We start from the raw sequence: 461,373 nt of genomic DNA, 5'->3' as shown, positions 1-461,373 counted from the left end.
GGTGCCGCAGCACCTGGAACGAGCCGATCGGCCGGCCGAACTGGCGCCTCCCCTTCACGTAGTCCACGACGTCGTCGAACGCGCGCTGCGCGGTGCCGAGCATGAGGCTGGCGAGGATCAGCCGCTCCAAGTTGAGCCCCGCCATGAGCTGCCGCCAGCCGGCGTCGAGCGTGCCGACGACGGCGTCGGCGGGCAGCGCGCAGTCGGTGAAGTACAGGTCGTTGACCTCCCGGCCGCCCATCGTGTCGATGCCGGAGACGGTCAGCCCGGCGGCCGTCGTGGGGACCTGGAACATGGTGAGTCCACTGTGGTCACCGGCGCGGCCGCTGGTCCGCGCGACGAGCAGGATGCGCTCGGCGAGGTGCGCGTTGGAGCACCACGTCTTCTGCCCGTTGACCACCCACTCGTCGCCGCGGCGCTCGGCGCGGCAGCTGAGGTTCGCCACGTCCGAGCCGGCCTCGGGCTCCGACATGGCGATCGCCTCGATGGCGCCGCGGGCGACCCCGCCGAGGACGACCTTCTTCTGCTCGGGCGAGCCGAAGCGCTCGTACGCGGCGGCGACGATGATCGAGGTGGTGAAGCCGCCGATCGGGGCCATCGCCTTCGCGGTCGTCTCCAGGAACAGGCACAGGTCGACCATGCCGGCGCCACCGCCGCCGAACTCCTCCGGCAGCGCCATGCCGAGCCAGCCGAGGTCGGCCATCTTGCGGTAGAGCTCGGGGCTGTGGTTCTCCCTGCCACCGTCGGTCAGCGCCAGGCGCTGCTCCCGGCTGCCGGCCTCCCGGCGGCAGAAGTCCTGCACCGCGGCCACCAGGGATCGTTGTTCGTCGTTGTATTCCACAGCTGGTTCCTCCATGGATGCCGTTGTGAACGCGGGGATTGACACCGAGGCTAAACTATCGAATATCAAATGTCAGGGAGGTCTCGATGACGTCGACCGTCGCGCATGAGGTGGCTGTTGAGGCGGCGGTGGAGCGCGCCCGCGCCGCCGCCGGCTGGTGGGCGGGCCTCACCGCCCGGCAGCGGCGGCACCATCTGCTGGCGTTCAAGGCGTCGATCGCCCGGCGGGTCACCGAGCTCGCTTCGCTGATCCGCGAGGAGACCGGCAAGCCTCTCGCGGGGGCGCTGCTGGAGGTGATGCTCACCGTCGAGCACCTCGACTGGGCCGCCCGCCACGCCGGCCGCGTGCTCAGGCGCCGCTCCGTGTCCTCGGGCATGCTCGCCTTCAACCAGGCCAGCACCGTCGAGTACGTGCCGTTCGGGGTGGTCGGCGTGATCGGCCCGTGGAACTACCCCTTCTACACCCCGATGGGCTCCATCTCCCACGCGCTCGCCGCCGGCAACGCGGTCGTGTTCAAGCCCAGCGAGTTCACGCCCGGCGTCGGGTCGTGGCTGGCCGCGCGCTGGCTCGAACTGCTGCCGGAGCACCCTGTCCTGCAGGTGGTCACCGGCGACGGCGCGACCGGCGCCGCGCTGTGCCGGGCGGGCGTGGACAAGATCGCATTCACCGGCTCCGCCGCCACGGCCCGTCGCGTCATGGCGGCCTGCGCGGAGCGGCTCACCCCGGTCGTCATCGAGGGCGGCGGCAAGGACGCGCTCATCGTCACCGCCGACGCGGACCTGCCGGCCGCGGCGAGCGCCGCGGTGTTCGGCGGCCTCGGCAACGCGGGCCAGACCTGCGCCGGCGTCGAGCGCATCTACGTCGTCGACGCCGTCCACGACGCGTTCCTGGCCGAACTGACCCCGCTGCTGCGCGAGGTGCGGCCGGGCGCCGAGGCCGACGCGCCGTACGGCCCGATGACCACGCCCACGCAGCCGGAGATCGTCCGTCGGCACATCACCGACGCGATCGACCGCGGCGGCCGGGCCGTCGTCGGCGACGCGGCCTCGGTGCGCCCGCCGTTCGTCGACCCGGTCCTGCTCGCCGACGTCCCCGAGGACAGCGCGGCCGTCACCGAGGAGACGTTCGGGCCGGTGCTGATCGTCAACCGGGTCGCCGACGCCGACGAGGCGCTGCGCCGCGCGAACGCCACCGCCTACGGGCTGGCCGGCTCCATCTTCACCCGCCGCCGCGCGACCGGCCGGGCGCTCGCCGCGGGCCTGCGGGCGGGCGCGGTCTCGGTCAACTCGGTCCTCGGCTACGCCGCCGTGCCCGCGCTGCCCTTCGGCGGCGTCGGCGACTCAGGCTTCGGCCGGGTCCACGGCGCCGACGGGCTGCGCGAGTTCAGCCGGGCCAAGTCCGTGACGTGGCAGCGCTTCCGGCCGCCGATCGACCTGCTGACCCTGCAGCCCGCCGAGAAGGCGATGCGCACGTCGCTGGCCATGTTCAAGCTGCGCCACGGGCGCGGGTGAGGTCGGCCGTTGCGAAGCCGAAGCCAGTCCAGCGGCCGGGCAGGCCGGTCGGCCAGCAGCCGGTCCGGCGGGCCGCCGCCCCAAAGCCTGTCCACCAGATCGTTCAGCTCCACCAGATCGTTCAGCAGCCGGTCCGGCGGGCCGCCCCAAAGCCCGTCCGCTAGGTCGTCCGGCAGCCGGTCCGGTAGCCCGTCCAGCAGCGCGGCCCCGCCCGAACTCCTCGAGGCGTCGCGGTCGCCGTTCGCCGGCGGCACGCCGGACGTCGAGCGGGTCGGTGCGGCGCTGCGCCGGGCGGGCGGGTCGTCCAAAAGCCAGTCCGGCAGGTCGTCCAGCGGCTCGTCCAGTGGCGAGGCGGCATGCCGTGATCGGGTGGATTCCGGTGTGCTGCGTTCCGCTCTCAGAGCACCTTACAGCATCTTTCCAAACCGGCAGGTCACGCGTGCTGTCACCGTATCACTCACCGTGACGGGTGTCGGTGGGCGGCAAAATGCCAGGTCAGGCGGTCCAGAGGCCGAGGTCGTCGAGGTGCTTGACGAGGCGCTCGGCGCCGTCGGTGAAGTGGCGGGCCATGACCGGGCGGGCCGCGTCCGCGTCGTTGGCCGCCAGGGCCGCCAGCAGCGCCTCGTGGTCGGTGACCATGGCGGCGCGCCAGGCGGCGTCGGCGGCGTAGAAGCGGGTCGGCGTGTAGCGGGTCGCGGCCCGCAGCAGCCACGACAGCTTGCGGGCGTCGGCGAGCCGGTTGATGCCGCGGTGGAACTCGAACTCCAGCTGCTCCACCTTGCTCGCCTGCCGCGCCTGCGCGGCCTTGGCCAGCCGCTGGTGCACCGCGCGCAGCTCGTCCAGCTGCGCCGGGGTGATGGCGGCGGCGACCCGGGCGACCAGCTCGCCGGCGATGTGCCCCTGCAGCCCGAAGACGTCGATGATGTCCTGCCGGGACAGCGGCGCGACCACGTGCCCGCGGCGCGGCTGCAGCTCGACCATGTCCTCGGCGCGCAGCATCAGCAGCGCCTCGCGGACCGGGGTGATGCTCAGCCCGGTCTCCTCGGCGACCTGCTCGAGCCGGATCCGCGAGCCGGAGCGCAACTGGCCGGACATGATCCGGTCCCGCAGCAGGCTCGCCACGGTCTCCGACAACTGCGGGCGGCCGTCTGACAGCTTGGACATGCCCGCAATAGTATCAAATGTCAAAAGTCAAAGAGGGAGCGCGATGAGCAGTGGCCTGCGGGTCGAGACCCGCGACGGCGTACGCACGATCTGGTTCGACCGGCCGGACCACCGTAACGCCATGACGTGGGAGATGTTCCGCGACTACTACGCGGCGCTCAAGGCGGCCGACGACGACCCGGCGGTCCGCGCGATCGTCGTCACCGGCGCCGGTGACTGGTTCTGCGCCGGCGCCGACCCCGCCGCGCTGCAGGCGTTGCTCGACCCCGGGCACCGCGACCGGCTGCTGCACGAGCTCGGCTTCGAGCCGCACCTGCCGCTGACCCTCGGCACGCCGATCGTCGCCGCGGTCAACGGCGGCGCCGCGGGCCTCGGGCTCGTCCACGCCCTCTACGCCGACGTGCGGTTCCTCGCCGCGGAGGCGCGCCTGTCCACCGCGTTCAGCCGGCTCGGCCTCATCGCCGAATACGGCAGCGCCTGGCTGCTGCCCCGCCTGATCGGCGTCGGCAACGCCATGGACCTGCTCGTCTCCGGCCGCAAGATCGACGCGGTGGAGGCGCAGCGGATGGGCCTGGCGCAGCGGGTCCTGCCCCGCGCCGAGGTCCTGCCCGCCGCCCAGGCCTACGCCGTCGACCTCGCCGTGCACTGCGCGCCGTCGTCGATGGCCGTCATCCGGCGCCAGGTGTGGGCCGGCCTGGACAGCACCGCAGCGGACGCGACCGCCGACGCCGTCCGCCTGATGGGGGAGTCCCTGTCGGGCCCGGACTTCCGTGCCGCGGCGGCAGCGTTGGTACAGGGCAGCACGCCGAGGTGGGGAGCATGAGCGGTCCGGAGCGCAGCGGAGGAGCCGCGAATCGGTATTGCAGGTGTGGGTCAGGCCGGCGCCGGAGCGCAGCGGAGGTGGCGGCATGACCGGACCGCTCACGGGTGTCAGAGTTCTGGAGCTTGCCGGCATCGGGCCCGGCCCGTTCGCCGCCATGCTGCTGGCCGACCTCGGTGCCGACGTCGTGCGCGTCGACCGCCCCGAGCCCGGCCCGCTGGCCGCCGGCGATCCCCGCACCGACCTGCTCAACCGCGGCAAGCGCTCGATCGTCGTCGACCTGAAGGACCCCGCCGGCGCCGGCCGGGTCCTCGATCTCGCCGCGAAGGCCGACATCGTCGTGGAAGGCTGGCGCCCCGGCGTCGCCGAGCGCCTCGGCGTCGGCCCGGACGCGGCCCTGGAGCGCAACCCGGCCCTGGTGTACGGGCGGATGACCGGCTGGGGCCAGGACGGCCCGCTCGCGCGGACCGCCGGGCACGACGTCGACTACATCGCGCTCGCCGGCGCCCTGCACCCGATCGGCGCCGCCGACGGCCCGCCGCAGATCCCGCTCAACCTCGTCGGCGACTTCGGCGGCGGCTCGCTGTACCTCGTCGTCGGCTGCCTCGCCGCGCTGCACGTCGCCCGCACCACGGGCGTGGGGCAGGTCGTGGACGCCGCGATCGTCGACGGCACCGCGCACCTCACCACGATGTTCGCCGGGTTCCTCGCCACCGGCGCCTGGCGCCCGCAGCGGGGGCGGAACCTGCTCGACGGCGGCGCCCCGTTCTACGCCGTCTACGCCACCGCCGACGGCGGGCACATGGCCGTCGGCGCGCTGGAGCCGCAGTTCTACGCCGAGCTGCTGCGCCTGCTCGGCCTCGACGCCGACCCGGACCTGCCCGCCCAGCACGACGTCAAGGGCTGGCCCGTACTACGGGAGCGGCTCACAGCGGTATTCGCCACCCGTACCAGAGCGGAATGGACCGCCGTGTTCGACGGCACCGACGCGTGCGTGTCGCCGGTGCTGTCGCTCGCCGAGGCCGCGGGCCACCCGCACCTGGTCGCGCGCGGCACCTTCGAGGTCCACAACGGCATCGTGCAGCCCGCCGCCGCACCCCGCTTCTCGCAGACCCCGGGCGCGATCGGTGGCCTGCCACCGGTGCCCGGGCAGCACACCGACGACGTCCTCAAGGACTGGCTGGGAGGCCCCTGATGCGCATCGCCACCGCACTCCCGGTGGACGCCGACCCCAGGGCGGCCGCCGACCGCGTCGCGGCCTGGGAGGACGACGGGCTCGACATCGTGTGGGTGTCCGAGGCGTACGGGTTCGACGCGCCGACCGTCATGGGCTACCTCGCGGCGAAGACGACGAGGCTCAGCATCGGATCCTCGATCCTGCCGCTGTACTCCCGTACCCCCGCGCTCATCGCGCAGACCGCCGCCGGCCTCGACGCGGTCTCCGGCGGCCGTGCCATCCTCGGCGTCGGCGCCTCCGGGCCGCAGGTCGTCGAGGGCTGGCACGGCGTCCCGTACGACAGGCCGCTCGCCCGTACCCGCGAGCTGATCGGCATCTGCAGGAGGGTGTGGCGCCGCGAGACCCTGGTCAACGACGGCGCCTACCAGCTGCCGCTCCCGCCCGGCGCTGGGACAGGCCTCGGCAGGCCGCTGAAGATCCTCAGCCACCCGGTCCGCGACAGCATCCCGATCTACGTCGCGGCGCTCGGCGACCGCAACGTGCGGATGACCGCCGAGCTCGCCGACGGCTGGATGCCGTTCCTGTACGACCCTTCCCGCGCCGCCGACGTGTGGGGCGCCGCCCTGGCCGCCGGCCGGGAGAAACGCGACCCGGCGCTGGGGCCGCTGGAGATCGCCGCCGGCGGGCCGCTCGCGATCGGCGACGACGTCACCGGGCTGCGGGACCTGGCCCGCCCGCTGATCGCGCTCTACGTCGGCGGGATGGGCGCCAAGGACCGCAACTTCTACCACGACCTCGTCAGCCGGTACGGGTTCGCCGCCGAGGCCGACCGCATCCAGGAGCTGTACCTGGCCGGCCGCAAGGAGGAGGCGGCCGCCGCCGTGCCGGCGGAGCTGCTGGAACGGACCAGCCTCATCGGGCCGGAGAGCTACGTCCGGGACCGGGTGCGGGCATACCGCGACGCCGGCGTCACGATCCTCAACGTGACGCCTCTCGGGCCAGACCCGCGCCGCCTGATCGCCGCCGTCAAAGCCATGACCCAGTAGGGAGTCACCGTGGAGCGCACCGTCTTCACCGCCGAGCACCGGGCGTTCGCCGAGCTGGTGCGGGCGTTCATCGACAAGGAGATCGCCCCGCACCACGAGCGGTGGGAGGCCGACGGGGTCGTCGACCGGGACGTGTGGCGGGCCGCCGGCGCCGCGGGCCTGCTCGGGTTCTTCGTCGACGAGCGCTACGGCGGCGCCGGCGTCACCGACCGGGTGTTCAGCGCCGTCCTCACCGAGGGCCTCGCCCGCGCCGGCGCGACCGGGCCCGCGTTCGGCCTGCACAACGACATCATCGGCCCGTACCTCACCGACCTCACCGACGAGGAGCAGAAGCGGCGGTGGCTGCCGGGCTTCTGCTCCGGCGACATCATCACCGCCATCGCCATGTCGGAGCCGGGTGCGGGCAGCGACCTGCAGGGCATCACCACCACCGCGGTGCGCGACGGCGACACGTACGTCCTGAACGGGCAGAAGACGTTCATCAGCAACGGCATCCTGTCCGACCTCGTCATCGTCGTCGCCCGTACCGACCCGGCGGCGGGGCACCGGGGGATCAGCCTGCTCGTCGTCGAGCGCGGCATGGCCGGCTTCGAGCGGGGCCGCAACCTCGACAAGATCGGGCAGAAGGCGCAGGACACCGCCGAGCTGTTCTTCTCCGACGTGCGGGTGCCGGCCGCGAACCTGCTCGGTGAGGAGGGGCGGGGCTTCGCGTACCTCATGCGGAACCTGCCGTTCGAGCGGCTGTCGATCGCCGTCGCCGCGCTCGCCGCGGCCGAGGCCGTGTTCGAGCAGACCGTGGCGTACTGCCGGCAACGGCAGGCGTTCGGCAAGCCGATCGGCAGCTTCCAGCACAACCGGTTCGTGCTGGCGGAGCTGGCGACGGAGCTGCGCCTCGGCCGGGTCTTCGTGGACCGCTGCCTGGTCGAGCCGACGCTGACGGCCGAGACGGCGGCGATGGCGAAGTGGTGGTGCACGGAGCTGCAGCAGCGCACCGTGGACCGGTGCCTGCAGCTGCACGGCGGCTACGGGTACATGCGCGAATATCCGGTGGCGAAGGCGTTCCTGGACTCGCGGGTGCAGACCATCTACGGCGGCACCACGGAGATCATGAAGGAAGTGATCGGCCGGTCGCTGGGGCTGTGAGCAGGCCCGCCTCCCGCACCTGGGTCAGGGAGACCGTGGCGAGGCTGAGCTCGTGCGGCGCCGGATCGTCGACGAGGACGATCCGGCGCAGGCTCGGCAGGTCCGCGAGGATCGGCCGCCATCTGGCCAGCTCGGCGGCGCTCTCCAGCACGAGCAGCTGCGGTGCGGCGTGGCGGGCGAGGTGCCGCAGCCGGTCGGGGCGCGTCGCCGGGTCGACCGCCGCCGGCACCGCGCCGAGCGAGGCGGCGGCGAGGTCGATCAGCCACTGCTCGGCCCGGCCGGGCAGCACGATCAGCAGCCTGCCGCCGGGCCTGAGCCCGATCCGGGTCAGGCCGCGGGCGAGCAGTGCCACCTCGGGGGGAAGGTCGGCGTCCATGGCTTCATTCCGGGCGCAGCATCGGCACGAGGAACTGGCGGGCGACCGCCGCCAGCTGCTCCTCGTCGTCGAGGTCGACGACCTTGCTCGGGATCGCGAGGAACGACGCGGAGACCCGGACCATCATCTCGGCGACGAGGTCGGCGTCGAGGTCGCCGGGCAGGTTGCCGGCGCGCTGCTCCTGGCGCAGCTGCCCGGCGACGAACTGCCGCACGGTGGCGAGGGTCTGCCCGCCGTCGCCGAGCATCGACGGCATGAGCAGGTCGGGCTCGGCGGCCATGAGCCCGCCGATGAGCGGGTTGCGCCGGATCGCCCGCAGCGAGCTCACGAACCCGAACACGACCCGGTCGGCGACGGTCTCGGCCTGCTGGATGTCGGTGAGGAACACCTCGAAGTAGCGCCGGAACTCGCGGCGCACGACGTGCTCGACGAGGAGGTCCTTGGTGGCGAACCGCCGGTAGACGGTGATCCGGGAGACGCGGGCCCGCCGGGCCACGTCCTCCATGGTGGAGCGCTGGATGCCCATGCGGCAGAACTGCTCATAGGCCGCGTCGAGGATGCGGCCGCGGGCCTCGTCGAGGTCGTCGACGCGCTCGACGGCGTCGAGGTAGGCGCGCTCCAGCAACGACTGGTCCGGGTCCACGATCACCTCCTGCTGGTGCCGATTCTGCCCTGCCCGGCAGTCGATGTCACTGGATGCCTTGTGATTGCCGACACCATGTGTTGTCATCGATGATACACAGACGCGGGATGCGTTTCATCGTATCACCGCCAGTCCGGTACTCGAAGGAGGCGAAGGCATGGGCAACATCAGCCGGCGCAAGGTATTGACCACCGGCACTGCATTGGGCGCGCTCGGCGCGCTGAGCGTCGCCACGCCGGCCTGGAGCTGGTCGCCCGCCGGGTCGGTGGCCGGCGCGGGACCCGGCGCCGACCCGCGCTGGGTGTGGGACGACGAGGCCGACCCGCTGGTCGCGTCGCTGCTCGACCGCGGCGACGTGCCGCAGGTCAACGCGCTGCTGCGCACCTGGAAGAAGAACGGCCAGCCGCTGCCCGACGGGCTGCCGGCCGACCTGCGCGACTTCATGGAGCGGGCCCGCCAGCTGCCCGCGTGGACCGACCAGCGCAAGCTGGCCCTGGCCGTCGAGTTCAACCGCAAGCGCGGCCTCTACCTCGGCGTCCTCTACGGCCTGGCCAGCGGCATGATGAGCACCGTCATCCCGCACGAGGCCCGGGCCGTGTACTACTCCCAGGGCGGCGCGGACATGAAGGACCGCATCTCCAAGACCGCCAAGCTCGGCTACGACATCGGCTCGCTCAAGGCCTACCAGCCCGACGGCGAGATGATCGTGACCTGCGTCAAGACCCGCCTCGTCCACGCCGCCGTGCGCCACCTGCTGCCGCAGTCGCCGTACTGGCCGGGCGCCGCCGACGAGCAGATCCCGATCAGCCAGCGCGACATGATGGTCACCTGGCACAGCCTGCCCACCACCGTGATGCAGAAGCTGACCGACTGGCGGGTGCCGATCCCCGCCGCCGAGTCCGACGCGTTCCTGCACTCGTGGCAGGTCGGCGCACACATGCTCGGCATCCGCGACGAGTACATCCCCGCGTCGTGGGCCGAGGCCAACTCCCAGGCCGCCCAGGTCCTCACCCCGGTCCTGGCGCCGACCGCGGAGGGCATCAAGCTCGCCGACATCCTGCTCAGCCTCGGCGCGGTCATCGACGCCGGCCTGCTCACCAAGCCGATCCTGGGCTCCTTCACCCGCTTCATGCTCGGCGACCAGATCGCCGGGTGGCTGCGGATCCCGCGCGAGCCGGTCTGGGACTCGCTGCTCAAGGTCGCCTGGGGGCCGTTCATCGCCGTCCGTGAAGGGCTGCTGCCCTTCCCGCTCGCCCCGCAGGCGTACTGGCTCTTCGACGAGTTCCTGCGCAAGGCGGCACTGCTGTTCCTGTCCGACGCCGGCCCGATCAGTATCGAGATCCCGCAGACCAACCGCCCTTCATGAATTGGATAGCATCGATATGACGGAACTGAGCAGACGCAAAGTGCTGATGGCCGGCGGCGCCCTCGGGGCGCTCGGCGCGCTGAGCGTCGCGACGCCGGCCTGGACCTGGGCCCCCGAAGGGTCGATCGCCGGTGCCGGCGCGGGCGCCGACCCGCGCTGGGTGTGGGACGAGGAGGCGGACCCGCTCGTCGCGTCGCTGCTCGACCGCGGCGGCGTCCCGGAGGTCAACCGGCTGCTGTGGGACTGGACCCGCAACGACCAGCCCACGCCCGCCGGTCTGCCCGCCGACGTGAAGGCGTTCATCGACCACGCCCGGCAGCTGCCGGACTGGGCCGACCGCGGCAAGCTCGAGGCCGCCGCTACCTTCAACAAGTCCCGCGGCCTCTACCTCAACCTGCTCAACGGCGTCGGCGGCGGCATGCTGAGCACCGCCATCCCCAAGGAGGCCCGCGCGGTCTACTACTCCAAGGGCGGCGCCGACATGGAGGACCGCGTCGCCAAGACGAGCATCCTCGGCTTCGCCGTCGGCGCGCTCAACGCCTACCGCCCCGACGGCAACTGCATCGTCAACGCCGTCAAGACCCGGCTCGTGCACGCCGCCGTCCGGCACCTGCTGCAGCAGTCCCCGCACTGGGACGGCACCATCCCGATCAGCCAGGAGGACATGCTCGTCACCTGGCACACCCTGCCGACCTTCGCGATGCGCAAGATGCGCGAGTGGAAGGTGCCGATCCCCGCCGCCGACGCCGAGGCCTACCTGCACGTCTGGCAGGTCACCGCGCACCTGCTCGGCATCCGCGACGAGTACATCCCCGCCACGTGGACCGCCGCGAACGCCCAGTCCGACCAGGTCCTGCCCCGCAACATGGGACCGACCCCCGAAGGCGTCATCCTCACCGACGTCCTGCTCGGCCAGCTCGCCGAGCAGACCAGCCCCGGCAGCATCAGCCGGCCGCTGTGCAACGCGCTCGCCCGGTACCTCGTGGGCAACCAGGTCGCCGACTGGGACGCCATCCCGCGCGAGCCGGTGTGGGACCCGCTGATCGCCACCGTCTGGCCGCCGCTCGTGAAGTTCCGCGAGGGCCTCATGCCGCTGCCGCTCGTCCCCGCCGCCGCGTGGGTCGTCGACGAGGCGGTCCGCCAGTACATCCTCTTCTACCTCACCAAGGGCCAGGAGACGAAGATCGAGATCCCCACCATCAACCGGCCGTCGTGAGCGAGGGCATCCGGCGGCGGCAGTTCATCGGCTTCGTCGTCGCCGCTCCTGTACTGGTGACCGCCGCCGCACTGGATGCCCCGGCACCCGCCGCTGCCGGCGGCGACATCACCGACATCGTGGACCTCAACGACCTCATGACCGTGGCCGCCCTGCCGACCTCGGGCCTCATCTCCGTCGAGGTCACCCCGGACGGCACCGTGTCGTTCGCGCTGCCCCGCGCCGAGGTCGGGCAGGGCATCACCACCTCCACCGCCATGCTGATCGCCGAGGAACTGTCCGTGCCGCTGGAGCGGGTGCGGGTGACGCTCGCCGACGCCCGCCCCGAGCTGCTGTTCAACCAGCTGACCGGCGGCTCCAACACCACCATCGCCACCTACACGCCGATCCGGGTCGCCGCCGCGATCGCCCGGACCCGGCTCCTGCAGGCCGCCGCCCAGTCCCTCGGCACCGCCGTGGCCGACCTGACCCTGCGGGCCGGAGTGATCACCGATCGCTCCGGCCGGCACCTCGACATCGGAGCGCTCGCCGTCGCGGCGGCGAGCGCCCGCACGACACAGATGGCGGTGGAGCTCACCGCCCGCGAGAGCTTCACCGTCATCGGCAAGCCCCACAACCGCGTCGACGCCCGCGACGCCGTCACCGGCCGCAAGCGCTTCGCCATGGACCTCGACGTCCCCGACGCCAAACCGACCATGGTCTGCCGCCCGCCGACCATCAACGGCAAAGTCGGCTCGGTCGCCAACCTCGCCGAGGTCCAGGCGATGCCCGGCGTCACCCACGTCGTCGCCATCGGCACCGGCGTCGCCGTCCGCGCCCAGACGTTCGGCCAGTGCATCGACGCCGTCCGCGCCCTGCGCGTCACCTGGCGGCCCGGCACCGCCGAAGGCAAGTCCGACCAGACCATCCGGCAGGAGCTCGCCCTCGCCGAGCTGCCGATCGGGCTGCGGCCGCCGACCCCGGTCGTCGACGCCCGCTTCACCTTCCACTTCCGCAACAACAGCGCCCTGGAGCCCAACTGCGCCATCGCCGACGTCCGCGCCGGCCGCGCCGAGATCTGGTCGGCGCTCAAGGCACCGATCGTCGCCAAACAGGCGATCGCCGCCAAGCTCGGCCTGCCGGCCGGCGCCGTCACCGTCCACGTCACCGAGGGCGGCGGCTCGTTCGGCCGCAAACTGTTCTTCGACGCCGCCCTCGAGGCCGCCGAGGTGTCGCAGAAGATCGGCCGGCCGGTGAAGCTCATGTGGCACCGCGCCGACGACTCCCGCCAGGGCCGCGTGCACCCGATGGCGACGTCGCGGGTGCGCGCCGCGTACCTCGGCAACACCGTCCTCAGCTACGACCAGCGGCACACCAGCGTCGCCACCGACCTCAGCCACGGCCTCGGCGAGATCATCACCGCCTTCGCCGCCCGGCTGCCCGTCGGCGACATCGGCTTCTCCGAGACGTTCTTCCAGCTCAGCCAGACGATGTCCTACGACTTCGGGGTCACCAGCCGGCTGCTCAACGAGACCGACAAGGGCTTCAATACCGGCAGCATGCGCAACGTCTACTCACCCGACGTCACCTGCGCCCGCGAGCTCGTCGTCGACCAGCTCGCCGCCCGCATGGGCCGGGACCCGTACCAGTTCCGGCGGGCCTTCCTGCGCGACGACCGCTCCCGCGCCGTGCTCGACCGGGTCGCCACCGCCGGCGGCTGGGGCCGTTCCCTACCGGCCGGCGTGGCGCAGGGCATCGCGTTCCACGCCGAATACAAGGCCGTCAGCGCCGTCCTCGTCGAGCTCGACTGCCGCCCCGCCACCGTCAACCGCCCCGTCCGCGACGGCGTCGCCGGCCCCCGCGTCACCCGCGCGGTCGTCGCCGTCGACATCGGCCTCGCCGTCAACCCGCGCGGGCTGGAGGCGCAGATGATGGGCTGCGTCATGGACGGCATCGCCCTGGCGCTGACGTCCAGCCTGCACCTGCGCGACGGGTACTTCCTCGAGGCCAGCTGGGACAACTACTTCTACACCCGCCAGTGGAACACCCCACCCGACCTGCAGGTCATCGTCATGCCCAGCACGTCCGACCAGCCCGGCGGCGCCGGCGAGCTCGGCGTGGCCGCCTCGATGGCCGCGGTCGCGTGCGCCTACGGCCGGGCCACCGGCACCATGCCGACCACGTTCCCGATCAACCACGGCACGCTGTCCTTCACCCCCAAGCCGACCGTCCCGCCGATCCCGCCGTCGCCCACCGACGGGCTTGCATAGGAGCCGCTCGCATGCCCCAGCACACCTTCCGCGTCAACGGCTCCCAGGTCACCGTCGACGCCGCCGACGACGAGCGCCTGCTGTGGGTGCTGCGCGACCTCCTCGGGATCACCGGCCCCAAGTACGGCTGCGGCATCAACGTCTGCAAGGCCTGCACCAGCCACCTCAACGGCCGGGCCGTGAACCCGTGCGCCATCCCGGTGAAGGACCTCGCCCCCACCGACGAGGTCACCACCATCGAGGGCCTGGCCGCCACCGCCGGCGGCGACCTGCACCCCATGCAGCAGGCGTGGCTCGACCACGACGTGGCCCAGTGCGGCTACTGCCAGCCCGGCCAGATCATGGCCGCCGTCGACCTCGTCCGCCGCACCGCCGCCGAGGGCCGCGACATCACCGACGCCGACCTCGACACCCTGCGCAACATCTGCCGCTGCGGCACGTACCCCCGCATCCGCGCCGCCATCAAGGACGCCGCCAAACGCATGTAGCCCTCGTCAGCTCGGGCACTGGATCGACAGGGCCGCCATCGCCGCGTTCGCCTTGGTGTAGATGTCGCCGATCTTCACGCCGTCGTTGCGGGCGGTGTACTGCTTGAGCTCGCTCACCAGGTTGGCGAGCGGCTGCCGCAGCTCGGCCTGCTGCACCTTGCCAGCCGGCGGCTCCAGCGCCGCCAGACACTCCTTGCCGATCGCCAGCTCCTCGTCGATCGAACTGAGGAATGCGACGTCGTCCTTGCCCTTACTGAGGGCGATCGGCGGCTACGCGGCGAGGGCGGCGAGGAGGTTGTCCACCGCGGCCTCGGCCGCGCGGCGTGAGCTCTCGGCCGTGGCCGCGCCCAGGTGCGGCGTCGGCACCACCCGGGGCTGACGCAGCAGCTCGGAGGGCTCCGGCGGCTCGCGGTCGAAGGCGTCGACCGAGTAGAGCGCGATCCGCCCGGCGCGCAGCTCGGCCAGCAGGGCGGCCTCGTCGACCAGCGTCGAGCGGGCCGTGTTGAGCAGCACCACGTCGTCGCGCAGCAGGGCCAGCTCGGCCGCGCCGAGCAGCGGCCCGTCCGGGGACGGGGGCACGTGCAGGGACACGACCTCGCTCGTGCGCAGCAGCACGTCGAGGGACACCAGCGGGACATCCGCGACGTCGACGAACGGGTCGTGGGCCATCACCGTCATGCCGAGCCCGCGGGCCAGCCCGGCGAGGCGGCGCCCGATCGCGCCGTAGCCGACGATGCCCAGGCTGCGCCCGGCCGCCTCCCGGCCCGTGCTGCGCTGCCATGTGCCCGAGCGCAGCGCGTCGGCCGCCTCGGGCAGGCCGCGCAGGCCCATCAGGGTCAGCGCCAGGGCCAGCTCGGCGACGCCCTGCGCGTTGGCGCCCCGGGCGGTGATGACCCGCACGCCGTGCGCCTCCGCGGCGCGCGCGTCGATCGCGTCGCTGCCGGCGCCGTTGCGGCTGATGACGCGGAGGCGGTCGGCGCGCGCCAGGACCTCGGCACCGATCGGCTCCACGCCCGCGACCCAGCCGACCACGCCGGGCACCGCATCGAGCAGTTCCTCGGTGGTGGGCTGGCGCCCGGGCGACGGGGTGACGATCTCGTAGCCGGCGGCGCTGAGCCGGTCCAGCGCGGGCGAGCCCGCCGCCGACATGCTGCGGGGCGTGACCAGGACCTTCATGCGGCCACGACCGGCGCGACGGGGTTGAGCACGCGGATGAGGCGGGTGACCTCGGCGGCCATGACGTCGCGGGCGGGGGCCACGTACTTGCGGGCGTCCATGAGTTTCGGGTCGGCCTCCAGGCGGGCGCGGACCACGGCGGTGAAGCACTTGTTGAGGTGGGTGGCGATGTTGACCTTCGTCATGCCGGCGGTCACCGCCCGGGCCAGCGTCTCGTCGTCGACGCCGGAGGAGCCGTGCAGCACGAGGGGCACCGGCACCCGGGCCGCGATCGCCGCGACCAGCTCCACGTCCACGACGGCGTCGCGGGTCGCCATGGCGTGCGAGGTGCCGACGGCGACGGCCAGGGAGTCCACGCCCGTGTCGGCCACGAACGCGGCGGCGTCGCCGGGGTCGGTGCGCACCCCGGGGGCGTGCACGCCGTCCTTGCCGCCGACCTCGCCCAGCTCGGCCTCGACCGCGACCCCGGCGGCGTGGCAGAAGGCCACGACCTCGCCCGTGACGGCCCGGTTGCGCGCGTCGTCGAGCCGGGAACCGTCGAACATGACCGAGGTGAAGCCCAGGTCGACCGCCTCGTGGACCAGGTCGACGTCCTCGGCGTGGTCCAGGTGCAGCACGACCGGCACCGTCGCTGCCTCGGCGAGGGCCCGGGCGGCCAGGGCCAGCGGGCGCAGGGAGCCGTGATAGCGGACCGCGTTCTCGCTGATCTGCATGATGAGCGGCGCCGTGGCCGCCTCGGCGCCGGCGACGAGCGCCTCGGCGTGTTCGAGCAGGGTGGTGTTGAAGGCGCCGACGCCGTGCCCGCTGGCGCGGGCGGCGGCGAGGATGGGGCGTGGATCAGCGAGGGGCACGGTGGAACTCCAAGAGCGTTGAGCGTTATGTGACTTCGGACTGGGCCCGCACGGCCGCGCGGGCGGCGTGGAAGCGGGCCCGGGGCAGGGCATAGTCGGCGGCCGCACCGGCGCGCGGGGCGACGACGTCGGCCTCGCCGGCCTCGGTGCCGGCGGCCAGCGGGGCGGTCGAGTCCCAGGCGCCGATGCCGAGCCAGCCCAGGGCCGCCGCGCCGAGCGCCGCGCAGTGCTGGGCGTCGGCTGGGCGGGTGACGGGCCGGTCGAGCAGGTCGGCGAGGACCTGGAGCAGGAGGGCGCCGCGGGCGCCGCCGCCGACGGCGGTGATCGGGGCGCCGGGCGGCGCGCCGGCGAGCATCACCGCGGCGGCGTCGGCCAGGCTGAAGCCGATGCCCTCCACGACGGCGCGGGCGACGTGGCCCTGGGTGTGGCCGAGATCGAGCCCGAGGAACGCGCCGCGCACGGAGGGGCCGCCTTCCGCGACGGTGCCGCCGGCGAGCGTCGGCACGCAGGTCAGGCCGGCGGCGCCGACGGGGGCCGCGGCCGCCTCGGCCAGCAGCGCGTCGAGGTCGCCGTCCCGCCCGAGCAGGCCGGCCAGCCAGGTGAGGCTGCTGCCGCCGCCGAACGTGGACAGCGCCGAGACGTACAGGCCGGGCAGCACGTGGTCGAAGACGAAGGGCCGCTGCACGGCGTCGAGGACCGGCTCGGCGCCGGCGACGGTGACCCAGTTGGACGAGCCCAGGGAGAGGTACGCGGCGCCGGGCCGGTCCAGGCCGGCGCCGAGGGCCATGCAGGAGTTGTCGACGCCGCCGGCCACGACGGGCACCCCGGCCGGGATGCCGGTCTCGGCGGCGGCCGCCGCGGTGACGGTGCCGACGACCGCGGTGGAGGCGACGATGTCGGGCCACCAGCCGGCCGGCACGCCAAGCGCCGTGAACACGTCCGGGCGCAGGGTGCGGGTCAGCAGGTCGTAGGCGCCCGACCCGGAGGCGTAGCTGGGGTCGGTGGCCTGCACGCCGGTGAGCCGGGCGTTGATCCAGTCCTTGCTGCCCAGGATGCGCGCGACCCGGGGGCCGAGCGGTGTCCCGGATCGCAGCCAGGCCGCCTTGAACACGGTGTACATGCCGGCGGGGAAGCCGTTGCCCGTGGACGCGTACCAGTCGCGCTCGGCCAGGTGCCCGAAGAAGGCCGTCGCGGCGGCCTCGCCGCGCACGTCCGACCAGATGGGCACGGACTCCAGCAACAGTGCGCCGTCCGCGTCGACCGGGACCATCGCCAGGCTGTGCCCCGACAGCGCCACGGCCCGGACCCGGTGCCCGGACAGCGGCAGCCGGCTCGTCGCGGCGGCCAGGGCGGCCCACCAGTCGGCCGGGCGCTGCTCGTGGCGGCCCGGGGCCGGATAGGCGGTCGGGTAGGCGACGAACGCGGTGGCGAGCACGCGCGCGGAGGCGTCGACGAGGGCGGCCTTGCAGCCGCCGGTGCCGAGGTCGAAGGCGAGGACCACATCAAGCGTCGTCATGCGCGCGGCATCCCCGATCGCATCCGGGACAGCCGCGTCTTCATGGTGCGGATGTCCTCCAGGGCGGACTCCTCGCGGCGCAGCAGCACCATCGTGGCGAGGATGTCGACGACGACGAGCTGGGCCAGGCGCGAGATCGTCGGCGTGTAGACGTCGGTGTTGTCCAGCGACTCGACGAGGATGGCGATGTTGGACAGCTCGGCCAGCGGCGACGGGCCGCCGGTGATGCCGATGACGGCGGCGCCGCGCTCCCGCGCGACGCGCACGGTGTCGAGGATGGACACGGTGCGGCCGGTGTTGGAGATGGCCACGAACGCGGTGTCGGGCCGGCTGGTCGAGGCGGCCAGGAACTGCTGGTGGGTGTCGATCTGGGCCGAGCACGGCACGCCGAAGAGCGGGAACTTCTGCTCGGCGTCCATCGCCACGATCCCGGACGCGCCGAGGCCGATGAACACGATGTTCGAGCAGGAGGCGAGGGTGTCCACGGCCCTGCCGATCGCGTCGAGATCGAGGTGGCGGCGCACGTGGTCCAGCGAGGTGATGGAGAAGTCGAAGATCTTGCCGACCGTGGTGGCGGTGTCGTCCTGGGCCTCGATGACCGACTGGGTGGCCGGCACGCCGAGCGCGACGCTCTGCGCCAGCTGGATGCGGAAGTCGTGGAAGCCGTCGCAGCCGATGGCGTTGGCGAAGCGCACGATCGTGGGCTGGCTGACCCCGGCCGCCTCGGCGAGCTCGGCCAGGGTCATCTGCACCACGCCGCGCGGCTTGGCCAGCACCACGTCGGCGACCTTGCGCTCGGAGCGGCGCAGCTGGTCGAGGTGCTGGTTGATCCGGACGAGCACGGGGCCGCCGGCCGGGCCGTTCATCGACGCCCCCGCAGGATCATCGTGGCGCCGTGCACCGGCAGCTGGACGGTGACGCCGAGGCGCCCGGCGAGGCCGAAGTCGAACCCGGCCGGGTCGGCGGAATTGAAGGCGAACATGCCCCAATGATGTGGGACGAGGGTGCCGATCCCGGCGGCGGCGCACAACCGCACGGCCTCCTCGAAGGTGAAGTTGCCGGGCACGCCGTTGTCGCGGCGGTGCGCGTCGCGCCCGTTGACCGGCAGCAGCGCCACGTCGACGGCCATGGACCCCAGCCACTCGGCCAGGCCGTCCCAGGGCGCGCAGTCGCCGGAGTGGTAGACCCGGGTGCCGGCGGCGTCGATGACGTAGCCGAGGAACCGGTCGTCGCCGTGCTCGTCGAGCTCGCGCTCCTCGTGGGCGGAAGGCACCGCGCTGATCGCGAACGGGCCGTAGCCGGTCTGCTCGCCTGCGCGCAGCGGATCCAGCCGGGACGCGTCCGCGCCGCTGCGGCGCAGTGCCTCCCCGGTGACGGCACGCGGGCAGACCAGGCGCAGCCGCGGCTGGTCGGCCATGAGCGGGGTCAGGGTCGCGGGGTCCATGTGGTCGGTGTGCGCGTGGGTGCACACCACGGCGACCAGCGGCGGCAGCTGCCGCGGGGCGAGCGGGGCGGGGCGCATGCGGGTGTGCGGGAACAGGCGCCCGGCGTACTTCTCGGCGAGTGAGTCGGACAGGTACGGGTCGACGGCGAGGTGCGCCATCCCCGCGGTGAGCACGAACCCGGCCTGGCCGAGCCAGCGGGCCAGCATGGTCACCGGACCTCCTGCGCCGCGGCGTAGAGCCGGTCGAAGCCGGCGCCCTCCGTCGGCAGGCCGAGGTCGAAGACGGCGTCGATGGCGCGGGTCCAGCCGTGCACGAAGTACCGCCACCCGTCCTCGACGGTGAGCGCGTCGGCGGCGGCGCGGGCCCGGGCCTGGCGCAGGAAGCCCAGCTCGCCGCGGTAGTTGAACTCCCAGACCGCCCCGCCGTGCGGGAAGACGGCCGCGTCGGTGAGCGGCGAGCCGGGCCGGTCCTTGCCCATCCCGGTCGCGTTGACCACGAGCGCGCCGGGGGCCAGCTCGGCCAGCAGCGCGTCGTGGTTGTCGCCGCGGGCCAGCAGCCGGGACTGCCAGGCGATGCCCGGGTCGCCCCCGGCGGTCGCCTTGACGATGGCGGTCAGGCGCTCCTCGGCGATGTCGGTGACCACGACACTCGCGGGGGCGTCGGGGCCGGACCGGTGGGCGAAGTAGTCGCACAGCGCGAGGGCGGCGCCGCCCGCGCCCATGACGAGCACGTCGCGCCCGGCGAGGGCGGGCACGATCGCGTGCAGTGACAGCTCGCTGGTGATGGTGTCCAGCGCCAGTCCGTCGATGCGGCCGTCGCCGGCGACGAGGGCGCTGACTTCGTGCAGCCGCGCGGCGTCGCCGTTGACGCCGCGCAGCTGGTCCTGGGTGGCGGCGTAGAGATCGAGCTTGTGGGTGGTGACCAGGGCGCCGCGGGAGAGGGGATCGTCGCGCAGGTGGGCCACGACCGCGCGGTAGTCGGCGGCGGGCGCACCGACGGGGATGTCGATGCCGGTCAGCTCGACGCCGTCGAGGCCGAGCAGGGGGCGCCAGGCGGCGAAGACGCGGTGGATGGCGGAGGAGCCGGTGGTGACGCCGACGAAGTACATGGTCGGCGCGGTGGCCGGGACCAGGGTGGCGGGGGTGAGGACGGTGGGCATCAGGCGCCGGCCTCGGCGACGAGCCGCACGGCGACGGCGGTGTTGATGCCGAAGCGGGTGGCGCCGGCGGCGATCAGCGCGCGGATCTGCTCCAGCGAGCGGACGCCGCCGGAGGCCTTGATCTCGGGCCCGGGGCCGGCGGCCGCGCGCATGATCTCGACGTGCCGCGGGGTGGTGGCCACGCCCTGCCAGCCGGTGCCGGTCTTGAGCGAGGTGGCCCCGGCGTCCAGGGCGGCGCGGGCGGCGTCGCGGAGCTGCCGCTCGTCGAGCAGCCCGACCTCCAGGATCACCTTCACGGGCACCGCGCCGCCGACCGCCGACAGCACCGCCGCCACGTCCCGGCCGGCCGCGGCGAGCTCGCCCGAGCGCACCAGGCCGATGTTCATGACGACGTCCATCTCCTGTACGCCGGCCTCGATGAGCCACCCTGCCTCGGCGACCTTGATCGGGGTGGCCGAGCCGCCGGAGGGGAACCCGACCGGCGAGCCGGCGTTGGTGGTGGACCCGACCAGCAGCGGGCGCAGCACCGGCAGCCAGGACGGCAGCACGTGCGCGGCCACGAAGTCGCCCTCGAGGGCGTGCCGGGCAAGGGCCTCGACGTCGGCGCGGCCGTGCTGGGCCTGGACCGCGCTGATGTCGACCATGCGGGCCAGGGCGCGGCCGGTCAGTTCATCGGGCGACATAGTTCGGGTTCTCCTTCAGGCGCCATTCCCCGGCGTCGTCGACGGCCAGGTGCCGCATGCCGCCGGCGCGGGCGATGATGCCGTAGTCCTGCCCGGCGTCGGCCGGGTAGCAGAAGACGGTGACCAGGTCGGTGTCGCCGACGTTGACGCTGCGGTGGATGTGCACCGGCGGGACGTAGGCGATGACGCCCGGCCGCAGCTCGGTGACGACGGTCTGCCCGTCGAGCGTCTCCATCAGCATGAGGCCGTGCCCGGCCAGGCAGTGGTAGATCTCGGTCCGGTCGTGCTGGGCGTGGATGTGCCCGCGGGTCATGTGGAACTCGTCGCCGATCTTGCCCGGCGAGAGCGTGGAGATGCCGGTGATGAGGTCGCCGGCCGCCTCGGACGGGCGGAACTCGTCGACGTGGTAGATGACCCGGTCGGCCTCCTGGGCCAGGCGGGCGGCGAACGCCCCGGCGTCGGCAAAGAGGCCCTCGAGGTCGGCCAGCCTCTTCTCGTACCGGCCCGTGCGGTTCGTCAGCCCGTCCGGCGTGACGACCAGCTCGGGGCCGCTGCGCACTTCGCTCACCGTGCTCCTCCGTCGTACGTGGTGCTTGCTGGCTCCAGTTTGTAGCAAACTTACAAGACCGTGTCACGTAGAAGTTGAATCCACTACACAAAGCCACCTCGAATGTAGTGAAGTTCCACGATGTTGCGACCGGCTACCTGGCCAAAAGCCCATGTAATCGGACATAAGTGCACACCCATTCGGACGGAGCTGACACGCGTACGTAACGATCACAAAATCTTGCGTTGACAACTTCTGGACCGGATGTAGTGTGGCTCCACAAGTGATGTGGGTTCACCCACAACCCCCACACGGAAATCCACAGGGCACTCCGTGCGGACGGCAGGGAAGGGAGGTGGCGCGATGCAGGCGGCCGAGCGCCGGCGCGAGATCACCGAGATCGTCCGCAGCAGCGGGCGCGTGCAGGCAGCCGAGCTGTCGAGCCGCTTCTCGGTCAACGCCGAGACCATCCGCCGCGACCTGTCAGCGCTGGAGGCCGCGGGCGACCTGCAGCGGGTGCACGGCGGCGCCGTGGCCCGCGCGACGCTCGCCGCCGAGGGACGCGTCTCCAACCGGATCGCCGAGCGGCGCGATGAGAAGATCGCCATCGCCCGGGCCGCGGCCGGGGAGATCCCGCCCTTCGGCGCCATCTTCATCGAGGCCGGCTCCACGACGGGCCACCTCGCCGCACTCCTGCCGGACCGCGGCGACCTGCTCATCGTCACCAACGCCCTGCAGATCGCCCTCGCCCTGACCGACCTGGGTCACTCCACGGTGATGACGATCGGCGGCCGGGTGCGCCCGGCAAGCTACGCCGAGGTCGACACCTGGGCCCTGGAGCGGCTGGCCGGGCTGCGCTTCGACGTCGCGTTCGTCGGCGCCAACGCGATCGACCTGGCGTGGGGCCTCTCCACGCCCGATCCGGCCGAGGCGGCCGTCAAGGCGGCCATCCTCGCCTCCGCGCAGAAGTCGGTGCTGCTCACCGACAACAGCAAGTTCGGCCTCCAGGCCGCCTGCCGCTACGGCTCGATCGAGGACATCGACCTCGTCGTGACCGACAGCGGCCTCAGTCCCACCGTCGTCGAGGAGATCCGGGCCCTGGGCACTGAGGTCCGCCTCGCCGGCGGCTGAACCACGACCCCCCGAAACACCGCATCCCAAGGCCCCGCACGGCCGCATGGGCGCACACACCCCTTGGAGGACAGATGAACCTACGCACCGGGATCCGGTCGGTCACGCGCGGCACCGCCGTGCTGGTGGCCGTCGCGATGCTCGCCGCCGCCTGCGGTGGTGGCGATGACAGCAAGGCCGCCTCCGGCCCGTCCGACGTCATCAGCGGCCGGCCCGCGCCGACCGACCAGAAGCCCAGCAGCCAGGTCAAGGTGGCGATGATCGGCTTCGCGAACAACCCGTACTGGGTGTCGGTGAAGTCGGGAGCGGACTACGCCAACCGGGTGCTCGCCTCCCGCAACGGCAAGGTCGACTGGATCGTCGCCGGCGACAACATCGACGTGCAGACGGTGTCGAGCGCGATCAAGGGCGCCGACGCGCAGGGGTACAAGGGCATCGGCTTCTTCATCGCCGGCGAGGGCAACTGCGCCGACATCAAGACGCTGTCGGCCAAGGGCAACAAGCTCGGCGCGTACAACACGCTGTTCGACTGCGTCGGCTCCTCGGGCGGCACGGTCAACTACGCGCAGGAGCAGTACAAGGCCGGCCAGACCGCGGCCAAGGAGATGATCAAGGCGACCGGCGGCAAGGCCGGCAAGGTCGGCATCATCGTCAGCCAGTTCACCGCCCCGGGCTCCGAGCAGCGCCGCAAAGGCTTCGTCGACGGCCTGCAGGGCTCCAGCCTGACCCTCGTCGGGCAGGGCGTGGAGGCCAAGGACTCCGCCTCCAACACCTTCACGGCCGCGCAGAACTACCTGCAGTCCAACTCGGACCTGGTCGGCATCTACGCCACCGCCGGCGGCCCGTTCGGCGCCGCGCAGGCCGTCGCCGCAGCCAAGAAGCAGGACACGGTCAAGGTCATCGGCTTCGACATCACCACCGAGAACATCGACGCGATCAAGAACGGCTCGATGTACGGCGTGATCGGCCAGGACGCGTTCGGCCAGGGCTACAACGTCGCCATCCAGCTGTACAACGCCGCCGTCACCGGCAAGAACCCGGACCAGGTCAGCCAGGAGGCCGAGGCCCCGTTCGTGACCAAGGACAACCTGGCCCAGCACGACCCGTCCTCCGTGCCGCTGGGCACGCCGGGCGCTTCCTGACCGGCAGCACCTGAAGGTTGTGGCAAGCATGACGACCACTGAGAAGCCGGCGGCCCTCGAAGTCGCCGGCCTGGCGAAATCGTTCGGTGCCGTCCGGGCCGTGCGCGACGTGTCGCTGGCCTTCCCGGCCGGGCAGGTCACCGGGCTGCTCGGCGAGAACGGCGCAGGCAAGTCCACCCTCATCCGGCTCTGCTCCGGCGAGATGCGCCCCGATCGCGGGCGGCTCACCCTCGCCGGGCAGGAGGTGAGCTTCGGCTCGCCGCTCGAGGCGATCGCAGCCGGCGTCGTCGTCGTGCACCAGGAGCCGCTGCTCATCAGCGAGCTCACCATCGCCGACAACCTGTTCCTCTACGACCTCGGCGAGCGGCCCGCCTACGCGGCCGCCCGCCGGGGCGAGAACGTCGCCCGGGCCCGCGAGCTGCTGCGCGACCTGGGCATGACCGACTACCTGCCGGACCCCGCGACGCTGTGCCGCGAGCTGTCGGCCGCCTCGCGGCAGATGGTGGACATCGTGCGGGCCCTGTCCCGCCAGCCCAAGGTGCTGTTCCTCGACGAGCCCAACTCCAGCCTCACCCACGAGGAGTCGGAGCGGCTGTTCAGCGTCGTGCGGCGGCTGCGCGCCGACGGTGTGGCGGTGGTGCTGGTCAGCCACCGCCTCGCCGAGGTGTTCTCGATCGTCGACCACGTCATCGTGCTGCGCGACGGCACGTTCGTCGCGGCCGGCGACCCGACCGAGATCAACGAGCAGCGGGCCGTGGCGCTCATGGCCGGCGAGCGCAAGCGGGCCGTGGTCGCCGAGACCGTCGCCGAGCGCCGCGACGCCGTCGCGCACGCCCGGGACGCCGAGGTCGCGCTGGAGCTCGCCAACCTCTCGGGCGAGGGCTTCGCCGACGTGAGCTTCGCGCTGCGCCGCGGCGAGATCCTCGGCATGTCCGGCCTGGTCGGCGCCGGGCGCACCGAGATCGCCGAGGCGGTCATCGGCGCGCGGCGCATCAGCGGCGGCCGGGTCCTGGTCGGCGGCCGCCCGGCCCGCATCTCCGGCCCCGGGCGCGCCCAGAAGCTCGGCATCGCCTACGTCGCCGAGGAGCGGCGCACCGAGGTCTTCCACGCCCAGACGGTCGGCTACAACCTCACCGTCCGCATCCTGTCCACGCTCGGGCCGTTCGGCTTCGTGTCGGCCCGGCGCACCAACGCCGCGGCGCGCGAGCTCACCCGCCGCTTCGGGGTGAAGACCGCCTCCACCGAGGCGCCGATCACCTCGCTGTCCGGCGGCAACCAGCAGAAGGTGCTGCTGGCCCGCGCCCTGGCCGCCAAGCCGCGGGTGCTGATCCTCGACGAGCCGACCCGCGGCGTGGACGTCGGCACGAAGGCCGAGATCTACGCGACCCTGCGCGAGCTGGCCCACACCGAGGGCCTCGCCGTGTGGTTCATCTCCTCCGAGCTCGAGGAGGTCGTGGAGCTGGCCGACCGCGTCGTGGTGGTCCGCCAGGGCCGGCTGACCCTCGACGCCCCCAACACCGCAGGACCGCAGCCCATCGTGGCCGCCGCCATGGGATCGACCGAAGGATGAGCATGTCTGCCCCCACCGTCACCGCACCGGCCCCGCCGCGCAGCCGCTCCGCGAAGGACGTCGCGCGCGCGGTCTTCAAGCGGCAGGAGACCGGCCTGCTCGGCGTGATCATCCTGCTGGGCTTCGTCGTCAGCCTTCTCAACAGCAACTTCCTGCGCACGGACAACCTCTACAACGTCCTGCAGACCGTCGTCGTGGTCGGCGTCATCGCCGTCGGCCAGACGTTCGTGCTCATCGCCAAGGAGATCGACCTGTCGGTCGGCTCCGTGCTGGCGCTGTCCGCGGTCACCGCCGGCTCCGTCTACGGCAGCGGCGCCAACCCGTGGATCGCCATGCTCGCCGGCATCGCGGTCGGCGGCGTCTGCGGCCTGCTCGTCGGCACCGTCGTGGTCATCGGCCGGGTCAGCTCGTTCATCGTGACCCTCGGCATGCTGTCCATCGCCCGCGGCCTCACCCAGCTCGTCACCGGCGGCCTGCCCCAGTCGATGCCCTCCGAGCTGTCCTTCATCGGGCAGGGCCGGGTGTTCGGCGGCGTCCCGGTCAGCGTCATCATCTTCATCGTGCTGGTCCTCCTCGGCCAGCTGCTGCTCACCCGCACCGTCTTCGGCCTGCGGGTCACGGCGATCGGCGACAACGACGCCGCCGCCCGCACCGGCGGCATCCCGGTCGGGCGCACCCGCATCCTCACGTTCGTGCTCATCGGCCTGCTCGCGGGCCTGGCCGGCATCATCTTCTCCACCCAGGTCGGCGTCGCCGAGGCGCAGGCCGGCACGGGCTACGAGCTCGACGTCATCGCCGCCGCGGTCATCGGCGGGGCCAGCCTCTCCGGCGGTCGCGGCTCCATCATCGGCGCGTTCCTCGGCGCCTGCCTGCTCGGCGTCCTGCGCAACGCGTTCATCCTGCTCGCCCTCTCCCCGTTCCTCCAGCAGCTCAGCATCGGCCTGGTCATCGTCCTGGCCGCGCTGTTCGACCAGGGCCGGCAGGGCAACCTGCGCCACCTGAGCCCGGCCGCGCTGCGCCAGCGCTTCCTGTCCGGCCGCTGAGCCGGTCTTCGTTCTCGGAAAGGACCTTGAAATGAAGCCCCAACCCTTCCGTGTCCACGACCAGCGGGTCGTCAAGGCGTTCGTCGAGGCACGCCGCTCCCACACCGCCGACGAGCCGCGCCTGAAGTTCGGCTGGAGCAACTGGGGCTTCGGCACCGAGGAGCTCGGCGTGTCGGCGCAGCGGCTGGCGAAGTACGGCGTGCAGTACATCGAGCTGCACGGCAACCTGTACTCCGACGACTTCGGCTACAAGCCCGACGCCACCCTCAAGACCCTCGGCGACCACGGCATCACCGTCTCGGGCATCTGCGGCATGGTCACCCCCGACCAGGAGTTCGCGCACAACAAGCCGCACGTGCGCGCCCGGGCCGTGGAGTACTTCCGCCGGCAGGCCGCCTTCACCCAGGCCGTCGGCGGGACGTACCTGCTCTTCGGCGCGGGCTCGGTCGGGCGCCCGGCCGCGTTCGACTCCTACGAGCTGGAGCGCTCGGCGAGCACCATGCGCCACGTCGCCGACGACTTCGCCCGGGCCGGCATCCGCGGTGCCGTCGAGCCGATCCGGCCCGAGGAGACGAGCGTCGTGCACACCTTCGAGCAGGCGCTGCGGCTGCTCGACCTCGTCGACCACCCGGCGATCTCGCACATCAACGGCGACACTTACCACATGCTCAGCGGCGAGCTGCACATCGGCGCCACGCTGCTCGACCACGGCCCCCGGATGCTCAACCTGCACCTGGCCGACACCAACCGGCGCGCCCTCGGCCACGGCCTGCTCGACCTCGACGTCATCATCATGGCGTTGTACGCGATCGGCTACCAGCACGGCGACAACTACTGCTCGGCCGAGCCGCTCGGCGCCGGCGGCAACCCGTACGCGGCGATGAACCTGCCGCCGCAGGCCGACAGGCTCGACGAGCTCGTCCGGGTCACCGCGCAGACGTTCCGCGAGCGGGAGCAGGAGGTCCTCGCGGCCTCCGACGAGGAGCTGTTCGCGCTGTACCAGATCGACGGCGAATAGTGACCGGCTTCACCCTGCACGTGGTCTGCCCCAACCCGGCCCTCGATCGGCTGCAGGTCGTCGAGCACTTCGCGCCGTTCGAGGTCAACCGGGTCGTGGACGTGCAGAGCCTCCCCGGCGGCAAGGGCATGATCGTGTGCCGGGGCGCCCGGCGCCTCGGGGCGACCGTCGCCGCCCACGGCTTCGTCGGCGGCTTCGTCGGCCAGGTCATCCGCCGCGGCTGCGAGGAGATGGGCGTCGCCGACCGGCACATCGAGATCGCCGGCGACACCCGGGTGACGCCGGTCGTCATCGAGCGGGCCACCGGGCGCTCGACGGTGCTCAACGAGCGCGGTCCCCAGGTCACCCGCGGCGAGCAGGAGCAGCTCGCCGCGGGCCTGGCCGCCGCGCTCCGGCCGGGCGACGTGGTCGTCTCCACGGGCAGCCTGCCGCCCGGGTGCGCGCCCGACCTGCACGCCGTCGTCGCCCGCGCGGCCCTGAGCCACGGCGCGACCGCCCTCGTCGACGCCCACGGCGACGCCCTCGCCCGGGTCATCGACGACGCCGACACCCGCGGGACCCGCGGCGGCCGGCTGGTGATCAAGCCCAACGCCCACGAGCTGGCCGGCATCCTGGGCCGCGAGCTGTCCGACCCGGCCGACCTGCTCGCCGCCGCGCGCGAGCTGCACGCCGCGACCGGCGCCACCCTCGTGGTCACCAGCGGCGCGGGCGGCGCGGTCTGGGTCGGCCCCGGCGAGCAGTTCACCGCGGACAGCCCGGCGGTCGACACGGTCAACGCCACCGGCTCCGGGGACTCGTTCCTGGCCGGGCTCGCGGTGGCACTCGGCCGCGGGGAGACGCCGGAAGCGGCCCTGACCCTGGCGGCGGCGATGGGCGCGGCCAACGCGGCCTCGCTCGCCCCGGACGTCGACCCGGACCTGGTCGCCACCCTCCGCGAGCGCGTGACGGTCTCCAAATGAGCTTGTTCCTCGGTGTCGACATCGGCACCACCCGGACGAAGGTCGGCTGCTACGACGCCGAAGCCGGACGGCTCATCGCGCTGTACTCGGCGCCGACCGAGGTCAGCGACGACGCGTGGGGCGGGCGGCGCGACCCCGCCGGGCTCACCGCGGCGGTGGCTGGGCTGCTGCGGCAGCTGCTGGACGACCCGGCCGTCCGCCCGCAGGCCGTCGCCGGCATTGGCGTCGGCTCCGTCGGCGAGGAGGTCGTGATGCTCGGCGCCGGCGGCGAGGTCACCGCCCCGGTGCCGGCCTGGTTCGCCGGCCACGGCCGCGAGGCCAAGCCGCACGCGGGCGAGGCCTGGGCGGGCGTCGACGACACGTTCTCCGTCTTCAAGCTGCTTTGGCTGGACCGCGCCGGCCTGCTCGGCGGCGCCCGCACGTTCACCTCCCTCGCCGACTTCGTCGCCCGGGACCTTCTGGCCGACCCGTCCGCGCCGGTGTTCCTCAACGTCTCGCACGCCTCCCGCACCGGCCTGCTCGACGTGCGGGCCGGCACCCTGGACGAGGCGGCCCTGCCCTCCCTCGGCCTGGGTGCCCTGCGCCTGCCCGCCCTCACCGGCAGCGCCACGGTCGTCGGGCACACCTCCGGCGCCGGGGTCCTGCCCCGGGGCGTCGCCGTCGTCACCGGCGGCCACGACCACATGTGCGGGGCCTTCGGCTCCGGCGTGCGCAAGCCCGGCGACGTCTACGTCTCGGCGGGCACGTCGGAGGCGCAGGTGCTGCTCGTCGACGCCCTGCCCGAGCGGGTCGACGCCGGGATCGACGTGGGCGTGTTCGTGGCGGGCGGGCTGCGGTACCTGCACCGCGCCACCCCGTCCGGCCGGTTCTACCAGTCGTGGCGGCGGATGCTGTACGCCGAGCAGCCCGACGACGTCATGTGGTCCGAGGTCGACGCGGCCCTGGACACCGTCGGCCCGGCCGGCATCGACTCGGACGCGCGCACGGTCCGCCCGGCCGCCCTGCCCATGGACGTCACCCGGGCCCAGGCCATGGCCAGTCTCCTCAAGGGCCTGGCCGTCGAGGCCGACGCCACCACCACCCGTCTCGGCGCACTCGGCGGCACCCGTATCGCGGACGTGACCGTCGCGGGCGTCGCCGCCGGCTGGGCTCCCTGGCGCCGGCTGCGCCAGGACGCCACCGCGCGCCGGCTGCGCTTCGTCGCCGAGCCGGAGGCCACCGTCCTCGGCGTGGCCGCCCTGGCCCGGCTCGGCGTCACCGGCGCGGCCGACGTTCCCACCCGAATCCTCGCGAAGGACCCCGCCTCATGAGCAGCATTGTCGATGTCGTCGGCGGCAACCGGATCGTCCCCGTGGTCGTGCTGGACGACCCGGCCGCCGCGGAACCCCTGGCCGAAGCCCTGGTGGCCGGCGGCCTGCCGATCGCCGAGGTCACGTTCCGCACGGACGCGGCCGCCGCGGCGATCGCCCGGATGGCCAGGCACGGCGACGTCACGGTCGGCGCCGGCACGGTCACCACCCCGGCCCAGGTCGACGCGGCCGTGGCGGCGGGCGCCACGTTCGTCGTCTCCCCGGGCCTCAGCGCCGCGGTCGTGTCCCGGTGCCGTTTCCACAACGTGCCCGCCCTGCCCGGCGCCACCACGGCGACCGAGATCATGGCGGCGCTGGAGCTGGGCGTCGACGTGCTGAAGTTCTTCCCCGCGGGCACGTCCGGCGGTGCCCGCGCGGTGGCCGCGCTCGCCGCCCCGTTCGCCCAGGTCCGCTTCGTGCCGACGGGCGGGATCGACGCGTCGAACGTGCGTGACTACCTCGGCGTGCCCTCGGTGCTGGCCGTCGGCGGCAGCTGGATGGTGCCCCGCGCGTCCATCGCCGCAGGCGACTTCGCCACGGTGACCGCCCTCACCGCCGAGGCCGTGGCCGCCGCGGCGTGATCAGAGCAGGTTGAGGAGCCGTTCGGCCTGCTGGTCGAGGGTGCCGGGTGGGTTACGGCGGCACCAGGTCGGGGCGTCGGGCGTGCACCCGGTGCAGCACGGCCCACTCCCGGCGGTGTTCGCCGCGCGACCACGACACGTACCGCTTGATCAGCCGGCCCCCGTCGACGTGAAGATGGTGCGTCTGCGACACCCGTCGAACCTAGGCCGTCAGGGCTGCTCGTCGGGGTCCCAGGCGACGAGCAGGTCGAAGTGGCGGCGGTCGCCGGTGAGGGGCAGGGAGTCGAAGGGGATGCGGCCGTACAAGGTGAGGACCAGGTCGCTGGCGGTGGCGTGCAGGGCGGCGTCGGCCGGGGTCGGGGCCGGGGAGCGGGTGAGGCGGACGGCGTCGGCGGTGAGGGACAGGCGCCAGGAGCGGCCCTCGGTGGCGTGGTAGTCGAGGGTGGCGGGGGTGTGCGGCCAGTGGTAGGCGCCGGCGCAGCAGGTGGCGAGGAACTCGTCGACGCCGTCGAGGGCGATGGCGGTCGGGAGAGGTTGTGGGGCGCCGGTGGTGAGCTGGGCGTCGTACGTGTGCACGGCGACCTCCTGGAGCTGGTGGCGGGCCACGGCGCCGCTGGTCTGCGGGGACTCCGAGTCCGCCCACCAGGTCCAGCAGTCGCGGTCGGGGCCGGCGGACCGCAGCGCGTCCAGCAGCTGCCGCGTCGAGGCGGCCAGCCAGGGCAGCAGGGCCGAGGGATCCTGTGGCGCGGGTTCAGCCGGGACGGGCGGCGGCGGGGGAGTGGACGCGGGGCCGGCGGCGACGATCGACGCCCACTTGCGGCGGCCGTCGCCCAGGTGGTGTGCCAGGTCGAGCAGCGTCCACCCGGGACAGGTCGGCACCTGCGCGTCGAGTGCGGGCGCGGCGGCGACCGCGGCGCTGAAGGCGGTGGACCGTTCGTCGATCAGCCGGAGCAGTTCAGGAAACTCCACCCGGGTTGTGTACCACCGGGCGAAGGGGACGGGACAGCGAGTTTCGGGCGCGGCAGGCAGACTGTGATCATGGACGGGGATGTGTCGATGCGGGCGTTGCTGGTGCCGCCGGGTGATGGTGAGCTGATCGACGTGGCGGGGGTGGAGCACCTGTTCCGCCTGACGTCGGCGCAGACCGGTGGGCGGTTCGGGTTCGAGGAGTTCACGCTCGGGCCGGGCACGGTCGGCGCGCGGCCGCACGTCCATCACGCGCACGACGAGTTCTTCTATGTGCTGGACGGGGAGCTCACGCTGCACGACGGCAGCGGCGAGGTCACGGCCGGGCCGGGGAGCCTGCTGGCCGCGCTGCGCGGGGCGCCGCACGGGTTCCGCAACGCCGGCGACGCGCCCGCGCGGGGGCTGTGCCTGTACACGCCGGCCGGGTACGAGGACTACTTCCGGCAGGTGCACGCGGCGGTCGCCAGCGGTGCGGAGGTCGACGACGAGATGCTCAACGAGTTCCGCGGCCGGTTCAACACCACCCCGCACCGGACCGCCTGAGCTACTCCTCGGCGAGCAGCCTCGCCTTCGGCAGGCCGCGCAGGGACCGCACCGGCAGGATCGCGGCGGCGACGGCCAGCAGCGTGCCGGCGAGGGCCGCGGCGGCGGCGACCGCGAACGAGGCGCCGGTGAGCTCGGAGCTGAGCAGGGCGGCGGTGCCGAGCGCGATCCCGGTCCCGGTGGTCGCGCCCAGGACGCCGAGGGCCAGCGCCTCGTATCCGGCGAGGCGGGCGGTCCACGCGTCGGTCCAGCCCACCGCGCCCAGCAGGGCGAACTCGGCGGCCCGTTCGCGGATGTTGACGTAGAGGACGTCGGCGACCGTGGCGGCGCCGAGCAGGGTGGTGAGTGCCGCCGCGATGTAGTCGGTGGCCTGCACCTGAACGGTGATCGCGTCGCCCAGGACCGTACCGGAGACGCTGCCGCGGAACGTCAGATTGATGATGACGAGGAGGGTCAGCGAGGCCACGCCGATCGCCAGGCTGGCCGCGCCGACGGCGGTGCGGCCGGGGGTGCGCAGGACGTTGCCGAGGGCGAGGCCGGCGATGCGCTGCGGGGCCCGGCGGCGGCGGGCCGGCGCGACCGCGGGCCGCACGGCGGCGGCCGGGTCGGCGCGGGTGGCCCGCCACGCGGGTGGCAGCGCCGCCAGGAGACTCAGCAGCAGGGCCGCCGGGATGGCCAGGAGCGCGTAGCCGGCGCCGAGGTCGACGCCGAGCACGCGGGACAGCGCCAGCGCCAGGATCGTGCCCAGCAGGCCGGCGACCGCTCCCACCGCCGTCGACTCCGCCGCCACGAGCGCGAACAGGCGCCCGCGGGGCCAGCCGACGCAGGCGAGCACGGCGAGCTCGGTGGACCGGCCGCGGACCGCCGCGCCGGTCGCGTTGCCGACGGCGAGGGCGCAGGCGACCAGGACGAGGATCGACAGGACCAGCGACTTGCGGTCGATCGCGGACACGATGGTGGTGGCGACGCCGAGCTTCAGCCAGTTGTCGCGGACGGCGAGGGCCGGGCGGCCGAACTTGCCGGCCGGCAGCGCCAGCGGCACGGCCGCCGCCGACGAGCCGACGGTGAGGTCGACCCGCAGCCCGGTCGCGAGGTGGATCTGGTCGGCGACGGCGCGGACCCGCTCCCGGGAGAACGCGTCCATGCCGACGGTGCCCGCGACGCGGACCCGCACCATCGAGATCGGGGCGCCGGCGTCGACGCCGTGCGCCGGGTCCAGGCTGTTGTACGGCGCCCGGTGCAGCGCCGGCAGCGCCGACAGCGTGGTGAGCAGGTGCGGCCGCTGGCCGAGCGGGCCGGCGAAGCTGGTGCCGGCGATCAGTGGCCGGTCGCCGAGCGCGGCGAGGGCCGCGTCGTCGGCGCCGGTCGCGGCGGGCACGGCGTACAGGTCGAACGGCGGCCGGGACAGGGCCGGGCCGGTGTCGACCTTCGCCGGGTCGTACACGCCGACGCCGCGCAGGAACGCGCTGGCCGTCTTGGAGTCACCGTCCCGCCCGTGCCGGACGACGGCGCGGACGGGGTCGTCGGCGAGGCCCATCGGCAGCGGCTTGCTGTCCGGCATGCCGTGCGGGACCTTCCCCCACTCGCCGCCCGAGTAGGGCACCACGGCAGCGGAGCCGTCCGCGAGCGTCAGGGGGCTGGTGGTCCACCACTCGTTGACGACCGAGGTGCCCGCCGCCGGTGGGAAGCCGCCGGCGCCGGGAGGGTGCGCGATCGCGTCGAGCACGGCCGGGTACAGGTCCTGCGCGCTGAACGCCCGCGCGCCGATCGGGGTGGACGGCTGGGTGGCGTAGTAGTCGACCGCGTTGTCCAGCCGCATGCCGGCGCCGGTCTTGTCGGCCGCGTCGCCGCCGATGCGTTCGATCTCCACGCGCACCTGCTGGTCGAGGTCGAGGCTGCCGGCGGCGAGGACCGGGATGCCCGCGGCGGTGTCGCCGGCGTTCAGGTAGCCGCCGGAGACGACGGCGCGGTCGAGGCCGTCGAGCCTGGCCTCCTGCACCGGGTCGATCGCGGCGAGCAGCAACGGGATCGGGAAGAGCACCCGCACCTGCGGCCGCGGGGTCTGCTCGATGCTGGACGTGGGGTCGCTGGACCAGCAGTGGGCCTCGGTGCGGTCGCTCACCGACAGCGCGTCGACTGTGTCGAAGTACCCGGTGATGCCTTCGCACACCGCGGTCACGCCGGCGGCGCCGTGCTCGCGGATCTCCGGCGGCTTGGGCAGGGCCGAGCTGTCGTAGTTCTTGCCCTCGATCCACGGCTCCCCCGGCACGAACTCCAGGGCGTTCCTCGTCGCGTAGAGGTACTTCGGCCCGTCGGCGATGCTGGACAGGCCCCGGTCGCCGGTGAAGACGGGGCGGACCCGCAGCACCTGCCGCTGCCCGCCGGCGGCGACGTGGTCGGTGAGGTCGACGGTGATGACGGCGGTCTGCATGACGTAGCCGGCCATCGCGACGGGCGCGGCCACGTCCACGCCGGGCAGGTCGAGGATCCGCCGCCACTGCGCCTCGGTGATGCCGCCGTAGGTGGAGGTGACCCGGTCGGTACGGACCAGCCCGTCCTCCGATGGCACGGCGGCGGGCGGGCGGACCAGGATGTCGTACGTGGGCCGGAAGTTGGCCTGCACCGTGCCGTTGACCTGGACCTGCGAGCCGCGGGACGCCGACGCCAGCAGTGCGAAGCTGGCCACGGCCACGGCGACCGCCGCGATCGTGGCGACCAGCCGGCCGCGGCGGAAGAGCAACTGAGCGCGGATCAGCGAGAACAACGGCCACCCCCGGCAGCGGATCATCCACGCAGGGACGTCCGACGCATTCAGGGCCCCCGCTCCGTGCACCGACCATCCATTGATCCGGCTCTTGTGTCAAGACGCGAAAAAACGGGTGCCCAGGCGCGGTCGGTCGGGGTCAGTGGAAGACTGATGACCATGAGCGACTGGAATGACAAGATCATTGAAGAGTTCCGCGCCAACGGCGGCAAGGTCGGGGGCAACTTCGAGGGCGCTCCGCTGCTGTTGCTGCACACGGTCGGCGCCCGCAGCGGCCAGGAGCGGGTCCACCCGATGATGTACCAGAAGGTCGACGGCGGGTACGCCGTGTTCGCCTCCTACGCCGGCGCACCCACCAACCCGGCCTGGTTCCACAACCTCGTCGCCCAGCCCCGGGTCACGGCCGAGATCGGCACCGGCACGCAGGAGCTCGTCGCCCGGGTGACCGACGGGGATGAGCGGGAGCGGATCTGGACCGCGCAGAAGGCGGCGTACCCGGGCTTCGCCGACTACGAGCTCAAGACCACGCGGCAGATCCCGGTCGTGGTCCTGGAGCCCGCCGCCTAACGCGGAAGGGAGGCGCCGGACGGCTCGCGCAGCCCTCGGTGGACGGCGAGCGCGCCGAGCAGGGTGACGGCGCCGTCCACCAGCAGCGCCAGGCGGATGCCGGACAGCAGGGTCGGGGCGGCCGCGGCGACGGCGCTCATCACCGGGATGCCGACGGTGAGCGCCACCTGCTGGGTCAGCGTGCTCAGCCCGGTGGCGAGACCCTGCTCGCCGTCGGGCAGGCCGGAGGTGGCCGTCACCGTGTACGCGACGATCGCCGCCACGTGCCCGACGAAGCCGACGGTGAAGGCGAGCATGAGCCGCCCGTACATGGCCCGGGAGTCGCCGACCCGGGTCGCCGTCGGCTGCGGCGCTGCAGCTGCTGGCGCGGACGGTCTACGGCTGAGGCTCACGCCGCGCGGAGGTGCTCCTCGGCGGCGGCGGGTGCCGTCTCGTAGATCATGAAGGTCTGCGCGTCGGCGGTCTCGCAGCGGACCCGGTTGTCGGAGATGCGGCGCAGCCACGTGTTGATGGCCCGGTCGAGGCGGTAGGCGTCGATGTTGTGCCGGCAGATGTCCAGCGAGATGACGCCGTCGTGCTGCTCGGCGTGGCGGTACATCGCCTCGATGAGCTTCACGAACATGCCGTGCTCGTGGGTGGGCACGGCGACGAAGCCGCAGTACCAGATCCGCTGGTCGGCGTAGTGCACCGGCCAGCGCCGGGCGAAGTACTCCGGCGAGATCAGCGGCCAGGCGCTGAGCTGGTTGGTGTATGTGGCGAGCCCGAGCAGGACACCGTCGTCGGAGTACGCGAGCCACTTCTCGACCCGGCGGTCGGACATGACGTCGTCGAACTCCGAGCGGTACATGAGATGCCGTTGAACGGTGAGCGCGTTGAGGTGCCGGAACGCTGCCTCGTACAGCTGCCATGCCTGTTCGAGCTGCTCGTCGACGAGATCCGTGCGGACGTCGATCTTCATCTGACGCCTCCCGAGTACGTTCGGTACAGAAGGTGTGTACAGAATGTACGTACGGATCGAGAGATCGACAATCAGCGAAATTCCCGCCATAAGGGAGGCCACAACCGGGTGTGCAGGACTCCGAGTCCAGGACTCGCGGGCCGGTCCCGCCTCGGGCCCCGATCCGGATGCGGGGGAGCGGGCAACCGGACGTCCGGCGGTGCACCGCGCAATGTGCATGTTCCGAACCTGCGCTGTATCAACGGACGCGTCGTGCGCTCCCGCAGTCGAGTCCGGTTGGCTCGAGCACCTCGATGTCGACGACAGTCGTACAGGTGGGATCGAGACTGAGCCAGATGACGTCCACCCCGTCCCGCTCCAGCAGAGCAAGGTAAGGCCCAGCCGCCCCGGGCGGCGCGGTCAACAGGTTGGTGCAGGTCTCCGTGCAGGCGCAGCGCCCGTGGAACCGCAGGCCCCCCACCGTGCCGGCGAGCGGGTGCGACGGATCGTCGAGCCTCAAGAGCCGGTCGACCTCGGCCACGAGCCTCGGAAACACTTCGGCCATCCGAGGCAGGTCGGCGTCGCTCCCCATGCTGCCGAGGAGAACCTGGCCGCCATCGCCCACCTCGCGAGCATACGGCGGGAGTCGATCAGCCCTGGCCGGTCCTGCTAGGGTCCGCACATGTCAGGGCGGGGGCAGCGGCATCACCGGGAGCTGCTGGTCTCCGACCTTGACGGAACGCTTCTTCGACCAGACGCGACGTTGAGCGCGTTCACGATCAGCGTGATCAACGAGTACATCGCCGATGGCGGACTGTTCACCTACGCGACAGCCCGGTCCTACACCTCTGCCGCGCGCGTGACCGCGCCGTTGCGGCTGCGGCTTCCGGTTCTGACGTACGGCGGCGCGGTCGTCGTGGACCCGGCGACCGGCCAGGCCCGTCAGGCGCAGTTCCTGCCGGTCGCGCTGGTGGAGGAGGTGTTTCGTCGAACCGAGGGTTCACGGCTCGTGCAGCCGATTGTCTTCGCCATTCGGGAGGGCAGGGACCGTGCCTGCTGGCTGGCCGACCGGATCACACCTGGGGTGGCGGATTATCTGCGCACCCGAGCCGGCGACCCGCGGCTGCTGGCCCTTTCCAGCTGGTCGGGCATCGATGCGGCATCGGTGTTCTACATCTCCTTGATCGGCGACCGGCAGCTGTTGCACGAGCTCTTCGAGCAACTCGCCGACCTTCCCGGCGGCTGCCACTTCGTCCTCGCCGAGGACATCTACTCGGCCGGGCAATGGTGGCTGGAGCTGACCTCGAGCAGCAAGGCCGCCGCGGTTGCCGCGTTGAAGGCCGAAGTAGCGGCAGAAACGGTGACATGCTTCGGTGATCAGCTCAACGACCTGCCGATGTTCGCGGTCGCCGACACGGCACTGGCGGTCGCGAACGCCGCGGCCGAGGTCCGCGCGGCCGCCACACAGGTGATCGGCGCCAACGCCGACGACGGCGTGGCCCGCTGGATCGCCGCGACCGCGACTTCAGGCCGGGGTGCCGCCGAAGCCCGACAGCACCACTGAGGGCGCCATGGGTATCGTCCGTGGCCGGGTAGCCGATCCCGGGCCTCGTCCTGGCCTTTATCGGACAGTGATGTTTGTATCTGGCTCGATGGGGAATCGAGGCGCAGGTGCAAGGGCGGGTGTTGGGTGGGCGGTACCACCTCGACGAGGTGCTGGGTGTGGGTGGCATGTCGACGGTGTGGCGTGCCCACGACGTGGTGCTCGGGCGGGACGTCGCGGTCAAGGTGTTGTCGGGGCGGCACGCCGGTGACGCCGGATCGCGGCGGCAGATCCGGGTCGAGGCCCGCGCCGCCGCCGGGCTGGCGCACCCGAACGTCGCACAGGTCCACGACTTCGGTGAGACCGTCGAGGACGGGCAGCGCACGCCGTACATCGTGATGGAGCTGGTGCCCGGACCGACGCTGCATCAGCGCTTCGCCGGCGCGCCGCTCCCGCCGCCGCTGGTGTTCCGGATCTGTGCCGAGGTGGCCGCGGGGCTCGCCGCCGCGCAGGCCGACGGTCTCGTGCACCGCGACGTCAAGCCCGCCAACGTGATCCTCGCCCCGGCTGGGGCGAAGGTCGTGGACTTCGGCATCGCGGCCGGGTTCGGCGCCGTCGAGGACGACGACCTGCTCGGCACGCCGGAGTACCTGGCGCCGGAGCGGATGACCGAGGATGCCGTCACGCCCGCGTCCGACGTCTACAGTCTCGGTGTCCTGCTGTACCGGCTGCTGGCGGGCCACCTGCCGTGGACCGCTTCCGGGTCGGCCGGCCTGCTCGAGGCGCACCTGCTCACGCCACCGGCGGCGCTGCCGGCGTTACCGGGCGTGCCTTCGGCGCTCGCGCGGCTGTGTGAACGGTGCCTGGCAAAGGATCCGGCGGACCGGCCGACCGCGGCGGAGGTGGCCGCCATCCTTGCGGCAGCCGCCGTGTCCACGCGGGTCGGCGCGTTCGGCGCGGCCTTTCCTGACGCCGCCGGTGACGAGCCGGCCGTTGCGGCGTCTGTACGCGCACCGGCCGCGACCGGTGGTGCCACAGCGGTCGTGCCCGGTGGCTCTGCGGCGGCCGCGCAAAGTGGCGCCACGGCAGGCGCTGCCGGTGGTGCCATGGCGGGTGCGGCCGGTGGTGGCGTGGCGGGCGGGTCGGTCGGTGGTGGGTGGCGCCGGACGCGGCTCGCCGCCGGGCTGGCCGGGGCGACGGCCGCTGGGCTGCTCGTCTGGCTGGTGCTGCCGGCACCCGACCCCATCTCGACGGCTCCCGCGCAGGCGGATCCCGGTGTACAGAACCCAACAACACCCGCGGGGTTGACGCCGGCGGGTCTGCCGTCCGCCGGGACCGTTTCCCCAACGCCCGGGGCGTCCGGCACATCGGCGGCATCGGCGGCGTCCGGCCCGTCGGCACGCCCCGCCGGCGGCACCGGGTCGGGTGTCCCGTCGTCGCCAGGCAGCGTTGCGCCGGCGAGCGTGACTCCGACGAGCGCGGCGCCGCCGACCGGCCCCGGCGCGGCGGAGACGTTCGCATCCGAAGGAGGGACCGTCCGGGCCCGGTGCGCCTCGCCGGGCGTCGCGGAGCTGCTCTCGTGGGCGCCGGTGGCCCCGTACCGGACGGACTGGGTGAGCGCGGGCCCGGCCGCCGCCGCGACCGTTACCTTCGTGCACGGCAACCGGACCGTCGGCATGACCGTCACGTGCGGCGGCCTGGACCCCAGCTCCGGGACCACCACGACCGGCGGCTGACGTTTCAGCGCGGTTTCAGCGCCCACCGGCACGGTTTCCTCATCAGCACTCCGAACTCGGGATCGAGGAAACGACTCATGAAGATGCGCAACCTTGCCGTCGTCGCGGCCGCGGCGGCCGTCCTGCTCGGCACCGCCGGGGCGCAGGCGTCCGCCGGGGCACAGGCGTCCGGCCCGGAGGTGCCCGACGCGGTGCGGGTGCCGGCCGGCAACGTGCTCGTCGCGGCGTTCCTGGCGCGTGGCGTGCAGGTGTACCAGTGCACGGGCGGCGCCTGGTCGTTCGTCGAGCCGGCCGCGCACCTGGCCGGCTGGGCGAAGCGGCCCGGCAGCCTCGCCACGGCCGTGCACTTCCGCGGCCCGACGTGGGAGTCCACAGAGGACGGTTCGCTGGTGGAGGCGAAGGCCGTCGCTTCGTCGCCGGTGCCCGGGTCGATCCCGCAGCTGCTGCTGCAGGCGACCCGCACCCGCGGCGACGGGGTCCTCGGCGCCGTCAGCTACATCCAGCGCCTGTCGACCCGCGGCGGCACCGCCCCGGCCGGCACCTGCACCGACGGCGCGACGACCGGCGTCCCGTACACCGCTGACTACCGCTTCTACCAGCCGGCCAGCTGAACATCGCTGCGCGCTGCCGTGCGCCGCCCGCCGTCGACGCGGGCGGCGCACGCGGGCGTCAGCGCGGGCGGGTGGGGGTCGCGTCGCGGGTGACGGTGCCGTCGGCCAGGGTCAGGTCGAAGCCGCTGTCACGCGGGCCGCCAGGTCCTGCACGGCCGCGTGGAACGCCGTCAGCGCGGGCGCCGGCGGGGTGTCGCGGGTGACGGTGACCAGGCGGCGCCGCAGCGTCGACTCGGCGAGGTCGCGGACGGCGAGCGCCGGGTCGCCGGGCGGCAGGGCGAGCGGCGGCATCAGGGCGACCGCGGCGCCGACCCGGACGAGCTCCAGCTGCACGTCGGCGTCGTTGGAGCGGTGCCGCACGTCGGGCTCGTAGCCGCCGAGCGCCCGGCACGTGCCCTGGACCATCGCGTGGTGCCCGGTGCCTTCGGCGGACGCGGTCCACACGTCGTCGCGCAGCTCGGCGATCGCGACCGGACCGCCGTCGCCGGCCAGGGGATGCGCGGCCGGGAGCACCACCCGCAGCGGCTCCTCGAGCAGGACCGCGAAGCGCATCCCGGCGGGGCGCGGCCGTGGATGGCCGTCGTACTCGTCGCCGATCACCAGGTCCACCGTGCCGAGCCGCAGGCCGGGCAGCGCCTGCTCGAGCTCCAGCTCGAAGATCTCCACCCGCACCCCCGGCCGCTCGGCCCGCATCCGGGCGACGGCGGGCACGAGCAGCCGCCGCGCCGCGGACTGCAGGCCGCCGGCGCGGACGGTGCCGCGGATGTCGCCGCCGAGCGCGGCCAGGTCGGCCTCCGCCGCCTCGGCGGCCGACAGCAGCACCCGCGCGTGCCCGGCGAGGAGGCGGCCGGCGTCGTTGAGCCGCACCCCGCGCCCGGCCTTCTCCAGCAGCGGGGTGCCGACGTCCTTCTCCAGCAGCGTCAGCTGCTGCGAGACCGTCGACGGGCTGTAGCCCAGCGCGGCGGCGACCGCGGCGAGGGTGCCGCGCTCCTCGAACTCGCGCAGGAACCGCAGCCGGCGCAGATCCAGCGCGACCATGCGGGAATCCTAACGAATCAGCACCGGGAATCATCGCTGGACCTGCACGGTTTCATGGTCAACGCTCGGCGCATGGGTCCGGCACTGTGTCTCGTCTCCGCGGCGTGCTTCGGCGCGCTCGCGATCTTCGGCAAGTTCGCCTACGACGCGGGCGTCTCGCCCGGGGCGCTGCTGCTGGTCCGCTTCGTCCTCGCCGCCGCGCTGCTCTGGCTCGTCCTGCTGCTGCGCCCCGAGCTGCGCGGCGGCGCGTCGTCGCGGCGCGCCGTCGGCACCGCCCTCGGACTCGGCGCGATCGGCTACGCCGCCCAGGCGAGCCTGTTCTTCGCGGCGCTGCGCCTCATGGACGCCTCGCTGCTGTCGCTGATCCTGTACACGTTCCCGGTCCTGGTGACCGTCGCGGCGGTCCTGCTCGGCCGCGACCGCCTCACCCCCCGCCGCGGCGCGGCCCTCGTCGCCGCGTCGACCGGCACGCTGCTGGTCCTGCTCGGCACGGGCAGCGTGAGCTTCCACCCGCTCGGCGCGCTGCTCGGCTTCGGCTCCGCGGTCGTCTACACCGTCTACATCCTGGTCGCCGACACGGTCGTGCACAGCATGCCGCCGGTGCTGCTGTCCGCGCTGGTGATGACGGGCGCCGCCGGTACCCTCGCCGCCAACGCCATGCTGAACGGCGGTGTCGGCCTGAGCTTCGCCCCGGTGGGTTGGCTGTGGCTGGGCTGCATCGCGGTCGTCTCGACGGTCGCGGCCATGCTGACGTTCTTCGCCGGCCTCCAGCGCACCGGCCCGTCCACCGCCGCGATCCTGTCCACGTTCGAGCCGGTCGTCACGACCGCCCTCGCCGCCGTCCTCCTCGGCGAGTCCCTGACCCCGGTCCAGCTCACCGGCGCCGCCCTCGTGCTCGCCTCCGCCGTCGTCCTGCAGACGGCGGCTCGCAGGGAACCCGCCGTTTCGCCCGTCGCCGCAACGGTGGCGGACTAGCTTGGGCGGTGATGAACAGCGACGACTTCTGGCGGCTGATCGACGGCGTCCTCGACCTGCCGTTCGACGCGCGGGCGGCCCGGCTGGTGGACCTGCTCGCCGCGCGGGTGGAGGGCGACATCACCGGCTTCGAGGACCGCCTCGCCGAGGCGCTGCACCGGCTGGACACGCCGGCGCACGCCGTGGCGCACGGTGACGCGTTCCTGTACATCCGCTGCGCCGCGGTGCTGTCCGGATCGCGGGCGTACCAACGCATCGTCGAGGACCCGCCGTCGCTGCTCGCCCTGGCCGACGTCGAGGCGGAGGAGCTGCTGTTCGTGGCGTCCACGGCGTACGAGCGGGTGACGGACCGGCCCTGGGAGCACCGGGCGCCGGTGAGCTACGAGAGCGGCACCAGCGCCGCGTGGGGCCGGCCGGCCGAGGACGGCACGGATGAGTGGCAGCCGGCGTGGCTGAGCTGGTCCGGTGGCTACGGCCTCGGCGTCCAGATGTCTGCGGAGTACGAGCTGACGCGGCTGCACCTGGTCGAGGCGCTGGACGCGACCGAGGAGTGGCGGCAGTGGTGGAGCGCCGCGCCGGCACCAAAGGCCGACGTCACGTTCGTCGTCGACCCGGGCATGCCGGAGCAGACGAAGGTCCGGAGAGGGCGCAAGGTCGTGCGGGCCGAGGTGGTCCGCGACCGGCACGGGTTCGCCGGCGCCCCAGGCGCCACGGAGCCGGAGAAGGCCCGCGACGACCTGGTCGCGGTGCTGACCATCACCGCGGAGCAGCTCCGGATGCCGGCGATGCCGCAGTTCCCGCCGATGCCTGTGCTGTCCGAGGAGGAGCTGCGCAACCAGCGCCGGGCCCACGAGGAGTCCGCCGAGATCGATCGCATGGCCGCCGAGTTGGTGTCCCGTCACCTCGGCCAAGGCGTGTGGGGCGGCATGCCCTGACGGTATTTAGAATGCGACGATGCCGATCACCCGGGGCGCGGCCCGCCCGATCACCTACTACGGCACGCCGGTGCTGCACCGCCGGTGCGCCGACGTCACCGCCTTCGACAAGCCGCTCGCCGCGCTGATCGACGACATGTTCGCCTCCATGTACGCGGCGGCGGGCGTCGGCCTCGCCGCCAACCAGATCGGCGTGGACCTGCGGGTGTTCGTCTACGACTGTCCGGACGACGACGGCGTCCGCCATGTCGGGCACGTCGTCAACCCGGTGCTGCAGGAGGCGTCCGCGCTCGCCGGGACGGCCACCGACACCGAGGGCTGCCTGTCGGTGCCAGGGCCCCGCGCGGAGCTGCCGCGGGCCGCGGTCGCGACGGTGACGGGCTTCGACCGCAACGGCGCGCCGATCACGGTGACCGGCACCGGGTTCTTCGCCCGGTGCCTGCAGCACGAGTGCGACCACCTCGACGGCACCGTGTACGTCGACCGGCTCCCGGCGCAGCGGCGCGAGCGGCTGCTGCGGGAGGCCGGGCTGCGCAGCTCTTGACGAAAGGGCGGGCCCGGCGAATGCCGTGCCCGCCCCCTTCACGACGGACTGGTCAGGACCAGGTGCCGCCGGCCCAGCCGTCGCTGGACCAGGTGCGGCCCGACCAGGTGCCCGCCGACCACGTCCGGCCGGACCAGGTGCGGCCGGACCACGCGGGATCGCTCCAGCCGGCGGCGGCGCTGCCGGCCCACGGCGCGGCGGCCCACGTCGCCGACGCCCACGTCCGGGACGCCCAGGACGTGCCGGTCCAGTCGTTGCCGGCGATCTGGTAGCCCAGCCACGAGCCGCCGGACCACGACGGCGTGGTCGACTTGGCCCACTGGGCGCCGTTGAACGAGCCCCAGATGGTGCGCTCGCCGGTGAGCTTCACGCCGTCGAGGGTGAGGCTGCTGGTGCCGCGCGAGCCCTGGAGCGAGCCGGTGCCGCTGGACAGTTGCAGCGCCGGCGCGGTGACGGTCGTGCCGGTGCGGGCGAGCGCGCCGTTGACGTTGAGCGTTGCCAGGCCGAGGGACTTCGCCGTGCCGGTGCCGAGCGCGGTGGCGCCCTTGACCAGCCAGTCCTTGACCTGGTTGGGGGTGGCGGCCGGCTTCGCCTGCAGCACCAGCGCGGCGGCCGCGGTGACGACGGCGGTGGCCTGCGAGGTGCCGCTGCCCTTGAACAGGGTCTCGCCGACCCGCGCCGACGGGTAGAGGTTGTCGACGTTGGAGCCGGGGACGCGCAGCGACGCGATCGACGTGCCCGGGGCGAGCAGGTCCACCTGACCGGCGACGCCGGCGGTGGTGGTCGAGGCCAGGTTGGTGAAGGTGGCCAGGGTGTCGTCGGTCGTGGCGGTGGTGCCGTTGGTGGCGGTGGCGCCGACGGCGAGGACCCAGTCGTCGACGGCCGGGTTGGTGAGCGTGCCGGCGGCGTTGCCGTTGTTGCCGGCCGCGGCGACCACGACGATGCCGGCCTGCCACGCCTTCTCCACCGCGAACTGCAGCGGGTCGGTCCACGACTGCCCTGAGCCGCCCGAGCCGTAGGACAGGTTCAGCACCCTGATCGGGTTGGCGGCGTCGTCGTTGCGGTGCGCCACGACCCAGTCGATCGCGGCGATCATCTGCGACACGTCGACGGCACCGGTCGACGTGCCGATCTTCAGCGAGGTCAGCTTGACGCCGGGGGCGATGCCCTTGGTGCCGGTGGCGGTGTCGTTGCCGACGATGATGCCGGCCATGTGCGTGCCGTGGCCGTAGGTGTCCAGGTACCGCAGGTTCGCGGCCTGCGACTCGAACGACAGGTCCGGGCCGTTGACGACCTGCGCCGCGGGCAGCCCGGGCACAGACGCGACACCCGTGTCGATCAGGGCCACGCCGACGCCCTTGCCGGTCAGTGTCGCCGCGGTGCCGGTGTCGGCGCCGATGGCCGACCGCACCTGCGCCAGGGTGGTCGCCGACGCGGCCGTGTCCGCGGCCTTGACGACCGCGTGCGCCTGCCCCGCGGCGAGCGCGACCGCGGCCGGCGCCAGCAGCGCGCCCGCCGCGGCGGCCCGCAGTCTTTTGGCGATGTTCACGGTTGGGAGCTCCGTCCTTGGAGGTGATCTCTTCGACCCCAACCATGACCGTCGTCGGTTGCGGTTCCACCGGGCGCGGCGACGAACTGTCCGGCCACCCGACACGAACTGCCCACCCGGTGTCCGCCGGTCGGTTCGACGCTCACCGATCAGCAACCGGACCGCACCGCTTCAGAGAGCGGGCCGGATGCGGAAGGAGCACTCGACCCGGAACGCGGCGCTGCCGTCGTCCTGGTCGACCCAGAGCTGCTCGCCGCGGTGGTGCAGGAACCAGCCAGGGTAGATCTGCGCGTCCAGCACGACCGTGCCCTCCGTCGCACCGGCGCGGGGGCAGAACGTGGCGTCACCGCGGAACAGCGGCGTGCCCTCGTCCCGGCTGAGCTGGAACCGCCAGGACGCGTGCCGCAGGAACCGGCCGTCGTCGGCGCGGAACGTGAAGCACGCCGGGTCGGCCAGCCCGGCGAGCACCGTGAACGTCGCGCGGCGCCGTTGCGCGGCGTCGCCGTCCGCCGGGACCGCCGCGAGCACGCCGAGGCCGTCGACGGTCGTGACGAACAGCCCGGGCTCGTGGGCCGACTCGATCGACACGGTCCGTCCGGGCGCCAGGGTCGCGGTGCGTGCCGGCGGCGAGCCGGTGGCGGCGGTGGTCGCCGGCGGTTTCGACGCCGGCCCGGCGGGGGTGGCGGTGGTTGTGGCGGTGGTCGTGGCGGGCGGCACCCGGACCGCCGTCGTCGTCGCTGTCTGCAGCCCCTGGGACGGCGGTGGGTCGGCGGGCAGGGTGGCCACGGTGACGGCGGCGCCGGCGGCAACGGCGACGGCCACGGTCGCGGCGAGGGGGTGCGCCGCGAGGATCTGGGCGAGGTGACCGAACACCCCGGCCTGGACGGTCGCGCCGAGGGTGGCCTTGCCGATCAGGCCCGAGCTGAGCGTGGCCGGGACCGGCAGCAGCGCGAACCCGGGCAGCAGCCGGTCCGCGCTGATCAGCCCCTCGGCGGCGGGAGCACAGACCCGGCAGGTGCGCACGTGCCGGGCGAGGCGCTTGCGCCACAGCGGGCCCGGCGTGCCGTCCCAGCCGGCGACGAGCGCGTCGAGGTCTGGGCACCTGGGCGTGGCGTCCAGCGCGGCCACGATCTCGCGGCTCAGGTCGAGCTGGTGGCGCATGCGCTGGACGCGGACGGCGGCATGGGCGACGCTGACGCCCAGCGCCCCGGCCAGCTCGGTGCGGCTGAGCACGCCGGCATGCTCCAGCCACCACAGCGGCAGCAGCGCGCGGTCGGCGGGGTCGAGCCACCGGGCGGCCCGCCTGACCTGGCGGCGCTGGCCGGACAGCTCCAGGCGCAGCCCGGTGACGTCCTCGACCTCGGCGCCCGCGTCCGGCACGTCGGCCGCCTCGTCCAGCGGGGCCATCCGCCGCGCGGCGGTGCTGCGGCGGTGCAGGTGGGTGCTCACCTGATGGACCGCGATCGCCGCCAGCCAGGCCCGGAAGCTCTCCGGCTGGTGCAGTGCCGGCAGCCGCCGCACGGCCCGCAGCATGGTGTCCTGCACGACGTCGTCGACGTCGGCGTGCCCGTCCAGCGCGCGGCGGACGATCGTGTAGACCAGCGGCAGGCCGGCCGTGACGAGCCCGTCGACGGCCCGCCGGTCACCGGCCCGGGCCGCCAGCACGAGGTCCGTTTCGTTCACGTCGGTGGTTCGCATCGTCACATCGCAGTCACAGCATTCACCGTGCAACCGCCCGGCATGGTCGTTGACTGTCACCGACAACCGGCCGCCGCGTCAAGCATCCGGCGGGTGCGACCATGTGCTCCCGCCATGCATAACACAAATCCGTCGGCTTCTTTGTTGTTATTCACGGGCCGCCGGAAACGTCGCAGGAATTCACGGATGAAAATTTCGGCGATGTTACGTCACGAAAGACATCGCGTGTCCGTGGCCTCTTGAATGTTCGCATTCGGTCTGGCAATCTCGCGGTCTGGATGTGAGCGCTAACACGATTTCGAGGAGCACCGCATGGCGGTCCGTAACAAGGCGTCGGGCATCGTCACCCTGCTCGTCGCGACCCTGGTCGGCGGTGCGGTCGCCGTCACGAACATGACCACCGCATCGGCCGCCACGGTCGACACGAGCGCCTCCTACGTGCTGGTCAACCGCAACAGCGGCAAGGCCCTGGACGTCTACAACTTCTCCACCGCCGACGGCGGGCGCATCACGCAGTGGACCCGCGGCGACGGCGCGAACCAGCAGTGGCAGTTCGTCGACTCCGGCGGCGGTTACTACCGGATCCGCTCCAAGCACTCCGGCAAGGTCCTCGACGTCTCGAACTTCTCCACCGCCGACGGCGGGACCGTCGTGCAGTGGTCGGACCTCAACGGCACCAATCAGCAGTGGCGGCTCGCCGACTCCGCCGACGGTTACGTGCGGCTCATCAACCGCAACTCGGGCAAGGCCCTGGAGGTGCAGGGCGCCTCGACCGCCGACGGCGGCAACATCGTGCAGTACGCCGACTGGGGCGGCAACAACCAGCAGTGGCAGCTCGTGAAGCTCGGCGGCACCAACCCCACCACGCCGTCCGGGCAGTACAACAACCCAGTCGTCTGGCAGGACTTCGCCGACGGCGACATCATCCGGGTCGGCGACGCCTACTACTACTCGGCGTCGACGATGCACTACTCGCCGGGCGCGCCGATCCTGCGCTCCTACGACCTCGTCAACTGGGAGTACGCCGGGCACTCGGTGCCCCGGCTGGACTTCGGCTCCAGCAACTACGACCTCAGCGGCGGACGGGCCTACGTCAAGGGCATCTGGGCATCCACGCTCAACTACCGCAAGTCCAACAGCACCTACTACTGGCTCGGGTGCGTCGAGTTCAACCGTACCTACGTGTACACAGCGTCGGCGGTGGACGGCGCGTGGCAGAAGCGGTCGCAGATCAACAACTGCTACTACGACGCCGGGCTGCTCGTCGACGACAACGACACCATGTACGTCGCGTACGGCAACAGCACGCTCAGCGTCGCCCAGCTGTCCGCCGACGGGCTCAGCCAGGTCCGGACCCAGCAGGTGTTCACCACGCCGTCGAGCGTCGGCACCCTCGAAGGCTCGCGCTTCTACAAGCGCAACGGCAGCTACTACATCTTCGTGACCCGGCCGGCCAACGGCCAGTACATCCTGAAGTCCAGCAGCCCTTGGGGTCCGTACGAGATGCGGCAGGTGCTGCTCAACATGCCGAGCCCGATCTCCGGTGGCGGCACCCCGCACCAGGGCGGCCTGGTTCAGACGCAGAACGGCGACTGGTACTACATGTCCTTCGTCGACGCCTACCCCGGCGGCCGCGTCCCCGCCCTCGCCCCGATCACCTGGAGTGCGGACGGCTGGCCGAGCGTGCAGACCGTCAACGGCGGCTGGGGCGCCTCCTACCCGAGGCCGAACATCAGCACCACGAAGACCGTCAAGCCGATGATCGGTGCCGACACGTTCACCGGCACGGCGCTCGGCCCGCAGTGGGAGTGGAACCACAACCCCGACACCTCGAAGTTCTCCACCGGCAGCGGTCTGCGGCTGCAGACCGCGACGGTGACCAGCGACCTGTACCAGGCCCGCAACACCCTCACCCACCGCATCCAGGGGCCGACGTCGACCGCCACGATCGAGCTCGACTACTCCGCGCTCACCGACGGCGACCGGGCCGGCCTGGCCATGCTGCGCGACTCGTCGGCCTGGATCGGCGTCAGGCGTGACGGCACCGCCACCCGGGTGTCCATGGTCAACGGTCTGGCCATGAACAGCAGCTGGGGCACCAGCAGCACCGGCTCGGAAGCGGCGAGCGCCGCGGTCTCCGGCGGGCGGATCTGGTTGCGGGTCACCGCCGACATCAGGCCCGGCTCCGGCCGGCAGGCCCGGTTCTCCTACAGCACCGACGGCACCAACTTCACGTCGCTGGGCACCGCGCTGACGCTCAACAACGCGTGGCAGTTCTTCATGGGCTACCGCTACGCGATCTTCAACTACGCCACCAAGGCGCTCGGCGGCACCGCCACCGTCACGCGCTTCGAGATGACCGCCCCGTAAGCGAGAGGGACTCCACCATGAAATTCCGAAGACTCCGCGTGATCCTGCCGCTCGTGGCGGCGACCGTGCTGGCCGGCGGCGCCGCGGTGCTGCTGGGCGGCTCCGCCGACGCCGGCACCACCCTCGGCACCTCCGCCGCGGAGAAGGGCCGTTACTTCGGCGCCGCCGTCGCCGCCGGCCGCCTCGGCGACAGCACCTACGCCGGCATTCTCGACCGCGAGTTCAACGCGATCACGCCCGAGAACGAGATGAAGTGGGACGCCACCGAGCCCAACCAGGGCCAGTTCCGCTGGACCGGCGGAGACCAGATCGTCGCGCACGCCCAGGCCCACGGGCAGAAGGTTCGCGGGCACACCCTCACGTGGCACGCCCAGCAGCCCGGCTGGGCGCAGAACATGTCCGGCAGCGCGCTGCGCAACGCGATGGTCAACCACATCACCCAGGTCGCCACCCACTACAAGGGCAAGGTCTTCGCCTGGGACGTGGTCAACGAGGCGTTCGCCGACGGCGGCAGCGGCGGCCGGCGCGACTCCAACCTGCAGCGCACCGGCAACGACTGGATCGAGGTCGCGTTCCGTACCGCGCGGGCCGCCGACCCGGGCGCGAAGCTCTGCTACAACGACTACAACACCGACGGCATCAACGCCAAGAGCACCGGCATCTACAACATGGTGCGGGACTTCAAGTCCCGCGGCGTGCCGATCGACTGCGTCGGCTTCCAGTCCCACCTCGGTAACTCGGTGTCCGGCGACTACCAGGCCAACCTGCAGCGCTTCGCCGACCTCGGCGTCGACGTGCAGATCACCGAGCTGGACATCGCCGGCGGCAACCAGGCGAACAACTACGCGACGGTCGTGCGCTCCTGTCTCGCCGTCTCCAGGTGTACGGGCATCACCGTCTGGGGCATCCGGGACAGCGACTCGTGGCGTACCGGCGAGAACCCGCTGCTCTTCACGGCCTCCGGCGCGAAGAAGGCGGCCTACACCTCGACCCTGAACGCGCTCAACGCCGGCACGAACCCCGGCCCGACCGGCTCCACGGGCGTGGACACCAGCGCCTGGTACGTGCTGGTCAACCGCAACAGCGGCAAGGCCGTCGACGTGTACGACTTCGCCACGAACGACGGCGGCCGGATCACCCAATGGACGCGGACCGGCGGCGCCAACCAGCAGTGGCAGTTCGTCGACTCCGGCGGCGGCTACTACCGGATCCGCTCCAAGCACTCCGGGAAGGTCCTCGACGTCTCCAACTTCTCCACCGCCGACGGCGGGACCGTCGTGCAGTGGACGGACCTCAACGGCACCAACCAGCAGTGGCGGCTCGCCGACTCCGGCAGCGGCTACGTCCGGCTGATCAACCGCAACTCCGGCAAGGCCCTCGAGGTGCAGGGCGCCTCCACCGCGGACGGCGGCAACGTCGTGCAGTACGCGGACTGGGGCGGCACCAACCAGCAGTGGCAGCTCGTCCGCGCATAACTGACACCCCGTCGAAGAAGGAGCACACCCCGCACATGAGCACCTATCGAACACGACGCCGCATCGGCCTCGCCGCGGCCGCCATGGCCCTCGTCGGCGGCGGCGTGGTGGTCCTCAACATGACGACCGCCGCGGCCGCCACCGTCGACACCAGCGCCTCGTACGTCCTGGTCAACCGCAACAGCGGCAAGGCCATCGACGTGTACAACTTCGCCACCAACGACGGTGCCCGGATCACCCAGTGGGCCCGCAGCGACGCCTCCAACCAGCAGTGGCAGTTCGTCGACTCCGGCGGCGGCTACTACCGGCTGAAGTCGAAGCTGTCGTCGAAGGTCCTCGACGTGTACAACTTCTCCACCGCCGACGGCGGGTCCGTCGTGCAGTGGTCGGACCTCAACGGCACGAACCAGCAGTGGCGGCTCGCCGACTCGTCCGACGGGTACGTGCGGCTCATCAACCGCAACTCCGGCAAGGCCCTGGAGGTGCAGGGCGCCTCGACCGCCGACGGCGGCAACATCGTGCAGTACGCCGACTGGGGCGGCAACAACCAGCAGTGGCAGCTCGTCCGCGTCGGCGGCACCACGCCCACCACGCCGGGCAACACCGGCGGCGGCTGCACGCTGCCGTCGTCGTACCGCTGGTCGTCGACGGGGTCGCTCGCCAACCCGCGCTCCGGCTGGGTGTCGTTGAAGGACTTCACCAACGTCGTCTACAACGGCAAGCACCTGGTCTACGCCACCACGCACGACACCGGGTCGACGTGGGGGTCGATGAACTTCGGCCTGTTCACGAACTGGTCCGACATGGGCTCCGCCGCGCAGAACGGCATGAACTTCGGTGCGGTCGCGCCGACGCTGTTCTACTTCGCGCCGAAGAACATCTGGGTGCTCACCTACCAGTGGGGCGGCGCGGCGTTCAACTACCGCACGTCCAGCGACCCGACCAACGCCAACGGCTGGTCCTCGCCGCAGACGCTGTTCTCCGGCAGCATCTCCGGCTCCGGCACCGGCCCGATCGACCAGACGATCATCGGCGACAGCCAGAACATGTACCTGTTCTTCGCCGGTGACAACGGCAAGATCTACCGGGCCAGCATGCCGATCGGCAACTTCCCGGGCAGCTTCGGCTCCTCGTACACCCAGATCATGAGTGACTCCACGAACAACCTGTTCGAGGGCGTCGAGGTGTACAAGGTGCAGGGCCAGAACCAGTACCTGATGCTCGTCGAGGCGATCGGCAGCCAGGGCCGCTACTTCCGGTCGTTCACGTCCTCCAGCCTGAGCGGCTCGTGGACCCCGCAGGCGGCGACGGAGAGCAACCCCTTCGCCGGCAAGGCCAACAGCGGCGCCACGTGGACCAACGACATCAGCCACGGCGACCTGGTCCGCAGCAACCCGGACCAGACGAAGACCGTCGACCCGTGCAACCTGCAGCTGCTGTACCAGGGCCGCTCCCCGAGCTCCGGCGGCGACTACGGCCTGCTGCCCTACCGCCCGGGCGTGCTGACCCTGCAGCGCTAGCCCGTTCCCACGGCCGGCCGCCTCCACGGGCGGCCGGCCGTCCTATTCCAGGAGGCACCGCCATGCGTACGGCACGACACTGGCTCATCGCCGCGGCCCTGACCGCGGCACTGACCGCCGCGGGCGCCGCAGCCCTGACCGCACCCGCCTCGGCGGAGTCCAACGGCGGCGTGCGGATCATGCCGCTCGGCGACTCGATCACCGAGGGCACCCAGGTCCCCGGCGGCTACCGCATCGGTCTCTGGCAGCGGCTCGCCGCCGGCGGCTACCGCAACGACTTCGTCGGCTCGCAGTTCAACGGGCCGGCGTCGCTGTGGGACCACGACCACGAAGGCCACCCGGGCTGGCGGATCGACCAGATCGACGCCAACATCACCGGCTGGCTGCGCACCACGACCCCGCGCACCGTCCTGCTGCACATCGGCACCAACGACATCCTGCAGAACTTCAACGTGGGCGGCGCACCCGGCCGGCTCTCGACCCTCGTCGACCACATCACCGCCGCCGCGCCGAACGCCGACGTGTTCGTCGCCAGCATCATCCCGCTGAGCAACAGCGGGCAGGAGTCGGCGGCCCGCACCTTCAACGCCACCATCCCGGGCATGGTGCAGGGCAAGGCCAACGCCGGCAAGCGGGTCCACTTCGTCGACATGCACGCCGCGCTCACCACCGGCGACCTCATCGACGGCGTCCACCCCACCGCCGGCGGGTACGACAAGATGGCCGCCGCCTGGTACACCGCGCTGCGGGCCGTCCCCGGCAGCATCGGCGACCCGGGCACCCCGACCAGCCCGGGCACCCCGACCGGCGGCACCGGCGACGCGCTGGCGAGCGCCGCCTCCGGGCGCTGCCTCGACGTGCCGGGGAGCAACTCGGCGAACGGCACCCAGCCGATCATCTGGGACTGCAACGGCGCGGCCAACCAGCGCTGGACGCTCAACGGCCAGGCGCTGCAGTCGCTCGGCAAGTGTCTCGACTCGCCGACCGGTGCCACCGCCGGCAGCAAGGTCCAGCTGTGGGACTGCCACGGCGGCACGAACCAGCGCTGGAACCTCAACAGCAACGGCACGATCAGCAACGCGCAGTCGGGGCTGTGCCTCGACGTCGCCGGCAACGCCACCGCCAACAACACCCCCGTGCAGCTGTGGACCTGCACCGCGGCGGCGAACCAGCGCTGGACAAGGAGATGAGCATGAGACGTTTCGGTGTGCTCGCGGCCGCGGTGGCGGTGCTGACCGCGGGCATCCTCGCCGCCGTCGTGCGCGGCCCGGACGCGCAGGCCCTCGAGAACGGCGTGGCCCGCACCCCACCGATGGGGTGGAACAGCTGGAACACGTTCGGCTGCAACATCAACGACGCGCTGATCCGGCAGATGGCCGACGCGATCGTCAGCAGCGGGATGCGGGACCTCGGCTACAAGTACGTCGTCGTCGACGACTGCTGGATGAACTCCACCCGCGACGCGCAGGGCAACCTGCAGGCCAACGCGAGCCGGTTCCCGAACGGGATGAAGGCCCTCGGCGACTACCTGCACTCCCGTGGCCTGCTGTTCGGGATCTACCAGGCGCCGCTGGACAAGACGTGCGCGCAGTACTTCGGCAGCTACCCCGGCGCGACCGGCAGCCAGGGCCACGAGGCGCAGGACGCCCGGCAGTTCGCCGCGTGGGGTGTGGACTACCTCAAGTACGACTGGTGCTCGCCCAACGGCTCGATCAGCGAGCAGGTGACGACGTTCGCGAAGATGCGGGACGCGCTCGCCGCGACCGGCCGGCCCATCGTGTACAGCATCAACCCGAACAGCATCCACGCGAAGACCGGCCCACAGCGCAACTGGGGCGACGTGGCCAACCTGTGGCGCACCACCGAGGACATCACCAACACCTGGGACTCGGGCCAGACCAACGGCTACCCGATGGGCATCCAGAACATCGTCAACGTCACCGTGCCGCTGGCCGGGTACGCCGCGCCGGGCCGGTTCAACGACCCCGACATGCTCGAGGTCGGCCGCGGCGGCATGAACGACACCGAGATGCGCAGCCACTTCGCGCTGTGGGCGATGCTGGCGTCGCCGCTCATCGCCGGCAACGACATCCGGTCGCAGAGCGCCGCGACCGCGACGATCCTCAAGAACCAGAACCTGATCGCGATCAACCAGGACAGCCTCGGCCTGCAGGCGACCCAGGTCTCCAACGACGGCACCCGGCGCGTGCTGGCCAAGCGGCTCGCCAACGGCGACGTCGCGGTCGCGCTGTTCAACCAGGGCGGGTCGGCCACCACGGTCAGCACCACCGCCGCCGCGGCCGGCAAGTCCGGCGGTTCGTTCACGCTCCGCGACGCGTGGACGAACGCCACGAGCACCACGACCGGCGGCATCAGCGCGACCGTTCCCGCGCACGGCACCGTCGTGTACCGGGTGTCCGGCGGCGGGACGAGCACCCCGCCGGCCGGGTCGACGCTCGTCAGCGCCGCGTCCGGGCGGTGCCTGGACGTGCCGAACAGCAGCACGGCCAACGGCACCCAGCCGGTCATCTGGGACTGCAACGGCGGCACCAACCAGCGCTGGACGGTCGACGGGCAGACGATCCAGGCCCTCGGCAAGTGCCTCGACGCGCCCGTGAACGCGACCGCCGGCGCCAAGGCGCAGCTGTGGGACTGCAACGGCGGGACGAACCAGCAGTGGACCCTCAACGCCGACGGCACCGTCCGCGGCACCGCATCCGGGCTGTGCCTGGACGTCGACCACAACCTCACCGCCAACGGCACCGTGGTCCTGCTCTGGACGTGCACCGCCGCGGCGAACCAGCGCTGGACGAGAGGATGACGATGCGACGACTCGCCGGCCTGCTGCTGCTGATCGGCGCCGCCATCGTGGTGGCGGGCCCGACAGCGCCGGCGCGGGCGGACAACCCGATCGTGCAGACCGTCTACACCGCAGACCCCGCACCGCTCGTGTACGACGGCCGGGTCTACCTGTACACCGGACACGACGAGGACAACTCGACCTACTTCACCATGAAGGAGTGGCGGGTCTACTCCTCCGCCGACATGGTGAACTGGACCGACCACGGCTCGCCGATGAGCCTCGCGACCTTCTGCTGGGCCAGCGCCAATGCGTGGGCCGGGCAGGTCGTCAACCGCAACGGCAGGTTCTACTGGTATGTGCCGGTGACGAACCGCGCGACCGGCCGGATGGCCATCGGCGTCGGCGTCTCCAACAGCCCCACCGGACCGTTCACCGATGCCATCGGCCGGCCGCTGGTGGAGAACAACGAGATCGACCCGACCGTCTTCATCGACGACAACGGCCAGGCATACCTGTACTGGGGCAACCCCAACCTCTGGTACGTGCGGCTGAACACCGACATGATCTCCTACTCCGGCGGCGTCACCCAGATCCCGCTCACCACGTCAGGGTTCGGCACCCGCACCGGCAACGCGAGCCGCCCCACGCTGTACGAGGAAGGCCCCTGGGTCTACAAGCGCAACGGCCTCTACTACAACGTGTTCGCCGCCAAGTGCTGCTCGGAGTTCATCGGCTACTCCACCGCGCCCGGCCCGACCGGGCCGTGGACATACCGCGGCACCGTCATGCCCACGCAGGGCGGCAGCTTCACCAACCACGCCGGCGTCGTCGACTTCAACGGCGGGTCGTACTTCTTCTACCACAACGGCGCGCTGCCCGGCGGTGGCGGCTACACCCGCTCCGTGGCCGTGGAGAGGTTCAGCTACAACGCCGACGGCACCATCCCGACGATCACCATGACCAGCGGCGGCGCGCCGCAGGTCGGCACGCTCGACCCGTACGTGCGGCAGGAGGCCGAGACGATCGCCTGGGAGACCGGCGTGGAGACCGAGCCCTCCAGCGAGGGCGGCATGAACGTCGGCTGGATCGAGAACAACGACTCGATCAAGGTCAAGGGTGTCGCGTTCGGCGGCGGCGCCACGTCGTTCACCGCCAGGGTCGCCTCCGCCACCAGCGGCGGCCGCATCGAGCTGCACCTCGACGGCGTCAACGGCCCGCTCGTCGGCACCTGCACCGTCGCCGGCACCGGCGGCTGGCAGAGCTGGACCAGCGTCACCTGCCCGGTGAGCGGCGCGACCGGCACCCACGACCTGTACCTGAAGTTCGCCGGCGGCAGCGGCAACCTGTTCAACGTCAACTGGTGGCAGTTCACCGGAGGCGGCGGCAGCGGCGGCGGGAACCTCCTCGTCAACGGCACGGCCGAGAGCGGCACGTCGGGGTGGAGCATGTTCGGCAGCGGCACGCTGTCGGCGAGCGGCACCGCGCACGGCGGCAGCCAGTCGCTGCTGGTCACCGGGCGGACCGCCGCGTGGAACGGCGCCGCCCAGGACGTGACCGGCAAGCTGGCCAACGGCAGGACCTACACGGCGAGCGCCTGGGTCCGCAGCGCGAGCGGCACGCCCAGCGCGAAGGTCATGCTGGCCGTCACCGCCGGCGGCACGACCAGCTACGTGCAGCTGGCCCCGGCGACCGCCGTCAACACCGGCGGCTGGACACAGCTGTCCGGCACCGCGACCGTTTCCTGGACCGGCACGCTGACCGGCGCCACCTTCTACGTCGAAACGACCGCGGGCACCGACAACTTCTATCTCGACGACGCGTCCCTGCAGATTTCGTAATTTGTGTTATGCCGCACCGGTTCCGCAGGTCGCATCGGCGCTGATCGAGTTTTTGCGAAAAACCTTGTCGGAATCGGTGCGGCGGCACATGATCGCCGTACATCAATCCCGAATCGACGTCCAGCCGTTTCCGCCGAAACGTCTGGGCGTCCTGGTGACGCAAGGAGTTCAGGATGGCGGAAAATCACTTCGCCCATCGACGCCCACGGCGGCGCCCGCCGTTGATCGCGCTGACCGCCGGTGTGGTCGGCGTCGTGGTGGCTGCGGTGGCTGCGGTGATGATGCCGGCGGCGGACGCGGCGGCGAGCACGCTGGGTGCGGCGGCGGCGCAGTCGGGCCGGTATTTCGGCACGGCGGTCGCGGCCGGTCGGCTGGGCGACTCGACGTACACGACGATCGCCGGCCGTGAGTTCAACATGATCACGGCCGAGAACGAGATGAAGCCGGACACGACGGAGCCGCAGCGGGGGGTGTTCAACTTCAGCTCGGGCGACCAGATCTACAACTGGGCGACCCAGCGGGGGATGAAGGTCCGGGGTCACACCCTGGCCTGGCACTCGCAGCAGCCGAGCTGGTGGGGCGGGATCAGCGGCTCCACCCTGCGGCAGGCGATGATCGACCACATCAACGGGGTGATGGGCCACTACAAGGGCAAGCTCGCCTACTGGGACGTGGTGAACGAGGCCTTCAACGAGGACGGCAGCCGCCGCCAGTCCAACCTGCAGGCCACCGGCAACGACTGGATCGAGGTGGCGTTCCGCACCGCCAGGAACGCGGACCCGTCGGTGAAGCTGTGCTACAACGACTACAACATCGAGAACTGGTCGTACGGCAAGACGCAGGGCGTATACCGGATGATCCAGGACTTCAAGTCCCGAGGCGTGCCGATCGACTGTGTCGGGCTGCAGACCCACTTCACCGGCGGTAGCTCGCTGCCGGGCAACTTCCAGACGACGCTGTCGAGCTTCGCCGCGCTCGGCGTGGACGTGGCGCTGACCGAGGTCGACGTCACGAACTCCTCGACGTCGCAGTACGGCGGGCTGACCCAGGCCTGCATGAACGTGCCCCGCTGCGTCGGCATCACCGTCTGGGGCGTGCGGGACAGCGACTCGTGGCGGTCCAACGAGAGCCCGCTGCTGTTCGACGGCGGCGGCAACAAGAAGGCCGCCTACACCTCGGTCCTCAACGCCCTCAACGCCGCCGGCCCCACCTCCTCGCCCACCGGCCCCACCTCCTCGCCCACCGGCGGGCAGTCCTCGCCGCCGCCCACCGGCGCGAAGCGCATCGTCGGCGCCCAGTCCGGCCGCTGCATCGACGTGCCGAACTCCTCCCGCACCAACGGCACGCGCGTGCAGCTGTACGACTGCCACGGCCAGACCAACCAGCAGTGGACGTACACGTCGAGCCGCCAGCTGACCGTGTACGGCAACGTGTGCCTGGACGCCGCCGGGTCCGGCAACGGGTCGGCCGTGCAGATCTACAGCTGCAACGGCCAGGCCAACCAGCAGTGGAACATCAACAGCAACGGCACCATCACCAGCGTGCAGTCCGGACGGTGCCTCGACGTCTGGGGCACCGGCAACGGCCAGCAGGTCCAGATCTACGACTGCAACGGCCAGGCCAACCAGCGGTTCAGTCTCAGCTAGTTTCGTCCGGTGAACGGTGGCCGTGCGGCTTCCCGCACGGCCACCTCTGCTGAGGAGGTCCGCATGCTGCTCGCGAACGTCACCGTCGACCGTGCCTTCGTCGTCGGGCCGGTGCGCCGGCGGACGTTCGGCTCGTTCGTCGAGCACCTCGGCCGGTGCGTGTACACCGGCCTGCACGACCCGGGGCACCCGACCGCCGACGCGGACGGCTTCCGCGGCGACGTCGTCGACCTGGTCCGCGAGCTCGGCGTCAGCACCGTCCGGTACCCGGGCGGGAACTTCGTGTCCGGGTACCGGTGGGAGGACGGCATCGGCCCGCGGGCGCAGCGACCGGCCCGGCTCGACCTGGCCTGGCACTCGACCGAACCGAACACCGTCGGCGTCGACGAGTTCGTCCGCTGGGCGCGCAAGGCCGGCGTCGAGCCGATGATGGCGGTCAACCTCGGCACCCGGGGCATCCAGGGGGCGCTGGACATCCTCGAGTACTGCAACATCCGCGGCGGCACGGCATGGTCGGACCGGCGGCGGGCGAACGGCGCCGAGGAGCCCCACGACATCCGGATGTGGTGCCTGGGCAACGAACTGGACGGCCCGTGGCAGACCGGGCACAAGACGGCCCACGAGTACGGGCGGCTCGCCGCCGAGACCGCGCGCGCCATGCGGCAGGTCCAGCCCGACCTGGAGCTGGTCGCGTGCGGGTCGTCAGGCTCCGGCATGCCCACGTTCGGCGAGTGGGAACGCGTCGTGCTCACCGAGACCTACGACGTGGTCGACCTGGTCTCCGCGCACGCCTACTACTGCGAGGAGGACGGCGACCTCGCCTCGTTCCTCGCCTCCGCCGTCGACATGGACCACTTCATCGACTCGGTCGTCGCCACCGCCGACGCGGTCCGCGCCGCCCGCAAGGCCACCAGGCGCATCCACGTCTCGTTCGACGAGTGGAACGTCTGGTACGCCGGCCGCGCCGAGTCCCGCCCGCCGACCGGCGACGACTGGCCGATCGCCCCGACCCTGCTGGAGGACCGCTACAACGTCGCCGACGCCGTCGTCGCCGGAAGCCTGCTGATCTCGCTGCTGCGCCACACCGACCGCGTCCACGCGGCGTCGCTCGCCCAGCTCGTGAACGTCATCGCGCCGATCATGACCGAGCCCGGCGGCCGGTCCTGGCGGCAGACGACGTTCCACCCCTTCGCGCTGACCGCCCGCCACGCCGCCGGTGAGGTCCTGCGGGCCGCGATCGACGCCCCGGTCCACGACACGACCCGCTTCGGCCCGGTCTCCGCCGTCGACGCCGTCGCCACATACGAGCCTTCGACGGGCGACCTGGTCCTGTTCGCCGTCAACCGATCCGTGTCGCGGCCGGTCGCCCTGACCTTCCACCCGCGAGGCTTCCCCCGCCTGCGGATCGTGGAGGCGCTGACCCTGTCCAACCCGGACCACACCTGGTCCGCGACGCCCGACGACCCGACGTCGGTCCTGCCCCACCCGAACCCCTCGGCGACCGCCGACGACGACACCGTCCGCGTCGACCTGCCGCCGGTCTCCTGGACCATGCTCCGCCTACGCCTGCCCTGAGCTGCGGCGCGTGTACGAGGACCGGGCGGTGTCGACAGAGCCGTCGACATCGGCGAGGTGCGGCTGCTCGGCTCGCAGGGCATCCGCTGCCTGCTGAATTTCCGCGACTACGTGCAGCATCGCGGCGGCCGGATGATCGTCGTCGGCCCGACGACGATCGTGCGGCAGGTCCTGGAGATCACCGGGCTGCTCGACCTGTTCGAGGTGCCGGCCGAGGCAGGGCCGGACGGGACCACGTCAAGGGGCTGAGCGGCGCCCGGGGCCGGGTCAGACGAAGGCGTTGAGCAGCGCCCGGCCGAGCTGGACCGCGAGGGTCATGTCGTCGGTGAAGGTGATGCCGAACGCGCCGTCCGGTCTGGGCCTGGCGCGCAGCACGACGGCGCTGTGCGCGGTGACGGCGACGGCGGTGAGCGCGTCGTCGTCGGTGGTGACGAGGTCGGGGCGGCAGACGCGGACACCGGGCACGGCTGCGGGCAGCGCGCCGGCGACGCCGCGGAAGGCCAGGTCCACGCCGCCGAGGGCGGCCGCCCAGCGGGTGAGGGTGGTCGTGTCGCGGCCGGCGCACAGCACCGACGCGGGAGTGTGCCAGCGCCGCGCGCGGCGCAGCAGCGACTGCCACAGGTCGTCGACCGTGTCGGCGCCACCGGTGTGCGTCACCGGGACCACGCCGGCGGCCGGTTCGGCGGTGTGGAGGTCGACGGCGCCGGCGAACCTGCCGGCGTCGAGCGCGTCGAGCGGTCCCGGACGGCCGAAGAGCCAGCCCTGTCCCCAGTGGGCGCCGAGCGCGGCGGCGGTCGCGCGGTCCGCCTCGGTCTCGATGCCCTCGGCGATGACGGTCGCGCCCACCCGGTGCGCGTAGCCGGCGACGGCGGCGGCCGTGTCCACGGTGTCGGGCCGGTGCGGGGAGCGCAGCAGGCTCATGTCGAGCTTGACGACGTCGGGCGCGACGAGCGGCATGAACGCCAGCGACGCCGGCTCGACGCCCACGTCGTCCAGGGCGACCCGGTTGCCCCAGGAGCGGGTCACGTCGGCGATCTGCAGCATCCGGGCGGGCTGCCGGGTCAGGGCGCGTTCGGTGAACTCCAGCACGATCTTGAACGGCAGGCCGCTGTTGATGACGGCGATGAGCTCCGGGGTGAGCGGCCGGTCCAGGACCGCCGGTTCGGCGTTGATGAACACCAGCGGCGGGGCCGCGGCGGCGTCGCGGGCCTGCCCCAGCGCGCGGGTCGCGCACAGCTGGTCGATCTCCGGCAGCAGGTCCGCCGCCGCGGCGGCCGCGAACAGCTGCGCGGGCATGTGCAGGTCGGAGCCGGCGGGCCCGCGGGCGAGCGCCTCGACCCCGACGACGTCGCCGGTGGTGAGGTCGACGATCGGCTGGTAGATCGGGGACACGTCGCGGTCGCGCAGCAGCCGTACGACGGCGGCATCGGCAACCGGGAGGGTCGTGCTGCGCGTCATCGGGCTCACCAATCGTCCGCGGGTTCGTGCAGGCTCGACATCGGTCACGGCCGCCGGGACCTGAGGGATGTCACTGGTCGGGCGCCTCGAGGGTGACGACGAACACGGACCCGCCGCCGGGGTTGGGCTCGTGGTGGACGTCGCCGCCGTTGGCGCGCACGAGGCTGTGCACGATGTAGAGGCCCAGGCCGGTGCCCTTGACCCGGCCGGCGTCGCGGTCGGCGCGGGCGAGCCGCTGAAACAGCCGGTCGCGGAACTCCTCGGGCACGCCCGGCCCCTCGTCCTCGACCCGGATCTGGACGCGCCCGTCGCCGGGGTCGACGACGCGCACGGCGATGGCGCCGCCGCCGTACTTGCCGGCGTTGGAGATCAGGTTGGTGAGGATGTGCTGGAGGTGACCGGGGTTGACCAGCGCGTCGACCGAGGGCCCGAGGATCGGGACGTCGGCGCCGGCGGCGGTGAGCGCGGTGTGGATCTGCTCGTGCAGCCGCACCGGCTCGCGGTGGGCGTGGATGGCGCCGGCGTCGATGCGCACCATCGTGAGGACCTCCTGCACGATGTCGTCGAGGCGGTGCGCCTGCCGCGAGATCCCGGTGATGATCTTCGTCTTGCGGGCGTCGTCGAGGGCGGCCCAGTCGTCGAGGAAGATCTCGGTGTAGCCGAGGATCGCGGCGAGCGGGTTGCCGATCTCGTGCCCGAGCATGCCGATGAGGTCGAGCTTGAGCCGGTTGGCGTCCTCCAGCTCGGTGTTGCGGTCGGCGAGCTCGGTGGCGGCGGCGTCGCGGGCCCGTTCGGCGGCGCGGCGCCGGGTCACGTCGGTGACGACGCCGATGAAGTGGTCCGGCCGGCCGTGGGCGTCGCGGACCAGGGTGACGCTGGCCTCCACGTCGACCCAGTGGCCACGGGCGTGCCGGATCCGGCCTTCCAGGGTGAACGCGGCCCGGCGACCGGCGAGCAGGTCGTCGAGGCGGGCCGCGACGGCGGGCAGGTCGGCGGGGTGCATGCTGTGCATGCTGTTCGTGCCGAGGAGCTGCTCGGGCGGGTAGCCGAGCATCGCGGCGTAGGCGGCGTTGACCTCGGCGAGGCTGCCGTCGAGGTTGCGGACGATCTGACCGACGGCGGAGTTGTGGAACTGGGCCCGGAAGCGGGCTTCGCTCGCCGCCAGGGCGTCCTCGGCGGCGCGTTCCGCGGTGACGTCGGTGTTGACCTCCAGGACGGTCCCGGCGAGCCCGGGCTGGTCGTCGTGCTGCAGGACCTGCCGGCTGAGCACGATGGCGGTGCGGCCGGCGGCGGTGACGTGCTTGAGCTGGCCTTCCCAGCGGCCGTCGCGCAGCAGGGCGGCGGTCTGGCCGGTCTCGGTGCCGCCGTCGGGGAAGCCGGTCGCGAGCAGCTGGTGGGTGACCTCGCCGGTGGCGGCGGCGAGCGGCCACCCGTAGAGGTCCTCCGCGCCCTGGTTCCACCACAGGATGTGCCCGTCGAGGCCGCGGACGATGACGGCCGCGGGGATCAGCTGCAGCAGCGTCGCCTGGCGGTGCAGCTGGGCGAGCTCGGCCCGGCGCTGGGTGACGTCCTCGACCTGGTTGACCAGGTAGCGCGGGATGCCGTGCTCGCGGACGATCGCGACGTGCACGTTGGCCCAGATGGTGCGGCCGTCCTTGTGCCGGTACCGGCGTTCGACCATGAGCGTCTCGCGCTCGCCGGAGAGCAGCTGGGCGGTGAGCCCGTCGGTGCTGGCCACGTCGTCGGGGTGCTGCAGGTCCCGGAACGTCATCGTCATCAGCTCGGCGGTGCTGTAGCCGGTGATGGTGGCCATGGCCGCGTTGGCGTGCAGGTAGCGGCCGACCTGGCCGGGGTCGAGGCTGGCCAGGACGACGCCGAGCGGCGAGTTGTCGAACGCGAGCTTGAACCGGGTCTCGCTGACCTCCAGCGCGGCGAGGGCCCGGGTGCGTTCGGCGAGCAGCTCGGCGCTGTGCGCCGCGTCGTCGGCGTGCCGCAGCGCCGAGCTGAGGCTGTCGGCGAGCAGTGCCAGCTGCTGCTCGTCGGTGTCGTCGAAGGCGCGGGGGTGGACCGCGGAGACCTTCAGCGCGCCGATGACGGTGTCGCCGGCGAGCAGCGGCGCGATGAGCATGGAGCCGATGCCGAGCCGGGCGCAGGTGGCCCGGTTGACCCGCGGGTCGTCGCTGGTGTCGGCGCAGGCCGCTGGGGCGCCGGTGGCCAGGACGGTGCCGCTGAGCGAGCCGACGACCGGCACCCGGGTGCCCAGCGACCGGCTGAGCGTGCCGGCGGTGGCGGCGTAGTACAGCGCGTCGCCGTCGAGGAGCTCGACGACCGCGCCGTCCGCGGCCGGGAACAGCTGCACCGCGCGGTCGGCGACGACCCGGATCGCGCTGTCGCGGTCGGCGGCGGCCGCGGTCACCTCCCGCTGCACCAGCAGCGTGTCGCGCAGGCGCTGGAACTCCCGCTCCGTCGAGCGGGCGGCGGCCTGCTCGGCGCTGACGTCGAGCATCTGCAGCACCGCGGCCGCCGGTCCGCGGGCGTCGGTGATGACCGACGTGTGGGTGGCGACCTCGATCCGGTGGCCGTCGCGGTGGCGCAGCACCGACTGGCGCACGGTGCGGCTCGCCCGGCCGTCGGCGAGCGCGGTCAGCGCCTGTTCGAGGGCCGCGGACGGCTCGGCGAGCAGGTCGGTGACGGTCAGCGCGGCGGCCTCGCCGGCGCTGTACCCGAGCAGTCGCGCGAATGCGGGGTTGGCCAGGGTGATCCGGCCCCGGTCCGCGCCGCGCAGCCCGACGACGACCTTCGCGACCGGGCTGTGGTCGAACACGTCGGCGAAGCGCCGCTCGCTGTGTTCGAGCCGCTCCACGGCGGCGAGGGCCTCGCCGCGCTGCGCCTGCAGTTGCGCGTTCGCGGCGGTCGTCGCGCGCAGCAGCGCCTGGTTGCGGGCCGCGTCGTCGGCGTGGCGCAGCGCGCCGGCGAGGGCGTCGGCGAGCAGGGTCAGCTGCTGCTCGTCGGCGTCGTTGAACGCCTCCGGCGCCGGGCTGCTGACCAGCAGCGCCCCGAGCGGGCCGGAGACGCCGAGCAGCGGCGCCACGATCAGCGCCCGGACGCCGACGGCCGCGCTCACCGCGGCCGAGATCCGCTCGTCGGTGCGGGTGTCGTCGCAGCGCTGCGTCGAGCCGGTCAGGATCGCCAGGCCGGACAGCGACCCGTTCACCGGGATCCGGGGCTCGTCGGCGCCGGCCGTGCCGGTCCGGGCCGCGACCTGCAACGCCGCCCCGTCGGCGTCGAGCAGCGCGACGACGGCGGCGTCGCCGCCCGGGATCACCTGCAGTGTCCGCTCCGCCATCAGCCGCAGCACCGCGGCCCGGTCGTCGGCGGCGGCGGTCACCTCGCGCTGCACGGCGATCGTCGTGCGCAGCCTCGCCGTCTCCCGCTCGGCGCGCCGCTGCGCCTCGACGGCCGCGGTCACGTCGCGGGCGATGCCGACGACGAGGTTCTGGCCGGGCAGCGCGGCGCCGTTCCACTGCAGCCACAGGTAGTCGCCGCCGCGGGTCCGGTACCGGTTGCGCAGCCCGGCGGCCGGCCCCCCGCCGTCCGCGACAGCCCGGGCCGCCGCCACGCTCGAGGCGACGTCGTCCGGGTGGATCAGCGTGGTGACGTCCATGCCCCGCAGGTCGGCCTCGGTCCAGCCGAGCAGCCGCTCCCACGAGTCGTTCGCCCGCACCACCTGCCCCTCGGGCGTGCTCACCAGCAACAGGTCGGGGGTGGCGGACACGATCGCGTCCAGCAGCGCCTCGCTGTGACCGCCGGGGGCCGTGGTCGCGGTGGCCGGTGCCGTGGCCGCTGTGGTCCGTGCGGCGAACTCGGCGGCCACGTGCGCCCCGCCGAGCGCGTCGTGGATCACCGTGGCCCGGATCGTGACCGGCACCAGCCCGCCGTCCTGCCTGCGCAGCTGCCCGACGAGCACCAGCTCACGCCGCTCGTCCCGGGCCAGGGCCGCCAGCGCCGCCACGACCGGCGGCCGGTCGGCGGCGTCGAACAGTGCGGCGCAGGACCGTCCGAGCAGCTCGTCGCGGCCGTTTCCGACGAGGTCGCACAGGGCGGCGTTCACCTCGACGAGGTCGCCCAGCGCCCCCTCGACGAGCGCGGCGACCGCCTTCGCCGCCATGTCGCGCTCGAACGCCTGGGCGAGCAGCCGCAACCGCGCCTGCTCACCGAGCCGCCCCAGCACGCCGACTCCCACTATGACGTCATCGGCGTGGGAGCGGCCGACCTGAGCAGGTCCGGCCCGGTGTCAGGGCAGGGTGCGGCTCAGGTGGGGCCGCCGGTGCGGGCGGTGCCGGCCGAGCCGGCGACCTTGACCACCCGCTCGGCGATCGCGGTGAGCCGGACGAGGTCGTCGGGGTCCAGCTGGTCGAGCAGGACGCGGCGGACCGTCGCCACGTGCCCGGGCGCGGCGGCGGTGATCATCGCGCGTCCCTGCTCGGTGAGCCTGACCATCGTGCCGCGCCCGTCGGTGCGGCACCCGGACCGTGCGACGAGCCCGCGCTGCTCCATCCGCCGCAGGTGGTGGGCGATCCGGCTGCGGTCCCAGCCGATGCCCGCGGCCAGGTCCCGCACGCGCAGCACCTGCCCGTCGCTCTCGGACAGCGGCGCGAGCACGTCGTAGTCGGCGGCCGACAGGCCCGCCTCGGCGAGCTGCCCGTCGATCGCCACGTCGAGCGTCCGGCGCATCCGCAGGAACGCCAGCCACATGCGCTCCTCGTCCCGGTCCAGCCACCGCGGTTCGGTCATGCGTCACATCGTACCGATGGATGCTGACACGTCAGCAAAACCCGGCTACATTTGTTGACACGTCAGCAATTGAACGAGGGAGAACCGTGCAAACCCTGCAGATCATCATCGCCAGCACCCGCCCGGGGCGGGTCGGCCTGCCGGTCGCCGAGTGGATCCACGCCGCGGCGGTCAAGCACGGCGGCTTCGCACAGGTGGAGCTCGTCGACCTCGCCGAGCGGAACCTGCCGCTGATGGACGAGCCCAACCACCCGCGGCTGCGCCGCTACGAGCACCAGCACACCCTCGACTGGAGCGCGACCGTCGACCGGGGCGACGCCTTCGTGATCGTCATGCCCGAGTACAACCACGGCTACACCGCGCCGCTGAAGAACGCCCTCGACTTCCTCTCCCAGGAGTGGGCCCACAAGCCTGTCGGCCTGGTCAGCTACGGCGGCGTCGCGGCCGGCGCCCGCGCCGTGCAGTCGCTGAAGCCGGTGCTGACCGTCCTGAAGATGATGCCGATCCCCGAGGGCGTGCACATCCCGTTCGTCGCCCAGTTCGTGGACGAGGACGGCACGCTGCGCCCCAACGAGACCATGGAGGCCGGCGCCGTCACGATGCTCGACGAGCTGGTCCGCTGGACGGGTGCCCTGGCCCCGCTGCGCGCACCTGCGGCCGGGTGACCGCCGCCGTCGGCCGTTGATACCGTCGCGGGCGCCGGGGCTCCGGCCGCCGACCGCTGGGAGTGAGTCCGTGCGCGATCCGCTCGGCCCGCCGTTCGCCGTCCGTGACGGGTGCTGGGGCGACGCTCAGGACGGGCTGTTCGGTGCCGTCGCCTACGGCCGCCCCGTGCTCGTCCGGGTGGGCCGGGGGCACCCGGGCCGCCAGATCACGGTGTACGACGCGGCGACCGGCGTGACGATCGGGGCGGCGGGAGTCGGCGGGTGGCACGCCATGGGCGGCTTCATCACGTCGCATGTCCGTCCGGACCGCGACGGGCTGGTGCTCGTGACCGCCCTCGACGGTGAGGTCGTCCGGCAGTGGCGGCTGCCGCACCCGGCGCCCGCCGCGCCCGAGCTCCGGCTGGCCCGGCCCGGCGACCTGAAGGCACCGTGGGTCTGCGCGGTGACGTCGTACGTCCACGACGGCCGCACGGTCCTCGTGCTCGGCGACTCCGATGGAGCGGTCCGGCGGTTCGACGCCGCCTCCGGCGCCGAGGTCGCCCCGCCGCTGGTGCACGAGGGCGGCATCCACCGGATCGCCGTCTACACCGCCGGCGGCCGGACCCACCTCGCGTGCGGCGAGGACACCGGCCGCCTGTGGCGCTGGGACGCCGTCACCGGCACGCCGGTGGGCCCGCCGGTGTCCGCGCACCTGGGGCAGTACTTCGCGATCGTGCCGTTCGAGACCGGCGGGCGCACCCTGCTCGCGACCTCCAGCATCGACCAGTCGATCCGGCGCGTGGACCCGGTGAGTGGCGACCTGGTCGGCGACTTCCGGGCCTTCGAGGAGGGCGCCTCCGTGTGCCTGGCGCCCGGTCTGGTCCTGGCCGTGGTCGAGGGCGGCAACCTGTGGCGCTTCGACGCCGTCACCTTCGAGCCGGTCGCCGCCCCGGTGTCCTTCGGCGACGAGTGCCTCGAGGCGGTCTGCGCGCTCGACGTGGACGGCCGCGCCGCGCTGTTCGTCGCCGGCGAGGAGACGATCCGCCGCTTCGACGCGACCACGGGCGAGCCGTGGCCCACGGGCCCGGCGACCTGACCGGCTCCGGCGCGGCGATGGCGATGGCGGCGGCGCGGCGGTAGCGGCGGTCAGACGCTCGTCAGGGTCGGCTCCGGCTCGGCGAGCTTCGGCTCGGCGGGCTTCGGTGCGGTCTCGGCCGGCATGAGGATCCACAGGATCGGGTAGGCGAGGATCTGCGTGCCGGGAATCGCCAGCAGGATCAGCGCGAACAGCAGCCGCGCCGGCCACGGGTCGATGCCGAAGCGCCGCCCCAGCCCGGCGCAGACGCCGCCGAGCACCCGCCCCTGCACCGGCCGCACCAGGTCGTGCTGGCGCATCGTGCCGTGAACGGTCTCCATCTCGTTTCTCCTTCGCTCGTGTTAGACCGTTCAACTGTCGCGTCCGGGAGGGGGTCCGGGCATCGGGGAGCGCCCCGGGCCACCCCCGGATCCGGACCACCTACGGGTCGGCCGTGCGGCCAGGCGCGCGGCACGTAAGGCCTATTTCCGGCATTTAGGGCGTGGTCGCCGAGCGGTCCGTGGTGTCCTCGGGGGGAGGAGGCGTCGACGGCGACGCCGGACACGGGGGAGACACCATGGGACGCATCGCCCGCAACACCATCGTGACGCTGGTCGCGGCCTGCGGGGTCGCGGCGCTCGCACCGGCCGCGCCCGCCGCGGCTTCACCGGTGCCGTTCGGCTCCGCCACCAAGATCGTGCTGGACCGGTCGGGTGGCTTCGCCGGACAGAAGGACTCGTTCGTCGTGGACCGCACGACGGTCGGCGGCCGGCCGGTGCTGCGGACGGCCGGGAGCTGGCAGTTCCGATGGCTGCGCAACTCGTACCAGCCGCAGAACCCCTGCTGCGACCGCTACAGCTACCGGGTGACGGTGTCCTACCGCGGCGGTTACCGCAAGACGGTCAGGACCGTCCAGGGCACGAAGGCTCCACGCATCCTGTGGGACGTCATCAACGAGACGGAGCGGGTCGGCGTCCGCCCGTTCTCGCCGGCGCCCTGACAGCCGGTGCGGCCTGACGGTGGTGCGGCCGGACCGTCGCCGGCCCGGCCGCACCGATCTCTCACCGCTACTCCGGCAGGAGCCAGACCTGCAGCGGCGAGGCGGCGATCTGGTCGACGACCTGGTTGCCGTCGGTGCCGTCGACCTTGGGCGACAGCACCTTGATCCGTTCGACCGGGTCGAACGTGCCGCCGTCGCCGTAGGCGGGGATGATGAGCACGTTGCTCCTGAGTCCGCACTAGCACCGGGGATCAAGCTGAAATGCAGTTGACACAGGCCGACGGACCGGAGCGCCGGGTAACCCGGCTGGCACATGCCGGCGTCCAGGTGCTCCGTCCGTGGCCGTTGTCCGACGCCACTGTGACGCCGCCGGACGTCGCGTGGGAGGTGTTCGGCTGCGATGAGGCGGCCGGCCGGGTCGACCGGACTGTGGACAACGACGATCCCGACTACGTGGTCCGCGGCAACGAGGCGTGGTACTCGATGGCGCGCGAGTTCGGCCTGTTCGACGCGGACGAGACGTTCCTGCTGTCGGTCCCGACCGGGCCCGGAGACTTCGAGGATCCACAGTGGTTCGAGGTCCGGCTCGCGCCCGAGTGGGACGTGTTCGGCCGTGGCGTGGAGGAGTTCGTCCTCGGGCACGGGGCCCGCACGCCGGCGTTCGTCATGCACTCCAAGGACGGGGCGCTCCTGCTCGCCTCTGGCTGGTACCAGTTCGTCTCCAGCGTGCTGGTCGTGCCGCGTCCGTGGACCGCTGCGGCGTTGCGGCGCTCCGCGGAGGACCGGCTGGCGAAGAGTGGGTGGACCGACGAACGGCGGACCGCGGCCAGGCAGTGGCTCGCCCTGGCGACGCCTACCGAATAGCGGGGCGGCTTGCGGCCGGCCCGCCGCTGTCACTGCCGCGGCAGGACCCGCTGCCGGGCGGCGAACCTGACCGGCGCGGTCGTCGCGTCGCGGACACTGATGATCCGGGCCGGCGCCGCGTGCTGCGCCTCTGTGCGCGGCGGCGGCCACACCGGTCAAGCTCATGCCGCTACCTGCGGTTCCACCACCGTCTGCACGGCTTGGCCTTGCCGGCCGAGGCGACCAGGGACCGCGCCGTGGACCTGCTGATGACAAGCCTGACTTGCTCGGTGGCACTGGTGACCAAGATGCCGTCACAGTCGGCATCGGTCGCCGCCATCTGCAGGACAACCGCCCCGGACACGTCGGCGTTGCAGCGCGGACGGCGGTTGCGCAGGACCGCCTCGGGGTCGGCGAACACCAGAATGCGCGCCTTTCCGTCGCCGTGAGTGGTCCGACCCGCGCCCAGATGTCCGACAACGGACTGTCACCTCACGGCGGGTACCGTACTCGGCCTCGACCCGCGACGCCGTCCCCGGGCCGCCGCTACTCCGGCTGTGGCTGCTGCCGCCAGGACAGGCCCGCCGTCAGTGCGAGCGCGCCGCCGAGGACGAGGCTGCCGAGCCACGGGCCCCACCAGTCGAGTTCGTCCAGGCCGTCGTACAGGGCCACGACGCACGCGCCGCCGAACAGGCCGCAGGCCGGCACCAGGGCGAGGACCTGGGTCAGGCGGTCGAGCACGGCAGGTCCGGGCCGGGTCAAGCGATACCAGCGGAGTGCGGCGGCGGCGAGCAGCAGGACGGCGGACACCTCCTGGACGGACTCCACCTGGTTGCTCGGTGGCACGGCGAACACCACCACCGCGGCGATCAGGGCCGCGGCCAGGCCGCGGATCTCGGCGGGCCGATTCGGCAGCTTCGGCAGGGTCACCGGTGGGTCCGCGGGCGCGGGCCGGGCGGTGGTCGCCGCCCACGCGATGACGGCGCCCGTGGCGGCGACGGCGGCGGCCGCGGACGCCACCACGTAGGACGACAGTCCGGCAGCCATCAGATCATCCCCGAGATGCGTATGAAGGTGTACACGACGAGCATGAGGGCGCCGGCCGCCGCTGCCGAGATCGCCAGCCAGTCGGCGCCGCGGGGGCCGGGGTGACGCAGACGCCAGCCGCGCCACAGCAGGCCGGCGGTGAGCAGGCCGCCGCCGATGAGCCAGAACCCGTTGCCGCTGGCCTCCAGGTAGCCCACGAGCAGGACCAGCACGGCGAAACCGGCGGCCACGAGTCCGAACAGCTCGCGTGTCCCGGTCCCGACCCCGGCCACGGGTCCGGGCGCCGCGGGTACGGGCCGGGGTGCGGGCGCTGGGGGTACGGGCGCGGCGATGGGAGCCGACGGTGGCCAGGACGGCTCGTCGACCGGCCCCGCGGTGGCGGCGGTGACGACCGGCGCCGGGGGTGGGACGGTGCCCTGCATCGGCGGCGCGGAGACAGGGGGCGCGGAGACAGGGGGCGCGGAGATGGGTGACGCGGAGATGGGTGACGCGGAGACGGGCGCGGCTGCGACTGGGGGTGCTGCGAAGGTCGCGGGCGCGGCGGAGACAGGCGCGGCCGCGACTGAGGGCGCCGCGAAGGTCGCGGGTGGGGCTGTCGCGGTCAGGCTCGCCAGATGCAGGGCGCCCTCGGCCACCACCAGCTGCGGCTCCTCCAGGACCGTCGGCGCCACCCTGGTCGCCCGGTGCAGCATCGTCGCGATCAGCGGGGTACGGGTGCCGCCGCCGACGAGGAACCAGCCCGCGACCGCCTCGGGCCGCACGCGGGCCTCCTTCAGCGTCGTCAGGGCCAGGTCGACGGTGCGGCGCAGCAGCGGCTCGGCAGCCGTCTCGAACTGCTGCCGGGTCAGCAGCACCTCCTCGTCCGCCGCGGGGATGAACAGGCTGGCGGACGACTCCCGCGACAGCGCCTCACGCAGGTGCTTCGCGTCGGTCCACAGCATCGTCGTGTGGCGCAGGTCCGCGGCCGACGACGGCGCCTCCAGCCGCTGCCACAGCTCGGGCGCGCGGGCCGCGACGACCGTGCGCGCGTGGGCGACGACGAGCGCGTCGAGGTCGATGCCGCCGACGTCGTCCAGGCCGCGGCAGGACAGGTCGCGGAAGCCGTCGGCGGTGCGCTGCACGACGCTCGCGTCGAACGTGCCGGCGCCCAGGTCGTACACGACGACGCACTGCCCCGGCGCCACGGCGTGGCCGAGGACGGAGGCGAAGTAGGTGGCGGCGGCGACGGGCTCGGCCACCAGCGCCGGCACCGGGAGCCCGGCGAGCGCGGCGGCGTCCAGGAGCACCTGGCGGCGGGCGGCGCCCCAGGTCGCGGGGCACGTCATCGTGATCGTCGCCGGTGGGCCGCCGAGGGTCCGCAGGGCCTCGGCGCGGACCCGGGTGAGCACGGCCGAGATCAGCTCGGGCACCGGCACGCCGCGGTCGCCGAGCAGCACGTCGAGCTCGTCGATGCGCCGCTTGGGGTGCGGCTCGTAGCGGGCCGGGTCGAGCCGCGCGGAGTTCTCCGCGTCCCGCCCGACGAGCAGCCGCCCGGCGCTGTTGGCGAACACGGCGGACGGCAGCAGCGGCGACGAGTCGAACAGCAGCGGCCGGATCCGGCCGTCGGTGTGGCGGACGACGGCGACCGTGCTGGAGGTCCCGTAGTCGATTCCGAGGGCGGTGTCCGGCACCCCCGCAGCCTAGGAAGCACCGAATCCGCCCGCGATCGTGCGAACGGATCACGCCCGCTGCCCCGTTCGGCGGTGAATCGGGGCCGTGTCGGAGGTTCCGCGACCCGCCCGGCCGAGCCGGACGCTGCCGGTACATCCTGCAACAAACCTGCACACGTCACGCCTTGTCTCCAGGAAAGCGCTTGCCTTACGGTGACGAGCGTCGATGTGGATCCGCCCCGCTCCCGCCGCCCCGGAAGCGCCGCCGATCGCACTGCCGCACGCCCGTCGCGCGTGCGCGTCTGTCTTTCCGGAGGAACCATGAGTGCACAAGTCCGAACCCGGCCGCGGGCGCGCCGGTGGCTGGCCGCGTCCGCGGCGGTGGCCGCGGTCACCGGTGTCGCGCTGGCCGCGCAGGTCGCGTTCGCCGACACGGCGTTCAGCGCGACGTTCGAGGACGGCTCCACCAGCGGCTGGTCCAAGTCCGGCGGCTCCTGGAGCGTCGTCACCGACGGCAGCAAGGTGCTGCAGCAGTCCAACGCCGGCAGCGAGAACGCCCGCGACTTCGCCGGCGACAGCGGCTGGACCAACTACACGGTGCAGGCCGCGGTGAAGCCGCTGTCGCTGGGCTCGGGCGGCTTCGTCGGCCTGCTCGCCCGCTCGACCGGGGCCACCACGTTCTACCGGCTCGCGCTGCTGCCCGGCAACCAGGTGCAGCTGCAGGCGGTCAACAGCGGCTCCGTGACGGTGCTCGGCAGCGTCTCCCGGACCGTGTCCACCGGCACCTGGTACACCCTGGCCATCACCGTCAACGGCGGCGCCATCAGCGGCTCCGTCGACGGCACCCAGGTCGCCTCCGCGAGCGACGCGTCGATCGCGAAGGGCCGCATCGGCCTGCAGACGGCGTACTCCAGCGCCAGCTTCGACAACGTCACCGTCACCACCGGCGGGACCACCCCGACGCCGACGGCGACCGTGTCACCGACACCGTCCCGGTCGCCCTCGGGCTCGCCTTCGAGCTCGCCGTCGCAGTCCCAGCCGCCGTCGTCCGCGCTGTACGTGGCGCCGAACGGCAGCGCGGGCAACCCGGGCACGCAGGCCAGCCCGACGACGCTCGCGTCGGCGATCACCAGGGTCACCGCCGGCGGCACGATCACCATGCGCGGCGGCACCTACAACCTGTCCTCGACCGTCACCATCGCGGTCGGCAACAACGGCACGTCGGGCGCGCCGAAGCGGATCACCGCGTACCCCGGCGAGACCCCGGTGCTGAACTTCTCCGCGCAGAGCGAGGACCCGGCGAACCGCGGGCTCGCGGTGAACGGCAACTACTGGCACATCACCGGCATCGTCGTGGAGCGGGCCGGCGACAACGGCATCTTCGTCGGCGGCAGCAACAACACCATCGAGCGGGTCGTGACCCGCTTCAACCGCGACAGCGGCCTGCAGATCTCCCGCGCCGCCTCCGACACCCCGCAGTCCCAGTGGCCGGCCAACAACCTCATCCTCTCCTCGGAGTCGCACGACAACGCCGACTCCGACGGCGAGGACGCGGACGGCTTCGCCGCCAAGCTGACCAGCGGCCCCGGCAACGTGTTCCGCTACACGGTTTCGCACAACAACATCGACGACGGCTGGGACCTCTACACCAAGACCGACACCGGCCCGATCGGCGCGGTCACCATCCAGGACTCGCTGTCCTACAACAACGGCACCCTGAGCAACGGCACCGTCAACACCAACGGCGACCGCAACGGCTACAAGCTCGGCGGCGAGGGCATCGGCGTCAACCACGTCGTCCAGCGCAGCATCGCCTACCGCAACGGGCACCACGGCTTCACGTACAACAACAACCCCGGCTCGATGACGATCTCCAGCAACCTGTCCATCGACAACGCCGAACGCAACTTCTCGTTCGACGCGGGCACCCACACGTACCGCAGCAACACCTCCTGCCGGTTCAGCAGCGGCGGCTCCAACGACAAGACCGTCGGCAACGCCGACAGCAGCAACCAGTTCTGGACCGGCACGAACGGCTCCCGCTGCGCCACCTACAGCGGCGCCCTGGCCTGGTCGTTCGCCGCCGACGGGCACCTCGTGGTGACCCTCGGCGGCCGCGCGGTCAGCCTGTAGCACCCGCTCCCGGGGCGGGCCGTGGTTGACGGCCCGCCCCTTGCGCGGCCTCAGCCGACGGGGTCGGGGCCGGGGTCGCTCTGATCCCCCGGGTCACCGTTGCGGAGCGCCACGGTGGGATTCGGATTATCGTCGTTCTCGTGCTTCGGATCGATGGCATACATGGATGCGATGGACAACGCGGTCAGCGCCACGGTGGGATTCGGATCGCCGGTGGTCTCGTGCTTCGGATCGCTGGCATACAGGGCCGCGACGGCCGACGCGACCAGCACCGCAACGGCGAGCCGTTTCGTTCGAACCATGGCGGTCTCCTCGATGGGGTTGCACGTACCCCGGCATTCTCGGTGAGCCGGTCCAACGCCCGCGTGCAATCCGGTTGCAGCTCAGCGGCCGATCTCGTCGAGCTCGGCCAGGTCGTCGCCGGAGAGCCGAAGCCCCGCACCGGCGGCGTTCTCGCGCAGGTGGGCCGTGGCCGAGGTGCCGGGGATCAGCAGGATGTTCGGCGAGCGGTGCAGGAGCCAGGCCAGGGCGACGGACATCGGGGTCGTCCCCAGGCGCGCGGCGACGCCGGAGAGCGCCGAGGACTGCAGCGGGGTGAAGCCACCGAGCGGGAAGAACGGCACGTAGGCGATGCCTCGCTCGGCCAGGCGGTCGATCAGGTCGTCGTCGTGGCGGTGGGCCAGGTTGTACAGGTTCTGCACGCACACGATCGGGGTGATCGTCAGGGCCTGCTCGACCTGCTCCGGGGTCGCGTTGCTCACGCCGAGGTGCCGGATCAGGCCCTGCTGCCGCAGTTCGGCGAGCGTCCCGAGGGCCTCGGCGAGCGAGCCGGGCCGGGGACCCTCGGCGTCGCCGAGCCGGAGGTTGACCACGTCGAGCGCGTCGAGGCCGAGGCTCTCGAGGTTGTCGTGGACGGCCCGGCGCAGGCTCTGCGGGTCCCTGGCCGGCGGCCAGCCGCCCTGCTCGTCGCGGGTCGCCCCGACCTTGGTCACGATGTGCAGGTCCGCCGGGTAGGGGTGCAGGGCCTCCCGGATGAGCTGGTTGGTGATCCGGGGCCCGTACGCGTCGGCGGTGTCGATGTGGGTGATGCCGAGCTCGACTGCCGCGCGGAGGACGGCGACGGCGCCGTCACGGTCGGCGGGCGGCCCCATGACCCACGGGCCGGCGAGCTGCATGGCGCCGTAGCCGAACCGGCTGACGGTCAGATCCCCCAGCGTCCAGGTGCCGCCGGGAAGTGCAGTGGACGACATGCGTGCTCCTCTGTTCTGCTGCCTGACAGGTGCCGCTCCACTCTCAGGGGGTAACTTCCTATTGGGAAGTACGCACCTCAAGGTGCGTAACACACCCGGTGGTTGGAGGAACGGCCGATGGCGACGACGACGGCGGCGCAGCAGCGGGCACAGACCAAGGCGGAGTACGACGCCTTCCTCGCGGTGTGCCCGAGCCACAAGCTGCTCGAGCGGATCTCCGGCAAGTGGGTCGCGCTGATCCTGACCGCCCTGGGCAGCGGCCCGGACTGCGGCGGCGACCCCCGCCCGATGCGCTACTCGGAGCTGTCCCGCCTGCTCGCCGGCGTCAGCCAGAAGATGCTCACCCAGACGCTGCGCGCGCTGGAGCGCGACGGCCTGATCAGCCGCACCGTGACGCCGACCGTCCCGGTCACGGTCTCCTACGAGCTGACGGACCTGGGCCTGTCGATGTACGGCCTCGTCCGCGGCTTGAAACTGTGGGCACAGCACCACATGGACGACGTCCTCGCCCACCGTGCCTCCTACGACGAAACGATCGCCTGAAGACGGTCATGGCGCAGGTCGAGGCCGCGGACGCCTGATGAAAGTTTCGGGCCCCGGGACGCGTCCTTCTGGCGTCCCGAGGCCTTCCCGTTGCCGCCGGGGTGCGGCTTAAGGGTCCGAAAAGCAAACGCAAAAGGAGACTTCAGTTGCCCCGAAAAGGTTTTCGGGGCAGGGTGTGGTGCCATGACCACCATCAATCTCCGATCGCGCCGGCTGTGGCTGGCGCCGCTGGTCGCGCTCGTCGTGATCGCAGGGGTGCTCGTCGCCCTGCAGACCCGGCCGGCCGCCGCCGCCGCGAAGTCGCTCTACATCCCGGCCCGCTGGACCCAGACCGGCGAGGTGCCGTGGGCCCAGAACCGCACGCGGGAGTCGACGAACTTCATCCTGCTGTGGGGCGAGAAGTCGGGCACCAACCCGGCCTCGGCGCCCTCGCCGTACAACTTCGACCCGAACAGCATCATCACCCAGCTGGAGAACCTGTACTCGTTCTACGTGAACACGATGCAGTTCACGCCGGAGCAGGGGCTGCTCGCCCAGTACAAGATCATCGTGATCGTCACGAACACGTGGAACCGCACCGAGCTCAACGCCTGGGCGACCGGCGGCTCCGTCGACGGCAAGGTCGGCGTCATCAACATCGACCCCAAGGCCGCGCTGCCCGGCTCCTGGGGCCTCGCGCACGAGCTCGGGCACGTGTTCCAGAACTACACGTTCCTGGGCCGCTCCGGGTACGGCTTCACCGACGCCAGCGCGGGCACCTTCTGGGAGACCAGCGCGGAGTTCATGGCCATGCAGGCGCTGCCCACCACCGCCGCGGGCGACCTGAGCCGCTGGCTGCGCTCGGAGAACCTGTACTACAGCTCCAGCCGCCACCACTACGGCAACTGGATGCTGATGCAGTACATCAAGGACCGCGACGGCCTCGCGATGTTCAACCGCATCTGGAACGAGGCTCGCAACACCGAGCATCCACTGGAGACGTACCGGCGAATCACCGGCATCACCCAGACCGAGCTGAACCGGCGCGTGGGCGAGTACGCGACCCGCACCGTGACCTACGACTTCGGCAACAAGTCGACGCTGATGCCGTTCATCAACGGCGTGTACGGCGCCGGCTTCCTCAACAACGCCTACAACGGCGGCAGCGTCGAGGCGGTCGACGCCTCGCTCGGCCACTACCGCATCAACGCCCGCGTCGCCCCGTCCGACTACGGCTTCAACAAGATCAAGCTGGTGGCGGCCACCGACGGCGGGCTCGTCAAGGTCCGGCTCAAGGGCCACGCCGAGACCGGCGCCACCGGCTGGACCTTCGGCCTCGTCGCCGTGCGCAACGGCACGCCGCGGTATTCGCCGCTGACGACCGGCACCGACGGCCAGATCGACTTCCAGCTGCAGGCCGGCGAGCGCGAGGTCTGGCTCGTCGTCACCGGCACCCCGTCCGCCGTGCCGCACTACGCGTTCCTCGACGGCTACCCCAAGGCGCGGCGCTTCCCGTACGAGTTCCGCGTCGCCGGCGCGGCGCCGTCGGGCTTCGAGCCCGGCTACGTGAAGCCGGCCGCCACCAACGGCGGGCACTGGCACAGCAACGGCGGCGGCTGGGTCGCCGGCAACGCCAGCGTCGCCGCCACCGCCTACGTCGGGCCGAAGGCGGCGGTCTTCGCCGGCACGGTCACCGGCAACGCCCGCATCGAAGGCCTCGGCTGGGTCAACGGCGGCACCGTCGGCGGCAACGCCGTCGTCAAGGACAACGCGCTCATCCAGAACGGCGCCAACCTCTCCGGCAGCATCGTGGTCGGCGGCGACGCCGAGTTCGCGATCGCCTGCTCGTCGGGCACCTACCTGGCGTTCAACCCGGACCGCCGCTGTGACGGCGCCGGCGGCGAGGCCGACGTGAACCCGTCGTTCAGCGCGTTCGCGAGCGCGGACCTCGCCATCGGCGGCACCACCACGCCCCCGCCGACCGGCGGCGTCAACGTGGCCGGCTCCGCGACCCCGTCGGCGTCCTACACCTCGGCGTGGGAGTCGGTCGCCGCCATCAACGACGGCATCGACCCGCCGTCGTCCAACGACACCGTCAACCGCCGCTGGGGCACCTGGCCCAACAGCGGCCAGCAGTGGGCGGAGCTCACCTGGCCGAGCGCCGTCCAGCTCAACAAGGCGCAGGTGTACCTCTTCGACGACAACCAGGGCATCGACCTGCCGTCGAGCTGGAAGCTGCAGTACTGGACCGGCAGCGCCTACGCCGACGTGCCGGGCGCGTCCGCCTACACCGTGACCGCGAACGCGTACAACACGGTCACGTTCACCGCCGTGAGCACCACCCGGCTGCGCGTGGTGCTGCAGTCCAACGGCACCAGCTCGGTGGGGCTGCTGGAGGTGAAGGCCTTCACGGCCTGACGCTCAGTCGAGGCCGGTGCGGCCTGCTGCCCAGTACGCCTTGCCGGTCACTTTGGCGGGCGGCGCGGACCACGTGCGGATCTCCCGCCGGACGGCGTGGACCGTGGCCGCGTTGCCCGTCACGACCAGTCGGTACGGGCCTGCCATGCCGGCCCCGGCGGCCCGCAGCCGGTCGAGCAGTGCGGCCGGCTCGCAGACCTCGGCACCCGGCCGCAGGCCCTCCAGCGCCGCCGGCCGCTCCGCCTCGAACAGGCACGTGAGCGCGGCTCCCGTGGTCTCGAACGCGCCGGCCAGCGCCACGCTCGTGGCGTCGCCGACGAACAGGACCGACTCACCGGCGGCCGGCGGATCGATCGACCGGCGCGGCCCCATCAGCCTGACCCGCTCGCCGCCCCGGACTTGCCGGAACCAGGCGCTCGCCGGCCCGTCACCGTGCAGGTACGCGAGCAGGCTGGTCCGCCCTTCGCCGACGTCCCAGCTCGTGGGCGTGAACGTGCGCAGCCCTCGGCCGCCCCCCGGCGGGCGGATCTGCACCTTGGCCCCGGCCGCCCACTTGGCGTCCCGGAACGCCGGCGCCACGAGCTCGACCCGGACGAAGTCGTCGCCGACCCCCTCGACGGCCGCGACCTCGGCCTCCGTCAGCAGGGCGGCCTCGGCCATGTCGATCAGACGCGCTGCGATCCCCACAGGGGCTCCTCCCAATCGGTGCTTGCCCCGTATCTTGCAGCACTGGTAGCTGTCCCACGTGGCCGGCAGCGTCTTCGGCGGGCGCAGGTGTGGGGTACCGGTGGTATTGGATACAGGCATGGGACTGGCCAAGGCACGCCGGATCGCGGCGCGGGCGCACCGGGGACAGCTGTTCGCGGGCGGTGGGCTGCTGCTCGGTCATCTCGAACGCGTGGACCGGATCCTTGCCGGGGCCGATGCGGCCGTCCGTCAGGCGGCGTGGCTGCACCTCGTGCCCGGACGCGGCGTGTCCGCTGCGGATCTGGCCCGGGCGGGGGTACCGCCGCGCGCCGTCCACCTCGTCGAGTCCATGTCCTGGCGTCCGTGGGACGACCGGGCGCGCTTCACAGAGCGGCTCGTGCGGACGCCCGGCGCGGCGGCGATCCGGCACGCGGTGCTCACGGACCTGCACGACCACCTCGCCGGGGAACATGCCTACGAGTACTGGCGGGAGCAGCACATCCGGCTCGCCGCCGCGCTCGGCCTGGCGCGCCCGCCGGAGGTCGAGGTCGAGACGGAGCTGCCTGAGCCGCCGGGCCGGGGCGGGCACCTCGACGACTACGCGCGACGGCTCGGCGCGATCGGTACCGGCGAGGCGTTGACGGCACTCCTCGCGGCGTACGAGACGGCGAAAGCCGGGCGGGCCCGGGCATGCTGCCTCGGTGCGGTGCGCAGCGGTGTGTTCGCCATCGCCACCCGGCCGGAGACGGCGTCACGGCGGCTGGCCGTCGCGTGGTGGGACTCGGGCGACGCCTGGGAGCGGCTGGTCGCCGTGGAGGCCCAGGTGGCGAGCGGCGAGCCGGTGGACCGTGACCGGCTGCTGGACGTCGTCGAACGGGAGACGGGATGGCTGGCCGTGGCCGCGATCCGGGGGCTGGCCCGCCACGACGTCCGCGTCGGCGAAGTGACCGGGCCGGCCGGCGACCGGGAGCTCCGCCTGCTCGCGGCGGCCGCCGCCATTGCCGGGCCGGAGCACCGGCGGGTCCGCCGCGCGGCGGTGGACCGGCTGCGGGCGATCGGCGGGCCTGCGGCCGAGGCGGCGCTGCACGGCCGCGGGTCCGCCGCGCGGCGGTGGACCGGCTGCGGGCGATCGGCGGGCCTGCGGCCGAGGCGGCGCTGCACGGCCGGTTCCTCGATCCGCTCGAGCCACCGTGGCGGGACGATCCGGGCTGGCTCACCGAGCACGGGGCCGGACACATCGCGTTCATCATCGAGAAGACCACGGATCCGGCGTGGGCGGAGTCGGCGCCCCACGCGCTCGGCGAGCTCCGCGCGGTCGAGGCGGTGCCCGCCCTGTGCCGGATGGCGCGGGAGGCGCGGTGGGTGCCGATCGCCCCCATCGCGGCGCTCGGGAAGATCGGTGCGCCCGACGCCGTGCCGACGCTGACCGACCTGGCCGGGCACGCGAACCCTGACGTCCGCGACCACAGCCTCCGGGCGCTGGCGCACATCGATGACCCGCGGGTGCCCGACGTCGCCCTCGCGGCCTGCGACGATCCGGACCCGGCGGTCCGTGACCGGGCGGCGCAGGTCCTGACCCGCACCGGTGACCGGCAGCACGTCGGTGCGTTGATCAGGCTGTGCGACACCGCGCACGCCGGCCGGGCGGCGGCGGCGCTGGGCCGCATCGGCGATCCGGCAGCGGGACCGACGCTGCGACACATGTTCCTGACCGCGCCGGACCCTGCGGTCTGGCGTGCCGCCGGCCGCGCGCTCGCAGCGATCCCTGACGACGCGAAGCGGTGGTACGGGCCCAGTGGGGACATCTTCCGGCAACGCACGTACGTGTGGATCCATGGCCACCAGCCGGGCTGGGACGCTCACTACCTGATCGCCGGCGCTCTCACCCACGACGACCCCGGCATGCGGGCGAACGCGGCCGCCGCGGTGGCCCGCCGAGCCGACCGGGACCACCTGCCCGCCGTCCGCGCCCTGCTCGACGACCCGGCACCGAAGGTGCGGGCCAAGGCGGCCGCGGCGCTGCGGGCGCTGGCCGACCCCGACGCCCGCGACCGGCTCGAAGCGCTCCGGTCCTCGGATCCGGACCCGCGGGTCCGCTCCGCCGCGTCCGCCATAGGACGGGTGGACCCGGGCCGCTGAACTGCTGCTCGGTGACGGCGCCGCGGACGAGACCCGGCTGCGGACCCGGGCCGTGGCGGTCTGGCGGTGCGCGCTGCTGACTACCGCAGCGCGCCGAGGATCGCCGCGGAGGCGCCCGTCGTCTGCGCCACCCGCAGGGCGCTGTATCCGTGGCCGTCCGGCACGGCGGGGTCGACGCCCGCCGCCCGCAGCCGCCGGATCAGGTCGACGTCGCCGATGAGGTGGGCCATGTGCAGCAGTGATCGGCGCTGCACGCCGCGGACACCGCGAGGGTCGACCCCGGCGTCCAGCAGCCGGTGCACCTCGGCGACGTCGCCGTGGCCGGCCGCGAGCAGCATGTGGCGGGCGACCGTCCGGATCTGCCGCGGCAACGGTCCGGTCCGGGCCGACCAGTTGTCCAGCACGGCGAGGCAGCCGGTCGACCTGCCGCCCAGGGCCTGCAGGGCGCGTTCGCGGCGCACGTCGTCCGGGGTGTGGCTCAACGCCTCCAACCGGCCGTCACGCCACCCCACGTAGTGCCGGTGGCCGCACTGGACGTGGATGCGCTCGGGCACCCGCACACCGGCCGCCGGGGCGTACGCAGTGTCCGGGGCGTCCGGGAACATCGCGGCGCGTACCAGCGGATGCACGGCGCTGATGGGCAGCCACCCGCGGCGCAGCGCCTCGACGAACCACGGCAGGTTCAAGGCGGTCTCCGGCACCGCCGGCAGGCGCTGCGCCCGGCGCCACCTGTCCACCCGCAGCACCGCGCCCGCGCCTCGGCGCAGCGTGAGCGTCAGCGCCTGGTCCGGCGGCTGCGGCAGCCGGGTCACCAGGACGGTGCCCGACCTCGCGCCGGCGCCGAGCAGGTCCCAGGCGGCGGGCACGACCAGGCTCATCCAGAAGAACGGCAGCAGCGCCCCGGCAGCGTTGAACGCCGCCGTGACGGTCGGGTCGATCTCGACCCCGGCCGCCCGCCATCCGGCGACGCGGTCGTCGAGGAGCAGCCGTTGCTCCCACTCCGCGCTCGCCGCACGGTCGTGCCTCGGCGGCGCCGTCTGCGGCAGGTGCGCGCGGTCCAGGCGGCGGCCGTCGCGGTGGAAGCCCGGTGCGCGGTCGCCGCCGCCCAGCCGGTGCAGCAGCCGCGTGGCGTGGCGCGCGTCCCACAGGTGCCGGCTGCTGTCCCACCGGCTACGCACCCAGGCGGTGTCCGTCGACAGTCGCAGCCGGTGCGGCCCGTACGTCTCGAAGCGGGGATGCACGACGAGCGCCAGTCCCCTGGGGTACTGCGCCAGCAGCAGCGGCAACTGGACGCCGCGCGCACACTCCAGGCCACCGTCGAGCAGATGCCAGCGGAGCAGGTCCGGCGCCAGGTGCCGCAGGTCGTCCAGCATCCGGGGCTCCGCCGCGAGCACCGACGCGTCGACCTCGACGCCGGCCGCCGCGCACGCGCCCTGCCAGTCGCCCGCGAGCCGGCGTCGGGTGGCGGCCCGCACGGCCTCGGCCGGAAGGTCATACCTGCGCAGCACCGGCTCGGACAGCGCCATCAGCGTCTCCCGGACACGCGACGACAGGACGATGACGGGCGGCCGGATTCGAACCGGCGTCCTCAGGAATTGCAGTCCCGCCGCGACGACCTCTGCGCTACACCCGTCGCGGCATGCTACCGGCCGGCGAGCACCGGTCGGGACACCGTGCTCAACGGAGCCGATGCGCTACGGACGGTGCCCCCTTGGCCGCGCACCCAGTAGCATCGGCGCACCGATCGATGCGCGGCGACAGGGAGACGACATGTCCACTGCCAACCAGCTCGCTGAAGACCTGCTCGACGTGATGCTCGACGTGTTCCCCATCGGCGCCTCCCTGCTCGGCATCCCCGGCCGCGACGACCAGATGCGCGACTACAGCGAGGCCGGCGACGCCGCGATCAGGGACCGCGCGCTCGCGATCGCCGCCCGTGCCCGGGCGCTGGACCCCGCCGGTCTCAGCGACGACGACCAGCTCACCCTCGGCGTCGTCCTGCAGCAGGCGCAGTCCATCGTGGACACCGTGGACCTGCGCTCCACCGAGTATGCGATCACCGACACCTGGACCGCACCGGCCGCGGCGCTGCTGGTCCAGCTGCCGATGGTCGGGCTGACCGACGCCACCCGGGCTGACGGCTATCTCGCCCGGCTCAGGAAGCTGCCGGAGGCGTTCGCGCAGATCGCCCAGCGCCACCGCGACGGCGTCGCCGCGGGCCGGCGGCCGGTCCGGCACCTGGTCGAAGGTGCCGTCGCGCACCTCGACCGCTACCTGGCCAACGCCGACGGTGACCCGCTGCGCAAGCCCGCGCCGGCCGAGGACAACGGGTTCGCCGCCGAACGTGACCGGCTGATCGACGAGGTCGTCCGGCCCGCCGTCGCCGCCTACCGCGACACGCTCGCCACCGAGATCGCCCCCGCCTCCCGCGGCCTGGAGGAGGCCGGCCTGTGTTTCCTGCCCGGCGGCGACGAGCTGTACCTGCGCCAGGTGCGCCTGCACACCACCACCGACCGCACGCCCGACGAGCTGCACCGCATCGGCCTCGACCTGATCGCCGGGCTCGCCAGGGAGTTCGCGGAGATCGGCGCGGAGGCCTTCGGCACCTCCGACACCGCAGACGTGCTGCACCGTCTGCGCACCGACCCGGCGCTGCGCTGGCGCGACGGTGACGAGATCCTCGACGCGGCACGCGACGCGATCGAGCGCGCCGAGAAGGCCGCACCCGAGTGGTTCGGCACGCTGCCGGCGCAGCGGTGCACGGTCGCGCCGGTCCCCGCCGACGAGGCTCCCGGCGCTCCCGCCGCCTACTACCTGGCCCCGGCGATCGACGGCAGCCGCCCCGGCATCTACTTCGCCAACACCTTCCAGCCCGGCGGCCGCGACCGCACGGTCGCCGAGGCGACCGCCTTCCACGAGGCCGTCCCCGGCCACCACCTGCAGATCAGCCTCGCGCAGGAGCTGACCGGCCTGCCGCTGCTGCGGCGCATCGCGCAGTTCACCGCCTATGGCGAGGGCTGGGGGCTGTACGCGGAGCGCCTCGCCGACGAGATGGGCCTCTACTCCGGCCCGCTCACCCGGCTCGGCATGCTCGCCACCGACTCGATGCGCGCCGCCCGTCTCGTCGTGGACACCGGTATCCACGCGAAGGGCTGGAGCCGCCAGCAGGTCGTGGACTATCTGCGGGCCAACACCGCGATGGCGGAGGTCGAGATCCAGTCCGAGACCGACCGGTACATCGCCGACCCCGGCCAGGCCCTCGCGTACATGGTGGGCCGCCTGGAGATCCAGCGGCTCCGCGAGCAGGCCCGCGCCACGATGGGGGACCGGTTCGACATCCGCGCCTTCCACGACACCGTCCTCACCTCCGGCCCGCTGCCCCTCGGCACCCTCGCCGAGCGCATCCGACGCTGGGCGGCGTGAGCGGGCGCGCACGGCTATTCGCGGGTGGGTCCGATCGGGATGGGCAGTGTCGCGGTGACGCGCTTGACCAGCTTGACCGGGTCGGCCCAGCCGGGGACCAGGGCCTGCAGGAGCTCGACGGCGGTCTGGCCGTTGGAGGCAGGCGGATCGTTCGGGTGCCGGATCGATCCCGGCTTGGTGGAGGATCTCCCAGACCGTGGAGGCGGCGACCTTCACGCCGAGTACGAGCAGTTCACCGTGTACACGTCGGTAGCCCCAACTGGGGTTCTCCCTCGCCAGGCGGAGCACCAGGACGCGGATGGACCGTAGCGTGCGTGGCCGGCCGGGGCGCTTGGGTCGGCAGGCGGCCGCATGGCGACGGGCGATAAGGTCGCGGTGCCAGCGCAGGACAGTGTCGGGGCGTACGAGGAGCCGCAGTCTGTGGAGTACGTCGATGGGCAGTCGGTGCAGCAGCGCCGCCAGGAACGCCCGATCGCTCGGGTCGAACCGCACCCTCTCGTTGCCCAACTGGCGTTGCAGCACCACGATCTGATGGCGCAGGGCGAGGATCTCAGCGTCCTTGTTCCGGTCGCTCATCGGGAGCAACCGTAGGATCGCGAGTGCGTTCGTCACGCCGAGGTACGCCAGTCGTTGCAACACGACGGCCCATTATCCCGCAATGGGCGTTGCCATGCATGAGGACGGCGCACTCGAACGGGCCAAGATCCCTGATGGGCCGGTAGCGGTCCTGACCAGCGTGGATGACGTTTTCGGCAAGCACAGGTCCGCCGCCGCCACCCGGCCCGGCGACAACACCCCCGGATCATGCGTACGACAGGGGCAGGAAGTTATACCAGGCCGAGCGACCGAGCGGTCCCCGGCTGGGGACGATCAAAAGGTAACGGGGTGCTCGAAAGGCGCTGCCTCAGCAGGCCTGGCGGCCTCCGGAGTAGTGCACTCCTGCCCTCCCGATCACTGTCTCGTCGGTCAGGGCAGTGTTCGCCCCGCGGGGGATGTAGCACGAGTAGCGGTGCTGGTTGATCACTTCGAGGTGGATGTGCGCCCCGGTGTCGCCGTTGACCTGGTAGCAGCTCGAATAGCGGAACCGGCCGGTCTCACCGAGCCTGGTCCACGGACCGACGGTCGCGCCGACCACGATGCCCGCTGGCTTGTTGTTGACATGCATGACGTCGGCGCGCGCGACGACCACCCCGAGGGTGTCATCGCGTGCCTCCAGACCAATCCGATAACCGCCGTCAGCCAGGTTGCCGGTCGCACATCCGGGCCTGACAGTCACCACGTGCACCGAGACCGGGTGACCGGCGGCAGTACGGGTACCGAACGGCGAGACCACGGTCGCACCAGGATTGCGGTAGATGTCGACCGACCAGTCGTTGGTGTAGCCCCAGTTCGAGAAGACCACGTGATGGACAGCCGGCCCGGACAGCCCGAAGCGGTCCCAGGTCGACGCGCCCTGGATCGGCGGGTAGAGACTCACCGCGTCGGCGACAGAGTGCGCCTGCACGGTTGTGGCGGGCACGATCACCGCGACGCCGGCCACCAGACCGGCGACGAGCCACCTGGAGATCCTGTTCATTCTCACTCGACCTTCCTGACGTCAGATGTTCGCCTCAACCTCCACCCAGGGTGGGTGGACGCTCCCTGCCTCGGTGAGCGCCGACGGCGTCGAGCGAGAGTGATCATTGTAGATGTGTCTGCCGTGTTGGCCTTACGTGAACAACCCCGGCATGAAAGCAACGGACCGTATCGACCAGCCGGATGATCGATGATCCACTATCGCTTCGCGCGGTCGGCGCCGGCCCTTCCGCCGAGTTTGGGAGATAGCGGTGGGGGAGCGGCGGCGCTGGCAGGACGTCATCGACCGGTCGGTACGTCGTCGTGCCCTGCTGCGGCGTGTCGGGCTCGGTCCCGGTGGGCAGCACCGGATGGCCGTGGGTCTCACAGGGCGCGAACGGCTGGACACCCAAACCTCAACGCCCATCGGTGGATTGAGGCTAAGCCGGTACGGTGCCAGCCAGGTACGCCTGGATCTGGTCGATCTCCAGCGCGTTAAAGACCTCGGGCTGGGCGGCCGCCTGGTTGGAGTTGATGATCCGCTTGAACAGGTTGTAGTGCGCCATCGACTTCAGTCCCATGACGCGGTTCGGGGTGACAAGGTAGCCGGTGCCGCCGGTGCTCCAGATGAGGTACATGAGTCCGTCCTCGGTGATGATCGAAGGGGGAGTGCCGGGTGCGCCCGCGTACGGCGCGCCGGCGAGGATCGACTCGGGATCGACCCGGCTGCCGCCGGGCTGCGTGATCTCCAGGTGCAGGTGCGGGCCGGTCGAGTGGCCGGTCGTGCCGACGTTGCCGAGGTGCTGGCCGGCGGCCACCTGAGCGCCGGTGCCCACGACGGGCGCTTCCCGCATGTGCGCGTACAGGCTGCGCCACCCGTCGCTGTGTAGGACGCTGACGTAGTTGCCGAACCCGCCGGCGCTGTAGCCGACCTCGGCCACGCTGCCCGCAGCGATAGCGCGGATCGGGTAGCCCAGGATCCCGGAGTTGCTGTAGTCGGTGCCGTAGTGGAAACGGGTCGCACCCGTGATCGGGTCGGTCCGCCAGCCGAACGAGTCCGTGATCGGGACCCACTTGTCGAACGGCCGGTTCCAGCGGGGCGTGGCGCCGTACGCGGCTTCGGCTAACCACGCCTCGGGGATGACGCCCGCCGCGAGCGTCGTGGTGATCAGTCCGAGCAAGAGCCGCCGCCGGTCGACGCGGCCCGGCTCGTCTGCCTGCACAGGCGCCGGTTCATGCGATGGTGGCATACGTTCCTTCCTGCGGTAGAGGTGCCCGTCGGCGGCCCGGCGCGCGGACGGCGCCGGCGGCCCGCCGCGTCAGGGCGGATCGGTGCGCTCACATCCTGCGTGGCGGCGCACATACGCAGGCTCGTGCGCGCGCTCATACACCGCCTCACACGGAGCCGTCGAAGGATCGACATCGGTGCTCTGTCCACTGCTCACCCGATCCGGCTACCATCGCGGCGATGATCACAGGTGGCGACTTCCGCGTGCTCGGCCCGGTCGAGGTCGTCGCGCGCGGTCAGCCGCTGCGGTTCGCCCGCCGCCAGCAGTTGGACCTGCTCGCCTTCCTGCTGCTGCGCGCCGACCGCACGGTCACTATCGACGAGATCGTCGAGGCGATGTGGGGCGGCGCCCCACCCCGCACCGCCACCCAGCAGATCCAGAACATGGTCTCCACGCTGCGCGCCGCGCTACGCGGCGACGGCGCGCCCCTGGCCCGGGTGGACCGGCAGGCCGCGGGCTACCTGCTGCACATCACCAGCGGGCGGCTCGACCTGGCCGAATTCACCCGGCTGCTCGACCAGGCCCGTGCGGCACACCCACCGGCCGCCGCAGGACTGCTGCGTGAGGCGCTCGCCCTGTGGCGCACGCCGGTGCCGCTGGCCGGGGCGCGGGCTCCGTACGCCACAGCGGCCCGCGCCTACCTCACCGAACGCCGCGACCAGGCGCTGGAGCAGCTGTTCGACGCGGAACTCAGCTGCGGCAACCACGCCCTGATCGTGCCCGAGCTGACCGATGCGGTGGCCGCCGACCCGCTGCGCCAGCGCCTGGTCGCCCAACTGATGCTCGCCCTGCACCGCAGCGGCAGGGTCACCGACGCCCTCGACGTCTACCGCGCCGCCCGCCGCGCCCTGTCCGAGGGCTTCGGCCTGGACGCCGGCGTCGAGCTGCGCGACCTCGAACGGCGCATCCTGCGGGCAGACCGCACCCTCGACCCGCCCGCAGACCACGGCCAGGCCGGAGCGGTCACACCTGGCACGCCGCCGCGCCGCGCCCACCCGCCCGCCGCAGTGGTGCCCGCACAACTGCCGCTCGATGTACGCAGCTTCACCGGCAGAGGTGTCGAACTGGCACACCTGGACGCGCTGACGGAGCCGGCCGACCCCACCGTCATCATCGGCACGGCCGGCGTGGGCAAGACCGCCCTTGCAGTGCACTGGGCACACCGCGCGGCACACCGCTTCCCCGACGGCCAGCTCTACGTCAACCTGCGCGGATTCCACCCCGCCGCCCGGCCGATGCCACCCGCCGAGGCGCTGCGCGGCTTCCTCGACGCCCTCGGCGTGGCACCCGAACGCGTCCCCTCCGGATTGGACGCGCAGGCGGCCCTGTATCGCAGCGTCATCGCGGGCAGGCGGATGCTGGTCCTGCTCGACAACGCGCTGGACGCCGAACAGGTTCGGCCGCTGCTGCCCGGCGGCCGTGGCCCCGTCACCCTGATCACCAGCCGCGACCAGCTGCTGGACCTGATTGCTTGGGAGGGCGTACATCCGCTGACCCTCGAGGTGCTGCCCCACGACCAGGCACACGACCTGCTGGCCGCCAGGCTCGGCCCGCAGCGGATCGCCGCCGACACCGCCGCCGCCGACCAGATCACCACCCTGTGCGCACGGCTGCCGCTCGCCTTGGCCATGGTCGCCGCCCGCGCGGCCGTCCCACCGCACCGGCCCCTGGCGGCGCTCGCCGCCGAACTTGCGGCCGCCCGCAGGCGCGAACCGGTGTCCACCGCCGACACGATCACCGCGGATGTGCAGGCGGCGTTCTCGTGGTCGTATCGCCGGCTTACCCCCACGGCGGCGGCGCTGTTTCGGGCACTGGGCCTACACCCGGGACCGGACTTGAGCGTCGAGGCCGCCGCCAGCCTGGCCGGGACGACGCCTGAGAAGACCCGCCCCGCCCTGGCCGAACTGCTGCGGGCACACATGGTCTCCGAATTCGCACCCGGCCGGTTCACCCTGCACGACCTGCTGCGGGAATACGCGGCGCAGCTCACCGAGCAGGCCGACGGCGCCCGCGACCGGCGGGCGGCACTGCGCCGCGCACTGGCCCACTACCTGCACAGTGCGTACCACGCGGCCGTGGTCATCTACCCGCACCGGCACCGGCTGAGCCTGATGCCGGTGGAGCCGGGCACAACCGTGACGCGGCCGGGCGATTCCGGCCAGGCGTCGGCCTGGTTCGCCCGGGAGCACGCCGCGCTGCTTGCCGCGACGGCCGCAGCCGCCTACCAGGACCTCGGCGTGTACGCGTGGCAGCTGGCCTCGGCCCTGTCGACCTATCTGGACCGCGGCGGGCACTGGCACGACTGGGCCGCCACCTGGCGCATCGCCCTGCAAGCCGCCGAGCGCACCGCCGACCGCACCGGCCAGGCCCACGCGCACAGCGGCCTCGGCCTGGCCCACAACCGCCTGGGCCGCTACCCGCGGGCACACTACCACCTGCGCCGGGCCGACGATCTATTCGAACAGCTCGACGACCAGGTCGGGCAGGCATATACCAAGCTGCGGATGAGCCTGGTCCACGAGGGCCGGGGCGACCGGCCCGCCGCGCTGGCCGCGGCACAGCAGGCGCTGAGCCTCTTCCATACGGCCCGGCACCGCATCGGCCAGGGGCAGGCCCTCAACAGCGTCGGATGGCTGCACGCACAGCTGGGTCGGCACGCCGACGCGATCGAGCACTGCGAACTGGCCGTTGACGCGCACCGGGAGCTGGCCGATCAGGAGGGCCTGGCCAACGCGCTGGACAGCCTCGGGTTCGCGCACCACAGCCGGGGCGACCACCGACAGGCGATGGTCCACTACCGACAGGCGCTGGTGGTGCTGCGCGAGCTGGCCGACCCGTACTACGAGACCATCACGCTGGCACATCTGGGCGACGCCCACCACGCTGCCGGTGAGCACGAGGCCGCCGCAGGCGCCTGGCGGCAGGCCCTGGTGCTGCTCGAAGAGCTGGGACATCCCGACGCCGTCGACCTGCGCGCCAGGCTCGCCCGCCTCAGCCCGTGAGGCATAGGCGACGGCGGTCCGATCCTCGAATTCGGCGAGCTGGAGGCGGCCTTCCGCGACAGCCGTTCCGAGCCGTTCCTCGGCGAACCCGGTGCGGTGCTCGTTCGAGTGGCCGCTCGCCGAGCAGTACCGCCGTCACGTCCCATGGCAGGACCGGCGAGGCCGAACTGCCGGCACGCCACCGGACCGGGCGCAAGCACCAGAGTTCGCCGCTGTTCAGCGCCGCGATCATCGAACGGTCGCCTGGTCATGGGAGGCCGGCGGTGTCGAACTCGCGTTGAAGCCGTGGCCGGCGGCGATGCTCGTCGCGGAGCGCGGCGATCAGTTCGTCGACCCCGCTTGCCTGATCGGTGCCGGCGGCCAGTCTCCGCATCCGGCCCAGCCGTGCTGCGGCGCGGTGCGTGGGCAGAACCGTGTGGGGAAACCGTGTGGGGAAACCGGCATAGCGTCGCCGGGGAAGGCCGGGGCCGCTCCGGAGCCGGGCCGGGTCAGGGCTGCTCGGCTCGCTGCTCGGCTTCGATCTCGTCCGCGAGTGCGGAACGCTCGGCCTGATGCCGAGCAAGAAGTTCGGCGCTGTAGGCGCCCCACGCCGCCTCCTGGTCTGCCGTCATCTGAGCGTCGGCAACTTCGGACTCGACGTTAGGATGGAGGTCGAGGAACGCCGCGAACAGCGAACCCATCTCCCGGCTGTGCTGTTTGTTGAGTTCGATACGTCGCGGGTCAATCACCCTCACCTCGTCGACAATTTCTCACAGAACGCCAGTCAGTCAACACGACCAAGGCTATGGCCCTGCTCCTTCGTGAGCGTTGCCGCGAAGCCTGATGCCGGCTCATCGACGCCGTCGACTGCGAAAATCGAAGCCCTCACCAAGGGCGGTGCGCTCGCGGCTGGCCGGGCACCGCCCGGTTCCACGCGATCCAGGCGATCCCCGGCCTTGGCTCGGTCCTGACCGCCGTCCTCGTCGCTGAGATCGGCGACGTCGACCGGGGCGGCGAAGATCATGGGTGAGCTCAAGGGGTGACGCTTTGTCGGTGGCGTTCGACGAGGAGACCAGCAAGCTGTTAGACGGGACGAAATTCGCTACCGTCGCGACTTTGAACCAGAACGGCGGGCCGCAGACCTCGGTGGTCTGGATCGCGAGGGACGGGGACGCGGTGCTGTTCTCCACGACAGCGGGGCGGCAGAAGGCGCGCAATCTCGCCCGGGACCCACGGGTCAGCCTCACTGTCTTCGACACCGAGAACCCGTACCAGTCCGTGGACATCCGCGTCACCGTCGAACTGATCAAGGACCGGAGGAGTCGCTACCGCGCGTGCTTTCCCAGAAGTACCTTGGCGAGGACCCACCGGCCGAACCGGCAGCGAGCAAGATCGCGCGGCTGCTGGGCGTGGGGCGGATTGTAGGCAGTGCGGGCTTACCGGTCAAGAAGGTCGAGCGGTTGATCACGGAGCTGGGCTCCGACTATCACGAGGGGCCGGTGCCGGACCTGCTGGCGGCCGCGGCCCCGGACGGCCTCGATGTGGCTCTCGACGATGTCGGCGGGGACCATCTGATCCGGCTGGCCGAGATTGTCGTCGATGGCTTCGGCGGCTTGTGGACGAGTGCCTGGCATGCTGAGCGGCGCGTGCGTCGGCAAGACGCTGTTCTGCGCCGCTGGTTCATAGGGATGCCGACAAAACCACCTGAGCGATCCACCGCTGTACACGGTTTTAATACTGTATCCCGATACAGTATTGTGGGCGCATGGAGGCGACGGCCCTCGAGGGTCTCTTGCAGGAGTTGCGCCGCGGAAGCGTGGTCGTGGCCTGCCTGACGGTGCTCACCGTGCCAGCCTACGGCTACACGTTAAGTCGCAGGCTCGAGCAGGCGGGTTTCGCGGTCGAGCAGAACACGCTCTACCCGCTACTGCGCCGTCTCGAGGCGCAGGGCCTGCTGGCGAGCGAATGGAACACCGACGAGGCCCGACCGCGCAAGTTCTACCGCACGACACCCGACGGGGAACGGGTGGCGGCCGCCCTTCGAGATGACCTCGATCGGATGCGGGCGGGTCTCGCCGAGTTGAAGGAAGGCGGCAGGAATGAACTCGGTCATTGAGCGCTATTTGGAGGTGGTCGTCTCCGGGGTCACCCCCAGGGAACGCGCCGATGTCGCCCGGGAGCTCCAGGACGCGATCGAGAACGGTGTCCGCGAGAGGACCGACGAGGGTCTCGACGAGGACGCCGCGGTCGAAGCCGTCCTGGAGGACTTCGGGGACCCTCTGCAACTCGCCGCCCGGTACCGTTCCCGGCCGCTCGGGCTGATCTCGGCGGTTGCCGCCCCGAGACCGCGCAGCATCTGCTCAACGACGTGGCGGCAGGGACCTCGAGCACCCTCGACGTGGCGGCTCGAATCCTCGGCCGGCTCGGTTACTGACCTGCGACGGTGCTGATCGGACGGGCGCGCAGCGGTGTCGCAGTGGGGTTTATCCGGGAGGGGTGGGCTCGCCGTCCACAGGGGCAGCTCTGCGCGGCGGGGTGAGCTAGACTTTGCTCACGACTTGAGCAACAGCGAAAGGAATCCCATGCGCGCACGCAGGCCCAATACCGTCCGCGACCTGCGCCGCGGCAGCCGATCCACGCTGCTCTCCGCGCTGTACTTCGACGGGCCGCAGAGCCGCCAGGAGCTGATCCTGGCGACCGGGTTCAGCAGTGCCAGCGTCAGCAACGTGACCGGCGAGCTGATCGAGGCCGGCGCCATCGTGGAGGCGGGGGCGATCGACTCGGACGGCGGCCGGCCCCGCACGCTGCTGCAGGTCAACCCCGACCGGTACGTGGTGGGGCTCAGCGTCGGCCCGAAGCGGATGGTGGCCGGCCTCTTCGACCTGGCCATGCGGGCGCGCTCGACGGTGACAGTCCCGCATTCCGAGGGCGCGCACGACCCCGGCGAGGTGGTTCAGCGCATCCTCGTCGCGGTCGGCAAGGTGGTCAGGGACGCGGGCGTCGACGCCAGCCGGCTGCTCGGCATCGGTCTGGGTGTGCCCGGCGTGGTGGAGCACGGCGCGGAGTTGCGCGTCAGCGACCAGACGCTGGGCTGGGCCGGCGTCCCGCTGGAGCGGCTGCTGCGCGACGGCACCGAGTTGCCGCTCTTCGTCGACAACGGCGCCAAGAACATGGGCCAGGCCGAGATGTGGTTCGGCGCCGGCCGCGGCGTCCGAGAGGCGGTGATCGTGCTGATCGGCTCGGGGGCCGGCGCGGCGATCGTCAGCGGCGGCGGGATCTACCAGGGCGCCAGCAGCAGCGCGGGGGAGTGGGGGCACACCATCGTGGAGGTGGGCGGGCGGCGCTGCCGGTGCGGCGCGCGTGGCTGCCTGGAGGCGTATGTCGGAGCCGAGGCGATCATCGACCGCTATCACCAGCTCACCGGCCTGCGGCGTGCGCCGGGCCTGGACGAGGAGGCCGAGCTCGACCGACTGATGCGAGCGGCGCCGGACGACGACGTGGCCGGCCGCGTGCTCGAGGAGACCGCACTCTACCTGGGCGTGGGCGTGGCCAACCTGATCAATCTGATCAACCCGGAGCGGATCGTGATCGGCGGGTGGGCCGGGTTACTGCTGGGCAACCGGCTGCTGGACTCGATCCGGGCGGTGGCCCGGGAGAACGCGCTGCGATCGCCGTACGATCACACGACGATCGAGCTCGCCCGGCTCGGTGTCGACGCGGACATTCTGGGTGCGGCCACTCTGCCAATCGCGGAGTTCCTGCGCAGCGGCGGCGACGCGTCGGCGTCGCGGCCCGTGTCGGCGGCGCCCGGCCCGGCAGCGCTCTGGCTCGACGCCTGAGACCCGCCGGGCGTCGCCGCTGCGGGTCCGGCGGGCCCAGACGACGACCGGGTCGCCAGTCCGCCGCGCGCCCGTAGCCTCGCCGGGCGCGCACGCCCACACGCCCCCTGGCGGCGCCGCGCGCGCCCGCGCGCGCCTGCCGCTCGATCGCTGGACGTGCGCACTCCGTGATTGCCAGGCACGCGGGCGTGCGTCGTCGCCGAACCAGTGAGCATCGGTTGCTCGGTCGCGGGCCGGCGCAGGCCAGCCCGCGCAGGGCCCCATCCCCACCGGCGGCCCATCCGGGCCGCCGGGCCGCCGCGGTGGTGCGGCGCCGGCGGGCTGGGGTATGGACTCGCCATGCGCTTGACGCTGTGCGACGGGGCCCGCGAGCGGGCTTCTTGTTACGAATGCTTGACAGACTTTGCCCGTCAGAGTTAAATCACGCCGTGACTTAAGGTGTGAACAATGAGAGGCTGGTGCAGATGTAGATGACCTTACGGACCGTGGTGGCGATGATCGCCGCCGCTTTGGCGCTCTCCGCGACGTCCGCCTGCGGCGCAGATGAAGCCGGCGCCGGTGGCTCGCTCGAGGTGTGGACCATGGGCGACAAAGGCAAGGCCATGACCGATCTGGCCGCGGAATTCACCAAGGAGACGGGCATCGGGGTCGACGTGCAGTCGATCCCGTGGAAGAACGCCCGCGACAAGATGTCCACCGCCATCGCGTCCGGCGACGGGCCGGACGTGGTGCAGGTGGGCCTGTCCTTCCTGGCCGAGTTCGCCGACGCCGGCGCGCTTCTGGACCTGTCAGCCAAGCTCTCCGCCTACCCCGACCTCGACCCGGCGAAGTTCTTCCCGGCCTCCGCGGAGACCATGAAAGTCGCCGACAAGACGGTCGGCGTGCCGTGGATCTCCGACACCCGGGTGATGTTCTACCGCACCGACGTCCTGCAGGCGTCAGGCTACTCGAAGGCCCCGGCCACCTGGGAAGAGCTGACGGCGGCCGCCACCAAGCTGACCGCCCGGGGCGACGGCAACTTCGGCTTCGGCATCAACACCGACGACCAGTTCCTGCCGATCATCCTGACCTGGGCGGCCGGTGGCGAGGTCGGCGGAGCCGGTGGCGGGATCAACTTCGACACCCCGGAGTTCCGCCGTGCCCTCGAATACGAGCGGAGCTTCTTCACCGGCGGGCTCACGCCAAAGAAGGCCCAGCCCGACCCGGACATGGTGCAGGGCTTCAAGACCGGCAAGATTCCGATGTTCATGTCCGGGCCGTACATGGCGACTCTGCTGGAGAAGCAGGCACCCGAGCTGAATGGCAAGTGGGCCGTCGCCCCCATGCCCAAGGACAAGTCCAGCACGTCCCTGATGGCCGGCTCCAACCTGTCCGTCTTCCACAAGAGCGCGCGGACCGACGACGCGATGAAGTTCATCGCCTTCCTGGCCCGCAAGGAGACCCAGGAGCGCTGGTACAAGGCCACCAACGACCTGCCCGCCCGGCAGGACGCGCTGGAGGCGCTGCGCGGCGCTGGCGATCGTAACCTCGCCGTGTACTACGACCAGATGACCAACGCCAAGATTGTCCCGCAGGTGAAGGCATGGGGCGCCGTGGCGCCGGAGATGGTACGTGCCGTACAGACGGCGTGCATCGGCAACGGCTCCGTCGACGACGCGCTGAAGGCGTTCAACGCCAAGGTCGCCCAGCTCACCACCAAGTAGCGGATCGATCCCGCACACCCCTGCACCTCCCGGCGGATCGGCCAGCGGACCGATCCGCCGGCCCGCCCGGGCGAGCGGGAACCACTCCGTAGGAGTCTCATTGCGTACGTTGTTGCGCCACCGCAGCCCCCTGTTGTTCGTCGGACCGTCGGTGGTCCTGCTCGCCGTCTTCGTGGTGGCCCCGATCGTGGTCGCGCTCGTGGTCAGCCTCACCGACATGGACCTGCGTGGCCTCGCCGACCTCTCCGGCGTCGGCTTCATCGGCCTTGACAACTACCAGCGCCTGCTGACCGACCCGCTTTTCGGCACCGCCGCGCTGAACACCGTGCTCTACGTGGTGCTCGGCGTCCCCCTGATCGTGGTGTTCGCGATGGCCGTTGCGCTGCTGCTCAACCAGGGCACGAGCCGGCTGTACCGAGGGCTGCGCGCGGCCTACTTCCTGCCGGCCATCACCAACATCGTGGCCGTCGCGGTCATCTGGGGCTACCTCTACAACACGGACAGCGGATTGATCAACTATCTGCTCTCGCTCGGTGGGGTGGAGCCGGTGCCCTGGCTCGACCAGCCGTTCGTGGCCAAGCTGAGCCTCGTCCTGGTCGGCGTCTGGAAGGGCGCCGGGTTCAATATGATCATTTTCCTGGCGGCGTTGCAGGGCATCCCGAGGGAGTACTACGAGGCCGCCGCGCTCGACGGGGCCGGGCGCTGGCAGCGCCTGATCCACATCACCATCCCGCTGCTGCGCTTCGCCACCTTCTTCGTCGTGGTCACCACCACCATCTCCTGGATTCAGTTCTTCGAGGAGCCGTTCGTGATGACCGACGGCGGGCCGCTGGACGGCACCCTCTCGGTGGCCCTGTTCATTTACAAGAACGGCTTCAACCTCTCCGACTTCGGCTACGCCTCGGCCGCGTCCGTCCTGCTGTTCGTCGCCATCATGGTCGTCACGGCGATCCAGTTCCGGCTCCGGAGGGCCGATGTCGAGTACTAGTCCGCGGCTGCTGCGCGCCGGGATCGCCGCGCTGCTCGGGATCGGCGCCGTCCTGGTGTCCGTGCCGTTCATCTGGATGATCTCCGGTTCGCTCAAGCCGGAGAGTGAGGTGCTGGACATCCCGCCCACGCTGTGGCCCCGCGAACTCACCTGGGACAACTACGTCCAGCTGTTCACCCAGCTCGACTTCGGCGTGTACCTGGGCAACTCGCTGATGGTGGTGGTGCTGTCCTTCGTCGGCCTGCTGCTGCGGGCGATGACCGGCTACGGGTTCGCCAAGTTCCGGTTCCCGGGCAAGGGGCCGCTCTATGGGGTCGTGCTGGCCACCATGATGATCCCGGACCAGGTCACGATGATCCCGACGTACCTGATCCTCAACCAGCTCGGCCTGACCAACACCATTCCCGGCATCGTGCTGCCCGGCCTGGTGTCGGCATTCAACGTTTTCCTGTTCCGACAGTTCTTCACCACAATCCCGGACGAGATGCTGGAGGCGGCCCGGCTGGACGGTGCCGGCGAGCTCCGCATCTTCCTGCAGGTGGTGCTGCCGGTGTCCGGGCCGATCCTGGCGATCCAGGCCATCCTGACGTTCATCGCGTCCTGGAACAGCTTCCTGTGGCCGTTGATCGTCGCTACCGACCAGGACCGCTACACGCTGCCGGTCGGGCTGGCGCTGCTGGAGGGCCAGTACTCCAGCAACTACGGCGTGCTCATGGCGGGAGCCGCGGTCATGGTGCTGCCGGTCCTGGTGGTCTTCGTGTTCTGTCAGCGATATGTCGTGCGCGGCTTCATGATGTCAGGTCTCAAGTGACGAGGGGGATGAGGGCGTGACGGGCTTCCTGCACCGGCAGCGTCAGACCATTGTGGACGGTAACGGGGACCCGGTGCGGCTGCGCGGCGCCGGCCTCGGCAACTGGTGGCTGCCCGAGGGGTACATGTGGCGCTTCGGCGATGCCGCGGCGAGCCCGCGGGCCATCGAACGGGTGATCGCCGACCTGGTCGGGCCCGACGCTGCGGACCGGTTCTGGCGACGCTACCGCGAGGAGTACGTCACCGAGGCCGACGTTGCGGCGATGGCGGCGGAGGGCTGGAACTCGGTGCGCCTGCCGCTCAACGCCCGATACCTGATGGGCGAGGACGGGCAGTTCAACGAGGACGCGTTCGCCCTCGTCGACCGCTTTCTGGGCTGGTGCCGCACGCACGCGATCTGGGTCGTGGTCGACCTGCACGGCGCCCCGGGCGGTCAGACCGGCACCAACATCGACGACTCGCCGAACAACTACCCGGAGCTGTTCACCACTGCCGCGCATCAGGACGCCACAGTGCGGCTGTGGCGGGAGCTGGCCCGCCGGTACCGGGACGAGACCATCGTGGCCGGCTATGACCTGCTCAACGAGCCGTTGCCGCGGGACTTCCAGTACAAATATCCGAACGAGCTGGTGGCGCTCTACCGCCGGCTGATCGCCGAGATCAGGACGATCGATCCCGACCACATGATCATCCTCGAGGGCAGCAACTGGGCCCGCAACTGGAGCATCTTCGACGAGTTGTGGGACGACAACCTCCTGCTGCAGTTCCACAAGTACTGGGACTCGCCCGACCGCGACCAGCTGCGTGAGTACCTGGCCAAGCGCGAGGAGCTGGACGTGCCGATCTACATGGGCGAGGGCGGGGAGAACAACAACGGCTGGTACGCCGCCGCTTTCCAGCTCCTGGAGGACCTCGACATCTCGTGGAACTTCTGGACCTGGAAGAAGCTCGCCAAGCGCAACTCGCCGGCCACCGTCCGCGAGCCTGCCGGCTGGCAGTCCATTGTGGACTACGTGTTCGGGGGCCCGAGGCCGGACGCCGGCGCCGCGGGCCGCACGCTGGAGGAGTTCCTGGACAACCTGGCCCTGGAGCGTTGCGACTACCGTCACGACGTGGTCAACGCGGTGATGCGCCGGGCCCCGCTGCGCTGGCCGGCCGAGTACTTCGGCCACCTCGGACAGGGCAACTCGTACGGGGTCGGCACGCCGGGGCAGCCGATGCCCGGGTTCCGCGAATCGGACCTGGTGACGGTGCGCTACCGCGCGGAGGTCGCCGCCGAGGCCGGGTATGCACCTGCCGGGCCCGACGAGCCGAACACCTTTGTGCCGGGCGCCACGCCGGCCACCGCCGGACCGAACTTCCGGCACAACCTCGGCCAGGAACGCGCGAGCGGCGAGGCCATGGTGGTCTGCCTGGCCGACGGGGACTGGCTGTCTTACGAGGTGAACACGGTGGCCGCCGGCGCCCTGCTGGTCACCGTACGGACGGGTCCGGGCGGCACCGGCCACGTCGAGCCGGCCGTCGACGGCGCGCAGCTGCGGCCTGTCGCGCCGGCCCCCGGTGCCGAGCCGGATCCCGGGACAGGCCAGCGGGACACGCGGTTCGTGACGGCCGCCGAGGTGCCGGCCGGCCGGCACACGATCATCGTGCGGGCTGCTGGCGGCCTCGTGGTGCTCGACCACCTGGACATCGCGCCGGCCGGCGGCGAACGGAGCCAGGCGTGATCGACCTTCCCCCGGCCGACCCGCACGCCGCGCCCTGGACCGGCTACACCCGCGCGCACTGGGAGCGGCTCGCCGACCACCTGCTGCTCTCGGCACGCCGGTACGCCTCGCCGCGGCACGCCAGCATCGACCTGCCCGGCCCGCCCAGCGCATCCGGCCGGTGGAGTGACGGGCTGGAGGGGTTCGCCCGGACCTTCCTGCTCGCGGCGTTCCGGGTCGGCGGCGCCGGCGGCCACGATCCGCACGGCCTGCTGGCCCGCTACGCCGAGGGCCTGGCCGCCGGCGTCGACCCTGGCTCGCCCGAGCGCTGGCCGCGGCTGACCGAGCGCCGCCAGGCCCGGGTGGAGGCGGCCTCGGTCGCCATCGCCCTGCACGAGACCCGGGCCTGGCTCTGGGACGCGCTGGACGAGCGGGTCAAGGACCAGGTGGTGGAGTGGCTCTCGCCGTTCCTCGGCACCCGCGACTACGACAACAACTGGATCTGGTTCCAGAACATCGCCGAGGCGTTTCTGCGCACCGCCGGCGGACCGTGGTCCAAGGAGGACATCGAGCGCAACCTCGCCCTGCACGAGAGCTGGTACGTCGGCGACGGCTGGTACTCCGACGGCGGCTCCGGCGCCGAGCGCCGGCAGAACTTCGACCACTACTCCGGCTGGGCGATGCACTTCTATCCACTCTGGTACGGGCGGATCCTGGGCGAAGCGCCCGACCCGGTGCACGTCCGGCGGCTGCACCGTTTTCTGGCCGACGCACGGCATCTGGTCGCCGCCGACGGCGCTCCGCTGTTCCAGGGGCGCTCGCTGACCTACCGGTTCGCGGCGCTCGCCCCGTTCTGGGTCGGCGCGCTCTTCGACGCGACCCCGCTGGAGCCGGGCGAGACCCGGCGGCTGGCCGGCGGCGTGCTGCGGCATTTCGTGGACCGCGGTGCGCCCGACGCGGACGGCCTGCTGCCGATCGGCTGGCACGGGTCGTTCGAGCGGCTCCGGCAGGTCTACAGCGGACCCGGCTCGCCCTACTGGGCCAGCAAGGCGTTCGCGGGACTGCTGCTGCCGGGCGACGATCCGGTGTGGACGGCGACCGAGCTGCCGCTGCCGGTCGAGCGGGGCGATGCGGTGGTGTCGTTGCGGGCGCCCGGCTGGGTGGTGTCGGCCACGGCCGGCGACGGGATCGTGCGGATCGCCAACCACGGCAGCGATCACCTGTGGGACCGGCGGGCCGAGCTCGACGATCCGTTCTACAAGCGGCACGGCTACGCCACCCACGCCGCGCCGGACCTGTCCGCGGGGGCGCTGCGCGAGCCGCTCGACTCGCATGTGGCGCTGCTGGACGCGGACGGCCGCCCGTCGCACCGCGGCCGCATCGAGCGCGCCGGGCAAGGCGCTACCTGGGCCGTGTCGCGAAGCCGCGCGATGTGGCTGGACCTCTCCGCCGGCGGCGGGCCGGCGGCGACGTGGTACGGGCTGCGCACCGGCCCCTGGCTGACCACCGCCTCCGTGCTGAACGGGGCCACCGAGGTTCGGCTGGTGCGGGCCGGGGCCGGCGCCGTGCGGCTGGGATGCGACGACGGGCCGGCGGAGGACCCCGAGGCGCACTGGCCCGCGGACCCCGGACCGTGGCGGCTGCACCTGGGCGGCTGGGCACTGGCCGGCGACCAGGTGCACACCGACGTCACCGCCGCGCGCGCCAGGGTGACCCGCCACGACGGCCTCGTCAGCGCCGTCCATCCGATGCTCGGCTTCGACTGTGCCGGCGTGGAGGAGGGACAGCGTGGCAACCCCTTCGGCGCGTGTTCGGCGGTGCCGTGGGCGCGGACCAGCGGGCCGGTCCGGGCCGGGAAGATGTATGCCGCCGCGGTCGTGCTGGCCGGCGGCGACGGGACCGATCCGCCGCTGCCGGCCGTCGAGGTCGCCGACGCCGAGGTGACCGTACGCTGGCCGGACGGACACGTGGCCGTGGTGGACCTCTCGTGAGAGCCCCGGCCACGCTGCTGGTGATGGCCGACGCCAGCTACGACGCGCTGTTCGACGCCGAGCGGGTGGAGCGGCTGTACCGGCTGGCCCGGCTCGCCGAACCGGTCCGGGTGACCACCTTCGACACTCCCGCCGCGACCCGCCGGCTCGCCGAGGCCGAGGTGCTGCTGACCGGCTGGGGCTGCCCGCCGCTGGACGAGCAGGTGCTGGCCGGCGCCCCCCGGCTCCGCGCGGTGCTCCACGCGGCAGGGACCGTCAAGGAGCACGTGACCGACGCGTGCTGGCGGCGCGACCTGCGGGTCACCACGGCCGCAGAGGCGAACGCGGTACCGGTGGCGGAGTACACGCTCGCCGCCGTGCTCTTCGCCGGCAAGCGGGTCCCCCACGCCGCCGCTCTGTCCCGCGCCGCTCGCGTCATGGTGCAGGCGCCCGGTCCCCGCACCAACTACGCCCGTACCGTCACCGTGGTCGGCTACTCCCGGATCGGCCGCCGGGTGGTCGACCTGCTGCGCCCGTTCGACCTGCGGGTGCTGGTCGCCGACCCGTACGCCGACCCGGGACGGGTCGCCGGCGCAGGCGGCGAGCTGGTCGACCTGGACGAGGCGCTGAAGGCCAGCGACGTGGTGAGCCTGCATGCCCCGGCCGTGCCGGCCACCTACCGGCTGCTGGACGCCCGCCGGCTGGCCCTGCTACCCGACGGTGCCACGGTGGTCAACACCGCCCGCGGTGCGCTCGTCGACACCGCGGCGCTCACCGACGAGTGCCGGACCGGGCGGCTTTCGGCGGTGCTCGACGTCACCGATCCCGAACCGCTTCCCCCCGGCTCAGCACTGTGGACCCTACCCAACGTACTGATCACGCCCCACGTCGCCGGCTCGCTGGACGGCGAGGTCCGGCGGCTCGCCGACGCCGCACTCGACGAACTGGAGCGCTACGCGCGCGGTGAGGCCCCGCTGCACCCGGTGCACCGGGAGGACCTGAGCCGCATCGCCTGACACCCACATTGGAGGCACCCCACATGACACCCCTCCACCCGCCAACCCACCCTGCCGGTCGTACGATGGCCACCGCGCTCGTGCTGGCCGCAGGCGCCACACTGGGCCTTGTCGCGATCGACCCGCCCGCCAACGCCGACACCGTCACGCTGACCGTCAGCGGCACCTCGCCCGGCCGCACCTACGAGGGCGTCGGGGCGGTCTTCTCCAACGGCATGACCCGGCTGCTGGCCGACTACCCCGCCGCTCAGCGCGCGGACATCCTCGATCTGCTGTTCAAGCCGAAGTTCGGCGCCGGCCTGCAGCACGTGAAGGTCGAGATCGGCTCGGACGCCAACACGTCGGCCGGCACCGAGCCCAGCCACACCCGCTCCGCCACCGACTTCGACATCACCCGCGGCACCAACCTGTGGCTGGCCCAGGAGGCCAAGCAGCGCAACCCCGCCGTGCTGCTGGACGCGCTGCGCTGGGGCACGCCGGCCTACGTGGACACCGACGCCGAGCGGTACACGTACTACAAGTCCTTCCTGGACGGTGCCAAGGCCACCTACGGGCTGGACTTCGACTATCTCGGCCCGGAACGTAACGAGCACACCACCTCCGCCGAGTGGGCGCCCACCGGCGCGTCCCGCAACTTCGTCGTCAATACGCTGCGTCCCGGCCTGGACGCCGACGGCTACGCCAACGTGGGGCTGACCGCGGCCGACAGCAACATCGGCTGGTGGATCGCCGACCGGGCAGCGGCCGATCCGGCGCTGAAAGACGCGCTGCACTCCCTCAACATGCACTACCGGCAGGAGAGCACCGCCAACGCCCTCGCCACCGGCCTGCCGCTGTGGAACGGCGAGGACCTTGCCCCGTTCCGCGGCGACTGGGTCACCGGGCCGATCGACACCGCCAACCGGATCATCCGCTCGTACGCGGTGGGCCGGATGACGAAGTACGAGATGCACCCGGCGCTCGAGGCGGCATACCCGAACACGCCGTTCAACCACAAGGGCCTCCTCGTCGCCCAGCACCCGTGGAGCGGGCACTATTCGGTCGCGAGCGGACTGTGGGTGACCGCGCACTTCACCCAGTTCGCCGAGCCCGGCTGGCGGTTCCTGGACGGGGCCACCACCGCCGACAGCCGCGGGGGCACGATGGCGGTCCGCGACCCGGCCGGCACCGACTTCAGCCTGATCCTGCTCAACACCAGCGCCGCGCCGCGAACGTTCCAGTTCACGCTGGCCGGCGGGCTGTCGGCCACCACGTTGCGGCACTGGCGGACCACCGAGACGGCCAACTTCGTCCGTCAGCCGGACCTGACAGTCGCCGGCGGCAGCGCCAGCGTCACCGTGCCGGCCTACTCGATCTCCTCGCTGACCACGACCACCGGACAGCGCAAGGGCACGCCCGCCGCCGCCGTCCCGGCGGAGACGGCGTTCCCCCTGGATTACGCCGACGGGTTCGACTCCTACCCGCTCGGGCGCAACCCGAGGTACACGTCGGACCAGGGCGGCGCGTTCGAGATCGCCGCGGACGGCGGCGACCAGGTGCTGGCCCAGGTGATCACCGCCGCCACCCGGCCGGTGGACTGGAAGTACCGACCGACGCCTGATCCGTACACGCTGCTCGGCAGCCTCGAATGGCGCAACTACGAGGTCGAGGTGGCCGGCCAGCTCACCGACGCGACGGGCTACCTGCTGCTGGGCGGGCGGGTCAACCACACCGCGAAGAGCGCCGAACCGGCCGACGGATACGACCTGAAGGTCGGCGCCGACGGCACCTGGGCATTGCGCTCCGGCGGGAACACCGTGCGCTCCGGCACCGTCACCGGCTTCGCGGCCGCCGGCTGGCACACCCTCAAACTGCGGTTCAACGGCACCAACGTCCGGGCCTACCTGGACGGCACCACGCTGGCCGACCTCACGCACACATCGTTCGCCAGCGGCCAGGTGGTGCTCGGTAGCGGCTACCACCGGGCCCGCTTCGACGACCTCGCCATCCGCGCGGTGGGTTCGCCGGTGTCGGTCACCCGCTACGAAGACTCCGACCCGCGGCTGCGCTACGCCGGCACCTGGGTCGACCAGAACGGCGACTACGACACGTTCACCCGCACCGTGACCGCCTCGCGGCACGGCGGCGACGCGCTGGAGTTCTCGTTCAACGGCACGACGGCGTCCGTCGTGGGCACCCGGGATGTGGACGGCGGTCAGGCCGACGTCTACGTCGACGGTGTGTTCAGCGGGACCTTCGACACGTACTTCCCGAGCCGGCAGTACCGCCGGAGCGTTTACCAGATCCCGGCCGTGCCGGCCGGCAACCATACCGTCCGGGTGGTGGTCACCGGTGCCCGGCAGGCCGCCTCCGTCGACAGCTACGTCCGCGTCGACGCGGTCGAGGCCATCGGCGGCACTGGTCTGCTCAACCCGTCCGGCGCCGCACCGCAGCGCACCGCCGTGCACGACACGTTCGACGGATTCCCGGACGGCACGGTCGGCGGTGGCTACCGGTTCCTGCCCGACATCCAGGAGCTGGAGTGGACCGCGCCGCCGGAGTGCGCCGTCGCATCGGTGCCCAGCGCCACGGACAAGAGCTTCGTCTGCAGCGACACCAGCACCACCGGCTCGGTGACCGCGGTCCGGCAGTTCCCGCGCACCGCCGCCGGCACGGTCACCGTCGAGTACCGGTTCCGGCAGGATGCCGCCGGCCGGTGGACGCGATTCTTCGTCTGCGCCGGCGTGGACAGCGCCATCGAGATCTACGACACCGACAGCGAAGGGCTGGCGTACCGGGACGCTGCGGGCACGTACCACACCATCGGCACCATCACCCCGGGCGGCTGGCACGTCTTGCGCCTGGTGATCGACGTAGGGGCGCGCCGGGCCGACGTCCTGCTCGACGGTGCACTCTCCCTCGCCGGCCAGCCGTTCACCAATGCGGGCCTGGCCGACATCGGCAGCGTCGAGCTGCGCACCGGCACGGCGCCGACCGCCGAGCTCGCCGTCGACTACCTGAGTGTGAAGGTGGGTTGAGATGGTTGGTTGGATGCGTGCAGAGATCTGACGGTCCCGCGGCTGGCGAGTGCCGATGCTCGCCGAAATACAATGTGGCCATGCCTCGTTGGGGCAATCATTGTTCTCATTGCCATACCGGGAGTGGCCCATGCCTCTGGCCCCGTTGCACAGGTGTGGCGGGGTGTTGGCCTCGTGCTCCTGATCATCGTCATGCCGGGACTCCACCGCAGGCAGCGACGACGCAGCGGCACCAATCATGCCGACGCCATCCTGTAGCTGGTTGTTCATCGCCGTACAGAACGTGCCTCCGGCGGGCAGGGCCTCCGGCCCTGGACCCGGCGCTCCGGGATGCCGGCCGTGGTGGTTGCGGTTCGGCATGGCCTCCCGCCGCGCACCGAAGGCAGCGAGACCGCGGTTGTCCGCGCCAGACCAAGCCGCTGCGCGGTCGCCTGCGGCGGGTCCGGTGCGGACGACCAGGGCCTGGCCGGGCGAGCCTGCGCGACGGGACGCCATGCAAGGCCGGGTTGACTGGGCGAGACGCTGCGCGTCTTCGCCCGACGTTCCAGACCCGCTCCCGGGAGCAGCGTGGGAGCAAATGTCGCTCGCCACCGTACCGGACACCGACGAAGACCAACGGCGACGAGACGGTCTATCCCAAGGGGTACCTGGGGCAGCGGAAGTAGGCGAGGGTCTCCATGATCGACGTTGCTGAACAACGAGACCATGGAGGCCACGTGCACGTCGATCTGGACACCCTCGCCACCGCACCGAAGGTCGGCATCACTCCGAAGATCACCGACGCGGAACTGATCACCGTCGCGGGTCCTGCAGGCGCTGCTCGGCCACCACAACGAGATCCGTTGGCTGCGCGGCGCCCGCAAAGCCATCGGACATCTGTTCCCATATCTGCCCAAGCAGCCCGGCTACAGCAAACGTCTCCGCGCCCTCATCACCCAGATCGCGCACCTCATCGCCGTCCTCGCCGCGGACACCGACCTGTGGCAACACCCCATCCGGATCGCCGACTCGACCCCGGTGCAGTGCGGCACCTCCCGCGAGACCGTCAAACGCTGCGACCTCGCCGGCCGGGCCGGATACGGCTACTGCGCCTCGCACTCCCGCCGGTTCTGGGGCCTACGACTACACCTTGTCACCACCATCCACTGGCTGCCCGTCGCGTTCGCCCTGACCAACCCGACAACCGACGAACGTGACGTCCTCACCGATCTGGTCTCATGGCAGCCAGCCATGTTCCACCACCCGGACAGACTGATCCTGGTCGTGGACAAGGGCTACCGCGACCGCATCACTGAGCCCTGATCCACCGATGAGGTTTCGGTGCTCGGTGGGCGTAGCCTCATGATCTTGGTCGGCTGGGCGGGCATGCGGGGGCGACCGGCCGGGTTGCCGGTGCGCTCGATGCCTTGGTGGGGCTTGGGCTGATGGTGGCCGGCGTCCGGCCGCGTGTGACTGTCTGCTGTGGACGGTCAGGCGGGTGGGGCGTGTGCGGCGGTGAACAGCCGTAGCCAGTTGTGTTGCCAGGGCCAGTGCTCGGGTAGGTGGATTGTGACCTCGCGGGCGGACCGTGATCGAGAACCGCACCCTGCCCCGGCGGCAGGCGGCGATTACCGCGCGGGAGTAGAACGCCGAGTCCGCGCGGACCACGACCTCACTCGCTGCCGTCCTCGCCGGTGCCGACGCTGTCATGGCGGGCCGGGCCGCCAGGACCGTCTTCGTGGTGGCGATGGATGCCTCAAGAACCTCTATCTTTCCAGCTCGCGGGGGCACTTTCGCATCCAGCGCACGACGCCCACATCAATTTCGTCGGTGGATCAGGGCTGAGCGTTGTCTGACAGATTGGCTCAGACCGCTCCGGCATCGTTGGCGGACAGGTGGGCCGTCGGCCATCGGCCCGACCGGACCTGCCGGCGTACCACCCGGACGACCTCGGCGGCGACCGCGTTGACGGACCGGGGCACTTGGGCTGTGCGCGGCAGGCCGAGCACGAGGGACCGGGAGGTGGCCGGCTCGGCGAGTGGCGCGGCGCTGAGCAACCCATCGGCCACGTCGCCCGCGACGCCGGCGGCCGGCAGCACGGTCCAGCCGTGCCCGGACAGCACCATCAGCTTCTGCAGCCGCATCGAGTTCACCTCCACCGTGATCTCCAGTTCGGCGGCGGTTTCGGCCCGGGCCCGGTCGATGAGGGCTCGCAGCCCGTGGCCGGGCACCGGCAGCGCCAGCGGCCGTCGCCAGAGGTCGGCCCACCGAATCGGCTGATCGGGGGAGAGGCCTGCGTCCGGCGGTGCCGCCGCCCACAACCTCTCCTCGACGAGCGGGAATACGGCGAGGGCCGGTGTCGGGGCGAGGTTGTAGAGCAGGGAAAGGTCCACGTCGCCGACGTCGAGCCACTGCTGCAGGTGACCTGAGTATGCCGTCAGCAGCCGCAGCTCGATGCCGGGATGCCGCACGGCGACGGCCTCGACCAGCGGAGCGGCGAGCACGTCGACGACGCTCTCCAGGATGCCGAACCGGACCACGCCGGTGACGTCGCCCGACTCAGGGGCGATCTCGGCGCGGGCCCGCTCCAGCTCATGCAGTGCGCGGCGGGCGCGCTCCACGAGGATGGCGCCCTGGACTGTCGGCACCATCCCGTTGCGTGTGCGTTCGAAGAGGGGCACGCCCAGCTCTGCCTCCAGGGTGCGGTGCTCGACATCGTCGGCAACCCAGCCGTCAACGAGACGCGCGGCCTGCACCACTGTGAGTTCTGCCCGTCAGACACGAGTCTCATCGCCGATCCGCGGTCGGACGGCCAGTCCTGGCTTGCGTTCCGCGAGATCAGGGTGCCGGCCCGGCCGGGCGTGATGTTCGCAGCGCCGGCGCTGATCTGGCATTACGTCTCCGCTCATGCCTACCGGCCGCCCGCGGAGTTCGTCGAGGCAGTGCAGCGTTATGACGCCGACTGGGCCACCGAGCCGAGCCCCTGGATCCCGCCCGACGCGGAGCGCGCGGTCTGGGGCCGCACCCCCAGGAACGTCATGCTTCGGTGTGTGAGCTGCGGCCAGAAGTTCGAGTTGCACTACACGCCGGACGAGCCTGGTCGCAGGGCGGTATTGCTGGCCACCCAGCAGCTCAGGGAACAGTGCCCCGACCACGGCAAGGAATGGGAATTCTGGGACAAGATCCGATGATGCATCGGCGTGCCCGCGTGACCGCCGATGCCGATGCCGCCGACGTGGCCAGATGCTCCGGCCGCGGCGGTACCCCTCGGACCTGACCGACGAACACTGGGCGCTGGTCGGGTCGCTGCTCCCCGCGCCCAAGCACGGTCCGGGGTGCCGGTGAGCCACAGGGAGTCGGTGCCGGTGTCTCGTTCGCGACACGGGTGTCGCCGGGCGCGAGGGAGACATGCGACAGTGCACCCGCCTGCCGGTTGTCGGTGGGGCCGGGTGGAGAGGCGCTGCGACGGACGGGTGTCCGCCACGCTCCACCTCGGTGTCGACGGCAAGGGCGCCTCCGACAAGGAGGTTGCCGTGCAGGGTGGCGTGGGTCGTCGGCCGGTGGGCCGGGTGGTGAGGCTGTGGAGGTACCCGGTCAAGTCCATGGGGGCGGAGGAGCTGCGGGAGGCTCGCGTCTCCTGGCACGGCGTGGCCGGTGACCGCCGTTGGGCCTTCATGCGCGATGGTCAGGTCCGCAACGGCATACCTGGCTGACGATCTCGCGGCGGCCGGAGATGGTGCTGTACCGGCCGTGCACTTGCGACTTTGAATCCGGCCCGGACGGCGGCGGCGAATGCCTCGAAAGAAGATGTGGGTTGACTACGACGACGGGTTGCATCTGTCCAAGTCGCAGGAAAGCCGGCGAGTACAGCCCCCTGACCCGCGAAGACGGCACCAACAAGCTCGGTCACGTCACGTCACGTCACGCTGAGCGACATCGACGAGGACGAAGAAAAGATCCGCCGATAGTGTTCGACTACACCATGGATTCGAGCCCGCCCGACAGACCTCTGACACCGGCGGAGCCGTGGTTGTCGGGGCGGGAGAAGGAGATGTTCGGCGCCCTGCTCATCCTCGGCGCCACCGCCGCCGTGCACAAAGCCAAACCGCACGTGACGAGATGGCTGGCCGAACAAGCGGTGCCGGACGTGAGGTCGACGTGGAATCGCTTCAGATCCCGCGAGACCGGCCGGCCGGGCACCCGTGCCGAGCAGGCCGCCGCGGCAGAGGCCGCTGCCCCGACCGAGACGCAGGAAGTGGTCGCCGCGATCGAGGCGTACCGGGCCAGCATGAGTACCGAAGAAGCGCGGAACCGCTTCCTGGCGGCCCTCGTGACCCGGCTGTACAGCGAAGAGCAGCTCAGGGTGCTCCGGGAAGCCCGGATCGAGGACGTCAATGGCCTCCTGGCACTGGACAGCGTGGTGGAGACGCTCCCCGCCGACCAGCTCCGGGCAGCCATCACGGCGCTACTCGAGGAGAATCCGTCCCTGCTCGGCGACGGCGCGCCGGCTGGACTCGGGAAATCCTCGGTGGAGGCCAAACCGAAGCCGCCCGCGTACCACTTGCCAGCGAGCCGTCCGTAGAGCCGCATCGAACCGACCACAGGATGTAGCTGCGACGAGCTGGTCGCCCGGCGTCGACGAACAACCCAATACCCAGCCGGTCATCCTGCCACCGTCTGCGCGCCCGATCCTCGCCTACCGCTCGTCGAAGACGCCCAATCCGCCCGACCGAGTACGTCGGCCGCACGCCCTGTGGCGGCGACGATTATCGACGCGTGGTCGAGCGAGCGATCCGGTCATGGGGTGGCGCACCCGCGGATACGCATCATCGATGCCCAATGCTGCGGGTACGGGCTACTCGTCGACTGGTCCAGCGGAAAGCCGGAAGAGGTACGGCGAGCCTGTCCGGTGGCCGGCCTCACCGAGAAAGTGCGACCCGGATCCAGCGACTGCGGCTGCCCGGCCGGATGTTCCGGCTGCACGCTGAAGCGCTCGATGGCCTGCTCCACCTGCTTCATGGTGAAATGCCGCCTCCGCACGATGAGGACGTGCGCGACGCGTCCGCCACGGCACTCATCAGCCGGCCATCGCGATGAGACCCCGAGCAGCTGTGCCACCTCGTCAACAGTCAGCAGCCTCACCGATGGATCGGCTACCTCAGTCCGCCCGGCTGGAACCGACTCATCGCTAGTGAGGTGGCCGCGGAGTGCGGCCCGTCGGCCGCCGACGGGCCCGCCGCTTTCACGAGGGTTGTGGCGCCGGCCGCAGGGCCGGCGCCACGTCGTCGCCCGGAGGCTGCCGTGACCGGGGCAGACATTCGTCATGCTCCCAATTGACATCCAGCAATTGGGGTAGGAAACTTTCAAGAACCCTTGAGTCGAGGTAACTTACCTACCGGCTTTCGGATAGGCCGGCTGTGCAGGAGAAGCTCTCATGACCAAACCTGGCAGGAGGTTCCGTGGAGCGTAGAAGATTTCTCGTCGGCACTGTCGCCGCTGGCGCGCTCGGCGCAGCGGCCGCAACGGCCGCAGCCGCGCCTGTTGCGGCCGAACCCGGCGTTCGCCGCGTGAAGACCGGCCTCGATGTGCTGGTCGGCTCCGACTTCGCGGCCCTGGCCGGTCAGAAGGTGGGGGTCGTGTCCAACCCTACCGGCGTCGACGCCGAGTACCGTCACCTCGTTGACCTCATGCACGGCTCCGGCCGGGTGGAGGTGGTCGCCGCCTTCGGCCCCGAGCACGGCTTCCGGGGCTCGGCCCAGGCCGGCGGCAGCGAAGGCACCGGGACCGACGCCCGCACCGGCATCGTCGTCTACGACGCGTACGGCGCATCCCAGGCCAAGTGGGGTGAGCTCATCACGAAGTCGAGCGCGGAAACCCTCGTCTTCGACATCCAGGATGTCGGGGCCCGCTTCTATACCTACATCTGGACGATGTACGACTCCATGGTCGCGGCCGCCCGGCTCGGCAAGCGGTACGTCGTGTTGGACCGGCCCAACCCGATCGGTGGACGCGCGTACGGGCCGATGATGACCGCCGGGTACACCTCCGGGGTCGGAAAGAAAGAGATCGTGCAGCAGCACGGCATGACGGTCGGGGAGCTCGCACGGTTCTTCAACGCCGAGTTCCTGCCAGCCGAGGCGGGACGGTCGGTCGACCTGCAGGTGATCGCCTGCGAGCACTGGAAGCGCGACAAGTTTGCCGCGGACACCGATGTGCCGTGGGTGATGCCGAGCCCTAACATGCCGACGCCCGACTCGGCGCTCGTCTACCCCGGTACCTGCATGTTCGAGGCCGTCGCGTCGATCACCGAAGGTCGCGGCACCACCCGCCCGTTCGAACTGATCGGCGGCCTCGCCGACGACTTCGACTACCACTGGGGTGACCGGCTCAACGCCCGCAACCTGCCGGGCGTGGAGTTCCGCGAGGCATACTTCACGCCCACAGCGGCCGGACAAAAGCCGCAACTGCTCAACAAACTCTGCGCAGGCGTCGAGGTGAAGGTGGTCGACCGGGAGCGGTACGACCCGATCCGCGTCGGCGTCGCGATGCTCGTGGAGGCTCGCAAGTATCCGGCGTTCGCCTGGCGGGCCGACAACTGGATCGACAAACTCACCGGGTCGTCGCGGCTGCGGGAGATGGTCGACGCCGGTGCCGACGTCTTCGACGTGGTCGGCGCCTGGACCGGGGAACTCGCGGACTTCGACGGCCGCCGCGGGGCGCACCTGCTTTACGGGTAGAAGTCGTTGCAGCTGGCGGTCGAGGCTCGGCAAGCTACAGGCGACGACGCTGCGCGCCTTGCCTCGCCGATCCTAGATCGATGACTGTTCATATAGACAGTCGCGCCCCTGGCCTCAAGGAGTCCGCGTGTACTCACCCGCCGTACCCGATGCGGCGACGAGCGAAGCAGCTCGACCGCATCCCTGCGGAACGCCTCGGGGTACTTCGATGGACGGGGGCATCAGGACATCCTTCCCCCAGACCACTGTCTGGTTTCAGGGTGTCGAGTCCGAGGGGGGAACTCCGGACCAGCATGCTCGGATCGCTGCTGGAGCAGCGACGGTAGCAGATGGATGTATCCCTTGCAGTTAGGCTTGCTTACAGTGAGGTCGTCACTGATCTTCTCAGGGAGGTTCGCATGCGCCATCGGTTCGGTTGGCGAGTCTGCGTTGCCGTAGTCTCGGTCGGTGCGCTTCTGTCGTCCACGGCGGCGCCGGCGGTCGCTGAGGGGCAGGGGCCGATCGGCGCGGTGAACACTGGTGGGCCCGGGCATTCGGATGATGCGGGGATCCGCGGCAAGATCATCAGCATGATCCGGCACATGACCCTCGAGGAGAAGGTCGGGCAGCTGTTCGTCGTCGAGGTGTACGGCCAGGATGCCGACACCGTGTCCCCGGCCATGGCGGCCCGAAACCGGGCACTGTACGGTGTCGACACCCCGGCTCAGGTCATCGACAAGTACAAGCCGGGTGGGGTCATCTACTTCGACTCCAGACGCGGGCCCGACAATGTGCGAAACCCGCGGCAGATCGCCACGTTGTCCAACGGGCTCCAGGCGGCTGCCGCCCGCCAGCGGCAATCGATTCCGCTGCTTATCTCCACCGACCAGGAGGGTGGCGCTGTCGTCTACCGGCTCGTCGCGCCGGCCACTGAGATGCCCGGCAACATGGCCCTCGGCGCGGGACGCTCGACAGCGGACGCGCACCGTTCGGCCGAGGTGATCGGCTCCGAGCTGGCGGCCGTCGGGATCAACCAGGACTACGCGCCCGTCGCTGACGTCAACGTCAACCCCGCCAACCCCGTCATCGGCGTGCGGTCGGTCGGTGAGGACCCCACCCTGGTGTCCGAGATGGTGGCTGCCCAGGTGGCCGGCTACCACGCCGGCGGTGTGGCCACGGTTGCCAAGCATTTCCCGGGGCACGGCGACACCGCCACGGACAGCCATTTCGGCCTGCCAGAGGTCACCCACACCCGCGCGCAGCTCGAGGCGATCGACCTGCCACCGTTCCGGGCCGCGATCGCCCAAGGCGTCGACACGATCATGACCGCGCACGTCGTGCTCCGGTCGGTTGATTCCAGCGGCGCACCGGCGACAATGTCCAAGCCCATCCTCACCGGGCTGCTGCGCGAGGAGCTGGGCTACGACGGGCTCATCGTCACTGACGCCCTCGACATGCAAGGGGCGACGAGCACGTACCCGCCGAACGTCGCGCCGGTCGAGGCGTTCAAGGCCGGCGCCGACCAGCTCGTGCTGGCGCCCCAGATGGACGTCGCCTACACGTCGGTGCTCAACGCAGTCCGCAACGGCGAGATCTCCATGCACCGCCTTGACGATTCGGTCTACCGGATCCTGCGGCTGAAGATGAAGCGGGGCCTGTTCGACCATCCGTTCGTCGACGTCGAGCTGGCGGACAAGGTCGTCGGCGCGCCCGACCACCTCGCCGACGCGCAACTGATCACCGACCACACCACGACGCTCGTCAAGAACGACGCCGGCGTACTGCCGCTCACTCATGACCCGCGGAAGGTTCTCGTGACCGGGTGGGGCGTGACGACGACGAGCGCGCTCGGCAACGCGATCGGTCGACGTGGGCAGACCGTCACGATCGCGGAGACGGGCACGACACCCAGCCAGACCAGGATCAACCAGGTGGTCGCCGAAGCCATGCGCAGCGACCTCGTGGTGGTATCGACGATGAACGCATCCAGTCTCAACGCCGACACCGGGCTGCCCACCGCGTCGGCCGCCGCCCAGCAGGCCCTGGTCAAGGCGCTGCTCGCGATGGGCAAGCCGGTCATCGTGTCGGGGATGCGCAACCCCTATGACATCTCGTACTTCACCGCGGCGCCAACCTACCTGGCCACCTACGGCTACACGGTCGCCTCGATGGAGTCGCTGACCCGCGTGCTGTTCGGGGAAGTCAACCCCGTCGGCAAACTGCCCGTCACGATTCCGCGCGCGGACGGTTCGGGCGCCCTCTACCCCTTCGGACACGGGCTCAGCTACAGCGGCTGACCGACGGACGCATCGGCCACCTCCGGCGCCTGCCCGGGGGTGGCCCTGCCGTTCGGCAACTGCTGGGTCGTGGCTGGAATCGTTGTGCAGCTACCGTTTCTGGCCAGGCCGGTGTGCCTGCCGGTGCTCGCGCGAACCGCCCTCTCAGACGCCCGGCGTCCAGGGTGTGAAGGTCGTCGCGACCAGCGCCGACGGCAAGACGAAGTACGCCGAGGCCGTCACGGACGCCAAGGGCCGGTTCGGGCTCACCCACCTTCCGGCTGGTGACGTCCTGCTGACGTTCACGGCCCCGGCGGGCTGGCAGATCATGACGGGTGAGGACGGCAAATACGACCACACGCCGGCGCAGGTCATCGCCGAGGAGGGCGACGAGGCCAACGTCAACGTGCCGGCGAAGAAGGTCGCCGTGACCTCGCCGAGCGCGAGTGCGTCGGCGAGCGCGGGGCCGGGGCTGCCGGTCACCGGTGACAACACCATGCTGTTCGTGGGCGCCGGTGCGGTCGCGGTCGTGATCGGTGCGGCACTGGTGCTCGTCGCGCGCCGCCGCGTACACCTGCAGGCCTGACAAACACGAGCGCCGGGGCTCCAGCGGAATGCTGAAGCCCCGGCGCCGGTAACAAGGTCACGTCAGCGCCGCGTCAAAGCCGCGGCGGACAGTGGCCGGTATGCGGACCGTATTCGTGGGGACCCCGGCGTTCGTCGGCAGGGCGCTGTTGCGTTTGCCGGCTGGAGGGCGCGTTTGGGCGGGTGCCGGCCCGGTCTTCAGATGGCGGTGGCGAGTTCGGTGAACGCTGCGGCGACGCGGTGTCCGCGTGGGGCGTCGATGCCGAGTTCGTAGTGTCCGCGGCGGAGGTTCTGCATGAACGCGTGTCCGGCGATGATGATCTGTGCGGTCTGGTCGGTGCGCAGGCCGCGCATCGGTCTGAGCCGGTGCTTGAGCTGACTGGTGTGTCACGAACGCTGAGGGAGGGTTTGAGGTGGTGTAGGTCCTTCTGGATGCGGTGCTGTGTGAGAGATGGAGGTAGGTCCTCCGGAGTCGCTCTGCAGGGGGAGGTTCCAAACCACCGCAGGCTGCGTCGGTGAACGGCCGTTCGTGGTGAGCGCTGCGGGAAAGGCGCGGCGATGATCGCGTCAGGTGTGGGTCAGGAAGGCGAGCGAAAGCGAACCGCTAGTGACGTGTCGTTACAAGCTTCGATGGCGTCGAAACCGGGGTGGCAGTCAAGTCCCGGGAGGAGTCTGGGGGAGCCTGTTTACTGCCCAGATGGCGTCTGGCATGAAGGCGGCGCGAGCCTGGCCCGGGCTCTTGCACGGAACGTGAGAACCTGTCGCCCCGATACTGTTCCTGGCGTGGTTGGCCGGGGGCGAGAGGGAGTTCCCCAAGCGGTGACAACCGTGAGGGGTCGAGTACCGTCGCGGGGCACGGGGGCAGACCGTCTCGTAGTAGTGATGAAACCCGGTAATGCGGGTGGAGCGAAGGGGGCGGGTCACCTCGACTGGCTTCGAGCAATTTCGTCATTGGATTGAAGGACCGTTCCAGCGCACCGATCTCGAACCTGCCGTGCTCGGGCATCCACCGGCAGATCACCGGCAGATCACCGGAGCGGCCTGCCGGCGATGACCGCTACCTGGCGGACCGGGCCGATGACCGGGTAGCCGGCGCACCAGCCCGATCTCCAGGACCGACCATGCCCACCAGCCAATTATGACAAATGAGGGCGCCGGATGCCCGCGCTCGCTCCTGACCAACCCGGGCACCCGGCTCCAGGAAACGACTTCGCCGATCGCTTGGCCACGTGGATGACCGGACTGGAGATCGGCCGGGGAACCGGCCGCAGCGTCCACGTTTGCTCGCCTATCACCGCGAAGGCGCGCGACGGCGTGATCACCTTCGTCGCCGAAGTCCAGGCGGGGCCGCGATTGGAACAGCGCTCCGCACCCGGCGCCATCTGGCCACCCGCGTGGCGGCGTGCGACGGGCCACCGCCGTGCTCGACGAGCTGAACCGGCCTCGTCCGGCAGCCTGACAATCCTTACTAGAGTTGTCAAAATGGCAGTGATGGACGACGCCCGCAGGTACCGGGTCATGAAGGCCGCTGTGGCCACCTTCGCCCGCTATGGATACCGCCGCACCTCGATGGAGGTGATCGCACAGGCTGCCGACATGTCACGACCGGCGCTCTATCAGCACTTCAGCAACAAGGAGGCCGTGTTCCGCGAGGTGACCCGGTGGGCTCTCGACCGGAGTGCGGACCACGCGCAGGCCGCCGCCGCGGCTGCCCATTCTCCGGATGCGGGGATCGAGGCGATTCTCGGTGTCGTACTCGCCCTGCACACACCCGGCCTGGAGTCGAACCACTTCTACGAACTCATCGACGAGGTGCAGCTGAGAGCCGGAGACCTTTGGAGCCAGTACGAGAAGCGGATCGTCGACGCCATCCGTGACCTGCTTGTGGACTCCGCCGAGCGGTTCGACGTTGCGTGCTCCGTGATGGATGCGGAGGACATCGCCACGCTGCTGTTCTTCGGCACGAAGGGCATCAGCCTGGAGTCGCACGCCATCGAGCACCGGCGGCACCATGTCCGGGTCTTCGTCACCGCGGTTCTCCGGGGCCTTGCCGCATCCTGACATTTTCTGTCTATGCTGTCAGTAGGGTCGGCATCGATGCCCGCGCTCCGGGGGTACGGCGAGAGGAAGTCACCATGAACGCGAGCAAGGCCCGAGCCCGCTTCGCCGAGCTGCGCCGACAGGACAGCCAGGTTCCCGCCGCCGAACTCGACGAGATCTGGGCCGTACTGGACACGGTCCGCCCCGAAGAGATCCTCGGCGAGTGGAAGGGCAGTGAGTTCGACACGGGGCACCCCATCAACGGGCAGCTGGACCAGGTGAGGTGGTACGGCAAGACCTTCGCCACCCTCAAGGACGTCAAGCCGCTGATCTGCCGGAACGACAAGGGCGAGCTGTACTCCAACACCGCGCTCGGCAAGGGCGAGGCCAGCCTGTGGACCGTCGAGTTCCGCGGTGAGTCGACCGCGACGATGGTCTACGACGGCCAGCCGGTCTTCGACCACTTCAAGCGAGTCGACGAGAACACGCTCATGGGGATCATGAACGGCAAGCACTTCTCCGCCGACGGCCCCTTTTTCTACTTTGTGCTCGAGCGCGTCGCCTGAGCTCGGTCGCACGAAGGAGTTGGTCATGCAGGTCCGAGCAGCCGTCACCGACACCCCCGGTGGACCGTTCGTCATCCAGTCCGTGGATCTCGAAGCCCCACGGCCGCACGAGGTGCTGGTCAGGATCGCCGCGGCCGGCCTGTGCCACACCGACCTCAGTATGCAGGCGATCTGGCCCCGGCGGCGCACTCCCATGGTCTTCGGCCACGAGGGGGCCGGGGTGGTCGAGGCGGTCGGCGCGGAAGTGACCGGTCTCGCGCCGGGCGACCACGTCTGCCTGACCTTCAACAGCTGCGGTTCGTGTGAGCAGTGCTCGGCTGGCCACCCGGCCTACTGCCACTCCCAGCAGACCCTGAACACCTCCGGCGGCCGTGGCGACGGCACAACCCCGCTGTCCCGCGACGGGGCCCCCGTACACGGCAACTTCTTCGGCCAGTCCAGCTTCGCCACGTTCGTGCTCGCCCACGAGCGCAACACCATCCGGGTTCCCGCCGACCTGCCGGCTGTCGTTGCCGCGCCGCTGGGCTGCGGTGTCCAGACGGGTGCGGGAACGGTATTCAACCGTCTGCGCCCCGCGCCGGGAAGCTCCCTCGTCGTCATCGGTGCCGGCGGCGTCGGACTCAGCGCCCTGATGGCTGCGAACGTCCTGGGCTGCGACCCGATCATCGTCATCGAACCGGTCGCCTCGCGACGCGCCCTGGCCATTGAGCTCGGCGCCAAGGCGGCACTGGACCCGGGAGCGGCCGACGACCTCGTCACCACCGTGCTCGACCTCACCGGCGGCGGCGCACACCACATCGTGGACACCACCAGCCGATCGGAGATGCTCCGGCAGGCCGTCGCCGCCCTGCGTCCGCAGGGCGACCTCGCCCTCGTCGGCATCGGCACCAACGTCGAATTCGACGTCATGAGACTGCTCAGCAAGGGGGTCCGGGTCCACGGCGTGATCGAGGGCGACGCGGACCCGGCGCGCTTCATCCCCGAACTGGCCGACCTCCACCAACGCGGCCTCTTCCCGCTGGACCGGCTCATCACCACCTTCCCCTTCGAGAACATCGGTGACGCCGTGGCCGGCATGCGCGACGGCACCGCGATCAAGCCCGTCCTCACCTTCGACTGAGGGACAGCGTCACCGCGTGGCGCGGCGCCCAAACTCCCAGCTCAAGAACTCCTCCCATCCTGCGCCACTATCGCGAAACAGCAGCTCAGACCCCGTGCGACGAATTTCGGCACGGTACAGGTTCGGGGAAACCGCTGGTGGCGCGTTCGGCGGCCAGCTTCTTGACTGTCTGGGCGCTGCGTTCGAGGAGTTCGGCGACGCCGGCGCGGTCGGTGCACTCGTGGCCGCGGATGACCTTGATCAGCACGGCGTGGCAGTCCTGTCGGTGACGGTTGTCCGGTACGGAGGTGTGGCCGCGGGCGAGGATCACTCCGGGAGTGTTTGCACACCTCGCCCACCAGTAATCCAAACCAGCCCACCTCGAGAGGCCGAGCCGACACCGTGCATTTTAGTGCGGCCGGGGAGCCTGTGCTCTGCCCGTGTGGGCACCGGCTGGGCGGTGTCAGGGTGCTGGACCTGGTGGAACGGAGTTGGTTGCCAGTGCAGGTCACGTTCGACGACCCAGATCCCGCCCGGTCCGGCGGTGAGCTGTTCAAGCTCGGTCAGCGGGATGTATCCCCACTCTGCGTTGCCGTGGCGGTGCTGGTCGGGGTGTTCGCGCTCATGGTGCCGGGCAACGTCGAGCTGCGGCAGGACCCGCTGCTCGGCTACCCCGACTTCCGGGCCGCCGCCGCCGCGTTCGCCGGCGCCAGGTCGACCGACGGGCTGGTCATCGCCGGGGACAACGACGCGATCCTGCACCCGCACATGCCGGCGTACTACCTGCGCCCGCGCGGCATCGAGCTGCGCGGCGCGTTCCTGGCCCAGGACCCCGCGGGAGGCCGGCAACTACGACGGCGCGCTGCGCCGACCTGCGCGGCTGCCTGCTGCGCTTCGACCGGGTCTGGCTGATGACCACGGCCCGGGGCCCCGACCCGTTCTCCGAGATGGACCCGGCCGAGGCACGGCTCCTGCGCGACGAGTTCTCGGTGGCGCGCATGGAGGAGTATCAGGGGGTCCGGGTCCTGCTGCTGGTGCGCCCGGCATCAGGGACGGCACCAGCAGCAGGACTGCCTGGCTGATTTAGCTGACCAGCTTCCAGGGGCCGTTCTTGTCGCCCGGCTTCTGGTTGCGGGTGTACCACTTCGCCTCGTACACGTGGTTCTGGTACGTCACCCGGTCACCGGCGTTGTAGACCCGCGTCGGTGCCCACGCCGCCGGGCCGCCACCCGGCGGCGGCGGGGCGATCTCCTCCCACGGGCCGTTCGGGTCGCCCGGTGCCTGGTTGCGGGTCCACCACATGGCACGCCACTGCTTGCCCTGGTACGTGGCGTACTCGCCGTTGTTGAAGATCCGCGACGCCGTCCACAGCGCGGCGCCGTCCTCGGCCATGGCGATCTCCTGCCACGGGCCGTTCGGGTCGCCGGGCTTCTGGTTCTGCGTCGCCCAGGCCGCCTGGTACACCTTGCCCTGGTAGGTGACCCGGGCGTTGAACTTGTACTGCGTGGTCGCGACCCAGGTCGGCGGCAGGTTCACCGTCACCGCGACGCCGGCCTCGGCCGGCTCGTAGCCGTCGGTGCCGAGGTAGGCCGCGGTCAGGTTGTGGACGCCGCCGGACAGGCCGGCAGGCAGGGTGAAGCTCGCCTTGCCCGCGGCGAGTTCCGCGGTACCGCGCGGCGTCGTGCCCTCGCGCAGCTCGACCTTGCCGGTGACCGGCAGGCCGCCGGCGGCCACGGTGACGTCCACCTTCGCCGCGGTGCCCCAGTCGACCGGCGCGGCCGTCGCCGTCACCTGCGGCTTGGCCTTGACCGTGCGGAAGACCGCCGGCTGGGCCACCGCCGCGCCGCCGTCGGCGCTCGTCGCCGAGACGATCCAGCCGTACGACGTGGCCGGCGCGAGCCCGGACCAGGTGACCGACGCGGTCCCGTTCGCCGTGACCTCCTGCTGCGCGATCGTGCCGCCCGGCACGTACAGCGCGAGGGAGTCGGTGGCGAACGACGTCTTGCGGGTGGTGAGGTCGACCGGCAGGGTCAGGTTGTCCTCGGCCCCGTTGTACCGCGGCTTCGTCTGGCTGCCGTCGGCCCGGATGTCGTACTCGGTCGCCCCGAAGTTGTTCAGGAACGGCGAGTACGTGTCGATGTGCACCTCGGCCCGGTCGACGTCGAACTGCAGCAGGCGCAGGAAGCTCGCGCCGAACTGGAGACGGTCGGTGGCCTTGTGGTCCACCGTGCCGTCGCCGTTGACGTCGATGTTGCCGTTCGCGTCGACCCGGCCGGGCCACAGGTCACCGGCGGACACCGTGTAGAACTGGTAGTCCGCCAGCAGTTCCACGACGTCGTGGGTGACCGTGACGCCGACCTTCGACTTCACGTTGGTGCCGACGCCGTGCTCGTGGCCGGCCAGCACCAGGAAGACGTTCGGGTTGGCCTCGACGACCTGTTTGTAGAGCGGCGAGCCGTCCGGCGCCGAGAAGTCCGCGCCGCGGCCGTCCGGGTTGACCGACGGCTTCAGGTAGTCGTGCGACAGCAGGATGCCGTTGCGGTCCTTGTACCGCTTGAACACCGAGTCGGCCCACCTGGCTTCCTGCGGCGTCACGCCGTAGGACAGGCCGACCGCGACGAAGTCCAGGCCGCCGGCGGAGAACAGCACGTAGTTGTTCTGGTTGTCCTTGCCGGGGATGACGCTGCCGTCGGCCGCGACCTGCTCGTCCCAGGCGTGGTACTCGGTGCCCGCCGGCCAGCTCTTGGCGACACCGTAGTACCGGTCGGCGCTGAACGTCTTGCTGAACCGCGAGTCCGGACCGGTCTCGGCGCCCAGCTGGTCGTCGTGGTTGCCGGCGATGACCTGGTTGACCACGCCGTTGTCGTCGAGCACCTTCTGGTACTCCGACGCCGCCGCGAGCTCCCGCTCGACCTGCTCGTTGAGGCCGGGCCGCAGCAGCGTGCCGTCCGGGTTCTTGGCGAGCGGGTCGTAGTAGTCGTTCTCGATGATGTCGCCGGTGTGCGCGGTGTACGCGATCTTGCGTCCCTCGCGGTTGTCGGCGATCCACTGGGTGGTGTTGCGGTACGCCGCGGCCCAGATCGCCTGCTCCTCGGCGGCCATCACGTCGGAGGGCTCGGCGCGGCCGTCCCAGTCGTCGTAGGTGCCGCCGGCCGCGCCCTCACTGAGGTACTGCGTGTCGGTGAAGTGCGCGAGCGCGAAGTCGTAGGTGCCCGGGTCCTCGAAGCGGTCCTTGTCCTGCTGCGCCGTAGCGTCGCGGGGCGACAGGTCGTCGGCGAAGGGGTCCTCGCCGGTGACCAGGACGTGGACGGTCCCGCCGTCGCGGTGCTCGGCGCCGACCGGCGCGGCCAGCACCGTGGTGTGGCCGGCCTGTCCGCGGGAGCTGGTGAGCACCGTCCAGCGCTTGGCCGCCGGGTCCCACACGCGCAGCGCCACGACCCGCTCGGGGTCGATGCTGCCCTCCCACCGCAGGATGGGGTCCTGCGCGGTGCCGACGCTCAGGTCGTAGCGCTGGAACACCACGTCACGCCCGGACGGCGTGTCGATCGTCCGGCCGTCGAGCGGCTGGAGCGACGCCAGCTGTACCGCGGCGTCGTGGGCCACGTCGAGCGTGGTCGGCACCGACGTCGCCGTGCCCTGGTAGCCGCCGGTCGGCAGGACCTGGTCGGCCTTGGTGAAGGTCGCCGTGAGCGGCACGCCGGCCGGGCCGGGGATCTTCGCCGACAGCGTGGCGCCGGGCGCGTTGGGGTCCCCGACGGTCGCGGTCAGCTCGGACGGCACGTCCGGGATGCTCGCGCTGGTGAAGTGGATCTCCCGGGTGGCCGTGTTGCCGAGCACGTCGGCCACGGTGACCGCGATCGTGTGCGCACCGGCGGCCAGGCCCCGGCCGATCAGGGCTCCCTGCGCGACGGCCTTGCCGTCGAGCGTGATCACCGGCGTGCCGGCGACCCCGGAGGCGTCCTTGACCTGCACCACGAGCGCGACGGTCGACGTGAGCCGCTGGCCCTCGGCCGGCACGCTGTCGGCCACCTCCGGCGCGGTGTTGTCGACGGTGAACCGCCGGGTCGAGGTCTTGTCGCCGACGACGGCCGTGATGCTGTGCCCGCCGTCGCCGAGCTTGGTGGTGTCGACGTCGGCGCGCCGGCCGAGCGCGGGCAGCGCACCGCCGTTCTCGGCGGTGACGTCGAACAGGACGGTCTTGGTGAGCACGCCGTTGCTGCTGCTGCCGCAGGTGCCGTCGCCGATGTACACGGTCACCGGCTGGCCGGCCGGGTAGCTCGCCGAGCCGATCGTGACGGTGTTCTCGGCGATCTCGCGGCTCAGCAGCGTCGCCTTCGCGCCCGCCGGGGCGAGCTGGAAGTCGCGCAGCGTGAAGTCGTCGTAGTTGTCGCAGCCGCCGGCCTTGGCGCTGCCGTGGTCGCTACCGGCGACGAACTCGACGACGTTGACGCCGGGGACGAGCCACTCGTTCGGGAACGCGAGGTCGGCGACCTCCTTCTCCCAGATGCCGAGGTTCAGCGGGATGCCGTTGATCCGTACGACGTTGTCGAAGCCGCTGTCGGCGCCGTTGCCGCCGACGAACACCCGCAGGTGGGCGTCGGTGCCCGCGCGGAGCGTGTCGACCGTGCGGGTGGTGGGGGCGTCGGCCACGTCGAAGTGGAACTCGGCCTCCTTGTTGGCGCCGCAGGTGCCGTCGCCCAGGGCGAGGGAGGCGGCGGTCGTCGCCTCCCTCGTCACCGCGCCGCTCGTGGCGGTGGTGACCAGGTACGTCGGGCCGGCGGCGACCGTCCCGGACGTGCCCAGCGTGAGGCTCACCGACGCCCGGGTGACCCGGAAGTCGTCGTGGTTGGCGCAGGTGGCGCCGCTGAGGGTGCCGTTGTAGTCGCCGGTCTTGAGCAGGATGGTGTTGTCGCCGGACTTGAGGTACCGGTGCGGCACCTTGAGCGTCGCGGTCTCGGCGCCGGCGACGCCGTAGTCGCCGCCGAGGTCGACCCGGTTGCCGTTGACGAGCAGGTAGTTGTGGTACTTCGCCTCGGCCGAGTTGCCGGCCTCGACGGTCAGCGCGAGCGTCGCGGTGCCGGCCGCGAGGGACTCGGCGTTCTCGGCCGGGGCGCCGTCGATGGCCAGCGACTGCACGCTGCCGACGCCGGGCGCGCCGGCGAGCGCGGCGATGACCGGCCGGGTGCCACGCACGAGCGAGCCTTCGGCCGGGGAGATCTTCGGGGCACCGGCGGGCGCGTTGTTCACGGCGACGAGCGCCTGCGCGGTGGCGCCGGACCTCGTGGTCGCGACGACCGCGTGGGCGCCGTTGTCCAGCGTGCTGGTGTCGAGGTCGACGCCCAGGCCGGCGGTCGAGCCGGGCTCGCCGGAGACGACGAACGTCAGGTCCTTCACCAGCAGGTTCTTGGAGCTGCCGCAGTTGCCGTCACCGAAGCTGTAGCTGAACGCGTTCGCCTCGCCGTCGGCCACGACGCCGAGCAGGCTGAGGGCGAGGCTGCTCAGCGGGAAGTCGTCGTAGTTCGGGCAGCGCAGGCCCTCGCCGAACGGCAGCGTCTCCACGCCCACCGCGTTGGCGTTGGTGGTGTCGACCCAGTTCGCGCCGGCGTGCACGGTGACCGTGTTGACGCCCGCGTGCAGCCAGGCGCCGGGGAACTCCAGGACGCCGCTGCGGCCGCCGGGGATGTCCGGGAAGTAGACCCGGTCCGCCTCGGCCGTGTGGTCGTTGACGGTGATGTAGTTGTGGTAGCGGGCCTCGGTACCGTTGCCGCCCATGTCGAACGCGAAGCGCGCGGTGCCCTTCGTCGGCGCGGCCCCAACGGCCTTGCCGTCGACGGTCAGCGCGACGACGGAGTCGTTCTCCACGGTCGGCTCGGCCTCGACCCGGACCCGCCCTTCGAGGGTCTGCCCGTCGCTCAGGTTGAGCACGGGCGCGCCGCCGGTCAGCGGCGGTGCGTTCTCGGCGACGGCGTCCGTGGGCACGGACCCGCCGGCGAGGACGACGGCGAGCGCGATCGGGAGCGCCCGCCGTAGTCGGTGCCTCATGGTTCTCCTTATGTGACAGTGACGAGGTGCATCGCGGCAAACGCGACGATGCCGGCGCCGAAGACGGTGATACCGCCGGCGGCGAGGACGGGGGCCACGCGGGCGGCGGCGTGGAGCCGGGGTGTCCGGCTGAGAACGGTGCGGCCGGCGATCGCGAGGACGCCGACGCCGAAGAGGACGACGGCCATGCCGGCGCCGAAGGTGAGCACGAGCAGCAGCGCGAACCCGGCGCGGCCGACGAACAGTCCGGTGGCGAGGACGAGGAACGCGGCCGGCGAGGGGGTGAGCCCGCCGGACATCCCGAGCAGCACCAGCCCGGGCTTCTTCACCTGGCCGTGCCCGTGGTCGTGCTCATGGCCGTGCTCGTGCTCGTGGTCGTGCGCGTCGTGATGATGGTGATGATCGTCGCCGTGATGATGGTGATGGTGATGACCGTGCATGTTGCGGCGGATCAGCCAGATGCCGGTGCCGATGACGAGCAGGCCCGCGACCAGCTGGAGCCAGCCGGTCAGCTGCTCCATCCGGACCAGGTCGGACAGCGAGAAGAACGTCCAGGCGACGCCGATGGCGAGCACCGACACGGTGTGCATCGCGGCGACCGTGCCGCCGAGCCAGGCGGCGTCGCGGACCCGGCCGCGGGAGCCCGCGAGGTACGCCGCCGCGAGGCTCTTGCCGTGCCCGGGCCCCAGCGCGTGCCCGGCGCCGGCCAGGAACGCGAACAGGAACGCGAGCGGCGCGATGCCCGGAGCGTTGACGAACTCCTGCAACCGGTCGCTCATGCCGCCACCTGCGCTGCGCTCCGGTGTCGGCCTGAGCCAAACCTGTCACATGATGAGCGGCCCGAGCCGCTTCGCTGGCCGCTCATGCCGGTGCCCTCCTGCGCCGCATCCGACGGCCCACCAGCCAAACGACAGCGATCGCGACCAGCACGCCGGCGACGACCGCGCCGAGCTGGATCGCGGCACTGCTGCCGGACGCGGGCACGGTGGCCGGCGAGTCGCCGAGGGGCCAGTCGTGGGAGTCGGCGCCCTGGCGGTACACCGTCCGCTGCCCGTCGGGCCCGGTGGCCAGGGTCTGGTAGGCCGGGTGCAGGTCGGTCAGCGTCCGCACAGCGACCGACGCGGTCCCGACCGGCCCCGGGCAGGTGTAGTCGATCGTCACGCCCCGCTTGGCGAGGTCGTCGATCGGCTGCAGCACCCCTGGACAGGCCTGACGGTTGGTCTGGACCGTGATCCGTTCGAGGAGGTACTTCGCGAACGCCGGCGCGGGCGCGATCGCCGCCGCGTCCGTGTCGCGGTAGAAGACGGCGCCGTCGAGCATGACCCGGTCCTGCGGCAGGATGCCGAGCGACACCCCGAGCAGCGTCAGGTCGTCGGACCCGCCGACCCGCCACCGCACCCGCACGATGTCGGGCCGGTCGTCGCCGAGGCCGACGGCGACGGTCTGCGGGTCGCCGAACGGGTGCGCCGCCGCCGTCCCGGGAACGGCGAACCCGGCGAGGACCGCGAGCGCCACCAGGCACACCGCTCCCCGCCACTGCCGTCTTCCGCGCGTGCCCAAGGCAGTACTCCGATTAGAGGATCTTGGTTCGCGCTGAGTCTTGCCGATCGTTGGCCAGCAGGAGGGAACACCCGGATGAACATTCGGGTCCGGCAGTTTTCGTCACACAACTGTCATGATTCAACGGCAATTCGGCCATCGGGGTCGCCGAGGCACGTGTAGCCGTATGCGGTGCAGGTCTCCGGCTCGTACTCGCAGATCCACCAGTCGCAGCTACCGATGAAGTAGTGCACGGCGACGAGCTTGTCCGGGGCGGCGATGTGCTCGGTGGCGTACAGCCGCGGCAACGCGTCCACCGGCGATGGATAGAGGTCGTTGCCGCGGCGCTGCCGATGCTGCTCTGGCAGCTGCGGCTGGCTGGACGTGCTCATTCAGACACAACTTCGTTCCGGTGGGTCGTGGTCCGAGTCTGAGTCGCTGTCCGCGGCCGGTGCCGAGGCCGACACCGTGCTTGTCGAGACAGTGCTGGCACATGTAGGCCCATGGGCCGTGCTTGATCTTGCCGTCGTATGCGGCGCCGACGTCCCGGCGCCTGGTTGCGCGGTGGATGTCGCAGCCGGGCATCGGGCCGGTGAGGTAGACGGTCTGCAGGTCTGGGTCGGCCGCGCCGTCGGGTAGGCGGTCGGGCGTTGCTGAGACGGGCATGGAACGTTCCTTGGGCATGTTGGTGGGCCGGCGGATGCCGGCGCGTCGAAGCTGGGCCCGCCACGGCGCGTGGACGCGGTCGTGGCGCGGCCTGGATCGGCTGGTGTGTGATGCGCCGGTGGGGCCGGACACGGTCTGGTCCGGCCCGTGCCCGGCGTGGGTCAGCGCTTGCTGTAGCCCAGGACGATGCGGTATTCGGCGGCGTCGCGGGCGGAGCGCGGGTCGTAGTGCTCCTTCTCGCCGACAGTGACGACGTGCGCGTCGGTGCGGCGGGGCCGGCGGCGCTCGTCGGCGGGCGGCTCGGTCACTTCGAAGTAGCGGTGCATGGTGGTGACCCCCTGGTGGGGATGGACGGTTGCGGCGGGCCCTGTGGCGCGGGACGGGTGCCGCGCTGGCGGTCCTAGTGCTCAGTTCCTCAAAGGCAGTACACGAACTTGCGGCGTAGTGTGCGGGTCGGTGGTGCAGGGCGTTCCCAGATCCAGGGGTTGGCCCGGGTGTTGAGCTGGGCGGTGGCCACGTCCACGGCATGGGTGATCTCGCCGGTGTCGGCGAAGGTCTGTCCGGCGAACGCGGCCCGGCGCAGCAGCCGCCACCAGCCCTCGGCCATGTTCAACCAGCAGGCCTTCTTCGGGATGAACACCTGCTGGATGCGGGGATGTCGGGTGAGCCACTGGCGGACCTTGCCGCTGGTGTGGCTGGACAGGTTGTCGGTGACCACCCGGATCGGGCCGCGTGGGTTGACCTCGGCGATGCGGGTCAACAACTCGATCCAGCCGTCGCTGTTACGTGACGGGGCGCAGTAGGTGACCTCGGTGCCGTCGCGGATGCGCAGGCCGCCGTACACCCAGGTCTTGTCACTGCCCCGGGAGTACTCCAGGGGCGCTTTGATGCGGTGGCCGTCGGGCGACCAGCCCGGCGCCGGCGGGAACGTGCGCGGGATCACCGGGCCGAGTTCGTCGGCGCAGATCACCGTGGTCCGCTCCGGCGGGTGGGTGTAGAGCTCGACGACCGCCGCCCTTTTGAGACGAAGTCGGGGTCCTCGCTGTGCGCCCAGGAGCGGGTGTGCCGCCAGCGCACCTTCTCCGCCATGAGGATGCGCCGTACCTGGCTGCGGTGCACGTCGATGCCTTCGGCCCGGGCGTTCTCGGTGAGGCTGTTCAGTGTCCACTGCGGCGGGCCGTGCTCATCTGCGGCGGCCAGCTGCCCACTGTCGTCGCGGACCGGCCGGCCCGGGGGATCCGAACGGGCCAACGCGATGATGCGGCCCCGCTCGCGTTCGGTGATCCGGCGTTTGCGTCCGGCCCCGGGCAGGTCACCGAGACCGTCGAGGCCCTCGGCGTTGAACCGGGCCAGCCGTTCCCGCACGGTCTGCATGTGGCAGCCGAGCCGGGCGGCGATGTCACTAACGGGGCGGCGGTGGCGGGGGTGTGGTCGCGACGGACTGGTGTTTGCGTGCGAGCACATCGGGTGCATCCCTTCGCCGAGCCGTGCGAGCGTGAGCGTTGCGGCGGGTGCCGCACGTCGCCGATGCCGGCGAGGGTGTGTCACGGTGGCGTTTATCGGCGTAGCGGGGTGTGACCTCGACGGCTGCGGGTGGTTCGAGCAGTGGCTGTTATCCGCGGCGCACCAGGACAATCCTCCGTGTCGTCAGAAACTACCGAGAGTGTCGACGCGTCTGCCGCTGCAGACACTGGCGGCGCCCGACCCGCTCAGTCGTCCCAGCCGAGTTCGCCGTCGTAGGCGACGACCGGGCGCAGACCGGGATGGGCGGCACTGCCGGACATCCGACCACCGGTGAGCAGGGCGGTGGCCAGGTCGGCGACCTCGCTTGCCAGGTTCGGCCACGGCGGGACCTGCTGGTTTCGCGTGTCCATGTGGTCCCAGTAGAAGGCCTCGCCGGCGGCGCCGGGGCTGTGGTCGACCATTATGCTGGCAAGTCCTTCATCGGTGGTCAGCGGCAGCCAGGTCGGCCGCCAGAGGTCGGGCCAGTCGACGCGAGAGTCCCGCGTGACGTCGTTGATGGTGCGCCACCGCTCGGCGATCTGCCTCGTGTCGAGCATGCGGTGCACTGGGGCGAGCGGAAACGCGCCGTCGAATCCGGTCGAGCCGTTGTGCCAGCGCAGCAGAGCCTCGACCTCGGGACGCAGCCGGAACCCCAGGACCTCTTCCAGCGTGGCGATCTCGGCGGCGGTCGCCGGCGGTGCGAGCAGCGCGGCGGTCGTAGGTGTGTGTTGCTGTAACCATTGTTCGATCTGCTCCAGCGAGGTTGCGAGGCTCATGCCGACCATCATGACCGGCCGGGCCGACATGCGGGCCAGAGACGGGCGGGCCCGCCCTCGGGGGTTCGGACGGTTCAGTTGCCGCGGGCCTCGAACTCGTCGAGCATGGTCCAGGCGTCGCCGCCGTCGATGGTGGCCCGCACGTACCGGGCGGACTCGTTGAGGCTGATCGTCCGGTACGTCTTGGCCTGGATGCCGGACCCGATCGCCGGCCGGTCGATGACGGCGACGGTGCGGAAGTTCACGCCGTCGTTAGACACCTCGTAGGTCAGGTTCGGCGGCAGGAACGTGTAGTCCGGCCGGACCTGCAGCCAGGTGGTGTTGATCTCGGTGATCGTCTTCGTCGCACCGAGATCGATCGTGAACTGGTAGGTGCCGGGAGCGTTACGACCCTGCCACTCGGGGCCGTAGATGAGCCCTCCGTGCTTGCCGTCGGTGAGTTCGGTGCCGTTGGTGTCCGGGTACCAGGTCGCGTCGGCCGGCTTCGTGCTCGTGTACGAGCAGCCTGTGGCACCATCCGCGGCACCGCAACGGGCGTAGTTGACCGGGGCCGCCGGCAGCGCTGTCGTCGTGGCCGAGACCTCGGCGCTCAGGCCGGAGACCATGCCCGACCCGTCGAACGCCTGGACGCGGTAGCGGTAGGCGCGTGACCCGTCGAGTTGCCGGTCGAAGAACGACGCGGTGTTCCCGATGATGTCGGCAACGAGTTCGTCGTCGCGGTAGACGTGGTAGCCGGCGACGCCGGCGCCCGCGTCGGAGGAGGAGTTCCACCACAGGTAGATCGTCTGCGGGCCCAGCGTGTTCACGCTGACGCCGCCGGGTGTGGACGGGGCACTGCCGTCGGTGCCGTTGCCGGTGGCACCGCTGGTGTACCAGAGGTTTGTAGCCCTGGTAGAAGGCGAGGAGCCGGAACTCCGAGCGGGTGGACTGGTAGTGGTTGAACGAGAACGACCACACGCCACTGACGTAGGGCAGGACCGCGTTGATCGCGGAGGCGCATCGACTCGTCCCAGGGAATCGTCCCAGGCATGCTCCCCACACCGCGGATCATACGGATTTCACAACTGCCGTACCGGCCCGTCGCGTCGGCATCGGCCGCTTCGTCCTGACCGTTGACACCAAGATCGGGTGCGCACATCTGCCGCGTCTGGTGCGCGAAGGCCAGCTGGAGTTCGTCACAGTGGGGCCTTACACCGTCCTCGGTACTGGCGAACCGGTCATCGAGCGACGGCGGCGCGGAGCTCGCCGGGGCCATCTGAGCCAGCAGGGAAATCGGACTCACTGCGTCACCCGATCGAGCAACGCAACTGTGACCCCGGGCTGGCTTGCCCACGCCGGCCCGTACCTCGCCGGGTGCGAGCCGGCGGCGTCAGCCGTGCATCAGTATTGGCCGGTGTAACAAGACGAATTGACTCGGTAGCAATCGGCGTACCCGACGATTTCGTGGTCAACGTCTCGCACGTAGACCGTGACATCGGTGATCCCGCCGGAGACCGCGCTTCCGTCCAGCGTCACGTTGCCGATCGTCTGCCAACCACCCGTGGTTCCGCCGCAGCGGTCCCAACCCTTGGCGTCCACGACCGAGTTCCCTTGCGATCCGATCACCGAAAGCTTTCCGCATTCGCCCGCCTTGACATAGAGCTTCAGCGATGTGACGGTGACGGACCGGCTGTACCAGCTGAGACCTCCGGTGGCCTGGACGGCGACAGCACCCGCCCCGCCGGAATGCACCGCCTTGGCGACGAAGCTGGTCGGGGAGGCGTTGGCGGCGGAACTCCACCCGAATACGGAAACGGCGAGCATGCCGATCGCGATACCTGCCTGCAGCATCCGTCGTCTGAGCATTGCATCTCCTTGCGGGTGTTCGTCGCGGCCCGTGGGCGTACGACACAGCGGGTTGGATCGCGTCCGAGGCTATCAACGAACTTCAGTCGGTACGCCGCCGCCCTGTGGACGGTTGTCTGGTGTCCACGTTGGCAGTCATGGCCATGTCGTGGGTGGGCCGCCGCCGAGGGGACAGTCGTCAAGATTCTTCTTCTGTGTGTCACCCGGCCTCGGGGTGGCGGGGCTGGCCCTCGCGGATGATCGGTGCTGTGGGGACGAGTATTGGACGACGTTCGGGATGAGGACGTGCACGGGGTTCGCGTCATTGCCGGCGAACGTGGTTCGGCCGGTCTGGCGGCTCTCGTGTGCGGTGACAGGATGAGCGTGCGGCACGACAGGGCGAGCGTGCGGCACCGACCGGGACGGACGACTCGTACACGGCGGTGAACACCACCGGCAGCAGCAGGACGGTCGCGGCCAGCACGACGACGGCGTGCTGCTGATCGAGCGCGGCACACACATGGTGGTGGCCAACCTGACGCCCAACCCGCGGACAGTCCCGCTGTCGGCCGAGTGCATATCTTCACCACCGACGACGCGGCGTTGCTGCAGTCGGATTCGCTGACGCTACCCGGCGAATCCGCGGTCATCCTGTAAGCGGCCGTCGCGCGCCAGCCGCTCTCCGCTCAGATCCGGCTGAGCGCCGACTTGGTAACCGCGACGACGGTCTCAGTGCCGGTGACGTCGAAGCCCACGACGAGAATGTTGATCATCCACCCACCCTTGAGGGCCCAGACAGCACTCGGCTCGCCGAACGCCTTCTCGCCCACGCCGCTGATGTCACTCACAGATCCGGTGGCACTCAAAGATCCGGCCTGCGTCTTCATCCGGTCGAAGAGTGCGGCGTCGGCGGGCCACACCGCGACTGTGACGAACGAGGCGCTGGCGGCGATGATCGCGGCCGTCGCGGCGCTGGTGACGGTGCTCCGCACATAGCAAGAAGGCCCGACCACCCCTGGGAGTTCAGGTGGCCGGGCCTTCTTCTTCTGGGCGCGCTGGGTCGGCAGCGGCCCGCTTGCAGACGGCGTCAGAGGCCAGTCTTACGCCGCCCTGTCATGGGTCGACCATGGTCCACATGCGAACCCACCGATAGCGCTCGTTCTCGTCGACTCTGCGCTCGGCCTCAATGAACTCGATCAAATCCAGCAGCTCGCCGGCCGTCTCACCGAACGCAACAGCGCCTCAGCGCCTACGGAGCGACCTCTGGCACCACACGGCACCTCGGCAGCTTCTCCCAGGCCGTCGCCGGCTCACCATCCGTTGGGGGCGTCGCTCGCCGAGGTGCCGCGGCGCGAGGTTGCATAGGGCTCAGAGCTCGTGGCGTACCGGACGGACAGTTCGGGCTCGGTGTCCTGTTGTGGAGTGGTCAGGCCGAGCCCGTCGACGCCGATCGGACGGTTCTCAGCAGCCGTCTCGGGCGCCCCGTCGCGGGCGGGCTGTGGCCAGCGACGCCACCGCTGCATGCTGGTCGCCCCGACCAGCAGCAGCACGCCGAGCGTCATCGTCGTGCCGGTCCGGATCGGCGCGGCCAGGTCGATGTGCCGACCCGCGACATACAGGTCGTCGGTGAACACGCGCGTCACGGTTGACGGGGAGACGAGCAGCAGCGTGTTGCTGAAGATGTACACGATGCCGATCGTCATTGCGCCCAGCGGGGAGAACCGCAGGGTGCCGAGCACGCCCAGTAGCAGTCCGGCCGCCGCCAGTACCAGCAACGGCCGCACGAACTCTGCGGGCTGCAGGTCTCCAGAGAACGCCGCGACGGACCGCTGCTGACCGATCGCTAACAGTACCCAGGCGAGCGGGGCGACGACGATCGCGGTGATCAGGGTGCCAAGATGCCGCACGGCAGGTCCTCCTTAGGTCGACATACTTCGCATCCTTCGGAAGAGCGGATTACTGGCACAAGACGTCACACCCTCCGCTCCGGCGCGGAGGCGAGGTTGAGCACCCCGCGCTTGAATGTCTCGTGGTACAGCAGCCGAACGTGGCGCGAATGACCAGGGCGGGTCGCGGCGCTGCTGCACGACGGGACGAGCCTGGTCGGGTCTCCCATTCAGCCGCCGCTATCGATCGGCTGGGTGTCCCCGGTCCGCGCCGGCGACGGGTCCTGGTGGGTCGCCGGCACATGGCTAAGGGCTCCGGCAAGGCCGTCCGGAACCCCAACCATGTGCCGGCCACCCTCCGGTCAGCGGAGAGTGGCCGCGCCGGCGTTGGCGTACCGCTCGTCGAGTTCGCCTGAGGGCGCGCCGCCTACTCCGATGGCCCCGACGACCTGACCGTCGACGGTCACCGGCACGCCGCCGGCGAGAAACAACGTGCCGGGGATGTCGCGCAGCGTGGCTCCCGGCCCGGTGACCCGGCCCGCGAGCGCGGAGGTCGGCTGGCCGAAGGAGGCGGCCGTGAACGCCTTGCGCTTGGCGGATTCAGCCGACTGCGGGCCTGCACCGTCGCCCTTGAGCTGCACCTGGACGTTGCCCGATCGGTCGAGGATCACGACGGTGACGTGGTGGCTGCCCTTCTCCGCCGCATCGAGCGTCGCTCCGGCCGCGCGCAGTGCCGCGTCGATGTCGAGAGACGGGTTGGCGACGATGTTGCTCTGCGCCGCTACCGCGGTGGCGTTTGCCGCAGTCACCGGCTCGGCGGCGTTGGCCTCGATGGTGACGCCGGTGACGGCGGCCACACCGAGGGCGCCGGCAATCAGGCCGAGCGCGCCCCGGCGACGGACGTTGTTGATCATCGAAGTACTCCTTCGGTCAGGTTCGAGTCGAGGTGACAATCGCCAGCCTGGTCGAGACTCGCGGCGTAGGCATGGCACGGCGGATCGATCCGCGATACATCAGACGGTTGATTCACCCGCCTCAGACCTGCCGTATCCTTGATCAAGATCAGCTGTCTGGGTGAGTGAGGCGGGCGCCAATGCGGGAGGATCGGCTGCGCGTGGCAATGCGGTGGGGGTTTCTGCTCCTGCTGGCCGCCGCCGCCTCCCGTTATGTCGTGCGACATGGCTGGGGAGCCCAGACCGCCGGCGTGCTGGCGCTGGCCGGGGTGTTGCTGGCCGCGTACACGGTGAATGAACTGGGGAGTTTCGCACCCGGAGCACGCTTCGCGGCGGTGATCGTCGCGTTCCTCGCGCTGGTGCTCGCCGCGCCGAGCTTCGCCCTGGTGGCGATCCCGCTGTTCTTCGTGGGCCTGCGCCAGCTCCCGCAGCGCGCGGTCTGGCCGCTGGTCGGGCTGCTGACCGCGGCGGTCGTGATCGCGCAGATCCGGCTGGCTGACGGGTTCGACCCCAGCCTCGTGCTGGGGCCGGTGGGCATCGCCGCCATCACCACTGTCGTCTTCCTCGAACTGGATCGGCAGAACCGGGCTCGGCAGCACGCGCTCGACGCACTAGTGGCCGCCCGGGACGAGCTGGACCGCAGCCAGCACGAGGCCGGGGCGCTGGCGGAGCGGGCCCGGCTGTCCCGGGAGATCCACGACACCCTCGCCCAAGGCCTATCGAGCATGAACCTGCTGCTACAAGCGGCCGACCGGGAATGGGACACCGAGCCCACACAGGCGCGCGGGCACGTGCGGGAGGCCGCGGCGACCGCGCGGGACAACCTGGCTGAGGCGCGCCGCTTCGTGCGCGGCCTGGCCTCGCCGGCACTCGACGGTGCATCGTTGACCGATGCCCTGCGACGGCTGTGCGCGGCGACCGAGCGCGACACGGGCACGCCAGTCCGACTCACCGTGGTGGGCACTGTTGTGCCGCTCGGCGTCGACAACGAGATCGTCCTGCTGCGGGTCGCGCAGAGCGCCCTGGCCAACGTCCGCAGCCACGCGAATGCACAGCAGACCGCGGTGACGCTGACCTACGGCGACCGGGAGGTGATGCTCGACGTGTACGACGATGGAACAGGCTTCGACCCCGCGGTCGCCACCGGGTTCGGGCTCACGGGCGTCCGAGAGCGGGTAGCACACCTCGGCGGCAAGGTCACCATCGAGAGCGCACCCGGAGAGGGCACCGCGCTCGCCGTCAGCCTGCCAATGCGGGAGGCGGGATGACGATCCCGCTGCGGCTGATGCTGGTCGACGACCACCCGGTGGTCCGCGCCGGCCTGCGCGCGCTGTTCGGGAGCCGGCCGGACATGACCGTGGTCGCCGAGGCGGCCACGGCTGCCGACGCCGTCCGGCAGGCCGCCGCCCTGCGCCCCGACGTCGTGCTGATGGACCTGCAACTCGGCGACGGAGTCGACGGCGACGCGGCCACCGCGCACCTCCTGGCCCTACCGGACCCGCCACGCGTCCTGGTGCTGACCACGTACGACACCGACGAGGACATCATGCACGCGGTCGAAGCCGGCGCGACTGGATACCTGCTCAAGGACTGCGCACCCGACGAGCTCTTCCGCGCCGTGCACGCCGCCGCCGCCGGACAGACCGTCCTCTCCCCACCGGTCGCCGCTCGGCTGATGGACCGGATGCGCGGCCCACAAACCACCCTCAGCACCCGCGAGGTGGAAATCCTCACGCTGCTCGCCCGCGGCCACGCCAACAAGGAGATCAGCCGACTGCTCTTCATCAGCGAGGCCACCGTCAAGACCCACCTCGTCCACATCTACGCCAAACTCGGTGTCGACTCGCGTACCGCGGCGGTGCACGCCGCCGTCGAACGGAAGCTGATCAGGCTGTGAAGCGCCGCGTCTTGCTCGCCCTCGCCCTCGCCCTCGTCACGGCGGCTGGCTGCACGCGACCCGACGCCACACCACGCCGGGAGGACTCTATGACCAGCCCCGCCAACCGCGAGCTGCTCGCAGCGGCGAGCGCCGGAGACACGGCAGGCGTACGCGCAGCGCTGGCGGCCGGCGCTGAGCTTGCGGCCCGCGATGCGCGTCGGCGTACCGCGCTGCTGCTGGCCGCCGCGAACGACCACGTCGAGGCCGCCCGCGTGCTGGTCGACGCCGGAGCTGACCCTGACGCGCTCGACGACCAGCACGACACGCCGTGGCTGGTGACCGGGGTGACAGGCAGCGTGCCGATGCTCGAGGTCCTGCTGCCCGCCCAGCCGGACCTCACGATCGTGAACCGCTACGGCGGGATCTCGATCATCCCGGCCAGCGAGCGCGGTCACGTCGACTACGTCCGGCGTGTCGTCCAAACCGACATCAACGTCAACCACGTCAACAACCTCGGCTGGACGGCGCTGCTCGAATGCGTGATTCTCGGTGACGGAACCAGGCCGTACCAGCAGATCGCGGAGATCCTCGTGGCCGCCGGCGCAAACGTCCACCAGCCCGACAAGAACGGCGCCGACGTGCTGCAACACGCACGCAACCGCGGATACGACGAGATCGTCGCCATCCTGTCACGCTGAGCAGGGCAACGGCCGATCATCCGCTGGACGAGACAGGCGACCTCCACGCGAAGCCCGCCCTAACGATCTCGTGCGCAAGCGGCGCGAAGCACTCGACCACCTGCGGATCTGGAACGAGACCCACGCCCGGCACATCCTCGACGCCTACGCCCGACACTACAACCGCCATCGCCCACACCAGGCTCGAGGACAGCTCCCTCCCCTCGCCCAGAAGCACCCGGCGCCCGTGACCGACCCGACCGCTCACCGACTCCTACGACCCCGAGTGCTCGGCGGCGTCATCAACGAGTACAGATATGAAGCCTGACCAGCAGCGACGAGCTTCCGAACGGGGCAGGGTCGCAACCGCTACGGAACAAGCAATCCGGCAACCGTAACGCTGACGCCGACGCGTGACAGTCCAGCTCGTGAGGTGTCGAGCACGGCGTCGGGTGCGATCGAGCGATCCCACCAGGCAAGGCCAACCGTGGGCCCCCAATAACGCCATCCCGGGTCGGTCAGGTCCGGGTTCTGCGCCGCGGACGCCTGCTCCAGCGTCCCCCACCCGGACTTCTGAATCACCTCAGCTTCACCGGTGGTGATGGGATTCAACCATGCCAAAACCACCGGCACGGACTCGGTGCGACAGACGGCAAAGGACTCCGGCTAATACGTCGGGCTGGTCGCGACCATGGCTGTGGTCTGACTGCCCGGGAAGAGGTGCCCACGCGGACCGGTGCCGGCCGGGCGACCGAACGTGCCGGCGGCCAGCACCACCACCGGGGTGTGCGGGATGCCCAGCGTCTCGGCGGCGATCATGCTGCCGAAGTCGGCCTCGCCGCAGACGATGACGTCGGCGCGCCAGCCGGCGGCGACCTGCCGTACCGCCGGCGCGGGTCGAGCGCGGTCCGCCCGGCGAAGCCGTTGCTGAAGTCGCGGTCCTCGCGCTTCAGGTCGACCCGCGAGAGCGGGGGACGCTCGCCGGAGTCCGGCGGCCAGGTGCCGGACGACAACGCCTCGAAGCCGGCTTGTGTCACGAGCGGCATCAGCGCGGGCTGCCCGGTTACCGCGACGCTGTGCCCGGCGTCGGCGGCGGCCCAGGCCAACGGGACCAGCGGCGAAGCGCGGGGGTGTTAGTCCTGTCGCGCTACGTGTCGGCCATGGTCGTAGCGGGCAGGAGCAGCTGGTTGAGAGTGTCGCGGAGCCAGTGTTCGCATCGGTCGTAGGACCATCCGTGCTCGTTGTGCAGTTGCGCGTAGGTGTCGTAGTACAGCAGGACCGCAATCGTGGTGGCGGCCGTGGCGGTGTCCAGTCCGGGGCGCAGGGCGTGAAGTTGTGCGAGGTGCTGGGCGCAGGTGGCGGCGCCATCGCGGTGGCGGGCAGCTCCCGCCGCGTACGCGGCGGCGAGGTCGGCATCGACGTGGGCGCCTGAGCGTAGTCCGGCGATGATGTCGTGGCAGCGTTCGTTGAGCTGGCGGGTCAGGCGCACCATCAGGGCTATGACCTCGCGCGGGTCGTGTGATTGCTGGATCTGTGCGGCCAGTTGCGGGATCTCGGCGACGGCGTCCACCTCGTCGAGCATCGCTGTGATGAGTTGCGGTTTCGAGCCGACGCTGGCGTAGATCGTTTGCACAGCCACGCCGGCTTCCTGGGCGATGTCGGCGACCGATGTATGTGCGTATCCGTGCTGGGTGAACAGCTTCGACGCGGCCAGGATGATGTCCCGCCGGGTCTGGGCCGCTTGCATCTGGCGCCGGTTGGGCCGGGAACCGTCTTGCGTCGTCACATCATTCACCTTAATCTAATTCTAGTCAGCGTAATGACCTTCTAGTCACCTGAGTGGGGAGCCGATGACGACCCTACCGAGCCCGGTCCGCGCTACGCGGATCACCGCGGCGTTCGCCGCCGGCGCCGCCGCCCTGGCGACCTTCGCCCTCAGCCGCGTGGTATGGCCCGACCCGCCCGGCGCGATCACCCCGCCGGCGGATCTCCTGCCCTACTTCCTGAGCCTGTCGGTGGTCGAGTCGCTGCTGTTCGGCGCGGGCGTCGCCTACGCCATCGTCGGTCTGCCCGTCGCGCGACGCGCGACCAAACCCGCCGCGCTGGACTGGGCGGTGTATCTGAGCGTCTGCTTCATGCTGCTGAGCTGGTGGCCGCACGACAACATGCACCGCGTCCTGGCCCATCACGACTTCGCGGGCCTGGCCCGCATCGAGTACCTGTTCCACGTCCCGCTGATGGTCGGCGCCGCATGCGTCGCCCTCTACACCTTGCAGGCTCGCCGGGAGGCGCGATGACCAGCCACGAGGAGATCATCCGCGGCGTCTACCGGACCCTGTTCGAGACCGGCGACACCGCCCTGGCCGACGACTTGGTGACCGCCGACTTCGTCGACCACGCCGCACCGCCCAACTCCGCGCCACCCGGCCCGGACAACCTCAAGGCCGCCGTCGCTTTCCTACACTCCGCGCTGGGCGACATCCGCTACGAGGTCCACGACGTGCTGTCGGCCGGTGACCGGGCCGCCTACCGGGCCACGCTCACCGCGACCCAGCGCGGTCCGCTGTTCGGGCATCCGCCCACCGGGCGACGGTTCAGCATGCAGCAGATCCACATGGTGCGCTTCGATGCCGACCGCATCGCCGAGCACTGGGCCTGCCGCGACGACCTCGGCGCCCTGCGCCAGCTCGGACACCTGTAGATGGAGGCACAGATGGGCTCCGTCAGCCTTACCAGAAGGCGTCGGCGAACCGGCGACGCCAACCGACGCCCCCATGCCCGAACCTGGGCCGCGGTGGCCCTCGTGGTGATGGGATCGGGTGTTCCGGGTGCGGAGACGACCCGGCCGGTCCTGCCACCAGCCAGCCCGACGGTTCGGCGACCGCGATGAGTACCGCTGGCGCGGCACCGTTCGTGCTCGACATCGGAATCGAACACGACGTGTGCGGCATCGGGGTCGCCGTGGTGTTCATCCCGCGCACGGCCACCTCCGGACGCGCCGACGTGGAGCCGCTGGTCTACGGCGGCCCCATCAGCCACATGCAGGCGCCCTACAGCCTGGTCGGCACGGACCCGATGCCCAGCAACGCCGCTAAGGCCGTGCCTGGCACCGAGCTCACCGTCGAGGGCAAGAAGCTCCGCATCGTCGGGGTCGACACGCAAAGGGAACAGGTCACTCTCGAACCCCGATGCCAGTAAGGGATGGCTGTTCCGCCGGGCGGCGGCCCCATCGCCCGCCCTGTTCCACTTCCCCGCCCCGGTTCTCCGCCCCTGAGCAATTTGTGGCTGGTGCGGGCCTCGGCCCGCACCAGCCACACCGGGATCGCCGCGGCCATCATCGACGATCTTCCGTACTAGGAGGAAACGCTGTGCTTTTCATTCGCGCACGGCGCAAGCTGTGCCAGATCCTGACGGTCACGGTTGCGGCTGTAGCCTGCGGTGCAGTCGTTTCGTCCCCGGCGGCGCACGCCGGGGACGGCTACTTCACGGGGACGGATCTGGCGCTGGAAGCCGGTGCCCCCGCTAAGGGGACTAGAAACCGGATCCTCGGGTGGGCGACACCATGGAACAACGGGCGGCACGTCGCCTATTCCACCGCCTGCGAGGAGGATGGGCCCTATCACGAGTGCGGCGAAACAGGCATCGTGGTCGCCAGCAGTTACGGCGCGAAACGAAACTGGACGTGGGTCTCCGTGCCCGCGGAGGCCGGAAAGCCCCCGGAGCACGGCTTCACCTTCTATGACGCGGTCGCCTATGCCTATGACGCCTACGGGCTCAGCCGGGATCGCGGTTCAGCCATGATCATCAAGGACTGGGACTTTCACATCTGGAACCTGTGGACGAGCGAAGCCCAACCGACCTGGCATCTGGTCGACCTGACTGCCCTCACCGGCGCGCCGCCGGGGGACGGAATCACCGCCTACGTGCAGGGCAACGCCCAGCACGTCATCTACACGGGGCTGGACAGCGCGGTGTGGGAACTGCTCTACACGCCATGGAGTGGCTGGAAGGCGCGCAACCTCAGCGCGCTCACCGGGACGGCCGGGACCGGCGCCTGGCCCGCCGCGACCTTGCTCGGCGACCAGCAGATCGTCGCCTATGAAAACCTGACGGACAGTCGCATCCACCTCCTGGTCAACGACGGCTTCGGGTGGATCGACCGATCGGTCAGCGACAACACCACCGCGCAAAGCCCCTATTCCTCCCTCCTCGGCATCGTCGCGGCACCCTGGAGTGGTCGCGTCGCCATCACATACTGCGACAGGAGCGACCACCTGCACGAACTGTCGTCCGCGGACGGTACGTCGTGGAAGGACCTCGACCTGAGCCAGGAACTCAACTACTTCCCGGCCGACTGCGTCCCGCCACGGCACACCAGCGTCGCTTTGGAGGCCGACGGCAGCGAACGCCACTTCATCTGGCCCGGGCCCTCGCGCTGGACCGGGGGGGAGAACAACATCACCGAACTCGTCCGGGACCGCAACGGCACCCGGTACCGATGGCTGGACCGCGACGATGTCGACAACTTTGTCTGCGCGTTCGCGTCGCAGGAGGGCCCGAGGGTTGACACGGTATGGATCGCCTACAGAACCCAGGCCAACCCCGCCCATGTGATCGTCGAGGACATGACCGTCCCATACGCATAGCCGGAGCGGGTCATGCCCCACAGTCAGATGAACGGCTACACCGCCGGACTTAATCGATGTATTTCAATATGCCTGCTATCATGGTGCGGGTGTTGCGGTTGCCGCCCCTCGCCGGCTTGATGGCCGATCCCGACGTCGACACCACCGACGACGCGCGGATGCTCGACCGGTACCTGTCGGCCGGGCACGCCCTGCCACCGCTGCCGATGTCGATCGGCGACCCGTACCTGCTCGGTGGGGTGTTGCCGGCCGGGCTGGCGGCGTACGAACAGCAGGCGCCGCAGCACCTCGCCGGGTACAGCCGGACGCCGGCTGGCCTGCCCGAGGCGCGCTGGTCGATCGCGGCGGACACGGTTCGGTCCGAGCGGCTGGGCCGGCACGCGAGCCCCGGTGCGGACTTCGACCTGCATCTCACGTCGGGCACCGGTACCCGCGGTATCATGGGCGACTTCGCCAGGCACCTGCTCGACGCCGACGGCGACGGCCGGACCCCGGTGGTGTTGTGCGCGTACCCGACGTGGGACTACGCCGGCGTGTTCGGGCCGCTCGGCTACGAGATGGCGTACTGGCCGCTGCGCGCCGAACACTCCTGGATCCCCGACCCGGACGACATCGAGCATGCGCTGGCCGGGATCGACGCCGACTCCCATCGGCGGCTCGCGCTGGTCGTGGTGAACACGCAGCACAACCCGACCGGCGCGACCTGGCCGCAGAGCGTGCTGGCGACGCTGTTCGAGGCCGCCACCGTCCGTGGCGCGGGAATCCTGCTCGACGACGCCTACCGCCGGGTGGTGACCGACGACGCCGACGAGGTCTCCGCGCCGGAGGCCCTGTTCGGGTACTTCGCGCGCGCCGATGCGCCGGAGCGGGCGCGGCGCCGGTGGTGCCGCGTGGAGTCGTTCGGCAAGGTGTTCGCCTGCAACGACTGGGGCATCGGCAGCGTCATGGCCCACCCCGAGACGTTGCGTGCCATCGCGCGGCACACCTTCCAGTGGGCTTTCCCCCGTGGGGCGCGCCGGCAGTGGGCGATGGCGCGTTGGCTGGCCGACCCCGCGTGCGCCCGCTACCTCGCCGGGCTGCGCGCCGCCCTCGGCCACCACCGGTCCCTGTGGGCCAGGTCGCTGGTCGGGCTGGGCTGGCCGCGGGAGCTCACCGCCACCGGGACCGCGACGCCGTACTTCCTGGTCGCGGTGCCGCCCGCGTTCCGCAGCCGGCCGGACGGCGTCGACGCCTGGCGCCGCGAACTGCTGGACCGCGCCGGGCTGCTGTTCTCGCACGCGTCGATCACGATCGACGGTACCGACGCCGGCGTGCCGTTCCTGCGGGCGTATCTCGGCGGAGGCGAGGACGTCGTCGTGGAGGCGATCCGGCGGCTCGAGGACGCCGGGATCCGCTACCACTGAACGTCTATGTGGAAACGCACTCGACGACGTCGACCTGCGGCAGCCGGGTCGCGGGCTCGCGGATCGCCAGGCCCGAGCCGTGGACGAGTGCCGCCAGTTCGCTCATGGTCCGGTTGCCGCCGCCGGTGAACGAGAACACCAGCAGGTCGTCGAGGACCGCCGACTGTGCGCGGGCCGTCGCCGTGGGCCGGTCGGGGACGGTCTGCTCGAGGATCAGCAGGCGGCTCCCGTCGCCCATCGCCATCCGGCACGACCGCAGCAGCGCGGTCGCCTCCGCGTCGCCCCAGTCCTGCAGGACATACTTCAGCAGGTACACGTCGTGCCCGGCTGGGACGCCCGCGAAGAAGTCGCCGGTGACGACCGTGCACCGGTCCGCCACGCCCTCCGCGTCGAGGAGCCGCTCCGCCGCCGGCCGCACCTCGGCCCGCTCGAAGACGGTGCCGCGCAGGTGCGGCCAGGCGTGCAGCAGCCGGGTCAGCATCCGGCCGTCGCCGCCGCCGATGTCGACGACGGTGGACACGCCCGAGAAGTGGTACGCGCGGGCGAGCTCGTCGCCGATGCCGACGGAGTTGGCGGACAGGTCGCGCACGAACAGCTCTCCGAGCGGCGGACGGTCGCCGAAGAATTCGTACATCGTGCGCTTGTGCGCCGCCTCGAACGCGCAATCGCCGTCGAGCAGCGCGGTGCCGAGTCCTTCGAAGACCCGGAACAGGTCGGGGTGGCCGAGCTGCAGCGACCGGTGGTGGAGCGAGCCGGGCGTGTCCCGGCGCAGGAGCGGCGTCAATGGCGTCTGCCGCAGCTCGCCGGCGTCGTCGATGGCGAGCAGGCCGAACGCCGCCCAGGCCCGCACGATGCGCAGCAGGTTGGGCAGGGCGACGCCGGTGTCCCGCGCGAGGTCCTCGGCGCTGCGGGGGCGGTCGCTCAGGTGGTCGGGCAGCCCGAGGCCGACGCCTGCCGAGACGACCTGCGTCGTGATGGCGCCGGACAGCAGGGACAGGACGGCGGTCGTATCGGCGAAGTCAGTGCGGCTAGGCAACGGGCACCCCGTGGGTCTCGGCGTGGCTGCTGTGGGTCTCGGCATGGCCGGCGAGGGTCTGGGCGTGGCCGGCGTGCGCCTCGGCGCGGGCCGCCCACAGCTGCGGGAACGGCGTGCGCAGCCGGCTCGTCAGGTATTCCAGGCCGGTCGTGCCGCCGGTGCCCGGGCCGTCGCCGATCATCCGGGTGACGACGTGGAGGTGGGTCGTCTGCCAGCTCCAGACTCCCTGCGCCAGCTCGGCGAGGGCCTGGGACATCCGGAACATCGGGTCGCCGCGCAGCCCTCCGGCTACCAGCTCGGCCAGGTCGCGACCGGAGCGGTCGAGCAGCCGCAGGTAGCCCTCGAAGAGCGGGCCGGGCCCGCCGCCGTTCATGCCGAGGATCGTCCGCAGCCGGTGGAAGTGCGCGGACTGGGCGCCGCTCGCCGTGCCGAGCCGCTGCCGGAACGCGGCGAAGCACTCGACCGGCAGCTGCCCGAGCAGCTCGGCCTGCTGACGCAGCGTCACCATGCAGTCGGTCGCCCGACCCACGGTCTCCAGCCAGTCCTCGACATCGCCGTCCGGCGTGGCCAGGCACTCGACCGCGGCGTCGAGCTCCAGGATCGCCTGTCGCAACAGTAACTCGCTGCATTGATGGATGGTGATGAAAAAGTGCTCCGCGCGAAACGTCCTGAGGTCGTCCGGCGGGGTCAGGGGATGCTGCAGGGACATGAGCTCCGGAATTCGGAGATAACCGGCGTAGTTTTGGTGCTCCGTGGCCGAATGCAGGTGCGAATACACGATTCAGCAGGCCCTTCCCGTCTCCGCAGACCGCCAACGATATCCGAGCGGCGACATCAGGACAAGACGCCTGGTGGTTTCTTTAATTGTTGTTCACCGATGAACGGAGTTCGGATTTACATAGTCGTGTGTAGCTGTAAATAACGCACTGGCCGGTTGGTCATGCGGGCGCGCCGGGGCTCCGGCGTGTTGGCCGGTTTCCTCCGTGTGATGTCCACGTGATCGGGTGCGGGTGTCAGCCGATCGGGCGCGGTAGCCCGTTGAGGCGGGTGAACGCAGTGGTCAAATCTGTTGCCCAGGGCCAGGTTTCGGCGATCCGGAGCCGGGTTTGGCGGGCGGTGCGGGTGAGGCGGGCGGCGACGTGCAAGAGCCGGTAGCGCAGTTTCTTGGGTTCTGCGGCGGCGAGTTCACCGTCCAGAAGCAGTACCTGAGTCCAGGCGAGCAGATCGATGCTGGTCAGGGCGAGTTGTAGCCAGGGGCGTACTTGCTCCCATTCGGGCCAGCTGGCGAGACCAAGCCAGGGCTCCGTGTCGCCGCTGGCAACGGCTCGTTCATCACCACCGACGAGCTCCTGCACAAAGCACGTGCCGTCCAGGCCAAATACCTCAACAACGCTACGACGGTGGACGGCGTCGGGATCTAGCGTTCAGGACTCCGGCGCGGACTGCCAACCTTACCAACGCAGAACGCAACGAAGCCCGACCGAGCCGTGTAGACATGCAGGTCACCCTATGCAACTGCGTTTGGAATCCCCACACGCTGGGGGCGTTCCTCGTCGGGACCGGACTGGCCCCGGCCATGGCCCTTGATCAGTCAAAGTCGATAGCAGGAGGTGGCATCGTCGTTTGTGGCGGTGATCGGGATTTCCACGCGCAGGCTGGTGCCCACCTCGCACGGGCTGTCGAGAACGGTTCGGCCGCCGAGCGCCTCGACGCGGTCTTTGAGGTCGATCAGGCCGGTGCCGCGGGTGAAGTCGGCCCCGCCGACGCCGTCGTCGCGGACCGCGACGTGGTGGTGGCGGCAGCGGTGCGTGGGCGGCAACCGCGTCGGGGCAGATGTGTGGCGGGCCGGATGCGGCCGGGTCGGGGTTGCTGGCGAGGATCGCGGCGGAGGTGAGCACGATCCTGCCGTCGGCGTACCGCCACGAGGTGGAGTGCAGAATCGTCATTGGTGGCGGCGCCCAGTCGGGTTGAGGACCATCGCTTCACCATTCAGGGCGTGGACGAACGCTGGGAATGCGGGAGGGTTTCAGGCGCCGCTGCTGTGGTAGATGCGTGCGTAGCTGTATCTGACATCGGGAGGATCGACATGTCGCAGACCCGGGAGTTGCTTGACACGTTTGCTGTGAGTTTTCGTTCGCAGGTCAGCAGCGAGCGGTTGGCGGCCGTGATCGACGCGATGGCGGCGTGCGAGGAGGCGGTCACCGCCTGCGCGGCCGCCATGGTCGCGGAGGATGACGTCCAGGTGCTGCAGGACGCGATCATCCGGGACCTGAACTGCGCGGACGTGGTGACCTCGGCCCGCCGGGTGGTCAGTCGCGGCGGCGACGCCACATTGCTGGGCTTGCTGCTGGAGGCGTGTGTGATGGCGTGCGAGCACAGCGCCGAGCTGTGCGCCAAGCATGCCCACCACCACGACCACTGCCGGCTGTGCTCGGAGGCGACGCTGCGGTGCGCGGAGGCGTGCCGGGAGGTCCTGCATGGGTTGCACAGCTAGCCGGCTGTGGATCTGAGCGCGGTTCTGCTGCTGGGCCTGACCGCGGGTGGCGCGTTGTGCACGCTCGTCCAGGGCGGCCTGCTCGCTGCGGTCGTGACCCGCCACGCCGGTTGCGCTCCGCCAGACCACACATGCACCGGCACGGGCGGCGAGGCGTCCTCTGTGACGGCGGCGCGCTTCGATGCCGTGCCGGTTACCGCGTTCCTGACGGGAAAGCTGGCTTCACACATCGTCCTGGGGCCCTGCTCGGCTTGGTCGGCGCGATGGTGTCGGTCGGGCCGGCGGCGCGGCGGTGATGGCGGTGTTGGGATGGTTCGCGCGCCGGGCTGATGGTGATGTCCGGATCGACCTCGGTGTCCCCGCCGTCGGGGTGGTGCGTTACTCATGCGTGATGGGCATGTACACCGCACGCCTGACCGTTCGGTAGCCACCTGGCCTCAGGCGGCGTGCGCCTGGGCTGGTGTCTCGACACCTGCCTGGTGCGTGCCGTGGAACGGGACCACCTGTGCGCCGAAGTCCATGGTGGACCTCTTCGCCGCATCGGAACCCGCGGTCCCGTCGCGTGCCACCGCGCCCGACGGCCGGTCGGCACGTCCACCCGGGCCGTTCGCCCCTGACGCGAGCGCCCATAGCGGGCGACGCTATGGGCGTGACCGCCAGGCGCTCACCCGATAGGGGACATGCCGTGTCGACAAGAACGCTGAACTCGGGGAGTCACCGGCCGTCGACGTCCGGACCGACCGGGGACCAGGTCTGGCGGGCGTTGGCCAAGGCGTCGAGATCCGTGCCGAGGGCCAGTTTGTGACCTACGGGCTCGGTGTGTCGCTGATGCAGATGCGCCAACCCCCACTCGCCCGGGCGCGCGTGCCGGTGGCCCGAGCACCCGTCAGGTAGGCGGTGCGGCCCGACCGGTGCCACACCTGGAGAAGGGGGAAGCGATGCCGGACATGCCGCCTCAGCTCGCCGTATGCGAGGCACCGTCCGTCGATCGGCCAGCAGCGGGTCGGCCTCTGCCGCTGTGGTACACGGGTGTGCTGTCCGCAGTGTTGGTCGCGGTCACGTCGTACGGGTTACTCGCATCAGACCCGTACCGCCTCTCGGTCGAGGTGACCGCACAAGGCAGGGGTCAAGACCTCCTCACGCTGCTCGCGGTGCCAGCCCTGGTGTGGTCGGCGGCACGGGCCCGGGCCGGTTCGCTGCGCGCGCACCTGCTCTGGCTGGGCATCGTGTTGTACCTCGCCTACAGCTACGTGACATACGCCTTCTCGGTCCCCTTCAACGATGCGTTTCTGGGATACGTCGCCGTGCTGGGCCTTTCGTCGTACGGGCTGCTCAACGGCCTGCTGGGCATCGATGTCGACGCGGTGGCGCCGGCGTTCGCGGCGACCCCGCGACGCGTGACGGCGTGGTCACTGGCCCTGACCGGCGCCGCGTTCGGTCTGCTATGGCTCTCCGACATCCTGTCGGCCTTCCCGGGCGGTCTGCCCACGAACCGGTTCGTCTACGACCTGCCGAACCCGATCCACGTAATCGACCTGGCCTGGCTCATCCCCCTGGTCATGGCGACGGCCGTGCTGCTGTGGCGCGAATACCCCGCCGGCCCGGTACTCGCCGCCGTGCTGCTCGTCAAACTGTTGACCCTCGGGCTGGCGCTCCTGTCGATGGTGGTGTTCATGCTGGCGGCCGGCAACGGGCTGGAGTCGAGCGATGTCCCGGTGGTCGTACTCGCCGTCACGATGACAGTCCTTGCCACCACCTTGTTGGCGGTGGGCGCGCGGCGGATGCGCCGCGTGACCGGCGCTTGGATGAGAGCCAGCCGCTGGCGATAGCTCCCATGCGGCTCACTGAGCAAACCAGCTGCGTGCAGTTCACGTGCGGCCGGTCGGCACTGGCGACGGTGTGCCACGCGCGCTGCCCCTCACGGAAACAACAACGCCGCTGGTGAGCGGGCCACGATGGCGGCTCGCTCACCAGCGGCGTTGACTGCCTCGGCCTAGTTCGGGCTGGTGACCGTGAAGGGCAGCTGAATCCGGGTCGCCGAATCAGCGCCCGCCAGCGTGATGCTGGTCGAACTCGGTACCGCCGCCCCCGGAACGCTGATGACCGCGCCGGAGATGACGCCGTCGCCGTTCGCGTGGACGGTCATGGCGAAGAGGCCGTCACCGAAGGTGATCGTGACCGCCTCGTTCCGGGCGAACCCGGAACCGTTGACCGTGATTGCCGTACCGCGCGGACCTTCGGTGTCCGACAGGGTCACCTGGGGCTGGTGCGCCGGCTGGGCCGACTGCCCGGTCACCTCGACGGTCGCCGTCGCCGGGGCCTGCGAGGATGCGCCCTCGGCGGTGACCGCGTACAGGCCGGGTTCCGCGTCACGCGGTGCCGCGATCGACGCGTGGACCGCGCCCGCCGCGGAGGCCTTGACCGTCACGTTGCCCGTGCCGCCGAGCTCGATGCTCACCTGCTCGCCGGCGGCGAACCCGGTGCCGTTGACGGTGACCGTGTCCCCGGCGCCGACGGACGGCGATGCCGAGATCGCCGGCTGCGCGCCGGCGCCCGCCACCGTCACGGTGAACGTCACGGTGCTGCTCGACAACGTGTCCCACACGGTGACGTGCACCATGTACGTGCCGTTCTGCACGTACGTGTGCTGTGCGCTGATCGCACCGGACGCGTTGACCGTGGCGTCCTGCGGAACCGTGCCGTCACCCCACTGGACGCTGGCGTGGTAGCTGGTCGAGTCGGTGACGCCACCGGTCACCGAACCGAGCGCGGCGTTGAGCGCCTGCCCGGCGGTGGCCGTCTGGTCCTTCGGGGCCGTGGTCGTCAGCGCCGCGGCCGGCGTGCCGTCGTTGGCGATGGCGAACACGTGGATCCGGCCCGCCGAGCCGGGGTCGCCCGTCTGCGCCGGCAGCGTCACCGAGACAAGCGTCTTGCCGGCCGGGATCTGGTACGGCGCGGTGGCGAACAGGAACGGCTGGGCGCCGTCCCGGTTCGTGCCGAGCAGTCGGTACGCGGTCTTGGCGACGACGATGTTGCCGTAGGACGGCGTGCCGTTGGGGTTGCCGCCCAGCGTCCAGTCGCTCAGCTGGATCGGGATGCTGGCGGTGGTGCCGTCGCTGAACGTCGCCGTGCCCGTCGTGCTCTGGTTGCCCTGCGTGCCGGCGCCGATGAACGAGATGCTCTTGGCGTCGGACGGCAGGTTGAGCACGATCGTGTTGGCGTTGCCGGTCGCGTTGTCCAGCTGCCCGGCCGGGACCGCGGGCAGCGTGAAGTTCAGCGCCGTGCCGGGAACCCCGTGCTGCTGGCCCTGGGTGACGCCCGCCGCCGCGAGTGCGGCCCGGTCGTACGCCCAGTTCTTGGCGTCGCAGTTGGCGGCTCGGACGCCCTCGTCGCCGATGCAGACGGTGTCGAACGCGGCGGTGAGGCTGGACTTCGGCGTGTAGGCCACGTCGACGCCGACCGTTGCCGTGCCCTGGCTGGTGCCGTCGGTCACCGCGACGGAGGCCTGGTAGTAGCCGGGCTTGGCGTAGGTGTGCGAACCGCTGACGTTGTACACGGCCCGCGAGCTGAGCGTCGTGGTGCCGGTGGTGGCCGGCGTGCCGTCACCCCAGTTGATTGTGGCCTGGTACCCGCTCCCGGTGCCCCCGGTGACGGAGGCCAGCGGCACCGACACCGCGGCTTCGGACAGCGCGTGCACGGTGCCCACGGTGGTGACCGTGATGGCGCCGCCACCGAGCTGGACGTCGCCGCCGGCCAGCAGTTCGATCTCGGCGAGGTTCGCCTGCGCGGCGCCGGTGGTCTTCGTGACGACAAGGCGGAACTGCGCGAACTGCCCCGGGTTGCTGATCCGGAACGGCCGAGTCTGGTTGCGCCACAGGAACGTCTGGCCACTGCGGGAGTCGACGGTGGTCCAGGTGATCCCGTCGGTGGAGCCCTGCAGCTGCCAGTCCGTTAGGTCGCCCGCTTTCGCACCCGAGGTGATGGTGTAGTACGTCGGCGTCTGCATGCCGCCGCGGTACGCCCAGTTGATCTGCGGCGTGCCGGAGGCGAACGTCATCTGCGTGGTCGACGAGTCGTCGAACAGCTTCGACGCGTCCTGCCCGCCGGTCGCGGTCGCGGTGCCGAGACCGGGGCCGGTGGTGTCCTGCAGCGGCTTGGGCGTCGCGTTGCCGTTGGTCAGCGACGGCGGTGCTTCGTTGTTGCTGGTGCCCCACGACGACGGGTTCGGCCCCATCTGGAAGTCGATGGTGCCGCCGTTGGCGAGGACGGACGAGTCGATGGAGGTGACCTTCTGCTTCTTGCCGTTGACGTTCACGCTCTGCACGTAGACGTTCTTCGTGCTGTTGTTCGCCGCGTTGACGACGATGTCGCCGCTCTTGCGGTGGACGGTCATCTGGCTGAACTGCGGCGAGCCGATGGCCCAGTTGGACGAGCCGGCCTGCAGCGGGTACAAGCCCAGGGAGCTGAGGACGTACCACGACGACATCTCGCCGTTGTCCTCGTCACCCAGGTAGCCCTGGCCGATCTCGCTGCCGACGTAGAGGCGCTGCAGGAGCTCCCGCACGATCGCCTGCGTCTTCTGCGGCGCGCCGACGAAGTCGTACATGTACGGGATGTGGTGCGACGGCTGGTTGCTCATGCCGAGCTGGCCCATGCGTACCGCACGCGCCTCCAGCATCTCGTGGATCGTGCCGCCGTACCCACCGGGGTGGTCGGCCTTCTCCGGCGTGGCGAAGAACTCGTCGAGCTTCTGCTCCAGCGCCTTCCGCCCGCCGTACAGGTTGGCCAGCCCCTGGCCGTCCTGCTGCGCGGTGAACGCGAAGTTCCAGCCGTTGGTCTCGGTGTAGACGCCACCCCAGTCCAGCGGGTTGCCGTTGAGGAACTTGCCGGAGGCGTCGCGTCCCTGGAAGAACTTCGTGTTCGGGTCGAACAGGTTGACGTAGTTGCGGGCCCGCTGCAGGAAGTACTGCGACTCCTCCTTGAGCCGGTCGCGCTCCTCCTTCGGCGTGGCCGGGTCCTTGGCCAGGGCGGCGGCCATGTTGCCGATGCCGTAGTCGTTGATGAAGCCTTCCAGCGCCCACGACACCGACTCGCCCGTCGAGGTCGGCGTGTAGCCGAGGAACAGCGACGTTTCGATGCCCTTGCGGCCGACCCCGCTGCGCCCGGACGCGACCGTCGCGTCCTTGACCGCCGCGTTGTACGCGCTGAGCGCGTCGGGCAACGCGACGCCGTTGAGGTACGTCTCGGCGAGCGCGACGTCCGCGCTGGTACCGGTCATCAGGTCGGCGTAGCCGGGCGACGACCAGCGGGCGATCCACCCACCGTCGCGGTACTGCTGGACGAACCCGTCGGCGATCTTGGCCGCGATGTCCGGGTACAGCAGCGCGTACGCGGGCCAGACGGTGCGGTAGGTGTCCCAGAACCCGTTGTTGACGTAGATCTGCCCGTCAACGATCTTCGCGCCGGTCGTGGTGGCGGTCGACGTCCCGGTCGCCGCCGAGACCGGGCTCGCGTACTGCCAGTGCGGCGCGTCCGCGGTGCCGGTGTTCTCCGACTGCGAGTTCGGGTACAGGTTCAGGCGGTACAGGTTCGAGTAGAGCGAGACCAGCTGCGTCTCGGTCGCGCCGCGGACCTCGATCCGGCCGAGCCGGTCCGTCCAGGCCGCGGTCGCGGCGGCGTGGATCTCGTCGAAGCTTCGGCCGGTGACCTCCATGTCGAGGTTCTTGCGGGCCTGGTCGACGGAGATGAACGACGTCGCGATGCGCAGCGTCACCTGCTGGTTCGCCGAGGTGTCGAACGTGGCGGACGTGGCCGCGCGCGCCGTCGGCGCCCGGTCGAACGTCCCGGACACGAACATCCGGCTGCGACCGACTGACAGGCCGCTGCCGTTGTCGACCCAGCCGGTGAAGGTGCCGTCCGTGCCGATGGTGAACGTGCCGTTGTAGAAGACGAGGCTTCCGGTGGCCTGCCCGGAGGGGAAGGTGAACTGCATGATGCCGCCGTGGTCGGTGGGCGACATCTGCGCGATCAGGCCGTTGGTCGTCTTGACCCGGTAGTGGTCCGGCCGCGCGGTCTCGTCGTTGTGGCTGAAGGCGAGTGCCCGGCTGCTCGGCGTCCCGGTGAGGGATCCGCCGGCCGGCACCGGCATGACCGACATCTGGTTGCGGTCGCCCATCCACGGGCTGGGCTCGTGCGAGATCGCGAGTCCCTGCAGCGTGGGCAGGTTGGCCGCGTTGTTGGCCGACTGGTACTCGTACTCCCACGAGTTGGAGGTGGCGTTGGTGACCGGCGTGAAGAAGTTGAAGCCGTTCGGCACCGCCGAGATCGGCAGGTTGTTGCCGCGCGAGAACGAGCCCGACGCGTTGGTCCCCCGCCGGGTGTCGACGAAGTTGGTCAGGCTGGAGCCGTCGATCGGCGCCGGCGTGCCCGCCACGGTGACGTCGTCGATCCAGCCCTGGAACCGGGTTGCGGCGGTGGCCTGGGGATCGTCGTAGGCGAGCAGGATGCGGTCGATCGTCTTGCCGCTGGCGACCGCCCCGATGTCGGACTGCACCGCGTTCCACTGGTTGGCGTAGAGCACCTTCGAAGCGCCCTGCCCACCGGCGGTGAGTGCGTACCCGTGCTGGTCGATCGCCGAGAGCCCGCTGAGGTAGCTGCCGTCGGTGAAGTGCAGGTCGACGGCGGCGTAGGTGGACGGGTACTGGGCGTCCTGCGCGGTGTACTCGGGGAAGATCTTGTAGGACAGCCGGGTCTTCGGTCCGACCGGGATACTCACGTCGAAGAGCCTGTTGGTCGCGTAGGAGCGGCCGTCGGCCTCGGCGCCGCCGGCGTACCGCAGCGACGCCAGCCCGGTGAACCCGGCGCTCGGCTTCATGTTGTAGCCGCTGGCCGGGCCGGTGCCCACGACGCTGACCATCGGGGTGGCCGGCGGCCGGACGTTGGAGCCGTCGCTGATGTCCCAGTCGGCGAGTTGGACCAGCGAGTCACCGGAGTTGGCGGTGATGTTCAGCCGGTAGTAGCCGTAGGGGGTCGTGTTGGTGAAGCTGTAGGCGTTGGTGGCGAACCGCCCGCTGAAGGACTGGCCCGTGCGCCGGTCGAGGTCGAACCACTGGTTGCCGTCGTTCGACCCCTGCACCGTGAAGTCCTTGGGGTCGCGGCTCGCCGCGTCGTTCGCGGAGGTCAGCGAGTACTTCACGACCGTCGCGGGCTGGGAGAGCCGGTAGGCGACCCAGCCGGTCGGGTTGAAGGCCAGCCACTTGGTCGACGGATTGCCGTCGGCGAGCTTCACCGCGGTTTCGTTCGGCGGGTTCTCGGCACTTGTGGTCACCGCGCTGACCTGGCTGAGCAGGCTGCCGGGCAGTCCGATGGGGCTCGATCCGCTCAGATTCTCCTGGACCGGTTTGCCGCTTGCGTTGAGCTCGACGAAGCTCGCCGCGGGTCGTGGGTCGTTCGACTCGAACGAGGAGCTGAAATTGCCGGGCGGTGCCGCGGCACTTGCCGTGGTTGCGGCGACGAGCAGCCCAACCGGCAGAAGCAGTGCGGCGACCCCAGCCAGCCGCTGGCGAGATAGGAGGGAAACGACGGGGTCGCCGTCGGGCACCTTCATGCGGGACTCCAGGGGGTGATCGCGGGCGCATGGGGCACGCCCGGAGATCGCCAGCCTTTCGCCGTGTGACAACGTTGTCAAGATACATCCGTGTAACCATCTCGAAATGGCGATGGCTGCCGCAGCTCATCGCCATGGCATCGTGTCGCGGGTGGTGAACGACGCGCCGCACGTCCAGCCCGAGCTGGCCGAGCGGGTGCTCGCCGCCGTGGCCGAGCTCGGCTTCCGCCGCAACCATCTGGCCGGCTCGCCTTCGACGACTTCGACCTGGCCGGCCTGGTGCCGTACCCGCTGACAGTGATCGCCTACGACACCCGCGAGCTGGCCCGGGCCGCCACCGAGCTGCTGTTCCGCCGGATCGATGGGGACCAGTCCTGGCCGCGTACGGTGGTGCTCCCCACCGAGCTGGTGGCCCGCGGTATCTCGGCACGCTGATCATTCACGACTCAGCCCACCTCGGCGGCGACCGCGTCGAGTTGGCTGTTGAGCGCGGTGTAGGCGGAGTCAGTCAGCTTGCCTTCTTTGTACAGACCGGCCAGCTTGTCCCGTAGCGCCTTGAGTTTCTTGGCCTCGTCGTCAGGTCTGGCGTTGGCCATGGACTTGGCCAGGTCATCGATCATGTGGTTCAGTGCCCCGGCGGCGTCCGCCTTGAGAAATCCGGCGTCGACCTGCTCCTGAATGATCTGGTGCATAGCGACGATCGGATCCGTCGGCGTCGGTGGCGGTGGCGGTGGCGCGGATTCCGTCGCCGCCGGCTGGGTCTGCGCACGGGCCGTGGTCGGCGCCGCACTCGTGAGGGCCACGCTCGGTGAAGTGTTGACCGCCGCCGGGGAGTCGGTTGCGAGCCGCTGGACCCCGCGATGTGATCCTGACCGGTTCGTCAGCGGCATGGTGGCGATGAGCGCCGTCAGGGTGACCGCTGCCGCGGCGACTGCGGCGGCCACCCACAGCAGCCACCGCCTCGACCTTGGCGCCGGCAGCGGCGTTCGCTCCTCCGCAGACCTTGCGCTGCGCGGCGGTGCGGCCGCCAGGTCCGCCGCCGAAGAGACAGCGGATCGAGGGATGGCGCCCGATGCGCCGTGCGCCATCCGATCCGCTGCCGCGACCATGCGTTTCCGGACGGTGGTGGCATCCGGCGGGCGTTCGTCCGGTGTTTTGGCGAGCAGATCGGCCACCAGAGCTTCCACGCCGGCCGGCACGTCAGGGCGACGAACCCGAAGCGGTTCCGGTGTCGTCGTGACGTGCTGTTGAACGACGCTCAACGGAGAGCCGGTCGAGAACGGTGGATGGCCGATGAGCATCGCGTACATGCTGCAGCCCAGACCGTACAGGTCGGTCCTGGCGTCGACCGGCTCGCCGTTGATCTGTTCGGGCGCCATGTACTTGGGGCTGCCCATGGCGATGGCCGACCCGGTCAGGTCGGCGTATTCGGTGGCGTTGAGCATCCGGGACACACCGAAGTCGCAGATCTTCACCACGCCGGTGGCGGTCACGATGAGATTGCTCGGCTTGATGTCGCGGTGAACGATCTTGGCCGTGTGTGCGGCTGTGAGCCCGTCGCAGATCTGCGAGGAGATCGCGAGGACGTCGGCGACCGACAGCGGGCCCTCGGCCATCAGGTCCGCCACGGTCGGGCCCTCGACCAGTTCCATGACCAGATACGGTTCGCCGTCCTGGGCGCCGAAGTCGTACACCGGGACGACATTGGGGTGCGACAGCCGGGCCACCGCACGCGCCTCGCGGCCGAAGCGTTCCATGGCCTTGGGGAGGCCCAGCCCCTCACCGGACAGCACCTTGACGGCGATCGGCCGGTCCAGTCGCAGGTCGTGGCCGCGCCAGACGGTGCCCATGCCTCCGCGGCCCAACTCCCATTCGACCCGGTAGCGATCGCCGAGGAGCCGTTGCGCCACGACGACCGAGTCACCATACGGACTGTCGGCGCGGCAGCGGATCATCGCTGCCTGCGGATGACGAAGCCGCGGCGCATCGGTCGGTCGCCCGTACGACATCCACCCTCCCGAGCTTCGGCTACTGGAGGTTGTCCAGACCGTTACAGGGGTCAGCGTGCCGACCCGAGCCGCTTCCTGTTGCCGCCGAACATAACTTCGAGTTACGGCCGGGCACCATCACCTGCTATGGGTGAGTGGGAGGGTGAATTCGCACTTCACCCCACGCAACGGTTCCGGCTCATACCGCCCATTCGGGGTGGTCGGGATGGTCGGACTCGCCCACGAGACATCGGCACAGCCCCAACATCACGACATCGAGCGATGACGAACTACGAAAAACTCACAAACCGCCCTCTGAGGAGATCGACACTGGCGCACACTCCTTGATCAACGGGAGGACGGCGGGCCGGGGTGGGCTCGCTGGTACAACGCGGCGAGGGCGGTGGCCGTGTCGGCGAGGCGGTCGCGCAGCGCGGCGGGGGAGAGGACTTCCACCTCGGCGCCGAGCCGCAGCAGCTCGCCGTGGGCAGGGGTGAGCGACTCGATCGGGATGACGGCGTGCACCCAGCCGGACTGGTCCGGTGGACCGGCGGTGGCGTCCACTGCGGCGACCACCGGGTCGCCGGCGATCTCCCGCAGCCGGTCGTGAGCCTGCCGTGGGTCTGGAGCAGCAGCAGGATCGACAGGAGACGGCTGGCCCGCATTCACTGACATTAGCTGTCAGGGGATCGTTCCTACCGTGCGGGCATGGCCTTTCACGACAAGGAACTGACCGTGCCGGGGACCGTCGAGGTCGCCGACCGGCACGTCAAGCGCTACCACATCGACCGGCCGGACCGCTGTCTCGAACCGGAGGTGGTCGAGGCCGCGTACGCCTACCTGCCGAAGCTGCTGCCCGGAACGGACGGCGGCACCCCACCGGCGAGCTGGATGGTGCTGCACCGGGGCGGCGACAGCGGCGCGAACCTGCTGGCGTACAGCTGGTTCTGGGACAACGTGCTGGAATGCCGGATCGCCGTCGCCGGCCAGCCCGCGCTGGACTGCCCGGACGACGACCCGGCGCACTTCGTCCCGCTGGACCGCCCGGGCGTGGGCTGCGTCTGGGAACTGGGCGTGCTGGAGCACGAGCGCAGCGCCTGGATCCGCCACGACCTCGCCCCGGACGAGCCCGATCTGGCCGGCTACCTGGCCGACACTCGCGCCGCCGGGCCGGTGGGCCGCTGATGGGCGACTTCGATTTCCTCGTCGGCAGCTGGGACGTGACCAACCGGCGGCTGAAGCAGCGGCACGTCGGCAGCGACGACTGGGACGAGTTCCCCGGCACAACCGTGGCACACCGGTTCTTCGACGGCGCCGGCAGCTTTTGACGAGATCCGCTGCCCGACCCGCGGCTTCTCCGGGTCGACGGTGCGGATCCTCGACCCATCGACCGGGCTCTGGTCGATCTACTGGATGAGCAGCCGCCGAGGCGTCCTCGAACTCCCGCCGGTAGTGGGCCGGTTCGTCGACGGCGTCGGCACCTTCTACGCCGACGACAGCGACACGGGGCGCCCGGTCCGCTGCCGGTTCATCTGGTCCGGGGTCACCCCGACCTCCTGCCGCTGGGAGCAGGCGTTCTCCACCGACGGCGAAAGGACCTGGGAGACGAACTGGATCATGGAGTTCGCGCGAACCGGCTAGCCCGTGGCTGGCGGCGCACAGGACGTCGAGTTGCTGGTGTGCAGCGGCTGCTCGTAACCCCGCCGCCCGGCCCAGGCATCCCTCGAACCCGGCCTCGGGGTCGCCGTCGGGGTACTGGTCCCGGTTCCACCGGCCTATTGATGGTGTTGGTGGAACGATGGAGGCGTGGGAACTGCGAAAACTGCTATGCCTGCTATCTCGCCGCTTGCTGGCGAGCCGATTAAGCGTGCCGATGCCGAGCGGCTCGCGGGAGTGTTGAAGGCGTTCGCCGACCCGGCCCGGCTGCGGCTGCTCAGTCTGATCCAGTCTGCTCCGGAGGGTGAGGCGTCCGTGAGTGACCTCACCGCGCCGCTTGGTCTCTCCCAGCCGACTGTGAGTCATCACCTTCGGATCCTCACCGAGGCCGGCCTGCTCGAGCGCGAGAAGCGCGGCGTCTGGGCGTACTACCGCCTGGTGCCGGCCGCGATCGCGGCGATCGCCGAACTGTTGACGCCGCCCCGCAAGCGGGCGACGAAGAGGGCCCGCTGAGCGACACTGTGGGGGACCCGGCGCCGGGTCCCCCACCCCCCATGGGTCGGCAGACTCACCCAGGGTGCACGTATCCAGCGCACTCCGGGCGTGTGTTCAAGAATCTCGCGGTAGCGGCGGCACTGGCCGAACCGGCGGCTGACCCTCCGCGCTAGCTTCGCCGCCTTGGCGCCATCGACGGTCAGCCCGTAAGCCCGAAGATCAGCCACGGCGGGCCGCCCAGTCGAGATCAGCGCAACGCAACGTGTCCGCATGGCCACCATTGGCCCCGATGGCCCCACGGGAACCTTCCAGGAACACGACGGCGAACTGTTAGTAACACCGATCATCCACATGGCTGGGCCAAAGAGATTGGACGCGTCCGCCCGACGCCAAGACCACGGTCCTCAGGAAGCTTCGAGCGGAACCGCCGCTACTGGGCCGCAGTCGCCCTCGGCTCGACCGGCGACGAGCGAGTCGTGCCGACCCTGGAGCATCTGCAGGCCGAGGACCGCGGCGTGACGGTCTTCGACGGCGAGGTCCGCGTCGCGGCGAAGAAGGCCCTGCGCACCGTGCGGCGCATCCAGGCTGCCATCGCCGCACGCGCGGGCCAGGCATAGTGGCGGCAACCGTCGACTGCCGGGCCGAGCGCGCGTCTCGGCCTGAGTGAACTCGTCCGGTCGCCAGGTAGCTCACCCCCGTGCGGCCGTACTGTGGCTGGCAGACGCCCCTCGTCTGTGGCCACGACACCGATTGTGGCACGTCATGGCAGCGCGAGTATCTCCCCGCTCGTCGTGCCCGGCTCGGCGCCGTGACCTGACTTTCGCGCCGCCGTAGCTGGGTGAGCCTGGCCGTCGTCGTCGGGGCATGGCCGAGGCATCCCGGGGTAGCACTAGTGAGCAGTCACCCTGGGCGGACGGAGTTCACACTGCGGCCGGCCGTGAACGGCCGGCGCACGTGACGTCAGTCGCGGGAGTCGACTTCCACCGTTGATGAGGAGAGGACTCTTGTCGTGAGCAAGCTTCTGGACAAGGCCAAGGAACTCTTGACCAAGCACGACCGCAGTGTCGACAAGGGCTTGAACAAGGCCGGCGAGCAGGCCGACCAGCGCACTGACCAGAAGTACACCGAACACATCGACAAGGGTGTACAGGAGGCCAGGAAGCACACGGGAGAGGGCGACACGACCAGGTAGGACATCAACCATCGACGGAAGATCGTTGCGTGGGTGGTAATCGGCCGCTCCGACGATGGAGTCCAGTCCGGCCTCAGGCTGCCACCGTGACGTCCCGGTGTGCACCGCTCACGGCAAAGGCCGCAACCGGGCCAGTGCGAACTGTTCAACACCGTCACATGGGTGCCCTCCGGCGGACGGCCGGAGGGTGGCCGTCCGCAGTTGTCCGGGTGGGAGCCGGCGACTTCCTCCCCGGGGGTATGGTCGGTTTGGGTGGGAATTTGTCGCCGGCGATTGGCGACGGACGGGTTCCCACTATCGTCAGGAGGCACGTGTGGCTCGCGGTACCGTCAAGTGGTTCAATTCCGAAAAGGGCTTCGGCTTCATCCAGCAGGATGATGGAGGAGCGGACGTCTTCGTCCACTACTCGGCCATCGCCAGCGGTGGATACCGTGAGCTCGCGGAAGGCCAGAAGGTTGAATACGAGGTGACCCAGGGGCAGAAGGGTCCGCAGGCGGAGAACGTCCGCGGCGTCTGACCGCCCCCGGCAGGAACCACAGCGAAGATTGAGCGTCCGCACAGTCTCTGTGCGGGCGCTCAATCTGTCTCCGCCGTGACCAACAGACCAGTGCGCATCGATGATGCCATCGGCTGTGTCCCTGACCGGTCTGCCATTCACTCGCTCTGCGAGGGTGTCCGGCCACAGCAGCTCGGCCACCGGTCCATGCCCGGATGTTTCGCCGTACCGCACCACCCTTGACCGACGCCGGATGCCCACACGTCCACCCAGCCGGAATGGCCAGCCGCGAGCCGGTCGCATCCAACACTTCTGCCGGCTCGGGCCGCCTTCCAACGATTTGGAGCTCGAACGACGACACGCTCGCTCGCTGACCCGCGAGGCAGTCGACGGCACGCAAGATCGAGGCCGTCTCGCTTACCGCGAACTGGAACGCCGCCGGCATTCCTGTTGCCGCGGTCCTCGACCTCGTCACTGCAGGCCACAACGACCTTCGTATCGGCAGCTGACGAGTAACCGCATCAGCAGTTTCCCGAGATGCGCAGGCTTGACCTTGTTGGCGCCGATGTGCGGTCGCGGCGCGCCGGCGAACCTCGGCCTCGACCGGGGCATCTATGTCGCCACCCGGACCGCGCTACGGGGCCTTCCCGCCGGCGTGATGGCTCGACGACGTACAGCTACAGGACCGCACCGCGAGGTGTCAGTTCCAGGGTTGCCACGCCGCGCCCGTACAGGACAATCACGCGGTCGCCGTGGTGAGCGCGGATCATGCCGGAGTCGGCGGCGAGGGCGATGATCGCGTGCTCGGCCACCTCGTCGACGTCGGCGGTGCCGGTCTCCTCGTACGCGACATCCAGATGGTCGCCGGTGATCAGCCGGACACGCAGCACAATCTCCGCCATGACGACCAGCCTACTGGAGCCGTGCGCGATCGCCAGATGTGTCAAGATCGTCAACGTTCCGTGCTCGGACCTGCTGCTCTATGGTCGATGGGTGAGAGTCGAGCATCATTGGTGGAACGGCGACAGCTCCGTGCGAGGGCGTCGCGACGTGTACATCCGTACCGATGGCGAGTCGTGGGAGGTTGAGGCCCGATCCGGCGGCGGCCGGTCGAAGATCTACCCGTGCCCGGGCCGGCAGTCGGCGGAGATCCTGGCTGGGGCATGGATGGGCGGGCAGCGCCGGTGGCAGGTCGTGGCGTCCTGATCGGCCTGTGCCGAGGCGGCTCCGCTCACCGGCCGTCAGCCGGTAGCGGGCTCAGGTTAACTGGCGGCGCGGTCCGCCCATCATGGCTGGCCGCGGTTCGATGTCCGACGCCACGCGCCGCGGCTGAAACGGTCAGCCCCGGGCGGGACGTCCCCTTCGACGTACGGAGCCTTCATGGCGGCACGCCGCCCGCGCTCAAGTCCCCGACCTTCGCCGACCTCGGTGTGCCCGACGCGCTCGTCCGCGTGCTGGCCGCGACCGAGGTGGACCGGCCGTCCCCGATCCAGGCCGCAACCCTGCCCGACGCGATCGCCGGACGAGACGTCCTGGGCCGGGGCCGCACCGACTCAGGCAAGACCTACGCCTTCGTCCTGGCGGTGCTCACCCGCTTGGCCGCCTCGCCGACCACGTCGAGGCCGGCCACGCGCGCCTGGACGCCGACGAGATCACCGTCCTCGACGAGGCCGATCACATGGCCGATCTCGGCTTCCTGCCCACCGTGCGGCGGCTGCTGGAGCAGACCCCGCGGCGGGCAGCGCCTGCTGTTCTCGGCCACCCTGGACGCCGGCGTCGACGTGCTGGTGCGCGGGTTCCTCACCGACCCGGTCGAGCACAGCGTCGACTCGACGCTCTCGCCGGTCGCCGCGATGACGCACCACGTCCAGCACGTCCACGCCGAGGACCGCTTCGCCGTGCTGGTCGAGCTGACCGCCGCCCCGGGCCGGACCGTCGTGTTCACCCGCACCAAGCGGGGCGCGAAGATGCTCACCCGGCGGCTGGTCGCGGCCGGTGTGTCCGCCGTGGAGCTGCATGGCAACCTGGCCCAGGCCGCGCGCACCCGAAACCTGCGGGCGTTCTCCGACGGCGACGTGCGCACGCTGGTCGCCACCGACATCGCCGCCCGGGGCATCGACGTCGAGGACGTGGCCCTGGTCGTACATGCGGACCCGCCGGCGGAGCACGCGGAGCACAAGGCGTATCTGCACCGCTCGGGCCGCACCGCCCGGGCCGGCGCGGCGGGCACGGTCGTCACGCTGATGACTGACGGCCAGGCGTCCGAGGTGCGGGAGCTGACGCGCAAAGCGGGCATCGCGGCGACCACCACCCGCCTGAGCCCGGGTCACGCGCTGCTGCGCAAGCTCGCCCCCGGGAAGCGCACGCTGGTACCGCCGCCGGTGCCGCAGTCGTCCGCCGCGCGGCGCGAGACGCAGCCGGCCCAGGCCGCTGCGGCGGCAAGCCGCCGGCGACCGCCTCGACGCGATCCGCATCGGCGCGGTGCGGCGCGGCGGCCTTCTCCGCCCGGGCCCGGCCGGGCGGTCGCGGCGGTGGGCGCTGCCCGCTACCCGGCGAGGCCGAGCACCGAGACCTCGGTGAGCTCAGCGTCCTCGGCGGCGCCCAGGCCGCGTACCCGGTAGCTGGTTAGTACCTTCAGCCACCAGTGGGGTAGGTGTCCGCGGCCGGGGTCACCGACGAGGACACGCGCGTGGCGGGCGGCGGCGCGGCGCAGGAAGCCGAGCATCCGCGAGGCCAGTTCGGGGTGGTAGAAGGCGTCACCGGCGAGGATCAGGTCGGCGTCGCCGCCGTCGCCGTCGAGCAGGTCGCCCTCGTTCACTGTCACGGTGACCGCGTTGGCCGCGGCGTTCATCGTGACGGCCGCCAGCGCGTAGAGGTCGATGTCGTTGGCGGTCACCTCAGCGGCGCCCGCCTTGGCCGCGGCGATGGCGACCAGACCTGAGCCGGACGCCACGTCGAGCACCCGCCGGCCGGTCACCACCTGCGGGTGGTCCAGCACGTACCGGGCGAGGGCCTGGCCACCGGCCCAAGCGTTCGCCCAGAACGGCGTGAGCCCCGGCCCGACCTGCGCCTCCAACCTGGCCCAAAACACGATCGCGTCATCGGCCAGGTACAGGCGCGTCTCGGGCACGAACGGAAGACGCGCGAGGCGCAGTCCGTCGATCCCGTCGGCGCTGGACGCGACGAAGGGCGCGAGCAGCGCGCCGGTCGGCATGTGCAAGACACGCTCCGTTCAGGGACGGTCGCCGGTCAGGGCGACCGGTCTCAGGCGCCAGCCGGGTACGGAGTACGTCCGACCGCGTGTAGGTGGCGCAGCGCCTGGGCGTAGGAGTCGAACAGGCTCGTCTGACAGTACGCAAGGCCGTGCCGACGGCAGAACGCCTCAACGATTGTCTGCGCGCGGCGCAGGTTCGACCGGGGCATGCTGGGAAACAGGTGGTGCTCGATCTGGTAGTTCAGGCCGCCAAGCATGAAGTCGGTCAGCCAGTGGCCGCGCACGTTCCGCGAGGTGAGCACCTGGCGGCGCAGGAAGTCGGTGCGGTCACCGGCGGCGAGGACGGCCATGCCCTTGTGGTTCGGCGCGAAGCTGCACCCGAGGTAGAGCCCGAACAGGCCCTGCTGGACGAGGATGAACACGATCGCGCGGACCGGCGAAAGAACCAAGAAGACCGCGCCAAGGTAGCCGACGACGTGGCTGGTGAACAGTATCGACTCCCACGCGCGGGGGCGCCCGGCGCGGCTCAGCAGGGCGCGCACGCTGGCCACGCGCAGGCTCAGGCCTTCCAGCAGGAGCAGCGGAAAGAAGAAGAACGCCTGGTAGCGGTACGCGAACGCGGCGAGGCGGCCGCGGGTGCCGGCCTGGCGGGAGGTGAACGCGAGCGCGCCGATCTCGAGGTCGGGGTCGGCGCCGTCGGTGTTCGGGTGGGCGTGGTGGCGGTTGTGCTTGTCCACCCACCAGCCGTAGCTCAGCCCGATGGCCAGGTTGCCGTGCAGCAGCCCGAGCACGTAGTTCGCCCGCCGGGACGCGAAGATCTGCTTGTGTCCGGCGTCGTGGCCGAGGAACCCGAGTTGGGTGAAGACGAACGCGAGGAGGCCGGCGGCGATCAGGACCCACCACGAGTCCCCGATGAGCCCGAAGGCCGTCCAGCCGGCCGCGAACAGCAGACCGGTGATGGTGATCTTCCAGATGTAGTACCCGGTGCGGCGCTCCAGCAGTCCGGCGCCGCGGATCTGGTGCAGCAAATGCGCGTACGGGCTTCCGGTGCGGGCTTGCGGCGACGCTGTGGACATGGGCTACTCCTCCGGGCGGGTGCTGCGCAGACGCCGACCCGTGCCCGACCGCCGAGCGGCGGCGGGCACGCGGCCGGCGGTTAGTTCAGATGACGCGGATGTTCGTGGCCTGCGGGCCCTTGGCGCCCTGCGTGATGTCGAACTCGACCCGCTGGTTCTCTTCCAGGCTGCGGAAGCCGTTCGAGACGATCGCCGAGTAGTGGGCGAACAGGTCCGCGCCGCCGCCGTCCGGGGTGATGAACCCGAAGCCCTTGTCCGCGTTGAACCACTTCACAGTACCGACAGTCATGTCTTCTCCTTCGAAGGCTGCACTGCATCCGGGACCCACACCGTGCGGGCCCAGGCGTCGCGGTGTTGATCGCCCGCCCCCGGAGATGACCGGAAACACAGAGCGCCCAGGGGGATCAGACACCCACCAGGCGCTGGCAAAGTATTCGGAAATCACAACTGCAACAGGGCACACCGTAGCAGGCCCGGGCGGGTCCAACCTGGAAGCAAGTTACTCTCCAGAAATTGCGGTAGCGGAGGCGGCGCGCCCAACCGAGTCGACCGTCGCCCACCGGCCGCTCCTGTGATGGGAGGACGCTTCGACGGCTCGCCCGGTCAAGGCGACAATTCGCCGTTTCGGTTGCCGCCGGCGTACCGGGGGCGCAGGCTGCCACCATGGCAGTTTGTGAAGCCTGCGGCAACGACTACGCCAAGACCTTCCAGGTTTGCACCGCTGATGGTGCCGTGTACGCCTTCGATTCCTTCGAGCTGGAAAGTGTGGACCACGCCGCTGCGAGCTTGCTCCGGCTCGGCGCGGACGCGCCGGCACTCGCCCCTCCCGAACTGGTTGCACGCATCACCGCAACGATCCGGGCGATGACCCGGCTGTACCCGACGACCTTAAGGATTGACACATCGAGTCCGCTCACCGACGCGTCCCGGCGTTCCCGACCCGGGCCCGACGTGCCGACACACCAGGCCGCGACGGCGACGGCGGCGCGCGGGACGCCGTCAAACACCTACGCGGGTCCGGCGTCAGACCGCGTCATCGTCGAGCACTGTCAGTCAGGCGAAGCCGTCACCGATCTCGGCACCAGTAGGGGCCGAGATCGTGATCTTGTGCGGCAGTCGCAGCGCGCGGGCTGGCTGAAGTCGCTGCCGACCAAATGCGAGGCGTTGCACGCGGTGGCCGAACCGGTGGGTCGGTGGGTCGGCTGCTGTCCGCCGCCTGGACCCCGCTTCTGGAATCGGCGGATGAATGCTGCGATTCCCCACCCCGAGCTACCGCGACAAGGCGCTGGCCAAACTCTGACCGACCGTCGTCGGCCTGCTGGTGAGCACGGCGATCGTCGGGGCGGCAAATCTGCGCGAGGAGGTGGTCGCCTTCCTGAGTCAGGACCACGACCGTCTGGTCGTGTGCGCGATGGCTGTGTTGCGAGCAGCAGCCGCAGCTTCGCGCACAGGACCACCACCACCTCGCCGGCGTCCGCCACGACGTCACCGGCGCCGGCACCCGGAACCGCAGAGGCCCGGCGCCGGCCCGCCCGGTGGCGTCGATGCTGCTCGGCGAGTGGTTCAAGGTCGCGGACCTCCGTGACGACGACTTCCTCCCAGGCGACTGCGTCATGCGGTGGCGGACAGGCCGCGCGGCGCGGGCCGCGCCAGCGGCGGTCCCACCATGCGGAGCAGCACCTGCTCGGCGTCGTCGATGAAGGACAGGTCCGCCTGCACGTGCCGGGTTGCGGCCGACAGCAACAGGCCGACCACCGGGCCTGTCGCCGCGCGGCGCAGGCCGTCGAGGTTGCGAAGTTCCCGTAGCAGATGAGTGCGCTGCTGGCCGAGCACCATCTGCACCGTATCCGAATCGCCTGTTCGTGCGGCCGCTGTCACCTTCAGGAAGAAGTGGTCCCGGAAGCCGCCGCTACGGGCCCGCTTCGGAGAGCCAGCGCCGCAGCTCGGCCGCGCCAGCTTCGGTGATTTCGTAGATCACACGGTCCGGTTTCACCGCCTGGGACTGTCGTTCGGAGCTCACCATGCCGTCGCGGTACAGACGGTCGAGGATCTGGTACAGGTGGCCGGTGTTCAGCGGGCCTCACTGCGGGCCGACTGCCGCTTCGAAGGCGCTCCTGAGCTCGTATCCGTAGCTGGGCCCGTGGGTCAGCAGTGAGAGCACCGCGTGGTGGATCGGCATACCCGGACTGTACCCGCCTCTTGCATTGTCGCAATGTATTGCGACAGAGTAGTGCCGTGATCTCCTTCATCTGGGCTTCACTGCGAGGGCGCGCGGCGAGGTCGGTGGCACTCCTGCTAGGCGTGCTCACCGCGACCACCGGATTCACCGTGCTTACCGGCGCCACCGACACCGCGCGGCTGGAGGTCACCGGCGAGGTCGACGGCAGCGCCAAAACCGCCTACGAGATCCTGGTCCGACCCAAGGGCACCCGGACGGCGCTGGAGAACGAACGCGCCCTCATCCGGCCCAACTCGCTGTCCGGCATCTACGGCGGACTCACCTTCGACGACGTCAACAAGGTCGCCGCGGTGCCCGGAGTAGACGTCGCGGCGCCGATCGCGATGGCCGGCTACGCCAACGCGGGGATCACCGTCGACGTCGACATCACCGACCTGATCGACAAGAGCCTCGACCGGCAGGTGATCCGCCTCGACCGCACGTTTCTCGCCGACCGAGGGCTTTCCACCGTGACCGCCCGCCCGCTGTACGTCTACGTCACCAGGCACGAGATCTCCTGGCCCGTGCTTGAGAACCGGGGGACGACGGTCCGGTTCACCGGCGGCGAGGTACTTCCCGTCGATCAGCTGTGCGACGGCTTCGCGGTGCTGGAGGACGGCGCGCCGCTCTGCGCCTGGCTGACCCGGGCGACCATGTCCGACCTGATGACCGACCGCGACTACACCGACATGCAGGTCCTGCAACTGACCCGGGACGGCCGGTTCGAGCAGCGCCCTCCGTCGCCGGCCTCCGACCGGGCGGTCGCCCGCCTCACCTGGCACGTGCCGCTCCTCGTCGCCGGCGTCGACCCCATCGCTGAGGAGCGGCTCGTCGGGTTGCGCCAGGCACTCACCGGCGGCCGGTATCTCGACAGCACCGACCGGACGCGGTCCGACAGTGTCAACAGAATCCTGCCGGTAATCGCGACGGACCGGGCGTACCCGGACAACAGCGCGATCGTCACGATGACCCGGACGGCGCTCGACCGACCGCCGCCGGGGTCGTCGGCCCAGGACGCGCTCGCGATGCTCGACGGCCTGCACGGCCAGCAGTTGGCCACCCGCAACTTCACCGCCGAGCAGGCCTTCGCGGACACGCTCGCCAAGCGTGGCTACCGCCCCGACCTCATTCAGTTCATGCAGGTCGGAGGCGTGCGGTACCGCACCGCTCCAGACGGCACGCTGGTCGCGGAGACCATCGACGCTGACCCGGATGCGTGGCGCACGCCGGAGGTACGCGGACTCGCCGTGCCGTGGCAGATCGACGACACCGCGTTCCGAGAGATCGACCAGGTCAACTGGAGCAACCCCTCGAGCGTCTTCCACAGCACCGAAGTGGTGGGAACGTTCGACCCGCGCAAGCTCGCCACGTTCGACCCGCTCAGCCGCGTGTCGTTGGAGACCTACCAGGCGCCCGAGGCGGTCGGCGCCGACCAGCGCACCCGTGACCTGCTCGGCGACCAGGCACTACGACCCGACGGTAACCCGGCCGGCTACCTATCCTCCCCGCCGATGCTGCTCACCACGCTGGAGGCGCTGGCCGAGACCCTGCGGGAAACCGACGCGCCCAACAAGGATGCTCCGATCAGCGCCGTTCGCGTACGGGTCGCCGGGGTGCAAGGCTTCACGTCGACCTCCCGCGAGCGGGTCCGGATCGTCGCAGAGCAGATTGCCGCAGCGACCGGGCTCGATGTAGACATCGCCTACGGATCGTCGCCGGCGCCGCAGACGGTGACGCTGGCCGCAGGCAAGTACCAACGACCCGAACTGCGGGTCACCGAGCCCTGGACGCACAAGGGTGTCGCCGCGGCCATCGTCAGCGCCGTTGACCGCAAGAGCGTCGTGTTGTTCGCACTGGTGCTGGTCGTGTGCGCGCTGTTTCTGACCAACGCGGTCGCCGCCGGGGTCCGCGACCGGCGTGCCGAACTGTCCACGCTCACCGCACTTGGCTGGCCGGCCCGCCAGGTCTTCACCGCGGTGCTCGGCGAGGTCGCCGCAATCGGCCTGGTCGCCGGGGCTGGCACGGTGTTGCTGGCCGCGCCACTCGGGCTGCTGCTCGACATTCGCGTGACGTGGTCGCAGGTGCTGCTCGCCGTGCCGATCGCGCTCGCACTTGCGCTGCTCGCCGGCGCCGTGCCGGCGGCGAACGCGGCACGAATGCGACCGGCCCGCGGGCTGCGTCCCGCCGTGGCACTCCTCCGCCGGACCGGAAGTCCACGCGGTCCGCTCATGCTCGGGCTGGCGAACCTGCTCAGAGTGCCGGGGCGGACGTTGCTCGGGGCATCGGCACTGGCGATCGGTACCACCGCGGCCACGCTGCTGGGCGCGGTCACGTTCGCCTTCCACGGTGCGATCGTCGGAACGCTGCTTGGCGACGCGGTGTCGCTCCAGGTCCGGACGGTCGACACGATCGCCGTGGTGGCGACGGTACTGCTGGGCGCGTTCGCCGTCGCCGACGTGCTGTACCTCAACATCCGTGACCGCGCCGCCGAACTGGCGACACTGCGCGCGCTCGGCTGGACCGCCGCAGCGCTGGCGCGACTGATCGCCGCCGAAGGCTTCGGCATCGGCGTGCTCGGCGGCGCGTTCGGTGCCAGCCTGGGTCTCGTCGGGGCCGCCTGGCTGGTCGGCGACATCACCACTGGCCTCGTCGTCACCGCGGTCGCCGCCATCGTGGCCGGCGCGCTGTCGGCCACCGCCGCCGCGCTCGTACCCGCCCTGCTCGTCCAGCGCATCCCGACCGCCCGACTGCTCGCCGAGGAGTGACCGATGCCAACAGGTACCGCACTGCCCATCTCCGGACTCACGAACCGGTTCCACACCGGTGCCCAGGAGATCATCGCGGCCGACGACCTCATCGTGGAAATCGCCGGCGGGAGCTGCACCGCGATCACCGGGCCGAGCGGGTCCGGCAAATCGACACTGCTGCACCTCATCGGCGCCATCGAGGCACCGGACAACGGCACGATCGTGGTGGAGGAGTCGAGGCGACGGCGCTGCGGCGCAAGCAGCTGAGCGAGTATCGCCGGACGGTCGGATTCGTTTTCCAGCGGTACCATCTACTGCCCGCCCTGACGGCCCTGGACAACGTCATCGCGCCGGTCCTGCCCTTCCGGGTCGGCTTCGACAAGCGCGCACGCGCACGGGACCTACTTGACGCAGTCGGCCTCGCCGGGCGGGAGCGAGCGCTGCCGGCTCAGCTGTCCGGCGGCCAGCAGCGGGTGGGGTGCGGTTGCGGGCCTGGCCGACGCCGAGGGTCTGGCGGGTGTCGAAGAAGGTGACCTCGATCCGCCCGAGCCCTCCGCGCCAACGCCAGAGACCCCCGCCGACCGCCGCAGGTCTTCGGCCTACTGACATAGCGCAAAGCGGTGAAATACCTACCTTGCAAAGGCCCTGAGGTCAGCCCGGCCACCAGCGACCAATGGCGACGCAGGGGGTGCGATGGCATGCTTCAGGATCTACTTTCGGCGACTGCGGAGCCCGGTCACCGGCCCGTACGGTGACCGCATGACAGCCGACGTGCCCACGCGATCACCCGGGCCGACTACTCCCGCGGCCCGCGCTCTGGCGCCAGACCTGGCGCGTGGGTTCATGCTGCTGTTCATCGCGCTGGCCAACTCGCACTACTTCCTGACCGGCCCATCGGTGTTGGGTGGCTACCCGCAGAACGGATCGGGTCTCGACGCGGCCGTCACCTGGCTGATCTCGACCTTCGTCGACGGCCGTGCGTTCCCGATGTTCGGGCTGCTGTTCGGGTACGGCGTCGCCCAGATCGTCCGCCGCCACGAGGCATCGAGACCTCGGGTGGTGCGCCGGCTGCTATGGCGGCGCAGCGCTGCACTCGTGGTCGTGGGTCTGCTGGACGCGCTGCTGTTCTACGTCGGTGACATCCTCGCGGCCTACGGGGTGCTGCTGTTCCTGGGGGCATGGGCGGTGCGCTGGCACGACCGCTGGCTGGTGCTGACAGCGCTCGCGTTCTTCGTGCTCACCTCCCTGCCGAGCGACGACTCTCTCGTCATCAGCCTGGCCGGACCCGACGCCGCAATGCTTCCGCCGGACGCGGGCACCATGGTGGCCGAACGAGCTCTGGTGGCGCTCTTCGTGGCGTCCCTCGGCCCGCTGGGCTTTATGTGCCCGTTCATGGTGGGGTTGTGGGCGGGCCGCCGGCGCATCCTCGAGCACCCGGAGCGGCACCGCATGCTTCTGGGCGTCACAGCGTCGATCGGCATCGGTGCCGCGGTGCTCGGCGCTCAGCCGGTCTCGCTGATGCTCGCCGGCGTGGTGACGCCGCCGAACCAACCGACGCTCGAACTGCTGGGCTCCCTGCATGACACGACCGGGATGCTGGGCGGCTTCGGTTTTGCCGCCCTGCTGGCGCTGATCGCGGCCTGGCTCCACGGCCGCCGACGGCCGGTCACCGACGCGATCGCCGCCGCGGGCCAACGGTCGATGACCTGCTACCTGATGCAGTCGGTGATCTGGGCCATCGCCTTCACGCCCTTCCTGCTCGACCTCTCCGGCACCCTGGACGTCGCCGGCACGGCGCTGCTCGCAACGGGAACCTGGATCGTGACGGTGGTCCTCGCCGATCGCATGCGCCACGCCGGCCACCGCGGACCGTTTGAAGCGCTCGTCCGACGTGTCACATACGGACCCGTCGGGGTTCCAAAAGCCCGCGCGATGTGGCGCTCGGTCAGCCGCGCAGGTAGGTGAGAACGGCCGAGACTCGGCGATCTGAATGCGGGTCGAGCGGCAGCTTGGCGAAGATGTTGCCGACGTGCTTGCGTACCGCCGCCTCGCTCACGAACAGCTTGTCGGCGATCGCGTGGTTGGTGTGGCCTTCGGCCATGAGCGCGAGAACCTCGCGTTCGCGTTCGGTGAGGCCCGTGAGCGGACCGTCGGCGTGCCGGAGGCCGACGAGTTGGCGGACAACCTCGGCGTCGATGACCGTGCCGCCCACCGCGACGCGGTCGATGCTGTCGAGGAAGTCGCGTACGTGGCCGACCCGGTCCTTGAGCAGGTAGCCGATGCCCCCGCCGGGGGTTGAGTCGAGCAGTTCGCCGACGTAGGCGTCGGCGACATAGGCCGACAGCAACATGATCCCGATGCCGGGATGAGCGGCCCGGATTGTCGCCGCCGCGCGCAGTCCCTCGTCGGTGTGGGTGGGTGGCATGCGGATGTCAGTGACGACGAGGTCGGGGCGGCAGTTGCCCGCGTACGTGAGCAGGGCCTGCGCATCGGCGACGGCCGCGACGACCTCGTGCCCGGCGCGTTCGAGGATCCGCACCAGCCCTTCTCGGAGCAGGGCCGCGTCCTCGGCGACCACGATCCGCAGCGCCTTCGGCCGCGGCGTCAGCGGATCGGGCACGTCATCCTCACCTGGGTCGGGCCGCCGGCGGGGCTGGTGATGCGCAGGTCGCCGTCGAGGGCGTCGAGCCGGGCCCGCAGTCCGGCGAGGCCGGTACCGGCCCGCGGGTCGGCGCCGCCGACGCCGTCGTCGACGACCGAGACGATCAGTGCGTCGTCGTCGGTCCACGCGTGCACCTGTGCCGATCGGGCCCGGGCGTGGCGGGCGATGTTGGTGAGGTTTTCGCTGACGAAGAAGTAGGCCGCGGCCTCGACCGCGGGCGGGAGCCTGCCGTTCAGGGCGAGGTCGAGGTGGACCGGCACGGCTGACCGGCCGGCGATCTCGTGGACGGCCGCGGCGAGCCCGTGGTCGGTCAGCACCTGGGGGTGGATGCCCCGGATCGTGGTGCGCAGGTCGGCGAGGGCCTGCTCGGCCTGGTGGTGTGCCTCGCGGACGAGGTCGAGGCCGGGGCCGTCGGGCAGGTCCAGCTCGGCGCTGCCCAGTGTCATGGTCAGCGCGACGAGACGCTGCTGGACGCCGTCGTGCAGATCGCGCTCGATGCGGCGGCGTTCGGTCTCGAACGCGTCGACCAGCCCGCTTCTGGACCGGCGCAGCTGCTGGACCGCTTCGGCCAGCCGGGCCTCGGGCGGGTCCAGCAGGTGCCGCACCAACGCCGCCTGGCCGCAGGCCAGCGCGGTGATTGCGTATGCCAGCAGGACCAGCGTGCCGAGGCCGGCGGCCACCGCGGCCCACGCCTCACCGGCGTTGTCGACCCGCCACCCGGCGACCTCGACACCGTCGTAACGGACCAGCACCGGAGCGAGGATCAGCACGGCCGGAGCCGACAGCAGCACCACCACCGCGGCGTCCACGAGCCAGAACACCGTCGCCAGCAGGATCGTGACGCCCGCCTCGGGCCACGATGCGCGGCCACGCCCCCGATCGGGCAGCGCATGTCGCCGGTCCACCGGCCGCCCGGGGAAGACCAGCCGGAGCCGGCGACGCTCACCCGCGGCGGCGAGGCGGACGAGCGTCGCAACGCCGGCGAGCACGAACAGTCCCGCGACGACCACGATCGTGGCTACGCCCACGCCGAGGACCACCAGCAGGAGGATCAGCCAGCCGAGGCCGACGGGCACGGTGCTGCCCACGTACGCCAGAGAGCGCCACGGCCACGCCGACGCCAGGAACCGTGCGGGGCGCCCGCGCACAGCAGTCCAGGCGTCGCTCATGGGCCAATCCTACGGACCACCTCGGCCGCGGGGGGTAGCGTGCGCGCTACCCCCGAAGTCGCGTCCAAGCCCGTGTGGCAGCACGCGCCCGCGGGTGCACTGAGGGCATGCATCAGCCATCCTCGGCGGCCGTCACGCTCGACGGTCTCACCCGCACCTACCGCTCGCGCGCCGGCTCGGTGCACGCGCTGCGCGGCGTGACCCACGTGTTCCAGCGTGGCACGTTCACCGCGATCATGGGACCGTCCGGCTCCGGCAAGTCCACCCTGCTCCAGCTCGCAGCCGGCCTCGACCGGCCGACCGGCGGGCGGGTCATCGTCGGCGACACCCGGCTCGACAAGCTGAACGAGACCGAGCTGACCCGCTTCCGGCGTACCTCGATGGCGTTCGTCTTCCAGTCCTACAACCTCCTCGACGCCCTCACCGCGTTCGACAACGTCGCGCTGCCCGCCCGCCTGGCCGGACGCCGGGTCGACCCGGCCACCGTGCGGACCGCCCTGACCCACGTCGGCCTCTCCGAGCACGCCCGGCGCCGGCCGTCGGAGCTGTCCGGCGGCCAGCAGCAGCGGGTCGCGATCGCCCGGGCGCTGCACGGCCGGCCCGACGTGCTGTTCGCCGACGAACCCACCGGCGCCCTGGATCGCGGTACCGGACGCGACGTGCTCGAACTCCTGCGGTCGCTGGCCGACGGCGGTCAGAGCGTCGTCATGGTGACCCACGATCCGCTGGCCGCCTCGTACGCGGACGGTGTGCTGTTTCTCGCCGACGGGCAGATCGTCGGTCACCTCGCGCGCGCTGACGCCGGTCAGATCGCCGCGACGATGAACGACCTGGAGCGATGATGCGGGCCCCGACGATGCTGACCCTGGCCAGGCAGACCGTCCACAGCTCATGGCGCGGCTACCTGGGTGCCTTCGTCGCGTTGCTGTTCGGTGTCGTCCTCATCGCCGTCACCGTGACGCTCATCGGCAGCGTCGACGCCACCAGCGGCCGGGCCGGCGTCACCGCCGACCAGCGGGCACAACTCGACGACCTGGCCGCGATGTTCGGCATGATGTCGGCGCTCTCGGCGTTCATGGCCCTCTTCGTGGTCGGCAGCACGTTCGGCTTCGTCGTGGCCGGCCGCCGGCGTGAGCTCGGCCTGCTGCGCCTGGTCGGCGCGACGCCACGGCAGGTGCGCCGGCTCCTGCTGGGCGAGTCCGCCGTCGTCGCGGCCGCGGCCACCACGGTGGGGGGTCTGCTCGGCACGTCGCTGGCCCCGGCGGTGCTCTGGCTGGTGCGGGCCATCGGGGTCACCACGCTCGACCTGCAGCCCCCGAGCCCGTGGATCGCCTGGACGGTCGCCGCACCCACCGGTGCGATGGTCGCGCTCCTCGGAGCCTGGCGATCCTCGCGCCGCGCCGCCCGGATCACCCCCAGCGCCGCCCTGCGGGAGGCCGTGATCGAGCGAACCCGGCCCAGCATCATCCAGTTCGCCGTCGCGGCGCTGTGCTTCGGCAGCGTGGTGGCCGCCGTCATCGCCGCCGCCGACCTGCCTCCGCTGTTCGCGCTGATCGCCGCCATTTTGCTGCCCGAGGTGGTCGTGATCGGCCTGATGAGCATCGGACCCGCCGTCATCCCGCGGCTCGCCGCCCTGCTTGCCCGCCCGTGCCTCAGCCGGGACGTGACGGCCCGGATGGCCCGCGACGAGGTGCGCGCCGCGACCCGCGCCACCGCGGCGGTCGCCGCCCCGGTCGTGGCCATCTCCGCCATCGCCGGGTCGCTGCTGCTGGCCCTCAGCTTCACCGCCGACTGGACGACCGCGCAGGACCGGGCCCGGCTGCACGCGCCGCTCGTCGTCGAGGCGGGCAGCCCGGCCGCGGCCGCGTCGGTCGCGTCCGACACGGCCGTCGCGATCGCCGACGCACGCCGGCAGGTCATGCTCCAACGCGACGACAACGGCCGCCCCGGCGAGCGCGACGAGGTCGAGGTCATCGACCCCGCCACCGCCGTCGCCGCCCGCGGCCTGACCGCCGCTCGCGGCACCCTCGACGATTTCCACGGACGCAGTGTCGCGGTCACCAACACGTGGGTCACCGACGCCGGCATCGGCCTGGGCGGCACCCTCGTGGTCTGGATCGACGGCGACCGGGTCCCGCTGCGCGTCGTCGCCGTCATCCCCGACGCACCCGACCTGTACGGCGAGCTTGCCATCCCCGCCGACCTGCTGCCACCCGCCACCGGCGGCGCGACCGGGACCGTCTTCGTCGTCCCGCGCACCGACGCCGCCACGGCGCGAGAGTCCCTGAAGCGCACGCTCGCCGGCACCGACAGCCGGATCCTCGACGCCGGCGACTGGATCGACGCCACCACGGCGCGGACCCGCCGGGCCAACAACCTCGGCCTCACCATCCTGCTCGGACCGGCCGGCGTCTACGCCGCCATCGCGATCGTCAACGCGACCCTCATCGGCGCCTCCCACCGGCGCCGGCAACGCGACCTGATCCAGCTCGTCGGCGCGACCCCCGACCAGGTCCGGCGGGCCGCCATCTGGCAGGCCGCTCTCGTCTGCGGCACCGGCCTGCTCCTGGGCGGCGCCACCACCGTGCTGCTGGGCTGGCTCGTGCGCCGCGCCATCACGGCCGACCTGGCCGGCTTCCCCGTGCCCATCACCATCCCATGGCTCCCGCTGCTCGGCATCGGCGTCACCTGCCTGCTGCTCACCGTGGCGGCAGCGGTGGCCGGTATCCGTACGCGGAAGCCTCCGAGCCTCGCTGAGCACGCGAGCTGACCCGACGGGAGCCGACCGCCATGATCGATGCCCGATCGACGAGCTTCGGGGAGCGGGCGAGGAAGCGGGGTCTGACGGCATTTCTCCTGATGTCGTACGGTGTCGCCTGGGGCTGGGAAGTGGTGGCCCGCCTGCTGCTCGGCTGGTCGTTGGTGAACCCGCTGGTGCAGGTGCCGGTCGCGTTCGCGCCGGCGGCCGCGGCGCTGGTGGTCCGGCGTTGGGTCACCCGCGAGGGTTTCGCGGACGCCGGCTCCCGGCTACGGTTGCGCCCCGCCTGGCGGTACTACCTGCTGGCCTGGCTGGGCCCACTTGGTGTCGCCGTCGCGGTGGTCGGCGTCGCCGCGGCATCCGGGCGGTGGGAGCCGTCCGTCGGCCCGATGGCGGACCTGGTTCCCGGCGTGCCCGTCTGGTCGGTGCCGCTGCTGCTCTGTGCGGTAGCGCCGATCGTCACCGTCGCCCTCTGGGGCGAGGAATTCGGCTGGACCGGCTTTCTGCTGCTGCGCATCTGTCCCGGCCGCCCGCGCCGCGCCGCGTTGTCAGCCGGCCTGATCGCGGCGGTCTGGCACTACCCGCTCGCGCTGCTCGGCTACGCCGAGTTCCGGCATCCGGCCCTGGGCCTGGTCGGGTGGACGGCGTGGATCCTGTGCCAGGAGGTCATCCTGGCCTGGCTGCGGGCCCGCAGCCGCAGCATCTGGCCGGCCTGCCTGGCACACGCCGGCAACAACTTCGTGCTGGTCCCGCTGACCACCGCGCTGCTGCTTGGCCAAGGCGGCTTCGGGCACGAGGGCATTCAGCTGTTGGTGGTCCTGGTTCTGGGCGCCGTCGCAGCCGGGCCGCTCGTGCGAGCCGGTCGACAAGAATCCCGGGAGTGAGCGCCTTGGATCTGGACATCGCCGGGTTCGGGGCAGTAAGTGCTCTGCAGACTCAAGGGCTGCGAGCTCGGCGAGGCGGCGCTGCGTGCATGGTTCGGGTTTGTCCTCGAAGGCGACACCAGCGCGGATCAGATTGATCCCTTCAAGGTCGCAATGTACGGCTTCAGGACCGCCGACCCAACCGGTGCCGAACAGGCGGAACGGCGGGCGCTGCACGACGAGTTTCGCCGGACCCACACCCTGCGCCGCTGTATCTTCGGCCCTGACGGTGCGTTCTATGGCCTTTGCCGCGTGCGAGGGCGTCGAGGAGCTGTTGGAGTTCAGTGGGTGGGGGCTTGTCGGACCAGGCCTTTCCACCGGCGTTGCAGCCGTAGCCACGGGGTCAGCCAGGCGCGGACCGCGCGGAGGGTCTTGGGCCAGCACGGGTGTTTCACCGGCTGGGGCGTTGAAGGGCCCCCTCTCTGCGGGCCCGTCGGGTGACAGGTCCGCGTTCGGCTCACTTGGAGTGTCGAGTGTGGACGGTTGATCGGGGTGGTGATCGAACCACCCGCTCGGAGTTCCGGCTCCTCGCCTTCTACCAGGGTGCCCTTGAACGACGGGTGGTAGCCGTACCGGGCTTGCAGGTTGTTGAGCCAGTATGGGTCGTAGGCATACATTGTCATGGACGCCGGCTACGACGCGACCCGCCTTGCCTGGCTGCTGCGGGACCTGCCGGTGCGGGTCCTGGCCCGGCTGCGTTCGGACCGGGTGCTGCGCCGGCCCGCCCCACCCAAGCTGGCGGGCGTGCCGGGCCAACTCGGCCGGCCCCGCCGGCACGGCGGCGAGTTCGTCTTCGGTGACCCGGCCAGTTGGGGCGAACTGGATGTGACCACCGTGACCGAGACCCGCCTCTACGGCACGGCGAGAGCCCGCGCCTGGCACCGGCTGCATCCCAGACTGACCCGCCGCGCCGCTTGGGCCGATTGCCCCGACCTGCCGATCTTGGAAGGCACCCTGATCCGCCTCGACGTGACCCGGCTGTCCTCCGGTGCAACCGCGAAACCGGTCTGGCTGTGGTGCTCGACCAGCACCGGTCACCACCCGGACACGACCCCAGACGCGACCCCGGACGCGGCGATAGTCGACCTGCTGTGGCAGACGTTCTTACGCCGGTTCGACATCGAGCACACGTTCCGGCTGTTGAAGCAGACGCTCGGCTGGACCGTGCCGAAACTGCGCGCCCAGCCGCCGCCGACCGGTGGACCTGGCTGATCATCGCCGCCCACACCCAGCTGCGACTGGCCCGCCCGATCGCCGCGGACCTGCGCCGCCCATGGGAACAGCCGGCGCCACCGGGACGGCTCACCCCGGCCCGCGTCCGGCGCGGATTTCGGCACCTCCGCGCGACAAGCACCTGTCCCGCGAACGCACCAAACCCACCCGGGCAGGACCCGGACGGCCACCCGGCCAACCAAACCGCCACCCCGCCCACCGCTACGACGTCCACACCGTCACCAGCAACGAACCCGGCAAACCGAAACCTGGAAAGAAGAAGTCGACCAGCCCTCGGCCACGCCGCACAGGTTAAAGATCAAGTTAGCCGTGCGCACGCGTGCAGCCTGTCCGGAGAAGCCAACGGCGTGCCGAAGTCGCGCAGCGGACCAGTGGAGGCGATCCGGGCGCTACGAGTCGCGCGCCGCGGAGCGATCAAAGCCCGCACCGCGGCGTTCAGCCAGATGCACGGCTTGGTCGCAGCACTGTTCGGATTGCCTTGCTCCTGTCGCGGCCCCGGCCGTCGGCCAGTCAGATCCCATCCGACTTTGTGGCTGATGGTGCTGATGTGGTTGCACCACTCACTATGGGTGCCATGGCGGAGGGTCGGCAGCAGTGGCGGTGGCGCGGCCGTGCAGTGGGTGCGCTCGTCGGGGTGGCCGTTGCAGGGGGTGCGGGAGCGGGCGCGGGCCTGCTCAACCCCCGGGTGGGAGTGCCCCTTGCCGCGGTTGGAGCGCTCAACGACGGGGCCGTCGACCCGGCCGGCCGATTCCTGGCCGGCACCATCGCCGCCTACGTGGACGGATCCGTCGACCCGCGGCCCCCGGTCGCCGCCACCGTCGGCCTCGACGAGGTCGCCGAGGTGTTCGCCGGGCACCGGCCGGCCGACGCCGGACCGGGCCCGAAAATCCACGTCGGCCCACGGCGGTAACCCATGAGCGACTCCTCCCTGCTTGCACCGCTGGAACAGTTGGCGCCAGGGTCCGTGCGGACCCGGGCGTCCGACCGGCTCGGCATGGCTCACGACGCCTCCCACTACCTGCTCACCCCACAGGCCGTCGTCGTCGCGAACGATGCCGCCCACGTCGGCGCGCTGATGCGTGCCAGCGCCCAACTCGGTCTCGGAGTCACGTTCCGGTCCGGCGGCACCAGCCTCAGCGGGCAGGCGGGCACCGACCACCTGCTGGTCGACGTGCGCCGCAACTTCCGCAACATCGAGATTCTCGACAACGGCGACCGTGTCCGGGTCCAGCCCGGTGCGGTGCTGCGGCAGGTCAACGCGCGGCTCAGCCGCTACGGCCGCAAACTCGGCCCGGACCCGGCCAGCGAGGCCGCGTGCACCGTCGGTGGAGTCGTGGCCAACAACTCCAGCGGCATGACCTGCGGCACCCATGCCAACGCTTACCGCACGTGCGAATCGATGACCCTGGTACTGCCCTCCGGCACGGTCATCGACACCGCGGCCGGCGACGCCGACGCACGGCTGCGGCATCTCGAGCCGGGCCTCACCACCACCCTGGAACAGCTGCGTGATCGCATCCGCGGCAACCCCGACTCAGTCCGGCGGATCGCCGAACAGTACGCCATGAAGAACACCATGGGGTACGGCCTCAACAGCTTCCTGGACCACGACACCCCGGTCCAGATCCTCGCTCACCTGATCATCGGCAGTGAAGGCACGCTCGGGTTCGTCGCCGAAGCCGTGTTCCGCACCGTGCCGGTGCACCATGCGGCCAGCACCGGCCTGATCGTCTTCAACACCCTGCACACCGCCATGGCCGCCATGCCGGAACTCGTCGACGCCGGCCCGGCCGCGATCGAGCTGCTCGACGCCGAGTCGTTGCGCGTCGCCCAACTCGACCCACAAGCCGACGCCGCACTCCGCGGGTTCACCGTCGACCAGCACGCCGCGCTGCTGGTGGAATGGCAGGAAGCCGACGACGAGCAGCTCACCGCCCGCGAAGAACAGGCCCGGCGACTGAGCACACCGCCGAAACTCAGCCGGGACCCGGCCGGGCGGGCGGCGCTGTGGCACATCCGTAAAGGCCTCTACGCCACCGTCGCCGGCAACCGCCCCACCGGAAGCGTCGCCCTGCTCGAGGACGTCGCCGTTCCGGTGCCGGCCCTCGCCGGGCTGTGCGACGACCTCAACCAGCTGTTCGACCGGCACCGCTACGAGCGCAGCGTCATCTTCGGCCACGCCAAGGACGGCAATCTGCACTTCATGCTCAACGAGCAGTTCGGCGCCGGTGACCAGACCAGCCGGTACGCCGCCTTCACCGAGGAGATGGTCGACGCGGTCCTGGCTCGCGGCGGCACCCTCAAGGCCGAACACGGCACCGGCCGGGTCATGGCCCCGTTCGTGCGGCGCCAGTTCGGCGACGAGCTGTTCGAGGTCATGCAGCAGGTCAAACGCGCCTGCGACCCGGCCGGCCTGCTCAACCCCGGAGTGCTGCTCACCGACGACCCGCAGGCTCATCTGCGCCATCTCAAACCCGTGGTCACCGTCGAGGCCGAGGTCGACCGGTGCGTCGAATGCGGCTACTGCGAACCGGTGTGCCCCAGCCGGGACCTCACCACCACACCGCGGCAGCGCATCGTGCTGCGCCGTGAACTCGCCATGGCACGCAGCGCAGGTGATGCCACGTTGGCCGGTCAGCTCGAACGGGAATATCAGTACGAGGCCGTCGATACCTGCGCCGTCGACGGAATGTGCGCCACCGCGTGTCCCGTCGGCATCAATACCGGCGACCTGACCAGACGGCTCCGCGCGGACGCCAACGGCCGCATCGCCGAACGGGTATGGACAGGCGCCGCGCGGCACTGGGACGCGGCCACCCGAGCCATGAACATCGCGCTCGACGCCGCCGCGGTCGCACCGCCGGGTCTGGTGGAAGCAGTCACCCGCGTGCCGGGCCTGCCGAGCTGGAGCCGGGATCTACCGGCCGGCGGCGGCCGCCGCCGTGCCGCACCGCAGCACGACGCGGACGCCGTCTACCTACCGTCCTGTCTCAACACGATGTTTGCACCAGCCGCCGGCGGCGCTGGCGTCATGACCGCGATCCGACGTCTCGCGCAGCGCGCCGGCTTCCGGCTGCACATTCCTGAGGGCATCGGCGACCTGTGCTGCGGCACCCCGTGGTCGTCCAAAGGCCTGCCCGCCGGCTACGCCGTCATGCGCGACCGGGTCCGGGCCGCCGTGGCCGGCACGACGCTGCCGGTGATCATCGACGCGGCGTCGTGCACGGAGGGTTTCCACAAGCTCCTCGACGACTCGGCGGTGATCGACGCGGTCGCATTCACCGCCGAGCACATCCTGCCTCGCCTCACCATCACCCACCGGCTGCCATCGCTGGCGTTGCATCCCACCTGCTCCTCTACCCGGCTTGGTCTCGATGCCGCGATCACCCGCATCGCCGAAGCAATCGCCGAACGCGTCGAGGTGCCCCACGACTGGCAATGCTGCGCGTTCGCCGGCGACCGCGGTCTGCTGCACCCGGAACTGACGGCCTCCGCAACCCGCGCCGAGGCCGACGCCGTCAACCGCGGCGACTACGCCACGCATGCCTCGGTCAACCGAACCTGCGAGATCGGGTTGACCCGCGCGACCGGGCACCCCTACCACCACCTGCTCGAACTGCTCGACACCGCCACGGGGAGCCCGACGTGAGCGGCTGCACCCAGTCGCGCTACGGATCAGAAGGTGCGACTGGCGTCGGGCAACGCTCAACGCATCGGGCCCCGCCCGTGTCCAGTGGCACCTGCGTGCCGGCATCCACCAGCACCGACTCAGCTGGCAGCTGTGATGAGCTCCGGGCCGAGCAGCGCGGCACCGGCACCGTTGGGCACAAACGCCCACGAAGTGATGTTCCCCCTCGCGCCCTCGGCGGGAAGTCGCCGACGCGTGGATACGCCATGCACGCAGTCTCACGGTTCGACGTCAGCGACCGCATTGCCAAACCCTTCGCGCCACTCCGCAGTGCTGCGACGCAGCGGTGCCAGAGCTGGTCGTAGCGGCGGCCAGTCCGGCCGGCGGTGACCGCGGCGTGCGGTGACGCCTTGGCCGGGTTGCGGCAGCGGCACGGCACGCCGATCCTGATCCGCTCGGACTCCGCCGGCTGCACCCACGGCCTCCTCGCCCACATCCGCGGCCTGCGCGAGCACGGCCTGGCCACCCGGTTCTCCGTCGGCGTCGCGATCACCGAACCGATCCGTCAGGCGATCCTGGCCGCCAAGCAGCACCTCCTATGGGTGCCGGCACTCGACAGCGACGGCGAACCCCGCGACGGCGCGGAGGTCTGCGAACTGACCGGTCTCGTCCCCGACGACGGCTACCCACCCGGGACCCGGTTCATCGTCCGCCGCGGACGGCCGCACCCCGGCGCCCAACTGAGCTTGCTCGACACCATTGAGGGTCGATGCCCCGGTCGTACCCGCCGGCGGCGGTCGTCGCACCTGTCGGAGGCGATCGGAGTCGAGTCGGGTCACAAGGCGATGACCCGGCCCCGCAGGCTCGCCGGTTACCGAAACGTGTCCTTGACGTTGGAGGTTCGGCGTGCGACTTTGTATCGCAACTTAATGAAGTGGGTGGACGAAGTGCCGTTGGCGAAGCATGGGGCAGGCAGGGATCTCTCCCGGTCGGCGGTGCTCGCGCTCCTGGGGAGCCGCGGGCCGACGTCGCGCGCGGACATCGCGCGTGAGCTCGGGCTCAGCCCCACGGCCGTGTCGCAGATCATGCGGCGGCTGCTGGAGCAGCGGATGGTCGAGGAGGTCGCGCAGGCGCCGTCCAGCGGCGGGCGGCCCGGATCGCTCATCGGCCTCGTCGGCGGGGCCGGCCGGGCGCTCGGGGTCAAGGTCGCGGCCGACCACCTCGCGATCGTCAACGTCCGCCTCGACGGGCAGATGCTCAGCAGCACCACGCTGGCGTTCGACGCGATGGCCCCCGACGCGCTGCCCAGGCTGGCCGCCGAGCTGGCAGCCCACACGCACAGTGACCCCGGCCTGCCGAAGCTGCTGGGCGTCGGGGTGGCGGTGCCCGGCGTCGTGGCCCGCCCGGACAAGGGCACCGTCGACGCTGACGTCCTGCAGTGGCGCCGGCTGCCGGTCGGCCGGCACCTGCGCGGCGTGCTCGGGTTGCCCGTCGTGGTCGAGAACGACGTCAACGCCCTCGCCGTCGCCGAGGTGCTCTACGGTCACGGCCGCGAGGCCGACGACTTCCTCGTGCTGACCATCGGTCGCGGCATCGGCATGGGTATCGTCGCCGACCGCTCGGTGTACCGGGGCGGCAGAGGCGGCGCGGGCGAGTTCGGGCACGTGCCGATGGACGAGCAGGGCCCGCCGTGTCAGTGCGGGCGGCACGGCTGCCTGGAGGCGTGGCTCGGCGAGCCGGCACTGGAGCGCATCGCCTGCGAGCGCGGCGTGATCGGTCCGCGGCAGGGGTTCGCCGCGCTCGTCACGGCCGCCGATCGCGGCGACCGGCTCGCGGCCGAGATCTTCGCCGACGCCGGGCGGCTGCTCGGCCGGGCGGTCGCCGGCGCCGCGAACATGTTCGACCCGGACCGGATCGTCATCTCCGGCGAGGGCGTGGCGCACTGGATCCACTGGGACGTCGCGTTCCGCGCCGAGTTCGCCCGCCGCCAGGTCCGCGGCGGTGACGGCATCGCCGTGGTCCTGCACACCTGGGACGACAGCAGCTGGGCGCAGGGCGCGGCGGCGCTGGTGCTCGCCGCGCCGTTCGACCTCGACGGGTTCGGTGGCGAACAGGCGAACCTCGTTGTCGCCCGCCTGCATGGCAGCGTCGAGGGCGCCGACGGGACGGTGGACTGATGGTCGGCCCGCGCGGTGTGCGCAAGTTCGGCATCGTTGCGCTTTTCCTGCTGCCGAGTGCCGTGCCGCTGCTGCTGTTCACGATCGCGCCGATGCTCGGCGCGGCGTGGATCAGCCTGCACAGCTGGAACCTGCAGTCGCCGATGCGGTGGACGGGCCTGGACAACTTCACCCGCCTGCTCGGCGACGCGGAGACCCGCGACGCGCTGCTGCACACGCTGTACTTCCTGGCGCTGTACCTGCCGCTGGTCTACCTGCTGGGACTGGCGCTCGCCGTCGGACTCAACCGGCGGTTCCCCGGGCGGAGCCTGCTGCGCTCGATGTACTTCCTGCCGGTCGTCACCAGCTGGGTGGTCGTCGCCCTGACCTGGAAGTGGCTGCTCAACCCCGCCAACGGTCTGGTCAACCACGCCCTGGAGTCGGTCGGCATCGCGGGCCCGGGGTGGTGGGCGTCGTCAGGATGGGCCATCCCGTCCGCGGTCGTCGCGTCGGTCTGGAAGGACGCCGGGTTCGTCATGGTGATCCTGCTGGCCGGTCTGCAGAGCATCCCAGAGGAGTACCTCGAGGCCGCCCGCCTCGACGGCGCGTCGGCATGGCAGAGCTTCTGGCGGGTCACGTTCCCGCTGCTGACCCCGTCCAGCTACTTCGTGGTGGTGATCTCGCTGATCAGCGGATTCCAGGTCTTCGACCAGATCTACGTCATGACCGGCGGCGGGCCCGCCGGCGCGTCCCGGCCGCTGGTCCAGGAGATCTACGACCTGACGTTCCGCTACGGCGACGCCGGTGGCGCGTCGGCCCTGAGCCTGCTGCTGTTCGCGCTGATCCTGCTGGTCACCGTGGTCCAGCAGCGCCTGCAGCGCAGGTGGGTGACCTATGTCTAGGCGGCTGCTCATCGCGGTGCTCGCCGTCGGCGCGCTGCTCATGATCTTCCCGTTCGTCTGGACCTTCGTCACCTCGATCACCGCCGGCGGTGACGTGCTCACCACGCCCCGCCTGATCCCCGAGAAGGCCGGCCTCGACGGGTACCGCACCCTCTTCGAGGTCCTGCCGTTCTGGCGGATCACGGTGAACAGCCTCGTGCTGGCCCTGGTCTCCACCGCGCTGCTGCTCATCACCAGCTCCACGGCGGCCTACGCCTTCGCGCGGCTCGACTTCCCCGGCAAGAACGCCGTCTTCGTCGCGTACCTCGCGACGCTGATGATCCCCATGCAGGTGCTCGTCGTGCCGCTGTTCATCGAGATGCGCGCGTTCGACCTGATCGACACCTACGCCTCGCTCATCGTGCCGACGACCGCCTCCGCGTTCGGCGTCTTCCTGCTGCGCCAGTCCGTCGCCGTGCTGCCGAAGGAACTCGACGAGGCTGCGTTCGTCGACGGCGCCGGGCACATCCGCATCTTCCTGCGGATCACGCTCCCGCTGATCCGCCCCGCCCTGGTGACCTACGGCCTGTTCGCGTTCATGTCCAGCTGGAACGCGTTCCTGTGGCCGCTCGTGGTCATCCGCTCCCGCGAGTTCATGACCCTGCCGCTGGGCCTGGCCAGCCTCAGCGGCGAATACACCGTCCAGTGGAACGCCATCATGGCCGGTTCGGTGGTCAGCATCGTTCCCATCCTCGCCCTGTACGCCGTGGCGCAGAAGCACATCGTGCAGAGCGTCGCCCAGGCCGGACTCAAGTAACCAGACACCCCCGATTGTGAGGCCCACCATGTCCGCTCGTCCCCGGCTCCGGTTACACCGGGCCGCCGCCGCTCTGATCACCGTCGCCGCTCTCGTCCTGGCCGGATGCTCCAAGGGCTCCGCCACCAAGGACACCTCCGAGGGGGGCGTCACCACAGTGCGCTACCTGACGTTCTCCGCCGCGCCCGACCACCTGGACGACCTCAACGGCATCGTCGCCGCGTTCGAGAAGGCCAACCCGGACGTCAAGATCTCCGTGCAGACCGCGCCGTACAAGGACTACTTCACCCAATTGCAGACCTCGATCGCCGGCGGCACCGTCGCCGACGCCTTCGAGCTGGACTACCAGAACTTCGTCACCTACGCCCAGGCCGGCTCCCTCGCCGATCTTGCCGGCCCGGCGGCCAACGACAAGGCGTGGCAGCCGTCGGTGCTCTCACCGGCCGCGCTCGACGCCTTCAAGCACGGCGGCAAGCAGTACGCACTCCCCGAGTCCTTCTCGACCGTCGTGCTCATCTACAACAAGGCGCTGTTCGACGCCGCCGGCGTGGCCTACCCCACGTCCGACTGGAAGTGGTCGGACGAGGCAGCCGCCGCGCAGAAGCTCACGAACAAGGCCAAGGGCGTCTACGGCGACTTCCAGCCGGTCAGCTTCTACGAGTTCTACAAGGCGGTGAACCAGGCCGGCGGCACGTTCCTCAGCCCCGACGGCAAGTCCGCCACGTTCAACAGCCCGCAGGGTGTCGCCGCGGCGAAATGGCTTATCGGCAAGTCCGGCACCACGATGCCGACGCTGACCGAGATCGGCAACACCCCCGACTTCGACACCAACCTGTTCAAGTCCGGCAAGCTCGCGATGTGGCACAACGGCAACTGGCAGTTCGACACACTCAAGGACGTACCGTTCGGCTGGGACGTCGTCGTCGAGCCCGGCGATGCGCAGAAGGCCAGCGCCGTGTTCCAGAACGCCGTGGCGGTGTCGGCGGCCAGCAGCCACAAGGACGCCGCGTTCCGCTGGCTGAACTACCTCACCACCTCCGAGCAGACGGTGACCGCGCGGATCAACTCGTCGTGGGAGCTGCCGCCGCTCGCGGACGCTTCGAAGCTGTCCGGCTACCTGAGCAAGACACCGCCGGCGAACCGCAAGGCCGTCATGGACGCGCTGGGCAAGCAGTCCCTGCTGCCGGTCATCGCCAAGGAACAGCAGATGCAGGACATCGTCAACAACGCCCTGACCAAGGCGGCCGGCGGCGAGGACCCGCAGAAGATCCTCGACGACGCGGCCAAGCAGGTCACCGCACTGCTGTAGCCCGGCGTCACGACGAACCCAGCAACGTAAGGAACAGCAGATGCGCGACCTGATCGAGCACAGCATCAAGGTGATCACCCGCGAGCAGGCGCCGAGCGGCGCCTACCCGGCCTGTTCGAGCTTCGCGGTGTACGGCTACGCGTGGCTGCGCGACGGCGCGTTCGTCGCCGAGAGCATGCGGGCACACGGCATCGCCGACGGGGCACGGGCCTTCCACGAGTGGACGGCCCGGGTGCTGACCGACCGCGCGGAGCGGATCGAGGCCGTCGTCGCGGCCCTCACCGCCGGCGAGGAGATCGACCAGGCGAGTTTCCTGCCCACCCGCTACACGCTCGACGGCGCCGACGGGTCCGAGTCCTGGTGGGACTTCCAGCTCGACGGCTACGGCACCTGGCTGTGGGCGTTGCAGCGACACCTCGACGGCAGCACCGACCACGCGTTCGCAGGGGCGGTCACGCTCACCGTGCGCTACCTCTGCGCCGCGTGGCGGCTGCCCTGCTACGACTGGTGGGAGGAGCACGCCGAGCAGGTCCACGTCGCTACGCTCGCATCGGTCGAGGCAGGACTGCGCGCGGCGCTGCGCACCGGCCTGCTCGCCGACGGTGACGCCGGTACCGCATCGTCCACCGCCGACGCGATCGCCGCGGTCAGCGCCGCGGACGGCAGCGTGGACGGGCGGCTGCGCAAGTGGCTCGGCTCCGACGCCGTCGACGGCAGCCTCCTCGCCGCCGTCGCCCCGTTCCGCCTCGCGGACGATGCCACGGCGCGGCGCACGGTCGCCGCCGTGGAACGCGACCTCCTCGACGATGGCGGCGTGCACCGGTTCCGGGCCGACGTGTTCTACGGCGGCGGGCGGTGGCCGGTCCTCGCGGGCCTGCTCGGGCAGTCGTACCTCCGGCTCGGCCGCCCCGGCGACGCCCGCCGTCAGCTCGCCTGGATCGCCGGCACCGCCGCGGACAACGGCGACCTGCCGGAACAGGTCAGCGACCGGCTGCTGCACCCGCAGCAGCGCCAGGAGTGGCTGGAACGGTGGGGTCCGGTCGCGACCCCGCTGCTGTGGTCGCACGCCGCCTACCTGTCCCTCGCCGCAGAACTGGGGGTGACGCTGTGATCCGGCACCGGCCCTTCGGCTCCGGCCACGCGTACCAGCCGTCCATCGACCAGCGCCTGCCGGTGCGTCCCCTCGCGGGCGAGCCGGTGAACCTCGGCGTCGCGGCCGCCGCGTCCGTCACCGCCGTGCGCTGCGAGTGGGACGGCGGCGCCTTCGACCTGCGCCGCGAGGGCGCCGCGACCGGGCCGACGGCTGGGGCAGAGGGGCACCTCGCCACGGCAGCGGCCGGGCAGCGGGGCCGCAGCGTCCGCTGGGCCGCCGACAGCCCGCCGCTGCCCGCCGGCCGCCCGGTCCGGTACCGGTTCGTCGCCACCGACGGCACCCGCACCCGCCGCACCCGCTGGTTCGACGTCCAGGCGGTGGCCTGGTCGCCGACCGGCGGCACCCTCACCACCCACGGAACGAGCCGCCTCGAGCCCGGCACCACGTCCTGGCTCGTGGACCCCGACCAGGTCCACCGGGTACGGTTCGCGCTGCGCCTCGCCGCCGACGAGCACGTCGTGGGGTTCGGGGAACGCTTCGACCGGCTCGACCAGCGCGGGCACACCCTCGACGCGACCGTGTTCGAGCAGTACAAGGGCCAGGGCTCGGCCGGGCGCACGTACCTGCCGATGCCGTTCGCGCACGTTCTCGGCGGCGACGGCTGGGCGTTTTACGTCGACACGGCCGAGCGGACCTGGTACGACGTCGGCGACCTGCTGTGGATTGAGGCGGACGTCACCGGGGGACACCTCGACGTGCGCTTCTACGACGGCTCTCCCGGCGACGTCCTTGCCGTGTGGCTCGGCGAGGTCGGCCGGCCCGAACCCATGCCGGAATGGGTGTTCCGGCTGTGGGCCAGCGGCAACGAGTGGAACACCCAGGAGCGGGTCACCACCGAGATGGCGCTGCACCGCAAGCACGACATCCCGGTCGGGGTCGTGGTCGTCGAGGCCTGGAGCGACGAGTCGACGTTCGTGGCGTTCCGTGACGCGCAGTACCAGGTCCACGACGACGGCCGCCCGCATCGCCTGGCCGACTTCACCTTCCCGCCGGACGGCGCCTGGCCCGACCCGAAGAGCATGGTCGACGACCTGCACGCCGACGGCGTCAAGGTCGTGCTGTGGCAGATCCCCCTGCAGAAGATGCGCCCCCACCCGACCGGCCAGAGCGCCGCCGACGCCGCCACGATGGTCGCCCGCGGCTACGGGGTGCGCGAGGGCGACGGCAGGCCGTACCGCAACCGCGGCTGGTGGTTCCCCACGGCCCTCATGCCGGATCTCACGAACCCCGAGGCGCGCGACTGGTGGCTGGCGAAGCGGCGCTACCTCGTGGAAGACGTCGGGGTCGACGGGTTCAAGACCGACGGCGGCGAACACGCATGGGGCCACGACCTGCGCTACGCCGACGGCTCGGTCGGCGCCACCGGCAACAACCGCTTCCCCGTGCACTACGCCGCGGCGTACGGTTCCGTGCTGCGCTCGTGCGGCAAGGCACCGGTCACGTTCAGCCGGGCCGGCTTCACCGGCTCACAGGCGCACGGCTTGTTCTGGGCGGGCGACGAGGACTCCACGTGGGAGGCGATGCGGTCCTCGCTGCGGGCCGGCCTCACCGCGGCGGCGTGCGGGATCGTCTACTGGGGCTGGGATCTGGCCGGATTCTCCGGACCGGCCCCCTCCGCCGAGCTGTACCTGCGGGCCACGGCGATGTCGGCGCTCCTGCCGATCATGCAGTACCACTCGGAGTACAACCACCACCGCACCCCGTCCCGCGACCGCACCCCATGGAACATCGCCGCACAGACCGGCGACCCCCGGGTGCTGTCGGTGTTCCGCCGGTACGCGCACCTGCGTGAGCGGCTGGTGCCCTACCTCGCGTCCTCGGCGGCCCGGACGATCGAGACCGGCTGGCCGCTGCTGCGGTCGGTGTGCCTGGTCGCGCCGGACGACCCCCGCGCGTGGCAGCACCCGTACGACTACCTGCTCGGCGACGACCTACTGGTAGCCCCGGTGGTCGCGGAGGGCGCGACGACCCGGCCGGCCTACCTGCCGCCGGGACGCTGGCTGGACCTGCGGACCCATCAGGTGCTCGACGGCGCCAGCGAGGTGGAGGTCCCGGCCCCGGTCGACGAGATCCCGGTCTGGTGCCGCCTGGAAACAGCGGAACGCCATCGCGGCCTGTTCACCTCCGGTTGACCCGGCCGCGCGACGCCGCCTGATCTCCCTCAGGGGTCGCCCACAGCAGTGCGTGTTGGAGGTCGAACTCGCGCTGGATGCGGTGCAGCACATCGGTGCTGATCGCGCCATCGCGGTGCAACCGCAGGACGGTGTGCCCGCTGTACTGCGCCGCCCATAACGCCGGGGGTCAGGCGCTCTCGAGACCTGGAGGGCGCCGAGGACCCGCTCGGGATCGGGGTAGCGGGCGCGGCGTCGTCGCGGGGGCCTGTTCCCGCCGGCGCTGTTCCTCGGCGACGTACGGACGAACGGGCGACTGGTCAAACCACCTGGCCACTGGTTAGGGTGCGGCGATGCGACTGTCGGAACATGTGCACCTGGTGGGGAGCGGCTGGCTCGGCTATTCGCTCTCTGACCGGCACGACGGCCATGTCTACCTGGTCGAGGGCGGCACGGCGTCCTTCCTCATCGACGCGGGGTCCGGGCTCGACACGGCGGGGATCGCGGCCCGGATCGAGGCCGCGCAGGTGCCACCCGTGACGCACATCCTGGTGACCCACGGCCACGCTGACCATGCCGCCGGCGCGGATGCTCTCGCGCGGCTGCTGGGTGCCGAGATCTGGACTTCGCCTGAGGTGGCCCGGATGCTCATCGATGCCGATGAGGTCGCTACCGGCCTGGCGCTCGCGCGCTCCGCCGGCGTCTACCCGGCCGCGCTGTCGCTGACGCCGACCGAGGTGCACCGGCGACTCGGGGATGAGACGTTCACCATTGGGGCCGCAACCGTACGCTGCATGCCCACACCCGGTCACGCGGTGGGGCATGCCTGCTATCTCGTCGATGTGGACGGTGCCCGCGCTGTCTTCACCGGCGATCTCGTCTTCGCCCGTGGGAGGGTCGCCGTGCTAGGCACCACCGAAACCGACGTCGGCGCGCTGCGCGACAGCATCGCTGCGGTGGCGGCGACCGGACCCGGCGCTCTCTTCCCGGGTCACGGCAGCGTCGCACTGAGCGACGCGGACCGCCACCTGGCGGCGGCCCTCGACGCCTTCGACCGCGGCCAACTGCCGCCGGGGCTGCTGCCATGAACGCCATCCCTGACAAGAGTGGTGCTCCGGAGCGGCTTCGGGTCGGCGTTTGCGGGTTGGGCTCCATCGGGCTGCGCCATGCCCGGCTGCTGGCGGAGTCGCCCGGGGTCCGCGTCGCGGCCTTCGACGCGGCGCCGCACGGTTTGCAGCTGCCACCGGCGGTCGAGGCGACCCTGACGATCGTCTCCTCGTTCGAGGAGCTGCTCGACGCGGCGCCGGACGCGCTGGTGGTGGCCACCCCCGACGCCCTGCACGCGCCGCAGGCGATCGAGGCCTGCCGGCGGGGGATCACGGTGCTGGTGGAGAAACCGGTCGCCGATAGCGTCGCCGCGGCCGAGGAACTGGCCCGGGTGGCGGCGCAGAGCGGCGCGCGGGTGCTGGTGGGTTACGTGCTGCGCCACTACGCGGTGCTGCGACGGGTGCGGGAGCTGCTCGCCGACGGAGCCGTGGGCACGCCGGTCTCGGTGCACGTCAACCTCGGCGCGTACGAGACGCTTAGGGTGGCCCGCAACCGGTTCTCCGAAACGGACCGTTACCGGCTGCCGTACGACTACAGCCATGAGTGGGACTACCTGCAGTGGCTGCTGGGCCCAGTGGCCGAGGTCGCTGCGGTCGCCCGCCTCGCCGGTGACCTCCCGCTGCGTCAGGATCCCAACGTCATCAACGGGGTCGTCGCCTTCGACTCCGGTGTGACCGGAACGTTCCATCTGGACTACGTGCAGGAGGGGCAGGGCCGCCGGCTCGACGTGGTCGGAGACCGGGGCACACTGCGGGCCGACCTCGCCCGGGGTCGCGTCACGGTGCGGGCCCACGCTGACGCCCTCACCCGTTCCTACGACTGTTCCGAGGAGCGCGATGTCGCGTTCGGCCGCCAGCTCAGCCACTTTCTGGACGTGGCCCGTGGTGTCGCGGTCCCGTTGGTGAGTGTCGAGGACGGGCTCCGGGCGCTGCGGGTCGCCGACGCGGTCGTGGCCGCATGCGACGGAGGGGGTTGGCGGAGCGTGGACGTTCGCATCTAGTGAAACAGAACTTTCGCGGAATGAAATACCGCCGTACCGTGGGGCGATGACGAACGAGTCAGTTGAGCGTGAACGGCGAGTACTCGCGCGGATCCCTGGTGGCGCGCAGCTGCTCTCCAAGCGGCCGGAACAGTTTGCGCCGGGTCAGTGGCCGCGGCACTATTCGCGCGCCAAGGGCGTGTATACCTGGGATCTCGACGGTCACAGGTACGTCGACATGAGTACCAGCGGTATCGGCACTTGTGTGCTCGGCTTCGCCGACGACGAGGTGGACTCCGCCGTCCGCGATGTCATCGCCAACGGATCCATGAGCACACTGAACTGCATCGAGGAGCTGGAGCTCGCCGAACTGCTCTGTGAGCTGCATCCGTGGGCCGACATGGTCCGCTACGCGCGCAGCGGGGGTGAGGCGCTCACCATCGCGGTCCGGTTGGCCCGGGCCGCCACCGGACGGTCGACGGTGGCATTCTGCGGCTACCACGGCTGGCACGATTGGTATCTGGCCGCGAACCTCGCCGGCCCGTCGAGCCTCGACGGGCATCTGCTGCCGGGCCTGGATCCCAGCGGCGTCCCGGCCCAGCTCGCCGGCACCGCATTCGGGTTCCGGTACAACAGGTTGGACGAGCTCGAGGCGATCATCGCCGAGCATCAGCTCGCCGCGGTCGTGATGGAGCCCATCCGCGAGCATGATCCTGAGCCGGGGTTTTTGCCGGGCGTGGTGGAGCTGGCCCGCCGTGCGGGTGCCGTCCTCATCTTCGACGAGGTGACCTCTGGCCTGCGCGTCAACACCGGCGGCATTCATCTCGAGCTGGGTGTCGAACCCGATGTGGCGGTCTTCGCCAAGGCCATCGGCAACGGCTATCCGATGGCGGCCGTGCTGGGGCGCGCGGCTGTGCTGGAACACGCACAGCGCTCCTTCGTCAGCAGCACCTACTGGACCGAGCGGATCGGGCCGGCGGCGGCGCTCGCCACCCTACGCCGGCACCGGGACAACTCGGTGGGAACGCGCCTGACGGCGGTCGGCGCGGCCGTGCAGGCCGGCTGGCGGGCTGCGGCCGAGGAGGTGGGGCTGGCGGTGCGGATCCACGGCATCGCGCCGCTGAGCCACCTGCGTTTCGTGGAACAGCCGCAGCCCAGCGTGACCCTCTTCACCCAGCTGATGCTCGACCAGGGGTTCCTCGCCGGTGGTTCGTTCTATCCGTCCTTCGCGCACCAGGACGAGCATGTTGAGGAGTATCTGGCCGCGGTGCGCACCGTCTTCGCCGAGATCCGCGCGGCCCAGGACGCCGGATCGGTGCAGGCCGCCCTGCGCGGACCGGTGGCGCACACCGGCTTCACCCGCCTGACCTGACCGTTGGCTCGACCGTGGTCACCGTGGTCACCGTGGTGCAGGGCTGCTATGCCGATCTTCGCAACACGGTGACCACTGATCGTCAGGGTGTGCTGGACACGGCGTACGCGTCGGGCAGGGCGGCGGGCTGGCGGTCCGGGTCGACCGTCTCGGTCCGGCCGGTGAGCATGCTGAGCTCCGCCGCTGCCAAGGTGCCGCACACGACCGCGGCACTGTCGTAAGAGTAGGGCCAGGCGGCCTCGCCGCGGACCGCCGCGAGGAAGGCGGAGATCTCCTTGGCGTACATCGGCTCGTACTCCTGCTGCCAGTCACACAGGACCCGGGAGTACCCGTCGCCGAGGTCCGGCAGCGCGCGCTCCAGGGTGCCGGTCAGCAGGTCGAACCGGATGAAGCCGCGGTCGCCGATCGCCCAGCCCTGGCGAGCTGTCTGCGGGCTCGCCATGACCACCGTCAGCTGCCCGGTGGCGCCGGACGCCAACTCCATCTGCAGCGACCAGCTGTCGGCACCTGGTAGGTCGAGGCCGCCGCGCCGGACCACGCGCCCCGAGGCCGCCACCGGCGTGCCGAAGATGTGGTCGAGCGCGATGAGCTCGAGCGGCACCATCTCCCGGGCCGGCGCGGTGGCACGGTGACGGGCGTAATATTCGGCGCCCTCGCCCGGATGCCAGCTCGGCGCGTTGACCGAGAGCACGTAGCCGTAGGCGTGCAGGGTGCCCAGTTCCTCCCGGACCACGCGGCGCAGTTCCTGGACGAAGGGGTGGAAGTACAAGGTGCAGGAGGGGGCCGCGACCAGTCCGCCCGCCGGCCGTCGAGCGTTCGCCGCTGCCACCGCCCGGGGATCGAAGGCCCAGATGTCGGCTTCGCAGAAGAAGTGCCGGCCGGTGTCCAGCGCCAGTCGCACATAGTCGGTGTGCTGGTCGGGCGGGGTCGAGATGACCAGTGCGTCCGGCTCGGTCGCCATCGCCTCGTCGAGCGAGGCCGTGGTGGCGACGCCGAACCGGCTCGCCGCGGCAGCCCGCCGGTCGGCCCGCTGGTCGAACAGGGTCACCTCGACGCCCTCACACGCGCGTAGGTCACGAAGGCGCCGGGTGCCCATGGAGCCGGCGCCGATCTGCAGGATCCTCATCCCTGTCTCCCTTGTTGTGGACTTGAACTCAACAGTGTCATCAGCCGAAACGATCGCCGGGCCGACGTTACCGACCTGACATCGCGCCGTCTGCCAAACGTTACGGCAGTTGAAATGCACGTTCCATCTGTTGACATGGTGGCGTCCTGCATCGCAGACTTCCCGCACAACGCCGTGACGACAGGCCTGCGGGAGGATCGATGACGACAGAAGCGGTACCGGCACGCGGGAGCGTGTCGCGCCGGATCTCCCGCCGGGTGGACCGGCTCAGCGACCGCCGCTTCGCCCTATTGCTGTTCGTACCCGCAGCCGTGTTCATCGGCGTGATCGTGCTCCCACCGATCGCGGCAGTCTTCGTGATGAGCCTCTACCGGATCGAACTGCTTCAGGACGGACCGACGAGGTTCCTGGGCCTGGACAACATCACCCGGATGTTCAACGACTCATTCTTCGTCGACTCCATTCCGCGCACCCTCTGGTTCGCGGTCGGCACCACCGTGCTCACCATCCCGTTGGCACTCGCCACCGCACTGCTGATGAACAGGCGGTCGCGGTTCGAGACGCCGCTCGCCGTCGCGTTGTTGCTGCCATGGGCGATCGCCCCGATCGTGACAGGGTTCTTCTGGCGCTTCATCTTCCAGCCCAGCTTCGGGCTGGCGACCCAGGTCAGCAACGGACTCGGCCTCACCGAGGGTGCGGTGCCCTGGCTGCAGGAACCGACCACCGCGCTGGTGCTCGCGATGATCGCCACGGCGTGGCGATCGGTGCCCCTGCTGGCCCTCATCATCCTGTCCGCGCTCAAGGCGGTTCCCAACCAGCTCTACCGCGCGGCCCGGATGGACGGTGCGACGCCGTGGCAGGCCTTCCGATCGATCACGCTACCCAGCATCGGGCCCACCCTGCTGATCGCCACGATCCTGCAGATCATCGTCTCGCTGCAGGTCTTCGACCTGCTCTTCCAGCTCACCCGTGGTGGCCCCGGCTTCGAGACGACGACCATCACCTACTACATCTTCACCGCCGCCTTCGACAACCTCAGTCTCGGCTACTCGGCGATGCTGGCCCTGTTCCTCATGGCGATCATCGTCGCCGCGAGCGGTGCGACACTCTACCTGCGTTCGGGCGGACTCCTCCGCCGCCGCCAGGCGAAGAACCCCGCCGACGAGCCGGCCGGACGGTTGCGGCTCGACAGCGCGGCGCGGGCAGATCAGTCGCCGCAGGAGTGGCCCGAGGACTCGCGCAAGCGGCGTCGGTGGACCCTGCCACCCGCCGTACGCCGCGTCGGTTCGACGGTGGCGATCGGCGCGCTCCTCGTCTGGTCGATCGGCCCGACCCTGTGGATCGTGCTGGCCAGCTTGCAGCCGGAGTCCGCTGTCACCTCGGTGCCGCTGGACCTGACCGCGCGGCTGGACTTCTCCCAGTACGTCGACATCCTCACCAACGACAAGTGGCTCTCCTCGATCTGGGTGAGCCTGCAGATCACGGTCGGGTCGACGCTGCTGACGCTCCTGGTCGCCGCACTCGCCGCGTACCCGCTGGCCCGGCTCGACCTGCCCGGTAAGGGCGCCGCGATCGCGGTGCTCATGTTCGCCTACACCGTGCCGGCCATCGTCCTGCTCATTCCGCTGCTGTTCATCTTCAACGCGCTCAACCTCAACGACTCGGTGATCGGGTTGATTGTGGCCCACGTCGCCTTCTCGTTGCCACTGACGATCTGGTTGCTGCGCAACATCTTCGCAAGTGTCCCACCGGCGCTGGAGGCCTCGGCGCGGATGGATGGATGCACCAGGTTGGGCACCCTGTTCCGGGTGACCATCCCGTCGGCTTCGGCCGGCCTGGCCGCCACGGCAATTCTGCTGCTCATCAGCGTCTGGAACGAGTTCCTGTTCGCGGTTGTGCTGGGCAACCAGGGCGCGGTGACGGTCACGCGCAGGATCGGCTACATCAACTCGCCGTCGGGAATCAGTGGCGAACCTCCCTACACCTACCAGGCGGCGGCGGGCATCGTCGCCGTGCTACCCGTGATCGTTCTGGTGATCCTCTTCCACCGCCGGATCAGATCCGGCTTGAGTGAGGGCTACCTCAAGGGCTGAAGGGACACAACTCATGAATCAATTTGCATCCCGCAGTACCTCCCGGCGTACGCTGCTGCGAAGCGCCTTCGCCGTCGCGGCGGCCACACCGATCCTCTCCGCCTGCACCGACGACCCGGCACCCACTCCGACGAGCAAGGGCGACGGAAAGTTCCCCGGGGTCACGATCAACGTCGCCTGCAACCCATCCAGCGTGCAGGCGTGCACGGAGGCCGGCAAGCAATGGGGCCAGGTCACCGGCGCCACGGTCAACGCCCAGGTGATTCCCTTTGCGGAACGGGCCACCAGCTACGCCTCGTGGATCGTCTCCAAGGACGCGAGCTACGACGTGCTCTACGGCGGCGTCGACTTCATCTCCAACTTCGGCGACAAGCTCTACCTTCCGCTCAAGGACATGCTCGGCGACACCAGCGACTACGTTCCGGCCGCGCTCGGCCAGCTCACCAAGGGCGGTGCGCTGCTCGCCGCACCACTCTTCGCCGACATGCTGCTCTTCTTCTACAACAAGTCCGACTGGTCCGCGGCGGCACTGCCGGAGAAGATCCCGGGAACGTGGGACGACCTGTACGGGTACGCGCCCAAGCTGACGGTCGGCAACCGCGAGCCCTGCGTGATCCCGTGGAACAACAACGGCGTCCCGTTCTGGATCGCGTTCTTCAACTCCACCAAGGGCCAACTGTTCAGCGACGACAAGAGCCAGCTGCTCTTCGACAACGACAAGGGCCTCGCCGCCTGGCAGGCGATCGGCCGCGGCTTCCAGTCGAAGTTCTTCGGGCTGGCCGGCGCCAACGCAGTAGGCGACCAGGACACCTCGTTGCTGTTCAACCAGAACCTGGCCGCCAGCCAGGCCGCCACCACCGGCTTCGGCAGCACAGCCGGCAGCACCGACCCGGCCAAGAAGTCGGTAATCACCAAGGCTGAGGTCGGCGTCAGCGTGATGCCGGGCATCACGGCCGGCACGAGCGGCAGCGTCATCGTGGCCGAGGGCCTGGGCATCAACAAGTTCACCCGAAACCGCGACGCCGCACTGAGCTTCGTCAAATACACCACCGGGACGGAGTTTCAGAAGCAGATGGTGCTCGGTAGGGCCGGTCAGGTGCTGCCGTCGAGCCGCCTGTCGGTCAGCAAGGACCCGGAGGTGGCCGCGGGCTTCCCGCTCGCGGCGACGCTGGCCGAGCAGGCATCGGCGCAGCTGGCCTGGCCAGGCAACGCCCCGTTCAAATGGAACGCGCCGTTCCTGCTGGGCCTGACCAACCTGTCGAAGGGCACGTGGACGCCCGAGCAGGCCCACGAAGAGACGATCAAGGCGGTCAAGAAGCTGATGATCGCCCAACTCGGCTCGTAGGTCGCCTGGCTCATAGCTTCCTGCGTTCGTTGTTTCTCGGAGGAGTTGGACATGGCGGGTATGTCACTACGGCTGGAATCGATCTATCGTCGCTACGGCAAGGTGATGGCGGTGAACGACCTGTCGCTGGAATTGCCGGCGGGCAAGTTCATCACGCTGCTCGGGCCGTCCGGGTGTGGCAAGACCACGACCCTGAACCTGATCGCCGGCCTGGACCAAGCTGACGGCGGCTCGATCCACATGGGCGAGCGTGACATCACCAGGGTGCCCCCGAACGAGCGTGGCATGGCGATCGTGTTCCAGAATTACGCGCTGTACCCGCACATGTCTGTCTTCGACAACATCGCCTTCGGGCTGCGGCTCCAGCGCCGTCCGAAGCCGGAGATCCAGTCCCGGGTCCGGCACACGGCAGAACTGCTCGCCATCGAGCACCTGCTGGACCGCCGGCCCGGGCAGCTCTCCGGTGGCCAGCAGCAGCGGGTGGCGCTGGGGCGGGCGATGGTGAAGAAGCCCGCGGTCTTCCTGCTTGACGAGCCGTTCAGCAATCTCGATGCGGCCCTGCGCGCACGCATGCGGACCGAGGTGAAGCATCTCCACCAGACGCTCGGCACCACCAGCGTCTTCGTCACCCACGACCAGGAGGAGGCGATGACCCTCTCCGACCTGATCGCGGTGATGCGCGATGGCAAGCTGGTCCAGTACGGCACCCAGCACGAGGTTTACGGCAAACCGCGGGACATGTACGTGGCGACCTTCCTCGGCAAGCCGAGGATGAGCCTCATCGAGGGACGCCTGGAGCGGCACGCCGCCGGGGTCGTGTTCACGGCGCCGGACGTCCGCCTCGAACTCGGCACCGCCGAGTCCATCGGGCTGCGCGACGGCGAGTGGCCGCGGGTCGCGGCCGGCCTGCGGGCCGAGGACGTGTCGCTGGGCGCGCCGGGCGGGTTGTCCTTCGACGCGCAGGTCGCCCTGCTGGAGCCGATCGGGTCGGACACGTTCGTGGAACTCGAGGTCGGCGGAGCGACGGTCGTCGCCCGGGTGCCACCCGAGGACCCGGTCGCAGTGGGCGACCGCGTCACCGCGGTGATCAAGCCCGGCCGCGTCCACCTCTTCGACCTCGACTCCACCGAGCGCATCGTCCGTTAGCGCAAGCCACTTGGGCAGGTCAACTTCGGCTCGACCCCTTGTGGACACCACAAGGGGTCCGCGCCACGCTTCCAGACGCGCGGCACGCGGGCCTGGTCCCATACCCCGGTCAGTGGGCGGTCCAGCCGCCGTCGACCATGAGGTTCACACCGGTCACATAGCCGGAGGCGTCCGAGGCCAGGAAGACCACCGGGCCCTTGATGTCGTCGGGTCCGGCCAATCGACCCAGCGGCGTGCGTTCGGCGTAGGCGGTGACGAATGCCGCCGGCTGGTCTGGGGTCGCCAACCCGCCCGGCGACAGGCAGTTCACCCGCACGCCGTAGGGCGCGTAGAAGCACGCGAGGTACCGGGTGAGGTTCACCATGCCACCCTTGTCGAACGCGTAGAAGGCAGGCGAGGTCATCTCGGTGCCCGCATAGACGTCGAAGGTGGGCCCGACCACACCGTAGATCGAGCCGATGTTGACGATGCTGCCCGAACGTTGGGCCATCATCTGCTCGCCGATGTGTTTCGTGATCAGGAAGAGCCCGGAGGAGTTCACCTCGCTGGTGGCGGTCCAGTCCGCGGCGGTGGTGCGGTTGGGGTCGCTGCCCTGGCGGTGCACCGAACCGTTCACCAGCACGTCGATGCGGCCCAGCGATGCCACGACAGCATCGCGAAGCTCCACGATGGACGCCTCGTCGGCCTGGTCGAGCCGGTGCGCGCTGGCCTCGTAACCGTCCCGGCGGAGGGCGGTGGCGGCCGCCTCGCACGCGGTCAGGTCGCGGGAGGTGACCACCACGTGCGCACCGGCCTCGGCCAGTGCGTAGCACATGTGGCGACCGTAGAGGCCGGCTCCGCCGGTCACGATCGCGACGCGACCGGTGAGGTCGTAGAGGCTGTTGATCGAGCGCGGTGCAGACAAGGCGATCCGGCCTTCCATTAGCGGAGGATGTCCATCGCGGTGGTGATCTGGTCGGCGGTGATCCGGGGCACCGGGTCGTCGCCGGCGAGCCGGGCGAGGGCACCGGCGTCCTTGTAGCCGGCCCCGGTCGCGACGATCACCGCCCGGTCGGAGGGGTCGAGCCGGCCCGCCGCCGCGTCGGCGAGCAGGCCCGCGAATGCGGTCGCGCCGGCCGGTTCCACCAGGATGCCGTGCCGGCGGGCGAGGATACGCTGCGCATCGAGGATCTCCTCGTCGGTGACTTCGGTCAGGTGCCCGCCGGATTCGCGCACCGCGTCGACCGCGCCGACGCCGTCGAAGAGGACGGCGACCTGCAGCCCGGAGACGGTGGTGGTGCATGGGCCCCGAAGCCCGGTGAGGTCACCGGCCAACGCCGGGCGCAGTGTCGGGCAACCGGCCGGCTGCACACCGACGACCCGGGGGCGCGCACCGTTGGCGATCAACCCGCTCGCGGTGAAGCCACGGCCGATCGCGGAGAGCAGCCCGCCACCGCCGACCGGCGCATACACCACGGTCGTGGCCGGGGCGTCCTCGGCGATCTCGTACGCGATCGTGGTCGCACCCTCCATCGCCTCGGGGGAGAACCGGCCGCCGGTCAGGAGCGGCATCAGGCCCCGATCGGCGGCGATCGCGGCAATGGTGACGGCCGCCGAGTCGGTGGCTGCGGCGTCGTGGCCGAGGCCGTCGACGAGATGGACACGCGCGCCGAGCGCTCGGATCTGGCGCAGCTTGGGTGCGGCGGTGTCGGCGAGGGCGAACAGCGCCGCCGGCACGCCGGCCCGGCTCGCGTAGGCGGCGGCGGCTGCGCCGCCGTTACCGGAGGAGGTGCCGACGCAGCCGGCGAGCCGGCGTTCACGCACGATGGAGAGGGCGACTGAAGCGATGCGGTCCTTGAAGGAGCCGGTCGGGTTCAGATGCTCGCACTTGACCTGCACGGAGGCGACGCCGGGCACGGCACCGGTCAGCTCCACCAGCGGCGTGGCACCCTCGCCCAGACTCACGATGTTCGCCGGGTCGTGCAGCGGTAGCCGGCCCTGGTAGCGCCAGACCCCGCGCCGCGCCGGGTCCTGCCAACCGTCGGAGGCAGCGGCGTAGCGCACGACCAGTTCTCCGCCGCAGCTGGCGCAGCGGTAACGCAGGGAGCCGGCATCCCGGGACCTGCCACAGGCGCGGCATTCCAGCCAGAAAGCGGCCTCTCCGCTTCGCTCCGGGCCGCTCATGGCTTCACGCCGGGCCGGGCTACGAAGGTCGTCGGTGGGAGGGTCATCGGCGTTGTGTTGCGGGGAAGTGAGGCGACGTCGATCGGGCAGGCGCCGGGCGTGGCAACCTCGATGACCTCGGCGGCGATGTCACCGAACGCGGCCCGCCAGGCGATGGCGCCCTTCGCGACGATGATCTTGGCGGAGCGGGCGTCCACCCCGACGGAGGAGAGCTGCTCGGCGTGGAACGGCGGCGTCGGCCTCTCGGTCACCACGAGGGTGATGCCCTCGACGCGCAGCACCGCGGTGGTGCCCATGCTGAACTCGCGTCCGGTCATCCAGCTGCCCTGGGTGCGGTAGCGGCCGTCGGTGACGGTGACGACCCGTCCGCGCACGCGCACCGGGTCGCCGTGCCGGCGGTCGGTCTTCCCGCCGACCAGCGCCTCGATCTCCGCGCCGGTGCCGAGGTCCGCCGCCAGGCGGGCGACCCGCGCGTCGGCCACGGTCACCACGGCGTCCTGTGCGTGCTGAGCCAGCAGTTCGGCGAGCAGTGCGGTCCCGTCGCCCGGGCTGCCGCCGCCGATGTTGTCGGCGACGTCGGCGAGGACGACCGGGCGGGCCACGCCGGCGATCGCCCGGCGCACGGCCGTGGCGGCGTCGTCGCGAGCCACCATGAAGGCGTCGGTCTGTTCGGTGATGTCGGCGAGGGTCTCGGCGATGACGTCGCGCGCGGCCGCCTCGTCGCCCTCGTCGTGGATGGCGAGCACGCTCATGCCGACCCGGTCGACGTCGCTGTAGGCGAAGCCGGCCGGGATGCAGATCCGCACCAGTCCCGCGGCGCGGGCCCGGGCCGCGGCCCGTCGCTGCAGCGAGCGCATCGGCTCGGCGTCGGTCGCCTGAGCCAACGGGCAGACCAGCAGTGGGAGCTTGCCGACGGCCGTGCGCAACCGCCGCCCGGCGAACACGTCGCCGAGCAGCCGGGCCGCCTCGCGGCCCCGTTCGCGCATGTCCACGTGCGGGTAGGTGTCGTAGCTGACGAGTACCTCGCATGATTCGACCAGCTCGGGTGACGGGTTGGCGTGCAGGTCGAGCACCGCCGCCAGCGGCACGGACCCGACGGTCTCCCGGACCACCGACAGCAGCGCCGTCTCGGTGTCGGGATAGCCGTCGGCGACCATCGCTCCGTGCAGGTTGACGAGCAGCCCGTCGAGCGGGCCGGCCGCGCGCAAGGCCCGGCCGGCGCGCTCGAGCAGGGCCTCGATGGTGACCCGATCGGCCGGGCCGCACGGCCAGGCGCCGGCGGAGAAGATCGGCACCAGTTCGTGGTCGGGAGAGTCGGCGAAGCCGCCGATGACCGATCCGGTGTCCACGTTCTGCTCGAGGACCTCGTGACCCTGCGCGAGTTCGAAGTCCGCGAAGTCCGCGAGGGTGGCCTGGTGCGTGGCGTAGGTGTTGGTTTCGTGCCAGAGACCGAGAATGCCGACCCGCATGTGCCCGAACTCCCTACGCGCCTGATTCGTTCAGCGCATCGTCCACGCGCTCAAGCGTGGTGGCGAGTTCACGCGGGCCGTGCGCCGCTGAGACGTACCAGATCCCTCGCCCGGCGACCCAGACCCCGTACCCAGCCAGCACCTCGGCGAAGCGGGCGTACCGGGCAAGGTCGAGGTTGCGCAGTTCGCGGTGGTCGGTGACCGGTTCCCGAGGGCCGAACGAGGCGTGGAACGCCATCGGGACACCTTGCACCCGCAGCGGCACCTGGTGCTTGTCGGCCAGTTCGAGGAGCCCGGCCATCAACGCCGTGCCGTGCTCGGCGATGCGCTCGTACGGCGGGTCCGAGGTCAGCAGGTCGATGGTGGCGACCACCGCCGCGGCGGCCATCACGGAGCCGTTGAAGGTGCCCGAGTGGTTGACCTCGCCGGTGCCGAATCGTTCCATCAGGTGAGCGTGTCCGGCCAAGGCCGCGACCGGCCAGCCGCCCGCCATGGCCTTGCCGTAGGTGGCAAGGTCGGGTGTGACGCCGTACCGGGCCGCCGCACCGCCGAGGGCGACCCGGAAGCCGCTGATCACCTCGTCGAAGATGAGCACCACGCCGTGCTCGGTGCACAGTTCGCGGACGCGCTGCAGATAGCCGGGTCGCGGTTCGATCGTGCCGGCGTTGACCATGATGGGTTCCATGATGAGCGCGGCGATCTGGCCATGGTGCTCGGCCAGCGCGGCCGCGACGGCCTCCGCGTCGTTCCACGGCAGCACCACCGAGTCGGCGAGTTGTGCGCCGACCTGGCCGGCGCTGGCGGGTCCGGTGCCAGCGGCGTCGACGAGCACGTTGTCGAGCCAGCCGTGGTAGTGGCCCTCGAACCGGATGAACCGCCGGCGTCCGGTCGCCGCACGCGCCAGCCGCAGGGCCGCCTGGACCGACTCGGTGCCGGTCAGGCCGAGCCGGACCATCTCGGCCCAGCCGAGCGCCGAACAGATCCGCTCCGCGGCCTCGACCTCCAGCACGTGTGAGTTGCCGTAGAGCATGCCGTCCCCGCAGGCGTCGTGGACCGCCTGATTCACTGTGGCGTTGGCGTGGCCCAGGAAGCTCGGCCCTTGCCCTAGCAGGTAGTCGACGTAGTCGTTGCCGTCCACGTCCCACATCCACGCGCCTTGGGCGCGGCTGAAGAAGACCGGCGGCGCGGACAGCCGCACGTTGGAGTTGACCCCACCCGGAAGATGGCGGCTCGCTCGCGGCCAGTACTCCGCTGACTTGATCCTCGAGGCTTTTGACACCACTCGGCTCCCCTTCCGGTGCCCGTCGCGCCGTCCGCGTTCTGCCTAGTGGATTTCGCAGACCGACAGTTGAAACTGACACGACGGTAGCCGCCGCCGCGGCCGATGGTCAACACCGCGCGTGGGGCTGGGCTGTGCGGATGGTGGATTGCTTGTGGAGAGCGCGCTTCAGGCGCTGGCGTGGTAGTCGCGCACCAGCTGCATCGCGGTGCGGCGCAGCGCGCGGGCGACCGTCTCGACCTTGTCGGAGGTCAGCCGACGGGCCGGCGCGCTCACGCTGATGCCGCACAGGAACGGGATGCTCTCCAGCACGACCGCCACGCAGCGGCCGTCGGGCTGGTTCTCGCAGTCGTCGAGCCCATATCCCTCGCGCCGGACGCGCTTGAGCTCGGCCAGGTATCCCTCGACGGAGACGATCGTGCTGTCGGTGTACTGGAGCATCTGCTCGGCCGAGAGGATGGCGCGCACCCGGTCATCAGGCAGTTCGGCCGCGATCGCCTTGCCCAGCGCGGTGGCGTGGATGCTGCCCCGCTCGCCGATGCGCGCCGCGAGCCGCATCATCTCGTTGCTCTCCACCACGAGGGCGTGCACGATGTGCGCTCCGTCCAGCACGCCCAGGTTTGTGGTCTCGCCGAGCCGGTCGCGCAGCTTCTCCAGGTGTGGCCTGGCCTGGTTGACGAGCATGTCCACCTGCCGGGTGTGCTGCGGCCGGAAGGCCAGGCCGAGCCGATACAGGCTGTTGGCCGGATCACGCTCGACGTAGCGGCGGGCCTCGAGGGCCGACAGGTAGCGAAAGGCCGAGCTCTTCGGCAGCGCAGTCACCTCGGCGACATCCGAGAGCGACGCACCGTCGCGGGATCGCTGCAGCACGTCAAGAATGTCGCAGACGCGCTCGACGGCCCGGATCGGGTAGCTGGCGGCGGACTCAGCCGTCTGCTTCATCGGTCTGTCCTGTCTCGTGACACTGGGGACGGTGGCGCGGAGCGAGTATGAGGTCGCACGGGCGATGATACCCCTGGTAGGGCCCATGCCGGCGCCTCATCGTAGTCGATTTGTTTCACCTGTCAAAACGCTTCGACCCGCCGGATACGCTGCCGCAGCAGCCCGTACCGAACATTATCGGAACGATCGTTTCAGCCGTTGACATGACTTTGTGGCCGCGCTAATACTCAGTCACGCGTCAGAGGATCGCGTCCCGCCTGGTGGCGGGCGGCTTCGTCGAAGTGGAGACAGTCCAAATGTCTACGCGCCGCAGGGGAATGTACTCCCGGCTGGTCGCCGGTGGTGCCGTGCTCCTCATGATCGCCGCCGCCGCAGCGTGCGGTTCGGCAGATACCGACAACTCGGCCGGCGGCGGGACGCTGCACATCGCCGAGGGCGCCGAGCAGCCGACCCTGGACCCGGCCAAGAACATTCAATACCTCAGTGACGAGATGGCCGCCATCTACGACACGCTCGTGGTGGCCAACGCCGACGGCACGATCGGTCCCAGCCTGGCCGAGTCCTGGACCGTCGAGGGCCCGTCCATCACGTTCAAGCTCCGCACCGGAGTCAAGTTCCACGACGGCACCCCGTTCAACGCCGCAGCGGTCAAGGCCGCGCTGGACCGGGTCGTCGACCCGGCCACCAAGGCGACCAACTCCAAGAGCGTTCTCGGCCCGTACGACAACAGTCAGGTCATCGACGACAGCACCGTGAAGGTGACCTGGAAGACGCCCGTGGGCGCGGCATTGATCAACCTCACCAACGCGGATCTCAGCATCCCGTCGCCGGCCGCAGCGAGTGCCGGCACCCTCGACGCCAAGCCCGTGGGAACCGGCCCCTACAAGTTCGTCAGTTACGTCAAGGGCGACCGCCTCGAGGTCGAGCGGAACAACGACTACACGACGATCCGTCCCGACCTGACGAACAAAGGCGCTCCGAAGTACGCGCGGATCATCTTCCAGTACGTGACCAACGCCAGCACCCGGGCGAACCTGCTGACCACCGGGGCGGTACAGGTGGCCCAGCTGACCGGGCCCGACGCCAAGCGTCTCGCCTCCGCATCGAACCTCAACAACACTTCCTTCCCCGGGGTCAGCGAGACCGCCCTGTGGATCAATGCGAAGAGTGTGCCGGACCTCAACGTCCGCAAGGCGATCTCGGCGGCGATCGACCGTGACGCGCTCATCCAGGCCGTGGCCAGTGGCTACGCCGAGACCAACTGGAGCACGGTGCCGACCATCGTCCCCGGCTACGACAAGACCGTCGAAAGCGCGGTGACCAAGTACAGCCAGGCCCAGGCCAAGTCGCTGCTTGCGGCGGCCGGTTACACCGCCGGTGCCGACGGCGTCATGCAGAAGGACGGCAAGCCGTTGACGCTGTCCATCCTGTCCGCGAGCGACGACCCGTGGCCCGCGATCGACCAGCTCGTCCAGGACCAGCTGGCCCAGGTGGGCATCAAGGCGCAGATCAAGACCGAGGAGTTCGCCACGGTCACCCAGACCCGCCGCAAGGGTGACCAGTCCATCTACATCGGCCGCTACGGCATCCTGGACCCGGCCGGGTCGATGCGGATCCTCTTCGCTTGCGCCAACATCCCATCGGCGCAGGTGCCGCAGGGCACCAACCTGACGTTCAACTGCAACCCGGATGTGGACGCCGCGCTGGACCAGGCGATCAGCGAGGTCGACGCGGCCAAGCGCAACGCGCTCGTGTCCCGGGCGCAGCATCTCATGGCGGCCGACCATACGGCCCTGGTGCTCTACCAGCCGAAGAGCGTCGTGTTCTCGGCGAAGGCGGTCGGCGGGATCGGCATGCAGCCGGACGGCATCCTGAAGATCAACGACTTGGTGCCGGCCGAGTGAGCTTCGTACGGTTCGTCGCGCGGCGGGTACTGGTGACAGTTCCCGCCGCGCTGGCGGTGCTCGTGATCACGTTCGCGATGATCCGTCTCGTGCCTGGCGACCCCGTGCAGGTCATCGCGGGCACCAATCTGGATCCGCAGGTCGCCGAGGAACTGCGGGAACAGCTTGGACTCAACGATCCGCTGCTGGTGCAGTTCTTCACCTATTTGGAGAACGTCCTGCACGGCGATCTGGGCACCTCGTTCCTCACCCGGCAGCCGGTGGCCGACGTCGTCGCCGAGCGCCTGCCCAACACGCTGATGCTGACGGCAGCCGGCGTTCTCGCCGGCCTGCTGCTCTCGCTGCCGATCGGCATCGCCAGCGCGTTGCGCGACGCGAAGCGGCGCCGCGCGGGGCTGAGCTTCACCACCGTGACCACGATGCTGGTGGCCACACCCGACTTCCTGCTCGCCACGGTGCTTGCCACGGTGTTCGCGGTATATCTGCAGATCTTCCCGGTGGCCGGCGCGGAATCCTGGACCTCGATCGTGCTGCCCGCGCTGGCGCTGGGCATTCCGCTCGCCGGCATCCAGGCGCGGGTCGTGCGGGCGAGCGTGCTGGACGCGGTGGGCCGGCCCTTCGTGCGGACGCTGCGTGCCGTCGGTGTGCCCCAGCGGCGGCTGCTCACCCGCAACGTGCTGCCCAACGCGTCCATCCCGGTGGTCACGCTGCTCTCGGTGGAGTTCGGACGGCTACTGGCGGGCGCCCTCATCGTGGAGAACATCTTCTCCTGGCCGGGACTCGGCACCACGATCTTCGACTCGATCGGCCGACGGGACCTGCCGGCCGTGCAGGGGGAGATCCTCGTCGTGGCGTTGTTGATCCTCGGCATCAACCTGTTCATCGATGTGGTCTATCGCATCATCGACCCCCGGATCGGCCTGTCATGACGACCAGATCCAGCGCGGCTCGCCGGTTCCTGTCGCAGCGACTGACCCGGGTGGGCCTGGTGCTGCTCCTGATCGTCGCGGTCGTCACCGTAGTGGGGCCACTGGTCTACGGTGCGTCACCGACCCGCACGCATCCAATGGACGCCTACGCCGGTCCGTCCGCGACCTACCCGCTCGGCACCGACAACCTCGGGCGCGACATCCTTGCCCGGCTCCTGCACGCCGGCGTGCTGTCCATCCCGGCCGGCCTGCTCGCGGTCGGCCTGGGCGCGGTCGCCGGCAGCCTGCTCGGCATCGCGTCCGGCTTCATCGGCCGGGCGTTCGACACCGTCGTGATGCGTGTGGTGGACGTGCTGCTGTCGTTCCCGACGCTGCTTACAGCGATCGTCGTGGTGGCGATCCTGGGCCCGAGCGTGACGAGCGCGGTTATCGCGGTTTCGATCGCGGCGTTGCCGTCCTACGCCAGGGTCATGCGCGGGTCGGTCCTGCCATTGCGCAGCGCGGCGTTCATACAGGCGGCTCGCCTCAGCAACACCTCGCTGGCGCGGATGCTGCGCGTGCATGTGCTGCCCAACGTCGCTGACGTGCTGGTCGTCCTGCTGGTAATCGGAATGGGGAACGGGATCGTGGTGCTCTCGGCCTTGAGTTTCCTCGGCATCGGTGTACAGCCGCCGGAAGCGGACTGGGGGGTGATGCTCACCGAAGGGGTCCGGGCGATCTACACCGCCCCGGTGGCCGCGCTCGCGCCCGCGCTGATGCTGATGCTGACCGTGCTCGGCATCAACTTCGTCGGCGAAGGGCTCGGCGCCGCGCTCCGGGTCGACGTGGCCGGCAGGCGGCCGCGATGAGCCTGCTCTCAGTTCGCGACCTGACCATCGCCTACGACGACGTGCAGGCCGTCGCGGGCGCCTCCTTCGACGTGGTGTCCGGCGAGCGCGTCGGCATCGTCGGTGAGTCCGGCTCGGGCAAGACGACGCTGGCGCTGGCACTGATGCGGCTCCTGCCGCCGTGGTCGAAGCAGGAGTCCGGTTCCATCACGATCGACGGCATCAAGCTGTCGGACCTGCCGGAGGAGCGGATGCGCAGGCTGCGCGGCAGCAAGGCCGGCATGGTGTTCCAGGACCCGCTCACCTCGTTCGACCCGCTACGGACCCTGGGCGACCACCTTTCCGAAGGGCTGCGCGCGCATGGCGAGACCGACCGCGGGCGCCGCCGGGATCGGGCCGTCCAGGCGCTGCGGTCGGTGGGCATGCCCGCGCCGCGCAGCCAACTCGCGCGGCGTCCGCACGAGCTCTCCGGTGGCATGCGGCAGCGCGGCCTGATCGCGCTGGGGCTGTCGAACGACCCGCTGCTGGTGATCGCGGACGAGCCGACCACGGCGCTGGACGTCACCATCCAGGCACAGATCATGGAACTCTTCGCCACCATCGGGGCGCCGGGCCCGCAGGCCGACATGGGGCTGGTCATCGTCTCGCACAACCTTGGCCTGATCCGCCAGCTCTGCACCCGGGTCATCGTCATGTACGGCGGCCGGATCGTCGAGGACAGCCCAGCGCCGGACTTCTTCGCCCGGCCGCGCCATCCGTACGCGGCCGCGCTGCGCGACGCGACCCCGCGTATCACACTGCGGCGGGGAGAGGTTGCAAGCATCGCGGGCAGCGCGGTGGACCTCGCCGATCCACCGCCCGGCTGCCCGTTCGAGCCGCGCTGCACCTACCGGCTCGACGCCTGTGCGCAGAGCATGCCCGAGCTGCTGTCGATCGGCGGCGGGCACTGGGTCGCCTGCTTCAACCACGACGCGGTCGGGCAGGCGCCCCGCAACGCAGGCGCTGACGGCCCGGCACCGTCTCCCGCGCCGGTGCTGCCGGAGCAGCCCGTGAAGCAGCTAGTGGTCGGCGAGCCGCTCGTGGTTGTTCGTGCGTCGACCAAGGTCTACCGGGTGCGTCGCAGGAAGCTGCACGCGTTGGCCGGTGTCGACCTCGACGTACGGGCCGGCGAAACGGTGGCGCTCGTGGGCGAGTCCGGCTCCGGCAAGTCCACCCTGGCGCATCTTGTGCTGGGCCTGCAGCCGCCCACATCGGGCACCGTCAGGGTCGCCGGTGACAATCCGGCCGACCCGCGCGGCGGCGTGCGGCGCCAGCAGCGCATGCAGGCTGTCTTCCAGGACCCGCACGGCTCACTCAACCCACGTCAACGAGTCGGCGACGCGATCGCGGAGCCGCTGGTCAATCTCGGCATGCCCGGGGATCAGCGCCGCCGGCGGGTGGCCGAACTGCTCGACGAGGTGCGACTGGGTCAGGCCCTGGCCGAGCGGTATCCACATGAGCTCTCCGGTGGCCAGGCGCAGCGGGTCGCGATCGCCCGTGCGCTCGCCGCCCGTCCCGAGCTGATCGTGCTCGACGAGCCGACCGCCTCGCTCGACGTGTCGATCCAGACGCACGTCATCGCGTTGCTGCGGGACCTGCAGCGCGAGCACGGCCTCGCCTACCTGTTCGTCTCGCACGACCTGGTCGCGGTCCGGGAGATCGCCACCCGGATCGCCGTGATGTACCTGGGGCGTCTGGTGGAGCTGGCGCCGTGGGAGCAATTCTTCGAGCAGCCCCTGCATCCGTACTCGGTGGCGCTGCTCTCCGCGCTTCCCCGGGTGGATCTGGCCCCGGGTGCGGCGGACCGGATCGTGCTGGCCGGCGAACCGCCCTCGCCCCTGGACGCGCCACCCGGCTGCCCGTTCCAGCCTCGCTGTCCCGTGGCGCAGGACATCTGCGCTACGAGCCCCCCACCGTTGTCGCCGGTTTCATCCGACCGTCAGGTCGCCTGTCACTTCCCCGGATCGCTCATCAGTCCCGGATCGTCGCCTACCGCTCGCTAGGAAGGTCTCCATGACATCGCTTCGTGTCCCGGTCCCCCCGCCGATCGCCGGCGTGATCGTGCCGATGGTCACCCCGATGCTTCCATCGGGCGCCCCGGATCTCGAGTCGCTCGACGCACTCGTCGACCACCTCATCGGGCGGGGCGTGACCGGGCTGCTCGTGCTCGGCTCGTGCGGCGAGAACGGCGCGCTCTCCCGTGACGAGCGGCTCGAGGTCGCTGCCCGTGCGGTGGCCCGGGTCGACGAGCGAACCCATCTCATGATCGGCGTGCCGGCGCTCGGCACCCGCGACGCGGTCGCCGACGCGAAGGTGTACGCGCAGATGGGCGCCGACTCGTTGCTCGTGCCGCCGACGTTCGTCTTCCCGCACTCCGCCGCCGAGCTCGGCGGGCACTTCCGCGCTGTGGCCGGGGCCGCGGGCTCGGTGCCGGTCCTCGCCTACAACATTCCCAGCCGGGTCACCGTGGTGCTGGAGCCGGACCTGATGCGTGAGCTCGCCGGCGAGGGAGTTGTGGCGGGGGTGAAAGACTCCTCGGGCAACGTGGAGGCCCAGCGGATGCTGGCCGAGGCGACGGCGGACATCGAGGGGTTCCGTCGCTACACGGGCAGCGAGTTCGCGATCGACGGGCTGTTGCTGGGCGGGTTCCACGGCGCCGTGCCGGGCCTGGCCAACGTCTTCGCGCCGTGGCACGTCGAACTCGCCGCGCGCGCGACGGCCGGGGACTGGAAGGGCGCGGCCGAGATGCAGGGCCGCATCGTGGCGTTTTTCAAGCTCTACCAGCACCCGATGCCGGGCGGCAGTTTCAGCGCCTCGGTCATCGCGTCGTTGAAGGAGGCCCTGGTACAGCAGGGGGTCATCGCACATTCGACGACCGCGTTGCCGTTCGTGCAGGTCGACGACGGCATGCGGACCCACGTGCGGGAAACGTTGGCGGCGGCCGAGATCGGGCGGCCGTGACGACACACCGGATCGACGTCGGCGAGGCCACGGTCGTGATCCGGGAACTGGCGGGCTCCGCCGCCGGCCCGACCGTGGCCCTGCTCGGCGGGGTGCATGGCGACGAACTGGAGGGCATCGCCGCCGTACGGGCGATCGTGGCGCACCTCAGCGCCGACCCGCCGCAATGGTCCGGGCGGATCCTCGCGGTGGCGGTCGCGAACCCGCCGGCCCACGAGGCGGGCACCCGGACCAGCCCTGTCGACGACGGCAACCTGGCCCGCGCCTTCCCCGGCCGCGCCGACGGCACGGTCACCGAACGGATCGCGGACGCCCTGGCACAGCGCGTCATCCGTAACTCGGACCTGCTCATCGATCTGCACTCGGCGGGACTCAACTACGCGATGCCGTTCTTCGCCGGTTTCAGCGATCCGACCGGCCGACCGGCGGCGCACGCGTTCGGTGCGCCGCTGCTCTGGGCGCACGACCGGCTCAATCCGGGGCGCAGCCTTACCACGGCCTCGTCCTACGGCGTGCCGTCCATCTACGTCGAGGGCGGCGGCGGCGGATCGTTGCGCCGCTCGGAGCTGCTCGGCTACCGCGACGGCGTACTGCGGGTGCTCGGCCGGCTCGGCATGCTCGCCGCCGCGGACGTGCCGGCGGGATCGGGGCCGCAACGGATCCTGCGCGGTGGTGACGGCGACGTCGACTCGTCGGTCTCCGCATCGGTGTCAGGCTGGTGTGTCACCGCGGTCCGGCCCGGCGACCAGGTCAGGTGCGGCGACCTGGTGGCGGAGATTCTCGACGGGGACGGGTTGCCGGCCGAGGAGATCTCGGCCCCGCACGACGGGACGGTGATGATGCTGCGGCGGCGGGCCGAGGTCGAGCCAGGCATGGGCATCGTCATGCTCGGGCCCATCGCGGAGGAGGTGTCGTGGCAGTGACCGGCACCGCCGGGTTGGCCGGGCGGGTGGCCCTGGTGACCGGCGGCGGAAGCGGGATCGGCGCGGCGATCTCGGCCCGCCTCGCCGATGAGGGCGCGCACGTCCTCGTCGGTCAGCGAACCCCGCAGACCGCGGCCGCGGCGGCGAGCCGGCTCGCCGCGCCCCATCGCAGTCTCGACGTAGCTGTTGCCGACCTCGCCGACGCGGCGTCCTGCAGGGCGCTCGTCGCGCGTTGTGTGGAGCGCTTCGGCGGCATCGACATCCTGGTGAACAACGCGGCGGTGACCGGGCCGGGCGCGTCGCGCCCGCTGCTGGACTGCGATGACGAGTGGCTGGATCGCGTCGTCGGCGTGAATCTCACCGCTGCGTTCCGGTGTTCCCGCGAGGCCGCCCGGTGCATGGTGGCGAGGGGCACGCCGGGCGTGATTGTCAACATCGGCTCGGTCGCCGCGTATGCGGCCCAGCACCACGCGACCGCCTACACGACGACAAAGGCGGGGATGCTGGGGCTGACCCGGGGGCTGGCGTTCGAATTGGCGCCGCACAACATCCGAGCGGTCCACGTCGCGCCGGGTGACATCGCGCTCGACGAGCGCGCCGGCACCCCGGCGCCCCCGCCGGAGCTGTCCGAGCCGCAGCGGTGGTGGGAGCGGCACACGCCGCTGGGCCGCCGCGGCCATCCCGACGACGTGGCCTCGATGGTGGCCTACCTCTGCTCCGCCGAGGCCGGCTTCGTCACCGGCGCGAGCATCCTCGTCGACGGTGGCTGGCTGTCCTACTGAGCGTCCAGGCGCTCCACGGTGAGCTCACCGTGGAGCGCCGGTTCAGGTCGTCAGGCGGGGTCGGGGAGCAGCACGACCGCGTCGATCTCGATCAGGAATCCGGGCAGTGGAACCGGGATCGTCGTACGCGCTGGATGCGGGGTGGGTAGTACGTCGCGCATGATGTCGTTGAACTCCGCGAAGTTGTCCAGGGTGTGCAGGTAGGCGCCGATGCGCAGGATGCCGGAGAGATTCCCGCCGGCGGCCGTGATGATGCGTTCGATGTTGGCGAAGGTGGCGCGTGCCTGGATCTGGAAGGTGTCGCCGATGAGCTTGCCGTCGGCATCGAAGGGGCCTTGGCCCGAGACGAAGAGCAGGTTGCCGGCCCGGATTCCGGGTGAGTAGGGCCCGGCCGGCGGTGCGCCGCCGGCGGGGACGATCGGTTCCTTCTGCATGGTTGCCTCCTGGGGCCGCGGTTTATGCGATGCGGTATTGGGACAGCGTGGTCTCGTCGATCTCGATGCCGAGGCCCGGCGAGTCGGGCACCGCGAAACATCCGTCCACCAAGGAGGGTGGGACGCGCAGGATGTCGCGGATGAACGGGTTTTCGCTCGTGTCGTATTCGAGCATGGGACCACTCACGTCGCCGCCGGGCCAGGTGCCGTCGCCGGTGCGTGCGGCCGGTGGCAGGACGGCGGCCAGATGCAGGGTGGCGGCGGCCATCACGGCCCCGTTCCAGGTGTGCGGCACGCACGCGATCTCATGCAGCGCCGCGAGCTCCCCGACGAACCGGGCCGCGGCGAGTCCCCCGCAGATCGCCGCGTCGGGCTGGATCACGTCGAACGTGCGGTGGTCGAGCAGCCGTGCGAACTCGGACGGCGTCCGCCCCATCTCGCCACCGGCGACCGGCACCGCCAGCTGCGCGGTGAGCTCGGGCCGGGTCAGGGGGGTCGGCTCCTCGAACCACGCGACGCCCAGGTCGGCCAGGCGCCGGCCCACCCGCACCGCGGTGGGAGCCGAATAGGCGCCCCAGGCGTCGACCATGAGCATCACGTCGCCGGGGAGCGTGGCCCGCAGCTGCTCCAGCAGCGCCAGCTCCTCGACCGGCGGGTAGCCGCCCATTCGTACCTTCATGGCGCGGAAGCCTCGCTCGTGCAGTCTGGCCGCCTCGTCCGGCCAGGCGTCGGCGGGGTGGCGGCCCTCCTGGTAGAGGAAGCCGGAGGCGTACGCCGGCACCCGCTCGCGTCGGGCGCCGCCGAGCAGGGTGTGCACCGGCACGCCGAGCGTTCGGCCGAGCAGGTCGTGCCAGGCGATGTCGACGGCGCTCAGCGCCAGCGCGGCGCCCACCTCGTCGAGGCCGGGGCGGCGTGGCCACGCGTGCGTGACCGGCGCACCGGCAAGGTCCGCGGCGAGCATGGCCAGGAGGTCGCGGGTGCCGGGCAGGGCGTAGGTCTCGCCCCAGCCGACCGTTCCGTCGGATGTGGACAGCTTCAGCAGCAACGTTTCGCGGTGCCGGTTGAACACGCCGGCCGGACCGGCCGCGACGGTGAGCGGTGCCCGCACGTGCAGCACTTCGGCGGCGGTGACGCGCATGGGGCCTCCTTGACATCGGTGTAGCTGGCTGATTCTATCGAGTAAAATGCTGAGTTCAACTGCTGAAACAGCCACATTGTGCGAGGAGAGATATGGGCGCTCCCACTGTTGTTGTCTACGACCCCATCACCACCCTGCGGTGGAGCTACGACGTCGAACGGGACACGCTGGCGGCCCGTGGCGTCGACCTGGTGCTACCGCCCGATCTGGACGCCGCCCGCAAGGCGCTGCCAAAGGCCGACGTCGTCGTCGCGTCGGGCCGGCTGCCCCGCGAAGAGCTCGACCTGATGACACGATGCTGCGGCATTCTCTGTTACAGCGTCGGCATGGACGGCGTGGACACGGCACGCGCGGCAGAGCTCGGCATCGAGGTCACGAACGTGCCCGACTACTGCACCGAGGAGGTCTCCGACCAGGCCATCGCACTGCTGATGGCGGTGCAGCGGGCACTGGTGCCGATGGCGAGCGCAGCCGCGGCCGGTCAATGGGAGGTCCGTGAACTGCCGGAGTTCTACATGATTCGACGGGTGCGCGGTCAGCGCATCGGGGTGGTCGGCCTTGGTCGCATCGGCACCCGCGTCGCCGAGAAGGCACACGGACTCGGCATGACGGTCGTGGCCTACGATCCGTACCGCACCGAGGCGCCCTTCCCGCTCGTACCGTTGAACGACCTCCTCGACGAAAGCGACGCGGTCGTGCTGTGCGCCGCGTTGACCGCGGACTCGCGCCACGTGCTTGACGCCGCGGCGATCGGACGCCTGCGGCCGGACGCGGTGGTGGTGAACGTGGCCCGGGGCGGGCTCATCGACGAGGCGGCCCTGGCGGCCGCCCTGAAGGCCGGCCGGCTGCGCGGCGCGGGCCTCGACGTCCGGGAGGTGGAACCGCCGCCGGTGCCGGACCCGCTGTCCGGGCTCACGAATGTGGTACTGACCCAGCACGTCGGCGCGACGTCGGTGGAGGCGTTCGCCGACATGCACACCCTCTCGGCGGCCCGCATCATCGACCTGCTCGACCGGCACGGTCGGCTCAGGGAGGCATCATGACCGGCTCGGAGCGAAGCGGAGAGGGCATGACCGGCGTCGGTGTGCTCGGCTCCGGCTTCATGGGACGCACCTGGTCGGAGGTGGCGGCCAACCACGTGGCGCAGGCGAACCTGGTCGGCGTCGCCGGCGGCCGGCGCGCGCCGGCTCTGGCTGCCGACTACGGTTGCCCACTGCATGACTCGTACGAAAGCCTCCTCGCCGATCCTGCGGTCGAGGTCGTCGTGCTGACGACACCACCGGCCGGCCACGAGCTTCAAGCCGTCGCCGCGGCCCGGGCGGGCAAGCACATCCTGATCGAGAAGCCGATGGCGCAGAACGCGGCCGAATGCACCCGGATGAACGACGCCGCCGAGGCGGCCGGAGTGCAGCTCGCCGTCGTGTCGCAGCACCGGTTCCGCGACGCACCCGTGTTCGCCAAGCGACTCCTCGACGACGGTGTGATCGGGCGGGTCACGATGGTGCGGGCGATCGGGCCCGAAATGGGCTTCTGGGACACCAGCAAGACCCAGGACCAGTGGAAGCTCGATCCCGCCCAGCAGACCACCTACGCCTCGTGGGGTGCGCACGCCTGCGACCTGGTGCGCTGGTTCATCGGCGACGAACCCGACCTCGCGTTCGCCCTCTTCGAACAGTACGGAGCCACGGACCCGCCACTGCGCAGCGCGATGGCCACGTATCACTTCAAGGGCGGCGCGATGGCACAGCTGTGGATGAGCTACGACATCCCCGCGCCCGGCCTGGGCTCCGGGCTTCAATTCCAGCTGGTCGGTACCGAGGGCATGATCGACTGCGACGCGTACGGAGCGGTGCGCCTCGGCAAGGGGGAGGGCTTCTCGGTCGTCTTCGAGCAGGCGGCGTTCGACCCGCTCGACCCGGTCAGCGGGCCGCGCCTGGCGGCCTACGCGGCCGAACTGACGGACCTGATCGGGGCGGCCCGAGACGGCCGCCCGCCGTTGGTGAGCGGCGCCGAGGGACTGGCCACGACAGCGATGCTCGAGGCGGCGGAGCTCTCCGCCCGCACTCGCCAGGCGGTGCCGCTGCCCTGAGCCGGGGCCGCGCCGGCGCGCAGATCGCCGGCGCGGCCACATGGCCTCGGCACAGAACGACACGATCGCCTCGTGGGCCGCTATGCGGGGTGTGCTGGTCCCGCACCATCCCTGGGCCGGCAGGCGTCCATCCGCACCGCGAGCACGGCGAGGTACAGCTCGACGAGCGCCCGCATGTTGGTCAGCCGCCGGCCGGTGAGGGCTTCGATCCGCACCGCTCGCTTCATCAGGGACTGTACCCGGCGATCGTGAAGCTGTGGTCCGACGCCTGGGCGGAGTTCGTGCCGTTCCTCGCCTTCGACGTCGAGATCCGCAAGGTCATTTGCAGCACCAACGCGGTTGAGAGCGTCAACGCCCGCATCCGCAAGGCCGTCCGGGCCCGCGGTCACTTCCCGAACGAGCAAGCCGCGCTCAGTGCGTCTACCTGGCGTTGATGAGTCTGGACCCCACCGGCGCCGGCCGGCGCCGGTGGACCATGCGCTGGTTGAGTCGGCACGAGGCGCGGTGGCGGCATTGCTGCCGGTCTGTTTCCTCGTGCCGCTCGCCGAACCCGCCGTGCGCCTCTCGCCGCAACGGGCTCTCCACGGTCGCTTCCGTCAGGCGCAGTGTGGCTTGATCCAGGGGTTGGGGATGCGTGTTCCTCGATACCGATAGCGGGTGACCCGCACCGACGCGACGTTGAACAATTCGACCCCATCCGCCGACAACGCCAGCCACCGTCCATTGGGGAGGGTGAAGCGTTGGCGGATGTCCTTCCACGTCCAGCGGTGCAGTTTCATCAGCCACCGGAACACCCGCCAGTTGACGAAGTGCCGGAGCTGATTGAGGGTGTGCTTACATACCGCGTGCTGGAAGTAGTTGGCCCAGCCTCGCTGGATCTGATTGATCCGGCGCACGATCCGCGCCGGGTTTGCCTGCGACAACTTGTTCGTCAAGGCACGGATCTTCGCCTTCACGGCCTTGATCGGCCGGTCGGCGATGAACGTGTAGACGTACCAACGGTTCGTGCCTCGCTTACGTTTCCACTGGATGCGGAAAGGCGCCGTTGCTTTGAGCGTCGGCAAGATCGATGCAGACTTAAGCAGTGAAGTCATCGACCCGGCCTGATCCGTGGCTGCCTGCGAAGTCGGCGTTCGCCGGGTTCCGGTTCCCGGCCGGGGTCATCGTCGTCGCCGTGCGCTGGTATCTGCGGTTCAATCTGTCCTATCGGGACGTTGAGGAGTTGCTGGTCGAGCGCGGCGTGGAGGTTGATCACGTCACGGTGTACCGGTGGGTCCAGCGGTTCACGCCGCTGCTGGCCGACGCTGCTGGCCGACGCTGCCCGGTTCTGCCGGCACTCGCCAGGCGACAGGTGGCACGTCGATGAGACGAATGTAAAGGTCAACGGAATCTGGCGGTACGTGTATCGCGCCGTCGACCAGTACGGGCAGGTCATCGACGTGCCGGTCTCGGCCCGCCGCGACGCCGAAGCCGCTCGGCGGTTCTTCCGACGGGCGCTGTCGATGTTGAAGGTGACACCCAGGGAGGTCATCACCGACGCCGCCGCGGTCTACCCCGGCGTGCTCGACGAGCTGATCCCGTCGGCGTGGCATCACGTCGAGCGGTACGCCAACAATCCGATCGAGGCTGATCACAGTAGCCTCAAGCACCGGCTGAGACCGATGCGCGGGCTACGAACGGACAAGACCGCACAGGTGATCATCGCTGGACATGCCTTCATGCAGAACCTTCGGCGCGGTCACTACGAACTCGCCGTCGACACCCCGCCGGCAACGCGGGTCGCCGCTGCGTTCACCGAACTCGCCCAAGCGATCTGACCGCTGAACCACCCCTGGCACGGGTTTCAACATGTCCGCCGGTCCCACAACGCAACGGCGCCCCCCGGCCGGGCCGCGACCCCGACGGCACCGCTCCCGGCACGGCCGGTTGGGTACCGGGCGGTTCGGCCCGCGACGGCCCTTGTGCAGCGGTCGCGGGCCGTGGGGAACGCCCGGGTCAGCCGAGGGAGGGGTCGCTGATGCTGACGGAGCCGTTCTCCAGGTGTCCGGCGAAGACGCGGACGAAGCTGCCGGCGGTGACGGTGACGTCGTACCAACCACCGGCGTCGCGGGTGTCCACGTCGGCGTACTTGCCGTTGCCGTGAAGTCGAACCGGCCCGGCGTAGACGTCGGTGACGGTGACTTCGGCGGCGCCGTGTGGGGCGTTGATCTCCACTCGGAGCTTGCCCGAGGCGCCCAGCGGTCGCAGGGTGACGGCGACTCTGTCGCTGTGGGTGTCGCCGGCCAGTTTGCGGAAGAAACCGTTGGGGCCGTGCAGGTGCACCTCGTACGCGCCGGAGACCGGCAGCTGGGCGGCGAGTTGGTGGCCCGCGCCCACGGTGTAGCTGTGCGGTTGTCCGGCCGGGGTGATCAGCCGGGCTTGGAGATGCGCACCCAAGGATCCGCTGTTCACTATCGTGAGATCCAGCGGGCTGCCGGGCTTCTCCACGACGTCAAGGTTGTATCCGAGCGGCCGGGCCGGGCGCGTACCGGGCTCCTGGGGCGGCATCTTCGAGCCGGCCGGACGGGGCGGGTAGTAGGTCTTGTGCCGCAACCGGTCTTGCGGCTTCATCGCCGAGGTGTCTGGCAGGGCCGCCAGTCCGGTGACGCCGCGGGAGAAGTCGAAGGCCGAGGTCAGGTCGCCGGCGACGGTGCGCCGCCAGGGGGTGATCTGCGGTTCGGCGATACCGAACCGCTGTTCCAGGAAGCGGATCACCGAGGTGTGGTCGAAGGTCTCGGAGCAGACGTAGCCGCCGGTGGACCAGGGTGAGATCACGAACATCGGTACCCGGGGGCCCATGCCGTAGGGGCCGGGCTTGGCGCGGCTGCTGCCGGGATAGAACTCGTGCTCGGTGGAAACTGTGGAGGCGCCGGGGACGATCGGGGTGTTCGGGTGCGGTGGCACCAGGTGGTCGAAGAAGCCGTCGTTCTCGTCATAGGTGATGAACAGCGCGGTCTTGGCCCACACGTCGGGGTTGCTGGTCAGGGTGTCCAGGACCTTGGAGATGTACCAGGCGCCGTAGTTGGTGGGCCAGTTGGAGTGCTCGCTGAACGCCTCGGGGGCGGAGATCCAGGAGACCTGGGGCAGCCGGTCGGCTTTCACATCGGCGGCGAGGATCTCGAAGTAGTCCTGGCCCTTCTTGTTCTCGGTGCCGGTGCGGGCCTTCTCGTACAGCGGGTCGCCGGGCTGGGCGTTGCGGTAGGAGTTGAAGTACAACAGCGAGGTGTCGCCGTAGTTGCCGATGTAGGCGTCGTTGTCCCAGCCCCAGGAGCCGGCGGCGTTCAGGCCACTGCCGATGTCCTGATAGATCTTCCACGAGATCCCGGCCGCTTCCAGGCGTTCGGGGTAGGTGGGCCAGTCGTAGCCGAGTTCGTCGTTGTAAAGTACCGGTCCGCCGCCCTTGCCGTCGTTGCCGGTCCAGCCGGTCCAGAGGTAGTAGCGGTTGGGGTCGGTGTTGCCGACGAACGAGCAGTAGTACGCATCGCAGATGGTGAACGCGTCGGCGAGCGCATAGTGGAACGCGGCGTCCTGGCGCAACAGGTAGGCCATGGTGGTAGGTGTCTTGGCGGGGATCCACCGGTCGTAGTGGCCGTTGTTGACCGCGTTCTGGCCGCCCGGCCACGCGTGGTCGAGGCCTTGCAGGAATGCGGCGCCCAGGTCGTCGACCTGCGGGTGGAAGGGGAGCACCTCGCCCTTGCTGTCCGCCTGGTGCCAGACGGACTTGCCGGAGGGAAGCTGCACCGGGTGCGGGTCGCCGAAGCCGCGGACTCCGCGCAGCGAGGCGAGATAGTGGTCGAACGAACGGTTCTCCTGCATCAGAATCACGACGTGCTCGACGTCCATGATTGTTCCGGTGCTGCCCTGCGGGGCGATGGCCGCGGCCCGCTGGACGCTACCGAGCAGGCTGTAGGCCAGACCCGCGGCGGAGGCCGCGCCGGTCAACTTCAGGAATCGTCTACGATCGATGTCCGCCACGGCAATGCCCTCTCGTTTGATGACGACTGTGCGGGGCACGACGTTCCTCGCCGAAGATCAACCCCGGGTTGCCGGTTCGTGGCGGGTCACAGAACAGGGAGCAGCCGTGCGCGACCGGGCCGCGGTATCATTCGAGCGGCCACGTCGAACCGCGACATCAGCGGCGTCGGGATCGCGCGGACTGCCTGAGCGCCGTGACGGCCCGCTCCACCAGCGGGCACGCGCGGCGGCGGGCGTTCTTCGCGGAGTGGACTGGAGCACGCGAGCGCGCGAATGGGTCGGGTCGCGGCCCATCACCTCCGACGGGATCCCCCTGGTCGGCAGCACCAGAATCGACGGTGTCTACACCGCCGGTGGTCATGGTATGTGGGGAGCGACCCAGGGACCCGCAACGGGCATGCTCCTCGCTCGGCAGATCGCTACCGGTGAGCCGGCATCCGAACTGCTCGCGCTCGGCCCGCTGCGCTGACTGAGCGGAGCAAGTCGGCCCGTAGTGGCCAGCACCGCGGCGGGGTTGACTCGGCTGCTCAGCGACGGCGGAGGAGCCCATGCCGGACAGGACACTGGCGGCTAGCAGGACGACGGTGAGGAGTCCGTTCAGGCGAAGCGCATTGCAGACTGTCCCGATGACGACGGGAAACGAGGGCGAGGGGGGAGAGCACTCTCGTCACCAAAGTCTGTCGACAGCGGCGAAAACCGTCAAGACTTTTGAAGAAACAGCATGAACGGCTGCGACACCGGTCACGATGGCCGGGTCGTCGAACTGGCCGAGGGCCCGTCCGTCCAGAATGGACTCTTCAACATGGCCTACCCAGCCGTTGATAATTCGTATTAGCGTCTTGACGCCGTCCAATCGGAGCCGCGAGACTCATCGATCAATCGATCGATTTGACGGAGGTGACCATGAGCGTCCCCATGGATCGCCGGCAGGTGCTTCGCGGCGCGGTACTGCTCGGCGGAGCGGCCGCCGCCGGTAGTCTCGGCGCCGCGACGGGTGCCGCCCCGGCCTTCGCGGCACCGGCCGGGTTCCCAAGCTACCGGCACATCGGCACGCCGTTCACCAAGGCGAACCTGCGCTACAACCCGACCAACGAGCTGATCTTCCCCTGCATCCGCGGGGTCTCCGACAAGGTCAGCACCGCGCTCGCGCGCTACTACCTGTACTACGCGCCGCACGACGCACCGGGCGGCATCTGCCTTGCCTACGGCAACTCACTCGGGGGCCAGTTCACGGAGTACCCGAACAACCCGATCATCGCCAACGTCTGGTCGCCGCACTACAGCGTGAGCCACGTGTCCTCGCCCCACGTGATCTGGGACGCCACCACACGCCAGTTCTACCTGTACTTCCATGGCGAGAACACGACGACCCGGATGGCCTGGTCCAACGACGGCATCCACTTCAACTATTACGGCCGGGTTCTGCACACCGGCGTCATCCCCGGCTCGACGGAGACGTCATACGCCCGCGTCTTCGAGCACAGCGTTGCAGGGCTAGGCAACAGGTACATCATGCTGTTCATGGGCGTCACGAACGGTACGCGGAAGATCTTCTGGGGCTGGTCATCGACGGGCAAGACGTTCCAGTTCGACCCGACCCCGCTGGTCAACCCGGGTCCGGACGGGCAGGTCGACATCGCGGCGCCGACATTCGTGACCCGCAACGGCACCGCCTACGTCATCTACCACGGCAACGGCGGCAACATGTTCATCACCGAGGTCGGCCCGAACCTCGACCGCGAGATCCATCTCGGCGTCTTCCACTACGCGATGACCGGCGCCCCCGACAACGGGCGCAGCGCCGCCGCCTCGTTCGGCAGCCAGGACGGCGTGCAGTACATGTTTTACGAGGCCGGTCAGCGGCTGCACTCGACGATCGCCGTCGCCCGCGCCCTCTGATCCTGAATCCACCGGTGATGTGACCGGTCTGGTGTGTCGAAGTGCTCCCTGAGCCAGGCGGACCAAAGTCCGCCTGGCTCAAAGGGAGCTCATCCACCTGACTGACCGTGCATTGGTGTCCGAGGTGGCTGTGTCAGGTAGGGGTAGCGGTAGTCGGTCGGAGGGACGAACGTCTCTTTGATCGATCGGGGGCTGGCCCACCTGAGCAGGTTGACCGGCGCCGTTGCGTTGTGGGACCGGCGGACATGTTGAAACCCGTGCCAGGGGTGGTTCAGCGGTCAGATCGCTTGGGCGAGTTCGGTGAACGCAGCGGCGACCCGCGTTGCCGGCGGGGTGTCGACGGCGAGTTCGTAGTGACCGCGCCGAAGGTTCTGCATGAAGGCATGTCCAGCGATGATCACCTGTGCGGTCTTGTCCGTTCGTAGCCCGCGCATCGGTCTCAGCCGGTGCTTGAGGCTACTGTGATCAGCCTCGATCGGATTGTTGGCGTACCGCTCGACGTGATGCCACGCCGACGGGATCAGCTCGTCGAGCACGCCGGGGTAGACCGCGGCGGCGTCGGTGATGACCTCCCTGGGTGTCACCTTCAACATCGACAGCGCCCGTCGGAAGAACCGCCGAGCGGCTTCGGCGTCGCGGCGGGCCGAGACCGGCACGTCGATGACCTGCCCGTACTGGTCGACGGCGCGATACACGTACCGCCAGATTCCGTTGACCTTTACATTCGTCTCATCGACGTGCCACCTGTCGCCTGGCGAGTGCCGGCAGAACCGGGCAGCGTCGGCCAGCAGCGTCGGCCAGCAGCGGCGTGAACCGCTGGACCCACCGGTACACCGTGACGTGATCAACCTCCACGCCGCGCTCGACCAGCAACTCCTCAACGTCCCGATAGGACAGATTGAACCGCAGATACCAGCGCACGGCGACGACGATGACCCCGGCCGGGAACCGGAACCCGGCGAACGCCGACTTCGCAGGCAGCCACGGATCAGGCCGGGTCGATGACTTCACTGCTTAAGTCTGCATCGATCTTGCCGACGCTCAAAGCAACGGTGCCGTCTGTCGAATTGGCGCTGCAGGATGGCGAGTTGGTGGCGCAGTGCAAGGATCTCAACATTGTCGTCCGCATCGCTCATCGGTAGCAGCCGGATGGAGGCGAACACGTTCGTGAGCGCCAGGTAGGGCGGTCGCAGCAGCAGGATGGATCGTCCTTGTGTACCCCGTGTCTCGGCCTGCAACTGCATCTGAGAAACGGCAGGTCACTGCCCATCGATAGAGTTTCGGCACCCACAGGGGTAGACTGGTCGAGGTCGCCACGCGCGCAGCGCGGGGCCGGGCATCATCCGGTCGTTGAGACCTCTCCGCCGATTCCGATCTCGTTGCCGTCGCTGTCGTGGAAGACGTACTTCCAGGCCGAGTCGTGCTTCTCGACGTTCACCGGCTCCAGCCCCCGTCCGGAGATCCTCGCAACCTCGGCGACCGGGTCGTCGACCCAAATCATGCAGACAGCTCCGCCGGCCCGGTCGGGATCCTGGATGATGTACACGTACCGATCATCGGCCAGCTGCCAGACAGCCTCGATGTCGTTCGGATAGAAGGCCGGTTCAGCACCGAGTAGCCGCTTGTACCACTGCAGGGCGCTGTCGAAGTCGCGCACCGGGATGCCCGCAAATACTCCTACTGCCATGTCTGTCTCCTCGGTCGATGTCGAGTCCCTGACCGGTGCTCGCCCCTGAGGAACGGACCGGACCCGGTGGCGAATTCTCACGGGGCTCGACCCGATCGCCTTCCGACGCGGGTCGCGCGCCCAGGTTGTCCCTGGCGGTGGCGGTGTGCGCGGTGCTGGCTGACGCGGTCACGTTCGCCGCGATCGCGGATCGGCGCACGGGTCTGGGCGGGACTTTCGGATACTACAAGGCCACCTTCTCACGGTCACCCGCAGCCATTCGTTGCAGCACGGTTGTCCGGTTTCTCGGTCCTTGATGGCCGGCGCTGCGACCTCCGGTGCGAGCTGGCTCAGCTTCGTCGAACATTCGTGTGGCCGACGACTGTCGACTCGTCCGCCGCTCGATCGCTGCCATCGAACCCGAGGTCCGGGCGTGGATCCGCAAACCGTACACCGATCCACGCCCGCACATCTGGGTCTTGCACCGCGACGAGGTCCCTCAGTGCCTCCTCGTCTACTGCGGGGTCGATGCATTCGCTAGCCGCAGGAGTGGACCCAGGTGTGGGAGTCGTAGTCGTTGTCGTTCATGAACGTATCGACGAACTCCATGGGTTCGATGCAGATGCCTCTGCGTCCGTAGTTGATGTCCAGGAAGGTCTGCACGTTGTCGGGCACAGTGGTGCTGGACTCGGTGTGGTTGTACAGGGATTCGGCGTCATTGCTCATCCCTCGGTGGACGCCCCAGTTCACGTCGTTGACGCCTTGGTTCCACCTGACGCGGCGCCCTTCGTAGTTGTCGTCGCTCCAGGCGCAGAAGTTGTTCGGTTCGAAGCAGTCGTTGCGGTGGGCGAGGGCGGCGGGCGGAGCCACCACCACGGCGATCGCGATCGCGGGCAGGGTGACCACCAAGGCCTTCAGTGCCTTGACCATGTTCAGGTCCTTTCGCGTTGTTCCTCTGATGCATTGGCTGGGCTACGACGTGGCCAGGATCTGCCTGGCCCGGGGAACCGCTCGCTGCTCGAAGGATTCGAGCGTCTCCCGTTCGTGGGCGAACCTCCTTTCGGTCTGCGGGCGGTAGGTCTGCTCCAGGAGACGGATGGTCTGGGACAGCGGTGTGGAGCTGGCGCAGCCGGCTTCGGTCGCTGCCGCGGTGATCTCGGCGGCGTGGGTCTGTCCGTCGGGCTGATCGGATGCTTGAACGGCGAGCAGAGCGCGGAGTTCGTGCGGGGTGTCGGCACGGTATCCGTGGTCGCGGACACACACCGACCAGGCAGCGAGCGCGCTGTGGTACCGCGAGTCGTTGACGACCTGGTTGCTGACGTAGACGTCGAGATGATCGACGACCCGCCGCGCCTGATACCAGCCGGCGAGATCGCGGTAGAGGGAGCGACGCGCCTCGGCGGTGCAGCCGTTGTCTGGTGCGGAGACCCGGCCGAGGTCAGGGATGATCGCGGTGAGTCCGCGGCCAGAGCCCGTGAGGGCCTGCTGCCGGGCCTGCCGCTGCTGCGGTGTCAGCCCTTGGACGTTGGCGTGATTTGCGTCGCGTTCCGATGTGTCCGCGCCGGCCGAGCTGTTGCCGAATCCGTGCTCGCGCGCCCAGACGAGATCGTCGATGACGTAGGGAAACTGACGTGTGGCTGGTGAGGGCGGCGGCTGCTCGGTGTAGGCGAACCCGTTGCGTTGCATGCATTGTCTGATCAGGCGTTGTTCGGCGCGGCGGAGCAGCTCCTTCTCGGATACGGTGGCAGGTAAGCCGGCGGAGTGTGATGGCGGCGGTTCGGCACCGGCCATGCCCTGCGGATCCTGCGCGAGCGCCCACCACACCGCGCCGCCGGAGATGGTGGTGCCGATGCCGGCCAAGGCGGCGATCAGCAGCCGGTGACGGACTGCGTGTGCTGGCATAGCTCCGTCCCTTCCCCTCTCACTCTGCGCTGGACGGGTCGCGTGGACTGTGGACCATGTACCTGCCCACGCACGGCCGGGGTCACACGCGGACGCGACCACGAGGGCAATGCCGGGCCCGCTCGGCAGCACGGCTCCGGGGACGCTGGGGCAGGATCGCAAAGGCGGCGCAGTTGGGTGAAAGCAGCTGCCATCGCCATTCCCTCCAATTCGTGCCAACCCGGTCCAGATGGCCTGACGTTACGGTGGACGATGGCCTCCATGGCAGGTCCAAACGCGGCGCCTTCGACCCGACCAAGTTGGGAGTCCTCGTGGAGTTGTTCATCGATCCAGATGACGCCCGGTCCGTGACCGTCCAGCTGTACGAACAGGTCCGCGACGCGATCCTGGACGGCAGGCTCACTCCGGGCGACCAGCTGCTGCCGACCCGTTCCGTCGCCGCCGAGCTCGGACTGGCCCGTTCCACGGTCACCGATGCCTACGGCCGGCTCACCGGCGAGGGTTATGTCGAAGGCCGGGCCGGCGGTGGCAGCATCGTCGCCGGTGGGCTCGGCCCATGCACGGGCTCTCCATCACCAGGTGCGCTGGTCCCCACACGGCGCGCTGAATCGCTGCGGCCCTTCGACCCAGAGCCGGAAACCGAGGCTCGTTTCGACCTGCGAACCGGCCGGGTCGACCTGAACCTGTTCCCCGCTGCCGCGTGGCGGCGAAGCCTGCTGGCCGGGCTCCGGCAGCCCCCGGCACAGTACGGCGACCCCGCCGGCACCACCGACCTGCGCACCGCACTGTCGCACTGGTTGGCGACCTCCCGTGGCATCACGGTCCACCCAGCACAGATCGTGGTGACCTCCGGCGCCGCGCACGCAGTCGACCTCGTGGCGAGGGTCCTGCTCGAACCCGGTGACGTCGTCGGTATGGAAGAACCCGGATACCCGCCGGTGCACAGCCTGCTGCGCGCACAGGGCGCCGAGGTGGTCGGGGTACCGGTCGACGAGCACGGCATCGTGGTCGATGCGATCCCACCCGCCGCACGCCTGATCTACGTCAGCCCCTCCCACCAGTACCCACTCGGTGTCGTCCTGGACCGCCGCCGCCGGCTGGAACTGCTGCGATGGGCCAGCCGCACCGGTGCCGCCATCATCGAAGACGACTACGACAGCGAATTCCGCCACACCTCCCGCCCACTCGAACCCCTGCACCGCCTGGACCGCGACGGGCGAGTGATCTACGTCGGCACGTTCAGCAAGACCCTCACCCCCGCGCTGCGGATCGGATTCCTGACGGCGCCCTCCACCCTCATCCAGGCCATCACCACAACCCGCCAGGCCGTAGACTGGAGCCCACCAGAGACCACCCAGCACGCCATGACCCACTTCATCAACAACGGCCACCTCGGCCGTCATCTGCGCCGAGCCCGCACCGTCTACACCCAGCGATACACCCGGATCCACCAGCAACTGCGTCAGCACCTCCCGACCGGGTACCAACCCGTGCAAGCCCACGCCGGCCTGCACCTGGCCGTCCGCGGCCCGGACACCCCCGCCGACGCAGACCTGTTTCCCCGGGCCGCCGCCATCGGCCTCCTCATCAGCTCGCTGCGCCGCACCTACCACCACACTCCCAACCCCACGGCCGGGTTCCTCATCGGCTTCGGCGCCCTGCCCACCCCGATGGTCACCGCTGCCATCGATGCTCTGACCACCACCCTCGAAACGCGACGCCAACCACCTCGCCAACGAAATCGACACCGATGACGCATTCGATGCCGGCCCGGCGATGCCGCCTTCCAGGACACGCTCACGCTCCGAGACCTTAGGCTCGATCCACCGATGACCTTGGGTTCGGTGGCCAGCATGCAACAATCGCACCTACGAGCTGCCCTCTCGAGCAGGATGACGGAAGCCTAGAAGCGATCGCGGAGCGCATGCAACAGGTGGGCCTGCGGCTGCACCCGGACAAAACCCGGATCGTCTACTGCCAGGACAGCAACCGGCGAGGCTCGTACGGGCACACATCGTTTACGTTCCTGGGCTTCACGTTTCGGCAACGAGGAGCACGTAATCGGCGGGGCCAGACCTTCAGTGGGTTCCTGCCAGCGCGCAGCGACGCAGCCCAGAAGAAGATGAACGCGACGGTGCGATCGTGGAAGCTGCACTACAAGACGACCCTGACGCTCGACGACCTCGCACGGTGGATCAACCCGATCGTGCGAGGTTGGATGCAGTACTACGGAGCGTTCTACCGCTCCAAACTGCACCCGCTGCTGGAGCGCATCAACGCCTACCTGATGCGGTTCCTCCGTCGCAAGCTCAAACGGTTGCGGAGCAAGAAGAAGGCCCTCCAGTACTGGAGAAGGACCGTCGCCAGACGGCGGGGACTGTTCGCGCACTGGGCATGGGTCACCTCGCTCACGACGGCCTGGTGATCAGGGTGACAGGAGCCCGGTGAGCCGAGAGGTTCACGCCGGGATCTGTGGGAGCCGGAGGGCGAGACTCCCTCCGGCCACCCGACATGGCATTTCCCATACCCTCGACACCATCACATCTCGATGCCCATCGGTCGGTTCCCCACCGGAAGTGATCGTGGTCGCGGTCCGCTGGTATCTGCGCTACGAGGTCTCCTGCCGCGACGTGGAGGAGCTACTGGTCGAGCGCGGCGTCAAGGTCGACCATGTGACCGTCTACCGGTGGGTGCAGCGGTTCGCGCCGCTGCTGGCCGTCGCCGCCCGGTTCGCCCGCCACGCACCGGGCGACAGGTGGTTCGTCGACGAGAACGTACGTCAGGGTGAACGGGGTCTGGCGGTACGTGTACCGGCGGACGGTCGACCAGTTTGGTCAGGTCATCAACGTGTTATCCGGCTCTGCCGCCCGTGTATCTCCGGGATGGCAGTAACACGACCGGCGCGGTGCGATCAAGCCGATGACCTGATCTGGCTGCGTCTTCGTTCGCCTGAACGCGGCATCCGCCAGTTGGGGGGCGGTGGGCCACTTCCTCGGCTCCTGACGTCGCGCAGCTGGCGTATCCGCGCTGCCCGGCCGGCTGTTTCGACTGCCACAATAGACGCACGCGGCCCCTCTCCGGGTTGGCGGGCCTCAGGGGCGGTTCCGGACCGGCCAAGCAGCGCGTTCTTGTTCCGCCAGATGATGTAGCGGAGGATCATGCTGCCCTGCTGCGGGTGGCTGGCGTGGTCGGTGCCGTCCAGTGTGAAGTAGCGCAGGGCGGTGACCTGGGCCTCGATGCGGTTGAGTCAGGTGCTGTTGGTGGGTGTGTAGGCGAACTCGGCGTTGTTGGCCGCGGCCCAGTCGCCGACCCCGACCCGGCCCATCGTCACCTCGGTGACCAGCCTCGCAAACCCTGGCCGGGCCTCGGCCACCGCCGCGCTCCACCCCAGATCGTCATCGATCACCACGATCCGGGACCGGGCCCAGCCCAACGCCGCAGCCCGCTCGACAAGGGCGTACTGCAGCCGGGTCGACTCGGCGTGCTCAAGCACCTGCTGCTTGGTCGACTGCCGCACATACACCACTGCCGCCCGGTCCCGATGCTCCGGTCGGATCTTCTCCTCGGCCCGCCCCCACGGCCGACGTGTTGTCGTGTTGTTCACCGCGATCGCCTCCGGCTACCGCTCCCGCGGCCCGCGCCACCAGCACCGCCAGCTGACCGGCCGCGGTCCGCCGCCGGTCGACCGACAGCATCGCCCATACCCTCGACTGGGGGGTTCGCAACTGCCGACGGACACCTGGACCCACCCCCTGCCTCACTCGCCGGGGGCCGCAACCGGTCGATCAGATCAACCAGCCGCAACAACGCATCACAACCAATTATCGGTCGAGGATCAGGCAAGCCGCCAACTTGAGGGGCATCATCGGTGGCGTACTGAGGAATCGTTCCAGGCCGGCAAGAGCCAGGTCGGCCTGGACCAGCACCAGGTCCGCCGCTGGAACTCCTGGCACCCGTTCACCACCCTGGCCTGGCCGCCCTCGCCGTGCTGACGATCTGCGCCGCCGACGCCGCCACCCACACACCCGCTACCGATCTGATCGACCTCACCGTCAACGAGATCCGCCGCCTGCTCAACGCGTTGGCCATCCACCCGACCCGCGACCTCGCCCACCGTCTGCGCTGGTCACAATGGCGACGTCGACACCAAGCCTGAGCCCGACGAGCCCACTACGCACGACGACTCAGTGCCGACCTTCAGCCATGATCCCGATCGGCGGCTGCCGTACTAGGACCTTTCGTCCTTTGTGGAGGACGATCGATTCTCTCTTGGGCCGTGAGGCGTGGTGAGCAGCTTCCGGGGGTGACGAGTCCGGTTTCGTAGGCGATGACGACGAGCTGGGCGCGGTCGCGGGCGTCCAGCTTAGTCAGCAGGCGGCTCACGTAGGTGCGGGCGGTGTCCGGGCTGAGGTGCAGCGCGGCGCCGATCTCCGCGTTGGACCGTCCGGTGCCGACCTGTGCGAGGACGTCGCGTTCGCGGTCGGTGAGCCCGGCGAGCCGCCGGAGGTCCGGCACGGGGGAGCGGGCCGCGGCGGCCAGGACGCGCCGGGTGACGGCGGGGGAGAGCAGCGCGTCGCCGCCGGCCACGGTGCGCACGGCGGCCCGCAGGGCGTCGGGCGGGGTGTCCTTGAGCAGGAAGCCGGCCGCGCCGGCCCGGATGGCCTCGAAGAGGTACTCGTCGTCGTCGAAGGTGGTCAGCATGACGACCTGGACGTCGGTGAGGCCCGGGTCGGCCAGTATGCGGCGGGTGGCCTCGATGCCGTCCGTGCCGGGCATGCGGACGTCCATGAGCACCACGTCCGGTCGCGCGGCGCGCACGATGTGCAGACCCGCGGCGCCGTCACCGGCCTCGCCGACGACGGTGATGTCCGGTGCGCGGTCGAGCAGCGCGCGCAGCCCGGCGCGGACGAGGTGTTGGTCGTCGACGATGACGACCTGGATGTCCGTCATGCGCCGCTCCCGGCCAGCGGCAGGCGTGCGTGGACCCGGAACCCGCCGCGCTCGCCGTTGCCGGCCTCGACGGTGCCGCCGAGCAGGCAGACCCGCTCGACCATGCCCCGCAGTCCATGGCCGTTGCCGTCCAGCGGTGCGCCGGGCGGTGCGCCGTGGCCGTCGTCGACGACCTCGAGCGACAGCCCGGGTCCTGTCGCCCGCACCGTGACATGCACCTGGCTGGCGTGTGCGTGGCGCAGGGTGTTGGTGAGCGCCTCCTGGACGATTCGGTAGGCGGTCGTGCCCACGACGGCGGGCAGCGCATCGACCCGGCCGGTAACGGTCAGCTCGACGGGCAGGCCGGCGCGGCGCACCCCGTCGACGAGGGTGTGCAGTTGGTCGAAGCCTGGTGCGGGTTCGCGGGTACCGGAGTCGCGGCGCAGGGTGTGCAGGGTGGCGCGCAGCTCACCCATCGCGCTGCCACCGGCCGAGCTGATCGCGGCGAGCGCAGTCCTGGCCTGGTCCGGTGCGTTGTCGGCGAGAGCCTCCTGCGCCACCGCCGACTGCAGCGTGATGACCGACATCGTGTGGCCGAGGGTGTCGTGCACCTCCCTGGCGATCCGCAGCCGCTCCGCCTCGACCTGCCGGGCGGTCTCCCGGCGGCGGTCCTCGACGGCGGCGACCGCCTGCCGGGCCATCTCGGCGCGCAGCGACCTCCTGCTGCGCACGGCGTCGCCGAGGGCGATGACGGCGAGCATCAGCGCGGCCTCGGAGCCGAGGTCGAAGCCCACGACGATCGAGACGGCGTCGCCCTCCGCCAGCCGCATGGCCACCGACAGCGCCAGCAGCCCGCCGCCGACGAGGGTCGCCGGCACCACCCGGCCGCGCCCCGCCGCCGTGTACAGCACGGCGGCGGTCGGCGCCGCCAGGCCGATCGCCGGGAGGTCCAGCCAGTAGTACACGACGATGCCGGCCGCGGTGACCAGCAACGCCGGGACCGGCCACTGCCGGCTGCACAGCAGCAGCCCGCCGAAGCCGACCGCGAAGCCGTAGGCGAGCACCGCCCGGCCGGGCGGCCCGCCGTCGGTGATCACGGCCGCCGCGACCAGGCAGAAGGTGGCGACACCGAGCAACGCGTCGGTGCGGGTGGGTCGGCAACGCACACCAGCAGCGTAAAACGGCATGCCGGGCGGCCGCTGTCGCCGTGGAGCGTCAGGCCCGCGCCGCCGCGTACGTCAGGAAGCGACGCCGGTCCGCTCCCGCAGGCGGCAGACGGCGACGCCGGCGCACCACAGCATGGTGGACGACCACCGGGGACCGCCCGGCAACGGCGCGACGACACAGGAGGACCCGAACGTGTCCCGTACCAAACTGACCTGGATCACACTCGTGGTGCTGGTGTGGACCGCGATGCTGTCGTTCGGTGGCGTGGCCGCCGAGACGGTGATGCTCTACCCGAACATCTTCGGCGACGCCCCGGCGTCGCTGGAACGGGCCCGCGAGTTCATGGTCGCGGGCGGCCCGAGCGACTACTTCCCGCCGCTGGGCGCCACAGTGGTGCTCAGCAGCCTCGCCGCGGTGCTGCTCACCTGGCGCGACCCGCGGTTGCGGTGGTGGATCGCCGGCGCGGCCGGGGCCTTCATCGCCTGCGAGTTCCTGTTCTCCGCGGTGTTTTTCTGGCCCCGCAACGAGATCATGTTCGTCGACCCGGTCGGTACCCACCCCCCGCAGTACCTGCGGCAGGTAGCCGACGAGTTCGTCGCCGGGCACCGGGTCCGTCTCGCCGGCGGCGCGGTCACCGCCGTGCTCGCCTTCACCGCGCTGCTGCGCTTCGCCCGCGACACGGCTCGCGCGAGCGTCGCCGCGGAGGCCGCGCGATGAGCCGGCCGCGCCGGATGCTCGGGTTCTCCTGGCCGGTGCTGGTCGGCCTGGCCGCACTGGCCGCGCCCCGGCTCGTGCTGCACGACCTCGGCGTCGTCGAGGAGGGCAGCCTCGTCAACGGACTGCTGGTCTTCCTCCCCCCGCTGTGCTGGATCGCAGCGGTGCTGTGGCAGCGGCCGCCGCGCCCGTTCGTGACCGTCCTGGTCATCGGCGCGCTCTACGGCGTGTTCCTCGCCGCCGGCCATCAACTGCTGTGGGACACCGCCTTCGACGGGGTCACCCCGACCCTCGGCGGGAACCTCGCCGACGTGGACCCCACGGTGCAGCGCGGCGTCGTGCGCGGCGCCGCGGCGGTGTCCAGCCTCGTCACCGGGACGATCGTCGGCGCGGTCACCGGCGCCGTCGCGGCGCTGCTGTGCCGGGTCGTGGCGGCCCGCCCGGAACGACCCGACGAAGCCGACAGATAGGAAGCCGGCTCCGGCGACGCAGGCCCTGCTTCGCCACCGAAGCTCGGTCGTCGCTCACCGCGGGCTCTGCACGGCTTCCTCGGCTGAGCCCGACCGCGGCGTCCGGACCGGCGCCGGACGAGGGTGGGCCCGGCCGGGGCCGGACTCACCCGAGGGGGAACGGGTTTACACGCGGGCGGCGCGCTCCGCGATGCGCAGTGCGGTCACCACGGCCTCGACGTCGGGGATGCCCTCGGTGTAGGCGCCGGCGGCGAGCCGCTGCGAGTGCAGCGTGTACTGAGCGGCGAGCTGCGCGGCGCGCTGCTTGCCAGGTAGTGCAGGCAGTTGCCCATCATGTCGCCGGGCGCGCCCGGGGTGCTCGACGTGATGCAGTCCGCGACGTAGGAGCTGCTCTGGTTGTACGACTGCGGGTTGACGTAGTTCGTCCCGCACGGCGTGCCCAGCGGCGTGTTGCACTGGTTGTAGGCGCTCAGCGCCCGGGTGAACATCTGGGTGATGTGGGCGTCGGCGAGCTGTTCGCCGTAGGGCGCCTGCGGGTGCACGTAGTCGCCGGGCAGGATGTTCTTGCCGAACAGCAGGCCGTGCATCAGGTCGTCGGACTCCAGCGCGGTGGCGAAGCCGAGCTGAGTGTACGTCTGCATCAGCCGCAGCGTCTCGGTCACCTTCTTGTTGGCCTCGGCCAGCGGTGTCGGGCTGCCGAGCGCCACGACCACCTTGTTGTAGAACTCCCGCTGCTTGCCGATGAGCATCGGCCAGGTCTTGTTCTCGGCGGCTGTCCGGGTCGCGGCGTCGTCCACGGTGGACGCGGTCGCCTCGAACGCCGGCTTGTGCACGGCGGCGAAGTCGCGGTTGAGAATGTCCTCGACAGTGTAGAAGTAGCCGCTCGGCTCAGGCGACGTCGTCGACCACGAGCTGATCGTGCCGGCGGACTTGGTGTTGCGCATCGTGCGCGCCTCCTGCGTTGGGCGGCCGCGGGAAGGCCGGTCCGTCGCTGCACCGGCTGATCGAGCCCGGCGAGCTCAGTCGCGGGACCGTGTTGTACTGGTTGGCCGGGGAGCAGAAGTCGTACTGCTCAGCGGTGACCTCCTTGCGGAGATTGCCCAGCTCGTCGGAGACGGTCTGCATGCGGGTGGTGTACTCGTTGACCAGGCCGACGAAGAGCGGGTTGGTCTGCCCGCCGACCGGCTGGCTGAACTGCCGGGCCGACACATTGATGTTCGTCCCGGTGTTCTGGATGCTGATCGACTCCTGCGGGTCGACCCGTTTGGCGTGCGCGAGGTTCTGCAGGACCAGCGCGTTGAACGACCGGGCGCCGAGGCTCCACACGCCCACGTTGGGGGTGTCGCCGACCGGCTGGAACGTGGGGTAGTAGCGCCTCGCCAGCCAGCCCAGGTAGCCGCCACGTCATCCTCGCCACCGCCAGCGACGTCCGCGCCGACACCGTCGTCGCCGATCTCCTGCCGACCCGAGCACGGCAGCGGCTGTCCGCCGGCGCCGGCGCGAGAGGCGAACGCGACTACGACTGGGCCTGGATCGCCATCCAGACATCGGCCCGCGAACAGCTGGCGACTACCCGGCGACCGCCGGGCGATTCCGCCGGTGCCCGAACGTCACAGGTAGTCACCGGGCCAGTGGAACGCCCCCGGGGCGGCGGTCATCGCGGCGAGCAGCTCCGGGGCGGCGTGTAGGGGCCGGAGCATCCCAGTGGTGTCGGTCTCGGTCACCGGGTCGCGCAGCAGCCGGGGCAGCGCCGCGTCGACCGCAGGGTCGGCGGGCAGCCGGGCCGTGCAGCGCTGCACGCCCGCCGCGCGGGCGTGCTCGGCGACGGCGGCGAACAGGGCGCCGAGGGCGTCCTCCCGGCCCGGCCGGCACGCAGCCTCCAGGACTTGTACCTCGCCGGCCGTGCGGCGCAGGACCACGTACCCGCCGAGGCGGCCGCGCCGGTGGGCGACGAGCACCTCGGCCGGCGGCGCGTACCAGACGGGCACCCGGCGGTTCCAGTCGTCGGCGGTCCGGACGGTGGTGAGTGAGCGGTGGGCGTTGAACGCCCGGTGGGCTGCGGCGAGCCTGCTCCATTCGGCCAGCGAGCCGGGACCGATCGTCCAGCCGGAGGACGGTGAGGCCGCTTCGGCGGTGCGACCGGCCGGGGCCGGTGTGCCGGTCGGGTAGCGCAGCGTGAACGGTTCGAAGCCGCTGCCGCGGTAGACGTCCGGGGTACCGGTGAACAGCAGCGACCAGGAACAGCCGTCCGCCGTCATCGCGGCCAAAGCCAGGTCGAGCAGGCGGCGGGCGTGGCCGCGGCCGCGGGCCGCGGGGAGGGTCGCCACGTTCGCGATCCCGCCGACCAGGTGCACAGCGCCGTCGGCGGCGCGCAGCCGACGAGGAAGGTAGTAGACGGCGGCCAGAACCGTCGCCGCGTCCACCGCGACGAACGTGCGGGGGAAGCGCCCCGGGTCGCCGGCCCACAGCGGGAAGACGTCCGTGTCGGGAAAGGCCGTCGACCACAGGGCGCGCAGCGACGGCTCGTCGGCGGGGATGGCCGGGCGGTGCACGGTCAGCCCATGCGGGTGAGCAGCTGCCGGGTCACCGCGTGGGCGAGCGGCCGCCCCGCGGCGTACCGGGCGATCTCTTCCACCACGATCGCGCCCTGACGGCGCCGCCCCTGCACCGTGCCGGCGGCCTGGTGCGGGGTGAGCAGCACGTTCGGCAGCGCCCGCAGCGGGTGCCCGGAGGGTAGCGGCTCGTCGTCGAAGACGTCCAGGGCCGCGTCGATGCGGCCGGTGGACAGCTCGGCGACCAGCGCCGCCTCGTCGACCAACCAGGAGCGGGCCGTGTTTACCAGGCCGGCGCCGTCGGGCAGGAGCGCCAGCTCGCGGGCGCCGAGCAGGTGCCGGGTCTCCGGCAGGACCGGCGCGTGCAGCGCGACGATCCGGCTGCCGGCGAGCACCTCGTCGAGCCCGGCCAGCCGCACACCGAGCGCGGCCGCCTCGGACGCGGAGAGGGTCGGGTCGGCCAGCGTCACCTCGGCGCCCAGGGCGCGCACCAGCGAGACGTAGGCGCGGCCGGTCCGCGACGCGGCGACGACACCGACCGGGCAGCCGAGGATCTCGTCACGCGGCGGCGCCTGCTCGGCGGCGTCCCACGCGGCGCCCGCGTGCAGGGCGTGGTCGAAGCGGGGCAGCCGGTGCAGCAGCGCCAGCGTGAAGGCCAGCGCGACCTCCGCGACCGACCGGGCCATGCCCTGCCCCGCCTGCGTGACGGCGATGCCCCGGTCGAACACCCCGTCGGTGACGAACGGCTTGACCGACGCGCCGGTGTGGGCGACGAGCCGCAGCCGCGGGGCCAGGTCGAGCAGGCCGGCGTCCAGCCGCGGGAAGCCCCACGCGGTGACGAGCACCTCGGCGCGGGGCAGCCACTGCGCCGCCGCGGCGTGGTCGTCCACCAGGACGCAGTCGGCGACCTCGGCCAGCCGGGCGCCGACCTCGGCCGGGAAGAACTGGCCGCGCAGGGCGGGCGGCACCGACACGACGGTCACCGGCAGCCGTGGCGCGTCACCGGAGCCAGGCATCGCGGTGCTCCTCGACGAAGTCGTCGTCCGTCAGCCACGGGTAGGCGGCCGCGACCCGGGTCAGCTCCTCGGCCTGGCCGGCGGAGAGCCCCTCGTCCGGGTCGAGGCACCACACGCCGGCGAGCAGCCCCTGCCGGCGCAGCACCTCGTGGACGCCGGCGATGCAGCCGCGGAAGGCGTTGGCGGCGTCGAACACGGCGGCGTTGGCGTCCGTGACCGCCGCCGCGCGATCCGTCAGCTCGGCGAGCGCGACGGCGTCGCCGTCGCGGGCCGCGCGGACCCGGTCGAACATGGCCACCGCGGCGTGGGTCCAGACCGCCCACTGGCCGAGCAGGCCGCCGCCGAAGCGCCGCCCGGCGAACCGGCCGAGCAGGTCGCCGAGGATGTGGTCGTCGTTGCCGGTGTAGAGGGCGACCTCGGCGCCCCGGTCGGCGGACACGATGCCGCGGACGGCTTCCAGGGTGCGGTACCGGTCGAACGGCGCGAGCTTGACCGCCACGACCGACGGCAGGTCGGCGAACGCCCGCCAGAACGCCGTCGACAGGCGCGGGCCGCCGATGGCCGGCTGGAGGTAGAAGCCGACCACCGGCAGTACCGTGCCCACCGCCCGGGCGCGCTCGAGCAGGGCGGCCTCGTCGGCGCCCGGCACGACCGTCGACAGCAGCACGGCGTCGTAGCCGAGCCCGGCGGCGAGCTCGGCCTCGGCGACCGCCTGTGCCGTGTCGCCGCACGCCCCGGCGATCTTCACCACCGGACGGCCGGCCTCGGCGTCGACCACCTCGGCGGCGAGCGCCAGCACCGGTGCGAGCAGCCCGGCCTGGCGGATCTCGAACTGGGTGGTGTGCACGCCGACGGCGACGCCGCCCGCACCCGCGGCCAGGTAGTAGCGGGTGAGCGCGCGCTGCCGCCGCTCGTCGAGGGCCCGGCCAGCGGTGAGGGCGAGGGGGTGCGCCGGGATGACGGTGCCCGACCGGAGCAGATCAAGGCCCACGGTCAGAACCTCCCGTCGCGGACGGCGAACTTGGTCGGCTTGCCCGAGGTGGGCAGGCCGGCGGCGAGCCAGTCCGCCTGCCAGTCGACGAGGGTGCCGAGCGGCACGTCCGGATAGCCGAACAGTGCGTGGCAGCGTGTGGCGTCGTTGAGCAGCACGGCGGGGACCTCGGTGCCGGTGATGGTCACCGGCCGGCCGAGCCGTTCGCCGAACCTGGCGGCGAGGCGGCGCACCGGGGCGGTCTCCGGGCCGGTCACGTTGAGGGTGAACACGCCGGTGCTGGCGTGGCGCAAGGAGCGCAGGGCGACCTCGTTGGCGTAGCCCTGCCAGACCACGTTGACGTGGCCGGTGGTGACGTCGATCGGCGTGCCGGCGAGGACGGCCTGGCCGACGTCGGCGAGCACCCCGTAGCGCAGGTCGACCGCGTAGTTGAGCCGCAGGACCGTCACCGGGGTGCCCCTCGTGGCGGCGGCGTGGGCGAACACCTGCTCCCGGCCGAGGCAGCTCATCGCGTAGTCGCCGACCGGGCCGGTCGGGTCGTCCTCGACGCAGCCGCCGGAGGCGAGCGGCACGAGCGGGTAGACGTTGCCGGTGGAGAACGCCGCGATCCGGGCGCCGGCGTAGCGGCGGGCGACGGCGGCAGGCAGCACCGCGTTGACGACCCAGGCCAGGTAGGGGGCGGCCGAGGTGCCGAACTTCGCGCCGACCATGAACACCACGTCGGTCGCGTCGGGCAGCTCCCGCAGGTCGCGGTCGCCGAGCAGGTCGAACGGCACCGGTTCGACGCCGTCGGCGGCCAGCGCCGCGGCGGCCTTCTCGTCGGACCAGCGCGACACGGCGTACACCCGGTCGCCGGTGCGCCCGGCCGCGTCGAGGCCGCGGCGGGCCAGGCGGCACAGCGACGGGCCCATCTTGCCGCCGGCGCCGAGGACGACGAGGTCGCCGGCGCCCTCGGCGAGGTCGGCGACGAGCGCCGGCGACGGCCGGGCGAGCCGGTCCTCCAGTTCGGTTTCGCTGCTGAACACGGGTCCCATCGGATTCCTTCTGTGGAAACCCCCGCCTTCAGGCGGGGGAGGAAACGGAATTCTGCGGAGCAGGACAGGAAAAGCTGATTCGCCACCAAGGCGGATCGGCGTCTGCCCGGGTGTCACCGCGAGGCTCACAAATGTCTGGGCTAACGTGTGAGGCAATGTCCAGGACTGTGAAGCGGGCGTTCAAATACCGCTTCTACCCGACCGGCGCGCAGGCCGCTGAGCTGGCGCGGACGTTCGGGTGTGTCCGGAAGGTCTACAACCTTGCGTTGTCCGCCCGCACCGAGGCGTGGACGCTGCGGCAGGAGCGGGTCAACTACAACGCCACCTCGGCGATGCTGACCGCGTGGAAGAAGACCGAGGAACTCGCGTTCCTCAACGACGTCTCGTCCGTGCCGCTGCAACAGGCCCTGCGACACCTGCAAGCCGGGTTCGCGAACTTCTTCGCTGGACGCGCCCGCTACCCCAGCTTCAAGAGCAAGAAGAAGTCCCGGAAATCGGCGGAGTACACCACCAGCGCGTTCCGATTCCGCGACGACAAGCTCACCCTGGCGAAGATGGCCGAGCCGCTGGACATCGTGTGGTCCCGGCCGCTGCCCGAGGGGGTGTCCCCGTCGACGGTGACCGTGTCGCAGGACGCGGCCGGGCGCTGGTTCGTGTCCCTGCTCTGCGACGATGTGATCCCCGACGCTGCGGCGGTGAACGCTGCTGTCGGGATCGACGCCGGCTTGGACAGCCTGCTCACCCTCTCCACCGGGGAGAAGGTTGTGAATCCGCGGTACGAGCGTGCCGACCGGGCGCGGCTGGCCCGCGCGCAGCGGAACCTGGCCCGCAAGGAGCAGGGCTCGAACAACCGGGCGAAGGCCCGGGTCAAAGTCGCCTGCGCCTACGCCCGGATCACCGACCGGCGCCGCGACCATCTGCACAAGGTGAGCACTCGACTCGTTCGTGACAACCAAACGATCGTGATCGAGGACCTGACCGTCCGCAACATGGTCCGCAACCACACGCTGGCCCGAGCCATCTCGGACGCGGCATGGCGGCAGTTCCGCACCATGCTGGAGTACAAGGCCACCTGGTACGGCCGCGAGGTGATCGCGGTCGACCGCTGGTACCCGTCCTCCAAGCTGTGCTCGGCCTGCGGCGCACTGAACGAGAAGATGCCGCTCAACGTGCGGTCGTGGACGTGCCGGTGCGGCGCCACCCACGACCGTGACGTGAACGCGGCACGCAACATTCTGGCCGCCGGGCTGGCGGTGTCTGCCTGTGGAGCTGGTGTAAGACCTCAACGGGAGTCCTCCCGGACGGGGCGGCCGGCGGTGAAGCAGGAACCCCTGGGGCGACCCAGGGAATCCCCTCCCTTTAGGGAGGGGAAGGATGTCAACCTTTGATTCCGGACATCGTGACGCCCTCGGTGAAGTACCGCTGGCCGACGAGGTAGGCGGCGAAGATGGGCACGAACGCGATCACCGAGCCGGCGAGCATGACGTTGAGCGGCACCTGTTCCTGCTGGAGCGAGGCGATGCCGACGGTGAGCGTGCGCATGTCCCCGCTCTGCCCGATGATCAGCGGCCAGAGCAGGTCGTTCCAGTGCCACAGGAAGACGAACACGCCCAGCGTGGCGAGGATCGGCTTGCACAACGGCAACACGATCCGGGTGAACATCCGCCACTCCGACGCACCGTCGATGCGGGCCGCCTCGAACAGCTCATCCGGCAGGCCCTGGATGAACTGGCGCATCAGGAACACGGCCTGGGCGTTGGCGAGGGTGGGCAGGATCAGGCCCCAGTAGGTGTCGACGCCGCCGGCCTTCGCGATGAGGATGAACGTCGGGATGAGCGTCACGTGGTACGGCACCATAACCATCGCCAGGAAGGACCAGAACATCGTCTCCCGGCCGGGGAAGCGTTTCTTCGCGAACGCGTAGCCGGCCATCGCGGCGAGCAGCAGCACCAGCACGACGCTGACGACCGAGTAGATCGCGGTGTTCAGCAGCCAGCGCAGGATGCTCTGGGCCTCCAGGACCTTGCCGTAGGCGCCGGTGTCGATCGGCCACGGCAGCAGGCTGCCCGGGAACTCGACGGCCGCCGCCGGTTTGAGGCTCAGGACCACCATCGCGTAGAAGGGGAACAGCGTGACGACGCTCGCCACGGCCAGCAGCACGGTGCGCAGCACCTTGCCGGCCGGGCCGGGCTGCAGGGCGCGGTAGGCGCGGGGTCGACGGGGCCGACGGGGCGCGGTCGTGACGGTCACTTGTCCCTCCCGAGGGCCAGCCGCTGGATCAGCGCGACGAAGAGCGTGAGCACGAACAACGCGACGCCGATGGCACTCGCGTAGCCGAGGTCGAAGTACTTGAAGCCCTGCTCGTACAGGGCCATGACGAGGGTGTAGCTGGCTCGGGCCGGGCCGCCGCCGGTCATCGCGTAGACGAGGTCAAAGACCTGGAACGAGGCGGTCGTCTCGATCACCAGCAGAAAGAACAGCACCGGGCGCAGCTGCGGCAGGACGATCCAGCGGAACCGCTGCCACGGCCCGGCGCCGTCGGTGAGTGCCGCCTCCTCCTGCTCGCGCGGCAGGTCCTGCAACCGGGCCAGGACGATGAGCATGCCGTAGCCGAAGTGCGACCAGACGCCGACGAGGGCGAGCGCCGGCAGGACCAGCGTGGTGGAGGCGAGCCACGAGTCGTCGGGCAGCCCGAACCAGCCGAGGATCCGCGACCACGGGCCGTCGCTGGAGAAGACCCACGCGAAGATCGTGGCCACGAGCACGAGGCTGGTGACGACCGGCAGGAAGAACACCGAACGGAAGAAGCCGACGCCGCGGAAGCCGCGCCGGACCAGCAGGGCCAGCCCGACCGAGACGGCGACGGTCACCGGCACGTACAGCAGGGTGTAGACGACGGTGACCCGCAGCGCCTGCCAGAACACCGGGTCGTCGGCGAGGCGGCGGGCGTTGTCCAGCCCGGTCCACTCGGCGTCGGCGCCGATGGAGTACTCCATGAACCCGAGCACCAGCCCCGCGATCGCCGGGCCGAACCGGAACACCAGGAACAGCAGGAACGCGGGAAGGACGAAGAGCAGGCCCCACCGGGCCTCGCGCCGGGCCATCACCCGCCGGGTCCGCCGGGCCGGCACCTGTGCTATTTCGGCCACCTGTGCTGTTTCGGCCATCCGCCGTCCTTTCCGTAAGCAAGGGAGCCGGCCCGCCGCGAGGGTGCCGCGGCGGGCCGGGCCAAGGGTCAGAGCAGCGCGTTGGCGGCCTTGGCCGCGTCGGCGAGCGCCTTCTCGGGGGTCTTCTTGCCGATCAGCGCCGCCTGGATCTCGGGCGCGAGCACGCCCATCACCTCGCGGCTCTTCTCGTTCAACGCGCCGACCGTGGTGCTGGCGAGGGTCTTCTCCATCGCGCTGTTGATCGGGTCCGACGCGTAGAGCGTGCCGGCCGACTTCTTCGCCGGGAAGTAGCCGCTCTTCGTCTCGTAGGCCGAGGTGACCGACGGCTGGCTGGCGAACGTGATCCACTCGCCGGCGGCCTTCTTCGCCGAGCTGCCCTTGAGCATGGCGAGGCTGCCGACGGTGCCGTAGCCGACGCTCTTGGCGTCCTTCAGTGGCGGGAAGATCTTGATGTTGTCCGCGCCCCAGAACGTCTTGACGTCGGCCGGCACGTGCTGCCAGGTGCAGGCGACCTTGTTCTTGGCGACGTTGGTCTGCTCGAAGGCCGGGATGCTGGTGAGCAGGTCCTTCTGCACGTAGCCGCCGTCGGCGAGCTGCTTGAGGAAGGTCAGGGCCTTGACGCCCTCGGGGCCGTCGAACGCGACCTTCTTGCCGTCCTTGCTGAACACGTCGCCGCCGGCCTGCCACAGCAGCGGGTAGAACGACTGGTTCAGGGTGGCGGCCGGGTCGGCGTAGTAGTTGGTGACGTCGAAGCCCTTGGCCTTGAACTGCGGGGCCAGGGCGAGCAGGTCGTCCCAGGTCTCCGGGTAGTCGGTGATGCCAGCCTCGGCGAACACCTTGGCGTTGCACATCAGCGGGTTGCTGCTGGTCAGGATCGGCGCGCCGAGCATCTTGCCGTCGAGGGTGACGGCGGCCTTGACGTTGTCGAGGTAGTCGGCCTTGGCGTCGGGCGGCAGGTAGCTGTCCAGCGGCTCGATCATCTTGTTGAACTTGCCGAGCTGGTCGGGGATCAGGTAGACGACGTCGGGACCCTTGCCGCCGGCGATCGCGGTGGTCAGGGACTCCTCCCGCTTCGCCCACGGGAAGATCTCGACCTTCACGTCGATGTTCGGGTGGCTGGTCTTGAACGCGGTGACCTGCTCGTTCCAGAAGGCGGTGTGGGCCGCCTGGTCGGGGATGACCGGGTAGATCCACATCGTGACCGACGCCTTCTCGTCGGACCCGCCGCCGCTGTCGCCGGACCCGCCGCCGCACGCGGCGAGCAGCCCGGCCACCAGCGCGGCGACCGCGACCGGCGCGAACCTGCGAACTCGCATCAATGTTTCCTCTCGTGAGTGATGGTTCACTGCGCGGGCACGGTCACGACCGTGCCGGTGTGCCGGGCCGTCTCGGCGGCGAAGACCGCGAGGTGACTGGCGAGCGACTGGTCCAGTCCGGACCGGATGTGGCTTCGGTCGCCGGTGGCGACGGCGCGGATGAAGGCGTCCATCAGGCCGCTGTCACCGCCGCCGTGGTCGTCGGCGGCGGTGGACCCGCCGACCGGGCCGGTCTCCAGGACCTCGATCCGGTCGGTGCGGAAGTCGTGCACCCGGACCCGCTCGCCGTCGCCGGAGAGCATGCCGTGGGTGCCGAACAGCTGGGTCTGACGGTGGGTCTGCTCGGTGAACGCGGTCATGGTGAACGTGGCGGTGACGCCGCCGGTCAGCTCCATGGCCACGACCTGGTGGTCGACGACGTCGTTGTCGCCGCTGTACACGCAGCGCCCGTAGGGCCCGGTCCGCAGCGCGTCGAGGAGCGCGGCCTCGTCGGTGCCGTCGGTGACGACGCTGACCGGCCACACCGCTCCCCGCTCGCGCAGCCACGGCAGGTACAGCTTCGGCGCCGAGTAAGGACAGGCGGCCTCGACCGGGCAGTCGAGGCACCGCTCAGTGGCTCCGGCCGGGCGCTGGTCGGGCCGGAAGTGGCGCAGGCCGCCGAAGCTGGCGACCTGCTCGATGCGCCGGCCGGTGACGTAGCTGATCCAGTCGAGGTCGTGGCTGGACTTCGCCAGCAGCATCGGCGCCGCGAGGTCCTCCCGCCGCCACGGTCCCCGCACGTACGAGTGGGCGTAGTGCCACCAGCCGACCGGCTCCAGGTGCTGGACGCTGACGATCTCGCCGAGCACGCCGCTGTCGACGACCCGCTTCACCAGGTCGGTGTAGGGGGTGTACCGCAGCACGTGGCAGACCGCGAACAGCACGCCGCTGGCGCGGACCGCGTCGACGATCTCGCGGCACTCCGCCTCGGTCGGCGCGAGCGGCTTCTCCACCAGCAGGTGGTGGCCGGCCCGTGCGAACGCCACGGCCGGCGCCACGTGCATGCGGTCCTGGGTGGCGATCATCACCGCGTCGGCCTCGACCCCGGCGCCGAGCAACTCCTCCCAGCCGGTGTACTGGGCGGCGCCAGGGTTGTCGGCCACGACGAGGCCGCGCTGGTGCGGGCGCGGGTCGGCGACCGCGACCAGCCGCGCCCGCTCCGGGTGCTCGGCCACCCAGCGCGCGTACGTCTGGCCCCGGTTCCCGGCGCCCACCAGCGCCACCGTCACCTGCTGCTCCACGTCGTCTTCTCCTTGCCGGTCAGTGGTCAGACGCTGAGGTTGCCCGTGTCGCGGACCTGCGGCCCGGCCGGCGGCAGCGCCCGGGCGACGCCCTCCTCGAGGCACGCGGTGTGCAGCAGGGAGGAGCCGTCGCCGAAGCCCGCGTCGGCCAGCCGCAGCCGGCCACTGGTGAACAGGGCACCGACGGCCGAGTACCGGTTGCGGCCGGACTCGACGGCGACGTGGGCGGTGTCGCCGTCGGCGGCGGTGCTCACGTAGGCGCCGAGGTCCCAGGTGACGGCGCCGGTCGCCGCGGCGCGGGACAGGAAGGCCTTGGCCGCGTTGGTACCGCTGAGCACCGCGCCGCCACCGACGCTGATGCGCTGGTCGGCGGCGCCGGCGAGCCGGATCCCGGTGTCGGTGAGCGTGCCGCCGTCGACGCGGACGTCGGCCGACTTGACGGCGATCGGAGCGGCGGTGGCCGCGCCGGTCAGCGTCGTGCCGGTGAGGTACAGCGGTCCCGGCCCGTTGAACGCGTGCCCGTCGAGGCCGGTGATGCTCGTGCGCACCAGGTGTACCGGCGCGGTGACGCTGGCCTGCACCACCTCCGTGCCGGGGGTGGCGAGCCGGAACGCGCAGCCCTCGATGACGTTCGGTCGCCCGGAGCGGCTCGACTGCTGCGAGATGATCAGCGTGTCGTCGGCCGAGCAGCCGCGCAGCTGGACGCCGTCGGCGTTGACCCACAGCATGCCGGAGCCGGCGAGGCCGGCCTTGCGGATCACCTGGACGTCCTCGAGGGTCAGGTCGGTGACCTTCACCCGGGCCACGAACCACGAGCAGACGTGCTTGCGCACGGTGATCCGCTTGGCCGCCGAGCCCCACGCGGCGCCGGAGTTGGCGAACGTCATCAGCCCGGAGTTGCCGGTGTAGACGAGGTCGTGTTCGTACTGGCCGTGGGTGACGAACGGGCCCTGGTCGTCGCCGTCGCCATGACAGTTGGTGACGTAGCCGTAGGCGGAGGCCGTCCAGTCGTTGAGGTGCCTGGCGTTGGACGTGCGGCAGTCCTCGACGTGCCCGTACAGGCAGTAGATCTGCTGGGTGAGGTAGCCGGCGCCGCCCCAGGTGACCGAGGTCGGGTTCTTCAGCGTGCACCGGGCGGTGTGGAAGTGGGTGCACCAGCGGCGCATGATGACCGGCCAGAACGAGCCGGTGGCGTCGACGTCGGCGACGTCGCAGTGCACGGCGTACTCGTAGGCGATCGGGTGCGATCCGGTGTACTGGTCGCCGCCGTTGCCGGTGAAGACCAGGTTGCGCACATGGACCCGGCTGACCGGCTCGACCCGCGTCCAGGTCAGCGTCCGGCCGGCGGCGAGCTCCCAGCCGTTCTTGTAGCCGATCCGGATGTGCGTGCCGTCGATGATCTGAGTGACCTGCACGAGCTTCTGCAGCTCGCGTTCCCATGCACCGGCGAGTTTGTTGACCTCGACCGCGTACCACTGACCGACCGCGAACGCGGCGGAGTCGCCGACCTGGAAGGAGTCCCAGCCCTCCAGCACGGCCTCGGTGAGGGTGTGGGTGTGGACGTGGTCGGTGACCGTGCCGCGGAAGAACAGTACGGCGGCGAACGGGTCGTCGCGACCGGCGTCCTCGATCCCGTCGGTCGACATGGTGTTCCCGCCGAAGTCGAGCACCAGGTCGCTGCGGGTGAACCGGTGGCGCTTCACGAAGTGCAGGTCGGTGTGCGCCTCGATGCGGTGGATCGACGGGTCGCCGACCATCGCGTCGAGCGCGGCGTCGGCCGGTGTCTTCGCGTCGAAAATGCCGAAGTGCCGGAACTCGACGACGCCGTCGTGGACCTGCAGCCAGCGGCCCGGGCCGGGCCGGTCGCGCTGCGGGTCGAGCACGGTGCCGCCGTTGGCCGGCGCGCTGCTCGCCGGGTCCCAGCGCATCAGCCGGGCGCCGCCGTCGCCGGCCGCGAGGTGGCCGTCGACGTGCACGAGCTGGCCGGGGACGAGGGCGCGGTACTGCAGGGCGAGCAGCGCCGCGACGGAGCCGACGTGGAAGACGGCGTCGCGCATCGGGCTGAGCCGGTCGGCGTCGTCGCCCGGCGAGTAGGGGGTGGCGTGAGCCGCCGAGGCTGGGGAGAGCGCGAGGGCGGTGCCGGCGAGGGCCAGGCCGCCGAGCCCGGAGGCGCGCAGCAGCGCGCGGCGGGTCGTCGATTCGGAGCGATCCATCGGAAGGGTCTCCTGCCGGTCAGACGGTGAGGTTGTCGGTGGTGACGATCCGGGCGGAGTCGGCGGGCAGCTCGCGGCCGACCCCGTCCTCGACGCATCCGGCGTGCAGCAGCGTGGAGGTACCGCCGAAGCCCGCCTCGGCGAGCACGAGGCGGCCTCCGGTGAAGCGGGCGCCGACGGCCCGGTACCGGTTGACGCCGGTTTCGACGCGGACGTGCGCGGTGGCCGCGCCCGCGGCGGTGCTGCGGTAGTCGCCGAGCTCGATGCGAACCTGCCCGGTGCCGGCGGCCCGCGACAGCAGCGCGCCGCGGGCGTTGGTGCCGGTGACGGTCGCGCCGCCGCCGACGACCAGGCGCTGGTCCCGCACGGCCGACAGCTCGATGCCGGTGTCGGTCAGGGTCCCGCCGTGCACGACGACCTCGGCGGCGCCGATCTGCAGCGGCGCCGCGCCGGGCGAGCCGGTGAGCCTGCAGTCGGTGAAGTGCACCGGGCCGGCGCCGCGCAGGATCGCGCCGTCCAGGCCGCGGAACGTGGTCCGGACGAAGTGCACCGGGTTGCTGACCGGCGTCTGGTGGACGACGGTGCCGGCGGGCTGGTCGAACTCGCAGTCGGCGATGATGTTGGGCCGGCGGGATCGGGCCGAGCGCTGGGCGATGCTCAGTGTGCGGGCCGAGCAGCCGCGCATCTGGATGCCGTCGGCGTTGACCTGGAGCGTGCCGGCCGGATCGAACGTGGAGCGGGCGATGACCCGCACGTCCTCCAGGGTCAGGTCGGTGATCTTGGTGCCGGCGACGAACCAGGAGCAGACGTGCCGGCGGATCGTGATCCGCTTGGCGCTGATGCCCCACTGCCCGCCGCTGTTGGCGATGTCCATGAGGCCGGAGTTGCCGGTGAAGACGAGGTCGTGCTCGTACTGCCCATGGGTGGTGAACGGGTTGCCGCCGGCGTCGTCGCCGTCGCCGTGGCAGTTTTCCACGGTGCAGTACGCCGAGGCGGTGAGGTCGTTGAGGTGCCGGGCGTTGGAGCTGCGGCAGTCGACGACGTGGCCGTAAAGGCAGTAGATCTGCTGCGTGAGGTAGCCGGCCCCGCCGTACATGACCGTCGGCGGGTTCTTCAGGGTGCAGTTCGCGGTGGTGAAGTGGGTGCACCAGCGGCGCATGATGACCGGCCACCAGGTTCCGGTGGCGTGGATGCCCTCGACGTCGCAGCGCACCGCGTACTCGTAGGCGACCGGGTGGGAGCCGCTGTACTCCCGGTCGTCCGGGCCGGACCCCGGGTACTCGCCGGTGAACGCGACGAACCCGAGGAAGACCATGTTGCGCACGTGCGCCCGGCGGACCGGCTCGACCCGCTGCCAGGTGACCGTACGCCCGGGGTCGAGCTGCCAGCCGTTGAGGTAGCCGACCCGGATGTGGGTGGCGTCGACGATCTGGGTGACCTGCACCATCTTCTGCAGCTCGCGCTCGTCTGCGCCGGTGAGCGGGTTGCTGGTCGCGGTCCACCACTGGCCGACCGCGAACTGCTTCGCGTCGGGCACCTGGAACACGTCGGACAGCTCCGGCACGGTCTCGGTGAGCGTGTGGACGACGGGGGCACCGGTCGGCGTGCCGCGGAAGTACAGCACCGCGCCGAACGGGTTGTCGTGGGTGTTGCGCTCGATGCCGTCCGTGTGGACGGTGTGGCCGCCGAAGTCGAGCTCGATGTCGCTGCGGCCGAACGTGTGCCGCTTGACGAATCTCAGGTCGGTGTGGGCCTCGACGCGCTGGATCGACGGATCGCCGACCATGGCGTCGAGGGCGTCGTCGGCCGGCGTTTCGCGGCCGAAGACGCCGAACATCCGGAAGTCGCCGACGCCCGCGTGCACGGCCAGCCAGCGGCCGGCCGGGCGGCCGTAAGGACTGTGGACGGTGCCGCCGTTGCCGGCGGCCGCGCTGGCCGGGTCCCAGCGCAGCAGCGTGCCGCCGCCGTCGCCGGGAGTGTGGTAGCCGGCGACGCGGACCATGGTGCGGGCGGTCAGCAGGGCCGGGTGGATGGCGTTGAGGGCGGCGACCGTGTCCACCGCGAGGATCCGGTCCTCGGGCGTGACGTGGTCGGGTGGGGGCGAGCCGGGTTGACCCATGGAAAGCCTCAACCTTCGCGGTCCAGCTGTGCGGCGACGCCGCCGCACAGCGGTGCGGTTCTTTGGGGGTGAAGGTCGGGCAAACGCGCGAGGCGCGCAGGCGGCGGAGCTGCTGACCGGAACGTCCCGGCACCGGGGCTGCGGCGCGTCGGGAGTCAGCTAGTTCGCCCGAGAGGGTCACGACCTTGGTCGTGACGTTGGCGGGGACTTTAAACAGCCCGTGAACTCGGTGTCAAGCGTTGTCGCGGTGATCGACGTGGCCGAGGCGGGCCGAGATCTCGTCGGCGGCCTGCCGCACCTGCCGGCCCACCTCCTGGTAGCGCCAGGCGGGCAGGCCGAGCTTGAGGCCGGTCACGCTGATCGCGCCGCAGCAGCCGCCGGTGTGGTCGCGCAGCGCGCTGCCGATGCAGAACACGCCGTCGGCGTCCTCCTCGTCGTCCAGGGCGTAGCCGGCGGTGCGGACCTCGTCCAGGTGCGCCTGGAGCGAGTCGAGGTCGGTGATCGTGTGGTCGGTGCGTTTCGGCAGCCCGACCCGGCCGATGAGCTCGGCGACCTGCGCGGGGCTCATCTCGGCCAGCAGCGCCTTGCCCAGGCCGGTGCAGTGCGGCAGCTCGCGGGTGCCCATCCGCAGGTCGAGCTGGATCCGCTCGCCGTTGCTGACCTGGTCGATGACGACCGCGTGGGCGCCCTCGGGCACGGCGAGCCGGGAGCTGAGCCCGGTCTGCACGGTCAGGGTGTTCAGCACCGGGCGGGCGATGTCGCGCAGCGAGAGCTGCTCCTGGGCCCGCACGCCGAGCCGGGCGAGGGCCATGCCGAGCCGGTAGCGCCGGTTCAGCCCCTCGCCGTCGGCCGCCGCCAGCCCGTGCTGGCCCAGCGTGTAGAGGGTGGCGAAGACGGTGCTCTTGGACAGGCCGCACGCCTGGGCCACCTCGGTGACGCTCAGCCCGCGACCGGGGGCGGCGGCGGAGAGCGCCTCCAGCACCTCGGCCGCGCGGCTGACGCTGCGGACCAGGTATCTGGCGTTGTCGGATTCGTCGGTGCTCATGGTCCTCATTTCGCGCGCTGCTGTTCGCCCAGGCCGAACAGCGTAACAAAGCTGTTCGAAAACCGCGCCCCCCCGTCGTGTTGACCCCATCGATCAGGCGTGCTTAGGATGCTGAACACTGTTTGGCAGTACCGAACAGTGTTCAGAAAGTCTCATGCGGCGGAAGACATCGCGGCGCCATGACCGGGCTGGGCCATGGCACCGCACCGATGAGGAGTTAGGTGTGAAGCCACGATCGGCCCCATCCGGCACCACGCTCGCCGAGCGCGCCCGCCGGGTCATCCCCGGCGGCGTCAACAGCGGGCAGCGCAGCATCCCCGGGCTCACCGAGCTGGTGATCGCCCGGGCCGCGGGTGCGCGTTTCTGGGACACCGACGGCCGCGAGTACACCGACTATCACGCGGCCTTCGGGCCGCCCTTGCTCGGCCACAACGACCCTGACGTCAACGCCGCCGTCACCGAGGCCGGCCGGCGCCTCGACCTGTGCGGCGTGGCCGTCACCGACGGCGAGGTCCAGCTCGCCGAGACCCTCGCCGAGCTGGTGCCCAGCATCGAGCAGGTACTGCTCACCAGCACCGGCAGCGAGGCGACATTCCACGCGCTGCGGGTCGCCCGCGCCGCCACCGGCCGGCGCCTCGTGGTGAAGTTCCAGGGCTGCTATCACGGCTGGCACGACGCGGTCAGCCTCAACGTCATCTCCGCTCCCGACCGGGTCGGCGTGCAGGACCCGATCTCGACCGGCATCCTGCCCGAGGTCCTCGACGCCACCCTCGTGCTGCGCTTCAACGACGCGCCGGCCGTGCGCGCGGCCTTCGCCGAGCACGGCGAGCAGATCGCCGCGGTCATCGTCGAGCCGGTGCCGCACAACGTCGGCTGCCTGCTGCCCGATCCGGAGTTCCTGCAGGCGCTGCGCGACGAGTGCACGCGCGCCGGCAGCGTCCTCGTCTTCGACGAGGTGATCACCGGCTTCCGGCACGACCTCGGCGGCTGGCAGCGCATCAGCGGCGTCACCCCAGACCTGACCACGCTCGGCAAGGCCCTCGGCAACGGCTACCCGATCGGCGCGCTGGGCGGCCGGGCCGACCTGATGGACCTGTTCAGCACCCGCCCCGGCGCGCCGGCGTTCTTCGCCGGCACCTACAACGGCCACCCGGCCGTGGTCGCCGCCGCGCTCGCCACCCTCGGCAAGCTACGCACCGAGCCGGTCCACCAGCACGTGTACCGGCTCGGCGAGCGGATCCGCGCCGGCCTCGCCGAGGTCTTCGCCGACCTCGGCGTGCCCGCCGTGGTCACCGGCCACGGGTCGGTCTTTGTCAGCTACTTCATGGACGGGCCGGTTCCCCGCACATACGACGACCTGTTGCGCAACGATGCGGGCATGTTCATCGGCTACCGGCGCCGGATGCCCGAGCACGGCGTCTTCGAACTGCCGCTCAACCTCAAGCGCAACCACGTCTCCTACGCGCACACCGACGCCGACGTCGACCACCTCCTGGAGGCCACCCGGTCGGCGGTCCGCGACACGCTCGCCGCGGGCGGCGTCACCGAGCTGGCCGGCACCGCCACCATGGGTGGCGCCGTGGGGAACGGGTGAGCCGATGCTGACCGTCGACACCACCCGCCCGGTCGGGCCGGCCGGCCGGATCACCCGCGTCGAGACGCTCAGCCTCGGCACCGCCTGGCGCGACTTCTCCTACGTGCGCGTGCACACCGACGCCGGGCTCAGCGGCGTCGGCGAGATCACCCATCCGTACCGGGGACGCGAGACCTGCCAGCTCGCCGAGGCGATGGCCGCCCGCCATCTCATCGGCGCCGACCCGTTCGACGTCGAGGAGATCTGGCTGAGGCTGTACCAGGGCGACTTCCTGCGCGGCGGTGACGTCGGCGGGATCGTGCTCTCCGGCGTCGACCAGGCGCTGTACGACCTGATGGGCAAAGCACTCGGCGTCCCGGCCTACCGGCTGACCGGCGGGGCCTGCCGCAACCGGGTCCGGGTCTACGCCAACGGCTGGTACACCGGCGACCGCGAGCCCGCCGCCTTCGCCGAACGGGCCGTCGCCACCGTGGCCCGCGGCTACACCGCCCTCAAGTTCGACCCGTTCGGCGCCGGGCTCGGCGAGCTGTCCCGCACGGAGCTGCACAGGTCGGTGGCGATCGTCGCCGCGGTCCGCGAGGCGGTCGGCCCCGACGTGGAGCTGTTCGTCGAGGGACACGCCCGCTTCGCCATGCACACCGCCGTGCGGCTGGTTCACGAGCTGGCGCCGTTCGACCTCGGCTGGTTCGAGGAGCCGCTGCCGTGGACCCACATCGAGCGCTACGCCGAGCTGCGGGCCCGGGCGGCGATGCCGATCTCCGGCGGCGAGCACTTCCACAACCGCTACGAGTACGCCCGGCTGTTCGCCACCGAGGCGGTCGACATCATCCAGCCCGACCTGTCGATGGCCGGCGGCTTCACCGAGATCCGCAAGCTCGCCGCCATCGCCGACCAGCACGCGATGGTCGTCGCGCCGCACAACTCCAACTCGCCGCTGTGCACCACCGCCTCCGTGCACGCCGTCCTCGGGATGCCAAACTTCAAGATCCTGGAGACGTTCGACGGCATGCTGGAGGACTACGTGTTCGACGCGGTGCGCGGCGCGCTGCCGATGACCGGCGGGCACATCGAGCTGCCGACCGCGCCCGGACTCGGCATCGAGCTCGACGACGAGGTCTTCGCCGAGCACCCGCCGAGCCACGGCTTCTGGAACATGTTCGCCGAGGGCTGGGAGAAGCGGGACCGCCGATGATCGTCGACGTCCACTCGCACCTGTTCGACTGCCCAGAGCACGTCGGCGACCCGTTCGCCGCCGAGGCCTCCCGGGCCCACGGCGGTCACGTGGACCTGACCGTGCGCTGGGCGGAGTACGCCGCCACCGCGCCGCCCGACACCCGCACGATCGTCGTCGGCGGCAAGGCCCGCCGATCCGGGCTGTGGGTCGACGACGCGGCCGTCGCCGCCTACGTCGCCGCCCGGCCCGACCGGCTCATCGGCTACCTCGCCCTCGACCCGACCCAGCCCGGCTGGCGCGACGAGCTGGAGCACGGCCACGCCGACCTCGGGCTGCGCGGGATCAAGCTCATGCCGATGTACGCCGGGTTCGACCCCGCCGACCCCGCCTACGACGACCTGTACGCCTACGCGGCCCGGCACGGGCTGCCGCTGCTCGTGCACACCGGGACCACCTTCGTGTCCGCGGCGCCGCTGCGGTACGCGCTGCCGGTACACCTCGACGAGGTCGCGATCCGCCATCCCGAGCTGCGCATGGTCCTCGCCCACCTCGGCCACCCCTACGAAGGGGAGTGCATCGCGGTCATCCGCAAGCACCCGCACGTCTACGCCGACGTGTCCGCGCTGCACTACCGGCCGTTCCAGCTCTGGCACAGCCTCCGGCTGGTCCAGGACTACGGCGTGTGGGACAAGCTGCTGTTCGGCAGCGACTACCCGTTCACCACCGTCGACGCCTCAGTCGAGGGGCTGCGCGCGGTCGGCCGGGTCCCCGGCATCCCGGGGCTCGACCCGCTCGACCCCGAGCAGATCGAACGGCTGATCCACCGCCCGTCGCTGGACCTGCTGGGGCTGTCGTGACCGCGTTTGACCTGACCGGCCGGACCGCCCTGGTGACCGGCGCCGCCCGGGGCCTCGGCGCCGCGTTCGCCGCCGGTCTGGCCGGCGCCGGGGCCGACGTCATCGCGGTCGACCGCCCCGGCGCGGATCTCGGACCGACCGTCGCCGCCGTCACCGCCGCCGGCCGGGCCTGCCACCCGCACGCATTCGACCTGGCCGACACCGAGGCGATCGCGCCCTGGGCAGACGAGCTGCGCCGCGCCCACGGCCCGCTGCACATCCTGGTCAACAACGCCGGGGTGGCCGCGCTGGAGCACTTCAACGAGATCACCGTCGCCGGCTGGCGGGCGGTCATGCGGGTCAACGTCGAGGCCGTGTTCTTCCTCGCGCAGCGCGTCGCCGAGCACATGATCGCCGACGGGGTCTCCGGCCGGATCGTGAACATCTCCTCGAAGAACGGCCTTGTCGCCGAGGCCGGGCTGGCCCACTACAACGCCTCGAAGGGCGCCGTCGAGCTACTCACCCGCTCGCTCGCCGCCGAGCTGGGCCCGCATGGGATCACCGTGAACACGATCGCGCCCGGCATGATCGCCACCCCGATCGACGGCGAGTTCCCGTTCGACCGCGCGGCCTTCGAGGCGGCGTGGGCCGAGCGGATCCCGCTCCGCGGCGGCTACGGGCGCCCGGAGGACTGCGTCGGCGCGCTGCTCCTGCTGGCCTCCGACGCCGGCCGGTACATCACCGGCACCCATCTCGTCGTCGACGGCGGCGTGCTCGCCGACCAGATGCCCCGCCTGCGGTTCATGCCGCCGTACCGCAACACGCTCTGACCCCGGCCGCGCCAACCACCCCACGGCTCATCCTCACCCCGCACAGCAGTCACGTCACGGACCACAACCAGCGCGGCGGGCCGCGGCCGTCACCTCGGCGTAGGGCGCTATACCTTCCCGAGCGGGGCAGGTCGCGGCCGTGCGGGCTTTTCGGGATGCGCTGGCAGCCAACATCGGTCGTCTGACGTTGGCCGAGTGGATTCCGATCATCGCAGCCATAGCTGCGGTCGCCGCAGCGGTTGCCGCCGCCTCGGCCGCCCGCTCGGGGCGCGGTGCGGCCCGGACCGCTGCCAAGCAGTTGCCGGAGTTGCAGAAGCAGGTCGAGATCAACGCGGCTCAGGCGAAAGCCGCCGACGAGCAGGTCGTCCTCGCGCAGGAAATGCTGAAAGCCGCCACGACGGTCCGGGAGGCGCCAGGACGGACGAGCGGGCTCCCGTCGTCGTCGCCGCTGCTGGAGCCGCCGCAATGGCCCCCACTGATCGATGCGACGCGCGATCGGAAGCCCTATGGGAACGAACTGCGGCTGCTTGACGATCATGTTGTGACGCAGGCCGAAGCGGCCTCGCCGGCGCAGATCTTCGCACGGAACGGAGAGCGCAATGGGCTGCTGTGGTTCCAGACCCGGGGTGTACTGATCAACGAAGGCGCGACCACCGCACGGGTGCGGCTCGATGACGAGGCCCAGTTCGTGGAGAGCTCCGCGAGGAGAGAGCGCCTCCTGCGACCGGGAGAGGTAGCCCGGTTCGAGTGGGGCGCCGGGCACACGATCGCCGAATGGGCGGACGCCCGCGAGAAACCCGACCCACCCAACCCGCTCGGCGCCTGCTTCTTGACGATCACCGTGTTCGACTCGTTCGAACACGGCATCTTCGACCACATTCACGTCGTCATGAGCGGCCGGCCGATCATCTCGGTGGACGACTCATTCAACGAGGTGCGGCTCGCTTCCCGGGAGTCCGAGGCGGAAATGGGCGTCACACGGTCTTCCCCACCCGGCGCACGCACCGCTCCGACGGGCGTGTGCGTCACGCAACGCGAACCGTTCGGTGTTGCCGCACACCGGCCGCCACGGTGTGACGACGACCTGGAACTGGCTGGACCTGTCGTGGCTGTTCAGCACCACGATGAACGGGATGATCTGGTCCGCGACTCCGGGTGCGTCGACGGTGATGGTGTTGGGCAGGCGCATGCAGATGAAGACTTTCCGGCCGCCGCGCAACGCCCCGGCCGACTCCCAGAGCACGTCGTGGCGGTCGACGAGGTCCTGCAGGAACGCGAATGCGTCCTCGTTCTGCAGCACCTCGTACTTGCTGCCGACGACGCCGAGCCCGGCGCCGGTGTCGCAGCGTGCGGTGACGAAGTGTTCCGGCAGCATCCGGGTCGGGCCGTCGACGCTGTTACGGAACTCGACCGGTCGTCGTGCCACGGTGAAGCCGATGCCACCAAGCTTGAGGACGAGATCGACGTCGGTGGTGCCGCCGAGCAGGGGCGACGTTTGCCGGTGCCCGGCAACCGCGCCGGCCCGAGGTTTGCCGACCGCTGGTGGTGTATGCCGCCCGGCCGCTGGCGGATGCTGGGGATTCTTCGGTACGGCACCGGCGCCGGATCGTGGAGAGGAGCGGCATGTCGTCTCAGCCGACCGGACACGACGGTCCCGGCCTCGTGGGGCACGCCCCGGACACGGTGGCGGTGATCGGAGCGGGCATCGTCGGCCTGTCCACCGCGTGGTTCCTGCAGGAGGCCGGTGTCCAGGTCACGGTGTACGAGCGTCGCCACGCCGGTGCCGGCGCGTCGTGGGGCAACGCGGGCTGGCTGACGCCAGGGCTGGCGGCGCCGCTGCCCGAGCCGGCGGTGCTGCGCTACGGGCTGCGGGCGGTGCTCAGCGCCCGGTCGCCGGTGTACGTGCCGCTGCGCGCCGACCGGCATCTGCTGCGGTTCCTGACATCGTTCGCCGCACACAGCACCGCGCGGCGATGGCGGCGTGGCATGGCCGCCTATGTACCGCTCAACGAGCGGTCGCTGGAGGCGTTCGACGCGCTGACGGCCGGAGGCGTGGCCGCGACGACGACCCAGGCGGCCAACTTCCTGGCCTGCTATGCCCGCGAACGCGACCGGCGAGGGCTGCTGGCCGAGCTGGAGCAGATCCGCGCCGCCGGTCAGGACGTGCGGTTCCATCCGGTGCCGGGCCTGCGGGCGCGGGTCATCGAGCCGGTGCTGACCGACCGCGTCGAGGCCGCCGTCCAGATCTACGGACAGCGGTATCTGGACCCGCCACGGTTCGTCGATGCGCTCGCGGCGGCGGTGCGTACGCGTGGCGGGCAGGTCGTGGAGGGCTGCGATGTCCTCGATCTGCGGACGGAACCCGGGGGCGTCGGCGTGGTGTGCCGGTCCGGACATCAGGACCGGCACGACGCCGTCGTGGTCGCCACCGGGGCGGCGTTGGGGGAGTTGACCGCGCGTTTCGGGGTGCGGCGGCCGGTGCAGGCGGGGCGGGGTTACAGCTTCAGTGTGCCGGCGGAGCGGCTGCCGGGTGGACCGCTGTACTTTCCCGCGCAGCGCGTGGCGTGCACGCCGTTGGACGGCCGTCTGCGGGTGGCCGGGATGATGGAGTTCCGGCGCCCCGGCGATCCGCTGGACCCGCGCCGGATCGCGGCCATCGTGGATGCCGTGCGGCCGTTTCTGCACGGGGTGCACCTCGACGACCGGCGCGACGAATGGGTCGGTGCGCGCCCGTGCACCCCTGATGGCCTGCCACTGGTCGGGGCGACCGCCGCTCCTCGGGTGTTCGTGGCGGGTGGCCACGGGATGTGGGGCGTCGCACTGGGCCCGGTCACCGGGCAGCTGATGGCCCAGACGATCCTCAAGGGTGAGGCCCCGCCGCAGCTGGCTCCGTTCGACCCGCTGCGGTAGCCGGTACGACAGGTGCGGCAGGACGGTCCCGGTCGAGCGGCTCGGGGTGCTCCCGCGCGCCCTGCCGGGAGGCAGCGCCAGGGCTGACCACCGCCCGGCGGCCACACCGACCGGGATCCGGTCGGTGTGGCCGCCGGGCGGAACACCGCCGGTCGCGGTCAGCGTGCCGGCGCGCCGGCCGCCGGGTTCTGATCGCCGGTGCCGTCGGTGTTGACGATGTCGAAGATGCCGAGCAGGCCGGCCAGGGCGATCGCCTCGTCGCGGTTCAGGGCGAGGCTGCAACTGGCGTCGGGATCGTCGCTGCTGCTGTGGATGAGGTCCCGGCGGCTACTGGCGTGGTGGGTGATGACTCCCACCCGGCGACCGGTCGCGCTGGTGAAGGTCCGGCAGGTTCCGATGCCGGGTAGCGAGATGCGTTCGATGTCCATGAACAACTCCGAAGGTGTTGGGGAACGCTCGCGTCGCCGGCTGCGGCGCGAGGACAGCTGTCCGGGTTCCGGTGCCGTCAGCCGGTGAGCAGCAGCCGCAGGCCGGTGAGCGTGGCCAGCGACGGATCGGCCGGCATGGTGACCGACCGGCCGGTCAGGCCGGCCAGCTGGCCGGCGATTCCGGGCGTCATGGCCCCACCACCGGTGAGCAGCAACCGGTGCCGCCTGCCGCGTGGACGGTGCAGGCGTCGCACGCAGTCGGCGATCGCCGGGATGAGGTCGACCAGGCCGGTCTCGTCGACATGATGCGCGGCCACGACACTGCCGTCGGCGATGCGTGCGATCTCGGTCCGTCCCGCCCCGATGTCCACCACGACCAGATCGGCGTCGGTGTCCGCGGCGTCTGGCCGGCAGGCCAACGCTGCCGCCAGGGGTTCCTCCACGGCGGTCACGCGTCCCCCGACGCCTTGGCGCGCCGCGGCGACGAGCATGGTCCGCTGGCGCGGGGTGGCGGTGGCCGGTACCCCGGCGAGCACCCGCAACGTGGGATCCGAGGGCAGCCCGAGATCGGCGACCAGCAGCCGCAGCATCTGCACGCAGGCGAAGAAGTCACGCACCACTCCGCCGCGGACCGGCCACGTCACGCTGCTCCCGTCGGCGGGCGAGGCGAGCGCGGCCTGCCCGGCGACGAACCGGTCGCCCTCGAGCCGGGCAAGGACCGCGGGTGCGGTGATCGCCGTGCCGGTCGCCGGTGTCCACAGCCGGACGGTCGACGTTCCCAGGTCGAGAGCGAGACAGCGTTCGGCGTACGCGCCCGGGGTGGGCATGACCATCACCCCAGCGCCGGTAGCGCGAGCGGCGACCGCGATCGGCGACGGGACATGGGGGGACGGGGTGCCTGCGGACAGGGTCTATCACGGAACGTGGGCATGGTGCTTCCAGATCACACGGGGCGGCGTCACGCTCGGACGCTGCGCGGCGGGCGGCTTCAGACGGTGACCGCGCGCCGCGGCGGTGCCCGGTCCGCCGACCATGCCGGAACACATCCCGGGACCGCACGCCGGGCCAAGCGGAACACGATGCACAGTCCGATGTCCCGGGCGGCCTCGATCGCGACCAGCAGCACGGCCACCAACGCCAGCATCGACAGGGCGGAGCGCCTGCCGATGCCGCCGAAGCCGCACCCGTCACGCATGCCGGTCACCATAGCCGTTCGCCGCGGCCACGACCATCGCCCTGCACGGTCGCGTCCGGTGCCGGACTCCGTCGGGCGGGATCAGGCGGGCGGGATCAGGCGGGCATCGGTGAAGGTGCGGCTGCGGACCTGGCGGGTAGCTGGTGCAGGGCGTCGACCAGCGGCCCGAGCTCGGGCAGTTGTCCGGCCTCGGCCAGGGTGGTGGCGAGGACTTCGTCGTGGGCGGGGCGGGCCTGCTCGTACAGGGCCCGGCCCGCGGCGGTGAGCTCGGTGTAGATGCCGCGGCGGTCGTCCTGGCACAGCACGCGGGTGAGCAGGCCGCGGTCTTCCAGCCGGTTGACCAGGCGGGTGGTGGCGCTGCTGGACAGCGCGGCCGCCCGGGCCAGCTGCTGCATGCGCATGTGCCAGCCGTCCTGGCGGGAGAGGGCGTCGAGCACCGTGTACTCCACGACGGACAGCTGGTGCTCCGTCTGCAGCGCCTTCTCCAGCGCCGCGTCGATGAGGCCGTGCAGCGCGGCGAGGGTCCGCCAGCTACGCCCTGGCGGTCTCCGCCGGCGCGGTCGGCCTGACCGCCGCGGTCACGCGGTTCAACCGCAAACATGTGCTCACCGGGCTCATGGTGCTGTTCATCGCCGGGAACCTGACGTCCGCGCTGGCCGGCACCTACCCGGTGATGATGGCCGGACGCGTCGTCGCCGCCCTGTCCCACGGGGCGTTCTTCGGCATCGGCGCCGTCGTCGCGGCCGGTCTCGTCGCGCCGGCCCGGCGGGCCGCCGCCATCGCCATGATGTTCACCGGTCTGACCGCCGCCAACGTCCTCGGCGTCCCGTTCGGCACGTTCCTGGGCCAGCAGCTCGGCTGGCGCTCCACCTTCTGGGCCATCACCGGCATCGGCGTCGTCGCGCTGATCGGCATGGCCACCCTCGTCCCGGCCGGCACGAGCACCGCCACCGCACCGGTGAGCCTGCGCCACGAGATTCGGGCCTTCGCACACCCGCAGGTCTGGTTCTCGTTGCTGATCACCGTCCTCGGCTTCGGCGGCATGTTCGGTGCATTCACCTACATCGCGTACACGCTCACCAAGGTCAGCGGGTTCGCCGCCGGCACCGTGCCATGGCTGCTGGTCCTCTTCGGCGCCGGCCTGTTCATCGGCAACAGCCTGGGCGGCAAGGCCGCCGACCGGTCCGTGACCAGGACGCTGACGGTCGTCCTCGCCGCGCTCACCGCCGTCCTGGTCCTCTTCGCGCTCACCGCGTCCAACCAGGTGCTGACCGTCGTCTCGCTCGCGCTCATGGGCGCGTTCGGCTTCGCCACCGTCCCCGGCCTGCAGATGCGCATCATGCAGTACGCCGGGCAGGCGCCGACCCTGGCCTCGGGAGCCAACATCGCCGCCTTCAACGTCGGCAACGCGCTCGGCGCCTGGGTCGGCGGCGTCACCATCGGCGCCGGACTCGGGTACACCTCGACGCTGTGGGCCGGAGCGGCGCTCAGCTTCCTCGGGCTGCTCGTGCTGCTCGCCGCCACCCGGCACGCCACGTGGGGCCGTTCGCCCGTGCAGCCCCAGCCGGTCCCGGCGGGTCGCCGATCCTAGTTCCGCTGTCCCAACGGTGGATCGGTCGGCTCGGCCTGGTGCGCGCGGCGGCGTGACGCCTCGACGGCAGCGACCGCGGCCGCCACGGTCGAGACCAGCCGGGGATCGAAGGCGTCGGGCAGCAGGCGGTGCGGCCCGAGGACGTCCTCGCCGACCCAACCGGCGAGGACGTCGGCCGCGGCGAGGAGCATCGTCGTGGTGATCCGCCGCGCACGGGCGTTGAGCAGCCCGCGGACGATGCCGGGGAAGGCCGGCAGGCCGGTGACCTGGTTCGGGTGGTCAGGGTGACAGCTAGCGGTCACCGCCGTCGATCCAGTCGTGGGCAGCGGCCCGGCCAGCGCGAACACCACCGGCGGCGCCTGCATCGTGTCCACCAGCCGCCGGTCCAGCTGCCCGTCGGTGTCCAGGCCGATGACGGCGTCGGCGCCGGCGACGGCCTGTGCCGGGCCGCCGTGCAGTCGTCGCGGGCTGGTGCGGTCCGCCGGCCAGGCGGCGTGCTCCGGCAACGCGTCGACATCGGGGCCGGCGATCGCCTGCCCGGTGCAGACGGTCACGTCGCGGGCGCCGGCGTACAACAGCAGCCGGGTCACCGCATCGCCGGTCACGCCCCCGCCCAGCACGGCGATGCGGGCGGTGCGCAGGTCCTTGCCGGCGACGCGCAGCGCGTTGCGCAGCGCGGCCAGCACCACGACCGGGGTCGCGTGCTGCTCGTCGTGGAAGACCGGGACGTCGAGCGCGATCCGCAGCCGGCGCTCGAGGTCCCGGCATCCGGGTGCGGCGAAGCCGGTGAGATCGATGGCCCCGAACGTGGGCGCGATCGCCCGGATGGTGGCGACCAGGCTGTCGGTGCTGGGGGCGTCGCCGGTGCTGACGCAGATCGGCACGGCGTCGATGTCAGCGATGCCGGCGTACAGGGCGGCCTTGGCCTCCAGCAGCGGCAGTGCCGCGACCGGCCCGACGTCGCCGACGCCGGGCAGGGCGCTGCCGTCGCTGATCACCGCGATGCGGTCGGGGCGGCCGGTCACCTCGGCGGCGGTGTCCGGCCGCGCGGCGATCGCGGCCGCGAGACGGGCCGCCCCGTGCGTGTACAGCGATGCGAGGTCCTCCGCCGAGCGGGCCGGGTCACGCGGCCGATCCCAATCTGAGGCCTTCATGAATTGCAGAGTTTATCAATTCTGCGACTCCAGTGGGTCGGCAGCACGATCCACCGCGCCCGTGGGGTCCGCGGGCGAGTGTGCGTGCTGCTCTTGCAGGTGCACCCGGGCACGCGCGATGGCGGCCGGGGTGTCGGGGAAGCGGGGCAGCTCGTCGGCGACGCCGAGGGCGGTGAGCACCTGGTCGTGGTGCGGGGCGATGCCGGACAGCAGCACGGTGATGCCACGGCGGCGCAGCCGGGCGATGGCGTCGCCCAGCACCTGCGCGCCGGTCGCGTCGACGGTCGTGACCCGTGACATGCGCAGGATCACCACCCGGACGTCGGCGACGTCGGACAGCTCGATCAGGAAATGGTGGGCGGCGGCGAAGAACAGCGGGCCGTCGAGCCGGTACGCGACGATGTGTTCGGTCAGCAGCTGATGTTCTTCGTCGCTGTGGTCGGTGGTGTCGAGCGGGACCTGTTCCAGCCGCACGCTGCGGGCCACGGCCCGCAGTGCCAGCACCACGGCGGCGCCGAGTCCGACCACGACCGCGGCGACGAGGTCGACGGCGACGGTGACCGTGAAGGTGAGGGCGAGCACGACCGCGTCGCCGCGGGTCGAGCGGGCCAGTGCCAGCAGCGCGCTGGCCTCGACCATCCGGACCGTGGTGGCGAGCAGGACGCCGGCGAGGGCGGCCAGCGGAATGCCGGCGACGAGCGGGGCGGCGACGAAGATGATCGCGGCCAGGACCGCGGCGTGGGTCAGGGCGGCGAGCCTCGAGCCGGCGCCGGCCCGGACGTTGACGGCGGTCCGCGCGATCGCCGCGGTGGCCGGAATGCCGCCGAAGACCGGGCTGACGAGATTGGCCAGGCCCTGGCCGAACAGCTCCCGGTCGGGGTCGTGATGCTGGTCGACGCTCATGGCGTCGGCGACCGTGGCGCAGAGCAGGCTCTCCAGCGCGGCGAGTGCGGCCACGGCCAGCGCGGAAGGCAGCAGTCGGGCGAAGGCGTGCGGGTCGAGGAAGTCCAGCGACGGGGCGGGCAGGCCGGCGGGCAGCGTGCCGATCCGGGCCATGTCGGCGTGCAGGGCCACGGCGAGGACGGTCGCGGCGGCGACCGCGATGAGCGACCACGGCAGCTGCGGGCGCCACCGACCCCCGGCCAGCATCGCGGCGGCGACGCCGAGCGCCGTCAGCACCGGCGCCGGCGCGGGATCGGCGACGAAGCGCAGCACGGCGTCGGCGGCGACGGCCCACACCTTCGCGCCGTGCGCGTCGGCGACGCCGAGCGCGGCGGGCACCTGCTGGAGCGCGATCACCACGGCGATCCCGGCGGTGAACCCCTCGATCACCGGGGTCGGCAGGTATCGCACATACCGCCCGAGCCGGGCCACCGCCAGGGCGATCAGGATCGCGCCGGCCATCGCCCCGACCATCAACACCCCGGCCGGCCCGAAGGCCGCGACGACCGGCACCAGCACCACGGTCATCGCCCCGGTGGGCCCTGACACCTGCAGGTTCGAACCGCCGAACACGGCGGCCACCGCACCGGCGACGACAGCGGTCACGAGCCCGGCCCCGGCGCCGAGCCCGGAGGAGACGCCGAAGGCCAGGGCCAGTGGCAGCGCCACCACGGCGACGGTCAGTCCCGCCAGCAGGTCCCGCCGCGGGCCGCGGCGCGCCGCCGTCCAGTCCGACCGCCGGGGCAACAGGCCGGCCACCCGTGTGGCGACGCGACGGACAGCCTCTGCGTGGACCGTCATCCCGCCACCTCCGTCAAGACCACGCCGCCGCCGTTTCGCAGACTTTATCAGTTCATAAAGTCTTCAAGTCGATGGTCATGCCGCACCGCCCCGGGCGCATCCGCCCCGCCGGTGGAGTCCACCTGCGACGGCGTTGCCCGTCCCCAGCGGCTGATAGCCTTGCTGCCATGGCACGGGGCGGAGGTGGGCGCAGCATGTCGGTGCCGCTGTACCAGGCGAAAGCGGAGATGTTTCGCACGCTCGGCCACCCCGTGCGCATCCGCGTGCTGGAGCTGCTGCAGGACGGGCCACGCCCGGTCCGCGACCTCCTGGACGAGATCGAGGTCGAGGCATCGAACCTCTCCCAGCAGCTGTCCGTGCTCCGGCGCGCCGGGTTCGTCACCTCCTACCGTGAGGGCCCCCTGGTGATGTACGCGCTGAGCACCCCCGACCTGGCGGAGCTCCTCGCCATCGGGCGGAGGATCCTCGGCGCCGTGCTCAGTGATCGGGACGGCCTGCTGGACGAGCTGCGCGCGCACTCGCAAGAGACGTCCGGGTAGCCACCGCGCATTTGCACACCTCTGCGTGGCTGCCGGCTACTCGCCGTCATGAAGGTGTGATAAATTGAAAAAGTCTTCAACTCGCTCGGCTGGCATCCCCGCGGATGGATGAGGTTCAGGCCGACCCGCCGGGGCAACGACGCGCACCTGGGAGGTCGGGGGCCAGCATGCCGGCAGCGCAGCGGACAGCCTGGGACGCCTACCTCACCGTGACCGGCGGGCTGCTACCGGCCGTGGGCGAGGAGCCGATTCGTGGGGCGGCCACCGGCTGTGAGCTGCGCGGGTTCGTCGTGCGGATCGAACGGTACGCACCGCTGTGGGGTGCGGACGGCCCGATGCTGCTCGCCGCGGCGCGCGCGGCGCAGGCGCTGCATCAGCGCGGCGATCGGACCGCCCTCGCCGATCTGCTGCGGGCCATGGCCGACCGGCTGTACCTGATCTCGGCCCGCCCCGGCCCGTCACGATGCGAACCCCGCGCACGCGGCCTCCGCAACGAGGGCGTGTACGGTACAGCGCCACCGCACCGGCGAGGAGGGACCCATGGGTGACAGCACCACCGCGCCGCCCGGGACGCCGCGGGCGGCCGACCGCAGGACCGCCGGAACGCGCCCGCGGCAGACCCGATGCGGCGCGCATGCCGTCCGCTACGCCATGACCAGCGCCCGCCGGCCGACGAAAGAACGACGCACATGCCCCACGACCAGGATCTCGCCGCGGCCTACGAACTCATCTACACCGTCGCCGCGGGCAAGGACTACCAACGCGAGGCCTACGACATCACCGACCTGATCCGGCGGCGCAACCCCGCGGCGGACAGCCTCCTCGACGTCGCGTGCGGCACCGGACTGCACCTGTCCCACTTCCGCCACAGCTTCGCGCACGTCGAGGGACTGGAACTCGCCGAACCGATGCGCAAGGCCGCCGTCGATCGTCTCGACGGGGTCGCGGTGCACGTCGGCGACATGCGCGACTTCCGGCTCACCCGGACGTTCGGCGCGGTCACCTGCCTGTTCTCCTCCATCGGCTACGCGCGGTCGGTCCAGGAGCTCAACCAGACGCTGACCTGCCTTGCCGCACATCTGGAACCCGGCGGCGTCCTGGTGCTTGAGCCATGGTTCACCCCGAGCCAATGGATCTCCGGACCTGTCGACACCGGCACGGCCGCCGACGGCCGGCGCCATCTCACCAGGATGTGCGTGTCCCACCACGCCGGCACGACGTCGACGCTGACCATGCACTACCTGCTCGGTGAGCCGGACACCGGCATCCGGCACTGGAGCGAGGAGCACACCCTGACGCTGTTCACCGACGAGCAGTACCGCTCCGCGATCCGCCAGGCCGGCCTCCGCGACGTGCAGTGGATTCCCGGTACGCACGACCGGCGACCACGCATCAGCGCGGTCAAGCGCCGCTGGGCACGGCCGTCCATTCAGCGGTCCGGCGCCGGCCCGGCAACGTAGACGCTTGACGGGACGCTCTGGAGCGCATGCCGGCACCGCCGCTGATCTGCGCTTCGGCAAGATCGTGCGCCGGGTGAAGGACTGCGGCGGCGTTGACATGGGTCGGCGCATCGGGGCAATATGGCCGTACAAATGCCTAGCTTGTCCGATGGAGGCGACATGAAGGTTCCGACGGGCCGGCCGGGCGCTCTCTGGAAGACACGGTGATGGGCCCGCTGGAAGGCATCACCGTCGTCTCGCTCGAGCAGGCCGTGGCGGCGCCGTTCGCCACGCGGCAGCTGGCCGACCTCGGCGCAAGGGTGATCAAGGTCGAGCGGCCCGGCTCGGGCGACTTCGCCCGGCAGTACGACGAGACCGTGCGCGGCATGTCGTCACACTTCGTCTGGCTCAACCGCTCCAAGGAATCCATCGGACTGGACCTGAAGTCGGAGCACGGGCGCCGCGTGATCCATGCGCTGGTCGACCGGGCCGACGTGTTCGTGCAGAACCTCGCCCCGGGGGCCGCCGACCGGCTCGGGCTCGGCGCCGCGCAGCTGCGCGCCCGGCACCCCGGACTGGTCCACGCGTCGATCTCCGGCTACGGCGCCGGAGGGCCGTACACCGAGAAGAAGGCCTACGACCTGTTGGTGCAGTGCGAGGCCGGCCTCGTGTCCGTCACCGGCACGCCGGAGGACCCCGCCAAGGTCGGCATCTCCGTGGCCGACATCGCCGCCGGGATGTACACCTACACCGGCGTGCTGACCGCGCTGATCCGCAAGGGCCGCACCGGTGAAGGCGCCACGCTGGAGATCTCCATGCTGGAGGCGCTGGCGGAGTGGATGGGTTTCCCCATGTACTACGCCCGGTACGGCGGCACGCCACCCGTGCGCAGCGGCGCCTCGCACGCGGCCATCGCGCCCTACGGGCCCTTCGACTGTGCCGGCGGCGAGCGGGTGTTCCTCGGCATCCAGAACGAGCGGGAGTGGGTGGTCTTCTGCGAGAAGATCCTCGGCCGGCCGGAGCTGGCCACCGATGAGCGGTTCGCCACCAACAGCCTGCGCGTGGCCCACTCCGGCGCGCTCCGCGCGGAGATCGTCCGGGTGTTCCGGGACCTGGCCGCCGCCGAGGTCATCGACCGCCTGGAGGATGCCGGGATCGCCAACGCCCGGCTGCGTGACATGGCCGGTCTGGTGGAGCACGAGCAGCTGGCGGCGCGCGACCGCTGGCGGCAGGTCGGGTCCCCGGTCGGCCCGCTCATGGCGCTGGTGCCACCGGTCACCATGGACGGTCACGAACCGGTGATGGCACCCATTCCGGCCCCGGGCGAGCACACCGAGCGGATCCTGGCCGAACTGGGCCTGGAGGGGACGGGGGCGCCGGCGTGAGCCACGGCGAGATGACGACGACCCGGTCCGGTGCCGCGCACGCCCTGGCCGGCTGGGCGGCGGCGCTGGACCCGAGCGCCGAGGAGTTGGCGCTGGCCGATCGGTCCCTCGTGGACACCGTGGCCGTCGGCCTGGCGGCGCACCGGGAACCGGTCATCGGCATCACCGCGGACCTGCCGGAGGAGGCGCGCTGGGCGTTCGCCTGCCACATCCTCGACTTCGACGACCTGCACATGCCGTCGACCTCACACATCAGCACCGTCTGCGTCCCGGTCGCGCTCGCCCTCGGCGGCGGTGCCCGGACCTATCTGGCCGGCGCGGGGTGATGGCCCGGCTCGGGATCGCCCTCGGCTGGCCGCACTACTCGGCAGGCTGGCACGCGACCACGACCTGCGGCGCCCTGGGGGCGGCGGCCGGGGCCGCGGTCGCCCTGGGGCTGGACGCCGACGGCATCGCCCGGGCCATGGCACTGGCGGTGCCGGCCGCCGGGGGCGTCCAGCGCAGCTTCGGCACCGACGGCAAGCCGCTGCAGGTCGGTTTCGCCACCCACGCCGGGGTGCGGGCGGCGCGGCTGGCCGCCGCCGGCGCCGGCGCGGACCCGCGGGCCGTCGACGACTGGCTGGCACTGCTGGGCGGCTCGCCGGACCGCTTGACCATCGACGGGCCGACCGTGCCCGGAGGGCTCGCCGTCAAGCTCCATCCCTGCTGCTACGCGTTGCAGCGCCCGATCGGCGCCGCGGCCAGCCTGCGCCCGGCCGTGCCGGATCCGGCGGCGATCCGGCGCATCGTCGTGCGCACGCCTCGGGCGAGCGTCCAGCCGCTGATCCACCACCGGCCGGACACCGGCCTGCAGGCCAAGTTCAGTCTCGAGTACGCGGTGTCCGCCGCGCTGCTCGACGAGCACGTCGGCTTCGCCGCGTTCACCGACGACGCGGTACGCCGGCCGCCGGCGCGGCGCCTGGTCGACCTCGTCGAGACCGAACTGACCGACGGCGGGGACCACCTGCTCGCCGGCGAGGTGGCGGTCGAGGTGCACGCCGACGCGGAGGTCCACCGCGCCACGCTGACCTACCCGCCCGGGTCGCCGCAGCACCCGCCGCTCGACGGCGCCTTCGACAGCAAGGTCGCCGACTGCCTGGCCGGCCTGCCCGTGACGGCCGCCGACATCTCCTGGGACCGTGCCGCGGATCTGCTCCGCGCGCACCTGGGCGTCTGAGGAGGGCTGTCCGGATCTCGGCGGGACGTCCGCCTACCGTCTCGTCGCGCCGAAGATCAGAACGCGGCGATCTCAACGCGCGGTGCGGCGCAGCCGGACCCGGTACGTGTAGTGCCGCGGCAGGAAGTAGCTGATCGCCAGCTCGACCGGCGAACCGCTGGCGGTCGAATACACGCGGTCGACCCTGAGCAGCGGCTCGCCGACCCCGCAGTTGAGCACCTTCGCCAGGTCCGCGTCCGCGGCGACCGCCGTGATGCTCTGGTCGGCCTCGACGACCGGATCGTCGAACAGCGAGTCGATCAGCCCGACCACGGTCAGCGTGCTGGTGCGCCCCGCCGCCGGGAGTTCGGTCGACTGGAGCAGGCGCTTGCCGATGGTCGGGGGGACGTACACGGTCGTCACGCAGAACGGTGTCTCGTGGTGGCGGCGCAGGAACGTCATCGAGTAGACGAAGTCGCTCGTCAGCTGCAGGCGGCCGGCCGCGTCGATGTCCGCCTGATGCCCGAGCGGATGCACGATCTCCATCTCGGTGTCGATCGACAGCGCCATCAGGTCCTCGATCGACCCGACCTGGCGGAGGTACTTCTCGTCGGGGTCGCTGACGAAGGTCCCGCGGCCGGGCACGCGGGTGACCAGGCCCTCGTTGACGAGTTCGAGGAACGCGCGCCGGACCGTCTGGCGGCTGACGCCGTAGGTGGCGGCGAGCTCGGCCTCGGTCGGGAGTGGGCGTCCGTCCTTGAACTCGTCGCGCAGGATCGCGTCGCGCAGCTCGCGTGCGAGCGTGCCATACGCCGCTTCGTTGCCGCCTGTGCGTCGAGCCAAGCGAGGATGCCAATCTGCTCGGGGCCGTCCCTGGCTTGGCGGGGACGGCTGGTGGCTGCGCTGACCGTGAACTCAAGGCCACATGGCTGAGTGCCTTGCTTCGCCCGCGTGGCACACAGCCTAGCGCATTTGTACGGCCATATCGCAGTGGGGCCCCGAGCGTGCGGGTCAGGTGGCTGGATGGGAGTCGAGGGGGTTGGTGGCGATCCGGGTGGCGACGTCGGTGCGGACGGAGGTGCCGGCGGGGCTGTCCGGCTTGCGGGCGGCCTGGTCCTGGAAGCAGGCGAGGAACTCCGTGCCGAAGCCCAGGCGCGGGTAGCGGGCGAGCAGGTCCGCCCGGGAGTCGGGCGGGAACGCGTCGGCGTGCCGGCCGGCGACCTCCCAGCTGCTGGCGACCTGGAGCAGGTGGGACTCTGGGTCTGCGGTGGGCGAGACGTCGCTGTGCATGTGCTGGACGATGATCTCGGCGGCTCTGGCGGCGCGGTGGGGCGGCCAGCCGGACGCCACGGCGAAGGTCCAGGCCATGTGCCCGCCCGCCTCCTCGAAGGGCAGGTGGTGGCTGTCGAACGGCTCGGTGAGGCCGATGTCGTGCAGCAGCGCCGCGACGTACAGCAGCTCGTCGTCGAAGGCGATCCCGCGGGCGGTGCCGTACGTCGCCGCCCAGAGGTAGGAACGGACGCAGTGGTTGAGCAGGGCGGGCGAGTAGTAGCGGGTGGCGACGGACAGCGCGGCCGCGGTCGTGGGTGTCTCCGGCGTCATGGGCTCAGCTCTACCGCGGGGACGGCGGCGGGTCGTCGTCCTGTCAGGGTGAAGGGCGGCGGGCAGCGCCGTCGAAGTCGGACGGGGCCGTGTACCCGCGGACGTCCCGCGGCGCGCCGCGCGTGACGAGCAGCCGCGACCGGATGATCCGGATCGCCTCCGCCTTGCGGTGCCGGGCGCGGCGGTCGTAGGGGAGGCCCACCCCGATCCCGGTCGGCAGGTGTCTGATGTGGAGCGTCGACCTGGTTTCGCCGGCGCGGCTCGGGCCGCGGACGCAGTACAGGTCGACGCGCAGGTCCTCGTCGGCGAGCGCGACCGGGTCGTCGTCCTGCGCGAGGGGCGACACCTCCACGAGGGCGTGGCCGGTCCGCGTCCGTCCGTGGTCGAACGGGTCGGCGGCGGTCATCGCGTGCCGGCCGTCCTCGCCGCGCAGCAGGCCGTATGCGTACGGTGCGGCGAGCACCAGCGTCGCCTCCCGCAGCCCCACGTCGGACGCGTGGTGCTCCGTCACGACCTCGGTGGGCAGGCCGTGCAGGTCCGCCCACTGCCGGTACATCCGCAGCAGCGCCTCGGCGAGGACGGTCGAGGCCGGGTCGTCGGGTGCCGCGGCCCGGACGAGCACGACGGCGCCGTGCGTGTCGTAGGCGCCGTCGAGCCGCATGCGGACCTGCACGGCGGCGACGGCGTCCTCGAGGGCGGCCAGCTCGCCGGCGAGGTCCTCGAGGACCGCGGTGTCGTCCTCCGCCAGGGCCATCGCCAGCAGCGCGGCGGCGTCGGCGAGCCGGTCCCGCACGGCGGCGGCCCGCCGCAGCTCACCGGCGACGAACGCGAGCCGGGTCGTGACGCTCAGGCCCCGGGCGGGATCCCTTCACAGGTCGGGCGCGGCGGCCTCGTCCCGCAGGTCGCGCTCGAGCCGGCGGAGGCGGTCGAGGCCGGGCTCGGCCGAGGCGAGGTCCGCGCCGAGGCGGCGCACCTGCCCGGCCAGGTCATCGGCGGTCATGGTGTCCAGCGTACGGCGCGGCCGCACAATTCGGTTGCCACCGGGCGCCCGGCTTGTGATGTTGGGGCGTGACCACCGATCCGGAAGACGCCGTCCCAGTGCCGGACCGGCGGCTCGTCGATGCGGATGTCGTGCGGCGGCTGGTCGCCGCGCAGTTCCCGCAGTGGGCCGGCCTGCCCGTGCGGCCCGTCGCGGTCAGCGGCTGGGACAACCAGACGTTCCGCCTCGGTGACCGCATGTCGGTGCGACTGCCGACCGCGGCGGAGTACGCGCTGGCGGTACAGAAGGAACACCGCTGGCTGCGAAGGCTCGCCCCGCACCTGCCCCTGCCCGTCCCCGCGCCGCTGGCGATGGGCGAGCCGGGTGAGGGGTTCCGCTTCCACTGGTCGGTGTACGGGTGGATCGACGGCGACCCGGTCGGCGCCGGCACGGTCACCGACCTGACCGGGTTCGCGGCCGATCTGGGCGCCTTCCTGGTCGCGCTGCGGCACGCCGACCCGGCCGGAGGCCCCGAACCCGGGCTGCACAACTGGTTCCGCGGAGGTCCGCTGCGGGTGTACGACGCGCAGACCCGGCGCGCGGTCGAGGCGCTCGGCGACCTGGTGCCCCGCGACGCCGTCACCGCGATCTGGCAGGAGGCGCTGCGGGTCCGGTGGGACGGCGCCCCGGTGTGGTTCCACGGCGACATCGCCCCCGGCAACCTGCTGGTGCGCGACGGCGCGCTGGCCGCCGTCATCGACTTCGGCACCTGCGGCGTCGGCGACCCCGCCTGCGACACGGCGATCGCCTGGACGGTGCTGTCCGGCGCGAGCCGCGCAGCGTTCCGCGCCGCGCTCGGCATCGACGACGGCACGTGGGCCCGCGGCCGGGGCTGGGCGCTGTGGAAGGCGCTGATCGTCTACGCCGGCGCCCTCGACACCGACCCCGCGACCGCCGCCGAGGCCAGTCGCGTCATCGGCGAGGTGGTCACCGAGCACGCGGAGTCCGGCCGCTGACCGGCGCGCCGAGACCTTAGTGATCTCCCTACCGGATCTGCCGGAGTGTTGCCGGTGATCTCCGGCGGCGCGCGGCGCACCGGCCGGCGCGCGGAAGGACGGGTCCGATGACGACGCACAGCATGCGCCTGCCCGACGGCAGGACGGTCTGGAGCCTCAACCGGAGCGAGACCGAGTACCTGTACCGGGAGATCTTCGTGGACAGGGTGTACCTGCACCCTGACGGTCTCGACCTGCCGGACTCGCCCGTCGTCGTGGACGCCGGCGCGAACATCGGGCTGTTCAGCCTGTTCGCCGTGGCGCAGTGGCCGGGCGCGACCGTCCACGCGTTCGAGCCGGTGCCGGAGGTGTTCGACGTGCTGTGCCGCAACGCGTCCGGGACCCCCGGCATCCAGACTCACCAGCTCGCGCTCGGCGAGCACCCGCGGCACGCCAGGATCCGCCACTACCCGCAGTACACCATGATGTCCGGCATCGACGCCGAGCCCGAGGCCGACCGGGCCCTGGTCCGCGCCTACATCGAGAACACGGCCGCGGACCTGGACGAGGAGCTGCGCCAGGTGGTCCTGGGCCGCCTCGACGAGATGCTCGACGGCCGGTTCGAGCAGCGGCTCGTCGACTGCCGGGTCGACACGCTGCCCAACGTCGCCGCGCGGGCCGGCCTCACCCGCATCGACCTGCTGAAGATCGACGTGGAGGGCGCCGAGCTGGCCGTGCTGCGCGGCCTGGACGAGACGACCTGGGACCTGGTGCGGCACGCCGTCGTCGAGGTCGCGTCGCCCGGCGGTGAGCTGGCCGAGGCGGAGAAGCTGTTCGCCGCGCACGGCCTGCGGACCAGCACGGTGCAGTTGCCCGAGTACCGGGGGACCGCGCTGTACTTCCTGTACGCGAGCCGGTGAGGTCAGCTCTTGCAGCCCGAGGAGCCGGTCGGCTCGCCGTACTTGACGACCTCCATGACGACCTGGGTGCCCTTCGCGGCGGCCGTGCCCGGCTTCGGGGACTGCGCCACGACCAGCCAGTTTCGGTCCAGGACCTGCCGCCGCCCCTGGGTGGTGTGGTCCTTGGAGGTGGTGCGGTAGCCGGCGTCGCGGAGCTTGTCCTGCGCCTCCTGCAGGTTCATGCACATGACGTCGGGCACGGCGCCGGCGGCGCCGGAGCCGCCCTCACCGTCGGACGGCTTGCGCACCCGCAGGGTGAGCTCGGTGTTGGCGTGCACGGTCGTGCCCTCGGCCGGCGACTGCGCGGCGACCACCCAGTTCTTCGGGTCCAGCACCGTGCGGTCCTGGCCGGTGTCGTCGACGAGGTGGACGTTTCGCAGGCCGAGCTGGTTGAGCGTGCGCTGGGCGTCCGGCAGGCGGTCGCCCTTCAGCTTCGGCATCTTCGCATCGAACGCCGAGGCCTTCGGCGCGGCCTTGTTGCCCCAGTCGTGCTCCAGCGGGTGCAGGGCGCAGGACGCGAACGTGCTCAGGGTCAGGCAGCCGTTCGAGTCGAACTTGACCACGCCCCAGGTGATCGCGGCGATCGCCGCCCACTCGAAGATCCCGCCGAGGAGCTGGGCGCCGACGAGCCGGCCGCCGGCGCCGAGCATGAACGGCGGGTCGGCGACGACGGGGTACGCGACGCCGGCCGTCCGGTGCTCCACGACCAGGCGGACGGTGGAGCCGTGCACCTCGTAGTGCGACGGCACCAGCTTGCCGTCGGCGTCGTACGCCCACGACGGGGGGATCGCGCCGACCGTCGCGTCCTTGGACTTCAGCACGACGCCGGCCCCGGCCGGCACCGGGGTGGCCCCCGACACGGCGGTGTCGAACGACACCGGCGCGGCGGCGCTCTTGACGACGTAGAAGATGCGGGCCGCCTCCGGGGCGAGCACCTGCTCGGCGACGTCGGTGCCGTCGACGGCGTCGCGGAAGACGACGACACCCTTGGCGGCGGAGCCGCCGCTGCCCTTGCCGGCGCTGCGCGCGGTGAGCTCGACGGCGCCGTCGCGCAGGACGATGCCCTGGCCGAGGTCGTCGGTGACGCGCGAGGACGCGGCGCTGCGCGAGACGGACAGGCTGTGCTGGTCGGCCTTCACCGGCCGGTCGCCGGACTGGTCGAGCACGTCGGCGAAGCTGCGGGGCGGCTTCGCGTAGGCGGGCACCGAGTTCGCGCCGTCCCGGCCCTGCTCGGGTGTGCAGGCGCTGGTGGTGACGAGCGCCAGGCACACGGCGACGATCAGGAATCGACGTCGTTCGCTACGACCCATGGACGCAGTGTGCCTGACGCCCGCCACGCGAAGCTACCGCCCGCGCACGGACGGGTGTGAATGACTGGTGAATGCACCAGTCAGGGCCAGTCAGGGGAGGTCGACCACCAGCGCCGCGTAGGACAGACCCGCGCCGAACCCGGTCAGCAGCGCCGGTCCGCTCGGTGCCGGCCCGCCGCCGGTGAGCATGGTGTGCAGCGCGAGCGGGATCGACGCCGCCGACGTGTTGCCGGTGTCCACCACGTCCCGGGAGACCCGCACCGTGTCCGGCAGCCGCAGCGCCGCCGCGAGCTTGTCGATGATGCGCAGGTTCGCCTGGTGCGGCACGAACGCGGCCAGGTCGGCCACGTCGAGCCCGGCCGCGCCCACGGCGGCGAGGGCGGTCGGCGCGACCTGCTGGATCGCCCAGCGGAACACCTCCTGCCCGGCCATCCGCATGGTCGGCCAGAACTCGGGCTTGTCGCGGACCGCGAGCCAGGAGTCGCTGTGCGCGATGAGACCGCTGCGGGCGCCGTCGGAGCCCCACACCACCGGCCCGATCCCCGGCAGCGCCGCCGGGCCGACCAGCACGGCACCGGCGCCGTCACCGAACAGGAACGCGGTGGAGCGGTCCTTGGGGTCGATGATGTCGGTCATCCGCTCGGCGCCGATGACCAGCGTGTACCCGGCGGTCCCGGCCCGCACGAGCGCGTCGGCGACGGCGAGACCGTGGCAGAACCCGGAGCAGGCGGCGCCGACGTCCAGCGCCGCGGCGGACCCGGCGCCGGCGCGGTGCGCGATCTCCGGCGCGATCGGCGGCGACTGCTGCAGGTTGGACATGGACGCGACGATCACCGTGTCGACCCGCTCGGCCGGCACCCCCGCGAACGCGAGCGCGTCGCGGGCGGCGGCGGCCGCCATGCTCGCGACGGTCTCGTCGGGCCGCGCGTGGCGGCGTGTCACGATTCCCGACCGTTGCCGGATCCACTCGTCGGAGGAGTCGATCGGCCCGCAGACCTCGTCGTTGGTCACGATCCGGTCGGGCCGGTACGCGCCGACGCCGAGAAGACGGGTGCCACCTGGCGGGCGGCTGGTCAGGACGGCAGGCATGTAGCTCCTCGGTCGAATGCGGCCGTCCGGGTGGCGGATCGGCCGACGGTCAGGCCCGCGCGGTCGCGCGGTTACCCGGCGTGCGGCGTCGCGGGCGCGCGGCGAGTGCGCCGTCCGGTGACGGTGGCGCCTCGTCGACGTCTGCAGGTGGGAATGGCAGCAGGTCGGTGTCGTGCACGCCCATCCCGTCCTCGATACGGTCGGCGATCTCCACGCACCAGTCGGCTTCACACTCGAACCAACGCAGGGCCCGCTCCAGCTGCCATTCTACGTGCTCTGGCCGATCGACGGTGCGATCGTCGAGGTCCCGGCGTTGCTGCTCGGCGAAGGACCACAGAATGCCTGCTCGGGTGCGCAGCGCAGTCACCGCCTCGGCCCGTGACAGCGACGGCAGGAAGGACAGCGCGGACAGGAACGGGTCGCTCGGCAGCTGGTACTGCCACCAGTACCGCCGCAGCAGCACCCGGAACTCGCGGACACCCGCGGGCGTGGTCCGGTAGGTGGTGCGCTCGGGCCGGGCGCCGCTGCGCTCCGTCTCCACCGGCTCCAGCAGGCCCTCGGCGGTGAGCTTGCGCAGCGCGTGGTAGACCGAACCAGCGGGGACGCTCATCGCCGGTCTTCCGTCGTACGCCAACAGACCGCGGCGGATGTCATGGCCGTGCACGGGCTGGAGCGACGACACCAGCCCGAGCACCATCAGTCGCATGGTTGACACCGGCGGAGCATAGCCAGCACGGCGTGACGTGAGAGCGGATCACGAAAGGTGTGGCGTGACGCCAGAACCTGATCATCGACTCGCCGCGGCCCGCAGCGGGGTGAGGAGCCCGGCGGCGACGATCGCCAGGAACGATACTCCTACCGCGATCAGCGGCCCGTGCACCCCCGCGTGCGCCACCGCCGACGTCAGCACCAGCGCGCCGACCGGCCCGAACGCGTGATGCACCATCCAGAAGCCGGCCGTGACCCGGCCGAGCAGGTGGTCGGGGGTCACCGTCTGGCGCAGGGAGGCGGAGCTGATCCCCGCCATCGTCTCGCCGAACGCGAACACCACCGCCGCGACCAGCACCACCACCAGGTGGTACACCAGGCCGGCGGCGGCGATCGCGACCCCGCAGGCGAGGTACGCCGCCAGCCACGCCGGACCGAAGCCGACCCGGCGGCGGACCGCGGGGGTGATCACCGCGGCCACGATCGAGCCGACGCTGGCGGCGCCGAGCAGGCCGCCGACGACCCGGTCCCCCTGACCGAGATCGTGCCGCACGTAGTAGATGAAGACGTCCACCAGGCCGAGGCTGAGGAACGTGACCGGGGTGTACAGCAGGGTGATCGCCCGCAGCACCGGCGTCCGCCACAGGAACCGGACCCCGACGGCGAGGTCCCGCCACACGGCCGTCGGCCGCCCGGCGATCGGGTCTGCGGCGGGCCCGCCGGTGGCCGGGCGGAGCCGGATCAGCAGCAACCCCACCACCGAGACACCGAACGTCACCGCGTCCACGGCGACCGCGGTCACCGGGCCGGCCAGCGCGGCGACCAACCCGGCGGCCATCGGCCCGAGCACGAACCCCGCGCCGTAGGTGGCCTGCAGCCGGCTGTTGGCGACCGTGATCTGCTCCCGCGCCACGATGTTCGGCACCGCCGCGGAACAGGCGACGTCGAACACCATCTGGAACACGGCGGCGACACCGATCACCGGGTACAGCAGCCACACGTGCTCGCCGGCGGTCCACCACACCACCGGGACCGCCGCGTAGAGCAGCAGCCGGGCCAGGTCGCACCAGATCATCAGCAGCCGCCGGTCGGCCCGGTCGACGAGGACACCGGCGAACAGCCCGCTCGCGACGGTGCCGGCCCCGGCGATGCCGGTGATGAGACCCATCTGCGCCACCGAACCGGTCGCGTGCAGCACCAGCAGCGGGATCGCGACGAGCGAGAACGAGCTGCCCAGCGTCGACAGCGCCTGCACGGCCCAGAAGATGCCGAAGTCGCGGTTGTGCCGCAACGGCACCGGCGTGTGCGTGTCGCTTCCAGACAGCGTCATCAGCCCTGTTCCGTTCGGTAACCGTTCGGTGGCCGACGATACCGGCGCGGTGCGGCGGGCGGGCTAGCGATTCGCCCAGTGTTGCCGCCGGCGACTTGAGCGGGGTCGGCGCCTGGGATCTGATGACGGCATCGCGACCCGCCGGGCCAGGGTGACGCCCCGGCGGGCCGCGAGGTGCCAGGCCGGTCACCTGCCACGGGCGGTGGCCGGCCGAGCCAATCGCCCCTCCGCCGCGGAGGCCACCCACGGAGAGGTCCGGACACTGTGGACGATCGCCAGCCGCAGACGGCGCAGACCGACCCGGTCCTGCGGATGCTCGAAGTCCACTCGCGGGTGATGAGCCAGGCCCACGCCCTGCTCACCGCCGCCTACCCGGTGCCCGCTCCCGCCCTTGTACCGCCTGCGCCTGCGCCCGCGCTTGTGCCGCCGTTGCCCCGGCCCGTTTCTGTACCGGTGCCGGTACCGTCCGTGCCCGCGCCGGCCGGTGGGCCGTATGCGCTCAGCGCGGCGCAGCGGGACATCTGGTTCCTGGACCAGATGGGCGCGGACCACTCGCGCGCCTACAACGAGTCCGTGATGATCGTGATGCGCGGCCCGCTGGACGTGGCCGCGCTGCGCCGCGCGCTCGCCGACGTCGTCGCCCGCCACGACAGCCTCCGCACGGTCTTCGCCACCGACGGCGGCAGCCAGCGCGCCCTGCCGCCGTCCGCCACCGACCTGCCGCTGGTCGACCTCACCGCCGACCCGCAGGGCATCGACGCGTGGCTGCACGAGCGGGCCGGCGACGCCTACGACCTCGCCGCGGGCCCCCTGCTCAGGGCGCACCTGCTGCGCCTCGCCCCGCAGCTGCACCACCTGCACCTCGCCGTGCACCACAGCGTCATCGACGGCTGGTCCTTCGGCGTGCTCATCGACGAGCTCCTCGCCCTGTACCGCGACGGCGCCGGCGCCGCCCTGCCCCCGGCCCCCAGGTTCCGCGACTACGTCGAGCACCTGGAGCACCGCCCGGCCGACACCGCGTACTGGGACGAGCGGTTCGCCGGCGGGTTCCCGGTGCTGCGGCTGCCGTCCGACCGGCCCCGCGCCGCGAGGACCGCCCGCGCCGGCGGCCGCGTCGAGCACACCGTGTCCGCGGAGGTGTCGCAGCTCGTCGCGACGGTCGGGCCGAAGCTCGGCTGCACCCCGTTCACCGTGCTCTTCGCCGCCTACGCCGGGCTGCTGCACCAGCTCAGCGGCCAGGACGCGCTCGTCGTCGGGGTGCCGCTGGCGCAGCGGGACCTGCCCGGCGGCACCCACCTCGTCGGCAACTGCAGCACCGTCCTGCCCGTGCTCAGCCGGGTGCCGCTGGACGGCACCGTGCAGGCGCACCTGCGGGCGGTGCAGCGGGCCCTCGCCGAGGACTACCAGCACCCGGGCTTCTCCGTGCAGGCCGTCCGCGACCGTCTGCCGGTCACCCTCGCGCCGGGGGAGCGGATCTTCGGCTCGTTCTTCAACCTGGACCGGCCGCTGCGGATCCCAACGGTGCCGGGCCTGGACCTGGCGCTGCTGCGCACCACCCGACGGTTCGCCAAGGCGGACTTCGAGGTCGACATCCTCGCGATGCCCCGCTCGTACATCATCACCTGCGAATACGACGCGGAACTGTTCGACGAGGGGACGGTCCGCGACCACCTGCGGCGCTACGAAGACCTCCTCCGGGACCTGCTGCGGAACCCCGCGGCGCCGGTCCGCCCGCTGCTGATCCCCTGCGACGACGCCGCACCCGCCGCCGAACCGGAGACGCTGCCCGGGCTGTTCGAGGCGCAGGCCCGGCGGACGCCGGACGCCATGGCGCTGATGTCGGGCGACGAGGTGCTCACCTACGCCGAGCTCGACGCCCGCGCCGACCGGCTCGCCCGGCTGCTGCGCGACCTCGGCGCCGGCCCCGAACGCGTCGTCGCGCTCGCCGTGCCCCGCTCGACCGGGCTCGTCGTCGGCGCGCTCGCCGCCGGCAAGGCCGGTGCCGCGTTCCTGCCGGTGGACACCGAGCACGCCGCGGACCGGGTCGCCGCGCTGCTGGACGACGCCCGCCCGGTCGTGGTCCTGACCGTCGCCGCGGCCGCCGGCGTGGTGCCGGCCGCCCCCGGCCGGCATGTGGTCGTGCTCGACGACCCGGGGGTCCGTGCCGGCCTCGACGCCGGCGCCGGACGCGTCGACGAGGCGGAGCGCGGCCTGCTGCCGGCGCACCCCGCCTACGTCATCTACACGTCGGGGTCCACCGGCCGGCCCAAGGGCGTCGTCGTGCCGCACGCCGGGATCGTCAACACCCTGCGGTGGTGGCAGGGCGAGCAGCCGCTCGACGGCCGCGACCGCACCATGCTGAAGACCCCACTGACCTTCGACCCGTCGGTGCACGAGCTGTTCTGGCCGCTGTCGGTCGGCGCCGTCCTCGTCGTCGCCGCCGCCGACGGGCACCACGACCCGCGGTACCTGGTGTCGCTGATCCAGCGGGCCGGGGTCACCTCCGTCCAGTTCGTGCCCAGCACCCTGCGGGAGTTCCTCGACGAGCCCGGCGCCGGGGCCTGCGCGACGCTGCGGCACGTGCTGTGCGGCGGCGAGACCCTGCCGATCGGCCTCGTCCGGCGGTACTTCACGGTGCTGGACGCGCCGCTGTACAACCTGTACGGGCCGACGGAGTCGTCGATCGAGTCGACGTTCTGGCCGTGCCGCCCCGACCCGGGCACCGCGACCGCCCCCATCGGCCGGCCGGTCACCGGCGCGCGCCTGTACGTCCTGGACCGCGACCTGCGCGACGTCGGCCCCGGCGCGGTCGGCGAGCTGTACATCGCCGGTGCCGGGCTCGGGCGTGGCTACCTGAACCGGCCCGACCTGACCGCCGCCGCGTTCGGGCCCGACCCGTTCGGCCCGCCCGGCACCCGCATGTACCGCACCGGCGACCTGGTGCGCCGCGACGCCGCCGGCGACCTCGAGTTCATCGGCCGCGCCGACTCGCAGGTGAAGGTCCGCGGCGTCCGGGTCGAGCTCGGCGAGGTCGAGGCGGCGCTACGGACGCTGCCGGAGGTCACCGACGCGGCCGTGCTCATCCGCACCGTCGGCCCCGAGGAAGGCGGGGACCGGCAGCTGGTCGCCTACCTCGCCGCCGACCCGGCCGTCGCCGAGGACCCCGCGGCGCTGCTGCGGCGGCTCAGCGCCCTGCTGCCCCCGGCGATGCTGCCGGCCCGGTTCGTCGCGCTGCCCGGCCTGCCGCAGCTCACCAGCGGCAAGACCGACCGGCAGGCGCTCGCCGCCATGCCGCTGGAGGCGGTTGCCCGCAAGGCCGGCCGCGCTGCCGGTACACCGGCGGAACAGCGGATCCTGAACCTGTGGAGCGAACTGTTCGGCCGCGACGACATCGGCGTGGACGACGACTTCTTCGCCCTCGGCGGCCACTCGCTGCTCGCCACGCGGCTCGTCGGCCGGGTGCGGTCCGCGTTCGGGGTGGAGATGTCGGTGCGGGCGCTGTTCGAGGCCCCGACGGTCGCCGGCGTGGCCCGCACGGTCTCGGGCGTGGCGCACACCGCCGGCACTGACGTCCCGGACCGGCCGGTGCCCGCGGCCGTCTCGGACCGGCCCGCGCTCGTCGCGGGTGAGCGGCCCGCCGCGGTGCCGCTGTCCTACGGGCAGCAGCGGCTGTGGTTCCTGCACCGGCTGTTCGGCGCCAGCTCGACCTACAACATGGCCATGTCGCTGCGGCTCACCGGCCCGCTCGACGTCGCCGCGCTGCACCGCGCGTTCGGCGACCTCATGGCCCGCCACGAGACGCTGCGCACGACCGTCGAGGACGCCGACGGCGCGGCCAGGCAGCGGATCGCGCCGCCCGGCACGCACCCGGCCGAGGTGACCGTCGTCCCCGTCGCACCCGACGGCATCGCCGCGGCGGTCGCGGCCGCCGGCGAGTACGCCTTCGACCTCGCCGCCGAGGCACCGATCAGGGTGTGGGTGTTCGCGGCCGCCGCCGACGAGCACGTCGTCACCGTGGTCGTGCACCACGTCGCCGGCGACGCCTGGTCGATGGAGCCCCTGGCCCGGGACCTCGCCGTCGCGTACGCGGCCCGCCGCGACGGCCGCGAACCCGGCTGGGCGCCGCTGCCGGTGCAGTACGCCGACTTCGCCGTGTGGCAGCGCCGCCTGCTCGACAGCGAGGCACCGCGACAGCTCACGTTCTGGCGCAAGGCCCTCGCCGGGCTGCCCGGCGAGCTGCCCCTGCCCGCGGACCGCCCCCGCCCGCCGGAGCCCAGCTACGACGGCGCCGTCGTCACGTTCGACGTCCCTGCCGCCCTGCACGCCCGCCTGGAGACGCTCGCCCGGGCCGGCGACGCCAGCATGTTCATGCTGCTGCAGGCGGCGCTCGCGGCGCTGCTCACCCGGCTCGGCGCCGGCACCGACATCCCCGTCGGCAGCCCCGTCGCCGGGCGGATGGACCCGGCCCTCGACGACCTCGTCGGGTTCTTCGTCAACACCCTGGTGCTGCGCACCGACACCTCCGGCGACCCCACGTTCACGGAGCTGCTCGGCCGCGTCCGCGACTGGAACCTGGCCGCCTACGGCAACCAGGACCTGCCCTTCGAGCAGCTCGTCGAGGCGCTGAACCCGCCCCGCGTCGCGGCCCGGCACCCGCTGTTCCAGGTGATGATGTCGCTGGAGAACACCACGCCGGTCGACATCACCCTCGACGGGCTGACCCTGCGCGAGGAGCCGCACCCGTCGACGACCGCGAAGTTCGACCTCACCTTCTCGATGCGGGAGCGCGGCCCGTCCGCCGGCATCGAGGGCGAGCTGGAGTACAGCACCGACCTCTACGACGAACGGACCGCCCGGCTGCTGGTCGAACGGTTCCAGGGCGTGCTCGCCGCCGTCGCCGCCGACCCCGCGCTGCGGGTCGCCGACGTGCCCGTGCTCGCCGCGGGCGAGGCATCGCTGCTGCTGGCCGCCGGCCGCGGCGCCCGGGCCGGCGCCGACCGCGCCGGATCCGTGCTGGCAGCCATCGCGGAGCAGGTGCGGCGGGTGCCCGACGCGCCGGCGGTCACCGACGGCGCCACGACCCTGAGCTACGCGCAGCTGTGGGAGCGCGCCGGCCGGGTCGCCTCGGCGGTCCGGGCCGCCGGCGCCGGGCCCGACGACGTCGTGGCCGTGCTGCTGGACCGGTCCGCCGACACGGTCGCCGCCGTGCTCGGCGTGTGGCGGGCCGGCGCCGCGTTCACGGCCCTCGACGTCGACTGGCCCGCGACGCGGCGGGCCGGCGTCGTCGACGCCGCCGCGCCCGTCGCCGTGCTGACGTCCCGGGCCCGGCTCGCCGACGTCCCGCCGACCGCGGCGACCGTGCTCTGCCTCGACGACGCCGCCGACTGGTCCACAGTGGATGCCGCTGCCACGGTGCCGGTGGACGCCCTGGCCTACGTGCTGTTCACCTCGGGCTCCTCCGGCCGGCCGAAGGGCGTCATGGTGCACCACCGCGGCCTGCGGGCCGTGTTCGACGGCTGGGTGGCGGCCTACCGGCTGCCGGAGCGGGTCACGTCGGTGCTGCAGATGGCGGCATTCGGGTTCGACGTGTTCGCCGGCGACCTCGTGCGGGCCCTCGGCACCGGCGCGCGGCTGGTGCTGTGCCCGCGCGAGACCCTGCTCGACCCGCCGGCGCTGCTGTCGCTGGTCCGCCGCGAGCGCATCGACTTCGCCGAGTTCGTGCCCGCGGTCGCCCGGGCGCTCGCCGCGCACGCCGAGGCCGTCGGCGCCCGCCTCGACGGGCTGCGCCTCATGGTGGTCGGCTCCGACACCGTCTACCGCAACGAGCTCGCCGCGATGCGGGACCTGCTCGGCCCCGACGCCGACGTCGTCAACTCCTACGGCCTCACCGAGGCGACCATCGACTCCACCTGGATGACGGTCGACGCCGCCGGGACCGGCGACCACCGCGCCCTCATCGGCGCCCCCTACCCCAACGCCACGGTGGTCGTGCTGGACGAGCGGCAGCGGCTCGTGCCGCCGGGCGTCCCCGGCGAGCTGCACGTCGGCGGCGATGCCGTCGCCCGCGGCTACCTCGGCGCCGCCGGGCTCACCGCCGACCGGTTCGTGCCCGACCCGTTCGAGCCCGGGCAGCGGCTGTACCGCACCGGCGACGTCGTGCGGTGGCGGCAGGTCGGCGACGGGCCCGTCCTGGAGTACCTCGGCCGCGCCGACAACCAGGTCAAGCTCCGCGGCTACCGGATCGAGACCGGTGAGGTCGCCGCCGCCGTCCGCGAGGTCGCCGGCGTCGACGCGGTGGCCGTCCTGGCCCGCCCGGGCCCCGGCGGCGGGGATCGGCTCGTGGTGTACCTGGCCTCCGGTCACACGCCCGCCGACGCGCCGGTGGCGCACTGGCACGCCGCGCTCGGCCGGCGGCTGCCGCGGTACATGGTCCCCGACGGCTTCGTCGTGCTGCCCCGGCTTCCGCTGAGCGCCAACGGCAAGGTCGACGAGCAGGCGCTGCGGGCCCGGCCCGACGACGAGATCACCGTCGCCGCCGGCCCGTACGCCGCCCCGCGGACCCCGCTCGAGCAGCAGCTCGCCGACGTGTGGGCCGAGGTCCTCGGCGTCGAGCGGGTCGGCGCCGACGACGACTTCTTCGCCCTCGGCGGCCACTCGCTGCTGGCGATGCGCCTCGTGGCCCGCACCACCGAGAAGCTCGGCCTCGACCTGCCGCTCGCCACGCTCTTCCGCCACCCGACGGTCGCCGCCCTCGCCGGCGAACTGGCCGCCCCGTCGGCGCCGGTGTCGGCGTTCGCGACCGCCGGGATCACCCCCGTGGCGCGCCACCGGTTCGCCGACGGCCCCCGCCCGTGACCGCGACGGTCCCGGCGGCCGGCGCCGGTGCGGCCTTCGCGTGCCGGGCGTCGCTCGCGCAGGACCGCATCTGGTTCTTCGAGCAGCTCGTGCCGGGGACCGCGACGTACAACCTGGGCGGCGCGGTCGACATCGACGGCACGCTGCACGTCGGTCACCTCACCGAGGCGCTGCGCGTCTGCGTGCGGCGGCACGAGGCGCTGCGGACCTGTTTCGAAGGCACCGACAGCGGCGCGCGGCAGATCATCCACGAGACCGCCGAACCCGACCTGCGCCACGCCGACCTCACCGGCCTCGACCCCGCCGCCGCCGAGGCCGAGGCGGACCGGGTCGTCGCCGCCGAGGTCGCCCGGCCGTTCGACCTCGAACGGTTGCCGCTCGCGCGGTTCGTGCTGCTGCGGCTCGCCCCCCGCCGGCACGTGCTGACGCTCACCTTCCACCACATCGTCACCGACGACTGGTCGCTGGGCATCTTCACCCGGGAGCTCGGCACCGTGTACACCGCGCTCAGCGCGACCGTCCCGCACCGGCTGCCGGCGCTGCCCCTGCAGTACGCCGACTACGCCGCCTGGCAACGGGAGCTCGTCGAGCAGGGCGCCGTGCGGGAGCAGCTGCGGTACTGGCACGAGCGGCTCGACGGGGCGGCCACCCTCGCCCTGCCCACCGACCGGCGCCGCCCCGCGGAGGAGTCCCACCGCGGCGCCGGGGTCCGCCTGGAGCTCGACCCGGCCCTCGCCGACCGGCTGCGAGGGCTGAGCCGCGGCGAGGGCGTCACCCTGTTCATGACGCTGCTCGCCGGCTTCACCGTCATGCTCGGCCGCTGGGCCGGGCAGACCGACGTCGTCGTCGGCACCCCGATCGCCAACCGGCCCCGCCGGGAGCTGCACGACATCGTCGGCCTGTTCGTCAACATGCTGGCCCTGCGCACCGACCTCGGCGGCGCGCCGACGCTGCGGGAGGTGCTGCGCCGCACCGCCGCCACGTGCACCGCCGCCTTCGAACACCAGGACGCCCCGTTCGACCACGTCGTCGCCGCCGTCGCCGGGGACCGGGCCGCCGGGCGGCACCCGCTGTTCCAGGTGCTGTTCCAGGTCCTCGAGGACGACCTGCGCGGCTTCAGCCTGCCCGGCGCGACCGTCCGCGCCCGCGACGGCGCCGGGCACACCGTGAAGTTCGACCTGTCGTGCACCGTCGTGGACACGGGCCGCACGCTCGTCGCCGAGCTGCAGTACGCCACCGACCTGTGGGACGAGCCGTCGGCGCGGCGGATGCTGGACGCCTGGGTGCGCGTCCTGCGGGCGATGGCGGCCCGCCCCGACATCGGCGCCGACGAGGTGCCGCTCATGTCGGCGGCCGAGCTCACCGACGCCGTCCAGCGGTGGAACCCACCGGGGCACACCGCCGGGGTGACCCTCGACGCCGGGTTCGCCGAGCAGGTCGCGCGGCGCCCGGACGCGGTCGCGCTCAGCGGCCCGGACCGTCGGTGGACCTACCGCGACCTCGACGCCGACTCGGACCGGGTCGCGGCGGCCCTGCACGCCGCCGGGGTCGGCGCCGACGACCGGGTCGGCCTGCACCTGGACCGGTCGCCGGAGCTCGTCGTGGCGATGCTCGGCGTCCTCAAGGCCGGCGCCGGCTACCTCGTGCTCGACCCCGCCCTGCCACCGGACCGGCTGCGGCTCCTGGCCGCCGACGCCGGGATCCGGGCGGTGCTGGGCACGCCCCTCTCGGAAGACGTCCCGCTGGTGACGCCGTCCGCCGCGCCGTCCGGTCCGTCGTCCGACACAGCGTCCGGTCCGTCGGCCGCCGCGCCGTGGCGGACCCGCGGCGCCAGGCATCCGGACGGTCTCGCGAACGTCGTCCACACCTCCGGGTCGACCGGCGAGCCGAAGGGCGTCGCCGTCACCCACCGCGGGATCGTCAACCTGGTGACCGGCGACCACGCCCCCGTCACCGCAGGCGACGTGGTGCTGCTGACCGCGAACCCGTCGTTCGACACCACCACGTTCATGGTGTGGGCGGCGCTGCTCAACGGCGCCCACCTCGCCGTCGTCCCCGCCGACCGCCCCCTGGACGCCGGCACGCTCCGGGCCGCGATCGCGGAGCACCGGGCGAGCGTGGTCCGCCTGACCCCGGCGCTGTTCCACCTGGTCGCCGACGCCGACCCGGCCGCGTTCGACGGCGTCAGGTGCCTGGTCGTCGGCGGCGACGTGCCCGACCCCGCCCGCATCCGCCGGGTGCTCGCCGCCGGTCCGCCGGGGTCGTTGGTCAACGCCTACGGACCCACCGAGATCACGGTCACCGCCACCGCACACGTCGTCGGCCTCGATCTCGCCCGGCTCGACCTCGACGGCGACGTGCCGATGGGGCTGCCCGTCGCGGGGGCCACCGCGTACGTCGTGGACCGGCACCTGCGGCCCGTCCCCGTCGGCGTCGTCGGGGAGCTGCTCGTCGGCGGCGCGGGCGTCGCCAGGGGATACCTCGGCCGGCCCGACGCCACCGCCGACCGGTTCGTGCCCGACCCGTTCGGTGCCACACCGGGCGGCAGGCTGTACCGCACGGGCGACCTCGTGCGCCGCCGCGCCGACGGACGGCTGGTCTTCGTCGGCCGCGCCGACCGGCAGGTGAAGCTGCGCGGCCACCGGGTCGAGCCGGGCGAGGTCGAGGCCGCGCTGCGCCGCCTCGACGGGGTCGCCGAGTGCGCGGTCAGCCTCGTCGAGGTCGCCGGCGACCGGCGGCTCGTCGCCCACGTCGCCGGCTCCGCCGGACTGGACGGTGCCGCGCTCCGGGAGGCGCTCGCCGGGCAGCTGCCGCCCTACCTGGTGCCCGCGCACATCATGGTGCTCGACCGGCTGCCGCTGACCCGCACCGGCAAGCTCGACCGCGCCGCCCTGACCGCCGTCGCGCCGGCCGGCACCCTGGCCGGCTCCCTGGGGCGGCCCCCGCGCGACGATCGCGAGCGGACCCTGCTCGGCATCTGGACCGAGCTGCTCGGCGTCGCCGGCCTCGGCATCGACGACGACTTCTTCGCCAACGGCGGGCACTCGCTGCTCGCCGCCACCGCCGCCGCGGCGGTCCGGCGCGCGCTCGGCGTCGAGCTGAGCCTGCGGGAGCTGTTCCAGCACCCGACCGTCGCCGCTCTCGCCGCGCTCCTCGACGGGCGGCCGGACACCACCGTCGACACGCTGCCACAGGACGCCACCACCCGGCCGCCGCACGAGCGCGCCGAGCTGCGCCTGCGGGCCTGGCGGCGCGGCATCGCCGACCTCGGCGCCCCGCCCGCCGACCCGGCGCCCGCGTCCGGCAGCCAGCGGGCGATGCTGTTCCTGGACCGTTTGGCCCCGAACGGCACCGCGTACCTGACGACCGCGCACACCCGCCTCACCGGCCCCCTCGACGTGGCGCGGCTGCACGCCGCGCTCACGGCGGTGGTGCACCGCCACGAGGTGCTGCGGACCGTCCTGCGACTGCACGACGGCCACCCCGTCCAGGTCGTCCTGCCGCCGGGGCCGGTGCCGCTGCCGGTGCACGACCTGACCGCCCTCGACCCCGCCGCCGCCGAGGCGGAGCTGCACCGGCTCGCCGCCGCCGAGGACCCGTTCGACCTCGCCGCCGGCCCCCTCGTGCGGGCCCGCCTGGTCCGGCTCGGCGGCGACGACGCGGCGCTGCTGCTGACGTTCCACCACGCCGTCGTCGACGGCTGGTCCATCGGCGTGTTCGCGGCCGAGGTCGCCGAGCACTACCGGACCGGCGCCACCCCGCCACCGCCGGTGCCGCAGCACGGCGAGTACGCCCGCTGGCAGCACGAGTGGCTGGACGGACCCGCCGCCCGGGAGAGCCTCGCCCACTGGCGGCGGGAGCTCGCCGGCGTGCCGGACGCCCCGCTGCCCTACGACCGTCCGGCCCCCGCCCCGCTGCCGCTGCGGGCCGGCACGCACCGGTTCACCATCCCCGCCGGGTGCCTCGACAACCACGACGCGACCCCGTTCATGGTGCTGGCGGCGGCGCTGCACGTGCTGCTCGCCGGCTGGACCGGCCGCACCGGCGTGTGCTTCGGCACGCAGGTCGCCAACCGGCCGCACGACGAGGTCCGGGACCTCATCGGCTTCCTCGCCAACGTCGTCGTGCTCCGCGGCGACGTCACGCCGGACGAGACGTTCACGAGCCTCCTGGCGCGCACCGTTTCGCGGTCCCTGCAGGCGTACGAGCACCAGCAGGTGCCCTTCGACGCGGTCGTGCGCCACCTCGCCCCGGACCGGCCCCCGGGCGGCAACCCGCTCTTCCGGGTCGCGATGACGCTGCACAACACCCCGCCGCCGGTGCGGGAGGCGGGCCCGCTGCGCCTGGACCCGCTCGACGCCGGCGCGCCGGCGCAGGCCCGGCACGAGCTGGAGCTCGACATCCGCGCCGACGGCGGCGGGCTGCGCTGCGACGTCACCTACGCCGCGGACCTGTTCACGGCGGCCAGCATCGAGCGGCTCGCCGGCACGTACCAGCGGATCCTGCGAACCGTCGCGGCCGACGCCACCGTGCAGGTCCGGGACCTCCTGCCCGCCGATCCCGTCCGCGAGACCGTCCGGCAGGTCGTCGCCGAGGTCCTCGGCCGCCCGGTGGACGAGACCGCGGACTTCTTCGCCCTCGGCGGCGACTCGCTCGGCGCGGTGCGGGTCCTCGACCTGATCCGCGCCCGCTGCGGCGCCGACGTGCCGCTCGCCGCCTGGCTCACCGGCGGGACGGCGAGCGTGCTGCGCCTGGCGCGGCTGGCTTAGCAATTTCCCAAGCTCAAAGCCGGTCCAATGGTCAGGGTCGGCGGTGCCGCACGCCAGGCGCACCAACCAACGACACGCACCGAGCGGCACGGCACAGGAGGCCTACGTGATCACAGCCGGGCTCAAATTCACGCAGAGCGGCGGCATCGCCCTGATCGACGGCGACCGTCTCGAGTTCAACATCGAGATGCAGAAGCTGGACAACAACTCCCGGTACAGCAACTTCGACGACCTGCAGCTGGTGCCGCGCATCCTCGCGGACCACGGCTACCAGGTGTCCGATGTGGACCACTGGGTCGTCGACGGCTGGGACGGTGCCCGCAACGGCCACATCAAGGTGCAGACGATCGCCGGCGCCGTCGACCTGACCGTCGCGCCCTACCGGGAGACGCCCGCCGTGCCCGACCCGGGCCGCCCCGCCCACCGCGGCGAGCTGAACATCGACGGCACCGTCCGGCCGTTCACCAGCTTCGTGCACGTCGCCAGCCACCTGTCCGTCGCCTACAGCACCAGCCCGTTCGCGGTCCGGCAGGAGCCGTCGATGGTGCTCGTCTGGGACGGCGGCTGCTTCCCGCGTCTGTACTGTGTGGACGGACGCGGCCGGATCGAGCCCGGCGGTGAGGTCTTCCCGCTGATCGGTCACACGTACTCGATGGCGTCGCAGCACTGGGGCCCGTACGCGCGGCGGGACAAGTCCCGCAACGTCGACGACCTGTCGGTGGCCGGCAAGCTGATGGCGTACATCGCCTACGGCAAGCCGAGCGACGCCGTGAAGGGCGTCCTCGCCGAGCGGTTCCACGAGCACTTCGAGGCCGACACAGACCGGGTCCGCAAGTACCGCGCGGCCATCATCGGCTGCGGCAGCAACGGCGAGCCGTCGCACGGCTACGTCCACGCGTTCCTCGACGACGTCGCCGCCGACGTCGCCCGGCTCGGCGTCAGCGACGACGACGTGCTCGCCACCGTCCACGAGTTCCTCGAGGAACTGCTGATGGACCGGGTCACCGCGAAGATCCGGGCGTGGAAGGGCGACGAGCCCTGGAACCTGTGCTTCGCCGGCGGGTGCGCGCTGAACATCAAGTGGAACAGCGCGCTGCGCGGCCACCCGATGATCAAGGCGATGTGGGTGCCGCCGTTCCCCGACGACTCGGGCTCGGCGATCGGGACCGCCTGCGCGCACCTCGGTGTCACCGGCGGCGGCCTGCGCGCCATCGACTGGCACGTGCGCTCCGGCCCGCGCCTGCAGCCGACGCCGCAGATCCCGGCCGGCTGGTCCGCCGCTCCGTGCAGCCCGGCGGAGCTCGGCCGGCTGCTGCACACCACCGGCGAGCCGGTCGTCGTGCTCAACGGCCGGGCCGAGCTCGGCCCGCGGGCCCTCGGCGGCCGCAGCATCCTCGCCGCACCGGTCGAGGCGGCGATGAAGGACCGGCTCAACGAGATCAAGCGGCGCGAGCCGTTCCGCCCGGTGGCCCCGATCTGCCTGGAGGAGCACGCCCCGGAGATTTTCTCGCCGGGCACCCCCGACCCGTACATGCTGTTCGAGCACGACGTGCGCCCGGCGTGGGTCGAGCGCATCCCGGCCGTGCTGCACCTGGACGGCACCGCCCGGCTGCAGACCGTGAGCCCGGCGCAGGACCCCGACCTGACCGAGATCCTCCGGGCGTACCACGAGGCCAGCGGCGTCCCCGTGCTGTGCAACACGAGCGCGAACTTCAACGGCAGCGGCTTCTTCCCCGACGCCGCCACCGCGATCGGCTGGGACAAGGTCGACCTGGTGTGGGAAGAGGGCACGCTCTACCGGCGAGCCACGTGACCGCGCCGTCCACACTGCCGCCGGCACCGCTGCCGTCACTGGACGACGCCGCGCTGCGGCACGTCACGCAGCTGCTGGACGAGCTGCGGGGGACCGTCCAGGTCGCCCGGTGCACCGGCACCGCCGGGCGGGTCGACCGGATCGAGGACGCCCTCGCCCAGGCGCGGGCCGTGTCCGCGACGCTGCGCACCGCTTTGATCAGCGCCCGGGATCAGTCCGCTACCCCCTCGGACTGACCCCACCGGCGCACAGCAACGGGCCGGCACCCCGACTCCTCCCGTCGGTGGTGCCGGCCCGTTGGCCGTGTCAGGAAGTGCGGGCGGCGACGGACTCGCGCAGGCTGCGCGGCCGCAGGTCGGTCCACACCTCGCCGATGCGGGCGAGGCAGGCGGCGCGGGTGCCGGCGGTGCCCTCGTCCCGCCATCCGGGCGGGTTCGTCATGTCCGACGGCATGATGGAGTACTGCTCCTCGTCGTTGCGCACCACGCGGAAGGCGTCGTTCATGGGAGGTTCCTCTCTCAGACGGTCGCGTCGGCCGGTGCGGACAGTTCGGCGATCAGCGCCGCCTCGACGACCGCGGCGAACGCGCCCGCCGTCTGGTGGTCCAGGACCGCACGGACCGGCACGTCGATCTCCAGGGTCGCCTTCAACCGGGCGATGAGCTGGGTGATGAGCAGCGAGTGCCCACCGAGGTCGAAGAAGTTGTCGTCGAGGCCGACCTGGTCGACCCCGAGCAGCTCCGCCCACGTCGCGGCGATCGCCTTCTCCGCGGCCGTCGACGGCGCCACGTACGGCGGGCGGGCCGGCCCGTCGTCGCCGGGCTCCGGCAGCGCGCGGCGGTCCAGCTTGCCGTTGGCGGTCACCGGCAGCTCGTCCAGGGTCATGACGTGCGCCGGCACCATGTACGCGGGCAGCAGCGTGGCGACGTGCTCGCGGATGTCGCGCGGGTCCGGGTAGACGCCGGGCTCCGGCACGACGTAGGCGACGAGCTGCGCGTCCGCGCGGGCGCCGTGGACCGCGGCGACGGCGGTGGCGATCCCGGGCAGCGTCGCCAGGGCCGCCTCGACCTCGCCGAGCTCGATGCGGAACCCGCGGACCTTCACCTGCTGGTCCTGCCGGCCGAGGAACTCGATGGTGCCGTCCGCCCAGTACCGGGCCCGGTCGCCGGTGCGGTACAGCCGCGCGCCCGGCCGGCCCGACAGGTGGTCGGGGACGAACTTCGCCGCGGTGAGCTCGGCGTCGCCGTGGTAGCCCAGGGCCAGGCAGTCGCCGCCGATGAAGAGGTCGCCGGGGGCGCCGACCGGGGCGGGCCGCAGCGCGGCGTCCAGCACGTAGTAGTGCGCGTTGGCGATCGGGCGGCCGTACGGCACGCTCGTCCACGCCGGGTCGACGGCGCCGACGGGGAACGAGTTGGACCAGATCGCCGCCTCGGTGGCGCCGCCGAGCGCGACGACCTCGCAGCCGGGGAACGCGCCGCGGACCGCGTCCGGCAGGCTCAGCGGCACCCAGTCGCCGCTGAGGAACACCAGCCGCAGCCGGCTGGCGGTGGTCGCGGCGCGCAGCGCGAACAGCGGCTCCAGCTGCTGCAGCGCCGCCGGGGCGGAGTCCCAGAAGGTGATCGGCTCGCTGTCCAGGACGGTCAGCAGCCGCTGCGGGTCGCGGACCTCCGCGTCGGAGGCGACACGGATGCTGCCGCCGGCGGCGAGGACGCCGAAGACGTCGTACACCGACAGGTCGAAGCCGAGCGAGGTGACGAACAGGACCCGGTCGGCGGGACCGACCGCGTGCGTCTCGTTGACCCAGTCGATGAGGTTGACCACCGGGGCGTGGGTCAGCACGACCCCCTTCGGCGTGCCGGTCGAGCCGGACGTGAAGATGACGTACGCGACGTCGGTGTCGACCGGCCGGCGCGGTGCCGGGGCGTCTGCGGCGGGCTCGGCGAGGGCCCAGGTGTCGTCGGGGCCGAGGCCGGGCGCGCCGAGCCACAGCACCTCCCGGACCGCCGGCACCGCCTCGGTGACGGCGTGCACGGTCGGCAGCGCCGCCGGGTCGGTGAGCACCACCGGCACCCGCAGCGTCCGCAGCAGCCCCCGGATGCGCTCGACCGGCTGCGCCGCGTCGACGGGGGCGTAGGCGGCGCCGGCCTTGAGCACGCCGAGCAGCGCCACCACGGTCTGCACCGTCCGGGACAGGTGCAGGGCGACGAAGTCGCCGGGGCCGACCCCGGCCGCGGCGAGGCGGCGCGCGAGGCGATCGGCGGCGGCGTCGAGCTGCGCGTAGGTCAGCCGGTCCGCGCCCTGCAGCACGGCGACCGCGTCGGGGGTGAGGGCGGCCTGCCGCTCGAACAGCTCGTGGATGCAGCGGCCGGGCTCCCGGCCGGTGGTGGTCGCGTTCCACTGCCGCACCGCGCGGTGCCGCTCGAACCCGGACTGCGGGCCGACGTCGCGCAGCCGCGCGGTGACCGGCGCGGCTGCGACGGCGGCGAGGAGCTGGCTGGCGTGCACCAGCAGCAGCCGGACGTCGGCCTCGGTGAGCAGGTCGGCCGGCGCGCTCAGCCGCAGCCGCCCGCCCGGCCCCGCCAGGTCGGCCTGCAACAGCACCAGGTCCACCGGGTCCGGCACCGGCCGGCCGCAGCGCACGAGCGACGTGCTGTGCGGCAGCTGCGAGGCGGGAACGCCGGCGTGCTGGACGTTGGCCGCGTACTGCTCGGCGGCGTCGCGCAGGTGCGCCGACAGCAGCCGCGCCGGGACGGGACGGACGCGGACCGGCACGGGCTCGGTGGTGTCGCCGTCGACGAGCGCGCCGTGCACGACGTCGTCGGCGCCGGCCTGGACGGCCAGCAGCAGCCCCCACGCGGCCACGACGAGGTCCTCGGCGCGCAGCCCGAGGCGCCCGGCGGCGGCGGTGAGCGCCGCGGTCTGCGCGGGATCCCAGGCCACCGACGCGGCGTGCACGGTGCCGGGCCGCCGGACCTGCCGCTGCGGCGTCAGTGTCGTCGGCTCCTCGAAGCCGTGCAGGAGATCCCGCCAGTACTGCTGAGCGGTGGGTAACATCAGTCAGTCTCCTCGTCCGTGAGTTTCCTCAGGCCGGTGGCGATGCCGAGCAGGGGGTCGAGGACGACCGGACCCCCACCGTGCGCCCGCCGCCAGCGGGTGACCAGATGCATCTCGGTGCAGCCGGCGATGACGCCCTGGCAGTCGAAGCGGTCCGCGAGGCGCTCGAAGCGCTCGACCAGCTCCGCGCCGACCGGTTCGCGTTTCAGCCGGTAGAGCAGGTAGTGGATCTCGTCCTGGGCGTCCGGCGGCGGGAGCACGACCCGGTGCGCGACCGCCGGCCAGTGGGCCGACCGTTCGAACGTGCGGGCCTTGCGGGTGCCGGTCGTCGCGAGCATGAGGAACCGCCCCTCGCCCGCCACGTCCAGCTCGGCGAAGACCGCGTCGACGACGGAGATCAGCCGGGCCCGCAGGCCGGGGTCGAGCCGGTCGATCAGGTGGTGTGCGGTGACACACGTCATCACCACCCGGGTCGCGCCGAGCCGCACGAGCGCCTCGATGCGGTCGGAGACGAGCCGGGTCAGCTCCTCTGTGTGTCCGGACAGGATCGCCTCGGTGCGGTCCGGCATCGCCGGGTCGGAGTCGAGCAGGCAGCGGGGCAGCTGCTGCTCCGCCGCCGGCGCGACCTGCTCGACGGCGACCTCGTAGACGGTCTGCAGGAACGCCGCCGAGGCGAGCGGGCCCATGCCCCCGAGGACGCCGAGGACCGGTGCCGCTGTCACCACAGGGTGTGCAGGCACGCGAGGAGGCTGCGGGCCTCGACGTTGAGGCAGTTGCCGAAGCGCAGCAGCGTCATCAGCTGGTGCACGGTGAGCCACATGAAGTTCGGCGGCGGTGTCACCGGGAACGTGTCCTCGACCTCGATGACCTGGTAGCGGTTGAGGGCGTGCAGGAAGCGGCCGCCCTCCTCCGACAGCCACGTGTCGAAGCGGATCTGCCGCTGCGGCGCGTCCAGCACGTAGTCGAGGAACTGCGGCCGGTGCGCCGTCGGCAGCGTCCGGAAGGTCTGCGGCGTGCAGTGCAGCGTCGGCGCGGCCTCCACGATGTCCAGCGCGCCGGCGGCCGGCCGGGCCTGCAGCAGGACGTGCAGCACGCCGTCGATGCGCCGGACCAGGAACGCCAGCCGGCCGGGCGCCGCCGGCCGCAGCAGTGGCTGCATCCACGCGCCGACCTCGCGGTCCTTGGCGCGCACGTCGACGCCGACGATGCTGAAGTACCCGCCGGACAGGTGGGCGATCTCGTCGGCGCCGCGGTGCCAGCCGGCGGTGTCCAGCAGCGGGATGCGGCGCTGGGTGAGCTCGAAGCGGGCCTTGTTCTCCGTCAGCCAGCTGATCGCGTCGGTCACCGTGTGTACGGCGGATGCCTCCGGGTCCAGCGACCGGATCAGCGCGGACCGGAACGGGTCGGCGCCGCCGGTGTCGGACTCCGGCCGGGCGAACGGCATGATGGACAGCACCGTGCGGGCGTCCATGTTGACGACGTCGTCGAGCGCCAGCAGCTGCTGCACCTGCCCGACGGTCATCCAGCAGAAGCCGGGCAGCACCTCGATGTCGTCGTCGGCGTCGGCCTCCACGACGATGTTGCGGTTGCGCTTGTGCAGGAACCAGCCGCCCTGCTCCGACTGCAGCGAGTCGGCGACGACCCGGCCGCGCCGGGGCGCGACGAAGTGCTCCAGGTAGGGGATCGCCCGGCCCTGGTGCACCCGCGTGTAGTTGCTGCGGGTCGCCTGCACCGTCGGGGACAGCTGCACCAGGTTCCGGTTGCCCGGCTCCATCTTGGCCTGCATCAGGCAGTGCAGGACGCCGTCGAACTCCTTGACGAGGATGCCGAGGATGCCGATCTCGCGCTGCACGATGATCGGCTGCGTCCACGACGGCACCCGGAACGGCTGCAGGCCGACGTGCAGCCCCTCGATGGTGAAGAACCGTCCACTGTGGTGCACCAGGTTGCCGGAGTCCTCGGTGAACCGCCAGCCCTGCAACTTGTCGAACGGGACGCGCTCCACGACGTACGACTGCAGCTCCCGCTGCTCGCCGAGCCAGCGCAGGCACTCGTCGGTGGACCGGAACCGGCCCTGTGCCGTCGCCGACGCGGTGAACCGCTCGGCGAGCGACCCGCGGCCGTCACCGGCTCCGGGCTGGTCTCGGCGCAGATCCAGCAGTGAAGATGCTCGAGTCACGTGCCACCTCCTCGGTGCTGCCGTCGCACGGCTGCAGGGCACGGCGTGGCGACGATCTCCACCACGCCGACCGCACGCTACGACGCCGCCGCGCGCGTGGCTGTGGATGCACAGCACGACTGGTCGTCTTCACAGTCTTGGCCGCCCGCGGCGGCCCGATCCGGGTCTGCTCTAAGGAATCCACCAGGACCGGCGCTGTTAGAAACGGACCCATGAGCGTTCGGGGCCGTGCCTCCAGGAAACCGGTGTCGGCCAGCGACCGCTGGTGGCTCGCGCACCCGGACACCATCTCGCCGGTCATCCAGACCGTCGTGGAGGGCACCGGGTCGATCGACGCCGACGCGCTGCGCGCCGCCGTCACCACGGTGGCCGCGGCCTGCCCCGACACGGCCCTGCGGTACACCCGCAAGGCCTGGCTCGCCGGCGGCACCCCGCCGCGGGTCCGGGCGGTCGTCGGCACCGCCGACGGGGTCGCCGTCGCCGACGTGGCCGCCCTGCACGACCCGCTGCCGACGCCGGACGGCGCCTGGTGCGAGGTGCTGTACTGCCCGGGCGACCCGGCCGCCGTCGTGTTCCGCGCGTCCCACGCCGTCATGGACTGGCCGGGGATGGCGCTGTGGATCGCCGACGTGTTCCGGGCGCTGCGCGGCGAGAAGCCGCTCGGCGCCGCCGACGACCTCACCGAGGACGACGTCTTCGCCCGCTTCCCGGCGCCGGAGCAGAAGCCGCCGAACCCGAGGATCGAGTGGACGTCGCCGCTCGGCCAGCCCGCGGGCGAGAAGCGCACCGCCTGGGCCCGGCGGACCGTCGACGGCTACCACCGCGGCCTCGTCGCGCAGGTCGCCGCCGCGCTGACCGCCGCCTACGACCTGCCGTCCGCGCGCTTCGCGGTCGCGTTCGACCTGCGCCGGCACGTCCCCGGCGTCCGCAGCACCGGCAGCCTGTCGCAGGTGGAGCTGTTCGACTGCGCCGCCGGCGAGCCGTGGGAGGCGTTTCACGAGCGGGTCCTCACCGCGATGGCCGAGGGCCGCGAGGTCAGCGGCCGCATCGAGTCGGGCCTGCTGAAGCTGCCCCGGCCGATCCTGCGCACCATGGTGAAGGCCATGGAGAAGAGCCCGCCGGAGAAGCGCCGGTACGCGTCCGCGACGGTCCTGGCACACCTCGGCCGGATCGAGCCGGAGCAGCTCTGCACGGACGGGTTCGAGGCCCGCACCCTGTACCCGGTGCCGCTGCTCACCGCGGCGAGCCCGCCCGACCTGAACCTCGTCGAGTGCGGCGGCCGCACCGAGCTGACCCTGACCTGGCGCGACGGCCCAGGCAGCACCGAGCGGATGCAGGCCGTCCTCGACGCCGTCGCCGAGGCCCTGTCACCGGAAGAGATCCGGCACTGGGACGGCAACGCGACGGACGCGACCGGTACGCCCGGCGACCCGGCGACCGTGGTCCAGCGGCTGCGCCAGGTCGTCGCGAGCCGGCCCGACGCCGAGGCGCTGCGCTGGCCCGGCGGCTGCCTCACCTTCGCCGAGCTGGACGCCCGCTCCGAGGTCGTCGCGGCCCGGCTGCTGGAGCTCGGCGCCGGCCGCGGCTCGGTCGTCGGCCTGCTCGCAGACCGGTCGATGTGGGCGATCGCCGGCATGTGGGGCGTGCTGAAGGCCGGCGCCGCCTACCTGCCGCTGGATGTGCAGCACCCGGATGCCCGCCTGGCCGGCCTGCTCGCCGACGCCGGCGCGCGGGTCTGCCTGGTCCAGGGCGAATACGCCGAGCGGCCCGTCACCGGCCCCGGCTGCACCGTCGTGCGCCTGGACGAGCTGGCCGAGGGCGGCGTGCCACCCGTCGGGGTCACCCCGGCCCCCGGCGACCTCGCGTACGTCATCTACACGTCCGGCTCGACGGGCCGGCCGAAGGGCGTGGAGATCGAGCACGCCGCCCTCGCCAACTACGTCGACTGGACCACCGCCCGCTTCGGCTGCGGCCCCGGCACCGCGTTCGCCGTGTTCACGTCGCTCGCCTTCGACCTGTCCAACACGGCGCTGTTCACCCCGATGCTCGCCGGCGGCACGCTCGTGCTGGTCCCGGACGAGCCCAACCACCTCACGCTGCGGCACCTGCTGGAGCACTCGGGCGCCGACACGCTGTCGCTGACCCCGTCGCACCTGGACCTGATCGGCCAGCTCGACGTGCGCCCGGCCGGTTTCAAGGTCCTCGTCGTCGTCGGTGAGCAGCTGCGCTCGGCGGTCGCGGCCCGGGCCCGGTCGATGTTCGGCCCCGGCTGCCGCGTCCTCAACATGTACGGGCCGACGGAGGCGACCGTCGGGCTGACGCTGCACGAGTGCGGCGAGGCCGACGACGCGGGCCCGGCGGTGCCGATCGGGCTTCCGATGGACAACTGCACCGTGCACCTGCTCGACCCGCAGCGGCGCTTCGTCGCGGCGGGGGAGACCGGGGAGATGTACCTCGGCGGCGCCCAGCTGGCCCGCGGCTACCGCAACCGCCCCGACCTCACCCGTGAACGGTTCGTGCACCTCGCCGACGGCACCCGGGTGTACCGCACCGGCGACCTGGCCCGGGTGCGCCCCGACGGCGAGCTGGAGTTCATCGGCCGCTCCGACGACCAGGTCAAGGTCAACGGCTACCGGATCGAGCCGGCCGAGATCGCCGAGGTCCTGCAACGCCACCCGGCGGTGCGGGCCGCGGTCGTCGTCGCCCGGACCCGCCCCGGCGCCGAGCACAAGCAGCTGTACGGGTACGTGGTGCTCGCACCCGGCGCGGAGGCCGCCGACTGGGACGCGTTCCTCGGCGAGCACCTGCCGCGGTACATGGTGCCGACCGCGACGACCGTCATCGACGCCGTGCCGCACAACGCCAACGGCAAGGTCGACGTCGCCGCCCTGCCGGACCCGCACCGTCAGGAGGCGACGCGGGTGGCCGCGACGGACGACGAGGTGCAGTCGGCGGTCGCCCGCATCTGGGCCACGACGCTGAGCCTCGGCGATACCCGCCTCGACCCCGCGGCCGACTTCCACCACCTCGGCGGCAACTCGGTGCAGCTGCTCGCCATGCTCGCCGGGGTGTCCCGCGACGTCGTCGGCGCCGCCGCCGAGCGGGCGTTCATGGCCGAGCTCGGCCGCATCATCCGCGAACCCACGCTGGCGCGGGTCAGCGACATCGCCCGCCAGGCCCGCGACGGGGCACTGGTGCCCGCGGCCGGCTGACCGATCCACCCACCAGCACGACCGGGGAGGCACCATGACCGCACTGACGCTCAGCCGTGACAACGCCAGGGGTGCCTACATACTCACCGGCCCCGACGGGACCGTGCTCGGCTCGCTCGCCGCCGACCGCCGCTTCCGCCACGGTGAGACCGTCTCCGCCGCGGGCAGCGTCGCGGTGCACAGCGGCGGGCTGCGCCGCCGCTCGGCGTGCGCCGGCGACGAGGACGCGCCCGTGCTGCGGCTCGACCCGGACGGCAGCGTCGTCCCCGGCCTGCCCGGGGCGCGCTGGGACGTGACCCGCGACCGGACCCGGTTCACCGGCACGCTGAGCGCCGCCGGCGTGAGCGTCGTCGTCACCGTCCCCGCGGGCGGCAACGGGCCGCTGGAGGCCGACGTGCGGGGTGACGTCCCCGGCTGGGACCTGGTCGTGCTCACCGCGGCGTTCGCGCTGCTGGCCCGCCGCCGCGCCGACACCATGCTCACCGCCGCGCTGGTCAGCGTCGCCACCGGCGGAGCCGGCCGGTGACCGCGGACCTCCGGGACGCGGTGACGGCGCCCGCGGACACCGGCTACCGGCGGGCCGTGTCGGCGACCGACTGGTGGTTCGTCGCGCACCCGCGCCGGATCCCGCCGGTCATCCAGACCGTCGTCGAGGGCACGGGCACCGTCGACGTCGCGGCGCTCACCGCCGCCGTGGCGGCCGCCGGTGCCGCGAACCCCGGCAGCCGGCTGCGGCGGCAGGGACAGTGGTGGGTCGACTCCGGCCGCGCGCCAGGGGTACGGGTGATCGACGGCTGCACCGGCCCGATCGCCGATGTCGCCGCCCTGCACGACCCGCTGCCGACGCCGGACGGCGCCTGGTGCGAGGTGCTGTGGTGCCCCGGCGACCGCCCGGCGCTGGTGTTCCGCGCCTCCCACGCCGTGATGGACGGCCGGGGCAAGGCGATGTGGATCGCCGACGTGTTCCGGGCCCTGCGCGGCGAGCCCCTCGCGGGCGCCACCGGCACCGTCACCGACGGCGACGTCTTCGACCGGCTCGGCATCACCAACGCCGAGAGCAAGCCCGACGTGTGGTTCCCGTCGCCGCTCGGGCGGCCGGGCCGCGGCCGGCGCACCGTCTGGGCCAGGCGGACCGTCGACGGCTACCACCCGGCGCTGACGGCGAAGGTCGCGGCCGCGCTGCGGGACGCCTACGGCCTGGACACCGCGCGCTTCGCGGTCGCCTTCGACCTGCGCCGGCACGCGCCGGAGACCCGCACCACCGGCAACCTGCTGCAGACCGAGCTGTTCGACCTCGAGGCCGGCGAGCCGTGGGAGGCGCTGCACGAGCGGCTCCTCGCCGCGATGGCGCAGCGCCGCGAGGTCACCTGGCGGCTGGACCCCAACCTGCTGAAGATGCCAGTCCCGGCGCTGCGGACCCTGATCCGGTTCATGGAGTCCGGCCGCAAGGACCGGCACGCGTCCGCGACCGTGCTGTCGCACCTGGGCCGCGCCGACCTCGCCGAGCACTCCACCGCGACGTTCGACGCGCGGACCACGTACCTGCTGCCGCTGCTCGCCGCGGTCAGCGCGCCGGAGGTCAACACCGTCGAATTCGGCGGCCGCACCGAGCTGACCCTCACCTGGCGGGACGGCCCGGGCGTCAAGGAACGCATGGAGGCGGTCCTGGACGCCGTCGCCTCGTCGCTGGCACCACCCGCGCCGCGCCCCGCCGTCGTGGACGCCGCGCCCGGTTGGACCGTGGTCGACCGGTTCGCCGAGGTGGTCGCCGCGCATCCGGACGCAGTGGCGCTGCGCTGGCCCGGCGGCTCGATGACGTTCGCCGAGCTCGACGCCCGCTCCGACGTCGTCGCGGCCCGGCTGGTGGCCGGTGGCGTCGGCTGCGGGGCGGTCGTCGGGCTGCTCGCCGACCGTTCCATGTGGACGATCGCGGGGCTGTGGGGCGTGCTGAAGGCCGGTGCGGCGTACCTGCCGCTGGACGCCGGGCACCCCGACGCCCGCATCGCCGCCCTCCTCGCCGACGCGGGCGCGGCCGTGTGCCTGGTGCGCGCGGTGGACGCGGCCCGGACCCCGACCGGCTGCACCACCGTCGTCCTCGACGACCTGCCCGCGGACGGTGCCGGCCCGGTCGCGGTGAAACCGTCCGGCGGCGACCTGGCGTACGTGATCTATACGTCCGGCTCGACCGGCGCGCCGAAGGGCGTCGAGATCGAGCACCGCGCCCTCGCCAACTACGCCGACTGGGCCGGCCGGGTGTTCGCCGTCGACGAGGACACGCACTTCGCGCTCTTCACCTCGCCGGCCTTCGACCTGCCGAACACGGCGCTGTTCCTGTCGACGCTCGCCGGCGGCACCCTCGTGCTGGTCCCCGGCGAGCCCAGCCACGTGACCCTGCGGCACCTGCTGGAGGAGTCCGGGGCCAACGCGCTGAAGCTCACCCCGTCGCACCTGGACCTCATCGGCCGCCTCGACGTCGCCCCCGCGGGCTTCCGCCTGCTGGTCGTCGGCGGCGAGCCGCTGCGCCCGGCCGTCGCCGCCCGCGCCAAGGCCCAGTTCGGCTCCGGGACCCGCCTGTTCAACCACTACGGGCCGACCGAGGCCACCGTCGGCTGCGTCGTGCACGCCCACCACGCCGGGCGCTACGACACCGCCACGGTGCCGATCGGCCGGCCCGCCGCGAACTGCGCCGTCCACGTCCTGGACGCCGACCGGCGCCCGGTCGCCGAGGGCGGGACCGGCGAGCTGCACATCGGCGGCGCCCAGCTGGCCCGCGGCTACCGGGGGCGGCCCGACCTGACCCGCGAACGGTTCGTGCACCTCGCCGACGGCACCCGCGTCTACCGCACCGGCGACCTCGCCCGGGTCCTGCCCAGCGGCGAGATCGAGTGCCTCGGCCGGGCCGACGACCAGGTGAAGATCGCCGGCCACCGGGTCGAACCCGCCGAGGTCGCCGCGGCCCTGGAGGCGCACCCCGAGGTGCAGCGGGCGGTCGTCGTGGCCCGCCCCGCACCGACCGGCGCCGGCAAGGTCCTGTGCGCCTACGTCGCCGCATACCCGGGCACCGACCTGGAGGAGCTGCGGGCCTTCCTGGCCGGGTCGTTGCCGCGGTACCTGCTGCCGGCCTCCCTGCACCGGGTCGACGCGTTCCCGCAGACCCCCAACGGCAAGATCGACCTGTCGGCGCTGCCGGCGCCGTTCGCCGGGGCCGCGACTGTGGACGAGGACGCCGACGACGTCCGCGACGCCGTGGCGAAGGTGTGGGCGAAGGTTCTGGACGTCGACCCCGGACGGATCGACGGCGGCACCGACTTCCACCAGCTCGGCGGCGACTCGGTACTGCTGCTGGCCATGCTCGCCGGGGTCTGCGACGAGGTCGTCGGCGCCGCCGGGGAGGCCGCGTTCATGGCCGAGCTCGGCCGCATCATCCGCCGGCCGACCCTCGACGGGGTCAGCGCCGTTGCCCGCGAAACGCTGCAAACGACAGATGAGGGGGCGCCGTGAGGCCGCTCGGAGAAAGCCCGGCGATCGAGGTGCGCGGGCTGCGCAAGCTGTACGGCGAAACGGTCGCGCTGCACGACATCGACTTCGAGGTCCACCGCGGCGAGATCTTCGCCGTCCTCGGGCCCAACGGCGCCGGCAAGACCACCACCGTGGAGATCCTGGAAGGGTTCCGCCCGCGCGACGGCGGCACCGTCGAGGTCCTCGGCCAGGACCCGTTCCGGGCCGGCGAGGAGTGGCGGGCCCGCATCGGCGTGGTCCTGCAGACCACCGGCGAGTTCGAGGACCTCAACGTCGGGGAGGTGGTGCGGCACTTCGCCCGCTACTACCCCGACGCGCAGGACCCCGACGCGCTCATCGACCGGGTCGGGCTGACCGAGAAGCGCGACGCCCGCGCCTCCAAGCTCTCCGGCGGCCAGCAGCGCCGCCTCGACGTCGCGCTCGGCATCATCGGCCGGCCCGAGGTGCTGTTCCTCGACGAGCCGACGACCGGCTTCGACCCGCAGAGCCGCCGCGACTTCTGGCAGCTGATCCGCGACCTGGCCGCCGGCGGCACCACGATCGTGCTGACCACGCACTACCTGGAGGAGGCCGAGCAGCTCGCCGACCGGGTCGCGGTCATCGCCGGGGGCCGCATCGTGGACATCGGCGTGCCGCAGACCCTCGGCGGCCGCGACACCGAGGCCACCGTCGTGTCGTGGATGGGCCCCGACGGGCCCGAGACCGTGCACACCACCACGCCCACGAAGTTCGCCGCGGACCTGCACGCCAGGCTCGGCGGGGAGGCGCCCGGGCTCACCGTGCACCGGCCCAGCCTCGAGGACGTCTACCTGCAGATGATCGGCGCCGCCGGTACCCCGGCCGCTGTGACTGCCGCTGTGACTACGGAGGACCGATGACCGCCCTGACCGTCGCACCGGCCCGGCGCCTGCCCCGCGCCCGGCTGCGGCGCATCGTCTCGCTCGGCCTCTACCGCGGGCAGCTGGAGCTGCTGCAGTTCTTCCGCGGCACCGAGACCGTGGTGTTCTCCCTGCTGTTCCCGGTCTTCGCGCTGGTCATCTTCAGCTCGATGTTCGACGGCGAGATCGCCCCCGGCGTCACCTACAGCGACTACCTGGTGCCCGGCATCATCGCGACGGGTCTCATGGTCACCGGCTTCCAGACCCTGGCCATCTCGATCGCGATCGAGCGGGACCGCGGCGGGCTGAAGCGGATCGCGGCCACCCCGATGCCCCGCTCCGCGTACTTCATCGGCAAGGTCATCATGGTGCTCGTCACCAGCGTCGTGGAGACCGCGGTGCTGATCGCGGTGTCTGTGCTGCTGTACGGCACGCACCTGCCCGGCACCGCCGACGCGTGGTTCACCTTCGGCTGGGTCAGCATCCTCGGCGTCACCGCCTGCGCCCTGTGCGGCATCGCGCTGTCGTCGCTGCCCCGCAACAGCCGCTCCGCGCCCGCGGTCGTCGCGCCGTTCGCGTTCGTGCTGCAGTTCATCTCCGGCGCCGCGCTCGTCTTCACCGACCTGCCGGCGTGGCTGCAGTGGGTCGCGTCGGTGTTCCCGCTCAAGTGGATGTGCCAGGGCCTGCGCTCGGTGTTCCTGCCCGACAGCTACGCCGCCCACGAGGCCGCGCACAGCTGGCAGCTCGGCTGGGTCGCGGTGTCCCTCGGCGGCTGGGTCGTCCTCGGCACGATCCTGTGCCTGGTCACGTTCCGGTGGACGAAGACCCGGGACGGTGGCTGATGGCGCACATCGCCTTCTTCACCCCGCCGTCGGCGGGCCACCTCAACCCGACCCTCGGCCTCGCCGCCGAGCTGCTGCGCCGCGGCCACCGCGTCACCTACGCCACCACCGCCGAATACGCGGCCCGCGCCGGCGAGGTCAGCTCCGACGTCGTCGAGTACCAGGAGCGTTTCGCCGGCGACTTCCGCTCCTTCCAGTTCTCCGGCCGCAGCCTCGTCGACGCCATGGCCGCCAGCCTCGCCGAGACCGAGGCGCTGCTGCCGGTGCTGCGCGACGCGTTCCCGCACCCGCCCGACGCCGTCGTCTACGACAACGCCGCCTGGTGGGGCCGGCTGCTCGCCGCCGAGTGGAAGACCCCGGCCGTGCAGGTCTCGCCGATGCTCGTCTCCAACGACCACTGGTCGATGAGCGAGCGGTACACCAAACTCAGCGCCCTGCAGCCGCGGCTGTGGCTGTTCCTGGCCCGCCTCGGCGGCTTCCTGCGCAAGCTCGGCACCGACGTCACCCCGAAGCAGCTGCTGACCGGCGACGGCGCGCCCCGGCGGGTGGTGTTCATCCCGCGGGAGTTCCAGTTCCGCGGCGAGACGTTCGACGACACCTACCGGTTCGTCGGGCCCTGCCTGTTCGAGCGCAGGTTCCTCGGCACCTGGGAGCGCACCGACGACCGCCGGCCGCTGATCCTCGTCACCCTCGGCACCATCTACAACCAGAACCCGCAGTTCTTCCGCACCTGCATGGACGCGTGCGCGGACCTCGGCGGGCACGTCGTCATCGCCGTCGGCGACGGCGTCGACCTCGACGCGCTCGGCACCCCGCCGCCCAATGTGGAGCTGCGGCGGTTCGTCGCCCAGCTGCACGTGCTGGAGCACGCCGACCTGTTCATCACCCACGCCGGGATGGGCAGCACCATGGAGGCGCTGTACCACGGCGTGCCGATGCTCGCCGTGCCGCAGATGGCCGAGGAGCGGGCGAACGCCGACCGGATCGCCGAGGTCGGCGCCGGCCGGGTCCTTGCCACCGACGGGCTCACCGCGCCGGTGCTGCGCGCCGAGATCGAGCGGATGCTCGCCGACACCGTGATCCGGCGCCGGGCACTGGAGCTGCGCGACGCCACCCGGGCCGCCGGCGGTGCCGCCACGGCCGCCGACTGCGTCGAGGCCTCGCTGCAGACGGCCACGGCTATCCACTGAACCCCGAGAGGACTGGGCCACCATGACCGCAGCACCGCCCGAGCCGCAGCGCGTGGCGCTGCCGGACGACGGCCGCCTCGTCGCCGTCACCAACCCGCAGGACGTCCTGGTCTGGCCCAGCCTGAGCGAGGACTCGCCCTACGCCGACGGCATCGCCGGCCTCGGCGCCGGTGACGTCGTGATCGACGTCGGCGCGCACATCGGGCTCACCGCCCTGTACTTCACCGACAAGATCCCCGGCGTGCGGGTCCTCGCCTTCGAGCCGGCCCGACGCACCAACGCGTGCCTGGCCGACAACGCCGCCCGGCTGATGCCCGGCGTCCGCGTCTTCGACGTGGCGCTCGGCGCCGAACCGGGCACCGCCGAGCTGACGTTCCTGCCCAACCACACGATGATGGCGACGATCGTCAGCGACGACGCCGACGACGACCGCAACATGACCGCGGTGCTGCGCAACTTCGGCGTCGACGGCGAGGCGAGCGAGCAGTTCTGGCGGGAGTTCCGCGAGGGCGCCGAGCGGTACGAGGTCCGCGTCAGCACCCTCGCCGAGGTCCTGGACGAGGAGGGCATCACCGACGTCGGCCTGCTCAAGATCGACGTCGAGCGCGGGGAGCTGCCGGTGCTGCGCGGGCTGCGCGCCGAGCAGTGGGCCGGGGTCCGCCGGGTCGTCGCCGAGGTGCACGCCGTCGACGGCAACCTCGACGCCGTCGTGGAGCTGCTGCACGCGCAGGGCTTCAGCACGAAGGTGTTCCAGGAGGACGTCTTCGTCGGGGGCAGCGTCCACATCGTCTCCGCGGCGAGGCCGGGCGCATGACGGTCCGGTTCGGCATCCTGGGCTGCTCGTCGGTCGCGCGGCGGCGCAGCATCCCGGCTCTCGTCGCGCACCCCGGCGCCACTCTCGCCGCGGTCGCCAGCCGCGACCCGGAGAAGGCCAAGGCGTTCGCCGCCGAGTTCGGCTGCGACGCCACCGGCTACGACGAGCTGCTGGCCCGCGACGACGTCGACGCGGTCTACCTGCCGCTGCCGACCGCGCTGCACGTGCCGTGGGGGCTGAAGGTCCTCGCGGCCGGCAAGCACCTGCTGCTGGAGAAGCCGTCGGCGACGTCCGCCGACGGCGCCCGCGAGCTCGTCCGCGCCGCCACCGAACGCGACCTGGTGCTGCGGGAGAACTTCACCTTCCCGCACCACGCGCAGCACGCCACGGTCGCGCGGATGCTCGCCGAGGGCAGGCTCGGGCAGCTGCGGTCCTTCAGCGGCGCGTTCTGCTTCCCGCCGCTGCCCGCCACCGACATCCGCTACGACGCCGGTCTCGGCGGCGGCAGCCTCCTGGACGCCGGGGTCTACCCGATCCGTGCCGCGCAGCTGCTGCTCGGCGACGACCTGACGGTGGCCGGCAGCAGCCTGCGCGTCGACGGCCGCACCGGCGTCGACGTGGCCGGGCACGCGCTGCTGGTCTCCGCCGCCGGGGTCCTCGCCGACGTCAAGTTCGGCTTCGAGCACACCTACGGCGCGTCGTACACCCTGTGGGGCAGCGCCGCCCGGCTCACCGTGGACAAGGCGTTCACGCCCGTGGCGACCTGGCAGCCGGTGCTGCGCATCGAGGAGCAGGACCACAGCGAGGAGCTCGTCCTGCCCGCCGGCGACCAGTGGTCCGCCGCGATCGCCTCGTTCACGGCGGCCGTCACCGCCGGCCACGGCGCCGGTCACCCGGCCGAGGCGGCCGGGCTGCGGTCCATGGTGCGCACCATGGAACTCGTCGAGGACGTCATCCGCGCCGCGAAACGCGTTGCGGCTTAAGGGTTCTCCTAGAGATCGTCGTCGGCGCCGCTGCGACCTGCGACGGCGCACCATACTTCGTCTGCAGAAGTCGACGCCGCCGCACGGACGTGCCGCAGCGGCGGCCGGGACGCGACTGGTGTCGCTCGCCGGCGCGGCGAAAGGGAGGCTGACTTGCCGTCCACCGATCAGAGCCCCACGTTCCGCCGGGCGGTGTCGCCCGTCGAATGGTGGATCGCGGCGCACCCGCGCGGCACCGTGCCGGTGCTGCAGGTCGCGGTCGAGGGCACCGGTGCGCTCGACCCCGGCCGGCTCGCCGAGGCGGTCGCCGCCGCGTCGGACGCCTGCCCCGGCACCCGCCTGGCCCGCAAGGGCCGCGAGTGGGTCGACACCGGCCGGCCGCCCGGGGTCCGCACCGCGAAGGCCGGCGGGGTGCCAGTACACCGGCTGCCGGAGCTGCAGGAGCCGCTGCTGCACCGCGGCGGCCCCACCTGCGAGGTGCTGCACGTCGAGGGCCCCACGCCGGCGGTCGTCTTCCGCGCCTCCCACGCCGTCATGGACGCCGGCGGCGTGCTGCTGTGGGCGGGCGACGTGTTCCGGGCCCTGCGCGGCGAGCCGCTCGTCGGCGCCACCGACACCGTCACCGAGGTCGACCTGCTGCCGCCGCTGACGCAGAAGCCGACCCCGCCGGGGCTGCAGTACCCGGCGCTGCTCGGCGGGCGCGCCCCCGGCAAGGAACGCCGCACCCTGTGGCTGCGCCGCAGCGTCGACGGCTACCACCCCGGGCTCATCGCCCGCCTGGCCACCACGATCGCCCCGCTGTGCGGCGACGGCGACGCCCAGTTCGCGGTGCCGGTGAACCTGCGCCGGTACGCCCCGCAGACCCGCTCGACCGCCAGCCTCTCCCACAGCCTGCCCTTCACCGTGCCGGCCGGGCAGGACTGGGAGGCGACCCACGAACGCCTCCTCACGATGCTCGCCGAGGAGCGCGACGCGCAGGCCCGCCTCGACCCGGCGGTGCTGAAGATCCCGCAGCCGGTCCTGCGGCTCATCAACGGCGCCCTGGAGAGCAAGGCCACCAAGCAGAACCGGTACCCGTCGCACGCGTCCCTCGCCCACCTCGGCCGGGTCGACGTGGAGGAGTTCAGCACCGCCTCGTTCGCCGCGACCGCCCTGTACTCGCTGTCCAGCAGCCCCGCCGGCGGGCCCGTCGAGCTCGACGTCGTCGAGTGCGCCGGGCACACCGAGATCACGCTCAGCTGGCACGACGGGCCCGGCATCGAGGAGAAGGCCACCGCGCTGCTGGACCGGATCGAGGAGGCCCTGTCCCCGGCGGCGCTGCGGACACCGCCGGCCGCCGGGCTACCTGCGTTCGCCGCGCCTTCGACGCCAGGCACCGTGCTGCCGGCGTTCGCCGCGCAGTGCGCCGCCACCCCCGACGCGCTCGCCGTCAGTGGCCCCGACGGCGACCTCACCTACGCCGAGCTCGACCGGCGCTCCCGCGTCGTCGCCACCGCCCTGCGCGACCTCGGCATCGGCCGGGAGGACGTCGTCGGGGTGCTCGCCGACCGCACCGCCGCCGCCGTCGCCGCGATCTGGGGCGTCGTGCGGTCCGGCGCCGCGTATCTGCCCCTCGACGTGCAGCACCCCGACGCCCGCCTCAACGACATCCTCACCGACGCGGGCGCGCCGGTCTGCCTCGTGCAGCGCCCGCACGATGCCCGGACCGTCGTCCCGGCCGGTTGCCGCACCGTGCTGCTCGACGAGCTGACGGGTGAGCCGCCGGCCGGCTGGACCGAGCCCGCCACCGAGCCCGGCGACCTCGCCTACGTCATCTACACGTCCGGCTCGACCGGCCGGCCCAAGGGCGTCGAGATCGAGCACGGATCCCTCGCCAACTACGCCGCCTGGGCGACCCGCTCGCTCGGGGTCGACGCGTCCACCCGGATGCCGCTGCTCACCTCGTTCGCCTTCGACGTCTCGTGTACGTCGCTGTTCCTGCCGCTGCTGGCGGGCGGGTCCGTGCTGCTCCCGCACGGCGAGCTCAACCACGCGACACTGCGCACGCTGCTCACCGACGGCGCGCCGACGGTGCTGACGATGACACCGTCGCTGCTGGAGCTCATCGGCGAGCTCGACGTGCGCCCCGCCACCGTGCGGGTCGTCGCCGCCGCCGGCGAGGTCCTGCGCCGCAGCGTCGCCCTGCGGGCCCTCGACATGTTCGGACCCGAATGCCGGGTTATGAACCTGTACGGCCCGACCGAGGCCACCATCGAATGCCTCGCCCACACCTTCGACCCCGCCACCGACACCGCGGCCGGGGTGCCGATCGGCGTGCCGCCGGACAACTGCACCGCCCACGTCCTGGACGCCCAGCACCGCTTCGTCGCCCCCGGCGAGGCCGGCGAGCTGTACGTCGGCGGCGCGCAGCTGGCCCGCGGCTACCGCGGCCGGCCCGACCTGACCCGGACCCGGTTCGTGCGCCTCGCCGACAGCACCCGCGTCTACCGCACCGGCGACATCGTCCGGGTCACCGACACCGGCGTGGTCGAGTTCCTCACCCGCGCCGACGACCAGGTCAAGGTCCTCGGCAACCGGATCGAGCCGGCGGAGATCGCGCAGACCCTCGAGGACCACCCGTCGGTCAGCCGGGCCGCGGTCCTCGCCCGCAGCCGCCCCGGCGGCGACCACAAGCTGCTGTGCGCCTACGTCGTCGGCACCGCGCCCGACCCGGCCGAGCTGCAGGCGTTCGTGGCCGAACGGCTGCCCCGCTACATGGTGCCCGCCACCGTGACCGTGGTCGCGGAGCTGCCCCGGACCGTCAACGGCAAGATCGACGTGCGGGCCCTCCCGGACCCGTTCGCGGGCGCCGACGAGCCCCCGGCCGACCACTCCGACCGCGACGACGTCACCCGCGCCGTCGCCGCGATCTGGGCCGCGACGCTCGGCGCCGACCCCGACCGGCTCGCCGACGACACCGACTTCCACCAGTTCGGCGGCGACTCGCTGCTGATGCTGTCGATGGTCGCCGCCGTCTGCCGCGACGTCGTCGGTGCCGCCGCCGAGCCGCTGTTCATGGCCCGGCTCGGCGAGATCGTGCGAGAGCCGACGATCGCCCGGGTCGCCGCCATCGCCCGCGCCGCCCTCTCGCCGACCCCCGCCCTCTCGCCGACCCCCGCTCTTCCGACGACCTCCGCCGGAGCGTCGGAAGACCCGGCGACGCGGCCCGGCGCGGAGCAGCCGGCCGAGGCCGTCACCGCCTGACGCCGGACCGCGGCGACCAGACCGACCACCCAGCGCCGACCAATCACCGTGTGCCGCCCGGCCGCCGGGCGTCCGCACGCTGTCATGAGGAGCCGAGCGAGATGGCGAACGAGGACAAGCTCCGCGACTACCTCAAGCGCGTGACGGCCGACCTGCGCCAGGCCAACCGGCGCATCCGCGAGTTCGAGGAGCGCGACCGGGAGCCGATCGCCGTCGTCGGCATCGGCTGCCGGTTCCCCGGCGGCGTCACCGGCCCCGACGCGCTGTGGGACCTCGTCGCCGGCGAGCGCGACGCCGTCGGCGGCGTGCCGCTCAACCGGGGCTGGGACTTCGAGCGCATCTACGACCCGGTCCCGGGCCGCCCCGGCCGCACGTACGCCCGCGACGGCGGGTTCCTGCACGACGCGGACGCGTTCGACGCCGGCTTCTTCGGCATCTCCCCGCGCGAGGCCCTCGCCATGGACCCGCAGCAGCGGCTGCTGCTGGAGACCACGTGGGAGGCCCTGGAGGACGCCGGCCTCGACCCGTCCCGCATCCGCGACACCGAGACCGGGGTGTTCGTCGGCGCCAGCCACCAGGGCTACGGCGCCGCCACCGAGGGCGCCCCCGACGGCGTCGAGGGGCACCTGCTCACCGGCGGCGCCGCCGCCGTGCTGTCGGGGCGGCTCGCCTACACGTTCGGCACCCGCGGCCCCGCCGTCACCGTCGACACCATGTGCTCGTCGTCGCTCGTCGCGCTGCACCTCGCCGTCCGCTCGCTGCGGGCGGGGGAGTGCGGCATGGCCGTCGTCGGCGGCGCCACCGTCATGGCGGTCCCGCAGTCGTTCATCGAGTTCTCCCGCCAGCGCGGCCTGGCCCCCGACGGGCGCTGCAAGGCGTTCTCCGACGACGCCGACGGCACCGGCTGGGGCGAGGGCGTCGGCGTCCTGCTCCTCGAACGGCTCTCCGACGCCGTCGCGCGCGGCCGCCGGGTCCTCGCCGTCGTGCGCGGCTCCGCGGTCAACCAGGACGGCGCCTCCAACGGCCTTACGGCCCCGAACGGCCCGGCGCAGCAGCGGGTCATCCGGGCCGCCCTCGCCGACGCCGGCCTGGAGGCGTCCGATGTGGACGCCGTCGAGGCGCACGGCACCGGCACCACCCTCGGCGACCCGATCGAGGCCGAGGCGCTGCTCGCCACGTACGGGCAGGGCCGCGACCCGAGACGGCCGCTGTGGCTCGGCACCCTGAAGTCCAACCTCGGCCACACCCAGGCCGCCGCCGGGGTCGCCGGCGTCATCAAGGCCGTCCTCGCGATGCGGCACGGCGTCCTGCCCCGCACCCTGCACGTCAACGCCCCGTCGTCGAAGGTCGACTGGTCCGCGGGCGCCGTGCGGCTGCTGACCGCCGCGCAGCCGTGGCCCGCCGTCGACCGGCCCCGTCGCGCCGGCGTGTCGGCGTTCGGCGCCAGCGGCACCAACGCGCACGTCGTGCTGGAGCAGGCCCTCGCACCTGCGGACGATCTGCCTCTGGCATCGTCGCCGCCGGTGCTGCCGTGGGCCCTGTCGGCGCACACCGCCGAGGTGCTGCCGGCGCAGGCGGCCGCTCTCGCCGCGCACCTCGCCGGCCATCCCGACCTCGACGCCGCCGACGTCGCCCGGACCCGGGCCACGGCCCGGGCGCACCTGGAGCACCGGGCCGTCGTCCTCGGCACCGACCGGGCCGCCCTGACCCGCGCCCTGGACGTCCTCGCCGCCGGTCTCCGCGACCCGGACGTCATCACCGGCACCGCCGACCTCGAGGCCGCTTCGGCCATGCTGTTCACGGGTCAGGGTGCGCAGTGGTCGGGGATGGGCCGCGGTCTGTACCAGGCGTTCCCGGTCTTCGCCGCGGCGTATGACGAGGTGCGCGCCCACGTCGAGGTGGACGATGCTCGGCTCGATGAGACGCAGTGGACGCAGCCTGCTCTGTTTGCCGTTGAGGTCGCGGTGTACCGGCTGCTTGAGTCCTGGGGGTTGCGACCCGACTTCCTGCTCGGTCATTCGATCGGCGAACTGGCCGCGGCCCACGTCGCCGGGGTCTGGTCGCTTGAGGACGCCTGCAAGGTGGTGGAGGCTCGCGGTCGTCTCATGCAGGCGCTGCCATCCGGTGGCGCGATGGTGGCGATCCAGGCTTCCGAGGAGCAGGTCCGCGCGGCGCTGGTCGACGGTGTATCGCTGGCCGCTGTCAACGGTCCCGACGCGGTCGTCATCTCCGGCGACGAGGAAGCCGTCTCAGCTGTGGCGGCGGGGTTCGCCAAGACGCGCCGGCTGAAGGTGAGTCACGCGTTCCATTCGGCGCGGATGGACGGGATGCTCGACGCGTTCCGCGAGGTCCTGAACACGGTCACGTTCAACCCGCCGCAGATCCCGATCGCGACGACGTCGATCGGCGACGTCACCGACCCGTCGTATTGGGTGGATCAGGTCCGGGGGACCGTCCGGTTCGCTGACGCCTTTGAAAGCTTGAAGGCGAAGGGTGTCACGAGGTTCCTCGAGGTCGGGCCCGACGGGGTACTGTCGGCGCTGGTCGGCGGCATCCCCGCGATGCGCAAGGGGCGCGACGAGCCCGCCACCCTCATGGCCGCCGTCGCCGCCGCGCACGTCGCCGGCTGGTCCCCGGACTGGGCCGCGTTCCTCCCGGGCCGGCGGGTCGAGCTGCCCACCTACGCGTTCCAGCGGGACCGGTTCTGGCTCACCCAGAACCGCCACGACTCCACAGTGGACGGCTGGCTCTACCGCGAGACCTGGAAGCGCCTCCCCGCGACCGGAGCGGCGCTCGACGGCACCTGGCTGCTCGTCACCCACACCGGCGACCAGGCGCTGCACGACACCCTGACCCGCGCCGGCGCCACCGTCCGGACGCTCACCGTCGCCGAGCACACCGACCGGGCGGCGATGACCGGTCTCGTCGCCGCCGCCGCGACCGGCCTCACCGGCGTCGTGTCGACCCTCGCCGCGTCCGCGACCCCGTCGCCCGGCCCGGCGCCCGTCACCGCAGGCGTCGCCGACACCCTCACCCTCGTGCAGGCCCTCGGCGACGCCGGCATCGGCGCGCCCCTGTGGTGCGTCACCGGCGGCGCCGTCAGCACCGGCCCCGGCGACCACGTCCGCGACCCCATGCAGGCCGCCGTCTGGGGCCTCGGCCGGGTCGCCGCCCTCGAACACCCCGACCGCTGGGGCGGCCTCATCGACGTCACCGGCGACCTGTCGCCGGTGCCCGGCCTCCTCCGGGGCACTGAGGACCAGGTCGCGGTCCGCGACGGCGCCGTCCACGCGCGCAGGATCACCCGGGGCGCCGGCGGGGCACCGGCCGGCTGGCGGCCCCGCGGCGCCGCGCTCGTCACCGGCGGCACCACCGGCCTCGGCGCCCAGACCGCCCGCTGGCTCGCCGGGCACGGCGCCACCCACCTCGTCCTGCTCAGCCGCCGCGGCGACGAGGCGCCCGGCGCCGCCGCGCTGCGCGACGAGCTCACCGCCCTCGGCGCCGGGGTCACCGTCGCCGCCTGCGACGTCGCCGACCGGGACGCCCTCGCCGCCGTCGTCGAGGCGGTCGAGGCCGAGCACGGCCCGATCCGCACCGTCGTGCACGCCGCCGGCGTCGGCGTCCTCGGCCGGCTCCGCGACACCACCCCCGCCGACCTGGCGGCCGCGACCGCGGCGAAGCTCGGCGGCGCCGCGAACCTCGACGCCGTCTTCGACCGCGACACCGTCGACCGGTTCGTCACGTACGCGTCCGTCGCCGGGGTCTGGGGCAGCGGCGACCACGGCGCCTACGCCGCCGCGAACGCCTACCTCGACGGGCTCGTCCAGGCCCGCCGCGCCCGCGGCCGGGCCGGCACGTCGATCGCGTGGGGCATCTGGAGCACGGAAAGCGGCGGCATGGCCCGCGCCGACGTCCGCACGTCGGCGAACTGGCACGGCATCGAGTTCATGGACCCCGCCGCCGCCCTCGACGCCCTGCACCACATCCTGGACCGCGACGCGGCCACCGCCGTCGTCGCCGACGTCGACTGGGCCCAGTTCGCGCCGCTGTTCACCGCGGCCCGGCACCGCCCGCTCATCGCCGACCTGCCCGAGGTCGCGTCGCTGCTCGCGCCGCCCGCCGCGCCCGCCGCCGGCGGCGTGGACGCCCGGCGGCTCGGACTCGGCGCGCTGGAGGACCTCGTCCGGGCCGGCGCCGCCGAAGCGCTCGGCCACCGGGGCGCCGACGCGGTCAACGGCACCCGCTCGTTCCGGGACCTCGGCTTCGACTCCCTGACCGCCCTCGAACTGCGCGACTCCCTGGCCCGGTCCACGGGCCTGCGGCTGCCGACGACCGTCATCTTCGACTACCCCAACGTCGACGCCCTCGCCGCGCACCTGCACCGGGAGCTCGGCGGCGCGACCACCGCCGCGCCGGCCGCCGCCGTCCAGGCCGCCGCCACCGAAGAGCCGATCGCGATCGTCGGCATGAGCTGCCGGTTCGCCGGTGGCGTCGAGTCACCCGAGGACCTGTGGGCGCTGCTGAGCGACGGCGGCGACGCGATCGGCCCGATGCCCACCGACCGCGGCTGGGACGTCGACGGCCTGTATGACCCGGACCCGGACCGGCCGGGCCGCAGCTACGTCCGCGACGGAGGCTTCCTGCGCGACGCCGTCCGCTTCGACCCGCAGCTGTTCGGGATCTCGCCGCGGGAGGCCGTCGCCATGGACCCGCAGCAGCGGCTGCTGCTCGAGGTCGCGTGGGAGGTGTTCGAGGCCGCCGGCATCGACCACGCCACGCTGCGCGGCACCCCCACCGGGGTGTTCGTCGGTGCCGCCGGCGGCGACTACGGCAGCCGCCTGCAGCAGGTCCCCGACGGCGCCGAGGGCCACCTCATCATCGGCACCGAAAGCAGCGTCGCGTCCGGCCGCATCGCCTACACGTTCGGGCTCGAAGGACCGGCCGTCACCGTCGACACCGCCTGCTCCTCGGGGATGGTCGCCACCCACCTGGCCGCCCAGGCGCTGCGCCGCGGCGAGTGCGACCTGGCCCTCGCCGGCGGCGTCGCGGTCATGTCGTCGCCGGCGGCGTTCGTCGGGTTCAGCCGGCAGCGCGGCCTCGCCGCCGACGGCCGCTGCAAGGCGTTCTCCGACGACGCCGACGGCATGGGCCTCGCCGAGGGCGCCGGCATGCTCGTGCTGGAGCGGCTCAGCGACGCCCGTGCCCGCGGCCACCGCGTCCTGGCGGTCGTGCGCGGCTCGGCCCTCAACCAGGACGGCGCCTCCAACGGTCTCACCGCCCCCAACGGCCCGGCGCAGCAGCGGGTGATCCGGGCCGCCCTGCGCGCCGCCGGCCTGGAGGCGTCCGATGTGGACGCGGTCGAGGCGCACGGCACCGGCACCGCCCTCGGCGACCCGATCGAGGCGCAGGCGCTTCTCGTCACCTACGGCGCGGACCGGCAGACCCCGCTGTGGCTCGGGTCGCTGAAGTCCAACGTCGGGCACACCCAGGCCGCCGCCGGGATCGGCGGGATCATCAAGATGGTCCTCGCGATGCGGCACGGCACCCTGCCGCGAACCCTGCACGTGGGGCGGCCGTCGACGCACGTCGACTGGACCGCCGGCGCCGTGGAGCTGCTCACCGAGGCCTGCGACTGGCCCGCCACCGGTCGCCCGCGCCGCGCCGGGGTGTCGTCGTTCGGGGTGTCCGGCACCAACGCCCACCTCATCCTGGAGGCCGCCGAGGAGCCGGAGGCCGCCCCCGTCCCGGCCGCCGGACCCGCCGCCGTGCCGGTCCTGCTGTCCGCGCACAGCGACGAGGCGCTGCGCGCCCAGGCCGCCCGGCTCGCGGCGCACCTGGCGGCGAGCGACGACGACCTCGCCGACGCCGCCTGGACGCTGTTCAGCGCACGGGCCGCCCTGACGCACCGGGCGGTCGTCGCCGGCACCGACAGAGACGGCATCGTGCGGCAACTGGACGGGCTCGCCACCGGTACACCATCCGCCGCCACCGTCACAGGAGTCATCCGGGCCGGCGGGAAGGTCGCGTTCGTGTTCCCCGGGCAGGGATCGCAGTGGCTCGGCATGGGCGTGGAGCTCCTCGACGCCGAGCCCGTGTTCCGGGAGCGGATCGAGGCGTGCGAGGCGGCCCTCGCGCCGTTCGTCGACTGGTCCCTCACCGCGGTCCTGCGCGGCGACGCCGGCGCGCCCGGCCTCGACCGCGTCGACGTCGTGCAGCCGGTCCTGTGGGCCGTCATGGTGTCCCTCGCCGGGTGGTGGGCGTCCCACGGCGTCACCCCCGACGTCGTCGTCGGCCACTCGCAGGGCGAGATCGCGGCCGCCTGCGTCGCCGGGATCCTCACCCTGGACGACGCCGCCCGGGTCGTCGCGCTGCGCAGCCAGGCGCTGTCGGTCCTCGCCGGTCGCGGCGGCATGCTCTCCGTCGCGCTCCCGCCGGAGCAGGCGACCGACCGGCTCGCCCCGTGGGCGGACCGGCTCAGCGTCGCCGCCGTCAACGGCGTCGGCTCCGTCGTCGTCTCCGGCGACGTCGACGCGCTCGCCTCGCTCGCCGACGCGTGCGCCGCGGACGGGGTCCGGACCCGCCGCGTCGAGGTCGACTACGCCTCCCACTGCGCGCACGTCGAGGCGATCCACGACCGGCTCCTGGAGGTCCTCGCGCCCGTCGCGCCGCGGCCGGCGCGGGTCGAGTTCCACTCCACCGTCGGCGCCGACATCACCGGCATCGACGTCGGCGGCGCCGAGTACTGGTACCGCAACCTGCGCCACAGCGTCCAGTTCGCGCCGGCCGTGCGCGCGCTCGCCGACGCCGGCGTCACTGTCTTCGTCGAGGTCAGCGCCCACCCGGTGGTGACACCCGGCATCCAGGAGACCGTCGACGCCGCCGGGGTCGACGCGGTGGTCACCGGCACGCTGCGCCGCGACGACGGCGGGCCGGTCCGGCTGCTCACCGCGCTGGGCACCCTGCACGCGCACGGCACCGCCGTGGACTGGACGACCGCGTTCGGCGCGGGGCGACGGACCGTCGACCTGCCCACGTATCCGTTCCAGCGGCAGCGGTACTGGCTGGACGCCCCACCACCCATGAGCACCGGCGACGGTGTCGACGCCCGGTTCTGGCAGCTCGTCGAGCAGCAGGACCTTCAGGAACTGGCCGCGGCGCTCGCGGTGGCGCCCGACGCCGTCGAAGGGCTCCTGCCGGCACTGTCGCGCTGGCGGCGGGAACAGGCCGGCCGGGCGGCGCTGGACGGGTGGCGGTACCGCATCCGCTGGCAGCCCCTCACCGACCTGCCCACCACCCCGGCAGGACGGTGGCTGGTCGTGCTGCCCGCCGCCGACCGGGCCGGCGCCTGGACCGAGCACCTCGTCGCCCAGCTGCTCGCCGCCGGCGTGCGCGCGGACGTGCTGACGCTGCCCGCGCAGGCGGACCGGGCGACGTCCGCCGCGCACCTGCGCGCCGCCCTGGACGGCAGCCCCGCCCCCGACCGGGTCCTGTCGCTGCTCGCCCTCGACGAGCACCCGTGCCGCGTCGGCACCGCGCTGCCGTCCGGGCTCACCGCGACGGTCGCGCTGCTGCAGGCGCTCGGGGACGTGGCGTGCCCGGCTCCACTGTGGACGGTCACCCGGGGCGCCGTGCAGGTCGGCGCCGCCGACGCCGTCACCGCACCGCTGCAGGCGATGACGTGGGGCCTGGGCCGCATCGCCGCCCTCGAACACCCCGACCGCTGGGGCGGCCTCGTCGACCTGCCCGCGGAGGTCACCGCCGCGACCGTCGCCAGGCTCGCATCGGTCGTCACGGGCCATGACGGCGAGGACCAGGTCGCCGTCCGCGGCGCCGCGACCTACGCCCGCCGCCTCGTGCGCTCCGGCAGCGGCGCCCCGGCGGCCGGCCGGTGGCGGCCCGACGGCACCGTGCTGGTCACCGGCGGGACCGGCGGGATCGGGGCGCACCTGGCCCGGTGGCTGGCCGCCGAGGGCGCCGGGCACCTGCTGCTCACCAGCCGGCGCGGACCGGAGGCGCCCGGCGCCACCGAACTCGCCCAGCAGCTGCGGGACGCCGGCTGCGACGTCACCCTCGCCGCCGTCGACGTCGCCGACCGCGCCGCCCTCGCCGGCCTCCTCGCGAGCGTGCCCGACGACCGGCCGCTGCGGGCGGTGTTCCACGCCGCCGCGATCCTCGACGACGGCGTCATCGACGGCATCACCGCCGAGCGGGCCGCCGCCGTCGCCGCGCCGAAGGCGGACGCTGCCCTGCACCTGGACGAGCTCACCCGCGCGCTGGACCTGACCGCGTTCGTGCTGTTCTCCTCGCTCGGCGGCACCCTCGGCGGCCCCGGGCAGGGCAGCTACGCCGCCGCCAACAGCCTCCTGGACGCCCTCGCGCAGCAGCGGCACGCCGCGGGGCTGCCCGCCACCGCCGTCGCCTGGGGCGTGTGGGCCGGCGGCGGCCTCGCCGGCGGTGAGATCGGCGAGTCCGCCCGCCGCCAGGGCATGCTGCCGATGGACCCGGGCAAGGCGATCAGCCTCCTGCACCGCGCCCTCGACGACGGCGACACCTGCGTCGTCGTCGCCGACGTCGACTGGCCCAGGTACGCGCCCGCGTTCACCGCGTCCCGGCCCAGCCCCGCGCTGCGCGACCTGCCAGAGGCGGCACCGGCCGAGGACGGCAGCGCCGTCCCGCTCGGCCGCGAGCTCGCCGGGCTCCCCGTCGCCGAGCGGGAGGCGCGGCTGCTGCAGCTCGTGCGTCGGCACGCCGGCGCCGTCCTCGGCTTCCCCGACGACACCGCCGTCGACCCCGGCCGGGCGTTCCGCGATCTCGGCTTCGACTCCCTCACCGCCGTCGAGCTGCGCAACCGGCTCGGCGCCGCGACCGGGCTCCGGCTGCCGGTGACGCTCGTCTTCGACCACCCGACCGCGACGGCCCTCACCCGGCACCTGCTGGGGGAGCTCGTCGGCGGCGAGGCCCCGGCACCCGAGACCGCCGTGCGGGCGGCTGACGGCGACGACCCGATCGCGATCGTCGCGATGACCTGTCGGCTGCCCGGCGGCGTCGCCGGCCCCGAGGACCTGTGGCGGGTCCTCATCGACGAGATCGACGCCGTCGGCCCGTTCCCCACCGACCGCGGCTGGGACCTCGACGGGCTCTACGACCCGGACCCCGAGCGGTCCGGCACCTTCTACACCCGCGAAGGCGGCTTCCTGCACGACGCCGCCGCCTTCGACCCCGCGTTCTTCGGCATCTCCCCGCGCGAGGCCCTCGCCATGGACCCGCAGCAGCGGCTGCTGCTGGAGACGGCGTGGGAGGCGTTCGAACGCGCCGGGATCGACCCCGCCGCCGCCCGCGGCAGCCGCACCGGCGTCTTCGTCGGCTCCAACTACCACGACTACGTCTGCCGGCTGCACGTCGCGCCCGAAGGCTTCGAGGGGCAGCTCGCCCTCGGCAGCGCCGGCAGCGTCGCGTCCGGCCGGATCGCGTATCTGTTCGGGCTCGAAGGACCGGCGCTGACCGTCGACACCGCGTGCTCGTCGTCGCTGGTCGCGCTGCACCTCGCCATGCAGGCGCTGCGCCGCGGCGACTGCACCCTCGCCCTAGCCGGCGGGGTCACGATCATCTCCTCGACCGACACGTTCGTCGAGTTCAGCCGGCAGCGAGCCCTGTCACCCGACGGGCGGTGCAAGGCGTTCTCCGCGTCCGCGGACGGCGCCGGCTGGGCCGAGGGCGTCGGCCTGCTCCTGGTCGAGCGGCTCTCCGACGCGGTCGCCAACGGCCACCCGGTCCTGGCCGTCATCCGCGGCTCCGCGGTCAACCAGGACGGGGCCTCCAACGGGCTCACCGCCCCGAACGGTCCGGCGCAGCAGCGGGTCATCCGCGCCGCGCTCGCCGACGCCGGGCTGCGCCCCGCTGACGTGGACGTGGTGGAGGCGCACGGCACCGGCACCAGCCTCGGCGACCCGATCGAGGCGCAGGCCATCCTCGCCACCTACGGGCAGGGGCGCGACGAGCCGCTGCGGCTCGGGTCGGTGAAGTCGAACCTCGGCCACACCCAGGCCGCGTCCGGCGTCGCCGGGCTGATGAAGATGGTCCTGGCCCTGCGCCACGGGACGCTGCCGCGCACCCTGCACGTCGACGCGCCCTCCCCGCACATCGACTGGTCGTCCGGCGCCGTCGAGCTCGCCACCGAGGCGCGGCCGTGGCCGGCCACCGACCGGCCGCGCCGGGCCGGGATCTCGTCGTTCGGCATCTCCGGCACCAACGCCCACGTGATCGTGGAGGAGCCGCCGGCGGTGATCGCCGCGGCGGGCTCGCGCGCCGTGTTGCCGGTGGTGCCGTGGCCGGTGTCGGCCCGCACCGCGGACGCCCTCGACGGCCAGGTGTCCAGGCTGCGTGAGGTCACCGAGAATCCAATGGACGTTGGATTTTCCCTGGCGACCGGCAGGTCGATGTTCGAACACCGGGCGGTGCTGCTCGGTGACACGCAGGTCCGGGGGCGGGTCCGCGACGGCGGCAACGCGATGCTCTTCACCGGCCAGGGTGCGCAGTGGTCGGGCATGGGTCGCGGCCTCTACGAAGCCTTCCCGGTGTTCGCGGCGGCGTATGACGAGGTGTGCGCGCACATCGAGGGACTGCGGGACGTCGAGGGTGACCTGCTGGATGAGACACGGTGGACGCAGCCTGCGCTGTTTGCGGTTGAGGTCGCGGTGTACCGGTTGCTGGAGTCGTGGGGTCTGCGCCCCGACTTCCTTCTCGGTCATTCGATCGGTGAGCTGGCCGCGGCGCATGTCGCGGGGGTCTGGTCGCTTGAGGACGCCTGCAAGGTGGTGGAGGCTCGCGGCCGGTTGATGCAGGCGCTGCCGGCCGGTGGTGCGATGGTGGCGATCCAGGCTTCCGAGGAGCAGGTCGGCACAGCGCTGGTGGACGGCGCCGAGATCGCCGCCGTCAATGGCCCGGACGCGGTCGTCATCTCCGGCGACGAGAGCGCGGTCGAGGCGGTGGCGGCGGGGTTCGCCAAGACGCGTCGGTTGAAGGTGAGTCATGCGTTCCATTCGGCGCGGATGGACGGGATGCTGGACGCGTTCCGTGAGGTTCTGGCCGCTGTGAAATTCAACGAGCCGGGGATTCCGATCGCGATCACGTCGGCCGGTGATGTCACCGACCCGGAGTACTGGGTCAGGCAGGTCCGGGGGACGGTCCGGTTCGCGGAGGCCGCTTCCAGGTTGACCGCGAAGGGCGTGACCAGGTTCCTGGAGGTCGGTCCGGACGGGGTGCTGTCGGCGATGGTCGACGGGGTCGCCGCGATGCGGAAGGGTCGCGACGAAGCCAGCACGCTGATGACCGCCGTCGCCCAGATGCACGTCACCGGTTGGTCTCCGGACTGGACCCGGCTCCTGGCGGGCGGGCGCCGCGTCGACCTGCCCACGTACGCGTTCCAGCGGCAGCGGTACTGGCTCGACGCCCCCGCCGACGCCCACGCCGGCACTGGGGACCCCGCCGCGCTCGGCCTCGGCACGGTCAGGCACCCGCTGCTCGGCGCCGGCGTCCCCCTCGCCGACACCGGCGGCCACCTCTTCACCAACCGGCTGTCGATCGCCGACCAGCCGTGGCTCGCCGACCACCGGGTCATGGACACCGTCCTGCTGCCCGGCACCGCCCTCGTTGAGCTCGCCCTATCCGCCGGCGACGCCGTCGGCTGCGACCGGATCGAGGAGCTCACCCTGCAGGCGCCGCTGGTCCTGCCGGAGCCCGGCGCGCTGCAGCTGCAGGTGATCGTCGGCGCCGCTGACGGCTTCGGCACCCGCACGGTCCAGGTGCACTCCCGCGACGCCAGCGGCACCGACGACACCGATCCAGCCGCTTGGACCGCGCACGCCACCGGCCGCGTCGCCGCCGCCCGCACCTGGGACGCCCCGGACTTCACGGAGTGGCCGCCCGCGGGTGCCGAACCCGTCGACATCGGCGGCCTCTACGACACCCTCGCCGACGCCGGGTTCGAATACGGGCCGGCGTTCCGGGCCCTGCACCGGGTGTGGCGCCGCGACGGCGTCGTCTACGCCGAGGCCGCCCTCGCCGATCCCGAGCGCGCCGAGGCCGGCCGGTTCCTGCTGCACCCGGCGCTGCTCGACGCCGCCCTGCACACCCTGGCGTTCGCCGACGGCGTCGCCGGGCGCGGGGTGCTGCCGTTCTCGTTCGAGCGGGTGGCGCTCAGCGCCGTCGGGGCCACCGCCGTGCGGGTCCGGCTCACCGGCAGCGGCACCGACACCGTCGCCGTCGACCTCGCCGACCAGACCGGCCGGCCGTTCGCGGCGATCGGCGCGCTCGCCCTGCGCCCGGTCACCGCCGGTCAGGTGAAGGCGGCCCGCTCGCAGCACCACGACTCGCTGTTCCGGGTCGACATGGTCATGAACCCGGTCGGGCCGGCCCGCGACCACACCGGGCAGCGCTGGGCGGTCCTCGGGCTCAACCCGGTCAAGCTCGTCAAGGCGCTCGGCGCCACCGGCGCCGCCGTCGAGACCTACCCGGACCTCGACGCGCTCCGCGACGCCGTGGCCGCCGGCGCGCCGGTCCCCGACCGGGCCGTCGTCTCCTGCGCGGACCGGCCTGAGGGCGCCGACATGGCCGCGCGGGCCCGCAACGCCACCTACTGGGCGCTCGGCCTCGTCCAGGGGTGGCTCGCCGACGAACGCCTCACCGGGTCCCGGCTGGTGTTCGTCACCCACAGCACCGGCGGCGACACCGTCGACGACCTCGCCTGGGCGCCGGTGTGGGGCCTGGTCCGGTCGGCGCTGACCGAGAACCCGGACCGGTTCGTCCTGCTCGACCTCGACGACCGCGACGTCTCCTACGCCGCACTGCCCGCCGCCCTCACCTGCGGCGAAGGCAACGTCGCCGTCCGCGTCGGCGGCGTCCACGTGCCGCGGCTCGCCCGGGTCGCCGCCACCCCCGGCGTGACCCCGTCGGCGACGTGGGACCCGAAGGGCACCGTCCTGATCACCGGCGGCACCGGCGACCTCGGCGGTCTCATCGCCCGGCACCTCGCCGCCGAACACGGCGTCCGGCACCTGCTGCTCACCAGCCGCCGCGGCCCCGCCGCCGAGGGCGCCGCCGAGCTGCGGCAGGCGCTGCTCGACCTCGGCGCCGAGGTGACGATCGCCGAGTGCGACGTCGCCGACCGGGACGCCCTCGCCGCGGTGCTCGCCGCGATCCCCGCGGACCGGCCCCTCACCGGTGTCGTGCACACCGCCGGGGTCGTCGACGACGGGGTCGTGTCCGCGCTGACCCGCGAGCAGGTCGACACCGTCCTGCGGCCGAAGGTCGACGCCGCCCTCAACCTCGACGAGCTCACCCGCGGCCTGCCCCTGTCGGCGTTCGTGCTGTTCTCCTCGATGGCCGGCACGTTCGGCGGCACCGGCCAGGCCAACTACGCGGCCGCGAACACGTTCCTGGACGCCCTCGCCCACCAGCGCCGCGCCGCCGGCCTCCCGGCGCTGTCGCTCGCCTGGGGGCTGTGGGAGCAGGGCAACGGCATGACCGCCAAGCTCGATGGCGGCGACCTGCGGCGGATGGCCCGCGGCGGGCTCGCTCCGCTGTCGCACGCCGAGGGGCTCGCCCTGTTCGACGTCGCCTGCGTCGTCGACGAGGCCGTGCTCATCCCGGCCCGCCTGGTCGTCGACGCGATCCGGGCAGCCGCCGGGACCGAGGCGGTGCCGGCCATCATGCGCGGCCTCGTCGGCCGCCCCGCCCGGCAGGCCGTCACCACCGGACCGGCCGCCGCCGAGGTGGAGACCCTCGCCGCCCGGCTGGCCCGGCTGAGCAGCGCCGAACGGCAGCGCACCCTCCTGGACCTGGTCCGGGCCGAGGCCGCGGTCGTCCTCGGGTACCCGGGCCCGGACGCGGTCGAGCCGGACCGCGGGTTCCTCGAGCTCGGCTTCGACTCCCTCACCGCCCTCGAACTGCGCAACCGGCTCGCCGCCGCCACCGGGCTGCGGCTGCCGGCGACGCTGCTGTTCGACTACCCGTCGCCGGACGCGATGGCCGGGCACGTCCTCGGCCAGCTCGTCCAGGACGACGCCGACGCGCCGTTCGCCGTCCTCGACGACCTCGAGGCCAGGGTCGACGCGATCGACGACGACACCCGGGACCGGCTCACGGACCGGCTGCAGCTGCTGCTCACGAGGCTCACCGACCGCGGGGCCGGCTCCGGGGCGGGCGTCGCCGAACGCCTCGACTCGGCCAGCGACGACGACATCTTCGCGTTCATCGACAACGACCTCGGTCTGTCGTAGCGACGCCCACCGCTTTCAGAAAGGTCCGGTCACCGATGAACGAAGACAAGCTGCGCGAGTACCTCAAGCGCGTGACGGTTGATCTGCACCGGACCAGGGAGCGGCTCAAGGAGGTCGAGGACCGGGCGCAGGAGCCGGTCGCGATCGTCGCGATGAGCTGCCGGTACCCCGGCGGCGTCCAAACACCCGAGGACCTGTGGCGGCTCGTCGCCGACGGCCGCGACGCCATCGGACCGTTCCCGGACAACCGCGGCTGGGACCTGGAGAACCTGTTCCACCCCGACCCGGACCACCGCGGCACCTCGTACGGCAGCGAAGGAGGCTTCCTCTACGACGCCGATGAGTTCGACCCTGCCCCGTTCGGCGTCTCACCCCGAGAGGCGCTCGGCATGGACCCGCAGCAGCGGCTGCTGCTGGAGACGGCGTGGGAGGCGTTCGAACGCGCCGGCCTGGACGCGGCCACGCTGCGCGGCAGCCGCACCGGCGTGTTCGTCGGCGTCATGTACAACGACTACGGCGCCCGCCTCCGCGAGATCCCCGAAGGCATGGAAGGGTACGTCGGCAACGGCAGCTCACCCAGCATCGCCTCCGGCCGCATCGCCTACACGTTCGGCCTCGAAGGACCCGCGGTCACCGTCGACACCGCCTGCTCGTCGTCGCTGGTCGCGCTGCACCTGGCGGCGACGGCGCTGCGCCGCGGCGAATGCGGCCTCGCCCTCGCCGGCGGCGTGACGGTCATGTCGACCCCGAACACGTTCATCGGCTTCAGCCGGCAGCGTGGCCTGGCCGCCGACGGCCGCTGCAAGTCGTTCTCCGACGACGCCGACGGCACCGGCTGGGGCGAGGGCGCCGGCCTGCTGCTCGTGGAGCGGCTGTCGGACGCCGTCGCCAACGGCCACCCGGTCCTCGCGGTCCTCAGAGGCTCCGCCGTCAACCAGGACGGCGCGTCCAGCGGCCTCACCGCCCCGAACGGCCCCTCCCAGCAGCGCGTCATCAAGGCCGCCCTCGCGAGCGCCGGCCTCGCCCCCGCCGACGTCGACGTCGTCGAGGCGCACGGCACCGGAACGAGCCTCGGCGACCCGATCGAGGCGCAGGCGCTGCTGGCCACCTACGGGCAGGGCCGCGACGAGCCGCTGTGGCTCGGGTCGGTCAAGTCGAACCTCGGCCACACCCAGGCGGCGTCCGGCGTCGCCGGCGTCATCAAGATGGTCCTCGCCATGCGGCACGAGCGGCTGCCGAGGACCCTGCACGTCACCGCCCCGTCGTCGCATGTGGACTGGTCCGCGGGCGCGGTCCGGCTGCTGACCGAGGCACAGCCGTGGCCGTCCACCGACCGCCCACGCCGGGCGGGGGTGTCGTCGTTCGGGGTGTCCGGCACCAACGCCCACGTCGTGATCGAGGAGCCGCCGGCCCGAGCGGACACGGCCGTCCCGGCGGCGGAGCGGGTCGCACCGCCGGTCGTGCCGTGGCTGCTGTCCGGCCGTACCGCGGCGACGGTGCCCGCGCAGGCCCGCCGGCTCGCCGCCGCCCTGGACGCGGCGCCCGGCATCGACCCGGCCGACGTCGCGTTCACGCTCGCGACGACGCGGACCACGACGGAGCACCGGGCGGTCGTGCTCGGCGCCGACCGGTCCTCGCTGCGGGCGGCACTCGACGACCTCACGGTCACGGGTGTCGCGACGCCCGGTCGTTCCGCGATGCTGTTCACGGGTCAGGGTGCGCAGTGGTCGGGGATGGGTCGCGGTCTCTACCAGGCGTTCCCGGTCTTCGCGGCGGCGTATGACGAGGTGTGCGCCCACATCGAGGGTCTGCGCGACGTTCAGGGTGACCTGCTCGACGAGACACAGTGGACGCAGCCTGCACTGTTCGCCGTTGAGGTCGCGGTGTACCGGCTGCTGGAGTCCTGGGGTCTGCGCCCCGATCACCTCCTCGGTCATTCGATCGGTGAGCTGGCCGCGGCCCACGTCGCTGGGGTCTGGTCGCTTGAGGACGCCTGCAAGGTGGTGGAGGCTCGCGGCCGTCTCATGCAGGCGCTGCCGGCCGGTGGTGCGATGGTGGCGATCCAGGCTTCGGAGGAGCAGGTCCGGGCGGCGTTGGTCGACGGTGTTTCGCTGGCCGCCGTCAACGGCCCGGACGCCGTGGTCGTGTCCGGTGACGAGGAAGCGGTCGAAGCGGTGGCGGCAGGGTTCGCCAAGACGCGCCGGCTCAAGGTGAGTCACGCGTTCCACTCGGCACGCATGGACGGGATGCTCGACGCGTTCCGTGAGGTCCTGGCCGTCGTGAAATTCAACGAGCCGGGGATTCCGATCGCGACCACGTCCACTGGCGACGTCACCGACCCGGAGTATTGGGTGGGTCAGGTTCGCGGGACGGTCCGGTTCGCCGAGGCCGCTTCCAAGTTGACCGCGAAAGGCGTGACCAGGTTCCTGGAGGTCGGTCCGGACGGGGTGCTGTCGGCGATGGTCGACGGGGTCCCCGCGATGCGGAAGGGTCGCGACGAGCCGCTGACGCTGATGACCGCCGTCGCGCAGATGCACGTCACCGGCTGGTCCCCGGACTGGACGCGGGTCCTCGGCGGCAACGTCGTCGACCTGCCGACGTACGCGTTCCGCCGCACCCGGTTCTGGCTCGACGACCCCGCCGCCCGCGCCGACGCCGCCGCGGCCGGGCTGCTGCCCGTCGACCATCCGCTGCTCGGCGCCGCGCTCGGCCTCGCCGACGGCGGCGGCTTCGTCTTCACCAGCCGACTCTCGCTGCGCGACCAGCCGTGGCTGCGCGACCACGTCGTGCTCGGCGTGCCGCTCGTGCCCGCCACCGCCCTCGTCGACCTGGCGCTGCGCGCCGGGGAGATGCTCGACTGCGGGCACCTCGACGAGCTCGCCGTGGAGGCCCCCCTGGCCCTGCCCGACCCGGGCGCCGTGCACCTGCAGCTCACCGTCGGCGCCCCCGACGACACCGGCGCCCGCCCCGTCGCCGTGTACTCCCGCGCCGCCGACGACACCGCCGCGGACTGGACCCGGCACGCGACCGGACGGCTGCGCCCCGGGCAGGACCGGGACACCACCGACCTGACCGCCTGGCCGCCGCCGGGCGCGACCCCGGTCCCCGTCGACGGGTTGTACGACACGCTCGCCGGCGCCGGACTCGACTACGGTCCCGCGTTCCGGGGCGTGCGGGCCGTCTGGCGCCGCGACGGCGACCTGTTCACCGAGGTCGCGCTCCCCGAGACGGCCCGCGACGACGTGGCCCGCTTCGGCGTCCACCCGGCCCTGCTCGACGCCGTCCTGCACACCCTGGGCCTGGCGGAGCACGCCGCCGGCGACACGCTGCTGCCGTTCGCGTTCCGTGGCGTCTCCCTGTGTACGACCGGCGCCGTCACCGTCCGCGCCCGCCTCACGCTCACCGGCGCCACGACCGTGGCCGTCGAGGTCGCCGACCAGACCGGCCGGCCGGTGGCGTCGATCGACGCGCTCGACCTGCGCCCGGTGACCGCCGGGCAACTGGCCGCGGGCCGCGCCGCCGACCTGTTCCGGCTCGACCCCGTCCCCGCCCGCCCCACCGGCGGACACCGTCACCGCTACGCCGTGCTCGGCACCGACCCGTCCGGGGCCGCCGCGGCGCTGGCGGAGGCCGGCGCCACGGTCGACGCGTACGCCGACCTCACCACGCTCCACGCCGCCATCGCCGGGGGAGCCCTCGCTCCGGGGCGCGTCGTGGTCACCATCGACGACGCCGGCGACGACCTCGTGGCGGCCGTGCACCGGCGGACCTCAGCCGCCCTCGCAGTCGTCCAGGAGTGGCTCGCCGACCCGCCCGCCGGGGCCGCGCTGCGGGTCGTCGTGCCCGCCTCCGGAGCGGACGCGGTCGCGTCGGCCGGCGTGGCCGGGCTGATCCGCTCCGCGGAGGCCGAGCACCCCGGGACGTTCGGGGTCATCGAGGTCCACGACCAGGAGCCCGCCGGCGAGGCCCTCGCCACCGCCTTTGCTGTTGACGAGCCGACCGTCACGGTCCGCGGCGACGACGTGCTCGTCCCGCGGCTCGCCCGGGCCGTCGCCGCCGCGGCGGAAGCAGCGCCGGCAGCCACGTTCCACGGTGACGGGACCGTGCTCGTCACCGGCGGGCTGGGAGGGCTCGGCGCCCTCGCAGCCCGGCACCTCGTCACCGTCCACGGCGTCCGGCACCTGCTGCTCGCCGGCCGCCGCGGCCTCGACACCGACGGCGCCGCCGCGCTGCGCGACGAGCTGGCCGGGCACGGCGCCACCGTCACCGTCGCCGCCTGCGACGTCGCCGACCGGGCCGCCGTCGCCGCGCTCCTCGCCGCCGTGCCCGCCGAGCATCCCCTGACCGCCATCGTGCACACCGCCGGGGTCGCCGACGACGCCGTTGTCACCGACCTCACCGCCGACCGGGTCGCCGCGATCCTGCGCCCCAAGGCCGACGGCGCCCTGCACCTGCACGAGCTGACCAAGGGCCTGCCCCTGACCGCGTTCGTGCTGTACTCGTCGCTCGCCGGGATCCTCGGCGGCGCCGCGCAGGCCGGGTACGCCGCCGCCAACAGCGTCCTGGACGCCCTCGCCGCCCAGCGCCGCGCCGAAGGGCTGCCGGCGCTGTCGCTCGCCTGGGGGCTGTGGGACACCGCCAGCGGCATCACCGCCCACCTGGACGACGCCGACCGCCGCCGTCTCGCTCGCAACGGCGTCGCGCCGCTGCCGGCCACGGACGCGCTCGACCTGCTCGACCTCGCCTGCGCCGCCCCCGCCGCCCTGGCGGTCCCGGCCCGGCTGCGCCCCGCCGCCGGCGGTCCCGCGGTCCTCAGTGGACTCGCGGGCGCCGCCGGGCGGCGGGCGGCCCGCGGCGATGACGACGACACGCTCCGGCAGCGGCTGCGGCGGATGCCCGACGGCGACCGGATCCCGGCGCTGCTGCGGCTGGTGCGCGGCGAGGCGGCGACCGTCCTCGGGCACGCCGCCGGCGACGACGTCGACCCGCACCGCGGGTTCCTGGAGGCCGGGTTCGACTCCCTCACCGCCCTCGAACTGCGCAACCGGCTCGCCGCCGCGACCGGGCTGACGCTGCCCGCCACCGTCCTGTTCGACCATCCGGCGCCGGCGGCGATGGCCCGGCACCTCCTCGACGAGCTGCACCTGGCGCCCGCCGCGGTCACCGCACCGCCCGCCACCGGCACCGCGCCGGCTGCTGACGAACCGGTCGCGATCGTGGCGATGAGCTGCCGGTACCCGGGCGGCGTCGGCAACCCGGAGGACCTGTGGCGGCTCGTCGCGGACGGCGTCGACGCCGTCGGACCGTTCCCCGGCGACCGTGGGTGGCCCGTCGACCGGCTCTACCACCCCGACCCCGACCACCGCGGCACCAGCTACGCGCGTGAGGGCGGCTTCCTGTACGACGCGGCGGCGTTCGACGCGGACTTCTTCGGCATCTCGCCCCGCGAGGCCCTCGCCACCGACCCGCAGCAGCGGCTGCTGCTGGAGACGTCGTGGGAGCTGCTGGAGCGCGCCGGGATCGACCCTGCCACGCTGCGCGGCACTCCGACCGGGGTGTTCGTCGGCCTCATGTACAGCGACTACGCCGCCCGGGTCCACGACGTCCCCGACGGCCTGGAAGGGCACCTCGGCAACGGCAGTGCCCCGAGCGTCGCCTCCGGCCGGGTCGCCTACACGTTCGGGTTCGAAGGACCCGCGGTCACCGTCGACACCGCGTGCTCGTCGTCGCTGGTCGCGCTGCACCTGGCGGCGGCGGCGCTGCGCCGCGGCGAGTGCGGCATGGCCCTCGCCGGCGGGGTCACCGTCATGTCGACGCCCGGCACGTTCGTCGGCTTCTCCCGCCAGCGGGGCCTGGCCCCCGACGGGCGCTGCAAGGCGTTCTCCGACGACGCCGACGGCACCGGCTGGGGCGAGGGCGTGGGCCTGCTGCTCCTGGAGCGGCTCTCCGACGCCGTCGCCAACGGCCACCCGGTCCTCGCGGTGATCAAGGGCTCGGCCGTCAACCAGGACGGCGCCTCCAGCAGCCTCACGGCCCCGAACGGCCCGTCGCAGCAGCGGGTGATCCGCGCCGCGCTCGCCGCCGCGGACCTCCAGCCGTCCGACGTGGACGCCGTCGAGGCGCACGGTACCGGCACGAGCCTCGGCGACCCGATCGAGGCGCAGGCGCTCATCGCCGCGTACGGGCCCGGCCGGCGGACGCCGCTGCTGCTCGGGTCGGTGAAGTCGAACCTCGGCCACACCCAGGCCGCGTCCGGTGTCGCCGGCGTCATCAAGATGGTCCTCGCCATGCGGCACGGCCAGCTGCCGCGGACCCTGCACGTCGCCGCCCCTTCGTCGCACGTCGACTGGTCGTCGGGGGCCGTCGAGATCCTCACCGACGCCCGGCCGTGGCCCGCCGCCGACCGTCCGCGCCGGGCGGGGGTGTCGTCGTTCGGGATCTCGGGCACCAACGCCCACGTCATCATCGAGGAGCCGCCCGCCGCCGCGGCCCCGGCGGGGGAGCGGGTGGCGTTGCCGGTGGTGCCGTGGCCGGTGTCGGCCCGCACCGCGGACGCCCTCGACGGCCAGGTGTCCAGGCTGCGTGAGGTCACCGAAAATCCAATGGACGTTGGATTTTCCCTGGCTACCGGCAGGTCGATGTTCGAGCACCGGGCGGTGCTGCTCGGCGACGCGGTGATCCGCGGCCGGGCCCGTGACGGCGGCAACGCGATGCTGTTCACCGGTCAGGGCGCCCAGTGGTCGGGGATGGGCCGCGGTCTCTACGAGGCGTTCCCGGTGTTCGCGGCGGCGTTTGACGAGGTGTGTGCGCTCGTCGAGGTGGATGATGCGCGGCTGGATGAGACGCAGTGGACGCAGCCGGCGTTGTTCGCGGTTGAGGTCGCGGTGTACCGGTTGCTGAAGTCGTGGGGTCTCAGGCCCGACTACCTGCTCGGTCATTCAATCGGTGAGTTGGCCGCCGCCCATGTCGCCGGGGTCTGGTCCCTTGAGGACGCGTGCAAGGTGGTGTCGGCGCGGGGCCGGTTGATGCAGGCGCTGCCGGCCGGTGGCGCGATGGTGGCGATCCAGGCCTCGGAGGAGCAGGTCCGCGCAGCACTGGTGGACGGTGCGGAGATCGCCGCAGTCAACGGTCCTGACGCGGTCGTGGTCTCCGGTGACGAGACCGCGGTCGAGGCGGTGGCGGCAGGGTTCGCCAAGACGCGGCGGCTGAAGGTGAGTCACGCGTTCCACTCGGCACGCATGGACGGGATGCTCGACGCATTCCGCGAGGTCCTGGCCACCGTGAAATTCAACGAGCCTGGGATTCCGATCGCGACGACGTCCACCGGGGACGTGACCTCTGTTGACTATTGGGTGGCGCAGGTCCGCGGGACGGTCCGGTTCGCGGATGCGGTCGCCACGCTCAGCGCGCAAGGCGTCAACCGGTTCCTGGAGGTGGGCCCCGACGGGGTCCTGTCGGCGCTGGTCGACGGCATCCCGGCGATGCGCAAGGGCCGCGACGAAGCCAGCACCCTGATGACCGCCATCGCCCGGGCGCACGTCGCCGGCTGGTCCCCGGACTGGACCCGCGTCCTGGCCGGCGGACGCCGTGTCGACCTGCCCACGTATGCGTTCCAGCGGCAGCGGTACTGGCTGGACGCCGGCACTCCTGCCCTCCCGACCGTCGACGGCTGGCTGTATCACGAGACGTGGACGCCGCTGCCGCACCGGGATGCCACGCTGCACGGCACGTGGCTCGTGGTCGGTGGCGGATCCGAGGCGGTGGTGGCGGCGCTGGCGGCGGCGGGCGCCGACACGGTCACCCTGCCGGTCCGCGAAGGACGCCTGCGGGAGAAGTCGTTCGCGGGCGTGGTGGCGCTGCCAGCGGATGCCGCCGAGGCGCTCACCTTCGTACAGACCCTCGGCGACATGGGGCCGCTGTGGTGTGTGACCCGGGGTGCTTCGACGGATCCGGTGCAGCGCGCGGTCTGGGGTCTCGGCCGGGTCGTCGCGCTGGAGCACCCGGACCGGTGGGGCGGCCTCATCGACATCGACGACACGGACGTGGCGCTGCTGCCGGGCATCCTCGCCGGCACCGAGGACCAGGTGATGGTCCGGTCCGGCACGGTCCACGCCCGGCGTCTCGCCCGGGCCGCGACCACGGCCGGGTGGCAGCCCTCCGGCACGGTCCTGGTCACCGGCGGCACCGGCGCCCTCGGCCTCCACGTCGCCCGGTGGCTCGCCGCGGAAGGCGCTTCCAGGATCGTGCTGGTCAGCCGGCGCGGCCCTGACGCCGCACAGGTGGACATCCCCGGCGTCGAGATCGTGGCCGCGGACGTCACCGATCCTGCCGCTGTCGCCGATCTGGTCGCCCGGTTCACGCCGAACGCGGTCATCCACGCTGCCGGTGTCCTGGACGACGGGACCGTCGACGCCCTGACGCCGGAGCGGATCGCGACGGTGATGGCGGCGAAGGTCGACGGCGCCCGCCACCTCGACGCCGCCACCAGGGACGTGCCGCTGGACGCGTTCGTGCTGTTCTCGTCGTTCGCCGGATCGGTGGGGTCGGCGGGTCAGGCCAACTACGCCGCCGCGAACGCCGCCCTCGACGCGATCGCCGAGGAGCGTCGCGCCGCTGGGCTCCCGGCGGTGTCGATCGCGTGGGGGCCGTGGGCGGGTGACGGCATGGCGGGGGACCTCGGTGACCGGCACCGCCGCGGCGGCGTACGCCCGATGCGGCCCGACACCGCCGTCACCGCGCTCGCCCGGACCGGAGCCGACGCCACGCTCGTCGTCGCCGACATCGACTGGGAAACGTTCGGGCCCGTATTTGCCGCGATCCGGCCCGCGCCGCTCATCGACGGCCTCGCCCCGGTCAAGGCACCCGCGGCGGAGCGGCACTTCGCGGACGTGCCCGACGGTGAGCTCGCCGGGCACCTCCTCGACCTGGTCCGCGGCCACGCCGCCACCGTCCTCGGCCACGCCGACGCCGCCGTGATCCACCGCGACCGGGCGTTCCGCGACCTCGGCTTCGACTCGCTGACCGCCGTCGAGTTCCGCAACGCGCTGACCGCGGCGACCGGCGTCACCCTGCCGACCACCGTCGTCTTCGACCACCCGACGCCGGAGTCCCTCGCCGGGCTGCTGCTGTCCCAGATCACCGGAGCCCGGACCACGGACACCGTCCGGGCCGCGGTCCCGGCCGACGAGCCGGTCGCGATCGTGGCGATCGCCGGCCGGTTCCCGGGCGCGGCGACCCCGGAAGCGCTGTGGGAGCTGCTCGCCGAGGGACGCGACGGGGTCCGCGAGTTCCCCGCCGACCGCGGCTGGGATCTCGACTCCCTCTTCGACCCGGACCCCGACCAGTCCGGCACCTCGTACGCGCGGGTCGGCGCGTTCCTGCCGGACGTCGCCGGGTTCGACGCCGGGTTCTTCGGCATCTCGCCGCGTGAGGCCCTGGCGATGGATCCGCAGCAGCGTCTGCTGCTGGAGTCGTCATGGGAGCTGTTCGAACGCGCCGGGATCGACCCGGCCTCGCTGCGCGGGACGGCCACCGGCGTGTTCGTCGGCACCAACGGCCAGGACTACCCGACGATGCTCGCCGCCGCCGAGGAGAACGTCGAGGGCTACCTCGGCACCGGCAACGCCGCCAGCGTCGTTTCCGGGCGGCTCTCCTACACGTTCGGGCTCGAAGGACCGGCGGTCACCGTCGACACCGCCTGCTCCGCGTCGCTCGTCGCGCTGCACCTCGCCGCGCAGGCGTTGCGGCGCGGCGAGTGCGGCCTCGCCCTGGCCGGCGGCGTCACGGTCATGTCGACACCGGGCGCCTTCGTCGAGTTCTCCCGCCAGCGCGGCCTGTCCGTCGACGGCCGCTGCAAGGCGTTCTCCGACGACGCCGACGGCACCGGCTGGGGCGAGGGCGTCGGCCTGCTCCTCGTCGAGCGGCTCTCCGATGCGGTCGCCAACGGTCACCCGGTCCTGGCCGTCGTTCGCGGCACTGCGGTCAACCAGGACGGCGCGTCCAACGGTCTGACGGCCCCGAACGGCCCGTCACAGCAGCGGGTGATCCGGGCCGCCCTGGCCGCCGCAGACCTGGATCCGTCCGACGTGGATGTGGTGGAGGCGCACGGCACCGGCACGAGCCTCGGCGACCCCATCGAGGCGCAGGCGCTCCTCGCCACCTACGGCGCGGACCGGCAGACGCCACTGTGGCTCGGGTCGGTGAAGTCGAACCTCGGCCACACCCAGGCCGCCGCCGGCGTCGCCGGGATCATGAAGATGGTCCTCGCCCTCCAGCACCAGACGCTGCCCCGGACCCTGCACATCACCGCCCCGTCGTCCCATGTGGACTGGTCGGAGGGTGCGGTCGCGCTGCTCACCGAGGCGCAGCCGTGGCCCTCCACCGACCGGCCGCGCCGCGCCGGGGTGTCGTCGTTCGGGATCTCCGGCACCAACGCCCACGTGATCCTGGAGGAGGCGCCCGCGACCCCGCCGGCCGCCGCGCCCGAACCGCTGCCGATGGTGCCGTTGCCGCTGTCGGCGCGGACCCCGGAGGCGCTCGACGCGCAGGTGACCCGGCTCCGGCAGGCGACCCTCGCCGATCCCGTCGACGTCGGCTACTCCCTCGCGACCGGACGGTCGGCGTTCGATCACCGGGCCGTCGTGCTCGGCGACGCGGTGATCCGCGGCCGGGTTACTGAGGGCGCGTCGGCGATGCTGTTCACGGGTCAGGGCGCGCAGTGGTCCGGCATGGGCCGCGGTCTCTACGAGGCGTTCCCGGTCTTCGCCGCGGCGTATGACGAGGTGCGCGCCCACGTCGAGGTGGACGATGCGCGGCTGGATGAGACGCAGTGGACGCAGCCTGCCCTGTTTGCGGTCGAGGTCGCGGTGTACCGGCTGCTGGAGTCCTGGGGCCTGCGACCCGACTTCCTCCTCGGTCACTCGATCGGCGAGCTGGCCGCGGCCCACGTTGCCGGGGTCTGGTCCCTGGAGGACGCCTGCAAGGTGGTGGCCGCCCGCGGCCGGCTCATGCAGGAGCTGCCCACGGGTGGCGCGATGGTGGCGATCCAGGCGTCCGAGGAGGCGGTCCGGGAGGTGCTGGTCGGCGGTGCGGAGATCGCCGCCGTCAACGGCCCGGACGCCGTGGTGGTCTCCGGCGACGAGGACGCCGTCGAGAAGGTCGCGGCGGGGTTCGCCAAGACGCGGCGGCTCAACGTGAGTCACGCGTTCCACTCGGCACGCATGGACGGGATGCTCGACGCGTTCCGCGAGGTCCTGGCCACCGTGAAATTCAACAAGCCTTGGATTCCGATCGCGACCACGTCCACCGGCGACGTCACCGACCCGGAGTACTGGGTGGGGCAGGTCCGGGGGACGGTCCGGTTCGCCGACGCCGCCGATCGTCTCAAGCAGAAGTGCGTGACGCGGTTCCTGGAGGTCGGCCCCGACGGGATCCTGTCGGCGCTGGTCGACGGCATCCCGGCGATGCGGAAGGGCCGCGACGAAGTCAGCACCCTGATGACCGCGCTCGCCCGGGCCCACGTCGCCGGTTGGTCGCCCGACTGGACCCGGCTCCTGGCCGGTGGTCGGCGCGTCGACCTGCCCACGTACCCGTTCCAACGGCAGCGGTTCTGGCCGACGGTCCGCCGCGGCACTGCCCCCACGTTCGCGAGGTGGTTGCAGCGTGAATCCACTGTGGACGGCTGGCTGTATCGCGAGGACTGGGCGCCGCTGCCGCGCCGCGAAGCGACGCTCACCGGCACGTGGCTCGTGGTCGGTAGTGGCTCCGAGGCGGTAGTGGCGGCTCTGGCGGCGGCGGGTGCCGAGACGGTCGTTCACAGCGACCTCCCGGACGCTTCATTCGCGGGTGTGGTGGCGTTGCCTGCCGATGCGGCCGAGGCGCTCACCATCGTGCAGTCGCTCGGTGACAAGGGCCCACTGTGGTGTGTGACCCGGGGTGCGGCGACGGATCCGGTGCAGCGCGCGATCTGGGGTCTCGGCCGGGTCGTCGCCCTGGAGCGCCCGGACCGGTGGGGCGGCCTCGTCGACCTCGACAGCGACGCCGACCTGTCCCTGCTGCCCGGGGTGCTTGCCGGTGCCGAGGACCAGGTCACCGTCCGGTCCGGCGCGGTCTACGGCCGGCGCCTCGTCCCGGCGACCGCGACCCAAGGGTGGCGCCCGTCGGGGACGGTGCTGGTGACCGGCGGCACCGGCGCTCTGGGCGGGCACGTCGCCAGGTGGCTGACCGCGGAGGGCGCGTCCAGGGTCGTCCTGGTCAGCCGCCGCGGCTCTGACGCTGTACAGGTGGACGGTGTCGAGGTCGTTGCCGCGGACGTCACCGATCCCGCCGCTGTCGCCGACCTGGTCGCCAGATTCACGCCGAACGCGGTCATCCACGCCGCTGGTGTCCTGGACGACGGGACCGTCGACGGGTTGACGCCGGAGCGGATCGCCGCGGTGATGGCGGCCAAGGTGGACGGCGCCGGGCACCTCGACGCCGCGACCCGGGACCTGCAGCTGGATGCGTTCGTGTTGTTCTCGTCGTTCGCGGGGTCGGTAGGGTCGGCGGGCCAGGGCAATTACGCCGCCGCGAACGCCGCCCTCGACGCGATCGCCGAGGAGCGCCGAGCCGCCGGGCTCCCGGGCGTCTCCATCGCGTGGGGGCCCTGGGCGGGCGACGGCATGGCGGGTGACCTCGGGGACCGGCACCGCCGCAGCGGCGTCCGGCCGATGGACCCGTCCGTCGCCGTCACCGCCCTCGCCCGGACCGGCGCCGCCGCGACCGTCGTCGTCGCCGACATCGACTGGGAACGGTTCGGGCCCGGGTTCACCGCAGGACGCCCCGCACCGCTCGTCAGCGGGCTGTACACGCCGCCCGTACCGCAGAACGACACCGAGACGTGGGACCTCGCCGGCATGCTCGACGCGGTGCGCGGGCAGGCCGCCGAAGTCCTCGGGCACGCCGGCACCGAGCTCGTCGAGCCCGGGCATGCGTTCCGGGACCTCGGGTTCGACTCGCTGACCGCCGTCGAGTTCCGCAACGGGCTCGCCGCCCGCACCGGCCTCAAGGTGCCCGCGACCGCCGTCTTCGACTACCCGACCCCGGCCGCGCTCGCCGCCCACCTGCACGCCGAGGCGACCGGCGGCGCACCGGAAAACCCCCAGCTATCGATCCTCGCGGACCTCGACAAGGTCGAAAACCTGATTTCGGTGATTTCCCCAGAGGATGACCTGCACGCTGCCGTGCGCACCCGGCTGCATGTGATGCTTTCGAAGCTCGACAAGGCGCGCACGACGGAATCAGAATCGGCCACCTCACTGCGGTTCGACGCGGCGACGGACGACGAGCTCTTCTCGTTCATCCACGAGGAACTCGGTCGGTCATGAGGTGAGCCCGGGGCGACGGGTGGGGTTGTCATGAACGAGGACAAACTCCGGGACTATCTGAAATGGGTGACCGGAGACCTCCACCAGACCCGGGCGCGGCTGCGGGAGCTGGAGGCCGCCCAGCAGGAGCCCATCGCGATCGTGGCGATGGGCTGCCGGTTCCCCGGCGGCGTCGCGTCGCCGCAGGACCTGTGGCAGCTGCTGGTGGACGGCCGGGACGCGATCGGTGACTTCCCGGCCGACCGTGGCTGGGACCTCGACGCGCTCTTCGACGACGACCCCGACCGGCCGGGTAGCACCTACACCCGGGTCGGCGGGTTCCTGGACGACGCCGCCGGGTTCGACGCCGCGCTCTTCGGCATCTCGCCGCGCGAGGCCCTGGCGATGGACCCGCAGCAGCGACTGCTGCTGGAGACGTCGTGGGAGGTGTTCGAACGCGCCGGCCTCGACCCGCGGGCCATGCGCGGCACCGCCACCGGTGTGTTCGTCGGCACCAACGGCCAGGAGTACCTGAACCTCCTCACCCACGCCGAGGAGAACGTCGAGGGATACCTCGGCACCGGCAACGCCGCCAGCGTCGTCTCCGGGCGGCTGTCGTACACGTTCGGGCTCGAAGGTCCCGCGGTCACCGTCGACACCGCGTGCTCCGCGTCGCTCGTCGCCGTGCACCTGGCGACGCAGGCGCTGCGCCGCGGCGAGTGCCGGCTCGCGCTGGCCGGCGGCGTCACCGTCATGTCGACCCCGGGCGTGTTCGTCGAGTTCTCCCGGCAGCGCGGCCTGTCCGTCGACGGCCGCTGCAAGGCGTTCTCCGACGACGCCGACGGCACCGGCTGGGGCGAGGGCGTCGGCGTCCTGCTCCTGGAGCGGCTGTCGGACGCCGTCGCCAACGGCCACCCGGTCCTCGCCGTCGTGCGCGGCTCCGCCGTCAACCAGGACGGCGCCTCCAACGGTCTGACGGCCCCGAACGGTCCCGCGCAGCAGCGGGTCATCCGCGCCGCGCTCGCCGCCGCCGGGGTCGCCGCCACCGAGGTCGACGTTGTCGAGGCGCACGGCACCGGCACGAGCCTCGGCGACCCGATCGAGGCGCAGGCGCTGCTCGCCACCTACGGGCAGGGCCGCGACGAGCCGCTGTGGCTCGGGTCGGTGAAGTCGAACCTCGGCCACACCCAGGCCGCCGCCGGCGTCGCCGGGATCATCAAGATGGTCCTCGCGCTCCAGCACGGCGTCTTGCCCCGCACCCTCCACGTCACCGCCCCCTCGTCCCACGTGGACTGGTCCGCGGGCGCGGTGCGCCTGCTCACGGAGACGCGGGCCTGGCCGGACACCGACCGTCCGCGCCGCGCCGGGGTGTCGTCGTTCGGTGTCTCCGGCACGAACGCCCACGTGATCCTGGAGCAGGCGCCCGCACCAGTCCCGGCCGACGCTCCGCCGTCGCTGCCGGTGGTGCCGTGGCCGCTCTCGGGGCACACCGCCGACGCCCTCGACACACAGGTCGACCGGCTGCGGACCGTGGCGGGACTCGACCCCGTCGACGTCGGGCACTCCCTTGCGACCGGCCGGTCCGCACTCGAGCACCGGGCCGTCCTGCTCGGCGACACGGTCATCCGCGGGCAGGTCACCGCCGGCGGAAACGCGATGCTGTTCACCGGTCAGGGTGCGCAGTGGTCGGGGATGGGTCGCGGTCTCTACGAGGCGTTCCCGGTGTTCGCTGCGGCGTTTGACGAGGTGTGTGCGCTCGTCGAGGTGGACGATGCGCGGCTGGATGAGACGCAGTGGACGCAGCCGGCGTTGTTCGCGGTTGAGGTCGCGGTGTACCGGTTGCTGGAGTCGTGGGGTCTGCGCCCCGACTACCTGCTCGGTCACTCGATCGGTGAGCTGGCCGCGGCGCACGTTGCCGGGGTTTGGTCCCTTGAGGACGCCTGCAAGGTGGTCGAAGCGCGGGGCCGGTTGATGCAGGCGCTGCCACGGGGCGGCGCGATGGTCGCGATCCAGGCTTCCGAGGAGCAGGTCCGCGCGGCGCTGGTCGACGGTGTTTCGCTGGCCGCCGTCAACGGCCCGGACGCCGTGGTCGTGTCCGGTGACGAGGAAGCCGTCGCAGCGGTAGCCAATGGGTTCGCCAAGACGCGTCGGCTGAAGGTGAGTCACGCGTTCCATTCGGCACGCATGGACGGGATGCTCGACGCGTTCCGCGAGGTCCTGGCCACGGTGAAATTCAACAAGCCGGGGATTCCGATCGCGACCACGTCGACCGGTGATGTCACCGACCCGGAGTACTGGGTCAGGCAGGTTCGGGGGACGGTCCGGTTCGCCGACGCCGTCGAGAACCTGAAGGCGAAGGGCGTCACGAGGTTCCTGGAGGTCGGTCCGGACGGGGTGCTGTCGGCGATGGTCGACGGGATCCCCGTCATGCGGAAGGGTCGCGACGAGCCGCTCACGCTGATGACCGCCGTCGCCCGCGCCCACGTCACCGGCTGGTCGCCCGACTGGACCCAGCTGCTCGCCGGGGGACGCCGCGTCGACCTGCCCACGTACCCGTTCCAGCGGCAGCGGTACTGGCCGACCGTCCGCCGGAGCATCCAGGTCGACGCCGAGTTCTGGACCGCCGTCGAGTCCGGCGACCTCGACGCCCTCACCAGGTGGCGACACCGGAAGTCCACTGTGGACGAGTGGTTGTATCGCGAGGAGTGGGTGCCGCTGCCGCACCGCGAAGCGACGCTCACCGGCACGTGGCTCGTGGTCGGTGGCGGCTCCGAGGCGGTGGTGGCGGCTCTGGCGGCGGCGGGCGCCGAGACGGTCACCGTGCCCGCCGTTCACAGCGGTCTCCCTGACGGCTCGTTCGCGGGTGTGGTGGCACTGCCCGCCGACGCGGCCGAGGCGCTCACCATCGTGCAGTCGCTCGGCGACAAAGGGCCGCTGTGGTGCCTGACCCGAGGCGCGGCCACCGACCCGGCCCAGCGCGCCGTGTGGGGCCTCGGCCGGGTCGTCGCCCTGGAGCACCCGGACCGGTGGGGCGGGCTCGTCGACCTCGACGGCGACGCCGACCTGTCGCTGCTGCCGAGCGTCCTGACCGGCACCGAGGACCAGGTCACCATCCGGTCGGGCATCGGTCACGGCCGGCGTCTCGCCAGGGCCGCCGCGACGCAAGGGTGGCGCCCATCCGGGACGGTGCTCGTCACCGGCGGCACCGGCGCCCTCGGCGGGCACGTCGCGAGGTGGCTGACCGCGGAAGGCGCTTCCAGGGTTGTGCTGGTCGGCCGTCGCGGATCTGACGCTGTACAGGTGGACGGTGTCGAGGTTGTTGCCGCGGACGTCACCGATCCTGCCGCTGTCGCCGACCTGGTCGCCCGCTACACGCCGAACGCGGTCATCCACGCTGCCGGTGTCCTGGACGACGGGACCGTCGACGCCCTGACGCCGGAGCGGATCGCGACGGTGATGGCGGCGAAGGTCGACGGCGCCCGCCACCTCGACGCCGCCACCAGGGACCTGCCACTGGACGCGTTCGTGCTGTTCTCGTCGTTCGCCGGATCGGTGGGGTCGGCGGGTCAGGGCAACTACGCCGCCGCGAACGCCGCCCTGGACGCGATCGCCGAGGAGCGCCGCGCCGCCGGGCTCCCCGCCGTCTCCATCGCCTGGGGTAGCTGGGCCGGCGCCGGCATGGCGGGCGACCTCGGCGAGCGGCACCGCCGCGGCGGCGTACGCCCGATGCACCCCGCCACCGCCGTCACCGCGCTCGCCCGGGCCGGAGCCGACGCCACGCTCGTCGTCGCCGACATCGACTGGGACACGTTCGCGCCCGCGTTCACGGCAAACCGGCCCGCACCCCTCATCGCCGGCCTGGCCCCCGCCCGCGACAGCACCGCCGAGGCGGCGTCGCCGCTCGCCGCGCTGCCCGCGGCCGAACGGCGGGCGATGCTGCTCGACCTCGTCAGGGAACGCGCCGCCGCCGTCCTCGGCCACGCCGGCACCGGCGCCGTCGGCGTCGACCGGGCGTTCCGCGACCTCGGGTTCGACTCGCTGACCGCGGTCGAGCTCCGCAACGCGATCGGCAGTGCCACCGGGCTCAGCCTGCCGTCGACGCTGGTGTTCGACTACCCGACGCCCGAGGTGCTCGCCCAGCACCTCTTCGACACCCTCGCCGGTACTGACCCGGCCGCAACAAAGCCCGCCGCGGCCACCCGCACCGACGAGCCGATCGCGATCGTCGCCATGGCCGGCCGGTTCCCCGGCGGCGTCACCTCCCCGGAGACCCTGTGGGAGCTGCTCGCCGACGGCCGCGACGCGATGGGGGAGTTCCCCGCCGACCGCGGCTGGGACCTCGACGGCCTCTTCGACCCCGACCCGGAGCGGACCGGCACCTCGTACACGCGCGCAGGCGCGTTCCTGCCCGGGGTCGCGGGATTCGACGCGGGGTTCTTCGGCATCTCGCCGCGTGAGGCCCTGGCGATGGACCCGCAGCAGCGGCTGCTGCTGGAGTCGTCGTGGGAGCTGTTCGAACGCGCCGGGATCGACCCGGCCTCGCTGCGCGGGACGGCCACCGGCGTGTTCGTCGGCACCAACGGGCAGGACTACGGCGCCGTCCTCGCCCACGCCACCGAGAACGTCGAGGGCTACCAGGGCACCGGCAACGCCGCCAGCGTCGTCTCCGGGCGGCTCTCCTACACGTTCGGGCTCGAAGGACCCGCCGTCACCGTCGACACCGCGTGCTCCGCGTCGCTCGTCGCGCTGCACCTCGCCGTCCAGGCGCTGCACCGCGGCGAGTGCGGCATGGCCCTCGCCGGCGGCGTCACCGTCATGTCCACGCCCGGCCTGTTCGTCGAGTTCTCCCGGCAGCGCGGCCTGTCCGTCGACGGCCGCTGCAAGGCGTTCTCCGACGACGCCGACGGCACCGGCTGGGGCGAGGGCGTCGGCCTGCTCCTCGTCGAGCGGCTCTCCGATGCGGTCGCCAACGGCCACCCGGTCCTGGCCGTCGTTCGCGGAACTGCGGTCAACCAGGACGGCGCGTCCAACGGTCTGACGGCCCCGAACGGCCCGTCGCAGCAGCGAGTGATCCGGGCCGCGCTCGCCGCCGCGGACCTCCAGCCGTCCGATGTGGACGCCGTCGAGGCACACGGCACCGGCACGAGCCTCGGCGACCCGATCGAAGCCCAGGCACTCCTCGCCACCTACGGCCAGGACCGGCAGACCCCGCTGTGGCTGGGATCGGTGAAGTCGAACCTCGGCCACACCCAGGCCGCCGCCGGCGTCGCCGGGATCATGAAGATGGTCCTCGCCCTGCAACACCAGATGCTGCCCCGGACCCTGCACGTCACCACCCCGTCGTCCCACGTCGACTGGTCCGCGGGCCGGGTCGAGCTGCTGCGCGAGGCGGTCGCGTGGCCGGAGACCGGCCGCCCGCGCCGCGCCGGGGTGTCGTCGTTCGGCGTGTCCGGCACCAACGCCCACGTCATCCTCGAGCAGGCCCCAGAACAGGCCCCAGAACAGGCCCCAGAACAGGCCCCGGAACAGGCGCCGGAGCAGGATCAGTCCACGGTGGACCTGCCGGCGGTGCCGTGGCTGCTGTCCGCCCGGTCCGCCGGCGGGCTCCGCGGCCAGGCGGAGCGGCTCCACGCGTACATCAGCGAACACCCGGAACTCGGCGCCACCGACATCGGGCACAGCCTCGCCACCGCCCGTGGCGCCCTCCCGCACCGCGCCGTCGTCACCGGTCCCGACCGCGACACGTTGCTGCGACACCTCACCGACCTCGCCCACGGCACGCCCACCACCGGCGCCGTGACGGGCCACGCCACACCGGCGGGGAAGGTCGCGTTCCTGTTCCCCGGGCAGGGCTCGCAGTGGGCCGGCATGGCCGTCGACCTTCTCGACACCGCGCCCGTGTTCCGGGACCACATCGGCCACTGCGAGGAGGCACTCCAGCCGTTCGTCGACTGGCGGCTCACCGACGTGCTGCGCGGCAACCCCGGCGCGCCGTCCCTCGACCGGGTCGACGTCGTCCAGCCGGTCCTGTTCGCCGTCATGGTCTCCCTCGCCGAACTGTGGCGCGCCCACGGCGTCGAGCCGGCGGCCGTCGTCGGCCACAGCCAGGGCGAGATCGCCGCCGCCTGCGTCGCCGGGCTCCTCACGCTGCCCGACGCGGCCCGCGTCGTCGCGCTGCGCAGCCAGGCCCTGCTGGAGCTGGCGGGGCACGGCGGCATGATGTCGGTGTCCGCGCCCGTCGAGGAGGTCCAGCGCCGCATCGCTGCCTGGCCCGGGCGGCTGTCGGTCGCCGCGGTCAACGGACCCACCTCGGTCGTCGTGTCCGGCGACGTCGACGCGATCGGCGAGCTGCTCGCCGCCTGCGCGGCCGACGACGTGCGGGCCCGCCGCATCGACGTCGACTACGCCTCTCACTCCGCGCACGTCGAGGCGATCCGCGACACGCTGCTCGACGTGCTCGCCCCGGTGACACCCACCGAGCCGCGCATCCCGTTCCACTCGACGGTCGCCGACGCGGGCGACGTCGTGCCCGGCTCGGCGGCGTACTGGTTCACGAACCTGCGGCAGACCGTGGAGTTCGAACCCGCCATCCGCGCCCTCGCCGGCGCAGGGTTCACCGCGTTCGTCGAGGTCAGCCCGCACCCCGTGGTGACCGTCGGGGTCCAGGAGACCCTCGACAGCGCCGGGTCCGAGGCGGTCGTCACCGGCACGCTGCGCCGCGACGACGGCGGGTCGGGCCGCTTCCTCACCGCCCTCGCCCAGCTGTGGGCCGGCGGCGGCACGGTCGACTGGGGCGCGGTCTTCGCCGGCAGCGGCGCCCGGACCGTCGAACTGCCCACGTACGCCTTCCAGCACACCCGCTACTGGCCCACCCTCAAGCCCGTCACGGCCACGGCGGGCACGCTCGACGGCCGCTTCTGGGACGCCGTCGAACACGCCGACCTCGAAGGCCTCGCCACCACGCTGCGCGTCGAGCCCGAGACGCTCGGGCCGCTGCTGCCCGCCCTCACCGCCTGGCACGCCGAGCAGCGCACCGGCGCCGCGATCGCGGGCTGGCGGCTCCGCACGACGTGGAAGCCCGTTGAGCCGCCCGCCCCGAAGGCGTCGGGTCCGTGGCTGGCACTGATCCCGGCGGGGCACACCGCGACCGACGGGCTCGGCCGGCTCGGACTCGACGTCACGCCCGTGACCGTCGACACCGCCACGGCGGACCGCACCACGCTTGCCGCGGCGTTGGCGTCGGTACCGGCAACCTCCGGCATCCTGTCGCTCCTCGCCCTCGACGAACGGCCCCACCCGGACCAGCCGCACCTCACCGCCGGGACCGCCGCGACGCTGCTGCTCGCCCAGGCCCTCGGCGACCTCGCCGTCGACGCCCCGCTGTGGTGCGTCACCGCGGGCGCAGTCTCGACCGGTCCGGGCGACCCGCTCCGCGCCGTGGCGCAGGCGGCCGTCTGGGGTCTCGGCCGCGTAATCGGCCTGGAACACCCCGGCCGCTGGGGCGGGCTCATCGACCTGCCCGCGAGCCCGGCACCCACGCCGGCCGAGGCCGGCGGCACGACGCCGGACGGCCTCGACGACGCGGCGCTGCGCAGGCTCGCCGCCGTGCTCACCGGCGGCGGCGACGAGGACCAGGTCGCGATCCGGCCGGGCGGTGTCTTCGGCCGGCGCCTCGTCGCCGCGCCGCCCACCGACGCCGTCGGCGACTGGCAGCCCTCCGGCACCGTCCTCGTCACCGGCGGCACCGGCGCGCTCGGCGGCCGCGTCGCCCGCTGGCTGGCGGGCCGCGGCGCCACCCACCTCGTCCTCGCCGGCCGCCGCGGCCCGGACGCCCCCGGCGCCGACGAGCTCCGCGCGGAGCTGACCGCCCTCGGCGTGGGCGTCACGATCGTCGCCTGCGACCTCGCCGACCGCGACGCCGTCGCCACCATGCTCACCGAGGTCGAAGCGACCCTGACCGCCGCCGTTGGCAGCGCCGGCGTGGCCGGACCTATCAGGGCCGTCGTGCACGCCGCCGGGCTGCCGCAGTCGCAGGCGCTGCCGGACATGGACCTCGGAGGCTTCGCCGCCGTCTACGCCGGGAAGGCCGCCGGGGCACAGCACCTCGACGAGCTGCTCGCCGGCCGGGACCTCGACGCGTTCGTGCTGTTCTCCTCGATCGCGGCCGCCTGGGGCAGCGGGGGACAGGCCGCGTACGCCGCGGGCAACGCCGTCCTCGACGCCGTCGCCGAGGACCGACGGGCCCGTGGCCTCGCCGCGACCGCCGTCCAGTGGGGCGCGTGGGCCGGCAGCGGCATGGCCGCCGACGACGCCAGCCGCGACGCCCTGCTCCGCCGGGGGATCCGGCCGATGCCGCCGGAGACGGCCCTGGCCGCGCTCGCCGGTGCCGCCGCGGGCCGCGACGCCGTCATCACGGTCGCCGACATCGACTGGACCCGGTTCGTGCCCGCGTTCACCGCCGCGCGACCGAGCCCGCTGCTGGGCGACCTGCCCGGCGTCGCCGAGCTGACGGCCGCCGGTACAGCAGCCGCCGCCACCGACGGCAGCGCGGCACTGCGGGACCGGCTCGCGCCGCTGACCGCCACGGAACGCGACGCCCTGCTGCTCGACCTGGTCCGGGCCGAGGCCGCCGCCGTCCTGCGGCTCGGCGGAGCGGGCGACCTCGAGGCGGGCCGCCCGTTCCGGGAGCTCGGCTTCGACTCCCTCACCGCCGTCGAGCTGCGCAACCGGCTCGGCGCGGCGACCGGGCTGCGGCTGCCGATGACCCTCGTCTTCGACCACCCGACTGCCCGTGCCGTCGCCCGCCACCTCGCCACCGTCCTGCAGCCGGACGGGATCGGCGAGACCGCCATCGCCAACGTCACGAGCGGCCCGACCGACGAGCCGATCGCGATCGTCGCCATGAGCTGCCGCTTCCCCGGCGGCGTCAGCGACGCCGAGAGCCTCTGGCGGCTGGTCGTCGACGGCACCGACGCCGTCGCCGGCATGCCAGGCGACCGCGGGTGGGACGTCGCCGGCCTGTACGGGCCGGGGCACGAAGGCCACAGCACCACCACCGAGGGCGGGTTCCTCGACACCGCCGCCCTCTTCGACGCCGGGCTGTTCAACATCTCGCCGCGTGAGGCCCTGGCGATGGACCCGCAGCAGCGGCTGCTGCTGGAGACGTCGTGGGAGCTGTTCGAACGCGCCGGGATCGACCCCGCGTCCCTCAAGGGCAGCGGCACCGGCGTGTTCGTCGGGGCGTCGCCGTCCGGGTACGCGTCGAACCTCACCACGGTCCCCGACGAGCTCGCCGGGCACCTGCTCACCGGCAACTCGGGCAGCGTCCTGTCCGGCCGGCTCTCCTACACGTACGGGCTCGAAGGACCGGCCGTCACGATCGACACCGCGTGCTCGTCGTCGCTGGTGGCGCTGCACCTGGCCGTGCAGGCGCTGCGTCGTGGCGAGTGCACGCTCGCCGTCGCCGGCGGCGTGACGGTCATGGCGACCCCGGGGGTGTTCGCCGAGTTCAGCCGGCAGGGCGGCCTCGCCGCGCAGGGCCGCTGCCGGGCGTTCTCCGACGACGCCGACGGCACCGGCTGGGGCGAGGGCGTCGGCCTCCTGCTGGTCGAGCGGCTCTCCGACGCCGTGGCGAACGGACACCCCGTCCTGGCCGTCGTTCGCGGCTCCGCGGTCAACCAGGACGGCGCCTCCAACGGTCTGACGGCCCCGAACGGTCCCGCGCAGCAGCGGGTCATCCGAGCCGCGCTCGCCGACGCCGGCGTGCGCCCCGCCGACGTCGACGCGGTCGAGGCACACGGCACCGGCACCAGCCTCGGCGACCCCATCGAGGCGCAGGCGCTCCTCGCCACCTACGGCGCGGACCGGCAGACCCCTCTGTGGCTCGGGTCGCTGAAGTCGAACATCGGCCACACCCAGGCCGCCGCCGGCGTCGCCGGGGTCATCAAGACCGTCATGGCGCTGCGGCACGGCGTCCTGCCCCGCACGCTGCACGTCAACGCCCCGTCCAGCAAGGTCGACTGGTCCGAGGGGGCGGTCGAGCTGCTCACCGAGGCCCGCGACTGGCCCGCCCTGGACCGGCCGCGCCGCGCCGGCGTGTCCGCGTTCGGCGTCAGCGGCACCAACGCCCACGTCATCATCGAGCAGGCAGTCGAGCAGGCACCGGCGGCGGATGAGCCGGCCGGCCCGCCGCTGCCGGTCGTGCCCTTGGTGCCCCTGGTGCCACTGCCCGTTGCGGCGCACACCGCGGACGCCCTCGACGCCCAGCTGGACCGGCTGCGCACGGTCGCCGACCTCGACCCGCTCGACGTCGGCTACTCCCTCGCCACCGGCCGGTCGGCGCTGGAACACCGGGCCGTCCTGCTCGGCGACACGGTGATCCGCGGCCGGGCCCGCGACGGCGGGAACGCGATGCTGTTCACCGGTCAGGGTGCGCAGTGGTCGGGGATGGGCCGCGGCCTGTACCAGGCGTTCCCGGTGTTCGCCGCGGCGTATGACGAGGTGCGCGCCCACGTCGAGGTGGACGATGCGCGGCTGGATGAGACGCAGTGGACGCAGCCTGCCCTGTTCGCGGTTGAGGTCGCGGTGTACCGGCTGCTGGAGTCCTGGGGTCTGCGCCCCGATCACCTCCTCGGTCATTCGATCGGTGAGCTGGCCGCGGCCCACGTCGCCGGGGTCTGGTCGCTTGAGGACGCCTGCAAGGTGGTGGAGGCTCGCGGCCGTCTCATGCAGGCGCTGCCATCCGGTGGCGCCATGGTGGCGATCCAGGCTTCCGAGGAGCAGGTCCGCGCGGCTCTGGTCGACGGTGCCGAGATCGCCGCGGTCAACGGGCCGGACGCGGTCGTGGTCTCCGGCGACGAGAGCGCGGTCGAGGCGGTGGCGCAAGGGTTCGCCAAGACGCGCCGGCTGAAGGTGAGTCACGCGTTCCATTCGGCACGCATGGACGGGATGCTCGACGCGTTCCGCGAGGTCCTGGCCACTGTGGAATTCAACAAGCCTTGGATTCCGATCGCGACGACGTCCACCGGCGACGTGACCGACCCGGAGTACTGGGTCGCGCAGGTCCGCGGGACGGTCCGCTTCGCCGACGCAGTCGACAGCCTGAAGGCGAAGGGCGTGACCAGGTTCCTGGAGGTCGGCCCGGACGGGGTGCTGTCGGCGATGGTCGACGGGATCCCCGCCATGCGGAAGGACCGCGAAGAGGTCGTCACCCTCATGACCGCCGTCGCTCGCGCCCACGTCACCGGCTGGTCGCCGGACTGGACGCGGCTCCTGGCCGGCGGGCGCCGCGTAGACCTGCCGACGTACGCGTTCCAGCGGCAGCGGTACTGGCTCGACACCCCCGAGCGGGGCGGGCCCGGCATCGGGCACCCGCTGCTGACGACGGTCGTCCCGGTCGCCGGCGGCGACGGGATCCTCGTCACCGGCAAGGCTTCCGTCCACCGGCACCCGTGGCTGGCCCAGCACGTCGTCCACGGCGTCGCGTACGTGCCCGGCGCCGTCCTCGTCGACCTCGCCGTGCGCGCCGCCGACGAGGCCGGCTGCGACCGCCTCGACGAGCTCGTCCTCGAGGCGTCCCTGCCGGTCCCCGGATCCGGGACGGTGGAGCTGCAGGTCGCGGTCGGCGACCTCGACCGGCTCGGCGCCCGGCCGGTCACGGTGTTCAGCCGCGCCGACGACGGGCCCTGGACCCGGCACGCCCACGGCAGCGCCTCCACCAGCTCGGCGCCCGCGGGAGAGCAGCTGGCGCAGTGGCCGCCGGCGGGCGCGGAGCCCGTCGCCGTGGAGTCGCTGTACGAGCGGTGGGAGGAGGCGGGATTCGCCTACGGCCCGGCGTTCCAGGGGCTGCGCGCCGCGTGGCGGTCCGGCGACAGCCTCTACGCCGAGGTCGACGTCGAGCCGCAGCCCGGCGACGACGAGTTCTGGCTGCGCCCCGCGCTGCTCGACGCGGCCCTGCACGGCCTCGCCCTCGGCGTGCTGCCGGGCCTCGACGGTGACCTGCTGCCGTTCGCGTGGAACGGGTTCACGCTCCACGCCACCGGAGCCCAGCGGCTGCGGGTGCGCCTCACCCCGACGGGTCGCCCGGGCGCCGTCACCATCCTGGCCGCCGACCCGACCGGCGCCCCGGTCGTCTCCGTCGACGCGCTCGTGATGCGGCCGACCGGCAAGGCCCCGACCGTCGAGGCGGCGATCGTCGAGCCGGCGGTGGCGGTACCGACGCCGCAACAGCGAACAGGAGCAGCCACGGCCCGCAGAAGGACGGCCGCCACTGCACCGGCCGGGAACGCCCTCGGACAACGGCTCGCCGGCCTCACCGAGGCCGACCAGCGCACGCTCCTCACCGACCTGGTCCGGGAACGCACCGCCACCGTCCTCGGCCACGCCGACGCGAGCGCCGTCGAGGCAGACCAGCCGTTCAAGAACCTCGGCGTCAACTCCCTCACCGCCGTCGAACTGCGCAACGCCCTCACCGAGGCCAGCGGGGTCCGGCTCCCCGCAACGCTCGTCTTCGACCAGCCGACCCCGGCCGCTGTCGCCGCGCACCTGCGGCAGGAGCTGCTGGGCCTGCCGGAGGAGGTCGCCGAGCCGGAGACGGTGTCCGCGACGGTCGACGAGCCGATCGCGATCGTCGGCATGGCGTGCCGCTACCCGGGCGACGTCAACAGCGCCGATGACCTGTGGAACCTCGTCGTGGCCGGCGGCGACGCCATCACCCCGTTCCCGACGAACCGCGGCTGGGACGTCGAGGCGCTCTACAACCCAGACCCCGACGCGCCCGGCACCTGCTACGCGCAGGGCGGCGGATTCCTGCACGACGCCGGCGACTTCGACCCCGCGTTCTTCGGCATCTCGCCCCGCGAGGCGCTCGCCATGGACCCGCAGCACCGGCTGCTGCTGGAGACCTCGTGGGAGGCCGTCGAGCACGCCGGCATCGACCCGGTGTCGCTGCGCGGCAGCCAGACCGGCGTGTTCGCCGGCGTCACCTACCAGGACTACGTCGGCCTGCTGATGCTCGCGAAGGAGTCCGCGGAGGGCCTGATCGGCAGCGGCAACTCGTTCAGCGTCCTGTCCGGCCGGATCGCGTACACGTTCGGGCTCGAAGGACCCGCCGTGTCGGTGGACACCGCGTGCTCGTCGTCGCTGGTCGCGCTGCACTGGGCGATCCAGTCGCTGCGCGCCGGCGACTGCACCCTCGCCCTCGCCGGCGGCGTCACCGTCATGTCGACACCCGTGTCGCTCATCGACTACAGCCGGCAGCGGGCCCTCGCCCCCGACGGGCGGTGCAAGCCGTTCTCCGCCGCCGCCGACGGCGCCAGCTGGTCCGAGGGTGCCGGCATGGTGCTCCTCGAACGGCTCAGCGACGCGCGGCGCAACGGGCACACCGTCCTCGCCGTCATCCGCGGCAGCGCCGTCAACCAGGACGGCGCCTCCAACGGGCTCACCGCCCCGAACGGCCCCGCCCAGCAGCGGGTCATCCGCCGCGCCCTCGCCAACGCCCGCCTGGCACCCGCCGACGTCGACGCCGTCGAGGCGCACGGCACCGGCACCCCGCTCGGCGACCCGATCGAGGCCCAGGCGCTCCTCGCGACCTACGGCCAGGACCGCGAGGCGCCGCTGTGGCTCGGGTCGCTGAAGTCGAACATCGGCCACCCGCAGGCGGCGGCCGGCGTCGGTGGCGTCATCAAGATGGTCCAGGCGCTGCGGCACGGGACGCTGCCGCGGACCCTGCACATCACCGAGCCGTCCCCGCACGTCGACTGGACGGCGGGCAGCGTCGAACTGCTCACCGAGACCCGGCCGTGGCCCGAGGTCGACCGGCCGCGCCGCGCGGGCGTGTCGTCGTTCGGGATGAGCGGCACCAACGCCCACGTCATCCTCGAGGAGGCGCCTCCCGCCGAGGTGGCCGCCCCGGCGGCGGCGCTGCCGGTGGTGCCGTGGCCGGTGTCGGCGCGGACCGCTCACGCGCTCGACGGCCAGGTCGCCAGGCTGCGCGGAATCACCGGTAATCCAACCGACGTTGGATTCTCCCTGGCGACGGGCAGGTCCACGTTCGACCACCGGGCCGTCGTGCTCGGCGACGCCGTGATCCGCGGCAAGGCCGCCGCCGGCGGCGGAAACGCGATGCTGTTCACGGGTCAGGGTGCGCAGTGGTCGGGGATGGGTCGCGGCCTCTACGAGGCGTTCCCGGTGTTCGCTGCGGCGTATGACGAGGTGTGCGCGCACATCGAGGGGCTGCGGGACGTCGAGGGTGACCTGCTGGATGAGACGCAGTGGACGCAGCCTGCGCTGTTTGCGGTCGAGGTCGCGGTGTACCGGTTGCTGGAGTCCTGGGGGTTGCGCCCGGACTTCCTTCTCGGTCATTCGATTGGTGAGCTGGCGGCGGCGCACGTTGCGGGGGTGTGGTCGCTTGAGGATGCCTGCAAGGTGGTGACCGCTCGCGGTCGTCTCATGCAGGCGCTGCCGGCCGGTGGCGCGATGGTGGCGATCCAGGCCTCGGAGGAGCAGGTCCGCGCAGCGCTGGTCGACGGTGCCGAGATCGCCGCGGTCAACGGCCCGGACGCGGTGGTGATCTCGGGCGACGAGGGTGCGGTTGAGCGGGTCGCGGCAGGGTTCGAGAAGACCAAGCGGCTGCGGGTGAGCCACGCGTTCCACTCCGCGCGGATGGACGGGATGCTCGACGCGTTCCGCGAGGTCCTGCGGGCCGTGACGTTCAACCCGCCGGTCATCCCGATCGCCACCACTTCCACCGGTGACGTCACCGACCCGGAGTACTGGGTCCAGCAGGTCCGCGGCACGGTCCGGTTCGCCGATGCCGTGGCAACACTGAAAGCAGTCACGAGGTTCCTGGAAGTCGGCCCCGACGGCGTGCTGTCCGCCCTGGTCGACGGCATCCCCGCCATGCGCAAGGGCCGCGACGAGGCCACCACCCTGCTCACCGCCGTGGCACAGGCGCACGTCACCGGCTGGTCACCCGACTGGACCAAGCTCCTGCACGGCGGCCGCAAGACGACCGTGCCCACCTACGCGTTCCAGCACAAGCAGTACTGGCCGACCATCGAACTGCCCAAGGCCGGCACCGCGACCGGGCACGCCGACGACGCGTTCTGGGCCGCCGTCGAAGCCGGCGACCTCAGCGACCTGCTCGGCGTCGACGCCGGCCCGTTCGTCCCGGCACTCGCCGCGTGGCGGCGCCGCAAGGACGAACACTCCACCGTGGACACCTGGCGCTACCAGATCCGCTGGCGGCCCGCCGCCCTCGACCAGACCGCCGCCCTCGACGGCAGCTGGCTGGTCCTGCACAACGGTGCCGAGGCCCTCGCCGGCCGGATCGCCGCAGGGCTCACCGCCGCCGGCGCCACCGCACAGCCGGTCACCGAGATCCCCGACGGCACGTACGCCGGCATCGTCGCGCTGCAGGGCGACGACATCCAGTGGACGACGGAGCTGCTCCGCACGAGCGGCGACGCGAAGCTGTGGGTGCTCACCAGCGGCGCCGTGTCCATCGGCGCGTCCGACCCCCTGCGCGACCCGGTCCACACCGGCGTCTGGGGCCTCGGCCGCGCCGCCGCCCTCGAATACCCGCAACGCTGGGGCGGCCTCATCGACCTGCCCGAGACCGTCGACGACCGCACCGTCCAGCGCATCGCCGCCGTCCTGGCCGGGGCGGGCGACGAGGACCAGGTCGCCGTCCGCGGCTCCGGCGTCTTCACCCGCCGGCTCACGCACGCCCCAGCAGCTCAGCGCCCCGTCGGCGGGCCCGCCTGGAAGCCGCGCGGCACCGCGCTCGTCACCGGCGGCACCGGCGCGCTCGGCTCGCACATCGCCCGCTGGCTCGCCAAGAGCGGCGCCGACCACCTCGTGCTCACCAGCCGCCGCGGCGACGCCACCCCCGGCGCCGCCGAACTGCGCGCCGAACTCGAAGCCCTCGGCGCCCGCGTCACCATCCCCGCCTGCGACGTCTCCGACCGCGTCGCCGTCGCCGCGCTCCTGGAAACGCTGCCGGACCTGCGGGTCGTCGTGCACGCCGCGGGTGTGCCGCAGTCGCAGGTCCTGGACGGCATGACCAGGGCCGACTTCGACACCATCCACGCGCCGAAGGCCGGCGGCGCCGCCCACCTCGACGAGCTGACCGACGGCCGCGACCTCGACGCGTTCGTGCTGTTCTCGTCGATCTCCGCGACCTGGGGCAGCGGCGGCCAGGCTGCCTACGCCGCGGCCAACGCCGTCCTGGACGGCATCGCCCAGCACCGCCGGGCCCGCGGCCGCACCGCCACCGCGATCGCGTGGGGCCCGTGGGGCGGCGGCGGCATGGTCACCGCAGAGGAGGGCACGGAGGAGTTCCTGCGCCGCCGCGGCCTGCACGTCCTCGACCCGCAGCTGGCCGTCAGTGCCCTGCAGGGGGCGCTGGACGCCGACGAGACCACGCTGACCGTCGCCGACGTCGACTGGGCCCGCTTCGCGCCAGGCTTCACCGGCTCGCGGCCCAGCCCGCTGCTCGGCGACCTGCCCGAGGTCGCGGCGCTGGACAGCGCCGACGCGCCCGTGGACGGCACCTTCCGCGACGAGCTCGCCGCGATGAGCCCCGCCGACCGGCACGCCACGCTGCTCGGCATCGTCCGCGCCGAGGCGGCCGCCGCGCTCGGGCACAGCGGCGCCGACGCCGTCGACGCGGAGCAGGCGTTCCGTGACCTCGGCTTCGACTCGCTCACCGCCGTCGAACTGCGCAACCGGCTCAACGCCGCCACCGGCCTCAAACTGCCCGCCACGCTGCTGTTCGACCACCCGACCGCGACCGCGCTCGCCGCACACCTGGCGACCGAGCTCGGCGGCACCACGGTCGCGGCGAAGCAGGAAGTCACGGCCTACACCGACGAACCCATCGCGATCGTGAGCATGAGCTGCCGCTTCCCGGGCGGCGTCAGCACCCCCGAAGCGCTGTGGGACCTCGTCGTCAGCGGCGGCGACGCCGTCAGCGGATTCCCCGCCGACCGTGGCTGGGACCTCGACGGGATCTACGACCCGGACCCCGACCACGCCGGCACCTCCTACGTCCGCGAAGGCGGCTTCCTGGACGGCGTCGCCGAGTTCGACCCGCAGTTCTTCGGCATCTCCCCCCGCGAGGCGCTCACCATGGACCCCCAGCAGCGGCTGCTGCTCGAGGTCGCGTGGGAAGCGTTCGAACGCGCCGGCATCGACCCGCTGTCCGTCCGCGGCGAACGGGTCGGCGTGTTCGCCGGCACCAACGGCCAGGACTACATCGCGACCCTCGCCGCCGCGTCCGCGTTCGACGAAGGCTACGTCGGCACCGGCAACACCGCCGCCGTCATGTCCGGCCGGATCTCCTACACGCTCGGCCTCGAAGGCCCCGCCGTCACCGTCGACACGGCCTGCTCCTCGTCGCTCGTCGCGATGCACTGGGCCGCGCAGGCGCTGCGCAACGGCGAATGCGAGCTCGCCCTCGCCGGCGGCGTCACCGTCATGACCACGCCCGGGTCGTTCATCGCGTTCAGCCGCCAGCGCGGGCTCGCCACCGACGGCCGGTGCAAGGCGTTCTCCGACGACGCCGACGGCACCAACTGGGGCGAGGGCGCCGGCATGGTTCTGCTCGAACGGCTCTCCGACGCGCGACGCAACGGCCACACCGTCCTCGCCGTCATCCGCGCCGCCGGGATCAACCAGGACGGCGCCTCCAACGGGCTCACCGCCCCGAACGGTCCCGCCCAGCAGCGGCTCATCCGGCAGGTCCTCGCCACCGCCGGGCTGCGCCCCGCCGACGTCGACCTGCTCGAGGCGCACGGCACCGGCACCAGCCTCGGCGACCCGATCGAGGCACAGGCGCTCCTGGCGACCTACGGCCAGGACCGGCCCGCGGACCGTCCACTGTGGCTCGGCAGCGTCAAGTCCAACATCGGCCACACGCAGGCCGCCGCCGGCGTCGCCGGGGTCATCAAGGCCGTCCAGGCGCTGCGGCACCGGACCCTGCCGCCGACCCTGCACGCCGCGACCCCGTCCAGCCACGTCGACTGGACCGCCGGCGCCGTCCGCCTGCTCACCGAGACCGCCGACTGGCAGCCCGCCCAGGGACCCCGCCGCGCCGGTGTGTCCGCGTTCGGGATCAGCGGCACCAACGGCCACCTCATCCTCGAAGAGGCCCCACAGGTCGCGGCCGCGGCAGGTGTACCGGCACCGGCCGCCGGCCCGGTCGCGCTGCTGCTGTCGGCGCGTGGCGAGGACGCCCTCACCGGACAGGCGGGGCAGCTCGCCGACCACCTCGACCGGCACCCGCACCTGCGCCCGGCCGACGTCGCCGCCACCCTCGCCACCGGCAGGGCACTGCTCACCGACCGCGCCGCCGTCGTCGGTACCGACGCCGAAACCCTCATCGCCGCACTGCAGGCCCTTGCCGCCGGGACGGGACACCCGGCCGTCGTGCGTGCCGCCACCGCGCGTCCCGGCCGCACCGCGATCCTCTTCACCGGCCAGGGCGCCCAGCGCAACGGCATGGGCGCGGACCTCTACGCCACCTACCCGGTGTTCGCCGCCGCGTTCGACGACGCCTGCTCCCGCTTCGACCTGGCCCTGGACCGTCCGCTGCGGGACCTCGCGTTCACCGGCGGCGACGCCCTCGACCGCACCGGCTACACGCAACCGGCGCTGTTCGCGTTCGAGCTGGCGATGTACCGCCTCGCGGAATCCGCCGGGCTGAGCGCCGACGCGCTCATCGGCCACTCCATCGGCGAGATCGTCGCCGCGCACGTCGCCGGGGTGTTCGACCTCGACGACGCCTGCCGCCTCGTCGCCGCCCGTGCCGGGCTCATGCAGGCCCTGCCCGCCGGCGGCGCCATGGTGGCGCTGCAGGCCACCGAGGACGAGGTGCTGCCGCTGCTCGACGACACCATCGGGATCGCCGCCGTCAACGGCCCGCGCGCCGTCGTCGTCTCCGGCGACGAGACGGCCGCCGAACGCATCGCCGCCCACTTCGCCGGGGCCGGCCGGCGCACCCGGCGGCTGCGGGTGTCGCACGCGTTCCACTCGCCCCGGATGGACGGCATGCTCGCCGAGTTCGCCCGGGTCGCCGCCACGGTCACCTACAGCGCGCCGCGGCTGCCGGTGATCAGCAACCTGACCGGCACGTTCGCCGCCGCCGGAGACCTGACCGAACCCGGGTACTGGGTCCGGCACGTCCGCGACGCGGTCCGCTTCGCCGACGGGATCGCCGCCCTGCACGCCGCCGGGTACACCCGCTTCGTCGAGGTCGGCCCCGACGCGGTCCTGACCGCCATGGCCCAGGACGGCCTGCCGCAGGACGCCACCTGCGTGGCGCTGTCCCGCCGGGACAAGCCGGAGACCGAGGCGTTCCTGCGCGGCGCCGCACAGCTCGCCACCGCAGGCGTCGCCCTCGACCGTGCCGCCGCGTTCACGGTCCCGGGCGCGGTGCCCGCCGCCCTGCCCACGTACGCGTTCCAGCGCACCCGCTTCTGGCCACGGCCCGGCACCGGCGTCTCCGCCGGGCTCGCCGGCGCCGGCCTGGCGACCGCCGACCACCCGCTGCTCGGCGCCGCCGTCACCCTCGCCGACACCGGCACCGTCGTGCTCACCGGCCGGCTGTCGACCCGCACCCACCCGTGGCTCGCCGACCACGCTCTGCCCGGCGCGGTCATCGTCCCCGGCACCGCGCTGCTCGAACTCGCGCTGCGCGCCGGCGACGAGGTCGGCTGCCCGGTCGTCGACGAGCTCACCCTCGCCGCGCCGCTGACCCTGCCCGACCGCGGTGCGGTGGAGCTGCAGGTCCGGGTCGACCCGGCCGAAGGCGACGCAGACGCCCGGCCCGTCACGATCCACGCCCGGCCCGCCGACGGCGGCCACCCGTGGACCCTGCACGCCACCGGTGTGCTCACCACCGGTCAGCCTGACGCCGCCACGACGGCGGCGCAATGGCCACCGGCCGGTGCGGAGCCGGTCGACCTCGACGGGTTCTACGCCGGGCTCGCCGTCGCCGGGTTCCGCTACGGCCCGGTCTTCCAGGGCCTCGAAGCGGCGTGGCGGGTCGGCGACGATGTCTACGCCGAGGTCGCGCTGCCCGGCGACGCCGCCGAGGACGCCGACCGGTTCACCGTCCACCCGGCGCTGCTCGACGCGGCCCTGCACGCCGTCGCGTTCACCGGACTCGGCCGCACCGACCGCGGGCGGCTCCCGTTCGCGTGGACCGGCGTCACCGTCCACGCCGCCGGCGCGACCCGGCTGCGGGTGCGGCTGCAGACCCTCGGCGCCGACGCGGTGTCGGTGACCGTCGCCGATCCGGCCGGCGCCCCCGTCGCGACCGTGGCCTCCCTGACCCTGCGGGAACTGGCCGCGACCGCGCCCGCGCACTCCAACGTGGACGGCCTGCTCCGCCTGGACTGGCAGCCGCTGCGGCTGGCAGCCGCCGAACCCCAGGCGCTGCGCTGGGCCGTCGTCGGCGAGGACCGCCTGGGCTTCGGCGCCGCGGCGGACGCCTCGGGGGTGCACCTGGAGTCCTACGCCGACCTCGCCTCCCTCGCGGCCGCCGCCGACAACGGCGCCCGCATCCCCGCGACCGTCTTCCACGTCAGCGCCGGCACCCCCGACACCGTCGCCGCCGCCCACGCGCTGAGCGCGCGGGCGCTCGCTGACGTGCAGGAATGGCTGGAGAACCCGGCGTTCGGGGCGTCGCGGCTGGTGTTCCTCACCCGCGAAGCCGTCGGCGACGACGTCCGCGACCCCGCCGCCGCGGCCGTGCACGGCCTGGTCCGGTCCGCGCAGTCGGAGAACCCCGGACACTTCGTCCTCGTCGACCTCGACACCTCCGCCGACTCCATGGCGGCGCTGCCCGCCGCCCTCGACAGCGGCGAACCCGCGCTGCTCCTGCAGGGCGGCACGGCCAGGATCCCGCGCCTCGCCACCGTCAACGGCGCCGAGGAGCTTACCCCGCCGGACGGCCCGTGGCGGCTCACCCCCGGCGAGGACGGCACCCTCGAAGGCCTCACCGTCGAGCCCGCCGACGAGGCCGCCGGGGAGCTGCGCGCCGGCCAGGTCCGCATCGCCGTGCGGGCCGGCGGCGTCAACTTCCGCGACGTGCTCAACGCCCTCGGCATGTACCCGGGCGAGGCCGGCTCCCTCGGTCAGGAAGGCGCCGGCGTCGTCACCGAGGTCGGGCCCGGCGTCACCGGGTTCGCCGTCGGGGACCGGGTCCTGGGCATGTTCCCCGGCGCGTTCGGGCCCGTCGCCGTCGCCGACCACCGCATGATCGTCGGCGTCCCGGCCGGCTGGTCCTACGCGCAGGCGGCGTCGGTGCCGCTGGTGTTCCTCACCGCGTACTACGCCCTCGTCGACCTCGGCGGTCTCCGCCCGGGGGAGCGGGTCCTCGTGCACGCCGCCGCCGGCGGGGTCGGCATGGCCGCCGTCCAGCTCGCCCGGCACCTCGGCGCCGACGTCCTCGCCACCGCGAGCACCGGCAAGTGGCCGGTCGTGCGCGGGCTCGGCGTCGACGGCACGCACCTCGCCTCGTCGCGGACCCTGGCCTTCGAGCCGCAGTTCCTGGAGCTGACCGGCGGCACCGGCGCCGACGTCGTCCTCAACGCGCTCGCCCGCGAGTTCGTCGACGCGTCGCTGCGGCTGCTGCCGCGCGGCGGCCGGTTCCTGGAGATGGGCAAGACCGACGTCCGCGACGCCGACGCGGTCGCCGCCGCCCACCCGGGCGTGCACTACCGCGCCTTCGACCTCATCGAGGCCGGCCCCGACCGGATCGGCGTGATGCTCCGCGACCTCGTCGCCATGTTCGAGCAGGGGGTCCTCACGCCGCTGCCGGTCACCGCCTGGGACGTCCGCCGGGCCAGGGACGCGTTCCGGTACATCAGCCAGACCCGGCACATCGGGAAGGTCGTCCTCACCTTCCCGGCCCCGCTGCGCGGCGAGCACACCGCGCTCGTCACCGGCGGGACCGGCGGGCTCGGCGCGCAGGTCGCCCGCCACCTGGCGACCAGCGGGATCCGGCACCTGCTGCTGGCCAGCCGCAGCGGCGAACAGGCCGCCGGCGCCGCCGAGCTGCGCGCCGAACTCGCCGCGCTCGGCGCCGACGTGACCATCGCCGCCTGCGACGTCGCCGACCGGGACGCGGTCGCCGCGCTCATCGCGTCGGTGCCCGCCGACCGGCCGCTGACCGCGGTCGTGCACACCGCCGGCATCCTCGACGACGCCACCGTCGGCGGTCTCGACGCGGCCCGCCTGGCCGCGGTGCTGCGGCCGAAGGTCGACGCCGTCACGCACCTCGACGAGCTGACCGCCGGGCACGACCTGGCCGTGTTCGCCGTGTACTCGTCGGTGTCCGGGCTCATCGGTGGCGCCGGGCAGGGCAACTACGCCGCCGCGAACGCCTACCTCGACGCGTGGGCGCAGCGCCGGGCCGGCCGCGGCCTGCCCGCGACCGCGCTCGCCTGGGGTCCCTGGATCACCGCTAGCGGCATGACCAGCGACCTGACCGACGCCGACGTGCGCCGCATGTCCCGCGGCGGCCTGCTGCCCCTCGACCCGGCCCGCGGCCTCGCCCTGTTCGACGCCGCCGTGCGCCGCGCCGAACCGCTCGCCGTGCCGATGCTGCTGGACCTGCAAGCGCTGAAGGGCGACGCCGTCGCGCCGCTGCTGCGCGGGCTCGTGCGGGGACCGGCGAGGAAGGCGGCCGGGCGGGGGACCACGGCCGGGGTGTCGCTGACCGAGCGGCTCGCCGCCGAGACCGCGGAAGGTCGCGAAACCCTGGTCCTCGACTTCGTCCGCGCCCAGGTCGCCGCGGTGCTCGGGTTCACCACCCCCGACGCCGTCCCGCCGGGTCAGAGCCTGCTGGAGGCGGGCTTCGACTCGCTCACCGCCGTCGAGCTGCGCAACCGGATCGGCGCCGCCACCGCGCTGCGGCTGCCCCCGACGCTCGTCTTCGACCACCCGACCCCGGCCGCGCTCACCACGCACCTGCTGCAGCAGCTGGGCAGCGTGGTGGTGCGCAAGGCGGAGCCGGTCCAGGAGAGCCGGGAGGACGGCATCGGGGCGATGTTCCGCGACGCCTGCCGCAACGGCCAGGTCGACCAGGGCTACGCGCTGCTGCGCGCCGCCGCCGCGCTGCGTCCCACGTTCAAGGCCCGCGCCGACTTCGGCCGTGAGCTCCAGCCGGTGAAGCTCACCTCCGGTCCCGCCGACCGGCCGGTGCTGATCTGCTTCAGCTCGTTCGTCGCGCTCGCCGGCGTCCACCAGTACGCGCGGCTCGCCGCCAGCTTCCGCGACACCCACGACGTGTGGGCGCTGTCGGTGCCCGGCTTCCTCACCGACGAGCGCCTGCCCGCCACCTGGGAGACCGTCACCGACATGCAGGCCGAGCTGGTCCGCGAATGCGTCGGCGACCGGCCCGCAGTCCTGCTCGGCTCCTCCGGCGGCGGGCTGCTCGCGCACGCCGCCGCGACCCGCCTGCACGACCTCGGCGCCCCGGCCGCCGGCGTGGTCCTGCTCGACACGTACCCGGCGACCGAGGACTCGCCCCTGGCCAAGTTCCAGGCCGAGCTCATCGACGGCATGTTCGACCGGCAGGGCCTCTTCACCACCCTCGACTCGGCCCGGCTGACCGCGATGAGCTGGTACTTCGACCTGTTCGGCGGCTGGCGGCCCGCGCCGCTGGCCACGCCCACGCTGCTGCTGCGCTCCTCGGAGCCGATCGTCGCCAACGGTCCCGACGGGCCCTACGCCCGGCACGAGTGGCAGACCTCGTGGCAGGACGCGGACACGACGATCGACGTGCCCGGCAACCACTTCACGATGATGGAGCACCACGCCGGCTCGACCGCCCAGGCGGTGCGGCAGTGGGTCGACGAGTTGAGAGGTTCACGATGAGCATCACCACGACCACCAGCGACCTGTGGGTGCGCCGGTACCACCCGCGCCCCGACGCGGCCGTGCGGCTGGTGTGCTTCCCGCACGCCGGCAGCTCCGCGCCCTACTACGTGCCCGTCTCCGCGAACGCGGGACCCGGCGTGGACGTGCTGTCGCTGCAGTACCCGGGCCGGCAGGAACGCCGCAACGAGCCGCTCATCGACGACATCGGGGAGCTCGCCGCGCAGGCATGCGAGGCGATCCTGCCGTGGCTGGACCGGCCGTTCGCGCTGTTCGGGCACAGCATGGGCGCCACTGTCGCGTTCGAGGTCGCCCGCCGGCTCACCGCCCAGGGCCGCGAGCCGATGCACCTGTTCGCGTCCGGGCGCCGCGCCCCGTCCCGGCTGCGCGACGAAAACGTCCACCGCCGTGACGACGCCGGCATCATCGCGGAGATGAAGTCCCTCAGCGGCACCGACACCCGGGTCTTCGACGACGAGGACCTGCTGCAGTCGGTGCTGCCGATCGTCCGCAACGACTACAAGGCCGCCGAGACCTACGTGTACACCCCCGGCGCGCCGCTGCGCTGCCCGGTGACCGCGTTCACCGGCCACGACGACCCGAAGGTCAGCGTCGAGGAGGCCGACGCGTGGCGCGAGCACACGACCGGGCCCACGGTGCTGCACGTCTACGACGGCGGGCACTTCTTCCTCACCCAGCACGCCTCCGCCGTCATCGCGGTCGTCACTGGGTCGCTCGCCCTCGCGGCCGTCTGAAAGGGAGTCGTCATGCGGGTGCTGTTCGTCACGCTGCCGGAGAAGTCCCACCTGTTCTGCATGACGCCGATGGCGTGGGCGATGCGCGCCGCCGGTCACGAGGTCCGCGTCGCCAGCTCGCCGGCGTTCACCGACGTCATCGCCCGCACCGGCATGACCGCCGTCGGCGTCGGCGACGACAGCAACATCAGCTCCGCGATGGCGCAGCACCGCGAGTCGCAGGAGGTCGAGTCCGTCGACTGGAGCGAGCTCGACCCGGCGAAGCTGACCTGGGAGCGCGAGCTCGAACGAGCCCAGATGGGCGCCTGGGGCTTCGCCTACTACAACGAGCCGATGATCGGCGACCTCGTCGCGTTCGCCCGCCACTGGCGGCCGGACCTGGTCGTGTGGGATCCGCTCACGTACGCCGGCGCCCTCGCCGCCACCGCCGTCGGCGCCGCGCACGTCCGCTCGATGTGCTTCGCCGACGTGTGGGCGATGAAACGGCAGCTGTTCACCAAGCTCCGCGACGAGCAGCCCGAGGACCGGCGCGAGGACCCGATGGCCGACTGGCTCGGCGCACACGCCGACAAGCTCGGCGCCGCGTTCAGCGAGGAGCTCATCACCGGCCAGGCGACCCTCGACCCGCTGCCGGACCGGCTGTCGGTGCCGTCGGACGTGCGGCGGATCCCGGTGCGGTTCGTGCCCTACAACGGCCCGGCCGTCGTCCCGGACTGGCTCGCCGAGCCGCCCGCCCGCCCCCGCGTGTGCCTGAGCCTCGGCGCCGCCAACACCGAACGCTACGGCGGCGACTACGTGTCGAAGGCCGCGATCCTCGAGGCACTCGCCGACCTCGACGTGGAGGTCGTCGCCGCGCTGCTGCCGGTACAGGTGCAGGAGCTCGACCGGGTGCCGGACAACGCCCGGGTCGTCGAGTCGGTGCCGCTGCACGCGCTGCTGCCCAGCTGCGCCGCGCTGATCCACCACGGCGGCTTCGGCAGCTACGCCACCGCCCTCGTGCACGGCGTGCCGCAGCTGTGCGTCTCCACCGCGGTCGCCGACCAGACCCTGCGCGGCATGGGCCTGCAACAGGCCGGCGCGGGTCTGTTCCTGCCGCACGTGCAGGCGGGGCCGCAGGAGATCCGCGACGCCGTCGCCCGCCTGGTGTCGGAGCCCGGGTTCGCCGCCAACGCCGCGTCCCTGCGCGACGAGGCTCTCGACCGGCCCACCCCCGCCCAGGTCGTCACCGAGCTCGAACGGTTCGCGGAGGTGGCGGCATGAGTCTGGCGTTCATTCTCGGACAGAAGAACCTCGCCTACGACCCGACCGGCCTCATCGCACTGTACGAGCGGCACCAGGCCGTCCGGGACTCCTACGACCGGGCCGCGCAGTGGACCGGCATCGACGTCGCCCTGCTGCTGCGGACCGCCGACGACGCGACGCAGCGCTCCCGGACCACGTCGATCGGGCTGGCCGCGGCCATGCTCGGCATCGCCGACCTGCTCGGCGAGCACGGCGTACACCCGGCGATGGTCGGCGGGATCAGCCTCGGCGCGATGGTGTCCGGGGCCCTGAGCGGCGCGGTGGCCCGTGAGGACGTCATCGGGCTGCTCGGCCACACCGACGGCGACCAGCGTCCCGACCGGGACGAGTTGCCCGAGGGGTGCGTCGCCGCGGTCCTGCCGCTCGGGCAGACCTACGAGTCGTTCTACGGCACCCGGCCCGGGGTCTGGTTCGCCGGCGACTTCGGCATGCACACCAGCGGCGCGTTCCGGATGCTGCTGCTCAGCGGCTACCGTGACGCCCTCGACGAGCTGGCCACCGGCTACCCGCCGGAGTACTTCGTGTTCAGCGAGGAGACCGTCGCGGTGCACAGCCCGCTGCGGCACCGCGCCCGCGACGTGCTCGCCCGCATCGCCGCGGACATCGAGTTCACCGACCCGGCGGTGCCGATGTGCTCGTCGCTGGAGCCGCGGGTGCTGCACAGCGCCGACCAGGTCCGCAGCGAGTTCAGCCGCAACGTCGTCGAGCCGATCCGTGCCGACCACCTCACCGGCCAGATGCGCCGCCTCGGCGCGCGGCTCGGCGTCATCCTCGGCCCGACCCTGCCCCGGGACGGGTTCGAGTTCCCGTTCCCCGTCGTGTACGTCGACGCCCCGGACGACATCGATCAGGTCGTCGCCGCCGTCCGCGAGCACGACGTGCTCCTCCCCACGTGACCCCAGGAAGGCTGCCGGTATGAGCCTCGCGTTCATCTTCGGAACGAACCTGCTCAACTACGACCCGCGGGGCGTCATGGAGTTCCACGACGCCTACCCGGCCATGCAGAAGGTGTACGACAAGGTCAGCGCCTGGACCGGGCTGGACCTGGACCGGCTGCTGCGCCGCCGGGAGGACGACGAGGAGGACCTGGAGGCCCGGTCGCGGCACGGCTCGGTCGCCCTCGCGGCCGCCATGGTCGGCATCCACGACGTCCTCGCCGCGCAGGGCATCCACCCGGCCGCGGTCGGCGGGCTCAGCCTCGGCTCGATGGTCAGCTCCTCCCTGGCCGGCGCACTGCCCCGGGAGCGGCTCTTCGACCTGCTGATGCGGATGGACCACGTCGGACCCCGCGACCCTTCCGGACCCGCCGAAGGCGTCGCGGTCGCGTTCCTTCCCATCGGCGAGGACGAGGCGCTGCTGGTCGAGCCGAAACGCGACGGCGTCTGGCTCGCCGGTGACTTCGGCACCCACCCCACCGGCACGTTCCGCATCCTGCTGCTCAGCGGCTACCGCGAGGCCCTGGAGCGGCTCGCCGAGGAGACTGCCGCGTCCGGCGGGCTGGGTCAGGTCCAGGTGCAGGAGGCCAACTCGGTGGCCGTACACACGCCGCTGCGGCAAGCGGTCGCCGACTCGATCGCCGCCATCGCCGCCGGGGCCGGCCTCGGCGACCCGGTCCTGCCGCTGTGCTCGGCGCTGGAGCAGCGCACCCTGACGAGCGCGGCCGAGATCGCCGACATGTTCAGCCGCAACGCCGTCGAGACGATCCGCATCGACGACATGAGCGCCGAGATGCACCGGCACAAGACCCGCGTCGGGCTGGTCCTCGGCCCGTCGCTGCCGCGTGGCTGGATCGGCTTCCCGTTCCCCGTCGTGCACGTCGAGTCGCCCGCCGACCTGCCCGAGGTCATGGCGGCCATCTTCGACAACGGCGTCGTCCTCCCCCCGAAGCGAGTGTCATGACGGCCCACATCGCCATCTTCGTCTTCCCGGACTACGGGCATTTCAACCCGACGCTGCCGATCGCCAGGCACCTGGTCGAGCGCGGCCACCGGGTCACCTACGTCGTCGACTCGATGTATTCGGCGGCGGTGGCCTCGGTCGGCGCGGACCTGGCCGGCTACACGTCCGTCCGGCGCCGGCTCAGCACCGGCAGCCACGTCGAGAGCGACGAGATCGCCGAGCTCGGCCTGGACATCCTCGCCGACGCCAACACCCGAGTCATCCCGGCCGCGCGCGCCGCGTTCACCGGCGACCGGCCCGACCTGATTGTCTACGACTTCGAGAGCTTCGTCCCGGCCCGGATCCTGGCCCGCGAGTGGGGCACCCGGACCCTGCAGTACTTCCCGTACACGGCCTCCAACGACCACTTCTCCCTGCACGCCGAGACGATGGACCGCGACTCCGACTACGTCCACAAGGGCGTCGAGGCGATCATGGAGATCCTCTCGGAGGTCGAGCCGGACCCGGCGAAGATGTGGGCGATGATGGCCGTCGCTGACGAGCACAACCTCGTCTTCCTGCCCAGGGCACTGCAGCCGCACGGCGAGACGTTCGACGAGAAGTTCACGTTCCTCGGCCACTGCCTGCCCTCCACGCCACCGGCGGTCACCTGGACGGCCCCGGATCCCGATGTACCGGTGGCGCTCATCTCCATGGGCACCGAGTCCAACGAACGCACCGGCATGTTCCAGCTGTGCGCCGACGCCTTCGCCGACAAGACGTGGCACGTCGTCATGACCCTCGGCCGCGGCAACGCCCTGGACGAGGGCGTGTCGGCGGTCAACGTCGAGGCCCACGAGTGGATGCCACACCTGGCGGTCCTGCCCCGCGCGTCGGTCTTCGTGACCCACGGCGGCATGGGCAGCCTCGTGGAGGCCCTGTACCACGGCTGCCCGTGCGTCGTCGTGCCGCACACCCCGGAGAACGCCGTCAACGCCCGCCGGGTGGACGAGATCGGCATCGGCCGCTACCTGCCCGCCTCGACCCTCACCCCGGCCACGCTGCGGGCCGCCGTCGACGAGCTCACCAACGACCCGGAGGTCCTCGCCCGCGTCGCCGCCATGAGCGCGGCGATGCGCGCCGGCGGCGGCCCCGCCGAAGGCGCCGACGTCATCGAACGCCTCCTCGCCGCACCCGCGGGCTGACCCGCGGTCGGGCATCCGCGCCGGCGTGGTAGGACCGGTGCATGGCGTACAACGTCGTGCTCACCACCATGCCGGCGCGGGCGACCGCGGTCGTCAAGGCCCAGACCACCTGGCAGGAGTTCCCGGGCCGGTGGAAGCCGATGCTCGACCAGGTCTGGGCCTGCTCACGGAGGTGTTCCACCTTCTCAAGCACGGAGAACCTTGGACGTGACCCTGCAGCGACGAGCACACATCACCCGAAACCGGCGAGGGGCGGGCGCTGATCGCCCGCCACACTGGGCTGGTGGCTGTGCCAGCGGCGACGGGGCAGTCCGGCCAGCCGCCCCAGCCGCCCCAGCCGCCCCGGTCGCCCCGGTCGCCCCGGGCGGCGGGGGTCGCGGGCATCGCCTTCGCCGTGCTGTGCGCCGCCGTGATCGTCGGCATCCGTATCGTGTTTCCGGAGCTGCCGCCCACCGCGGACCAGTGGCACACGAGCACGTCCGGCCGCACCGTGCTGCGGGTGGCGCTGGCGCTGCTGCCGTTCGCCGGCATCTCCTTCCTGTGGTTCATGGGTGCGCTGCGGGCCTTCATCGGCGGGCGGGAGGACAAGTTCTTCGCCACCGTGTTCCTCGGCGGCGGGCTGCTGTTCGTCGCGATGCTGTTCGCGCTGGCCACGGCCGCCGACAGCATGCGCGACGTCGCCGACGCGTCGCCGGGTGGACCGCCGCCCGAGCTGTGGCGCTACAGCCACCACCTCACATACACGCTGCTGTCGAGCTACTGCATGCGGATGGCCGCCGTCTTCACCTTCGCGACGACCACGATCGGGCACCGCCTGCACCTGTTCCCGCGCTGGCTGGTTGGGCTGGGCTGGCTCGTCGGCGCGGTCCTGCTCGTCGTCGTCACCCGGGTTCCCTGGTCTGAGCTGGTGTTCCCGATCTGGGTCCTGGCCGTCAGCTGCCGCATGCTCTCCGGGCGGCCTGACGGCGGCGTGACGGCACGTCAGCCCCCGTAACGCGCCCGGTCACGACGGGGTGCGGGCCGGCTCCCCTTCCCGGGCCGGCCCGCGGACTCGGGTTTCAGCGCGTCGGGGCGGGCACCGCGCGGTCCAGGTACCGGTCCAGCAGCATGTCGAGGTAGCCGGGGCCCGCCTTGCCGAACCCGGGCACGAGGGTGCGCAGGCGGTCCAGGGACACCTCGGTGCGGGAGAAGGGACCCGTCGAGTACACCCGGTCGGGGGAGACGCCGAGGCGCTGGGACACGCCGTCGACGATGTCCTCGACCGGGAGGGGGCGGCCGGAGGCGACGTTGACGACCACGTCGCCCGCGTCGACGGTCAGCAGGCCGTCGATGGCGTGCATCAGGTCGCGGGCGTCGAGCAGGTCGCGGTGGGCGCCGCGGTACACGGTGACGGTGCCGCTGGCGACCTGGCGCACGATGGCCGGCAGCAGCTGGTGCGGGCGCTGGTGCGGGCCGACCACGTGGCTGAGCCGCAGCACGACGTGGCGCACGCTGGAGGCCCGGATGCAGGCCTCCAGGGCGAGCTTGTGCCGGCCGTACACCGACGGCGGGAAGAGCGGTCCGTCCTCGGTCGCCGGTGCGGTGGTGTGGCCGTACATGGCGAACGACGCGGTCGAGAAGTACAGCAGGGTCCGGTCCTGCGTGGCACACCTGCGCAGGGCGGCGTAGAGCGCCTCGGCCTCCCGGTCGAACTCGGCCGGGTCGGTGACGGACGTGCTGGACACGCCCACCGCGAGCGCCGTCACGTCCGGGAACCGGTCGCCGAACGCCGCGGTGAGGTTCTTCGCCAGGAACCCGTTGCCGATGATCTGCATGTCACCCTCCCGACCGGGACGGCGCCGGCGGGTTGCCGGCGCCGCGACAGCCACCCGCGCGGCTCATCCGACCGGTGTCACCTTCAACAGCCGCTGGGGCGCGATCGCGCCGATGCCGCCACCGTCGACCGCGGTCGAGGACAGGTGCGAGACCACGCGGTCGTCGACCGGGTCGTCGGCCGGGTCCTCCAGCACCCGCAGGTGCTCATACGTGGTGCTGCGCTGGGCGGGGACGCGGCCCGACGCGCGGATCAGGTGGATCATCTCCAGGAGGTTGGAGCGGTGCTTCGCGCCCGCCGAGGAGACCACGTTCTCCTCCAGCATCACCGAGCCGAGGTCGTCGGCGCCGTAGTGCAGCGACAGCTGGCCGATCTCCTTGCCGGTGGTCAGCCACGAGCCCTGGATGTGCGCGACGTTGTCGAAGAACAGCCGGGCGATGGCGATCATCCGCAGGTACTCCAGGGAGGTCGCCTGCGTCTGGCCCTGCAGCTTGTTGTTCTCCGGCTGGTACGTGTACGGGATGAACGCCCGGAACCCGCCGGTGCGGTCCTGCACGTCGCGGACCATCCGCAGGTGCTCGATGCGCTCCGCGTTGGTCTCGCCGGTGCCCATGAGCATCGTGCAGGTCGACTCGACGCCGAGACCGTGCGCGATCTCCATGATCTCCAGCCAGCGCTCGCCGCTCTCCTTCAACGGGGCGATCGCCGTGCGGGCCCGGGCCGGCAGCAGCTCCGCGCCGGCACCGGCGAACGAGTCGAGGCCGGCGGCCTTGATCCGCAGGATCGCCTCCTCCGGGCTGACCCCGGACACCTTCGCCATGTGCTGCACCTCGGACGCGCCGAGGGAGTGGATGACCAGCGACGGGTAGGCGTCCTTGATGGCCTTGAACATGCCCTCGTAGTACTCGACGCCGTACTCCGGGTGGTGCCCGCCCTGGAACATGATCTGGGTCCCGCCGAGCTCGACGGTCTCCGCGCAGCGGCGCAGGATGTCGGTGAGGTCGCGCTCCCACGTCTTGTCGCTCTTCGGCGGGGCGTAGAAGGCGCAGAACTTGCACGCCGTCACGCAGACGTTGGTGTAGTTGATGTTGCGTTCGATGATGTACGTGGCGATGTGCTCGACACCGGCGTACCGGCGGCGGCGCACCGTGTCGGCCGCGGCGCCGAGGGCGTGCAGCGGCGCCGAGCGGTACAGCTCCAGCGCCTCCTCGGGGGTGATGCGTTCGCCCGCGGCGGCTCGGTCGAGCACCGCGCTGGCAGATCGGAGCATGGCAGAGCCTTTCATGAAGTGGGTCACGGCGTTGACAGCAGGCGCACCTCGACGTCCGGCGGGAAGCCGGCGTCCGGCCCGCCGACGCGGCGGGCGAACTCGGCGATCCCGGCCAGCTGCCGCGCGCCGAGGCTGAAGTCGAGCGCCGTCATGTAGTAGCGGCGCAGGACCGCCGCGTCGAACGGCTCCCAGCGGGCCGCCTGCTCGCACACGGCGTCGACCTCGAGCAGCGACAGGTCCCGCGACGCCAGGAACGCCCGGTGCACCCGCTGGACGGTCTCGGGTTCGCGGGCCACGAAGTCGCGGCGGGCGGCGAACACCGCGAAGACGAACGGCAGGCCGGTCCACTCCCGCCACATCTCGCCGAGGTCGTAGACGTGCAGGTTGAGCCGCTGCGCGTCGGCGAGCGCGGCCCGCAGCGCGACGTCGCCGATGACCACCGCCGCCGGCGCGTCGCGGAGCATGACGTCCAGGTCCGGCGGGGCGGTGAAGTACCGCGGCCGCACCCCGACGAGATCGCTGAGCAGCAGCGCGGCCAGCCGGACCGACGTGCGGCTGGTCGAGCCGAGCGCCACCGGCGCACCGTCGAGCTGGTCGAGCGGCACCTTGCTCACGATGAGGCACGACATGACCGGCCCGTCGCTGCCCACCGCGATGTCGGGCAGGGCGACCAGATCCTCGGCGTGCTTCAGGAACTCCATCAGGCTGATCGGCCCGATGTCGAGCCCGCCGGCGGTGAGCGCGTCGCTGAGCCCGTCCGGGCTGTCCCGGCGCAGGTCGAGGTCGAGCAGGCTGCCGGTGCGGGCGAGCCCCCAGAACAGCGGCACGCAGTTGAGGAACTCGATGTGCCCGACGCGCGGCCGCACGGGTCGGCGCCACCCGGCCGGTGCGATCCCGCCGGGGTACGTGAGCGTGCCGGTCGGTTCAGGCATCGCGACTCCTGCCGTTCGAGCGTTGGGAAGGCACCCGCGGACGACGGTCACTATCCAGCACCGGCCGGGCCCAGGTCCCTCGATCCACCCGAAGTCTGGGGGTTTCCCGGGTTCTTGCGTCGTGTCCGGCCCGTGACCAGACCCTGCGGCATCCTGGGCGGATGCGCGTGCTGTTCTCCGTGTCGTCCTGGCCCACGCACTACTCGTCGATGGTGCCGCTCGGCTGGGCGTTGCAGGCCGCCGGGCACGAGCTGCGGGTGCTGTGCGCACCGTCGCAGACCGCGGCGGTGGCCGGGGCCGGGCTGCCGCCGGTGCCGCTGCTGGGCGGGATGGAGGTCGCCGTCCACAATCGACTGTCCTACGTGCGGGAGGCGCTCGCCGGGCAGTGGCCGTACCCGTGGACGCCCCTGCACCCGGTCACCGGCGCGCAGATGTCCACACTGGACGGTTTTGACGCCGCGGCGTACGCGCGCACCGACGGCGCCCGGTTCGCCGAGGCGTCCGCGGCCGGCCACGACGCCGCCGTCGCGTTCGCCCGCGAGTGGCGCCCGGACCTCGTCGTCCACGACCCGGTCAGCACCGAGGGCCTTCTCGCGGCGTTGGCGGCCGGTGTACCGGCAATCCTCGCCCTCTGGGGCCCGGTCGGCACGCACGAGGCGCCGCCGGTCCGCATCCTGCCCGACGACCTCGGCGACTCGTTCGCCCGCCACGGTTTCGGACCGTTCGGCCCCGACCTGATCCGCCACGTGCTCGACCCGTGTCCGGACGAGGTGGCCCCGCCGGTGGGCGGCGAGCGGCTCCCCGTGCGGTACGTGCCCTACAACGGCCCCGGCGTCCCACCGCCCCGGCAACCGCGCGGCGGGCGCAAGCGGGTCTGCGTCACGTGGTCCACGGCCCTGAGCACGATGACGGGTCCGCGTTCCTACGCACTGCCGGCGATCGTCGAGGCGCTCGCCGGCCTCGGGGTGGAGGCGGTGCTGACCGCGACCCGCGAGGACGCGGAGGCGCTCGGCCCGGTCCCGCCGGGCGTCCGCCTGCTGGAACGCTGCCCCCTGTACGCCCTCCTGCCCGACTGCGACGCGGTCGTCCACCACGGCGGCGCGGGCAGCGCGATGACCGCCATGGTGACCGGCACACCGCAGCTGGCGATCACGTTCGCCAGCGAACAAGCCTGCCTGGCCGGCCGGATCGCGGCGGCCGGCGCCAGCCTGCACCTGCCGGGCCACACCGCGACGGCGGAGACGATCGCGGCGACCATGGCCGCACTGCTGGACAACCCCGCACACCAGCGGGCCGCGACCGCCCTGCGCCGGGCCGCGGTCAGCCGCCCGACCCCCGTGGAGCTGCTGCCGCGCCTGGAGAAGCTGGCCGCCGGCTGGTAGGGCAGCCGCACTTGCCGGCGTGACTCTGGTGTGGCTTGGCTGGCTGTGGTGCCTGTTCAGGCTGGGCCGGGAGCGCGCGCATGGTTCGCAGCGGTGAGAAGAGCAGAGGCAATGCTGGCAGCAGCCCGGCTGCGGCGGCGATCCACAGTGCTGTCCTGGCGTCGAGGAGTTGGCCGAGGACACCGCCGATGAGAGCGCCGAGCGGGGCGGTGCCCCAGACGAGGAAGCGCATGGTGGCGTTCATCCGGCCCAACAGGTGTTCTGGGGTGAGGCCTTGGCGGAAGCTGACCTGGGTGATGTTGTTGACCGAGACACAGCAGTAGATGACGAATGACGCGGCGGCCGCCGCCCACAGCAGCCACCCGGGCTGGGCCGCTGGAATCACCAGTTGCAGCGGCGCGGTCACCGCGACCGGGATCCAGATCGCCGGGCCCTGCCCGATCCGCGCGGCGACCCGTCTGGCGGTCAGCGCGCCGATAAGTGCCCCCACGGAGGCGATCGAGAAGAACACGCCGATCGTCCCGGCGGGGAGGTGCAGCACTCCGGCCAGCAGCGCGATGAGCATCGCGCTGCGGATCCCGGACAGAAGGTTGTACGACGAAATGGACAGCGCGATCGCGCGTAGCAGCTGATTGCCGAACACAAACCGCAGTCCGTCCATCATGTCCTTGCCGAGGCTGGCGCCACGCCGGAGCTCCGGCGAGTCCTCGCGCCGACGGATGCGCCGCACGAACATCGCCGACCCGGCGAAACTGGCCGCGTCCAGCGCCACGGCCAGCGGAGCGGTCACCGCCTGGACCAGCAGGCCCGCGACGGTCGGGCCGCCGATCTGGGCGACCGCCCGGACCCCCTCGAGCTTGGCGTTGCCCTCGACCAGATGCTCCCGGCCGACCAGGTGCGGCAGGTAGCTCATGTACGCCACGTCGAAGAACACCCGCAACACCCCGACCGCGAACGCCACCAGATAGAGCTGTGACATGCTCAGCACGTCGAACGCCCACGCCAACGGCACCGAGCTCAGCACGACCGCCCGACCGACGTCGGCGATGATCAGCACCTTGCGGCGGCGCATCCGGTCCACCCACGCCCCTGCCGGCAGGCCGATCAGCAGGAACGCCGTCATGCCGCAGGCGGTCAGTGCACCCACCTCGAAGTTGGAGGCGTCCAGCGCGACCACGGCGACCAAAGGCAACGCCAACACACTGATCTGGCTGCCCAACTGGCTGATCGTGTCAGCGACGAACAACTGCCGGAAGTCGTGCTCGCCCAGCAATCCCGGGCTTCCACGCAGACCCATGTCTGCACCATGACCAAGCGGTTGGAACAAGTCAATCAGTTCGGGGTTACCCGGGCGCGCACGACAGGTTCGTCGGCGACCAGGCCGGCGGTCCGGCCCAGTCGCGTCTCCCACGTCGTGTCCACAGCAACGGTGGTATCTCCGAGGACCGGCCGCCGCGCAAGGGTGAAACGTCCGTCAGTGGCGGCGCTCGGCGAACTCGCGGATCGAGGCGACCATGTAGTCGATCATCTCGGCGGTGACGCCCGGGAAGACGCCGATCCAGAAGGTGCGCTCGGTGATGACGTCGCTGTTCTCCAGGGTGCCGCTGACGCGGTAGGGCTCGTCGCGGTATGCGGGCTGCCGGGCCAGGTTGCCGGCGAACAGCAGCCGGGTGCCGATGTTGCGTGACTGCAGGAAGTCCACCAGCGCCCGCCGCTCGAAGCCCGCGTCGGCGGTGAGGGTGATGACGAACCCGAACCAGCTCGGGTCGCTGCCCGGCGTCGCCTCCGGCAGCAGCAGGCCCGGCGTGCCGTCGAGGCCGTCGCGCAGCCGCTGCCAGTTGCGCCGGCGGGCGGCCACGAAGTCTTCCAGCTTCGTCAGCTGGGTCAGGCCCAGCGCGGCCTGGATGTCGGTGGCCTTCAGGTTGTAGCCGACGTGGGAGAAGATGTACTTGTGGTCGTAGCCGTACGGCAGGTCGCCCATCTGGTAGTCGAACCGCTTGAGGCACTTGTTGTCCTGCCCCGGCTCGCACCAGCAGTCCCGGCCCCAGTCGCGCATCGACTCGGTGATCCGCGCCAGCTCCAGGCTGTCGGTCAGGATGCAGCCGCCCTCGCCCATCGTCAGGTGGTGCGCGGGGTAGAAGCTGACCGTCGAGTAGTCGCCGAACGTGCCGGTGGTCTGCCCCTGGTAGGTGGACAGGACCGCGTCGCAGTTGTCCTCGACGAGGAACAGGCCCCGGTCCTTGCACAGCTGCCGGATCTCCGCGACGGGGAACGGGTTGCCCATCGTGTGCGCCATCATCACCATGCGGGTCTTCGGGCTCAGCGCCGCCTCGACCCGCTCGACGGTGGTGTTGTAGGTGCCGAGGTCGACGTCGACGAAGACGGGGACGAGACCGTGCTGCAGCAGCGGGTTGACGGTCGTCGGGAAGCTGGCCGCGACGGTGATCACCTCGTCGCCGGGCCGCAGCCGCCGGTCGCCGAGCTCCGGCGCGGCCAGCGACGCGACGGCGAGGAGGTTGGCCGAGGAGCCGGAGTTCGTCAGGTGGGCCTTGCGCACGCCGATCGTGCGGGCGAAGAGCCGCTCGAAGCGCAGCGCGGTCGCGCCGGAGGCGATGCGCATCTCCAGCGCCTGCTCGACCAGCGCGGCCCGGTCGTCCTCGTCGAGGACCGCGCCGGACGGCATGATGTGGGTGACGCCCGGCACGAAGCCCTGATCGGCCGCCGCCCGGTCGCGGTGGAGCTTGCGGGTCTGCTCCAGGATGAGCTGCTTGACCTCGTCAGCCATGCGTGGGATCTCCGTTCGGTGCAGAGCTTCAATGGAAGGCGGTCGCGTGCGCCCGCGCCTGCAGCCACAGTGCGGCGACGGCGTCAGCGAGCGGCCGGGTCGGCTCCCAGCACAGGGCGCGCCGGGCGGTGCGGAGGTCGAGCGGCTGTGCGGTGATGCCCGCGTCCCGGCGTTCGCCCGGCGCGGCCGGACCTGCCGCCCGGGCGGTGCCCCCGGCGCACCGCAGCAGCAGGTCCACGAGGTCGGTGACGGCGGTCAGCCGCCCGCCGCCGACGTTGACGACGGACGGCACCCGGCGGGCCGTGGCGGCGCACAGGACGGCGTCGCCGACGTCGCGGACGTCGACGAAGTCGCGGTGTCCGGCCAGCGGCGGCAGCACGACATCCGAGGGGTCGGCGGCGATCCGGCGCGCGATCCCGCCGAGCAGGCTGTCCGCGGGGGCCCACGGACCGATGGCGGTGGAGATGCGCAGGACGACCGCGTCGAGGCGTCCGGCGTCGGCGGCGTCGGTCACGGTACGGGTCCCGGCCAGCTTGGTCTGCGCGTACCGGCTGACCGGGCGCTCGGTGAGGTCCTCGGTGAGCGGCGTGCCGGCCGGCTGGTCGCCGTACTCGTACGCGGACCCGATGTGCACCAGCCGGACGCCCGCCCGGCCGGCGAGGGCGCCGACGAGACGCTCGACCAGCAGCACGTTGCCGTCGTGGAGCCGGCGCTCGTCGCGGCCGTCGGCGCCCCACAGCGCCCCGGCGGCGTTGACGACGAGGTCCGGCGCGGCCGCCCGCAGCGCGGCGGCGAGGTCCTCGGGGCGGTCGCGGACCGGGTCCATGGGCAGGGGCCGGCAGCCGGATGCGAGCCGTTCGCCGGCGGTCCCGGGGTCGCGGACGGCGGCGGTGACCCGCCAGCCGGCGTCCAGCAGCGCCGCGCTCGCGTTGCGCCCGACGAACCCGGTCGCACCGAACACCACCGCGTGCGGCGCCGGATCGCGGGTGGGTCCGGTCGAGTGCATGACGGCCTCCTCAGCGCGTGCTGCCATCCTGCGGCAGGCGTCGCGGGTCGGCGCCGCACTCAGACGAAGTCTGGGGGTTTCCCCGGTCTCGGGGTCGCTGCCGGTCACGCCGCCGCCGGCTGCGGCTCAGGCGAAGGGTCCGGCGAAGGCGCGGGCGGGGGCGAAGGCTCAGGCGCGGGGGCGTCGGGCAGCTCCCGCTCGAGGAGCCGCACCCGCGGGCGCAGCGCGGTGAACGCGACGATACCCAGCAGCAGCGGGGCGGCGGCGAGGAAGACGAGCGCGATCCCGCCCGCGGTGCCGCCGCCGGTGACCCGCCCGAGCGTCCCGTGCAGGGGGCCGCCCGGGTCGACCAGCGGCGTCGCCGCGTACTGCGCGAGCGGGCCCGCGGTCGCGTACGCGAGCGGCTGCGCGGACCAGGCGATCATCCGCCGGACGGCGAAGACCCGGCCCTGCACCTCCTGGGGTGTCTTGCGTTGCCACAGGGTGGCGGTGACCGCGTTCGTCACGGCGTACCCGGCGAGGATGCCGAACATGCCGGCGGCGGCGGTCCACACGGCGTGCCCGGCGCCCATGGCGACGACGAGGACGGCCTGCACGGTGGCGACGGTGAGGACGGCCCGGATCCGGTGCCGTGGCTCGCGGGTGACGCTGATGACGGCGCCGCCGAGCACCATCCCGGCCCAGCCGACGGCCTCGACGATCCCGTAGGCGGCCGCCCCGGCGAGGCTCAGCACCAGCGGCGGGACCAGCACGATCACCCACTGCATGCCGAAGTTGTGCACCGCGAAGAACAGCAGCAGGCCGGACAGGCCCGGCCGGGCCCGGATGTACCGCCACCCGGCGCTGAGCTCGCCGGTGAGCTTCGCCTGGTGTTCCCGGGCCGGCGGGGGCGGCATCCGCCGCAGCGACCACAGCATCGTGCCGAGCGCGGCCGTGAACGTGAGCACGTCGAGCAGCAGCAGGCCGCGCAGCCCGAGCACGCCGTACAGGCTGCCGGCTATGACGGCGCCGAGGACCTCGCCGACGGCCTCGGCGAGCCCGACCCGGCCGTTGGCCTTGCTGAGGTGCTCCCGGGGCACGATCTCGGCGACGAGCGCGGAGAACGCCGGCCACTGGATGGCCTTGAACACCGACAGCAGGACCGCGACGACGTACACCATCCAGATCGCGAACATGCCGGTGCTGACCAGGAGCAGGGCGACGAGCGTGACGGCGGCGGTGCCGGCGTCGCTGAGCAGCATGGCCCGGCGGCGGTCCCACCGGTCGACGAGGGCGCCGGCGAGCGGCAGCAGCACGATCCCGGGCAGCGTCGCGGCGAGGACCATGAACGTGAACGCCGCCGGTGAGCCGGTCCGGTCGTACACCCAGATGCCGGCGGAGAACGCGGTCACCGACGAGCCGATGAGGGAGACGGCCTGGCCCGCCCAGAGGACGTGGAACAGCCGCATGTCAGGCACCTTCCGTCAGATCGGCGAGCAGCTGGAGCAGGTCGGCGAGGCGGCGCTCGACGGTCGCGGCGTCGTACAGCGCGGTGCTGTACTCGATCCAGCCGCTGATGCCGTCCGCGGTCTCGCGGCAGCGCAGGTGCAGGTCGTAGCGGCAGGTGCCGCGGTCCACGTCGACCCGTTCGAGCCGCAGCCCGGGCAGGTCCTCCGCGCCCGGCGGCAGGTTCTGCATCGCGAACATGAACCGGCACAGCGGGGGCCGGTCCCCGGCGCGCGCGGCCGGGTCGTAGCGGTCGGCGAGCGCCTCGAACGGGGTCCCCTGGTGCTCCCAGATGGCGAGCATCGTGGCGCGGACCCGCGCGACGAGCTCCGGGAACGTGGGTGCCCCGGTGACGTCCGCCGGCACCGGCACGACATCGGCGAACGGGCCGACCTCGTCCTGCGTCGCCGTGTCCCGGCCGGCGACGGGCACCGCGATCAGGAACCGTTCGGCGCCGGACTGCCGGGCCAGCCACATCTGTACCGCGGCGAACAGGACCATGAAGGTGGTGGCGCCGGTCGCGTCGGCCGCCGCCCGCACGGCCGCGGACAGCTCGGCCGGGAACGTGAAGCGGTGGGTGGCGCCGGCCAGGGACCAGGTCGCGGTCCGGGGCCGGTCGGGTGCGGCGGCCACGTCGACGGGTATCCCGCCGACACGGTCGTCCCAGAACGCGAGGTCTGAGGCGACGTGCGGGGAGAAGCCCGCGACCGCGGGCAGCGCCGGCCGGGCGCCGCCGGTGAAGTGGGCGTAGTACGCGGCGACGTCGCGCTGGATGACGCTCAGCGACCACCCGTCGGCGACGGCATGGTGCACGGCGATGCCGAACAGGTGCGTGCCGTCGCCGGCGCGGACGACGGTGGCCCGGACCATGGGGCCGTCGTGGAGGTGGAACGGGCGGCGCAGATCGGCTTCCAGCAATGCTGCGTCGCCGGTCTGGTGGACCGTGATCTCGGCCGGCAGCACCGGCTCGACGACCGTGCTCAGGTGCCCGCCGGTGACCGGGAACCTGGTGCGCAGCGCGGGGTGCCGGGCCACGACGGCGTCGACGGCCCGCGCCAGGGCGACGACGTCCAGGTCGCCGTGCAGCCGGGCGGCGAAGCCGATGTTGTACGCGGCACCGCTGTCCTTGTGCCGCAGCATGGCCTCCTGCGCCGGCGTCGGCCGGCCGGCACCGGACTCCACTGTGGAACCGTGCGTGTCCGCAGTGGAGGCGGACGGGATCGCGGCCGCGATCGCGGCGACGGTGCGCAGGTCGAAGACCGCCCGCAGCGGCACGTCCCGGCCGAACGCCGCCCGCAGCGCCGCGGCGAGGCGGGCGGCGAGCAGCGAGTGCCCGCCGAGGGCGAAGAAGTCGTCGTCGCGCCCACACGGCCCGCAGTCCGGCAGCTCGGTGCCGAGCACCTCCTGGAACACGGCGGCGACCCGGCGCTCGGTCTCGGTCCGCGGCGGGTCGGCGACCGGCGCCGGGAGCGGCACCGCTGCCAGGGCCTTCCGGTCGACCTTCTGGTTGGTGGTGCGGGGCAGCGCGGCGACGGCGTGCAGGGTCGCGGGCAGCAGGTGCTCCGGCAGCAGCTCGCGCAGCGCGGCCCGGAGCGCGGCGGCGTCGACCCCGGCGGGTGCCACGAAGGCGGCCAGCCGGGCCGGCGACCCGGTGACCACGACGGCCGCCTCGGCGACGCCGGGCAGGCCGCGCAGGACCGCCTCGACCTCGCCGGGCTCGACCCGGTTGCCGCGGATCTTCACCTGGTCGTCGTCGCGGCCGACGAAGTGCAGCACCCCGCCGGCGTCGCGGACGGCGGTGTCGCCGGTGCGGTACGCGCGGGCGCCGGGCACCCCGGAGAACGGGTCGGGCACGAAGCTCGCCGCGGTCAGGTCCGGCCGGCCGTGGTAGCCGTCGGCGAGCCGGTCGCCGCCGATCCACACCTCGCCGGGCACGCCGGTGGCGGCGAGGTCGCCGGCGGCGTCGACGAGCCACACCCGGGCGCCGGGCGCGGGCCGGCCGATCGGGGCGCTGCCGCGCTCGCCGGGCTCGGCGTCCACCGCGTGCCAGGTGGTGGTCATGGTGGCCTCGGTCGGCCCGTACTGGTTGACGACCGAGGGCCGCCCGGCGAACAGGGCCCGGGTGCGGGCGGCGTCGTGCCGGTCGAGGACCTCCCCGGCGGTGAGGACCAGCCGCAGCCGCTCCCCGGCGCCGGGCCGGGACGCGGCCTCGGCGAGCAGCGCCCGCAGCAGGGTCGGCACGACGCTGAGCAGGCAGGTGACGCCGTCGCGGTCGATCGCGTCGAGGATGGCGGCCGGGTCGGTGGCCTGCTCGTCGGCGAGCAGCACGACGCGGGCGCCGGCCGCGAGCGGCCCGAGCAGGTCCCGGACCGACGCGTCGAAGGCGAGCGCCGGCAGCTGCAGGACGGTGTCGCCGGCGCCGAGCCGGAACGTCGGCAGCAGGTAACCGGTGAGATAGCCGGCCGCGGCGGCGTGCGGGGTGCGGACGCCCTTCGGTGTCCCGGTCGAGCCGGAGGTGTAGGCGAGGTAGGCCACCGACCGCGGCCTCGGCCGGCCGTCACCGGACAGGGCGGGGGCGGCGGGGTCGAGGCGCCGCACGGCGAGGCCCTCGGTGACGAGGCTGTGGGCGCCGCTGTCGCGCAGGACGGCGTCCCGGCGGGCCTGGGGGTGGCGCAGGTCGAGCGCGACGTACGCGGCGCCGGTCCGCAGCACGGCGAGGACCGCCACGACCTGGTCCGCGCCGCGGGTGAGCGCGATGCCGACGACGTGACCGCCGCGCACCCCGTTGGCGCGCAGCCGTCCCGCGAGGTCGGCGGCGCGCTCGCCGAGCTGCCGGTAGGTGGCCGCGCCGGCGGCCGTGCACAGGGCCACGGCGTCGGGGCGGCGGAGGATCTCGTCGTCGACGAGCGTGTGCAGGCAGGTCGGCGTGGGCCGCTCCGCGGGCTCCTCGCCGGTGAGCGCCTCCCGCTGCGCCGGGTCGAGCAGGTCGAGGCGGGACAGGGGCGTGTCGGGGTCGGCGGCGGCACGGTCGAGCAGCGTCAGCAGGTGCCCGGCGGTGCGGGCGATACGGTCGGCGTCGAAGCGGGCCGTCTGGTACACCAGCGATCCCGCGAGCCCGTCCGGCCCGTCCTCGAACGACAGGTTGAGCTCGGCCTTCGCCGCTGACGGCACGAACGGCTCCGGGTGCAGCGTCACCCCACCGGCCAGGGTCGCCGCGGCCGGCGCCTGGTCGATGGTCACGGTGTACCGGGTGAGCGCCGCCGCGTCCAGCCGCAACGCCTCGACGAGGCGGGCGAACGGCAGCTGACGGTGCTCGTACGCCTCGACGACCGCGGCCCGCACGTCGCGCAGCAGCTCCCGGAACGTCCCCGCGGCGGGCACCCGGACCCGCAGCAGCACGGTGTTGAGCAGCGCGCCGACGACCTGCTCCAGCTCCGGGCGGGCCCGGTCGGCGACCGGCATCGCCAGGACGACGTCGCGGCTGCCGGTCCACCGGTGCAGCAGCGTCACGTAGCCGGCGAGCAACACCATGAACGGGGTGCCACCCTCGGCCGCCGCGAGGTCCCGCAGCGCGGTCGCGACCGGCGCGGGCACGGTGAAGCGGTGCGCGGACCCGGCGGGGTCGGCTGCGGCCGGGCGGGGGCGGTCGGCGGGCAGGTCGGGTCCGCCGGGCAGGTCCCGCAGGCGGTCCCGCCAGTAGGCGAGCTCCGCGCCGAGCCGGTCGCCGCCGGCAAGGCCCTGCTGCCAGAGCGCGTAGTCCGCGGGGGTGCGGCGGGCCGGCACCGGCGGCTGCGGCCGGCCCTCGGCGGCGGCCTCGTAGGCGGCGACGAGGTCGTCGTGCAGGACGTTCATCGACCAGGCGTCGACGACCGCGTGGTGGAACGCGAGCGCCAGGACGTGTTCGTCGCCGGCGACGGCGATCAGGGCCGCCCGCATGAGCGGCGCGGCCGCCAGGTCGAACCCGGTGCCGGTGACGTCGCCGACGAGCGCCGCCAGCGCGGCCGCCCGGTCCGGCTCCGGCAGGTGCCGCAGGTCGTGCCGGTGGACGGTGGCGTCGATCCGGTCGGCGACGACCCGGCGGGGTGTGCCGCCGTCGGCGGTGAACGCGGTCCGCAGCGCCTCGTGCCGCTTCGGCAGCGCGGTCAGCGCGACCACGAGCGCGTCGGCGTCGAGCGGGCCGCGGAGCCGGCTGACGACCGGCACCACGTAGGACGGGTCGGCCGGGTGGAGCTGGTCGACGAGCCACATCCCGGCCTCGGTCGCGGACAGCTCCGGCACCGGGCCGGTCGCGGCGGTGACCGCGGGCAGCGGCGGGCCGGCGGCGGCCGCCCGGTCCAGCAGGACGGCGAACCGGGCCGGGGTGGGCGCGTCGAACGCCCACTTCAGCGGCGCGTCGACGCCGAGGGTCTGCTGGACCCGGGCGAGGAGCCGCACCGCGAGGATCGAGTGCCCGCCGAGGGCGAAGAAGTCGTCGTCGCGGCCGGCCCGTTCGAGGCCGAGGACCTCCGCCCACAGCGCGGCGAGCGCTGCCTCGGTGTCGCCCCGCGGGGCGGCGTAGGCGACGGGGTCGGGTGCGGCGTCCGGCGGGTCGGGCAGCTGCCGGTGGTCGACCTTGCCGCTGGACAGCTGCGGCAGCGCCGGCAGCACCATGATGACGGCGGGCACCATGTACTCCGGCAGCCGGGTCCGCAGCCAGCGCTGCAGTTCGGCGGGGTCGGGCGGGGTGTCGCCCGGGGTCACGTACGCGACGAGACGGTCGTCGCGGGCGACGACGGCGGCGTGCCGGACGCGTTCGGTGAGCACCGATTCGATCTCGCCGAGCTCGACCCGGAAGCCGCGCAGCTTCACCTGCCGGTCGAGCCGGCCGAGGAAGTCGATGAGGCCGTCGTCGCGCCACCGGACGAGGTCGCCGGTGCGGTACAGCCGGCCGCCGGGCGGACCGTACGGGTCGGGCACGAACCGGTCGGCGGTGAGGTCGGGCCGCCCGAGGTAGCCGCGGGCCAGCTGGACCCCGCCGACGCACAGCTCGCCGGGCACGCCGACGGGCTGCGGTTGGAGGTCGGCGTCCAGCACGTAGCAGCGCACGTTGGTGGTGGCGGCGCCGATCGGCACCCGCGGGTCGCCGTCGAGCCGGCACCGGTCGGCGGTGACGTTGACGGCGGTCTCCGTCGGGCCGTAGGCGTTGTAGAGCTCCGCGCCGAGCGACGTGAGGAACCTGGCCCGCAGGTCGGGGGTCAGTGCCTCGCCGGCGCTCTTGACCACCCGCAGCGCGGGCAGCGGGGTGTCGCCGCCGTACGCCAGCAGCGCCGCGAGCATCGTCGGCACGAACCGCACGTAGGTGACCTGCTCGGCGGCGAGCAGCGAGCGCAGGTAGGCCGGGTCGCGGTGGCCGCCGGGCTCGGCGATGACCAGCCGGGCGCCGCTGCTCAGCGCGGCGAAGATCTCCACCACCGAGTCGTCGAACGTGACGTTGGTCTTGAACAGCACGGTCGCGTCGGGGCCGAGCGCGAACCGGTCGACCTGCCAGTGCACCTGGTTGTGGGCGGCGCGGTGGCTGACCATGACGCCCTTGGGCCGGCCGGTGGAGCCGGACGTGTAGAAGACGTAGGCGAGGTGCTCAGGCAGGATCTCCGGGTCGGGGCAGCGGTCGGAACGGGCCGCGATCCGGTCGCGTTCGGCGTCGACGCACACTGCTGTGACGTCAGGAGCGAGGATCCCGGCGAGGGCGGTGTCGGTGACGACGAGGGTGGCGCCGGCGTCCCGCACGACCGTCGCGGTGCGGTCGGCCGGGTGGTCGGGGTCCAGTGGCAGGTACGGGGCGCCGGCCCGCACGATCGCGACGATCGCGACGACGAGGTCGATGCCGCGGTGCAGCAGCACGCCGACGGGCCGGTCCGGGGCGGCGCCCGCGTCGCGCAGGTGGGCGGCGAGCCGGTCGACCCGGGCCATCAGCTCCCGGTAGGTGACCTGGCGGCCGCTCTGCACCAGCGCCACGGCGTCGCTGTCGCGGCGGGCGGCGATGCGGGCGGTGAGGTCGGGACGGTCGGCGTGCGCCTTGACCGGGCCCTGCCACGCCGCGGTCACCAGCGCGCGCTCGGCGTCGTCCAGCAGCGGCAGCCGGTCCACCGGCAGCCCCGGGTCGGTGGCCGCGGCGGCGAGCAGGGTCAGGTAGTGGCGCATCGCGCGGCGCGCGGCCGGCTCGTCCCACACGTCGCGGCGGTGCTCCAGCTCGACCTCGAGCCCGTCGGCGAGCTCGCTGACCGCGACGACGAGGTCGAACTTCGCGGTGTCCGGCCGGAACCGCTCGACCAGGGTCATCCGGGCGTCCCCGAGCCGCACCGTGGTGCCGGTCCGGGCGGCGGAGCTGTTCCAGTCGAACATGACCTGCACCAGCGGGGCCGCGCCGGTGTCGCGGTCGACCGGCAGCGCCGCGACCACCTGCTCGAACGGCACGTCCTGGTGGGCCTGCGCGGCGGCGGCCGCGTCGCGGACCTGGTCCAGCAGCGCCGCGAACGGCAGCAGCGGCGCGACGTCGGCACGGACCACGACCGTGTTGACGAACAGGCCGATGAGCGGCTCGACCTCCGGCAGGGCGCGGTTGGCGACGGGGGTGCCGACGAGGATGTCGCGCTGCCCGCTGTAGCGGTGCAGCAGCGCGTGCAGGGCCGCCAGCAGCACCACGTGCGGGGTGGCGCCGTGGGCGCGGGCGAGGGCCCGGACCGCGGCGGTGACCTCGGCGCCGACCCTGGCCCGCAGCCGGCCGCCGCCCGTGTTCCCGGCCGGTCCGGGGCCCGGCGACGGCAGCTCGATGCGCTGGGCGGCGTCCGCGAGCCGGCCGGACCAGTACGCCAGCTGACCGTCGAAGCCGCCGGTGGCGAGGCGGTGCGCCTGCCAGGCGGCGTAGTCGGCGTACTGGACCGCCGGGGCCTTGACCGCCGGGCCGGTGCCCAGGGCGGCGGCGTAGCCGGCGGACAGCTCGCGGGCGAAGACGTCGACGGACCAGCCGTCGAAGGCGATGTGGTGCACGGTGAGCACCAGGTGGTGCCGGTCCTCGGCGGTGCGGGCGAGCACGGCCCGCCACACCGGTCCCTCGCGGAGGTCGAACGGCCGCTCGTATTCGTCGCGGGTCAGCTCGTCCAGCCGTGCTTCGGTGGCGCCGGGCAGGTCCAGGCGGCGCATCCGGAGCCCGACCGGACCGGTCACCTGCTCCTCGCCGGTGCCGGTGCGCCGGTACGTCGTGCGCAGGACCTCGTGCCGCTCCTCGATGCCGCGCAGCGACGCCTCCACGGCGTCCGAGTCGAGCGGGCCGTCGATGCGCAGCGTGAAGATCACGTGGTAGGTCGGCGTGCCGGGGTCGAGCTGTTCGAGGAAGAGCAGGCGCTGCTGGGCGGGGGCGGCCGGTCGGGGTCCGCTGCCGGGCGTGATCGACGGCTTCGGCGAGCCGGCGGTGAGCCGCGCCAGCCGCTGCTCCACCAGGGTGCGCACGTCGGTCGACAGGAACTCCGGGCTGGTGCTGGTGCTCATCGGGGGTCCCCTCCGTCGCGGCGCGGGGCGCCGGCACGCCACGTCTGCAGACAGGCAACACGACGTGGACTAGGGAACTTGTTAATACCCACCGCCTACGGTCAGTCGCGGGCACCATCGAGACGGGGGACCTGTGCGGCCGACGGATGACGGGACGTTACGGACCGAGCTGGAAGCATCGGTCGAGCGGCTGCTGGACGTGCACGCGCGCGTCATGGCCCACGTGTACGCGCTGATCAGCGAGGCACCGGCCGAAGCGCCATACGAGGCGCCAGCCGCGGCACCAGCCGAGGCGCCCGCGGTACAGCAGCCGCCGCCGCTGAACGAGGCGCCTTACCCCCTGTCGTCGACACAGCGGGAGATCTGGTTCCTCGACCAGCTCGGCGACGCATCCTCGCAGGCCTACAACGAGACCGTGCTGCTGGACCTCGCCGGACCAGTCGACCCCGAGACGCTGCGCCGCGCGCTGGAAACGGTGGTGGCACGGCACGACAGCCTCCGCACCGTGTTCGCCGCGGACGGGTCCTGGCAGCGGGTGCTCCCACCCGCGCCGGTCGAGCTGCCCGTCGTGGACGCCGGCACCGGGCGCGCCGAGTGGCTCGACGGCCGGGTCCAGGAGACGTTCGACCTGACGCGCGGGCCGCTGCTGCGCGCCGCGCTGCTGCGCCTCGCGCCCGAGCACCATCAGCTGCACCTGCTCGTCCACCACAGCGTCGTGGACGGATGGTCGTTCGTGGTCGTCATCGACGAGCTGCTGCACCTGTACGAGCAGCTGCGCACCGGCGTCTCCGCGGGACTGGTGCCCGCCCCGGCCTACCGCGACCACGTCGCGCGCCAAGCGGCCCGCCGCGACGGCCCGGCCGGGCAGGCGGCGGCGTCGTACTGGACCGAACGGTTCCGCGGGCCGCGGCCCGTGCTGCAGCTGCCGCTGGACCGCCCCCGGCCCGCCCGCGGTGCCGGCCGCGCGGCCCGCATCGACCTCCCCCTGGACCCGGCCGTCGCCGGCCTCGCCGCGACCCGGGCCCGCGAGCTGCACACCACCCTGTTCACGGTGCTGTTCGCCGCGTACGCGCACCTGCTGCACCGGCTCACCGGCGACGACGACATCGTCGTGGGCATCCCGGTGGCCCATCGCGACCACCCCGGCGCGGACGTGCTCGTCGGGCACTGCAACACGGTGCTGCCGGTCCGGCTGGTCCGCGACGGCGCCGCCACGTTCGCCGAGCAGGTGCGGGCCGTCCAGCAGGCGCTCGTCGGCGCCTACGACCACCCCGACTTCAGCATCGAGCTGCTCCGCGGCGAGGGCGCCGACCCCGCGCCGCTGCTGCGGACGTTCTTCAACCTCGACCGGGCCCGGGTCATGCCGCACCCGACCGGGCTGCACGCCTCCGTCGTGACCCCGCCCGCAGCGGTCGCGAAGGTCGACCTGTTCGTCGACATGCTCGTCGTCGAGCGCGACCTCACCGTCGTCTTCGAGTACGACACCGCCCTGTTCGACGCGGTGACCGTGCGGGGCTTCGCGGCCATGTACGAGCACGTGCTGCGCGGCCTGACCGCCCGCCCCGGCGACCGCGTCGACACCCTGGAGCTGACCCCGCCGGGGCAGCGCCGGGAGCTGCTCGCCGCCGGGCGCGGCCCACTGACGGCGCCGGTCGCCGCCCGCAACGTCCTGGAGCTGATCGAGCGGCAGGCGGCGGCGAGCCCGGACGCGATCGCGGTCGTGCACGGCGCCGAGCGGCTGTCCTATGTGGACCTCGAAGCGCGTGCCGACGCGCTCGCCGGGCGGCTGCGCCGCGAAGGCGTCGGGGCCGAGGACCGTGTCGGCGTGCTGCTGCCCCGCGGCGCCGACCTGGTCGTCGCGGTCCTCGGCGTGTGGAAGGCCGGGGCGGCGTTCGTCGCCCTCGACCCGGACCAGCCCGCCGCCCGCCGCGCCGCGGTCGCCGCCGACGCCGGGGTCCGCGTCGCGGTCACCACCGCCGCCCTGGCCGGACAGTTCGAGGGCGTCAGCGTCCGCGTCAACGACCTCACCACGGAGAACAGCCCCGCGAAGGCCCGGCGGCCGGAGGGTGCCCTCGCCTACGTCATCTACACGTCCGGGTCGACCGGCCGGCCCAAGGGCGTCATGGTCGCCGACGACGCGCTGCTGGCCGTGCAGCGCGGCTGGGACCAGGCGTACCGGCTGCCCGGTCGCGTCACCTCCGTGCTGCAGATGGCGAACTTCGGCTTCGACGTCTTCGTCGGCGACCTCACCCGCGCCCTGTGCAACGGCGCCCGGCTCGTGCTGTGCCCGCGCGACCTGCTGCTGCAGCCCGAGCCGCTGCTGGAGCTGCTGCGGCGGGAGGTCGTCGACTGTGCCGAGTTCGTGCCGCTGGTCGCCCGCCGCCTCGCCGAGCACGCCGCCGCGACCGGTGCGCGCCTGCCCGACCTGCGGCTGCTCATCGTCGGCTCCGACCTGGTGCACGCCGACGACCTCGGCAGGATGCGGGCGCTGCTCGGACCGGGCGGGGAGGTCGTCAACTCCTACGGCCTGACCGAGGCCACGATCGACAGCACCTACCTCGTGCACGACCAGGCGGCGGACAGCGGCGCGCTGTGCCTCATCGGCGGGCCGTACCCCAACGCCGAGGCCTACGTGCTCGACGACGAGCTGCGGCCGGTCCCCGTCGGCGTGCCCGGCATGCTGTACGTCGGCGGCGGCCTCGCCCGCGGCTACGCCGGCCGGCCGGATCTCACCGCGGCGGCGTTCGTCCCGCACCCGTTCCCGCCGACGCCGGGCGCGCGGCTGTACCGCACCGGCGACCTGGCCCGCTACCGCCGCCGCGGCGACGGCCTCACCATCGAATACCTCGGCCGCCGCGACCACCAGGTGAAGATCCGCGGCTACCGCATCGAGCTCGGCGAGGTGGAGGCGGCGCTGCGCGCGGTCACCGGCGCCACCGAGGTCGTCGTCCTGCCGTACAGGGGCGAGACCGACGGCGACGACCGGCTCATCGCCCACGTCGCGACCGGCGAACCGGACGCCGGCAGACAGCTCGCCGGCTGGCACGAGCGGCTCGGCGGGCGGCTGCCGCGGTACATGGTGCCCGACGGCTACGTGCTGCACGACGCGCTGCCGGCCAGCCGCAACGGCAAGGTCGACCGGGCCGCGCTGCTGGCCCGCGGCACCGACGGCGTCCAGGTCGCCCGGCGCGAGTACGTCGCCCCCCGCACCGACCTGGAGCAGCGGCTCGCCGGCGTGTGGTCCGACGTGTTCGGCCGCGAGCGGATCGGCGTCGAGGACGACTTCTTCGCTCTCGGCGGGCACTCGCTGCTGGCGACGAAGCTGGTCAGCCGGGTCCGCACCGCGCTGGGCCTGGAGCTGACGATCCGGGCGCTGTTCGAGACGCCGACGATCGCCGGACTGGCCCGCGGCATCGGCGCGGCCCTCGGCGCCGCCCTCGACGCGGGTCGCGGCAGGGTGGTCGCCGGGGTCAGGCCCGCGCTGACCGCCGCGGCCGTCCGCCCGCCGGCCGTGCCGCTGTCGTCGGCGCAGCAGCGGCTGTGGTTCCTGCACGAGTTCGAGGGGCCGGCCGCGACGTACAACATCCCCCTCGCGCTGCGGCTCACCGGCCCCCTGGACCGCGACGCGCTGCGGGCCGCCTTCCACGACGTCGCCGCCCGGCACGAGACGCTGCGCACGACGGTGCGCACCGTCGACGGCACCGCCGTGCAGCAGGTCGCGCCCGCCGCCGCGGTGCGCGTCCCGTTCCTGACCTCGTCGGTCCACCCCGCCGACCTGCCGGCCGCGGTCGCCGCAGCCGCGGACGGGCCGTTCGACCTCACCGTCGAGCTGCCGCTGCGGGTGCACCTGTTCGCGCTCGGCGCCGGCGAGCACGTCGTCGTCGCGGTGCTGCACCACATCGCCGCCGACGCGTGGTCGATGGCGCCGCTGGCCCGCGACCTCACCGCCGCCTACGCCGCCCGCCGCGACGGCGAGGCGCCACGGTGGGCGCCGCTGCCGGTCCAGTACGCCGACTACACCCTCTGGCAGCAGCGGCTGCTCGGCGCCGGGACCGACCCCGACAGCGTCCTGAGCCGCCAGGTCGCGCACTGGCGGACCGTCCTGGCCGGCGCGCCCGCCGCCCTCGACATCCCCGGCAACGGCACCGGCGCCTTGAAAGAGGGCGAGAGTGCGGGTGCGGGCGTGGGCTTCGCCGTCGACGCCGCGCTGCACGCCGGCCTGGCCCGGCTGGCCCGGGACGCGCGGGGCAGCGTCTTCATGGTCGTGCAGGCGGCCCTCGCCGCGCTGCTCACCCGGCTCGGCGCCGGCACCGACATCCCGATCGGCAGCCCCGTCGCCGGCCGCCTCGACGAGGCCCTCGACGACCTCGTCGGCTTCTTCGTCAACACCCTCGTCCTGCGCACCGACACCTCCGGCGACCCGACGTTCCGGGAGCTGCTGGACCGGGTCCGCGACACCGACCTCGCCGCGTTCGCCCATCAGGACGTGCCGTTCGAGCACCTCGTCCTCGCGCTGAACCCGCCCCGCGTCGACGGCCGGCACCCGTTCTTCCAGGTGATGCTCGTCGCCGACGGCACCGAGCAGGTGCACGCCGAGCTGCCCGGCCTGCGGGTCACCGAGGAGCCCCTGGCGGTGGCGACCGCGAAGTTCGACCTGGTCCTGGTGCTGCGCGAGCGGCACGGCCCCGGCGGGCGCTGCGACGGCATCCGGGCCGACCTGCGCTACCGCACCGACCGTTTCGACCACGCCGACGCTACCCGGCTCACCACCCGCCTGCTGCGGGTCCTGGCCGCGGCCGCCGCCGACCCGGACACGCGCTGCGCCGACCTGGACGTCATGGACGACGCCGAACGGGACCTGGTGCTGCACCGCTGGACCGGCACGACGTCGCCCTCGTCGCCGGCGCCCGCGACGCTGCCGGCGCTCGTCGAGGCGCAGGTCCGGCGCACTCCGGACGCGGTGGCGCTGGACGGTGCCGAGGGCACGGTCACCTACGCCGAGCTGGACGCCCGGGCCGGCGCGCTCGCGGCCAGGCTGCGCGCGGCCGGTGCGGGCCGGGACGGGCGGGTCGCCCTGGCGCTGCCCCGCGGCGCCGGTCTCGTCGCCGCCGCGCTCGCCGCCGGCAAGGCCGGGGCCGCGTTCGTGCCCGTCGACCTCGACGCCCCGGCGGCCCGCATCGCGCGGCTACTGGAGGACGCCCGCCCCGCCGTCGTGGTCACCGACGCGGCGCACCGCGACCTGCTGCCGGACGTGCCGGTCCTGCTCGTCGGCTGCACCGACGACCCGCCCGCGCCCGCGGCCCTCGCGGAGACCCGAGTGGAGGGCCCAGTGGAGGCGCTGCCCGGCGACGAGGCGTACGTGCTGTACACCTCCGGCTCCACCGGCCGCCCGAAGGGCGTCGTCGTGCCGCACGCGGCCGTCGTCAACACCCTGCGCTGGTACGTCGACGCCGCCCCGGTCACGCCGTCCGACCGGGTGCTGTTCAAGACCCCGCTCACCTTCGACCCGGCGCTGCTGGAGCTCTTCGGCACCCTCGCCGCCGGCGCCACCATCGTCCTGGCCGACCCCGACGGGCACCGCGACCCCGACTACCTCGTCCGCGCGATCGAGCGGTTCGCGGTGACGTCGGTGAAGTTCGTGCCGACCACACTGCGGCAGTTCCTCGACGTCGTCGGCGCCGGCAGGTGTACGACCTTGCGCCGCGTCCTCTGCGGCGGCGAGGCGCTCTCCGCCGAGCTCGCCGGCCGCTGCCTGGACCTGCTCGACGTCGAACTGCTCAACCTGTACGGGCCGACGGAGACGGCGATCGAGGCCACCGCCTGGCGGACCCGTCGCGGTGAGCTGCCGCGGCACATCCCGATCGGCCGCCCGATCCGCGGCGCCCGCGCCCACGTCCTCGACGACCGGCTCCGCCCGGTCCCGCCGGGCGCGACCGGCGAGCTGTACCTCGGCGGTGCCGGGCTCGCCCACGGCTACCTGGACCGGCCCGGCCTGACCGCCGCCGCGTTCGTCCCCGACCCGTTCGGGCCGCCCGGCGGGCGGCTGTACCGCACCGGCGACCTCGTCCGCTGGACCGGCGACGGCGAGCTGCTGTTCGTGCGCCGCGCCGACGCCCAGGTGAAGCTGCGCGGCGTGCGGATCGAGCCCGGCGAGGTCGCCGCGGCGCTGCGGGAGCTACCCGGCGTCCTCGACGCGGCCGTCCTCGTGCGACCGGTCGACGGCGAACCCGCGCTCGTCGGCTACGTCGCCCACGGCGCCGCCCCGGCACCCCAGGCCGCCGGGCTGCTCAAGCGGCTGCGGGCGGTCCTGCCGGCGGTCATGGTGCCGGCCTTCCTCGTCCTCATGCCCGCGCTGCCGGAGCTGACCAGCGGCAAGACCGACGAACGGGCCCTCGCCGAGCTGCCGGTGCGGCCCGTCGCCGCGACCTACGTGGCGCCGCGCACCGCCGCCGAGGCCGCGATGCTGCGGGTCTGGGAGGAGGTCCTGGACCGGCCCGGGATCGGCGTCGACGACGACTTCTTCGCCCTCGGCGGCCACTCGATGCTGGCCACCCGCCTCGTTGCCCGCCTCCGCGCCGACCTCGGGGTGGAGGTGCCGGTCCGGGCGGTGTTCGAGGCGCCGACCCCCGCCGGGCTCGCCGCCTTCGTCGACGGCGCGACCGGCAGCACCCGCCCGCCGCTGGTGCCGGCGCCGCGCCCCGACGCCGTGCCGCTGTCCTTCGCCCAGCAGCGGCTGTGGTTCCTGTACCGGCTGACCGGCCCCAGCGCCACCTACAACGTGCCGCTGACGATCCACCTGACCGGCGTCCTCGACACCGCGGCGCTCGCCGGGGCGCTGCGCGACGTCGTCGCCCGGCACGAGAGCCTGCGGACCACGGTCGTCGAGATCGACGGCGTCGCCGCCCAGCGGATCGTGCCGGCGGCGGACGTCGGCGTCGAGCTGACCGTCGTCGACGGCGCCCGCGACCTCGATGACGCCCTCGCCACCACCTTCCGCCTGGAGCAGGACCTCCCGCTGCGCGCGTGGCTGCTGACGGCCGGCCCCGGCGAGCACGTGCTGCGCCTGGTGCTGCACCACATCGCTTGCGACGGCTGGTCGATGGTGCCGCTCGCCACCGACCTCGCCCGCGCCTACGCCGCCAGGGTCGCCGGCGACCCGGTCCGGTGGGAGCCGCTGCCGGCCCAGTACGCCGACTACACGCTGTGGCAGCAGCGGCTGCTCGGCAACCCGCGCGACACCCGCAGCCTGCTGTCCCGGCAGACCGCCTACTGGCGGCGGGCGCTGGCGAAGGCCCCGGCGGAGCTGGCGCTGCCGTTCGACCGGCCCCGCCCCGCCGTGCCGACGTCCGCCGGCCGCGGGGTCCGCTTCACCGTCCCGGCCGAGGTCCACGACGGCATGGCGGCGCTCGCCCGCGGCCACCGGGCCAGCGTCTTCATGGTCGCTCAGGCGGCCCTCGCGGCGCTGCTCACCGGTGCCGGCGCCGGCACCGACATCCCGCTCGGCACCCCCGCCGCCGGGCGGACCGACCCGGCCCTCGACGACCTCGTCGGCATCTTCGTCAACACCGTCGTGCTGCGCACCGACACCTCAGGCGACCCGTCGTTCACCGACCTGCTCGCCCGGGTCCGCGACGCCGACCTCGACGCCTACGCCCACCAGGACGTGCCCTTCGACCACCTGGTGCGGGCGCTGAACCCGGCCAGGTCCGGCGCCCGGCACCCGCTGTTCCAGGTGATGATCGTCGCCGACGACACCGGCCGCGGCGCGCTGGAGCTGCCGGACCTGCGGATGCGGATCGAGCCGGCCCCGTCGACGACGGCGAAGTTCGACCTCAACCTGATGCTGCGCGAGCGGCTCGGCCCCGGCGGCGCCTGCCTCGGCGTCGACGGGCTGCTCGAATACAGCGTCGACCTGTTCGACGACGCGACCGTCGCCCGGCTCGCCGAGCGGTACACGGCGCTGCTCGCCGAGATCGTCGCCGACCCGGGCACCCGCTGCTGCCGCCCCTTCGATGTCCACGACGCCCCAGCCCCAGCTCCAGCGAAGACGGTGACCGCCGGTGAGTGACCTCATGCCCAACCCCTGGCTGCCGAACCGGCGGCGGGCGACCGACACCGTGCTGCGGGTGTTCTGCTTCCCGCACGCCGGCGGCGCCGCCTCCGCGTTCCGGACGTGGCAGCAGCACCTGCCGTACGGCCTCGAGGTGTGCCCGGTCCAGCTGCCCGGCCGCGAGTCCCGCTTCGGCGAGCCGCTGCCGACCGGCGTCGTCGACCTCGTCCCCGACCTCGCCGAGGCGCTGCTGCCCGCCCTGGACGTGCCGTTCGCGCTGCTGGGCAACAGCATGGGCGCGCTCGTCGCCTACGAGCTGACCCGGCACCTGCGCCGCGACCACCTGCCGTCGCCGACCCGCCTGGTGGTCGCCGGGGCGAAACCGCCGGGCGGCGCCGCCCGAATGCCGGCGCTCAGCCACCTGCCGGACCTCGAGTTCGGCCGGGCGATGCAGGCCCGGCACGGCGGCATCCCCGCCGAGGTGCTCGACGACCCGCAGATCGCCGAGATCTACCTGCCGGTGCTGCGGGCCGACATGGCGATGGTCGAAGGCTACGTCCCCGAACCCGGCCCGCCGCTCACCTGCCCCGTCAGCGCGTACGTCGGCGCCGGCGACACCGTCAGCAGCGCCGAGGACGTCGACGGCTGGGCCGCGGTGACCACCGGCCGGTTCGACCGCCGGATCCTGCCCGGGGACCACTTCGCCGTCCTCAGCCACGCGGAGCTCGTCCTCGGCCGCCTCGCCGACGAGCTCGCCCTGCGCTGATTTTGCCTGTTGCAACACTCGCCTTCGAAGGGACAGTGGCATGACCGACGACGAGACCCGCCGCTACACCGTGGTGGTCAACGACGAGGAGCAGTACTCGATCTGGGCCGAGGGCCGCGACATCCCCGCCGGCTGGAAGGACGCCGGCTTCACCGGCGCCAGGGGCGAGTGCCTCGCCCACGTCAACGAGGTCTGGACCGACATGCGTCCGCTGAGCCTGCGCCGCGCGATGGAACACCAGAGCGCCTGAGCGCTCCTCCACCAGACCCCCTCTTGCGAAGGCGGTGCCGCTCATGGCGCTCGACGACCAGCCGTCCCTGCTCGCCCGGCTGCTCGCCGTGGGCGACGCCGACCGGGACCGGATACTTCTCGACGTGGTCCGGTCCGCGGTCGTGGCCGCCACCGGCAAGCCCGGGCCGGTGGACGCCGGGCTCGCGTTCCGCCAGCTCGGCGTGTACCGGGCGATCGGCACCCGGCTGCGGGAGGAGCTGGCCGCCGCGACCGGCGTCCGCATCCCGGCGACCCTGCTGTTCGACTACCCGACCCCGGCCGCCGTCGCCGGTTTCCTGCGCGACTCGCTGCTGGGCCCGACCCACGAGGAACAGGTGACGGTCGCGCGGGCCACCTCCGACGGCGCCGACGACCCGGTCGTGATCGTCGGCATGAGCTGCCGGTACGCGGGCGGCGTCGACACACCCGAAGCCCTCTGGCGGCTCGTCGCGGCCGGCTCCGACGCCGTGGGCACGTTCCCCACCGACCGTGGCTGGCGGACCGACCTCTACGACCCGGACCCCGACGCGGTCGGGAAGTGCTGCACCCGGCACGGCTCGTTCCTGCACGGCGCCGCCGAGTTCGACCCCGCGTTCTTCGGCATCAGCCCCCGCGAGGCCCTCGGCATGGACCCGCAGCAGCGGATGCTGCTCGAGGTCGCCTGGGAGGCCCTCGAATCCGCGCGCATCGACCCGCTGTCGGTGGCCGGCCGGCCCGGCGGCGTCTACGTCGGCGTGCCCTACACCCACTACGGCCCGGCGCTGCACCGCCCCGCCGACGGCATGCACGGCTACCTGCTGACCGGCAGCCTCACCAGCGTCGCGTCCGGCCGCGTCGCCTACACCCTCGGACTGGAGGGGCAGGCCGTCACCGTCGACACCGCCTGCTCGTCGTCGCTCGTCGCGCTGCACCTGGCGACGCGGGCGCTGCGCGGCGGCGAGTGCGAGCTCGCCCTCGTCGGCGGGGTCACCGTCATGTCCACGCCGGGCGTGCTGATGGAGTTCAGCCGCAAGCGCGGCCTCTCGCCAGACGGGCGCTGCAAGGCGTTCTCCGACGACGCCGACGGCACCGGCTGGGGCGAGGGCGCCGGCATGCTCGTGCTGGAGCGGCTGTCCACCGCCCGGGCCCGCGGCCACCGGGTCCTCGCCGTCGTGCGCGGCTCCGCGCTCAACCAGGACGGCGCGTCCAACGGCCTCACCGCCCCGAACGGCCCGTCGCAGCAGCGGGTCATCCGCGCCGCGCTCGCCGACGCCGGGCTGTCACCGTCCGATGTGGACGCGGTGGAGGCGCACGGCACCGGCACCGCCCTCGGTGACCCGATCGAGGCGCAGGCGATCCTCGCCACCTACGGCCGGGACCGCGGCGACGGCGACCCGCTGTGGCTGGGCTCGCTGAAGTCGAACGTCGGGCACACCCAGGCGGCCGCCGGCGTCGGCGGCGTCATCAAGATGATCCTCGCCATGCACCACGGCGTGCTGCCGAAGACCCTGCACGTGTCGGCGCCCTCCACCCACGTCGACTGGTCCGAGGGCCGGGTCGAGCTGCTGCGCGACGCGGTCGCGTGGCCGGAGACCGGCCGGCCGCGGCGCGCCGCCGTGTCGTCGTTCGGGGTCTCCGGCACCAACGCGCACGTGATCCTGGAGGCTCCGCAGGACACCGACGACCCCGCCGAGCCCACGTCGGGGCCGGTGCCGATCGTGGTGTCCGGGCGCGGCGACGCGGCGCTGCGGGCCCAGGCCGGCCGCCTCGCCGACTTCCTCGACGGGCACCCGGGGCACGACCTCGGCGCCGTCGGCTGGTCCCTCGCCAGCACCCGCGCCGCCCTCCCGCACCGGGCGGTCGTCGTCGGCGCCGGCCACGACGACGTCCGCGAGCAGCTGCTGCGGATCGCCGGTGGCGCCGTGCCCGGCGCGGTCGCCCGCCCCGGCGGCAAGGTCGCGTTCGTGTTCCCCGGCCAGGGCTCGCAATGGGCCGGCATGGCCGTGCGGCTCCTCGACACCGACCCGGGCTTCGCGGCGTCGATCGGCCGGTGCGAGACGGCGTTCGCGCCGTTCGTGGACTGGTCGCTGACCGCCGTCCTGCGCGGCGAACCGGACGCGCCCCCGCTGAGCCGGGTCGACGTGGTCCAGCCGGTGCTGTTCGCGGTGATGGTGTCCCTCGCCGGGATGTGGCGGGCCGCCGGCGTCGAACCCGACGTCGTCGTCGGGCACTCGCAGGGCGAGATCGCCGCCGCGTACGTCGCCGGGATCCTCTCGCTCGACGACGCCGCCCGCGTCGTCGTGCTGCGCAGCCAGGCGCTGTCCGCCCTGGCCGGGAAGGGCGGCATGCTGTCGGTGGCGCTGCCCGCCGCCGACGTCGCCGGGCGGATCGAGCCGTGGGCGGGCCGGCTCGGCGTCGCCGCCGTCAACGGCACGACCTCCGCGGTGGTGTCCGGGGAGCCCGACGCGCTCGACGAGTTCACCGCGGTGTGTGATGCGGCGGGTGTACGGACGCGGCGCGTCGACGTCGACTACGCCTCCCACGGTGTGCAGGTGGAGGCGATCCGGGACCGGCTGCTGGAGCTGCTCGCCCCGGTCGCCCCAGGTCCCGCCACGGTCCCTTTGCGCTCGACCGTCGGCGCCGACCTCGATGGCGTCACCGTCGGCGGCGCGGACTACTGGTACCGCAACCTGCGGCACACCGTCGAGTTCGCCGCCGCCGTCCGCGACCTCGCCGACGCGGGCGTGACGACGTTCGTCGAGGTCAGCGCCCACCCGGTGCTCACCGTCGGGATCCAGGAGACCCTCGAAGGCCACACCGGGGACGCGTTCGTCACCGGCACCCTGCGCCGCGACGACGGCGGCCGGGACAGGTTCCTCGCCTCGCTCGGCGCCGCCTGGGCGCACGGCGCGGCCGTCGACTGGACCGGCGTCTTCGGCCCCGGCCGGCGGACCGTCGCCCTGCCCACGTACGCGTTCCAGCGGCAGCGGTACTGGCTCGACGCGCCGCTGCTGGAGGACACGGCGACCGGGCCGGCCGGGACCGTCGACGCCGAGTTCTGGGAAGCCGTCGAACGTTCGGACGCGGCCGAGCTCGCCGGGGTCCTCGCCACCGACGCCGGCGCGGTCGGCGCCGTGCTGCCCGCGCTGCGCACCTGGCACGAGCGGCGGGCCGTCCGCGGGCTGGTCGACGGCTGGCGGTACAAGATCCGCTGGGACGCGCTGCCCGAGCCGTCCGCGGTCACCCTCACCGGCACGTGGCTGGTGGTGCACCCCTTCGGGGACACCACGGCCGGGCCTGTCGCGGAGGCGCTCACCGCCCACGGCGCGACCGTGCGCACCCTCGCCGCCGACGACGCGGCTCTCCCTGACGCGCTGTGCGAGGCGCTGGCCGAGCCCGTCGACGGGGTGCTGTCACTGCTGGGCACCGACGAGTCGACGCCCGCCGGCAACCTGCTGCTCATCCAGGCCCTCGCCGGCCTCGGCACCGCCGCGCCGCTGTGGTGCGTGACCCGTGGCGCGGTGGCCGTGGACGGCGAACGGCTCGCCGCACCCGCGCAGGCGCAGACGTGGGGCCTCGGCCGGGTCGCGGCCCTGGAGTTCCCGCGGACCTGGGGCGGCCTCGTCGACCTGCCGGCGGCGCTGGACGTCCGCGCGGCGGCCAGACTTTGCGCGGTGCTCGCCGGGCTCGGCGAGCTCGGTGGCGAGGACCAGGTCGCGGTGCGCGCCACCGGCGTCTTCGGGCGGCGCCTCGTCCACGCGGGCACCGGCACGACGGCACCCGCCCGCGCGTGGCGGCCGACCGGGACCGTCCTCGTCACCGGCGGCACCGGCGCCCTCGGCGGGCACGTGGCCCGGTGGCTCGCCGCCGCCGGCGCCAGCCGGCTCGTGCTCACCAGCCGCCGCGGCGCCGACGCACCCGGCGTGGCAGACCTCGTCGCCGAGCTCGCCGCCGCGGGCACCGAGGCGAGGGTCGTCGCGTGCGACGTCGCCGACCGGGACGCCGTCGCCGCGCTCGTCGCCGACTGCGCCGGGCGGGGCGAGCCGATCACCACCGTCATGCACACCGCCGGCGTCGCCGACCTGGCCGCGCTGCCGGACCTGACCGCCGACGGGATGGCCTCGGTCGCCGCCGGGAAGGTCGCCGGGGCGCTGCACCTCGACGCCCTGCTGGACCGGGCCGCCCTCGACGCCGTCGTCTACTTCTCCTCGATCGCGGCGGTCTGGGGCGTCGGCGACCACGGCGCGTACGCGGCCGCGAACGCCCATCTCGACGCCCTCGCCGAGCAGCAGCGCGCCGACGGCGTCGCCGCCCACTCGATCGCGTGGGGCCCGTGGGCCGGCGGCGGCATGATCGCCGACTCCCTCGCGGACACGCTGCGCCGCCGCGGCGTGCCGCTGATCGACCCCGAGCCGGCGATGCACGCCCTGCAGCAGGTCCTCGACCACGACGACACCACGGTCGCCGTCGCCGACGTCGACTGGGAGCGCTTCGCCGCCGTCTTCGGCAGCGCCCGGCCCAGCCCGCTCATCGGCGCGCTGCCGGAGATCCGCCGCCTGGCGGACGCGGCCCCGCCACCGGCCGCGACGGGCGGCGGTGGCACGCTCGCCCGCGACCTCGCCGGGGCGGGCGGCGCCGAGCGGGACCGGGTCCTGCTCGACCTGGTCCGCGGGCAGGTCGCCCGGGTCCTCGGGCACGCGTCCGCGGCCACCGTCGAGAGCTCCCGGGCGTTCATGGAGCTCGGCTTCGACTCGCTGTCGGCGGTCGAGCTGCGCAACGCGCTCAACGCCGCGACCGGGCTGCGGCTGCCGGCGACCGCCGTGTTCGACCACCCCACGCCCGCGCACCTGGCCCGGTTCCTGCGCGCGTCGCTGTTCGGCGAGGCCCGGGACGCGCCGGCCGCCGCGCCGGTCACGGCCGCCGACCGCGACGACCCGGTCGTCATCGTCGGCATCGGCTGCCGGTACCCGGGCGGCGTGCGGAGCCCGGAGGACCTGTGGCGGGTCGTCGCCGGCGAGGTCGACGCCGTCGGGGCGATGCCGACCGACCGTGGCTGGGACCTCGCCGCCCTCTACGACCCCGATCCCGACCACGCCGGCACCACGTACGTGCGGGACGGCGGCTTCCTCTACGACGCCGCCGACTTCGACCCAGAGGCGTTCGGGATCAGCCCCCGCGAGGCGGTCGCCATGGACCCGCAGCAGCGGCTGCTGCTCGAGGTCGCCTGGGACGCCACCGAACACGCCCGGATCGCCCCGACGTCGCTGCGCGACAGCCGCACCGGCGTGTTCGTCGGCATGGCCGATCAGGCGTACGGCTCCCGGCTGCAGGCCGGTGCTTCCGGTCCTTCGGGTCTTGAGGGGTACCTCGTCACCGGTGGCGCGTCGAGCGTCGCGTCGGGCCGGATCAGCTACGTGCTGGGACTGGAGGGCCCGGCGGTCACCGTCGACACCGCGTGCTCGTCGTCGCTGGTCGCCCTGCACCTGGCGGTGGAGTCGCTGCGCCGCGGCGAGTGCGACCTGGCCCTCGCCGGCGCCGCGATGGTGATGTCGACCCCGGCCCAGTTCGTCGGCTTCAGCCGCCAGCGCGGCCTGGCCCGCGACGGGCGGTGCAAGGCGTTCGGGGCCGGCGCCGACGGGTTCGGCCTCGCCGAGGGCGCCGGCATGGTGGTGCTGGAGCGGCTGTCCGACGCCCGGGCCAACGGCCACCGGATCCTCGCCGTCGTGCGCGGGACCGCGGTGAACCAGGACGGCGCCTCCAACGGACTCACCGCCCCCAACGGGCCGTCGCAGCAGCGGGTGATCCGCACCGCCCTCGCTGCCGCGGGCCTCGCCGCGACCGAGGTCGACGCGGTCGAGGGCCACGGCACCGGGACCCTGCTCGGCGACCCGATCGAGGCGCAGGCGCTGCTGGCCACGTACGGCGCCGGGCGCGACCCGGCGGACCCGCTGTGGCTCGGCTCGCTGAAGTCCAACGTCGGGCACACGCAGACCGCGGCCGGGATCGGCGGCGTGATCAAGATGGTGCTGGCGATGGAGCACGGCCTGCTGCCCAGGACCCTGCACGCCGACGAGCCGTCGCCGCACGTCGACTGGTCGTCCGGCACCGTACGACTGCTGGACCGGGCCCGCCCGTGGCCGGCGGGCGGCCGGCCGCGCCGCGCCGGGGTGTCGTCGTTCGGCATCAGCGGCACCAACGCCCACGTGATCGTGGAGGAGCCGCCGCCCGCCGACGACTCGCCTGCTCTTCCGGAGGCACCCAGCGCTGGGCTGGTGCCGATCGTGGTCTCGGCGCACGGCGCGAAGGCGCTCGCCGCGCAGGCGGACCGGCTGCTGGGGTCGATCGGCGGGGCGCACCACGGTACCGACGCCGCCAACGCCAACCCTGTGGAACTGGCCGACGTCGGCTGGTCGCTGCTGACCACGCGGGCCGCGCTGCCGCACCGCGCCGTCGTCCTCGGCTCGGACCGCGCCGAGGTGGCCGGCGGGCTCGCCGCGCTCGCGGGCGGCGCCGACACGGTCGTGCAGGGCGTCGCCGACGTCGACGGGCGGGTCGTGTTCGTCTTCCCCGGCCAGGGTGCCCAGTGGGCCGGCATGGGCGCCGCGCTGCTGGACGCCGCGCCGGTGTTCGCCGAGTCGGTGCGGGCGTGCGAGGAGGCCCTGGCGCCGTTCGTCGACTGGTCGCTGACCGCCGTCCTGCGGGGCGAGGACGGCGCGCCCGGCCTGGACCGGGTCGACGTCGTGCAGCCCGCTTCGTGGGCGGTGATGGTGTCCCTGGCCGCGTTGTGGCGCTCGTACGGCGTCCGCCCCGACGCCGTCGTCGGGCACTCGCAGGGCGAGATCGCCGCGGCCTGCGTCGCCGGGATGCTCAGCCTGCCCGACGCCGCCCGGGTCGTCGCCGAGCGCAGCAAGGCGATCGTCGCGCTCGCCGGCGGGGGAGCGATGGCGTCGGTCGCGCTGCCCGTCGCCGCCGTGCGGGACCGCATCGTCGCCTGCCCGGGCCGCCTGAGCGTCGCCGTGGTGAACGGGCCCACGGCGGTCGTGGTCGCCGGGGACGTCGACGCCGTGCACCGGTTCGTGGCGGACTGTGTCGCCGACGGGGTGCGGGCGAGGCTCGTCGAGGTCGACTACGCGTCGCACTCCGAGCAGGTCGAGTCGATCGAGTCGGCGCTGCGGGAGGCGCTCGCGCCGGTCAGCGGGGTGCCCGGCTCGGTGCCGATGCTGTCGACCGCGACGGGGGAGTGGCTCGCGGGTCCGCAGCTGGACGCCGGCTACTGGTACCGCAACCTGCGCGAGACGGTCCACTTCGCCGACAGCGTGCAGCGGCTCGTCGAGGACGGCTACCGGGTGTTCGTGGAGTGCAGCCCGCACCCGGTGCTGACCGTGCCGATCCAGGAGATCGCCGACGCGGCCACCGACAGCGCCTACGTGGTGGCCGGTTCGCTGCGCCGCGGCGACGGCGGGCCGGGCCGCTTCGCGCGCTCCGTCGCGGAGCTGTTCGTGCGTGGCTGCGCGGTGGACTTCACGCCGCTGCTCGGCACCGGCCGCACCGTCGTGGACCTGCCGACGTACGCGTTCCAGCGGCGCCGGTTCTGGCTCGACACACCGCCCGCTGGCACCGCCGTGGCCGCCCCCGCCGACGACCGGTTCTGGGATGCGGTCCGGCGCGGCGACGTGACCGGGCTGGCCGGCGCGACGTCGGCCGACCCGGCGGCGCTCGCCGCGGTCCTGCCGGCGCTGCGGACCTGGCACGACGAGTCGCGGGTGCGGGCCGCCGTCGACGAGCTGCGCTACGCGGTGCGGTGGGACGCGCTCGCCGCCCCGGCTCCCGCTGTGCTCACCGGCCGCTGGCTGGTGGTGGCGGCCGGCGACGAGTCGGCCGGGGGCGCGCTCGACGGTCCCGTGGACGTGGTGCTGGCCGCGATCGCCGAGCATGGTGCCCAGGCCCAGCTGCTGCGGCTCCCGGCGGGCGAGGCGGACCGGTCCCGGATCGCCGCGCGGCTGCAGTCCGTGGCGGACGGCCCGGTCGACGGGGTGCTGTCGCTGCTGGCCTGGGACGAGACGCCGCACCGCACGGTGCCGGAGCTGCCCTCCGGGCTGGCCGGCAACGTCGGGCTCGTGCAGGCGCTGCACGACACCGGCGTCGGCGCGAAGCTGTGGTGCGCGACCGGCGGGGCGGTCTCCGTCGGCGCCGGTGACGTGCTGCACCGCCCGGCACAGGCGCACGTGTGGGGCATGGGTATCGTCGCCGGGCTCGACGACCCGGACGGCTGGGGCGGCCTCGTCGACCTGCCGTCCACGGTGGACGCCGCCGCGGCCGCGCGGCTGTGCGCCGTGCTGGCCGGCATCGGCGACGAGGACCAGGTCGCGATCCGCCCCGGCGGCATCTTCGGCCGCCGGCTGGTCCGGGCGCCGCTCGCCGCCGACGGCCCGCGCCGCCCGTGGCGTCCACATGGGACGGTGCTCGTCACCGGCGGCACCGGGGCGCTCGGCGGGCACGTGGCCCGCTGGCTCGCCGGCGCCGGCGCGACCCGCCTGGTGCTGACCAGCCGGCGCGGGATGGCGGCGCCCGGCGCCGCGGACCTCGTCGCGGAGCTCGCCGCCCTCGGCGCCGAGGCGACCGTGGTGGCCTGCGACGTCGGCGACCGCGAGGAGGTGCGCCGGCTGCTGGCGGACCTGCCGGCGGGCGCGCCGCTCACCGCGGTCGTGCACGCGGCCGGGGTGCCCGGCGACGAGCGGCCCCTGACCGGGACCGGCCTGGCGGACATGGCCGCGGTACTGCGCGGCAAGGCGGTGGGCGCGATGCACCTCGACGCGCTGCTGGCCGCCGTGCCGCTCGACGCGTTCGTCGTGTTCTCCTCCGGCGCCGGCGTCTGGGGCAACCTCGGACAGGCGGCGTACGCGGCGGGCAACGCCTACCTCGAGGCGCTCGCCCGGCACCGGCGGCACCGCGGCCAGGCCGCGACCTGCGTCGCGTGGGGCGCCTGGGCGGCGGGCGGCATGGTCGACGCGAGCGAGTCCGCCCGGCTCGCCGGGCACGGGATCCTCGGCATGGACCCGCGGCACGCGGTCGCGGCGCTGCGGGACGCGGTCGAGCACGGCGAGGCCGCGGTGGTCGTGGCCCGGGTCGACTGGCCCCGGTTCGCGGACCTGTACTCGATGGCCAGGCACCGCCCGCTGCTGGACGAGCTGGGTGTCGCCGGGTCTCCGGCGTCGTCGGACGCGGCTCCGGCCGGGGACGAGCCCGGGTCGCAGCGGCCCGAGCCGGCACGGCGGCTGCTCGGCCTGACCGCCGACGAGCGGCAGCGGGAGCTGGTGCACCTGGTCCGCAGCCACGCCGCCGGCACCTTGGGCCACGCGACCCCGGACGCGGTCGCCGCGTCGCGGCCGTTCCGCGAGCTCGGGTTCGACTCGCTGACCGCCGTCGACCTGCGCAACAAGCTCACCGCCCTGACGGGGCTGCGGCTGCCGGTGACGGTGGTGTTCGACCACCCGACGCCGGCCGCGCTCGCCCGGCACCTCGACGCGGCGCTCGTCCCGGACACCGGCGACGGCCCGCTGGCGGCGCTGGACGCGCTCGCGGCGGCGCTGCCCGACGGTGACGTCGACCCGGAGACCCGGCGGCAGGTCGCGGACCGGCTGCGGAACCTGCTGCGCCGTTGGGACGACGGGGCGGCCGAGGCGGCGGAGGGCCTGGACGAGGCCGACGACGAGGAGATGTTCGACCTGATCGACCGGGAGCTCGGCCTGACCTGACGCGCGACGGGTGCACAGAACGGTGGCCGGGACATCGTCCCGGCCACCGTTTGTCTGCCTGGTGGTGCGCCCCGTTCAGCGGCGCACGTACTCGTTGAGCACCTTGGGCGGCCACGAACCGACGCCGAAGAGGCCCATGGAGTAGGCCTTCGACACCAGTGCCGCGCGGTTCGGCACCTTGAACTGCCGCAGCATGTTGCTGACGTGGTACTCGATGCCCTGACGGCTCAGATACAGCTTTGCGGCCAGTTGTACGGTAGGGACACCGGTGGCCACTCCCTCGAGAATCTTGGCATTGATTTCTGTCAAGATCTTGTTGGGGCTGATGAGCACCCGCCGATCGTCCTCCCCCTTGTCGGGAGCGACCAGCACGACGATTGTCTTCAGCTGGCCGGCGTCGCCCTGCACCGCCATTCCGGTGAGTGATCCGGTGAAGGCGGTGCGGGTCGCCCAAATGGCGGCGAGATGCTCGACGAATCGTCCGCTGCGACCGGTGAGAAGTCGGTCGAACTGTCGGCGCATGTGCTGCCGCACACTCGGGTGCAGAAGCTCGGAGAAGTCGAATCCGTGCAGGTCGAAGCGCGGCTGGCCGCAGTGCTCCAGTAATGCTGCGTTTGTCTGCTGGATGCGCAGTTGTGGATTGAGGACGGCGAGGCCGACCCCGGTCCGTTCGACAATGGACAGAAACAGCTCGCCGTATTCGCTCGCGCCGACGAGCGCCGGATGGGGCTGCGGAAATGGACAGCACTGTTCCGACGATGTTTCACTCCTGTTTTGCCTGCGGAGCGGGTCGGTCCGAGTTGCGTCTTGAACGTCTGCCTTCAAGTTACCGACCAGAAGCATCGACACGTCTCCCAAATGCTCCAAATTTGAACTCGCATCGGGAGCCTTGCACGGCTTTCCGCGAGCGTCAACGCGAGCAAATCGGGCAGCAAAGACTGTGGTAGGCGTGCGCCTAGTTCGGTGTGGTGGACCGTAGTCGGCGGCGGGGCGTGGCCGGACGGGGACGCAGGGTGGCCAAGGTTTCCGTATGGGTGCCGGCGGTGGTCCATCCATGCAGGTCAACGTGTGTCCGGACGGCCGGCGGACGGGCCCGGGAGCCGGATCCGGGCACCGAGTGCAACGGAATCCTGACCGAAGTCCGGTTCGGGTCGAGTTGTGACCGTCGGGTAGGTCGTACAGGCGGACATCGATCTTGCGAAAAATTTGAGCATTGACTTGAGAGTTCACGGCCGCGAAGACGTATCGATGAATGCTTTGAGTGGTGTGACTATTACCCGCGGTGATCTTCCGTTGTTTGGAGGCGAATGAGGCTATTCGGCGGGTGGATCGGACATTTTACCCGCTACCCGGTTGAGAACCGCCTTTAGTGCGGATCTATTGGTGACCCCCAGTTTTCGGTAACAGTTGGTCAGGTGTTTCTCCACGGCCCGCTGGGAGATGCCCAGGCGCGTGGCGATGGCGTGGTTCGTCAGCCCGGCCGTGACCAGGTCCGTGACCGTCCGCTCGCCAGGGGTGAACGAGCTGATCCCGGGCACCAGCTGCTCGTGGTGCGCCTCGAGCGCCGTCGTGGCCGGCTCCATCAGCCAGGAGAGCCCGGCCGCGACCGCCAGCTGCCCACCGCGGCGCAGATCCTCGCCGGCGCCCCTGCGCCCCGACGCGAGCAGCCGGGTGCCCCGGGCCAGCAGCGCGCGGGCCAGCTCCAGCTCGTTGGCGGAGTGCTCCAGCACGTCCACGGCGTCGTCGAGCAGGCGCAGCGACTGCCGGCCGTGGCTGAGCTCGCCCCAGACCCGCAGCGTGCGGCCGGTCGCCGCCGGCGCACCCCAGGCGGCCACCAGCCGGTGCTCCTCCGCGATGCACTCGACCGCCTCCTCGGCCCGCCCGAGCCGGTCCAGCAGCGGCGCGATCATCGTGCCGGTCGGGAAGAGCGCCCGGTTGCGCCAGCCGTGGGTGGCGAGCTGCTGCTGGCACTCGGTCAACGCGACGAGCGCGGCCTGCGGTTCGCTGTTGTACAGCATCGCGCCGTAGAGCAGGTTGCGCACCATCGGCAGCATGCCCGTCTCGGCGGTCGCCCGCTCCGGACGCCACAACGCCGCGGTCCGCTGCCGCAGCCGGTCGTCCGGCACCGCGGCGGCGACCGCGAAGAGCATCGCGGCGCCGACCGCGTCGTCACCGAGACCGTCGGGCAGCACGGTGAGCGCGTTCGCGGCGCTGGCCGCAGCCGCGCCGGGCTGCCCGGTGTGCAGCTGCTGAAACGCCAGCTGGGCGTGGACCTGCGCCGCGACCCGGCGGCACGGCGCGGCGTCGGAGACCCGGCTCGCCTCCGCCAGCCACGGCCGCAGCGCCGGCACCCGCTCGACGGCGACGGCACTGGCGACGAGGAGCGGCGCGATCGAGGCGAGCGTGTCGTGGTCGACCGGCAGGGCCTCGAACAGCAGCTGGGCGAGCGGCGCCAGCTCCTGCGCGGACAGCTCCGCCGACATGGTCGCGCAGAACAGCAGCACCGCCGCGAGCTCCCGCTCGGCCGGGGTGCGCGGCCGCATCATCCCGTCGCGCAGCCGGGCCGTCGCGGCGGCGAGCACGGCCGGGTCCTGCCAGCCCGCCAACCACCGCCGCGCCTCCAGCCGCTGCGCCAGCGCCTCGACACCCGCGGGCCGCGCCGCCACCCGCGCCGGCTCGTCGCGTCCGGGACCGGTGGTTGCGGGCTCTCCCTGTTGCTGCGGGTGGCTGGTGTACTGCCGGTGCCCGGCGGACTGTGCCGACTCCGTCGGCTCCCGGGGCCTCTGGGGATTCGGGAGCTTCGGGGGCTCGCCGGGCCGCTCGGCCGGCGCTGTCGGCGGCGGGGTGACGGGGCGCTCGGGGGGTTCGGGGGCGAGGTGCCGCAGGACGCCGTCGATGGCCTCGCCGGCGGCCTCCGCGCCGGACAGCAGCGCCATCGGCGGGATGCGGGCCAGCGCGGCGGCACGGGCGTCGTCACCGGGCAGCGCCGGCAGGGCCTGGAGCACGCGGCGCACCAGCGTCGACGGGTTGCCGCACCGCTCGGCGACGGCGAGCTCGACGAGGACCCCGGCCCGTTCGGCACCGTCCGGCGGCAGCCCGCGCAGCGCGAGCCGCAGGTACCGCACCGCGCTGGCCACGTCGTGACGGGCGAGGGCGGCCGCCGCGGCGTCGGACAGCACGCCCGCCGCGTACGGCTGCAGCACCACGACCTGCTCCAGGTGCGCCGCGATCCGCTCGGCGGGTGCGCCCGCCCGGTACAGCGCCTCCGCCGCCTGCACGTGACCGACCGCGAACGACTCCGGGCAGATCGTGGTGCCGACGACGTGCCGCACGACCGCGTCCAGCAACGGCTGCGGCTCGGCCGACCCGTGCAGGCCCATAGCCCGCAATGCCCGGGCGGCGGTGCGCGCGTCGATGTCGTCGAGACCGGCGAGCCGCCCGACGAGACCGGGCTCCGCGTCGGCGCCGAGCAGCACGCCGTGCAGCAGGAACGCGCACTGCGCCGTGGGCAGCGCGGTGACCGCTGCGGCGACCCGCCGGCGCAGCGGCTCGTACTCGCGCCCGGTGACGTCCGGCGTCTCACTGCCGGCGGCCGCTTCCCACCCGGCCGGTGGCGTCCACGCGGCTGGCGGTGTCGCCCCGGCTGGTGGCGTCGTCCCGGTCGGTGGCGTTGATCCGGTTGGTGGCGTCCGCCCGGGCGGCGGTGCCCAGCCGGCGGGGTTTGCCGCCAGTGAGCGCACGAGCAGCGGGTTGCCGCCGGTGAGCCGGTGGAGGCGGGCCGCCGCGGCGCGGTCCACCCCGACGCCGTGATTGCCGGCGACCCCGTGCTTGCCAGCGGCGCCGTCAGCCCTAGCGGCGCCGTTAGGGCCACCGGTGCCGTTGGCGCCGGCAGTGCCGTTAGCGCTGGCCGCGTCAGCCATGCTGACCAGGAGCCGCTCGACGCCGGCCGGGGACAGGGGGGCCGGTCGAAGCGTCCGGTCGGCGCGGGCCAGTGCGGCGCGGACCCCGGGCCGGTCGCCGGCCGCGTCGCCGTCCAGGACCGCGAGCACCACCAGCACCGCCACGCCACCCGCCCGGCCGGCCTGCCGGTCCAGCCGGGTGAGCCAGGCCAGGCTCGCGTCGTCGGCCCACTGCAGGTCGTCGATGGTGACCAGGAGCGTGCCGGTGCGCGCCGCGGCCGACCCGCGGATCTCCCGCCACAGCCGCGACGCCAGGCTGCGCGGCAGGTCCTGCTCGGCGCGGTTCGCCGCGGCCGGGACCACCGGGACCCCGCCTTCGGCGGCGAGGTCCGCCGCCCGTCGCAGCAGGGCCGACCTGCCCACACCCAGGCCGCCCGCGACGGCGAGGATGCCGCCCTGCCCGCCGCGGAGCCGGGTCACCGCCGCCCGGCAGAGCTCAAGATCTTGATCCCGCTCGATCAGCACACCGGAGAGTGTTCCCCAGCCGCGCCACCCAGTACATCGGAAAGTTGCGCTCTGCTGGTGATTCCGAGCCTGCGGTACGTGTTGCTCAGGTGCAGCTCGACCGTCCGCTTGGTGATGTCCAGGATCTCGGCGATGGCGGCGTTGGGCAGCCCGTTCGCGGCCAGCTCGGCAACCCTCAGCTGGGCCGCCGACAACGTCCCCGGGCCGCCGCCCGTCTCGGCTGGGGGCGGGCCGGCGTCGCGGTGCGCGGCGGCGCTCTTCCTGGCCGGGGCCGGTCCCTTGCCACCGGCCCGGACGCTCCAGCCGTTGCCGGGCCCGATGCGGCCCGCGGCCCGCAGTGCGGCGCCGGCCGCCGGGGAGCTGCGCCGCCGTGCCGCCGCGCGCTCCAGCGTCAGCAGCGTCTCGGCCGACCAGCTGCCGCGCATAGCGGCCCACAGCGCCACCACCGCCCGGTCGGCCCGGGTCGTCGCGTCGGCGTGCAGCAGCGACGCCCGCAGCTCGGTGAGCGCGACCGCACCGGCCGCTCCCCACCGCTCCGCGGCCAGGCGCTCCGCCCGGACCAGCGCCGCCGCCTCGGCATCGCGGCCGCGCCCGTGCTCCAGCATCGCGGCCTGGGAGCGCCACGGCAGCAGGGCAGGGTTACGGTACCCGGCGGCCAGGCACCGGCGGCCGCACTCGTGCAGCATCCCCACGGCCGCGTCGACCTGACCGTCGGCGGCCTCCGCCAACGCCCGGGCGTAGAGCAGCTGCGCCCAGGCGATGCCGCGCTCGCAGCCCGGCGGCAGCGGCGCGTCCAGCGCCGCACGGAGCTTCCGCCGCCGGCCGGTGGCCAGCAGCTGCATGAGCTGCAACGCTCGCAGCCGGGGCAGGGTGCCGGCGTGCCAGGACTGCTCCGGCAGGCACTGGCGCAGGTCGTGCAGGTCGCGTTCGGCGTCGTCGAGGCGGCCCGTGCGCAGCCACAGCTCGGCCCTGGCGGCGAGCGGCCAGGCGGCGGAGCCCGCCCCCCGGGTCGCCTCGACGAGCCCGTTCAGCTGGTGCTCGGCCGTGGCGAAGTCCTCGGTGAGGGTCAGCGTGCGAGCCGCCGCCACCTGTACAGCGGCCGGCACCACGACCCCTGCCTCCGGGTCGAGCGCGGCGAGGGCGTGCCGGCGGGCCCGGTCCAGGTCCTCGCCCGCCACCGCCTCGCGCCACGCCATGACGCCACGCCCGGCCGGGTCGGCGGAGTCGACGGTGGCGCCGCCCGGCGCGGGCACCCGGTCGCAGGTGAGCTCCGGCGGGGTGCCGGCCCGGTCGGCCGCCAGCCAGTACAACGCCGCCAGCGCCGCCCGTTCAGCGGTGGGACCAGTGGCGGTGCCGGCCCGAGACGGCGGCGCTGCGGCGGGACCGGTGGCAGAGCCGGTCCGCGATGGCGGCGCCGTGGCGGGGCCGGCGGCGGTGCTGGTCCCCGGTGGCGGTGGTGCCGCGGTGGGATCGATGGCGGTGCCGGTCCAGGATGGCTGTGTCGCGGGCGCGTGATGGTAGGCGGCGGCCAGCTCGCGCCGCGCGGCCTCGTCGTCGCCGCGGACCAGGAGCCGGTCGGCGGCCGCGATCCGGGCCGCGACCGCGCTGTCGGGTGCCGTCCGCAGCACCGTGCGGAACGTGCGGTCGGCGGCCTCCGGCGCGCAGCTCAGCTGCACGTCGCCGAGCGCCAGGAGGGTGGCCAGCCGCGCCTCGTCGCCGATCGGCTCGGACAGGGCCCGGCTGTACAGCGCCGCCGCCGCCTCCCACCGGCGTTCGGCGCGGGCGGACGCGGCAGCGACCAGCAGCGCGTCCAGCGCCCAGCCCGGCCAGCCGGGCCCGGTCGCGGACAGCAGCCGGCCCACAAGCACCGGCGGCAGGCCCTTGTCGTGGGCGGCCTCGGCGGTGTGCCGGCGCAGCGCCGCCCGTTCGGTGCTGTCCATCGCGGTGAGCACCACCTCGGCGACGAGCGGATCGGCGGGGTCGAGCCCAGGGCAACCGGGCAGCCCGTGCGTGAGCCGGCCCGCCAGGCGCTCCGGCACACCCGGCCCGAGCAGCGCCCGCACCCGCAGCCAGCGCAGTTGCGGGCCGGACAGATCCGCCAGCCGCTCGGCGACCCGGTCGCGCCGCACCTCCCGGCACGCGGCGTTGAGCCTGTCGAGGTCCGGGTGCGGCCCGCAGCGACGCACCGCGGCCAGCAGCACCGCCGGGTCCCCGGCCGCCGCGGCAGCCACCAGCACCGCAGGGTCCCCAGCCGCGGCGGCGGCAAGGAGCGCCTCGGTGTGCGCGTCAACCCCCCGACCCGCGGCGGCAAGCGCGGATCTCCACCGCGTGGCGGTGGTCGCGGTGCGGGTCGGCGCGGTCACGACGCACCCCCGTCGTCGGCGATCAGCGCCGTGGGGTCGCCGGCTGCGGCGGCAGGGAGTGCCTCGGCGTGTGCGGCGACGCCCAGGTCCGCGGCGGCGGGCGCGGATCGCCACCAGGTGGCGGCGGTCATGATGCGCTCCCGTCGGTGGGGGCTGTGGCGACGGTGGTGGTCCGGCGGGACAGGGGCGTCGCCTCGACGATGCCGGCCAGGGCGTCGCGGCGGCGGATGCCGAGGCGCCGGTAGACGTTGGTGAGGTGGAACTCGACGGTCCGCATGGAGATGAACAGCTCCTCGGCGATCTGCCGGTTGGTCGCGCCGCCGGCGGCCAGCTGGGCGACGGCCCGCTCGCTGCTGGACAGTTCACCGCACGCGGCGAGCTCGGTGCCGGTGCGGCCGCCGGCGGAGCTGAGCACGTTGCGGCAGTGGGCGGCCAGCATGGTGTAGCCGAGACGGTTGGACAGGACCATGCCGTCGCGCAGGTGCCGGCGGGCGGCGGCGCGGTCGCCCAGCACAGTCAGGGTGCGGCCGAGCATCAGCTGCGCCTTCACCTGGTGCAGCGGGGCGGGGGAGCGCTCCAGTTCGGCGAGGGCGCCGAGCAGCAGTTCGACGTTGGGGCCCTCGGCGGTGAGCGCGGCCCGGGCCAGCAGCGCCATGCCCGCCGTGCGCGGCGTGCGCCACCGCCGGCACAGCTCCTCGGCCTGTTCGAGCCGGAGGTGCGCCTCGGCCCGCTGGCCGCGGATCGCCAGCATGATGATCTCGTCCAGCCACCAGCTGCTGAACGCCGGGCTGCCCACCCCGGCCTCCTCGAGGAGCCGGCCGCAAGCGCGCAGCCGCTGCAGTGCCCGATCGTGGTCCTGGCCCCAGTACGCGGCGAACGCCGTCGCCCCGACCGCCTGCACCTGCTCCCACAGGGGCATGTCGGAGGTGCGTTCCTGCATCGGCTCCAGCCCCTGCTCGGCGGCGAGGATCCGGGCCTGCGAGCTGTTGATCAGCGAGATGATCGTCTGGGCGGACCAGGTCGCGGCGCCCCACTCGCCGTCGCCGGCGAGCCGCAGCGCAGTCGTCGCCTCGGTCCAGGCGGCCTCGAGGTCACCGATCTCCAGGAGTATCCGCGCCCAGGTCGCCCGGGCGACGGCCTCGGCGCACGGTTCGCCGCGGTCGCGGTGGTGCGCGGCCAGCCGGCTCGCCGCGGTCAGGGCGCCGGCGGTGTCGTCGGCCATCAGCAGCACCCGGGTCGCCATCAGCGGCGCCCAGCTGTCGCCGGTCACCGGGCGGTCCAGGACCAGCCGGGCGTACCGGGTGGCCTGCTCCACCTCGACGCCTTCGTAAGCGGTGGCGAGCGCGTGCACGGCGAGCATCCGGTGGCTGGACGAGGCCCCGGCGACGCCGACGGGCGAGTCGCCGATGCGGGAGCGCACGGTGTGGAAGGTGGCGCCGCCGATGACGGCGTTGGCGGCGAGCGTCGACTCGACGGCCGAGAGCTGGATGCGGTCCCGCAGCGAGGGCATGTTCCCGGCGGCGCGGCGCAGCGTCTCCATGGCGTCGTGCAGCAGGTACGGCGCCGTCGGCTCGCGCCCGGTGACGAGCGCGGCGAGGCCCAGGCAGACCACGGCCCGGGCCTTCGTGCGGGCGTCGCCGGTGCGTGGCAGCGCCTGCCGGGCGTGCACCAGCGCGGCCGACGGGTCGACGTTGAGCAGCGCGACGGCCAGGTCGACGGCGGCGTCCGGCGACTGCGGCTGCGCGGCGAGCAGGCGGGTCCAGATGCGGACGGCGGCGGGCGCGTCGTGCGCGTAGGCGAGGGTGGCGGCCTCGCGGAGCCGTTCGAGCATCCAGGGTTCGTCGAGGTCGTCGAGGTCCAGCAGCACCTCGGCGATGTGCCGCACGGGCGCGTCCGCGTCGTTGAGCATGTGCGCCGCCCGGCGCCGCAGCCGTTGCAGCTCGTCTGAGGGGAGCAGGCCGGACAGCGCCTCGGCGACGGCGGGTGGCACCGGCCGGTCGGGGTCGCCGGTGAGCACCCCGGTGTTGCGCAGCGTCGCGAGGCGGGCGACGGTCAGCTGCGGCGGCAGCCCGGCGAGCGCGCCGACCAGGTCGGCGTCGGTCTGCTGGAGGGCGGCCGCGGCGACGGCGACCCGCAGCAGGTTCGGCTGGCGGCTGAGGAAGCGGCGCAGCCGGTCGGTGCGCGGCTCGGCGCCGGCGTGCTCGGGCGCGTCGAGGTCGAGGATCCGCTGCCGCGGGCCGCCGAGGATGTCGGAGAAGAGCGGGTCGAGGGCGGGGTGCTCGCGGGGCTCGACGGCGAGGACGACCTGCAGCGGCCGGTTGGTGCAGCGCCGCAGGAGGTAGTGCAGCCAGCGCAGGGTCGCGCTGTCGCACCAGTGGGCGTCGTCGAGGACGAGGCGCACCGGGCCGAACTGGAGCAGGCCCAGCGCGCGGCGGTACAGGTGCAGCACGGTGCGATGGCCGCCGTCGGCGGGTGCCGGCTGGGTGCCGGACCGCGGCTGCACCGGCAGCAGCTGCCGCGCCGCGGCGAACTCGACCGCGGCGCCGGCCTCCGTGCAGGTCGCGGACAGCACCGTCACGCCGGCCCCGGCCGGTGCCCGCAGCAGGGTGCTCTTGCCCGTGCCGGGGGCGCCGGTGACCATCACGACGGCGACCGACTCGACGTCCGGCAGCAGCGGCGGTCCGCCGCGCGCCGGCACGGTGCCGGTGCTGCGGTCCGGTTGGGCGGGCTGCGGCGTCATGAGGGTGTCCCATCGCGTTCGGTCTTCGACGTGCCGGCCGGGCGGTCGTCCGGGGCGGCCCGGACCGGTGCACGGTCAGGTGCGCTGCGACGTCCGGGTGAACGCGGTGATGATCACGGCGCCGACCAGCAGGTGCAGCAGCGCGAGCGACACCTTGGTGCCGGCGTCGGTGCCGCCGAGCGGGCCGAGCAGCGACAGCAGCAGGAACACGGCCGCGACGACGGTCCAGATCGTGCGGCCCTTCGCGGTGAAGCGCTCCAGCAGCGCGAGCAGGCCCCAGCCGAGGAGGCCGGCGATGACGACGGTCGCGACGACCGCGACGGCGCTGACCGTCTGCTCGCTGCCGCCGGACTTGACCACCAGGTCACCGGCGGCTGAACGGGCGATGAAGTAGACGATCAGGGCGAGGACGGCGGCGCCGACGATGGCGAGCGGGCGCACGACGGACGGCTTCATGTGCGGGGGTACCTCCGGGTCGGTGGAACGGGACTGCTTCAGGGCACGCGGATCGGTTGTACCGTGTCGAGCGAGCTGGGCGGCACGGCCGGGCACAGTCCGGCCGCGGCGGCCCGGTCCAGCAGCGCGCGGACGGCGGCCAGGCCGTCGTCGCCGAGGTCCTCGGTGAACCCGTTGACGTACAGGGCGATGTGCTGCGCCGTCACGTCCGGCGCCATCTCCTGCGCGTGCTGCCGGATGTAGTCCCGGGACGCGTCGGGGTGCGCCCACGCGTGCCGCACCGACGCCCGGATCGCGCCGGTGACCTCGTCGATGCGTCCGGCGCCGAGGTCGCGGCGGGCCACGATGGCGCCGAGGGGGATCGGCAGGCCGGTGTCCTCTTCCCAGAACCGGCCGAGGTCGACCAGCTCCCGCAGGCCGTAGGACTGATAGGTGAAGCGGGCCTCGTGGATGATGAGGCCGGCGTCGACCTTGCCGTCCCGGACCGCGGGCATGATCTCGTGGAACGGCATGACCACGACGCCGCCGAAGCCGCCGGGCACGGCGCGCTCCGCCCACAGCCGCAGCAGCAGGTACGCCGTGGACTGCTCGCTCGGCACGGCGACGACCGCCTCACGCAGCCGCTCCACCCCGCCCGCCGGGCGGGCGACCAGCAGCGGGCCGCAGCCCCGGCCGAGGGCGCCGCCGCAGGGCACGAGCGCGAAGCGGTCCAGGAAGCCGGGCAGCGCCGCGTAGGAGATCTTCATGACGTCGAACCGGTCGCTGCCGGCCAGGTGGTTGGTGACGTCGATGTCGGCGTGGGTGACGGTCGTCGCGGGCGTGTTCGGCAGGATGCCGTGCGTCCACGCGTGGAAGACGAACGTGTCGTTGGGGCACGGCGAGTAAGCGATCGACAGCGGCCGCTCGGTCATGGCCCGGATCTTACGGCTGTAGGTCACGGCTTGTCCCGGTTCGTGGCGGCCCGCAGTTCGCATGGGGATCAAGTGTGGTGATTTCCCCAATCCGCGCCACGGCACGATGCCAGCAACACAAGTGCTGTGGGAGACCGCTGCCTGTTTCCCGGTGTCCGGCGCGTCGAGCCGGACCCATCGCTTCCGGCACCCGAAGGACGAATCGATGACGACCGTCATGGAACCCGCCGCGGCGCGTACCGACGCCTGGCTGGCCGCCGACCTCGACGAGTGGACCGTCCGCGTGGTCCGCCGGCACTTCGACCCGGTGACGGGCAGCCCGTACTGGCTGGCCCGCCGGCCACACCTCGGGTTCGACCCGCTCGACATCACCCGCTACGACGACCTGGCGCAGTTCGGGCCGTTCTCGCTGGCCACGCTGCGCGAGCTCGACCCCGTGCAGCTGGTCCCCGCCGACGTGCCGCGGCCCCTCGCGGGGCGGATCTGGGAGTCCGGCGGCACCACCGGCAAGCCGTGCCGCATCTTCCACACCCCGTCGATGGCCGAGCACCACACCGCGTGGCGGCTGGCGGGGCTGCGCCTCAGCGGCTTCGAGCCCGGCCGCACCTGGCTGTACGCGTGCCCGAGCGGCCCGCACATCGTCGGCCGCGGCGCGAACCAGATCGCGGAGCTCTACGAGTCGACCGTGTACACGATGGACCTCGACCCGCGGTGGATCAAGACGCTGATCCGCGACAGCCGCCTGGTCGAGATGAACATGTACGTCGAGCACACCATCGAGCAGATGACCGACGTGCTGGAGACGGGCCGGGTGCACTACCTGGAGACGACGCCGGCGATCATGCAGGCGCTCATCTCCCGCCGCCCCGAGCTGGTCTCGGGCCTTTCGGGCGTCGGCCTCGGCGGCACCCAGCTGACCCCGCCGATGTACACGGAGATCGCCGAGGCGCTGCAGGGCGGCGTGATCGGCATGACGTACGGCAACACGTTCGGCTGCGCTATGGGCCTGCCGGTCGAGCGGGACGGCGCGATCCTGCCGTACCTGCCCAACTATCCGCAGGTCACGATGGCCGTCGTCGACAAGGAGGACCCGCGCCGGACGGTCGGCTACGGCGAGACCGGCCGGGTGCGCCTCACCGTCCTGCACGACGACCTCTTCCTGCCCAACATCATGGAGCGCGACCAGGCGGTCCGGCACCGGGTCGAAGGCTGGCCCTGTGACGCCGTCGCCAATGTACGGCCGCTGCAGATCAGCTCCGCCGCGCCCGAAGGGCTCTACTGAGCCGCGTTCGCAAACCCCCACACAGAGTCGATGAGGAGTCGTTGGTGGACACAGGTCTGAAGCGGGAACTGGAGGCGAAGGTCGTCGCCGGTGAGCGGCTCAGCCGCGAGGACGGTATCGCGCTGTACGCGTGCGACGACCTCGCCTGGCTCGGCGGGCTGGCGCACCACGTACGTACCGAGAAGAACGGTGACGTGGTCCACTTCAACGTCAACCGGCACCTGAACATGACGAACGTCTGCACGGCGTCGTGCGCGTACTGCTCCTTCCAGCGCAAGCCGGGAGAGAAGGACGCCTACACGATGCGGATCGAGGACGCCGTCCGCCTCGCCAAGGAGATGGAGAGCGAGCAGCTCACCGAGCTGCACATCGTCAACGGCCTGCACCCGACGCTGCCGTGGCGCTACTACCCGCGCTCGATCCGGGCGCTGAAGGAGGCCCTGCCGCCGACCGTGGCGATCAAGGCCTTCACCGCGACCGAGATCCACTGGTTCGAGCGGATCTCCGGCCTGTCCGCCGAGGACGTCCTCGACGAACTCATCGACGCCGGCCTGGAGTCGCTGACCGGCGGCGGCGCGGAGATCTTCGACTGGGAGGTCCGCCAGCACATCGTCGACCACGCCACCCACTGGGAGGACTGGTCGCGCATCCACCGGCTCGCGCACCGCAAGGGCCTCAAGACGCCGTGCACCATGCTGTACGGCCACATCGAGGAGCCGAAGCACCGCGTCGACCACGTGCTGCGGCTGCGCGAGCTGCAGGACGAGACCGGCGGCTTCCACGTCTTCATCCCGCTGCGGTACCAGCACGACTTCCACGACTCGCGGGACGGCAAGATCCGCAACAAGCTCATGGCCCGCACCACGATGGCGACCGGCGCCGAGGCGCTGAAGACCTTCGCGGTGTCCCGGCTGCTGTTCGACAACGTCCAGCACGTCAAGGTGTTCTGGGTGATGCACGGCCTGCAGACCGCCGAGCTGGCGCTCAACCACGGCGCCGACGACATCGACGGCTCGGTCGTCGAGTACAAGATCACCCATGACGCGGACGAGTTCGGCACCCCGGACAAGATGACCCGGGAGAGCCTGCTCGACCTGATCCGCAACGCCGGTTTCCGGCCGGTCGAGCGCAACACCCGCTACGAGATCATCCGCGAGTTCGACGGACCGGACCACGCGCGCCGCGAGACGCCCCAGCCGATGCGGGTCTGACCGTGCCGGCCACCGTACGAGAAGACAAGGCAGGTGAGCGCGGGTGACCGCAGCGACGACACCGCAGCAGGACCAGCTCGAGGTCTGGATCGACCAGGGTCTGTGCACCGGCGACGGGATCTGTGCGCAGTACGCGCCCGACGTCTTCGAGCTGGACGTGGACGGGCTCGCCTACGTCAAGGGCGACGACGGGGAGCTGCGCCACACGCCCGGCACGGCGGTGCTGGTGCCGCTGGTCGCGGCGCAGGACGTCATCGACTCGGCGAACGAGTGCCCCGGCGACTGCATCCACGTGCGCCGCCAGGGCGACGGCGTCGAGGTGTACGGCCCGGAAGCGCAGACGCCGTGACCGTGACGGCGGCCGGACCGGCCGGCACGGGTGCCCGCACGCTGCTCGGCAGCCTGTTGCCCGCCGGCACGGCCGTCGTCGAGGCGTTCGACGACGCGCTGCCGGCGCCGCTGTTCCCGCAGGAGCTGGCGGCGCTCGGCAACGCGGTGGCGAAGCGCCGCGCGGAGTTCATGACCGGCCGGCGGTGCGCCCGGGAGGCGCTCGGCCGGCTCGGGTTCGGCCCGGTCGCGATCCCGGCCGGGCCCCGCCGCGAGCCGGTGTGGCCGGCCGGCGTGGTCGGCACCATCACCCACTGCGCCGGCTACCGGGCCGCCGCGGTGGCCCGCGCCGGGCACCTCACCACCGTCGGCATCGACGCCGAGCCGCACGCGCCGCTGCCCGACGGGGTCCTGGACAGCATCACGCTCGTCGAGGAGCGCCGGCACCTGCGGCAGCTGGACGGGCAGCGGCCCGGGATCCACTGGGACCGGCTGCTGTTCAGCATCAAGGAGTCGGTGTTCAAGGCGTGGTACCCGCTGACCGGCCGCTGGCTGGACTTCACCGAGGCCACGGTGACGATCGCGCCGCAGCGCGAGACGTTCCACGCCTGGCTGCTGGTCCCGGGGCCCGTGGTCGGCGGCGTCGAGGTCGCCGGCTTCGCCGGCCGCTGGCTCGTCGACCGCGGCCTGGTCCTCACCGGCATCGCCGTCCCGGCCCGGCAGCCTTCCTACGCCGCCTGACCGCCCCTCCCATGATCCGGAAGACTTGTTGCCGTCATAGCGACAACTTCTTTACCGGATCATGGGCGGCCGCGCGCGGGAGCCGGGCGGCCGTCCGCGACCCGTCCGGCGCGGTGGCGGGGCGGGAAGAGCAGCAGGCCGGCGACCGCGCCGCAGAGCAGGGCGATGCCGTGCTGGTCCGGCCGCGCGGCGAGCGCACCGGCGCCGACCAGCGCGGCGAGGCCCGCGGCGAACGCGATCCCGGTGTAGCGGTCCCGGCGCAGCAGGATGCTCATCACCACCAGGACCACGGTCGGGGCCACGGTCGCGCCGACGACCCCGCCGAAGCCGAGCCCGGCCACGCACGCCACGTAGTACGGCACCACGAACGCGTGCGGGCGGGTCGCCGCGCCGGGGCGCAGGAGCAGCAGCGTCGCCAGGGCGCCGGCGAGGCCGCAGACGGCGAGGGAGTTGCCGGAGCCGGTCGGGTCCAGCCGCTCGCCGAAGGCCTCACCGGCCAGCCCGATCCCCACGTACAGCACGAGCCAGCGCAACGTGCCGAACCGGCGCTCGGCGATGACGCCGACGACGACCAGTGAACCGATGTTGAACAGGATCTGGCCCCAGCCCGAACCCTGCACGAGCAGCGGCGTGAACCACCGCCACCACTCGCCGTCGTGCAGCGCCGGGTAGTTGCGCCGGAACCGTTCCAGGACGTCGGGGTCGTGGAGCTGGGCCGCGGCACCGAGCGTGGTGATCAACGCGACGACCACGGTGGCGATCGGCAGGCCCGCGCGGTGGCGGGTTTCGACGGCGGTCACTACTCATACGCTACCGGTCGCGTGCTCGTCCCTCTCGGCTCGCTCGGCGAACTAGGCGTTCTCTTAACCGCGATCGCCGATGCTTCTGTACCGAGCATGGGAGGCGAGACGTGCAACCAGTGACGCAGGCGGACGTCGAGGCGTGGATCCTGCGCCACGTCGCGGAGAAGGTCGGCGCGGGCGCGGTGGAGCCCGACGCGGTGCTCGCCGACCTCGGCCTGTCCTCCCGCGACGCCCTGGTGCTGCTCGGCGACCTGCAGCAGCTGCTGGGCCGGCCCGTCGAGGCGACCGTCTTCTGGCAGTACCCGACGGCGCGGCTGCTGGCCCGCCACCTCACCGGTACCGGCGAACCCGTGGCGGCACTCGAACGCACGGCGAAACCCGAGGTGAACGAGCCGATCGCCGTCATCGGCATGGGCTGCCGCTTCCCGGGCGCCACCGGCCCCGACGCGTTCTGGCGGCTGCTGGAGACCGGCACCGACGCCGTCGGCGGCGACGTGCCCGGCCACCCGCCGCTCGGCCGACCGCACGGGCTGCTCGCCGACGTCGACCAGTTCGACGCGGAGTTCTTCGCCGTCTCCGGCAAGGAGGCCGGGCACGTCGACCCGCAGCACCGGCTGCTGCTCGAGGTCGCGTGGGAGACCCTGGAAGACGCGGGGGTCGTGCCGGCGAGCCTGGCCGGCACCCGCACCGGCGTGTTCGTCGGCATCAGTGGCAGCGACTACGGCCGGCTCATCGCCCGCGAGCCGCACCTGCACACCCCGTACTCCGGGACCGGCCAGGCGCTGAGCGTCGCGGCGAACCGCATCTCCTACGCGCTGGACCTCAAGGGCCCCAGCGTCGCCGTCGACACCGCCTGCTCGTCCTCGCTGGTGGCGCTGCACATGGCCTGCCGCAGCCTGCGCCTCGGCGAGTCCGACACCGCGCTCGCCGGCGGCGTCAACCTGCTGCTGGACACCGACGGCACCGACGTCTTCGAGCAGGCCGGCATGATGGCCGCCGATGGGCGGTGCAAGACCTTCGACGCCGCCGCCGACGGCTACGTCCGCGCCGAGGGCTGCGGCCTGGTGCTGCTCAAACGCCTCGACGCGGCGGTCCGCGACGGCGACCGGATCCTCGCCGTCGTCCGCGGGTCCGCGGTCAACCAGGACGGCCGCAGCAACGGCCTCACCGCCCCGCACGGCGGCGCCCAGCAGGACGTCCTGCGCGACGCCCTGCACGACGCGGGCCTCGCGCCCGGCGACATCGACTACGTCGAGGCGCACGGCACCGGCACCCCGCTCGGCGACCCGATCGAGGCGGCCGCGCTCACCGCCGTCCTCGGCGACGGCCGGCCCGCGAGCGAGCCGCTGATGCTCGGCTCGGTGAAGACCAACATCGGCCACGCCGAGGCCGCGGCCGGCATCGCCGGGGTGCTCAAGGTCGTGCTGATGCTGCGGCACGAGCACGTGCCGGCCCATCTGCACCTGCGCGAACGCAACCCGCGCATCCCCGCGGACGCGCCGCTGACCGTGCCGTCCACCGGGCAGCCGTGGCGGCCGCGGCGCGGCACCCTCACCGCCGGCGTCAGCTCGTTCGGGTTCGGCGGCACCAACGCCCACGTCATCCTCCAGGCCGCGCCGGCCCCGGCGAAGCCGCCCGCGAACAAGGGCAACGTCCGCACCTCGCACCTGGTCACCGTCAGCGCCAAGACACCGGCGGCGGTCGCCGCGCTCGCCGCCCGGTACGCGACCCGCCTCGAACAGCGGCCCGCCCCTTCGCTCGCCGACCTCACCGCCTCCGTCCACACCGGACGGTCGCACTTCCGGCACCGGGTCGCGTTCGCCGCCCGTACCGGCGAAGAAGCCGCCGAACAGCTGCACCGGATCGCCTCGGGGACGGCCCACCAGGGCCTGCACCCCGGCGAGCGTCCGCCCGGCGGTCCCGGTGGCATCGCGTTCCTGTTCAGCGGGCAAGGGTCGCAGTACGCCGACATGGGCCGCCAGCTGTACGTGACGAACGCGCAGTTCCGCGCCACCCTCCTGGGCTGCGACGAGATCCTCCGGGACCTGATCGGCCGCAGTCTCCAGACGGTGTTGTTCCCGGAGCCGGCCGAGCGGCACCTGCTCGACGAGACGCGCTATACGCAACCGGCGCTGTTCTGCCTCCAGTACGCCCTGGCCCGGCTGTGGACCGGCTGGGGCGTGCACCCCGGCCACCTGCTGGGCCACAGCGTCGGCGAGCTCGCCGCGGCCTGCGTCGCCGGGGTCTTCGACCTCGAGGACGGGCTGCGGCTGGTCGCCGCCCGCGGCCGGCTCGTGCAGGAGCGCAGCGCACCCGGCGCGATGCTCGCCGCGTTCACCGGCGAGGACACGGTCCGGGCCGCGCTCGCCGCCGTCGCCGACCCGAGCCTGGCGATCGCCGCGGTCAACGCCGGCACCAACGTCACCGTCGCCGGCACCGCCGAGGCCGTCGCGGCCGTCGAGGCGCACCTGACTGCCGCCGGGGTGATGGTGCGGCCGGTGAAGTCCACGCTCGCGTTCCACTCGCCGATGATGGCCGCGGCCCGCGACGCCTTCGCCGAGGTCGCCGCCGCCGTGACCTACCGGGCGCCGCGGATCCCGCTGGTCAGCGACCTGGACGGCCGGCTCTTCGACGACCAGTACCGCCCCGACGCGGCGTACTGGACCAGGCACCTCACCTCGACGATCCGCTACGCCGACGGCGTGCGGCGGCTGGCCGAGGCCGGCTGCACCACGTTCGTCGAGGTCGGACCCGGTCAGGTGCTGCTCGGCGCCGGTCGCCGGGTGGTGTCCGGCGCCCGGTGGCTGCCGTCGCTGCGCACCGGCGCGGAGGACGGCGACGTGCTCACCGATTCGCTCGCCCAGCTGTACGCCGCCGGGCACGACCTCGACTGGGCCGCCTTCCACGACGGGTTCCGCCGCCGGCGGGTCGACCTGCCCACCTACCCGTTCCAGCGCAGACGGTTCTGGCTGCCCACGGCGACCCTGCCGAAGCCCGCACCGGCATCGATCCCCGTCCAGAGAGGGGCTGAGGAGCACGTGGCACAACCGACGTCGGCAGGAGCGGACGCCCGCGTCCTGGCGGAGCTGGGCCAGGTGGTGACGACGCTGCTGGAGTCCGACGCGCCGATCGACCCGGACATGTCGTTCCTGGAGCTCGGCGCCGACTCCATGACGCTGTTCCACACGATCCAGAGCATCCAGCGCACCTACGAGGTGGTCATCCCGATCGGGATGCTGTTCGAGGAGGTGAACACGCTGCGGCGGCTGGCGGGGTACATCGTGCGCAACGCCCCGGCCGCGGTGCTGGCCCTGCGTGAGCCGCCTCCGCCCGCCGCGCCGGCCCCGCTGCCCGTGATCAGCCCGCCGCCTGCCGCCGCGGTGCTGCCACCGGTCGCGCCGGGTGGGGGCAGCGCCGTCGACCGGTTCCTCGACGTCCACGCGCAGGTGATGGATCAGGCGTACGAGCTGATCCGCCGCCGCCAGCCCGGCGCCGCGCCTTCCGCAGCACCCGCGTTGCCCGCGCCCGCTGTGGCGCCCGCGCCTGCCGCGCCGGTGGAACAGGCGGTGCAGCGCACGGCGATTCCGGCCGCGCCGCAGGGGACGTTCGTCGCGTTCGGCCCCCGCACCGGCGGCGCCTCGCGGAAGCTCACCGACGCCCAGCGGGCGTTCATCGCCGACCTGTCCAGCGCGTACTGCGCCCGCACCGCCGGCTCCCGCGCCCAGGCCGCCGCCGAGCGGGTGGGCCACGCCGACGTCCGGCACGCGCCGCAGCCGTACCTCAACCTCAAGGAGACCCGCTACCCGATCGTGGTGGCCCGGTCCAACGGGGCCAGGGTGTGGGACGTCGACGGCAACGAGTACGTCGACCTCACCATGGGCTTCGGGGTGAACCTGTTCGGCCACAACGAGCCGTTCATCAACGAGGCCATCACCGCCCAGCTCGCCGACGGCATGCAGCTCGGGCCGCACTCGCCGCTGGTACCGGAGACGACCGACCTCATCAGGCGGCTGACCGGCAAGGAACGGGTCGTCTACTGCAACACCGGCTCCGAGGCGGTGATGGTGGCGGTCCGGCTGGCCCGGGCGGTCACCGGGCGGCACCGGATCGCGATGTTCGCGGGCGCCTACCACGGCACCGCCGACCCGATCCTGGCGCGGCAGGACATCGAGGGCTCCTCCGGCGAGTCGGTGCCGATGGCGCCCGGCATCCCGCCGGAGGTCAGCGCCAACGCGCTCGTGCTGCCCTACGGCGACCCGGCGTCGCTGCAGGTGCTGCGGGAGCGGGTGCACGAGCTCGCCGCGGTGATCGTCGAGCCGGTGCAGAGCCGCCGCCCCGACATCCAGCCCGTCGAGTTCCTGCGCGAGGTCCGCCGGATCACCGCCGACGCCGGCACCCCGTTCGTCTTCGACGAGGTCATCACCGGGTTCCGGATGCACCCGAACGGCGCCCAGGGTCTCTTCGGCATCGCCGCCGACATCACCACCTACGGCAAGGTCGTCGGCGGCGGAATGCCGATCGGGGTGGTCGCCGGCGACGCGAAGTACCTCGACGCCATCGACGGCGGCGCCTGGGAGTTCGGCGACCAGCCGTACCCGCAGACGGTCCGCACCTTCTTCTCCGGCACGTTCTGCAAGCACCCGCTGTCGATGGCCGCCGCCCGGGCGGTCCTGCGGGAGCTGGTCCGCCGCGGCCCGGCGCTGCAGGAGGAGCTCAACGCCAGGACCGAGGCCTTCGGCGCCCGCCTCGACGCGAGGTTCGAGGGCGCGGGCGTGCCGATCCGCGTCGCCCGGTTCGGTTCGCTGTTCCGGCTCCGGCTGGTCGAGGAGCCCGCGAACTCGGAGCGGTCCGAGATCTTCCACACGATGCTCGTCCACGACGGCCTGTACATCTGGGAGGGCCGCAACTGCTTCCTGTCCCTCGCCCACACCGACGAGGACCTGGACAGGATCGAGGCGGCCGTCGTGAAGGCCGCCGACGCGATGACCGCCAACGGGCTGTTCCCCGGCGCCCGGCTGATGCTGGCGGGCGCGCTGTGACGTCCCGGCACCCGATCCAGGTGCTCGAGGGCGTCGGCACCCTCGTCGACCTGCTGCGCCACCAGGCCGCGAACAGGCCGGACCAGCCCGCCTGCACCGAGCTGGACAGCCACGGCGAGGAGGTGCTGACCCTCACCTACGCGCAGCTGGAGGAGCGGGTCCGCGACACCGCGGCGCTGCTGCAGCAGACCACGCAGCCGGGCGACCGGGCGATGCTGATGCTGCCCAACGGCGTCGACTTCGTCGTCGCGTTCTTCGCCTGCGCCTACGCGGGGCTCGTCGCGGTGCCGTCACCGGCCCCGGACGCGATCCACGGCGGGAAGCGGACCCTCGGCCGGCTCGGCGGGATCGTCAAGGACGCCGACCCCGCCGTCGTGCTCACCACCGCCGAGCACGCCGAGTCGTCGCTCGTCGCCGACCTCGGCAGCGTCGAGCCGATCGTCGTGGCCGACGTGCCGGAGGGCCTCGCCGGGCTGTGGCGCGACCCCGGGGTGCGGCCGTCGGATCCGGCGTTCCTGCAGTACACGTCGGGCTCCACGAGCGCGCCGAAGGGTGTCGTGCTCAGTCACGGCAACGTGCTGGCCAACGCCGCCGCCATCGCGGTCCTCGTCGAGGCGCCGGCCTGCGACCCCGCCGACTTCTGCGTCGTGAGCTGGCTGCCGGTCTTCCACGACATGGGTCTCGCCCAGCTGATCGGCGGCCTGTACCCGGGCGGCCGGGCCGTGCTGCTGCCGCCGATGGCGCTGCTCATGCGGCCGTTCGTCTGGCTGGACACGATCAGCCGCTTCCGCGCCTGGGTCTCCTCCGCCCCGAACTTCGCCTACGAGCTGTGCGTCGCGAAGATCACCGAGGAGCAGAAGGCGCGGCTCGACCTGAGCCCGTGGCGGGTCGCGCTCAACGGCGCCGAGCCCGTGCGGCACGGCACGCTCACCGCGTTCATGTCGGCGTTCGCCGGGGCCGGGTTCAGCCCGTCGACGTTCCGGCCCTGCTACGGCCTGGCGGAGGCGGTCGTGTACGTCAGCGGCGCCCGGCTCCCGGACGACGCCCGCCACGTCGACCTGGACGCCTCGGCGCTGGCGGAGCGCGGGGAGCTCGTCGCGGCGCGGCCGGGGCACCCGTCGCGGCAGGTCGTCGCGTGCGGCCGCGTCCCGGCCAACCTCGACGTGAGGATCGTCGCCGCCGGTGTACCGGCTCCGGAAGGCCTGGTGGGGGAGGTCTGGGTGGCCGGCGACAGCGTCTCCGGTGGCTACTGGCGGCAGCCGGAGGCGACCGAGGCCCGTTTCGGCGGCACGCTTGAGGACTGTCCCGGCGTCGGCTTCCTGAAGACCGGCGACCTCGGGTTCCTGCGCGACGGTCAGCTCTACGTGCTGGGCCGCATCGACGACCTGATCATCGTGGACGGGCGCAACCACTACCCGAGCGACATCGAGCGCACCGTCAGCGCCGCGCACCCTGCCGTCGGCCCGGACTGCGTGGCGGCGTTCCAGTTCGGCGACGACGGCCGGCTCGGCGTCGTCGCCGAGACCGCCCGCCAGGTCCGGATCTCGCGGGCGCCGGGCGGCGACGGCGTCGCGTTCGACGAGATGGTCGCCGCGGTCCGCCGGGCGGTCGCCGACGAGCACCAGCTGCACGTCGCGTCGGTGACCCTGCTGCGCCCCGGCGGCCTGCCCCGCACCACCAGCGGCAAGGTTCAGCGCAAGCGGAGCCGCGAGCTGCTGCCCGACGGCGGGCCCAAGGCGTGGTGACCGGTACCGTACTGCCGATGCGCACCTTGTTCGACACGCCTTCCACGTACAGCACCGACCCCGCCGCGCAGGCAGGTCCGGTGCCGCCGGTGCAGGCGGTGCTCTTCGACTTCGCCAACACGATCTTCCACATGATCGACGCCGAGCAGTGGCTGCGGCTGATCGCCGCCGACACCGGCCGGGCCGGGGAGCTCGACGACCCGGCCGTGCTCGCGGCGGCGCTCACCGACCTCGCCGCCGCCTACCAGCTGCCGGAGGTCCTCGCCGTGCAGGCGGGCCGCGACCTGTCCGCCGACCGGCACCGCTCGGCGATGCTCGCCTGGTTCGCCGCGGTGCCGTTCCTTCGCGGTCACGAGGCGGCCGCGCACGCCCGGATGATCCACACCGAGTCGTGGGTGCCGTACCAGGACACCGGCTTCGTCCTGCGCGGGCTGCGTTCGCGCGGTGTCCGGGTCGGGGTGGTCAGCGACATCGCCTGGGACATCCGGGCGCACGTCGCGCACTTCGGCCTCGGCGATCTCGTCGACACATACGCGCTGTCCTACGAGGCCGGCCGGGAGAAGCCCGACCCGGAGCTGTTCCGCAAGGCGTGCGCGGACCTCGGCGCCGACCCCCGGGCGACGCTGATGGTCGGCGACAACCCGGTCCGTGACGGCGGCGCCTCCGCCGCTGGGCTGCGCTGCTTCATCCTGCCGGCGGAGCACCGCACCGGCGACCGCGGTCTGGCTCCGGTCCTGGACCTGGTGCCCGCGGTGCGGTGACCGCTTTGTGGTATTGGTCGCCTATTAGTCCCTGCGGGCTCGGAACCAACCCAGGCTGAGCGCCAGCGTCAGGTAGAGGGCCAGGTCCGCGTACGCCATCCGCAGCGACGGCAGCCTCGGCTTCGCCGCGGTCGCGTGGACCTGGCCGACGACGTCGCCGGCGTTGGACAGCAGCAGCCGGGACGGCAGGTAGGACCAGGTTTCGAGGGCCCGCGCCGCGCCGTACGCGAGGAACACCACGGCGAACAGGGTGGCGATGGCCGCCGCGTGCTGGCGCAGCAGGGCACCCAGACCGAAGCCGACCATGGCGATCACGAACAGGTACAGCCCGGCGCTGCTCACCGCCCGCAGCACGCCCGGGTCGCCGAGCCCCACGGCCAGGCCGTGCCGGTCCAGGAGGGCCTGGCCGAGCAGGAACGTGCCGAACGCCAGCGCCTCGCCGAGCACCAGCGTGACGCCGCCCGTGACCAGCAGCTTCGCCAGCAGCGCGACACCCCGCCGCGGGGTGGCGGCCAGCGTCGGCACGATCGTGCCGGACGCGTGCTCGGTCGTCACCGAGAGTGCTCCCAGCACGCCGAACGCCAGCTGCGCGAACGTCAGCCCGCCGAACGCGGCGCCGACGGCGTCGAACGCGGCCCGGTCCGCCGCCGGCACGGTGCCGATCGTGCCGGTGACGCACAGCCCGACGGCGAGGACCGCCGCGACGGCGACCGCCAGCCACGTCGACCGGACCGACCAAAGCTTGATCCACTCCGCGTGGGCCGTGCGGCGCAGCACCGTCATCGCGCGCCTCCCTGCTTCGCGCGGTACTGCGTCGACGCCGCGGTGACGGCGAAGTACGCGTCCTCGAGGGTGGCGTGGCCGCGGGTGAGCTCCTGGATGCTCTGGTCGGCCAGGAGCCGGCCGGCGCCGATGACGAGCAGATGGTCGGCGACGAGGGCCATCTCCGTGATGAGGTGGCTGGACACCAGCAGCGTGCGGCCCTCGGCGGCGAGGTCGCGCAGCAGCGTCCGGAACCAGTGCACGCCCTCCGGGTCCAGGCCGTTGACCGGCTCGTCGAGGATGAGGACCGGCGGGTCGCCGAGCAGCGCGGCGGCGATGCCGAGGCGCTGGCGCATGCCGAGGGAGTAGCCCCGCACGCGCCGCCCGGCGACCGCTTCCAGGCCGGTCCGGCCGAGGACCTCCCCGACGCGGTGCTTCGGCAGCCCGTTGCTGGCGGCGAGCCACCGCAGGTGCGCGTGCGCGGTCCGGCCGCCGTGCACGGTCGCCGCGTCCAGCAGCGCACCGACCTCGCGCAGCGGCGTCTCCATCAGCCGGAACGACCGGCCGTCGAACGTGACCCGCCCGGCCGTCGGCGTGGTCAGGCCGAGCAGCATCCGGATGGTGGTGGACTTGCCCGCGCCGTTGGGGCCGAGGAACCCGGTGACCCGGCCCGGCCGCACGTCGAACGTCACCGCGTCCACGACGGTGCTGCCGCCGTAGCGTTTGCTCAACTGTCGAACCTCGATCATGCCGTCGACGATCGCAGCGGGCCGTCGCGGTGTCGTCTGCCGCTCGTACCCCCACCGCGCGGGCTACCGCACCAGCCGAATGGCCGGGTTGTCTGCCGCGCGGCATACACCCCGGGGAGGACGACGGTGGCGGGTGCCGGTCGTACGCTCGGCGACATGACCACCGAGCTGCGCCCGCCGCTGCGGCATCGGCTGCGGCCCTGGCACTGGCTCGTTGTCGATGTCGTCGCCGCGCTGCTGTATGCCGTCCCCGCCGGCGGCATCATCGCGGTGAAGGCCGACCCGGGGTGGCTTGCCGTCGCCGCGCTGGCGGTGTCGTGCGGGGTCCTGCCCCTCGCGCGCCGGTTCCCGCTGACCGCGTCGCTGGCCGCCCTCGCGGTGTTCTGGCTCAGCCCGCTGTCGAGCCGGCTCGGGTGGATGGCGCTTGTACCGGCCGCGTATGCGCTGTACCGGGTGGCGGAGCGGCACCGCGGGCGGACGGCCGTCCTCGCGCTGGTGGCCGGCCTCACCGGTCCCGTGGCGACGGCACTGCCCGGGTTCCGGCACGTCGGCGGCGTCCTGCCGTTCGCGCTGCTGCTCGTCGCGGCGTGGCTGGTCGGCTTCATGGTGCACCAGCACCGTCGGTATACCGAGGAGCTGCTGCGGCACCGGGCCCGGCAGGCGGACGCCGAGGTGGAGCGGGCGGCCCGCCGCAGCGCCGACGAGCGGTTGCGCATCGCCCGCGAGCTGCACGACGTCGTGGCCCACAGCATGAGCGTGATCACGGTGCAGGCCACGTACGGCCGGCTGATGCTGGACCGCGAGCCGGCGAAGGCGTCCGACGCGCTCGCGGCGATCGAGACAACCGGCCGGGAGTCCCTCGCGGAGCTGCGACGGGTGCTCGGCGCGCTGCGTGACGAGCGGCCCGCCGCGACCGCGCCCGCACCCGGGCTGCCCGACCTGCCACGCCTGGCGGCGCAGACCGAGGCGGCCGGCGTGCGGGTGGACCTCGCGGTGACCGGCGACCCGCGCCCGCTCGGCGCCGGCCTGGAGCTGACCGTGTACCGGATCGTGCAGGAGGCCCTCACCAACGTCATCCGCCACGCCGCGGCGACCCGCGCGCGGGTCTCGGTCGCCTACGCCGGCGCCGAGGTCACCGTCGAGGTCACCGACGACGGCCGGGGCGCCGAGGAGGTCCTGGACCCTGCCGCCGACGGACACGGGTTGAGCGGCATGCGCGAGCGCGCGGCCCTGTTCGGCGGCACCCTGTCCACCGCCTCGCCCCCGTCAGGAGGCTTCACGGTCCGCGCCGCCCTGCCGATACCGGCAGCCGCCGTTCCGGACGCCGCCGCACGTGCCCGGTCGGGTGTGCCGACGGACACCGGGCCGGGCGTGGCGACGGGTGCCGGGCCGGGCGTGACGACGGGTGCTGTGACGGTGACGGCTGCGGGGGTCGCGACGGATGCGGCGGCGGGGGCTGTGCCGGGAGCGGCGGCAGGGACGTTGACGGACACGGTGGCACGGTGACCGAGGCCCGGGTGGTGGCCGCAGTAAGGACGCATCCCGTCCTGCTGCCGCCGCCGGTGCCGGCCTGCGTGCCGGTTGGGGGTGCGGCCGTGTCGACGGCAATCGTGATGGACGTGGCGGGAGGGGCTGCCTTCGTGCCGCCTGAGGGCGCGGCCGTGGTGGCGGCGACGGTGATGGCCGCGGCCGGGAAGTTGGTTGCCTGCGTGGTGGTTGAGGGCGCGGCGTGGTGGCGGCGACGACCGTGATGGATGTGGCGGGGGAGGAGGTTGCCTTCGTGCCGGCTGAGGGCGCGGCAGCGGCGGCGGCGACCGTGCTGGCCGCGGGCGGAAAGGAGGTTGCCTGCGTGCCGGCTGAGGACGTGGCAGTGGTCGTGGCGATGCTGACGGGTGCGGCGGCGCGGTCTGAGGGTGCGGCGGCGGTGGCGGCGATGCTGACGGGTGCGGCGGCGCGGTGAACGAGGTCCGGGTGGTCGTCGCCGACGACCAGGCGCTCGTCCGGGTCGGGCTGTGCGGCATCGTGGCGACCGGTGACGGCCTGACCGTGGTCGGCGAGGCGGCCGACGGGCTGGTGGCCGTCGACGTCGTCACCCGGCTGGCGCCCGACGTGGTGCTCATGGACATCCGCATGCCCGTCCTCGACGGCATCGAGGCGACCCGCAGGATCACCGCCTCGACGGACAGCCGGGTGCTGATCCTGACGACGTTCGACCTCGACGAGTACGTCTACGGCGCGCTGCGCGCGGGGGCCAGCGGGTTCCTGCTCAAGGACGCGCCGCCCGAGGACCTGCACGCGGCGATCAGGGTCATCGCGGCCGGCGACGCCCTCCTGGCGCCCGGTGTGACCCGCCGCCTGATCGCCACCTTCGCCGCATCGTCCGCCGCCTCCGTGGATCCCGCCCCCGTGCCGCCGGGGCCGAGACCGGCGCCCGACCCGCTCGGCGGCCTGACCGACCGCGAGCGGCAGGTGCTCGCCCTGGTCGCCGAGGGACTCACCAACGCTGAGATCGGGCTACGCCTGCACATCACCGCCGGCACCGCCAAGACCCACGTGGCCCGGCTGCTGCACAAGCTCGACGCCCGCGACCGCATCCAGCTGGTCATCATCGCGCACCGCGCCGGCCTGGCTCCCTGAAGCCGCGCCGCCGCGGACCTACGCTGCGCGGCCCGCTCGACGTTCCTTCAGCCCGTCGCCGCCCGGCATACTCCGCCGGTGAACCTTGACGATTCAGCGTCGCTCCGCCAGCGAATGGAAGCCTGGTACGGTCCTTCGGACGTTGCCGACGTGGCACCGGTGCCGCCGACGATCGACATGCCGCGGGCACTGCGGAGCTGGTACGAGGTCGCCGGTCGCTGGGCCGACGCCATCAACCCATCCGACTCGACAAAGGTGATGAGCCCGGAACAGCTCTACGTCGAGGACGGCAGGCTCGTCTTCATGACCGAGTACATCGGTGACTGGGCCTGGGCCACCGACACCGTCGGCGACGACCCCGCTGTTTACGACCGCAGCGATGACGACGCGGACTGGCGGTTTCTCTCGCCCGGTTTGGGGGAATTCCTGCACCTGTTCTGGTTGTTCAACGCCGTCACGTCGGCCCCGGCGGTGGCGGTTAAGCATTTGGCTCGGCCCAAGGACCTCTCCAGCGTGCAGTCGGGAATGCACCACATCGCGACAGTGAACTGGCGCTGCCCCCTCGAAGTCCTGAAATTCTACGAAGCCGATGGCACGCTGGCCTACATCGCATCCGACGCGGGCAGCCCAAGCGCGTTCATCAACCTCGGTGCCAGCACACGGTCCGCGAATCCTGTCTTCGAGTCCATCGCTGGACAGTCCTGGTATCGGTACCAGCGCCGGCCGGCCGTGGCCGATGGGTGAGTCGACCTGAGCTGCGGAAGGCCGTGTCGGCGCGGTCACTCCTCGGCCAGGAGCTGGGCGATGGGCAGGCGACGGAGGATTGCGATCGGCACCGTCGCGGCGACCGCGGACACGGCGACGCCCGCGGTGAGGGCGATCGCCGCGCACCACACCAGCGGTGCGGTGAGCGTGCCGGCGAAGAGGGCCGCGGCGCCCAGGCCGAGACCCGCGCCGGCGGCGCCGCCGAGCACGCCGATGGCGACGGCCTCGGTGACGACGAGCCGGCGGAGCAGGCCGTCGTGCCAGCCGGTGGCGCCGAGCAGGGCCAGTTCGCCGGAGCGTTCGGAGATCCCGAGGAACAGTACGTCGGCGACGGACACGATGCCGAGCACGATGGTGATGGCGACGGCGAGGTAGTCGACGGTGCGGGCCTGCACCGCGATCGCTTCGCCGAGGAGTGTGCCGACGACCGCGCCGCGGAACGCGAAGGTGATGGCCAGCAGCATGGTGAGCGCGGCGACGCCGATGGCGAGGCTGCCGGCGCCCAGGGCGGCCCGGCCGGGTGTCCGTGCGAGGTAGGACAGGGCGAGGCCGGTGACCCGGCGCGGGCTGCGGCGCCGGGCGGAGGGTGCCGACACGGCGGGCCGGACGGCCACCGCGGGGTCCGGTCTGGCCGCGCGCAGCGCCGGCCACAGCCCCGCCGCGACGGCCAGGAGCAGCGCGACGGGGATCGCCAGCAGGGCGCGGAGCCAGCCGATGTCGAGCCCGAACGCCGCGGCCAGCGGCACGGCGAGCAGGGTCCCAGCGACGCCGGCGGCCAGGCCGATGCCGGTGATCTCGGTGAGGAGGAGTTGGAGCAGCTGTCTTCGGCTCCAGCCGAGGCAGGCGAGCACGCCGAGGTCGGTGCGCCGGGCGCGGGTGGCGGCGTTGGTGGCGTTGAGCACGGCGAGGGCGCACACGACGAGCACGAGGCCGGACAGCAGGACGCTCTTGCGGTCGGCCGCGTGTACCAGTACCGCCGCGACGCCCTTCTTGACCCACGGTTCGGACACGGCGAGGTCCGGTCGTCCGAACTTGCCCGCGGGGTACTGGACGGTGACGCCGGTGGGTGACGAGCCGAGCGTGATGTCGACCTGGAGTCCGGTGCGGCGGGCGAGCTGCTCGGCGACGAGCCGGACCCTTTCGCGGTCGGCGGCGCCCATGCCGACGGTGCCGGCGAGCCGGACCCGCACCATGCTGATCGGGGCCGCGCGGTTGAGCTGGTACTCGGGGTACTCCGGTTTCGTGCCGTACCCGTCGGGGCCGAAGATGACCGGCAGCGCACCCATCGTCGTCAGCATCAGCGGCGGCTGGCTGAGCAGTCCGCTGACGTTGGCGTTCGGCTCGAGGCGGCGGCCGCCGAGGGCCTTGCGGGAAGCGTCGTCGGCCCCCTCGGCGCCGGGGTTGAAGTACGTGTCCATCGGGACGGCGGAGAGCGCGCCGCCCAGCCGCACCCGGGAGGGGTCGAAGGTGCCGACGGCGTCGAGCGCGACGTCCGGCATGGCGATGTCGCCGGGTTGGATGTCGTGCTCGGCGGTGATGTTCGGGTGTGCGGCGACGGCGCCCCGCACGCCGGTGTCGGCGAACTCCATCGGCACGGGGTGGCCGCTGTCGCCGGCGTCGGCGCCGAGCCCCCAGATCTTGAGGTCGTAGGGGACCGGCTCGGTCCGCAGGCCGTCGCCGGCGGGGGTCGTCCTGGCGGGTCCGACGGTCCAGAACCGGTCCAGCCACAGCGTGTTGGACACCGCCATGTCGTCGGGACCGCTCTGGAAGGGGTGGCGCAGCCGGTCGACCATGTCCTGGTACGGCCCGTCGATCGGGACCGTGCGGGTCGCCAGCCGGGTGCCCGGTTGGCCGTCCAGCGCGGCGCGGAGGCCGCGGTTGTCGGTGCCGGCCCGGACCAGCTCGACGGACGCGCCGCCGAGCCGCTGGATCTGCAGTTCGAGCTGAGCGTCGAGCTGCGGCTTGTCGGCGACGAGGATCGGCAGCGAGTCGTAGGGGTAGGGCATGCCGTCGAGCCGGCGCTGGGCGGGCTGCTCGCCGGCGGTGAAGTACCTGCCCGAGGTGACCGCGGTGTCGAGCCCGGCGAGGGCGGCCTCGGCCGCGGGGTCGACGGCGGCCATCAGGAACGGCACCGACCAGGCGAGGGTGACCACCGGCGCGACCGGGTTGCCGAACACGTCGCGGGAGCCGGGCCCGCCGACGCAGGTGAGCGAGGAGCGGCCTGGCAGGTCGGTCGGGTCGATGAAGTCCCGCTCGCCCACGGACTGCACGACGGGGCAGACCGGCTGGCGGCCGCCGCCCGGGTCGACCTCCTCGGCGGGTGGGACGCCTTCGCCGCTGCGCATCTCGCTGAGCTGCTTCTGGTGCAGCACGTTGCGGGTCGAGTACAGGTAGGCCGCGCCGTCCGGGATGCGCGACAGGCCGGCGTCGGTGACCCAGGTCGGCTGCACCTTGATCACCTGCCGTTCGGCGGCCGGGTCGAGGTCGGCGCCGAGCTGCACGGTGACGGGGACGGTCCGGATGACGTAGCCGATGACGGCGACGGGTGCGGCGACGGCGACGCCAGGCACGTTCTGGATCTGGTGCCACTGCTCGACGGTGATGCCCCCGCGCAGGCCGGCGAGCTGACCTGACTGCACCAGGTTGCGCTGCTGTTCCAGGGGCAGGACGCTGCCGGTCGGGCGGATGAGGATGTCGTACGCGGGGCGGAAGTTGGCCTGGACGGTGCCCCCGGCGTCGAGCCGGGCCGTGACGGCGGCCGCGGTCAGCAGGGTGAAGCCGACGACCGCGACGGTGATCATCGAAAGCAGGGCAATAGACCGCCGTAAGCGGACCCGCCATTGTGACGCGGCCATGCCAAGCATCGATTGCCCCCGTCCTCGTGCTTCCTTCGGCATGTTATCGCTCACACCATTGGTGTCAATCACGCTCGCCCGCACGCCAACGAGATTGTCTGGTTAGACATTGACACCCAACGAGGGAAGGTGTTGCATGGCGGCCAATGATGTGAGCGATCACATCACAAGATCATGATTGGAGTCGGGCGTTGCCACGGGGGAGCTGGCGGCCCGCCGTCCTGTCCGGCTGTTGCCGGTCAGCGGCCGGCCGTCCGAAGGTCTGCAACCACCACACCGACGACGAGCCGCAGCGGCAGGAAGCCCCAGGCGCGCGAGTCGATGCTGTCCGCGTCGTCGCCGAGCACCACCACCGCATCCGGGGGCACCAGGTCCGGACTCTGCGTGCCGAGTGCCGGGCGCACGGCCGCCGGCACCGCGTCGCCGGGCAGCGCGGCGAGGCGCTTCACGAGATAGCCGCTGCGGTGTGCCGCCAGCGCGGCGGCCTCGGCCGCCACGTCGCCTTGACGCAGCACCACCACCATGCCGGCGGCCGGCCGGCGCCGGCGGCTGACCAGGACGCGGTCGCCGTCGTGGTAGGTCGGCGCCATGCTGCCGCCGCAGACCGTCACCACCAGCAGCGACCGCCGCGCGACAACGACGCCGGCGGCCAGCAGCAGGACCACGCAGCCGGCCAGGGTTGCCAGCACCATTCGTGGAGTATCGACGGATTTATCCGGACCTGTCAACGAACCGCGGGCGCCCGGGCCGGTCGGCCATGCTCGTCGCGTTAGTGCTCGTGCCCCTCGGCGCGCTCGCGGTGTCGGCCGCGGCCAAGGTGCGCAGCCGCGCCGCGTTCACCGGGTTCGCCGCCGCGACGGCGGACCTCGGCCGCCTGCCGGCCCGGCTCGCGGCACCCGCCGCCACCGCCGTGGTCCTCGCCGAAGCGGTCCTCGCGGCGGCGCTCACCGGCGCACTGCTCGCGCCGCGGGTCCTCGCCGCACCCGCGCTCGCCGGTGCCGCGGTCATGTTCGCCGCGTTCGCCGCGGTCCTTGCCCGGGCGCTCGCCGGCGGCACCGCCGCCGCCTGCCACTGCTTCGGGCCGTCCCGGGCGCGAGTCGCGCGCCGGCACGTGATCCGCGCAGGCGTCCTCGCCGTCGAGGCCGCCACCGCCGGCGCCGGCGCCGTGTCGGCGCCGGACCTGCTCGACCCGGCCGGTGGGTCCGCCGCCGGCCTGCTCGTCAACGGCTGTTCCGCGGTCGCCGCCGTCGCCGCCGTGGTGCACCTCGACACCCTCGCCTGGCTGCTGCGCCGCCCCGGGCAGCCACGCCGACCCCTGGAGGAACCGTGACCCTGCTGTACGCCCTCGTCGCCGTGCTGACCGTCGCGGTCGCGGTCGACCTGCTGCTCACCACCGCCGTGATCCGCCGGCTGCGCGCCATCGAGGAGCACCGCGACCCCGGCCCCGCGTCGGTCGGGCCGCCGCTCGGCAGCGCCCTGCCCGCCGGGCAGGTCGACAGGATCACCGGCCGGACCGGCGGTCCGCTGTTGCTCGCGTTCTTCTCCACGACCTGCAAGTACTGCCCGGACCAGGCCGACCGGCTCGCCCGCCGCGCCACCGACCTGCGGCGCGACGGTGTGCAGATCCTGTCCGTGGTGACGACCACGCCCGGCGAGGACGTCGCCGCGCTCGCCACCGTGCTGCGGCCTGCCGGGCAGGTGGTCACCGAACCGGGACCCGGCGAGCTCATGGCGGCCTTCGGCGTCCTCGGCACACCGACGTTCCTGTACTACGACGACGGCGGCATCCTGGCCGCGAGCGGCACCACCGTCGACGACCTCCGGTTGCCGGTGCGGCCGTGAACGAGCCCGGACCGGTGCGACTGTTCGCCACGGCCGCCGCGCTGTATCTGCGATCGGCCCCGGCGGCCGCGGCGCTGCGGATCGCGGCCATGCTCATCGGGGGCGGCGCGCCCGTCGTCGTCGCCTGGTGCACCAAGCTGCTGCTCGACCAGCTCAGCGGCGGCGGGTCACACCTCGCCTGGCCGGTCGCCGGGATCGCCGGCACCGCCGCGGCCTGGGCGGTCGCCGGGCACGCCGGGCGGTACGCGGAGCAGGAGATCGCGCGCCGGGTCACCCTACGGACCCAGGTCGAGCTGTTCACCGCCGTGTCGCGCCCGGCCGGGCTGGCGGAGCTCGAAAACCCGGACTTCCACAACCGGCTGCAGCTCGCCCGCCAGGCGAGCCAGATCGCTCCCGCCCAGCTGACCGGGTCGGTGCTGTCCACCGCGCAGGCCGCCGTCACGCTGACCGGCTTCACCGCGACGCTCGTCGCCGGGTCACCGCTGGTCGCCGCGCTGGTGGTCGCCTCGGCGGTGCCGGCCCTGATCGCCCAGCTCCGGCTCAGCCGGCACCGCAGCGACACGCTGGTGCGGATCACGCCCGGCGTGCGCCGCCAGGTCTTCTACGCCGAGCTGCTGCTGGACATGCGAGCCGCCAAGGAGATCCGGCTGTACGGCCTGGCCACCTTCTTCCGGACCCGCATGCTCACCGAGCTGCGCGGTGCGCAGGCGGCGGAGCGCGGCACCGACCGGCTGGCCCTGCGCGTCGACGGGAGCCTGGCGCTGCTCGGTGGGATGGTGTCGGCCGCGGCGCTCGCCGTGCTGGTCGGCAGGGTCGCCGCCGGGCACGGCACGGTCGGGGACCTGTCCGTGCTCGTCGCCGCCCTGGCCGCGCTGCAGGGCACCCTCGCCGGTGTCGTCGCGGAGCTCGCCGCCGCGGGGGAGTGCCTGACACTGTTCCGGCAATACGTCGCCGTGACCTCCGCCGGCGCGGCCGATCCGGTGCCGGCCGCCGCGCCGTCCGACGGCGACGTGCCCACCATCGAGTTCCGTGACGTGTGGTTCCGGTACGGCGAGCGGCACGACTGGATCCTGCGGGGCGCGTCGTTCACCGTCCGCGCCGGACGGTCGCTCGCCCTCGTCGGCGACAACGGCGCCGGAAAGTCCACGGTGGTCAAGCTGCTGTGCGGCTTCTACCCGCCGACCCGCGGCACGATCCTGTGGGACGGCACCGACATCACCCGCCTCGACCCGGCCCGGCTGCGCGAGCGGATGAGCGCCGTGTTCCAGGACTACATGACCTACGAGTTCACCGCCGCCGACAACATCGCCGTCGGCGACCTCACCGCCGCCGGCGACCTGCCCAGGCTGCGCGCCGCCGCGGCAGAGGCAGGCATCGACGAGGCGCTGCAACGCCTTCCGCTCGGGTACGCCACCCCGCTCACCAGAGCCTTCGGTGATTCCGACGCCCAATCCGGCGTCGTCCTCTCCGGCGGGCAGTGGCAGCGGCTCGCGCTCGCCCGGGCGGTCCTGCGCGACCGCGCCGGCCTGCTCATCCTCGACGAGCCGTCGGCCGGGCTCGACGTGCACGCCGAACACGAGGTCCACCGGCGGATGGCGGCGCTGCGCGGCCGGCGGACCTGCCTGCTCATCTCGCACCGCCTCAACGCCGTCCGCGATGCCGACACGATCGCCGTCCTCGCCGGCGGTGTCGTCGTCGAGCACGGCGACCACGCGGCGCTGATGCGGGCGGACGGGAGGTACGCGGCGATGTTCCGGCTGCAGGCGGGCGGCTACCAGATGGAGCCCGCCCCATGATCGCCATCGGCCTGCTCGGCCCGATCGAGATCCGGGTCGACGGACGGGCGGTGCCGGTCGGCGGCCCGGGACGCCGCGCGATCACCGCCGCCCTCGCGCTGGAGCGCGGTGCCGTCGTGCCCGTGCACCAGCTCGTCGACTCGATCTGGCCCGACGCGCCGCCGGCCACCGCGGTCACGAAGGTCCAGGGCCACATCTGGGCCCTGCGCCGCGAGCTCGCCCGGGCCGGCGGCTGCCCGGCGAGCGGGGCGCTGCAGACCCAGGCACCCGGGTACCGCCTCGACGCCGGCACCGCGCACACCGACCTGGCGACCTTCACCGGCCTGACCGCCGAGGCCGCCCGCCATCCCGGACCGGACGTCGCCGCGACCCGGATCGGCCTGCTTCAGCGCGCGCTGGAGCTGTGGCGCGGCCCGGCGTTCGGCGACGTGCCCGCCCCGGCCATCCAGGCCGCCGCGGCCGGGCTGGAGGAGCGGCGGATGTGCGCGCTCGAGGACCTGGCCGAGGCGATGCTGGCACTGCGGCGCTACGACGAGGCGGTCAGCACCATGGACGCACTCGTGCTGCGGCAACCCTTCCGCGAGCGGGCCTGGGAATGCCTGATGCGCGGCCACCTCGGCGGTGGGCGCCCGGCGGCCGCGCTCGGCGCCTACCACGAGATCCGGCGGCTCTTCGCCGACGAGCTCGGCATCGTCCCGGGGCAGCGGCTCCGGACGCTCGCCGGGGCGATCCAACGCGACCAGGGCCGTTAGCGAAACGTTAACGGCCGCCGTGACGGTCAACTCGGCCGGCACCGTGTCGGACCATCGAAGGGAGTGGCATCGGCCATGACGAAGACCCTCACCCGCCTCGGCGACCGCATGCTCACCGCGCTCCTGCCGGGCGCCAAGGCGTCGGCGTGCGTCGGCGACCAGGCCGGCTACTGCGTCTACCGCTACACCGGGTGCGGCGGCAGCCAGTGCTACCAGTACTACCAGTGCGGCGCCTACTGCCGCGTCTACCAGGGCGGCGTCGGCGGCCAGCTGATCAACAGCTGGAAGGGCTGCTGCTGATCGCGGCGACACCGGCACGGACGTGGGCGGCCTGCGATCGGCAGGCTGCCCACCGCACTGTCCGCCGGACGTTCGCCGCATTGCCGATGTCGCTGAACGTGAGCAGGATTGCTTCCTGAGCCGTTCGGAGGCTGTCTGCGCCTCGGGTGACCACTTACGATCCGGGCATGTCGCTCGCCTGGAGGGTCACCGCCACCGTCGTGGCCTCGGCGGGGTTCGCTGCGGTCTGGGTGCACAGGTTCGTGCTGCAGGCGATGTTCTGGCGGATCGAGCCCGCGTCGACCGGCACCTGGGTGAGCCTCGGAACGGTCGGGGTAGCCCTGCTCAGCCCGCTGCTGGTGTACCTGTGGCTGACCCGCCGGCAGCTGCGCGCGCCGGCGACGTTCCAGCGCGACGGGGCCGCGTTCGTCGCTCCCGGCTCGCCGGTGCAGGCCGGCTTCCTGGCGATCGCGCTGATGTCGCAGGCGGCGAACACGTTTCCGTTCGACAGGGTGCCGGGCACGGACCGGATCGGCCTGCCCACCGACCCGGTCCTGCAGGGGTTCATCGCACTCCCCGCACTGACGGTCCTCGCCGCGCTCGCGCTGCTGTGGCTGCCGGGTGCCGGGCTGCGGCTGACCCCGGCCGGAGTCACCGTGCGGAACGTCTTCCGGACGCACGACATCCGGTGGGACGACCTGCTGCCCGGCGGTCCGCACCCGGGGCGGTGGACGATCCGGCTGCTGCACCGCCGCCCGGACGGCGTCGCGCGTTCGCGCCGCATCGCGGTGTTCCGGCTGCACGTCAACACCGTCTTCCTGACCACCGTGCTGCGCCACTACGCCGAGCGCCCGGAGCACCGTGCCGACATCGGCACCCAGACCGAGCTCGACCGCCTCGGGACCGGCTTCCAACAGTGGAAGGCGCAGCCGGCCGTCCGTGGCGGGCGCCCGTACCAGCCGCCCGTCACCCCGGCATGACGCGAACCTGGGGCAGTGTGTCGAAGTTGGGCGTGCGGTCTGCCCTGTCGACTACGGCGCGGCGGCGGACGCCGTGACGGCGGGGCCGCTCGGCGACGGGGTGGCGGTTCCGTAGGCGTTGTAGATCCGCGTGGCGTAGGCCTCCACGTCCCAGGAGGTGACGGTGGGCTCCGCGTCGAAGATCACGGTGTAGGGGCCGAGGTCGCGGTCGCCGTCGTGGACGAGGGGTGGGAACGATGTCCTGTTGAGCTGCCATTTGCCGGTGCAGTGCGCTTCTAACGTGTAGCGGAAGCGCTTCCCGCGCACGCTGAACGGCAGTGCGCCGGTGCCGGCGCACCGCGCCCGGAAGCGGAAGTCCCATCCGGCGGGCCACGGAACTTCGGGCATCGGGTGCTCCAGCAGGATGCCCTCGAGGTGCAGGGAGTCGGTCATCGTCGAGTGCCACTCGCCGACCAGCAACTCATAGGACTCGGGTGTCTGATCCGGCACCGGCGGCTGCACCTTCCTGGCGCAGGCCGTCAGCGCGGCGAGTGCGACAAGCACCGCCAGGCTCCCCGACACGACACGTTGCGCGATCCCCCGGACATGCACAACACGAGATCGTACTGGGCGGCCGCCACCCGCCTTTCGGCCCCGAGATCCGCGAACGGCGCCATGCCGTGGAGTGCGGCATCAACCGGCGCAAACGCCACCGCGGTGCCGGCACCCGCCGGCGCTCACCAGGCCCCTCGCCCGTCCGCGGCAGGCGGCCCATTTGTCGGTGTCTCTTGACGGGGCGCCTGGTCATCCCCTTGAATGCTGGGTGTTACTGAACTAGTAACAGGAGTTAACCACCTTGTTGCGCCGAACCTCGGGCGGACCTGGTGCAGGCAGAACCCCCATCTGTCATCCCGGTCCGGGTCGGGCGGCCACCGCCGCTCCAGCCGCCGGACCGGTCGTCAAGAGGAGCCAATGTGAGACGCACACTCGCGCTGCGCGGGGGCGTGACGGTCGCCGCCGCCGTCGCCGTCGTGCTGGCCGCCACCATGGTGACGGCCGCCGCGACCCGCCCGCCGGACCCCGGCCCGCCCCAGAAGGCCGCCGTCGCGCCTGAGGTGGCCGCCGAGCAGTTCCTCGGCGCCGAGCCCGCCAAGGTGCACCGGTCGCCGGAGGACCGCTTCGACCGCAGGTCGGTCGTGCGGCAGGAAGGGCTGCGGTACGTGTCGTACGAACGCACCCACCGCGGCCTGCCGGTCCGGGGCGGCGACTTCGTCGTCGTCACCGACCAGAACGGCACCGTGCTGAGCGTCAACGGCGCGCAGGACACCGTGCTGGACGTCACGACCACCGCCAAGATCGATGCCGCCAAGGCGACGGAAGCCGCGAAGACGCAGCTGTCGAAGGTCACGACCGCCTACCCGCCCAGGCTGGTCGTCCTCGCCCGCGGCAAGGGCCGCCTCGCCTACGAGGTCGTCCTGGAGGGCACCGCCGCCGGCAAGCCCGGCAAGCTGCACGTCTACGTCGACGCCACGACCGGCGCCGCGCTGCCCGAGGAGACCTGGGACGAGGTCGTCGCCGCGACCGGCAACGGCTACTACAACGGCCAGGTCACCATCGACACGTCGGGCTCCGGCTCGTCGTACTCGATGACCGACCCGAACCGGCCCGGGATCTCCTGCGGTGGTCAGGGCGGCACGCCCTACACCAAGACCACCAACACCTGGGGCAACGGGACGGGCACCAACCTGGAGACCGCCTGCGTCGACGTGATGTACGCCGTCGAGCAGGAGTGGGACATGCTCAGCAGCTGGCTGGGGCGCAACGGGATCAACGGCGCCGGCCGCGGCTTTCCCGCCCGGGTCGGGCTGGCGGAGGTCAACGCGTACTGGAACGGCTCGTACACCAACTTCGGCCGCAACTCGGCCGGCACCGGCCAGGCGACCCCGATCGACGTCGTCGCGCACGAGTACGGCCACGCCATCTTCCAGACCACGCCCGGCGGTGCCGGCAGCGGCAACGAGAACGGCGGGCTCAACGAGTCGACCGGTGACATCTTCGGCGCGCTGACCGAGGCCTACGCCAACAACCCGAACGACCCCGCGGACTACGACGTCGGCGAGGAGGTCAACCTGACGGGCTCCGGCCCGATCCGGTACATGTACAACCCGTCGCGGATCAGCGGGAACCCGAACTGCTACAGCAGCTCCATCCCGAGCACCGAGGTGCACGCCGCCGCCGGCCCGCAGAACCACTGGTTCTACCTCCTGGCGGAGGGCAGCAACCCGGGCGGCGGCAAGCCCACCAGCCCGACCTGCAACAACACGACCGTGACGGGCATCGGCATCCAGAAGGCCGGCCGGATCTTCCTCGGCGGGCTCAACCGCAAGACCTCGGCCTGGAACCACGCCGCCGCCCGGCTGGCGACCGTCCGCGCCGCGGTCGAGCTGTACCCGAACAGCAACGCCGAGTGCGCGACGGTCAAGGCGGCGTGGAGCGCGATCAGCGTCAACGCCCAGTCCGGTGAGCCGGCGTGCCCGACCGGCGGCGGCAACGACTTCTCGGTCACGGTCAGCCCGACCTCGACCAGCGTCACCGCCGGCCAGGCCGCCACGGTCACCGTGAGCACGGCGGTCACCTCCGGCAGCGCGCAGAGCGTGGCACTGTCCGCGAGCGGCCTGCCGGCCGGCGCGTCCGCCACGTTCACCCCGGCGACCGTCCAGTCGGGCGGCACGTCGAGCCTGCGGATCAGCACGGCGGCGAGCACGCCGGCAGGGTCCTACACCGTGACGATCCTCGGCGACGGAGTCAGCGCCGACCGGGCGGCGACGCTCGGCCTCACCGTCACCGGTGGCGGCAACCCGGGCACCGCCCCGGACATCAGCGTCGGCAACGTGCGGGCGCACCTCACCCAGTTCCAGACGATCGCCACGAACAACGGCGGCAACCGGTACTCCGGCCGCGCCGGCTACACCGCCTCGCTGCAGTACGTCGAGCAGCGGCTCCAGGCGGCGGGCTACACCGTGACCCGGCAGACCTGCACGTCGTGCACGACCGGCTCGGTGAACCTCATCGCCGAGTGGCGCGGCGGTGACGCCAACCAGGTGCTCATGCTCGGCGCGCACCTCGACGGAGTGGCGGCGGGTCCCGGCATCAACGACAACGGCTCCGGCTCGGCGGTGCTGCTCGAGGTCGCCCTGGCCCTGGCGCAGCAGAACCCGACGATGACCAAGCGCGTCCGCTTCGGCTGGTGGTCCGACGAGGAGCAGGGCCTGCGCGGCTCCGCCTTCTACGTCAACCAGCTCCCGGCGACCGAACGCGCGAAGATCCGCGCGTACTGGAACTTCGACATGGTCGGCTCCCGTAACGCCGGCTACTTCATCAACAACATCACCACCACGGCGGCGCAGCCGCTGAAGGCCTACTACGACTCGATCGGCGTGCAGACCGAGGAGAACGTCGAGGGCGCCAACCGCTCCGACGACGCCTCGTTCCGCAACGCCGGCATCGCCTCCAGCGGCATCGCCGCGGGCGCCTCGGCCACCAAGACCACGGCCCAGGCGCAGAAGTGGGGCGGCACGGCCGGTGCGGCCTACGACTCCTGCTACCACAGCTCGTGCGACACGATCAGCAACGTCGCCGATGTACCGCTGGACCGCAGCGCCGACGCGGTGGCCTACGCGGTGTGGAACCAGGCGGTCGGCGGCCAGTCGTCCGACGACTTCAGCCTGTCGCTGAGCCCCACCTCCGGTTCGGTGACGCCCGGCGGGTCGGTGACCACGACGGTGGCCACGCAGGTGACGTCCGGCTCGGCGCAGACCGTGGCGCTGTCGGCGTCCGGGCTGCCGGCCGGTGCCACCGCGGTGTTCACTCCGGCGTCGGTACCGGCGGGCTCCACGTCGACGCTGCGCATCAGCACCACCGCGTCGACTCCCGCGGGCACCTACACGGTGACGGTCCTCGGCGACGGGACCGCGGCCGACCGGACGGCGACGTTCACGCTCACCGTCGACGGCGGCGGGCAGGACACGTTCTCGCTGTCGCTGAACCCGGCCTCGGGTTCGGTGCCGCCCGGCGGGTCCACGACGGTGACGGTCGGCACGCAGACCACGTCGGGCAACCCGCAGGCCGTCGCGCTGTCGGTCAGCGGGCTGCCGGCGGGCGCCACCGCGGCGTTCGACCCGGCGACGGTGCAGTCCGGCGGCGCGTCGACGCTGACGATCAGCACCACCGCGGCGACGCCGGCGGGCACCTACACGCTCACCGTGCTCGGCGACGGCGCGTCGGTGGACCGGACCGCCACGTACACGCTGACCGTCACCGGCGGTGGCGGCGGCTGCTCGGGCGTGCCGACGTGGAGCGCCACGACCCCGTACGTCCCGGGTGACCGCGTGTCCTACAACGGCCGCCTGTGGAACAGCACCTGGTACTCGACCGGTGCCGAGCCGGGCGCGCCCGGCTCGTGGGCGGTCTGGACCGACGCCGGGGCCTGCTGACCCTGGCTCCTGACAGGTGGGTGCCCGGCTGCGGCGGGCACCCACCGCTGGTATGTCCAGGCTGGTATGCCCTCGATCACTTGTGACGTCGGATCGAAGTATGCGAATCTCGCGCAACCCCTACTCCGATCGAGGAGCTCTTTGATGAGACCCCGTTCAGCGGCGCTGACCCTGACCGCGTCCGCCGCACTCCTGCTCGTCGGCGCGGGCCTGGCGATCCCGGCCTTCGCCGCGCCGTCGGCCGGTGTCACGCCCGCGCTTGCCGCGGCGCCGGACATCGCCGTGGCGAACGTGCAGGCGCACCTGACCCAGCTGGGCTCCATCGCGTCCAGCAACGGCGGGACGCGCCGCAGCGGCACCGCCGGCTACACCGCGTCCGTCGCCTACATCAAGGGCAAGCTGCAGGCCGCCGGATACACGGTGGCCGAGCAGACGTGCACCAGCTGCACGTACCGGGCGAACAACCTCATCGCCGACTGGCCGGGCGGCCCGAGCGACCAGATCACCATGTTCGGCGCCCACCTCGACAGCGTCGCGGCCGGCCCGGGCATCAACGACAACGGCTCCGGCTCGGCGACGCTGCTGGAGAACGCGCTGGTCCTCGCCCAGCAGAACCCGACCATGAGCCGGCACGTCCGCTTCGCCTGGTGGGCCGGCGAGGAGCAGGGCCTGCAGGGCTCCGCCTTCTACGCCAACGCCCTCACCACGACCCAGCGCTCGCAGATCAAGGCGTACTACAACTTCGACATGATCGGCTCGCCCAACGGCGGCTACTTCATCAACCACATCACCTCCGCCGCCGCGGCGCCGATGAAGGCGTACTGGGACTCCCTCGGCCTGCAGCCGGAGGAGAACACCGAGGGCGCCGGCCGCTCCGACGACTACTCCTTCGAGCGCGTCGGCATTCCGACCTCCGGCTACGCCGCCGGCGCCAGCGCCCGCAAGACCTCCGCGCAGGCCGCGAAGTGGGGCGGCACCGCCAACAGCGCCTACGACTCCTGCTACCACCAGTCCTGCGACACCACCAGCAACATCAACGCCACGGTCCTGAACCGCGCCGCCGACGGCGTGGCCGCGACCATCTGGCAGACCTCGGTCGGCGGCTCCACCACCCCGCCGCCCACCACGCCCCCGCCGACCGGCGGCACGTGCAGCGGCCAGAAGCTGCTCAACCCCGGCTTCGAGTCCGGCGCCACCTCGTGGACCGGCACCAGCGGCGCCATCGGCCAGTGGGCCTCGCAGGGCCAGCCCGCCCGCACCGGCACGTACTCCGCCTGGCTGCTCGGCTACGGCTCCACCCACACCGAGTCCATCTCCCAGGCGGTCACCATCCCGGCGGGATGCTCGGCGACCCTGACCTTCTACACGCACATCGACTCCGCCGAGACGACCACCACGACGGCGTACGACAAGCTGACCATCACGGCCGGCTCGACCACCCTCGGCACGCTGTCCAACCTGAACAAGGCCTCCGGGTACGTCCTGCGCACGTACAGCCTGAACGCCTTCGCCGGCCAGACCGTCACCATCAAGTTCAACGGCACGGAGGACTCGTCGCTGCAGACGTCCTTCGTCATCGACGACACCGCCGTCACGGTCAGCTGACGACCTCCCGCGGAAGCCGCGACGCCCCGGTCCGACGACCGGGGCGTCGCGTGCTTGGTCTCAGGCCGGGCGCACCACCAGATCGACCGACTCCGGCCCGAGCGGGACGTCGAAGTAGGCATCGATGATGTACGTGCCCGGCTCCAGCTCGACGTGCATCGTGACCTCCGGGCTCTCCCCGACGTCCCCGACGACCAGCCGGCCGGACGCCACCGCGAGCGCCACGGAGGCGACCGGTGCCCGGCCGTCGCCGTGACCGAGCCGGTCCCGCCAGACCCGGACCGTCACGTCGGCGAACTGCATGTGCTCGACACTGAACACGACCACGTCACCCCCGGCGACGAACTGCCACCCGGCGGGCAGCTGCTCGGGCAGGCTCTCGAACGTGCAGCCGGCGTCCGACACGACCAGCAGACCCCACCCGTAGGGCGCGGTTCCCTGCCTGATCAACACCGCGGCCCCCGCCCCGCGGCACACGCTGCTGCCGCGCTCGACGTCTCGGAAAGTCGTTCATGATCCGCATTGTTGCGCGGGCGCCCCCCGGTGGGAAGCGGCTCGGTGACGGTGACGCACCTCGATGCCGCTGAGGAGCGCGGGCGATGCTGCCCGCTCAGGACGTGTCCTATCTGCCGAGCCGGCCCGACCCTCGCCACCCCGCCGTCATCTGGGTCCGGTGATCGACAGGACCGGCTACCTGTCGGGCCTGGGCCCTCGGCTCTTCGGCCCCTCGGCTTCTCGGCCCCTCGGCCTCCCCGCGCAGACGTTGGTCAATGCCCCGGAATGTACCTTTTGGGGAATCGACGCTGCGCGATCCACCTACATTTCAGAGATCCACTTGGGGGTGGATCGCGCACCGTCCATGGAACGAAGGCCGCAAATGCGGGCATTGATCAATGTCTGTGCAGGAGCCGTGTCGAAGGTGGGCGCGCGGGCGCCAGGCCCGAAATCCGTGCTGCTGGCGATGTACCTTTCACCACCCGCCGACCCTGCTGAGCAGCGACGACGATAAATGTCGGGCCGTTGTTTCGCGAGTCGGCGGAAGGCTGCCTAGCGTCCGCATGCAGGAGCGTTCCCGTCGCTCCATCGACGCAGGCAAGGAGGCAGCATGAGAAACACGCTGCGCGCCGCCGCCGCGACCGGTCTGCTCGCCGCAGCAGGCATGGTGGCGCTGGTGGGTTCCGCCCAGCCGGCCCTCGCCGACACGCAGATCTGTGAGACCTACGGGTCCACGACGATCGGCGGCCGGTACGTGGTCATGAACAACAACTGGGGCAACAGCGCGACCCAGTGCATCAACGTGACGAGCACGGGCTTCTCGATCTCGCAGATCAACGCGAACAAGCCCACCAACGGGGCACCGGCGTCCTACCCCGCCATCTACGTCGGCTGCCACTACAGCAACTGCTCGCCGGGCACCAACCTGCCGATGCAGATCAGCGCGATCAGCTCCGCGCAGACCAGCATCTCGTACAGCTACGTCGGCGGCACGTACGACGCGGCGTACGACATCTGGATGGACCCGACCCCGAAGACCAACGGCGTCAACGCGACCGAGATCATGATCTGGTTCAACCGCCAGGGCTCGATCCAGCCGGTCGGCAGCCGCGTCGGCAGCGCGTCCATCGCCGGCCGCACCTGGGAGGTCTGGCAGGGCAACAACGGCGGCAACGACGTGGTGTCCTACGTCGCGCCGTCGCCGATCAGCAGCTGGAGCTTCGACGCGAAGGCGTTCATCAACGACGTCATCAGCCGGGGCAAGGCGACCACCTCGTGGTACCTGACGAGCATGCAGGCCGGCTTCGAGCCGTGGATCGGTGGTCAGGGCCTCGCCGTCACCGCGTTCTCCGCCTCCATCAACGGCGGTGGCGGTGGGGGCGGCGGTGGCGGTGGCGGCGGTACCGCCGGCTGCTCCGCCACGTACCGGACGACCAACAGCTGGCAGGGCGGCTTCCAGGGCGAGGTGACGGTGCGCAACACCGGCACGTCCGGCATCTCCAGCTGGAGCACCACCTGGTCCGGCGGCAGCGCCACGATCAGCAACCTGTGGAACGGCCGGGTCACCGCGACCTCGCCGGTGACCGTGCGCAACGAGACCTACAACGGCTCCCTCGGCGCGAACGCGACCACCACATACGGCTTCACCGCCGGCGGCACCGCCCCGTCCTCGGTGAGCTGCACGGCCTCCTGACCCCACCGGAACCAAGGCCGGCTCCGCCCCACGGCGGAGCCGGCCTCCGCGTGCGCGCGGAAAATCCGTTTGAGCCCTCGTCGCGGCTGCCCGTAGGTTGCCGGTGGCCCTGCCACCCGTGAGGACAGAGGACGAACCGCATGACCCCGCCCGCTCTGTAGACCTGACGCTCTTCCCGCTCACCTCCAGGCCGACGTTGCCCGTCGGTCCTGCCGGGCTGCCCTCGTGCGCCCGGACATGCAGCGTTCGGGGCCGCGCTTCCGGCCCCGGGTCAGGTCTTCAGAGAGATCACCATGTCTTCACAACCTCATACCGTGCTGTCCTGGACCGTCCGCCGGACCAGGCTGCCGCTGCTGTCGCTGCGGTGCCTGGACTGCCGTTCGGAGTCCGCCACCACCGGCGAGGGCAGGTTCCGCGTCAACGCCAACGGCAAGCTGCTGGACGTGTGGCTCCTGGTGCGGTGCGTGTCCTGCGACCGCACGAGCAAGCTCACCGTGCACGAGCGGACGCCGGTCAGATCCGTCGACCCTGCCCGGCTCGACGGGTTCCACATCAACGATCCGGACCTGGTGGCCGCCACGCTGCTGGATCCGCTGCTCGCCCGGCGCAACCGGTTCGCCCTGGACTGGCGGGACGCCTGGCGGCTGGACGCCCCGCCGGCCCGCCCGGACGTGACGTGGCCGGTCCAGGTGGAGGTCACGTTCGCCGACCCGGTCCCGGTACGTCCGGACCGGCTCATCGCCGAGCACCTCGGCCTCACCAGGTCCGAGGTGTCGCTCCGGATCAAGAGCGACGTCTCGCTGCGCCGCCCGACGACCACGGGCTTCACGTTCCTGGTGATTGGGGAGGCCGCTGTACGCGGCTGACCGGTGACCACCGCCGCCGGGTCGCCCGCCCGGCGGCGGCCGTCGCAGCTCAGCCGCCGCAACCGCTGCTGCTGCCGCCGCCTCCACCGCATGATGAGCCGCTGCCGCACGACGACGAGCCGCAGCTGTTGGTGGAGCGGGGCATCTCGGTGCTGCCTTTGGAGGACGAGGTGCCGCGCCGGGCGTGCGATGCGGGCGCCCGGCGCGGCGGAGGGGCGGGGTGCGGGCGCAGGCCGGCGGCGAAGGCCGGGTCGCCGGCGCGCAGCGCGCTGTCGCCCCACAGGGCCACGGCCATGGCCGCGCCCGCCGGACCGTAGGTGGTCCAGGACGGGTCGAGCTGCGGTGCCAGATGCCGGTGGTCGTGCCGGGCGTCCGCCCAGATCGACGAGGCGTCCCGCGCCCGCGGCTCGTCGAGGTGCACGACCATGAGCAGGACCGCGCCGTACGCGATGAGCGAGAGGACCAGGAAGTCGACCGGCCGGTGGTTGACCAGCCCGGCGACCAGCCGGACCGCGCCGAGGACGAGCAGCGCGCCCAGCGGCACCCAGCCGCGGATCGCGAGCCGGCGCTCCCGTGCGCGGTCGGCGCGCAACCCTCGCCGGCGCAGGTCGGCGTCGACCGCGTCGAGTGCCGCCGCGACCACCGCGACGAGTTGCAGCTCACGGGCCGGCGTCGGGACCCGGACCGCCGCGAACAGCGCCCGCTCCAGCGGCGTCGCACCGGCCGGCAACGCGTCGTCACCGCCGGACGCCGCGCTCCGCGACACCACACCACCGGCCGCCTCGACCGCACCCCGGGCCCGCAGCGCGGCGAGCCCGGCGTCGACGGCGCCCGGCCGTTGTGCGTTCACCATCGCGAGCTGCTCGGCGGTGAGCCCCGCGGTGTCCGGCCGCTCCAGCCGCCGCGTCCGCAGCCACCGCCACAGCAGCGGCACGCCAACGGCGAGCACCCCCGCCATGTGGAACAGCCAGAGAAACACCGGTCCCGAGACACCCCACGTCCCGCCGGCCGCAACGATCGTCCCCACTCGCCCACCCCCGTGACCGATGTCGTGCTCTCATTGTCGGCATCGACCGGCGCCGTCTGTCACGGTCGCGCCGGGACGCTTGAGCAACTCTTGCTTGAGGCTCCGCCGCCGGCGTCACGTGTATGAGGGCCCGCATCGTGATCCGGGCTCTCATGGACAACCCGGCGGCGCTCAGTTCTGACACGGCAGGCGACGGCCTCAGGACCACCTGACGACGGTGAGGCCGTTGCCGGCGGTGACCGGGCCGCGCAGCACCACACTGTTGTGCTCGCCGAGCAGGAGCGCGTCGCCGAGCGGTGCGTGGTGCTCGTAGGTGCCTTCGACCGCGAAGGTGTCCGGCTGATGCACCGTCACGCCGCCGCGGCGGCCCACCACGATCCTGCCCGCGCTGTCCGCGCCCAGCACCTCGACCGCGTCCGCGCCGATGGCCGCTTGCCGCAACGGCTGCAGCGTGTACGCGTCGAACGCCACGAGCTGCGTCGGCTTCACGTCCCACACGTTCGGCGCGCGGGCATCGTCCTCCCGGACCCCGCACAACGCCACGACCTCGTCGCCGACCAGAGCGGGAGCCGCGCCATGCGCCATGCTGTGCCGGGCGACGCAGCGTGCGGCCGCCACGTCGAGATCGGACACCACCGCGTGGTACAAGGACCAGCCGCGTTGCCGGCCGTCGGGCAGCCGGTACACGAGCGCCGGCGCACCCATCCTGACCGTCTTGAGCACCGCGCCGTCCACCCGGGACACCAGCTTCATCGATCTGCCGAGGAATCCGGAGATCCCGAGTGCATCGCCGGACAGCGCCACCATGCGGCCCTGGTACGTGCCCAAACCCTTGCGGAGGTTCGCGGATGTCCGCGACAGTGAGGCCAGACTGATCCGGCAGAGACCGAACGTGGCCAGGGCCCACGCGCCGTCCTGGTGGCCGCTGTCGCCGTCGAAGACGACCGCGCGCAGGTCACCGGAGACGGCCTTGCCGACCCGGACGCTGCCGGTGAAGGCGTCGCATTGGTACAGCTTCCCGCCCGGCAGCGTGGACAGGACGCTCGCCGTGCCGGGCACCCGGACCAGGTTCGCTCCGTACCCATGCATCGATGTGACCGGCAGTTTCCACCGCAGCGTCTCGAACCGCACGAGGAGACTCTGACCGCTGAAGATCACCGAGTCAACCGCCACTGGCGGCGCCGGACGAGCAGCCGCCCGAGGGCACGGCGGTCTACCTGGGCAACCGGTCACCGGACAACCTGCCGGCCGCCAGCTGAACCCGGGGACACGGGCACAGGGGACGGCGCTCACCGGTGAGCGCCGCCCCCCTGCCGGGCAGGTCAGGACTCGAAGACCTTCGGGTCGCCGACGACGGCCTGGGCCTGGTACATCTGGCCGGTGAACACGACCCGCAGCCGCAGGCAGCCGGTGACGGTGACCTTCAGGTCCTCCGGGTGGCCGAGGGTGACCTGCTTGTCGAACACGGACGTGTTGTCGGCGAAGACCTGGACCCGGATCGGGACGTTCGGCTTGCCGTGGTCCTCGATGCCGACGATGCCGGTCAGGGTCGTGTACTTGCGGGACAGGTTGATGTCGATCGTCGCCTCGACGACCCTGGTCGTGCCGTTGTTGCAGCAGCTGAAGCCGCTGGACCAGCCGCTCACCGACTTCTTGCCGTTGATGTCGATGTCGGTGGCGGTGTAGTACATGTCGGTGCGGCCGGCGATGAAGCCGGCCTCGTATGCGGCGTTGCCGGACAGCCGCAGGCCGAAGGCGGCGCCCTCGTTGAAGCTGGGCGACACCGACGGGTCCGCCGAGGCGGACGCGGGCGACGACGCCTCGTCGGTGAGCGCCGCCTTGGTGTCGGTCGGGCTCGGCGGGGCGGCCGCCGTCGTCGGTGCCGGGTTCGCCGCGCCGGCAGTCGTGGCGGTCGCGGTGCCCTTCGCCGAGTTGTCGGACGGGTCGTCGCCGCCGCTCATCCCGTAGGCGACGGCACCGCCGGCCAGGGCGAGCACGACCGCGGCCGCCGCGACGGCGATGACGACCGTGCGCCGGCGGCCACCGCCGCCGGTCGGGGCGGGCACGGGCGCGCGCAGCGGCGACACGCCGGCCATCGGCGGCGGCATGAACGTGCCGGTCGCGGTCTGGTCCGCGGCCGCGAACGTCGGCGGCAGCATGCCCAGCCCGCCGCCGGACTCGGTGACCTGCGACAGGGTGTCGGTGAGCGAGCCGAGCCAGACCCGCAGGTTCGGCGGGCGGTGCGTGGGCGGCGCGGCCAGGGCCTGCATGAGCTGGTTGACCAGGGCGGGCCGGCGGGCGCTGATCGGGTTGGTGCGCAGCCGCTGGTCGACCGCGGCCAGGTCGGGGCCACCGTGCGGGCCGACCGGTGGGGGCTCGCCGAGGATGGTGTGCACGACGGTCGCGGCGAACGCGAACCGGTCCGCCGCCGGCGACGTGCGCCCGTCCGGGCCGAAGAGCTCCGGCGCCGCGTACGGGCGGCTCCGCCCGACCCTGCCGCCGCCGTCGGTGAGGCGGGTCAGGCCGAGGTCGACCAGTACCGTGGACCCGTCCGGGCGGATCACGATGTTGCTGGGCTTGACGTCGCCGTGCGCGACCGGCACCGCCGTCTGCGCGCCGGAGTGCATCTCGTCGAGGGCGGAGGCGACGGTGGTCAGCGTCCGCAGCCGGGCCGACACGCTCGCGTCCGGGTGCTCGTCGAGCCACTCGCGCATGGTGACGCCCTCGATGTGGTCCATGACGACGTACCGCATGGCGCCCGCCGGTGCGGTCCCGGCGCGGTGCCGCGGCGGACCGGTGAACACCTCCAGGACCCGGACCAGCCCGGGGTGGCTGATGCTGCGCAGCAGGTGACCGTGCCGGACCCAGTCCTCCTCGGAGTCCTGGCTGTAGTTCTGACCAGGGACGCCCGCGGGGAGGATCTTCACCGCGACGTTCCGGCGGCCCTCGGCCGACAGCGGCAGGATCGCGGTCCAGACCTCGCCCTCGGCGCCGCCGCCGAGACAGCTGATCAGCTGGTACGTCTCCGGCGCCGACTGCGGTCCGACCCAGAACCGGTCGTCATCGGTCATTGTGCAACTCCCCAGGGGCTTCTGTGGTCAGCGTCAGACACCGTTTCATGCGCTTGTCCTACTGCAAAGGCACATCCGGATCGCAATCGATGACCGACCGGCCCAGTCGCGCACCTGGCCGGTTTGTCAGAGTGCTCGGCATGACCGCTGCGATCCAGGTGCTGTGCCGCGACCGCGACGGCGTGCTGCACAGCGGCCCGCCCCGCCCCGTCACCCCCGGCGAGGCGGTGCTCGTCGGCCGGGAGGGCGACCTGGCGCTCGGCGTCGAGCCAGCCGACCCGAAGGTGTCGCGGCGGGCGGTGGAGGTCACCCGGACGGGGTCCGGCTGGCGGGTCGACGTCACCAACCGCAACGGTGTCGTCGTCCACCCGTGGGGCCAGCCGCCCGGGCTCGCCCCGGCGAGCAGCGTGCACGTGTGGCCACGGGTCGCGTTGCGCGTCGCCGGCCGGCCGGAGCTGCAGCACTGGGTGCTGCTGACCGACGACGCGCTGCGGGTGCCGCGGCCCGTGCCGGTGCCCGGCACGTCGCTGACCGAGACCGCGGACCAGCCGAGGCCGCTGACCTGGCCGCAGGAGCAGGCGGTGCGGGAGCTGTTCGCCGAGCTGCTCGCCTGGCCGCCGCTGGTGCCGGCGACCCCGCTGCAGCTCAAGCAGGTCGGCACCCGGCTCGGGCTGAAGACCGAGACGGTGCAGCGGCGGCTGGAGGAGGTGCGCAAGAAGGCGGTCGCGCTCGGCCTGGCCCGCACCGGCTCGCTCACCGACCCGGAGTACCTGTACGTGCTGGTCCGCGCCGGCTACCTGGAGCCCGCCGGCGACGCCCGCTGAACGAGGCTGGATCACGGGACACAGCGTGCCCGGTCCGCGGCGGGCGCACGAGACTGCTGCACAGCAGTCTCGTGCCGGCGTGTGACCGCGTGGTGACCTGATCGGGCAACGCCGCTTGGGGCGCCGGGCTGGTCCGTCAGGAGGGGAGCCCGGCGCCCGACCCACGCGGCGACACCTCGGAGTAGGAGCACGCCATGCATTGGAGCGCATACGAAGTGTTCTCGGTCCTGTCCGGGATCGTCCTGATCGGGCTGGCGCTGGTGCCGTCGATGAAGGCCAAGGACCGGGCCTGGTCGGCGCTGGGCGGGATCGCGTTCGCCGGCTACGGCTTCTACGTCGCCGGCCAGGACAGCGGCACCTGGACGTTCCCGGTCGTCATCTTCGTCATCCCGTTCGCGGCGGTGCTGTACCTGCTGGTCGCGAAGTTCGGCAAGGGCAGCACCGGGGACGGTGACCGGTGATGAGCGACGCACCCCGCACCCGGCCCGGCGCCGGCGACATCATCGGCCGGGTCATCTTCGGCGGCTTCTGGAGCGCGGTGACGCTCGGCGCGGTCATCTTCGCCTTCAGCAGCTTCTCCGGCGGCAACAGCGGCCCCGGCCTGGGCGCCCTCGTCATCGCCGTCCTCACCGGCCTGTACGCGCGGTACATCTTCCGCGGCGGCCGGATCCGGTTCCTGTTCTTCTGACCCCCCTCTTCGGACGGGGGAAGTCCGGCCGCGGGTCCGATGATCGGGCCCGCGGGCCGGGGCTACGGTAACCACTCTTCGACGAAAGGCAGTGACCCCGATGCCAGCCGGAACGTTCGACACGGCCGAGATCGCCAACCACGCCGCGCTCACCAGGCAGCGCGCCGCCGACCTGGAGCAGGCCGTCGCGAACCTGCGCGCCGCCGCCAGCCAGCTCGCCGCGGTCTGGACCGGCCCCGGCGCGCAGGCCTTCCAGAACACCCGCACCCAGTGGGAGAAGGCGGTCGTGCCGCTGCAGGAGACCCTCGACGCGATGGGGCAGGCGCTCGGTCAGGCGGGCACCGCGTACGAGAGCACCGAGAGCTCGATCGCCAAGGCCTTCGGCGGCTGAGCCGGCCGTGCGAGCCTCCTACGACACCACCGCGATGCGTGGCTGCGCCGACCAGCTCGACGCCGCCACCACCGCCCTGACCGCCCTCACCCGCCAGCTGACCGCGCTGCCGCGGCACGCGGTGCCCGACGTCGTCGACGGCGCCCTGGACCGGCTCGGCCGCCGCGGCGTCGACCTGATCGCCGACATCGTCGAGGAGAGCCACGCCCTCGTCGACGGGCTGCGGCAGGCCGCGCACGCCTACGACGAGGTCGACCGGGCGCTCATGAGGACGTTCCAGTGACCGCGCGGACGAGCAGCCTGCTGCGCGGCGGCGACCCGGCCCCCGGCGACCCGGCCGCGGTGCGTCGGCTGGTCCTGCAGCTGCGCGACGCCGTCGACCGGATCGGCGACGCCACGGCCCTCATCAGAGCGGTCGGCGCCGACGGTACGGTGTGGACCGGCGCCGCCGCGTCCGCCTTCACCGCGCGGCGCACGCAGCTGCTGACCCGGCTCAACACCGCGCACTCCGCCTACGACGGCGCCGCCGACGCGTTGCAGCGCTGGCTGACCAGCCTCCAGCACGCCCAGGCGGAGGCGGCCGCGATCGTGGCGAAGGCGCACGCGCTGCCACCCGCCGACGGGCACCCGTCGCCGGCGCTGGCCGCGCTCCAGCACGCCAGGGACCGCCTGGAGGCGCGCGCCCGCGCCGAAGCCCGCGCCTGCGCGCACGACGTGGAGGCCGCGACCGATGCCGTCGGGCAGTTCGCGCACGGGTTCTGGCAGCACGTGTCCGATGAGCTCACCAAGGACCTCCTCGCCGCCAACCACGTGCTGGAGAAGGCGAGCGCGCTGCTGGGCATGGCGGCGCTGCTGACCTGCTGGATCCCGTTCGCCGGGCAGGTGTTCGCGACCGCGGCGCTGGCCACCTCGGCGCTGCTGGTGGTGTCCGACGCGCTGCTGTTCGCCGGCGGCCACAAGTCCGGCAAGGAGCTGCTCGTCGACGCGGGCGGCCTGGCGCTCGGCGGCGCGGGCGGCGCGGCGAAGGGCGCCTTCGCGGCGGCCAAGCAGGCTTCCGTCTTCACCGCCGCGGCAGGGCAGGCCGAACGCGTCGCAGCACAGGCGGAGCGCGCCGGGGCCCGCGGCATCCTGACGAACGCGGCCGGCGACGCGGACCTGTTCGCCGCGCTCGCCGGCGCCGCCCGCGCCGACTCGTCGGCGGGCGTCGCGTTCCGCTCGGCGGTGTTCGACACGGTGCACCCGATCCGGTCCGCGCAGGGCGGCATCATCGACGCTTCGGTGACCCGGCCGCTGGTCGACCTCGCCCAGCACTACCGGCCGATGACGCTGCTGGAGCAGTGGCGGCCGTCCGACGTCACGCAGCTGGTGTCCGGCGCGGTCGTCACCGCCGACACCGGCAACACCGTGCGCGAGTTCCGCCAGCAGATCCTGAGCGGGCAGCCGTGACCGGCTGGAGCACGTGGGCGGCGCCGCCGGTCAGCGTCGACCTGCCGCCCGGCTGGACCGTGCTGCGCACCGCCGCCGACGACCTCGACGCGCAGGTGACCGCCCTCCTGCTGGCCCAGCTGCCCGACGACGCCGCGCCGCAGCTGCGGGCCGAGGTCGCCGAGCAGTGGCGGCAGGTCGCGCGGGTGTCCGCGGCGGCGGGCGCGGTCCTCGCCGGCTTCGGCGCCGCAGCCGACCCCGGCGCCGGCCAGCTGGTCAGCGCTTCTGTTCTGGTCGCGCCGCAGCGGTGGTACCGCAGCGACCCCGCCGAAACGGAGCTGCAAGGACCACGGGATCGGCTCCGGTCGCCGGCCGGTGCCACGGAGCGGGCGCTGCGCCTGGTCCGTGCCGCGAGCCCGCTCGGCCCCCTGGCGGAGGTCGTCGCCGAGTACACCGTCACCCCACCGACCGGTGACGCGTGGACGCTGGTGTTCCGCACGCCCGCGGTCCGGCACCTGGAGGAGCTCGTCGCGGTGTTCGACGCCGTCGCCGCCTCCCTCCGCGTCGCCGCGCCACCCCCGCCGCCGGCCGACGAGGACGACGGCCCGGCGTTCAGCTGAAACCGGCGTGCGTGCCGGCGGCCATGACCATTACCGTTCGCGGGTGGCATCGAACCTCGAATGCGTCGGTCTCGGCTTCGACGACCGCGACGACTTCCAGCGCTTCATCGCCGACGCGCTGCGCACCGCCGACGTGCTGGGGCGCGACGGCGACCTGACTGTCCACCGGTGGCAGGACCCGAGCGGGGCGCGCATCGTCGTCGCCACGAGGGGCCGGCATCTGGTGGAGTTCCTGCCGTCCTACGCCGGCACACCCGCCCCGCTGCTCGCCGACGTCCACAACGCCAACGACGAGGTCACAATCGCCGACGTCGTCGACGAGTCCGGCGAGAAGGTCGGGATGCTCGCCGCCGAGTTCGAACAGCGACGGCTCCTGCCGACGGCACCGTCGGGCGGCCTGGCGACCGTCGTCGCCCTGGGCGTCGATGTGGCCGTCCACGCCGACGCCGCCGCGTTCGCCGCGTCCGACGACAGCCTGCTGAGCCCGCGCTCCTCCGACGACCCGGACGAGCCGCCCGCCCACTACGTCGAGAACGGCTGGCCGTGGCCGCCCCGCATGGCGGCGAACTCGTTCATCTCGTACGGCGTCTTCGGCGCCCCCGAGAACGCCGAGGCCTACGCCCGCCTGAACGGCACGGTCCTGCACGCGGCCCGCAAGACCGTCGAGGCGACCGGGCAGCAGTTCATCACCGCCCGCGTACACTGCGGCGTCTTCGAGACCGACGTGTGCCTGCCCGCGGCCGCCGACACGCCCGACCCGGTCCCCGGCAACGTCATCGGCGGGACGGTCTTCCTCGTCGCGTCGCTGCCCCAGCTCCCGCCCCCGAGCAAGCGCGGCTTCCTCCCCTGGAAGCGCTGACGCTCTTCCGGGTGGTGATGTTGTGAAGGTGTCGTGCTGACCGTCGCGCGGTCGGATGCCGGCTGGCAGGCTGGCGCCATGGATCATGAGGCCACGGCGCCGGTCATTAGGTGGTGGCGGTCGGGATTGATCGGAGTCGGCGCGGCAATGCCGATGGTTGTGACCGTCTACGCCAACGCGGCAGACGTGTCGGCCATGGACGGGGTCGGCGGCGTTCTCGTGTTCCTCGTGTGGGGCCCGATGATCGTGGCCGGCCTTGCTGTAGCCGGGTGGTTTGCGGTGTGGCACGTCGGCAGCGGCAAGGCGCAGCGGCGTCGCTGGTGGTGGGTGGTCGGCGCACCCTTCGCCATGTGGGGCGTGCTGCTGATCGGCGCGCTGACGAGCGGGCCGACCGCATCGATCTCCGAACAACGACGGGGTTGGGCACTGGTCGTCGTGGCGATGTACGGCGGGGCCGCTGTCTGGTGCGCCACCGGGACGCCCCGAACAGCCCGCCTGCTCGCAGGCGTGGTCGTCGTCGCGGCCGCACCGCTGATGATCGCCTACGACGACGCCTCACAACACCGGTGGCGCGAGGCCACGTACGCGTCGGCGCCGCAGGTGCTGCCGGTGATCCCCGGCTACACGGTGGTCGCTGCACGGGGTGACGGGACGATACTCGAGGTCGACATGCGGGGACCGACACTCCTGTGGGTGTCGGTGCAGCGATGTCGGGACTGCTCCGCCGGCCAGGAACCCACCGTCGACGGGCTGACCTTCGTAGACGGCGGCTTCAGACTTTGGATACTGGCGGAGGACACCTCAACGGGCCAATGGATGCCCCCGGACAACATCCACGTGCGCTCCGCCACCATCGATGAACTGGCATCGCTACCGCTTGCCGCCTCCCGCGACTCTGATTAGCACGTCAGCCTCGGCCGGCACCGTCCGGCCTCAACACGGCACGCGTCGGCTGATCCGCCGACGACGCCTACTCACCGCACGTCATCGGTCGATGTCAAGGGCAGTCCGGTCGCGGCGATGACGCCGACGATCGCTACGACAGCCAGGACCGCGAACACCACGCTGAAGGCCAGCGTCGGAGACGATGCCAGGCCGGCCAGGACCGCGCCCGTCACCGCGACGCCCGTCACCGCCGCCACCTGCCGGACGGCGCTGAACATTCCCGAGGCCGCGCCGGCCGCCGCCGCATCCACAGATGCCATCGCGGCAACCGACAGAGGCGACCAGGCCACGGCATTCGCGACACCGAGCACCGCTGCCCCGAGCGTCATCCACCACGGGTTGACTTCCAGGACGACCACAAGTCCGATCAGCAGCAGACTTGCCGCCAGCAACGCCATCCCCAGGGTCGCCGGACGGCGTGGTCCCACCCGGTCCACCCATCGGCCGGCGGTGGGGGACAGCACGGCTGCCACAACAGCGTCCGGGGCCATCACCAAGGCTGCCTCCATCGGCCCGAGGCCCCTCACCTCCTGCAAGTACAGCATCGCCGGTAGCGCCATCGCGATGAAGGCCGTGCCCAGAGCCGCCATCGCAACGCTCGCCGCCCGGTATCCGGGCGAGCGGTAGAGTCCCAATGGCGCCAGGGCCGCAGGGCCCATCCGCCGCTCGTGGAACGCGAAGACGACCAGCAGCGCTGCCGCGACGGCGACTGCGGCAGCGATCGCGGGTGCCGAGATGTCACGCCAGGCGAGCAGCACCCAGACGAGAACCCCGAGTCCAGCCGTGCTCGTCACCGCCCCCAGCAGATCAAGCTGCGCGGCCCTACCTTGGCTGCGGGGAATCCACCGCCACCCCATGAGCAGTGCGACACCGCACAGCGGAACATTGACCCAGAAGATCCACCGCCACTCGAGGACCGCCGTCAACAGGCCCCCGAGGACCGGACCGAGGAGTGCGCCGGCCGCCGCGACAGAGCCCCACGCACCGAGAGCACGCCCACGCTCGTCGGCGACGAACAGGCGGCGGATCAGCGTGAGCGGCTGAGGGGCCATCGCGGCCGCCGCGAGACCCTGCACAACCCTGAACAGAACGAGCCAGCCCACCGACGGCGCCATCCCACACAACGCCGAGGCCACCGCGAAGCCCGCCATCCCGACCAGGAACACGCGCTTGGGGTCGTACCGATCGCCAAGCCTCCCGGCGACGAGCAACGGGACCGAGAAGGCCAGCAGATACCCGGCAGTCACCCAGAACAGCCCGGCGACGTCCGGCTTGAGATCACTCTGGATGCTCGGGCTCGCGACCGCCACGATCGTCGTATCCAGCAAGATGACGAAGAACCCCGCAAGCAGAGCCGCAAGTCCCGCCCACCTGTTCGCCAATGATCCCTCCGCTTCTCCGCAGCGTTTCCTCGGGCATCCAAGCATGCAGCTGGAGCATCGAGTCCTGGTAGCGGCCTTGGCCTACTGCATGGCAGTGGCAGGCGGGTGTTCGTACGACTCCGGGCAGCGAAAGACAAATAAGCCGTAGCCGCGGCCGATCGACACGTCGGTGGGGACGGACGAGACGCCCGGCGGCTCCTCCACCGGCCTCCAACTGCCACCTGTTCCGTGCCATTCGCTGGAGGCGGCGGTGAACAGCAGCGTCATCGCGGTGCCGCACTCGACGCAGTCCATCGGATGCGGGTCGGTCAGTGACCAGTTCGCGAAACCACCCTCTTCCGGATGGTCGAGCGGGCACCACAGCACCTGCAACAGGTCAGCATC

343 protein-coding genes, 1 tRNA gene and 14 pseudogenes (2 of these 358 only partly in view) are annotated in these 461,373 nt (G+C 72.5%); 205 read left to right on the top strand and 153 right to left on the bottom strand.

The genetic code is table 11. The features are described from left to right. Positions 1 to 856, bottom strand: partial view of an acyl-CoA dehydrogenase family protein gene (locus ACQEVZ_RS03085; protein WP_433360967.1) — the 5' portion only. The gene continues 320 nt to the left of window position 1, outside the view; 856 of the gene's 1,176 nt are visible here — the first part of the coding sequence; the start codon lies at positions 854 to 856; the stop codon falls past the left edge of the window. A gap of 71 nt (positions 857 to 927) precedes the next feature. On the opposite strand from ACQEVZ_RS03085, the gene ACQEVZ_RS03080 reads away from it, so the two are divergent. Beyond that, positions 928 to 2,352, top strand: coding sequence for an aldehyde dehydrogenase family protein (locus ACQEVZ_RS03080; protein WP_433360964.1), 1,425 nt, complete (start codon positions 928 to 930; stop codon positions 2,350 to 2,352). Between the two features lie 495 nt (positions 2,353 to 2,847). On the opposite strand, the gene ACQEVZ_RS03075 is transcribed toward ACQEVZ_RS03080, so the two are convergent. Continuing rightward, positions 2,848 to 3,516, bottom strand: coding sequence for a GntR family transcriptional regulator (locus ACQEVZ_RS03075; protein ID WP_433360961.1), 669 nt, complete (start codon positions 3,514 to 3,516; stop codon positions 2,848 to 2,850). Positions 3,517 to 3,559: 43 nt separating this feature from the next. Here ACQEVZ_RS03075 and ACQEVZ_RS03070 point away from each other — a divergent pair, with 43 nt between their 5' ends. The 4 genes from ACQEVZ_RS03070 to ACQEVZ_RS03055 all read left to right on the top strand — a co-directional run bounded on the left by ACQEVZ_RS03070 (position 3,560) and on the right by ACQEVZ_RS03055 (position 7,702). Then, positions 3,560 to 4,339 carry an enoyl-CoA hydratase-related protein gene (locus ACQEVZ_RS03070; RefSeq protein WP_433360958.1) on the top strand — a complete coding sequence of 260 codons (780 nt, stop codon included), beginning with the start codon at positions 3,560 to 3,562 and terminating at the stop codon, positions 4,337 to 4,339. A gap of 85 nt (positions 4,340 to 4,424) precedes the next feature. Beyond that, positions 4,425 to 5,531, top strand: a complete 1,107-nt coding sequence (locus ACQEVZ_RS03065) for a CaiB/BaiF CoA transferase family protein (RefSeq protein WP_433360955.1) — start codon at positions 4,425 to 4,427, stop codon at positions 5,529 to 5,531. Then, positions 5,531 to 6,559 (top strand): LLM class F420-dependent oxidoreductase, encoded by a 1,029-nt coding sequence (locus ACQEVZ_RS03060; protein ID WP_433360952.1) that lies wholly within the window; start codon positions 5,531 to 5,533, stop codon positions 6,557 to 6,559. Before ACQEVZ_RS03065 ends, ACQEVZ_RS03060 begins: the two co-directional genes overlap by 1 nt. Before the next feature lie 9 nt (positions 6,560 to 6,568). Beyond that, positions 6,569 to 7,702, top strand: a complete 1,134-nt coding sequence (locus ACQEVZ_RS03055; protein ID WP_433360949.1) for an acyl-CoA dehydrogenase family protein — start codon at positions 6,569 to 6,571, stop codon at positions 7,700 to 7,702. Here the strand turns inward: ACQEVZ_RS03055 and ACQEVZ_RS03050 are convergent. Together ACQEVZ_RS03050 and ACQEVZ_RS03045 are read right to left on the bottom strand one after the other, a co-directional pair. Further along, positions 7,665 to 8,078 (bottom strand): AMP-binding protein, encoded by a 414-nt coding sequence (locus tag ACQEVZ_RS03050; RefSeq protein ID WP_344505439.1) that lies wholly within the window; start codon positions 8,076 to 8,078, stop codon positions 7,665 to 7,667. The two genes, ACQEVZ_RS03055 and ACQEVZ_RS03050, sit on opposite strands and share 38 nt — an antisense overlap. Before the next feature lie 4 nt (positions 8,079 to 8,082). Next, positions 8,083 to 8,721: a TetR/AcrR family transcriptional regulator gene (locus ACQEVZ_RS03045; protein WP_344505438.1), complete on the bottom strand. Its 639-nt coding sequence runs from the start codon at positions 8,719 to 8,721 to the stop codon at positions 8,083 to 8,085. Between the two features lie 157 nt (positions 8,722 to 8,878). On the opposite strand from ACQEVZ_RS03045, the gene ACQEVZ_RS03040 reads away from it, so the two are divergent. Genes ACQEVZ_RS03040 through ACQEVZ_RS03025 form a run of 4 tightly spaced genes read left to right on the top strand, consistent with a single transcriptional unit; the run spans position 8,879 to position 14,040 of the window. Next, a complete protein-coding gene (locus ACQEVZ_RS03040) occupies positions 8,879 to 10,087 on the top strand; it encodes an oxygenase MpaB family protein (RefSeq protein WP_433360945.1) in 1,209 nt (402 codons plus the stop codon). Positions 10,088 to 10,103: 16 nt separating this feature from the next. Beyond that, the gene (locus ACQEVZ_RS03035; protein ID WP_433360942.1) at positions 10,104 to 11,303 is read left to right on the top strand and encodes an oxygenase MpaB family protein; all 1,200 of its coding nucleotides are present in this window, start codon (positions 10,104 to 10,106) and stop codon (positions 11,301 to 11,303) included. Then, positions 11,300 to 13,552 carry a molybdopterin cofactor-binding domain-containing protein gene (locus ACQEVZ_RS03030; protein WP_433360939.1) on the top strand — a complete coding sequence of 751 codons (2,253 nt, stop codon included), beginning with the start codon at positions 11,300 to 11,302 and terminating at the stop codon, positions 13,550 to 13,552. Before ACQEVZ_RS03035 ends, ACQEVZ_RS03030 begins: the two co-directional genes overlap by 4 nt. Positions 13,553 to 13,563: 11 nt before the next feature. Continuing rightward, on the top strand, positions 13,564 to 14,040 hold the full coding sequence (locus ACQEVZ_RS03025; RefSeq protein WP_344505434.1) for a (2Fe-2S)-binding protein: 477 nt from the start codon (positions 13,564 to 13,566) through the stop codon (positions 14,038 to 14,040). Between the two features lie 6 nt (positions 14,041 to 14,046). Here ACQEVZ_RS03025 and ACQEVZ_RS03020 read toward each other — a convergent pair whose 3' ends face one another. The 9 genes from ACQEVZ_RS03020 to ACQEVZ_RS02980 all read right to left on the bottom strand — a co-directional run bounded on the left by ACQEVZ_RS03020 (position 14,047) and on the right by ACQEVZ_RS02980 (position 21,438). Beyond that, positions 14,047 to 14,196, bottom strand: coding sequence for a hypothetical protein (locus tag ACQEVZ_RS03020; RefSeq protein ID WP_344505433.1), 150 nt, complete (start codon positions 14,194 to 14,196; stop codon positions 14,047 to 14,049). Positions 14,197 to 14,310: 114 nt separating this feature from the next. Then, on the bottom strand, positions 14,311 to 15,216 hold the full coding sequence (locus ACQEVZ_RS03015) for an NAD(P)-dependent oxidoreductase (RefSeq protein ID WP_433360934.1): 906 nt from the start codon (positions 15,214 to 15,216) through the stop codon (positions 14,311 to 14,313). Continuing rightward, a complete protein-coding gene (locus tag ACQEVZ_RS03010; RefSeq protein ID WP_433360931.1) occupies positions 15,213 to 16,067 on the bottom strand; it encodes a class II fructose-bisphosphate aldolase in 855 nt (284 codons plus the stop codon). The genes ACQEVZ_RS03015 and ACQEVZ_RS03010 overlap by 4 nt, the downstream gene beginning before the upstream one ends. Before the next feature lie 25 nt (positions 16,068 to 16,092). After that, a complete protein-coding gene (locus tag ACQEVZ_RS03005; protein WP_433360928.1) occupies positions 16,093 to 17,583 on the bottom strand; it encodes an FGGY family carbohydrate kinase in 1,491 nt (496 codons plus the stop codon). Next, the gene (locus tag ACQEVZ_RS03000) at positions 17,580 to 18,449 is read right to left on the bottom strand and encodes an SIS domain-containing protein (protein WP_433360925.1); all 870 of its coding nucleotides are present in this window, start codon (positions 18,447 to 18,449) and stop codon (positions 17,580 to 17,582) included. The genes ACQEVZ_RS03005 and ACQEVZ_RS03000 overlap by 4 nt, the downstream gene beginning before the upstream one ends. Next, positions 18,446 to 19,234, bottom strand: a complete 789-nt coding sequence (locus ACQEVZ_RS02995; RefSeq protein ID WP_433376596.1) for an MBL fold metallo-hydrolase — start codon at positions 19,232 to 19,234, stop codon at positions 18,446 to 18,448. Before ACQEVZ_RS02995 ends, ACQEVZ_RS03000 begins: the two co-directional genes overlap by 4 nt. Positions 19,235 to 19,236: 2 nt before the next feature. Next, positions 19,237 to 20,187 (bottom strand): hypothetical protein, encoded by a 951-nt coding sequence (locus tag ACQEVZ_RS02990; protein ID WP_433360922.1) that lies wholly within the window; start codon positions 20,185 to 20,187, stop codon positions 19,237 to 19,239. After that, on the bottom strand, positions 20,187 to 20,870 hold the full coding sequence (gene deoC, locus ACQEVZ_RS02985; protein WP_433360919.1) for a deoxyribose-phosphate aldolase: 684 nt from the start codon (positions 20,868 to 20,870) through the stop codon (positions 20,187 to 20,189). Before deoC ends, ACQEVZ_RS02990 begins: the two co-directional genes overlap by 1 nt. Then, positions 20,857 to 21,438 carry a glucose-6-phosphate isomerase family protein gene (locus ACQEVZ_RS02980; protein WP_433360916.1) on the bottom strand — a complete coding sequence of 194 codons (582 nt, stop codon included), beginning with the start codon at positions 21,436 to 21,438 and terminating at the stop codon, positions 20,857 to 20,859. Before ACQEVZ_RS02980 ends, deoC begins: the two co-directional genes overlap by 14 nt. A gap of 342 nt (positions 21,439 to 21,780) precedes the next feature. Between ACQEVZ_RS02980 and ACQEVZ_RS02975 the strand changes: the two genes are divergently transcribed. The 8 genes from ACQEVZ_RS02975 to eda all read left to right on the top strand — a co-directional run bounded on the left by ACQEVZ_RS02975 (position 21,781) and on the right by eda (position 30,210). Further along, positions 21,781 to 22,548 (top strand): DeoR/GlpR family DNA-binding transcription regulator, encoded by a 768-nt coding sequence (locus ACQEVZ_RS02975; protein WP_433360913.1) that lies wholly within the window; start codon positions 21,781 to 21,783, stop codon positions 22,546 to 22,548. Positions 22,549 to 22,622: 74 nt separating this feature from the next. Then, on the top strand, positions 22,623 to 23,690 hold the full coding sequence (locus ACQEVZ_RS02970; protein WP_344505422.1) for a sugar ABC transporter substrate-binding protein: 1,068 nt from the start codon (positions 22,623 to 22,625) through the stop codon (positions 23,688 to 23,690). Between the two features lie 28 nt (positions 23,691 to 23,718). Continuing rightward, positions 23,719 to 25,260 carry a sugar ABC transporter ATP-binding protein gene (locus ACQEVZ_RS02965; protein ID WP_354895627.1) on the top strand — a complete coding sequence of 514 codons (1,542 nt, stop codon included), beginning with the start codon at positions 23,719 to 23,721 and terminating at the stop codon, positions 25,258 to 25,260. Positions 25,261 to 25,262: 2 nt separating this feature from the next. Further along, positions 25,263 to 26,303, top strand: coding sequence for an ABC transporter permease (locus tag ACQEVZ_RS02960; RefSeq protein ID WP_344505420.1), 1,041 nt, complete (start codon positions 25,263 to 25,265; stop codon positions 26,301 to 26,303). Positions 26,304 to 26,334: 31 nt separating this feature from the next. Beyond that, entirely contained in the window at positions 26,335 to 27,321 is a 987-nt protein-coding gene (locus ACQEVZ_RS02955) for a sugar phosphate isomerase/epimerase family protein (protein WP_433360908.1), read from the top strand. After that, the gene (locus ACQEVZ_RS02950; RefSeq protein ID WP_433360905.1) at positions 27,321 to 28,280 is read left to right on the top strand and encodes a 1-phosphofructokinase family hexose kinase; all 960 of its coding nucleotides are present in this window, start codon (positions 27,321 to 27,323) and stop codon (positions 28,278 to 28,280) included. Before ACQEVZ_RS02955 ends, ACQEVZ_RS02950 begins: the two co-directional genes overlap by 1 nt. Next, the gene (locus tag ACQEVZ_RS02945; RefSeq protein WP_433360902.1) at positions 28,277 to 29,590 is read left to right on the top strand and encodes an FGGY-family carbohydrate kinase; all 1,314 of its coding nucleotides are present in this window, start codon (positions 28,277 to 28,279) and stop codon (positions 29,588 to 29,590) included. Before ACQEVZ_RS02950 ends, ACQEVZ_RS02945 begins: the two co-directional genes overlap by 4 nt. Beyond that, positions 29,587 to 30,210, top strand: a complete 624-nt coding sequence (gene eda, locus ACQEVZ_RS02940; RefSeq protein ID WP_433360899.1) for a bifunctional 4-hydroxy-2-oxoglutarate aldolase/2-dehydro-3-deoxy-phosphogluconate aldolase — start codon at positions 29,587 to 29,589, stop codon at positions 30,208 to 30,210. The genes ACQEVZ_RS02945 and eda overlap by 4 nt, the downstream gene beginning before the upstream one ends. Before the next feature lie 52 nt (positions 30,211 to 30,262). On the opposite strand, the gene ACQEVZ_RS02935 is transcribed toward eda, so the two are convergent. Continuing rightward, positions 30,263 to 30,403, bottom strand: coding sequence for a hypothetical protein (locus ACQEVZ_RS02935; RefSeq protein ID WP_433360896.1), 141 nt, complete (start codon positions 30,401 to 30,403; stop codon positions 30,263 to 30,265). Positions 30,404 to 30,420: 17 nt separating this feature from the next. After that, a complete protein-coding gene (locus ACQEVZ_RS02930) occupies positions 30,421 to 31,179 on the bottom strand; it encodes a maleylpyruvate isomerase family mycothiol-dependent enzyme (protein WP_433360893.1) in 759 nt (252 codons plus the stop codon). Positions 31,180 to 31,248: 69 nt separating this feature from the next. Between ACQEVZ_RS02930 and ACQEVZ_RS02925 the strand changes: the two genes are divergently transcribed. Further along, positions 31,249 to 31,719, top strand: a complete 471-nt coding sequence (locus ACQEVZ_RS02925) for a cupin domain-containing protein (RefSeq protein WP_433360890.1) — start codon at positions 31,249 to 31,251, stop codon at positions 31,717 to 31,719. A 1-nt stretch (position 31,720) separates the two neighbouring features. Here ACQEVZ_RS02925 and ACQEVZ_RS02920 read toward each other — a convergent pair whose 3' ends face one another. Beyond that, positions 31,721 to 34,483 (bottom strand): FtsX-like permease family protein, encoded by a 2,763-nt coding sequence (locus ACQEVZ_RS02920; protein ID WP_433360887.1) that lies wholly within the window; start codon positions 34,481 to 34,483, stop codon positions 31,721 to 31,723. A gap of 159 nt (positions 34,484 to 34,642) precedes the next feature. Here ACQEVZ_RS02920 and ACQEVZ_RS02915 point away from each other — a divergent pair, with 159 nt between their 5' ends. After that, a complete protein-coding gene (locus ACQEVZ_RS02915; RefSeq protein ID WP_344505411.1) occupies positions 34,643 to 35,050 on the top strand; it encodes a nitroreductase family deazaflavin-dependent oxidoreductase in 408 nt (135 codons plus the stop codon). Here the strand turns inward: ACQEVZ_RS02915 and ACQEVZ_RS02910 are convergent. The 3 genes from ACQEVZ_RS02910 to ACQEVZ_RS02900 all read right to left on the bottom strand — a co-directional run bounded on the left by ACQEVZ_RS02910 (position 35,047) and on the right by ACQEVZ_RS02900 (position 36,612). Then, positions 35,047 to 35,442, bottom strand: coding sequence for a hypothetical protein (locus tag ACQEVZ_RS02910; RefSeq protein ID WP_433360883.1), 396 nt, complete (start codon positions 35,440 to 35,442; stop codon positions 35,047 to 35,049). The genes ACQEVZ_RS02915 and ACQEVZ_RS02910 overlap by 4 nt on opposite strands. Next, positions 35,439 to 36,008, bottom strand: a complete 570-nt coding sequence (locus tag ACQEVZ_RS02905) for a hypothetical protein (RefSeq protein ID WP_433360880.1) — start codon at positions 36,006 to 36,008, stop codon at positions 35,439 to 35,441. The genes ACQEVZ_RS02910 and ACQEVZ_RS02905 overlap by 4 nt, the downstream gene beginning before the upstream one ends. Before the next feature lie 238 nt (positions 36,009 to 36,246). Next, positions 36,247 to 36,612, bottom strand: a complete 366-nt coding sequence (locus tag ACQEVZ_RS02900) for a hypothetical protein (RefSeq protein ID WP_433360877.1) — start codon at positions 36,610 to 36,612, stop codon at positions 36,247 to 36,249. A 57-nt stretch (positions 36,613 to 36,669) separates the two neighbouring features. Between ACQEVZ_RS02900 and ACQEVZ_RS02895 the strand changes: the two genes are divergently transcribed. The 3 genes from ACQEVZ_RS02895 to ACQEVZ_RS02885 all read left to right on the top strand — a co-directional run bounded on the left by ACQEVZ_RS02895 (position 36,670) and on the right by ACQEVZ_RS02885 (position 39,877). Next, positions 36,670 to 37,551: an HAD family hydrolase gene (locus tag ACQEVZ_RS02895; protein ID WP_433360874.1), complete on the top strand. Its 882-nt coding sequence runs from the start codon at positions 36,670 to 36,672 to the stop codon at positions 37,549 to 37,551. Positions 37,552 to 37,670: 119 nt separating this feature from the next. Continuing rightward, a complete protein-coding gene (locus ACQEVZ_RS02890) occupies positions 37,671 to 39,266 on the top strand; it encodes a protein kinase domain-containing protein (protein ID WP_433360871.1) in 1,596 nt (531 codons plus the stop codon). 77 nt (positions 39,267 to 39,343) lie between these two features. Then, positions 39,344 to 39,877 (top strand): DUF3455 domain-containing protein, encoded by a 534-nt coding sequence (locus ACQEVZ_RS02885; protein WP_433360868.1) that lies wholly within the window; start codon positions 39,344 to 39,346, stop codon positions 39,875 to 39,877. Between the two features lie 111 nt (positions 39,878 to 39,988). Here ACQEVZ_RS02885 and ACQEVZ_RS02880 read toward each other — a convergent pair whose 3' ends face one another. Then, positions 39,989 to 40,915, bottom strand: coding sequence for a LysR family transcriptional regulator (locus ACQEVZ_RS02880; RefSeq protein WP_433360865.1), 927 nt, complete (start codon positions 40,913 to 40,915; stop codon positions 39,989 to 39,991). Between the two features lie 72 nt (positions 40,916 to 40,987). Between ACQEVZ_RS02880 and ACQEVZ_RS02875 the strand changes: the two genes are divergently transcribed. From ACQEVZ_RS02875 to def, 3 genes are read left to right on the top strand one after another with little or no spacing between them, the layout of a single operon-like run. Continuing rightward, positions 40,988 to 41,890, top strand: a complete 903-nt coding sequence (locus ACQEVZ_RS02875; protein WP_433360862.1) for a DMT family transporter — start codon at positions 40,988 to 40,990, stop codon at positions 41,888 to 41,890. 11 nt (positions 41,891 to 41,901) lie between these two features. Continuing rightward, positions 41,902 to 42,825, top strand: a complete 924-nt coding sequence (locus ACQEVZ_RS02870; protein WP_433360859.1) for a DUF4240 domain-containing protein — start codon at positions 41,902 to 41,904, stop codon at positions 42,823 to 42,825. A 19-nt stretch (positions 42,826 to 42,844) separates the two neighbouring features. Then, complete coding sequence (gene def, locus ACQEVZ_RS02865; protein WP_433360856.1) at positions 42,845 to 43,369, top strand: peptide deformylase; 525 nt, start codon at positions 42,845 to 42,847, stop codon at positions 43,367 to 43,369. Between the two features lie 52 nt (positions 43,370 to 43,421). Here the strand turns inward: def and ACQEVZ_RS02860 are convergent, their stop codons facing one another. Together ACQEVZ_RS02860 and ACQEVZ_RS02855 are read right to left on the bottom strand one after the other, a co-directional pair. Continuing rightward, a complete protein-coding gene (locus tag ACQEVZ_RS02860) occupies positions 43,422 to 44,918 on the bottom strand; it encodes a S8 family serine peptidase (RefSeq protein ID WP_433360853.1) in 1,497 nt (498 codons plus the stop codon). A 171-nt stretch (positions 44,919 to 45,089) separates the two neighbouring features. After that, positions 45,090 to 46,616 (bottom strand): sigma-70 family RNA polymerase sigma factor, encoded by a 1,527-nt coding sequence (locus ACQEVZ_RS02855; protein ID WP_433360850.1) that lies wholly within the window; start codon positions 46,614 to 46,616, stop codon positions 45,090 to 45,092. Between the two features lie 312 nt (positions 46,617 to 46,928). Here ACQEVZ_RS02855 and ACQEVZ_RS02850 point away from each other — a divergent pair, with 312 nt between their 5' ends. From ACQEVZ_RS02850 to ACQEVZ_RS02810, 9 genes and pseudogenes are all read left to right on the top strand, one after another. Beyond that, positions 46,929 to 48,986 (top strand): family 43 glycosylhydrolase, encoded by a 2,058-nt coding sequence (locus ACQEVZ_RS02850; protein ID WP_433360847.1) that lies wholly within the window; start codon positions 46,929 to 46,931, stop codon positions 48,984 to 48,986. A gap of 17 nt (positions 48,987 to 49,003) precedes the next feature. Beyond that, positions 49,004 to 50,455 (top strand): annotated as a pseudogene (locus tag ACQEVZ_RS02845) (endo-1,4-beta-xylanase); the annotation flags it as partial. Positions 50,456 to 50,496: 41 nt separating this feature from the next. Beyond that, the gene (locus tag ACQEVZ_RS02840) at positions 50,497 to 51,981 is read left to right on the top strand and encodes a non-reducing end alpha-L-arabinofuranosidase family hydrolase (protein WP_425552303.1); all 1,485 of its coding nucleotides are present in this window, start codon (positions 50,497 to 50,499) and stop codon (positions 51,979 to 51,981) included. Between the two features lie 62 nt (positions 51,982 to 52,043). Next, positions 52,044 to 53,171, top strand: a complete 1,128-nt coding sequence (locus ACQEVZ_RS02835) for a ricin-type beta-trefoil lectin domain protein (protein WP_433360843.1) — start codon at positions 52,044 to 52,046, stop codon at positions 53,169 to 53,171. Positions 53,172 to 53,173: 2 nt separating this feature from the next. After that, positions 53,174 to 54,802, top strand: a complete 1,629-nt coding sequence (locus ACQEVZ_RS02830) for a glycoside hydrolase family 27 protein (protein ID WP_433360840.1) — start codon at positions 53,174 to 53,176, stop codon at positions 54,800 to 54,802. A gap of 2 nt (positions 54,803 to 54,804) precedes the next feature. Continuing rightward, positions 54,805 to 56,622 carry a family 43 glycosylhydrolase gene (locus ACQEVZ_RS02825; protein WP_433376593.1) on the top strand — a complete coding sequence of 606 codons (1,818 nt, stop codon included), beginning with the start codon at positions 54,805 to 54,807 and terminating at the stop codon, positions 56,620 to 56,622. Between the two features lie 173 nt (positions 56,623 to 56,795). Continuing rightward, the gene (locus tag ACQEVZ_RS02820) at positions 56,796 to 58,268 is read left to right on the top strand and encodes an endo-1,4-beta-xylanase (protein WP_433360837.1); all 1,473 of its coding nucleotides are present in this window, start codon (positions 56,796 to 56,798) and stop codon (positions 58,266 to 58,268) included. A 63-nt stretch (positions 58,269 to 58,331) separates the two neighbouring features. Beyond that, a complete protein-coding gene (locus ACQEVZ_RS02815) occupies positions 58,332 to 59,843 on the top strand; it encodes an alpha-N-arabinofuranosidase (RefSeq protein ID WP_433360834.1) in 1,512 nt (503 codons plus the stop codon). A 48-nt stretch (positions 59,844 to 59,891) separates the two neighbouring features. Then, a complete protein-coding gene (locus tag ACQEVZ_RS02810) occupies positions 59,892 to 60,092 on the top strand; it encodes an STAS domain-containing protein (protein WP_433376590.1) in 201 nt (66 codons plus the stop codon). 18 nt (positions 60,093 to 60,110) lie between these two features. Here the strand turns inward: ACQEVZ_RS02810 and ACQEVZ_RS02805 are convergent, their stop codons facing one another. From ACQEVZ_RS02805 to ACQEVZ_RS02795, 3 genes are all read right to left on the bottom strand, one after another. Then, positions 60,111 to 61,301, bottom strand: a complete 1,191-nt coding sequence (locus tag ACQEVZ_RS02805) for an EAL domain-containing protein (RefSeq protein ID WP_433360831.1) — start codon at positions 61,299 to 61,301, stop codon at positions 60,111 to 60,113. Positions 61,302 to 61,371: 70 nt separating this feature from the next. Further along, a complete protein-coding gene (locus ACQEVZ_RS02800; RefSeq protein WP_433360828.1) occupies positions 61,372 to 65,532 on the bottom strand; it encodes a PAS domain S-box protein in 4,161 nt (1,386 codons plus the stop codon). Between the two features lie 80 nt (positions 65,533 to 65,612). After that, on the bottom strand, positions 65,613 to 66,095 hold the full coding sequence (locus ACQEVZ_RS02795; protein ID WP_344505388.1) for a MarR family winged helix-turn-helix transcriptional regulator: 483 nt from the start codon (positions 66,093 to 66,095) through the stop codon (positions 65,613 to 65,615). Between the two features lie 86 nt (positions 66,096 to 66,181). Here ACQEVZ_RS02795 and ACQEVZ_RS02790 point away from each other — a divergent pair, with 86 nt between their 5' ends. Further along, on the top strand, positions 66,182 to 66,760 hold the full coding sequence (locus ACQEVZ_RS02790) for an NADPH-dependent FMN reductase (protein WP_433360825.1): 579 nt from the start codon (positions 66,182 to 66,184) through the stop codon (positions 66,758 to 66,760). Positions 66,761 to 66,830: 70 nt separating this feature from the next. Next, complete coding sequence (locus ACQEVZ_RS02785) at positions 66,831 to 67,835, top strand: WD40 repeat domain-containing protein (protein WP_433360822.1); 1,005 nt, start codon at positions 66,831 to 66,833, stop codon at positions 67,833 to 67,835. A 50-nt stretch (positions 67,836 to 67,885) separates the two neighbouring features. Here ACQEVZ_RS02785 and ACQEVZ_RS02780 read toward each other — a convergent pair whose 3' ends face one another. Next, on the bottom strand, positions 67,886 to 68,155 hold the full coding sequence (locus ACQEVZ_RS02780; protein ID WP_354898862.1) for a PspC domain-containing protein: 270 nt from the start codon (positions 68,153 to 68,155) through the stop codon (positions 67,886 to 67,888). 236 nt (positions 68,156 to 68,391) lie between these two features. Between ACQEVZ_RS02780 and ACQEVZ_RS02775 the strand changes: the two genes are divergently transcribed. Then, positions 68,392 to 68,814: a hypothetical protein gene (locus ACQEVZ_RS02775; protein ID WP_433360819.1), complete on the top strand. Its 423-nt coding sequence runs from the start codon at positions 68,392 to 68,394 to the stop codon at positions 68,812 to 68,814. A gap of 67 nt (positions 68,815 to 68,881) precedes the next feature. On the opposite strand, the gene ACQEVZ_RS02770 is transcribed toward ACQEVZ_RS02775, so the two are convergent. Then, entirely contained in the window at positions 68,882 to 69,034 is a 153-nt protein-coding gene (locus tag ACQEVZ_RS02770) for a hypothetical protein (protein WP_433360816.1), read from the bottom strand. A 41-nt stretch (positions 69,035 to 69,075) separates the two neighbouring features. On the opposite strand from ACQEVZ_RS02770, the gene ACQEVZ_RS02765 reads away from it, so the two are divergent. Continuing rightward, positions 69,076 to 69,678 carry a hypothetical protein gene (locus ACQEVZ_RS02765; protein ID WP_433360813.1) on the top strand — a complete coding sequence of 201 codons (603 nt, stop codon included), beginning with the start codon at positions 69,076 to 69,078 and terminating at the stop codon, positions 69,676 to 69,678. A gap of 169 nt (positions 69,679 to 69,847) precedes the next feature. On the opposite strand, the gene ACQEVZ_RS02760 is transcribed toward ACQEVZ_RS02765, so the two are convergent. The 3 genes from ACQEVZ_RS02760 to ACQEVZ_RS02750 all read right to left on the bottom strand — a co-directional run bounded on the left by ACQEVZ_RS02760 (position 69,848) and on the right by ACQEVZ_RS02750 (position 72,374). After that, positions 69,848 to 70,078 carry a hypothetical protein gene (locus tag ACQEVZ_RS02760; RefSeq protein ID WP_433360810.1) on the bottom strand — a complete coding sequence of 77 codons (231 nt, stop codon included), beginning with the start codon at positions 70,076 to 70,078 and terminating at the stop codon, positions 69,848 to 69,850. Between the two features lie 125 nt (positions 70,079 to 70,203). Continuing rightward, complete coding sequence (locus tag ACQEVZ_RS02755; protein ID WP_433360807.1) at positions 70,204 to 70,704, bottom strand: hypothetical protein; 501 nt, start codon at positions 70,702 to 70,704, stop codon at positions 70,204 to 70,206. Next, entirely contained in the window at positions 70,704 to 72,374 is a 1,671-nt protein-coding gene (locus ACQEVZ_RS02750) for an Hsp70 family protein (RefSeq protein ID WP_433360804.1), read from the bottom strand. The genes ACQEVZ_RS02755 and ACQEVZ_RS02750 overlap by 1 nt, the downstream gene beginning before the upstream one ends. Positions 72,375 to 72,674: 300 nt before the next feature. Here ACQEVZ_RS02750 and ACQEVZ_RS02745 point away from each other — a divergent pair, with 300 nt between their 5' ends. Next, positions 72,675 to 74,486, top strand: coding sequence for a family 16 glycoside hydrolase (locus tag ACQEVZ_RS02745; RefSeq protein ID WP_433360801.1), 1,812 nt, complete (start codon positions 72,675 to 72,677; stop codon positions 74,484 to 74,486). A gap of 50 nt (positions 74,487 to 74,536) precedes the next feature. Here ACQEVZ_RS02745 and ACQEVZ_RS02740 read toward each other — a convergent pair whose 3' ends face one another. Next, positions 74,537 to 74,788 (bottom strand): hypothetical protein, encoded by a 252-nt coding sequence (locus ACQEVZ_RS02740; RefSeq protein ID WP_433360798.1) that lies wholly within the window; start codon positions 74,786 to 74,788, stop codon positions 74,537 to 74,539. A gap of 81 nt (positions 74,789 to 74,869) precedes the next feature. After that, a complete protein-coding gene (locus tag ACQEVZ_RS02735) occupies positions 74,870 to 75,736 on the bottom strand; it encodes an aldo/keto reductase family oxidoreductase (RefSeq protein WP_433360795.1) in 867 nt (288 codons plus the stop codon). A gap of 117 nt (positions 75,737 to 75,853) precedes the next feature. Here ACQEVZ_RS02735 and ACQEVZ_RS02730 point away from each other — a divergent pair, with 117 nt between their 5' ends. Continuing rightward, positions 75,854 to 76,279, top strand: coding sequence for a winged helix-turn-helix transcriptional regulator (locus tag ACQEVZ_RS02730; RefSeq protein ID WP_433360792.1), 426 nt, complete (start codon positions 75,854 to 75,856; stop codon positions 76,277 to 76,279). Positions 76,280 to 76,462: 183 nt separating this feature from the next. After that, positions 76,463 to 78,676 (top strand): DUF6055 domain-containing protein, encoded by a 2,214-nt coding sequence (locus tag ACQEVZ_RS02725; protein WP_433360789.1) that lies wholly within the window; start codon positions 76,463 to 76,465, stop codon positions 78,674 to 78,676. 3 nt (positions 78,677 to 78,679) lie between these two features. Here ACQEVZ_RS02725 and ACQEVZ_RS02720 read toward each other — a convergent pair whose 3' ends face one another. Further along, entirely contained in the window at positions 78,680 to 79,363 is a 684-nt protein-coding gene (locus tag ACQEVZ_RS02720; RefSeq protein ID WP_433360786.1) for a siderophore-interacting protein, read from the bottom strand. Positions 79,364 to 79,481: 118 nt separating this feature from the next. Here ACQEVZ_RS02720 and ACQEVZ_RS02715 point away from each other — a divergent pair, with 118 nt between their 5' ends. Continuing rightward, positions 79,482 to 80,789 carry a hypothetical protein gene (locus tag ACQEVZ_RS02715; protein ID WP_433360783.1) on the top strand — a complete coding sequence of 436 codons (1,308 nt, stop codon included), beginning with the start codon at positions 79,482 to 79,484 and terminating at the stop codon, positions 80,787 to 80,789. Next, positions 80,726 to 81,502, top strand: a complete 777-nt coding sequence (locus ACQEVZ_RS02710) for a HEAT repeat domain-containing protein (protein ID WP_433360780.1) — start codon at positions 80,726 to 80,728, stop codon at positions 81,500 to 81,502. Before ACQEVZ_RS02715 ends, ACQEVZ_RS02710 begins: the two co-directional genes overlap by 64 nt. An 80-nt stretch (positions 81,503 to 81,582) precedes the next feature. Here the strand turns inward: ACQEVZ_RS02710 and ACQEVZ_RS02705 are convergent, their stop codons facing one another. Together ACQEVZ_RS02705 and ACQEVZ_RS02700 are read right to left on the bottom strand one after the other, a co-directional pair. Beyond that, on the bottom strand, positions 81,583 to 83,028 hold the full coding sequence (locus ACQEVZ_RS02705; protein ID WP_433360777.1) for a hypothetical protein: 1,446 nt from the start codon (positions 83,026 to 83,028) through the stop codon (positions 81,583 to 81,585). A 33-nt stretch (positions 83,029 to 83,061) separates the two neighbouring features. Continuing rightward, a tRNA-Cys gene (locus ACQEVZ_RS02700) sits at positions 83,062 to 83,135 on the bottom strand. Positions 83,136 to 83,272: 137 nt separating this feature from the next. Here ACQEVZ_RS02700 and ACQEVZ_RS02695 point away from each other — a divergent pair. Then, a complete protein-coding gene (locus ACQEVZ_RS02695; protein WP_433360774.1) occupies positions 83,273 to 84,925 on the top strand; it encodes a DUF885 domain-containing protein in 1,653 nt (550 codons plus the stop codon). A gap of 420 nt (positions 84,926 to 85,345) precedes the next feature. Further along, positions 85,346 to 85,516 carry a hypothetical protein gene (locus ACQEVZ_RS02690; RefSeq protein ID WP_433360771.1) on the top strand — a complete coding sequence of 57 codons (171 nt, stop codon included), beginning with the start codon at positions 85,346 to 85,348 and terminating at the stop codon, positions 85,514 to 85,516. A gap of 313 nt (positions 85,517 to 85,829) precedes the next feature. Here ACQEVZ_RS02690 and ACQEVZ_RS02685 read toward each other — a convergent pair whose 3' ends face one another. Then, positions 85,830 to 86,465, bottom strand: a complete 636-nt coding sequence (locus ACQEVZ_RS02685; protein ID WP_433360768.1) for a hypothetical protein — start codon at positions 86,463 to 86,465, stop codon at positions 85,830 to 85,832. Positions 86,466 to 86,919: 454 nt separating this feature from the next. Continuing rightward, a complete protein-coding gene (locus ACQEVZ_RS02680) occupies positions 86,920 to 87,702 on the bottom strand; it encodes a M23 family metallopeptidase (RefSeq protein ID WP_433360765.1) in 783 nt (260 codons plus the stop codon). Positions 87,703 to 87,947: 245 nt separating this feature from the next. On the opposite strand from ACQEVZ_RS02680, the gene ACQEVZ_RS02675 reads away from it, so the two are divergent. After that, complete coding sequence (locus ACQEVZ_RS02675; protein ID WP_433360762.1) at positions 87,948 to 90,770, top strand: AfsR/SARP family transcriptional regulator; 2,823 nt, start codon at positions 87,948 to 87,950, stop codon at positions 90,768 to 90,770. Between the two features lie 488 nt (positions 90,771 to 91,258). On the opposite strand, the gene ACQEVZ_RS02670 is transcribed toward ACQEVZ_RS02675, so the two are convergent. Beyond that, positions 91,259 to 91,504, bottom strand: a complete 246-nt coding sequence (locus ACQEVZ_RS02670; RefSeq protein WP_433360759.1) for a hypothetical protein — start codon at positions 91,502 to 91,504, stop codon at positions 91,259 to 91,261. Between the two features lie 29 nt (positions 91,505 to 91,533). Further along, the gene (locus tag ACQEVZ_RS02665; protein WP_433360756.1) at positions 91,534 to 91,773 is read right to left on the bottom strand and encodes a hypothetical protein; all 240 of its coding nucleotides are present in this window, start codon (positions 91,771 to 91,773) and stop codon (positions 91,534 to 91,536) included. A 29-nt stretch (positions 91,774 to 91,802) separates the two neighbouring features. Between ACQEVZ_RS02665 and ACQEVZ_RS02660 the strand changes: the two genes are divergently transcribed. Further along, positions 91,803 to 92,174, top strand: a complete 372-nt coding sequence (locus tag ACQEVZ_RS02660; RefSeq protein ID WP_433360753.1) for a PPOX class F420-dependent oxidoreductase — start codon at positions 91,803 to 91,805, stop codon at positions 92,172 to 92,174. A gap of 11 nt (positions 92,175 to 92,185) precedes the next feature. On the opposite strand, the gene ACQEVZ_RS02655 is transcribed toward ACQEVZ_RS02660, so the two are convergent. After that, a complete protein-coding gene (locus ACQEVZ_RS02655; RefSeq protein WP_433360750.1) occupies positions 92,186 to 92,476 on the bottom strand; it encodes a hypothetical protein in 291 nt (96 codons plus the stop codon). Between the two features lie 38 nt (positions 92,477 to 92,514). Between ACQEVZ_RS02655 and ACQEVZ_RS02650 the strand changes: the two genes are divergently transcribed. The 11 genes and pseudogenes from ACQEVZ_RS02650 to ACQEVZ_RS02600 all read left to right on the top strand — a co-directional run. Beyond that, a complete protein-coding gene (locus tag ACQEVZ_RS02650) occupies positions 92,515 to 92,865 on the top strand; it encodes a PadR family transcriptional regulator (protein WP_433360747.1) in 351 nt (116 codons plus the stop codon). After that, a complete protein-coding gene (locus tag ACQEVZ_RS02645) occupies positions 92,849 to 93,199 on the top strand; it encodes a permease prefix domain 1-containing protein (protein ID WP_433360744.1) in 351 nt (116 codons plus the stop codon). The genes ACQEVZ_RS02650 and ACQEVZ_RS02645 overlap by 17 nt, the downstream gene beginning before the upstream one ends. Before the next feature lie 132 nt (positions 93,200 to 93,331). Further along, positions 93,332 to 94,588, top strand: coding sequence for an ROK family protein (locus tag ACQEVZ_RS02640; protein WP_433360741.1), 1,257 nt, complete (start codon positions 93,332 to 93,334; stop codon positions 94,586 to 94,588). 470 nt (positions 94,589 to 95,058) lie between these two features. Beyond that, positions 95,059 to 96,291, top strand: a complete 1,233-nt coding sequence (locus ACQEVZ_RS02635; protein WP_433360738.1) for an extracellular solute-binding protein — start codon at positions 95,059 to 95,061, stop codon at positions 96,289 to 96,291. Between the two features lie 100 nt (positions 96,292 to 96,391). Beyond that, positions 96,392 to 97,279: a carbohydrate ABC transporter permease gene (locus ACQEVZ_RS02630; RefSeq protein WP_433360735.1), complete on the top strand. Its 888-nt coding sequence runs from the start codon at positions 96,392 to 96,394 to the stop codon at positions 97,277 to 97,279. Then, a complete protein-coding gene (locus tag ACQEVZ_RS02625; RefSeq protein ID WP_433360732.1) occupies positions 97,266 to 98,090 on the top strand; it encodes a carbohydrate ABC transporter permease in 825 nt (274 codons plus the stop codon). Before ACQEVZ_RS02630 ends, ACQEVZ_RS02625 begins: the two co-directional genes overlap by 14 nt. Positions 98,091 to 98,106: 16 nt before the next feature. Further along, positions 98,107 to 99,813, top strand: coding sequence for a cellulase family glycosylhydrolase (locus ACQEVZ_RS02620; protein WP_433360729.1), 1,707 nt, complete (start codon positions 98,107 to 98,109; stop codon positions 99,811 to 99,813). Continuing rightward, complete coding sequence (locus ACQEVZ_RS02615; RefSeq protein WP_433360726.1) at positions 99,810 to 101,783, top strand: DUF2264 domain-containing protein; 1,974 nt, start codon at positions 99,810 to 99,812, stop codon at positions 101,781 to 101,783. Before ACQEVZ_RS02620 ends, ACQEVZ_RS02615 begins: the two co-directional genes overlap by 4 nt. Further along, a complete protein-coding gene (locus ACQEVZ_RS02610) occupies positions 101,780 to 102,778 on the top strand; it encodes a hydroxyacid dehydrogenase (RefSeq protein ID WP_433360723.1) in 999 nt (332 codons plus the stop codon). The genes ACQEVZ_RS02615 and ACQEVZ_RS02610 overlap by 4 nt, the downstream gene beginning before the upstream one ends. Before the next feature lie 65 nt (positions 102,779 to 102,843). After that, on the top strand, positions 102,844 to 105,795 hold the full coding sequence (locus tag ACQEVZ_RS02605) for a hypothetical protein (RefSeq protein WP_433360720.1): 2,952 nt from the start codon (positions 102,844 to 102,846) through the stop codon (positions 105,793 to 105,795). A gap of 716 nt (positions 105,796 to 106,511) precedes the next feature. Further along, positions 106,512 to 107,091: pseudogene (locus ACQEVZ_RS02600) on the top strand (transposase); the annotation flags it as partial. A 548-nt stretch (positions 107,092 to 107,639) separates the two neighbouring features. Here the strand turns inward: ACQEVZ_RS02600 and ACQEVZ_RS02595 are convergent. Beyond that, the gene (locus ACQEVZ_RS02595) at positions 107,640 to 108,425 is read right to left on the bottom strand and encodes a LysR substrate-binding domain-containing protein (RefSeq protein ID WP_433360717.1); all 786 of its coding nucleotides are present in this window, start codon (positions 108,423 to 108,425) and stop codon (positions 107,640 to 107,642) included. A gap of 54 nt (positions 108,426 to 108,479) precedes the next feature. Between ACQEVZ_RS02595 and ACQEVZ_RS02590 the strand changes: the two genes are divergently transcribed. The 3 genes from ACQEVZ_RS02590 to ACQEVZ_RS02580 all read left to right on the top strand — a co-directional run bounded on the left by ACQEVZ_RS02590 (position 108,480) and on the right by ACQEVZ_RS02580 (position 110,356). Then, positions 108,480 to 108,965 carry a hypothetical protein gene (locus tag ACQEVZ_RS02590; RefSeq protein WP_433360714.1) on the top strand — a complete coding sequence of 162 codons (486 nt, stop codon included), beginning with the start codon at positions 108,480 to 108,482 and terminating at the stop codon, positions 108,963 to 108,965. A 282-nt stretch (positions 108,966 to 109,247) separates the two neighbouring features. Beyond that, entirely contained in the window at positions 109,248 to 109,487 is a 240-nt protein-coding gene (locus tag ACQEVZ_RS02585; RefSeq protein ID WP_433360711.1) for an MOSC N-terminal beta barrel domain-containing protein, read from the top strand. 254 nt (positions 109,488 to 109,741) lie between these two features. After that, positions 109,742 to 110,356 (top strand): hypothetical protein, encoded by a 615-nt coding sequence (locus ACQEVZ_RS02580; RefSeq protein WP_433360708.1) that lies wholly within the window; start codon positions 109,742 to 109,744, stop codon positions 110,354 to 110,356. A gap of 215 nt (positions 110,357 to 110,571) precedes the next feature. On the opposite strand, the gene ACQEVZ_RS02575 is transcribed toward ACQEVZ_RS02580, so the two are convergent. Continuing rightward, entirely contained in the window at positions 110,572 to 110,892 is a 321-nt protein-coding gene (locus tag ACQEVZ_RS02575) for a hypothetical protein (protein WP_433360705.1), read from the bottom strand. A 341-nt stretch (positions 110,893 to 111,233) separates the two neighbouring features. On the opposite strand from ACQEVZ_RS02575, the gene ACQEVZ_RS02570 reads away from it, so the two are divergent. The 3 genes from ACQEVZ_RS02570 (at position 111,234) to ACQEVZ_RS02560 (ending at position 115,352) form a co-directional block, all read left to right on the top strand. Beyond that, positions 111,234 to 112,511, top strand: a complete 1,278-nt coding sequence (locus ACQEVZ_RS02570; RefSeq protein ID WP_433360702.1) for an exo-beta-N-acetylmuramidase NamZ family protein — start codon at positions 111,234 to 111,236, stop codon at positions 112,509 to 112,511. Positions 112,512 to 112,840: 329 nt separating this feature from the next. After that, complete coding sequence (locus ACQEVZ_RS02565) at positions 112,841 to 114,787, top strand: glycoside hydrolase family 3 protein (RefSeq protein ID WP_433360699.1); 1,947 nt, start codon at positions 112,841 to 112,843, stop codon at positions 114,785 to 114,787. An 82-nt stretch (positions 114,788 to 114,869) separates the two neighbouring features. Further along, a complete protein-coding gene (locus ACQEVZ_RS02560; RefSeq protein ID WP_433360696.1) occupies positions 114,870 to 115,352 on the top strand; it encodes an SdrD B-like domain-containing protein in 483 nt (160 codons plus the stop codon). A gap of 197 nt (positions 115,353 to 115,549) precedes the next feature. Here ACQEVZ_RS02560 and ACQEVZ_RS02555 read toward each other — a convergent pair. Continuing rightward, positions 115,550 to 115,729: pseudogene (locus ACQEVZ_RS02555) on the bottom strand (IS6 family transposase); the annotation flags it as partial. Between the two features lie 780 nt (positions 115,730 to 116,509). Between ACQEVZ_RS02555 and ACQEVZ_RS02550 the strand changes: the two are divergent. From ACQEVZ_RS02550 to ACQEVZ_RS02540, 3 genes are all read left to right on the top strand, one after another. Continuing rightward, positions 116,510 to 117,412: a TetR/AcrR family transcriptional regulator gene (locus tag ACQEVZ_RS02550; RefSeq protein WP_433360693.1), complete on the top strand. Its 903-nt coding sequence runs from the start codon at positions 116,510 to 116,512 to the stop codon at positions 117,410 to 117,412. Positions 117,413 to 117,486: 74 nt separating this feature from the next. Next, complete coding sequence (locus ACQEVZ_RS02545; RefSeq protein WP_433360690.1) at positions 117,487 to 117,957, top strand: DUF4334 domain-containing protein; 471 nt, start codon at positions 117,487 to 117,489, stop codon at positions 117,955 to 117,957. Positions 117,958 to 117,982: 25 nt separating this feature from the next. Continuing rightward, complete coding sequence (locus ACQEVZ_RS02540) at positions 117,983 to 119,077, top strand: NAD(P)-dependent alcohol dehydrogenase (protein WP_433360687.1); 1,095 nt, start codon at positions 117,983 to 117,985, stop codon at positions 119,075 to 119,077. An 85-nt stretch (positions 119,078 to 119,162) separates the two neighbouring features. On the opposite strand, the gene ACQEVZ_RS02535 is transcribed toward ACQEVZ_RS02540, so the two are convergent. Next, complete coding sequence (locus ACQEVZ_RS02535; protein WP_433360684.1) at positions 119,163 to 119,324, bottom strand: hypothetical protein; 162 nt, start codon at positions 119,322 to 119,324, stop codon at positions 119,163 to 119,165. Positions 119,325 to 119,551: 227 nt separating this feature from the next. On the opposite strand from ACQEVZ_RS02535, the gene ACQEVZ_RS02530 reads away from it, so the two are divergent. After that, the gene (locus ACQEVZ_RS02530) at positions 119,552 to 119,968 is read left to right on the top strand and encodes a hypothetical protein (RefSeq protein ID WP_433360681.1); all 417 of its coding nucleotides are present in this window, start codon (positions 119,552 to 119,554) and stop codon (positions 119,966 to 119,968) included. Beyond that, positions 119,968 to 120,138, top strand: a complete 171-nt coding sequence (locus tag ACQEVZ_RS02525) for a hypothetical protein (protein WP_433360678.1) — start codon at positions 119,968 to 119,970, stop codon at positions 120,136 to 120,138. The genes ACQEVZ_RS02530 and ACQEVZ_RS02525 overlap by 1 nt, the downstream gene beginning before the upstream one ends. A 1-nt stretch (position 120,139) precedes the next feature. Here ACQEVZ_RS02525 and ACQEVZ_RS02520 read toward each other — a convergent pair whose 3' ends face one another. The 13 genes from ACQEVZ_RS02520 to ACQEVZ_RS02460 all read right to left on the bottom strand — a co-directional run bounded on the left by ACQEVZ_RS02520 (position 120,140) and on the right by ACQEVZ_RS02460 (position 134,206). Further along, complete coding sequence (locus tag ACQEVZ_RS02520; protein ID WP_433360675.1) at positions 120,140 to 125,098, bottom strand: carbohydrate-binding protein; 4,959 nt, start codon at positions 125,096 to 125,098, stop codon at positions 120,140 to 120,142. Between the two features lie 8 nt (positions 125,099 to 125,106). Then, entirely contained in the window at positions 125,107 to 125,877 is a 771-nt protein-coding gene (locus ACQEVZ_RS02515) for a cobalt transporter (RefSeq protein ID WP_433360672.1), read from the bottom strand. An 82-nt stretch (positions 125,878 to 125,959) separates the two neighbouring features. Then, complete coding sequence (locus ACQEVZ_RS02510) at positions 125,960 to 126,613, bottom strand: hypothetical protein (RefSeq protein ID WP_433360669.1); 654 nt, start codon at positions 126,611 to 126,613, stop codon at positions 125,960 to 125,962. Between the two features lie 158 nt (positions 126,614 to 126,771). Beyond that, a complete protein-coding gene (locus ACQEVZ_RS02505; protein WP_433360666.1) occupies positions 126,772 to 127,029 on the bottom strand; it encodes a hypothetical protein in 258 nt (85 codons plus the stop codon). Positions 127,030 to 127,464: 435 nt separating this feature from the next. Beyond that, complete coding sequence (locus ACQEVZ_RS02500; RefSeq protein ID WP_433360663.1) at positions 127,465 to 127,629, bottom strand: hypothetical protein; 165 nt, start codon at positions 127,627 to 127,629, stop codon at positions 127,465 to 127,467. Positions 127,630 to 127,718: 89 nt separating this feature from the next. Then, a complete protein-coding gene (locus ACQEVZ_RS02495; RefSeq protein ID WP_433360660.1) occupies positions 127,719 to 128,273 on the bottom strand; it encodes an IS630 family transposase in 555 nt (184 codons plus the stop codon). Next, a complete protein-coding gene (locus ACQEVZ_RS02490; protein ID WP_433360657.1) occupies positions 128,270 to 128,767 on the bottom strand; it encodes a helix-turn-helix domain-containing protein in 498 nt (165 codons plus the stop codon). The genes ACQEVZ_RS02495 and ACQEVZ_RS02490 overlap by 4 nt, the downstream gene beginning before the upstream one ends. A gap of 245 nt (positions 128,768 to 129,012) precedes the next feature. Then, positions 129,013 to 129,582, bottom strand: a complete 570-nt coding sequence (locus ACQEVZ_RS02485) for an SMI1/KNR4 family protein (RefSeq protein WP_433360654.1) — start codon at positions 129,580 to 129,582, stop codon at positions 129,013 to 129,015. Between the two features lie 74 nt (positions 129,583 to 129,656). Further along, positions 129,657 to 130,388, bottom strand: coding sequence for a discoidin domain-containing protein (locus ACQEVZ_RS02480; protein WP_433360651.1), 732 nt, complete (start codon positions 130,386 to 130,388; stop codon positions 129,657 to 129,659). A 574-nt stretch (positions 130,389 to 130,962) separates the two neighbouring features. Further along, positions 130,963 to 131,427 (bottom strand): hypothetical protein, encoded by a 465-nt coding sequence (locus ACQEVZ_RS02475; protein ID WP_433360648.1) that lies wholly within the window; start codon positions 131,425 to 131,427, stop codon positions 130,963 to 130,965. Positions 131,428 to 132,092: 665 nt separating this feature from the next. After that, positions 132,093 to 132,398, bottom strand: coding sequence for a hypothetical protein (locus ACQEVZ_RS02470; RefSeq protein WP_433360645.1), 306 nt, complete (start codon positions 132,396 to 132,398; stop codon positions 132,093 to 132,095). Between the two features lie 318 nt (positions 132,399 to 132,716). Then, positions 132,717 to 133,313, bottom strand: a complete 597-nt coding sequence (locus ACQEVZ_RS02465) for a hypothetical protein (protein WP_433360642.1) — start codon at positions 133,311 to 133,313, stop codon at positions 132,717 to 132,719. A 341-nt stretch (positions 133,314 to 133,654) separates the two neighbouring features. Then, a complete protein-coding gene (locus ACQEVZ_RS02460; RefSeq protein WP_433360639.1) occupies positions 133,655 to 134,206 on the bottom strand; it encodes a GlcG/HbpS family heme-binding protein in 552 nt (183 codons plus the stop codon). A 179-nt stretch (positions 134,207 to 134,385) separates the two neighbouring features. On the opposite strand from ACQEVZ_RS02460, the gene ACQEVZ_RS02455 reads away from it, so the two are divergent. The 3 genes from ACQEVZ_RS02455 (at position 134,386) to ACQEVZ_RS02445 (ending at position 136,822) form a co-directional block, all read left to right on the top strand. Beyond that, complete coding sequence (locus ACQEVZ_RS02455) at positions 134,386 to 135,513, top strand: sensor histidine kinase (protein ID WP_433360636.1); 1,128 nt, start codon at positions 134,386 to 134,388, stop codon at positions 135,511 to 135,513. Beyond that, the gene (locus ACQEVZ_RS02450; protein WP_433360633.1) at positions 135,510 to 136,142 is read left to right on the top strand and encodes a response regulator; all 633 of its coding nucleotides are present in this window, start codon (positions 135,510 to 135,512) and stop codon (positions 136,140 to 136,142) included. The genes ACQEVZ_RS02455 and ACQEVZ_RS02450 overlap by 4 nt, the downstream gene beginning before the upstream one ends. 89 nt (positions 136,143 to 136,231) lie before the next feature. Continuing rightward, positions 136,232 to 136,822: an ankyrin repeat domain-containing protein gene (locus ACQEVZ_RS02445; protein ID WP_433360631.1), complete on the top strand. Its 591-nt coding sequence runs from the start codon at positions 136,232 to 136,234 to the stop codon at positions 136,820 to 136,822. A 645-nt stretch (positions 136,823 to 137,467) separates the two neighbouring features. Here ACQEVZ_RS02445 and ACQEVZ_RS02440 read toward each other — a convergent pair. From ACQEVZ_RS02440 to ACQEVZ_RS02430, 3 genes are read right to left on the bottom strand one after another with little or no spacing between them, the layout of a single operon-like run. After that, positions 137,468 to 137,620 carry a hypothetical protein gene (locus ACQEVZ_RS02440; protein WP_433360628.1) on the bottom strand — a complete coding sequence of 51 codons (153 nt, stop codon included), beginning with the start codon at positions 137,618 to 137,620 and terminating at the stop codon, positions 137,468 to 137,470. Then, positions 137,617 to 137,907 (bottom strand): hypothetical protein, encoded by a 291-nt coding sequence (locus tag ACQEVZ_RS02435; protein WP_433360625.1) that lies wholly within the window; start codon positions 137,905 to 137,907, stop codon positions 137,617 to 137,619. Before ACQEVZ_RS02435 ends, ACQEVZ_RS02440 begins: the two co-directional genes overlap by 4 nt. A gap of 41 nt (positions 137,908 to 137,948) precedes the next feature. Then, on the bottom strand, positions 137,949 to 138,587 hold the full coding sequence (locus ACQEVZ_RS02430) for a TetR/AcrR family transcriptional regulator (RefSeq protein WP_433360622.1): 639 nt from the start codon (positions 138,585 to 138,587) through the stop codon (positions 137,949 to 137,951). Positions 138,588 to 138,651: 64 nt separating this feature from the next. Between ACQEVZ_RS02430 and ACQEVZ_RS02425 the strand changes: the two genes are divergently transcribed. From ACQEVZ_RS02425 to ACQEVZ_RS02405, 5 genes are all read left to right on the top strand, one after another. Continuing rightward, complete coding sequence (locus tag ACQEVZ_RS02425) at positions 138,652 to 139,098, top strand: hypothetical protein (RefSeq protein ID WP_433360619.1); 447 nt, start codon at positions 138,652 to 138,654, stop codon at positions 139,096 to 139,098. Then, positions 139,095 to 139,502, top strand: a complete 408-nt coding sequence (locus ACQEVZ_RS02420) for an ester cyclase (protein WP_433360616.1) — start codon at positions 139,095 to 139,097, stop codon at positions 139,500 to 139,502. Before ACQEVZ_RS02425 ends, ACQEVZ_RS02420 begins: the two co-directional genes overlap by 4 nt. Before the next feature lie 185 nt (positions 139,503 to 139,687). Further along, on the top strand, positions 139,688 to 139,999 hold the full coding sequence (locus ACQEVZ_RS02415) for a hypothetical protein (protein ID WP_433360613.1): 312 nt from the start codon (positions 139,688 to 139,690) through the stop codon (positions 139,997 to 139,999). A gap of 170 nt (positions 140,000 to 140,169) precedes the next feature. Then, positions 140,170 to 141,447 carry a hypothetical protein gene (locus tag ACQEVZ_RS02410; protein ID WP_433360610.1) on the top strand — a complete coding sequence of 426 codons (1,278 nt, stop codon included), beginning with the start codon at positions 140,170 to 140,172 and terminating at the stop codon, positions 141,445 to 141,447. Between the two features lie 89 nt (positions 141,448 to 141,536). Further along, a complete protein-coding gene (locus tag ACQEVZ_RS02405; RefSeq protein ID WP_433360607.1) occupies positions 141,537 to 142,850 on the top strand; it encodes a pyridoxal phosphate-dependent aminotransferase in 1,314 nt (437 codons plus the stop codon). A 4-nt stretch (positions 142,851 to 142,854) separates the two neighbouring features. On the opposite strand, the gene ACQEVZ_RS02400 is transcribed toward ACQEVZ_RS02405, so the two are convergent. The 4 genes from ACQEVZ_RS02400 to ACQEVZ_RS02385 form a co-directional block, all read right to left on the bottom strand. After that, positions 142,855 to 143,886, bottom strand: coding sequence for a methyltransferase (locus ACQEVZ_RS02400; RefSeq protein WP_433360604.1), 1,032 nt, complete (start codon positions 143,884 to 143,886; stop codon positions 142,855 to 142,857). Beyond that, positions 143,879 to 144,664 carry a tryptophan 2,3-dioxygenase family protein gene (locus ACQEVZ_RS02395; protein WP_433360601.1) on the bottom strand — a complete coding sequence of 262 codons (786 nt, stop codon included), beginning with the start codon at positions 144,662 to 144,664 and terminating at the stop codon, positions 143,879 to 143,881. The genes ACQEVZ_RS02400 and ACQEVZ_RS02395 overlap by 8 nt, the downstream gene beginning before the upstream one ends. Before the next feature lie 235 nt (positions 144,665 to 144,899). Next, positions 144,900 to 145,241: a transposase gene (locus ACQEVZ_RS02390; protein ID WP_433360598.1), complete on the bottom strand. Its 342-nt coding sequence runs from the start codon at positions 145,239 to 145,241 to the stop codon at positions 144,900 to 144,902. Positions 145,242 to 145,477: 236 nt separating this feature from the next. Beyond that, on the bottom strand, positions 145,478 to 145,705 hold the full coding sequence (locus tag ACQEVZ_RS02385; protein ID WP_433360595.1) for a hypothetical protein: 228 nt from the start codon (positions 145,703 to 145,705) through the stop codon (positions 145,478 to 145,480). A gap of 177 nt (positions 145,706 to 145,882) precedes the next feature. Here ACQEVZ_RS02385 and ACQEVZ_RS02380 point away from each other — a divergent pair, with 177 nt between their 5' ends. Then, positions 145,883 to 146,380, top strand: a complete 498-nt coding sequence (locus tag ACQEVZ_RS02380; protein WP_433360592.1) for a four-helix bundle copper-binding protein — start codon at positions 145,883 to 145,885, stop codon at positions 146,378 to 146,380. Between the two features lie 1,043 nt (positions 146,381 to 147,423). Then, positions 147,424 to 148,209, top strand: a complete 786-nt coding sequence (locus tag ACQEVZ_RS02375) for a hypothetical protein (RefSeq protein WP_433360589.1) — start codon at positions 147,424 to 147,426, stop codon at positions 148,207 to 148,209. Between the two features lie 164 nt (positions 148,210 to 148,373). On the opposite strand, the gene ACQEVZ_RS02370 is transcribed toward ACQEVZ_RS02375, so the two are convergent. Next, positions 148,374 to 153,986 (bottom strand): GH92 family glycosyl hydrolase, encoded by a 5,613-nt coding sequence (locus ACQEVZ_RS02370; RefSeq protein ID WP_433360586.1) that lies wholly within the window; start codon positions 153,984 to 153,986, stop codon positions 148,374 to 148,376. A 106-nt stretch (positions 153,987 to 154,092) separates the two neighbouring features. Here ACQEVZ_RS02370 and ACQEVZ_RS02365 point away from each other — a divergent pair, with 106 nt between their 5' ends. Together ACQEVZ_RS02365 and ACQEVZ_RS02360 are read left to right on the top strand one after the other, a co-directional pair. Then, positions 154,093 to 154,281 (top strand): LacI family DNA-binding transcriptional regulator, encoded by a 189-nt coding sequence (locus ACQEVZ_RS02365; protein WP_433360583.1) that lies wholly within the window; start codon positions 154,093 to 154,095, stop codon positions 154,279 to 154,281. Then, a pseudogene (locus ACQEVZ_RS02360) lies at positions 154,233 to 154,421 on the top strand (substrate-binding domain-containing protein); the annotation flags it as partial. The gene ACQEVZ_RS02365 and the pseudogene ACQEVZ_RS02360, both read left to right, overlap by 49 nt. Positions 154,422 to 154,432: 11 nt before the next feature. Here the strand turns inward: ACQEVZ_RS02360 and ACQEVZ_RS02355 are convergent. Both ACQEVZ_RS02355 and ACQEVZ_RS02350 read right to left on the bottom strand, forming a co-directional pair. Then, the gene (locus tag ACQEVZ_RS02355) at positions 154,433 to 155,995 is read right to left on the bottom strand and encodes a serine/threonine-protein kinase (RefSeq protein WP_433360580.1); all 1,563 of its coding nucleotides are present in this window, start codon (positions 155,993 to 155,995) and stop codon (positions 154,433 to 154,435) included. 327 nt (positions 155,996 to 156,322) lie between these two features. Beyond that, positions 156,323 to 156,649 carry a WYL domain-containing protein gene (locus ACQEVZ_RS02350; RefSeq protein WP_433360577.1) on the bottom strand — a complete coding sequence of 109 codons (327 nt, stop codon included), beginning with the start codon at positions 156,647 to 156,649 and terminating at the stop codon, positions 156,323 to 156,325. Between the two features lie 33 nt (positions 156,650 to 156,682). Between ACQEVZ_RS02350 and ACQEVZ_RS02345 the strand changes: the two genes are divergently transcribed. The 7 genes from ACQEVZ_RS02345 (at position 156,683) to ACQEVZ_RS02315 (ending at position 159,834) form a co-directional block, all read left to right on the top strand. After that, on the top strand, positions 156,683 to 157,159 hold the full coding sequence (locus tag ACQEVZ_RS02345; RefSeq protein ID WP_433360574.1) for a hypothetical protein: 477 nt from the start codon (positions 156,683 to 156,685) through the stop codon (positions 157,157 to 157,159). Beyond that, entirely contained in the window at positions 157,159 to 157,302 is a 144-nt protein-coding gene (locus tag ACQEVZ_RS02340) for a hypothetical protein (RefSeq protein ID WP_433360571.1), read from the top strand. The genes ACQEVZ_RS02345 and ACQEVZ_RS02340 overlap by 1 nt, the downstream gene beginning before the upstream one ends. Before the next feature lie 85 nt (positions 157,303 to 157,387). Further along, positions 157,388 to 157,615 carry a hypothetical protein gene (locus tag ACQEVZ_RS02335; protein ID WP_433360568.1) on the top strand — a complete coding sequence of 76 codons (228 nt, stop codon included), beginning with the start codon at positions 157,388 to 157,390 and terminating at the stop codon, positions 157,613 to 157,615. A 186-nt stretch (positions 157,616 to 157,801) separates the two neighbouring features. Continuing rightward, positions 157,802 to 158,143, top strand: coding sequence for an ArsR/SmtB family transcription factor (locus ACQEVZ_RS02330; RefSeq protein ID WP_433360565.1), 342 nt, complete (start codon positions 157,802 to 157,804; stop codon positions 158,141 to 158,143). 458 nt (positions 158,144 to 158,601) lie between these two features. Then, complete coding sequence (locus tag ACQEVZ_RS02325) at positions 158,602 to 158,742, top strand: hypothetical protein (RefSeq protein WP_433360562.1); 141 nt, start codon at positions 158,602 to 158,604, stop codon at positions 158,740 to 158,742. A gap of 392 nt (positions 158,743 to 159,134) precedes the next feature. Further along, positions 159,135 to 159,317 (top strand): antitoxin, encoded by a 183-nt coding sequence (locus tag ACQEVZ_RS02320; protein ID WP_360572439.1) that lies wholly within the window; start codon positions 159,135 to 159,137, stop codon positions 159,315 to 159,317. A gap of 313 nt (positions 159,318 to 159,630) precedes the next feature. Beyond that, positions 159,631 to 159,834 (top strand): cold-shock protein, encoded by a 204-nt coding sequence (locus ACQEVZ_RS02315; protein ID WP_360572441.1) that lies wholly within the window; start codon positions 159,631 to 159,633, stop codon positions 159,832 to 159,834. Between the two features lie 656 nt (positions 159,835 to 160,490). On the opposite strand, the gene ACQEVZ_RS02310 is transcribed toward ACQEVZ_RS02315, so the two are convergent. Then, entirely contained in the window at positions 160,491 to 160,715 is a 225-nt protein-coding gene (locus ACQEVZ_RS02310) for a hypothetical protein (RefSeq protein ID WP_433360558.1), read from the bottom strand. 91 nt (positions 160,716 to 160,806) lie between these two features. Here ACQEVZ_RS02310 and ACQEVZ_RS02305 point away from each other — a divergent pair, with 91 nt between their 5' ends. Then, positions 160,807 to 161,019 (top strand): hypothetical protein, encoded by a 213-nt coding sequence (locus ACQEVZ_RS02305; protein WP_433360555.1) that lies wholly within the window; start codon positions 160,807 to 160,809, stop codon positions 161,017 to 161,019. Between the two features lie 224 nt (positions 161,020 to 161,243). Continuing rightward, positions 161,244 to 162,352: pseudogene (locus ACQEVZ_RS02300) on the top strand (DEAD/DEAH box helicase); the annotation flags it as partial. 6 nt (positions 162,353 to 162,358) lie between these two features. Here ACQEVZ_RS02300 and ACQEVZ_RS02295 read toward each other — a convergent pair. From ACQEVZ_RS02295 to ACQEVZ_RS02275, 5 genes are all read right to left on the bottom strand, one after another. Next, positions 162,359 to 163,027 (bottom strand): class I SAM-dependent methyltransferase, encoded by a 669-nt coding sequence (locus ACQEVZ_RS02295; protein WP_433376587.1) that lies wholly within the window; start codon positions 163,025 to 163,027, stop codon positions 162,359 to 162,361. Between the two features lie 50 nt (positions 163,028 to 163,077). Next, positions 163,078 to 164,103 carry a fatty acid desaturase family protein gene (locus ACQEVZ_RS02290; RefSeq protein ID WP_433360552.1) on the bottom strand — a complete coding sequence of 342 codons (1,026 nt, stop codon included), beginning with the start codon at positions 164,101 to 164,103 and terminating at the stop codon, positions 163,078 to 163,080. 85 nt (positions 164,104 to 164,188) lie between these two features. After that, the gene (locus ACQEVZ_RS02285; RefSeq protein WP_433360549.1) at positions 164,189 to 164,392 is read right to left on the bottom strand and encodes a cold-shock protein; all 204 of its coding nucleotides are present in this window, start codon (positions 164,390 to 164,392) and stop codon (positions 164,189 to 164,191) included. A 1,322-nt stretch (positions 164,393 to 165,714) separates the two neighbouring features. Then, entirely contained in the window at positions 165,715 to 165,945 is a 231-nt protein-coding gene (locus ACQEVZ_RS02280; protein WP_433360546.1) for a hypothetical protein, read from the bottom strand. A gap of 67 nt (positions 165,946 to 166,012) precedes the next feature. After that, on the bottom strand, positions 166,013 to 166,177 hold the full coding sequence (locus ACQEVZ_RS02275; protein WP_433376584.1) for a PadR family transcriptional regulator: 165 nt from the start codon (positions 166,175 to 166,177) through the stop codon (positions 166,013 to 166,015). 209 nt (positions 166,178 to 166,386) lie between these two features. Between ACQEVZ_RS02275 and ACQEVZ_RS02270 the strand changes: the two genes are divergently transcribed. The 3 genes and pseudogenes from ACQEVZ_RS02270 (at position 166,387) to ACQEVZ_RS02260 (ending at position 171,033) form a co-directional block, all read left to right on the top strand. Then, a complete protein-coding gene (locus ACQEVZ_RS02270; RefSeq protein WP_433360543.1) occupies positions 166,387 to 169,086 on the top strand; it encodes an FtsX-like permease family protein in 2,700 nt (899 codons plus the stop codon). Positions 169,087 to 169,089: 3 nt separating this feature from the next. Further along, a pseudogene (locus ACQEVZ_RS02265) lies at positions 169,090 to 169,541 on the top strand (ABC transporter ATP-binding protein); the annotation flags it as partial. A 286-nt stretch (positions 169,542 to 169,827) separates the two neighbouring features. Continuing rightward, positions 169,828 to 171,033, top strand: coding sequence for a DUF418 domain-containing protein (locus tag ACQEVZ_RS02260; RefSeq protein WP_433360540.1), 1,206 nt, complete (start codon positions 169,828 to 169,830; stop codon positions 171,031 to 171,033). On the opposite strand, the gene ACQEVZ_RS02255 is transcribed toward ACQEVZ_RS02260, so the two are convergent. Together ACQEVZ_RS02255 and ACQEVZ_RS02250 are read right to left on the bottom strand one after the other, a co-directional pair. After that, positions 171,014 to 171,655 carry a response regulator transcription factor gene (locus ACQEVZ_RS02255; RefSeq protein ID WP_344507269.1) on the bottom strand — a complete coding sequence of 214 codons (642 nt, stop codon included), beginning with the start codon at positions 171,653 to 171,655 and terminating at the stop codon, positions 171,014 to 171,016. The two genes, ACQEVZ_RS02260 and ACQEVZ_RS02255, sit on opposite strands and share 20 nt — an antisense overlap. 17 nt (positions 171,656 to 171,672) lie before the next feature. Next, on the bottom strand, positions 171,673 to 172,899 hold the full coding sequence (locus tag ACQEVZ_RS02250; RefSeq protein WP_344507140.1) for a sensor histidine kinase: 1,227 nt from the start codon (positions 172,897 to 172,899) through the stop codon (positions 171,673 to 171,675). A 107-nt stretch (positions 172,900 to 173,006) separates the two neighbouring features. On the opposite strand from ACQEVZ_RS02250, the gene ACQEVZ_RS02245 reads away from it, so the two are divergent. The 17 genes and pseudogenes from ACQEVZ_RS02245 to ACQEVZ_RS02165 all read left to right on the top strand — a co-directional run bounded on the left by ACQEVZ_RS02245 (position 173,007) and on the right by ACQEVZ_RS02165 (position 193,326). After that, positions 173,007 to 173,741, top strand: a complete 735-nt coding sequence (locus tag ACQEVZ_RS02245) for an ABC transporter ATP-binding protein (RefSeq protein ID WP_433360536.1) — start codon at positions 173,007 to 173,009, stop codon at positions 173,739 to 173,741. Next, positions 173,738 to 175,669 carry an FtsX-like permease family protein gene (locus ACQEVZ_RS02240; protein ID WP_433360533.1) on the top strand — a complete coding sequence of 644 codons (1,932 nt, stop codon included), beginning with the start codon at positions 173,738 to 173,740 and terminating at the stop codon, positions 175,667 to 175,669. Before ACQEVZ_RS02245 ends, ACQEVZ_RS02240 begins: the two co-directional genes overlap by 4 nt. An 89-nt stretch (positions 175,670 to 175,758) precedes the next feature. Continuing rightward, on the top strand, positions 175,759 to 176,541 hold the full coding sequence (locus tag ACQEVZ_RS02235; protein ID WP_433360530.1) for a CPBP family intramembrane glutamic endopeptidase: 783 nt from the start codon (positions 175,759 to 175,761) through the stop codon (positions 176,539 to 176,541). Positions 176,542 to 176,580: 39 nt separating this feature from the next. Beyond that, positions 176,581 to 177,021: a DUF6928 family protein gene (locus ACQEVZ_RS02230; RefSeq protein WP_433360527.1), complete on the top strand. Its 441-nt coding sequence runs from the start codon at positions 176,581 to 176,583 to the stop codon at positions 177,019 to 177,021. A gap of 174 nt (positions 177,022 to 177,195) precedes the next feature. Then, positions 177,196 to 178,108, top strand: a pseudogene (locus ACQEVZ_RS02225) (transposase); the annotation flags it as partial. 279 nt (positions 178,109 to 178,387) lie between these two features. Further along, entirely contained in the window at positions 178,388 to 178,723 is a 336-nt protein-coding gene (locus ACQEVZ_RS02220; RefSeq protein WP_433360524.1) for a hypothetical protein, read from the top strand. Positions 178,724 to 178,807: 84 nt separating this feature from the next. After that, positions 178,808 to 181,462, top strand: a complete 2,655-nt coding sequence (locus tag ACQEVZ_RS02215; protein WP_433360521.1) for an FAD-binding and (Fe-S)-binding domain-containing protein — start codon at positions 178,808 to 178,810, stop codon at positions 181,460 to 181,462. 407 nt (positions 181,463 to 181,869) lie between these two features. After that, positions 181,870 to 182,208 (top strand): annotated as a pseudogene (locus ACQEVZ_RS02210) (IS1380 family transposase); the annotation flags it as partial. A gap of 78 nt (positions 182,209 to 182,286) precedes the next feature. Continuing rightward, complete coding sequence (locus ACQEVZ_RS02205) at positions 182,287 to 183,618, top strand: ROK family protein (protein WP_433376580.1); 1,332 nt, start codon at positions 182,287 to 182,289, stop codon at positions 183,616 to 183,618. After that, the gene (locus ACQEVZ_RS02200) at positions 183,618 to 184,499 is read left to right on the top strand and encodes a carbohydrate ABC transporter permease (RefSeq protein WP_344505344.1); all 882 of its coding nucleotides are present in this window, start codon (positions 183,618 to 183,620) and stop codon (positions 184,497 to 184,499) included. The genes ACQEVZ_RS02205 and ACQEVZ_RS02200 overlap by 1 nt, the downstream gene beginning before the upstream one ends. Beyond that, complete coding sequence (locus ACQEVZ_RS02195) at positions 184,492 to 185,295, top strand: carbohydrate ABC transporter permease (RefSeq protein ID WP_433360517.1); 804 nt, start codon at positions 184,492 to 184,494, stop codon at positions 185,293 to 185,295. Before ACQEVZ_RS02200 ends, ACQEVZ_RS02195 begins: the two co-directional genes overlap by 8 nt. Positions 185,296 to 185,323: 28 nt before the next feature. Continuing rightward, a complete protein-coding gene (locus ACQEVZ_RS02190; protein WP_363405466.1) occupies positions 185,324 to 186,604 on the top strand; it encodes an ABC transporter substrate-binding protein in 1,281 nt (426 codons plus the stop codon). A 40-nt stretch (positions 186,605 to 186,644) separates the two neighbouring features. After that, positions 186,645 to 187,715 carry a glycoside hydrolase family 15 protein gene (locus tag ACQEVZ_RS02185; RefSeq protein ID WP_433360514.1) on the top strand — a complete coding sequence of 357 codons (1,071 nt, stop codon included), beginning with the start codon at positions 186,645 to 186,647 and terminating at the stop codon, positions 187,713 to 187,715. Continuing rightward, positions 187,712 to 189,889, top strand: coding sequence for a TIM-barrel domain-containing protein (locus ACQEVZ_RS02180; RefSeq protein ID WP_433360511.1), 2,178 nt, complete (start codon positions 187,712 to 187,714; stop codon positions 189,887 to 189,889). The genes ACQEVZ_RS02185 and ACQEVZ_RS02180 overlap by 4 nt, the downstream gene beginning before the upstream one ends. 332 nt (positions 189,890 to 190,221) lie before the next feature. Then, complete coding sequence (locus ACQEVZ_RS02175) at positions 190,222 to 190,956, top strand: MBL fold metallo-hydrolase (RefSeq protein WP_433360508.1); 735 nt, start codon at positions 190,222 to 190,224, stop codon at positions 190,954 to 190,956. Then, a complete protein-coding gene (locus tag ACQEVZ_RS02170) occupies positions 190,953 to 191,975 on the top strand; it encodes a Gfo/Idh/MocA family protein (protein ID WP_344505334.1) in 1,023 nt (340 codons plus the stop codon). The genes ACQEVZ_RS02175 and ACQEVZ_RS02170 overlap by 4 nt, the downstream gene beginning before the upstream one ends. A 46-nt stretch (positions 191,976 to 192,021) precedes the next feature. After that, on the top strand, positions 192,022 to 193,326 hold the full coding sequence (locus ACQEVZ_RS02165) for an aminotransferase class III-fold pyridoxal phosphate-dependent enzyme (RefSeq protein ID WP_433360504.1): 1,305 nt from the start codon (positions 192,022 to 192,024) through the stop codon (positions 193,324 to 193,326). Between the two features lie 82 nt (positions 193,327 to 193,408). On the opposite strand, the gene ACQEVZ_RS02160 is transcribed toward ACQEVZ_RS02165, so the two are convergent. Continuing rightward, on the bottom strand, positions 193,409 to 194,452 hold the full coding sequence (locus ACQEVZ_RS02160) for a Gfo/Idh/MocA family protein (RefSeq protein ID WP_433360499.1): 1,044 nt from the start codon (positions 194,450 to 194,452) through the stop codon (positions 193,409 to 193,411). A gap of 200 nt (positions 194,453 to 194,652) precedes the next feature. Here ACQEVZ_RS02160 and ACQEVZ_RS02155 point away from each other — a divergent pair, with 200 nt between their 5' ends. From ACQEVZ_RS02155 to ACQEVZ_RS02145, 3 genes are all read left to right on the top strand, one after another. Further along, positions 194,653 to 196,545, top strand: a complete 1,893-nt coding sequence (locus ACQEVZ_RS02155; protein WP_433360496.1) for an ABC transporter permease subunit — start codon at positions 194,653 to 194,655, stop codon at positions 196,543 to 196,545. 13 nt (positions 196,546 to 196,558) lie between these two features. After that, positions 196,559 to 197,890, top strand: a complete 1,332-nt coding sequence (locus ACQEVZ_RS02150) for a sugar ABC transporter substrate-binding protein (RefSeq protein WP_433360493.1) — start codon at positions 196,559 to 196,561, stop codon at positions 197,888 to 197,890. 111 nt (positions 197,891 to 198,001) lie between these two features. Further along, entirely contained in the window at positions 198,002 to 199,036 is a 1,035-nt protein-coding gene (locus ACQEVZ_RS02145) for an ABC transporter ATP-binding protein (RefSeq protein WP_433360490.1), read from the top strand. A 109-nt stretch (positions 199,037 to 199,145) separates the two neighbouring features. Here ACQEVZ_RS02145 and ACQEVZ_RS02140 read toward each other — a convergent pair whose 3' ends face one another. The 5 genes from ACQEVZ_RS02140 to ACQEVZ_RS02120 all read right to left on the bottom strand — a co-directional run bounded on the left by ACQEVZ_RS02140 (position 199,146) and on the right by ACQEVZ_RS02120 (position 204,889). Continuing rightward, positions 199,146 to 199,958, bottom strand: a complete 813-nt coding sequence (locus tag ACQEVZ_RS02140) for an SDR family oxidoreductase (protein ID WP_344505325.1) — start codon at positions 199,956 to 199,958, stop codon at positions 199,146 to 199,148. Next, positions 199,958 to 201,079 (bottom strand): pyridoxal-phosphate dependent enzyme, encoded by a 1,122-nt coding sequence (locus tag ACQEVZ_RS02135; protein WP_433360487.1) that lies wholly within the window; start codon positions 201,077 to 201,079, stop codon positions 199,958 to 199,960. Before ACQEVZ_RS02135 ends, ACQEVZ_RS02140 begins: the two co-directional genes overlap by 1 nt. Positions 201,080 to 201,195: 116 nt before the next feature. Continuing rightward, a complete protein-coding gene (locus tag ACQEVZ_RS02130; RefSeq protein ID WP_433360484.1) occupies positions 201,196 to 202,668 on the bottom strand; it encodes a M81 family metallopeptidase in 1,473 nt (490 codons plus the stop codon). 13 nt (positions 202,669 to 202,681) lie between these two features. Further along, on the bottom strand, positions 202,682 to 203,866 hold the full coding sequence (locus ACQEVZ_RS02125) for an aspartate aminotransferase family protein (RefSeq protein ID WP_344505698.1): 1,185 nt from the start codon (positions 203,864 to 203,866) through the stop codon (positions 202,682 to 202,684). 249 nt (positions 203,867 to 204,115) lie between these two features. Next, entirely contained in the window at positions 204,116 to 204,889 is a 774-nt protein-coding gene (locus ACQEVZ_RS02120; protein WP_433360481.1) for an IclR family transcriptional regulator, read from the bottom strand. A 296-nt stretch (positions 204,890 to 205,185) separates the two neighbouring features. Here ACQEVZ_RS02120 and ACQEVZ_RS02115 point away from each other — a divergent pair, with 296 nt between their 5' ends. The 7 genes from ACQEVZ_RS02115 to ACQEVZ_RS02085 are packed head-to-tail and all read left to right on the top strand — an operon-like array spanning position 205,186 to position 213,254. Beyond that, positions 205,186 to 206,793 carry an ABC transporter substrate-binding protein gene (locus ACQEVZ_RS02115; protein ID WP_433360478.1) on the top strand — a complete coding sequence of 536 codons (1,608 nt, stop codon included), beginning with the start codon at positions 205,186 to 205,188 and terminating at the stop codon, positions 206,791 to 206,793. Next, on the top strand, positions 206,790 to 207,722 hold the full coding sequence (locus tag ACQEVZ_RS02110; protein WP_344505318.1) for an ABC transporter permease: 933 nt from the start codon (positions 206,790 to 206,792) through the stop codon (positions 207,720 to 207,722). The genes ACQEVZ_RS02115 and ACQEVZ_RS02110 overlap by 4 nt, the downstream gene beginning before the upstream one ends. Further along, positions 207,719 to 208,570 carry an ABC transporter permease gene (locus ACQEVZ_RS02105; RefSeq protein WP_433360474.1) on the top strand — a complete coding sequence of 284 codons (852 nt, stop codon included), beginning with the start codon at positions 207,719 to 207,721 and terminating at the stop codon, positions 208,568 to 208,570. The genes ACQEVZ_RS02110 and ACQEVZ_RS02105 overlap by 4 nt, the downstream gene beginning before the upstream one ends. Continuing rightward, positions 208,567 to 210,591 (top strand): dipeptide ABC transporter ATP-binding protein, encoded by a 2,025-nt coding sequence (locus ACQEVZ_RS02100; RefSeq protein ID WP_433360472.1) that lies wholly within the window; start codon positions 208,567 to 208,569, stop codon positions 210,589 to 210,591. Before ACQEVZ_RS02105 ends, ACQEVZ_RS02100 begins: the two co-directional genes overlap by 4 nt. Positions 210,592 to 210,601: 10 nt before the next feature. Then, the gene (locus ACQEVZ_RS02095; RefSeq protein WP_433360470.1) at positions 210,602 to 211,549 is read left to right on the top strand and encodes a dihydrodipicolinate synthase family protein; all 948 of its coding nucleotides are present in this window, start codon (positions 210,602 to 210,604) and stop codon (positions 211,547 to 211,549) included. Further along, positions 211,546 to 212,472 (top strand): succinylglutamate desuccinylase/aspartoacylase family protein, encoded by a 927-nt coding sequence (locus ACQEVZ_RS02090; protein ID WP_433360467.1) that lies wholly within the window; start codon positions 211,546 to 211,548, stop codon positions 212,470 to 212,472. Before ACQEVZ_RS02095 ends, ACQEVZ_RS02090 begins: the two co-directional genes overlap by 4 nt. Further along, positions 212,463 to 213,254 carry an SDR family NAD(P)-dependent oxidoreductase gene (locus ACQEVZ_RS02085; RefSeq protein ID WP_363405427.1) on the top strand — a complete coding sequence of 264 codons (792 nt, stop codon included), beginning with the start codon at positions 212,463 to 212,465 and terminating at the stop codon, positions 213,252 to 213,254. The genes ACQEVZ_RS02090 and ACQEVZ_RS02085 overlap by 10 nt, the downstream gene beginning before the upstream one ends. A gap of 50 nt (positions 213,255 to 213,304) precedes the next feature. On the opposite strand, the gene ACQEVZ_RS02080 is transcribed toward ACQEVZ_RS02085, so the two are convergent. After that, the gene (locus ACQEVZ_RS02080) at positions 213,305 to 213,688 is read right to left on the bottom strand and encodes a RidA family protein (protein ID WP_354898986.1); all 384 of its coding nucleotides are present in this window, start codon (positions 213,686 to 213,688) and stop codon (positions 213,305 to 213,307) included. 22 nt (positions 213,689 to 213,710) lie between these two features. Continuing rightward, positions 213,711 to 214,826: a mandelate racemase/muconate lactonizing enzyme family protein gene (locus tag ACQEVZ_RS02075; protein ID WP_433360462.1), complete on the bottom strand. Its 1,116-nt coding sequence runs from the start codon at positions 214,824 to 214,826 to the stop codon at positions 213,711 to 213,713. A 92-nt stretch (positions 214,827 to 214,918) separates the two neighbouring features. Here ACQEVZ_RS02075 and ACQEVZ_RS02070 point away from each other — a divergent pair, with 92 nt between their 5' ends. Further along, positions 214,919 to 215,869, top strand: coding sequence for an NAD(P)-dependent oxidoreductase (locus ACQEVZ_RS02070; RefSeq protein WP_433360459.1), 951 nt, complete (start codon positions 214,919 to 214,921; stop codon positions 215,867 to 215,869). Positions 215,870 to 215,895: 26 nt separating this feature from the next. Continuing rightward, the gene (locus ACQEVZ_RS02065) at positions 215,896 to 216,915 is read left to right on the top strand and encodes a Gfo/Idh/MocA family protein (protein ID WP_433360456.1); all 1,020 of its coding nucleotides are present in this window, start codon (positions 215,896 to 215,898) and stop codon (positions 216,913 to 216,915) included. Positions 216,916 to 216,995: 80 nt separating this feature from the next. Here ACQEVZ_RS02065 and ACQEVZ_RS02060 read toward each other — a convergent pair whose 3' ends face one another. After that, positions 216,996 to 217,142, bottom strand: a complete 147-nt coding sequence (locus ACQEVZ_RS02060) for a hypothetical protein (RefSeq protein ID WP_433377280.1) — start codon at positions 217,140 to 217,142, stop codon at positions 216,996 to 216,998. Positions 217,143 to 217,151: 9 nt separating this feature from the next. Between ACQEVZ_RS02060 and ACQEVZ_RS02055 the strand changes: the two are divergent. After that, positions 217,152 to 217,399, top strand: a pseudogene (locus ACQEVZ_RS02055) (transposase); the annotation flags it as partial. Positions 217,400 to 217,511: 112 nt separating this feature from the next. On the opposite strand, the gene ACQEVZ_RS02050 reads toward ACQEVZ_RS02055, so the two are convergent. Beyond that, positions 217,512 to 218,009 (bottom strand): group II intron maturase-specific domain-containing protein, encoded by a 498-nt coding sequence (locus ACQEVZ_RS02050; RefSeq protein WP_433360453.1) that lies wholly within the window; start codon positions 218,007 to 218,009, stop codon positions 217,512 to 217,514. 20 nt (positions 218,010 to 218,029) lie between these two features. Between ACQEVZ_RS02050 and ACQEVZ_RS02045 the strand changes: the two are divergent. Next, positions 218,030 to 218,732 (top strand): annotated as a pseudogene (locus tag ACQEVZ_RS02045) (IS6 family transposase). Positions 218,733 to 218,910: 178 nt separating this feature from the next. Here the strand turns inward: ACQEVZ_RS02045 and ACQEVZ_RS02040 are convergent. Continuing rightward, the gene (locus ACQEVZ_RS02040) at positions 218,911 to 220,929 is read right to left on the bottom strand and encodes a phosphocholine-specific phospholipase C (RefSeq protein WP_433360450.1); all 2,019 of its coding nucleotides are present in this window, start codon (positions 220,927 to 220,929) and stop codon (positions 218,911 to 218,913) included. Between ACQEVZ_RS02040 and ACQEVZ_RS02035 the strand changes: the two genes are divergently transcribed. After that, a complete protein-coding gene (locus ACQEVZ_RS02035) occupies positions 220,919 to 221,398 on the top strand; it encodes an FAD-dependent oxidoreductase (protein ID WP_433360447.1) in 480 nt (159 codons plus the stop codon). The two genes, ACQEVZ_RS02040 and ACQEVZ_RS02035, sit on opposite strands and share 11 nt — an antisense overlap. A 434-nt stretch (positions 221,399 to 221,832) precedes the next feature. Then, positions 221,833 to 222,828, top strand: coding sequence for a hypothetical protein (locus ACQEVZ_RS02030; RefSeq protein ID WP_433360444.1), 996 nt, complete (start codon positions 221,833 to 221,835; stop codon positions 222,826 to 222,828). Between the two features lie 278 nt (positions 222,829 to 223,106). Here the strand turns inward: ACQEVZ_RS02030 and ACQEVZ_RS02025 are convergent. From ACQEVZ_RS02025 to ACQEVZ_RS02005, 5 genes and pseudogenes are all read right to left on the bottom strand, one after another. Further along, positions 223,107 to 223,809 (bottom strand): annotated as a pseudogene (locus ACQEVZ_RS02025) (IS6 family transposase). 26 nt (positions 223,810 to 223,835) lie between these two features. Further along, positions 223,836 to 224,072 carry a hypothetical protein gene (locus ACQEVZ_RS02020; RefSeq protein ID WP_433360441.1) on the bottom strand — a complete coding sequence of 79 codons (237 nt, stop codon included), beginning with the start codon at positions 224,070 to 224,072 and terminating at the stop codon, positions 223,836 to 223,838. 95 nt (positions 224,073 to 224,167) lie between these two features. Continuing rightward, entirely contained in the window at positions 224,168 to 224,515 is a 348-nt protein-coding gene (locus tag ACQEVZ_RS02015; RefSeq protein WP_433360438.1) for a VOC family protein, read from the bottom strand. A gap of 516 nt (positions 224,516 to 225,031) precedes the next feature. Continuing rightward, positions 225,032 to 225,424: a peptidase inhibitor family I36 protein gene (locus ACQEVZ_RS02010; protein WP_433360435.1), complete on the bottom strand. Its 393-nt coding sequence runs from the start codon at positions 225,422 to 225,424 to the stop codon at positions 225,032 to 225,034. A gap of 42 nt (positions 225,425 to 225,466) precedes the next feature. Continuing rightward, positions 225,467 to 226,396, bottom strand: a complete 930-nt coding sequence (locus ACQEVZ_RS02005; protein WP_433360432.1) for a hypothetical protein — start codon at positions 226,394 to 226,396, stop codon at positions 225,467 to 225,469. Between the two features lie 56 nt (positions 226,397 to 226,452). Between ACQEVZ_RS02005 and ACQEVZ_RS02000 the strand changes: the two genes are divergently transcribed. From ACQEVZ_RS02000 to ACQEVZ_RS01990, 3 genes and pseudogenes are all read left to right on the top strand, one after another. Further along, positions 226,453 to 228,150, top strand: coding sequence for a PLP-dependent aminotransferase family protein (locus tag ACQEVZ_RS02000; protein WP_433360429.1), 1,698 nt, complete (start codon positions 226,453 to 226,455; stop codon positions 228,148 to 228,150). 170 nt (positions 228,151 to 228,320) lie between these two features. Continuing rightward, a complete protein-coding gene (locus ACQEVZ_RS01995; protein ID WP_433360426.1) occupies positions 228,321 to 228,821 on the top strand; it encodes a group II intron maturase-specific domain-containing protein in 501 nt (166 codons plus the stop codon). A gap of 112 nt (positions 228,822 to 228,933) precedes the next feature. Further along, positions 228,934 to 229,252 (top strand): annotated as a pseudogene (locus tag ACQEVZ_RS01990) (DDE-type integrase/transposase/recombinase); the annotation flags it as partial. Positions 229,253 to 229,643: 391 nt separating this feature from the next. Here the strand turns inward: ACQEVZ_RS01990 and ACQEVZ_RS01985 are convergent. Further along, on the bottom strand, positions 229,644 to 230,000 hold the full coding sequence (locus ACQEVZ_RS01985; RefSeq protein ID WP_433360423.1) for a recombinase family protein: 357 nt from the start codon (positions 229,998 to 230,000) through the stop codon (positions 229,644 to 229,646). A gap of 381 nt (positions 230,001 to 230,381) precedes the next feature. Between ACQEVZ_RS01985 and ACQEVZ_RS01980 the strand changes: the two genes are divergently transcribed. Continuing rightward, on the top strand, positions 230,382 to 230,552 hold the full coding sequence (locus ACQEVZ_RS01980) for a hypothetical protein (protein ID WP_433360420.1): 171 nt from the start codon (positions 230,382 to 230,384) through the stop codon (positions 230,550 to 230,552). 41 nt (positions 230,553 to 230,593) lie between these two features. On the opposite strand, the gene ACQEVZ_RS01975 is transcribed toward ACQEVZ_RS01980, so the two are convergent. Beyond that, positions 230,594 to 231,346: a response regulator transcription factor gene (locus ACQEVZ_RS01975; RefSeq protein ID WP_433360413.1), complete on the bottom strand. Its 753-nt coding sequence runs from the start codon at positions 231,344 to 231,346 to the stop codon at positions 230,594 to 230,596. Further along, positions 231,343 to 232,491, bottom strand: coding sequence for a sensor histidine kinase (locus tag ACQEVZ_RS01970; protein WP_433360410.1), 1,149 nt, complete (start codon positions 232,489 to 232,491; stop codon positions 231,343 to 231,345). Before ACQEVZ_RS01970 ends, ACQEVZ_RS01975 begins: the two co-directional genes overlap by 4 nt. Before the next feature lie 193 nt (positions 232,492 to 232,684). Between ACQEVZ_RS01970 and ACQEVZ_RS01965 the strand changes: the two genes are divergently transcribed. Both ACQEVZ_RS01965 and ACQEVZ_RS01960 read left to right on the top strand, forming a co-directional pair. Then, positions 232,685 to 233,209 carry a DUF1772 domain-containing protein gene (locus ACQEVZ_RS01965; RefSeq protein WP_433360407.1) on the top strand — a complete coding sequence of 175 codons (525 nt, stop codon included), beginning with the start codon at positions 232,685 to 232,687 and terminating at the stop codon, positions 233,207 to 233,209. Further along, positions 233,206 to 233,676 carry a hypothetical protein gene (locus ACQEVZ_RS01960; protein WP_363405347.1) on the top strand — a complete coding sequence of 157 codons (471 nt, stop codon included), beginning with the start codon at positions 233,206 to 233,208 and terminating at the stop codon, positions 233,674 to 233,676. The genes ACQEVZ_RS01965 and ACQEVZ_RS01960 overlap by 4 nt, the downstream gene beginning before the upstream one ends. 203 nt (positions 233,677 to 233,879) lie before the next feature. On the opposite strand, the gene ACQEVZ_RS01955 is transcribed toward ACQEVZ_RS01960, so the two are convergent. The 6 genes from ACQEVZ_RS01955 to ACQEVZ_RS01930 form a co-directional block, all read right to left on the bottom strand. Then, positions 233,880 to 234,620 carry a hypothetical protein gene (locus ACQEVZ_RS01955; RefSeq protein WP_433360404.1) on the bottom strand — a complete coding sequence of 247 codons (741 nt, stop codon included), beginning with the start codon at positions 234,618 to 234,620 and terminating at the stop codon, positions 233,880 to 233,882. Beyond that, positions 234,565 to 235,008, bottom strand: a complete 444-nt coding sequence (locus tag ACQEVZ_RS01950) for a hypothetical protein (protein WP_433360401.1) — start codon at positions 235,006 to 235,008, stop codon at positions 234,565 to 234,567. Before ACQEVZ_RS01950 ends, ACQEVZ_RS01955 begins: the two co-directional genes overlap by 56 nt. Before the next feature lie 278 nt (positions 235,009 to 235,286). Continuing rightward, positions 235,287 to 236,228, bottom strand: coding sequence for a GNAT family N-acetyltransferase (locus tag ACQEVZ_RS01945; protein WP_433360398.1), 942 nt, complete (start codon positions 236,226 to 236,228; stop codon positions 235,287 to 235,289). A gap of 2 nt (positions 236,229 to 236,230) precedes the next feature. After that, positions 236,231 to 237,244: a hydroxyacid dehydrogenase gene (locus ACQEVZ_RS01940; protein ID WP_433360395.1), complete on the bottom strand. Its 1,014-nt coding sequence runs from the start codon at positions 237,242 to 237,244 to the stop codon at positions 236,231 to 236,233. Further along, positions 237,228 to 238,235: a dihydrodipicolinate synthase family protein gene (locus ACQEVZ_RS01935; RefSeq protein ID WP_433360392.1), complete on the bottom strand. Its 1,008-nt coding sequence runs from the start codon at positions 238,233 to 238,235 to the stop codon at positions 237,228 to 237,230. The genes ACQEVZ_RS01940 and ACQEVZ_RS01935 overlap by 17 nt, the downstream gene beginning before the upstream one ends. A gap of 2 nt (positions 238,236 to 238,237) precedes the next feature. Further along, positions 238,238 to 239,260 (bottom strand): NAD-dependent epimerase/dehydratase family protein, encoded by a 1,023-nt coding sequence (locus ACQEVZ_RS01930; protein ID WP_433360389.1) that lies wholly within the window; start codon positions 239,258 to 239,260, stop codon positions 238,238 to 238,240. A gap of 164 nt (positions 239,261 to 239,424) precedes the next feature. Between ACQEVZ_RS01930 and ACQEVZ_RS01925 the strand changes: the two genes are divergently transcribed. Next, entirely contained in the window at positions 239,425 to 240,657 is a 1,233-nt protein-coding gene (locus ACQEVZ_RS01925) for an RNA-guided endonuclease InsQ/TnpB family protein (protein ID WP_433360386.1), read from the top strand. On the opposite strand, the gene ACQEVZ_RS01920 is transcribed toward ACQEVZ_RS01925, so the two are convergent. From ACQEVZ_RS01920 to ACQEVZ_RS01890, 7 genes are all read right to left on the bottom strand, one after another. Further along, positions 240,647 to 241,519: a carbohydrate ABC transporter permease gene (locus tag ACQEVZ_RS01920; RefSeq protein WP_354903160.1), complete on the bottom strand. Its 873-nt coding sequence runs from the start codon at positions 241,517 to 241,519 to the stop codon at positions 240,647 to 240,649. The two genes, ACQEVZ_RS01925 and ACQEVZ_RS01920, sit on opposite strands and share 11 nt — an antisense overlap. Next, complete coding sequence (locus ACQEVZ_RS01915; protein WP_433360382.1) at positions 241,516 to 242,436, bottom strand: carbohydrate ABC transporter permease; 921 nt, start codon at positions 242,434 to 242,436, stop codon at positions 241,516 to 241,518. Before ACQEVZ_RS01915 ends, ACQEVZ_RS01920 begins: the two co-directional genes overlap by 4 nt. Positions 242,437 to 242,504: 68 nt before the next feature. Then, complete coding sequence (locus ACQEVZ_RS01910) at positions 242,505 to 243,752, bottom strand: ABC transporter substrate-binding protein (protein ID WP_433360379.1); 1,248 nt, start codon at positions 243,750 to 243,752, stop codon at positions 242,505 to 242,507. A gap of 26 nt (positions 243,753 to 243,778) precedes the next feature. Then, positions 243,779 to 245,032 carry a Gfo/Idh/MocA family protein gene (locus ACQEVZ_RS01905; RefSeq protein ID WP_433360376.1) on the bottom strand — a complete coding sequence of 418 codons (1,254 nt, stop codon included), beginning with the start codon at positions 245,030 to 245,032 and terminating at the stop codon, positions 243,779 to 243,781. A gap of 26 nt (positions 245,033 to 245,058) precedes the next feature. After that, a complete protein-coding gene (locus ACQEVZ_RS01900) occupies positions 245,059 to 247,245 on the bottom strand; it encodes a hypothetical protein (protein ID WP_433360373.1) in 2,187 nt (728 codons plus the stop codon). A gap of 19 nt (positions 247,246 to 247,264) precedes the next feature. Then, complete coding sequence (locus ACQEVZ_RS01895) at positions 247,265 to 249,364, bottom strand: hypothetical protein (RefSeq protein WP_433360370.1); 2,100 nt, start codon at positions 249,362 to 249,364, stop codon at positions 247,265 to 247,267. Between the two features lie 232 nt (positions 249,365 to 249,596). Next, complete coding sequence (locus ACQEVZ_RS01890) at positions 249,597 to 250,409, bottom strand: IclR family transcriptional regulator (RefSeq protein WP_433360367.1); 813 nt, start codon at positions 250,407 to 250,409, stop codon at positions 249,597 to 249,599. Positions 250,410 to 250,632: 223 nt separating this feature from the next. Here ACQEVZ_RS01890 and ACQEVZ_RS01885 point away from each other — a divergent pair, with 223 nt between their 5' ends. The 4 genes from ACQEVZ_RS01885 to ACQEVZ_RS01870 are packed head-to-tail and all read left to right on the top strand — an operon-like array spanning position 250,633 to position 254,843. Next, a complete protein-coding gene (locus ACQEVZ_RS01885; RefSeq protein ID WP_433360364.1) occupies positions 250,633 to 252,003 on the top strand; it encodes an aspartate aminotransferase family protein in 1,371 nt (456 codons plus the stop codon). Positions 252,004 to 252,007: 4 nt separating this feature from the next. Continuing rightward, positions 252,008 to 253,195 carry a mandelate racemase/muconate lactonizing enzyme family protein gene (locus ACQEVZ_RS01880; protein WP_433360361.1) on the top strand — a complete coding sequence of 396 codons (1,188 nt, stop codon included), beginning with the start codon at positions 252,008 to 252,010 and terminating at the stop codon, positions 253,193 to 253,195. Further along, positions 253,192 to 254,034: an amidohydrolase family protein gene (locus ACQEVZ_RS01875; protein WP_360572809.1), complete on the top strand. Its 843-nt coding sequence runs from the start codon at positions 253,192 to 253,194 to the stop codon at positions 254,032 to 254,034. Before ACQEVZ_RS01880 ends, ACQEVZ_RS01875 begins: the two co-directional genes overlap by 4 nt. Continuing rightward, positions 254,031 to 254,843, top strand: coding sequence for an SDR family NAD(P)-dependent oxidoreductase (locus ACQEVZ_RS01870; protein ID WP_354903176.1), 813 nt, complete (start codon positions 254,031 to 254,033; stop codon positions 254,841 to 254,843). Before ACQEVZ_RS01875 ends, ACQEVZ_RS01870 begins: the two co-directional genes overlap by 4 nt. Positions 254,844 to 255,765: 922 nt before the next feature. On the opposite strand, the gene ACQEVZ_RS01865 is transcribed toward ACQEVZ_RS01870, so the two are convergent. Next, a complete protein-coding gene (locus ACQEVZ_RS01865) occupies positions 255,766 to 256,329 on the bottom strand; it encodes a DUF932 domain-containing protein (protein WP_433376576.1) in 564 nt (187 codons plus the stop codon). A 137-nt stretch (positions 256,330 to 256,466) separates the two neighbouring features. Between ACQEVZ_RS01865 and ACQEVZ_RS01860 the strand changes: the two genes are divergently transcribed. Continuing rightward, complete coding sequence (locus ACQEVZ_RS01860) at positions 256,467 to 257,753, top strand: NAD(P)/FAD-dependent oxidoreductase (RefSeq protein ID WP_433360357.1); 1,287 nt, start codon at positions 256,467 to 256,469, stop codon at positions 257,751 to 257,753. A gap of 158 nt (positions 257,754 to 257,911) precedes the next feature. Here the strand turns inward: ACQEVZ_RS01860 and ACQEVZ_RS01855 are convergent, their stop codons facing one another. From ACQEVZ_RS01855 to ACQEVZ_RS01840, 4 genes are all read right to left on the bottom strand, one after another. Beyond that, positions 257,912 to 258,181, bottom strand: a complete 270-nt coding sequence (locus ACQEVZ_RS01855) for a potassium transporter TrkA (RefSeq protein WP_433360354.1) — start codon at positions 258,179 to 258,181, stop codon at positions 257,912 to 257,914. A 77-nt stretch (positions 258,182 to 258,258) separates the two neighbouring features. After that, positions 258,259 to 259,008, bottom strand: a complete 750-nt coding sequence (locus ACQEVZ_RS01850) for a rod shape-determining protein (RefSeq protein ID WP_433360351.1) — start codon at positions 259,006 to 259,008, stop codon at positions 258,259 to 258,261. A gap of 161 nt (positions 259,009 to 259,169) precedes the next feature. After that, positions 259,170 to 259,376: a hypothetical protein gene (locus ACQEVZ_RS01845; RefSeq protein ID WP_344506676.1), complete on the bottom strand. Its 207-nt coding sequence runs from the start codon at positions 259,374 to 259,376 to the stop codon at positions 259,170 to 259,172. Between the two features lie 95 nt (positions 259,377 to 259,471). Then, the gene (locus ACQEVZ_RS01840; RefSeq protein WP_433376573.1) at positions 259,472 to 259,852 is read right to left on the bottom strand and encodes a MarR family winged helix-turn-helix transcriptional regulator; all 381 of its coding nucleotides are present in this window, start codon (positions 259,850 to 259,852) and stop codon (positions 259,472 to 259,474) included. A 62-nt stretch (positions 259,853 to 259,914) separates the two neighbouring features. Here ACQEVZ_RS01840 and ACQEVZ_RS01835 point away from each other — a divergent pair, with 62 nt between their 5' ends. Further along, the gene (locus ACQEVZ_RS01835) at positions 259,915 to 260,967 is read left to right on the top strand and encodes an MFS transporter (RefSeq protein WP_433376570.1); all 1,053 of its coding nucleotides are present in this window, start codon (positions 259,915 to 259,917) and stop codon (positions 260,965 to 260,967) included. Here ACQEVZ_RS01835 and ACQEVZ_RS01830 read toward each other — a convergent pair. Together ACQEVZ_RS01830 and ACQEVZ_RS01825 are read right to left on the bottom strand one after the other, a co-directional pair. Continuing rightward, on the bottom strand, positions 260,964 to 262,121 hold the full coding sequence (locus tag ACQEVZ_RS01830) for an NAD(P)-dependent malic enzyme (protein WP_433360348.1): 1,158 nt from the start codon (positions 262,119 to 262,121) through the stop codon (positions 260,964 to 260,966). The two genes, ACQEVZ_RS01835 and ACQEVZ_RS01830, sit on opposite strands and share 4 nt — an antisense overlap. A gap of 15 nt (positions 262,122 to 262,136) precedes the next feature. Further along, on the bottom strand, positions 262,137 to 263,864 hold the full coding sequence (locus ACQEVZ_RS01825; RefSeq protein WP_433360345.1) for a SulP family inorganic anion transporter: 1,728 nt from the start codon (positions 263,862 to 263,864) through the stop codon (positions 262,137 to 262,139). A gap of 194 nt (positions 263,865 to 264,058) precedes the next feature. Here ACQEVZ_RS01825 and ACQEVZ_RS01820 point away from each other — a divergent pair, with 194 nt between their 5' ends. From ACQEVZ_RS01820 to ACQEVZ_RS01795, 6 genes are all read left to right on the top strand, one after another. Beyond that, positions 264,059 to 264,403 (top strand): ArsR/SmtB family transcription factor, encoded by a 345-nt coding sequence (locus ACQEVZ_RS01820; protein WP_433360342.1) that lies wholly within the window; start codon positions 264,059 to 264,061, stop codon positions 264,401 to 264,403. A 167-nt stretch (positions 264,404 to 264,570) separates the two neighbouring features. Then, a complete protein-coding gene (locus ACQEVZ_RS01815) occupies positions 264,571 to 264,951 on the top strand; it encodes a hypothetical protein (RefSeq protein ID WP_433360339.1) in 381 nt (126 codons plus the stop codon). 141 nt (positions 264,952 to 265,092) lie between these two features. Further along, positions 265,093 to 265,863: a class I SAM-dependent DNA methyltransferase gene (locus tag ACQEVZ_RS01810; protein WP_433360336.1), complete on the top strand. Its 771-nt coding sequence runs from the start codon at positions 265,093 to 265,095 to the stop codon at positions 265,861 to 265,863. Positions 265,864 to 266,069: 206 nt separating this feature from the next. After that, complete coding sequence (locus ACQEVZ_RS01805) at positions 266,070 to 267,227, top strand: CaiB/BaiF CoA transferase family protein (protein ID WP_433360333.1); 1,158 nt, start codon at positions 266,070 to 266,072, stop codon at positions 267,225 to 267,227. Between the two features lie 11 nt (positions 267,228 to 267,238). Next, positions 267,239 to 267,553, top strand: coding sequence for a hypothetical protein (locus ACQEVZ_RS01800; protein ID WP_433360330.1), 315 nt, complete (start codon positions 267,239 to 267,241; stop codon positions 267,551 to 267,553). After that, positions 267,553 to 268,443, top strand: coding sequence for an MmgE/PrpD family protein (locus ACQEVZ_RS01795; protein ID WP_433360327.1), 891 nt, complete (start codon positions 267,553 to 267,555; stop codon positions 268,441 to 268,443). The genes ACQEVZ_RS01800 and ACQEVZ_RS01795 overlap by 1 nt, the downstream gene beginning before the upstream one ends. A gap of 72 nt (positions 268,444 to 268,515) precedes the next feature. Here the strand turns inward: ACQEVZ_RS01795 and ACQEVZ_RS01790 are convergent, their stop codons facing one another. From ACQEVZ_RS01790 to ACQEVZ_RS01775, 4 genes are all read right to left on the bottom strand, one after another. Continuing rightward, positions 268,516 to 269,265, bottom strand: a complete 750-nt coding sequence (locus ACQEVZ_RS01790) for a GntR family transcriptional regulator (RefSeq protein ID WP_433360324.1) — start codon at positions 269,263 to 269,265, stop codon at positions 268,516 to 268,518. A 168-nt stretch (positions 269,266 to 269,433) separates the two neighbouring features. Further along, the gene (locus ACQEVZ_RS01785; protein ID WP_433360321.1) at positions 269,434 to 270,024 is read right to left on the bottom strand and encodes an HD domain-containing protein; all 591 of its coding nucleotides are present in this window, start codon (positions 270,022 to 270,024) and stop codon (positions 269,434 to 269,436) included. A gap of 43 nt (positions 270,025 to 270,067) precedes the next feature. Next, positions 270,068 to 270,835, bottom strand: a complete 768-nt coding sequence (locus ACQEVZ_RS01780; protein ID WP_433376567.1) for a PCRF domain-containing protein — start codon at positions 270,833 to 270,835, stop codon at positions 270,068 to 270,070. A gap of 57 nt (positions 270,836 to 270,892) precedes the next feature. Then, on the bottom strand, positions 270,893 to 271,024 hold the full coding sequence (locus ACQEVZ_RS01775; protein ID WP_433360318.1) for a hypothetical protein: 132 nt from the start codon (positions 271,022 to 271,024) through the stop codon (positions 270,893 to 270,895). 68 nt (positions 271,025 to 271,092) lie between these two features. Between ACQEVZ_RS01775 and ACQEVZ_RS01770 the strand changes: the two genes are divergently transcribed. Then, positions 271,093 to 272,019, top strand: coding sequence for an aminoglycoside phosphotransferase family protein (locus tag ACQEVZ_RS01770; RefSeq protein ID WP_433360315.1), 927 nt, complete (start codon positions 271,093 to 271,095; stop codon positions 272,017 to 272,019). Positions 272,020 to 272,126: 107 nt separating this feature from the next. After that, on the top strand, positions 272,127 to 272,918 hold the full coding sequence (locus tag ACQEVZ_RS01765; RefSeq protein ID WP_433360312.1) for an FkbM family methyltransferase: 792 nt from the start codon (positions 272,127 to 272,129) through the stop codon (positions 272,916 to 272,918). A 2-nt stretch (positions 272,919 to 272,920) separates the two neighbouring features. Here the strand turns inward: ACQEVZ_RS01765 and ACQEVZ_RS01760 are convergent, their stop codons facing one another. The 4 genes from ACQEVZ_RS01760 to ACQEVZ_RS01745 form a co-directional block, all read right to left on the bottom strand. Next, positions 272,921 to 274,267 carry a PASTA domain-containing protein gene (locus tag ACQEVZ_RS01760; RefSeq protein WP_433360309.1) on the bottom strand — a complete coding sequence of 449 codons (1,347 nt, stop codon included), beginning with the start codon at positions 274,265 to 274,267 and terminating at the stop codon, positions 272,921 to 272,923. Between the two features lie 90 nt (positions 274,268 to 274,357). Beyond that, the gene (locus tag ACQEVZ_RS01755) at positions 274,358 to 275,356 is read right to left on the bottom strand and encodes a beta-ketoacyl-ACP synthase 3 (protein ID WP_433360306.1); all 999 of its coding nucleotides are present in this window, start codon (positions 275,354 to 275,356) and stop codon (positions 274,358 to 274,360) included. 49 nt (positions 275,357 to 275,405) lie between these two features. Further along, positions 275,406 to 276,062: a PadR family transcriptional regulator gene (locus tag ACQEVZ_RS01750; RefSeq protein WP_433376564.1), complete on the bottom strand. Its 657-nt coding sequence runs from the start codon at positions 276,060 to 276,062 to the stop codon at positions 275,406 to 275,408. A gap of 81 nt (positions 276,063 to 276,143) precedes the next feature. Beyond that, the gene (locus ACQEVZ_RS01745; protein WP_433360303.1) at positions 276,144 to 277,394 is read right to left on the bottom strand and encodes an MFS transporter; all 1,251 of its coding nucleotides are present in this window, start codon (positions 277,392 to 277,394) and stop codon (positions 276,144 to 276,146) included. A gap of 264 nt (positions 277,395 to 277,658) precedes the next feature. Here ACQEVZ_RS01745 and ACQEVZ_RS01740 point away from each other — a divergent pair, with 264 nt between their 5' ends. The 4 genes from ACQEVZ_RS01740 to ACQEVZ_RS01725 all read left to right on the top strand — a co-directional run bounded on the left by ACQEVZ_RS01740 (position 277,659) and on the right by ACQEVZ_RS01725 (position 291,067). Continuing rightward, positions 277,659 to 284,249, top strand: coding sequence for an amino acid adenylation domain-containing protein (locus tag ACQEVZ_RS01740; protein ID WP_433360300.1), 6,591 nt, complete (start codon positions 277,659 to 277,661; stop codon positions 284,247 to 284,249). Then, positions 284,246 to 289,018, top strand: coding sequence for an amino acid adenylation domain-containing protein (locus ACQEVZ_RS01735; RefSeq protein ID WP_433360297.1), 4,773 nt, complete (start codon positions 284,246 to 284,248; stop codon positions 289,016 to 289,018). The genes ACQEVZ_RS01740 and ACQEVZ_RS01735 overlap by 4 nt, the downstream gene beginning before the upstream one ends. Before the next feature lie 106 nt (positions 289,019 to 289,124). After that, positions 289,125 to 290,831, top strand: a complete 1,707-nt coding sequence (locus ACQEVZ_RS01730; RefSeq protein WP_433360294.1) for a carbamoyltransferase N-terminal domain-containing protein — start codon at positions 289,125 to 289,127, stop codon at positions 290,829 to 290,831. Beyond that, positions 290,828 to 291,067, top strand: a complete 240-nt coding sequence (locus ACQEVZ_RS01725) for a hypothetical protein (RefSeq protein WP_344506642.1) — start codon at positions 290,828 to 290,830, stop codon at positions 291,065 to 291,067. Before ACQEVZ_RS01730 ends, ACQEVZ_RS01725 begins: the two co-directional genes overlap by 4 nt. Before the next feature lie 70 nt (positions 291,068 to 291,137). Here the strand turns inward: ACQEVZ_RS01725 and ACQEVZ_RS01720 are convergent, their stop codons facing one another. Genes ACQEVZ_RS01720 through ACQEVZ_RS01705 form a run of 4 tightly spaced genes read right to left on the bottom strand, consistent with a single transcriptional unit; the run spans position 291,138 to position 296,063 of the window. Continuing rightward, positions 291,138 to 291,335: an MbtH family protein gene (locus ACQEVZ_RS01720; protein ID WP_433360290.1), complete on the bottom strand. Its 198-nt coding sequence runs from the start codon at positions 291,333 to 291,335 to the stop codon at positions 291,138 to 291,140. Positions 291,336 to 291,349: 14 nt separating this feature from the next. After that, a complete protein-coding gene (locus ACQEVZ_RS01715; RefSeq protein WP_433360287.1) occupies positions 291,350 to 293,884 on the bottom strand; it encodes an amino acid adenylation domain-containing protein in 2,535 nt (844 codons plus the stop codon). After that, positions 293,884 to 294,624 (bottom strand): aspartate/glutamate racemase family protein, encoded by a 741-nt coding sequence (locus tag ACQEVZ_RS01710; RefSeq protein ID WP_433360284.1) that lies wholly within the window; start codon positions 294,622 to 294,624, stop codon positions 293,884 to 293,886. Before ACQEVZ_RS01710 ends, ACQEVZ_RS01715 begins: the two co-directional genes overlap by 1 nt. Further along, positions 294,603 to 296,063 carry an NDP-hexose 2,3-dehydratase family protein gene (locus tag ACQEVZ_RS01705; protein WP_433360281.1) on the bottom strand — a complete coding sequence of 487 codons (1,461 nt, stop codon included), beginning with the start codon at positions 296,061 to 296,063 and terminating at the stop codon, positions 294,603 to 294,605. Before ACQEVZ_RS01705 ends, ACQEVZ_RS01710 begins: the two co-directional genes overlap by 22 nt. Before the next feature lie 212 nt (positions 296,064 to 296,275). Here ACQEVZ_RS01705 and ACQEVZ_RS01700 point away from each other — a divergent pair, with 212 nt between their 5' ends. The 18 genes and pseudogenes from ACQEVZ_RS01700 (at position 296,276) to ACQEVZ_RS01615 (ending at position 368,383) form a co-directional block, all read left to right on the top strand. Next, the gene (locus ACQEVZ_RS01700) at positions 296,276 to 299,275 is read left to right on the top strand and encodes an amino acid adenylation domain-containing protein (RefSeq protein WP_433360278.1); all 3,000 of its coding nucleotides are present in this window, start codon (positions 296,276 to 296,278) and stop codon (positions 299,273 to 299,275) included. Positions 299,276 to 299,309: 34 nt separating this feature from the next. Further along, the gene (locus ACQEVZ_RS01695) at positions 299,310 to 299,801 is read left to right on the top strand and encodes a hypothetical protein (RefSeq protein ID WP_433360275.1); all 492 of its coding nucleotides are present in this window, start codon (positions 299,310 to 299,312) and stop codon (positions 299,799 to 299,801) included. Continuing rightward, on the top strand, positions 299,798 to 302,776 hold the full coding sequence (locus ACQEVZ_RS01690; protein WP_433360272.1) for an amino acid adenylation domain-containing protein: 2,979 nt from the start codon (positions 299,798 to 299,800) through the stop codon (positions 302,774 to 302,776). The genes ACQEVZ_RS01695 and ACQEVZ_RS01690 overlap by 4 nt, the downstream gene beginning before the upstream one ends. After that, positions 302,773 to 303,672, top strand: a complete 900-nt coding sequence (locus ACQEVZ_RS01685) for an ABC transporter ATP-binding protein (protein WP_344506626.1) — start codon at positions 302,773 to 302,775, stop codon at positions 303,670 to 303,672. The genes ACQEVZ_RS01690 and ACQEVZ_RS01685 overlap by 4 nt, the downstream gene beginning before the upstream one ends. Further along, positions 303,669 to 304,514, top strand: a complete 846-nt coding sequence (locus ACQEVZ_RS01680) for an ABC transporter permease (RefSeq protein ID WP_360571602.1) — start codon at positions 303,669 to 303,671, stop codon at positions 304,512 to 304,514. The genes ACQEVZ_RS01685 and ACQEVZ_RS01680 overlap by 4 nt, the downstream gene beginning before the upstream one ends. After that, positions 304,514 to 305,704 carry a macrolide family glycosyltransferase gene (locus ACQEVZ_RS01675; protein WP_433360267.1) on the top strand — a complete coding sequence of 397 codons (1,191 nt, stop codon included), beginning with the start codon at positions 304,514 to 304,516 and terminating at the stop codon, positions 305,702 to 305,704. The genes ACQEVZ_RS01680 and ACQEVZ_RS01675 overlap by 1 nt, the downstream gene beginning before the upstream one ends. Before the next feature lie 22 nt (positions 305,705 to 305,726). Further along, positions 305,727 to 306,518, top strand: coding sequence for an FkbM family methyltransferase (locus ACQEVZ_RS01670; protein WP_354903217.1), 792 nt, complete (start codon positions 305,727 to 305,729; stop codon positions 306,516 to 306,518). After that, positions 306,515 to 307,501: a Gfo/Idh/MocA family protein gene (locus ACQEVZ_RS01665; RefSeq protein WP_433360263.1), complete on the top strand. Its 987-nt coding sequence runs from the start codon at positions 306,515 to 306,517 to the stop codon at positions 307,499 to 307,501. Before ACQEVZ_RS01670 ends, ACQEVZ_RS01665 begins: the two co-directional genes overlap by 4 nt. A 153-nt stretch (positions 307,502 to 307,654) precedes the next feature. Further along, positions 307,655 to 310,744: an amino acid adenylation domain-containing protein gene (locus ACQEVZ_RS01660; RefSeq protein WP_433360260.1), complete on the top strand. Its 3,090-nt coding sequence runs from the start codon at positions 307,655 to 307,657 to the stop codon at positions 310,742 to 310,744. 101 nt (positions 310,745 to 310,845) lie between these two features. Next, positions 310,846 to 325,020, top strand: a complete 14,175-nt coding sequence (locus ACQEVZ_RS01655) for a type I polyketide synthase (protein ID WP_433360257.1) — start codon at positions 310,846 to 310,848, stop codon at positions 325,018 to 325,020. Between the two features lie 35 nt (positions 325,021 to 325,055). Next, positions 325,056 to 338,138: pseudogene (locus ACQEVZ_RS01650) on the top strand (type I polyketide synthase); the annotation flags it as partial. Positions 338,139 to 338,414: 276 nt separating this feature from the next. Next, positions 338,415 to 362,249 carry a type I polyketide synthase gene (locus ACQEVZ_RS01645; protein ID WP_433360254.1) on the top strand — a complete coding sequence of 7,945 codons (23,835 nt, stop codon included), beginning with the start codon at positions 338,415 to 338,417 and terminating at the stop codon, positions 362,247 to 362,249. Then, positions 362,246 to 363,004, top strand: a complete 759-nt coding sequence (locus tag ACQEVZ_RS01640) for a thioesterase II family protein (RefSeq protein WP_433360251.1) — start codon at positions 362,246 to 362,248, stop codon at positions 363,002 to 363,004. The genes ACQEVZ_RS01645 and ACQEVZ_RS01640 overlap by 4 nt, the downstream gene beginning before the upstream one ends. Positions 363,005 to 363,016: 12 nt before the next feature. Next, complete coding sequence (locus ACQEVZ_RS01635; protein WP_433360248.1) at positions 363,017 to 364,264, top strand: activator-dependent family glycosyltransferase; 1,248 nt, start codon at positions 363,017 to 363,019, stop codon at positions 364,262 to 364,264. Beyond that, a complete protein-coding gene (locus ACQEVZ_RS01630) occupies positions 364,261 to 365,202 on the top strand; it encodes a hypothetical protein (protein WP_354903552.1) in 942 nt (313 codons plus the stop codon). Before ACQEVZ_RS01635 ends, ACQEVZ_RS01630 begins: the two co-directional genes overlap by 4 nt. 19 nt (positions 365,203 to 365,221) lie before the next feature. Next, complete coding sequence (locus ACQEVZ_RS01625) at positions 365,222 to 366,205, top strand: hypothetical protein (protein WP_344506608.1); 984 nt, start codon at positions 365,222 to 365,224, stop codon at positions 366,203 to 366,205. Then, on the top strand, positions 366,202 to 367,389 hold the full coding sequence (locus ACQEVZ_RS01620) for a macrolide family glycosyltransferase (protein WP_433360244.1): 1,188 nt from the start codon (positions 366,202 to 366,204) through the stop codon (positions 367,387 to 367,389). Before ACQEVZ_RS01625 ends, ACQEVZ_RS01620 begins: the two co-directional genes overlap by 4 nt. A 283-nt stretch (positions 367,390 to 367,672) precedes the next feature. Next, positions 367,673 to 368,383: a hypothetical protein gene (locus ACQEVZ_RS01615; protein WP_433360241.1), complete on the top strand. Its 711-nt coding sequence runs from the start codon at positions 367,673 to 367,675 to the stop codon at positions 368,381 to 368,383. 64 nt (positions 368,384 to 368,447) lie between these two features. Here ACQEVZ_RS01615 and ACQEVZ_RS01610 read toward each other — a convergent pair whose 3' ends face one another. The 3 genes from ACQEVZ_RS01610 to ACQEVZ_RS01600 form a co-directional block, all read right to left on the bottom strand. Further along, complete coding sequence (locus ACQEVZ_RS01610; RefSeq protein WP_433360238.1) at positions 368,448 to 369,203, bottom strand: NAD-dependent epimerase/dehydratase family protein; 756 nt, start codon at positions 369,201 to 369,203, stop codon at positions 368,448 to 368,450. Positions 369,204 to 369,266: 63 nt separating this feature from the next. Continuing rightward, entirely contained in the window at positions 369,267 to 370,472 is a 1,206-nt protein-coding gene (mqnC, locus tag ACQEVZ_RS01605; RefSeq protein WP_354903561.1) for a cyclic dehypoxanthinyl futalosine synthase, read from the bottom strand. A 23-nt stretch (positions 370,473 to 370,495) separates the two neighbouring features. Then, positions 370,496 to 371,404: a menaquinone biosynthetic enzyme MqnA/MqnD family protein gene (locus ACQEVZ_RS01600; RefSeq protein ID WP_433360234.1), complete on the bottom strand. Its 909-nt coding sequence runs from the start codon at positions 371,402 to 371,404 to the stop codon at positions 370,496 to 370,498. Between the two features lie 161 nt (positions 371,405 to 371,565). On the opposite strand from ACQEVZ_RS01600, the gene ACQEVZ_RS01595 reads away from it, so the two are divergent. Continuing rightward, positions 371,566 to 372,786: a nucleotide disphospho-sugar-binding domain-containing protein gene (locus ACQEVZ_RS01595; RefSeq protein ID WP_433360231.1), complete on the top strand. Its 1,221-nt coding sequence runs from the start codon at positions 371,566 to 371,568 to the stop codon at positions 372,784 to 372,786. Here the strand turns inward: ACQEVZ_RS01595 and ACQEVZ_RS01590 are convergent. The 5 genes from ACQEVZ_RS01590 to ACQEVZ_RS01570 all read right to left on the bottom strand — a co-directional run bounded on the left by ACQEVZ_RS01590 (position 372,725) and on the right by ACQEVZ_RS01570 (position 385,586). Continuing rightward, complete coding sequence (locus ACQEVZ_RS01590) at positions 372,725 to 374,197, bottom strand: MFS transporter (RefSeq protein ID WP_433360228.1); 1,473 nt, start codon at positions 374,195 to 374,197, stop codon at positions 372,725 to 372,727. The genes ACQEVZ_RS01595 and ACQEVZ_RS01590 overlap by 62 nt on opposite strands. A gap of 63 nt (positions 374,198 to 374,260) precedes the next feature. Next, the gene (gene rfbH / locus ACQEVZ_RS01585) at positions 374,261 to 375,571 is read right to left on the bottom strand and encodes a lipopolysaccharide biosynthesis protein RfbH (protein ID WP_360565513.1); all 1,311 of its coding nucleotides are present in this window, start codon (positions 375,569 to 375,571) and stop codon (positions 374,261 to 374,263) included. Positions 375,572 to 375,599: 28 nt separating this feature from the next. Continuing rightward, positions 375,600 to 376,577: an NAD-dependent epimerase/dehydratase family protein gene (locus ACQEVZ_RS01580; RefSeq protein ID WP_433360224.1), complete on the bottom strand. Its 978-nt coding sequence runs from the start codon at positions 376,575 to 376,577 to the stop codon at positions 375,600 to 375,602. Positions 376,578 to 376,681: 104 nt separating this feature from the next. Further along, positions 376,682 to 378,025 (bottom strand): MFS transporter, encoded by a 1,344-nt coding sequence (locus ACQEVZ_RS01575; RefSeq protein WP_433360221.1) that lies wholly within the window; start codon positions 378,023 to 378,025, stop codon positions 376,682 to 376,684. A 1-nt stretch (position 378,026) separates the two neighbouring features. Continuing rightward, positions 378,027 to 385,586, bottom strand: coding sequence for an amino acid adenylation domain-containing protein (locus tag ACQEVZ_RS01570; RefSeq protein ID WP_433360218.1), 7,560 nt, complete (start codon positions 385,584 to 385,586; stop codon positions 378,027 to 378,029). A gap of 133 nt (positions 385,587 to 385,719) precedes the next feature. Here ACQEVZ_RS01570 and ACQEVZ_RS01565 point away from each other — a divergent pair, with 133 nt between their 5' ends. The 4 genes and pseudogenes from ACQEVZ_RS01565 to ACQEVZ_RS01550 all read left to right on the top strand — a co-directional run. Beyond that, positions 385,720 to 393,654, top strand: a complete 7,935-nt coding sequence (locus tag ACQEVZ_RS01565; protein ID WP_433360215.1) for an amino acid adenylation domain-containing protein — start codon at positions 385,720 to 385,722, stop codon at positions 393,652 to 393,654. Next, entirely contained in the window at positions 393,647 to 394,402 is a 756-nt protein-coding gene (locus ACQEVZ_RS01560) for a thioesterase II family protein (RefSeq protein ID WP_433360212.1), read from the top strand. The genes ACQEVZ_RS01565 and ACQEVZ_RS01560 overlap by 8 nt, the downstream gene beginning before the upstream one ends. A 40-nt stretch (positions 394,403 to 394,442) precedes the next feature. After that, positions 394,443 to 394,652, top strand: a complete 210-nt coding sequence (locus ACQEVZ_RS01555; protein ID WP_433360209.1) for an MbtH family protein — start codon at positions 394,443 to 394,445, stop codon at positions 394,650 to 394,652. A gap of 367 nt (positions 394,653 to 395,019) precedes the next feature. Further along, a pseudogene (locus tag ACQEVZ_RS01550) lies at positions 395,020 to 404,406 on the top strand (type I polyketide synthase); the annotation flags it as partial. Positions 404,407 to 404,481: 75 nt separating this feature from the next. On the opposite strand, the gene ACQEVZ_RS01545 reads toward ACQEVZ_RS01550, so the two are convergent. The 7 genes from ACQEVZ_RS01545 to ACQEVZ_RS01515 all read right to left on the bottom strand — a co-directional run bounded on the left by ACQEVZ_RS01545 (position 404,482) and on the right by ACQEVZ_RS01515 (position 415,300). Beyond that, a complete protein-coding gene (locus tag ACQEVZ_RS01545; protein ID WP_344506688.1) occupies positions 404,482 to 405,249 on the bottom strand; it encodes a helix-turn-helix transcriptional regulator in 768 nt (255 codons plus the stop codon). A gap of 470 nt (positions 405,250 to 405,719) precedes the next feature. After that, the gene (locus ACQEVZ_RS01540) at positions 405,720 to 408,830 is read right to left on the bottom strand and encodes a helix-turn-helix transcriptional regulator (protein ID WP_433360206.1); all 3,111 of its coding nucleotides are present in this window, start codon (positions 408,828 to 408,830) and stop codon (positions 405,720 to 405,722) included. After that, entirely contained in the window at positions 408,824 to 411,193 is a 2,370-nt protein-coding gene (locus tag ACQEVZ_RS01535) for a LuxR C-terminal-related transcriptional regulator (protein WP_433360203.1), read from the bottom strand. The genes ACQEVZ_RS01540 and ACQEVZ_RS01535 overlap by 7 nt, the downstream gene beginning before the upstream one ends. After that, complete coding sequence (locus tag ACQEVZ_RS01530) at positions 411,190 to 411,324, bottom strand: hypothetical protein (RefSeq protein ID WP_433360200.1); 135 nt, start codon at positions 411,322 to 411,324, stop codon at positions 411,190 to 411,192. Before ACQEVZ_RS01530 ends, ACQEVZ_RS01535 begins: the two co-directional genes overlap by 4 nt. Next, positions 411,321 to 413,933, bottom strand: coding sequence for a LuxR C-terminal-related transcriptional regulator (locus ACQEVZ_RS01525; RefSeq protein ID WP_433360197.1), 2,613 nt, complete (start codon positions 413,931 to 413,933; stop codon positions 411,321 to 411,323). Before ACQEVZ_RS01525 ends, ACQEVZ_RS01530 begins: the two co-directional genes overlap by 4 nt. Before the next feature lie 75 nt (positions 413,934 to 414,008). Then, on the bottom strand, positions 414,009 to 414,389 hold the full coding sequence (locus ACQEVZ_RS01520; protein WP_433360194.1) for a DUF6069 family protein: 381 nt from the start codon (positions 414,387 to 414,389) through the stop codon (positions 414,009 to 414,011). A gap of 38 nt (positions 414,390 to 414,427) precedes the next feature. Further along, a complete protein-coding gene (locus tag ACQEVZ_RS01515) occupies positions 414,428 to 415,300 on the bottom strand; it encodes a 1,4-dihydroxy-6-naphthoate synthase (RefSeq protein WP_433360191.1) in 873 nt (290 codons plus the stop codon). 205 nt (positions 415,301 to 415,505) lie between these two features. Here ACQEVZ_RS01515 and ACQEVZ_RS01510 point away from each other — a divergent pair, with 205 nt between their 5' ends. The 4 genes from ACQEVZ_RS01510 to ACQEVZ_RS01495 are packed head-to-tail and all read left to right on the top strand — an operon-like array spanning position 415,506 to position 418,861. Continuing rightward, entirely contained in the window at positions 415,506 to 416,582 is a 1,077-nt protein-coding gene (locus tag ACQEVZ_RS01510; RefSeq protein WP_433360188.1) for a hypothetical protein, read from the top strand. A gap of 44 nt (positions 416,583 to 416,626) precedes the next feature. After that, on the top strand, positions 416,627 to 417,793 hold the full coding sequence (gene mqnE, locus ACQEVZ_RS01505; RefSeq protein ID WP_344506556.1) for an aminofutalosine synthase MqnE: 1,167 nt from the start codon (positions 416,627 to 416,629) through the stop codon (positions 417,791 to 417,793). Positions 417,794 to 417,836: 43 nt separating this feature from the next. After that, positions 417,837 to 418,142 (top strand): ferredoxin, encoded by a 306-nt coding sequence (locus ACQEVZ_RS01500; RefSeq protein WP_360565541.1) that lies wholly within the window; start codon positions 417,837 to 417,839, stop codon positions 418,140 to 418,142. Then, on the top strand, positions 418,139 to 418,861 hold the full coding sequence (locus ACQEVZ_RS01495; RefSeq protein ID WP_433360183.1) for a 4'-phosphopantetheinyl transferase family protein: 723 nt from the start codon (positions 418,139 to 418,141) through the stop codon (positions 418,859 to 418,861). Before ACQEVZ_RS01500 ends, ACQEVZ_RS01495 begins: the two co-directional genes overlap by 4 nt. Positions 418,862 to 418,920: 59 nt before the next feature. Here ACQEVZ_RS01495 and ACQEVZ_RS01490 read toward each other — a convergent pair whose 3' ends face one another. Further along, positions 418,921 to 419,661, bottom strand: a complete 741-nt coding sequence (locus tag ACQEVZ_RS01490) for a rhomboid family intramembrane serine protease (RefSeq protein WP_433360181.1) — start codon at positions 419,659 to 419,661, stop codon at positions 418,921 to 418,923. Positions 419,662 to 419,771: 110 nt separating this feature from the next. On the opposite strand from ACQEVZ_RS01490, the gene ACQEVZ_RS01485 reads away from it, so the two are divergent. Genes ACQEVZ_RS01485 through ACQEVZ_RS01475 form a run of 3 tightly spaced genes read left to right on the top strand, consistent with a single transcriptional unit; the run spans position 419,772 to position 427,209 of the window. Further along, positions 419,772 to 424,703, top strand: a complete 4,932-nt coding sequence (locus ACQEVZ_RS01485) for a type I polyketide synthase (protein WP_433360179.1) — start codon at positions 419,772 to 419,774, stop codon at positions 424,701 to 424,703. Further along, positions 424,700 to 426,448, top strand: coding sequence for a fatty acyl-AMP ligase (locus ACQEVZ_RS01480; RefSeq protein WP_433360176.1), 1,749 nt, complete (start codon positions 424,700 to 424,702; stop codon positions 426,446 to 426,448). Before ACQEVZ_RS01485 ends, ACQEVZ_RS01480 begins: the two co-directional genes overlap by 4 nt. A 17-nt stretch (positions 426,449 to 426,465) precedes the next feature. After that, positions 426,466 to 427,209, top strand: coding sequence for an HAD family hydrolase (locus ACQEVZ_RS01475; RefSeq protein WP_433360173.1), 744 nt, complete (start codon positions 426,466 to 426,468; stop codon positions 427,207 to 427,209). A gap of 24 nt (positions 427,210 to 427,233) precedes the next feature. On the opposite strand, the gene ACQEVZ_RS01470 is transcribed toward ACQEVZ_RS01475, so the two are convergent. Then, a complete protein-coding gene (locus tag ACQEVZ_RS01470; RefSeq protein WP_433360170.1) occupies positions 427,234 to 427,992 on the bottom strand; it encodes an ABC transporter permease in 759 nt (252 codons plus the stop codon). Then, positions 427,989 to 428,720 (bottom strand): ABC transporter ATP-binding protein, encoded by a 732-nt coding sequence (locus tag ACQEVZ_RS01465; RefSeq protein ID WP_433360168.1) that lies wholly within the window; start codon positions 428,718 to 428,720, stop codon positions 427,989 to 427,991. Before ACQEVZ_RS01465 ends, ACQEVZ_RS01470 begins: the two co-directional genes overlap by 4 nt. Before the next feature lie 156 nt (positions 428,721 to 428,876). Between ACQEVZ_RS01465 and ACQEVZ_RS01460 the strand changes: the two genes are divergently transcribed. From ACQEVZ_RS01460 to ACQEVZ_RS01440, 5 genes are all read left to right on the top strand, one after another. After that, positions 428,877 to 430,226, top strand: a complete 1,350-nt coding sequence (locus ACQEVZ_RS01460; RefSeq protein WP_433360165.1) for a sensor histidine kinase — start codon at positions 428,877 to 428,879, stop codon at positions 430,224 to 430,226. After that, positions 430,223 to 430,471, top strand: coding sequence for a hypothetical protein (locus ACQEVZ_RS01455; protein WP_433360162.1), 249 nt, complete (start codon positions 430,223 to 430,225; stop codon positions 430,469 to 430,471). The genes ACQEVZ_RS01460 and ACQEVZ_RS01455 overlap by 4 nt, the downstream gene beginning before the upstream one ends. Further along, positions 430,453 to 430,680 carry a hypothetical protein gene (locus tag ACQEVZ_RS01450; RefSeq protein ID WP_433360158.1) on the top strand — a complete coding sequence of 76 codons (228 nt, stop codon included), beginning with the start codon at positions 430,453 to 430,455 and terminating at the stop codon, positions 430,678 to 430,680. The genes ACQEVZ_RS01455 and ACQEVZ_RS01450 overlap by 19 nt, the downstream gene beginning before the upstream one ends. Then, on the top strand, positions 430,677 to 431,357 hold the full coding sequence (locus ACQEVZ_RS01445) for a response regulator (protein WP_433360155.1): 681 nt from the start codon (positions 430,677 to 430,679) through the stop codon (positions 431,355 to 431,357). The genes ACQEVZ_RS01450 and ACQEVZ_RS01445 overlap by 4 nt, the downstream gene beginning before the upstream one ends. Positions 431,358 to 431,435: 78 nt before the next feature. Continuing rightward, positions 431,436 to 432,101, top strand: coding sequence for a hypothetical protein (locus ACQEVZ_RS01440; protein WP_433360152.1), 666 nt, complete (start codon positions 431,436 to 431,438; stop codon positions 432,099 to 432,101). 35 nt (positions 432,102 to 432,136) lie between these two features. Here ACQEVZ_RS01440 and ACQEVZ_RS01435 read toward each other — a convergent pair whose 3' ends face one another. Both ACQEVZ_RS01435 and ACQEVZ_RS01430 read right to left on the bottom strand, forming a co-directional pair. Continuing rightward, positions 432,137 to 434,923, bottom strand: a complete 2,787-nt coding sequence (locus ACQEVZ_RS01435; protein ID WP_433360149.1) for an FtsX-like permease family protein — start codon at positions 434,921 to 434,923, stop codon at positions 432,137 to 432,139. Positions 434,924 to 435,216: 293 nt separating this feature from the next. After that, positions 435,217 to 435,669 carry a S26 family signal peptidase gene (locus tag ACQEVZ_RS01430; protein WP_433360146.1) on the bottom strand — a complete coding sequence of 151 codons (453 nt, stop codon included), beginning with the start codon at positions 435,667 to 435,669 and terminating at the stop codon, positions 435,217 to 435,219. Between the two features lie 65 nt (positions 435,670 to 435,734). Here ACQEVZ_RS01430 and ACQEVZ_RS01425 point away from each other — a divergent pair, with 65 nt between their 5' ends. The 6 genes from ACQEVZ_RS01425 (at position 435,735) to ACQEVZ_RS01400 (ending at position 440,626) form a co-directional block, all read left to right on the top strand. Continuing rightward, a complete protein-coding gene (locus ACQEVZ_RS01425; RefSeq protein WP_433360143.1) occupies positions 435,735 to 436,307 on the top strand; it encodes a MauE/DoxX family redox-associated membrane protein in 573 nt (190 codons plus the stop codon). Further along, positions 436,304 to 436,819 (top strand): TlpA disulfide reductase family protein, encoded by a 516-nt coding sequence (locus ACQEVZ_RS01420; RefSeq protein ID WP_433360140.1) that lies wholly within the window; start codon positions 436,304 to 436,306, stop codon positions 436,817 to 436,819. Before ACQEVZ_RS01425 ends, ACQEVZ_RS01420 begins: the two co-directional genes overlap by 4 nt. Beyond that, a complete protein-coding gene (locus tag ACQEVZ_RS01415; protein ID WP_433360137.1) occupies positions 436,816 to 438,615 on the top strand; it encodes an ABC transporter ATP-binding protein in 1,800 nt (599 codons plus the stop codon). The genes ACQEVZ_RS01420 and ACQEVZ_RS01415 overlap by 4 nt, the downstream gene beginning before the upstream one ends. Further along, positions 438,612 to 439,367: an AfsR/SARP family transcriptional regulator gene (locus ACQEVZ_RS01410; RefSeq protein ID WP_433360134.1), complete on the top strand. Its 756-nt coding sequence runs from the start codon at positions 438,612 to 438,614 to the stop codon at positions 439,365 to 439,367. The genes ACQEVZ_RS01415 and ACQEVZ_RS01410 overlap by 4 nt, the downstream gene beginning before the upstream one ends. A 75-nt stretch (positions 439,368 to 439,442) precedes the next feature. Then, complete coding sequence (locus tag ACQEVZ_RS01405; protein WP_344506513.1) at positions 439,443 to 439,667, top strand: hypothetical protein; 225 nt, start codon at positions 439,443 to 439,445, stop codon at positions 439,665 to 439,667. 167 nt (positions 439,668 to 439,834) lie between these two features. After that, positions 439,835 to 440,626 carry a PH domain-containing protein gene (locus tag ACQEVZ_RS01400; protein WP_433360130.1) on the top strand — a complete coding sequence of 264 codons (792 nt, stop codon included), beginning with the start codon at positions 439,835 to 439,837 and terminating at the stop codon, positions 440,624 to 440,626. Positions 440,627 to 440,677: 51 nt separating this feature from the next. Here the strand turns inward: ACQEVZ_RS01400 and ACQEVZ_RS01395 are convergent, their stop codons facing one another. Beyond that, positions 440,678 to 441,169, bottom strand: coding sequence for a hypothetical protein (locus tag ACQEVZ_RS01395; RefSeq protein WP_433360127.1), 492 nt, complete (start codon positions 441,167 to 441,169; stop codon positions 440,678 to 440,680). A 410-nt stretch (positions 441,170 to 441,579) separates the two neighbouring features. Here ACQEVZ_RS01395 and ACQEVZ_RS01390 point away from each other — a divergent pair, with 410 nt between their 5' ends. Both ACQEVZ_RS01390 and ACQEVZ_RS01385 read left to right on the top strand, forming a co-directional pair. Beyond that, positions 441,580 to 445,098, top strand: a complete 3,519-nt coding sequence (locus ACQEVZ_RS01390; protein WP_433360124.1) for a M28 family peptidase — start codon at positions 441,580 to 441,582, stop codon at positions 445,096 to 445,098. 144 nt (positions 445,099 to 445,242) lie between these two features. Continuing rightward, positions 445,243 to 446,703 (top strand): M28 family peptidase, encoded by a 1,461-nt coding sequence (locus ACQEVZ_RS01385; protein ID WP_433360121.1) that lies wholly within the window; start codon positions 445,243 to 445,245, stop codon positions 446,701 to 446,703. 60 nt (positions 446,704 to 446,763) lie between these two features. On the opposite strand, the gene ACQEVZ_RS01380 is transcribed toward ACQEVZ_RS01385, so the two are convergent. After that, positions 446,764 to 447,156, bottom strand: a complete 393-nt coding sequence (locus tag ACQEVZ_RS01380) for a hypothetical protein (protein ID WP_433360118.1) — start codon at positions 447,154 to 447,156, stop codon at positions 446,764 to 446,766. 652 nt (positions 447,157 to 447,808) lie between these two features. Here ACQEVZ_RS01380 and ACQEVZ_RS01375 point away from each other — a divergent pair. Both ACQEVZ_RS01375 and ACQEVZ_RS01370 read left to right on the top strand, forming a co-directional pair. Continuing rightward, positions 447,809 to 448,891 carry a GH12 family glycosyl hydrolase domain-containing protein gene (locus ACQEVZ_RS01375; protein WP_433360115.1) on the top strand — a complete coding sequence of 361 codons (1,083 nt, stop codon included), beginning with the start codon at positions 447,809 to 447,811 and terminating at the stop codon, positions 448,889 to 448,891. 314 nt (positions 448,892 to 449,205) lie between these two features. Next, entirely contained in the window at positions 449,206 to 449,757 is a 552-nt protein-coding gene (locus tag ACQEVZ_RS01370) for a DUF1062 domain-containing protein (protein WP_433360112.1), read from the top strand. Between the two features lie 49 nt (positions 449,758 to 449,806). On the opposite strand, the gene ACQEVZ_RS01365 is transcribed toward ACQEVZ_RS01370, so the two are convergent. The 3 genes from ACQEVZ_RS01365 to ACQEVZ_RS01355 form a co-directional block, all read right to left on the bottom strand. Continuing rightward, positions 449,807 to 450,784 (bottom strand): TIGR04222 domain-containing membrane protein, encoded by a 978-nt coding sequence (locus tag ACQEVZ_RS01365; RefSeq protein WP_433360109.1) that lies wholly within the window; start codon positions 450,782 to 450,784, stop codon positions 449,807 to 449,809. A 198-nt stretch (positions 450,785 to 450,982) separates the two neighbouring features. Continuing rightward, positions 450,983 to 451,915, bottom strand: a complete 933-nt coding sequence (locus tag ACQEVZ_RS01360; protein ID WP_433360106.1) for a hypothetical protein — start codon at positions 451,913 to 451,915, stop codon at positions 450,983 to 450,985. Positions 451,916 to 452,106: 191 nt separating this feature from the next. Continuing rightward, on the bottom strand, positions 452,107 to 453,855 hold the full coding sequence (locus tag ACQEVZ_RS01355; protein WP_433360103.1) for a protein kinase domain-containing protein: 1,749 nt from the start codon (positions 453,853 to 453,855) through the stop codon (positions 452,107 to 452,109). A 140-nt stretch (positions 453,856 to 453,995) separates the two neighbouring features. Between ACQEVZ_RS01355 and ACQEVZ_RS01350 the strand changes: the two genes are divergently transcribed. From ACQEVZ_RS01350 to ACQEVZ_RS01310, 9 genes are all read left to right on the top strand, one after another. After that, positions 453,996 to 454,679 carry a hypothetical protein gene (locus ACQEVZ_RS01350; protein WP_354902769.1) on the top strand — a complete coding sequence of 228 codons (684 nt, stop codon included), beginning with the start codon at positions 453,996 to 453,998 and terminating at the stop codon, positions 454,677 to 454,679. Between the two features lie 194 nt (positions 454,680 to 454,873). Beyond that, a complete protein-coding gene (locus tag ACQEVZ_RS01345) occupies positions 454,874 to 455,140 on the top strand; it encodes a hypothetical protein (RefSeq protein WP_433360100.1) in 267 nt (88 codons plus the stop codon). Then, positions 455,140 to 455,367: a hypothetical protein gene (locus ACQEVZ_RS01340; RefSeq protein ID WP_344506489.1), complete on the top strand. Its 228-nt coding sequence runs from the start codon at positions 455,140 to 455,142 to the stop codon at positions 455,365 to 455,367. The genes ACQEVZ_RS01345 and ACQEVZ_RS01340 overlap by 1 nt, the downstream gene beginning before the upstream one ends. Positions 455,368 to 455,467: 100 nt before the next feature. Continuing rightward, the gene (locus tag ACQEVZ_RS01335; protein ID WP_344506488.1) at positions 455,468 to 455,758 is read left to right on the top strand and encodes a WXG100 family type VII secretion target; all 291 of its coding nucleotides are present in this window, start codon (positions 455,468 to 455,470) and stop codon (positions 455,756 to 455,758) included. Between the two features lie 7 nt (positions 455,759 to 455,765). Then, entirely contained in the window at positions 455,766 to 456,041 is a 276-nt protein-coding gene (locus ACQEVZ_RS01330; protein ID WP_344506487.1) for a hypothetical protein, read from the top strand. Next, positions 456,038 to 457,204, top strand: coding sequence for a WXG100 family type VII secretion target (locus ACQEVZ_RS01325; RefSeq protein WP_433360095.1), 1,167 nt, complete (start codon positions 456,038 to 456,040; stop codon positions 457,202 to 457,204). The genes ACQEVZ_RS01330 and ACQEVZ_RS01325 overlap by 4 nt, the downstream gene beginning before the upstream one ends. Further along, positions 457,201 to 457,803 carry a hypothetical protein gene (locus tag ACQEVZ_RS01320; RefSeq protein WP_433360092.1) on the top strand — a complete coding sequence of 201 codons (603 nt, stop codon included), beginning with the start codon at positions 457,201 to 457,203 and terminating at the stop codon, positions 457,801 to 457,803. The genes ACQEVZ_RS01325 and ACQEVZ_RS01320 overlap by 4 nt, the downstream gene beginning before the upstream one ends. A gap of 43 nt (positions 457,804 to 457,846) precedes the next feature. Further along, the gene (locus tag ACQEVZ_RS01315) at positions 457,847 to 458,662 is read left to right on the top strand and encodes a hypothetical protein (RefSeq protein ID WP_433360089.1); all 816 of its coding nucleotides are present in this window, start codon (positions 457,847 to 457,849) and stop codon (positions 458,660 to 458,662) included. A 33-nt stretch (positions 458,663 to 458,695) separates the two neighbouring features. Beyond that, positions 458,696 to 459,565 carry a hypothetical protein gene (locus ACQEVZ_RS01310; protein ID WP_433360086.1) on the top strand — a complete coding sequence of 290 codons (870 nt, stop codon included), beginning with the start codon at positions 458,696 to 458,698 and terminating at the stop codon, positions 459,563 to 459,565. A gap of 71 nt (positions 459,566 to 459,636) precedes the next feature. Here ACQEVZ_RS01310 and ACQEVZ_RS01305 read toward each other — a convergent pair whose 3' ends face one another. Together ACQEVZ_RS01305 and ACQEVZ_RS01300 are read right to left on the bottom strand one after the other, a co-directional pair. Further along, on the bottom strand, positions 459,637 to 460,989 hold the full coding sequence (locus tag ACQEVZ_RS01305; protein ID WP_433360083.1) for an MFS transporter: 1,353 nt from the start codon (positions 460,987 to 460,989) through the stop codon (positions 459,637 to 459,639). Positions 460,990 to 461,070: 81 nt separating this feature from the next. Further along, a protein-coding gene (locus ACQEVZ_RS01300; protein WP_433360080.1) for a hypothetical protein crosses the window boundary here: on the bottom strand, positions 461,071 to 461,373 show its 3' portion. It continues 48 nt past the right edge of the window; only the last 303 of its 351 coding nucleotides appear in the window; the start codon falls outside the window, past its right edge — the gene reads right to left on this strand; the stop codon is at positions 461,071 to 461,073.

This window comes from Dactylosporangium sp. CA-152071 (genome assembly GCF_050936335.1).
GTDB classification, from domain to species: Bacteria; Actinomycetota; Actinomycetes; order Mycobacteriales; family Micromonosporaceae; genus Dactylosporangium; species Dactylosporangium maewongense.
This window is presented reverse-complemented; position numbering and strand designations above follow the sequence as displayed.

Excerpts from the sequence above, each read along its gene's own strand:
- ACQEVZ_RS03080 (WP_433360964.1), top strand. The coding sequence starts at position 928 with ATGACGTCGACCGTCGCGCATGAGGTGGCTGTTGAGGCGGCGGTGGAG.
- ACQEVZ_RS03075 (WP_433360961.1), bottom strand. The coding sequence starts at position 3,516 with ATGTCCAAGCTGTCAGACGGCCGCCCGCAGTTGTCGGAGACCGTGGCG.
- ACQEVZ_RS03070 (WP_433360958.1), top strand. The coding sequence starts at position 3,560 with ATGAGCAGTGGCCTGCGGGTCGAGACCCGCGACGGCGTACGCACGATC.
- ACQEVZ_RS03065 (WP_433360955.1), top strand. The coding sequence starts at position 4,425 with ATGACCGGACCGCTCACGGGTGTCAGAGTTCTGGAGCTTGCCGGCATC.
- ACQEVZ_RS03060 (WP_433360952.1), top strand. The coding sequence starts at position 5,531 with ATGCGCATCGCCACCGCACTCCCGGTGGACGCCGACCCCAGGGCGGCC.
- ACQEVZ_RS03050 (WP_344505439.1), bottom strand. The coding sequence starts at position 8,078 with ATGGACGCCGACCTTCCCCCCGAGGTGGCACTGCTCGCCCGCGGCCTG.
- ACQEVZ_RS03040 (WP_433360945.1), top strand. The coding sequence starts at position 8,879 with ATGGGCAACATCAGCCGGCGCAAGGTATTGACCACCGGCACTGCATTG.
- ACQEVZ_RS03035 (WP_433360942.1), top strand. The coding sequence starts at position 10,104 with ATGACGGAACTGAGCAGACGCAAAGTGCTGATGGCCGGCGGCGCCCTC.
- ACQEVZ_RS03025 (WP_344505434.1), top strand. The coding sequence starts at position 13,564 with ATGCCCCAGCACACCTTCCGCGTCAACGGCTCCCAGGTCACCGTCGAC.
- ACQEVZ_RS03015 (WP_433360934.1), bottom strand. The coding sequence starts at position 15,216 with ATGAAGGTCCTGGTCACGCCCCGCAGCATGTCGGCGGCGGGCTCGCCC.
- ACQEVZ_RS03005 (WP_433360928.1), bottom strand. The coding sequence starts at position 17,583 with ATGACGACGCTTGATGTGGTCCTCGCCTTCGACCTCGGCACCGGCGGC.
- ACQEVZ_RS03000 (WP_433360925.1), bottom strand. The coding sequence starts at position 18,449 with ATGAACGGCCCGGCCGGCGGCCCCGTGCTCGTCCGGATCAACCAGCAC.
- ACQEVZ_RS02995 (WP_433376596.1), bottom strand. The coding sequence starts at position 19,234 with ATGCTGGCCCGCTGGCTCGGCCAGGCCGGGTTCGTGCTCACCGCGGGG.
- ACQEVZ_RS02990 (WP_433360922.1), bottom strand. The coding sequence starts at position 20,187 with ATGCCCACCGTCCTCACCCCCGCCACCCTGGTCCCGGCCACCGCGCCG.
- deoC (WP_433360919.1), bottom strand. The coding sequence starts at position 20,870 with ATGTCGCCCGATGAACTGACCGGCCGCGCCCTGGCCCGCATGGTCGAC.
- ACQEVZ_RS02975 (WP_433360913.1), top strand. The coding sequence starts at position 21,781 with ATGCAGGCGGCCGAGCGCCGGCGCGAGATCACCGAGATCGTCCGCAGC.
- ACQEVZ_RS02970 (WP_344505422.1), top strand. The coding sequence starts at position 22,623 with ATGAACCTACGCACCGGGATCCGGTCGGTCACGCGCGGCACCGCCGTG.
- ACQEVZ_RS02965 (WP_354895627.1), top strand. The coding sequence starts at position 23,719 with ATGACGACCACTGAGAAGCCGGCGGCCCTCGAAGTCGCCGGCCTGGCG.
- ACQEVZ_RS02960 (WP_344505420.1), top strand. The coding sequence starts at position 25,263 with ATGTCTGCCCCCACCGTCACCGCACCGGCCCCGCCGCGCAGCCGCTCC.
- ACQEVZ_RS02955 (WP_433360908.1), top strand. The coding sequence starts at position 26,335 with ATGAAGCCCCAACCCTTCCGTGTCCACGACCAGCGGGTCGTCAAGGCG.
- ACQEVZ_RS02945 (WP_433360902.1), top strand. The coding sequence starts at position 28,277 with ATGAGCTTGTTCCTCGGTGTCGACATCGGCACCACCCGGACGAAGGTC.
- eda (WP_433360899.1), top strand. The coding sequence starts at position 29,587 with ATGAGCAGCATTGTCGATGTCGTCGGCGGCAACCGGATCGTCCCCGTG.
- ACQEVZ_RS02925 (WP_433360890.1), top strand. The coding sequence starts at position 31,249 with ATGGACGGGGATGTGTCGATGCGGGCGTTGCTGGTGCCGCCGGGTGAT.
- ACQEVZ_RS02915 (WP_344505411.1), top strand. The coding sequence starts at position 34,643 with ATGAGCGACTGGAATGACAAGATCATTGAAGAGTTCCGCGCCAACGGC.
- ACQEVZ_RS02905 (WP_433360880.1), bottom strand. The coding sequence starts at position 36,008 with ATGAAGATCGACGTCCGCACGGATCTCGTCGACGAGCAGCTCGAACAG.
- ACQEVZ_RS02895 (WP_433360874.1), top strand. The coding sequence starts at position 36,670 with ATGTCAGGGCGGGGGCAGCGGCATCACCGGGAGCTGCTGGTCTCCGAC.
- ACQEVZ_RS02885 (WP_433360868.1), top strand. The coding sequence starts at position 39,344 with ATGAAGATGCGCAACCTTGCCGTCGTCGCGGCCGCGGCGGCCGTCCTG.
- ACQEVZ_RS02880 (WP_433360865.1), bottom strand. The coding sequence starts at position 40,915 with ATGGTCGCGCTGGATCTGCGCCGGCTGCGGTTCCTGCGCGAGTTCGAG.
- ACQEVZ_RS02875 (WP_433360862.1), top strand. The coding sequence starts at position 40,988 with ATGGGTCCGGCACTGTGTCTCGTCTCCGCGGCGTGCTTCGGCGCGCTC.
- ACQEVZ_RS02870 (WP_433360859.1), top strand. The coding sequence starts at position 41,902 with ATGAACAGCGACGACTTCTGGCGGCTGATCGACGGCGTCCTCGACCTG.
- def (WP_433360856.1), top strand. The coding sequence starts at position 42,845 with ATGCCGATCACCCGGGGCGCGGCCCGCCCGATCACCTACTACGGCACG.
- ACQEVZ_RS02855 (WP_433360850.1), bottom strand. The coding sequence starts at position 46,616 with ATGCGAACCACCGACGTGAACGAAACGGACCTCGTGCTGGCGGCCCGG.
- ACQEVZ_RS02850 (WP_433360847.1), top strand. The coding sequence starts at position 46,929 with ATGGCGGTCCGTAACAAGGCGTCGGGCATCGTCACCCTGCTCGTCGCG.
- ACQEVZ_RS02840 (WP_425552303.1), top strand. The coding sequence starts at position 50,497 with ATGAGCACCTATCGAACACGACGCCGCATCGGCCTCGCCGCGGCCGCC.
- ACQEVZ_RS02835 (WP_433360843.1), top strand. The coding sequence starts at position 52,044 with ATGCGTACGGCACGACACTGGCTCATCGCCGCGGCCCTGACCGCGGCA.
- ACQEVZ_RS02830 (WP_433360840.1), top strand. The coding sequence starts at position 53,174 with ATGAGACGTTTCGGTGTGCTCGCGGCCGCGGTGGCGGTGCTGACCGCG.
- ACQEVZ_RS02825 (WP_433376593.1), top strand. The coding sequence starts at position 54,805 with ATGCGACGACTCGCCGGCCTGCTGCTGCTGATCGGCGCCGCCATCGTG.
- ACQEVZ_RS02820 (WP_433360837.1), top strand. The coding sequence starts at position 56,796 with ATGGCGGAAAATCACTTCGCCCATCGACGCCCACGGCGGCGCCCGCCG.
- ACQEVZ_RS02815 (WP_433360834.1), top strand. The coding sequence starts at position 58,332 with ATGCTGCTCGCGAACGTCACCGTCGACCGTGCCTTCGTCGTCGGGCCG.
- ACQEVZ_RS02805 (WP_433360831.1), bottom strand. The coding sequence starts at position 61,301 with ATGACGCGCAGCACGACCCTCCCGGTTGCCGATGCCGCCGTCGTACGG.
- ACQEVZ_RS02795 (WP_344505388.1), bottom strand. The coding sequence starts at position 66,095 with ATGACCGAACCGCGGTGGCTGGACCGGGACGAGGAGCGCATGTGGCTG.
- ACQEVZ_RS02780 (WP_354898862.1), bottom strand. The coding sequence starts at position 68,155 with ATGGAGACCGTTCACGGCACGATGCGCCAGCACGACCTGGTGCGGCCG.
- ACQEVZ_RS02775 (WP_433360819.1), top strand. The coding sequence starts at position 68,392 with ATGGGACGCATCGCCCGCAACACCATCGTGACGCTGGTCGCGGCCTGC.
- ACQEVZ_RS02765 (WP_433360813.1), top strand. The coding sequence starts at position 69,076 with ATGCAGTTGACACAGGCCGACGGACCGGAGCGCCGGGTAACCCGGCTG.
- ACQEVZ_RS02755 (WP_433360807.1), bottom strand. The coding sequence starts at position 70,704 with ATGGCTGCCGGACTGTCGTCCTACGTGGTGGCGTCCGCGGCCGCCGCC.
- ACQEVZ_RS02745 (WP_433360801.1), top strand. The coding sequence starts at position 72,675 with ATGAGTGCACAAGTCCGAACCCGGCCGCGGGCGCGCCGGTGGCTGGCC.
- ACQEVZ_RS02740 (WP_433360798.1), bottom strand. The coding sequence starts at position 74,788 with ATGGTTCGAACGAAACGGCTCGCCGTTGCGGTGCTGGTCGCGTCGGCC.
- ACQEVZ_RS02735 (WP_433360795.1), bottom strand. The coding sequence starts at position 75,736 with ATGTCGTCCACTGCACTTCCCGGCGGCACCTGGACGCTGGGGGATCTG.
- ACQEVZ_RS02730 (WP_433360792.1), top strand. The coding sequence starts at position 75,854 with ATGGCGACGACGACGGCGGCGCAGCAGCGGGCACAGACCAAGGCGGAG.
- ACQEVZ_RS02725 (WP_433360789.1), top strand. The coding sequence starts at position 76,463 with ATGACCACCATCAATCTCCGATCGCGCCGGCTGTGGCTGGCGCCGCTG.
- ACQEVZ_RS02715 (WP_433360783.1), top strand. The coding sequence starts at position 79,482 with ATGGGACTGGCCAAGGCACGCCGGATCGCGGCGCGGGCGCACCGGGGA.
- ACQEVZ_RS02705 (WP_433360777.1), bottom strand. The coding sequence starts at position 83,028 with ATGGCGCTGTCCGAGCCGGTGCTGCGCAGGTATGACCTTCCGGCCGAG.
- ACQEVZ_RS02695 (WP_433360774.1), top strand. The coding sequence starts at position 83,273 with ATGTCCACTGCCAACCAGCTCGCTGAAGACCTGCTCGACGTGATGCTC.
- ACQEVZ_RS02675 (WP_433360762.1), top strand. The coding sequence starts at position 87,948 with ATGATCACAGGTGGCGACTTCCGCGTGCTCGGCCCGGTCGAGGTCGTC.
- ACQEVZ_RS02665 (WP_433360756.1), bottom strand. The coding sequence starts at position 91,773 with ATGATCTTCGCCGCCCCGGTCGACGTCGCCGATCTCAGCGACGAGGAC.
- ACQEVZ_RS02650 (WP_433360747.1), top strand. The coding sequence starts at position 92,515 with ATGGAGGCGACGGCCCTCGAGGGTCTCTTGCAGGAGTTGCGCCGCGGA.
- ACQEVZ_RS02645 (WP_433360744.1), top strand. The coding sequence starts at position 92,849 with ATGAACTCGGTCATTGAGCGCTATTTGGAGGTGGTCGTCTCCGGGGTC.
- ACQEVZ_RS02640 (WP_433360741.1), top strand. The coding sequence starts at position 93,332 with ATGCGCGCACGCAGGCCCAATACCGTCCGCGACCTGCGCCGCGGCAGC.
- ACQEVZ_RS02635 (WP_433360738.1), top strand. The coding sequence starts at position 95,059 with ATGACCTTACGGACCGTGGTGGCGATGATCGCCGCCGCTTTGGCGCTC.
- ACQEVZ_RS02625 (WP_433360732.1), top strand. The coding sequence starts at position 97,266 with ATGTCGAGTACTAGTCCGCGGCTGCTGCGCGCCGGGATCGCCGCGCTG.
- ACQEVZ_RS02605 (WP_433360720.1), top strand. The coding sequence starts at position 102,844 with ATGGCCACCGCGCTCGTGCTGGCCGCAGGCGCCACACTGGGCCTTGTC.
- ACQEVZ_RS02595 (WP_433360717.1), bottom strand. The coding sequence starts at position 108,425 with ATGGTGCCGACAGTCCAGGGCGCCATCCTCGTGGAGCGCGCCCGCCGC.
- ACQEVZ_RS02565 (WP_433360699.1), top strand. The coding sequence starts at position 112,841 with ATGGATGTATCCCTTGCAGTTAGGCTTGCTTACAGTGAGGTCGTCACT.
- ACQEVZ_RS02550 (WP_433360693.1), top strand. The coding sequence starts at position 116,510 with ATGCCCGCGCTCGCTCCTGACCAACCCGGGCACCCGGCTCCAGGAAAC.
- ACQEVZ_RS02545 (WP_433360690.1), top strand. The coding sequence starts at position 117,487 with ATGAACGCGAGCAAGGCCCGAGCCCGCTTCGCCGAGCTGCGCCGACAG.
- ACQEVZ_RS02540 (WP_433360687.1), top strand. The coding sequence starts at position 117,983 with ATGCAGGTCCGAGCAGCCGTCACCGACACCCCCGGTGGACCGTTCGTC.
- ACQEVZ_RS02525 (WP_433360678.1), top strand. The coding sequence starts at position 119,968 with ATGACCACGGCCCGGGGCCCCGACCCGTTCTCCGAGATGGACCCGGCC.
- ACQEVZ_RS02520 (WP_433360675.1), bottom strand. The coding sequence starts at position 125,098 with ATGAGGCACCGACTACGGCGGGCGCTCCCGATCGCGCTCGCCGTCGTC.
- ACQEVZ_RS02515 (WP_433360672.1), bottom strand. The coding sequence starts at position 125,877 with ATGAGCGACCGGTTGCAGGAGTTCGTCAACGCTCCGGGCATCGCGCCG.
- ACQEVZ_RS02505 (WP_433360666.1), bottom strand. The coding sequence starts at position 127,029 with ATGAGCACGTCCAGCCAGCCGCAGCTGCCAGAGCAGCATCGGCAGCGC.
- ACQEVZ_RS02500 (WP_433360663.1), bottom strand. The coding sequence starts at position 127,629 with ATGCACCGCTACTTCGAAGTGACCGAGCCGCCCGCCGACGAGCGCCGC.
- ACQEVZ_RS02490 (WP_433360657.1), bottom strand. The coding sequence starts at position 128,767 with ATGTGCTCGCACGCAAACACCAGTCCGTCGCGACCACACCCCCGCCAC.
- ACQEVZ_RS02485 (WP_433360654.1), bottom strand. The coding sequence starts at position 129,582 with ATGAGCCTCGCAACCTCGCTGGAGCAGATCGAACAATGGTTACAGCAA.
- ACQEVZ_RS02475 (WP_433360648.1), bottom strand. The coding sequence starts at position 131,427 with ATGCTCAGACGACGGATGCTGCAGGCAGGTATCGCGATCGGCATGCTC.
- ACQEVZ_RS02460 (WP_433360639.1), bottom strand. The coding sequence starts at position 134,206 with ATGATCAACAACGTCCGTCGCCGGGGCGCGCTCGGCCTGATTGCCGGC.
- ACQEVZ_RS02455 (WP_433360636.1), top strand. The coding sequence starts at position 134,386 with ATGCGGGAGGATCGGCTGCGCGTGGCAATGCGGTGGGGGTTTCTGCTC.
- ACQEVZ_RS02450 (WP_433360633.1), top strand. The coding sequence starts at position 135,510 with ATGACGATCCCGCTGCGGCTGATGCTGGTCGACGACCACCCGGTGGTC.
- ACQEVZ_RS02445 (WP_433360631.1), top strand. The coding sequence starts at position 136,232 with ATGACCAGCCCCGCCAACCGCGAGCTGCTCGCAGCGGCGAGCGCCGGA.
- ACQEVZ_RS02440 (WP_433360628.1), bottom strand. The coding sequence starts at position 137,620 with ATGATCGCCGCCGAGACGCTGGGCATCCCGCACACCCCGGTGGTGGTG.
- ACQEVZ_RS02425 (WP_433360619.1), top strand. The coding sequence starts at position 138,652 with ATGACGACCCTACCGAGCCCGGTCCGCGCTACGCGGATCACCGCGGCG.
- ACQEVZ_RS02420 (WP_433360616.1), top strand. The coding sequence starts at position 139,095 with ATGACCAGCCACGAGGAGATCATCCGCGGCGTCTACCGGACCCTGTTC.
- ACQEVZ_RS02415 (WP_433360613.1), top strand. The coding sequence starts at position 139,688 with ATGAGTACCGCTGGCGCGGCACCGTTCGTGCTCGACATCGGAATCGAA.
- ACQEVZ_RS02370 (WP_433360586.1), bottom strand. The coding sequence starts at position 153,986 with ATGAAGGTGCCCGACGGCGACCCCGTCGTTTCCCTCCTATCTCGCCAG.
- ACQEVZ_RS02365 (WP_433360583.1), top strand. The coding sequence starts at position 154,093 with ATGGCGATGGCTGCCGCAGCTCATCGCCATGGCATCGTGTCGCGGGTG.
- ACQEVZ_RS02355 (WP_433360580.1), bottom strand. The coding sequence starts at position 155,995 with ATGTCGTACGGGCGACCGACCGATGCGCCGCGGCTTCGTCATCCGCAG.
- ACQEVZ_RS02350 (WP_433360577.1), bottom strand. The coding sequence starts at position 156,649 with ATGTCAGTGAATGCGGGCCAGCCGTCTCCTGTCGATCCTGCTGCTGCT.
- ACQEVZ_RS02345 (WP_433360574.1), top strand. The coding sequence starts at position 156,683 with ATGGCCTTTCACGACAAGGAACTGACCGTGCCGGGGACCGTCGAGGTC.
- ACQEVZ_RS02340 (WP_433360571.1), top strand. The coding sequence starts at position 157,159 with ATGGGCGACTTCGATTTCCTCGTCGGCAGCTGGGACGTGACCAACCGG.
- ACQEVZ_RS02335 (WP_433360568.1), top strand. The coding sequence starts at position 157,388 with ATGAGCAGCCGCCGAGGCGTCCTCGAACTCCCGCCGGTAGTGGGCCGG.
- ACQEVZ_RS02330 (WP_433360565.1), top strand. The coding sequence starts at position 157,802 with ATGCCTGCTATCTCGCCGCTTGCTGGCGAGCCGATTAAGCGTGCCGAT.
- ACQEVZ_RS02310 (WP_433360558.1), bottom strand. The coding sequence starts at position 160,715 with ATGGCGGAGATTGTGCTGCGTGTCCGGCTGATCACCGGCGACCATCTG.
- ACQEVZ_RS02295 (WP_433376587.1), bottom strand. The coding sequence starts at position 163,027 with ATGCCGACCGGCGCGCTGCTCGCGCCCTTCGTCGCGTCCAGCGCCGAC.
- ACQEVZ_RS02290 (WP_433360552.1), bottom strand. The coding sequence starts at position 164,103 with ATGTCCACAGCGTCGCCGCAAGCCCGCACCGGAAGCCCGTACGCGCAT.
- ACQEVZ_RS02285 (WP_433360549.1), bottom strand. The coding sequence starts at position 164,392 with ATGACTGTCGGTACTGTGAAGTGGTTCAACGCGGACAAGGGCTTCGGG.
- ACQEVZ_RS02260 (WP_433360540.1), top strand. The coding sequence starts at position 169,828 with ATGACAGCCGACGTGCCCACGCGATCACCCGGGCCGACTACTCCCGCG.
- ACQEVZ_RS02250 (WP_344507140.1), bottom strand. The coding sequence starts at position 172,899 with ATGAGCGACGCCTGGACTGCTGTGCGCGGGCGCCCCGCACGGTTCCTG.
- ACQEVZ_RS02245 (WP_433360536.1), top strand. The coding sequence starts at position 173,007 with ATGCATCAGCCATCCTCGGCGGCCGTCACGCTCGACGGTCTCACCCGC.
- ACQEVZ_RS02240 (WP_433360533.1), top strand. The coding sequence starts at position 173,738 with ATGATGCGGGCCCCGACGATGCTGACCCTGGCCAGGCAGACCGTCCAC.
- ACQEVZ_RS02235 (WP_433360530.1), top strand. The coding sequence starts at position 175,759 with ATGTCGTACGGTGTCGCCTGGGGCTGGGAAGTGGTGGCCCGCCTGCTG.
- ACQEVZ_RS02220 (WP_433360524.1), top strand. The coding sequence starts at position 178,388 with ATGGCGGAGGGTCGGCAGCAGTGGCGGTGGCGCGGCCGTGCAGTGGGT.
- ACQEVZ_RS02215 (WP_433360521.1), top strand. The coding sequence starts at position 178,808 with ATGGCTCACGACGCCTCCCACTACCTGCTCACCCCACAGGCCGTCGTC.
- ACQEVZ_RS02205 (WP_433376580.1), top strand. The coding sequence starts at position 182,287 with ATGACCCGGCCCCGCAGGCTCGCCGGTTACCGAAACGTGTCCTTGACG.
- ACQEVZ_RS02200 (WP_344505344.1), top strand. The coding sequence starts at position 183,618 with ATGGTCGGCCCGCGCGGTGTGCGCAAGTTCGGCATCGTTGCGCTTTTC.
- ACQEVZ_RS02195 (WP_433360517.1), top strand. The coding sequence starts at position 184,492 with ATGTCTAGGCGGCTGCTCATCGCGGTGCTCGCCGTCGGCGCGCTGCTC.
- ACQEVZ_RS02190 (WP_363405466.1), top strand. The coding sequence starts at position 185,324 with ATGTCCGCTCGTCCCCGGCTCCGGTTACACCGGGCCGCCGCCGCTCTG.
- ACQEVZ_RS02185 (WP_433360514.1), top strand. The coding sequence starts at position 186,645 with ATGCGCGACCTGATCGAGCACAGCATCAAGGTGATCACCCGCGAGCAG.
- ACQEVZ_RS02175 (WP_433360508.1), top strand. The coding sequence starts at position 190,222 with ATGCGACTGTCGGAACATGTGCACCTGGTGGGGAGCGGCTGGCTCGGC.
- ACQEVZ_RS02170 (WP_344505334.1), top strand. The coding sequence starts at position 190,953 with ATGAACGCCATCCCTGACAAGAGTGGTGCTCCGGAGCGGCTTCGGGTC.
- ACQEVZ_RS02165 (WP_433360504.1), top strand. The coding sequence starts at position 192,022 with ATGACGAACGAGTCAGTTGAGCGTGAACGGCGAGTACTCGCGCGGATC.
- ACQEVZ_RS02160 (WP_433360499.1), bottom strand. The coding sequence starts at position 194,452 with ATGAGGATCCTGCAGATCGGCGCCGGCTCCATGGGCACCCGGCGCCTT.
- ACQEVZ_RS02155 (WP_433360496.1), top strand. The coding sequence starts at position 194,653 with ATGACGACAGAAGCGGTACCGGCACGCGGGAGCGTGTCGCGCCGGATC.
- ACQEVZ_RS02150 (WP_433360493.1), top strand. The coding sequence starts at position 196,559 with ATGAATCAATTTGCATCCCGCAGTACCTCCCGGCGTACGCTGCTGCGA.
- ACQEVZ_RS02140 (WP_344505325.1), bottom strand. The coding sequence starts at position 199,958 with ATGGAAGGCCGGATCGCCTTGTCTGCACCGCGCTCGATCAACAGCCTC.
- ACQEVZ_RS02130 (WP_433360484.1), bottom strand. The coding sequence starts at position 202,668 with ATGCGGGTCGGCATTCTCGGTCTCTGGCACGAAACCAACACCTACGCC.
- ACQEVZ_RS02120 (WP_433360481.1), bottom strand. The coding sequence starts at position 204,889 with ATGAAGCAGACGGCTGAGTCCGCCGCCAGCTACCCGATCCGGGCCGTC.
- ACQEVZ_RS02115 (WP_433360478.1), top strand. The coding sequence starts at position 205,186 with ATGTCTACGCGCCGCAGGGGAATGTACTCCCGGCTGGTCGCCGGTGGT.
- ACQEVZ_RS02105 (WP_433360474.1), top strand. The coding sequence starts at position 207,719 with ATGACGACCAGATCCAGCGCGGCTCGCCGGTTCCTGTCGCAGCGACTG.
- ACQEVZ_RS02100 (WP_433360472.1), top strand. The coding sequence starts at position 208,567 with ATGAGCCTGCTCTCAGTTCGCGACCTGACCATCGCCTACGACGACGTG.
- ACQEVZ_RS02095 (WP_433360470.1), top strand. The coding sequence starts at position 210,602 with ATGACATCGCTTCGTGTCCCGGTCCCCCCGCCGATCGCCGGCGTGATC.
- ACQEVZ_RS02080 (WP_354898986.1), bottom strand. The coding sequence starts at position 213,688 with ATGCAGAAGGAACCGATCGTCCCCGCCGGCGGCGCACCGCCGGCCGGG.
- ACQEVZ_RS02075 (WP_433360462.1), bottom strand. The coding sequence starts at position 214,826 with ATGCGCGTCACCGCCGCCGAAGTGCTGCACGTGCGGGCACCGCTCACC.
- ACQEVZ_RS02070 (WP_433360459.1), top strand. The coding sequence starts at position 214,919 with ATGGGCGCTCCCACTGTTGTTGTCTACGACCCCATCACCACCCTGCGG.
- ACQEVZ_RS02065 (WP_433360456.1), top strand. The coding sequence starts at position 215,896 with ATGACCGGCGTCGGTGTGCTCGGCTCCGGCTTCATGGGACGCACCTGG.
- ACQEVZ_RS02060 (WP_433377280.1), bottom strand. The coding sequence starts at position 217,142 with ATGAAGCGAGCGGTGCGGATCGAAGCCCTCACCGGCCGGCGGCTGACC.
- ACQEVZ_RS02050 (WP_433360453.1), bottom strand. The coding sequence starts at position 218,009 with ATGACTTCACTGCTTAAGTCTGCATCGATCTTGCCGACGCTCAAAGCA.
- ACQEVZ_RS02035 (WP_433360447.1), top strand. The coding sequence starts at position 220,919 with ATGTCCGCCACGGCAATGCCCTCTCGTTTGATGACGACTGTGCGGGGC.
- ACQEVZ_RS02030 (WP_433360444.1), top strand. The coding sequence starts at position 221,833 with ATGAGCGTCCCCATGGATCGCCGGCAGGTGCTTCGCGGCGCGGTACTG.
- ACQEVZ_RS02020 (WP_433360441.1), bottom strand. The coding sequence starts at position 224,072 with ATGCAGTTGCAGGCCGAGACACGGGGTACACAAGGACGATCCATCCTG.
- ACQEVZ_RS02015 (WP_433360438.1), bottom strand. The coding sequence starts at position 224,515 with ATGGCAGTAGGAGTATTTGCGGGCATCCCGGTGCGCGACTTCGACAGC.
- ACQEVZ_RS02010 (WP_433360435.1), bottom strand. The coding sequence starts at position 225,424 with ATGGTCAAGGCACTGAAGGCCTTGGTGGTCACCCTGCCCGCGATCGCG.
- ACQEVZ_RS02005 (WP_433360432.1), bottom strand. The coding sequence starts at position 226,396 with ATGCCAGCACACGCAGTCCGTCACCGGCTGCTGATCGCCGCCTTGGCC.
- ACQEVZ_RS02000 (WP_433360429.1), top strand. The coding sequence starts at position 226,453 with ATGTACCTGCCCACGCACGGCCGGGGTCACACGCGGACGCGACCACGA.
- ACQEVZ_RS01995 (WP_433360426.1), top strand. The coding sequence starts at position 228,321 with ATGCAACAGGTGGGCCTGCGGCTGCACCCGGACAAAACCCGGATCGTC.
- ACQEVZ_RS01975 (WP_433360413.1), bottom strand. The coding sequence starts at position 231,346 with ATGACGGACATCCAGGTCGTCATCGTCGACGACCAACACCTCGTCCGC.
- ACQEVZ_RS01960 (WP_363405347.1), top strand. The coding sequence starts at position 233,206 with ATGAGCCGGCCGCGCCGGATGCTCGGGTTCTCCTGGCCGGTGCTGGTC.
- ACQEVZ_RS01955 (WP_433360404.1), bottom strand. The coding sequence starts at position 234,620 with ATGCGCAACACCAAGTCCGCCGGCACGATCAGCTCGTGGTCGACGACG.
- ACQEVZ_RS01940 (WP_433360395.1), bottom strand. The coding sequence starts at position 237,244 with ATGCCTGGCTCCGGTGACGCGCCACGGCTGCCGGTGACCGTCGTGTCG.
- ACQEVZ_RS01925 (WP_433360386.1), top strand. The coding sequence starts at position 239,425 with ATGTCCAGGACTGTGAAGCGGGCGTTCAAATACCGCTTCTACCCGACC.
- ACQEVZ_RS01915 (WP_433360382.1), bottom strand. The coding sequence starts at position 242,436 with ATGGCCGAAACAGCACAGGTGGCCGAAATAGCACAGGTGCCGGCCCGG.
- ACQEVZ_RS01910 (WP_433360379.1), bottom strand. The coding sequence starts at position 243,752 with ATGCGAGTTCGCAGGTTCGCGCCGGTCGCGGTCGCCGCGCTGGTGGCC.
- ACQEVZ_RS01900 (WP_433360373.1), bottom strand. The coding sequence starts at position 247,245 with ATGGATCGCTCCGAATCGACGACCCGCCGCGCGCTGCTGCGCGCCTCC.
- ACQEVZ_RS01895 (WP_433360370.1), bottom strand. The coding sequence starts at position 249,364 with ATGGGTCAACCCGGCTCGCCCCCACCCGACCACGTCACGCCCGAGGAC.
- ACQEVZ_RS01890 (WP_433360367.1), bottom strand. The coding sequence starts at position 250,409 with ATGAGCACCGACGAATCCGACAACGCCAGATACCTGGTCCGCAGCGTC.
- ACQEVZ_RS01880 (WP_433360361.1), top strand. The coding sequence starts at position 252,008 with ATGCTGACCGTCGACACCACCCGCCCGGTCGGGCCGGCCGGCCGGATC.
- ACQEVZ_RS01875 (WP_360572809.1), top strand. The coding sequence starts at position 253,192 with ATGATCGTCGACGTCCACTCGCACCTGTTCGACTGCCCAGAGCACGTC.
- ACQEVZ_RS01860 (WP_433360357.1), top strand. The coding sequence starts at position 256,467 with ATGTCGTCTCAGCCGACCGGACACGACGGTCCCGGCCTCGTGGGGCAC.
- ACQEVZ_RS01855 (WP_433360354.1), bottom strand. The coding sequence starts at position 258,181 with ATGGACATCGAACGCATCTCGCTACCCGGCATCGGAACCTGCCGGACC.
- ACQEVZ_RS01850 (WP_433360351.1), bottom strand. The coding sequence starts at position 259,008 with ATGCCCACCCCGGGCGCGTACGCCGAACGCTGTCTCGCTCTCGACCTG.
- ACQEVZ_RS01845 (WP_344506676.1), bottom strand. The coding sequence starts at position 259,376 with ATGCGTGACGGGTGCGGCTTCGGCGGCATCGGCAGGCGCTCCGCCCTG.
- ACQEVZ_RS01830 (WP_433360348.1), bottom strand. The coding sequence starts at position 262,121 with ATGAAGGCCTCAGATTGGGATCGGCCGCGTGACCCGGCCCGCTCGGCG.
- ACQEVZ_RS01825 (WP_433360345.1), bottom strand. The coding sequence starts at position 263,864 with ATGACGGTCCACGCAGAGGCTGTCCGTCGCGTCGCCACACGGGTGGCC.
- ACQEVZ_RS01820 (WP_433360342.1), top strand. The coding sequence starts at position 264,059 with ATGTCGGTGCCGCTGTACCAGGCGAAAGCGGAGATGTTTCGCACGCTC.
- ACQEVZ_RS01815 (WP_433360339.1), top strand. The coding sequence starts at position 264,571 with ATGCCGGCAGCGCAGCGGACAGCCTGGGACGCCTACCTCACCGTGACC.
- ACQEVZ_RS01810 (WP_433360336.1), top strand. The coding sequence starts at position 265,093 with ATGCCCCACGACCAGGATCTCGCCGCGGCCTACGAACTCATCTACACC.
- ACQEVZ_RS01805 (WP_433360333.1), top strand. The coding sequence starts at position 266,070 with ATGGGCCCGCTGGAAGGCATCACCGTCGTCTCGCTCGAGCAGGCCGTG.
- ACQEVZ_RS01800 (WP_433360330.1), top strand. The coding sequence starts at position 267,239 with ATGACGACGACCCGGTCCGGTGCCGCGCACGCCCTGGCCGGCTGGGCG.
- ACQEVZ_RS01795 (WP_433360327.1), top strand. The coding sequence starts at position 267,553 with ATGGCCCGGCTCGGGATCGCCCTCGGCTGGCCGCACTACTCGGCAGGC.
- ACQEVZ_RS01785 (WP_433360321.1), bottom strand. The coding sequence starts at position 270,024 with ATGACGCCGGAGACACCCACGACCGCGGCCGCGCTGTCCGTCGCCACC.
- ACQEVZ_RS01775 (WP_433360318.1), bottom strand. The coding sequence starts at position 271,024 with ATGACCGCCGATGACCTGGCCGGGCAGGTGCGCCGCCTCGGCGCGGAC.
- ACQEVZ_RS01765 (WP_433360312.1), top strand. The coding sequence starts at position 272,127 with ATGACGACGCACAGCATGCGCCTGCCCGACGGCAGGACGGTCTGGAGC.
- ACQEVZ_RS01760 (WP_433360309.1), bottom strand. The coding sequence starts at position 274,267 with ATGGGTCGTAGCGAACGACGTCGATTCCTGATCGTCGCCGTGTGCCTG.
- ACQEVZ_RS01755 (WP_433360306.1), bottom strand. The coding sequence starts at position 275,356 with ATGCCTGCCGTCCTGACCAGCCGCCCGCCAGGTGGCACCCGTCTTCTC.
- ACQEVZ_RS01750 (WP_433376564.1), bottom strand. The coding sequence starts at position 276,062 with ATGCGACTGATGGTGCTCGGGCTGGTGTCGTCGCTCCAGCCCGTGCAC.
- ACQEVZ_RS01745 (WP_433360303.1), bottom strand. The coding sequence starts at position 277,394 with ATGACGCTGTCTGGAAGCGACACGCACACGCCGGTGCCGTTGCGGCAC.
- ACQEVZ_RS01720 (WP_433360290.1), bottom strand. The coding sequence starts at position 291,335 with ATGAACGACGCCTTCCGCGTGGTGCGCAACGACGAGGAGCAGTACTCC.
- ACQEVZ_RS01715 (WP_433360287.1), bottom strand. The coding sequence starts at position 293,884 with ATGTTACCCACCGCTCAGCAGTACTGGCGGGATCTCCTGCACGGCTTC.
- ACQEVZ_RS01700 (WP_433360278.1), top strand. The coding sequence starts at position 296,276 with ATGAGCGTTCGGGGCCGTGCCTCCAGGAAACCGGTGTCGGCCAGCGAC.
- ACQEVZ_RS01695 (WP_433360275.1), top strand. The coding sequence starts at position 299,310 with ATGACCGCACTGACGCTCAGCCGTGACAACGCCAGGGGTGCCTACATA.
- ACQEVZ_RS01680 (WP_360571602.1), top strand. The coding sequence starts at position 303,669 with ATGACCGCCCTGACCGTCGCACCGGCCCGGCGCCTGCCCCGCGCCCGG.
- ACQEVZ_RS01675 (WP_433360267.1), top strand. The coding sequence starts at position 304,514 with ATGGCGCACATCGCCTTCTTCACCCCGCCGTCGGCGGGCCACCTCAAC.
- ACQEVZ_RS01670 (WP_354903217.1), top strand. The coding sequence starts at position 305,727 with ATGACCGCAGCACCGCCCGAGCCGCAGCGCGTGGCGCTGCCGGACGAC.
- ACQEVZ_RS01665 (WP_433360263.1), top strand. The coding sequence starts at position 306,515 with ATGACGGTCCGGTTCGGCATCCTGGGCTGCTCGTCGGTCGCGCGGCGG.
- ACQEVZ_RS01655 (WP_433360257.1), top strand. The coding sequence starts at position 310,846 with ATGGCGAACGAGGACAAGCTCCGCGACTACCTCAAGCGCGTGACGGCC.
- ACQEVZ_RS01645 (WP_433360254.1), top strand. The coding sequence starts at position 338,415 with ATGAACGAGGACAAACTCCGGGACTATCTGAAATGGGTGACCGGAGAC.
- ACQEVZ_RS01640 (WP_433360251.1), top strand. The coding sequence starts at position 362,246 with ATGAGCATCACCACGACCACCAGCGACCTGTGGGTGCGCCGGTACCAC.
- ACQEVZ_RS01635 (WP_433360248.1), top strand. The coding sequence starts at position 363,017 with ATGCGGGTGCTGTTCGTCACGCTGCCGGAGAAGTCCCACCTGTTCTGC.
- ACQEVZ_RS01630 (WP_354903552.1), top strand. The coding sequence starts at position 364,261 with ATGAGTCTGGCGTTCATTCTCGGACAGAAGAACCTCGCCTACGACCCG.
- ACQEVZ_RS01625 (WP_344506608.1), top strand. The coding sequence starts at position 365,222 with ATGAGCCTCGCGTTCATCTTCGGAACGAACCTGCTCAACTACGACCCG.
- ACQEVZ_RS01620 (WP_433360244.1), top strand. The coding sequence starts at position 366,202 with ATGACGGCCCACATCGCCATCTTCGTCTTCCCGGACTACGGGCATTTC.
- ACQEVZ_RS01610 (WP_433360238.1), bottom strand. The coding sequence starts at position 369,203 with ATGCAGATCATCGGCAACGGGTTCCTGGCGAAGAACCTCACCGCGGCG.
- mqnC (WP_354903561.1), bottom strand. The coding sequence starts at position 370,472 with ATGCTCCGATCTGCCAGCGCGGTGCTCGACCGAGCCGCCGCGGGCGAA.
- ACQEVZ_RS01600 (WP_433360234.1), bottom strand. The coding sequence starts at position 371,404 with ATGCCTGAACCGACCGGCACGCTCACGTACCCCGGCGGGATCGCACCG.
- ACQEVZ_RS01595 (WP_433360231.1), top strand. The coding sequence starts at position 371,566 with ATGCGCGTGCTGTTCTCCGTGTCGTCCTGGCCCACGCACTACTCGTCG.
- rfbH (WP_360565513.1), bottom strand. The coding sequence starts at position 375,571 with ATGGCTGACGAGGTCAAGCAGCTCATCCTGGAGCAGACCCGCAAGCTC.
- ACQEVZ_RS01580 (WP_433360224.1), bottom strand. The coding sequence starts at position 376,577 with ATGCACTCGACCGGACCCACCCGCGATCCGGCGCCGCACGCGGTGGTG.
- ACQEVZ_RS01575 (WP_433360221.1), bottom strand. The coding sequence starts at position 378,025 with ATGCGGCTGTTCCACGTCCTCTGGGCGGGCCAGGCCGTCTCCCTCATC.
- ACQEVZ_RS01570 (WP_433360218.1), bottom strand. The coding sequence starts at position 385,586 with ATGAGCACCAGCACCAGCCCGGAGTTCCTGTCGACCGACGTGCGCACC.
- ACQEVZ_RS01555 (WP_433360209.1), top strand. The coding sequence starts at position 394,443 with ATGACCGACGACGAGACCCGCCGCTACACCGTGGTGGTCAACGACGAG.
- ACQEVZ_RS01545 (WP_344506688.1), bottom strand. The coding sequence starts at position 405,249 with ATGCTTCTGGTCGGTAACTTGAAGGCAGACGTTCAAGACGCAACTCGG.
- ACQEVZ_RS01530 (WP_433360200.1), bottom strand. The coding sequence starts at position 411,324 with ATGACCGCCGCCACCTGGTGGCGATCCGCGCCCGCCGCCGCGGACCTG.
- ACQEVZ_RS01525 (WP_433360197.1), bottom strand. The coding sequence starts at position 413,933 with ATGACGCCGCAGCCCGCCCAACCGGACCGCAGCACCGGCACCGTGCCG.
- ACQEVZ_RS01520 (WP_433360194.1), bottom strand. The coding sequence starts at position 414,389 with ATGAAGCCGTCCGTCGTGCGCCCGCTCGCCATCGTCGGCGCCGCCGTC.
- ACQEVZ_RS01515 (WP_433360191.1), bottom strand. The coding sequence starts at position 415,300 with ATGACCGAGCGGCCGCTGTCGATCGCTTACTCGCCGTGCCCCAACGAC.
- ACQEVZ_RS01510 (WP_433360188.1), top strand. The coding sequence starts at position 415,506 with ATGACGACCGTCATGGAACCCGCCGCGGCGCGTACCGACGCCTGGCTG.
- ACQEVZ_RS01475 (WP_433360173.1), top strand. The coding sequence starts at position 426,466 with ATGCGCACCTTGTTCGACACGCCTTCCACGTACAGCACCGACCCCGCC.
- ACQEVZ_RS01470 (WP_433360170.1), bottom strand. The coding sequence starts at position 427,992 with ATGACGGTGCTGCGCCGCACGGCCCACGCGGAGTGGATCAAGCTTTGG.
- ACQEVZ_RS01465 (WP_433360168.1), bottom strand. The coding sequence starts at position 428,720 with ATGATCGAGGTTCGACAGTTGAGCAAACGCTACGGCGGCAGCACCGTC.
- ACQEVZ_RS01460 (WP_433360165.1), top strand. The coding sequence starts at position 428,877 with ATGACCACCGAGCTGCGCCCGCCGCTGCGGCATCGGCTGCGGCCCTGG.
- ACQEVZ_RS01435 (WP_433360149.1), bottom strand. The coding sequence starts at position 434,923 with ATGATCACCGTCGCGGTCGTCGGCTTCACCCTGCTGACCGCGGCCGCC.
- ACQEVZ_RS01430 (WP_433360146.1), bottom strand. The coding sequence starts at position 435,669 with ATGGTGCTGGCAACCCTGGCCGGCTGCGTGGTCCTGCTGCTGGCCGCC.
- ACQEVZ_RS01425 (WP_433360143.1), top strand. The coding sequence starts at position 435,735 with ATGCTCGTCGCGTTAGTGCTCGTGCCCCTCGGCGCGCTCGCGGTGTCG.
- ACQEVZ_RS01410 (WP_433360134.1), top strand. The coding sequence starts at position 438,612 with ATGATCGCCATCGGCCTGCTCGGCCCGATCGAGATCCGGGTCGACGGA.
- ACQEVZ_RS01405 (WP_344506513.1), top strand. The coding sequence starts at position 439,443 with ATGACGAAGACCCTCACCCGCCTCGGCGACCGCATGCTCACCGCGCTC.
- ACQEVZ_RS01400 (WP_433360130.1), top strand. The coding sequence starts at position 439,835 with ATGTCGCTCGCCTGGAGGGTCACCGCCACCGTCGTGGCCTCGGCGGGG.
- ACQEVZ_RS01385 (WP_433360121.1), top strand. The coding sequence starts at position 445,243 with ATGAGACCCCGTTCAGCGGCGCTGACCCTGACCGCGTCCGCCGCACTC.
- ACQEVZ_RS01375 (WP_433360115.1), top strand. The coding sequence starts at position 447,809 with ATGAGAAACACGCTGCGCGCCGCCGCCGCGACCGGTCTGCTCGCCGCA.
- ACQEVZ_RS01355 (WP_433360103.1), bottom strand. The coding sequence starts at position 453,855 with ATGACCGATGACGACCGGTTCTGGGTCGGACCGCAGTCGGCGCCGGAG.
- ACQEVZ_RS01350 (WP_354902769.1), top strand. The coding sequence starts at position 453,996 with ATGACCGCTGCGATCCAGGTGCTGTGCCGCGACCGCGACGGCGTGCTG.
- ACQEVZ_RS01345 (WP_433360100.1), top strand. The coding sequence starts at position 454,874 with ATGCATTGGAGCGCATACGAAGTGTTCTCGGTCCTGTCCGGGATCGTC.
- ACQEVZ_RS01340 (WP_344506489.1), top strand. The coding sequence starts at position 455,140 with ATGAGCGACGCACCCCGCACCCGGCCCGGCGCCGGCGACATCATCGGC.
- ACQEVZ_RS01335 (WP_344506488.1), top strand. The coding sequence starts at position 455,468 with ATGCCAGCCGGAACGTTCGACACGGCCGAGATCGCCAACCACGCCGCG.